Annotated in this window: 414 protein-coding genes, 11 tRNA genes, 12 pseudogenes and 1 riboswitch (1 of these 438 running past the window's edge); of the genes and pseudogenes, 242 read left to right on the plus strand and 195 right to left on the minus strand. The window is 64.8% G+C overall.

Features of this window, described 5'->3' with window-relative positions:
• From CK620_RS03340 to CK620_RS13725, 17 genes are all read left to right on the plus strand, one after another.
• Positions 1-155, plus strand: a 155-nt coding sequence (locus CK620_RS03340) for an EF-Tu C-terminal domain-related protein (RefSeq protein ID WP_473964913.1), incomplete at its 5' end; no start/stop codon positions are given.
• 74 nt (positions 156-229) lie between these two features.
• Positions 230-305 (plus strand) — tRNA-Trp (locus tag CK620_RS03345).
• 117 nt (positions 306-422) lie between these two features.
• Positions 423-809 carry a preprotein translocase subunit SecE gene (gene secE / locus CK620_RS03350; protein WP_095543352.1) on the plus strand — a complete coding sequence of 129 codons (387 nt, stop codon included), beginning with the start codon at positions 423-425 and terminating at the stop codon, positions 807-809.
• On the plus strand, positions 809-1,390 hold the full coding sequence (gene nusG / locus CK620_RS03355; RefSeq protein WP_095549134.1) for a transcription termination/antitermination protein NusG: 582 nt from the start codon (positions 809-811) through the stop codon (positions 1,388-1,390). The genes secE and nusG overlap by 1 nt, the downstream gene beginning before the upstream one ends.
• 285 nt (positions 1,391-1,675) lie before the next feature.
• Entirely contained in the window at positions 1,676-2,107 is a 432-nt protein-coding gene (gene rplK, locus CK620_RS03360; RefSeq protein ID WP_095539392.1) for a 50S ribosomal protein L11, read from the plus strand.
• A 1-nt stretch (position 2,108) separates the two neighbouring features.
• A complete protein-coding gene (rplA, locus tag CK620_RS03365) occupies positions 2,109-2,804 on the plus strand; it encodes a 50S ribosomal protein L1 (RefSeq protein ID WP_095549135.1) in 696 nt (231 codons plus the stop codon).
• A 352-nt stretch (positions 2,805-3,156) separates the two neighbouring features.
• Complete coding sequence (gene rplJ / locus CK620_RS03370) at positions 3,157-3,657, plus strand: 50S ribosomal protein L10 (RefSeq protein ID WP_095539390.1); 501 nt, start codon at positions 3,157-3,159, stop codon at positions 3,655-3,657.
• A gap of 108 nt (positions 3,658-3,765) precedes the next feature.
• The gene (rplL, locus tag CK620_RS03375) at positions 3,766-4,143 is read left to right on the plus strand and encodes a 50S ribosomal protein L7/L12 (RefSeq protein WP_095539389.1); all 378 of its coding nucleotides are present in this window, start codon (positions 3,766-3,768) and stop codon (positions 4,141-4,143) included.
• Between the two features lie 356 nt (positions 4,144-4,499).
• A complete protein-coding gene (gene rpoB, locus CK620_RS03380) occupies positions 4,500-8,618 on the plus strand; it encodes a DNA-directed RNA polymerase subunit beta (RefSeq protein WP_095549136.1) in 4,119 nt (1,372 codons plus the stop codon).
• Between the two features lie 21 nt (positions 8,619-8,639).
• Positions 8,640-12,869: a DNA-directed RNA polymerase subunit beta' gene (gene rpoC, locus CK620_RS03385; protein ID WP_095549137.1), complete on the plus strand. Its 4,230-nt coding sequence runs from the start codon at positions 8,640-8,642 to the stop codon at positions 12,867-12,869.
• 185 nt (positions 12,870-13,054) lie between these two features.
• A complete protein-coding gene (gene rsmB, locus CK620_RS03390; RefSeq protein ID WP_095549562.1) occupies positions 13,055-14,455 on the plus strand; it encodes a 16S rRNA (cytosine(967)-C(5))-methyltransferase RsmB in 1,401 nt (466 codons plus the stop codon).
• Positions 14,456-14,509: 54 nt separating this feature from the next.
• Complete coding sequence (locus CK620_RS03395; RefSeq protein WP_095549138.1) at positions 14,510-16,792, plus strand: sensor histidine kinase; 2,283 nt, start codon at positions 14,510-14,512, stop codon at positions 16,790-16,792.
• A gap of 44 nt (positions 16,793-16,836) precedes the next feature.
• Positions 16,837-17,547, plus strand: a complete 711-nt coding sequence (locus CK620_RS03400; protein ID WP_095549139.1) for a response regulator — start codon at positions 16,837-16,839, stop codon at positions 17,545-17,547.
• Positions 17,548-17,667: 120 nt separating this feature from the next.
• Positions 17,668-17,743, plus strand: a tRNA-Phe gene (locus CK620_RS03405).
• Positions 17,744-18,260: 517 nt separating this feature from the next.
• Positions 18,261-18,872 carry an RHS repeat domain-containing protein gene (locus CK620_RS03410; RefSeq protein WP_478212750.1) on the plus strand — a complete coding sequence of 204 codons (612 nt, stop codon included), beginning with the start codon at positions 18,261-18,263 and terminating at the stop codon, positions 18,870-18,872.
• A 42-nt stretch (positions 18,873-18,914) separates the two neighbouring features.
• On the plus strand, positions 18,915-19,049 hold the full coding sequence (locus CK620_RS14450; protein WP_095549141.1) for an HNH endonuclease signature motif containing protein: 135 nt from the start codon (positions 18,915-18,917) through the stop codon (positions 19,047-19,049).
• Positions 19,046-19,768 carry a DUF4262 domain-containing protein gene (locus tag CK620_RS13725; protein ID WP_143325903.1) on the plus strand — a complete coding sequence of 241 codons (723 nt, stop codon included), beginning with the start codon at positions 19,046-19,048 and terminating at the stop codon, positions 19,766-19,768. The genes CK620_RS14450 and CK620_RS13725 overlap by 4 nt, the downstream gene beginning before the upstream one ends.
• Positions 19,769-19,825: 57 nt before the next feature.
• Here CK620_RS13725 and CK620_RS03420 read toward each other — a convergent pair whose 3' ends face one another.
• The 12 genes from CK620_RS03420 to CK620_RS13730 form a co-directional block, all read right to left on the minus strand.
• On the minus strand, positions 19,826-20,647 hold the full coding sequence (locus CK620_RS03420; protein WP_095549142.1) for an IS3 family transposase: 822 nt from the start codon (positions 20,645-20,647) through the stop codon (positions 19,826-19,828).
• Positions 20,644-20,961: a transposase gene (locus CK620_RS03425; protein ID WP_095549563.1), complete on the minus strand. Its 318-nt coding sequence runs from the start codon at positions 20,959-20,961 to the stop codon at positions 20,644-20,646. The genes CK620_RS03420 and CK620_RS03425 overlap by 4 nt, the downstream gene beginning before the upstream one ends.
• Positions 20,962-21,319: 358 nt before the next feature.
• Positions 21,320-22,249 carry a carbamate kinase gene (arcC, locus tag CK620_RS03430; RefSeq protein ID WP_095549143.1) on the minus strand — a complete coding sequence of 310 codons (930 nt, stop codon included), beginning with the start codon at positions 22,247-22,249 and terminating at the stop codon, positions 21,320-21,322.
• Between the two features lie 92 nt (positions 22,250-22,341).
• The gene (locus CK620_RS03435; protein WP_095543365.1) at positions 22,342-23,352 is read right to left on the minus strand and encodes an ornithine carbamoyltransferase; all 1,011 of its coding nucleotides are present in this window, start codon (positions 23,350-23,352) and stop codon (positions 22,342-22,344) included.
• Positions 23,353-23,376: 24 nt separating this feature from the next.
• The gene (gene arcA, locus CK620_RS03440) at positions 23,377-24,627 is read right to left on the minus strand and encodes an arginine deiminase (RefSeq protein WP_095549144.1); all 1,251 of its coding nucleotides are present in this window, start codon (positions 24,625-24,627) and stop codon (positions 23,377-23,379) included.
• Positions 24,628-24,743: 116 nt separating this feature from the next.
• Positions 24,744-26,168: an arginine-ornithine antiporter gene (gene arcD / locus CK620_RS03445; protein ID WP_095549145.1), complete on the minus strand. Its 1,425-nt coding sequence runs from the start codon at positions 26,166-26,168 to the stop codon at positions 24,744-24,746.
• A gap of 548 nt (positions 26,169-26,716) precedes the next feature.
• Positions 26,717-27,232: a hypothetical protein gene (locus CK620_RS03450; protein ID WP_095549146.1), complete on the minus strand. Its 516-nt coding sequence runs from the start codon at positions 27,230-27,232 to the stop codon at positions 26,717-26,719.
• A 5-nt stretch (positions 27,233-27,237) separates the two neighbouring features.
• A complete protein-coding gene (locus CK620_RS03455; RefSeq protein ID WP_179290564.1) occupies positions 27,238-29,499 on the minus strand; it encodes a TonB-dependent siderophore receptor in 2,262 nt (753 codons plus the stop codon).
• 254 nt (positions 29,500-29,753) lie between these two features.
• Complete coding sequence (locus CK620_RS03460) at positions 29,754-30,629, minus strand: helix-turn-helix domain-containing protein (RefSeq protein WP_095549148.1); 876 nt, start codon at positions 30,627-30,629, stop codon at positions 29,754-29,756.
• On the minus strand, positions 30,629-31,495 hold the full coding sequence (locus CK620_RS03465) for a TlpA disulfide reductase family protein (RefSeq protein WP_179290565.1): 867 nt from the start codon (positions 31,493-31,495) through the stop codon (positions 30,629-30,631). The genes CK620_RS03460 and CK620_RS03465 overlap by 1 nt, the downstream gene beginning before the upstream one ends.
• A 22-nt stretch (positions 31,496-31,517) precedes the next feature.
• Positions 31,518-32,219 (minus strand): arylesterase, encoded by a 702-nt coding sequence (locus CK620_RS03470; RefSeq protein ID WP_095549564.1) that lies wholly within the window; start codon positions 32,217-32,219, stop codon positions 31,518-31,520.
• 49 nt (positions 32,220-32,268) lie between these two features.
• On the minus strand, positions 32,269-32,508 hold the full coding sequence (locus tag CK620_RS13730; RefSeq protein ID WP_143325905.1) for a hypothetical protein: 240 nt from the start codon (positions 32,506-32,508) through the stop codon (positions 32,269-32,271).
• Between CK620_RS13730 and mnmH the strand changes: the two genes are divergently transcribed.
• Positions 32,507-33,568: a tRNA 2-selenouridine(34) synthase MnmH gene (mnmH, locus tag CK620_RS03475; RefSeq protein ID WP_095549150.1), complete on the plus strand. Its 1,062-nt coding sequence runs from the start codon at positions 32,507-32,509 to the stop codon at positions 33,566-33,568. The two genes, CK620_RS13730 and mnmH, sit on opposite strands and share 2 nt — an antisense overlap.
• Before the next feature lie 190 nt (positions 33,569-33,758).
• Complete coding sequence (proB, locus tag CK620_RS03480) at positions 33,759-34,925, plus strand: glutamate 5-kinase (protein WP_095543650.1); 1,167 nt, start codon at positions 33,759-33,761, stop codon at positions 34,923-34,925.
• A gap of 30 nt (positions 34,926-34,955) precedes the next feature.
• Here the strand turns inward: proB and CK620_RS03485 are convergent, their stop codons facing one another.
• Complete coding sequence (locus CK620_RS03485) at positions 34,956-35,606, minus strand: Smr/MutS family protein (protein WP_095549565.1); 651 nt, start codon at positions 35,604-35,606, stop codon at positions 34,956-34,958.
• A 113-nt stretch (positions 35,607-35,719) separates the two neighbouring features.
• On the minus strand, positions 35,720-36,409 hold the full coding sequence (gene radC / locus CK620_RS03490; RefSeq protein ID WP_095549566.1) for a RadC family protein: 690 nt from the start codon (positions 36,407-36,409) through the stop codon (positions 35,720-35,722).
• Between the two features lie 57 nt (positions 36,410-36,466).
• Between radC and CK620_RS03495 the strand changes: the two genes are divergently transcribed.
• From CK620_RS03495 to CK620_RS14225, 5 genes and pseudogenes are all read left to right on the plus strand, one after another.
• The gene (locus CK620_RS03495) at positions 36,467-36,943 is read left to right on the plus strand and encodes an FKBP-type peptidyl-prolyl cis-trans isomerase (RefSeq protein ID WP_095543646.1); all 477 of its coding nucleotides are present in this window, start codon (positions 36,467-36,469) and stop codon (positions 36,941-36,943) included.
• Position 36,944: 1 nt separating this feature from the next.
• On the plus strand, positions 36,945-37,931 hold the full coding sequence (ispH, locus tag CK620_RS03500; protein ID WP_095543645.1) for a 4-hydroxy-3-methylbut-2-enyl diphosphate reductase: 987 nt from the start codon (positions 36,945-36,947) through the stop codon (positions 37,929-37,931).
• Between the two features lie 57 nt (positions 37,932-37,988).
• Positions 37,989-39,206 carry a formate-dependent phosphoribosylglycinamide formyltransferase gene (purT, locus tag CK620_RS03505; protein WP_095549151.1) on the plus strand — a complete coding sequence of 406 codons (1,218 nt, stop codon included), beginning with the start codon at positions 37,989-37,991 and terminating at the stop codon, positions 39,204-39,206.
• A gap of 122 nt (positions 39,207-39,328) precedes the next feature.
• Positions 39,329-39,682, plus strand: a complete 354-nt coding sequence (locus CK620_RS03510; RefSeq protein ID WP_095549152.1) for a YgiW/YdeI family stress tolerance OB fold protein — start codon at positions 39,329-39,331, stop codon at positions 39,680-39,682.
• Between the two features lie 155 nt (positions 39,683-39,837).
• Positions 39,838-39,998: pseudogene (locus tag CK620_RS14225) on the plus strand (ABC transporter substrate-binding protein); the annotation flags it as partial.
• 32 nt (positions 39,999-40,030) lie between these two features.
• Here the strand turns inward: CK620_RS14225 and CK620_RS03520 are convergent.
• The 3 genes from CK620_RS03520 to CK620_RS03530 all read right to left on the minus strand — a co-directional run bounded on the left by CK620_RS03520 (position 40,031) and on the right by CK620_RS03530 (position 43,484).
• Positions 40,031-41,119 (minus strand): hypothetical protein, encoded by a 1,089-nt coding sequence (locus CK620_RS03520; protein ID WP_143325906.1) that lies wholly within the window; start codon positions 41,117-41,119, stop codon positions 40,031-40,033.
• Positions 41,120-41,240: 121 nt separating this feature from the next.
• Positions 41,241-42,239, minus strand: coding sequence for a Bug family tripartite tricarboxylate transporter substrate binding protein (locus CK620_RS03525; RefSeq protein ID WP_095543625.1), 999 nt, complete (start codon positions 42,237-42,239; stop codon positions 41,241-41,243).
• A gap of 30 nt (positions 42,240-42,269) precedes the next feature.
• Positions 42,270-43,484 (minus strand): CaiB/BaiF CoA transferase family protein, encoded by a 1,215-nt coding sequence (locus CK620_RS03530; RefSeq protein ID WP_095543626.1) that lies wholly within the window; start codon positions 43,482-43,484, stop codon positions 42,270-42,272.
• Between the two features lie 132 nt (positions 43,485-43,616).
• On the opposite strand from CK620_RS03530, the gene CK620_RS03535 reads away from it, so the two are divergent.
• Positions 43,617-44,582, plus strand: coding sequence for a LysR family transcriptional regulator (locus CK620_RS03535; protein WP_095543636.1), 966 nt, complete (start codon positions 43,617-43,619; stop codon positions 44,580-44,582).
• 61 nt (positions 44,583-44,643) lie between these two features.
• Positions 44,644-47,229, plus strand: a complete 2,586-nt coding sequence (clpB, locus tag CK620_RS03540; RefSeq protein ID WP_095549154.1) for an ATP-dependent chaperone ClpB — start codon at positions 44,644-44,646, stop codon at positions 47,227-47,229.
• 104 nt (positions 47,230-47,333) lie between these two features.
• Here the strand turns inward: clpB and CK620_RS03545 are convergent, their stop codons facing one another.
• The 5 genes from CK620_RS03545 to CK620_RS03565 form a co-directional block, all read right to left on the minus strand.
• Positions 47,334-47,993, minus strand: coding sequence for a LysE family translocator (locus tag CK620_RS03545; protein ID WP_095549155.1), 660 nt, complete (start codon positions 47,991-47,993; stop codon positions 47,334-47,336).
• Positions 47,994-48,030: 37 nt separating this feature from the next.
• Positions 48,031-49,071 carry an NAD(P)H-dependent glycerol-3-phosphate dehydrogenase gene (locus CK620_RS03550; RefSeq protein WP_095543637.1) on the minus strand — a complete coding sequence of 347 codons (1,041 nt, stop codon included), beginning with the start codon at positions 49,069-49,071 and terminating at the stop codon, positions 48,031-48,033.
• A gap of 155 nt (positions 49,072-49,226) precedes the next feature.
• Positions 49,227-49,697, minus strand: coding sequence for a protein-export chaperone SecB (gene secB, locus CK620_RS03555; RefSeq protein ID WP_095543638.1), 471 nt, complete (start codon positions 49,695-49,697; stop codon positions 49,227-49,229).
• A 118-nt stretch (positions 49,698-49,815) separates the two neighbouring features.
• Positions 49,816-50,070, minus strand: coding sequence for a glutaredoxin 3 (gene grxC / locus CK620_RS03560; RefSeq protein ID WP_095543629.1), 255 nt, complete (start codon positions 50,068-50,070; stop codon positions 49,816-49,818).
• 60 nt (positions 50,071-50,130) lie between these two features.
• Positions 50,131-50,550 (minus strand): rhodanese-like domain-containing protein, encoded by a 420-nt coding sequence (locus CK620_RS03565; RefSeq protein ID WP_095549156.1) that lies wholly within the window; start codon positions 50,548-50,550, stop codon positions 50,131-50,133.
• A gap of 525 nt (positions 50,551-51,075) precedes the next feature.
• On the opposite strand from CK620_RS03565, the gene gpmA reads away from it, so the two are divergent.
• Positions 51,076-51,789, plus strand: coding sequence for a 2,3-diphosphoglycerate-dependent phosphoglycerate mutase (gene gpmA / locus CK620_RS03570; protein ID WP_095543631.1), 714 nt, complete (start codon positions 51,076-51,078; stop codon positions 51,787-51,789).
• Positions 51,790-51,839: 50 nt separating this feature from the next.
• On the plus strand, positions 51,840-53,330 hold the full coding sequence (locus CK620_RS03575) for a S41 family peptidase (protein WP_095549157.1): 1,491 nt from the start codon (positions 51,840-51,842) through the stop codon (positions 53,328-53,330).
• Positions 53,331-53,633: 303 nt separating this feature from the next.
• On the opposite strand, the gene cobF is transcribed toward CK620_RS03575, so the two are convergent.
• From cobF to CK620_RS03595, 4 genes are read right to left on the minus strand one after another with little or no spacing between them, the layout of a single operon-like run.
• Positions 53,634-54,449: a precorrin-6A synthase (deacetylating) gene (gene cobF, locus CK620_RS03580; RefSeq protein WP_095549158.1), complete on the minus strand. Its 816-nt coding sequence runs from the start codon at positions 54,447-54,449 to the stop codon at positions 53,634-53,636.
• A gap of 14 nt (positions 54,450-54,463) precedes the next feature.
• A complete protein-coding gene (locus CK620_RS03585; protein WP_095549159.1) occupies positions 54,464-54,877 on the minus strand; it encodes a PaaI family thioesterase in 414 nt (137 codons plus the stop codon).
• A 22-nt stretch (positions 54,878-54,899) separates the two neighbouring features.
• Positions 54,900-55,718, minus strand: coding sequence for a precorrin-4 C(11)-methyltransferase (gene cobM / locus CK620_RS03590; RefSeq protein WP_095549160.1), 819 nt, complete (start codon positions 55,716-55,718; stop codon positions 54,900-54,902).
• Positions 55,715-56,170: a cobalamin biosynthesis protein gene (locus CK620_RS03595; protein WP_172425536.1), complete on the minus strand. Its 456-nt coding sequence runs from the start codon at positions 56,168-56,170 to the stop codon at positions 55,715-55,717. Before CK620_RS03595 ends, cobM begins: the two co-directional genes overlap by 4 nt.
• A gap of 213 nt (positions 56,171-56,383) precedes the next feature.
• Between CK620_RS03595 and CK620_RS03600 the strand changes: the two genes are divergently transcribed.
• The 4 genes from CK620_RS03600 (at position 56,384) to CK620_RS03615 (ending at position 59,148) form a co-directional block, all read left to right on the plus strand.
• Positions 56,384-56,689, plus strand: coding sequence for a hypothetical protein (locus CK620_RS03600; RefSeq protein ID WP_095543607.1), 306 nt, complete (start codon positions 56,384-56,386; stop codon positions 56,687-56,689).
• 124 nt (positions 56,690-56,813) lie between these two features.
• The gene (gene ttcA / locus CK620_RS03605) at positions 56,814-57,800 is read left to right on the plus strand and encodes a tRNA 2-thiocytidine(32) synthetase TtcA (RefSeq protein ID WP_095543606.1); all 987 of its coding nucleotides are present in this window, start codon (positions 56,814-56,816) and stop codon (positions 57,798-57,800) included.
• Entirely contained in the window at positions 57,788-58,426 is a 639-nt protein-coding gene (locus CK620_RS03610) for a DUF4136 domain-containing protein (protein WP_238946000.1), read from the plus strand. The genes ttcA and CK620_RS03610 overlap by 13 nt, the downstream gene beginning before the upstream one ends.
• Entirely contained in the window at positions 58,423-59,148 is a 726-nt protein-coding gene (locus tag CK620_RS03615; RefSeq protein WP_238946001.1) for a histidine phosphatase family protein, read from the plus strand. The genes CK620_RS03610 and CK620_RS03615 overlap by 4 nt, the downstream gene beginning before the upstream one ends.
• Positions 59,149-59,170: 22 nt before the next feature.
• Here CK620_RS03615 and CK620_RS13735 read toward each other — a convergent pair whose 3' ends face one another.
• Positions 59,171-59,440, minus strand: coding sequence for a hypothetical protein (locus CK620_RS13735; protein ID WP_143325908.1), 270 nt, complete (start codon positions 59,438-59,440; stop codon positions 59,171-59,173).
• Between CK620_RS13735 and ppk2 the strand changes: the two genes are divergently transcribed.
• A complete protein-coding gene (gene ppk2, locus CK620_RS03620; RefSeq protein ID WP_095549162.1) occupies positions 59,439-60,590 on the plus strand; it encodes a polyphosphate kinase 2 in 1,152 nt (383 codons plus the stop codon). The genes CK620_RS13735 and ppk2 overlap by 2 nt on opposite strands.
• Before the next feature lie 33 nt (positions 60,591-60,623).
• Here ppk2 and cbiT read toward each other — a convergent pair whose 3' ends face one another.
• Positions 60,624-61,874, minus strand: coding sequence for a precorrin-6Y C5,15-methyltransferase (decarboxylating) subunit CbiT (gene cbiT / locus CK620_RS03625; RefSeq protein WP_095549163.1), 1,251 nt, complete (start codon positions 61,872-61,874; stop codon positions 60,624-60,626).
• Here cbiT and CK620_RS03630 point away from each other — a divergent pair.
• Positions 61,873-62,637, plus strand: a complete 765-nt coding sequence (locus CK620_RS03630; RefSeq protein ID WP_095549164.1) for a cobalt-precorrin-6A reductase — start codon at positions 61,873-61,875, stop codon at positions 62,635-62,637. The two genes, cbiT and CK620_RS03630, sit on opposite strands and share 2 nt — an antisense overlap.
• Here the strand turns inward: CK620_RS03630 and cobJ are convergent.
• The 6 genes from cobJ to lptF are packed head-to-tail and all read right to left on the minus strand — an operon-like array spanning position 62,601 to position 68,603.
• Positions 62,601-63,524: a precorrin-3B C(17)-methyltransferase gene (gene cobJ, locus CK620_RS03635; RefSeq protein ID WP_095549165.1), complete on the minus strand. Its 924-nt coding sequence runs from the start codon at positions 63,522-63,524 to the stop codon at positions 62,601-62,603. The genes CK620_RS03630 and cobJ overlap by 37 nt on opposite strands.
• Positions 63,518-64,285, minus strand: a complete 768-nt coding sequence (locus CK620_RS03640; protein ID WP_095549166.1) for a precorrin-2 C(20)-methyltransferase — start codon at positions 64,283-64,285, stop codon at positions 63,518-63,520. The genes cobJ and CK620_RS03640 overlap by 7 nt, the downstream gene beginning before the upstream one ends.
• Positions 64,275-64,904 carry a precorrin-8X methylmutase gene (locus CK620_RS03645; RefSeq protein WP_095549167.1) on the minus strand — a complete coding sequence of 210 codons (630 nt, stop codon included), beginning with the start codon at positions 64,902-64,904 and terminating at the stop codon, positions 64,275-64,277. The genes CK620_RS03640 and CK620_RS03645 overlap by 11 nt, the downstream gene beginning before the upstream one ends.
• Entirely contained in the window at positions 64,826-66,304 is a 1,479-nt protein-coding gene (locus CK620_RS03650; protein WP_095549168.1) for a precorrin-3B synthase, read from the minus strand. The genes CK620_RS03645 and CK620_RS03650 overlap by 79 nt, the downstream gene beginning before the upstream one ends.
• A complete protein-coding gene (gene lptG / locus CK620_RS03655; protein WP_095549169.1) occupies positions 66,283-67,434 on the minus strand; it encodes an LPS export ABC transporter permease LptG in 1,152 nt (383 codons plus the stop codon). The genes CK620_RS03650 and lptG overlap by 22 nt, the downstream gene beginning before the upstream one ends.
• A complete protein-coding gene (lptF, locus tag CK620_RS03660) occupies positions 67,431-68,603 on the minus strand; it encodes an LPS export ABC transporter permease LptF (protein WP_095549170.1) in 1,173 nt (390 codons plus the stop codon). Before lptF ends, lptG begins: the two co-directional genes overlap by 4 nt.
• A gap of 64 nt (positions 68,604-68,667) precedes the next feature.
• Here lptF and CK620_RS03665 point away from each other — a divergent pair, with 64 nt between their 5' ends.
• Positions 68,668-70,281 (plus strand): leucyl aminopeptidase, encoded by a 1,614-nt coding sequence (locus CK620_RS03665; RefSeq protein ID WP_095549171.1) that lies wholly within the window; start codon positions 68,668-68,670, stop codon positions 70,279-70,281.
• A gap of 185 nt (positions 70,282-70,466) precedes the next feature.
• On the opposite strand, the gene CK620_RS03670 is transcribed toward CK620_RS03665, so the two are convergent.
• The 3 genes from CK620_RS03670 to sucC all read right to left on the minus strand — a co-directional run bounded on the left by CK620_RS03670 (position 70,467) and on the right by sucC (position 72,796).
• Positions 70,467-70,541 (minus strand) — tRNA-Val (locus tag CK620_RS03670).
• Between the two features lie 188 nt (positions 70,542-70,729).
• On the minus strand, positions 70,730-71,623 hold the full coding sequence (gene sucD, locus CK620_RS03675; protein WP_095539331.1) for a succinate--CoA ligase subunit alpha: 894 nt from the start codon (positions 71,621-71,623) through the stop codon (positions 70,730-70,732).
• A gap of 9 nt (positions 71,624-71,632) precedes the next feature.
• A complete protein-coding gene (sucC, locus tag CK620_RS03680; protein WP_095549172.1) occupies positions 71,633-72,796 on the minus strand; it encodes an ADP-forming succinate--CoA ligase subunit beta in 1,164 nt (387 codons plus the stop codon).
• Positions 72,797-73,227: 431 nt separating this feature from the next.
• Between sucC and argC the strand changes: the two genes are divergently transcribed.
• Genes argC through arsC form a run of 3 tightly spaced genes read left to right on the plus strand, consistent with a single transcriptional unit; the run spans position 73,228 to position 75,336 of the window.
• On the plus strand, positions 73,228-74,142 hold the full coding sequence (gene argC / locus CK620_RS03690; protein ID WP_095549174.1) for an N-acetyl-gamma-glutamyl-phosphate reductase: 915 nt from the start codon (positions 73,228-73,230) through the stop codon (positions 74,140-74,142).
• Positions 74,143-74,194: 52 nt separating this feature from the next.
• A complete protein-coding gene (locus tag CK620_RS03695) occupies positions 74,195-74,953 on the plus strand; it encodes a MarC family protein (RefSeq protein ID WP_095539328.1) in 759 nt (252 codons plus the stop codon).
• An 8-nt stretch (positions 74,954-74,961) separates the two neighbouring features.
• The gene (gene arsC, locus CK620_RS03700) at positions 74,962-75,336 is read left to right on the plus strand and encodes an arsenate reductase (glutaredoxin) (protein ID WP_095549175.1); all 375 of its coding nucleotides are present in this window, start codon (positions 74,962-74,964) and stop codon (positions 75,334-75,336) included.
• Between the two features lie 84 nt (positions 75,337-75,420).
• Here the strand turns inward: arsC and CK620_RS03705 are convergent, their stop codons facing one another.
• Entirely contained in the window at positions 75,421-76,881 is a 1,461-nt protein-coding gene (locus tag CK620_RS03705) for a DUF4139 domain-containing protein (RefSeq protein ID WP_095549176.1), read from the minus strand.
• A 214-nt stretch (positions 76,882-77,095) separates the two neighbouring features.
• Here CK620_RS03705 and CK620_RS03710 point away from each other — a divergent pair, with 214 nt between their 5' ends.
• Entirely contained in the window at positions 77,096-78,598 is a 1,503-nt protein-coding gene (locus CK620_RS03710) for a helicase HerA-like domain-containing protein (protein ID WP_095549177.1), read from the plus strand.
• Complete coding sequence (locus tag CK620_RS03715; RefSeq protein WP_095549178.1) at positions 78,595-79,650, plus strand: tripartite tricarboxylate transporter substrate-binding protein; 1,056 nt, start codon at positions 78,595-78,597, stop codon at positions 79,648-79,650. Before CK620_RS03710 ends, CK620_RS03715 begins: the two co-directional genes overlap by 4 nt.
• A gap of 99 nt (positions 79,651-79,749) precedes the next feature.
• Here CK620_RS03715 and lhpI read toward each other — a convergent pair whose 3' ends face one another.
• Positions 79,750-80,697: a bifunctional Delta(1)-pyrroline-2-carboxylate/Delta(1)-piperideine-2-carboxylate reductase gene (lhpI, locus tag CK620_RS03720; RefSeq protein ID WP_095549569.1), complete on the minus strand. Its 948-nt coding sequence runs from the start codon at positions 80,695-80,697 to the stop codon at positions 79,750-79,752.
• A 376-nt stretch (positions 80,698-81,073) separates the two neighbouring features.
• On the opposite strand from lhpI, the gene CK620_RS03725 reads away from it, so the two are divergent.
• Entirely contained in the window at positions 81,074-82,594 is a 1,521-nt protein-coding gene (locus CK620_RS03725; protein ID WP_095549179.1) for a high affinity choline transporter 1, read from the plus strand.
• A gap of 122 nt (positions 82,595-82,716) precedes the next feature.
• On the opposite strand, the gene CK620_RS03730 is transcribed toward CK620_RS03725, so the two are convergent.
• From CK620_RS03730 to metX, 4 genes are read right to left on the minus strand one after another with little or no spacing between them, the layout of a single operon-like run.
• Positions 82,717-83,718 (minus strand): NUDIX hydrolase, encoded by a 1,002-nt coding sequence (locus CK620_RS03730; protein WP_095549570.1) that lies wholly within the window; start codon positions 83,716-83,718, stop codon positions 82,717-82,719.
• A gap of 56 nt (positions 83,719-83,774) precedes the next feature.
• On the minus strand, positions 83,775-84,638 hold the full coding sequence (locus CK620_RS03735) for a hydroxypyruvate isomerase family protein (RefSeq protein WP_095549180.1): 864 nt from the start codon (positions 84,636-84,638) through the stop codon (positions 83,775-83,777).
• Between the two features lie 49 nt (positions 84,639-84,687).
• Complete coding sequence (gene metW / locus CK620_RS03740) at positions 84,688-85,269, minus strand: methionine biosynthesis protein MetW (protein WP_095542279.1); 582 nt, start codon at positions 85,267-85,269, stop codon at positions 84,688-84,690.
• Positions 85,266-86,408 carry a homoserine O-succinyltransferase MetX gene (gene metX / locus CK620_RS03745; RefSeq protein WP_095549181.1) on the minus strand — a complete coding sequence of 381 codons (1,143 nt, stop codon included), beginning with the start codon at positions 86,406-86,408 and terminating at the stop codon, positions 85,266-85,268. Before metX ends, metW begins: the two co-directional genes overlap by 4 nt.
• Before the next feature lie 75 nt (positions 86,409-86,483).
• On the opposite strand from metX, the gene CK620_RS14000 reads away from it, so the two are divergent.
• From CK620_RS14000 to CK620_RS14230, 4 genes are all read left to right on the plus strand, one after another.
• Positions 86,484-86,645, plus strand: coding sequence for a hypothetical protein (locus CK620_RS14000; protein WP_179290566.1), 162 nt, complete (start codon positions 86,484-86,486; stop codon positions 86,643-86,645).
• Positions 86,646-86,889: 244 nt separating this feature from the next.
• The gene (locus CK620_RS03750) at positions 86,890-87,243 is read left to right on the plus strand and encodes an RNA recognition motif domain-containing protein (RefSeq protein WP_095542277.1); all 354 of its coding nucleotides are present in this window, start codon (positions 86,890-86,892) and stop codon (positions 87,241-87,243) included.
• Between the two features lie 168 nt (positions 87,244-87,411).
• Entirely contained in the window at positions 87,412-87,972 is a 561-nt protein-coding gene (gene xrtH, locus CK620_RS03755) for an exosortase H (protein WP_095549571.1), read from the plus strand.
• Complete coding sequence (locus CK620_RS14230) at positions 87,965-88,780, plus strand: exosortase H-associated membrane protein (RefSeq protein WP_238946002.1); 816 nt, start codon at positions 87,965-87,967, stop codon at positions 88,778-88,780. The genes xrtH and CK620_RS14230 overlap by 8 nt, the downstream gene beginning before the upstream one ends.
• Before the next feature lie 123 nt (positions 88,781-88,903).
• Here CK620_RS14230 and CK620_RS03765 read toward each other — a convergent pair whose 3' ends face one another.
• The 3 genes from CK620_RS03765 to recA all read right to left on the minus strand — a co-directional run bounded on the left by CK620_RS03765 (position 88,904) and on the right by recA (position 91,070).
• Positions 88,904-89,140 carry a hypothetical protein gene (locus tag CK620_RS03765; RefSeq protein WP_179290567.1) on the minus strand — a complete coding sequence of 79 codons (237 nt, stop codon included), beginning with the start codon at positions 89,138-89,140 and terminating at the stop codon, positions 88,904-88,906.
• A 170-nt stretch (positions 89,141-89,310) separates the two neighbouring features.
• Positions 89,311-90,003: a recombination regulator RecX gene (gene recX / locus CK620_RS03770; protein ID WP_095549183.1), complete on the minus strand. Its 693-nt coding sequence runs from the start codon at positions 90,001-90,003 to the stop codon at positions 89,311-89,313.
• A complete protein-coding gene (gene recA / locus CK620_RS03775) occupies positions 90,003-91,070 on the minus strand; it encodes a recombinase RecA (RefSeq protein WP_095549184.1) in 1,068 nt (355 codons plus the stop codon). The genes recX and recA overlap by 1 nt, the downstream gene beginning before the upstream one ends.
• Before the next feature lie 425 nt (positions 91,071-91,495).
• Here recA and CK620_RS03780 point away from each other — a divergent pair, with 425 nt between their 5' ends.
• The 9 genes and pseudogenes from CK620_RS03780 to CK620_RS03820 all read left to right on the plus strand — a co-directional run.
• The gene (locus CK620_RS03780; RefSeq protein ID WP_143325910.1) at positions 91,496-92,197 is read left to right on the plus strand and encodes an FHA domain-containing protein; all 702 of its coding nucleotides are present in this window, start codon (positions 91,496-91,498) and stop codon (positions 92,195-92,197) included.
• A gap of 324 nt (positions 92,198-92,521) precedes the next feature.
• Positions 92,522-92,956, plus strand: coding sequence for a pilin (locus tag CK620_RS14385; RefSeq protein ID WP_095549186.1), 435 nt, complete (start codon positions 92,522-92,524; stop codon positions 92,954-92,956).
• Positions 92,957-93,053: 97 nt separating this feature from the next.
• Entirely contained in the window at positions 93,054-93,488 is a 435-nt protein-coding gene (locus CK620_RS14390) for a pilin (RefSeq protein WP_095549187.1), read from the plus strand.
• Between the two features lie 31 nt (positions 93,489-93,519).
• Entirely contained in the window at positions 93,520-94,302 is a 783-nt protein-coding gene (locus CK620_RS03795; RefSeq protein WP_095549188.1) for a pilus assembly protein, read from the plus strand.
• An 18-nt stretch (positions 94,303-94,320) separates the two neighbouring features.
• Positions 94,321-97,383, plus strand: coding sequence for a fused MFS/spermidine synthase (locus tag CK620_RS03800; protein WP_095549189.1), 3,063 nt, complete (start codon positions 94,321-94,323; stop codon positions 97,381-97,383).
• Positions 97,367-99,274, plus strand: coding sequence for a sulfatase-like hydrolase/transferase (locus tag CK620_RS03805; RefSeq protein WP_095549190.1), 1,908 nt, complete (start codon positions 97,367-97,369; stop codon positions 99,272-99,274). The genes CK620_RS03800 and CK620_RS03805 overlap by 17 nt, the downstream gene beginning before the upstream one ends.
• 287 nt (positions 99,275-99,561) lie before the next feature.
• On the plus strand, positions 99,562-99,876 hold the full coding sequence (locus tag CK620_RS03810) for a DUF1153 domain-containing protein (protein ID WP_095549191.1): 315 nt from the start codon (positions 99,562-99,564) through the stop codon (positions 99,874-99,876).
• Positions 99,876-100,694 carry an IS3 family transposase gene (locus CK620_RS03815; RefSeq protein ID WP_143325912.1) on the plus strand — a complete coding sequence of 273 codons (819 nt, stop codon included), beginning with the start codon at positions 99,876-99,878 and terminating at the stop codon, positions 100,692-100,694. Before CK620_RS03810 ends, CK620_RS03815 begins: the two co-directional genes overlap by 1 nt.
• A gap of 41 nt (positions 100,695-100,735) precedes the next feature.
• Positions 100,736-100,879 (plus strand): annotated as a pseudogene (locus tag CK620_RS03820) (IS481 family transposase); the annotation flags it as partial.
• Between the two features lie 83 nt (positions 100,880-100,962).
• Here the strand turns inward: CK620_RS03820 and CK620_RS03825 are convergent.
• From CK620_RS03825 to CK620_RS03845, 5 genes are all read right to left on the minus strand, one after another.
• Complete coding sequence (locus CK620_RS03825) at positions 100,963-101,679, minus strand: SPOR domain-containing protein (protein WP_095549193.1); 717 nt, start codon at positions 101,677-101,679, stop codon at positions 100,963-100,965.
• A 119-nt stretch (positions 101,680-101,798) separates the two neighbouring features.
• The gene (argS, locus tag CK620_RS03830) at positions 101,799-103,481 is read right to left on the minus strand and encodes an arginine--tRNA ligase (RefSeq protein ID WP_095549194.1); all 1,683 of its coding nucleotides are present in this window, start codon (positions 103,479-103,481) and stop codon (positions 101,799-101,801) included.
• 95 nt (positions 103,482-103,576) lie between these two features.
• Complete coding sequence (locus tag CK620_RS03835; protein ID WP_095549195.1) at positions 103,577-104,860, minus strand: glutamate-5-semialdehyde dehydrogenase; 1,284 nt, start codon at positions 104,858-104,860, stop codon at positions 103,577-103,579.
• Between the two features lie 35 nt (positions 104,861-104,895).
• Positions 104,896-105,885, minus strand: a complete 990-nt coding sequence (gene nrdF, locus CK620_RS03840) for a class 1b ribonucleoside-diphosphate reductase subunit beta (RefSeq protein WP_238945016.1) — start codon at positions 105,883-105,885, stop codon at positions 104,896-104,898.
• Between the two features lie 140 nt (positions 105,886-106,025).
• Positions 106,026-107,006 (minus strand): ZIP family metal transporter, encoded by a 981-nt coding sequence (locus CK620_RS03845; protein WP_095549196.1) that lies wholly within the window; start codon positions 107,004-107,006, stop codon positions 106,026-106,028.
• 284 nt (positions 107,007-107,290) lie between these two features.
• On the opposite strand from CK620_RS03845, the gene CK620_RS03850 reads away from it, so the two are divergent.
• Together CK620_RS03850 and CK620_RS03855 are read left to right on the plus strand one after the other, a co-directional pair.
• Positions 107,291-107,366: transfer RNA gene (locus CK620_RS03850), tRNA-Arg, on the plus strand.
• Positions 107,367-107,531: 165 nt separating this feature from the next.
• Positions 107,532-107,948 (plus strand): DUF4298 domain-containing protein, encoded by a 417-nt coding sequence (locus tag CK620_RS03855; RefSeq protein ID WP_095549197.1) that lies wholly within the window; start codon positions 107,532-107,534, stop codon positions 107,946-107,948.
• Between the two features lie 55 nt (positions 107,949-108,003).
• On the opposite strand, the gene CK620_RS03860 is transcribed toward CK620_RS03855, so the two are convergent.
• Positions 108,004-108,900, minus strand: a complete 897-nt coding sequence (locus CK620_RS03860) for an NUDIX hydrolase (protein WP_095549198.1) — start codon at positions 108,898-108,900, stop codon at positions 108,004-108,006.
• 124 nt (positions 108,901-109,024) lie between these two features.
• Here CK620_RS03860 and CK620_RS03865 point away from each other — a divergent pair, with 124 nt between their 5' ends.
• The 8 genes from CK620_RS03865 (at position 109,025) to CK620_RS03905 (ending at position 119,252) form a co-directional block, all read left to right on the plus strand.
• Complete coding sequence (locus CK620_RS03865) at positions 109,025-109,942, plus strand: SDR family NAD(P)-dependent oxidoreductase (RefSeq protein ID WP_095549199.1); 918 nt, start codon at positions 109,025-109,027, stop codon at positions 109,940-109,942.
• Between the two features lie 48 nt (positions 109,943-109,990).
• Positions 109,991-110,938 (plus strand): ribosome biogenesis GTPase YlqF, encoded by a 948-nt coding sequence (ylqF, locus tag CK620_RS03870; RefSeq protein ID WP_095549200.1) that lies wholly within the window; start codon positions 109,991-109,993, stop codon positions 110,936-110,938.
• 62 nt (positions 110,939-111,000) lie between these two features.
• Positions 111,001-111,076: transfer RNA gene (locus CK620_RS03875), tRNA-Thr, on the plus strand.
• Between the two features lie 176 nt (positions 111,077-111,252).
• A complete protein-coding gene (locus CK620_RS03880; protein WP_095549201.1) occupies positions 111,253-112,677 on the plus strand; it encodes a tyrosine-type recombinase/integrase in 1,425 nt (474 codons plus the stop codon).
• Positions 112,678-112,786: 109 nt separating this feature from the next.
• A complete protein-coding gene (locus CK620_RS03885; RefSeq protein WP_095549202.1) occupies positions 112,787-113,002 on the plus strand; it encodes a helix-turn-helix transcriptional regulator in 216 nt (71 codons plus the stop codon).
• A gap of 482 nt (positions 113,003-113,484) precedes the next feature.
• Positions 113,485-115,125, plus strand: a complete 1,641-nt coding sequence (mobV, locus tag CK620_RS03895; RefSeq protein ID WP_095549204.1) for a MobV family relaxase — start codon at positions 113,485-113,487, stop codon at positions 115,123-115,125.
• Positions 115,126-116,288: 1,163 nt separating this feature from the next.
• Entirely contained in the window at positions 116,289-117,785 is a 1,497-nt protein-coding gene (locus CK620_RS14255) for a hypothetical protein (protein WP_238946003.1), read from the plus strand.
• 144 nt (positions 117,786-117,929) lie between these two features.
• Positions 117,930-119,252, plus strand: coding sequence for a 3'-5' exonuclease (locus CK620_RS03905; protein WP_095549206.1), 1,323 nt, complete (start codon positions 117,930-117,932; stop codon positions 119,250-119,252).
• Between the two features lie 46 nt (positions 119,253-119,298).
• Here the strand turns inward: CK620_RS03905 and CK620_RS03910 are convergent, their stop codons facing one another.
• The 5 genes from CK620_RS03910 to CK620_RS03930 form a co-directional block, all read right to left on the minus strand.
• Complete coding sequence (locus CK620_RS03910; protein ID WP_095549207.1) at positions 119,299-119,625, minus strand: DUF1840 family protein; 327 nt, start codon at positions 119,623-119,625, stop codon at positions 119,299-119,301.
• Positions 119,626-119,730: 105 nt separating this feature from the next.
• On the minus strand, positions 119,731-120,645 hold the full coding sequence (locus CK620_RS03915) for an AEC family transporter (protein WP_095549208.1): 915 nt from the start codon (positions 120,643-120,645) through the stop codon (positions 119,731-119,733).
• Between the two features lie 29 nt (positions 120,646-120,674).
• Positions 120,675-121,244 carry a 2-C-methyl-D-erythritol 2,4-cyclodiphosphate synthase gene (ispF, locus tag CK620_RS03920; RefSeq protein WP_095549209.1) on the minus strand — a complete coding sequence of 190 codons (570 nt, stop codon included), beginning with the start codon at positions 121,242-121,244 and terminating at the stop codon, positions 120,675-120,677.
• A 36-nt stretch (positions 121,245-121,280) separates the two neighbouring features.
• Positions 121,281-122,126 (minus strand): 2-C-methyl-D-erythritol 4-phosphate cytidylyltransferase, encoded by an 846-nt coding sequence (gene ispD, locus CK620_RS03925; RefSeq protein WP_095549210.1) that lies wholly within the window; start codon positions 122,124-122,126, stop codon positions 121,281-121,283.
• Between the two features lie 83 nt (positions 122,127-122,209).
• Positions 122,210-124,252 (minus strand): ATP-dependent helicase, encoded by a 2,043-nt coding sequence (locus CK620_RS03930; protein ID WP_095549211.1) that lies wholly within the window; start codon positions 124,250-124,252, stop codon positions 122,210-122,212.
• Positions 124,253-124,440: 188 nt separating this feature from the next.
• On the opposite strand from CK620_RS03930, the gene recC reads away from it, so the two are divergent.
• The 16 genes from recC to CK620_RS04010 all read left to right on the plus strand — a co-directional run bounded on the left by recC (position 124,441) and on the right by CK620_RS04010 (position 142,992).
• Positions 124,441-128,286: an exodeoxyribonuclease V subunit gamma gene (gene recC / locus CK620_RS03935; protein WP_179290569.1), complete on the plus strand. Its 3,846-nt coding sequence runs from the start codon at positions 124,441-124,443 to the stop codon at positions 128,284-128,286.
• Positions 128,287-128,819: 533 nt separating this feature from the next.
• Positions 128,820-129,623: an ABC transporter ATP-binding protein gene (locus CK620_RS03940; protein WP_095549213.1), complete on the plus strand. Its 804-nt coding sequence runs from the start codon at positions 128,820-128,822 to the stop codon at positions 129,621-129,623.
• Between the two features lie 44 nt (positions 129,624-129,667).
• Positions 129,668-130,672, plus strand: a complete 1,005-nt coding sequence (locus tag CK620_RS03945; protein WP_238946004.1) for an ABC transporter substrate-binding protein — start codon at positions 129,668-129,670, stop codon at positions 130,670-130,672.
• A 27-nt stretch (positions 130,673-130,699) separates the two neighbouring features.
• Entirely contained in the window at positions 130,700-131,476 is a 777-nt protein-coding gene (locus CK620_RS03950; RefSeq protein WP_095549215.1) for an ABC transporter permease, read from the plus strand.
• Between the two features lie 14 nt (positions 131,477-131,490).
• Entirely contained in the window at positions 131,491-132,324 is an 834-nt protein-coding gene (locus CK620_RS03955) for an SDR family oxidoreductase (protein ID WP_095549572.1), read from the plus strand.
• Between the two features lie 55 nt (positions 132,325-132,379).
• Positions 132,380-132,931: a cupin domain-containing protein gene (locus tag CK620_RS03960; protein ID WP_095549216.1), complete on the plus strand. Its 552-nt coding sequence runs from the start codon at positions 132,380-132,382 to the stop codon at positions 132,929-132,931.
• Between the two features lie 41 nt (positions 132,932-132,972).
• The gene (locus CK620_RS03965; protein WP_095549217.1) at positions 132,973-133,920 is read left to right on the plus strand and encodes an alpha/beta fold hydrolase; all 948 of its coding nucleotides are present in this window, start codon (positions 132,973-132,975) and stop codon (positions 133,918-133,920) included.
• Positions 133,921-133,922: 2 nt separating this feature from the next.
• Positions 133,923-134,774, plus strand: a complete 852-nt coding sequence (locus CK620_RS03970; protein WP_095549218.1) for an IclR family transcriptional regulator — start codon at positions 133,923-133,925, stop codon at positions 134,772-134,774.
• Positions 134,771-135,595 (plus strand): SDR family oxidoreductase, encoded by an 825-nt coding sequence (locus CK620_RS03975; RefSeq protein ID WP_095549219.1) that lies wholly within the window; start codon positions 134,771-134,773, stop codon positions 135,593-135,595. The genes CK620_RS03970 and CK620_RS03975 overlap by 4 nt, the downstream gene beginning before the upstream one ends.
• Positions 135,588-137,300, plus strand: a complete 1,713-nt coding sequence (locus tag CK620_RS03980) for a thiamine pyrophosphate-binding protein (protein ID WP_095549220.1) — start codon at positions 135,588-135,590, stop codon at positions 137,298-137,300. Before CK620_RS03975 ends, CK620_RS03980 begins: the two co-directional genes overlap by 8 nt.
• Positions 137,301-137,313: 13 nt before the next feature.
• Positions 137,314-138,126, plus strand: a complete 813-nt coding sequence (locus tag CK620_RS03985; RefSeq protein WP_095549221.1) for an aspartate dehydrogenase — start codon at positions 137,314-137,316, stop codon at positions 138,124-138,126.
• Positions 138,127-138,146: 20 nt separating this feature from the next.
• Positions 138,147-139,634, plus strand: coding sequence for an aldehyde dehydrogenase (locus CK620_RS03990; protein ID WP_095549222.1), 1,488 nt, complete (start codon positions 138,147-138,149; stop codon positions 139,632-139,634).
• Complete coding sequence (locus CK620_RS03995; protein ID WP_095549223.1) at positions 139,631-140,602, plus strand: VOC family protein; 972 nt, start codon at positions 139,631-139,633, stop codon at positions 140,600-140,602. The genes CK620_RS03990 and CK620_RS03995 overlap by 4 nt, the downstream gene beginning before the upstream one ends.
• A gap of 69 nt (positions 140,603-140,671) precedes the next feature.
• Complete coding sequence (locus CK620_RS04000; RefSeq protein ID WP_095549224.1) at positions 140,672-140,896, plus strand: recombinase-like helix-turn-helix domain-containing protein; 225 nt, start codon at positions 140,672-140,674, stop codon at positions 140,894-140,896.
• 38 nt (positions 140,897-140,934) lie between these two features.
• On the plus strand, positions 140,935-141,984 hold the full coding sequence (locus tag CK620_RS04005) for an aromatic ring-hydroxylating oxygenase subunit alpha (RefSeq protein ID WP_095549225.1): 1,050 nt from the start codon (positions 140,935-140,937) through the stop codon (positions 141,982-141,984).
• 24 nt (positions 141,985-142,008) lie between these two features.
• On the plus strand, positions 142,009-142,992 hold the full coding sequence (locus CK620_RS04010; RefSeq protein ID WP_095549226.1) for a PDR/VanB family oxidoreductase: 984 nt from the start codon (positions 142,009-142,011) through the stop codon (positions 142,990-142,992).
• A gap of 212 nt (positions 142,993-143,204) precedes the next feature.
• Here the strand turns inward: CK620_RS04010 and CK620_RS04015 are convergent, their stop codons facing one another.
• Positions 143,205-143,708: a DciA family protein gene (locus CK620_RS04015; RefSeq protein WP_095549227.1), complete on the minus strand. Its 504-nt coding sequence runs from the start codon at positions 143,706-143,708 to the stop codon at positions 143,205-143,207.
• 2 nt (positions 143,709-143,710) lie between these two features.
• On the opposite strand from CK620_RS04015, the gene CK620_RS04020 reads away from it, so the two are divergent.
• From CK620_RS04020 to CK620_RS04045, 6 genes are all read left to right on the plus strand, one after another.
• The gene (locus tag CK620_RS04020) at positions 143,711-144,679 is read left to right on the plus strand and encodes a M23 family metallopeptidase (protein ID WP_095549228.1); all 969 of its coding nucleotides are present in this window, start codon (positions 143,711-143,713) and stop codon (positions 144,677-144,679) included.
• Between the two features lie 144 nt (positions 144,680-144,823).
• Positions 144,824-144,926: riboswitch (cobalamin riboswitch) on the plus strand.
• A 691-nt stretch (positions 144,927-145,617) separates the two neighbouring features.
• A complete protein-coding gene (locus tag CK620_RS04025; protein WP_238946005.1) occupies positions 145,618-147,633 on the plus strand; it encodes a TonB-dependent receptor in 2,016 nt (671 codons plus the stop codon).
• Positions 147,621-148,694, plus strand: coding sequence for an ABC transporter substrate-binding protein (locus CK620_RS04030; RefSeq protein ID WP_095549230.1), 1,074 nt, complete (start codon positions 147,621-147,623; stop codon positions 148,692-148,694). Before CK620_RS04025 ends, CK620_RS04030 begins: the two co-directional genes overlap by 13 nt.
• Before the next feature lie 5 nt (positions 148,695-148,699).
• Positions 148,700-149,776, plus strand: coding sequence for a FecCD family ABC transporter permease (locus CK620_RS04035; RefSeq protein WP_238946006.1), 1,077 nt, complete (start codon positions 148,700-148,702; stop codon positions 149,774-149,776).
• Positions 149,767-150,618, plus strand: a complete 852-nt coding sequence (locus tag CK620_RS04040; protein ID WP_095549232.1) for a heme ABC transporter ATP-binding protein — start codon at positions 149,767-149,769, stop codon at positions 150,616-150,618. The genes CK620_RS04035 and CK620_RS04040 overlap by 10 nt, the downstream gene beginning before the upstream one ends.
• Positions 150,599-151,441, plus strand: a complete 843-nt coding sequence (locus tag CK620_RS04045; protein ID WP_095549573.1) for a (2Fe-2S) ferredoxin domain-containing protein — start codon at positions 150,599-150,601, stop codon at positions 151,439-151,441. Before CK620_RS04040 ends, CK620_RS04045 begins: the two co-directional genes overlap by 20 nt.
• Positions 151,442-151,446: 5 nt before the next feature.
• Here CK620_RS04045 and gyrB read toward each other — a convergent pair whose 3' ends face one another.
• The 6 genes from gyrB to CK620_RS04075 form a co-directional block, all read right to left on the minus strand.
• Positions 151,447-154,032, minus strand: coding sequence for a DNA topoisomerase (ATP-hydrolyzing) subunit B (gene gyrB / locus CK620_RS04050; protein WP_095542235.1), 2,586 nt, complete (start codon positions 154,030-154,032; stop codon positions 151,447-151,449).
• Between the two features lie 104 nt (positions 154,033-154,136).
• Positions 154,137-155,288 carry a DNA polymerase III subunit beta gene (dnaN, locus tag CK620_RS04055; RefSeq protein ID WP_095542234.1) on the minus strand — a complete coding sequence of 384 codons (1,152 nt, stop codon included), beginning with the start codon at positions 155,286-155,288 and terminating at the stop codon, positions 154,137-154,139.
• 442 nt (positions 155,289-155,730) lie between these two features.
• Positions 155,731-156,876, minus strand: coding sequence for a lytic murein transglycosylase B (gene mltB, locus CK620_RS04060; RefSeq protein WP_238946007.1), 1,146 nt, complete (start codon positions 156,874-156,876; stop codon positions 155,731-155,733).
• 14 nt (positions 156,877-156,890) lie between these two features.
• Complete coding sequence (locus CK620_RS04065; protein WP_095549234.1) at positions 156,891-158,960, minus strand: transglutaminase TgpA family protein; 2,070 nt, start codon at positions 158,958-158,960, stop codon at positions 156,891-156,893.
• A gap of 49 nt (positions 158,961-159,009) precedes the next feature.
• On the minus strand, positions 159,010-159,996 hold the full coding sequence (locus CK620_RS04070) for a DUF58 domain-containing protein (RefSeq protein WP_095542231.1): 987 nt from the start codon (positions 159,994-159,996) through the stop codon (positions 159,010-159,012).
• Positions 159,997-160,004: 8 nt separating this feature from the next.
• Complete coding sequence (locus CK620_RS04075; RefSeq protein WP_095549235.1) at positions 160,005-160,925, minus strand: AAA family ATPase; 921 nt, start codon at positions 160,923-160,925, stop codon at positions 160,005-160,007.
• 135 nt (positions 160,926-161,060) lie between these two features.
• Between CK620_RS04075 and CK620_RS04080 the strand changes: the two genes are divergently transcribed.
• From CK620_RS04080 to hprK, 8 genes are all read left to right on the plus strand, one after another.
• Entirely contained in the window at positions 161,061-162,011 is a 951-nt protein-coding gene (locus tag CK620_RS04080) for a histone deacetylase family protein (RefSeq protein WP_095542229.1), read from the plus strand.
• A 34-nt stretch (positions 162,012-162,045) separates the two neighbouring features.
• Complete coding sequence (locus CK620_RS04085; RefSeq protein ID WP_179290570.1) at positions 162,046-162,831, plus strand: enoyl-CoA hydratase; 786 nt, start codon at positions 162,046-162,048, stop codon at positions 162,829-162,831.
• Positions 162,832-162,988: 157 nt separating this feature from the next.
• Entirely contained in the window at positions 162,989-163,741 is a 753-nt protein-coding gene (locus CK620_RS04090; RefSeq protein ID WP_095549237.1) for an electron transfer flavoprotein subunit beta/FixA family protein, read from the plus strand.
• A gap of 20 nt (positions 163,742-163,761) precedes the next feature.
• A complete protein-coding gene (locus tag CK620_RS04095; RefSeq protein WP_095549238.1) occupies positions 163,762-164,694 on the plus strand; it encodes an electron transfer flavoprotein subunit alpha/FixB family protein in 933 nt (310 codons plus the stop codon).
• Positions 164,695-164,862: 168 nt separating this feature from the next.
• Entirely contained in the window at positions 164,863-166,653 is a 1,791-nt protein-coding gene (locus CK620_RS04100) for an acyl-CoA dehydrogenase C-terminal domain-containing protein (RefSeq protein WP_095549239.1), read from the plus strand.
• Positions 166,654-166,953: 300 nt separating this feature from the next.
• Positions 166,954-167,289, plus strand: coding sequence for a ribosome hibernation-promoting factor, HPF/YfiA family (gene hpf / locus CK620_RS04105; RefSeq protein WP_095539279.1), 336 nt, complete (start codon positions 166,954-166,956; stop codon positions 167,287-167,289).
• A 207-nt stretch (positions 167,290-167,496) separates the two neighbouring features.
• Positions 167,497-167,976, plus strand: a complete 480-nt coding sequence (locus CK620_RS04110) for a PTS sugar transporter subunit IIA (protein ID WP_095549240.1) — start codon at positions 167,497-167,499, stop codon at positions 167,974-167,976.
• Between the two features lie 8 nt (positions 167,977-167,984).
• Positions 167,985-168,977 carry an HPr(Ser) kinase/phosphatase gene (gene hprK / locus CK620_RS04115; protein WP_095549574.1) on the plus strand — a complete coding sequence of 331 codons (993 nt, stop codon included), beginning with the start codon at positions 167,985-167,987 and terminating at the stop codon, positions 168,975-168,977.
• Between the two features lie 38 nt (positions 168,978-169,015).
• Here the strand turns inward: hprK and trpC are convergent, their stop codons facing one another.
• Complete coding sequence (gene trpC / locus CK620_RS04120; protein WP_095549241.1) at positions 169,016-169,822, minus strand: indole-3-glycerol phosphate synthase TrpC; 807 nt, start codon at positions 169,820-169,822, stop codon at positions 169,016-169,018.
• 214 nt (positions 169,823-170,036) lie between these two features.
• Here trpC and CK620_RS04125 point away from each other — a divergent pair, with 214 nt between their 5' ends.
• On the plus strand, positions 170,037-170,915 hold the full coding sequence (locus CK620_RS04125) for an META and DUF4377 domain-containing protein (protein ID WP_179290571.1): 879 nt from the start codon (positions 170,037-170,039) through the stop codon (positions 170,913-170,915).
• 302 nt (positions 170,916-171,217) lie between these two features.
• Entirely contained in the window at positions 171,218-172,108 is an 891-nt protein-coding gene (locus CK620_RS04130) for a fructose bisphosphate aldolase (RefSeq protein WP_095549243.1), read from the plus strand.
• Between the two features lie 179 nt (positions 172,109-172,287).
• On the opposite strand, the gene CK620_RS04135 is transcribed toward CK620_RS04130, so the two are convergent.
• Genes CK620_RS04135 through CK620_RS04160 form a run of 6 tightly spaced genes read right to left on the minus strand, consistent with a single transcriptional unit; the run spans position 172,288 to position 178,245 of the window.
• Positions 172,288-173,367 carry a glycosyltransferase family 32 protein gene (locus tag CK620_RS04135; protein ID WP_095549244.1) on the minus strand — a complete coding sequence of 360 codons (1,080 nt, stop codon included), beginning with the start codon at positions 173,365-173,367 and terminating at the stop codon, positions 172,288-172,290.
• Entirely contained in the window at positions 173,357-174,406 is a 1,050-nt protein-coding gene (locus CK620_RS04140) for a glycosyltransferase family 32 protein (RefSeq protein ID WP_095549245.1), read from the minus strand. Before CK620_RS04140 ends, CK620_RS04135 begins: the two co-directional genes overlap by 11 nt.
• The gene (locus CK620_RS04145; protein ID WP_095549246.1) at positions 174,403-175,458 is read right to left on the minus strand and encodes a glycosyltransferase family 2 protein; all 1,056 of its coding nucleotides are present in this window, start codon (positions 175,456-175,458) and stop codon (positions 174,403-174,405) included. Before CK620_RS04145 ends, CK620_RS04140 begins: the two co-directional genes overlap by 4 nt.
• The gene (locus CK620_RS04150) at positions 175,455-176,594 is read right to left on the minus strand and encodes a glycosyltransferase (protein ID WP_238946008.1); all 1,140 of its coding nucleotides are present in this window, start codon (positions 176,592-176,594) and stop codon (positions 175,455-175,457) included. The genes CK620_RS04145 and CK620_RS04150 overlap by 4 nt, the downstream gene beginning before the upstream one ends.
• The gene (locus CK620_RS04155) at positions 176,591-177,997 is read right to left on the minus strand and encodes an O-antigen ligase family protein (protein WP_238946009.1); all 1,407 of its coding nucleotides are present in this window, start codon (positions 177,995-177,997) and stop codon (positions 176,591-176,593) included. The genes CK620_RS04150 and CK620_RS04155 overlap by 4 nt, the downstream gene beginning before the upstream one ends.
• 26 nt (positions 177,998-178,023) lie before the next feature.
• On the minus strand, positions 178,024-178,245 hold the full coding sequence (locus CK620_RS04160; RefSeq protein ID WP_095542218.1) for a zinc-finger domain-containing protein: 222 nt from the start codon (positions 178,243-178,245) through the stop codon (positions 178,024-178,026).
• A 418-nt stretch (positions 178,246-178,663) separates the two neighbouring features.
• Here CK620_RS04160 and CK620_RS04165 point away from each other — a divergent pair, with 418 nt between their 5' ends.
• The 5 genes from CK620_RS04165 to lnt all read left to right on the plus strand — a co-directional run bounded on the left by CK620_RS04165 (position 178,664) and on the right by lnt (position 185,078).
• On the plus strand, positions 178,664-179,983 hold the full coding sequence (locus tag CK620_RS04165; protein ID WP_095549247.1) for a branched-chain amino acid ABC transporter substrate-binding protein: 1,320 nt from the start codon (positions 178,664-178,666) through the stop codon (positions 179,981-179,983).
• A 186-nt stretch (positions 179,984-180,169) separates the two neighbouring features.
• Positions 180,170-181,003: a class I SAM-dependent methyltransferase gene (locus CK620_RS04170; protein WP_179290572.1), complete on the plus strand. Its 834-nt coding sequence runs from the start codon at positions 180,170-180,172 to the stop codon at positions 181,001-181,003.
• Between the two features lie 418 nt (positions 181,004-181,421).
• Entirely contained in the window at positions 181,422-182,159 is a 738-nt protein-coding gene (locus CK620_RS04175) for a GNAT family N-acetyltransferase (protein ID WP_095549249.1), read from the plus strand.
• A gap of 181 nt (positions 182,160-182,340) precedes the next feature.
• Positions 182,341-183,213: an HlyC/CorC family transporter gene (locus tag CK620_RS04180; protein WP_095549250.1), complete on the plus strand. Its 873-nt coding sequence runs from the start codon at positions 182,341-182,343 to the stop codon at positions 183,211-183,213.
• Between the two features lie 230 nt (positions 183,214-183,443).
• On the plus strand, positions 183,444-185,078 hold the full coding sequence (gene lnt, locus CK620_RS04185; RefSeq protein ID WP_238946010.1) for an apolipoprotein N-acyltransferase: 1,635 nt from the start codon (positions 183,444-183,446) through the stop codon (positions 185,076-185,078).
• 39 nt (positions 185,079-185,117) lie between these two features.
• On the opposite strand, the gene pmbA is transcribed toward lnt, so the two are convergent.
• Positions 185,118-186,533, minus strand: a complete 1,416-nt coding sequence (gene pmbA / locus CK620_RS04190; RefSeq protein ID WP_095549577.1) for a metalloprotease PmbA — start codon at positions 186,531-186,533, stop codon at positions 185,118-185,120.
• Positions 186,534-186,648: 115 nt separating this feature from the next.
• Here pmbA and yjgA point away from each other — a divergent pair, with 115 nt between their 5' ends.
• The gene (yjgA, locus tag CK620_RS04195) at positions 186,649-187,326 is read left to right on the plus strand and encodes a ribosome biogenesis factor YjgA (RefSeq protein ID WP_095549578.1); all 678 of its coding nucleotides are present in this window, start codon (positions 186,649-186,651) and stop codon (positions 187,324-187,326) included.
• Here yjgA and CK620_RS04200 read toward each other — a convergent pair.
• Positions 187,287-188,246 carry a DMT family transporter gene (locus tag CK620_RS04200; RefSeq protein WP_095549252.1) on the minus strand — a complete coding sequence of 320 codons (960 nt, stop codon included), beginning with the start codon at positions 188,244-188,246 and terminating at the stop codon, positions 187,287-187,289. The two genes, yjgA and CK620_RS04200, sit on opposite strands and share 40 nt — an antisense overlap.
• A 149-nt stretch (positions 188,247-188,395) precedes the next feature.
• On the opposite strand from CK620_RS04200, the gene CK620_RS04205 reads away from it, so the two are divergent.
• The gene (locus CK620_RS04205) at positions 188,396-188,833 is read left to right on the plus strand and encodes an Lrp/AsnC family transcriptional regulator (RefSeq protein WP_095549253.1); all 438 of its coding nucleotides are present in this window, start codon (positions 188,396-188,398) and stop codon (positions 188,831-188,833) included.
• 133 nt (positions 188,834-188,966) lie between these two features.
• Here the strand turns inward: CK620_RS04205 and CK620_RS04210 are convergent, their stop codons facing one another.
• Genes CK620_RS04210 through CK620_RS04220 form a run of 3 tightly spaced genes read right to left on the minus strand, consistent with a single transcriptional unit; the run spans position 188,967 to position 190,851 of the window.
• Positions 188,967-189,296 (minus strand): AzlD domain-containing protein, encoded by a 330-nt coding sequence (locus CK620_RS04210; protein ID WP_143325916.1) that lies wholly within the window; start codon positions 189,294-189,296, stop codon positions 188,967-188,969.
• A complete protein-coding gene (locus CK620_RS04215; RefSeq protein ID WP_143325918.1) occupies positions 189,283-190,188 on the minus strand; it encodes an AzlC family ABC transporter permease in 906 nt (301 codons plus the stop codon). Before CK620_RS04215 ends, CK620_RS04210 begins: the two co-directional genes overlap by 14 nt.
• A 45-nt stretch (positions 190,189-190,233) precedes the next feature.
• Positions 190,234-190,851, minus strand: a complete 618-nt coding sequence (locus CK620_RS04220; RefSeq protein WP_095549256.1) for a glutathione S-transferase family protein — start codon at positions 190,849-190,851, stop codon at positions 190,234-190,236.
• A gap of 61 nt (positions 190,852-190,912) precedes the next feature.
• On the opposite strand from CK620_RS04220, the gene CK620_RS04225 reads away from it, so the two are divergent.
• The gene (locus CK620_RS04225; protein ID WP_238946011.1) at positions 190,913-191,407 is read left to right on the plus strand and encodes an HD domain-containing protein; all 495 of its coding nucleotides are present in this window, start codon (positions 190,913-190,915) and stop codon (positions 191,405-191,407) included.
• Positions 191,408-191,448: 41 nt separating this feature from the next.
• Entirely contained in the window at positions 191,449-193,704 is a 2,256-nt protein-coding gene (gene recD / locus CK620_RS04230; protein WP_238946012.1) for an exodeoxyribonuclease V subunit alpha, read from the plus strand.
• A 39-nt stretch (positions 193,705-193,743) separates the two neighbouring features.
• On the opposite strand, the gene CK620_RS04235 is transcribed toward recD, so the two are convergent.
• Positions 193,744-194,178: a CopD family protein gene (locus CK620_RS04235; protein WP_095549258.1), complete on the minus strand. Its 435-nt coding sequence runs from the start codon at positions 194,176-194,178 to the stop codon at positions 193,744-193,746.
• Positions 194,179-194,278: 100 nt separating this feature from the next.
• Positions 194,279-195,394 carry a homocysteine S-methyltransferase family protein gene (locus tag CK620_RS04240; protein WP_095549580.1) on the minus strand — a complete coding sequence of 372 codons (1,116 nt, stop codon included), beginning with the start codon at positions 195,392-195,394 and terminating at the stop codon, positions 194,279-194,281.
• Between the two features lie 249 nt (positions 195,395-195,643).
• Between CK620_RS04240 and CK620_RS04245 the strand changes: the two genes are divergently transcribed.
• Genes CK620_RS04245 through creC form a run of 3 tightly spaced genes read left to right on the plus strand, consistent with a single transcriptional unit; the run spans position 195,644 to position 198,399 of the window.
• Entirely contained in the window at positions 195,644-196,126 is a 483-nt protein-coding gene (locus CK620_RS04245; RefSeq protein ID WP_095549259.1) for a barstar family protein, read from the plus strand.
• 39 nt (positions 196,127-196,165) lie between these two features.
• Positions 196,166-196,927 (plus strand): two-component system response regulator CreB, encoded by a 762-nt coding sequence (gene creB / locus CK620_RS04250; protein WP_095549260.1) that lies wholly within the window; start codon positions 196,166-196,168, stop codon positions 196,925-196,927.
• Entirely contained in the window at positions 196,924-198,399 is a 1,476-nt protein-coding gene (gene creC / locus CK620_RS04255) for a two-component system sensor histidine kinase CreC (protein ID WP_095549261.1), read from the plus strand. The genes creB and creC overlap by 4 nt, the downstream gene beginning before the upstream one ends.
• 4 nt (positions 198,400-198,403) lie before the next feature.
• Here creC and CK620_RS04260 read toward each other — a convergent pair whose 3' ends face one another.
• Entirely contained in the window at positions 198,404-199,117 is a 714-nt protein-coding gene (locus CK620_RS04260) for a hypothetical protein (RefSeq protein ID WP_143325920.1), read from the minus strand.
• Between the two features lie 177 nt (positions 199,118-199,294).
• On the opposite strand from CK620_RS04260, the gene CK620_RS04265 reads away from it, so the two are divergent.
• The gene (locus CK620_RS04265) at positions 199,295-200,440 is read left to right on the plus strand and encodes a 2Fe-2S iron-sulfur cluster-binding protein (protein ID WP_095551081.1); all 1,146 of its coding nucleotides are present in this window, start codon (positions 199,295-199,297) and stop codon (positions 200,438-200,440) included.
• Between the two features lie 21 nt (positions 200,441-200,461).
• Here the strand turns inward: CK620_RS04265 and CK620_RS04270 are convergent, their stop codons facing one another.
• From CK620_RS04270 to CK620_RS04305, 7 genes are all read right to left on the minus strand, one after another.
• Positions 200,462-204,244 carry a hydantoinase B/oxoprolinase family protein gene (locus CK620_RS04270; protein WP_095549264.1) on the minus strand — a complete coding sequence of 1,261 codons (3,783 nt, stop codon included), beginning with the start codon at positions 204,242-204,244 and terminating at the stop codon, positions 200,462-200,464.
• 31 nt (positions 204,245-204,275) lie between these two features.
• Positions 204,276-204,839 carry a winged helix DNA-binding protein gene (locus CK620_RS14260; RefSeq protein WP_420894207.1) on the minus strand — a complete coding sequence of 188 codons (564 nt, stop codon included), beginning with the start codon at positions 204,837-204,839 and terminating at the stop codon, positions 204,276-204,278.
• Positions 204,840-204,980: 141 nt separating this feature from the next.
• Positions 204,981-206,348 (minus strand): hypothetical protein, encoded by a 1,368-nt coding sequence (locus CK620_RS13745; protein WP_143325922.1) that lies wholly within the window; start codon positions 206,346-206,348, stop codon positions 204,981-204,983.
• Positions 206,349-206,678: 330 nt separating this feature from the next.
• On the minus strand, positions 206,679-206,876 hold the full coding sequence (locus CK620_RS04290; protein ID WP_095542198.1) for a CsbD family protein: 198 nt from the start codon (positions 206,874-206,876) through the stop codon (positions 206,679-206,681).
• A 232-nt stretch (positions 206,877-207,108) separates the two neighbouring features.
• On the minus strand, positions 207,109-208,416 hold the full coding sequence (gene hemL, locus CK620_RS04295) for a glutamate-1-semialdehyde 2,1-aminomutase (protein WP_179290573.1): 1,308 nt from the start codon (positions 208,414-208,416) through the stop codon (positions 207,109-207,111).
• 108 nt (positions 208,417-208,524) lie between these two features.
• Entirely contained in the window at positions 208,525-209,928 is a 1,404-nt protein-coding gene (locus CK620_RS04300) for an aminopeptidase P N-terminal domain-containing protein (RefSeq protein ID WP_095549267.1), read from the minus strand.
• Between the two features lie 55 nt (positions 209,929-209,983).
• Positions 209,984-210,469 carry an NUDIX hydrolase gene (locus CK620_RS04305; RefSeq protein WP_095549268.1) on the minus strand — a complete coding sequence of 162 codons (486 nt, stop codon included), beginning with the start codon at positions 210,467-210,469 and terminating at the stop codon, positions 209,984-209,986.
• A gap of 86 nt (positions 210,470-210,555) precedes the next feature.
• Here CK620_RS04305 and CK620_RS04310 point away from each other — a divergent pair, with 86 nt between their 5' ends.
• Genes CK620_RS04310 through CK620_RS04320 form a run of 3 tightly spaced genes read left to right on the plus strand, consistent with a single transcriptional unit; the run spans position 210,556 to position 212,894 of the window.
• Complete coding sequence (locus CK620_RS04310) at positions 210,556-211,026, plus strand: type II toxin-antitoxin system RelE/ParE family toxin (protein ID WP_338062597.1); 471 nt, start codon at positions 210,556-210,558, stop codon at positions 211,024-211,026.
• Positions 210,977-211,312 (plus strand): helix-turn-helix domain-containing protein, encoded by a 336-nt coding sequence (locus tag CK620_RS04315; RefSeq protein ID WP_095539236.1) that lies wholly within the window; start codon positions 210,977-210,979, stop codon positions 211,310-211,312. The genes CK620_RS04310 and CK620_RS04315 overlap by 50 nt, the downstream gene beginning before the upstream one ends.
• A 49-nt stretch (positions 211,313-211,361) precedes the next feature.
• Positions 211,362-212,894, plus strand: a complete 1,533-nt coding sequence (locus CK620_RS04320) for a TIGR04222 domain-containing membrane protein (RefSeq protein WP_095549270.1) — start codon at positions 211,362-211,364, stop codon at positions 212,892-212,894.
• 176 nt (positions 212,895-213,070) lie between these two features.
• On the opposite strand, the gene CK620_RS04325 is transcribed toward CK620_RS04320, so the two are convergent.
• The 5 genes from CK620_RS04325 to CK620_RS04345 form a co-directional block, all read right to left on the minus strand.
• Positions 213,071-213,511 carry a putative toxin-antitoxin system toxin component, PIN family gene (locus CK620_RS04325; RefSeq protein ID WP_095549271.1) on the minus strand — a complete coding sequence of 147 codons (441 nt, stop codon included), beginning with the start codon at positions 213,509-213,511 and terminating at the stop codon, positions 213,071-213,073.
• 109 nt (positions 213,512-213,620) lie between these two features.
• Entirely contained in the window at positions 213,621-213,911 is a 291-nt protein-coding gene (locus CK620_RS04330) for a pyridoxal-phosphate dependent enzyme (protein WP_095549272.1), read from the minus strand.
• A gap of 12 nt (positions 213,912-213,923) precedes the next feature.
• Positions 213,924-216,872: a valine--tRNA ligase gene (locus CK620_RS04335; protein ID WP_095549273.1), complete on the minus strand. Its 2,949-nt coding sequence runs from the start codon at positions 216,870-216,872 to the stop codon at positions 213,924-213,926.
• 228 nt (positions 216,873-217,100) lie between these two features.
• Positions 217,101-217,176: transfer RNA gene (locus CK620_RS04340), tRNA-Gly, on the minus strand.
• Positions 217,177-217,305: 129 nt separating this feature from the next.
• On the minus strand, positions 217,306-218,178 hold the full coding sequence (locus tag CK620_RS04345) for an alpha/beta hydrolase (RefSeq protein WP_238946013.1): 873 nt from the start codon (positions 218,176-218,178) through the stop codon (positions 217,306-217,308).
• Positions 218,179-218,340: 162 nt separating this feature from the next.
• On the opposite strand from CK620_RS04345, the gene CK620_RS04350 reads away from it, so the two are divergent.
• Positions 218,341-221,349, plus strand: a complete 3,009-nt coding sequence (locus tag CK620_RS04350) for a DUF2339 domain-containing protein (RefSeq protein ID WP_095549274.1) — start codon at positions 218,341-218,343, stop codon at positions 221,347-221,349.
• A 2-nt stretch (positions 221,350-221,351) separates the two neighbouring features.
• Here the strand turns inward: CK620_RS04350 and CK620_RS04355 are convergent, their stop codons facing one another.
• Both CK620_RS04355 and CK620_RS04360 read right to left on the minus strand, forming a co-directional pair.
• Positions 221,352-221,843: a DUF4304 domain-containing protein gene (locus CK620_RS04355; protein WP_095549275.1), complete on the minus strand. Its 492-nt coding sequence runs from the start codon at positions 221,841-221,843 to the stop codon at positions 221,352-221,354.
• 30 nt (positions 221,844-221,873) lie between these two features.
• Positions 221,874-222,938: an AI-2E family transporter gene (locus CK620_RS04360; protein WP_095542186.1), complete on the minus strand. Its 1,065-nt coding sequence runs from the start codon at positions 222,936-222,938 to the stop codon at positions 221,874-221,876.
• Between the two features lie 340 nt (positions 222,939-223,278).
• Between CK620_RS04360 and CK620_RS04365 the strand changes: the two genes are divergently transcribed.
• The 6 genes from CK620_RS04365 to CK620_RS04385 all read left to right on the plus strand — a co-directional run bounded on the left by CK620_RS04365 (position 223,279) and on the right by CK620_RS04385 (position 230,358).
• Positions 223,279-226,161 carry a 2-oxoglutarate dehydrogenase E1 component gene (locus CK620_RS04365; RefSeq protein WP_095549276.1) on the plus strand — a complete coding sequence of 961 codons (2,883 nt, stop codon included), beginning with the start codon at positions 223,279-223,281 and terminating at the stop codon, positions 226,159-226,161.
• Positions 226,162-226,267: 106 nt separating this feature from the next.
• Positions 226,268-227,494: a 2-oxoglutarate dehydrogenase complex dihydrolipoyllysine-residue succinyltransferase gene (odhB, locus tag CK620_RS04370; protein WP_095549277.1), complete on the plus strand. Its 1,227-nt coding sequence runs from the start codon at positions 226,268-226,270 to the stop codon at positions 227,492-227,494.
• Between the two features lie 40 nt (positions 227,495-227,534).
• The gene (locus tag CK620_RS04375; RefSeq protein ID WP_095549278.1) at positions 227,535-228,071 is read left to right on the plus strand and encodes an ATPase; all 537 of its coding nucleotides are present in this window, start codon (positions 227,535-227,537) and stop codon (positions 228,069-228,071) included.
• A 2-nt stretch (positions 228,072-228,073) separates the two neighbouring features.
• On the plus strand, positions 228,074-228,283 hold the full coding sequence (locus tag CK620_RS13750; protein WP_124856754.1) for a hypothetical protein: 210 nt from the start codon (positions 228,074-228,076) through the stop codon (positions 228,281-228,283).
• Positions 228,280-229,710: a dihydrolipoyl dehydrogenase gene (gene lpdA / locus CK620_RS04380; protein WP_095549279.1), complete on the plus strand. Its 1,431-nt coding sequence runs from the start codon at positions 228,280-228,282 to the stop codon at positions 229,708-229,710. The genes CK620_RS13750 and lpdA overlap by 4 nt, the downstream gene beginning before the upstream one ends.
• 234 nt (positions 229,711-229,944) lie before the next feature.
• Positions 229,945-230,358 (plus strand): hypothetical protein, encoded by a 414-nt coding sequence (locus CK620_RS04385; RefSeq protein WP_095549280.1) that lies wholly within the window; start codon positions 229,945-229,947, stop codon positions 230,356-230,358.
• A 37-nt stretch (positions 230,359-230,395) separates the two neighbouring features.
• Here CK620_RS04385 and trmB read toward each other — a convergent pair whose 3' ends face one another.
• From trmB to CK620_RS04410, 5 genes are all read right to left on the minus strand, one after another.
• On the minus strand, positions 230,396-231,175 hold the full coding sequence (gene trmB, locus CK620_RS04390; RefSeq protein ID WP_095549281.1) for a tRNA (guanosine(46)-N7)-methyltransferase TrmB: 780 nt from the start codon (positions 231,173-231,175) through the stop codon (positions 230,396-230,398).
• Positions 231,176-231,350: 175 nt separating this feature from the next.
• Positions 231,351-231,752: a ComEA family DNA-binding protein gene (locus tag CK620_RS04395; protein WP_095549282.1), complete on the minus strand. Its 402-nt coding sequence runs from the start codon at positions 231,750-231,752 to the stop codon at positions 231,351-231,353.
• A 195-nt stretch (positions 231,753-231,947) separates the two neighbouring features.
• The gene (gene radA, locus CK620_RS04400; RefSeq protein ID WP_095549283.1) at positions 231,948-233,333 is read right to left on the minus strand and encodes a DNA repair protein RadA; all 1,386 of its coding nucleotides are present in this window, start codon (positions 233,331-233,333) and stop codon (positions 231,948-231,950) included.
• A 44-nt stretch (positions 233,334-233,377) separates the two neighbouring features.
• Positions 233,378-234,451 (minus strand): GtrA family protein, encoded by a 1,074-nt coding sequence (locus CK620_RS04405; protein ID WP_095549284.1) that lies wholly within the window; start codon positions 234,449-234,451, stop codon positions 233,378-233,380.
• Positions 234,452-234,569: 118 nt separating this feature from the next.
• On the minus strand, positions 234,570-236,261 hold the full coding sequence (locus CK620_RS04410) for a M48 family metalloprotease (protein WP_095549285.1): 1,692 nt from the start codon (positions 236,259-236,261) through the stop codon (positions 234,570-234,572).
• 102 nt (positions 236,262-236,363) lie between these two features.
• On the opposite strand from CK620_RS04410, the gene trpD reads away from it, so the two are divergent.
• On the plus strand, positions 236,364-237,404 hold the full coding sequence (gene trpD / locus CK620_RS04415; RefSeq protein ID WP_095549286.1) for an anthranilate phosphoribosyltransferase: 1,041 nt from the start codon (positions 236,364-236,366) through the stop codon (positions 237,402-237,404).
• A gap of 95 nt (positions 237,405-237,499) precedes the next feature.
• On the opposite strand, the gene CK620_RS04420 is transcribed toward trpD, so the two are convergent.
• Positions 237,500-237,589: transfer RNA gene (locus CK620_RS04420), tRNA-Ser, on the minus strand.
• Positions 237,590-237,652: 63 nt separating this feature from the next.
• Positions 237,653-237,955: pseudogene (locus CK620_RS04425) on the minus strand (ribulose-phosphate 3-epimerase); the annotation flags it as partial.
• A 425-nt stretch (positions 237,956-238,380) separates the two neighbouring features.
• Here CK620_RS04425 and CK620_RS04430 point away from each other — a divergent pair.
• Positions 238,381-238,767, plus strand: coding sequence for a hypothetical protein (locus tag CK620_RS04430; protein WP_143325924.1), 387 nt, complete (start codon positions 238,381-238,383; stop codon positions 238,765-238,767).
• Between the two features lie 156 nt (positions 238,768-238,923).
• Positions 238,924-240,546, plus strand: a complete 1,623-nt coding sequence (locus CK620_RS04435) for an AAA family ATPase (RefSeq protein WP_179290574.1) — start codon at positions 238,924-238,926, stop codon at positions 240,544-240,546.
• A 301-nt stretch (positions 240,547-240,847) separates the two neighbouring features.
• Here the strand turns inward: CK620_RS04435 and CK620_RS04440 are convergent, their stop codons facing one another.
• The gene (locus tag CK620_RS04440; protein WP_095549289.1) at positions 240,848-241,081 is read right to left on the minus strand and encodes a helix-turn-helix domain-containing protein; all 234 of its coding nucleotides are present in this window, start codon (positions 241,079-241,081) and stop codon (positions 240,848-240,850) included.
• 119 nt (positions 241,082-241,200) lie between these two features.
• On the opposite strand from CK620_RS04440, the gene CK620_RS04445 reads away from it, so the two are divergent.
• The 5 genes from CK620_RS04445 (at position 241,201) to CK620_RS04465 (ending at position 244,835) form a co-directional block, all read left to right on the plus strand.
• Positions 241,201-241,698: a DUF1643 domain-containing protein gene (locus CK620_RS04445; RefSeq protein ID WP_095549290.1), complete on the plus strand. Its 498-nt coding sequence runs from the start codon at positions 241,201-241,203 to the stop codon at positions 241,696-241,698.
• Positions 241,699-242,031: 333 nt separating this feature from the next.
• Entirely contained in the window at positions 242,032-242,277 is a 246-nt protein-coding gene (locus tag CK620_RS04450) for a hypothetical protein (protein WP_095549291.1), read from the plus strand.
• Between the two features lie 5 nt (positions 242,278-242,282).
• Positions 242,283-243,617: a tyrosine-type recombinase/integrase gene (locus tag CK620_RS04455; protein WP_238946014.1), complete on the plus strand. Its 1,335-nt coding sequence runs from the start codon at positions 242,283-242,285 to the stop codon at positions 243,615-243,617.
• A complete protein-coding gene (locus CK620_RS04460) occupies positions 243,614-244,537 on the plus strand; it encodes a hypothetical protein (RefSeq protein WP_095549293.1) in 924 nt (307 codons plus the stop codon). Before CK620_RS04455 ends, CK620_RS04460 begins: the two co-directional genes overlap by 4 nt.
• A 7-nt stretch (positions 244,538-244,544) precedes the next feature.
• Entirely contained in the window at positions 244,545-244,835 is a 291-nt protein-coding gene (locus tag CK620_RS04465) for a hypothetical protein (protein ID WP_095549294.1), read from the plus strand.
• Positions 244,836-245,411: 576 nt separating this feature from the next.
• Here CK620_RS04465 and CK620_RS04470 read toward each other — a convergent pair.
• A tRNA-Ser gene (locus tag CK620_RS04470) sits at positions 245,412-245,496 on the minus strand.
• 66 nt (positions 245,497-245,562) lie between these two features.
• A complete protein-coding gene (rpe, locus tag CK620_RS04475; RefSeq protein WP_095549295.1) occupies positions 245,563-246,255 on the minus strand; it encodes a ribulose-phosphate 3-epimerase in 693 nt (230 codons plus the stop codon).
• Between the two features lie 94 nt (positions 246,256-246,349).
• Between rpe and apaG the strand changes: the two genes are divergently transcribed.
• Both apaG and thiL read left to right on the plus strand, forming a co-directional pair.
• On the plus strand, positions 246,350-246,781 hold the full coding sequence (gene apaG / locus CK620_RS04480; protein WP_095549296.1) for a Co2+/Mg2+ efflux protein ApaG: 432 nt from the start codon (positions 246,350-246,352) through the stop codon (positions 246,779-246,781).
• Positions 246,782-246,807: 26 nt separating this feature from the next.
• Positions 246,808-247,818: a thiamine-phosphate kinase gene (thiL, locus tag CK620_RS04485; protein WP_095549297.1), complete on the plus strand. Its 1,011-nt coding sequence runs from the start codon at positions 246,808-246,810 to the stop codon at positions 247,816-247,818.
• 45 nt (positions 247,819-247,863) lie between these two features.
• Here thiL and CK620_RS04490 read toward each other — a convergent pair whose 3' ends face one another.
• Together CK620_RS04490 and CK620_RS04495 are read right to left on the minus strand one after the other, a co-directional pair.
• The gene (locus CK620_RS04490) at positions 247,864-248,748 is read right to left on the minus strand and encodes a lysophospholipid acyltransferase family protein (RefSeq protein WP_179290575.1); all 885 of its coding nucleotides are present in this window, start codon (positions 248,746-248,748) and stop codon (positions 247,864-247,866) included.
• Positions 248,749-248,779: 31 nt separating this feature from the next.
• On the minus strand, positions 248,780-249,670 hold the full coding sequence (locus CK620_RS04495; RefSeq protein ID WP_095549298.1) for a lysophospholipid acyltransferase family protein: 891 nt from the start codon (positions 249,668-249,670) through the stop codon (positions 248,780-248,782).
• Between the two features lie 178 nt (positions 249,671-249,848).
• Between CK620_RS04495 and metK the strand changes: the two genes are divergently transcribed.
• The 3 genes from metK (at position 249,849) to CK620_RS04510 (ending at position 252,956) form a co-directional block, all read left to right on the plus strand.
• A complete protein-coding gene (metK, locus tag CK620_RS04500) occupies positions 249,849-251,036 on the plus strand; it encodes a methionine adenosyltransferase (protein ID WP_095549299.1) in 1,188 nt (395 codons plus the stop codon).
• A gap of 603 nt (positions 251,037-251,639) precedes the next feature.
• Entirely contained in the window at positions 251,640-252,419 is a 780-nt protein-coding gene (locus tag CK620_RS04505) for a DUF6683 family protein (protein ID WP_143325926.1), read from the plus strand.
• A gap of 117 nt (positions 252,420-252,536) precedes the next feature.
• Entirely contained in the window at positions 252,537-252,956 is a 420-nt protein-coding gene (locus tag CK620_RS04510; RefSeq protein ID WP_095549301.1) for a hotdog fold thioesterase, read from the plus strand.
• A 46-nt stretch (positions 252,957-253,002) separates the two neighbouring features.
• Here the strand turns inward: CK620_RS04510 and CK620_RS04515 are convergent, their stop codons facing one another.
• Complete coding sequence (locus CK620_RS04515) at positions 253,003-253,566, minus strand: cob(I)yrinic acid a,c-diamide adenosyltransferase (RefSeq protein WP_095549302.1); 564 nt, start codon at positions 253,564-253,566, stop codon at positions 253,003-253,005.
• Between the two features lie 91 nt (positions 253,567-253,657).
• Here CK620_RS04515 and CK620_RS04520 point away from each other — a divergent pair, with 91 nt between their 5' ends.
• On the plus strand, positions 253,658-254,599 hold the full coding sequence (locus CK620_RS04520) for a DUF808 domain-containing protein (RefSeq protein ID WP_095549303.1): 942 nt from the start codon (positions 253,658-253,660) through the stop codon (positions 254,597-254,599).
• 286 nt (positions 254,600-254,885) lie between these two features.
• Here the strand turns inward: CK620_RS04520 and CK620_RS04525 are convergent.
• Both CK620_RS04525 and CK620_RS04530 read right to left on the minus strand, forming a co-directional pair.
• Positions 254,886-255,681 (minus strand): IS5 family transposase gene (locus tag CK620_RS04525; RefSeq protein ID WP_095549304.1). Its coding sequence is split into 2 segments (ribosomal slippage): positions 254,886-255,420 and positions 255,419-255,681, totalling 798 coding nucleotides; the frame shifts between segments, so codons are not numbered across the junction.
• Between the two features lie 43 nt (positions 255,682-255,724).
• Entirely contained in the window at positions 255,725-256,228 is a 504-nt protein-coding gene (locus CK620_RS04530) for a universal stress protein (RefSeq protein WP_238946015.1), read from the minus strand.
• 339 nt (positions 256,229-256,567) lie between these two features.
• Between CK620_RS04530 and CK620_RS04535 the strand changes: the two genes are divergently transcribed.
• Genes CK620_RS04535 through CK620_RS04545 form a run of 3 tightly spaced genes read left to right on the plus strand, consistent with a single transcriptional unit; the run spans position 256,568 to position 261,310 of the window.
• Positions 256,568-257,767 (plus strand): efflux RND transporter periplasmic adaptor subunit, encoded by a 1,200-nt coding sequence (locus CK620_RS04535; RefSeq protein WP_095549584.1) that lies wholly within the window; start codon positions 256,568-256,570, stop codon positions 257,765-257,767.
• Between the two features lie 14 nt (positions 257,768-257,781).
• A complete protein-coding gene (locus tag CK620_RS04540; protein WP_238946016.1) occupies positions 257,782-259,809 on the plus strand; it encodes a MacB family efflux pump subunit in 2,028 nt (675 codons plus the stop codon).
• 31 nt (positions 259,810-259,840) lie between these two features.
• A complete protein-coding gene (locus CK620_RS04545; RefSeq protein WP_238946017.1) occupies positions 259,841-261,310 on the plus strand; it encodes an efflux transporter outer membrane subunit in 1,470 nt (489 codons plus the stop codon).
• A 202-nt stretch (positions 261,311-261,512) separates the two neighbouring features.
• On the opposite strand, the gene CK620_RS04550 is transcribed toward CK620_RS04545, so the two are convergent.
• Together CK620_RS04550 and argB are read right to left on the minus strand one after the other, a co-directional pair.
• On the minus strand, positions 261,513-261,770 hold the full coding sequence (locus CK620_RS04550) for a DUF2789 family protein (protein WP_095541675.1): 258 nt from the start codon (positions 261,768-261,770) through the stop codon (positions 261,513-261,515).
• A 92-nt stretch (positions 261,771-261,862) separates the two neighbouring features.
• The gene (gene argB / locus CK620_RS04555; RefSeq protein WP_095541676.1) at positions 261,863-262,753 is read right to left on the minus strand and encodes an acetylglutamate kinase; all 891 of its coding nucleotides are present in this window, start codon (positions 262,751-262,753) and stop codon (positions 261,863-261,865) included.
• A gap of 316 nt (positions 262,754-263,069) precedes the next feature.
• Between argB and CK620_RS04560 the strand changes: the two genes are divergently transcribed.
• From CK620_RS04560 to CK620_RS14455, 6 genes and pseudogenes are all read left to right on the plus strand, one after another.
• A complete protein-coding gene (locus CK620_RS04560) occupies positions 263,070-266,720 on the plus strand; it encodes an indolepyruvate ferredoxin oxidoreductase family protein (protein ID WP_095549306.1) in 3,651 nt (1,216 codons plus the stop codon).
• 52 nt (positions 266,721-266,772) lie between these two features.
• A complete protein-coding gene (locus tag CK620_RS04565; RefSeq protein ID WP_095549307.1) occupies positions 266,773-268,098 on the plus strand; it encodes a YbfB/YjiJ family MFS transporter in 1,326 nt (441 codons plus the stop codon).
• 94 nt (positions 268,099-268,192) lie between these two features.
• On the plus strand, positions 268,193-269,098 hold the full coding sequence (locus tag CK620_RS04570; protein ID WP_238946018.1) for an ATP-binding cassette domain-containing protein: 906 nt from the start codon (positions 268,193-268,195) through the stop codon (positions 269,096-269,098).
• Positions 269,095-269,970 carry a hypothetical protein gene (locus CK620_RS04575; protein WP_095549308.1) on the plus strand — a complete coding sequence of 292 codons (876 nt, stop codon included), beginning with the start codon at positions 269,095-269,097 and terminating at the stop codon, positions 269,968-269,970. The genes CK620_RS04570 and CK620_RS04575 overlap by 4 nt, the downstream gene beginning before the upstream one ends.
• Positions 269,967-270,869, plus strand: a complete 903-nt coding sequence (locus tag CK620_RS04580; RefSeq protein WP_095549309.1) for a hypothetical protein — start codon at positions 269,967-269,969, stop codon at positions 270,867-270,869. The genes CK620_RS04575 and CK620_RS04580 overlap by 4 nt, the downstream gene beginning before the upstream one ends.
• A 94-nt stretch (positions 270,870-270,963) precedes the next feature.
• Positions 270,964-271,219: pseudogene (locus CK620_RS14455) on the plus strand (DUF72 domain-containing protein); the annotation flags it as partial.
• 2 nt (positions 271,220-271,221) lie between these two features.
• Here CK620_RS14455 and CK620_RS04590 read toward each other — a convergent pair.
• The 3 genes and pseudogenes from CK620_RS04590 to guaA all read right to left on the minus strand — a co-directional run.
• Positions 271,222-271,326, minus strand: a pseudogene (locus tag CK620_RS04590) (DUF1153 domain-containing protein); the annotation flags it as partial.
• 177 nt (positions 271,327-271,503) lie between these two features.
• Entirely contained in the window at positions 271,504-273,054 is a 1,551-nt protein-coding gene (locus tag CK620_RS13760) for a P-loop ATPase, Sll1717 family (RefSeq protein ID WP_143325927.1), read from the minus strand.
• A gap of 25 nt (positions 273,055-273,079) precedes the next feature.
• Positions 273,080-274,726 (minus strand): glutamine-hydrolyzing GMP synthase, encoded by a 1,647-nt coding sequence (gene guaA, locus CK620_RS04595; protein WP_095549311.1) that lies wholly within the window; start codon positions 274,724-274,726, stop codon positions 273,080-273,082.
• A 360-nt stretch (positions 274,727-275,086) separates the two neighbouring features.
• On the opposite strand from guaA, the gene CK620_RS04600 reads away from it, so the two are divergent.
• Together CK620_RS04600 and CK620_RS04605 are read left to right on the plus strand one after the other, a co-directional pair.
• On the plus strand, positions 275,087-277,951 hold the full coding sequence (locus tag CK620_RS04600; protein ID WP_143325929.1) for a hypothetical protein: 2,865 nt from the start codon (positions 275,087-275,089) through the stop codon (positions 277,949-277,951).
• 74 nt (positions 277,952-278,025) lie between these two features.
• Positions 278,026-279,474, plus strand: a complete 1,449-nt coding sequence (locus CK620_RS04605) for a hypothetical protein (protein WP_095549313.1) — start codon at positions 278,026-278,028, stop codon at positions 279,472-279,474.
• Positions 279,475-279,699: 225 nt separating this feature from the next.
• Here CK620_RS04605 and CK620_RS04610 read toward each other — a convergent pair whose 3' ends face one another.
• The 5 genes from CK620_RS04610 to CK620_RS04630 form a co-directional block, all read right to left on the minus strand.
• Positions 279,700-279,993, minus strand: a complete 294-nt coding sequence (locus CK620_RS04610; protein WP_143325931.1) for a hypothetical protein — start codon at positions 279,991-279,993, stop codon at positions 279,700-279,702.
• A 164-nt stretch (positions 279,994-280,157) separates the two neighbouring features.
• A complete protein-coding gene (guaB, locus tag CK620_RS04615) occupies positions 280,158-281,627 on the minus strand; it encodes an IMP dehydrogenase (RefSeq protein WP_095549587.1) in 1,470 nt (489 codons plus the stop codon).
• A 143-nt stretch (positions 281,628-281,770) separates the two neighbouring features.
• A complete protein-coding gene (locus CK620_RS04620) occupies positions 281,771-282,754 on the minus strand; it encodes a TerC family protein (protein WP_095549315.1) in 984 nt (327 codons plus the stop codon).
• 389 nt (positions 282,755-283,143) lie between these two features.
• Positions 283,144-284,523 carry an adenylosuccinate lyase gene (gene purB, locus CK620_RS04625; protein WP_095549316.1) on the minus strand — a complete coding sequence of 460 codons (1,380 nt, stop codon included), beginning with the start codon at positions 284,521-284,523 and terminating at the stop codon, positions 283,144-283,146.
• A 108-nt stretch (positions 284,524-284,631) separates the two neighbouring features.
• The gene (locus CK620_RS04630; RefSeq protein ID WP_238946044.1) at positions 284,632-285,261 is read right to left on the minus strand and encodes a CDP-alcohol phosphatidyltransferase family protein; all 630 of its coding nucleotides are present in this window, start codon (positions 285,259-285,261) and stop codon (positions 284,632-284,634) included.
• Between the two features lie 210 nt (positions 285,262-285,471).
• Between CK620_RS04630 and CK620_RS14010 the strand changes: the two genes are divergently transcribed.
• The 7 genes from CK620_RS14010 (at position 285,472) to CK620_RS04660 (ending at position 290,610) form a co-directional block, all read left to right on the plus strand.
• Complete coding sequence (locus CK620_RS14010) at positions 285,472-285,807, plus strand: ArsR/SmtB family transcription factor (RefSeq protein WP_238946019.1); 336 nt, start codon at positions 285,472-285,474, stop codon at positions 285,805-285,807.
• Positions 285,808-285,889: 82 nt separating this feature from the next.
• Entirely contained in the window at positions 285,890-286,261 is a 372-nt protein-coding gene (locus CK620_RS14015; RefSeq protein ID WP_095556027.1) for a hypothetical protein, read from the plus strand.
• On the plus strand, positions 286,258-287,403 hold the full coding sequence (locus tag CK620_RS04640) for a phosphatidate phosphatase App1 family protein (RefSeq protein WP_095549318.1): 1,146 nt from the start codon (positions 286,258-286,260) through the stop codon (positions 287,401-287,403). The genes CK620_RS14015 and CK620_RS04640 overlap by 4 nt, the downstream gene beginning before the upstream one ends.
• 146 nt (positions 287,404-287,549) lie before the next feature.
• Entirely contained in the window at positions 287,550-288,188 is a 639-nt protein-coding gene (locus tag CK620_RS04645; protein WP_095549319.1) for a lysozyme inhibitor LprI family protein, read from the plus strand.
• A gap of 85 nt (positions 288,189-288,273) precedes the next feature.
• Complete coding sequence (locus CK620_RS04650) at positions 288,274-289,299, plus strand: ABC transporter permease subunit (RefSeq protein ID WP_095539187.1); 1,026 nt, start codon at positions 288,274-288,276, stop codon at positions 289,297-289,299.
• Between the two features lie 127 nt (positions 289,300-289,426).
• Positions 289,427-290,185: a glutathione S-transferase N-terminal domain-containing protein gene (locus CK620_RS04655; protein WP_095549320.1), complete on the plus strand. Its 759-nt coding sequence runs from the start codon at positions 289,427-289,429 to the stop codon at positions 290,183-290,185.
• A complete protein-coding gene (locus tag CK620_RS04660) occupies positions 290,182-290,610 on the plus strand; it encodes a polyhydroxyalkanoate granule-associated phasin (protein ID WP_238946020.1) in 429 nt (142 codons plus the stop codon). The genes CK620_RS04655 and CK620_RS04660 overlap by 4 nt, the downstream gene beginning before the upstream one ends.
• Before the next feature lie 36 nt (positions 290,611-290,646).
• Here CK620_RS04660 and CK620_RS04665 read toward each other — a convergent pair whose 3' ends face one another.
• From CK620_RS04665 to hppD, 5 genes are all read right to left on the minus strand, one after another.
• Positions 290,647-291,468 (minus strand): undecaprenyl-diphosphate phosphatase, encoded by an 822-nt coding sequence (locus tag CK620_RS04665; protein WP_095541693.1) that lies wholly within the window; start codon positions 291,466-291,468, stop codon positions 290,647-290,649.
• Between the two features lie 220 nt (positions 291,469-291,688).
• On the minus strand, positions 291,689-292,399 hold the full coding sequence (locus CK620_RS04670) for an SDR family NAD(P)-dependent oxidoreductase (protein WP_095549321.1): 711 nt from the start codon (positions 292,397-292,399) through the stop codon (positions 291,689-291,691).
• 26 nt (positions 292,400-292,425) lie between these two features.
• Positions 292,426-293,370 carry a phenylalanine 4-monooxygenase gene (gene phhA, locus CK620_RS04675; protein ID WP_095549322.1) on the minus strand — a complete coding sequence of 315 codons (945 nt, stop codon included), beginning with the start codon at positions 293,368-293,370 and terminating at the stop codon, positions 292,426-292,428.
• 120 nt (positions 293,371-293,490) lie between these two features.
• Positions 293,491-293,799 (minus strand): 4a-hydroxytetrahydrobiopterin dehydratase, encoded by a 309-nt coding sequence (locus CK620_RS04680; RefSeq protein ID WP_095549323.1) that lies wholly within the window; start codon positions 293,797-293,799, stop codon positions 293,491-293,493.
• A gap of 18 nt (positions 293,800-293,817) precedes the next feature.
• On the minus strand, positions 293,818-294,906 hold the full coding sequence (gene hppD / locus CK620_RS04685) for a 4-hydroxyphenylpyruvate dioxygenase (protein ID WP_095541853.1): 1,089 nt from the start codon (positions 294,904-294,906) through the stop codon (positions 293,818-293,820).
• 156 nt (positions 294,907-295,062) lie between these two features.
• On the opposite strand from hppD, the gene CK620_RS04690 reads away from it, so the two are divergent.
• The gene (locus CK620_RS04690; RefSeq protein WP_095541697.1) at positions 295,063-295,548 is read left to right on the plus strand and encodes an Lrp/AsnC family transcriptional regulator; all 486 of its coding nucleotides are present in this window, start codon (positions 295,063-295,065) and stop codon (positions 295,546-295,548) included.
• A 129-nt stretch (positions 295,549-295,677) separates the two neighbouring features.
• On the opposite strand, the gene mnmA is transcribed toward CK620_RS04690, so the two are convergent.
• Positions 295,678-296,835 carry a tRNA 2-thiouridine(34) synthase MnmA gene (mnmA, locus tag CK620_RS04695; protein WP_095549324.1) on the minus strand — a complete coding sequence of 386 codons (1,158 nt, stop codon included), beginning with the start codon at positions 296,833-296,835 and terminating at the stop codon, positions 295,678-295,680.
• Positions 296,836-296,947: 112 nt separating this feature from the next.
• Between mnmA and CK620_RS04700 the strand changes: the two genes are divergently transcribed.
• Positions 296,948-297,487 carry a MarR family winged helix-turn-helix transcriptional regulator gene (locus CK620_RS04700; protein WP_095539406.1) on the plus strand — a complete coding sequence of 180 codons (540 nt, stop codon included), beginning with the start codon at positions 296,948-296,950 and terminating at the stop codon, positions 297,485-297,487.
• 59 nt (positions 297,488-297,546) lie between these two features.
• Here the strand turns inward: CK620_RS04700 and CK620_RS04705 are convergent, their stop codons facing one another.
• From CK620_RS04705 to serS, 9 genes are all read right to left on the minus strand, one after another.
• On the minus strand, positions 297,547-298,734 hold the full coding sequence (locus CK620_RS04705; RefSeq protein ID WP_095549325.1) for a vWA domain-containing protein: 1,188 nt from the start codon (positions 298,732-298,734) through the stop codon (positions 297,547-297,549).
• Positions 298,735-298,775: 41 nt separating this feature from the next.
• Positions 298,776-299,372 carry a GNAT family N-acetyltransferase gene (locus CK620_RS04710; protein ID WP_095549326.1) on the minus strand — a complete coding sequence of 199 codons (597 nt, stop codon included), beginning with the start codon at positions 299,370-299,372 and terminating at the stop codon, positions 298,776-298,778.
• Between the two features lie 15 nt (positions 299,373-299,387).
• Positions 299,388-299,888: a hypothetical protein gene (locus CK620_RS04715; RefSeq protein ID WP_095549327.1), complete on the minus strand. Its 501-nt coding sequence runs from the start codon at positions 299,886-299,888 to the stop codon at positions 299,388-299,390.
• A gap of 54 nt (positions 299,889-299,942) precedes the next feature.
• Positions 299,943-300,785 carry an AAA family ATPase gene (locus CK620_RS04720; protein ID WP_095539175.1) on the minus strand — a complete coding sequence of 281 codons (843 nt, stop codon included), beginning with the start codon at positions 300,783-300,785 and terminating at the stop codon, positions 299,943-299,945.
• A gap of 77 nt (positions 300,786-300,862) precedes the next feature.
• Positions 300,863-301,669 carry a PPK2 family polyphosphate kinase gene (locus CK620_RS04725; protein ID WP_095549328.1) on the minus strand — a complete coding sequence of 269 codons (807 nt, stop codon included), beginning with the start codon at positions 301,667-301,669 and terminating at the stop codon, positions 300,863-300,865.
• 117 nt (positions 301,670-301,786) lie between these two features.
• Complete coding sequence (locus CK620_RS04730; RefSeq protein ID WP_095549329.1) at positions 301,787-303,382, minus strand: Rne/Rng family ribonuclease; 1,596 nt, start codon at positions 303,380-303,382, stop codon at positions 301,787-301,789.
• Entirely contained in the window at positions 303,379-304,140 is a 762-nt protein-coding gene (locus tag CK620_RS04735; protein WP_238946021.1) for a Maf family protein, read from the minus strand. The genes CK620_RS04730 and CK620_RS04735 overlap by 4 nt, the downstream gene beginning before the upstream one ends.
• A complete protein-coding gene (gene rlmH / locus CK620_RS04740; protein ID WP_095539171.1) occupies positions 304,137-304,610 on the minus strand; it encodes a 23S rRNA (pseudouridine(1915)-N(3))-methyltransferase RlmH in 474 nt (157 codons plus the stop codon). Before rlmH ends, CK620_RS04735 begins: the two co-directional genes overlap by 4 nt.
• Positions 304,611-304,643: 33 nt before the next feature.
• Positions 304,644-305,951, minus strand: a complete 1,308-nt coding sequence (serS, locus tag CK620_RS04745) for a serine--tRNA ligase (RefSeq protein WP_095549330.1) — start codon at positions 305,949-305,951, stop codon at positions 304,644-304,646.
• 331 nt (positions 305,952-306,282) lie between these two features.
• Here serS and CK620_RS04750 point away from each other — a divergent pair, with 331 nt between their 5' ends.
• The 23 genes from CK620_RS04750 (at position 306,283) to fghA (ending at position 329,852) form a co-directional block, all read left to right on the plus strand.
• The gene (locus CK620_RS04750) at positions 306,283-306,903 is read left to right on the plus strand and encodes a histone (protein ID WP_095541706.1); all 621 of its coding nucleotides are present in this window, start codon (positions 306,283-306,285) and stop codon (positions 306,901-306,903) included.
• A gap of 169 nt (positions 306,904-307,072) precedes the next feature.
• Positions 307,073-308,791: an MBL fold metallo-hydrolase gene (locus CK620_RS04755; protein WP_095549331.1), complete on the plus strand. Its 1,719-nt coding sequence runs from the start codon at positions 307,073-307,075 to the stop codon at positions 308,789-308,791.
• A 126-nt stretch (positions 308,792-308,917) separates the two neighbouring features.
• A complete protein-coding gene (locus CK620_RS04760; protein ID WP_095549332.1) occupies positions 308,918-311,314 on the plus strand; it encodes a bifunctional salicylyl-CoA 5-hydroxylase/oxidoreductase in 2,397 nt (798 codons plus the stop codon).
• A 2-nt stretch (positions 311,315-311,316) separates the two neighbouring features.
• Positions 311,317-312,120 (plus strand): SDR family NAD(P)-dependent oxidoreductase, encoded by an 804-nt coding sequence (locus tag CK620_RS04765; RefSeq protein ID WP_095549590.1) that lies wholly within the window; start codon positions 311,317-311,319, stop codon positions 312,118-312,120.
• Complete coding sequence (locus CK620_RS04770) at positions 312,117-312,662, plus strand: MarR family winged helix-turn-helix transcriptional regulator (RefSeq protein ID WP_095549333.1); 546 nt, start codon at positions 312,117-312,119, stop codon at positions 312,660-312,662. The genes CK620_RS04765 and CK620_RS04770 overlap by 4 nt, the downstream gene beginning before the upstream one ends.
• Positions 312,663-312,699: 37 nt before the next feature.
• Positions 312,700-313,560 carry an enoyl-CoA hydratase family protein gene (locus CK620_RS04775; protein WP_095549334.1) on the plus strand — a complete coding sequence of 287 codons (861 nt, stop codon included), beginning with the start codon at positions 312,700-312,702 and terminating at the stop codon, positions 313,558-313,560.
• Position 313,561: 1 nt separating this feature from the next.
• Positions 313,562-314,731 (plus strand): acyl-CoA dehydrogenase family protein, encoded by a 1,170-nt coding sequence (locus CK620_RS04780; protein WP_095541711.1) that lies wholly within the window; start codon positions 313,562-313,564, stop codon positions 314,729-314,731.
• Positions 314,732-314,870: 139 nt separating this feature from the next.
• The gene (locus tag CK620_RS04785; RefSeq protein WP_095549591.1) at positions 314,871-316,541 is read left to right on the plus strand and encodes an AMP-binding protein; all 1,671 of its coding nucleotides are present in this window, start codon (positions 314,871-314,873) and stop codon (positions 316,539-316,541) included.
• Between the two features lie 397 nt (positions 316,542-316,938).
• On the plus strand, positions 316,939-318,156 hold the full coding sequence (locus CK620_RS04790; protein ID WP_095549335.1) for an ABC transporter substrate-binding protein: 1,218 nt from the start codon (positions 316,939-316,941) through the stop codon (positions 318,154-318,156).
• A 111-nt stretch (positions 318,157-318,267) separates the two neighbouring features.
• Positions 318,268-319,188, plus strand: a complete 921-nt coding sequence (locus CK620_RS04795) for a branched-chain amino acid ABC transporter permease (protein ID WP_095549336.1) — start codon at positions 318,268-318,270, stop codon at positions 319,186-319,188.
• Positions 319,189-319,192: 4 nt separating this feature from the next.
• Positions 319,193-320,212 (plus strand): branched-chain amino acid ABC transporter permease, encoded by a 1,020-nt coding sequence (locus tag CK620_RS04800; protein ID WP_095549337.1) that lies wholly within the window; start codon positions 319,193-319,195, stop codon positions 320,210-320,212.
• Positions 320,209-321,057, plus strand: coding sequence for an ABC transporter ATP-binding protein (locus tag CK620_RS04805; protein ID WP_095549592.1), 849 nt, complete (start codon positions 320,209-320,211; stop codon positions 321,055-321,057). The genes CK620_RS04800 and CK620_RS04805 overlap by 4 nt, the downstream gene beginning before the upstream one ends.
• Complete coding sequence (locus CK620_RS04810) at positions 321,054-321,764, plus strand: ABC transporter ATP-binding protein (RefSeq protein WP_095549338.1); 711 nt, start codon at positions 321,054-321,056, stop codon at positions 321,762-321,764. The genes CK620_RS04805 and CK620_RS04810 overlap by 4 nt, the downstream gene beginning before the upstream one ends.
• 68 nt (positions 321,765-321,832) lie before the next feature.
• Positions 321,833-322,303 (plus strand): acyl-CoA thioesterase, encoded by a 471-nt coding sequence (locus tag CK620_RS04815; RefSeq protein WP_095549339.1) that lies wholly within the window; start codon positions 321,833-321,835, stop codon positions 322,301-322,303.
• Positions 322,304-322,321: 18 nt separating this feature from the next.
• On the plus strand, positions 322,322-322,714 hold the full coding sequence (locus CK620_RS04820; protein WP_095549340.1) for a RidA family protein: 393 nt from the start codon (positions 322,322-322,324) through the stop codon (positions 322,712-322,714).
• A gap of 375 nt (positions 322,715-323,089) precedes the next feature.
• Positions 323,090-325,357 (plus strand): TonB-dependent hemoglobin/transferrin/lactoferrin family receptor, encoded by a 2,268-nt coding sequence (locus CK620_RS04825; protein WP_095549341.1) that lies wholly within the window; start codon positions 323,090-323,092, stop codon positions 325,355-325,357.
• Between the two features lie 167 nt (positions 325,358-325,524).
• Complete coding sequence (locus tag CK620_RS04830; protein ID WP_095549342.1) at positions 325,525-325,824, plus strand: metal-sensing transcriptional repressor; 300 nt, start codon at positions 325,525-325,527, stop codon at positions 325,822-325,824.
• Positions 325,825-325,853: 29 nt separating this feature from the next.
• A complete protein-coding gene (locus CK620_RS04835) occupies positions 325,854-326,999 on the plus strand; it encodes an S-(hydroxymethyl)glutathione dehydrogenase/class III alcohol dehydrogenase (RefSeq protein ID WP_095549343.1) in 1,146 nt (381 codons plus the stop codon).
• Positions 327,000-327,007: 8 nt separating this feature from the next.
• Entirely contained in the window at positions 327,008-327,469 is a 462-nt protein-coding gene (locus tag CK620_RS04840) for a methyltransferase family protein (RefSeq protein WP_095549593.1), read from the plus strand.
• A gap of 117 nt (positions 327,470-327,586) precedes the next feature.
• On the plus strand, positions 327,587-328,294 hold the full coding sequence (locus CK620_RS04845) for a phospholipase D family protein (protein WP_095549344.1): 708 nt from the start codon (positions 327,587-327,589) through the stop codon (positions 328,292-328,294).
• Between the two features lie 92 nt (positions 328,295-328,386).
• Positions 328,387-328,593, plus strand: coding sequence for a type II toxin-antitoxin system VapB family antitoxin (locus CK620_RS04850; RefSeq protein ID WP_095549594.1), 207 nt, complete (start codon positions 328,387-328,389; stop codon positions 328,591-328,593).
• Positions 328,590-328,994 (plus strand): type II toxin-antitoxin system VapC family toxin, encoded by a 405-nt coding sequence (gene vapC, locus CK620_RS04855; RefSeq protein ID WP_095549345.1) that lies wholly within the window; start codon positions 328,590-328,592, stop codon positions 328,992-328,994. Before CK620_RS04850 ends, vapC begins: the two co-directional genes overlap by 4 nt.
• A gap of 18 nt (positions 328,995-329,012) precedes the next feature.
• Positions 329,013-329,852 carry an S-formylglutathione hydrolase gene (gene fghA / locus CK620_RS04860; RefSeq protein WP_095549346.1) on the plus strand — a complete coding sequence of 280 codons (840 nt, stop codon included), beginning with the start codon at positions 329,013-329,015 and terminating at the stop codon, positions 329,850-329,852.
• A gap of 153 nt (positions 329,853-330,005) precedes the next feature.
• Here the strand turns inward: fghA and CK620_RS04865 are convergent, their stop codons facing one another.
• Complete coding sequence (locus CK620_RS04865; protein ID WP_238944852.1) at positions 330,006-330,515, minus strand: macro domain-containing protein; 510 nt, start codon at positions 330,513-330,515, stop codon at positions 330,006-330,008.
• Positions 330,516-330,810: 295 nt separating this feature from the next.
• Here CK620_RS04865 and CK620_RS04870 point away from each other — a divergent pair, with 295 nt between their 5' ends.
• The 7 genes and pseudogenes from CK620_RS04870 to CK620_RS04895 all read left to right on the plus strand — a co-directional run bounded on the left by CK620_RS04870 (position 330,811) and on the right by CK620_RS04895 (position 336,414).
• Positions 330,811-332,445 carry an ABC transporter substrate-binding protein gene (locus tag CK620_RS04870; protein WP_420894201.1) on the plus strand — a complete coding sequence of 545 codons (1,635 nt, stop codon included), beginning with the start codon at positions 330,811-330,813 and terminating at the stop codon, positions 332,443-332,445.
• Between the two features lie 216 nt (positions 332,446-332,661).
• A pseudogene (locus tag CK620_RS14270) lies at positions 332,662-332,803 on the plus strand (helix-turn-helix domain-containing protein); the annotation flags it as partial.
• Positions 332,804-332,827: 24 nt separating this feature from the next.
• Positions 332,828-332,950 (plus strand): annotated as a pseudogene (locus tag CK620_RS13765) (IS481 family transposase); the annotation flags it as partial.
• A 428-nt stretch (positions 332,951-333,378) separates the two neighbouring features.
• Positions 333,379-334,137 carry a PoNe immunity protein domain-containing protein gene (locus CK620_RS04880; RefSeq protein ID WP_095549347.1) on the plus strand — a complete coding sequence of 253 codons (759 nt, stop codon included), beginning with the start codon at positions 333,379-333,381 and terminating at the stop codon, positions 334,135-334,137.
• A 60-nt stretch (positions 334,138-334,197) separates the two neighbouring features.
• Positions 334,198-334,545: pseudogene (locus tag CK620_RS04885) on the plus strand (hypothetical protein); the annotation flags it as partial.
• A gap of 283 nt (positions 334,546-334,828) precedes the next feature.
• Positions 334,829-335,686: a squalene synthase HpnC gene (gene hpnC / locus CK620_RS04890; RefSeq protein WP_095549348.1), complete on the plus strand. Its 858-nt coding sequence runs from the start codon at positions 334,829-334,831 to the stop codon at positions 335,684-335,686.
• Positions 335,687-335,760: 74 nt separating this feature from the next.
• The gene (locus CK620_RS04895) at positions 335,761-336,414 is read left to right on the plus strand and encodes a glutathione S-transferase (protein ID WP_095549349.1); all 654 of its coding nucleotides are present in this window, start codon (positions 335,761-335,763) and stop codon (positions 336,412-336,414) included.
• 93 nt (positions 336,415-336,507) lie between these two features.
• Here the strand turns inward: CK620_RS04895 and CK620_RS04900 are convergent, their stop codons facing one another.
• Both CK620_RS04900 and CK620_RS04905 read right to left on the minus strand, forming a co-directional pair.
• Positions 336,508-337,014 carry a hypothetical protein gene (locus tag CK620_RS04900; RefSeq protein ID WP_143325933.1) on the minus strand — a complete coding sequence of 169 codons (507 nt, stop codon included), beginning with the start codon at positions 337,012-337,014 and terminating at the stop codon, positions 336,508-336,510.
• Positions 337,015-337,184: 170 nt separating this feature from the next.
• Positions 337,185-338,876 (minus strand): electron transfer flavoprotein-ubiquinone oxidoreductase, encoded by a 1,692-nt coding sequence (locus tag CK620_RS04905; RefSeq protein ID WP_095549351.1) that lies wholly within the window; start codon positions 338,874-338,876, stop codon positions 337,185-337,187.
• A gap of 359 nt (positions 338,877-339,235) precedes the next feature.
• Here CK620_RS04905 and CK620_RS04910 point away from each other — a divergent pair, with 359 nt between their 5' ends.
• Positions 339,236-340,015 (plus strand): SDR family oxidoreductase, encoded by a 780-nt coding sequence (locus tag CK620_RS04910; protein WP_095549597.1) that lies wholly within the window; start codon positions 339,236-339,238, stop codon positions 340,013-340,015.
• 74 nt (positions 340,016-340,089) lie between these two features.
• Positions 340,090-340,983, plus strand: a complete 894-nt coding sequence (locus tag CK620_RS04915; RefSeq protein WP_420894202.1) for a 2-keto-4-pentenoate hydratase — start codon at positions 340,090-340,092, stop codon at positions 340,981-340,983.
• An 81-nt stretch (positions 340,984-341,064) separates the two neighbouring features.
• On the opposite strand, the gene CK620_RS04920 is transcribed toward CK620_RS04915, so the two are convergent.
• The 14 genes and pseudogenes from CK620_RS04920 to CK620_RS04980 form a co-directional block, all read right to left on the minus strand.
• Positions 341,065-341,736, minus strand: coding sequence for a LysE family transporter (locus CK620_RS04920; protein ID WP_095549352.1), 672 nt, complete (start codon positions 341,734-341,736; stop codon positions 341,065-341,067).
• A 105-nt stretch (positions 341,737-341,841) separates the two neighbouring features.
• Positions 341,842-342,576 carry an ABC transporter ATP-binding protein gene (locus tag CK620_RS04925; protein ID WP_095549599.1) on the minus strand — a complete coding sequence of 245 codons (735 nt, stop codon included), beginning with the start codon at positions 342,574-342,576 and terminating at the stop codon, positions 341,842-341,844.
• Between the two features lie 38 nt (positions 342,577-342,614).
• Positions 342,615-343,859, minus strand: a complete 1,245-nt coding sequence (locus tag CK620_RS04930; protein ID WP_095549353.1) for an ABC transporter permease — start codon at positions 343,857-343,859, stop codon at positions 342,615-342,617.
• Positions 343,856-345,076, minus strand: a complete 1,221-nt coding sequence (locus tag CK620_RS04935; RefSeq protein WP_095549354.1) for an efflux RND transporter periplasmic adaptor subunit — start codon at positions 345,074-345,076, stop codon at positions 343,856-343,858. Before CK620_RS04935 ends, CK620_RS04930 begins: the two co-directional genes overlap by 4 nt.
• A gap of 25 nt (positions 345,077-345,101) precedes the next feature.
• On the minus strand, positions 345,102-347,141 hold the full coding sequence (locus CK620_RS04940; RefSeq protein ID WP_095549355.1) for an acetyl/propionyl/methylcrotonyl-CoA carboxylase subunit alpha: 2,040 nt from the start codon (positions 347,139-347,141) through the stop codon (positions 345,102-345,104).
• Between the two features lie 27 nt (positions 347,142-347,168).
• Complete coding sequence (locus CK620_RS04945; protein WP_095549356.1) at positions 347,169-347,528, minus strand: VOC family protein; 360 nt, start codon at positions 347,526-347,528, stop codon at positions 347,169-347,171.
• The gene (locus tag CK620_RS04950; protein ID WP_095549357.1) at positions 347,525-348,244 is read right to left on the minus strand and encodes a DUF4126 domain-containing protein; all 720 of its coding nucleotides are present in this window, start codon (positions 348,242-348,244) and stop codon (positions 347,525-347,527) included. Before CK620_RS04950 ends, CK620_RS04945 begins: the two co-directional genes overlap by 4 nt.
• Before the next feature lie 63 nt (positions 348,245-348,307).
• Positions 348,308-348,973 (minus strand): hypothetical protein, encoded by a 666-nt coding sequence (locus CK620_RS04955; RefSeq protein ID WP_095549358.1) that lies wholly within the window; start codon positions 348,971-348,973, stop codon positions 348,308-348,310.
• Between the two features lie 46 nt (positions 348,974-349,019).
• Positions 349,020-349,826: an enoyl-CoA hydratase/isomerase family protein gene (locus CK620_RS04960; protein ID WP_095549359.1), complete on the minus strand. Its 807-nt coding sequence runs from the start codon at positions 349,824-349,826 to the stop codon at positions 349,020-349,022.
• Between the two features lie 50 nt (positions 349,827-349,876).
• Positions 349,877-350,299: pseudogene (locus CK620_RS14275) on the minus strand (carboxyl transferase domain-containing protein); the annotation flags it as partial.
• Between the two features lie 131 nt (positions 350,300-350,430).
• On the minus strand, positions 350,431-350,622 hold the full coding sequence (locus CK620_RS13770; protein WP_143325935.1) for a hypothetical protein: 192 nt from the start codon (positions 350,620-350,622) through the stop codon (positions 350,431-350,433).
• 251 nt (positions 350,623-350,873) lie between these two features.
• Positions 350,874-352,052, minus strand: coding sequence for a P-loop NTPase family protein (locus CK620_RS04970; RefSeq protein ID WP_095549360.1), 1,179 nt, complete (start codon positions 352,050-352,052; stop codon positions 350,874-350,876).
• 118 nt (positions 352,053-352,170) lie between these two features.
• The gene (locus CK620_RS04975; RefSeq protein ID WP_095549361.1) at positions 352,171-353,793 is read right to left on the minus strand and encodes a carboxyl transferase domain-containing protein; all 1,623 of its coding nucleotides are present in this window, start codon (positions 353,791-353,793) and stop codon (positions 352,171-352,173) included.
• A gap of 74 nt (positions 353,794-353,867) precedes the next feature.
• Positions 353,868-355,562 (minus strand): AMP-binding protein, encoded by a 1,695-nt coding sequence (locus CK620_RS04980; RefSeq protein WP_095549362.1) that lies wholly within the window; start codon positions 355,560-355,562, stop codon positions 353,868-353,870.
• 188 nt (positions 355,563-355,750) lie between these two features.
• Between CK620_RS04980 and CK620_RS04985 the strand changes: the two genes are divergently transcribed.
• The 4 genes from CK620_RS04985 to CK620_RS05000 all read left to right on the plus strand — a co-directional run bounded on the left by CK620_RS04985 (position 355,751) and on the right by CK620_RS05000 (position 361,220).
• The gene (locus CK620_RS04985; RefSeq protein ID WP_095549600.1) at positions 355,751-356,794 is read left to right on the plus strand and encodes an AraC family transcriptional regulator; all 1,044 of its coding nucleotides are present in this window, start codon (positions 355,751-355,753) and stop codon (positions 356,792-356,794) included.
• 201 nt (positions 356,795-356,995) lie between these two features.
• Entirely contained in the window at positions 356,996-358,981 is a 1,986-nt protein-coding gene (locus tag CK620_RS04990) for a dynamin family protein (RefSeq protein WP_095541740.1), read from the plus strand.
• A gap of 65 nt (positions 358,982-359,046) precedes the next feature.
• On the plus strand, positions 359,047-360,183 hold the full coding sequence (mutY, locus tag CK620_RS04995) for an A/G-specific adenine glycosylase (RefSeq protein WP_095549601.1): 1,137 nt from the start codon (positions 359,047-359,049) through the stop codon (positions 360,181-360,183).
• A 242-nt stretch (positions 360,184-360,425) separates the two neighbouring features.
• A complete protein-coding gene (locus CK620_RS05000) occupies positions 360,426-361,220 on the plus strand; it encodes a MetQ/NlpA family ABC transporter substrate-binding protein (protein ID WP_095541741.1) in 795 nt (264 codons plus the stop codon).
• Positions 361,221-361,343: 123 nt separating this feature from the next.
• Here the strand turns inward: CK620_RS05000 and CK620_RS05005 are convergent, their stop codons facing one another.
• The 6 genes from CK620_RS05005 to selB form a co-directional block, all read right to left on the minus strand.
• A complete protein-coding gene (locus tag CK620_RS05005; RefSeq protein WP_095549364.1) occupies positions 361,344-361,979 on the minus strand; it encodes a YbhB/YbcL family Raf kinase inhibitor-like protein in 636 nt (211 codons plus the stop codon).
• A 52-nt stretch (positions 361,980-362,031) separates the two neighbouring features.
• On the minus strand, positions 362,032-363,111 hold the full coding sequence (selD, locus tag CK620_RS05010) for a selenide, water dikinase SelD (protein ID WP_095549365.1): 1,080 nt from the start codon (positions 363,109-363,111) through the stop codon (positions 362,032-362,034).
• Between the two features lie 117 nt (positions 363,112-363,228).
• Positions 363,229-363,324 (minus strand) — tRNA-Sec (locus CK620_RS05015).
• A 100-nt stretch (positions 363,325-363,424) separates the two neighbouring features.
• Entirely contained in the window at positions 363,425-365,137 is a 1,713-nt protein-coding gene (locus CK620_RS05020; RefSeq protein WP_095549366.1) for an IPTL-CTERM sorting domain-containing protein, read from the minus strand.
• 247 nt (positions 365,138-365,384) lie between these two features.
• On the minus strand, positions 365,385-366,434 hold the full coding sequence (locus tag CK620_RS05025) for a YeiH family protein (protein WP_095549367.1): 1,050 nt from the start codon (positions 366,432-366,434) through the stop codon (positions 365,385-365,387).
• A 123-nt stretch (positions 366,435-366,557) separates the two neighbouring features.
• Positions 366,558-368,513 (minus strand): selenocysteine-specific translation elongation factor, encoded by a 1,956-nt coding sequence (gene selB / locus CK620_RS05030; protein WP_095549368.1) that lies wholly within the window; start codon positions 368,511-368,513, stop codon positions 366,558-366,560.
• Between the two features lie 244 nt (positions 368,514-368,757).
• On the opposite strand from selB, the gene CK620_RS05035 reads away from it, so the two are divergent.
• Positions 368,758-369,558, plus strand: a complete 801-nt coding sequence (locus tag CK620_RS05035; protein WP_095549369.1) for a DUF6683 family protein — start codon at positions 368,758-368,760, stop codon at positions 369,556-369,558.
• Between the two features lie 88 nt (positions 369,559-369,646).
• Here the strand turns inward: CK620_RS05035 and selA are convergent, their stop codons facing one another.
• Complete coding sequence (gene selA, locus CK620_RS05040; protein ID WP_095549370.1) at positions 369,647-371,077, minus strand: L-seryl-tRNA(Sec) selenium transferase; 1,431 nt, start codon at positions 371,075-371,077, stop codon at positions 369,647-369,649.
• A 73-nt stretch (positions 371,078-371,150) separates the two neighbouring features.
• Here selA and CK620_RS05045 point away from each other — a divergent pair, with 73 nt between their 5' ends.
• Both CK620_RS05045 and CK620_RS05050 read left to right on the plus strand, forming a co-directional pair.
• The gene (locus CK620_RS05045; RefSeq protein WP_179290576.1) at positions 371,151-371,447 is read left to right on the plus strand and encodes a type II toxin-antitoxin system RelE/ParE family toxin; all 297 of its coding nucleotides are present in this window, start codon (positions 371,151-371,153) and stop codon (positions 371,445-371,447) included.
• Positions 371,448-371,449: 2 nt separating this feature from the next.
• The gene (locus CK620_RS05050) at positions 371,450-371,746 is read left to right on the plus strand and encodes an addiction module antidote protein (RefSeq protein WP_095549602.1); all 297 of its coding nucleotides are present in this window, start codon (positions 371,450-371,452) and stop codon (positions 371,744-371,746) included.
• A 63-nt stretch (positions 371,747-371,809) separates the two neighbouring features.
• Here CK620_RS05050 and CK620_RS05055 read toward each other — a convergent pair whose 3' ends face one another.
• Complete coding sequence (locus CK620_RS05055; protein WP_143325937.1) at positions 371,810-372,418, minus strand: hypothetical protein; 609 nt, start codon at positions 372,416-372,418, stop codon at positions 371,810-371,812.
• A gap of 119 nt (positions 372,419-372,537) precedes the next feature.
• On the minus strand, positions 372,538-373,377 hold the full coding sequence (locus CK620_RS05060) for an AraC family transcriptional regulator (protein ID WP_095549373.1): 840 nt from the start codon (positions 373,375-373,377) through the stop codon (positions 372,538-372,540).
• Between the two features lie 125 nt (positions 373,378-373,502).
• Between CK620_RS05060 and CK620_RS05065 the strand changes: the two genes are divergently transcribed.
• Complete coding sequence (locus tag CK620_RS05065; RefSeq protein ID WP_095549603.1) at positions 373,503-375,185, plus strand: 2-isopropylmalate synthase; 1,683 nt, start codon at positions 373,503-373,505, stop codon at positions 375,183-375,185.
• 101 nt (positions 375,186-375,286) lie between these two features.
• Positions 375,287-375,790: an isoprenylcysteine carboxyl methyltransferase family protein gene (locus CK620_RS05070; protein ID WP_095541752.1), complete on the plus strand. Its 504-nt coding sequence runs from the start codon at positions 375,287-375,289 to the stop codon at positions 375,788-375,790.
• 64 nt (positions 375,791-375,854) lie between these two features.
• Here CK620_RS05070 and fdhE read toward each other — a convergent pair whose 3' ends face one another.
• From fdhE to fdnG, 4 genes are all read right to left on the minus strand, one after another.
• Entirely contained in the window at positions 375,855-376,817 is a 963-nt protein-coding gene (gene fdhE / locus CK620_RS05075) for a formate dehydrogenase accessory protein FdhE (protein WP_095549604.1), read from the minus strand.
• Between the two features lie 125 nt (positions 376,818-376,942).
• On the minus strand, positions 376,943-377,653 hold the full coding sequence (locus CK620_RS05080) for a formate dehydrogenase subunit gamma (RefSeq protein ID WP_095541754.1): 711 nt from the start codon (positions 377,651-377,653) through the stop codon (positions 376,943-376,945).
• Positions 377,646-378,653, minus strand: a complete 1,008-nt coding sequence (gene fdxH / locus CK620_RS05085; RefSeq protein WP_095549374.1) for a formate dehydrogenase subunit beta — start codon at positions 378,651-378,653, stop codon at positions 377,646-377,648. The genes CK620_RS05080 and fdxH overlap by 8 nt, the downstream gene beginning before the upstream one ends.
• A gap of 10 nt (positions 378,654-378,663) precedes the next feature.
• A complete protein-coding gene (gene fdnG / locus CK620_RS05090) occupies positions 378,664-381,732 on the minus strand; it encodes a formate dehydrogenase-N subunit alpha (protein ID WP_143325939.1) in 3,069 nt (1,022 codons plus the stop codon).
• 340 nt (positions 381,733-382,072) lie between these two features.
• Between fdnG and CK620_RS05100 the strand changes: the two genes are divergently transcribed.
• Both CK620_RS05100 and CK620_RS05105 read left to right on the plus strand, forming a co-directional pair.
• Entirely contained in the window at positions 382,073-382,318 is a 246-nt protein-coding gene (locus CK620_RS05100; protein WP_095549376.1) for a FitA-like ribbon-helix-helix domain-containing protein, read from the plus strand.
• Positions 382,315-382,719 carry a type II toxin-antitoxin system VapC family toxin gene (locus CK620_RS05105; protein ID WP_095549377.1) on the plus strand — a complete coding sequence of 135 codons (405 nt, stop codon included), beginning with the start codon at positions 382,315-382,317 and terminating at the stop codon, positions 382,717-382,719. The genes CK620_RS05100 and CK620_RS05105 overlap by 4 nt, the downstream gene beginning before the upstream one ends.
• A 401-nt stretch (positions 382,720-383,120) precedes the next feature.
• On the opposite strand, the gene CK620_RS05110 is transcribed toward CK620_RS05105, so the two are convergent.
• From CK620_RS05110 to dinB, 12 genes are all read right to left on the minus strand, one after another.
• Positions 383,121-385,928 carry an IPTL-CTERM sorting domain-containing protein gene (locus CK620_RS05110; RefSeq protein ID WP_095549378.1) on the minus strand — a complete coding sequence of 936 codons (2,808 nt, stop codon included), beginning with the start codon at positions 385,926-385,928 and terminating at the stop codon, positions 383,121-383,123.
• Between the two features lie 767 nt (positions 385,929-386,695).
• The gene (locus tag CK620_RS13775) at positions 386,696-388,093 is read right to left on the minus strand and encodes a hypothetical protein (RefSeq protein ID WP_143325941.1); all 1,398 of its coding nucleotides are present in this window, start codon (positions 388,091-388,093) and stop codon (positions 386,696-386,698) included.
• A gap of 4 nt (positions 388,094-388,097) precedes the next feature.
• The gene (locus tag CK620_RS13780; RefSeq protein ID WP_143325943.1) at positions 388,098-388,496 is read right to left on the minus strand and encodes a hypothetical protein; all 399 of its coding nucleotides are present in this window, start codon (positions 388,494-388,496) and stop codon (positions 388,098-388,100) included.
• 193 nt (positions 388,497-388,689) lie between these two features.
• Positions 388,690-388,875: a (Na+)-NQR maturation NqrM gene (gene nqrM, locus CK620_RS05120; RefSeq protein ID WP_095549380.1), complete on the minus strand. Its 186-nt coding sequence runs from the start codon at positions 388,873-388,875 to the stop codon at positions 388,690-388,692.
• A complete protein-coding gene (locus tag CK620_RS05125) occupies positions 388,872-389,930 on the minus strand; it encodes an FAD:protein FMN transferase (RefSeq protein WP_238946022.1) in 1,059 nt (352 codons plus the stop codon). The genes nqrM and CK620_RS05125 overlap by 4 nt, the downstream gene beginning before the upstream one ends.
• Before the next feature lie 151 nt (positions 389,931-390,081).
• Positions 390,082-391,305, minus strand: coding sequence for an NADH:ubiquinone reductase (Na(+)-transporting) subunit F (gene nqrF / locus CK620_RS05130; protein WP_095549382.1), 1,224 nt, complete (start codon positions 391,303-391,305; stop codon positions 390,082-390,084).
• 18 nt (positions 391,306-391,323) lie between these two features.
• Positions 391,324-391,932 carry an NADH:ubiquinone reductase (Na(+)-transporting) subunit E gene (gene nqrE / locus CK620_RS05135; RefSeq protein ID WP_095549383.1) on the minus strand — a complete coding sequence of 203 codons (609 nt, stop codon included), beginning with the start codon at positions 391,930-391,932 and terminating at the stop codon, positions 391,324-391,326.
• A 1-nt stretch (position 391,933) separates the two neighbouring features.
• Complete coding sequence (locus tag CK620_RS05140) at positions 391,934-392,602, minus strand: NADH:ubiquinone reductase (Na(+)-transporting) subunit D (RefSeq protein ID WP_095549384.1); 669 nt, start codon at positions 392,600-392,602, stop codon at positions 391,934-391,936.
• Position 392,603: 1 nt separating this feature from the next.
• Positions 392,604-393,395, minus strand: coding sequence for a Na(+)-translocating NADH-quinone reductase subunit C (locus CK620_RS05145; RefSeq protein ID WP_095549385.1), 792 nt, complete (start codon positions 393,393-393,395; stop codon positions 392,604-392,606).
• Positions 393,388-394,599, minus strand: a complete 1,212-nt coding sequence (locus CK620_RS05150; protein WP_095549386.1) for an NADH:ubiquinone reductase (Na(+)-transporting) subunit B — start codon at positions 394,597-394,599, stop codon at positions 393,388-393,390. The genes CK620_RS05145 and CK620_RS05150 overlap by 8 nt, the downstream gene beginning before the upstream one ends.
• A gap of 5 nt (positions 394,600-394,604) precedes the next feature.
• A complete protein-coding gene (locus CK620_RS05155) occupies positions 394,605-395,978 on the minus strand; it encodes a Na(+)-translocating NADH-quinone reductase subunit A (protein WP_095549387.1) in 1,374 nt (457 codons plus the stop codon).
• Between the two features lie 37 nt (positions 395,979-396,015).
• Positions 396,016-397,302: a DNA polymerase IV gene (dinB, locus tag CK620_RS05160; RefSeq protein WP_095549388.1), complete on the minus strand. Its 1,287-nt coding sequence runs from the start codon at positions 397,300-397,302 to the stop codon at positions 396,016-396,018.
• Between the two features lie 111 nt (positions 397,303-397,413).
• Here dinB and CK620_RS05165 point away from each other — a divergent pair, with 111 nt between their 5' ends.
• The 3 genes from CK620_RS05165 to CK620_RS05175 are packed head-to-tail and all read left to right on the plus strand — an operon-like array spanning position 397,414 to position 399,087.
• Positions 397,414-398,289, plus strand: coding sequence for a PhaM family polyhydroxyalkanoate granule multifunctional regulatory protein (locus CK620_RS05165; protein ID WP_095549389.1), 876 nt, complete (start codon positions 397,414-397,416; stop codon positions 398,287-398,289).
• The gene (locus CK620_RS05170) at positions 398,286-398,672 is read left to right on the plus strand and encodes a hypothetical protein (protein WP_095549390.1); all 387 of its coding nucleotides are present in this window, start codon (positions 398,286-398,288) and stop codon (positions 398,670-398,672) included. Before CK620_RS05165 ends, CK620_RS05170 begins: the two co-directional genes overlap by 4 nt.
• A gap of 31 nt (positions 398,673-398,703) precedes the next feature.
• Complete coding sequence (locus CK620_RS05175; protein WP_095549391.1) at positions 398,704-399,087, plus strand: hypothetical protein; 384 nt, start codon at positions 398,704-398,706, stop codon at positions 399,085-399,087.
• Between the two features lie 205 nt (positions 399,088-399,292).
• On the opposite strand, the gene CK620_RS05180 is transcribed toward CK620_RS05175, so the two are convergent.
• A complete protein-coding gene (locus CK620_RS05180) occupies positions 399,293-400,234 on the minus strand; it encodes a LysR substrate-binding domain-containing protein (protein WP_095549605.1) in 942 nt (313 codons plus the stop codon).
• A 169-nt stretch (positions 400,235-400,403) separates the two neighbouring features.
• On the opposite strand from CK620_RS05180, the gene CK620_RS05185 reads away from it, so the two are divergent.
• The 9 genes from CK620_RS05185 to CK620_RS05225 all read left to right on the plus strand — a co-directional run bounded on the left by CK620_RS05185 (position 400,404) and on the right by CK620_RS05225 (position 407,074).
• Complete coding sequence (locus tag CK620_RS05185; RefSeq protein ID WP_095549606.1) at positions 400,404-401,294, plus strand: pirin family protein; 891 nt, start codon at positions 400,404-400,406, stop codon at positions 401,292-401,294.
• 389 nt (positions 401,295-401,683) lie between these two features.
• Positions 401,684-402,580 (plus strand): pirin family protein, encoded by an 897-nt coding sequence (locus CK620_RS05190; RefSeq protein WP_095549392.1) that lies wholly within the window; start codon positions 401,684-401,686, stop codon positions 402,578-402,580.
• Between the two features lie 50 nt (positions 402,581-402,630).
• Positions 402,631-403,410 (plus strand): helix-turn-helix transcriptional regulator, encoded by a 780-nt coding sequence (locus CK620_RS05195; protein WP_095549393.1) that lies wholly within the window; start codon positions 402,631-402,633, stop codon positions 403,408-403,410.
• A gap of 178 nt (positions 403,411-403,588) precedes the next feature.
• Positions 403,589-404,254 (plus strand): glutathione S-transferase, encoded by a 666-nt coding sequence (locus CK620_RS05200; protein ID WP_095549394.1) that lies wholly within the window; start codon positions 403,589-403,591, stop codon positions 404,252-404,254.
• 59 nt (positions 404,255-404,313) lie between these two features.
• Entirely contained in the window at positions 404,314-404,751 is a 438-nt protein-coding gene (locus CK620_RS05205; RefSeq protein ID WP_095549395.1) for a VOC family protein, read from the plus strand.
• A 136-nt stretch (positions 404,752-404,887) separates the two neighbouring features.
• Entirely contained in the window at positions 404,888-405,397 is a 510-nt protein-coding gene (locus CK620_RS05210) for a GNAT family N-acetyltransferase (RefSeq protein WP_238946023.1), read from the plus strand.
• Between the two features lie 148 nt (positions 405,398-405,545).
• Entirely contained in the window at positions 405,546-406,175 is a 630-nt protein-coding gene (locus tag CK620_RS05215; protein ID WP_095549396.1) for a glutathione S-transferase family protein, read from the plus strand.
• 70 nt (positions 406,176-406,245) lie between these two features.
• Entirely contained in the window at positions 406,246-406,782 is a 537-nt protein-coding gene (locus tag CK620_RS05220) for a GFA family protein (protein ID WP_095549397.1), read from the plus strand.
• The gene (locus CK620_RS05225) at positions 406,775-407,074 is read left to right on the plus strand and encodes a DUF6958 family protein (protein WP_095549398.1); all 300 of its coding nucleotides are present in this window, start codon (positions 406,775-406,777) and stop codon (positions 407,072-407,074) included. Before CK620_RS05220 ends, CK620_RS05225 begins: the two co-directional genes overlap by 8 nt.
• 40 nt (positions 407,075-407,114) lie before the next feature.
• Here the strand turns inward: CK620_RS05225 and CK620_RS05230 are convergent, their stop codons facing one another.
• Complete coding sequence (locus CK620_RS05230) at positions 407,115-408,017, minus strand: LysR family transcriptional regulator (RefSeq protein WP_095549399.1); 903 nt, start codon at positions 408,015-408,017, stop codon at positions 407,115-407,117.
• A 173-nt stretch (positions 408,018-408,190) separates the two neighbouring features.
• Between CK620_RS05230 and CK620_RS05235 the strand changes: the two genes are divergently transcribed.
• Positions 408,191-409,390, plus strand: a complete 1,200-nt coding sequence (locus CK620_RS05235) for an MFS transporter (protein ID WP_095549400.1) — start codon at positions 408,191-408,193, stop codon at positions 409,388-409,390.
• Between the two features lie 19 nt (positions 409,391-409,409).
• Positions 409,410-410,450 (plus strand): aldo/keto reductase, encoded by a 1,041-nt coding sequence (locus CK620_RS05240; protein ID WP_095549401.1) that lies wholly within the window; start codon positions 409,410-409,412, stop codon positions 410,448-410,450.
• 56 nt (positions 410,451-410,506) lie between these two features.
• Here CK620_RS05240 and CK620_RS13785 read toward each other — a convergent pair whose 3' ends face one another.
• A complete protein-coding gene (locus CK620_RS13785) occupies positions 410,507-411,208 on the minus strand; it encodes a hypothetical protein (RefSeq protein ID WP_143325945.1) in 702 nt (233 codons plus the stop codon).
• 126 nt (positions 411,209-411,334) lie between these two features.
• Here CK620_RS13785 and CK620_RS05245 point away from each other — a divergent pair.
• Positions 411,335-411,559, plus strand: a pseudogene (locus tag CK620_RS05245) (aldo/keto reductase); the annotation flags it as partial.
• A gap of 203 nt (positions 411,560-411,762) precedes the next feature.
• Here the strand turns inward: CK620_RS05245 and CK620_RS05250 are convergent.
• The 4 genes from CK620_RS05250 to CK620_RS05265 all read right to left on the minus strand — a co-directional run bounded on the left by CK620_RS05250 (position 411,763) and on the right by CK620_RS05265 (position 414,050).
• Positions 411,763-412,179, minus strand: a complete 417-nt coding sequence (locus tag CK620_RS05250) for an Imm70 family immunity protein (RefSeq protein ID WP_095549402.1) — start codon at positions 412,177-412,179, stop codon at positions 411,763-411,765.
• Positions 412,180-412,226: 47 nt separating this feature from the next.
• Positions 412,227-412,802, minus strand: coding sequence for a PIN domain-containing protein (locus CK620_RS05255; RefSeq protein ID WP_095549403.1), 576 nt, complete (start codon positions 412,800-412,802; stop codon positions 412,227-412,229).
• Positions 412,799-413,266: a helix-turn-helix domain-containing protein gene (locus tag CK620_RS05260; protein ID WP_095549404.1), complete on the minus strand. Its 468-nt coding sequence runs from the start codon at positions 413,264-413,266 to the stop codon at positions 412,799-412,801. Before CK620_RS05260 ends, CK620_RS05255 begins: the two co-directional genes overlap by 4 nt.
• A 253-nt stretch (positions 413,267-413,519) precedes the next feature.
• Positions 413,520-414,050, minus strand: coding sequence for a MarR family winged helix-turn-helix transcriptional regulator (locus CK620_RS05265; protein WP_095549405.1), 531 nt, complete (start codon positions 414,048-414,050; stop codon positions 413,520-413,522).
• 107 nt (positions 414,051-414,157) lie between these two features.
• On the opposite strand from CK620_RS05265, the gene CK620_RS05270 reads away from it, so the two are divergent.
• From CK620_RS05270 to CK620_RS05280, 3 genes and pseudogenes are all read left to right on the plus strand, one after another.
• Positions 414,158-415,054 carry an EamA family transporter gene (locus tag CK620_RS05270; RefSeq protein ID WP_095549406.1) on the plus strand — a complete coding sequence of 299 codons (897 nt, stop codon included), beginning with the start codon at positions 414,158-414,160 and terminating at the stop codon, positions 415,052-415,054.
• Positions 415,051-415,575: pseudogene (locus CK620_RS14280) on the plus strand (nitroreductase family protein); the annotation flags it as partial. The gene CK620_RS05270 and the pseudogene CK620_RS14280, both read left to right, overlap by 4 nt.
• Before the next feature lie 229 nt (positions 415,576-415,804).
• Positions 415,805-416,251: pseudogene (locus CK620_RS05280) on the plus strand (integrase core domain-containing protein); the annotation flags it as partial.
• On the opposite strand, the gene CK620_RS05285 reads toward CK620_RS05280, so the two are convergent.
• Positions 416,248-417,153 (minus strand): LysR family transcriptional regulator, encoded by a 906-nt coding sequence (locus CK620_RS05285; RefSeq protein WP_095541800.1) that lies wholly within the window; start codon positions 417,151-417,153, stop codon positions 416,248-416,250. The pseudogene CK620_RS05280 and the gene CK620_RS05285 sit on opposite strands and share 4 nt — an antisense overlap.
• Positions 417,154-417,248: 95 nt before the next feature.
• Here CK620_RS05285 and CK620_RS05290 point away from each other — a divergent pair, with 95 nt between their 5' ends.
• The 5 genes from CK620_RS05290 to CK620_RS05310 all read left to right on the plus strand — a co-directional run bounded on the left by CK620_RS05290 (position 417,249) and on the right by CK620_RS05310 (position 419,425).
• Complete coding sequence (locus CK620_RS05290; protein WP_095549408.1) at positions 417,249-417,707, plus strand: DMT family transporter; 459 nt, start codon at positions 417,249-417,251, stop codon at positions 417,705-417,707.
• 70 nt (positions 417,708-417,777) lie between these two features.
• Positions 417,778-418,383, plus strand: a complete 606-nt coding sequence (locus tag CK620_RS05295; protein ID WP_095549409.1) for a nitroreductase family protein — start codon at positions 417,778-417,780, stop codon at positions 418,381-418,383.
• An 87-nt stretch (positions 418,384-418,470) separates the two neighbouring features.
• The gene (locus tag CK620_RS05300; RefSeq protein WP_238946024.1) at positions 418,471-418,743 is read left to right on the plus strand and encodes an AbrB/MazE/SpoVT family DNA-binding domain-containing protein; all 273 of its coding nucleotides are present in this window, start codon (positions 418,471-418,473) and stop codon (positions 418,741-418,743) included.
• Positions 418,744-418,775: 32 nt separating this feature from the next.
• Complete coding sequence (locus tag CK620_RS05305) at positions 418,776-419,027, plus strand: AbrB/MazE/SpoVT family DNA-binding domain-containing protein (RefSeq protein WP_095549410.1); 252 nt, start codon at positions 418,776-418,778, stop codon at positions 419,025-419,027.
• Positions 419,024-419,425 (plus strand): type II toxin-antitoxin system VapC family toxin, encoded by a 402-nt coding sequence (locus CK620_RS05310; protein WP_095549411.1) that lies wholly within the window; start codon positions 419,024-419,026, stop codon positions 419,423-419,425. The genes CK620_RS05305 and CK620_RS05310 overlap by 4 nt, the downstream gene beginning before the upstream one ends.
• A 59-nt stretch (positions 419,426-419,484) precedes the next feature.
• Here the strand turns inward: CK620_RS05310 and CK620_RS13790 are convergent, their stop codons facing one another.
• Positions 419,485-419,682 (minus strand): hypothetical protein, encoded by a 198-nt coding sequence (locus tag CK620_RS13790; protein WP_143325949.1) that lies wholly within the window; start codon positions 419,680-419,682, stop codon positions 419,485-419,487.
• A 16-nt stretch (positions 419,683-419,698) separates the two neighbouring features.
• Positions 419,699-420,100, minus strand: a complete 402-nt coding sequence (locus tag CK620_RS05315) for a winged helix-turn-helix transcriptional regulator (protein ID WP_338062599.1) — start codon at positions 420,098-420,100, stop codon at positions 419,699-419,701.
• 71 nt (positions 420,101-420,171) lie between these two features.
• Between CK620_RS05315 and CK620_RS05320 the strand changes: the two genes are divergently transcribed.
• From CK620_RS05320 to CK620_RS05365, 10 genes are all read left to right on the plus strand, one after another.
• Positions 420,172-420,555 (plus strand): nuclear transport factor 2 family protein, encoded by a 384-nt coding sequence (locus CK620_RS05320; protein WP_238946025.1) that lies wholly within the window; start codon positions 420,172-420,174, stop codon positions 420,553-420,555.
• 116 nt (positions 420,556-420,671) lie between these two features.
• Positions 420,672-421,307, plus strand: coding sequence for an RBBP9/YdeN family alpha/beta hydrolase (locus CK620_RS05325; protein ID WP_238946026.1), 636 nt, complete (start codon positions 420,672-420,674; stop codon positions 421,305-421,307).
• The gene (locus CK620_RS05330) at positions 421,304-422,467 is read left to right on the plus strand and encodes an NADH-dependent flavin oxidoreductase (RefSeq protein WP_095549415.1); all 1,164 of its coding nucleotides are present in this window, start codon (positions 421,304-421,306) and stop codon (positions 422,465-422,467) included. The genes CK620_RS05325 and CK620_RS05330 overlap by 4 nt, the downstream gene beginning before the upstream one ends.
• The gene (locus tag CK620_RS05335; protein ID WP_238946027.1) at positions 422,425-423,051 is read left to right on the plus strand and encodes a GNAT family N-acetyltransferase; all 627 of its coding nucleotides are present in this window, start codon (positions 422,425-422,427) and stop codon (positions 423,049-423,051) included. Before CK620_RS05330 ends, CK620_RS05335 begins: the two co-directional genes overlap by 43 nt.
• A complete protein-coding gene (locus CK620_RS05340) occupies positions 423,044-423,532 on the plus strand; it encodes a nuclear transport factor 2 family protein (protein ID WP_179290577.1) in 489 nt (162 codons plus the stop codon). Before CK620_RS05335 ends, CK620_RS05340 begins: the two co-directional genes overlap by 8 nt.
• 42 nt (positions 423,533-423,574) lie before the next feature.
• Positions 423,575-423,877 carry a DUF1697 domain-containing protein gene (locus CK620_RS05345; protein WP_095549417.1) on the plus strand — a complete coding sequence of 101 codons (303 nt, stop codon included), beginning with the start codon at positions 423,575-423,577 and terminating at the stop codon, positions 423,875-423,877.
• 8 nt (positions 423,878-423,885) lie between these two features.
• Positions 423,886-425,382: a protein adenylyltransferase SelO gene (locus CK620_RS05350; protein WP_095549418.1), complete on the plus strand. Its 1,497-nt coding sequence runs from the start codon at positions 423,886-423,888 to the stop codon at positions 425,380-425,382.
• 90 nt (positions 425,383-425,472) lie between these two features.
• Positions 425,473-425,763, plus strand: coding sequence for a GNAT family N-acetyltransferase (locus tag CK620_RS05355; RefSeq protein WP_095549419.1), 291 nt, complete (start codon positions 425,473-425,475; stop codon positions 425,761-425,763).
• A 38-nt stretch (positions 425,764-425,801) separates the two neighbouring features.
• Positions 425,802-426,341: an NADPH-dependent FMN reductase gene (locus tag CK620_RS05360; protein WP_095549420.1), complete on the plus strand. Its 540-nt coding sequence runs from the start codon at positions 425,802-425,804 to the stop codon at positions 426,339-426,341.
• A gap of 258 nt (positions 426,342-426,599) precedes the next feature.
• Positions 426,600-427,214, plus strand: a complete 615-nt coding sequence (locus CK620_RS05365) for a glutathione S-transferase family protein (RefSeq protein ID WP_095541817.1) — start codon at positions 426,600-426,602, stop codon at positions 427,212-427,214.
• 482 nt (positions 427,215-427,696) lie between these two features.
• On the opposite strand, the gene CK620_RS05370 is transcribed toward CK620_RS05365, so the two are convergent.
• Both CK620_RS05370 and CK620_RS05375 read right to left on the minus strand, forming a co-directional pair.
• A tRNA-Leu gene (locus tag CK620_RS05370) sits at positions 427,697-427,783 on the minus strand.
• A gap of 174 nt (positions 427,784-427,957) precedes the next feature.
• Positions 427,958-428,044, minus strand: a tRNA-Leu gene (locus tag CK620_RS05375).
• 45 nt (positions 428,045-428,089) lie between these two features.
• Here CK620_RS05375 and rnr point away from each other — a divergent pair.
• Positions 428,090-430,426 (plus strand): ribonuclease R, encoded by a 2,337-nt coding sequence (rnr, locus tag CK620_RS05380; RefSeq protein ID WP_275250696.1) that lies wholly within the window; start codon positions 428,090-428,092, stop codon positions 430,424-430,426.
• 136 nt (positions 430,427-430,562) lie between these two features.
• Here the strand turns inward: rnr and CK620_RS05385 are convergent, their stop codons facing one another.
• The 3 genes from CK620_RS05385 to CK620_RS05395 form a co-directional block, all read right to left on the minus strand.
• Entirely contained in the window at positions 430,563-431,816 is a 1,254-nt protein-coding gene (locus tag CK620_RS05385) for a multifunctional CCA addition/repair protein (RefSeq protein WP_095549421.1), read from the minus strand.
• Between the two features lie 24 nt (positions 431,817-431,840).
• Positions 431,841-432,563, minus strand: a complete 723-nt coding sequence (locus CK620_RS05390) for a glutathione S-transferase family protein (protein WP_095549422.1) — start codon at positions 432,561-432,563, stop codon at positions 431,841-431,843.
• A gap of 71 nt (positions 432,564-432,634) precedes the next feature.
• Positions 432,635-433,207 carry a 5-formyltetrahydrofolate cyclo-ligase gene (locus CK620_RS05395; protein WP_095541821.1) on the minus strand — a complete coding sequence of 191 codons (573 nt, stop codon included), beginning with the start codon at positions 433,205-433,207 and terminating at the stop codon, positions 432,635-432,637.
• A 15-nt stretch (positions 433,208-433,222) separates the two neighbouring features.
• Between CK620_RS05395 and CK620_RS05400 the strand changes: the two genes are divergently transcribed.
• The 10 genes from CK620_RS05400 (at position 433,223) to CK620_RS05445 (ending at position 445,753) form a co-directional block, all read left to right on the plus strand.
• Entirely contained in the window at positions 433,223-435,250 is a 2,028-nt protein-coding gene (locus CK620_RS05400) for a lytic transglycosylase domain-containing protein (RefSeq protein WP_095549423.1), read from the plus strand.
• Between the two features lie 417 nt (positions 435,251-435,667).
• A complete protein-coding gene (locus CK620_RS05405) occupies positions 435,668-437,218 on the plus strand; it encodes a class I SAM-dependent DNA methyltransferase (RefSeq protein ID WP_095549424.1) in 1,551 nt (516 codons plus the stop codon).
• Between the two features lie 21 nt (positions 437,219-437,239).
• Positions 437,240-437,671, plus strand: a complete 432-nt coding sequence (locus tag CK620_RS05410) for a nucleotidyltransferase substrate binding protein (RefSeq protein ID WP_095549425.1) — start codon at positions 437,240-437,242, stop codon at positions 437,669-437,671.
• The gene (locus CK620_RS05415; RefSeq protein ID WP_095549426.1) at positions 437,658-437,993 is read left to right on the plus strand and encodes a nucleotidyltransferase family protein; all 336 of its coding nucleotides are present in this window, start codon (positions 437,658-437,660) and stop codon (positions 437,991-437,993) included. Before CK620_RS05410 ends, CK620_RS05415 begins: the two co-directional genes overlap by 14 nt.
• Positions 437,990-439,036: a PDDEXK nuclease domain-containing protein gene (locus CK620_RS05420; protein ID WP_095549427.1), complete on the plus strand. Its 1,047-nt coding sequence runs from the start codon at positions 437,990-437,992 to the stop codon at positions 439,034-439,036. The genes CK620_RS05415 and CK620_RS05420 overlap by 4 nt, the downstream gene beginning before the upstream one ends.
• Entirely contained in the window at positions 439,026-440,294 is a 1,269-nt protein-coding gene (locus CK620_RS05425; protein WP_095549428.1) for a restriction endonuclease subunit S, read from the plus strand. Before CK620_RS05420 ends, CK620_RS05425 begins: the two co-directional genes overlap by 11 nt.
• Positions 440,291-440,878, plus strand: a complete 588-nt coding sequence (locus CK620_RS05430) for a DUF6932 family protein (RefSeq protein ID WP_095549429.1) — start codon at positions 440,291-440,293, stop codon at positions 440,876-440,878. Before CK620_RS05425 ends, CK620_RS05430 begins: the two co-directional genes overlap by 4 nt.
• Complete coding sequence (locus CK620_RS05435) at positions 440,871-441,779, plus strand: hypothetical protein (RefSeq protein WP_095549430.1); 909 nt, start codon at positions 440,871-440,873, stop codon at positions 441,777-441,779. The genes CK620_RS05430 and CK620_RS05435 overlap by 8 nt, the downstream gene beginning before the upstream one ends.
• An 81-nt stretch (positions 441,780-441,860) precedes the next feature.
• Positions 441,861-445,061 carry a type I restriction endonuclease subunit R gene (locus CK620_RS05440; RefSeq protein WP_095549431.1) on the plus strand — a complete coding sequence of 1,067 codons (3,201 nt, stop codon included), beginning with the start codon at positions 441,861-441,863 and terminating at the stop codon, positions 445,059-445,061.
• Positions 445,062-445,111: 50 nt separating this feature from the next.
• Positions 445,112-445,753, plus strand: coding sequence for a GIY-YIG nuclease family protein (locus CK620_RS05445; RefSeq protein ID WP_095549432.1), 642 nt, complete (start codon positions 445,112-445,114; stop codon positions 445,751-445,753).
• A 378-nt stretch (positions 445,754-446,131) separates the two neighbouring features.
• Here the strand turns inward: CK620_RS05445 and CK620_RS05450 are convergent, their stop codons facing one another.
• The 4 genes from CK620_RS05450 to CK620_RS05465 all read right to left on the minus strand — a co-directional run bounded on the left by CK620_RS05450 (position 446,132) and on the right by CK620_RS05465 (position 449,207).
• The gene (locus tag CK620_RS05450) at positions 446,132-446,503 is read right to left on the minus strand and encodes a DsrE family protein (RefSeq protein WP_095541823.1); all 372 of its coding nucleotides are present in this window, start codon (positions 446,501-446,503) and stop codon (positions 446,132-446,134) included.
• 62 nt (positions 446,504-446,565) lie between these two features.
• Entirely contained in the window at positions 446,566-446,919 is a 354-nt protein-coding gene (locus CK620_RS05455) for a DUF5368 family protein (RefSeq protein WP_095549433.1), read from the minus strand.
• 29 nt (positions 446,920-446,948) lie between these two features.
• Positions 446,949-448,277: an NAD(P)/FAD-dependent oxidoreductase gene (locus CK620_RS05460; protein WP_095549434.1), complete on the minus strand. Its 1,329-nt coding sequence runs from the start codon at positions 448,275-448,277 to the stop codon at positions 446,949-446,951.
• A 501-nt stretch (positions 448,278-448,778) separates the two neighbouring features.
• Positions 448,779-449,207: a DUF4395 family protein gene (locus CK620_RS05465; protein WP_095541826.1), complete on the minus strand. Its 429-nt coding sequence runs from the start codon at positions 449,205-449,207 to the stop codon at positions 448,779-448,781.
• Here CK620_RS05465 and CK620_RS13795 point away from each other — a divergent pair.
• Positions 449,206-449,451: a hypothetical protein gene (locus tag CK620_RS13795; RefSeq protein ID WP_143325951.1), complete on the plus strand. Its 246-nt coding sequence runs from the start codon at positions 449,206-449,208 to the stop codon at positions 449,449-449,451. The two genes, CK620_RS05465 and CK620_RS13795, sit on opposite strands and share 2 nt — an antisense overlap.
• 135 nt (positions 449,452-449,586) lie before the next feature.
• Complete coding sequence (locus CK620_RS05470) at positions 449,587-450,591, plus strand: Bug family tripartite tricarboxylate transporter substrate binding protein (protein ID WP_095549435.1); 1,005 nt, start codon at positions 449,587-449,589, stop codon at positions 450,589-450,591.
• A 48-nt stretch (positions 450,592-450,639) separates the two neighbouring features.
• Here the strand turns inward: CK620_RS05470 and CK620_RS05475 are convergent, their stop codons facing one another.
• A protein-coding gene (locus CK620_RS05475) for a 16S rRNA (uracil(1498)-N(3))-methyltransferase (protein ID WP_095549436.1) crosses the window boundary here: on the minus strand, positions 450,640-450,815 show its 3' portion. It continues 652 nt past the right edge of the window; only the last 176 of its 828 coding nucleotides appear in the window; the start codon falls outside the window, past its right edge; the stop codon is at positions 450,640-450,642.

Consider the following 450,815-nt stretch of genomic DNA (forward strand, 5'->3'; position numbering starts at 1 on the left):
TGCCCGAAGGCAAGGAAATGGTCATGCCTGGCGACAACGTCAGCATCACCGTCAAGCTGATTGCCCCGATCGCCATGGAAGAGGGCCTGCGTTTTGCGATCCGCGAAGGCGGTCGTACCGTCGGCGCTGGCGTGGTGGCCAAGATCATTGCCTGACAAGGCGGCGCTGCAGCAAGCGATGGATTTCTGCTCCAGTAAGCAGCAAGCGCTGTAGCAGAAACAAGAGCAATAGGGGTATAGCTCAATTGGCAGAGCGTCGGTCTCCAAAACCGAAGGTTGTAGGTTCGATTCCTACTGCCCCTGCCACCCGGCTCCATCGTTTGCCTTGCGTTTGATTTGAAAAACCCGCCCTGTGTTGGCGGGTTTCGTGTATGAGTCTATGTGGTGTTTCGGGCTTGGCCCGTGATGCCCAAGGAGTAAGAAATGGCTGTGTCATCGCAGGTGGAAACCGTCGGATCCGGTGCCAGTGTGGTCAAGTTGCTTGTGAGTGCTCTGCTGGTGGTAGGGGGCATCGTGGCTTTTTACATGCTGGAGGCTCATGGCGGTTGGGTGCAGTGGCTGGGACTGCTGGTGGCCTTTCTGTTGGCGGCTCTGGTGTTTCTGTGGTCTAACCCGGGGCGCGACTTCGTCGGTTATGTGAAAGACTCCTGGAACGAGTTGAAGAAAGTAGTTTGGCCGACCCGCAAAGAGGCCATGCAAATGACCGGATATGTGTTCGCCTTTGCCGTGATCATGGCTACATTCCTTTGGTTGACTGATGTGACGGTGGGGTGGGTGATTTTTGATTTGCTGTTGGGCTGGAGGGACTGATGACCGAAATGGAAAAAAGCGAGCAGCAGCCGACGTCTGAGGCCAGCAGCGGCAAGCGCTGGTACATCGTGCAAGCCTACTCCGGTATGGAGAAGGCGGTGGAGCGCAATATTCTTGAGCGAGTAGCCCGTGCGGGCGTCAATCACAAGTTCGGTCGCATCCTGGTGCCTACTGAAGAAGTGGTCGAGGTCAAGAATGGCCAGCGCAAGACGACTGAGCACAAGCTCTACCCGAATTACGTCTTCGTCGAAATGGTGATGGATGACGAGAGCTGGCACCTGGTCAAGCAGACCAGTAAGGTCACGGGTTTCGTTGGCGGGGGGCGTAACAAGCCTACGCCGATCCCGGATCGCGAAGTGCAGAAAATTCTCGAGCGCATGCAAGGCGATGGCGAGAAGCCGCGCCATAAGGTGGAGTTCATGGTGGGTGAGTTGGTGCGCGTCAAAGAAGGGCCATTTGCTGACTTCAATGGCAGCGTTGAAGAAGTCAACTACGAGCGCAATCGTCTTCGCGTCTCGGTGATGATATTTGGCCGCTCCACCCCTGTGGAGCTGGAATTTGCCCAGGTCGAGAAGACATGACACCCCAAGGCAGATGCCTCAAGAACAAAAGCCCGGCGTGCCGGGCTTTTATGTTGCTTGCCCATTGACTGCAGCGTCGGGGTGAAGGGCTGCGTGGTATGGGATGCCCTTATTTTGAGCGATAGGCTTGCAGGATTTTAGGCCTGCACATATAATTCGCGGTTCGCCGCAAAATTTGCTGTATTGACAGCTGCTTGCGCGCGATCTTTTCAATCAATCGGGGAGCCAATGGCGCCAGAGCGATGCCTTGGCGCAGTAGGCGTTGGACCCGAATAGGAGTTTTGCATGGCAAAGAAAATTGTCGGCTTTATCAAGCTGCAAGTGCCGGCGGGCAAGGCCAATCCTTCGCCTCCCATCGGCCCCGCGCTCGGTCAGCGTGGCCTGAACATCATGGAGTTCACCAAGGCGTTCAATGCGCAAACTCAGGGCATGGAGCCTGGTTTGCCTCTGCCGGTGGTGATTACTGCTTACGCGGACAAGAGCTTCACCTTCATCATCAAGACGCCGCCTGCGACGACCTTGATCAAGAAGGCCATCAAGCTGGATAAGGGCTCGTCCAACCCGAACAAGCAAAAGGTTGGCAAGATCACCCGAGCACAGCTGGAAGAGATCGCCAAGACCAAGATGGCCGACCTCAATGCGGCCGATCTGGATGCTGCTGTGCGCATCATCGCTGGTTCTGCGCGCTCGATGGGTGTGACTGTGGAAGGGGTGTGAGATGGCAAAGCTGACCAAAAAGCAAAAGGCCCTGCAGGGCAAGGTCGATTCCAACAAGCTCTACCCCTGGGCTGACGCCATTGCGTTGGTGAAGGAGGCGGCGACTGCCAAGTTTGACGAGTCCATCGACGTGGCTGTGCAGCTGGGTGTGGATGCCAAGAAATCCGACCAGGTGGTGCGTGGCGCCGTGGTGCTGCCCAATGGCACTGGTAAGACGGCTCGCGTGGCCGTGTTTGCCCAGGGCTCCAAGGCCGAGGAAGCCAAGGCCGCTGGCGCCGACGTGGTGGGCATGGACGAGCTGGCTGCCGAGTTCAAGACCGGCAATATCCCCTATGACGTGGTGATTGCCGCTCCAGATGCCATGCGTGTTGTTGGTGCACTGGGTCAGATCCTGGGCCCGCGCGGCCTGATGCCCAACCCCAAGGTTGGCACTGTGACGCCCGACGTTGCCACGGCCGTGAAGAATGCCAAGGCAGGTCAGGTGCAGTTCCGTGTGGACAAGGCTGGCATCATCCATGGCACCATCGGTCGTCGCTCGTTCGAGAGTGAGAAGCTGCAGCAAAACCTGCAGGCGCTGATCGAGGCGCTGAACAAGGCCAAGCCCGCTGGCGCCAAGGGCGTGTACCTGCGCAAGGTGGCTGTGTCCTCGACCATGGGTATCGGCGTGCGCGTTGATACGCAAACCATCTCTGCCTGATTTGGGGGCGAGACGGACCTGGGCTTGCCTGAGTACGGCAGGTTTGGGTCGAACAAAAAAATTCCTGCATCTTCAACGGCTTCATGGTCGTTGAAGATGCGGGTTCAGGTGGGCTGCCGGTGCCTCTCTTTACCGAAGGTGCCGGCAGGTCATCCGAGACCGCTGGTGTAGGGCCTCTGGCCTTGCTTAAGCCGCCTGCTGCGTCGCATGACTTTTGGGGCGGGCCAGCGTAGATGGTGCCCACTGTGGAGAAACACACTGATATTCTCTGGCAGTTGGTCGCTTAACTGGGCGCAATGCCGCAATGCTTGGCATGTCGGGCAGAGCAGCATTGCATTGAAAGGAGAGGACCTTGAGTCTGAATCGCAGTCAAAAAGAGGCAGTCGTCGCACAGGTGGCTGACCTCGCCGCCAAATCCCAGACGCTGGTGATGGCGGAGTACCGTGGCATCACGGTGGCTGATCTGACACAGCTGCGCATCAAGGCCCGCGAGCAGAACGTGACCCTGAGCGTGTTGAAGAACACGCTGGCACGTCGCGCCGTGGCTGGCAGTGCGTTCGAGGTGGTGTCTGACCAGCTCACGGGGCCGCTGATCTATGGTTTTTCGGAAGACGCCGTTGCCGCCGCCAAGGTGGTGGCCGATTTCGCCAAGACCAATGACAAGCTGGTGATCCGTGGTGGTGCATACGAAGGCAAGCCTTTGGATGCCGATGCTGTCAAGCAATTGGCAAGCATCCCCACCAAGGAAGTGCTGCTGTCGCAGCTGCTTGGCCTGATGCAATCGCCCGTCTCGCGCACAGCGCGCGTGCTGGCAGCGCTGGCCGAGAAAAAGGGCGAAGAAGCAGCCGCCTGATGACCCCTGCCGAGCCTGCCGGTCGATTTTTCGATCGGGCGCTGCAACCATCACAGGCGCTAGGCTGGCAACCCAATGAACTGAATCAATTGCAAAGAGGATTTCAAAATGGCATTCGATAAAGACGCATTCCTGACGGCTCTGGACAGCATGACCGTGCTGGAACTGAACGACCTGGTCAAGGCGATCGAAGAGAAGTTTGGCGTGAGCGCTGCTGCAATGGCTGCTCCTGCCGCCGCTGGTGGCGGTGGCGCCGCTGCTGCTGCAGAAGAAAAGACCGAGTTCAACCTGGAGCTCAAGGACGCTGGCAGCAACAAGGTCTCCGTGATCAAGGCCGTGCGCGAAATCACCGGCCTGGGCCTGAAGGAAGCCAAGGACCTGGTCGATGGCGCACCCAAGACCGTCAAGGAAGGCATGCCCAAGGCCGATGCAGAAGCCGCTCTGAAGAAGCTGGAAGAAGCTGGCGCCAAGGCCGAACTGAAGTAATCGCTTCAGAGCGACGACAGCCAGGCGCGCACGAAGTGCAGCTGCCTGGCTCTTGTCGTTTTGGGCTGGGCAGGCCACAAGCCTGCTTGCCTGCCCGCCCAAGCGCGCTGCAGAGTGCAGACGAAAGCGTTCCTCGTGGAGCGTTTTGGTGTGCTTTCTGAATTCACGACACAGCAAGGCACCTTGGTCGGGCGGTGTGCAATGCACCGCCGTCAGCCATGGTTGGTAGTGGCCAACCGCCAAGACTTGAGCGCCACGTCTTTTGCGCCCCCGGCACCCGGGCCCTGCGCGCTGGAGCTGCGCTTGCAAGTACAACCGTCGAAGAATCCCCCTGAACCCTTCAGACCGGAGATCTCATGGCCTATTCCTTTACTGAACGCAAACGTATCCGCAAAAGCTTCGGGCGCCGCGACAGCGTTTTGAACATTCCCTATCTGCTGCAGATGCAAAAGGATGCCTACACGGCATTTCTGCAGGCGGAGGTGCCGCCCAAGAAACGCCTGGATGAAGGCTTGCAGGCAGCGTTCAACTCGGCGTTCCCCATCGTCTCGCACAATGGCTTTGTGGAGATGAAGTTCATCGAATACAACCTGGCCAAGCCGGCTTTCGACGTGCGCGAGTGCCAAACTCGTGGCCTGACCTTTGCCTCGGCCGTGCGCGCGCGCCTGCAGCTGATCATCTACGACCGCGACTCCTCGACGGCGCAGAACAAGGTCGTCAAGGAAGTGAAGGAGCAAGAGGTCTACATGGGCGAAGTGCCACTGATGACCGACAAGGGCTCGTTCATCATCAACGGCACTGAGCGCGTCATCGTCAGCCAGCTGCACCGCAGCCCCGGCGTGTTCTTCGAGCACGACAAGGGCAAGACCCACAGCTCGGGCAAGCTGCTGTTCTCGGCGCGCGTGATTCCCTACCGTGGCTCTTGGCTGGACTTCGAGTTCGACCCCAAGGATCTGCTGTACTTCCGCGTCGATCGCCGTCGCAAGATGCCGGTGACGATTCTGCTCAAGGCCATCGGCCTGACGCCCGAGGCCATCCTGGCGAACTTCTTCGACAACGACAACTTCACCTTGATGGACAGTGGCGCGCGCATGGAGCTGGTGCCCGAGCGCCTCAAGGGCGAGCAGGCGCGCTTTGACATCACGGACGCCAAGGGCAATGTGATCGTCGCCAAGGACAAGCGCATCACGGCGCGCCACATCCGTGAGCTGGAGCAGGCCGGGCTGAAGGAAATCTCCGTGCCCGAGGACTTTCTGCTGGGCCGCGTCGTGGCCAAGAACATTGTCGATCCCGACACCGGCGAGATCATTGCCAAGGTCAACGAGGAGCTGACCGAAGCCCTGCTCAAGAAGCTGCGCAGCGCAGGCGTCAAGCAACTGCCCTGCATCTACACCAACGAGCTCAACCGTGGCAGCTTCATCTCGCAGACGCTGCGCACCGACGAGACCCCGGACGAATACCAGGCGCGCGTGGCCATCTACCGCATGATGCGCCCTGGCGAGCCGCCCACCGAGGATGCCGTGCAGGCCCTGTTCTTCCGCCTGTTCTTCAACCCGGACACCTACGACCTGTCGCGCGTGGGGCGCATGAAGTTCAACGCCAAGATCGGCAACCCCGACCCGAACGGGGCGATGGTGCTGTCCAACGAGGACATCCTCTCGGTGGTCAAGATCCTGGTCGATTTGCGCAACGGCATTGGCGAGGTCGACGACATCGACCACCTGGGCAACCGCCGTGTGCGTGGCGTGGGCGAGTTGGCCGAAAACCAGTACCGCACCGGCCTGGCGCGCATCGAGAAAGCAGTCAAGGAGCGCCTGGGCACGGCGGAGCAAGAGCCGCTGATGCCGCACGATTTGATCAACTCCAAGCCGATCTCGGCCGCGCTCAAGGAGTTCTTCGGCGCTTCGCAGCTGTCGCAGTTCATGGACCAGACCAACCCGCTGTCGGAGATCACGCACAAGCGCCGCGTCTCGGCCCTGGGCCCAGGCGGTCTGACGCGCGAGCGCGCCGGCTTCGAGGTGCGCGACGTGCACGTCACCCACTACGGTCGCGTCTGCCCGATCGAAACGCCTGAAGGCCCGAACATCGGTCTGATCAACTCGCTGGCGTTGTATGCGCGCCTGAACGAATATGGCTTCATCGAAACGCCGTACCGTCGCGTGGTCGATGGCAAAGTCACCGATGAAATTGACTACCTCTCGGCCATCAAGGAAGGCGACTACATCATCGCCCAGGCCAACGCCGAGCTGGACAAGGACGGCAACCTGACCGGCGATCTGGTGTCGGCGCGCGAGAAGGGCGAATCCATCCTGGTCAACCCCAGCCGCGTGCAGTACATGGACGTTTCCCCTGCACAGATCGTCTCCGTGGCGGCCTCGCTCGTGCCCTTCCTGGAGCACGACGACGCCAACCGCGCGCTGATGGGCGCCAACATGCAGCGCCAGGCCGTGCCGGTGCTGCGCCCGGAAAAGCCCTTCGTGGGCACGGGCATCGAGCGCGTCTCGGCCGTGGACTCGGGCACCGTGGTCACTGCCAAGCGCGGTGGCGTGGTCGATTACGTTGATGCCACACGCATCGTGATCCGCGCCAACGATGACGAGGCCATCGCCGGTGAAGTGGGCGTGGACATCTACAACCTCATCAAATACCAGCGCAGCAACCAGAACACCAACATCCACCAGCGCCCCATCGTCAAGAAGGGCGACCGGCTGGCCAAGGGCGATGTGATTGCCGATGGCGGCTCGACCGACCTGGGCGAGCTGGCCCTGGGGCAGAACATGCTGATCGCCTTCATGCCCTGGAACGGCTACAACTTCGAGGACTCGGTGATGCTGTCCGAGCGCGTCGTGGCCGACGACCGCTACACCTCCATCCACATCGAGGAGCTGGTGGTGATGGCGCGCGACACCAAGCTGGGCGCCGAGGAAATCACGCGCGACATTCCCAACCTGTCCGAGCAACAACTCAACCGCCTGGACGACTCCGGCATCATCTACGTGGGCGCCGAGGTGCAGCCCGGCGACGTGCTGGTGGGCAAGGTCACGCCCAAGGGCGAGACCACGCTGACGCCAGAAGAAAAGCTGCTGCGCGCCATCTTCGGCGAGAAGGCCAGCGACGTGAAGGACACCTCGCTGCGCGTGGATCAAGGCTCGCAGGGCACAGTGATCGATGTGCAGGTCTTCACCCGCGAAGGCATCGAGCGCGACAAGCGCGCCCAGCAAATCATCGAGGACGAGCTCAAGCGCTACCGCCTGGACCTGAACGACCAGCTGCGCATCGTCGAGGCCGACGCCTTCGACCGCGTGCGCAAGCTGCTGCTGGGCAAGGTCGCCAACGGCGGCCCGCAAAAGCTGGCCAAGGGCAGCAAGATCGAGGCGGCTTATCTGGATTCGGTGGACAAGTACCACTGGTTCGACATCCGCCCGGCCGACGAGGCCGTGGCCGCACAGCTCGAGAGCATGAAGAACGCCATCGAAGCCACGCGCCACAGCTTCGACCTCTCGTTCGATGAAAAGCGCCGCAAGCTCACGCAGGGCGATGAACTGCCGCCGGGCGTGCTGAAGATGGTCAAGGTCTATCTGGCCGTCAAACGCCGCCTGCAGCCGGGCGACAAGATGGCCGGCCGCCACGGTAACAAGGGCGTGGTGTCCAAGATCGTGCCGATCGAGGACATGCCCTATCTGGCCGACGGCACCACCGCCGACATCGTGCTCAACCCGTTGGGCGTGCCCTCGCGCATGAACGTGGGCCAGGTGCTGGAAGTGCACCTGGGCTGGGCCGCCAAAGGCCTGGGAGAACGCATTGCCGCCTTGCTGGAAGTGGAAAAAGGCAAGCAGGTCAAGGAAATCCGTGCCTTCCTGGCCAAGGTCTACAACCAGGCCGGCCGCCAGGAGGACCTGGACGCCTTCAGCGATGAGCAAATCATCGAGATGGCGCGCAACCTCAAAAGCGGTGTGCCCTTTGCTACGCCAGTGTTCGACGGCGCGGACGAGCAGGACATCCAGAACATGCTGCAGCTGGCCTACCCGGACGATGTGGCCAAGGCCAAGGGCCTGACCGAAACGCGCACCCAGGCATACCTGTACGACGGCCGCACCGGCGAGCGCTTTGAGCGCCCGACCACCATCGGCTACATGCACTTCCTGAAACTGCACCATTTGGTGGACGACAAGATGCACGCGCGCTCCACCGGCCCGTACTCGCTGGTCACCCAGCAGCCGCTGGGCGGCAAGGCGCAGTTCGGCGGTCAGCGTTTCGGGGAGATGGAAGTCTGGGCGCTGGAGGCCTATGGCGCCTCTTACGTGCTGCAGGAAATGCTCACCGTCAAGTCCGACGACGTGACTGGCCGCACCAAGGTCTATGAGTCCATCGTCAAGGGCGAGCACGCCATCGAGGCGGGCATGCCCGAATCCTTCAACGTGCTGGTCAAGGAAATCCGTTCGCTGGGCCTCGACATCGAGCTCGAACGCAACTGATGAGCCAAAGGAGTTCACACCATGCAATCCTTACTCGACCTGTTCAAGCAATTCACGCCCGACGACCACTTTGACGCCATCAAGGTGGGCCTGGCCTCGCCCGAGAAGATCCGCTCCTGGTCCTTTGGCGAAGTGAAAAAGCCCGAGACCATCAACTACCGCACCTTCAAGCCCGAGCGCGACGGCCTGTTCTGCGCCAAGATCTTCGGCCCGATCAAGGACTACGAGTGCCTGTGCGGCAAGTACAAGCGCCTCAAGCACCGCGGCGTGATCTGCGAGAAGTGCGGCGTGGAAGTCACGCAGACCAAGGTGCGCCGCGAGCGCATGGGCCATATCGACCTGGCCGCGCCCTGCGCGCACATCTGGTTCCTCAAGTCCCTGCCCAGCCGCCTGGGCCTGGTGCTGGACATGACGCTGCGCGACATCGAGCGCGTGCTGTACTTCGAGGCCTACGTCGTGACCGAGCCGGGCATGACGCCGCTGAAGAAGTTCAGCATCATGAGCGAGGACGAATACGACGCCAAGCGCGAGGAGTACGGCGATGAGTTCGAGGCCCGCATGGGCGCCGAAGGCATCAAGGAGCTGCTCGATGGCATCGACATCGAGGCCGAGATTGAGCGCCTGCGCGGCGACATGACTGGCTCCGAGGCCAAGGTCAAGAAAAACTCCAAGCGCCTGAAGGTGCTGGAGTCGTTCCGCAAGTCCGGCATCAAGCCCGGCTGGATGGTGATGGAAGTGCTGCCGGTGCTGCCGCCCGATCTGCGCCCGCTGGTACCGCTCGATGGCGGGCGCTTTGCCACCTCCGATCTGAACGACCTGTATCGTCGCGTCATCAACCGCAACAACCGCCTGCGCCGCCTGCTGGAGCTCAAGGCGCCGGAGATCATTGCGCGCAACGAAAAGCGCATGCTGCAGGAATCGGTCGATTCGCTGCTGGACAATGGCCGCCGTGGCAAGGCCATGACGGGCGCCAACAAGCGCGCGCTCAAGTCCCTGGCCGACATGATCAAGGGTAAGGGCGGTCGCTTCCGTCAGAACCTGTTGGGCAAGCGCGTGGACTACTCCGGCCGCTCGGTGATTACCGTGGGCCCCACGCTCAAGCTGCACCAGTGCGGCCTGCCCAAGCTGATGGCGCTCGAGCTGTTCAAGCCCTTCATCTTTGCCCAGCTGGAGCAGCGCGGCATCGCCACCACCATCAAGGCCGCCAAGAAGGAAGTCGAGAGCGGCTCGCCCGTGGTGTGGGACATTCTGGAAGAAGTCATCCGCGAGCACCCGGTGCTGCTCAACCGCGCGCCCACGCTGCACCGCCTGGGCATCCAGGCCTTCGAGCCCATCCTGATCGAAGGCAAGGCCATCCAGCTGCACCCGCTGGTGTGCGCGGCCTTCAACGCCGACTTCGACGGCGACCAGATGGCTGTGCACGTGCCGCTGTCGGTGGAAGCGCAGATGGAAGCGCGCGTGCTCATGCTCGCATCCAACAACGTGCTGTTCCCGGCCTCGGGCGAGCCCTCCATCGTGCCCTCGCAGGACGTGGTGCTGGGCCTGTACTTCGCCACCCGTGAAAAAATCAACGGCAAGGGCGAAGGCATGGTGTTTGCCGATATCGGCGAAGTGCAGCGTGCGCTGGATGCGGGCGTGGTCGAGCTCAACGCCAAGGTGGGCGTGCGCCTGACCGAATGGGTCAAGAACAAGACCACGGGCGAGCTCGAAGCCAACACCAAGGTGCGCGATACCACCGTGGGCCGCGCCCTGCTGTCGGAAATCCTGCCCAAGGGCCTGCCGTTCGAAGTCATCAACAAGGCGCTGAAGAAAAAGGAAATCTCCAAGCTCATCAACGCCGCGTTCCGCAAGTGCGGTTTGAAGGACACCGTGGTGTTTGCCGACAAGCTGCTGCAAAACGGCTTCCGGCTGGCCACGCGCGCGGGCATCTCGATTGCCATCGAGGACATGCTGGTGCCGCCGCAAAAGCACAGCATCGTCAGCCGCGCCGAGGCCGAGGTCAAGGAGATCGAGCAGCAATACACCTCCGGCTTGGTGACCGCAGGCGAGCGCTACAACAAGGTGGTGGACATCTGGGGCAAGGCCGGTGACGAAGTCTCCAAGGTCATGATGCAACAGCTGGCCAAGGAAAAGACCATCGACCGCCACGGCAAAGAGGTGGAGCAGGAATCCTTCAACGCCATCTACATGATGGCCGACTCCGGCGCGCGTGGCTCCGCCGCGCAGATCCGCCAGCTGGCCGGCATGCGCGGTCTGATGGCCAAGCCCGACGGCTCCATCATCGAGACGCCCATCACCGCGAACTTCCGTGAAGGGCTGAACGTGCTGCAGTACTTCATCTCCACGCACGGTGCGCGTAAAGGTCTGGCCGACACGGCGCTCAAGACCGCCAACTCCGGTTACCTCACGCGCCGTCTGGTGGATGTGACGCAGGACCTGGTCATCACCGAGGAAGACTGCGGCACCACCAACGGCACCTACATGCGCGCCGTGGTTGAGGGCGGTGAAGTCATCGAGTCGCTGCGCGACCGCATTCTGGGCCGCACTGCGGCCGAGGACGTGCTGCACCCCGAGACGCGCCAGGTGCTGGTGGCCGCCGGCACGCTGCTGGAGGAAGACCAGCTCGACGACCTGGAAGCCGCCGGCGTGGACGAAGTCAAGGTGCGCACCTCGCTGACCTGCGACACGCGCTACGGCCTGTGCGCCAAGTGCTATGGCCGCGACCTGGGCCGTGGCGGCCTGATCAACCTGGGCGAGGCCGTGGGCGTGATTGCCGCGCAGTCCATCGGCGAGCCGGGCACGCAGCTGACCATGCGCACCTTCCACATCGGCGGCGCGGTCAACCGCGCGGCCATTGCCTCCAGCGTGGAAGCCAAGTCCAACGGCATCATCGGCTTCAACGCCACCATGCGCTACGTCACCAACACCAAGGGCGACCTGGTGGTGATTGCACGCTCGGGCGAGATCGTCATCCACGACGAGCACGGCCGCGAGCGCGAGCGCCACAAGGTGCCCTATGGCGCGACGCTGACCGTCAAGCCCGATCAGCAGGTCAAGGCCGGCACCATCCTGGCCAACTGGGATCCGCTGACGCGCCCGATCATCACCGAGTTTGCCGGCCAGGTGAAATTCGATGGCGTCGAGGAAGGCCTGACCGTGGCCAAGCAGGTCGACGACGTGACCGGCCTGTCCACGCTGGTGGTCATCGACCCCAAGCGCCGTGGCTCCAGCAAGGTTGTGCGTCCGCAGGTCAAGCTGCTCGACGCCCAGGGCAATGAGGTCAAGATCCCCGGCACCGACCACTCCGTGGCCATCGGCTTCCAGGTTGGCGCGCTGATCCAGGTGCGCGATGGCCAGGAAGTCGGCCCCGGCGAGGTGCTGGCGCGCATCCCCATCGAAGGCCAGAAGACCCGCGACATTACCGGCGGTCTGCCGCGCGTGGCCGAGCTGTTCGAGGCGCGCACGCCCAAAGACAAGGGCACGCTGGCCGAGATCACCGGCACGGTGTCCTTCGGCAAGGAGACCAAGGGCAAGATCCGCCTGCAGATCACCGACCCCGAAGGCGGTGTCTGGGAAGAGCTGATCCCCAAGGAAAAGAACGTGCTGGTGCACGAAGGCCAAGTGGTCAACAAGGGCGAACTGGTCGTCGACGGCCCGGCCGACCCGCAGGACATCCTGCGCCTGCTGGGCATCGAGGAGCTCTCGCGCTACATCGTTGACGAGGTGCAGGACGTCTATCGCCTGCAGGGCGTGCCCATCAACGACAAGCACATCGAGGTCATCGTGCGCCAGATGCTGCGCCGCGTGGTGGTCGAGAACCCGGGCGAGTCCAGCTACATCCAGGGCGAGCAGGTCGAGCGCAGCGAAATCCTCAACACCAACGAGGCGCTGCAAAAAGAGGGCAAGATCCCCGCGACCTACACCAACCTGCTGCTGGGCATCACCAAGGCCTCGCTGTCCACCGATTCGTTCATCTCCGCCGCGTCCTTCCAGGAAACCACGCGCGTGCTGACCGAAGCGGCCATCATGGGCAAGCGCGACGAGCTGCGTGGCCTGAAGGAAAACGTCATCGTCGGCCGCCTGATCCCGGCTGGCACTGGCTTGGCCTACCACCAGGCGCGCAAGGCCAAGGACGCCATGGACGAAGCCGAGCGCCGCGCCATCGCCGAGCAGGAAGCCGCCGCTGAACACAACAGCGCCGACGAGCCTGCAGCCGACGAAGAAGGCAGCAGCAGCTCCGACGAGTCCTGACGCAAAGCCCCCTGCGGGGCTTTGAACGCGCGGTATAGCGGCTCCTTGAGCTCGCATTTGCGCGCAACCCACGACAACGCCCGCAAACAGCGGGCGTTGTCGCGTCTGTGGCCATGCCAATGCCAAGTGGCTGCATGCGGGGCGATGCCAGCCGGCGGCTGCGTTGGTGCTTTTATGATGCGGCCATGCTGACTGTTGCCTCGCCCCCCCCACGTTGTGAGCCGCCGCTGGCGGAACTAATCGATCTTGCGGCCCAGGGGCTGATGCAGGTTGTGCAGGGCCAGTCGGCGCGTGAGGTGGTGGCCAGCTGGCCTGCCACGGCCAGCCGGCCCGGCGCGCAGGCCCTGCTCTACACCGCGCTGCGGCAATGGGGGCAGGCGCAGGGGCTGATCGCGTTGCTGGCGCGGCGCGCCCCCAGCCGCGCGGTGCAGGCCCGGCTAGGGGTGGCGTTGGCCTTGCTACTGGCGCCGCAGGAGGCGGCCTATGCCCCGCATACGGTGGTCAACCAGACGGTGCAGGCCATGCGCCGCCAGCGTGCCTTGGCGGCGCAGGCCGGCTTCGTCAATGCCTGCCTGCGGCGTTTTCTGCGCGAGCGCGCGCAGCTGGAAGCGGCGCTGCAAGGCGATGAGCAAGCCCGCTGGAATCACCCGGCCTGGTGGGTGCGCCAGCTGCGCCAGGATCACCCGGCGCATTGGCAGGCTGTGCTGCAGGCCAATCAGCAGCGCGCGCCCCTGACGCTGCGCGTCAATGAAAGCCTGTTGTCACGCCAGGAATATGCCCAGCAGCTGCAGCAGGCCGGTATTCAGGCCCGAGCGGTGGCGCAGGCTGGGTTGGAGCTGGCCCAGGCCGTGGATGTGCGCCAGCTGCCTGGCTTTGACCGGGGCTGGTTCTCGGTGCAGGATGCGGCTGCGCAGCGCGCAGCGCCCATGCTGCTGGAAGGGTTTGCACCGCCCGCCAGTGCGGCAGCGCCCTGGCTGGCGCTCGATGCCTGTGCCGCGCCAGGCGGCAAGACGGCGCATCTGCTGGAGTGGGCGGCGGTACGCGGAGTGCCCATGCAGTTGCTGGCCATGGATGTGGATGCGGCGCGTTGTCAGCGCATCACGCAGAATCTGCAGCGCCTGCAGTTGCCGCAGGCGCAAGTGGTGGTGGCCGACGCCAGCGCCCCGCAGCGCTGGCGCCAGTCGCTGCTGGGCGATCGCCTACTGGATTTGCTGTTGCTGGATGCGCCCTGCTCGGCCTCGGGCATCGTGCGCCGACATGCCGATATCCGTTGGTTGCGCCGCGCCGAGGACTTGACCGAGCTGGCGCAGCGCCAGGCTTTGCTGCTGCAGCGCCTCTGGCCCTTGCTGCGCCCCGGCGGGCGCTTGCTGTACTGCACCTGCTCGGTGTTCCATTGCGAGGGCCAAAGGCAGATCGAGCGCTTCATGCGCGCGCAGGCCGACGCCGAGCTGCTGGGCCCCATGCTGCAATTGCTGCCGACGCCGCCGCAGGAGCTGGCACATGATGGCCAGGGCCAGGAGCCGGACGCGATGGGCAGCCACGATGGCTTTTTCTATGCGCTGCTGCACAAACGCGCCGCGCAGTAACGCATGCATGGCGGTGCGCAGCCTGGGCGCGCGCCGCAGCGGGAATCACGAAGAATGACAGTATCCACTTCCTCGGCCAAGAAAAGCCGCCGCTTGCGCTGGACGCTGGGCGTGATCTTGGCCGTGATCATGGCCATTGCCCTGGTTTTGCTGTTCGTGCTGGCCCTGGCCACCGACAGCCATGGCCTCTACGAGCAGTACTACCCTTGGCTCTTGGGCTTCAATGGCGTGGTGGCGGCTTTGCTGCTGCTGATCCTGGCCTGGGGCGGCTGGCGCCTGTACCGGCGTTTGCAGCAAAACAAGTTTGGCAGCCGCCTGCTCATCAAGCTGGCTGCGCTGTTTTGCGTGGTGGGCATCCTGCCCGGCGCGCTGGTGTATGTGATTTCCTACCAGTTCGTCTCGCGCTCCATCGAGAACTGGTTCGACGTGCGCGTGGAAAACGCGCTGAGCGCCGGCGTGGGCATGGCCAGCACCACCTTGGATGCCTGGGTCGTCAACACCACGGCGCGCGCGCGCTACTCGGCCAACCAGCTCGAACAGGTGCGCTCGGCCTCGCTGGCCATTGCGCTGGAGCAGATCCGTGAGCAATTCGATGCCGACGACGTGGTGCTCTGGCGCGCCAATGGCGAGGTGGACGTCAGCACCGGCGCGCCTGGATCGGCGCTGCCCCATCGGCCTTCGGCCCAGGCCTTTCGCCTGGCCCGCGAGCAGCGCGAATGGGCCGCGCTCGAAGGCCTGGAGCAGGCCCAAAGCGATGGCCAGGCGCCGGTGCAGGTGCAGACCCTGGTGCTGGTGCGCGGCATTGGCGGCACGCTGCAACTGGGCACGGACGACGTACGCTTTCTGCAAATCACCGTGCCCGTGCCCCAGGTGCTGGTGGCCGATGCCTTTGCCGTGCGCCAGGCCAATGACGAATACCAGCAGCGCGCGCAGGGCCGCCACGGGCTGCGGCGCATGTACATTGGCACGCTCACGCTGAGTCTGTTCCTGGCGGTATTTGGCGCCATCGTGCTGGCCGTGCTGCTGGGCAACCAAATCCTGCGGCCCGTGCTCATCCTGGCCGATGGCGTCAAGGAAGTGGCCGCGGGCAACCTCAACCCCAAGGTGGCCTTGCCGCGCAACGATGAGCTCGGCGGCCTCACGCGCGCCTTTGCGCTGATGACCCACCAGCTGGCCACGGCGCGCGCCTCCGAGCAAAAAAGCCTGGCTGCGCTCGACGCCTCGCGTGAGCAGCTGCAGACCATTCTGGACAACCTGACTGCGGGGGTGCTGGTGCTCGACACTCAAGGCCACATCGTCTCGGCCAATCCGGGGGCGACCCGGGTACTGCGCGCGCCGCTGGCCGCCTATGCCGGGCGGGAGCTGGCCGAGGTGCCCGATCTGCACGAATTTGCCCAGGCCGTGCGCCAGCGCTTCGACAGCTTTCTGGCCGGCGAGCGCGATGTGGGCCACTGGCAGCACACCTACGAGCTGTACGCGCCACCACAGGGCGCTGCGCCTGCGGCGGCCAAGGAATTCGCACTCAGCATCGTGGCCCGTGGCGCATTGCTGCCCGATGGCAACCGGCTGGTGGTGATCGACGACATCTCCGACGTGGTCTCGGCCCAGCGCGCCGAAGCCTGGGGCGAAGTGGCGCGTCGCCTGGCGCACGAAATCAAAAATCCGCTCACCCCCATCCAGCTCTCGGCCGAGCGCCTGCAAATGCGCCTGACGGGCAAGCTGCCCGAAAAGGAAGAAGGTATCCTGCAAAAATCGGTGCAAACCATCGTCGATCAGGTCGATGCCATGCAGCGCCTGGTCAACGAATTTCGCGACTATGCGCGCCTGCCCACGGCGCGCCTCGAAGTGCTGGACCTCAATGCGCTGGTGCATGATGTGCTGCAGCTCTACGGCACGGAAAACGCCAGCTTCGGCATCGTGGCCCAACTCGAGCCGGGCTGCCCGCCCATCCTGGGCGATGCGATGCAATTGCGCCAAGTCATCCACAATCTCTTACAGAATGCGCAGGATGCAAGCCTGCAAGCCCAAGAGAATCGTGCAGAATTGCCAGCAAAAATCATGGTAAGTACCCATTGGAGTGAGGCGGCGCGGCGAGTGCGCTTGTGTGTGGAGGACAACGGCACCGGCTTTCCGGACAGCATGCTCCGGCGCGTTTTTGAGCCCTACGTCACCACCAAGGCCAAGGGCACGGGCCTGGGGCTGGCGGTCGTCAAGAAGATCGCCGACGAGCACCACGCGCTGATTGATTTAGGCAATGTGCAAAACGAGCAGGGGGAGGTCGTGGGTGCGCGCATATCGCTGTCGTTCGAGCCAGCGGCGCCGGCGCATCCCGCGTGAGACGCTCGCAGCGAGAACTCGAAAACAAACGGTTACCGAAGAACATGGCAAACATATTGGTTGTGGATGACGAGCTGGGCATCAGGGACCTGCTCTCCGAAATACTCAACGACGAAGGCCATCATGTCGACCTGGCGCAAAACGCAGGCCAGGCCCGCACGGCATGCGGCGAAAGCAAATACGACCTGGTGCTGTTGGACATCTGGATGCCCGACACGGACGGCGTCAGCCTGCTCAAGGAATGGTCTCTGGCCGGGCAGCTCGACATGCCCGTCATCATGATGAGCGGCCACGCCACCATAGACACCGCCGTCGAGGCCACGCGCATTGGCGCGTTCTCGTTCCTGGAAAAACCCATTACCCTGCAAAAACTGCTCAAGGCAGTGAATCAGGCGCTGGAGAAAAGTTCGCCGGCGGCCATGGTCAGCGCAGCCAGCAGCGCCATGGACAAGATTACCCAGGCGAGCGCCCCCCAACCCCCTGCAACAACTTCGCCCCCGGATGCCCACGTCATCCGCGCCATCCCGCCAGAAAAAACATTGCCTGAGCAGCATCAGGACTTTGATCTGGATCGCCCACTGCGCGAAGCTCGGGACCATTTCGAAAAAGCCTACTTCGAGTTCCACCTGGCGCGCGAGGGCGGCTCCATGACGCGCGTGGCGGAAAAAACCGGCCTGGAGCGCACCCACCTCTACCGCAAGCTGCGCCAGCTTGGCGTAGAGCTGGGTAAGCGGCGCAACAGCAGCGTGTCGTGATGGGCCGCAGCCCATCGGGCATCGGGCATCGGGCATCGGGCATCGGGCATCGGGCGCGGCAAGCAAAAATATCGCTGCTTGGCCTCTGCTGCAAAAAAACAGTGATAAAATCTGAGGCTTGGCTCGGTAGCTCAGTTGGTAGAGCAGCGGATTGAAAATCCGCGTGTCGGTGGTTCGATTCCGCCCCGAGCCACCAAACACAAACGCCCAACCATTCACGGTTGGGCGTTTTTCTTTGCGCGTTCCGAACACTGCGCGGGTCTGCGCCGTTTTGCGTGTGCCAGAGCCTATGCACATGGGCCACCGATCTGGCCCTTTCCTCCTATTCTTTGTTCTGCAGTTCTCCCGAAGTCTGCGCCAACCTTTCCGCATTGGCACACGTAAAAATCCTTTTACATCAGGCTATGTTCGTTTCAATGGGAGCTCCAGAGCATAAGCACGTGCTTGCGGTTGCTCGTCATGATGGGTGCGAGGCGCTCATTGCCTTCACCGCGCGCGCATTGCTTGCCGCCGTTGACGGGAAAAGGGCGCAGAATTGCCAAGAGCATCATCGAAGGGCAAAGCAGCCAAACCACCTACTACCTCAACGGCGACAGCGCCCTTATGGCTGAAGCCAACGAAGCAGGGCAGATCACCAAAGCGTATGGCTTCACCCGGCCACGCACGATGCCGAAGAAGAGCTGTGGAGCACCGCCCCGGTCTGGCAAGCGGACATCCACAACGGCAGCCTCACGAGCAGCCAAACGCGCTACCACTACATCACCACGGATCACCTGGGCACGCCCATCCTGGTGACCGACAAGAGCGGCAACAAGACCTGGAGAAGCTACAGCGAGGCGTTTGGCAATACCGCTACCGAAAGCACAGCTGGCACCCAAATCAACCTCAGGTTCCCGGGGCAGTACTGGAACAAGGAAACAGGCCTTCACCAGAACTACTTCAGGTACTACAGTCTGGCAAGAGGGCGGTACATTCAGTCAGACCCGCTGGGCATCTTTGGAGGACTGAATACCTACGAATACGCCAGTAGCGACCCGCTGGGCTACATTGACCCCACGGGAGAAGTGCCGATAGCGCCCATCGTCTGGAGCTACTTCAGATGTGTGGCCCGTTGCACGGCCAGCTCATCCATCATGGACACGCTGACCGGCGAAGTTGATTGTTGGCCCAATGCGCTAACCGACAATGCCCAAAATTGTGCGCTGAGCTGTGCCAATCCGCTTAATTGGTTGGGGAATAATTTTAATAAGTCTATTCCTCTAAACCGGCCAAAGGCAAAGGCTCAGTTGCTCCAGCGCAAAGAGATAGAAAAGAGGTTGGAGTAAAGAGGAAAACAAAAAAAGCTTGAGGAACAAGATAATAAATGTATGCAGTTCGGAAAATATATAAAACCGGAAGATGCGCACGGACATCATATTGTTCGACATGCTGATGGCGGCCCCGCCAACTCTGAAAATCATGCAGTTGTTTGCAAACCTTGTCACATCAAACTTCAAAAATGATCAATCGCAAAGAAATTCTTAACACCATAAGAAAAAAAATTGAAAAATATGGATGGTATCAGTACTGCGTAATACAGTCTCAAGTCCCAAGATTTTGTTACACGATAGGATTAAGTGATAAACTGGGGTTTGAGTTAATTTTTGCAGGCGGATATTTCTACAATAACACAGAGGCCATGAAAATAGTCGACAATTGTGCCGATTTCTTGTTAAACTCAAGGCCTTCAGAGAATGAATTTGAACTCAAAGGATTTTCTTTAAGAAAAGTCCATCAAGAATGGTCTGAGTCATTAATGTTGGGAGCCGTCGATTACTATAAAGATCGAAATAAATTCACCCTATACGCCAAGCAAATAGTTCCACCATTGGAGCAGTTCACTCTAGACATCCCAGACATGAGCCTCCTCCCTGAAAATAATTCAAATTTACCCTGGAAGTGGTGGTTTCATGAATGGCCTTTTTCTGCCCCAGAAGACAGCACTGTTGTTACGGATATTGAATACCTTCGAACAGGAAAGGCGCTGCAAATTATACGCTGGGAAGAAAATCAGTGGGAATGCTTTTCTAGAGATCCGGAAAATATCGCCAAAGAAAATATGAGAATAATACCGCTAGGGGTTGCAATTGGCCTAGATCCTTCTTTGGAAAATATTTTTGAAATGGAAATAGAGGAGGGGTACTTGAGAAACAATAAAAATTGCTGGGAAAAATGGGGCTGATATTTTGGCAACCGGTTGCTCTGGATTTGTGTATTGACCCAGCATAACCTGCACAGGTCAGGCCGCTAAAGCATAAGCCTCAGCGGGCGTCTTCATGCCCAGCGCCTGGTGAGGACGCTGGTGGTTGTAAAAGCCGATCCAATCGCCGATCACGCGGCTGGCATGCTGCAGGGTTTCGAATCGGTGGCGGTGCACGCATTGGTCTTTGAGCGTGCGGATCACGCGCTCGATCATGCCGTTTTGCTCAGGGCTGTAAGGGGTGATGAACTCCTGCTGCAGGCCATAGCTCTTGACCAGGGCTGTGTAGCTGCGGCTGGTGAACACCAGGCCGTTGTCCGATCTCAGTAGGAACGGGTGCTTGACCTTGCCCAGGCAGCCGTAACGGGCGATCAGCGCCTGCTCCAGCGCCGCCTCGGCGGTCTTGGATCGGCCGCTGCGGCTGAGGTGCCAGCCCAGCAGCTCGCGGCTGTAACAGTCGATCACCAGGGCCAGCCAGGCCCAGCCATCACGGCCTGTCCACACCCGGCACAGGTCAGTCGACCAACGCTCATCAGGCGCTTTGGCCACGGATGGCAAGGCCTGGATGCGTGGCCTGAAGCCCACCGGGCGCTTGCGCACCTGCCAGCCCAAGATCTGGAAGATGCGCTGCACGGTGTTCTTGTTGAACCCGAGCAGGTGCGCTGCCGTGCGGTAGCCGAACGACGGGTTCTCTTCGATCATCGCCTTGATCGGCTTGACGAACTGCTCTTGCACCTTGGGCGCGGCCTTGGTGCTGCGGTAGTACACCGTGCGTCGGGGTATCTCGAACCACTGGCACAGCTTGACCAGGCTGACCTTGAACCCGTCTTCAGCCAATCCCTGCTGAAGGCTGAGGATCATTTCTCGTCCTCGTTGCCCAGCAGGGACGCCAGCTTTTTTCTGGCACGCAGCTCCAGCATGGCTTCGCTGTAGGCCTCCTGCAGCTCACGCAGTTGCTTCTCGTACTGCTCCTTGACTTCCAGCGGCTTGGTACGCAGGGCGTTCTCCATGCCCCGCTTGCCTTCATCGACCCACTGCTGCACCTCGCAGGGGTTCAGATCGAAAGCCCGGCTAGCCTCCGAGACTGTCGTCTTGCCCTGGATGATGTCCAGGACCAGGGCCGTTTTATGCTTGGCCGTCCAGCGCTTGATGTCGTCTTCCATCAGGGTGCTCATCGTCGTTTCCTTCAACGTTAACACCTGTGCAGGTTTTCATTGGGTCAATACACTTGGATGCGCGATCAACGTAGAACTGCGCCGACGATGGCAGCGCCCTTGCGACAGAAAGCCTCCTCTTGTAGAGAACTACACCACCAAACACAAACGCCCAACCATTCACGGTTGGGCGTTTTTCTTTGTGTAGTCTGTCAGCTGTTTGCCGATCTTCTTCTGATTTGAATCCGTTTTTTTATGAGGCTAGGCTGACGTTTACAGTCGGGCATAGCACTACCAACGCACGCTGCTGTCGCTCGGTTTTGTGCAGACCCTTCGCAAAGGGGCGCTCTCTGGGCAGAAGCCTTGCAAGGGTGGGCATTCAGTGGTAGCGAATGCCGGGCGCGGCGGTGCTGACGCGGGTGCCGGCCTGGCCGCGCACGATGGCTTCGATGTCCTGCAGCGCGCCGATGACGGCGGTGTGGCCGGTGTGTTCGGCAAATTCGCAGGCCGCCTCGATCTTCGGGCCCATGGAGCCGGCCGGGAAGGGCAGCGTGCGCAGTGAATCGGGGTGGGCCTGGGCGATGGCCTTGCTGCCGGGCTGGCCCCAGTTGACGTAGGCCGCATCCACATCGGTGGCGATGACCAGCAGCTCGGCCTGTAGCTGCTGCGCCAGCAGGGCCGAGCACAGGTCCTTGTCGATCACGGCCTCGACGCCGCACAGACGGCCTTGCTGGTCGTAGCAGGTGGGGATGCCGCCGCCGCCGGCGCAGATCACCACCGTGCCTTGTTGCAGCAGCCATTGCACGGGGCGGATTTCAAAGATGCGCTGCGGGCGCGGGCTGGGCACGACGCGGCGGTAATGCGGGCCGTCTGGCGCGATGTGCCAGCCTTTCTCAGCCGCCAGCTGATGCGCCTGGGCCGCTTCGTAGATGGGGCCGATGGGCTTGGTGGGGTGCTGGAAGGCCGGGTCGGCCAAGTCCACCTCGACCTGGGTCAGGATGGTGGCCAGCGGCACCTGCTTGGGCAGCAGATTGCCCAGTTCCTGCTCGATCATGTAGCCGATCATGCCTTCGGTCTGTGCGCCCAGCACGTCCAGCGGGTAGGTGTCCACCTCGGTGTAGGCTGCCCCCTGCAGGGCCAGCAGGCCCACCTGCGGGCCGTTGCCGTGGGCGATGACGAGTTCGTTGCCAGCATGGATTTTGGCGATTTGCGCCACGGCCTGGCGCACGTTGTCGCGCTGGTTTTCAGCGCTCATGGGCTGGCCGCGCTTGAGCAGTGCGTTGCCGCCCAGGGCGATGACGATGCGCATGGGCTGGGTCTCCTTGGTGGATGGTGCTGTGGCGTGCGTTGAGGTGGGCGGTGGCTGCGGCCGGGCAGGGCGCAGGCCTGTTCACGACAGGGTCACAGGCCGCCCAGGGCCGCCACCAGCACGGCCTTGATGGTGTGCATGCGGTTTTCGGCCTGGTCAAAGGCGATGTTGTAGGGCGATTCGAAGACCTCCTCGGTCACCTCGATGCCATTGGCCAGGTTGGGGTATTGCGCGGCGATTTGCTGGCCCACCTTGGTGTCGCTGTTGTGGAAGGCGGGCAGGCAGTGCATGAATTTGACGCGCGCGTTGCCGCTGGCCTTGATCATCTCCAGGTTGACTTGGTAGGGCAGCAGCAGCTCAATGCGCTCGTTCCAGGCCTCGATGGGCTCGCCCATGGAAACCCACACATCGGTGTGGATGAAATCCACGCCCTGCACGGCCTGGCGCGGGTCTTCGGTCAGCAGCAGGCGCGCGCCGCTTTCGGCGGCAAAGGCGCGGCATTGCTCAACCAGCTCCTGGCTGGGCTGCAGGGCCTTGGGCGCGGCAATGCGCACGTCCATGCCCAGCTTGGCGCCCACCAGCAGCAGCGAGTTGCCCATGTTGTTGCGCGCATCGCCCAGGTAGGCGTAGCTGATGGCGTGCAGCGGCTTGTCGCTGTGCTCGCGCATGGTCAGCACGTCGGCCAGCATCTGCGTGGGGTGGTATTCGTCGGTCAGGCCGTTGAAGATGGGCACGCCGGCGTATTGGGCCAGCTCCTGTACGACTTCTTGGTGAAAGCCGCGGTACTCGATGCCGTCGTACATGCGCCCGAGCACGCGGGCAGTGTCCTTCATGGTTTCCTTGTGGCCGATCTGCGAGGAGCTGGGGTCGATGTAGGTGACGTTGGCGCCCTGGTCGTAAGCAGCCACCTCGAAGGCGCAGCGGGTGCGGGTGGAGGTTTTCTCGAAGATCAGCGCGATGTTCTTGCCGCGCAGGTGCTGCATCTCCGTGCCGCTGTACTTGGCCCGCTTGAGGTCGCGGGCCAGATCGAGCAAATAGCGCAAGTCCACTGGGCTGTGATGCAGCAGGCTGAGCAGGTGGCGGTTGTGCAGGTTGTAGGCCATGGTGCAGTCCTTTCTTCGGGCGGTTCAGTAGTCCACGGCATCGCGCACGATGGGGCAGGTCATGCAGCGCCCGCCGCCACGGCCACGGCCCAGCTCGGCCGAGCTGATGGTGATGACCTCCACCCCGGCCTTGCGCAGCAAGGTGTTGGTGTAGGTGTTGCGGTCGTAGCCCACGACCACGCCAGGCTCCAGCGCGATGACGTTGTTGCCATCGTCCCATTGCTCGCGCTCGGCGGCGTAGTCGTCACCGCCGGTGTGCACAACCCGCAGCTTTTTCAGGCCCAGCGCCTCGGCCACCACGTCCACGAAGGGCTTGCGCTCCTGGCGCACGTCCAGCCCGCTGGGGTGACTGTCGCTGGGGCGCAGGCTGAAAGAGGCAATGCGATCCACCACGCCAGGGAAGGCGCTGACCAAATCCCGATCGCAGAAGGTGAAGACCGTGTCCAGGTGCATGGCCGAGCGCGTCTTGGGCAGCGCAGCGACGATGACGCGCTCGGCCGCGCCCTGCTCGAACAGCTGGCGCGCCACCTGCGAAATGCCCTGAATGGAGCTGCGCTCGCCCATGCCGATGAGCACCACGCCCTTGCCGATGGGGAAGACATCGCCACCTTCCAGCGTGGCATTGCCAAAGGACTGATCCGGGTCGCCCCACCAGACCTTGACCTGGCCGGCAAACATTGGGTGGAACTTGTAGATGGCCGCAGCCAGCAGCGTCTCCTGCTGGCGCGCGGGCCAGTACATTGGGTTGAGCGTCACCCCGCCGTAGATCCAGCTGGTGGTGTCGCGGGTGAACTGGGTGTTGGGCAGCGGCGCAATGGCAAAGCCGCCATGCCCCTTGGCCGCCTTGATGAAGGCCATGCCATCGGGATTGAACTCCTTGGGCAAGTCATTGACGCTGACGCCCCCGATCAGGAACTCGGCCTGGCGGCGCGGCTCCAGCCCCTCCAGCCAGGCGCGCAGCTCGTGCATGACGGTGGCGCCCACAGTGTTGGCCGTGATCTTGCGATCGAGCACCCAGCGCAGGCTCTCGGGCTGGCTGATGGCCTCGGTCAGCAGGTTGTGCATCTCCAGCACTTCCACGCCATGCTCGCGCATCTTGGTGACGAAATCGAAATGGTCGCGCTTGGCCTGGCTGACCCACAGCACATCGTCGAACAGCAGCTCGTCGCAGTTGTCCGGCGTCAGCCGGGTGTGCGCCAAGCCTGGGGAGCACACCATGACGCGGCGCAGCTTGCCAACTTCAGAGAAAACGCCCAGTGGGCTTGTCGATTGCATGGATTGGCCCTTCCTCTTCGTAAAAAATCATTGGCGCGCCGCCTCGATAGCGGCATTGCTGCCTGCCTGCCGATTCAAAATCATTCGTGGATTGAAAGCGGCAGATACAGGTTAATTCAAATTGTCAATGTGCCCTTGTAAAGCCCGTATCCAGCATATGCGGCACCGATCAGGGCTGCAGCAAAATACATTTTTTCAATGTCGTTAAATACCGGCTGGCCATTTTCAATGCGCGCCTTGGCATAGACAATAGCGCCTGGTGCATACAGCAGTGCAGACAGCAGCAAATATTTCAATCCGGCCGCATACAGCAGCCAGACGCTGTATGCCACGGCCAGCGCGCCGATGAGCATGTCCCAATTGCGCTGGGGATCTGCCCGACCATAACCTTCGCCGCGCGCGGCAATCATGACGGCATAAATGGCAGAAAAGAAGTACGGAATCAGAATCATCGACGTGGCCAGATAAATCAGGTCGAGATAGGACTGGCCATACAGCAGCGCGAGAATCAAAAAGATCTGGATGGAGCCATTGGACACCCACAGCGCATTGGCTGGCACGCCATTGCGGTTCTCCCTGCGGAAAAATGCCGGCATGGTTTGATCCTTGGCGGCTGAATACAAAATCTCGCCGCTGAGCAAAGTCCATGACAGCAGCGCGCCGGCCAGGGAAATGACCAGGCCGATGGAAATGAACGCCGCGCCCCAGTCGCCCACCACGTGCGCTAGCACATAGGCCATGGACGGGTTTTTCAGCTTGGCCAACTCCGGCTGGCTCATCACCCCGGCCGAGAGCACATTGACCATCACCAGCAGCAGCAGCACACCGATGAAGCCCAGTACCGTGGCCTTGCCCACGTCGCTGCGCGTTTGCGCGCGGGCTGAATACACACTGGCGCCTTCAATGCCGATGAACACCCACACCGTCACCAGCATCATGCTCTTGACCTGCGTCAGTACGCTGCCCAGCTCGGCATTGCCCCGGCCCCAGAAATCGGCTGTAAACACATCCATCTTGAAGGCCAGGCCCACCAGAGCGATGAAGGTCAGCAGCGGCACCACCTTGGTGATGGTGGTGACCAAATTGATGAAGGCAGCCTCCTTGATGCCGCGCAGCACCAGGGCGTGCACAAACCACAGCACCAGCGAGGCACCGATGATGGCAGACGTAGTATTGCCTTCGCCAAAGGCTGGGAAGAAATAGCCCAGCGTGCCAAACAGCAGCACCAGATAACTGACATTGCCCAACCAGGCGCTGATCCAATAGCCCCAGGCCGATGAAAAGCCCAGGTAATTGCCAAAACCCGCTTTGGCATAGGCATAGACCCCATTGTCCAGCTCAGGCTTGCGGTTGGCCAGGGTCTGAAACACGAAAGCCAGCATCAGCATGCCAATGGCCGTTATCCCCCAGCCAATCAGCACGGCACCCGCCGCAGCGCCGGCGGCCATGTTCTGTGGAATAGAAAATATGCCGCCCCCAATCATGGAGCCGACCACCAGCGCCGTGAGTGCACCCAGCCGCAATTTGCCTTCCTGTGCCATGGCTTGATCTCCTTCCTCGAATCACGATGGGGCATGCAGCCGCCGCACATCCCATGCCTGCTGCTCAAAGAACCTGCAGCAATTGCCAATCACTGAACGAAAAAAGCGCCACTGAAAGAGCCAAGTGCCACACTGCCCATGCAGGCTGCACCCATCAAAAAGGGTTTTCAGAGCGCCTCAAACAGAAAATCTGCCAGCATGCGAGTATTACCGCCATAACCTGATGAACCACATGGCCCGAAAGCCTGTTCACGGTTTGAGCAGAAAAGCCGAATGCGTGATTTTGATATATATGGGATGTAAGCACAGACCATGGCAATGCGATTTGAGCGCTGCCATGGTCTGTGTGTGCAACAAACCTCCCCAGTCCGCGCACAACATCCGCAACATCAGGCCATCAAAAAGCCTTTGCTGCGCTCTTCAATTTGGGCTTCTGCTGCCCCCTCACCTTTCGGCCATCATAAGCACAGGAAAGGCTCGAAGGCCATTATTTTTCAAATATCTACTTATTTGTTCGGATATTTTGACTCGAAATGCCCGTTTTTTGTTCACCTTTGGTTATTTTTTGTTTCCTGAGCGTTTTGCTGCGGCAGCGGGCCTGCTTTATTCAGCAGCTGTTGCGCCAGCGCCAGTGCCTCCTCCAGCGTGGCGGCGGCTTCGATGGGCAGGCCGCTGGCGCTGGCCTGCTGGCGGCCTGAGGCCAGCAAGGCGGCTCGGGCGCGCTCGTCGGTCAGCACGTAGACGTTGCCACGGCACAGGCCGAAAAAGGCTTGGCGGTGCTGCTTGAGCCACAGCGCGGCGCTCTTGCGCTGCTCGGGCGTCTCGGGCGGGCCGCTGAGGTACTCGGCCATGTCGGCCACCAAGGCAAAGGGCTGGCCGCGTTGCAGCGCGGCTTCGATCATGCCGAACAGGATGGGGGCCTGATCCGCGCCGGGCATGCGCACGATGAGTGCGGGCCAGTGGCTGAAGTCCATGCGCTGCTGCACTTGGCGGGCCAGGTCGGCGTCCAGGTGCGTTGCACTGACGGGAACAGGGGGCTTGGGGCAGGGTGTGACGTGTTGCATACGGCTCACCAGGGGTAGTGCAGTTCAACGCTGAATGTGCGGCCCCGGCCCCAGTTGCAGTAACTGGCGCTGGCGCAGCTGACGTAGCGGCGGTCGGCCAGGTTGCTGGCGCGCAGCGTGAGGCTGGGGCGCTCGCCGCTGGCGCTGTCATGGCTACCGCCGCTGCCAAAGCGGTAGCGCAGCGCGGCATCCATCAACGTGTGGCCGGGCACGCGCACGGTGTTGGCGGGGTCGGCGTGGGTGCTGCCGGTGTGGCGCAGGCCCAAGCTCATGCGCCATTGGGGGCTGAGGGCGTGGTCGAGCCAGAGCGAGGCCGTGCGCCCGGGGATATTGACGGGGCGCTGGCCCAGCTCAGGACCGTTGCTGGCGGTGATGCGCGCGTCCAGCAGGGTGAGGCTGGCGTGCACGAAGCTGGTGCGGCCCAGCTCGGCCTTGGCCTCCAGCTCCAGCCCACGGGTGCGCTGGCGGCCGGTTTGCACCATGCAGGCACCGGGGCCGGTCAGGCCGGGGCAGACGTGGCTGGGTTCGGGGTCGGGCGTGAGGGCGTTCTTTTGCTGGATCTGGAAGATGGCGGCGGCCAGTTGCAGACCGCCTTGCGGCGGCGCGTATTTGAGGCCCGCCTCCCATTGCCGGGCCGTCAGCGGGCGATAGCCCTGGCCACGCGCATCCAGCCCGGTTTGCGGCAGGAAAGAGCTGCCGTGGCTGAGGTAGGCGGCCAGTGCATCGCCCAAGCGGTAGCCCAGTGCGGCGCGGCCGGAGAAGGCGCGGTCGCGTTGGCGGCTGGCCGCGTCGGTGGGCAGTACGCCCATCAGCCGGCCTTCGCGCCCGCTGCGGCTGCGGGCGATGTCGTAGCGGCCGCCCAGGGTCAGGCTCCAGCGCCCCCAGTCGATCTGGTCTTGCGCGTACAGGCCGATCTGGCTGGCGCGGTCGCGCGTGTCGGACCAAAGCATGGCGCGGTCTGGCCCATTGGGCGCGGCGATGGCCTGGCCGTAGCCGGGCTGCCAGATGTCGATGGGCGGCAACCCTTGCAGGTTCATGCCCAGGCGCTGGTGCATGCGGCTGCGCATGGCATCCAGCCCCAGCAGCAGGCGGTGCTGCGCAGCGCCGGTGTGCACCCGGCCTTGCAGCGTGGTGTCGCTCAGCAGCGCGCGGGTGTGCGAATCCACCGCCATGGCCGAGCGCATCAACGTGGCCGGCGGCGCCAGCGCAATGGCCGAGAGCGCCTGCACCTCGGCCTGGGAGTCGATGGCGCGCAGCGCGTGGCGCAATTGCCAGCTTGGGCCCAGGGCGTACTCAAAGTCGTAGCCCAGCGTGCTTTGACGGCGCGTAAAGCGGTCGAAGGCCGGATCGCCCACGAAAAATCGGCGCGGGATGTACCCGCCGCCGGGCAGCGGCGTGAGCGTGCCCTGCATGGGCAGCGCACTGTGGTAGTAGCCGCCCTTGGGGTCGCGCTGGTGGCTGGCCAGCAGCGTCAGCGCCGTGCCCGGCGCGATGCGCCAGCGCAGCGAAGGCGCCAGCGCCACACGCTGCTCGCGTACATGCGCGATCTGGTTGCCTGCCTCGCGCGCCAGCGCCGCCAGCCGCCAGTCCAGCGCGCCTTGGCCCGCCTGGCCGCCCACATCCAGCCGCAGAGCGCGCTGGCCGTGGCTGCCCAGCGTCAACCCGGCCGCGCGCTGCGCCCGGCCATCTTGGGACGCTTGAGCACTGGGGCGCTTGGCGCGCACGTTGACCAGGCCGCCGGGCAAGCCCTGCCCGTACAGCGCCGAGGCCGGGCCGCGCAGCACTTCCACGCGTTCGATCAGCCAGGGGTCGAACTGCGGCAGGCTCAGGTTGCCAATGCCGAAGCTGGCGCGCATGCCATCGAAAAACATCGCTCCGTTGTAGCTCTGCCCACGCAGGCTGACGAAGTCGTAGCGGCTGGAATCGTTGCCGCCGCTCACCGGCGCGTACAGGCCCGGCAGGTAGGCCAGCGCCTGGTCAAGGCTGGTGGCGCCGCTGTCGCGCAGCGCCGTCTCGGTGATGACGGACACCGACTGCGGCGTGCGCAGCAGCGGCGTATCCGTCTTGGTCGCGCCCTGCGCGCGCTGTGCCAGCTTGCCGCTGCGCCCTTCATCGGCAGCGGCCTCGCCAGGCGTATCGGGCGCATCAAGCACATCGCCGCGCACGGTCACGGTGGGCAGCTCGGCAGCCACCGGCTGGGCGGCAGGCTGCGCCGCCCAGCCGGGGCTTGCCAGCGCCAGGCAGGCCAGCGCCGCCGTCGCCAGCACGCCATGCGCCCACCCGGGCGGGCTTGCCGGCGAGGAAGAAGGACAAGAAAAAGAAGAAAAAACGCGGCGCTGCCACGGCCGCGAAACGAACTGCGCTGTCATTGCGATGCCTCCATGCTGCGATGTGTGTGATGGAGGAATCTAGGCTGCCGGTCATCCGCGCACTTTCATTTAGCGGCGAATGATTTGCATTTGCCAGCATGTTGATCGTTGCCCACTGGCAGGCGTTTACCTGGCGAGCCTTCAACAGGCTCTTAGCCGCCCCCTTGCTGGCCCGGCGCAAGCCCGCTCTGGCGGCGCATCTGGCTGGGCGTTTGGCCGAAATGGGCGCGAAAGGCGGTGCTGAAGTGCGCCGCGCTGCTGAAACCCAGGCGCTCGGCCGCCAGGGCGATGGGCAGGCCCTCGTCCAGCACCATGTGCCGGCCGCGCAGCAGGCGGCGCTGGCGCAGCCAGCCAAAGGGCGAGTCGCCCAGCTCACGGCGGAAGGCCGCGCTCAGGCTGCGCGCGCTCATGCCGGCCAGGCGCGCCATGTCGTCCAGCGTCCAGGCGCGGGCCAGGTCGGCCTCCAGCGCATCGGCCAGGTGCAACAGGCGCTCGTGCGGCGCAGGCGCGCGCGCCTGCTCCAGCGCCGCAATGCCGCGCAGGAAGATGGTTTGCGCGGCGGCCTCCAGCCGCATCAGCGCCAAGGGCTGGCGCGGGTCGCTGCCCAGAATGTCTTGCGCCAATGCCAGGCAGCGCGGCTCGGCCGCCACCTGCACCTGGCGCAGCGCCTGGTGCGGGGCGAACAGGCCGTCAAACCAACCCTCCAGCGCCCGCGCGCGCAGATCGGCGCGCAGCATGCTCACGCCCACGGCGCACAGCGCGCAGGCCTGGCCCTGTGCGCTCCAGGGCAGGGGCTCGCGCACGGCCAGCACCTGCATGCCGCCGCTGCGCGGCGCGCTGGCGCAGTCGCCGCAACGCAGTTGCAGGCTGCCGTGCACCAGTAGCGTGACGTACAGCCCGGCCTGCACGCAGTGCCCGCTGCCGCCCATGCAGCGTGGCGCCTGCGGCGCGTGCTCGGCGCCGCGCACCAGCAGGTGCAGCCGCTCGCTGCGGTGCTCGATGAAGCGCGGCGCGGCAGTGCGCGGCATCAGCAGTCCTTGTCTTGCGCGGGCCTGGCTGGGCCGGGCGGGGCGCTGTGGCGCAGCGCCTGGATGCGCTGCTGCAGGCTGGCGGCGGACAGGGCGCCGACGCGGGTGCTGGTCAGTTGGCCGTTGGCATCGAAAAACAGCGTCAGCGGCAGGCCCGGTTGGCCGTAGTGGCGGGCCAGCTCGCCTTTGGCGTCCAGCCAAACGGGGGCAATGGGCAGGCGGTGGTTGCGCAGAAAGCGGGTGATGGTCTGCACAGATTCGCCTTGATTGACGAAGACGAACTGCACTTGAGGGTGCTCGGCCTGGGCCTGGGCCAGCAGCGGCATTTCGTTGCGGCAGTGCGGGCACCAGGTGGCCCAGAGGCTGACCACGGCCGGTCGGCCCTGCAGGCATTGCAGCGATTGCATCGGCCCCTGCAGGGATGGGGCGGTGAACGCTGGCAGGCGGCCCAGCCCGGGGGCCTGCCACAGCAGCGCGGCCTGGCCGCCCACCCACAGCAGGCTGGCAGCGGCCATGGGCGCGATGAGCTGGCGCTGGCGTTGGCGGGTTTGGGCCGTGGCCAGCATGGCGTAGAACCAGGCGGCCATCAGCCCCACCCAGGGCGACCAGCCGCCATCGCGGATGTCGATCACGCTCCAGGGGTGGGCCAGGTAGGCTTGGTGGTACTGCAACACGAAGCCCAGCCGAGCTGCCAGCAAGCCCATCCAGAGCGCTTGGTGCAATGTGCGCGATAGGGCCTGCTGTTCCTGGCGCGGGTGGCGGCGGCTGCGCCAGCGCGCCCAGGCCAGGCCGGCGGCAACACACAGTGCCAGCAGCAGCAATTGCGCTGGGAAGACCAGGGGGCCTAGGGTGATGGTGGCGTGCATGGCGGGTGGCTTCAGAACCTGTTCAACGCAGCAGCCCGTGGGCGCGCAGGCCGGCCAGCAGCTTGTCGGCGAACACGGCGTAGCCCTGTGCATTGGCGTGGATTTGGTCCGAGCGCAGCTGCGGCTCGGAGAGCACCTGCGCCCAGGCATCGGCCAGCAGTGGCACGCCCAGTTCGTCGGCAATCTCTTCGTACATGGCATGGTCGCTGAGCAGGCCGGCCGTGGCCAGCAGCCCCAGGCCGGGGATGGCCACCAGCAGCACCTGCGCGTTGGCATCCAGGCAGGCCTGGACGATGCGTGTGATGTTCTGCTTGGTTTGGCTGGTGGATTGGCGGCGCAGAAAATCATTGCCGCCAATGCCGACGATGACCAATTGCGGGCGGTGCTGCTGCAGCAACTCGGGCAGACGGGCCAGCGCCTGGGCGCTGGTGTCGCCCGAGACGCCGGCATTGACGACCTGCCAGCCGGTGGCCTGCGCCAGCAGGGGCGGGAAGGCCTGTTCGGCGCTGGCGCCCACGCCCTGGGTGAGCGAATCGCCCAGCGCCAGCACGGTGGCGCCGGCGGGCACGGGCTGGGCCTTGGCGCGCCGCCGTCTGCAGGCGGCCAGCGCAGCTATCAGCGCCGGGGCGGCCGCTGCGGCAGCGGCCCAGCGCAGCGCATGGCGGCGGGCCGGGTCGAAGGCTGTGGTCGGCCGGTGGCGCGGGCCGCTCGTCGTATGCTTCATGTTGATTGTTTGTGGGTTGGTGATCCGGGCCGTGTCGCACAGGCTGGCGTCACTGTAGGGGTTGTTGAGATTCAGTGTTGCGGCGGTGTTTTCGGTCAAAACTGCGCAGCTGCTGCGTTGAAAATGCTTGTACGGTATGCACAAGCTTGCGCGCATTTTCGCCTTGCATCTGCGGCTTTTGCCTCGAAAGCCGCTTCGCCAACCCAATCTCAACAGCCCCCGGCCTTTTTGCCGCGACCGCTGCGCGGCCTGTCTTGCGCGCCAGCCCGGTTTGTTTTGTCCCATCCATGAGTGTTCAAGAAATTTCCGCTGCCCAGGCCTTGGCCCGCCTGGGCGAGTTCAGCGCCATCATCGATGCGCGCAGCCCCAGCGAGTTTGCCCACGATCGCCTGCCTGGCGCGGTGAACTGGCCCTCGCTGGACGACGAGCAACGCGCCCGCGTGGGCACCATGTTCAAGCAGGTCGGCGCGTTCGAGGCGCGCAAGCTGGGTGCGGGCCTGACGGCGGCCAACATCGCGCGCCACATCGAGCAGCATGTGCAGGCCCTGCCCAAGCACTGGCGGCCGCTGGTGTACTGCTGGCGCGGCGGCCAGCGCAGCGGCGCGCTGGCGCTGGTGCTGGGGCAGATCGGCTTTCACGTGCAGCGCATCGAGGGCGGCTACAAGGCCTTCCGTCAGGCCATGCTGGCCGATCTGCCGCAGCAGGCGGCGCGCCTGCGCTACCGCGTGCTGTGCGGCCCCACCGGCTCGGGCAAGACGCGGCTGCTGCAGGCGCTGGCCGCGCAAGGCGCGCAGGTGTTGGATCTGGAGGCGCTGGCCAGCCATCGCGCCTCGGTGCTGGGGCTGATCCCAGGGCAGCCCCAGCCCTCGCAAAAGCAGTTCGAGATGCGCGTCTGGCAGGCGCTGCGCGGCTTTGACGCCGCGCGGCCGGTGTACGTGGAGGCCGAAAGCAAGAAAGTGGGCAACTGCACCCTGCCCGATGCGCTGATGCAGGCCATGCGCGCCAGCGATTGCCTGCACGTGCAGCTGGCCGAGCACGAGCGCGTGGCCCTGCTGCTGGAGGACTATCCCTTCTTCGTGCAGGACCCTGAGTTCTTCTGCCGCCGTCTGCAAACGCTCACCGCGCTGCGCGGGCGCGCCACCGTCGAGGCCTGGCAGGCCCAGGTGCGCGCCGGCCAGACCGAGGCCGTGGTGCGCGCGCTGCTGGCGCAGCACTACGACCCAGGCTACGAGCGCTCCACCCGGCGCAACTTCACGCGTTTTGACAGTGCGCAGGCCGTGGCGCTGCCACAGCGCTCGCCCGCTGCGCTGGCGGCGGCTGGCGCGGCCATTCTGGCCAGCGAGGCGTAGCGCTGCCCATCCAAGTGGCTGTGCCAGCGCGCGGGGCGGCCTGCGGCGCTTGCAACGCCAGGCTGGTTGAGGCGCATGGGGGGCTGGCAATCCGCGCTCGATCACATGCCAACTGGCGGCCAACTGGCGGCCAATCGACGGTGGGCTTTGTGCCACAATTTCCAGCTTTTGCTTCTTCTGCCCTCTTGCCATGGCTTCTTCCGCCGAGATCTCCTCTTCCCCTTGGGACAGCGTGCGCCGCGCCCGGCGCATCGTCGTCAAGGTTGGCTCCAGCCTGGTGACCAACCAGGGCCAGGGCCTGGATGCCGAAGCCATCAGCGAATGGGCGCGTCAGCTCAGCCATATCGTGCATGGCGCGCCCGGGCAGGAGCGGCGCGAGGTCATCATGGTCTCCAGCGGCGCCATTGCCGAAGGCATGAAACGCATGGGCATGAGCAAGCGCCCGCGCGAGCTGCACGAGCTGCAGGCCGCAGCCGCCGTGGGCCAGATGGGCCTGGTGCAGATGTACGAAACCATGCTGCGCCAATACCAGTTGGGCAGCGCCCAGGTGTTGCTTACGCATGCCGACATGGCCGACCGCGAGCGCTACCTGAACGCGCGCGTGACGCTGCTGACGCTGCTCAAGCGCGGCATCGTGCCGGTCATCAACGAGAACGACACGGTGGTCAACGACGAAATCCGCTTTGGCGACAACGACACGCTGGGCGCGCTGGTGGCCAACCTGGTGGTGGCCGACCTGCTCATCATCCTCACCGACCAGAACGGCTTTTACACCGCCGATCCGCGAAAGCACCCCGAGGCCACCAAGGTGCAGCTGGCCCAGGCCGGCGATCCAGCGCTGGAGGCCATGGCCGGCGGCGCTGGCAGCGCCATTGGCACCGGCGGCATGCTCACCAAAATCCTGGCGGCCAAGCGCGCCGCGCGCTCGGGCGCCTCGACCATCATCGCCTGGGGCCGCGAGCCGGACATCCTGCCGCGCCTGATGGCTGGCGAGCACGGCATCGGTTCGCTGCTTTACGCGCCCATGCACAAGCTGCAGGCGCGCAAGCAGTGGATTGCCGACCACCTGCAATGGCATGGCAGCGTGGTCATCGACGCGGGCGCGGCGCGCAAGCTGCGCCATGAAGGCAAAAGCCTGCTGCCAGTGGGCATGGTGCAGGTCAAGGGCCGCTTCACGCGCGGCGAGGTCATCGCCATCGAGGACGAGCAAGGCCAGCAGGTGGCGCGCGGCCTGGCCAACTACAGCGACCAGGAGGCGCGCAAGCTCTGCCGCCAGCCCTCCGAAGCCATCGAGGCCCTGCTGGGCTACGTGGCCGAGCCCGAGATGGTGCACCGCGACAATCTGGTGCTGCTGTGACGGCCGCAGTCAGCACCACTGGCTGCCACCTCAGGAGCTGCCGCGCCGCGCGCGGTCGAGCAGCACCACCACGGCGCCTGCGCCGCCTTCGCTGGCGCGGGCCTGAACGAAGGCCATGACCTCGCTTTTCTGCACCAGCCAGCGCTGCACCCGACTCTTGAGCACCGGGATGCGCCCGGGCGAGCCGTGGCCCTTGCCATGCACCACGCGCACGCAGCGCAGCCCTTGTCGATGCGCCTGGCGGATGAACTGGCCCAGCGCCTCGCGCGCCTCGTCAAGGCGCAGGCCGTGCAAATCCAACGTGGCCTGGATGCTCCAGTGCCCCAGGCGCAGCTTGCGCGCCACATCCGGCGCCACGCCGGGCTGGCGATAGCTCAGCGCCTCGTCGGTGTCCAGCAGCGAGGCGACGTCGAACTCATCGCTGAGCGATTCGAGCAGCGCGCGCTGTTCGTCGCGCTGCAGCTGCAGCGGCAGGGGTGGCGCAGGCGGCGGCGCCTGGTGCACGCGCGGTGCGTGCTTGAGCGGCTGCACCGCGCCGACGCTGTGACGGAACAGGTTGCGCTCGCGCTCGGCGGCTTCGCGGCGCTGCTGCTCGCGCAACGCCTGCTGTTGCGCGGCCTCGCGCTGCAGGCGCAGCAGGGCCGAGACTTGGCGCAGATCCGAGAGCGCATGCACGCTCAACGCTGCGCCCCGCGTTGGCTTGGGTGCGGCCTTCGGTGCCGCTTTTGCCGCTTGCACCGCCTGTGCTGTCGCTGCCGGGCTGCCCGCCGCGCCGGGCTTTTTGCCTTTGGCGCTCACAGCAGCCCCTGTTCGGTCAGCGACAGGCTCTGGCCCTGCGCGACGATGATGTGATCCAGCACCTGCACGTCCAGCAGCGCCAGCGCCTCGCGCACGCGCCGCGTGCTCTCGATGTCGGCGGCCGAGGGCGTGGGCGTGCCGCTGGGGTGGTTGTGCGCCAGGATCAGGCTGTGCGCATTGCACAGCAGCGCGCGCCGCGCGATCTCGCGCGGAAAGACGCTGGCGGCGCTCAGCGTGCCGTGGAACAGCTCCTCAAAAGCGATCAGCCGCAGCTGGCTGTCGAGAAACAGCACGGCAAAGACCTCCTGGGGCCGGTGCGCCAGCTGCGCCTGAAGGTATTGGCGCACAGCGGCGGGCGCTTGCAGCGCATCGCCCAGCGCCAGCTGCTGCGCCAGCGCGCGCCGCGCCAGCTCCATGATGGCCAGCAGCTCCGCTTGCTTGGCCGGCCCCAGGCCCTTGATGCGCTGCAGGTCTTCGCGCCGCGCCTGCAGCAGGCCGGCCAGGCCGCCCGCGCCCGTGGCCTGCGGCAGTTGCAGCAGGTCGCCGGCCAGCGCCAGCACGCCGCGCCCGGCCGTGCCGGTGCGCAGCACGATGGCCAGCAGCTCGGTGTCCGACAGCGCGGCCGCGCCCCGCGCCAGCAGCTTCTCGCGCGGGCGGGCCTCGGGCGGTACATCTTTGAAGGACATGGGCATGGCTCTAGAATCGCCCTGAGTGTATTCAAAGCCCATCGACGACTGCCAGCCATGCCGGCCTCTACCCCTTCTTCCAATGCGGGCGCCCCCCAGGTGCGGCCCGGCGCCTTTCTGACCCTGCATTACCGCCTGGCCGGGCCGCAGGGCGACATCATCAACACCTTTGACGGCCAGCCCTCGACGCTGACCCTGGGCTCGGGCGAGCTGTCGCCAGCGCTGGAGACGCGCCTGCTGGGCATGCAAGAGGGCGAGCGCGCCACCTATGAGCTGCCCGCTGGCGAGGCCTTTGGCGACAAGAATCCTCAAATGCAGCAATGGGTGGCGCGCAAATTGCTCGAAGAGTTGGGCGACCCAGACGAGGACTATCGCCTGGGCGATGTGGTGCAGTTCCCCACCCCCAGCGGCATGGGCAGCTATGCCGGCACGGTGTTGCAGGTGCGCGAGGATGGCGCTGTGCTGTTTGACTTCAATCACCCGTTGGCCGGCCAGCCCGTGACCTTCGAGGTGCTCTTGATCGGGGTGCTCTGACATGGGCGAGCAGCGCAGCATTGTGCTGGCCGAGCCGCGCGGCTTTTGCGCTGGCGTGGACCGCGCCATCGACATCGTCGAGCGAGCCCTGCAGAAGTTTGGCGCGCCCATCTACGTGCGCCATGAGATCGTGCACAACACGCACGTGGTCAACACCCTGCGCGAGAAGGGCGCGATCTTCATTGAGGACTTGGCCGAGGTGCCGCCGGGCGCGACGCTGGTGTTCAGCGCCCATGGCGTGAGCAAGGCCGTGCAGAACGAGGCGCGCGAGAGGGGCTTTCAGGTCTTCGATGCCACCTGCCCGCTGGTGACCAAGGTGCACGTCGAGGTCGCCAAGCTGGCCAGGGAAGGCTACGAATTCATCATGATCGGCCACAAGGGCCACCCCGAGGTCGAGGGCACCATGGGCCAGCTCAGCGAGGGCATCCACCTGGTCGAGGACGTGGCCGACGTGGCGCGCGTGCAGCCGGCGCAGACAGAGCGCCTGGCCGTGGTGACGCAAACCACGCTGTCGGTGGACGACGCCGCCGAGATCACTGCCGCCGTCAAGGCGCGCTTTCCGCAGATCCGCCAGCCCAAGCAGCAGGACATTTGCTATGCCACGCAAAACCGCCAGGATGCGGTCAAGCAGCTCAGCCGCCAGGTGGACGTGCTCATCGTCGTGGGCAGCCCCAGCAGCTCCAACAGCAACCGCCTGCGCGATCTGGCCGAAAAACTCGGCACGCCCGGCTACATGGTCGATGACGCCAGCGAGATCCGCCCCGAATGGCTGCAAGGCAAGCACACCGTGGGCCTGACGGCCGGCGCCTCCGCGCCCGAGCTGCTGGTGCAGGGCGTGATCGAGCGCCTGCGCCAGCTGGGCATCATCGCCGTGCGCAAGATGGACGGCGTGCAGGAGACCATGCGCTTTCCGCTGCCCAAGGGCTTGAAGCTGGATGCCGCCGAGGCAACCGCTGCGCCCGCCGCATCCGCTGCGCCGCGCGGCTGAGCACCGCGACCATCGCCTCCACACCCCGCACGCAGCCTCACGACAAGGACATCCGTCATGGACACACTGGGTACCCCCAACACCCCGCATGCCACCCGCGTCATGCTGCTGGGCAGCGGTGAGCTGGGCAAGGAAGTTGTCATCGAGCTGCAGCGCCTGGGCGTCGAAACCATCGCTGTGGATCGCTACGACGGCGCGCCCGCACAGCAGGTGGCGCACCACGCGCACACCATCGCCATGAGCGACGCGGCTGCGTTGCGCGCGCTGATCGAAGCGCAAAAGCCCCAGCTGGTCGTGCCCGAGATCGAGGCCATCGCCACCGCCGAGCTCGAACGCCTGGAGGCCGAAGGCCTGGTGCGCGTCATCCCCACGGCGCGCGCCGCGCGCCTGACCATGGACCGCGAAGGCATCCGCCGCCTGGCCGCCGAAACCCTGGGCCTGCCCACCAGCGCCTACCGCTTCTGCGATTCGCTGCCTGCCCTGCAGGCCGCCATCGACGGCGCGGACGGCCAGCCGCCCATTGGCTACCCCTGCATCGTCAAGCCCGTCATGAGCAGCTCCGGCAAGGGCCAGAGCAAGATCGACGGCCCGCAGGACGTGGCCGCTGCCTGGGACTGCGCCATGACCGGCGGGCGCGTTGGCCATGGCCGCGTCATCGTCGAAGGCTTCATTGACTTCGACTACGAAATCACCCAGCTGACCGTGCGCGCACAAGGCAGCGACGGCCAGGTGCAGACGCACTTTTGCGAACCCATTGGCCACATCCAGCGCAACGGCGACTACGTCGAAAGCTGGCAGCCGCACCCCATGCAGGCCGCGGCGCGCCAGCGGGCGCGGCACATTGCCAAAACCATCACCGACGAGCTGGGCGGGCTGGGCCTGTTTGGCGTCGAGCTGTTTGTCAAGGGCGAGCAGGTCTGGTTCAGCGAAGTCAGCCCCAGGCCGCACGACACCGGCATGGTCACCATGACCACGCAGCGCCAAAGCGAATTCGAGCTGCACGCGAGGGCCATCCTCGGCTTGCCGGTGGACACGGCGCTGCAATCGCCCGGCGCCAGCGCCGTGATCTACGGCGGCGTGGACGCCGCAGGCCTGGTCTTCGACGGCGTGGCCCAGGCCCTGGCCGTGCCGCAAACCAGCCTGCGCCTGTTCGGCAAGCCCGAGGGCTTTGCCAAGCGCCGCATGGGCGTGGCCCTGGCCTGGCACGACGATCTGGACACGGCCCGCCAACACGCCAAACAGGCTGCCGCACAAGTCAGGCCGCGCCAGCCCTGAAGCGGTTGCCGTTCGTTGATTCATCCCGTGTTTAAGCCGCGCTGGCTATGCTGGCGGCCAAGCCTGTGGCCAACGCATGCCATTGGGCTGAACCTTATCCAAACTTGAAAGGGATTGATCTCATGAAAAAAACTGCTTCCGCCCTGATGCTGACAGCCGCCGTGTTGGTCACTCCGGCCCTGGCCCAATACGCCGGCCCCGGCGTGCAGCCCGCAGCCACCAGTGTGCAGGCCATTCTGGACAAGCCTGTGGACGATCAGCACGTCACACTGCGCGGCAAAATCGTGCGCCAGGTCAAGAGCGACGAATACATCTTCTCCGACGGCAAGGCCGAAATCCGGGTGGAGATCGACCAGCACCTGCTGCCAGCCACACCATTCGATGCCAGCACCGTCGTGGAAATCATTGGCGAGGTGGAAAAAGACACCCTGCAAGCGCCGGAAATCGACGTGCGCTCGCTGCGCATCGTGAAGTAAGAATCCCTGTGCGACGACAACGGCCAGGCCTGTATTTGCAGGCCTGGCCGTTGTCGCATGGGGGCAGCGATAAAGAAAGGCGCTGCACAAATTGCAGCGCTGTGTGCATCTGCGAATTCGGATGGTCCTGCGGTAACCGCAAACCTTTGCAATGCCGCCGCGACTGCCGCATGATGCACGGCATGTATTTGTTCGAGGTCAAGAAGCCCAGCGAATCCCGCGCACCGTGGGACTACTACAAGCTGCTGGCCACACCATCCCTGGCGACAAGGCCTTTTTGCCGCTGGCCGATTCGCAGTGCCCATTGCTCAAGCAGTGGGCGAACAGGCGGCCAGGCCTTGGGCGTCGTCAGCCCTGGGCTGGCGGCGCACACAGCCAGCGGCTGGTCTGGGGGGCGTAGTCGGCCGGTCGCATGCGCCGCGTCATGCGCTGTGCGGCGGCCGTGTCCGCAGGCGCTGGCAACAGGGCGCAACGCGCCGCTGCCAGGGCTTGCGGATCGTGCGGCCCGCTCAGCGGCATGCTGCCCAAGGCCTTGCACTGGGCGGTATCGGCCGGCGGCAGGGCCCTGGCCTGGGTGGCGACGTCCAGCCACTGGGAGTAATCGCCCTGTTCGATGGCCAGCCCTGGGTCGCTGGCCCGCACCGCAGCCAGCAGCCCGCCGTCCTGCACGATGGCCTGGGCATGTTTGCGCAACTGCGCCATCAGCATCGCCAGCCAAGCTTGGTCCTGGCCGCTGTGTTGCGCCGGGCTGCTGCCTACGCGCTCCCAGTCGGCGAGCAGCTCGGGCGCTGCTTGCGCAATGGCTTGGCGGGCAGCGGCCTCATGCCCCGAGGCCTTGAGCTGTGCCTTGAGCACGATCGGCGTCAGCGCAAATGCCTCGCCCGTGAGCACATTGAAGCCAAAGGCCGATTGCGCATCCAGCCAAGATTGCAGCATCTCCAGCGTGCTGGCGACCTCCAAAGCCTGCTGGTGCGCCGGGCTGCGCCACGTGGCCTGCAGGGCCTGACGTTCGCTGGGCGGGGTGTGCCTCCAGGCCCACAAGTGGCCTGGCATTTGCAGGCGGTACAGGGCCGGCTGCATGCCCGGGCCCATGCGCTCGCGCAATGCCTCCGCATCGGCCTGCAGCGCGCTGTACGCCGCAGGCTCCCAGACGATGCTGCCATCGCGTAAGGCGGCGCTGGCCGCGCAGCGATCCAGCAATGCGGCCCGATAGGCATTTTCGTAGGTCAGCAACAGCAGCTTGTAGCGCTGGTAAGGGCTGGACTCGGACATCTGGGCCTGCACCAGCGCGATCTCATCGGCTGTCAGCGGCGCGGGCTTGGCAGGGGCGGCGGGTCGCTCCTGGGCGTGCACAGGGGCACACACGGCGGAGCCCAGCAGGGCAGCAAGGGCAGCGCTACAGGCCAGAAAGTGCAATGGACGAGAGGAGGAAGGCATGGGCGAATCCTTTCTTGTGGCAGGCGCTCGCCATTGTGCCTGTCAGGCAGGGGGTGGCAATACACACAGCTTTGACTGGGCTGCAAAGAAGGTGGATGCAGCCCCCAAAACTTGTTCGCGCTCAAGCAGCGCTGATGCCTTTTTCCTTGACGATGGCGCTCCAGCGGGCGAAGTCTTTTTTCAGGCGCTCGTGCATCTGTTTGCCGTCTTGAAAGGATGCGATGGCGCCCACGGACAGCAGTTTTTGCCGCAGCTCTTCGTCCTGGCGCACGATCTGACTGGTTTCGCCAGCAATCCGGTCGATGATGGCCTGGGGGGTGCCCAAGGGGGCAATCAGGCCGCCCCAGGAGTCGAAGTCGAATCCTGGGAAGCCCTGCTCGGAGATGGTGCCCGTGCCTGGCAGCAGCGCCTTGGCATTGGGGGAGCTCAGGGCGATGGCCTTGAGCTTGCCGTTGCGGATGTACTGCAGGGCGGCAACCACATCGGCAAACATGATCCCGACCTGGCCGCCCAGCAAGTCGGCCACGGCCGGAGCGCTGCCGCGGTAGGGCACGTGCATCAGCTCGAATTGGCCCATGCCTTTGAGCTGCTCCATGGCCAGGTGCCCAAAGCTGCCCGTGCCTGCGCTGGTGAAGCTCAGCGGCTGCTTGCTGGCCTTGATGAAGCGGATCAAGCCGGGCAGATCGTCCACGCCCTCAATGACTGCCGGGTTGATGATGATGGCCATGGGCAAGTCGTAGATGGCAGCCACGGCAGCAAAATCCCGCGTCACATCGTATGCGTCGTTCTTGTACATCAGCGGGGCCAGCAATGCAGGCATGCCGAACATGGACAGGTGGTGGCCATCGGCCGGGCTTTTGATGAGCGCGGTGGTGCCGATCGAGCCCGACGCGCCGGGCTTGTTCTCGATGATGATCTGTTGGCTCAGGCGCTCGCCCAGCTTGTGCGCCATGATGCGGGCAACCGTGTCGGTCGGGCCGCCGGCAGGGAAGGCCACGATGATCTTGATGATCTTGCTGGGCCAGGCCGTTTGCGCCAGGCTGCCATGGGCCCAGCCGAACATTGGGGCGATGGCGCCCCAGGCCAGCAATTGACGGCGACGAATGGATGAGGGGTGCATGCGATGTCTCCTTATTGGTCAATATGGGTGTCAAACGACACCGTTTTCCCGCAGTGCGGCCAGGGCCGATGCGTCCAGCTTGAGCAACTCCTGCAGCACGCTGTCGGTGTGCTCGCCCAGGTGCGGGGGTGGGTGGCGCACAGGTGCGCGCTGACCGTCCATGGCATAGGGCGGTGCCAGCACAGCCTGCATGCCGGCTTCGGGGTCTTCGTAGTGGTGCAGAAGACCGGCTTGGGCCGTACGTTCCGACTGCAGCGCTTGCAGCATGCCCAGTACCTCGCCACACGGGATCTCGGCCCGTGTCAGCCGCTGCAACAATTCGGCACGCGTGAAGCTGCGCAATGCCTGACAGATTTGTGGCAGCAGCAGTTCGCGATGGGCTGAGCGGCCCGTATTGGTGGCAAAGCGAGCATCGCTGGCCCATTCCGGGCGCTGGATCACATCCTGGCAAAAGCGCTGGAATTGCCCGTTGTTGCCCACGGTGATGACCAATGGGCCATCGGCGGCTTCGAACACCCCGTAGGGCACGATGGACGGATGGGAGTTGCCGAACTTTGGTGGGTCGCTGCCCCTGAGCAAGGCCTCCATGCCGTAGTAGGAGGTGATCATCAGGCCGCAGTCGTACAGCGCCATTTGCACGTGACGCCCCTGACCGTTGGATTGGCGGGCGTACAAGGCTGCCAAAATGGCTTGCGCGGAATACATGCCCGTGAACATGTCCACGGCCGCCACACCGAATTTCAACGGGCCCTGGCCATGTTCACCATTGGTGGCCATGACCCCGGCCTCACCCTGGACCACCAGGTCGTAGCCGGGGCGCTGGGCATCGGGCGTGAAGCGCGCATAGCCCGAGATGGAGCAGTACACCAGCCGTGGATTCAGGGTCTTGAGCTGCTCATAGCCCAGGCCCAGCTTTTCGGCGCCGCCGACCTTGAAATTCTGAATCACGACGTCGCAACGCGCAGCCAGATCCCTGGCGATCTGCGCACCTTGCGGGCTTTGCAGATTCAGGGTGATGGAGCGTTTGTTGCGGTTGAAGCAGTTGAAGTAAGAGGTGTTGTGCGTGCCGATGCGTACGCCCCAATCGCGGGTGTCGTCGCCTCGCGCCGGATGCTCGACCTTGATCACGTCTGCCCCTAGATCGGCCAGGGCCATTGCGCACATGGGCCCAGCCAGTACACGGGACAGGTCAAGTACCTGAACTCCTGCCAGGGGCAGCGCAGCTGGGGGAAGGCTTGCAGGCATGTGGTTTTGTCTCCATCGGCAGCGGCCCTTTGATCAATGGGGCCTTCTTGTGATGGAGGCCATTGTTGACTAGGTACTCAATCTTGACAATTGCAATTAATATTCAACAGATTGATTAACTTGAGGTTGACAATGGACTTAAACGGGCTGAGCTTGCTGGTGGACATCATTGATAGTGGCAACCTCAGCCGCGCGGCGCGCAAGCTGGGCATGAGCCGTGCCAACATCAGTAAGCGGTTGAACCATTTCGAGAAAAGCTTGGGGGTTGAGCTGCTCAAGCGCAGCACGCGCCAACTTGAGGCCACGGCGCTCGGGCGGCAGTTGTACGCCCATGGCAAGAAGATCCGCCATGAACTGATGGCGGCTGAAGAGTCATTGCAGAGCCTGGGCAAGGACTTGGGTGGTACGGTGCGCCTGAGCGTGCCCATTGGCTACGGTCAACACACTATGGCGACGTGGCTGATGGAGTTCATGCGCTTGTATCCACAGGTGACCTTAGAGGTGATTTTTGACAACGCCATTGAGGATCTGATCAAAGGGGCGGTGGATTTTTCGATCCGCGTCATGGGCGATGCCCCCAGCAACCTGGTGGCGCATAACCTGGGTGCTGTGGAGTATGTAGCTTGTGCGGCCCCTGACTTGTTGAAAGGCCAAGACGCTGTGCGGACGCTGTCGCAGCTGCGGCGTTTGCCACTGATTACTTCGGAGCTGACAGGCGAAAAGCTCAAGCTGGCGGGTCAGAGTGAGAGCATTCGCACACGCTTGATGTCGGCAAATTTTTTCTTTTTGCGTGATGCTGTCCTGCAAGGCCTGGGGGCTGGTTTGGTGCCTGTGTACATGGTGGCTAGCGAAATCTCGTCTGGCCAGTTGTACCAATTGCCCATACCTCAGCGGGATCTGGACTTTTTGCGTTCAAACCTGTATTTGCTGCATCTGCCATCGCGCTATCAGACCAAAACCCAGAAGACGCTGATTGAGTTCCTGTGCCGTAAGGCACAGGCCGTTGCCGCTGTGCAGAAAGCCTCTCCAGCAAGAGGCAAAAATGCACGAGCCCTTATTGGTAAACCGCATGGCAAAAAGCCTGTTGCTCCCTCTTGAATGCCCGCTGGGCCAACCTTATGTGCGATGCAGTAAACACCATTGCAGAGGGATTTTCGACATGCGATTCGACAAACTCACCACCAAATTCCAGGAAGCGCTGGGCGATGCGCAGTCGCTGGCTTTGGGCAACGACCATGCCTACATCCAGCCCGAGCATTTGCTGGCGGCCATGCTGCGCCAGGAGGACGGCCCCAAGTCGCTTTTGCAGCGCGCGGGCGTGAACACGGCGCGGCTGGCGCAAGAGGCAGAGGCGGCCATCAAACGCCTGCCGCAGGTGCAAGGCCAGGAGCAGGTGCAGCCCAGCCCCGATCTGATGAAGCTGTTGCAGGCCACGGAGAAGGAGGCCATCAAGCGCGGCGACCAGTTCATCCCCAGCGAGATGTTCCTGCTGGCGCTGGCCGACGCCAAAGGCGAGGCCGCGCGCATCGCCAAGGAAAGTGGCCTGAGCCGCAAGAGCCTGGAAACCGCCATCGACGCCGTGCGCGGCGGGCAGACCATGGACAGCGCCGAGGGCGAAAGCCAGCGCGAGGCCCTGAAAAAATACACGCTGGACCTGACCGAGCGCGCCGCCCAAGGCAAGCTCGACCCGGTGATTGGCCGTGACGACGAGATCCGCCGCGCCATCCAGGTGCTGCAACGGCGCAGCAAGAACAACCCGGTGCTCATTGGCGAGCCGGGCGTGGGCAAGACCGCCATCGTCGAAGGGCTGGCGCAGCGCATCGTCGCCGGCGAAGTGCCCGACACGCTCAAGGACAAGCGCGTGCTGGTGCTGGACATGGCTGGCCTGCTGGCCGGGGCCAAGTACCGTGGCGAGTTCGAGGAGCGCCTCAAATCCGTGCTGAAAGAAGTGGCGCAGGACGAGGGCCGCATCATCCTGTTCATCGACGAAATCCACACCATGGTGGGTGCGGGCAAGGCCGAGGGCGCGATGGACGCGGGCAACATGCTCAAGCCCGCGCTCTCGCGCGGTGAGCTGCACTGCATTGGCGCGACCACGCTGGACGAGTACCGCAAGTACATCGAGAAAGACGCGGCGCTGGAGCGGCGCTTCCAGAAAGTGCTGGTGGAAGAGCCGACGGTGGAAGCCACCATCGCCATCCTGCGCGGCCTGCAAGAAAAGTACGAGGTGCACCACGGCGTGGACATCACCGACCCGGCCATCGTGGCCGCGGCCGAGCTCTCCGCGCGCTACATCACCGACCGCTTCCTGCCCGACAAGGCGATTGACCTGATCGACGAGGCCGCGGCCAAGATCAAGATCGAGATCGACTCCAAGCCCGAGGCCATGGACAAGCTCGACCGCCGCATCATCCAGCTCAAGATCGAGCGCGAGGCCATGAAGAAGGAAACCGACGAGGCTTCCAAAAAGCGCCTGCAACTCATCGAGGACGACCTGGCCAAGCTGGAAAAGGAATACGCCGACCTGGAAGAGATCTGGAAAAGCGAGAAAGCCAGCGCCCAGGGCGGCGAGCAACTGCGCAAGGAGATCGACCAGATCAAGTTCCAGATCGAGGAATTCACCCGCAAGGGCGACTTCAACCAGGTGGCCGAGCTGCAATACGGCAAGCTGCCTGCGCTGGAAAAGCAGTTGAAGGATGCCCAGGCCAGCGAGGGCGCGCGCGAGAAAACCGCGCCGCAATTGCTGCGCACCCAAGTGGGTGCGGAGGAGATTGCCGAAGTCGTCAGCCGCGCCACCGGCATCCCCGTCAGCAAGATGATGCAGGGCGAGCGCGAGAAGCTGCTGCACATGGAAGATGCGCTGCACCAGCGCGTGGTGGGCCAGAACGAGGCCGTCGATGCCGTGGCCGACGCCATCCGCCGCTCGCGCTCGGGTCTCTCCGACCCCAACCGGCCGCTGGGCAGCTTTTTGTTCCTCGGCCCCACGGGCGTGGGCAAGACCGAGCTGAGCAAGGCGCTGGCGGGCTTTCTGTTCGACAGCGAAGACCACCTCATCCGCATCGACATGAGCGAGTTCATGGAGAAGCACTCCGTGGCCCGGCTCATCGGCGCGCCGCCCGGCTATGTGGGCTATGACGAGGGCGGGTATCTCACCGAAGCCGTGCGCCGCAAGCCCTACAGCGTGGTGCTGCTCGACGAGGTGGAAAAAGCCCACCCGGACGTGTTCAACGTGCTGCTGCAAGTGCTGGACGACGGCCGCCTGACCGACGGCCAGGGCCGCACCGTGGACTTCAAGAACACCGTCATCATCATGACCAGCAACATCGGCTCGCACCGCATCCAGGAGATGGCGGGCAAGCCGTATGAAGAGGTCAAGGACGCGGTGTGGGAGGAGCTGAAAAACCACTTCCGCCCCGAATTCCTCAACCGCATCGACGAGACGGTGGTCTTCCACGGCCTGGATGCCAAGCACATTGGCGAGATCGCCAAGATCCAACTGGCCACGCTGCAAAAGCGGCTGGAGAAGATGGAGCTGCACCTGCAAGTCTCGGACGCGGCCCTGGCCGAGCTGGCCAAGGTCGGCTTCGACCCGGTGTTCGGCGCGCGGCCCCTCAAGCGGGCGATCCAGCAGCGCATCGAAAACCCGCTGTCCAAGGCGCTGCTGCAAGGGCAGTTCCCGCCCAAGAGCACGATCGAGGTCAGCGTCGATCCGATCAAGGCGCCGGGGGTGTTTGAGTTTCGGTAAGCGCCTGCCTTGATGGGTCTGCACACACGCCGCTCTGGTGAAAACCAGGTCGGCGTGTTGTGTTTTGAACTATTGCGCTGACGCGATGGCAGACGAACACACGCTCACTGCACCTGCGCAATCAGCAGGCGCAGCGCCAGGGCGGCGAAGACGATGCTGGCGCTGCGGTTGAGCACGCGCTGCATGCGCGCCGAGCGCTGCAGAGCCTGGCCAAAGCTGCCGGAGAAAAAGGCGATGGAGCCAAACACGAGTAGCGTGCTCAAGGCAAACACCGCGCCCAGCACCACGACTTGCGCAGCCACAGGCCCGCGCGCCGGATGGGCGAACTGTGGCAGAAAGGCCAGAAAGAACAGCAGCACCTTGGGATTGCTCAGGTTCATCACCAGGCCCCGGCCAATGCGGCGCAGGGCCTGACGCAGGTTTGGCCTTGGGGCGATCTGGGGTGCCTGTGGCGCTGCATCGGGTGTGCGCGCTGCCACGGGCGCATGCCAGGCGCCCCAGGCCAGCCAGAGCAGGTAAGCCGCGCCCAGCAGCTTGAGCAGCGTCAGCAGCTGAGGCGAGGCGGCCAGCAGCGCGGCCAAGCCCATGGCCACAGCCAGGGTGTGCAGGCACACGCCCAGGCATAGCCCCAGCACCACCAGCAAGCCGGTGCGCCAGCCGTGCTGGATGGATTGCATCAGTACAAACAGGTTGTCTGGGCCGGGGCTGAGGGCCAGCAGCACAGTCAGGCCGAAGAACTGCAGCAGGGTGTCGAGGCTGGGCATGGGCTCAGGGAAGTGTGGCTGGTTGCGTGGCCGGCTCTCATGGCGTGATGTCTTCGTGGCCGGCCTCGGCAGCCGGGTCGCGCCGCAGCAGGCTTTGCACGGCGTGCGCGGCTTGCTCCTGGCCATCGAGCAGGCGCACCACGGCCTCGCTGATGGGCATGTGCACCCCCAGCTGCGCGGCGCGCGCCACGACCGCCTGGGCGCAATGCACGCCTTCGGCCACATGGCCCAGTGTGGTGAGGATGTCCGGCAGGCGCTGGCCCTGTGCGAGCAGCAGCCCGACCTTGCGGTTGCGCGACAGATTGCCGGTGGCGGTGAGCACCAGATCGCCCATGCCGGACAGGCCCGTGAAGGTGGCCGCGCGCGCGCCCATGGCCACGCCCAGGCGCGTCATCTCGGCCAGGCCGCGCGTGATCAGGGCCGCACGGGCGTTCAGGCCCAGCTCCAGGCCGTCGCAAATGCCCGTGGCGATGGCCAACACGTTCTTGACCGCGCCGCCGACCTCCACGCCCACCAGGTCGTCATTGCTGTACAGGCGCAGCGCATGGGCATGGAAGGCCTGCATCAGAGTTTGGCGCACAGCCTGATGGGCCGAGGCCGCGACCAGGGCCGTGGGTTGGCCGCGCGCCACCTCCTGCGCGAAGCTGGGGCCGCTGAGCGCGCCGCACAGCGCTTGCGGCAGGATGCGCTGTTGCAGCTCATGCGGCAACTGGCCGTGCCAGGCTTGCTGTGGCGTGGGGGCAAAGCCTTTGCACAGCCAGACCAGTGGGGTATCTGCACGGAGGCTGGGTGCGAGCTGGCCCAGCATGGCCTGCATCGCGGCCACTGGGGTGCCCAGTATGACCAGCTGCGCCTGAGCGACCTCCGCTTGCAGCGCCTGCTCGCCGCTGGCAACGCGCAACGCTGGCGGCAGTGCGACGCCCGGCAGGTATCGCTCATTGCTGCCTTGCTCGCGCAGCTGCGCGGCCTGGGCCGCATCGCGCAGCCATAGGCTGACAGCATGGCCTGCCGGGTGCCGGGCCGCAGCCAGGGCCATTGCCGTGCCCCAGGCACCGCCGCCGATGATCAGAATGCGCAAAGCCTGTGTGTCAAGCATGCTGTCTCTCCTTCCCCTGTGCATTGGCAGCCTGCGCGGATGGCCGCAAAAAAGGGGCCCTGAAAGGCCCCTGTTTGGTGGCATGTCACAGGCATGCCAGTGTGCTAGCGCGCCGCGCCGAGACTTTGAACAGGCTCTTACTGCACGGGGGCCGGGTTGCCGCCGTTGGAGGCGGCCGCCTGCTGTGCCTGTTGCTCGTACATGGCCTGGAAGTTGATTTCAGCCAGATGCACGGGCGGGAAGCCGGCGCGGTTGATCAGATCGGCAATATTGCCGCGCAGATAGGGATAGACGATTTGCGGGCAGGCCACGCCGACCACGGCGCCCATTTGTTCTTGCGGGATGTTGCGGATCTCGAAGATGCCCGCTTGCTTGGCCTCGACCAGGAACAGCGTCTTGTCGTTGACCTTGGTGTGCACCGTGCCTGTGACGACGATCTCGAAGATGCCTTCGTCGATGTTGTTGGCGGCCACGGCCAGCTGGATGTCCACGTTGGGCTGGGCCTGCTCCAGCAGGATGGCGGGCGAATTGGGCTGCTCCAGCGACAAGTCTTTGAGGTAGACGCGCTGGATCTGGAACACGGGTTGGTTGTTGGTTTCTTCAGCCATGCTGGGCTCTTTCAATATGGATCTGTGCAATCGGAAAAGGCAAGGCGCTGTGGCCCCGCCTGGCGCCAAGGCCCGCGCATTATGCAGGCAATTGGCGCAGCTCCTGGGAGAGGGTATCTCAGCCCAGCAGCGGCACCAGCTGGCCTTGAGCGTCCAGCGCGGCCAGGTCGTCGTAGCCGCCCACGTGGGTGCTGCCGATGTAGATTTGCGGCACGGTGCGGCGGCCGGTGCGCTCCATCATTTGCGTGCGCAGGCCAGGGTCCAGATCGACGCGGATCTCCTCGATGGCTTGCACGCCGCGTGCCTTGAGCAGCTGCTTGGCGCGCAGGCAGTAGGGGCAGACGGCCGTGGTGTACATGGTGACGGTTTGCATAGGGCGATGAATGACGTGTGAGCGGATCGGTGCAGGGAAGGGATCGGCGGCAAGCAAGGCTTAACCCGCCTTGGCGCCGGTGGCCAGTGGCAGGCCGGCATCGCGCCAGGCCTTGGTGCCGCCAGCGATGACGAAACCATTTTCATAGCCGAGCTTTTTGGCCTGCAGCAGTGCGCGCTGGGCGCGTGGGCCGCTGGCACAGATAAACAGCACGGGCGCGGCCTTGTTCTTCACGGCCTGCGGCAGCTGCTGCTCCAGCGCGTCCCCGGTAATGTGCTTGGCGCCTTTGACGTGGCCGCTGGCGTATTCGTCGCTGCTGCGCACGTCGATCACCACGGCCTTTTCGGCATTCATTTTTTGCACGGCCTGCGCCGGTGTGATGCTGGCAGTGCCCTGGCGGGCCAGGGCGGGCAGAAACAGCATGGCGCCGGAGCCAATGGCCAGCACGAACAAATACCAGTTATCCAGGAAAAAACTCACGACAACAACTCGTCAAAAAACAGCTCGCCGCGCCGTTGCCAGCTGGGCGATCAGGGGCAGGAAAAATACAAAAGCGCGCATTCTAGGGGTTGTTGAGATTGAGTGTTGCGGCGGTGTTTTCGGTCAAAACCCGCATCTGCTGCGCTGAGAGCGCTGGCAAGGTGTCCAGGCCTTGTGTGCGTTTTCGCCTTGCGCCTTGCATCTGCGGCTGTTGACTCGAGAAACCGCTTCGCAAACCCGATCTCAACAACCCCAGAGCGTGTTGTGCACTTTTCGCCTCCCGCGCTGGCCCCAAAACCGTGCAGCCGCAATGCCCTGCGGTGTGCTGTTCAGCAGTAGTCGTTGCGGGGCAAGCACGATTGGGCAACAGGTTTTAAAATGACGGGCTTTTTGTTTTGCTGGTGCGCTGGCGTTGCCCAATCGTTTGACCCCTAGCGTTCAGATGCTTGCAGATGGCCTGCGGACGGCACACCAGCATGGCAGAGTTTTCCCCTCCCCCTGTAGCTTCCCTGTAGCCCTTGCCCCATGCACAAGCTCGTACTGATCCGCCACGGCGAATCCACCTGGAATCTTGAAAACCGCTTCACCGGCTGGACCGACGTGGAGCTGACGGCCACCGGCATTGCCCAGGCCCAGGAGGCTGGGCGCCGTTTGCAGGCAGCGGGTCTGGAATTCGACAAGGCCTACACCAGCGTGCTCAAGCGCGCCATCCACACGCTCTGGCATTGCCTGGATGCCATGGATGCGACTTGGTTGCCGGTAGAAAAATCCTGGCGTCTGAACGAGCGCCACTACGGCGGCCTGCAGGGGCTGAACAAGGCCGACATGGCCAAGCAATACGGCGATGAGCAGGTACTGATCTGGCGCCGCAGCTACGACACGCCGCCGCCGCCGCTGGAAGCGGGCGATGCGCGCAGCGAGCGCGGTGACCGCCGCTACAGCGCGCTGGCGCCCGAGCAGATCCCTCTGACCGAGTGCCTCAAGGACACGGTGGCGCGCGTGCTGCCGTACTGGGAGTCGCATATCGCGCCGGACATCCGCGCCGGCAAGCGCTTGGTGATTGCTGCGCATGGCAACTCGTTGCGCGCGCTGGTCAAGTACCTGGATGGCATCTCGGATGCGGATATCGTCTCGCTCAACATCCCCAACGGCACGCCGCTGGTTTATGAGCTCGATGAACAGCTCAAGCCACTGCGGCGCTATTACCTGGAGCCCTCGGGCGAGAAGCCCCTGCAGTGAACGCCGCAGGCCGTGGGGCTTGAGAAGAGCAAATTCTGGAAATCGGTGTTATGAGACAAAAAATGCAAACCGCAGCGTGGGTGGGCGTCGGGATACTCACCGGCGCGCTGGCCACTTTCTCGCTGCAGCCGCTGGCGCGCAATGCCGTGGCGCCGCTGCCGTTGGAGGAAATCCAGCAACTGGCGGCCGTGTATGGCCTGATCAAGACGGACTATGTCGAGCCGGTCGATGACAAGAAGCTCATCACCGATGCCATCTCCGGCATGGTGGCCAGCCTGGATCCGCACTCGCAGTATTTCGACAAATCCAGCTTCAAGGAATTTCGCGAAGGCACGACCGGCCGCTTCGTGGGCGTGGGCATTGAAATCTCGCAGGAAGACGGACTGATCCGCATCGTCTCGCCCATCGAGGGCTCGCCGGCCGACCGTGCCGGCTTGATGACCAATGACCTGATCACCAAGATCGACGATACCGCTGTCAAGGGCCTGAGCCTGACAGAGGCTGTCAAGCGCATGCGCGGCGAGCCCAACACCCAGGTGGTGCTGACCATCTTCCGCAAGGACGAAAGCCGCAGCTTCACCGTCACCATCACCCGCGAGGAGATCAAGACGCGCTCGGTCAAGGGCGAGATCGTCGAGCCGGGCTATGCCTGGCTGCGCCTGTCGCAGTTCCAGGATCGCACCGTGGACGACTTCGTCAACAAGCTCGCCGAGCTCTACGCCAAGGAGCCCCAGCTCAAGGGCCTGGTGCTGGATCTGCGCAACGACCCGGGCGGCCTGCTCGACGCGGCCATCGCCGTCTCGGCCGCCTTCTTGCCGCCGGATGTGACCGTGGTCACCACCAACGGCCAGCTGGCCGAGAGCAAGGCCACCTTCACCACCAGCCCGGCCGATTACATGCCCCGGCGCTTCCCCATCGGCGGCAACGACCCGCTCAAGCGCCTGCCCGCAGGCGTGAAGAAAGTGCCGCTGGTGGTGTTGGTCAACGAAGGCTCGGCCTCGGCCAGCGAGATCGTCGCCGGCGCGCTGCAGGACCACAAGCGCGCCACCATCATGGGCAGCCAGACCTTTGGCAAGGGTTCGGTGCAGACCGTGCGCCAGCTCGGCCCGGACTCGGGCATCAAGCTCACCACCGCGCTGTACTACACGCCGCTGGGCCGCTCCATCCAGGCCAAGGGCATTGCGCCGGACATCGAGCTGGATGAGACCGCCGAGGGCAGCCCCTACGCCTCGCTGCGCGTGCGCGAGGCCGATCTGCACAAGCACTTGGGCAACGACGACGATCCGGAAGAATCCGTACGCAAGGAAAAAGAGCGTGAGCAGGCCCTCAAGCGCCTGGAGAAAGAAACCCAGGACAACGACGGCAAGCCCCTGCGCCGCCTGCCGCAATTTGGCTCGCCTGAGGACTTCCAGCTGCAGCAGGCCATCAACCAGCTCAAGGGCCTGCCGGTCAAGGTGGCCCAGCGTGACGCGGGCGATGCCGCGCCTGGGAAGCAGGCTGCGACAGCAGCGCCAGAGCAGGCCAAATCCCAATCCAAATAAGGGCCTGTCAGGGCATTGAGCACAATGCCCGAGCGCAAGGCCTGAGCAAAAGGCCCGCCGCGCGGCATGAAAAACAGCGGCCCATGGCGCAAAGCCATGGGCCGCTGTTGCGTTGGTGCGGGTCTTTTCGGCCGGGCGCTTAGAGCCTGTTCAAAATCTCGGCGCGAGTGGGCAAGAAGCGGTTTGGGATGGGCTGCAAGGCGCAAAACGCAGCCATAGCTGGGGCTATGGCGAGGCTTTGCAACGCAGCAGAGCGCCCAAATCCGCGCTCTTGACCGCCGTGCAAAGATTTTGAACAGGCTCTTAGCCCTGCGGCTGGCGGCGCAGCAGGTAGGTGTCCATGATCCAGCCGTGCCGCGCCCGGGCGGCGGCGCGGGTTTGCACAATGCGCGGCCCAGCCTGAGGCAGCGGGCCGCTGTCGAGCAATTGCTGCGGCATGCCCAGGTAGGCGCCCCACCAAATGTGCAGCTGCTGCGCCAGCGCGGCAGGGAGGGCTTCAAAGCTGCACTGGCCATCGAGCATCACCACCAGCGTGTCCACGCCCTGGGGCCAGCCATGCTCGCGCAACTGCCGCCCGGTGGTGACCAGAAAGGGTTGGCCGATGTCATTGAGCGCCAGGGCGTGCGCAGCCGTCAGCGCCTGCATGGCGGTAATGCCGGGCACGACCTGCACGCGCTGCGGCGCAGGGCGCAGCCGCGCGGCAATGCGCAGCGTGCTGTCGTACAACGCCGGATCGCCCCAGACCAGCAGCGCCACCTGCAGTGCGGCCTTGCCCTGGCGCAGTGTTGGCTGCTGCGCCAGGGCCTGGGCGATGGCGGCCTGCCAGCATTGGGTGATGGCGGCATGCCACTCATCGACCTGGTTCAGGTAATCGCTGCCCTCGCTGCGACGCAGCGGCATGTCGAAACCGGCGATGCAGGCCCGGGCGGCATCGGCGCCGAGCACGGCATCGCACAGCGCCTGGCGCAGGGCGGCCAGCTCGGCCTTGTCCTCGCCCTTGTGCGGCAACAGGATCAGATCGGCCGCGCGCATGGCTGCCTCGGCCTGGCGCGTCAGGTGCCCGGGGTTGCCGGTGCCGATGCCGATGAGCGTCAGCTCCAGTGGCGGCAGCGCGGTCATTGGATGGCGGGATCTCATGCTTGATCGCCGGCAGCCACCACAGTGCCTTGGGCAATGGCGCACAGCACCTCCCGCCCATCACGCAGAGCCAGGATGTCGCATTGGCAGACGGCTTGCCGCTTGCCGGCGCTTCTGGCGGTGGCGCGGGCCAGCAGCTGGGCGCCTTGTGCCGGGCGCAGGTAGTTGATCTTGAATTCGGAAGTCAGGGCATTGCCGCCCAGTGCCAGGCCGCCAGCGAATGTGATGGCGTTGTCGGCCAGGTAGCTGAGCACGCCGCCATGTGCAAAGCCATGCTGCTGCAGCAGGTGGGGCTGCAGGTCGAGGGCAATGGTGGCCGATTGCGGCGTGACGCTTTCGAGCCGTGCGCCGATGAATTGGCTGAACGGCTGAGCGGCAAAGACTTGCTGTGCAAAAGTGTGCATTTCCATGGGGACTCTCCTTGGGGGGCAATCACTGGCGGGGCCGGTCGGTGGCCGTGTCCAGCGCCTGCGCGTCGTGCGCAAAGCGCGGCGCATCGCCCACCGGGCGATAGCGGCGGTCGTAGTCGGCGGCGTACAGGCGGCTTTCGGCGAAGAGCTCGGCCTGCAGGCTGCGCCCGACCAAGATCAGCGCGGTGCGCTCCATGTGGCTGGCCACGGACTGCGCCAGTTGGCCGACGGTGGTGCGCACGATGGCCTCATCCGGCCAGCTGGCGCGCCAGACGATGGCCGCCGGGCAGTCGGCGCCGTAGTGCGGCAGCAGTTCGTCCCGCACCTGCTGCGCCATGTGGATGGACAAATGGATGGCCAGCACCGCGCCCGTGGCGGCAAAGGCGGCCAGGCGCTCGCCTTCGGGCATGGCGCTGGCGCGGCCCGGGGTGCGCGTGAGCACCACCGATTGGCACAGGCCGGGCAGGGTCAGCTCGGCCTGCAGAGCCGCGGCGGCGGCGGCGAAGGCCGGCACGCCGGGGGTGACGCTGTAGTCGATGCCCAGCGCGCGCAGGCGGCGCAGTTGCTCGCCCATGGCCGACCACACGGACAGATCGCCCGAGTGCAGGCGCGCCACGTCTTGCCCGCGGGCGTGGGCGGTGGCCATCTCGGCGACGATGTCATCCAGGCTCAGCGGCGCGGTGTTGACGATGCGCGCGCCCGGCGGGCAGTGCGCCAGCAGCGCGCTGGGCACCAGCGAGCCGGCGTACAGGCACACCGGGCAGCGCGCCAGAAGGTCTCGCCCACGCACGGTAATCAGGTCGGCAGCGCCAGGGCCGGCGCCGATGAAATGTACGGTCATCGTTGAAGTCTTGATAGGCCTGATGGAATGGCTACGGCCAGGGTGGCGCTGCCGCAGGCGGCCACCAGGCGCGGCAGCAACAGGCTGGAGCGGCCTTGCGTGCCGGCGGCGGCCCACAGCGCGCAGGCCTCGGCCACGCTGCCGCAGCCATAGCGCGCCAGCGACTGCGGCGAGGCCGTGTGCGTGGGCTGGGCCGCCAGCATCTGGGGCGGCACGGCCACGGTGTGCGCCCGGCCCAGGCCGCACTCGGCCAGCCATTGCGCCAGCGCCGGGTGCGCCGCCCTGTGCGGCAGCGCTGCCACGGCCTGCACGGCCGCGGGCGTGAGCGCGGGCAGCAGCGCCTGCGCCCGCTGCCACAGCGCATGCAGGGCCGCGGCCTGGGCGCTGGCGCGCAGGCCAATGCCCAAAACCAGGCGGGCCGGGGCGGCATCGGGGGGGCAAGGTGGCGTCATCAAATCAAATGAAGCAGCGCGGGCGTGCAGAGCGCGCAGTGTAGGCCCTATGGCGTGCGCTGCGGCCATTGGGCGCCATCGCCTGCGGTGGCGCTCGATATGGGTTTTCCCCGGTCTGCGCCAGCGTTGCACGGCTGCCAAGCTCGCCTACACTTGGCAGTTTGTTCAGCGCTGCCGGTGCGGCGCGCTGCCATCCATGAAAGGAGACCGACTGTGCAAAGAGAAGTCAACGTCGTTTTGGCCGCTGGTCAGGAGTTCCGCCTGCCGGCGCATCAGGAGCTTTCGCCCCAGGAGGCGCGGCAGTGGCTGGATGCGCAGTTCGTCGAGCTCGACTGCGAGCCCATGCGCGCCAGCGGCAAGGTGCTGATCGCCGACAAGGTGCTGGCCATTGCCGCCACGGCCGGCGCCTCCTTGCTGCGCGACCCGGCCTGGAGCGAGCGCTTCGCCGCCGCCACCATCGCGGCGTTGGGCAAGCCGGCCATCAAGGTGGACATTCCGGCCATGTCGGTGAACTTCTGAACAGGCTCTGAAACCGTCTGCCCAGCCGCTGGGCAGACCCAAGGGGCAGGCCCTTGCGCGCGCTCTGGGTAGAATCAACGCATTGCCGCCGCCCAGGTGGCGCTTTCATTTGCGCACCGCCCCCATGAACACGATTGCCGAACAACCCGTGAGCAGCGCCAAGGCCGCCGACAAGGCGCGGCGCGAAGCCATCAAGCTGGAAAAGCGCCTGTGCCGCGAGGTGGGCCGCGCCATCCTGGACTTCAACATGATCGAGGAGGGCGATAAGGTCATGGTCTGCATGTCCGGCGGCAAGGACAGCTACACCCTGCTGGACATTCTGCGCCGCCTGCAAAAGCGCGCCCCGGTGCGCTTTTCGCTGGTGGCCGTGAACCTGGATCAGAAGCAGCCGGGCTTTCCCGATCACGTACTGCCCGAGTACCTGCGCGCTCAAGGGGTGGACTTCCACATCGAGACGCAGGACACCTACAGCGTGGTCAAGCGCGTCATCCCCGAGGGCAAGACCACCTGCGGCCTGTGCAGCCGCCTGCGCCGCGCCATCCTCTACAGCGTGGCCGAGCGCCTGGGCTGTACCAAGATCGCGCTGGGCCACCACCGCGACGACATCCTGCAGACGCTGATGCTGAACATGTTCTTCGGCGGGCGCATGAAGGGTATGCCGCCCAAGCTGGTCAGCGACGATGGCAAGCATGTGGTGATTCGCCCGCTGGCCTACATCCCCGAAAAAGACACGCGCCAGTGGGCCGAGTACCAGCAGTTCCCCATCATCCCCTGCAACCTCTGCGGCAGCCAGGACAATCTGCAGCGCCAGATCGTGGGCGACATGCTGCGCGACTGGGACCGGCAATACCCCGGCCGCCTGGAGAGCATGTTCCGCGCCATGCAGCACGTCGTCACCACACACATGATGGACCCCAAGCTGCACGACTTTCGCCATGCCAGGGCCACCGGCGTGGCCAGCCCCGAGGGCGACACCGCCTTCGACCCCGACACCTTCACTGAAACCTTTGCCCCTGCGGCTGCGGGCGACACGTTGGGCATCCGCGTCAGCGTCGCCCCTGCAGCCCCAGCGGCGTCCCAAGCGGAGGCCTGGACGGCATGTTCCTCCTGAAAAACCTTGTTGCGTGGAGCTCCCCCCGGCGCGCCGGCGCGGCGCTGGCGGCGGCTGTGCTGGCGGTCAGCGCCCTGGCGTTGGGCGGCTGTGCCAGCACGCGCGTGATCGATCAGGAAGTGCGCGCCTATTCCACGCTGGCGGCCATGCCCCAGCCGGCCAGCTACCGCATCGAGCGCCTGCCCTCGCAGCAGCAGGACACGCCCTACCGCCGCATGATCGAGCGCCAGGCCACAGAGGCGCTGGCGCGCGTAGGCCTGCAGCGCGACGATGCGCATGGCGCGCTGCGCCTGGAGCTGGGCGCGCACTCGCAGCGCTACCTGCCTGACTGGCCCCATTACGGCCCAGGCTGGCCCGACCCCTGGGGCTGGTGGCCAGGCCCGCTGTGGGGCGGCTATGGCTATTACGGCAGCTGGCGCGAGCGCCCGCCCACGCTGTACCTGCGCGAAGTGCGCCTGCTGCTGCGCGATGCCCAGGGCCGCGTGGTCTATGAAAGCAGCGCGCGCTACGACGACATCTGGCGCGACGACGAGGCCATCTTCCGCTCGCTGTTCGATGCCGCGCTCGATGGCTTTCCCACGCCGCCCGAAGGGCCGCGCCGCATCCGCCGCGAGCTGGCGCCGTGATCGCGCCCGAACAGGCCAGCGTCGCTGCCGATGATTTCGACTTGCCGGGCGGGCAGCGCAGCACCCGCCTGACCCTGATCCGGCATGGCCAGACGGCCTGGAACCAGGACGGCCGCATCCAGGGCCACATCGACATTGCACTCAACGCCCATGGCCTGCGCCAGGCACAGGCCATGGCGCAGGCGCTGGCCGATGAGGTCGACATCGCCTGTATCTACAGCAGCGATCTGGCGCGCGCCTGGCAGACGGCCCAAGCCCTGCAGGCGCGGCTGGGTAAGCCGCTGCAGGCCGAGGAAGGCCTGCGCGAACGCTGCTTTGGCCAGTTGCAAGGCCTGAGCGTGGCGCAAATCTGCGCGCAAGACCCGCAGCGCGCCCGCGCCTTCCAGAGCCGCGACCCCGACTACCAGCCGCCACAAGGCGAATCGCTGCGCCAGTTCGCACAGCGCGCCTGGGCCTGCGTCGCCCGCCTGGCTGCGGCCCATGCCGGCCAGCACATCGCGCTGGTCACGCATGGCGGGGTGCTTGATGCGCTGTACCGCCAGGCCACCGGCCTGGATTTGCAGGCCGCGCGCAGTTGGAGCATCGAAAACACCTCCATCCACCGCCTGCTGTGGACGCCGCAAGGCCTGCGCCTGCTGGCCTGGGGCGACGTGGCGCATCTGGATGAGCTGCCTGCACCGCAGCCAGGGCCGCAGGCTGCGAGCACTCAGCACTTCGTTTGACCCCTCCCCCAACCAGAGGCGCTTAGAGCCTGTTCAAAATCTTTGCACGGCGGTCAAGAGAGCGGATTTGGGCGCTCTGCTGCGTTGCAAAGCCTCGCCATAGCCCAGCTATGGCTGCGTTTTGCGCCTTGCAGCCCACCCCAAACCGCTTCTTGCCCACTCGCGCCGAGATTTTGAACAGGCTCTCAAGGCTTGGGCGGCGGGATAATGCGCTTTGGCTGCGTCGCCGTGTGGCGACGCCGTGTTCAACACGACATTTCCATTCACCACCCACACAGAAAGCAGCTTTCATGGCCGAGACCTCCAAAGCCGGTGCAGCCCAGCGCGCCGCCGCCAGCCCCAAGAAAACCCCCGCAACCCGCAAGGCCAGCCTGGGCGACGTGGCCCCGACCAGCAGCCGCAAAGCCACGGCCGAGCACGTGGCCGGCAAGGCCGCGCAGGCGCGCCATGTCGAGCTGGCCGAGGCGGCCACCACCATCATCGGCGGCACCAGCCCGATTGAGCAGCGCGCCCATGCGCTTCGCGCGCTGATCGACGGCGCTTCTCAGGACGACCGCGAAGCTCTGCGCAAGGCCCTGCTGGCCAAGAGCGGCAAGGGCTCTGCCGACAAGCCCAACCCGGATGAGGAGCTCTCCGAAGGCTGGCGCGATGGCGCCTACCCCTACAAAAACCTGCTGCGCCGCAGCGTTTACGAGAAAGACAAATTCAAGCTGCAGGTCGAGCTGCTCAAGCTGCAGGCCTGGGTCAAGGAAACGGGCCAGCGCGTGGTCATCCTGTTCGAAGGCCGTGACGCAGCCGGCAAGGGCGGCACCATCAAGCGCTTCATGGAGCACCTCAACCCGCGCGGCGCGCGCGTGGTGGCGCTGGAAAAGCCCACCGACACCGAGCGCGGCCAGTGGTACTTCCAGCGCTACGTGCAGCACCTGCCCACTGCCGGCGAGATCGTGCTGTTTGACCGCAGCTGGTACAACCGCGCCGGCGTCGAGCGCGTCATGGGCTTTTGCAGCGAGAAGGAATACCAGGACTTCATGCGCCAGGCGCCCGAGTTCGAGCGCCACCTGGTCAGCAGCGGCGTGCACCTGATCAAGTTCTGGTTCAGCGTCAGCCAGGCCGAGCAGCGCCGTCGCTTCAAGGAGCGCGAAGGCCACCCGCTCAAGCAGTGGAAGCTCAGCCCCATCGACAAGGCCAGCCTGGACAAGTGGGACGACTACACCCGCGCCAAGGAAGCGATGTTCTTCGAAACCGACACCGCCGACAGCCCCTGGACGGTGGTCAAGAGCGACTGCAAGAAGCGCGCGCGCCTGAACGCCATGCGCTACGTGCTGCACAAGCTGCCCTACACCGGCAAGAGCCTGGAGCAAATCGGCAAGCTCGACCCGCTGATCGTCGGCCGCGCCCACGTGGTCTACGAGCGCGGGGAAAAGCCCAGCGCGCTGCTGTGATGGCGCTTTGATTGTGAGCAGGCTCTGAACATTTCAGCCGCCGCCGCGCTGCCAGCACCATTGCAGCAGCGTGCGCGCGGCTTGCCAGCCGTGCATGCGCCCCAGCGGGGCGGCGCTGGCGATGTCGATTTTCAGCAATTGCCCGCCGTGCTGGCCATGCAGCTGCGTCAGCAGGGCCTGGGTCTGCAGCGTCACGGCGTTGACCACCAGGCGGCAGCTGGGCGGCAGCTGCGCCTGCAGCCAGGCGAACAGCGCGGCATCAAAGCCCCCGCCGACGAACACCGCCTGCGGCGTGGGCAAGGGCGGCGCGCCATCCTGCGGCTGCAGGGCATCGGGCGCCTTGCCCTGCAGCACCTGCAGGCGCTGCTGCAGGCCAAAGCGCTGGGCGTTGGCGCGGATGTTGGCAGCGCGCGCGGGCAGGGCTTCGATGCTGGTGGCGCTGCCGCCAGCCAGGCACCATTCCACCGCCACGGCTCCCGAGCCGCCGCCGATGTCCCACAGATGCGCGCCGCGCACCGGCGCCAGCGCGGCCAGCGTCAGCGCGCGCACCGGGGCCTTGCTGATCTGGCCGTCGTGGGCGAACCAGTGCTCGCTGCGGCCGGGCACGGCGGGCAGGGCGCAGCCTCCGGCGGCGCGCAGCGCCACGGCCACCGGGGCCTGGGCCGGCTCGGCCTGCAGCGCGGCAATGGCCTGCTGCGCCGCAGGCCAGTGGCGGCAGCGCGCCTTCGGCCCGCCCAGGGCTTGCAGCACCCAGTAGGGGCTGGCGCCCCAGCCCTCGGCCTGCAGCCATTGCGCCAGCGCCAGCGCCGCCGCGCCATCGCGCAGCAGCGCAATGCACTGGCGGCCCGGCGCCAGCAGCGGCAGCAGTTGCTGGTGCGCGCTGGCGTGCAGGCCCAGGCAGTCGGTGTGCTCCAGCCGCCAGCCCAGCTGCGCGGCCACCAGCGAGAATGTGGGGCTTTGGCCCAGGCTGCGCCATTCGTGCGGCGCCAGGTGCTCGGCCAGGCTGCCGCCGGCACCGAACCAGAATGGGTCGCCCGAGACCAGCGCCACGACCTGTTGTCGGCCGCGCAGCGCCAGCAGCTCGTCGAGGGCGAAGGGCACGGGCCAGGGCTTACCACGCCCGGCCGGCTGCAGCGCCACCTGGGCCAGCGCGAGGTGGCGCGGCGCGCCAAAGACGGTCTGGGCCTGGGCCAGCGCCTGCTGCGCAGCCGGGCACAGGCCTGGCAGGCCGTCCTCGTGCAGGCCCACCAGAGTCAACCAAGGAGAGTCAATGGAATCGGCCATGATGCATGTGCTCCTGCTGGGTGGCACCAGCGGCGCCAGTGCGCTGGCGCAGCGGCTGCACGCCAGCGGCATTGCGGCGCTGTTTTCTTACGCGGGCGCCACGCGCGCGCCGCAGGCCCAGCCGCTGCCCACGCGCTGCGGCGGCTTTGGCGGGGCCGAGGGGCTGGCGCAATTCATCCGCGCCCAGGGCATCAGCCACGTGGTCGATGCCACGCACCCGTTCGCTGCGCAGATGAGCCGCAATGCCTGCGCGGCCTGCGCGGCCACGGGCACGCCGCTGCTGGCACTGGAGCGCGCGCCCTGGCGGCCGCAGCCGGGCGATGCCTGGATTGAGGTGCCGGACATGGCTGCCGCTGTGCAGGCCCTGCCCGTCGCTGCTGCGCGGGTCTTCCTGGCCATTGGCCGCAAGCCGCTGGCGGCCTTTGCGGCCAAACCACAGCATTTTTATTTGCTGCGCCTGGTCGATGCTCCGCAGCCGGACAGCCTGCCGCTGCCGCATGCCCAGGTGGTGCTGGGGCGCGGGCCGTTCAGCGCCGAGCAGGATTTGCAGCTGCTGCGCGCGCACGGCATCGGCTGGGTGGTGGCCAAGAACGCCGGCGGCGATGCCGCGCGCGGCAAGCTGGATGCGGCGCGCGCGCTGGGCCTGCCGGTGGTGATGGTGCAGCGCCCGGCACTGCCCGAGCGCGCGCGCACCGAGCGAGTGGAAGCGGTGCTGCACTGGCTGGCTCATGGCGCGCTGCCTGCGAGCGGGGCGGGGGGCTGATCGGCTGGCTGATTGGCGCTTTGGCCGGGCGCGCCGGGGTAGTGGCGCGGCGTGTAGATCCAGTGCCGCTGCGCTGCGCCGATGCGGCGCGTGAGGCTGTTGCCCACCAGCACCACGGTGCGCATGTCGGCCATTTCCGGCTCGGCCTGCTGCAATGGGCAGCACAGCAATTGCTCATCGGGCGTGCACACGGCGCGCGCGAAGATCAGCAGGCGCTCGGGCTCGCAGTGCGTGCGCAGCAGTTGCAGCAGTCGCACAAAGCCTTCGGGGCGGCTGCGTGAGCGCGGGTTGTACAGCGCCAGCGCAAAGTCCGCCTGCAATGCCAGGCGCACGCGCTGTTCGATCACGGCCCAGGGCTTGAGGTTGTCCGAGAGGTTGATGCAGCAAAAATCGTGGCCCAGCGGCGCGCCGGCGCGCGCGGCGGCGGCCAGCATGGCGGTGATGCCGGGCAGCACCTCGATGTCCAGCGCCAGCCACTGCGCGCGCTCGGGCGCGGCGGCGCATTCGATGGCTTCGAACACCGCCGAAGCCATGGCGAACACGCCTGGATCGCCTGAGGACACCACGGCCACCTGCCGGCCCTGCGCGGCCAGCGCCAGCGCGTGGCGCGCGCGGGCCAGCTCCTCGCGGTTGTCGCTGGCGTGCCAGGCTGGGGTCTGTGCGCCGGGCTGGGCCTGCAGCAGTTGGCGCGCCCGCTCCACATAGGGCAGGTAGCCCACCACGTCGCTGGCGGCCTGCAGCGCTTGCAGCGCCGCGCCCGTGGTATGGGCCGCATCGCCCGGGCCCAGGCCAACGATGCACAGGCGGCCTGTAGCAGCCGCAGCGGCAGCGGCTGCCGCGCCGTTGTTGCAGCCGTGGTCGTTGCTGGCGTTGGCGTTGTTCAGCATGGCGCGGCCTCCGGCCGGCGGCCCTGGCCGTGCACCAGCACGATGGCGAAGTAGGGGCAGGCGTCGCCGGGCACATCGCTCAGCCGCGCCACCTGCTGATTGGCCATGGTGCCGTGCTGCACCAGCCAGGCATCGCTCAGGCGGCCGGCGCGCGCCAGCGCGCGGCGGATGCGCGGCAGGTTGCGGCCAACCTTCATCACCACCAGCGCCTCGGCGCTGCGCATGCGCCGCGCCAGCTCGTCTTCGGGCAGGGTGCCGGCCAGCACGGCCAGGGCGTCGTCGCCCCAGGTCATGGGCTGGCCCGTGGCGTGCCAGCAGCCCACCATGCCGGGGATGCCGGGCACGACCTGCAGCGCCACGTCGCCGCGCGCGCGCAGCCGCGTGTACAGGTGCATGAAGGAGCCGTAGAAGAACGGGTCGCCCTCGCACAGCACCACCACCTGCGCATCGCGCGCCAGCTGCGCCAGGCGCTGGCACCAGTGGTCGTAAAAGCTGGCCAGCGCTTGCGTGTAGGCCGGGCTGTGCAGCGCAATTTCAGTGGTGACGGGGTACTCCATCGGGTACTCCTGCACGCCGGGCGCCAGCAGACCTTGAACGATCTGGCGCGCCTGGCCGGGGCGGCCCTTTTTGCGGAAGTAGGCCACGTGCTGGGCCTGGCACACCAGGCGCTGGGCCTTGACGCTCATCAGCTCCGGGTCGCCCGGGCCCAGACCGACGCAGACCACGCCCGGCGCGGCGGCAGGCAGCGGCTTACTCTGCATGGCTGGCCAGGGCATTGATGGCGGCCACGGTGACGGCCGAGCCGCCCAGCCGGCCGCGCACCACCAGCGCGGGTGCAGGCAGCTCTTGCAGCAGCGCCTGCTTGGATTCGGCCGCGCCGACGAAGCCCACCGGGCAGCCGATGATGGCCGCCGGGCGCGGGCAGCCGGGCTGCTGCAGCATGTTCAGCAGGTGGAACAAGGCCGTGGGCGCATTGCCGATGGCCACTACCGCGCCGGCCAGCTGCGGCCGCCACAGCTCCAATGCTGCGGCGCTGCGCGTGGTGCCCAGGCGCTGGGCCAGCTCGGCCACGCCGGGCTCGTGCAGCGTGCAGACGATGCGGTTGGCCGCTGGAAGGCGTGCGCGCGTGATGCCTTCGCTGACCATGCGCGCATCGCACAGGATGGGCGCGCCAGCCTGCAGCGCCTGCCGCGCGGCGCGCGCCATGCCGGGGGAGAACTGCACCTGCTCGGCCAACTCGACCAGGCCTGCGGCATGCACCATGCGCACCACCACGGGCTCTTCGTCGGCGTCGAAGCGGCTCAGCTGCGCCTCGCTGCGGATGATGGCAAAGGACTGCCGGTAGATGGCGGCGCCGTCGGTTTCGTAGATGTGCGGCATGGGGAGCCTGAATCGGAATCTTGCTTGAAAAACAGGGCGCTATTGTCGCGCAGCGCCGCTGTATCCATCGGCTGGCCGGGCGCTTGCTTGGCCCCCTGGGGCAGCAGGGCAAAGCGGGGCTGGCCTGAGCCTTGCACGGCGCGCAGCGTGAGCGCGGCCTGCTCGGGGCGGGCGCAGTCCTTGGCGCAGCCGCTGACGTGCAGGTGCCGGCCCGGCGGCACCTGCGGCGCCAGCGCCAGCGCCAGCGGCTGGGTGGGGGCCAGGGCCTGCCGGCAACCTGGCGCCCCGGCGCAGGCCGAGACGCGCAGGCGGGCATCGCCTGCATGGCCGATCCAGTGGCGGGCGTCATCCAGCCCGGCCAGGCGCAGCCAGTGCGCGCTGGGCGGCTGCGCCGCCTCGATCAGCAGCATGCGCCATGGCGTGATGCGCAGCATGGGCGCGCCCGCGCTGGCGGCTGTTGCCAGCAGGGGCAGGGCCTGGGCCAGGCGCGAGAGCGCCAGCGCGTCGATGCGCCCCAGCGGCGCAGCCAGCAAAAGGCCGTGGCCGGGCAGCCAGCCCGGCTCGGGCGGAGCTGCTGGCGCCGTGGTCTGTGCATGGCTCGGTGCGGTGTTCAGCGCTGAGGGCGGCGGCAATTGCATCGCCAGCGGCAGCGGCCAAGGCGGCAGGTGCTGGCCGTGGCGGGCTTGCCAGTGCGCCAGCAGGCTGGCCATGCGGCCGGGGTGCTGGCCCTGGGCGCGGCGCTGCTGGGCCTGGACCGCACACCATTGCGCCAACACCAGGGCGCTGTCCAGTGCGGCGGCGGCATTGGGCGCGGTCAGCGCCCAGGGCTGGCCGTCGATTTGCAGCTGCCAGGCGGCCTCGCGCTGGCCGGGCGCGGGCGCCAGGCGCAGCAATTGCAGGTCGCCCGGCAGCGCCGCCGAGCCGCCCTTACCGCCTGCCGGGGCATGGCCGATGGCCCAGCCGAACTTGGCTGGCAGCCCATCGAGGCCGGGGCTGTGCGCCAGCGCCTGCTGCAGGGCCTGGGCCATGGCCAGCAGGCCGTCGCCGGGCTGCCACAGCGGGTCAATGACGAGGTTGCGCAGGCGCTCCTGGCGCGCATCGGCATCGAGCAGTCCGGCTCCGGCCAGGGCGCGCAACACGGCCGGATGGCGCGCGGCCTGCAGGCCGCGCAACTGCAGGTTGGCGCGGCGCGAGAGCTCAATCACGCCCGCGCCGTGCGACTGGGCCAGACGCGCCAGGCGCAGGCCCTGGCGCGCGCTCAGGCAGCCCAGTGGCGGGCGCACGCGCAGCACCAGCCCGTCGCCACTGGCCATGGGTTGCCAGGCGCCTGGGCACCAGCCGCGCACGGCCGCAGAGCCTGGCGGCGCCAAGGTGGGGTTCAGCGCTGGCGCACCATCCATGTGAACACCCCCAGCGCCAGCAGGGTGTAGGCCACGGCCGGGGCGGCTGCCGTGGGCAGCGGCGGCCAGCCGCGCAGATTGCCCATGTAGCCCAGCACGTTGTTGAGCATCAAATAGCTGATGCCCACCAGGATGCCGATGAACATGTAGCCGACGATGCCGCCGGAGCGAAAGTGCAGGTAGGCAAAGGGCAGGGCCAGCACCACCATCACCAGGCAACCCAGCGGGTAGAACACTTTGCGCCACAGCTCCAGCTCGAAGCGCTGGGTGGATTGGTCGTTGGCGCGCAGGTGGCGCACGTAGTCCAGCAACTGCATGGTGGACATGCCATCGGACTTGAGGATGGCGGCATTGACCATGGCGCTGGTGATGCCGGTGGGCCAGGCCAGCTCGTCATGCCGCTGCACTTGCATGGGGGTGAGCGAGGCATCCAGGCTGCCGTCGGCCTGCAGCGTTGGCGTGTCGGTCTGCGCGGGCAGGGTTTCCTCCTGCGCCTGCTGCAGTTGCCAGAGGCCGGGGCGCACCAGGGCGCTGCTGGCGTGGATCTGGCGGCTGAGGCGGCCATCGGTGGCGAACTCGAAGATGCGGATGCCCTGCATCTGCCGACCATCGGCCTGCAGCGCCGTGACGCTGACGATGCGCGAGCCATCGCTGTGGCGCTCGCGCAGCCAGGCGCCCGCGCCGCCGCCAGCGACGATGCGCCCGCCCAGGTGCTGCGCGCGCAGCAGCTGCGCCGAGCGCTCGGCCCAGGGGGCGATGTAGTCGCCCATGACAAAGGTCACGGCGGTGAACAGCAGGCCCACGCCCAGCAGAATGCCCAGCGCCTGGCCCGGCCCCAGACCGCCGGTGCGCAGGATGGTGAACTGCGAGGTCTTGGCGTAGCGCGCCATCACGAACACGGTGCCGATCAGCACGCAGATGGGCAGCAGCTCATAAACGTGCATCGGCGCGGAGAACGCCATGTGCGTGAGCGCCTGCAGCATGCCGTAGCTGCTTTGCACGCCGCTGCGACTGACAAAACGGCTTTCGCTGATCAGGTCGAAGAACAGCAACAGCGCCAGAAAGGCGGCGGTGGTCATCGCCACGGTGGCGATGATCTCCTTTTGCAGCATGCGGGTAACGATCTTCATGCCATGGCCTCCCGACGGCGCCACAGTTGCTGCACCGACCACTGCGCATTGCGCGCCCATAGCCAGCAAATGCCAATCAACAACACGCTGCCATGCAGCCCCAGCAGCCAGACGCCGCCGTGTATGCTGCCGCGCGCCACCCAGTTCTGCCCCAGCGTGAGCAGGTTGAAATAGACCACGAATACCAGCAGCGCCGTGACGATGTGGCCCATGCGGCCCGAGCGCGGGTTGCTGCTGGTCAGCGCCAGCGCCAGCAGCACGTAGTTGATGGCCGCCAGCACCAAGCCAGCGCGCCAGACCAGCTCAGCTGTGTAGGCGCGGCGCAGTTGCTGGGCCTCGTGCCCGCTGGGCGGCGGGGCATCGGGCCCGGCCAGTGAAACGGGCGGGGCCACGCCGCGAATGCGCGCCAGCAGCTCCAGCGTGGGGGTGGAGCGGATCGTGGCCTGCGCCGTGCCGATCGGGTCGCGTTGCAGCAGCGCTTCGTACTGTGCGAACTCGGCCACGCGCAGCGCTGGGCGCTGGCCGCGCAGCTGCTCGGTGCGTTGGCCAGTCTCCAGCACGATGCGGCTCTGGCCCTGGCCTTGCACCAGGCTGGCGTGGCGCGCCGTGGTCACGGCGCTGTGCTCCTCGCCCTGCTGGGCGAAGAAAATCTGCCGCGCCTGCTCCAGCGAGCTGCTGTCGCGATCGACGAAGAACACGCTCTCGCCGTTGGAGGAAATCTGAAACTCGCCGGGCGCAATGCGGTCAAGATCGCTGCGTTGCTGGAACTGGTGGCGCAAATCCAGAATGCGCGCCTGCGACCAGGGCCAGCCCAGCAGCGACAGCGCGGCAATGGCCAGCAACAGCGGCCAGGCAAAACGCAGCAGCGGTGCGAGAAAACCAGCCAGCCCCTGGCCGCTGGCGAACCAGATCACCATCTCGCTGTCCTGGTACATGCGCGCCAGCGTGCCGATGATGGCCACAAACAGGCTCAGGCTGAGCACGATGGGCATATAGCCCAAAACGGTGTAGCCCATCACCAGCATAATGTCGGACGGACTGACCGAGCCCTTGCTGGCCTGGCCCAAAGTGCGGATCAGCATCAGCGTGACGACCACGGTCAACAGCACCGTCAGCGTCCCCAGAAAAGTGCGCGACAAATCCTTGCGCAAGGCGGCATCGAACAGCATGGCTCAGGACGGAATGAGAAAACTCTCGAACAAGGCAACGATTGGAGAAAGACACGCCATGGCGATGACGCTGGAATTGAAGACCCTGAGCCTGCAAAGCGCAGCCCAGGAAAAGGCCGACCTGCTGCTGGTGCTGGTGCCCCAGGCCGAGGCTGGGCAGCAGCAGGAGCCAAAGACCCAGGCGGCAGAAAACGAAGGCGCTGCAGCGTTGCGGCAATTGCTGCAGCAAGCGCAGCAAAGCGGTGATTTCGAGCCGGCCAAGCTTGGCAACCAACTGGCGCTCTACAGTGTCGCACAAGTCGCTGCGCGCAAAGTCCTGCTGCTGGGCGTGGCCCAGGCCAGGCCCGCACAGCTGTGCAAGGCCATTGAAGGCGTGGCGGCGCAGCTGCGCCAAAAAGGCGTGAAGAAAGCCGTGGTGCTGGCGTTGGGCGATGCCGCGCAGGACGATGCCGCCGTGCAGGCCCTGGCGCGGGCCCTGAGCGCGGCCGCCTACTGCTACCGCCATACCAAGCCCAGCGAGCCTGAAGTGTCGCTGCAGAAAATCGTGCTCGGCGTGGCCAGCAAGGCCCGCGCCCAAGCCGCGTTCGAGCAAGCGCTGGGCGTGGCCGCCGGCATCGCGCTGGCGCGCGAGCTGGGCAATTTGCCGGCCAATCACGCCACGCCCACGCGCCTGGCGCAGACCGCGCGCGAGTTGGCCAAGGCCAAGGGCATCAGCGTCAAAGTGCATGCGCAGCGTGAGCTCGAACGCCTGAAGATGGGTGCTTTCCTGGCCGTTGCGCAGGGCTCGGCCCAGCCGCCGCAGCTCATCGAGCTGCACTATCAGGGCGCGCCCAAGACGCAGCCGCCGGTGGTGCTGGTGGGCAAGGGCGTGACCTTCGACACCGGCGGCATCTCCATCAAGCCCGCCGCCGGCATGGACGAAATGAAGTTCGACATGTGCGGCGCCGCCAGCGTGCTGGGCGTCTTCCAGGCCCTGGCGCGGCTGCAGCCGCGCATCAACGTCGTCGGCCTGGTGCCAGCCACGGAGAACATGCCTGGCGGCAAGGCCGTCAAGCCCGGCGACGTGGTCACCAGCATGAGTGGGCAGACCATCGAAGTGCTCAACACCGACGCCGAGGGCCGGCTGATCCTGTGCGATGCGCTGAGCTATGCGGCGCGCTTCAAGCCCAGCGCGGTGATCGACATCGCCACCCTCACCGGCGCCTGCGTGATCGCGCTGGGCGGCGTGCGCAGCGGCGTGTTCGCCAGCGACGACGCGCTGGCCCAGGCCCTGCTGCAGGCTGGCGAGGCTGCCCAGGATCTGGGCTGGCGCATGCCGCTGGACGACGATTACGGCCAGGGCCTCAAGAGCGCCTTTGCCGACATGGCCAACGTCGCTGGGCGCGAAGCCGGGGCGGTGACAGCGGCCAAGTTCCTGCAGAAGTTCGCTGGCGACTGGCCCTGGGCGCACCTGGACATCGCCGGCACAGCCTGGAAAAGCGGCAACGCCAAGGGCGCCACAGGCCGCCCCGTGGGTTTGCTGATGCACTATCTGCTGGGCCTGGCCACCGCCCAGGCTGCCGAGGCCGCGCCGCAACGCAAGCCCGCATCGCCGGGCGGCCAGACCAGCAAGGCCGGCAAGAAACCTGCAAAGTCGCCCCCCACCAGCAAAGCCCGCACGGCGGCCAAGCGCACGTAAGCCTGGCGCGGCAGGTTGAATGCCTGTCCCAATCCCGCCTTCGTGCGTCCGAGTCGGGCGGTCGAGGGCGGGCAGCTCCAAGTGTGCAGCGCTGCTCTGCACGGTTTCTGAAGGGGCAAGCCATTCTTGTCCATTGCAAAGGCAATAAAAAAGGGGTTGGACTTTCGTCCAACCCCTTTGGGCTTTGGTGGGCGATACTGGGTTCGAACCAGTGACCCCTGCCGTGTGAAGGCAGTGCTCTACCGCTGAGCTAACCGCCCAAAGCATTTGAAATTCTGTGCCCCTCAAGGCAAGCGTGCACTATACCATCTTTTTCTGTGCTTGCCGGCTACAATGGGCCAAATTTCATGCGGGCCTACAAAAAAACCTGCGCTGGTGCCTGGGCCAGTGCAGGTTTTTTTATGTGCCATGCCGCCGGCGGGCGGCATGGCAGCTTGAGTTGTGGCTTTTACAGCAGGCTCTTGAGCAGCTTGCCCATTTCCGATGGGTTGCGCGTGACCTTGAAGCCGCACTCTTCCATCACGGCCAGCTTGGCCTCGGCGGTGTCCTCGCCGCCGGAGATCAGCGCGCCTGCGTGGCCCATGCGCTTGCCCGGGGGGGCGGTCACGCCGGCGATGAAGCCGACCACGGGCTTTTTCATGTGCTCTTTGCACCAGCGGGCGGCTTCGGCCTCGTCGGGGCCGCCGATCTCGCCGATCATGATCACGGCGTCGGTGTCCGGGTCGTCGTTGAAGGCCTTCATCACGTCGATGTGCTTCAGGCCGTTGATCGGGTCGCCGCCAATGCCCACGGCGCTGGATTGGCCGATGCCCAGCTCGGTGAGCTGCGCCACGGCTTCATAGGTCAGCGTGCCCGAGCGCGAGACCACGCCCACGCGGCCTTTCTTGTGGATGTGGCCGGGCATGATGCCGATCTTGATCTCGTCGGGCGTGATCAGGCCAGGGCAGTTGGGGCCCAGCAGCAGGGTTTTCTTGCCGCCAGCGGCTTCTTTGGCTTTCATGCGGTTGCGCACTTCCAGCATGTCCTTGACGGGGATGCCTTCGGTGATGCAGATGGCCAGGTCCAGGTCGGCTTCCACCGCCTCCCAGATCGCGGCTGCGGCACCTGCGGGCGGCACGTAGATCACGCTCACCGTGGCGCCGGTTTCCTTGGCCGCTTCCTTGACGGAGGCGTAGATCGGCACGTCAAAAATCTTCTCGCCGGCCTTCTTGGGGTTCACGCCGGCGACGAAGCAGTTCTTGCCGTTGGCGTATTCGATGCACTTCTCGGTGTGGAACTGGCCGGTCTTGCCGGTGATGCCTTGGGTGATGACTTTGGTGTCTTTGTTGATGTAGATCGACATGGCAATTCCTTACTTCTTGACGGCGGCCACGACTTTTTCGGCCGCTTCGGCCATGGTGTCGGCGCTGATGATGGGCAGGCCGCTCTCGGCCAGCATCTTCTTGCCCAGCTCTTCGTTGGTGCCCTTCATGCGCACGACCAGCGGCACTTGCAGGTTCACGGCCTTGCTGGCGGTGATGACGCCGGTGGCGATGGTGTCGCACTTCATGATGCCGCCGAAGATGTTGACCAGGATGGCCTTGACCTTGGGGTTTTGCAGCATGATCTTGAAGGCTTCGGTGACCTTCTCGGGGGTGGCGCCGCCGCCCACGTCGAGGAAGTTGGCCGGCTCGCCGCCGAAGAGCTTGATGGTGTCCATGGTGGCCATGGCCAGGCCCGCGCCGTTGACCAGGCAGCCGATGTTGCCGTCCAGACTGATGTAGGCCAGGTCGAACTTGCTGGCTTCGACCTCGGCCGGGTCTTCCTCGTCCAGGTCGCGCAGGGCGACGATTTCCTCATGGCGGAACAGGGCGTTGGAGTCGAAGTTGAACTTGGCGTCCAGCGCGATGATGTTGCCCTTGCTGTCGCGGTTGAGCGGGTTGATTTCGACCAGGCTGGCGTCGGTGTCCATGTAGCACTGGTAGAGCTTCTTGCACACGTCCACGAACTGGGGCACGGAATCTTCGGGCATGCCCACGCCCTTGGCCAACTCCTGGGCCTGGGCGTCGCTCATGCCAGCGAGCGGATCGACAAAAACCTTGACGATCTTCTCGGGCGTCTTGTGGGCCACTTCCTCGATGTCCATGCCGCCTTCGCTGGAGGCGATGAAGGCCACCTTCTGGCTGGCGCGATCGGTCACGACCGAGAGGTAGTACTCCTGTTGGATGTCGGCGCCTTCTTCGATATAGAGGCGGCGCACCTTCTGGCCCTCGGGGCCGGTTTGGTGCGTGACCAGTTGCATGCCCAGGATCTGACCAGCCAGGGTTTTCACGTCGTCCAAGGTCTTGGCCACCTTCACGCCGCCGCCCTTGCCGCGACCGCCAGCGTGGATTTGCGCCTTGACCACCCACACCGGGCCGCCGAGCTTTTGCGCAGCCTCGACGGCCTCTTGCACGGTGAATGCGGGGATGCCACGGGGCACAGGCACCCCGAACTTGCGCAAGATTTCCTTGCCTTGGTACTCGTGAATCTTCATGAGAGATCTCTTAGGGAGGGGAAGTGGAAAGAATGAATGCGGCCAGTGCGCAGCAGCCATGCTGCACTCCGCCGCGGCCCAGTCAGGCCCGGCCAGCAAGTGCCGCCGGAGATGGGGAAATGGCGAGAAAGCATGTGCGCTGCAGCGCGCCAATGTGCAACATGCTCATGTATCATGCCCGGCCGATGCGCAGCAGCCATTGGCTGTGCCGGCCGGGCACGAGTGCGCCGGGCGCGCGCATTGTACGCCGCCCGATGGCGGGCGCGCAACGCAGAGCCGAGGCTGTTGGCCGCGTCAGCAGACCTTCCCAATTGGGCGGCGCTGCGTTTTTGTATGCCTGGGCATTGGCCGTGCCGTGGCATGGCACCATGCCACCCCTGTTCACCCCCCTGAGGCCCTTCCAAGAGCCTGTTCACAAGAGAGGAAAGCCCATGGCGAAAATCTTCATCGATGGCGAGGCTGGCACCACCGGTCTGCAAATCCGCGAGCGCCTGCAGGGCATGGCCGGCGTGGAGCTGGTCAGCATCGACCCGGCGCTGCGCAAGGATCCGCAGGCCAAGCGCGCCATCATGGGCGGGGTGGATCTGGTCATCCTGTGCCTGCACGACGATGCGGCGCGCGAATCCGTGGCCATGATCGACGCGCTGCCCGGCCACAAACCGCGCATCATCGACGCCAGCACCGCGCACCGCGTGGCAGAGGGCTGGACCTACGGCTTTCCCGAGCTGTCGCCGGCGCAGCGCGCCGCCGTGCAGCAGGCCCAGCGCGTGGCCAACCCTGGTTGCTACGCCACTGGCGCCATCGCGCTGCTGCGCCCGCTGGTGGAGGCTGGCGTGCTGCCGGCCGACCACCCTGTGGCCCTGCCCGCCGTCAGCGGCTACACGGGCGGCGGTCGTCAGATGATCGAGGCCTACGAGGCCGGCCAGGCGCCCGCCTATGAGCTGTACGCGCTGGGCCTGGCGCACAAGCACATTCCGGAAATCATGCAATACGGCCGCATCACGCGCCGGCCCATCTTCATGCCCGCCGTGGCCAATTTCCCGCAGGGCATGCTGGTGGAGCTGCCGCTGCACCTGGACGTGCTGCCCGGCCAGCCCACGCCCGAGCGCCTGGCCGAAATCTACGCCGCGCACTACGCGAGCAGCGAATGGGTCACGGCCGAGCCTGCCACCGACAACGGCAAGCTCGACGCCCTGGCGCTGAAGGACACGAACCGGCTGGAAATCCGCGTGTTCGGCAACCCGCAGCACCGCCAGGCCGTGTGCGTGGCGCGGCTGGACAACCTGGGCAAGGGCGCCAGCGGCGCGGCGGTGCAAAACCTCAAGCTGATGCTGGGGCTGGCCTGAGTCGTCGGCCTCTTGCCGCTGCCACAGCCGAACGCTCCCGCACGTTTTCGCCATGGACATCGCCAGTTATCTCGTTGCCTTTGGCACCAGCGCCCTGCTGGCGCTGGCCACGCTGCTGCCCATCGCCAACCCGACCAGCACGGCGCCGATCTTTCTGTCGCTGACCGAAGGCGCTTCCGACAAGATGCGCCAGGAACTGGCGCGCCGCATTGCCCGCAACGTCTTCTTGCTGATGGTGGGCGCCACGCTGCTGGGCTCGCTGGTGCTGGACGTGTTCGGCATCTCGCTGGACATCGTGCGCACGGCCGGCGGCCTGATCGTGACCAACATCGGCTGGCGGCTGCTGACCACCAACAGCGCCGAGTCGCCCCGCGCGGCCAAGATCGCCGAGAACTACACGCCCGAGATGGTGCGCTCGCAGGCATTCTTCCCGCTCTCGTTTCCCATCACCTGCGGGCCGGGCACCATCTCTGCGGCGATCACCGTCGGGGTCAGCCTGGCCTCGCCGTCCATTGCGCTGGCGGCCGTGCGCACGGCCGGCGCGGTGCTGGGCCTGGCGGGCATTGCCATGCTGATTTTCCTGAGCTACCGCTACGCGGAGTATTTGCTGCGCTTGCTGGGCGAGACGGGCACCGTGGTGTTCTTGCGCCTCTCGGCCTTCATCCTGCTGTGCCTGGGGGTGCAGATCTTCTGGGATGGCGCGGGCAGCCTGCTGAGCGACGCCATCCGCACCGGCGTCACGCCGCTGGGGCCGATTGCGCAGCCCGCAGCGCCTGGCAGGCCGCCCAGCGCGGTGGACTCCTTGTATTGAGCTTGCCCATGACGACACCGACACCCAATGCCAGCGCCGCTGCTGCGGCCACCATTTATCACAACAGTCGTTGCAGCACCTCGCGCAAGGCGCTCGAACTGCTGCAGGCGCATGGCCTGCAGCCGCAGGTGGTGGAATACCTCAAGACACCGCTGACGCGCCAGCAACTGGCGCAGCTGATTGCCGCCAGCGGCCTGACGGTGCGCGAGGCCGTGCGCACCAAGGAGCCGTTGTATGAAGAGCTGCAACTGGCCCAGGCCGATGACGCGGCGTTGCTCGACGCCATGGCCGCGCACCCGGTGCTGCTCAACCGCCCCTTCGTCGTCACCGCCAAGGGCGCGCGCTTGGCCAGGCCGGTGGATGCGTTGCTCGACATTCTGTAAGAGCCTGTCCAAAGCTGCGCCCCGGCTGCAGTGGCCGCAGTGGCCGGCGCGGGGCGCGTCCATCCAGGCGCATCTCCAAGCGCATCAGTACTGCATGCGCACGGTGTAGTCCAGCACCGTCTTGCCGCCGGCGGGCACTTCCACGTTCCATTGCGCCAGGCCGCTTGCGGCCTTGCTGTGCGGGTGGCTTTCCTTTTGCATGGTCCAGTGGCCGTGGATGGGCTCGACCACCTTGATGGTGGCTGGCACTTCCTTGGCGTTGCGCAGCTCGATCTGCACGCGGATTTCATAGAGCTTTTCGCTGAGCTTGTCCACCGACAGGCGCTTCCAGGTGCCGTTCAGGTCGAAAGCGCTGCCCAGCTTCAGGCGCACCTGCTCGTCCTTGGCCTTGTGGTCGATGCGGTCCTCGCCGATGAACAGCGCGCGGCCCTTGCTGTCGGCCTTGTACACGCGCACCACGCCCTTGGGCAGGGGCACGCCCAGGTCGCCGCCCTTGTTGTCGAACTCGACGAACACATCCACCTTGCGCGGCTCGCCCAGCTCGGGGCTGTGGTTGGTGTCGGTGCCATACACCGAGTACCAATGCGGCTCGCCCTGCAGGCGGTATTCCTTGCGCAGCGGCACGTCGTTGGCCGAAAGCAGCGCCACCTGCTTGGTCTGCTGGCTGGCAATCGTCGTGGGACGCGGCAGGGTGTAGAGGTGATATTCGAACAAGGCCTCCTGCTGCATCGGCGCGGGGGCGGCCATGACTGGCGCTGCCATCATCTCCAGGCTCTTGGCGCGGTACCGCTCGGGCGGGGCGCGGCCCACGTCGCCGGCCACCAGCTGCAGCTGCGCGTTCTCATAGGCCACGCCGCTTTGGTTGTCCAGCGTCACCCAGCCGGACAGGCCCAGGCTGTTCTCATCGTGCGCCAGCGTGGCCACGTAGTCGGCCCGCCAGCCGATGCCCTGCGTGAGGTAGGACAGATCCAGCAGCTGCGCGCCGGCCTGGGGCGCCTGCAGCGTCAGCACCAGCGTGGGCTGGTCGCGCAGCTGCGCCGGCACGCCGTCGAAGGCCAGGCGGGCGTTGGCCGGCAGGCCGGTCTCGACCCGGTCGGCGTACTGCAGCACGGGCATGCCGTTGTTGGACAACACAGTGGCGCTCTCGCGCTGCTCCTGCCCCGTGGCCGGATGGGTTCGGATGACCTGCACGCTGCGCCCGATGTATTTGTTCAGCAGCGATTGGTCGCTGAGCAGGTCGTAGTCGAAGTTCTGCTCCAGCAGCGCCAGCGCGCTGCCATCGCTGGCGCGCAGGCTGGCCGTCTCCGGCATGATCTTGGCCGAGACCTCGCGCAGCGCCACACGGTTGCTGCCCTGGCCGAGCGTGACGCGCCGCGTGTCGCGCACCAGCGCCAGCGCATCGTTGTAGATCGTCACGGCCAGCGATTCGCGGTCTTTGGCCGTGCTCTGAATTTCATCGGCGGGCGCTGCGGTCGCGCTGGCGGCCAGGCCTAACATGCAGGCCGACAGGCCCAGCCGTTTCAGGTTCAGTGCGGGGGTAGGCATGGTGTCTCACTCCTAGGTCTGTGGTTGGTCAAAATAAATGCATTGTGGGCAGGCGCGCCACATCCCATGACGGTCTGCCAAAGCCTGCTCGATGGAGGTTTATACGTTCAAGTGTGCGGCACAGGGTTAAGCGCAGCGTTTTTTCTATTGCGTCCTGTGTCTGGCCTGCATACATACAATTGGCTGGCCCTTCCCATCCACTTTGGAGTACCGCATGAGCGAGCCGCTCTTGATTGCCAAGAATGCCCAGACTGAGTGCCTGCTGCTGCCTGCGCTGGCCAACCGCCACGGCCTGATCACCGGCGCTACGGGCACGGGCAAGACCGTCACGCTGCAGGCGCTGGCCGAGCAGTTTTCGCAGATTGGCGTGCCGGTGTTCATGGCCGATGTCAAAGGTGATCTTTCGGGCATCAGCCAGCCGGGCCAGGTGGGCGAGAAAATGGCCGCCATCCTGGCGCAGCGCGGCATTGCGGCGCCCCAGCCCCAGGCCGCGCCAGTGATGTTCTGGGATGTATTTGGCCGCAACGGCCACCCGGTGCGGGCGACGATCTCGGACATGGGGCCGCTGTTGCTGGCGCGCATGTTGGGCTTGAACGAGACGCAAAGCGGCATCCTGAGTATCGCCTTCCGCGTGGCCGACGAGGCCGGCTTGTTGCTGCTGGACTTGAAGGATTTGCGCGCCATGCTGCAGCACCTCAGCGACAACGCCGCGCAATACCGCACCACCTACGGCAACATCAGCGCCGCCAGCGTGGGCGCCATCCAGCGCGCGCTGCTGCAGGTCGAGGAGCAGGGCGCCGACCAGTTCTTCGGCGAGCCCATGCTGGACATTGCCGATTTCATGCAGACCGATGCCAACGGCCATGGCTACGTGAACATCCTGGCGGCCGAGCAGTTGATGAATGCGCCCCGCCTGTATGCGACCTTTTTGCTGTGGATGCTCTCGGAACTGTTCGAGCACCTGCCCGAGGTGGGCGATGCCGACAAGCCCAAGCTGGTGTTCTTCTTCGATGAGGCGCACCTGCTGTTCAACGACGCGCCCAAGGTGCTGCTCGAACGCATCGAGCTGGTGGTGCGGCTGATTCGCTCCAAAGGCGTGGGCGTGTACTTCGTGACGCAGAACCCGGCCGACATCCCCGACAGCGTGCTGGCGCAGCTGGGCAACCGCGTGCAGCATGCGCTGCGGGCCTTCACGCCGCGCGATCAAAAGGCCGTGCGCGCCACGGCACAGACCATGCGCGCCAAGCCGGGGCTGGACATCGAAAAGGCCATCACCGAGCTGGCCGTGGGCGAGGCCCTGGTGAGCCTGCTCGACGCCAAGGGCAGCCCAGGCATCACCGAGCGCGCCTTTGTCGTGCCGCCAGGCAGCCAGCTGGGCCCCATCACGCCGGCGCAGCGCCAGCAGCTCATGGCGCAATCGCTGGTCGCTGGCGTCTATGAGCAGGCCGTGGACCGCGAGTCGGCCTACGAGGTGCTCAAGCAGCGCGCCGAGCAGGCCCAACAGGCCGCCGAGGCCGCAGCGCAGCAAGGCGGCGGCGTGGCCGGCATGGTCAACGAATTCCTGTTCGGCAGCACGGGCCCGCGCGGCGGCAAAAAGGATGGCCTGGTGCAATCGGTCATCAAGTCCTCGGTGCGCTCGCAAGCCAACCGCATGGGCCGTGAGCTGCTGCGCGGCGTGCTCGGTGGCCTGCTGGGCGGCGGCAAGGGGCGGCGATGAGCCACCGCTGCCATCACCCCCCTGCCAAGGCAGCGCCACTCACGCGCCGGCGCAGCCTGGCCGCACTGGGCCTGGCGCTGGCCGGGCCGGCGATGCTGCGGCAGCCTGCCTGGGCGCATGGGCCGATTGATCAGCCAGCGCCAGTGCGCTTGCTGGTGGGCTTTCCCTCGGGCGGCGGTACCGACTTGCTGGCGCGGCTGCTGGCTGTGCATCTGGGCATGGCGCTGCAATGCCAGGTGCTGGTCGAAAACCAGCCGGGCTCTGGCGGGCAGCGCGCCGCGCTGGCCCTCAAGGCGGCCCCGGCCGATGGCCAGACGCTGCTGCTTTCGCACACCCACACCATCAACATCCTGCCCATGACCATGCCTGAGCCGGGCTTTGATCCGCAGCAGGATTTCACGCCCGTGGCCGGGCTGGCTGGCTTTGTCGAAGCGCTGGCTGTCTCTGTCAGCCACCCGGCCCGCAACTGGGCCGAATACCTCGAATGGCTGCGCGCGCAGCCGCAGCAACTGGCCGTGGGCGTGCCTGCGACGGGCTCGATCCCGGAGTTTCTCGTCCAGTGCCTGCAGCGCAACCATGGCCTGCCGCTGCAGGCCGTGCCCTTTCGCGGCAGCGCGCCCATGCTGGCCGAATTGGTGCACGGGCGCATCCAATCGGCCGTGGCCGCCATGCACGAACTCATGGAACTGCACCGCGCCCAGCGCATCCGCGTGTTGGCCGTGTTGGGTGCGCAACGCCAGGCGGTGCTGCCCGAAGTGCCGACCTTTGCCGAGCTGGGCTTGCCAGGCTTTGAGCAGGCATCGTTTTACGGTCTGTACGCCCCGCACGACCTGCCCACGGCCACGGTGGCGCAGTGGGAACAGGCCGTGCAGCAGGTGCTGGCCCTGCCAGAGGTGGCCCAGCAGTTGCGCGACTGGGGCATGAGCGTGCAGTACATGAATCGGTCCCAGCTGCAAGCACGCGAGGCCGGCCACCGAAAGGCCTGGAAGCGCCTGATCTTTTGTGAAGGGCAAAAAGAAGCCGACAGCTCAGCGGGCTGCAGCCGCTGTTGAGGCGGCCAGCCTCCAGCCCCAGCCCAAGGCGTTGGGCGCGCCTCTGCCCCAGCTTGGGTGTTTTTCATCGCCACGCTGCGGCGGGGCGCTTGCGGGCCATCAGGCGCTGGCGGATGCAGGTCGCGCTGCCCAGACCAGTTGCGCTGCGGCCAGGTCTTCAAGCGCATTGCCCACGGCCTTGAAGACGGTGCGCTCGCTGGCGTTGGCGCGGCCCGTGCGGCTGCCGCGGCAGAGCTGAAACAAATCGCCCTGCAGGGCCTCGCGCTGCCAGGCGCCGGCCTCGATGGCGCGCAGCAAATCGCCGGCTTTTTGCAGCGCCTCGTCGGTATCGACGAACACCCGCGCCTGGGCCAAGCAGCCTGGTGCGGCCTCTTGCATGGCGGGCGTGAAGCTGCCAATCAGGTCCAGGTGCGCGCCCGGCGCCAGCCATTGCGGCTCAACCAGCGCCTGTTGCGAGAGCGTGGCGCAGCTGATGATGTCGGCCGCGGGCACGGCCTGCGCCAGTTCGGTCACGGCCTGGGCGTCCCAGCCCTGCTCGCGCCACTGTGCGGCCAGGCGCTGCGCGCCCTCGGGGCGGTGGTTCCAGACGCTGACGCGGGCAATCGGGCGCACGGCGGCAAAGGCTGCCGGCAACATGCTGGCAACGCGGCCAGCGCCCAGCACCAAGAGGTGCGCTGCGTCCTCACGCGCCAGAAAGGCTGCGCCCAGCGCTGCGGCCGCTGCCGTGCGCCGCGCGGTGATGACATCGCCATCCATCAGCGCCAGCGGCACGCCGGTATGGGCGTCGTAGAGCAGGTAATTGGCGTGCAGCCCGGGCAGGCCGCGCTGGGCGTTGCCGGCAAAGACGTTGACGATCTTGATGCCCATGAAGCCGGCCTGCAGATCCCAGGCAGGCATGATCAGCGTCGTGCCCTGGGCTGGCTGGCCGATGGGGTGGATATGGCGCTGCGGCACGGTGATCGGTCCACAAAAGGCGGCGCGCAAGGCAGGCACCAGACGCTCAAAGGGCAGGGCGGCTGCGGTGGCTTCGGCGGTGAAGATGTGCATGGCGTTTTTTTGGTGGTTCAGTGAAGGCTTGTCATTAGAACCGAACCCGTCTTTGTACAGGCGCTTGGCTGGGCCTTGGGCCATGCGGCTAGGCCTGACCCCCGCCAAGGTAAGGTGAATTTTTGTCTGCGCCAAATAAACAAATTGCTCGATAATGCCGCCCTCTGCGCACGGGCCGCAGCGGCATGGGCCGCTCGGCCCGTGCGCAGTATTCCATCCCCGCCAAGCGCGCAGGGATGGGTGGGGGATGGTCGGGGCGGCTGGGCCGGCGCCATGGGGCGCGGTCAGAGGGCGCAGCCGGCCTTTTTGCTGTCTTGCGCGGCCGCCGATGGGGGCAGTCCGTGCAGATTTGTGAACCGCTTGGGAGTGCTGCACCATGCTGATCACCTTCATCGTTCTGTATCTGCTGGTCTCGGTCGGTATCGGCCTGTGGGCGGCGCGGCGCGTGAACAACACCACGGACTTTGCCCTGGCCGGGCGCCACCTGCCTTTGAGCATGGTGGCCATCGTGACTTTTGCCACCTGGTTCGGCTCGGAGCTGGTGCTGGGCGTGTCGGCCGAGTTCGTCGATGGCGGCCTGGCTGCCGTGGTGAAAGACCCGTTTGGCGCCGGCCTGTGCCTGGTGCTGGTGGGCATGTTCTTCGCCCGCAGGCTCTATCAAAAAACTCTGCTCACACTGGCTGATTACTACCGCCAGCGCTTTGGCAAGGGCATCGAGGTGATTTGCTCGCTGATCATCATCTTCAGCTATCTGGGCTGGGTGGCGGCGCAGATCACGGCGCTGGGCCTGGTGTTCAACATGCTCTCGGCGGGCGCGATCAGCTTCTTCTGGGGCATGGTGATCGGCACGGCCGTGGTGCTGATCTACACCATGTATGGCGGCATGTGGTCGGTGGCGCTGACCGATACCATCCAGATGATCGTCATCGTGGTGGGCCTGCTGGCCGTGGCCTGGTATGCCGCCGATTTGGCCGGCGGCGCGGGGCGCGTGATCGACTATGCCGCCAGCGAGGGCAAGTTCAAGATGTTCCCAGACTTGGGCGATGGGCGCGGCTGGCTGTTTTTCATCGCCTCGCTGATCACCATGATGCTGGGCTCGATTCCGCAGCAGGACGTGTTCCAGCGCGTCATGGCGGCCAACAATGCCGATGCGGCCGTGCGCGGGCCCATCATCGGTGGCACGTTCTACATCGTCTTTGGTTTTGTGCCCATGTTCATCGCCACTGCGGCGGTGCTGATCCTGCCCAATGTGCAAGCCATCATCGACAAGGACGTGCAGTACGTGCTGCCCACGCTGGTGCTGCAGCACATGCCGATGCTGTTGCAGGTGGCGTTCTTTGGCGCGCTGCTCTCGGCCATTACCTCCACCACGGCCTCCACGCTGCTGGCGCCTTCGACCACTTTTGTGGAAAACATCCTGCGCAACATCAAGCCGGGCATGAGCGATGCGCAAACCCTCAAGGCCATGCGCTTGAGCGTGCCGGTGTTCACCGCCATGGTGCTGGTCTATGCGCTGACCATGGAGGGCAAGTCGATCTATGAGCTGGTGGCCGAGGCCTACCAACTGCCGCTGGTGGGCGCTTTCGTGCCGCTGGTTTTCGGCCTGTACTGGCAGCGCGCCACCACGCAAGGGGCGGTGCTGTCGGTGGTGTTCGGCATCCTGGTCTGGGGGGCGATTGCACTGTCGGGCCTGCTGGCGGCCAGCTACCCCGAGACTTGGGGCACCAATGCCGCGATCGCCGCCCTGGCGGCTTTTGGCGAGCTGGTGCCGCAGCAGCTGGCGGGCGTGGTCGGCGCGGCCGTGGCGATGGTCGTGGGCTCGCTGATGCCGCAGTTCATCGCCGACACCAAGGAAAAGCCGCACCATCTCGATGCGGCTAGCCCGCTGCCGGCCTGATGGCCTGGCCGGCGACCAGAAGATGCTCTCAGAGTCTGCCCTCAAAGTCGCCGTGAACAGCGCTTGCACCAGGCCGCCCGAGCGTGGGGATGAGCGCGGCGCAGGGTTTTGAGGACAGGCCCTCAGGGCAGGCTGGAAGCCACCGGCAACTTGGTGCCGGCAATGGCGCGCTCAAGGGTGACGCCACTGCGAAAGCGAAACAGCTTGGCCGGCCGCCCGGCATGGCCCAGGGCCATGGCGCCGGTTTCCTCAATCAGCTGCTGCTGCTCGACCAGGCGGCGGAAGTTCTGTTTGTGCAGCAAGCGACCGGTGATGGCTTCGGCCGCTTGCTGCAACTGCAGCAGCGTGAAGTGCTCGGGCATGAGCTCGAACACCACAGGCCGATATTTGAGCTTGGCGCGCAGCCGCGCCATGCCGGTGGCCAGGATGCGCCGGTGGTCAAAGCGCATCGCCAGGCCCGGCAGCGGTGCGTTGTCGGCCCGCGACTGGCCGCTGCGCTGCGCCTCGGCCACCAGACCGGCTTCGTAGAGCAGTTCATAGCGTTGCAGCACGAAATCCTCATTCCACGGCATGGCCCCCAGGCCAAAGGCGCTGTCCGCGCGTTGCTGGCGCGCCTGCCGCACCGTGCCATCGGGTGCCTTGCCGCACCAGGCGTGCAGCGCCGCGGCGATGCGCTGCTGCAGCGCCAGCGCCCATTCGCTGCGGCAGTCTTCCCAGGGAAAGTAGTCGTACCAGTTGCGCCAGGCGGCGTGTTCGGCCGCGGTGTTGAGCGAGTCGGCCTGCGTGGCCTGCTCGCGCGTCAGCCCCAGGTAGCTGATGGCTATGTGCCTGGCTTCGGGCATGGCAGCTGCCATATCGCCGGGCGCGTGAGCTTCGTGTTGCAGCCGGCCCAGGTCGGCAAAGGTGTAGAGCTGCTCGATGTAGCCGATGGGGTGGTGGGTTTCGGATTCGATCCAGGCGCGCATGCCCTGTTGCAGCGAGCGGTGCGTGACGGTGAACGGCCCGCAGGGCAGTGACTGGCCGTGGCCCGTGGTCATGATGCGCGGCTGGCCGTTGGCCACGGCCACCAGCACCGCCACCAGCTCGACCTGCATGGCGTGCGAGGCCGCAGGCGCCGCTGGCATGCGCGGCGCGGCCGATGCCTGGCCGGGGTGCGGTGCGGGCTTGGCGCGCCCTGCTGTCATGGCCGCGGCCCTGCTGCGCCGCCGCCGGGCCGCAGCCATGGCGCGGCCCAGCCCAGCCCGGCGCGCGTGCTGCTGCGCGGGCGGTATTCCAGCCCGACCCAGCCGCTATAGCCAGCTGCATCGAGCTGGCGCAGCAGCGCCGGTCCATCGACTGCGCCGGCATCGGGCTCGCAGCGGCCGGGCACGGCGGCGATTTGCACATGGTGCAGCAGGCCGCTGCCCAGGCCGCGTTGCAGCTCTGCCTGCGCATGGCCCTCGGTCATCTGGCAGTGGTAGAGATCCAGCTGCAGGCCCAGCAGGGGGTGGCCGATCTCTTGCAGCGCTGCCAGCGCTTGCTGTTGGGTGTGCAGCCAGTAGCCGGGCATGTCCTGGCGGTTGATGGCCTCGATCAACAGCACGATGGGCGCGGCGCCCGGGCTGTGTCGTCTGGCGGCGCGTTCGGCGGCCCAACTCAGCCGGTGCAGCCATTGCTGGCGCAGGTTGCCGCCATGCGCCAGCTGGCCCGGGTGCGTGCCGGACATGACGTGAATGCGGCTGCAGCCCAGCGCCTGGGCGTAATCCAGCGCCAGCTCAATGCCGTATTCGAACTCGCGCTGCGCGCCCGGCAGGCTGGCCGTGCCGCGCCAGCCCTCGGCCCAGGCGCTGCGCACCGCCGCCAGCGTGCCGCCGCCGGCCGGGGCATTGAACAGTACCTGTTGCAGCCCGTGTGCACGCAGTTGTGCGGCCAGCCAGCCGGGCTCCCACTCGTAGGGAGATAGAAACTCCACTCCGCCAAAGCCGTCCTGCGCGGCAGCGGTCAGGCGCGCTTCGAAGGGCAGCTCTTGGTACAGAAAGCTCAAATTGGCAGCCAGGCGGGGCATGTGGGCGTGGTGGTTTTGTCTCTTGCGCTGTGGCCCGGTGTGGGCGCGTTCAGCGCTCCAGGTGGAACACGGCGGTGGTGGCGCGCAGGTTGATCAGCCTGCGCACCGGCTGGCCAGCGCGCAGGCCAAAGGCGTCGCGGATGCGCAGCTGGTGTTTGCGCGCCAGGATCTCGAAATCCTTGAAAGTGCCCACGCGGATGTTGGGCGTGTCGTACCACTGGTAGGGCATGCGCCGCGTCACCGGCATGCGCCCGCGCAGCACTGAGAGGCGGTTGGCCCAGTGCGCGAAGTTGGGGAAGGCGATGATGCCAGCGCGGCCTACGCGCACGGTCTCCTGCAGCATGGTCTCGGCATTGTGCAGGTGCTGGAAGGTGTCGATTTGCAGCACCACGTCGAAGCTGTCATCGGCGAAGATGGACAGGCCGCGGTCGAGGTTCATCTGCAGCACGTTCACGCCACGGCGTGCGCAGGCCAGCAGCTTGGCGTCGTCGAGCTCGACGCCGTAGCCACTGCAGTTGCGCTCTTTCTGCAGGTACTCGAGCAGCGCGCCGTCGCCGCAGCCCAGGTCCAGCACGCGCGAGCCAGCCGGCACCAGCGCGGCAATGGCGGCCATGGTTTGGTTGTCGCTCATGGCTGCCCCTCCTGCGCGAACTCGTCCGCGATGCGGTTGAAATAGGCCGCCACCAGGTTGTGGTAGCGCGGGTCGTCGAGCAAAAAGGCATCGTGGCCGTGTGGCGCGTTGATCTTGGCGTAGCTCACATCGCGTTGGTTGTCCAGCAGGGCCTGCACGATCTCACGACTGCGCGCAGGCGAGAAGCGCCAGTCGGTCGTGAAGCTGATGACCAGGAACTTGGCCTGCGCGCGTGCCAAGGCGGTGCTGAGCTGGCCATTGAAGGCGCGCGCCGGGTCGAAATAGTCCAGCGCGCGGGTGATGAGCAAATAGGTGTTGGCGTCGAAATATTCGCTGAACTTGTCGGCCTGGTGGCGCAGGTAGCTCTCGATCTGGAACTCGATGTCCTGCGTGCTGTAGCGCACGTCCAGCCCGCTCAGTAGCTGGCGACCGAATTTCTGGTTCATCACGTCGTCGGACAGATAGGTGATGTGCCCGACCATGCGCGCAATGCGCAGCCCGCGCCTTGGCACGACGCCGTGCTCGTAGAAGTGCCCGCCGTGGAAGTCCGGGTCGGTGACGATGGCGCGGCGCGCCACCTCATTGAAGGCGATGTTTTCGGCCGTCAGGTTCGGCGCGCTGGCGATGACCACAGCATGGCGCATGCGCTGCGGATATTGCAGAGTCCACGACAGCGCCTGCATGCCCCCCAGGCTGCCGCCCATGACGGCGGCCAGCTGCTCGATGCCCAGCGCGTCGAGCAGGCGCGCCTGCGCATCGACCCAGTCCTCCACCGTGACGACGGGAAAATCCGCGCCCCAGGCCTTGCCCGTGGCCGGGTTGGTGTGCATTGGCCCAGTCGAGCCAAAGCACGAGCCCAGGTTGTTGATGCCGATGACGAAAAAGCGGTTGGTATCGACGGGCTTGCCCGGGCCGATCATGTTGTCCCACCAGCCTGCGCTTTTGGGCTGGCCCTCGTACATGCCCGCCACATGGTGCGAGGCATTGAGCGCGTGGCAGATCAGCACCGCATTGTTGCGTTGGGCGTTGAGTTGCCCATAGGTCTCATAAGCCAGGGTGTAGCGCTCCAGGCGCTGACCGCTTTGGAGCGGCAGCGGCCGGGCAAATGCCATGGACTGCGGCTGGGCGATGAAGGTCATGGTGCAAGAAAACAAAAAGCCGGCTTGCTAAAAACAAGCCGGCTGCCGTTGGGATGCGCTCACATTGCACGGGCCATGTCTTTAGCAGTATTTGTAAAGCGCCCGCAAGCGTTGCAAATCAGCGCATCGAAAGGCAACTATAGCAGCTTTGCACCTGCCCGCCAGGCTGTGGGACGCTGTGAAATGATTGCGGATGCCCTGCACGAATCGCAGCGGCAATTGGCAATCAATTTTTAACTGACTGCGGTTGATACGCATGGTTACCAAAAAACCTGCTGCAAGTGCGAAAAAGCAGTGTTTTTACTGATTGGTGCAGTGCTGCGGCCAAGGTCCTTCAAGTGTTTGTCAGTGATAATGGCCGCAGGCTGCAAAGCCTGAATCGGTATGCGGTGTTTGATGGTTTCGTGCGCAGTTCAAGAGATGTTCGCTCATGCGGCTCCGGGGCCCCATCGCTTGAGAAAATCTTTTGAAGGAGTCCGTAATGGGCAACAAACTTTATGTTGGCAATCTGCCGTATTCTGTTCGTGATGAGGAGCTCGAACAGACTTTCAGCCCATACGGCACGGTCGTCAGTGCCAAGGTGATGATGGAGCGCGACACAGGCCGCTCCAAAGGCTTTGGCTTTGTGGAAATGGGCAGCGACGCCGAAGCCCAGGCCGCCATCAACGCCATGAATGGTCAATCCATGGGTGGCCGCAGCGTGGTCGTCAATGAGGCCCGCCCGCTGGAGCCGCGCCCGCCGCGCAATGGCTTTGGCGGCAACCGGCGTGAAGGTGGCCTGCGCAGCCCCTACGGCAGCGGCCCGCGTGGCGGCGGCCATGACAGCGGCTACTGATCGCTTCAGCCGCTGCTGAACCAACCGGCCTTTGGGCCGGTTTTTCATTGGCGCTCATGGGGCTGCGCCTGATGGCTTGGCCCGGCATCTTGCGCTAGGATGGCGGCGCTTTTTTGCTGCAATTTCCAACCACGCTGGCACGTGGCCAGTGGCGCAGGCCCTCACACCATGAAGCGTTTCTTTTTCATCTTTGTTCTTTTGCAGTTGCTGCTGTTCGGCCTGAACATGCTCAACAGCGTGCAGCAATCCGTGGTTTTGCCGTGGACTTCGCTGCTGGCGCAGATGTGCGCCTATCTGGTGACGACGTTTGATGCCACCGCCATGGCCTCTGGCAAGGTGCTGTGGAACCCCAGCACAGGCTTTGGCGTCTCCATCGAACCCGGCTGCAACGGTGTTGAGGCTTGCATCGTGCTGTTCTCCGCCATCATGGCCTACCCTTCGAGCTGGCGGGCCAAGCTGGTGGGCATCGTGCTGGGCTTTGTGGCCGTTCAAGCGGTCAATGTGGTGCGCGTCATCAGCCTGTTCTACCTGGGGCAGTGGGATGAGGCGGTGTTCAAGTTTGCGCACGAATACCTGTGGCAGGCGCTGATCATGATCGACGTGCTCATCGTCTGGCTGCTGTGGGTGCGCAGCCTGCAGCGCCCGGCGGGCGATGCCAGCGATGATGTGGGCAGCACCACACCGCCCCCGGGCGGCGGTGGCAGCCCTGGTGAGCTTGTCCATGCCTGAGACCACGACACCCCCGTCCTCGCCAGCTGCGCCAGCGGCTGCGCAGATTTCTACCTCCTCGGCAGCCACCTTGCCCGAGCGACCGGCGCGCCCGCCCCGGCCGCCAGCGCCTGCCGCCGCCGCAGCGCCTGCGGTTGCAACTGCGCCGCCGCCTGTGGCCCAGCCAAAGGTGGTGCACAGCAAGCCGGTGCGCATGCCCGTGTTTGCGGCCACGGCATTCGCCTGGATGGCCGTGCTCATTGCCGTGTGGATGTTCGTCAAGCCCTGGACGTCCTACCCCGTCAGTTTCATGGCCGCCACGGCCCTGGAGCTGGGTGCGCCGGTCTGGGTGAGCAAGGCGCAGGTCATCGGCCATGCCCAGGCCGAGCAAGGCGATGGCGGAGCAGGGCATGTGCTGGTGGAGACCGGCATTGCCGTGCCTGTGCCCGAATCACAGGGCCGCCACGCGCAGGTTTTGCTGGAGGCCGACCCCTCGCGCTACGCCTATGGCCTGGCCATTTTCCTGGCCCTGCTGCTGGCTGCGCGCCAGCCTGGCTTGTGGCGCAAGGCCTTGGCGGGTTATTGCCTGCTGTTGCCGTTCCAGGCTTTCACAGTGGTTTTTTACATCCTCAAAGAGATCATCGTGGCCGCGCAGATCGACTATGCGCTGCTGCGCGTCAGCCCCTGGCAGGTCGAGGCCATCGTATACGGCTTTCAACTGGGCACCCTGATCGTGCCGACATTGGTGCCAATTCTGGTCTGGCTGTGGTTGGATCGCCGGTTCTTCAACGAAGTCATCGTGCAGCGCTTTACCGCGCGGAGATCGTGAATGGGCGCTGGCCTTCGCCAGCCAGCCTCAGTTCTTCGCCAGAGCCTAAAGGCATTAAAAATGCCCGGCATTGACAATGCCGGGCTTTAATCTGTGCGGATGTGGCCTGCTCAGGGCCGGTTCTCAGCAACCAAGCTGGTTGAACATGACGCTGAACTGGTTGTTGAGCTGCTGGCAGGACTGGCGCATGTTCTCCAGCTCTTGCTTGCTCAGCTTCTTCAGCTCTTCATTGAGCTGTTTTTTCTGCTCTTCCATTTGTTGTTGCAGTTGCTTTTGCATCGCAGCCTGCTGCGGATCAGTGCCGAGTTTGCTCATGCAGGCCTGGGTTTTGTCCAGATAAGCCTGGCATTCTGCGGGCATGACATTTTTTTCGCCGCACGCGGTGGCAGCAGCGGCCCCAGCCAATGCCAGGGCGATGGAAAAAAGGCGAATGCGCATGAAAAGTCCCTCAATGAAAGTGCGTTGAAATCAGCCGCTGCGATCCGAGCAGACCGCTCCCGAAGCGGCTGCTGTGCAGTGTACGGCAGCGGCTACTGGAGCTGGCCTGAATCATGCCGATCCAGCAGCTTGCGCACCATGTCCATGGGAAAGCCCCGCGCCAGCATGAAGCGGGCTTGTTTGGCGCGCAGCTTCTGGCGCTGTGGCGCATCCAGTGCGCGCATATCCTGTGCGCCGAATCTGGCTTGCCAGATGGCTTGCGCGCGCTGCCATTCATCCTGCTGCAAATCCGCCAGCGTGCTTTGCACCAGCTCTCGGTCCAGCCCCTTGGCCAGCAGATCGCGCTGGATGCGGGCACTGCCATAGCGCGCCGCCTTTTGCCGCGCGATGGAGGCTGCCGCGCGGGCATCGCTGAGCAAACCCTTGGCCTGCAGCGATTGCAGCAGCGCATCCAGCTCTGCGGCGTGCTCGGCATGGGGGGCCAGCTTGCGGCGCAGCTCTTGCGTGCCGTACTCGCGCCGTGCCAAGGCACGCAAGGCGCGTGCGCCCAGTGATGGCGTGGTGCGGCGGCTGGCGCGGCTGCCTGCGGGGCTGGATTCGGCGGGTGCAGCCGGAGCCATGGCAGGTGTGGCACGGGCTGCGCCGCGCGCCGTGCGCGGCGGCGCTGTGGCCTCAGGCGATTGCAGCGAAGGAGCATCGGGCTTGGCCTGGCGCAGCCAGTCGGCCACGGATTTGGGTTGCGCCGCTTGGCCTTGCGCCGCACGCCGTGTCGTGGGCCTGGGCATTATTCGTCTTGCAGCACGCCGTCTTCGTCCACGCCATCGGGCAGCTCGGCCATGGTGGCGGCCACGACGCCCAGATTGGCACGGATCTTGTTCTCGATCTCGCGCGCAAGCTCCGGGTTTTCTTTCAGGAACTCTTTGGCGTTGTCGCGCCCCTGGCCGATCTTCTCGCCGTTGTAGGAATACCAGGCGCCGGATTTGTCCACGATGCGGCCCAACACGCCCATGTCGATGATCTCGCCTTCGCGTGAGATGCCGCTGCCGAACATGATGTCGAACTGCGCCGTCTTGAACGGCGGCGAGACCTTGTTCTTCACCACCTTGACCTTGGTTTCATTGCCGATGACTTCATCGCCCTTCTTGATGGCGCCGGTGCGGCGGATGTCCAGGCGCACGCTGGCGTAGAACTTCAGCGCATTGCCGCCGGTGGTGGTCTCTGGGCTGCCAAACATCACGCCAATCTTCATGCGGATCTGGTTGATGAAGATCACCATGCAATTGGTCTTCTTGATGGTGGCCGTGAGCTTGCGCAACGCCTGGCTCATCAGCCGCGCCTGCAGGCCCGGCAGCGCATCGCCCATGTCGCCCTCGATCTCGGCCTTGGGCGTCAGTGCGGCCACCGAATCGACCACCACCAGATCAACCGCGCCCGAGCGCACCAGGCTGTCCACCACCTCCAGCGCCTGCTCGCCCGTGTCCGGCTGGGAAATGAGCAAGTCCTTGACTTGCACGCCCAGCTTGCCCGCGTACTGCACATCCAACGCGTGCTCGGCATCGACGAAGGCGCAGGTGCCGCCGAGCTTTTGCATCTCGGCAATGACTTGCAGCGTCAGCGTGGTCTTGCCCGAGGACTCGGGCCCGTAAATCTCAATCACGCGCCCGCGCGGCAGCCCGCCCACACCCAGCGCCACATCCAGGCCCAGCGAGCCGGTGGAAACAACCTGGATGTCCTGCGCGGCTTCTTCTTCGCCCAAGCGCATGATGGTGCCCTTGCCGAACTGTTTCTCAATCTGCGCCAGCGCCGCCTGCAGCGCCTTGGCCTTCTCTGAATTCGCGGTACTTGCGTTCATGGTGTGATCCCTTTGAGTCAATGGACGGAGCAACAATGCTGTGCTCAATGGAGTGCCAGTGTAGAAGAATGATCCTTTAAACGAATCAATTTTTTAGTCAGTTTGCATGCCTATAGTGCCTGGATGGAAGGATGAATAGCCCCCAATTTGAGTAAGGAAATATCAATCAAATGTTTCGCGGGCTTGCGCAGCGAAGCCTGGAAACTGCAGCACGAAAGCAACATCTGACCCTGCAAAATGTGCGCAAACCCTTATCCAGCAAGGCTTTGCAACCTATGCAAAAAGCGGAAATCGAGTAACTTCCGCTATGATGCAACCGCATGGCTGACGCCGATACCCAAGGTGAAGGCCCGGTGCAGCGGCACTCGCTTTATCCAGTGGTAGCTGCAGCTGCAATCTCCTCTCTTTGACTACGAGGCCCACGTGTGAAACGGCTTACCTCTGCGCTCTCCCCCATGGCCTACAAGCTCATCGTCACCAAGGAAGACCAGGTGATGCGTGAGCACGCCCTGGTCGCCCCGCTGACACACATCGGCCGCCGCCAGCACAACGACCTGGTGCTGGAAGACTCCACCGTCAGTGGCAAGCATGCTGTCGTGCGCATCAACGGCACGCAGCTGGACATTGAGGATGTGGGCAGCACCAACGGCACCTACGTCAATGGCGACCCTATTCCCGCCAAAGTGCGCCAGGATCTGCAGTTGGGTGACCGCATCGTCATCGGCCCCTACCGCATCAGCGTGCAACTGCAGATGGAAGGCAGCTGGGATACCGGCCAAAGCATCACCCCTACGCTGACGGCCAGCCACTTCGAGGAAACCCAACCCGCATCGGCCCTCATAGCGCGCAGCCTGCCTGCGGCCATCGACATCGCCACCGGCGCCAACGCAGGCCGCCGCTTGATGCTCAACAAAATCGTCACCACCATCGGCTCGCCCGCCGTGGGCGTGCTGTCTTTCACGCACCGACCCAACCACTACACCCTGACCAAGCTCGAAGGCGCGCAAGAAGCCTTCGTCAACGACCAGCCCATTGGCGCCAACAAGCCCATCCAGCTCAAGGACGGCGACCGCATCCGCATGGCCGCCATCGAGATGGTGTTCCGTTTGCTGCCTCCGGCGGCTTGAGCCATCCGCAAGGCTGCACGGGGCCTGGCAGCAAATGCCGCATCCCAGCACCACGCGCTCACCATCTCCCCCGATACCAATCAAAAAACGGCATGTCTGGTCAGGCATGCCGTTTTTCTCATTCGCAAACTGACAAAATTTGTCTTGCCAGCCCAAATCGTCAGCGAGCGACACAAATTGCAAGCAGCCCTTGCCACATGTGACAATGCCCTGGCAGAAAACTGACAAATCAGGGCTTTCCCGAGGGCGCCGAGCCCTGGCACGCCGCTTGCATCCTCCATCGGCGTTGAACGAGGGGTTCAATGAATTACTAGGAGTATTGACATGAAAGCATCTCTGCAAAAAGGTTTCACCCTGATCGAACTGATGATCGTGGTGGCCATCATTGGTATTCTGGCCGCCATCGCCCTGCCGGCTTACCAGGACTATGTGGCGCGCAGCCAAATGTCGGAAGCCTTTACGCTGGCCAGCGGCCAAAAGAGCAATATGGCTGAATACTATTCCGAAAAGGGCGCCTGGCCCGCTAACAACACCGCAGCTGGCGCTGCCAACGCCAAGGACATCAAGGGCAACTACGTGGAAAGCGTCACGATTGCCAGCGACACAGTGACGGCCAAGATGAAGGGCACGGGTGTCAGCAAAGGAATTGCAGGCAAGACCCTGTCCTTGAAGGGCACCGCAGGCACCACGCTGGGCTCTTTTGAATGGGCATGCTCTTCTAACGCAGACAAGAAGTTCCTGCCTGCCTCCTGCCGCTAAACTGTGGGGCGCCCGCTCGCAAGGGGCGGGTGCAATGCATCAAGCAAAAAGGCGCCCTCAAGGGCGCTTTTTTAACACCTTATCCTAGGGAGCCATCATGCCTCAACACAAGGGTTTCACGTTGATTGAGCTGATGATTGTGGTGGCCATCATCGGCATATTGGCCACCATTGCCCTGCCAGCGTATCAAGACTACACTGCCCGGGCGCAGATGAGCGAGGCCATGACCCTGGCCAGCGGCGCCAAGGCCACCGTGATTGAAGTGTGGTGGAGCACGGGCACGGCCCCTTCGAACAATCTTTCTGCTGGCTTGGCCGATGCCAGCAAAATCAGCGGCAAATATGTCGAGAAGGTGAGCGTTGGCGGGGTTGGCGTCATCACCGCTACTATGCGCAACGTCGGCGTGGCCACACCCATACAGGGCAAAACACTCAGCCTTACACCCAATTTCCCGGTGAATTCCGACGGTTCCGTACAATGGAAATGCACATCCACGGCAGGCGTGCAGTATTTGCCCAGCACCTGCCGCTAAAGCCAACTGGATTGTTTTCTGTTTTTTCAGCATGCAGGCCAGGTTGGATTTAATAAAACAAAAAGCAAAAGCCTTTGGCTGGCATGTGCTTGCCAGTGCAGCCCTGGCCTTGGCCGCTTTGGGTTTAGTACTGGGCCTGTGGTACCCCCACCCCTATCGCGATTTGTCTGGCGGTGTTGGGCTACTGGGCCTGATCATCGGCATTGACATCATTGCCGGGCCGCTGTTGACCTTATTGGTCTACCATCCCCAAAAAACACGCCGCGCCCTGCTGGTGGATTTTTCGGTGATAGGTCTGCTGCAACTGCTGGCCTTGGCGTATGGCCTGTCCGTAGCCGTGGCCGCACGGCCCGTGCACTTGGTGTTTGAAAAGGATCTGTTTCGTGTGGTGCACGCCAGTGACGTGTACCACACGGTCGGAGCCGCTCCGCACCTGCCCTTGAGCGGCCCCACGCTGCTGGCCACGCAGATGCCCCATGAGGCTGCTGCCAGCAACCAGATTCTGAAAGACGCCTTGGAGCGCGGCATTTTTGAAGCCTATCGGCCGGAGCTGTGGCGTCCTTACGCCCAAGCACACGCCCAAGTGCTCCAGGCTGCCCGACCAGCCGCTCTGCTTTTAAGCGCAAATCCCGCATTGCGCCAGCAGACCCAAAACATCCTGCAGAGCAAGCGGCTTCGGCAAGAAGATCTGCTCTATTTACCCGTGGTGGGGAGAGATTTTGTCGTTTGGACCGTTTTAATCGGCAAGCACGATGCGAAACCGCGAGCCTACCTGCCTTTCGATCCTTTCAATCATCAGGTAGCACCGCACTGACAAATAAAGGCTCAGCTCATGCAAAAATCAGGACATTCCCTTGGCCAGTATCACGGGAAAAAGCTGTTGATGGGAATATTCATTCTCTCAGGCTTTGCGGGTTTGATTTATCAATCCGTCTGGTCACAGTATTTGGGTATTTTCCTGGGGCATGCAGCCTATGCACAGGCCCTGGTGCTGGCCATTTTCATGGGGGGCATGGCGGCAGGCGCCATGTGGATTGCTCGTGCGGGTGAGCGTTGGCGCAATTTGGTGCGCAGCTATGCGCTGATTGAGGCCCTGATTGGCGTGCTGGGGCTGGTATTTCACTTCGTTTTCACGACAGTCACCAATGCCAGCTATGCCTGGATCATTCCAGCGGCCGGCTCTGCCTGGCTGGCGGATGCTTTTCGCTGGCTTATCGCAACAATACTGATCGTGCCGCAAACCATTTTGCTGGGCATGACTTTTCCATTGATGAGTGGGGGGCTGATTCGGCGCTTTCCCAGACAAGACGGCCATGTATTGGGCAGTTTGTATTTCACCAATAGCATTGGGGCTGCCATAGGCGCCCTGGCTGCCGCCTTTGTGCTGCTGCCTTGGGTAGGCTTGCCCGGCTCCATTACGGCAGCAGGTTTGCTGAATTTGCTGGTGGCCGCACTGGCATGGTGGGTGGCTCGTGACCCGGAACCTGCGCCCACCTCTGTCAATCGGGCAACGCCCAGCCCTGACGCTAACACCTCTGCTACGGGTGCAACAGCCTCACCCGACTGGATGTTGCTGCGACTGGTACTGTTTTGCACCGCCTTGTCGGGCGCTGCCTCTTTCGTGTATGAGATCGTCTGGATACGCATGCTGGGCTTGGCTGTCGGCAGCACCTTGCATGCTTTTGAGCTGATGCTCGCGTCATTCATCGCTGGCATTGCTTTTGGCGGTTTGTGGATCCGTCAACGTGCCGATCATCACCCCGTACCTCTGCGCCTGGCAGGGTGGATGCAGATTGGAATGGGACTGGCGGCGCTTTTTTCTCTGCTGATTTATGGCAACGCCTTTGAGTGGGTAGGTTGGCTGCTGCGCGGACTGGGCAAGACCCCCAACGGGTATCACCTCTACACCCTGGGAACGGGGCTGGTTTCTATTCTCATTATGCTGCCAGCGGCCTTCTTTGCCGGCACCACTCTGCCCCTGTTCACTGTCGCCTTGCTGCGCGCGCGGCAGGGGGAACGTGTGATCGGCCAAGTCTATGCCTGGAACACCGTTGGCTCCATTGCGGGCGTTTTTCTTGCCATGCATGTGTTGATCCCAGCCATGGGACTAAAGCTGGCACTGGTGACAGCCGCGTTTGTGGATATGGGTATTGGTGTTTTCCTCTTGCGTCATCATGCCGAACGCAAAGTGGACTTTTTACACACTGCTTTGGCAGGGTTGGCTGTTACCTTGGCAACGGCATTGGTCGTCACTCAAGTGCATTTCGATCCATTGAAGCTGGCTGGCGGCGTTTTTCGTTCGGGCAACGTAGCCTTGCCCAACGATACGCAAATGCTGTATTACCGTGATGGGAAAACAGCCAGCGTGTCCGTGCGTGTCGCAGAAGGCAATGCCATCGCGATTGCCACCAATGGCAAAGTCGATGCCGCCATCAACATGCTCGATGACACGCCCCCCAGAAGTGATGAGCCCACCATGGTATTGCTGGCTGCCTTGCCGCTCGCCACGCATCCAGACCCTCGGGAAGTGGGTGTGATTGGCTTTGGCTCTGGCATGACGACACACACGCTGTTGGGTGACAAGCGTGTGCAGCGCGTGGACACAATAGAAATTGAGGAAGCCATGGTTGCCGGCGCCAAGGCATTTGGCCATCGGGTGGCGCGCGCCTATGAAGACCCACGCTCACATGTCGTCATTGACGATGCGAAATCTTATTTTTCAGGTCAGCAGGCCAAATACGACATCATTATCTCAGAGCCGTCCAACCCTTGGATAAGTGGTATTGGTGCCCTGTTTGCCAAGGAATTTTATGAGTTTGTACCACGCCACTTGAAGTCTGGTGGCCTGTTTGTGCAGTGGGTGCAACTGTATGAAATTGATGATCGGTTAGTTTCATCCATCATGAACGCCCTAACGCCGGCATTTTCAGATTACCGTGCATATCTATCCAATTCCTCGGACCTGATCATCATCGCCACGCCTGAAGGCACGTTGCCTGAGCTGGAGCCAGAGCGGGTGCTCAATGGACCGCTGGGCAAGGATTTGAAACGCCAAGAACTGGCAAGCAGCGCGCAACTCAAATTTAGGCAAGTGGCTGATGCGCGCTTACTGCGTGCGCAGGGAAGCCTCTACGGGGCCTCGGCTAACTCATATTACTACCCATATCTCAGCTTGGAGGCACCCAAAACCCGTTTCATGGGCGTGGAGGCAGTCTCTCTATCGAGCCTCGGCCATACTTCACCCATGCTGCTGGAGGCCCTTGGCATTCGAGAGCCCATGCCCGACAGTCAGAAAGCAGCGAATTTCAATCTCTTCCCGGGTGAAGTGCATGTGCGTCTGGCGCGTGCATACGTCGAGGTTCTACGAAAAAAAGAGGGTGGTTCTCAGCATGTAAAAAATGCATCCATGGAGCCTGCCTATTTACTGAAAACCCTGGGTGAACAAATATGTGAAAAAAATGTCTCGGAAACTGTGGCCGAATTGATGGCGCGCAACCTGAGGAGCCTTGCGGACATAACCTTGCCATTTTTAACAGTGGATATGCAGGAAGGCGTTCTGATATCGCCACAATGGATTTCCTGCCCCATTCGAGACGAATCGACCGAGCTGAATGCCGCCTTGTCGCTACTGCAAGCCATGGCAGAAAGAAAATGGTCTGCAGCCAAGAACTTAGGTGAACAATGGCTGCGCAACGATGGACGGGAAAGTTTCTGGAAAATTAATTTCGACGACCTTGCCCTTTCAGCCATCTTGCTGGCGAATGCGCGTGAAAAAAATTGGCCAGCTCTGTTGGAGGCGGAAAAATATTATGGCGCCAATATCGCTTCTCAAGGTGAATATCTTATATCCAGAATGCTATTGATAGCTATGGCAACCAATGAAAAAAATCGCTAAAAAATTTGTTCCATTCAAGACAAGGGTCTTGATTAAAGAAAAAAATAACGCAGTGGTTTCGGGTTTTTTGCTGCTTTTGATAGAGCTGCTGGTGATATTTTTGCCTGCGTTGGCTTTTTTATATTTTTATGAAAAAACTGCTAGAAACGTTCCCGAAGGTGCATTCGAGGCCCATTTGGGATTGCTGGTTACAGTATGGGCCTGCCTTTTATTAGCCAGGCTCTGGGCTTGGCGCTTCTTCAAAAGAAGTGCTTCCTGCTGGATAACCTTGGCATCCACCCTGACTTCGACCTGCCTCTGGATTTATTATGCAGCCGCCACCATAGGTCTGATCGGTTTTGGAAAAATCATTACTTGGCCCATCCTGAAGCCCTATCTCTTCAATCCTGAGCAAACCCTTGATTACGCTGGGTTTTCCGTGTTTTGGGCGCTGCTGCTACTGAGTTTTGCAGGTGGCTTGGTGATCTTATTCTGGTGGTGGCTCATTGGCTCGCGGGACTGGGTCCGGCCACTGTCCGCTGTTGGCGCAAGATTATTTTTCATCATCTCTATCGGTATGGCGTGTGCCATAGCTGTTCGTGCTTTTGACTTGTTGGATAACCCGCCCAACTATGTGGGTGAACCCCTCAGCATGACCTTCTTTCCCCCTCCGCTTGAGAGCATAAATAACAAGATATATCATCACAGGCCGCATTTGGAGCTTGTCGAAGATCAAGTACGTAAAGAAAGACTTTCGGCGGGTAAGAAAATCAGCGATATAAATGTCATTGTGATTGTGAGCGATGCTCTCAGGGCCGATCACATGACGCCATATGGCTATGCTCGAGACACCACGCCACACCTGATGTCCCGGCTGCACAAAAATGCAGCCGCGCGCCCAATGACTGCTATGGCCGTGTGTGCCGAAACCATTTGCGGAATGCCCGGTCTGCTGTATTCAAAGCCCCCGGAGCTGATGCACGCAACAGCTATTGGACTGGCCGAAGTCCTGAAAGCCCATGGCTATAAATCATATGTCTTGCTATCGGGAGATCATAGCAATTACTTCGGCCTTGGAAGGATTTATGGGCCAGCTGATATATATATTGATGGCTCACTCCAAAAAGCCAGATTTGTCAATGATGACATGCTGCTTCTGGATGCGGCAGAGTCCCTGCCGCAACACGAGGACGGCGCCCCGGCGTATATCAAAATTCTCCTGCAGTCCAATCATGTCTTAGGTACGCGCTTGGCAGGCTCCAACTGGTATCAGCCAGCAGAAAACTATGCGTCATGGCTTGCAAAAGGTTTAAATGACATAGAAAAAGAGAAAATAGAGCTCGCCACGAATTATTATGACAATGGGGTTAGGCAAGCCGACTTAATGATAGAAAAATTGCTGGTCGAGCTGGAGAAAAAAGGCTATCTCGAAAAAGCCATTGTATTGATAACAGGTGATCATGGGGAAATGCTAGGGGAGCACAACCTGCTCTCCCATACAGTGGGCGTTTATCAACCCGTCCTAAGCGTTCCTGCCATTTTCCTCCAGTATGGCCATAGAGCGGAGAACATTCATTTCCGCCAGTGGACATCACAAATGGATCTGGCACCCACAATCATTGATGCACTAGGCATCGATGCCATACCAAGCTGGGCCGGTGTCGCCTTGCAGAAGAAAGATGATCGACCATATTTTTCATTTCAACAGAAATGGGTATCTGGCTTGATGATCCTGGACGGAGAATATCGCGGCTACAAGTATTGGTTTGATGCAAAATCTCAACAGGACTTTGTTTTTGATTTGCGCAGCGACATAATGGAAGAAAACAACATGTCTTCCAGTATTTCCAAGGATATCCTAGGTTACTGGAGAAGCATTTCATTAAAAAATATGATAGACGCAGGAGGGTGAAAAAATTTGGGGCTTATTGACCAGAAATCAAACAACTTGAACAAATAAATCCCTCAAGCCGAATATTTGACGCAGTCCTTTTGATATAACTGCTTGATCTTTTGAGGCGACTTCTGCAGGTGTCTCATGTGGTTGATTGCGGCCAGCTTGAGCTGACCTTTGCGCCGGTTCGGCGCCTTGCGTGTCACCGTAGCCTTGAGGTTGGTGTCGTATCCCGGATGATTGCATAGATGTAATGACCCACTGATTTCCTGCTCAGGTGTTACCTTCACTAGAGGAGACACCCAATGAGTGCAGTCATGGACGAAGAAATCAAACGTTGGACGGCGCGACGCAAGTCCGCCTTGGTGCTTGAGATCATCCAGGGCAAGACGACGGTGGCCAAGGCAAGTCGTCAATTTGACCTGACCCCGGCAGAGGTTGAGAGCTGGGTGGAGGACGGCAAGCGCGGCATGGAGAATGCCTTGCGCGCCAAGCCCGAGGACGTTCGCCAGCAGTACGAGCGCCAGCTCAAGGAGCTGCAAGAGGCCTATGGCGAAGCCATGCTGGAGCTGCGCGCCCGAAAAAAGCTGGCCGCCTTGCTGAGTACGGACGAGACCTGATGGTCACGATCCAGCAGGGGCTTCGGGAAGATGGTTTTGAAGTGTCGATGGTCAAGCTGTGCCGCTGGTTCGGCGTGGCTAGGCGCAGTCTGTACTACCGGCCAACCAAGGCGGCACCGAAGGTCAATCCTGCCTTGGCCAAACCGATCAAGGCACTGATTGAGGCCGAGCCGTCGTTCGGTTATCGCACCGTGGCCGGTTTGCTTGGGATGAACAAGAACACGGTGCAACGCATCTTCCAGCTCAAGGGCTGGCAGGTGCGCAAGCGTGCAGTGGGACGACGGCCACGTATCCAGGCGCTGCCTTCGGTCGCGACTGCCCCCGACCAGCGTTGGGCGACCGACCTGTGTCGGGTATGGGGAGGACGTGATGGCTGGCTGACGTTGGCACTTGTTATCGATTGCCATACCCGGCAACTGCTGGGCTGGCAGCTCTCGCGCAGCGGCAAGGCCAGTACCGCGGTGGCGGCATTGGAGCAGGCGCTGATTGCCCGCTATGGCACGCTCGGACGTGTGCCTGAGCCGTTCCTGCTGCGTTCGGACAACGGCCTGGTCTTCACCAGCCGCGATTACACGCGGCTGGTTCGCAGCTATGGCTTGCAGCAAGAGTTCATCACCCCGCATTGCCCGCAGCAAAACGGCATGGTGGAACGCCTCATCCGTACCCTCAAGGAGCAATGCGTACACCGTCATCGCTTTGAGAGCCAGCAGCATGCCATGCGTGTGCTGGGTGACTGGATCCAGTTCTACAATCACCGACGCCCGCATCAGGCGCTCGGCATGAAAACACCCGCTGAAGCGTATGCTTTAGCAGCATGACCTGTGCAGAAAGGGGTGGGTCATTACAGCAGCCCGCCCCAACGCACCAGCCCTTCAAGCACTACGCGCCAGGCTATGTGCATGTGGACGTGAAATACCTGCCGCAAATGCAGGATGAAAGCCGGCGGCGCTACCTGTTCGTGGCCATTGACCGCGCCACCCGCTGGGTATTCGTGCAGATCAAGCCCAACACTTGCCTCTTGCTACCCGGCTGGGCTTTGTGGGGGACGACGTGTTGAGAAACTACAGCTAGGAAGCCAAGTTTGTTTTAGCGCGGCTGGCGCACCACGGCGGCGTCGATGCCTTGTTGGTCGAATTGGCGCTTGATGTTGGCGGCGTCCTGGCTTTTGCCGAAGGGGCCCACGCGCACGCGGTAGATGGTCTGGCCCTGGCTTTCGCGGCTGGTGATGCGCGCGTCCCAGCCGTTCATGGCCAGGCGGGCGCGCTGGGCGTCGGCGTCGGCCTGGGCACGGAATGCGCCAGCCTGTACGAAGTATTGGTAGCTGTCTGCCGCAGGGGCTGCTGTGGCAGGGGCCGGCGCGGGCTGTGCTGTGGCAGGAGTTGGGCGGCTGCCGACGCGGGCGGCCAGTTCGCCCAGGGGGTCGGCGCCGGGCTGGGCCACGGGGGCGACGGCCACGACTTCAGAGGGCGGCTCTGGCTCCACCGGGGGCTTGATTTCCTCGCGCGGTGGCGGGGGCAGGGTGCGCGATGGGGCCTGTGTTGGCGGCGTGCTGCCGCCGCTGGGGCGGCTGCCGGCCAGCGAGGCATTGGGGTTCCAGCTGCGGTTGCGTTCCTGCTCGGTCGCGTCCAGCGATGAGGGGCGGGTGTTGGCCTGGGTGTTGATGAAGGGCACCGGCATTTTCGAGACCATCAGCGCCACGGCAATGGCGATGGCAAAGCCGATGAGCAGGCCGATGAGGATCCCGGCGATGGTGCCGCCGCGCTGTGGGGTGCGGCCGCCATGCCGCAGGGGGGTGTTTGCCATAGCCATAGCTGTGCAAGTGGAGTTGACGCCGTTGTGTGTCCGGTGGGCCCTAGAGCGTGTTATGCAATTCTCGCGGTGGGCGAAAAGTGCATAACACGCTCTAAATCACATGGGTTGAATCACATGCGCTGCGGGGCGCTCACGCCCAGCATGCCCAAGCCGTTGCGCAGCACCTGGGCGGTGGCGGCGATCAGCGCCAGACGGGCCAGTTTAACTGCTTCGTCCTCGACCAGAATGCGCTCGGCGTCGTAGTAGCTGTGGTAGCTGGCGGCCAGCTCGCGCAGATAGAAGCTGACGTCGTGCGGCGCAAAGCCGCGCGCGGCGGCAGTGAGCATGTCGGGGTACTTGGCCAGCTGCAGCATCAGCGCCTGGGCGGCGGGGGTGTCCAGCGGGGCCAGATCGGCCTGGGCCAGCGTGGCCGCGTCGCCGCCCCAGGCCTGCAGCACGGAGCAGATGCGCGCGTGCGCGTACTGCACGTAGTACACCGGGTTGTCGTTGTTTTGCTGCACGGCCAGATCGACGTCGAAGGTGTATTCGGTGTCGGGCTTGCGGCTGAGCAGGAAGAAGCGCACGGCGTCAGCACTCGTCCATTCGATGAGGTCGCGCAGCGTGACGTAGCTGCCGGCGCGCTTGCTGATCTTGACCTCCTCACCGCCGCGCACCACGCGCACCATGGTGTGCAGCACGTAGTCGGGGTAGCCTTTTGGGATGCCGGCCTCCAGCCCTTGCAGGCCGGCGCGCACGCGGGCGATGGTGCCGTGGTGGTCGGTGCCTTGGATGTTGATGGCCTTGGCAAAACCGCGCTCCCACTTGGCCTGGTGGTAGGCCACGTCGGGCACGAAGTAGGTGTAGCCACCGTCTTGCTTGCGCATGACGCGGTCTTTGTCGTCGCCGAAATCGGTGGTGCGCAGCCACAGCGCGCCGCCTTCCTCGTAGGTGTGGCCTTGGTCGATCAGGCGCTGCACGGTGCGCGCCACGCGGCCGTCGGCGTACAGGCTGCTTTCCAGGTAGTAGTTGTCGAACTTGAGGCGGAAGGCCTGCAAGTCCTTGTCCTGCTCGTTGCGCAGATAGGCCACGGCGAACTGGCGCACGTTGTCATAGTCCTGCGGGTTGCCGTTGGCGGTGAATTCGCGGTCGTCGGCGCGGACGGTTTTTTGGGCCAGAAAGTCGTTGGCGATGTCCTGGATGTAGTCGCCGTTGTAGGCGGCCTCGGGCCAGGCGGCGTCGCCGGGCTTGATGCCCTGGGCGCGCAGTTGCACGCTTTGGGTCAGGGTGTCGATCTGCACGCCGGCGTCGTTGTAATAGAACTCGCGCGTGACGTCCCAGCCCTGGCTGGCCAGCAGGTTGCAGATGGCATCGCCCAGCGCCGCCTGGCGGCCGTGGCCCACGTGCAGCGGGCCGGTGGGGTTGGCGCTGACGAATTCGACCACGACTTTCTCGGCCTGGCCGGCTGCTGCGGGCTGCATGCCAAAGGCATCGCCGGCCTGCAGCACTTCGCGCACGATGGCCTGCTTGGCCGCAGGCTTCAGGCGCAGGTTCAGAAAGCCCGGCCCGGCCAGTTCCAGGCTCTCGACCCATTGCTGATAGGCCGGCTGGGCCTGCAGCGCGGCCTTGAGCTGCTCGCCCAGGGCGCGCGGGTTTTGCTTCAGGGGTTTGGCCAGTTGCATGGCCGCGGTGATGGCCAGGTCGCCGTGCTCGGGCTGGCGGGGTTGCTCGAAGCTGGGTTTGACGGCTGCGTCTGGCGCCAGCTCGGCCAGTGCCTGGGCCAGGCCGGCCAGCAGTTCTTGTTTGATTTTCAGCATGGGCGAATTTTAGAACCTGTGAGGTGCCGCGCCGGGGCTGGTGCGGGGGACGTGGCGACCCCTGGCACAGGTCGGTTGGCGGGTTTGCGGGGCGGCTACTGGCGGATTTCGCCAGCGCCCAGCACCACGTATTTGAGCGAGGTCAGGCCCTCGACGCCGACCGGGCCACGGGCGTGGAATTTGTCGGTGCTGATGCCGATCTCGGCGCCCAGGCCGAACTCGAAGCCATCGGCAAAGCGCGTGCTGGCGTTGACGACGACGCTGGCCGAATCGACCTCGCGCAGAAAGCGCTGCGCGTGCACATGGTCGCGCGTGAGGATGGCGTCGGTGTGGTGGCTGCCGTATTCGTTGATGTGGGCGATGGCTTCGTCCAGCCCGGCGACGATCTTGATGCCGATGATGGGCGCCAGGTGCTCGGTGCGCCAGTCGGCCTCGCTGGCCGGTGCCACCTGGGCCGCTGGCGCGGCCTGCCGCACCAGGGGCTCGGCCTCGGGCGTGACGCGCATTTGCACGCCCTTGGCGGCATAGACGGCGGCGATGCGCGGCAGGAAGTGCTGCGCCACGCCGCGCGCCACCAGCAGGGTTTCGGTGGCGTTGCAGGGGCTGTATTTCTGCGTCTTGGCGTTGTCGGCCACGCGCACGGCCTGCTCGATGTCGCAGGGGTCATCGACGTAGGTGTGGCAGATGCCGTCCAGGTGCTTGATGACCGGCACGCGCGCCTCGGCGCTGATGCGCTCGATCAGGCCCCGGCCGCCGCGCGGGATGATGACGTCGACGAACTGCGGCATGGTAATGAGCGCGCCCACGGCGGCGCGATCCGTGGTGGGCACGAGCTGCACGCCGTCCTCGGGCAGACCGGCGGCGGCCAGGGCCTGGCGCACCAGCGCGGCCAGGGCCTTGTTGGATTCGATGGCTTCGGAGCCGCCGCGCAGAATGCAGGCGTTGCCGCTTTTGATGGCCAGGCTGGCCGCCTCGATGGTGACGTTGGGGCGGCTTTCATAAATCATGCCGAACACGCCCAGGGGCACGCGCATCTGCCCCACGCGGATGCCGCTGGGCTGCTGGCGCAGGCCGGTGATCTCGCCGATCGGATCGGGCATGGCCGCCAGTTGCTCGCAGCCTTGCGCGGCCGTGGCCGTGATTTTCTCGTTCAGCGTCAGGCGATCGAGCAGCGGCCCGGCCAGGCCATTGCCGCGCGCGCGTTGCACGTCCTTCTCGTTGGCCTCCAGCAGGGCCGGCGCCTGCTGGCGCAGCAGGTCGGCCAGGGTCTGCAGGGCCAGGGCCTTGTCGCGGGCGCTGGCGGTGGCCATGCGGGCGCTGGCGCGGCGCGCTTGGGCGCCGATGGCCTGCATGATTTCGTGCGTGCTGTGGTCGTTCATGGCGGGGCGCGGGGTGGATGGAGAAGCGCAATGGTTCAAAAGGCCCAGTCGTCGTCCTCGGTGGCCTCGGCCTTGCCCATCACGTAGCTGGAGCCGCTGCCGCTGAAGAAGTCGTGGTTTTCGTCCGAGCCGGGGTTCAGGCTGGCCATGATGGCCGGGTTCACGTCGGTCATGCTGCTGGGAAACAGTGCCTCGAAGCCCAGGTTCATCAGCGCCTTGTTGGCGTTGTAGTGCAGGAATTTCTTCACGTCCTCGGTCCAGCCCACGCCGTCGTACAGGTCCTCGGTGTACTTGACCTCGTTGTCGTACAGGTCGTGCAGCAGCTCATAGGCATAGTCTTTGACCTCCTGCTGGCGCGCAGCGCCGGCCTGGGCATAGCCTTGCTGGAATTTGTAGCCGATGTAGTAGCCGTGCACGGCCTCGTCGCGGATGATCAGGCGGATCAGGTCGGCCGTGTTGGTGAGCTTGGCGCGGCTGCTCCAGTACATCGGCAGGTAAAAGCCGCTGTAGAACAAAAAGGACTCCAGAAACACGCTGGCGACCTTGCGCATCAGCGGGTCGTCGCCGCGGTAGTGGCCGATGACGATCTTGGCCTTTTTTTGCAGGTATTCGTTCTCCAGGCTCCAGCGGAAGGCCTCGTCCACGTCGCTCATCGAGCACAGCGTCGAGAAGATCGAGCTGTAGGACTTGGCGTGCACAGCCTCCATGAAGCTGATGTTGGTGTAAACCGCCTCCTCGTGCGGCGTGACGGCGTCGGGGATCAGGCTCAGCGCCCCGACCGTGTTCTGCACCGTATCGAGCAGCGTCAACCCGGTGAACACGCGGATGGTCAGCTGCTGCTCTTGCGGCGACAGCGTGGCCCAGGACGGAATGTCGTTGGACAGTGGCACCTTCTCGGGCAGCCAGAAGTTGGAGGTCAGGCGGTTCCAGACCTCCAGATCCTTCTCGTCCTGTACGCGGTTCCAGTTGATAGCCTGCACGAGGTTGGGCAGCAAGGTGGGTTCGTTCAGCGAGGGGATGGACATGGCAAGACCTGAGTGCAATACGGGACTGACGCAGCGCGCCCACAGCGCATGGCGCAGCGCAGCCACGTGCGCCTGCGGCGCAAAACAAAAGTGCGAAGTCTACCCGCTTGGCCTGGCGCGCGGCGCTGCCGGTGGCGCCATCAAGGCTTAGGGCCCGGCGGCGGGCGCAGGCGATCGAGGTGCAGCGGATGTTGGCGAAAGCTGCCCAACTCGGCGGGCGGCTCTTCATGCGCGTGGCGGTGGCCGGCGTGATCGTGCCCGCCATGTGCGCCGTGCTCGTGCCCGGCATGCAGCACGTGGCTGACCACGGCCACCAGCAGCATGCCTGCCAGCAGCCAACTGACCTGCAGCGCCGTCTGCCGCGCCGTCAGCTGCAGCTGCAATTGCGGCACCAGATCGGCCAGGGCCACGTAAATAAAGCTGCTGGCTGCTACCACAAGCAAATAGGGCAGCCATTGCGCATCGAGCAGCCCCAGCAGCCCATAGCCCATCAGGCCGCCCAGTGCAGTCATGGAGCCAGCGACGGACACCTTGATGCGCGCGGCCCGATGGCGCTGCGCCGCCGGGCCTTCGCTGTGCTCGGCCAGCACGATCAAATCGCCAATGTGGTGCGGCACCTCGTGCGCCAGCACCGAAAAGGCCGCCAGCAGGCCCACGCGCCAATCGACGAGAAAGGCCGAAGCGATCAGCACCCCATCGCCAAAGCAATGCACGCTGTCGCCAGCCAGGATCGACCAGCCGCCAGGCTGGCGCTGACGTGCTGCCCCAGGCAGGTGTGGATGCGAATGTGAATGGGGGGATGGGGCCACATGCCCAGCGTGGGCGTGGTGTTCGTGCCCGTGATGCCAGAGCTCAGCCTTGTCCAGCAGGAAGAAAGCCACCAGTCCGGCCAACAGCACCGTGAACAAGGTGTGCAGATCGGCGGATGGGCTTTCCATGGCCTCGGGCAGCAGGTGCACGAAGGCCGTGGCCAGCAGGGAGCCTGCGGCAAAACTCAGCAAATGGTGGCCTTGTACGCGCGCGCCCTGGGCCATGACACCCAGCCGGATCAACAGGGCCGCAAGCCATACGCTGCCCACGCCAGCCAACAGCGTGGCCAGCAAAATCTGTCCCAATGTCATAGCAGGCCAGGCTGAGAGTGTGTCGCTGCGCGCGGCCATGGCATGAGCAGGCGGTATTCAGCCTGCATTCTGGCCAGCAACAGAAGGTTATCAATAACAACCAATCATTATATTCGGCCTGCCCCGCGCAGATGCTGGCACAGGCAGTGCCGCGCGCCAGTCGTGCCATAATCGCCCGCTTTGCAGAGAAGCGCTTTCGACCTCCCGGGATGCTTTTGTCAAAAGAGCATCTCAACCCCTCGCAGGAGGAGAAGCACAAGCGTGGCATTGTCAAAAATGCCCGTGCGGCTGTAGCTCAGTGGATAGAGTATTGGCCTCCGAAGCCAAGGGTCGTGGGTTCGATCCCCGCCAGCCGCGCCAGCCATGGTGCAGCCCACCGCATTCATTGCGGTGGGCTTTTTTTGTGGGTTGCTGCGCGGTGGGCGCGGCGCGCGCACCGTGTACATTCAGCGCCCAGGCGCGGCCTGATCGCTGCCGCCCTGCACTCGGGCAATGCCCGGGGCCACAGCCTTTGCCGAAACTGCCATGACCGACACCCCCTCGCCCCGCTTGTCCCATTTGCCCGGCGGCCTTGACGCTGCCGAGCTCAGCGCGCTACAGGCGCGCATCGACCAGGCGCAAGCGCTGTTTCGTGAATGGACCCAGCTGCTGCCGCGTCTGCAAGAGGCGCAGGCCGATTGGCAGCGCGGCGAGCAGATCATGCGGGCGCTGGCGGATTTTTATTTCAACGGCGATTACATGCGCGGCGTCAACGCCATGGAGGGCGGCGCCAGCTTCCGGCTGGAAACGCCGGGCGAGCACAGCGTGATGGCTGAGGACACGCTGTGGAACGCCTTCCATGAGCAGCAAGCCCTGGCCTGGCAGCGCCTGCGCGCGGCCATCGATGTGCTGGATCGGCAGGACGGTGGCGCGGCGGCGGCCGATGCCCCTGACCTGCCCTAGCCTGGCGGCACAGGCCAGGTCGAAGAACCACTGTGCGCCGCAAGGGCTGTGCGGCTCAGGCCGCGTCGAATTCGCTCAGCGGCTCAAAATGCCGGCCCCGCAGCACCAGGCGGGTGGTGCCGGGCATTTGGCGTTGCGGCTGGGGGTGCAGCGGATCGCCCGGCAGGCAGATCATGCGCTGGCCGGCGTCGTCCACGCTGACGGGGGCAATGCAATAAGGCGTTTGCGCCCGCGCATAGGCCAGCAGCTCGGCCGCGCTGGCAAAGCGGCCCAGGTGAGCCAGGGTCATGATCTGCGGCGGGGCCAGCAGGATTTCACGCTGCTGGTGGCGCTGCAGAAAATCGCCTGGCGTGGCCCAGTGCAGGCTCTGGGCCTCATGGCCATCGGCTTCGGGGCGTTGGCCGGGCATCAGCTCGGCAATGAAGAACCAGGTGTCAAAGCGCTTGAGGCTCATGTTGGGCGTGGTGGGGGTGATCCAGCGCGAGAACGGTTGCAGATCCCGCACGCAGGCCTGCAGGCCGTGCTGCGCCAGCGCCTCGCACCAGGCCATGCCTTGGGCCAGGGCCTGGCGAGCGCTGGCCACAGCCTGTGCGCTGGCAGGCTGGGCTGCAGGGGTGTGCAGCAGGCCGACTTCCTCCAGCGTCTCGCGCAGTGCCGCGCCGTACAGCCGGGCGATGTGCGTGGCATCGCGGTCGTCGTCAGGCAAGCGCGGCGCCAGATTGGGCCAGTGCGCGGCAAAGCCGCTGTGCTCGGCAATGGCCTCGTCGCCCGGCTCCACCTTGCCGCCAGGGAACACCAGCGCGCCAGCAAAGTTGCGCACACCGGCGGCGCGTTCGGTCAACAGCACCTCGAAGCCGCCGCCAGGCCCAGGCCGCAGCACGATCATGCTGGCCGCAGGCAGGATGGCGGCAGGGGTGTCTTCGGGCAGGGGCGCAGCAGCGTGTTCGGACATGGCAATGGCAGTGGTTGTGGGTATGATCGCGCCCGTTTTGATTCAGGGCCTTGAACAGGTACTCAGACACTGAATCCCGGCACTCAGGCGCTGAATGATACGGACGACGGACGAAGGAACAGCAATGGCATTGGATTTTGCAGGGCGCGTGGCGATTGTGACGGGCGCGGGCGGCGGCCTGGGGCGCGCGCATGCGCTGGCGCTGGCGCGGCGTGGCGCCAAGGTGCTGGTCAACGACCTGGGCGGTGATGTGCATGGCGTGGGCGGCAGCGGCTCGGCCGCGCAGCAGGTGGTCGATGAGATCGTCGCCGCAGGCGGGCAGGCGCTGGCCAATGGCGCCTCCGTGACGGATTTCGAGGCCGTGCAGGCCATGGTGGAGCAGGCCATGCAGGCCTGGGGCCGTGTCGATGTGCTGGTCAACAACGCCGGGATTTTGCGCGACAAGACCTTTGCCAAGATGGATCTGGCCGACTTTCGGCTGGTGCTGGACGTGCATCTGATGGGCGCGGTGCACTGTGCCAAGGCCGTCTGGCCGCACATGGTGGCGCAGCAATACGGCCGCATCGTGATGACGACCTCCTCCACCGGGCTGTATGGCAACTTCGGCCAGTCCAACTACGGCGCGGCCAAGCTGGCGCAGGTGGGGCTGATGCAGACCCTGGCGCTGGAAGGGGCCAAGCACGGCATCCGCGTCAATGCGCTGGCGCCCACGGCGGCCACGCGCATGACGGCTGGCCTGCTGCCCGAGGACGTGTTGGCCCAGCTCAGCCCCGAGGCGGTGGTGCCGGCCATGCTGGTGCTGGCGCACGAGGACGCGCCCACGCGCACCATCCTGTGCGCCGGCGCAGGCAGCTTCGAGGCGGCGCACATCACCCTCACGCAGGGCATCCACCTCGGCCTGGGCGAGGACGTGGACAGCCAGTTGGCCCAGCGCCTGGAGCAGGTGCTCGAGCGCGCTGGCGAGCGCGTGCCCAGCGGCGGCCATGAGCAGGGCGAGGTGGAAGTGCAAAAGGCCCTGGCGGCCCGCTCGGCGCGGCGCTGAGCACACGCGCCGCCCATCCCACACCACCTGTTGCAGCAGCGAGCGCCCATGAGCATCCAATGGTTTCCCGGCCACATGCACCTGACCCGCAAGGCCATTGGCGAGCGGGTCAAGACCATCGACGTGGTCATCGAGATGGTCGATGCGCGGCTGCCGGCCTCCAGCGCCAACCCCATGCTTCGCGAGCTGCTGCAGCACAAGCCCAATCTGAAAGTGCTCAACAAGGCCGACCTGGCCGATCCTGAGCGCACGCAGCAATGGCTTCAGTGGTACGGCCAGCAACAGCAGACCCGCGCCGTGGCCATGGACAGCCACCACAGCGCCCCGGCGCGCGCACTCGTCGAGGCCTGCCAGGCGCTGGCGCCCGGGCGCGGCAGCATGGACAAGCCCATGCGCGTGCTGATCTGCGGCATCCCCAACGTGGGCAAATCCACGCTCATCAACACCATGGTGGGCAAGCGCGCGGCCAAGGCCGCCAACGAGCCGGGCGTGACGCGGCGCGAGCAGCGCTTTGCTTTGCAGGATGGCTTTTACCTGTTCGACACCCCCGGCGTGCTGTGGCCGCGCATCATCGTGGCGCAAAGCGGCTACAACCTGGCGGCGGCCGGCTCCATCGGGCGCAACGCCTTTGACGACGAGCTGGTGGCGCTGGAGCTGCTGGCCTACCTGCAGCGCCATTACGCTGCGCTGCTGCTGGCGCGCTACGCCGTCGCGCCCAGCGCAGATGCGCTGGCCCAGCTGCCCGACCACGCGCTGTTTGAGGCCATCGGCCGCCAGCGCGGCGCCTTGCTGCCAGGCGGGCGCATCAACGCGCAGAAAACGGCCGAAATCATCTTGCAGGACTTTCGCAGCGGCGCCATCGGCCGCGTGACGATCGAGACGCCCGCCGAATTCGAAGCCTGGCAGGCCACGGGCGAGCGCTTGGATGCCGAGCGCCAGCTGCGCAAGGAGCAGGCCGAGCAGCAACGCCAGCAAAGCAAACGCCGCCGGCGCTGAAACCAACCGGTGCCAATGGCAGCAGCCTGAAGCGGTAAAAAGCACGCTACAATGCGCGCTTGGCCGGTTTAGCTCAGCTGGTAGAGCACCCGCCTTGTAAGCGGTAGGTCGTCAGTTCGAATCCGACAACCGGCACCACATAGCACAGGGCCAGACACTAGAAAACACTGATAAATCAATAGGTTATTCGTCCAGAACGACGGTAATTTGTCCAGGTTTGCAGTTTTCTGTCTGGCTCTCATTTACGGTACTGTTACGGTACCGTTAGCGCGGCATCCTAGGAACGGTTTTCTGTACCGTAACTAGGAGTTCCCATGTTGACCGATCAACAATGCCGCGCCGCCGTCTGCCCAGACGGACGTAAACGAATCAAACTGATGGATTCAGGGGAGAGAGGCGCAGGTGGTCTGTACCTGTCTGTTGGCCCACAGTCCCGCGTTTTCCGTTTTGATTACATGCGCCACGGCAAACGCCGTACGCTGACACTGGGCGCATATCCATCTGAGTACTCACTGTCTAGCGCACGCGCGGAGGTGCGCGGCTACCGGGCGCGTATGCGCTCTGACCCTACCTACGACCCGTCGCTGGAACGTGCAGCGATCCGTGCAGCCGCTATCGAGGCTCAGCAACCCGTGGACGTAGGGGAGACGTTCCGCGAGGCTGCTGAGCATTATTTTGTCCATCGCTCGGACTGGCAGCAGATGCCTGACCATCTCCGTGAACTCTGGCGTACTGGACAGCCTCTCCCTAGCGGCACGCGACACCCTCACACGACCGAGCATAGGGCGCGTGACAGGGTTAAACGGCATCTATTCCCAGCCCTGGGGCACGTGCCGATGCAGGAGTTGACCCCCCAACTGCTGGCGTCTGTGGTTGACCGTGTGGGCGCGTCTGACGAGCGGGGGCGTGTGCGCGGTTTGCTGTGCGGGATCGTTCGTCTCTGGCACCAGAAAAACCAGCACCTACCAGACCCCCTATACGCGCTCCCGGCGTATACGACGGGGAAACCTCACGTCCGCAGAAATTTCCCCTCAATCGTCGAGCCTGCACGGTTTGGTTTGATGATTCGTGACGTTCGTTTGGTTAGTGGGTATGCCAATTTGAACCCTCTCGGGTGCTATTTCATGGCGCAGATTTACCTCTGGCAGCGTCCTGGCGCACTGGCGCAGATGCGGTGGTCTGAGGTTGATTTCAATCGTGAGATTTGGTTGTGCCCGCTGACGATTCTGAAAATTTCCACGGAAATGAAACGTCGGGCTGAGCTGGATATTCGGGACGGTTTGGAGGAGGGTTATTACAAAATACCGCTACCTAAACAGGTTCTCGAATTATTGGAGAAATTGAGGCAATTCAAAAACTCTGAATTTGTTTTTGCCAGCAGTCGGGGAAATCCATTCTCGGACGGAGCCATGCGCCAGGCGTTTAGCCGCGCTGGTTATTTGGGGCGGCAAACAATGCACGGTATTCGGGCTACTGCCAAAACGGTTTTGGAGGGGTATTTTGAAATCCCTGACAGGCTCGTTGTTGAGGCTCAATTGGGGCACGGTCTGGATCGGTACGGTACAGCGTACCAGCGCGGAGCATTTATTCTGAAACGCAGACGTCTGACACAGGGCTGGGCTGATTTGGTGGACTGGCTGGCTGACGGGAAATCGATCAGAGATTTCCGATCTGAATTTTTGGTTTCAACCCCCGGACTGTCTGAACTATCTGACGCAGAATTGGTTGATGTTACGTAAATAGGAGGGTAACTGTGTGTAAATCAGACGGGATTCGGTTGAATCCCGTTGTTTTTTGTTCTAGATTGTCTGTCAACACCATTCACCATTTCACTGCGAGGTTTTGACGATGGAGCAATTTACTGATTCTGATTTGTTGTGTGTCAAACGGCTGTCCGCCTATATTGGTTTGTCTCGGGCATCAATCTATGAATCGCTGCGGGACGGGAAACTGCCACAGCCGACGATGCTGGTTCGAAATAGTCCTAGATGGGAAAAATCCGAGATTGATGCGTTTCTGCGTGCTCGTGCGCAGGAGAGATTCGGAGGGCGTAAAAATGTTTAATTTCGATAAACCTGATTATTCGCACGTTATGCACTCTGCCACTGTGACAATCGATATAACGGCAGAGGAATCGTCTATGATTTTTCACGTTTTTGACTACGGAGTTGAATACCTCGACGACGATGAAATGGATTTGCTGAATATATTATTCGCCAAATTAAAAACCGAGTTATGGCCGTGATATTCAAATAAACGCCCCCATTTTTTGCGGGCGTTTTTTTTCGCCTGCTGTATTGGGGCGTGCTGGTAGCCGCCCCCGTGCCCGGCTCGCTCAGCGGGTTCCAGCCCTGAACGGGCTGATCCCCGACCTCGCATTGCCTGGCGCATCAGGCCCGCCTGCGGGCCTGATAGACCCACTCCATCTAACCCCGCTGACGCTGGTTAGATTCCGTGGGCGAGGGGATGCCCCTCGACCCCAGGGGGCAGGCCCCCTACTCGCTGCGCATCGTACCCCCCATTTTAAATTAAACGGAGTTTCGATTATGAAAAAATTTATTATGCACAGAATAAAAAAATACGACTCCAGCGAGATTGGGAGTACCCTGTCTCACAATCTGCGGACGCGCGTATCTAATAACGTCGATACGTCCCGCATACAACTGAACCAAAATCTCGGCGGTGTTTCCCTGGACGCAGCAGGTCGTGCCCAGGCGTTAAAACGAATCGATTTTCTATTGGAACAGCATCGCCAGGTCGCTGGTCGCAGTGCCCGCAGCGACGCTATTCTGCTGAACGAAGCGATTTTTTCCGCATCGCCCAAATTTATCAAACAAATGCCGAAAAAACAGATCGAGGATTTTTTTAGGGATTGCGTGGATTTCACGATCAAATATTACGCGAACAATGATCGCAGCAATCTGATTTCTGCTGTGATCCATAACGACGAGGAAACGCCCCATTTGCACGTTTTGATAACGCCTGTAATAAACGGAAAATTCAATTCAACATTAATCAGTGGGGATATTGATTATTTGAGCCGCATGCAAACCGTTGTCCATGAGGAGGTTGGAATCAAATATGGTATGGATCGAGGAATACCCAAAAAAATTACCAAAAATAAACACGTTAAAAACCGAGAATTGCAGGCGTTGCGCGGGCAGGTCAAACAGATTCCAACCCCTGATGATGTTGAGATTGCCGATACGAGTAGGGTTCATTACCCGGACGACCCAACGAAAATTGATTTTTTTACAGGTCGCGCCCCCGGTATTCTGAATCAACAGCGTCAGATTTTTGACGCGGTTTTTAGAGAGTTGGAGGGGGCAAACGCGGTGATAACACAGCTAGATTCCGAGCGTGAAAAATTAATCAAATTGGTTAATTGCCAGGCTGCACAGTTGGCGGTGCCACTGGAGTTCGTCAGGCGGCAGTTGCAGGAGGAGAATAAACAGACGTTGGATGAGGAACGCCAACGTCAGCGCTCCCGTCGACGTGAGGCCGTGCGCAAATGGGAGAAAAAAATCAGGGGCGCACAGGAACGGGCGGAGGCTGCCCAGGCGACAGCCCAGCAAAAACAGGTTCAGCTCGACGCGGCACTGAGCCGGGTGCCTGAGTTGGTGCGGCAGGAAACCCAGGTGGAACGAGAAAAACTCCAACAGGAGCGGGAGCGCATCCGGGTTGACCGTCGGCGGGTTGATCGAGAGCTGGAGCTGGCTCGCCAGGCCCTGAAACGGCTGGAGGAGGAGCGGCGCGAGGCGACGCGTGAACGCCAGCGCTACGCCCAGCTATCGGCGGGTATCGACGCCCAGGTTGAGGAGAGGTTGGCAGAGAGGCGGGCGGAGCTGGACGCCAGCCTGGCAGAGGCTGAAATCAATGAGCGCAATTTGAGGGCGCAGCGGGCTGCGTTGGACGCTGCTGAGGACGCGTTCAACACCAAATGGGAGGCGTTTCAGGACGAACGCCAGCGGCACGGGCAGCAGATGGAGAGCTGGGAGGCTCAATATCAGGCGAAATTTATCGACATTCGCACCAGGGAAAAAATCGAGAGGGTTCCACACGCAGACTGGATTCCTGAACCCCCAGCCGCCCCTGTTGTGGAGCGCCAACCTAACCCACTACCGCCCCGGCGTTCTGGTGGTGGTCGTGGCCCCAGTCCGTTCAAGGTGCGCAAACCCCGTCCCTGATCGGGGCGGGGCCTGGGACGGCCCCCAGGGGCGGAGCCCCGCCCCCGCCACTACGGCAGGGGCATTGTGGGGCGAACGCGTAGGTTTTCCCGGCCTCCGTGGCACCCCCACCCTGATAGAGATTCAGTTCGTTATTCAGTCCAGCTAACCCCTGCTGGACAACCTATGGACTGCGCCTACGGCTCAGCCCACAGGTTGACCACAGGGCGGAAGGCGAAAAAAAACCGGCGATGAGGGAACTATTCAGCGCCGCGTGGATCGCCCAAAAAAATAGGGGCCACGGAGGCCCCATAAATACACGTTAAAACATGGACATTGTATCACAGCCGCAATCGCGGCAAAAACTGGCGTTTCGCATGACGTCGGCAGCAGAGCGTCGGTTGCTGCTGAACAGGCGTCCAGTCGGGCAGTTGGTTCAACACCTGTTCGATGCGCATGAGGTTGCTGGCAGGGCTGCGTCGGCTGCCTTGGGTGAGGATGGGGATTTTTCGGAATTCCATCGTGCGTGCGCCCTACGCGATCTGGCAGCCTGCCCTCCTAATCGAAATTTGGGCGATTACGTCGCAGATCGCGTTCGCTGCCTGTCTGGGGCTGATTACCCGTTGCGAGAGCCACTGCGTTCTGGTGTGGACGTGGTTCAGGAATTATCGTCGGACGTTGAGCACTCGTTGGCTGCTGGTCGATCCGTGTCGCTGCTGGAGCTGCTGGTTTCGCGGGGGAATCGGCGGGCGCTGGCGCACCACAGGTACGCGGACGCGAAAAAACGTTCTGACGACCTGGCGCGAGGGCTGGACGACGTTGCTGCTCGGGCAGACGGTTCCTGGTCGAGCGTTGCGGCGAGTTTGTCCGCGACGCTGCGTGAGTGTAGAGCGGAGTTGACGTTTACAGGGCGGCGAGGGTGGCGTCCCAGCACGCTGCGCCCGCTATCGTCGTGCCGGGGGTCGTTTTGTCCGTGTTGCGAGCTATCGCGGGTTCGGCGTACCGTTCACGCGTGCGGTCAGTTTTTCAACAGCCGTGAGAATCAGCGTTCAGGCGGTGAGAGGGACGTTTCTGTCGTTTTGACAGTCGGGCGTCCGGTTGGGGCTGGGGACGTTCAGTTGGTTGTGCAGGACGTTTATGAGCGTCTACGACGTGTGCGGCGTCGGCGTGCGTGGGGTGGTGTGGTGGGTTACGTGTCGGCGTTACACGTCGCCCGCACGGCTGATCGGCGTTGGCATGTTCACCTGCATTTATTTTTGCGCCTGCGCCCAGGCGTTGACGCGGATGAGATTTTTTCAGGCTGGCGAAACGTTGAAAACGAAATTATTCGAATCAAAACGGTAGGAGGGCATGGGGTTGGTTTGCTGGCATACATGCTGACGGACAGTGCCGATGATGAGCAGGATTGGCTGCCGTTTGGCGGTAATGCTGGCGGGCATTTCATCGATACGGTTGCGGACGATTCGGTGGCGCGGGCGCTGCTGTTTGCGACGCAGTTGCGGGGCGTTCGTCGATTTTCCAGCGGTGGTGCGTTTCGCGGGTGTTTTGAGTTGCAGAAACAGGCAGTTCCAGTGAGTGACGTTCGGGGGCAGGGGCGTGAATGGACTACGCGTCAGACGCAGTTCGAGTGGCAGCCTGCGCGTGTCGGTTACTGGAGTACGGGTTCTCGGGTAATTGCGAGTGTGGGGCGGGCGCGTCCTACTCCTGCCGTTGGTGTGGGGGGGTATGTTTCGTTGCGGACAGTGTTTTACGCCGTTCCATCGCTGCGCGTTGGTGGGGGTGCCGGGGTGGCGGCCCCTCTGACTGTTCAGGATATAGGAATCAAAAGGTCATCCCCTCCGGCTGTCCTGCTGGAGGGATATCGTCCCCTGTCGCTGCCTGGGGTGACGGCGCAGAGCGTTGCAGATCGCGCTAGGTTTTTGCAGGAGTTCGAGGACGACTGCTACGTGCCAGACGTTGTTCATCCTGACGACTGGATGAGGGTGAAAATTCGTCGTTACGCTGCAAAACGTTGGCAGGATTTTTGTCGTCGTGTGCCGAAAATCTCGTACCAGGCGCGGGTTGTTGGCGATTTGTCGAGGTTTTCTGTTCGCCCTCAACCGCTGGTCGCTGAGGCGTCGGCTGCCGTCGTTCTGGTGCAGTTGCCGTTCGCAGCGCCACAGGTGCCGCGCAGGTTGATTCCCCATCCTGTCGTTTACGGACAGCCTGGCGTGATGCTGGTGCCGTCGCTGGTTGGTGGGATTCGCGTCGATGCTGCTGGTTGGCGATATCGACCGTTGCAGTTGTCCACAACGTCAGAAAAAATCCGGGTTTATCGGCGGTTGATGGGGGGTGATTTGTCGGGTTTTTCGGCTACGCTAGCGCGGCTGATGCATGAGCGTGTGGCGCAGCGTCGAGAGGTGTTGCGTCGGGCGACGTATGATGTTGAGGTTGCAGCAGCCCGCTGGGTGGGTGTCAGTGGTGCTGGTTACGGTATCATTACGGTACCGTTGCCTAGTTTGCCTGCTGGCGGGGCGGTTTCTCCTATGAGGATCGCTCAGTTTGCGGAGCCGACAACCGGCACCAAACCACAAGCCCACATGCCAAGCATGTGGGCTTTTTTTTGCCTGCGCGATGCCAAAGCGCTGAATGCGGCTGCCGTGCGGTATGTCCAAGGTCAGCCCAGCCCCTGGCATGGGTAGGGCCAGCCGTGCGCAGCCACGCCAGGCCTGGCAGCGCTCCATAAAATACGCAGGTTCTGGGCGGCGCATCGTTTGCAAGCCCCGCTCATACTGCGGCGTGTGCCGCTTTGCATTTGTCCCCACGCACTTCGTTCGATTCTGGCCATGACACCGGTTTCCCCGCCCGATGATGAGGACGGCCAAGGGCCTGTGTCCAAAGGGCCGACCTCCCTGCTGGAGCGTGCGATGGCCAAGCTGCAGCGCCCAGGCCCGCAGGCCTTGCTGCCGGCCTGGTTGCGCAGGGCGCAGGCGCCGCGCAGGCAGCATGCCGGCACGGCGCTGGATTCGCTCGCGTCGCAAAGCCCGTCGCTGCTGCAGGACATGCCCGATGCCACTGGCCCGGATGCGGGCCACCACATCGTGCACGGCGTGGCCGGCTCCGGCAAGACCCGTATGCTGCGCGCCCATCTGACCTATCTGGTGCAGCAGTACGCGGCGCGCGGCATCCACGGGCCGATTCTGGTGCTGTGCTACAACGAGCCGCTGGCGGTTTGGCTGCAGTACGAGCTGATGCGCCAGGGCCTGTCGCCGCAGCAGGTGGTGGTGCGGCACTTTCACCGCTGGTGCCGCGAGCAGTTGATTGCTTACCACCTGGAGCTGCCGCCGCGCAGCATGCCGGCCTCGGCGCAGATCAAGAACATCGTCGAGCGCGTGCTGCGCGCGCTCTCCGATGGCTCCATCCCGGCCGGGCAGTATGCGGCGGTGCTGGTTGATGAGGCGCACGACTTTCCGGCCAGCTGGCTGGGCGTGCTGACACAGCTGCCCACGCCGGCGACCAACCACCTGGTGCTGTACTTTGATGACGCGCAAAGCATCCTCAAGCGCAAGCGCACCGGGCTTGTGCAGTTGCACCAGCATGGCATTGATACGCGCCAAGTGCAGCATTTGACGCTGAACCAGCGCAACCCCGAGCCCATATTCAATGCGGCACTGCACATGGCGGGCACGCTGGCCGCGCCCATCGAGGTTGGGCCGCAAGGCATTCCGCGCCTGAAGCCGCGCAGCAGCGGTCGCTCGGGCGATTCGGTGCTGCTGTTCCCGGCCCCCAGCCTGCGCGCCCAGGGGCGCAAAGTGGCCGAGCTGCTTCTGCAGGCGCGCCGTGAGGCGGGCATCGCCTGGGGCCAGATGGCGGTGTTGTGTGACAACCGCTTCCAGCTCGATGTCTGCCACGGCGCGCTGCGCTACCAGCACATCCCCCACCAGATGCGCCGCGGCACGGGCGAGTTCGATCCAGCGGCCGATACGGTCAAGCTCATGAGCCTGCAGGCCTGCGCCGGGCTGGAGTTCGAGCTGGTGGTGATCGTCGATTCGGCTGAGGTTCCGGCCAACCAAGAAGGCATGGAGGACCGCCAACGGCGCCTCTACATTGCCGCCACCAGGGCCAAGCGCAAGCTGTACGTCGTCAGCTTGCAGACTGCAGCGGCATGAGTTTGTGGATGATCCCTGCACAGCTGCAGGGATTGTCCGCAGGCGCTCAATGCTCCCAGATCACATCCTCTTGCGCGCTGGCGGCGGCGGCCAGCAGCTGCAGCAGCGGCAGGGCGCGGTGGCGCAGCGCCACGCGGTCTTGCGGTTGCTCGTCATCCGGCGCGGGCGTTGCCTGGTCGGCCTGGGGCGCTTCGCTGCCGGCGGTTTCCTCCTGGGCGATGGCGCGCTCAATGGCCTGCTGGGCAGCGGGGATCTGCGCCAGCGTGATGATGCCCGTGGCGGCATCGTCCTTGCCGATGATTTTCAATAGGCGCTTGGCATCTGCATCCAGATACTGCAGTGGGGCGCTGGAGCGGGCAATGAAACGGTACATAGGGGGCGGTTCTCCGTGAATTTGAAGCCAAAGTGGCGGCCATGGCACTGCGCCATGGTTGTGGGTGGGCCAGCTTATCACTGGTCGAAGGGTGCATAACACGCTCTAACCGGGGCCTTGTAGCCAGGCCAGCCACAGCGGCAGGCTCAGCAGGGCCAACAGGGTTTGCGTGGTGATGAGCGTGGCCATCAGGCGCGCATCGCCGCCCATTTGCCGGGCCATGATGTAGGCGTTGGGGGCCGTGGGCAGCGCCGCGTAAAAGCACGCCGCCAGTGTGCTGGCGGCGCTGGCCTGCAGGGCCTGGCAGGCCAGCCAGGTGATGGCCGGCAGCGCCAGCAGCTTGGCGATGTTGGTGCCCACCACGGCCCAGGGTTGCGCGCCCTGCAGGCGAAAGTCCAACCCGCCGCCTACACACACCAGCCCCAGCGCCATGGCGGCATTGCCCAAAAACAGCAAGGTCTGGGCCGCCGCCTGCGGCAGTGGCCAGCCGCCGGCGTTGTAGAGCAGGCCGGCCAGCGTGGCCAGGATGATGGGGTTGCGCAGCAGGCCGACGGCAATGCGCCGGGCTGTGGTGCGCTGGCCGCTCCACCAGGTCAGCGCAACGATGGCCACCACATTCACGACCGGCAGCGCAATGGCCAGCGCCAGCATCACCAGCGCCGCCACATCGGCCGGGAAGACGAAGCCCGCCACCGCCAGGCCGAAATAGGTGCTGGGCCGGATGGCGCCCTGCACCACCGAGGAGCGCGCCGCATCGGGCAGTTGCCGCGCCAGGCGCAGGCCCAGCAGGCACAGCAGCAGCACCAGCGCGCTGGGGCCCAGCACCAGCAGCGCCAGCTGCTGCACAGCCTGCCAGTGCAGCTCCAGCTGTGCGGTGCGCAATAGCAGCAGCGCCGGGAAGGCCACGTAAAAGCTGAACCATTCCAGCGCCGGAAACAGCGCCGCCGGCGTTTGCGGCAGCCGCCGCAGCAACACGCCCAGCGCCAGGATGAGAAAGACCGGGGCAATGTGGCCGAGCATGGCAGAGCCTTCGGTGCCCGCTGCCTGTTTCAGGCCGCTGCCGCTGCCGCGGCCAGCAGCACCATCGCCTGGGCCTGCATGGCCTGGCCCTGGCCCACGGGGCCGAGCTTTTCGGCCGTCTTGGCCTTGATGTTGACCTGCGCGGCCTGCAGGCCCAGCGCGGCGGCGATGTGCTGGCGCATGGCATCGATGTGCGGCGCCAGCTTGGGGGCCTGGGCGATGATGGTGCTGTCGATATTGACGATGCGCCAGCCCTGCTGCTGCACGCGGCGGTAGGCCTCTTGCAGCAACACGGTCGAATCTGCGCCGCGGAAGGCCGGGTCGGTGTCCGGGAAGTGCCGGCCGATGTCGCCCAGGCCCGCGCCGCCCAGCAGCGCGTCGGTCAGCGCGTGCAGCAGCACGTCGGCGTCGGAGTGGCCCAGCAGGCCCTTGCTGTGGGCGATGGGCACGCCGCCGAGGATCAGCGCGCGGCCTGGCACCAGGGCGTGGGTGTCCCAGCCCTGCCCGATGCGCAAGGCAGGCAGGGCGGGCAAGGGTGCAGGCGTCGTGGCGTTGGCTGCGTTGTCGGGGTTGGCGGTGGGCGTGGATGGGGCGTTCATGGGTAGGGTGCGGGGGGCTGGCTGGAGGGCGGGCGGCTATGGCCGCACGACGGCGGGCGTGGTGGTCGCGGCGGGGGCGACCTGACCCTGCTGGCGCGCGCGCAACAGGGCCTCGGCCAGGGCAAAGTCCTCGGGGTAGGTGATCTTGATGTTGTGCGCGCTGGAGGGCACCAGCAGCGGCTGCTGGCCCAGGGCCTCGATGGCGCTGGCCTCGTCGGTGATGGCGTCCAGATCGGGGCGCGCCAGCGCCTGGCTGAGCAGTTGCAGGCGAAACAGCTGCGGCGTCTGCGCCAGCCATTTGCCGCTGCGCGGCACGGTTTGCGCGCTGCGCGCTGCGCCGTTTTGGGCGGCAGGGGGCTGCGCCTGGGCCTGTTGCTTGAGGGTATCGGGCAGCGGCAGGGCCAGCAGGCCGCCGACGGCATCGCCCAGGCAGGCATCGAGCAGGCGCTGCACCAGCGCGGGCGTGAGCAGGCAGCGCGCCGCATCGTGCACCAGCACCCAGTCCTGCGGCTGCGCGCCGTAGGCCTGCTGCAGCACGGCCAGGCCGTTGCGCACCGATTCGGCGCGGCTGGCACCGCCCACGGCATGCGCCTGCACGCGCGGCAGGGCGTGCTCGGGCAGTTGCTCAAACTGCGTATCGCCCGGCGCGATGACCACGGCGACGCGCTCGATGGCGGGCACCTGCAGCAGGGCCTGCAGCGTGTGCGCCAGCAGGCTCTGGCCCAGCAGGCGGCGGTATTGCTTGGCCTGTGGCGTCTGGCCCGGGGCGCCGGCGCTGGCGCGCTGGCCGATGCCGGCGCTGGGCACCAGGGCCCAGATGCGGTTGGTGCTGGTGCTTTGCGTAGCGGTGGTGGCGGGCGATGGCGGGGCGGCGGGCGGCATGGGCGCGATTGTAGGAAGCGTTTGCGGTCTTTGCGCCAGGGCAGGCTGGCCGCTTATCGGTGGCCGTTCACATCGGTGGCCTTTTACTTGGGCGCAGCGGCTTTGCGGGCGAATTCTTCGCGCAGCGCGCGCAGTTTGGCGCGAGGGTCCTCGCGGGCGGTGCCGGGGTCCAGCTGCATTTCGGCGATGAAGCGGCTGGGCTGGGCGGGCACCCAGTCGCGCCCTTTCTTGCGTCGCCGCGCCCAGCTCACGGCCAGGGTGCGCTGCGCGCGGGTGATGCCCACGTACATCAGGCGGCGCTCCTCTTCCAGGCGGCGCGGGTCGACGGGGCTGTCCTCGCCCTGCTGGAAGGGCAGCACGCCTTCGTTGACGCCGGCCATGACCACGTGCGGCCATTCCAGGCCCTTGGCGGCGTGCAGCGTGGAGAGGGTGACGACGTTTTGTTCCTTTTCCTGCTCGGTCAGGGTCGAGAGCAGGGCGATGGTCTGGGCCACTTCGAGCAGGCTTTTGGCCGGGCTGGCCAGGCTGCCAGCGCCGCTGGCCATGTCCGGCGCGTCCAGCTCGCCGCCGGCGCGCTGGGCCATCCAGTCGCAAAATTCCTGCACATTGGCCCAGCGGCTGGCGGCAGCGGCGGGGGTGTCGGACTGGTCCAGCAGGTAGTTCTCGAAGCGGATTTCCTCCAGCCAGTCGCGCAGGAACTGGCGCGCGGCCTCGCGCCCGATGGCGTGGCGCGCGCGGTATTGCAGCTCGCCGAGCTGACGGCCGAATTCCTGCAGGCCGCCCAGCGCGCGCGCGCTGATGCGCGCCGGCAGCATGGGGTTGAACAGCGCCTCGTGCAGGCTGGTCTTGATCTGCCCGGCGAAGTCGCCCAGCTGCGCCAGGCTTTGGTGGCCGATGCCGCGGCGCGGCGCGGTGATGGCGCGCACGAAGGCCGGGTCGTCGTCCTCGTTGCTCCAGAGCCGGAACCAGGCGCACAGATCCTTGATTTCGGCGCGGTCGAAAAAGCTGGTGCCGCCCGAGACTTTGTAGGGGATGCTGGCCTTGCGCAGCGCCTTCTCCAGCGGCTTGGCCTGGTGGTTGGCGCGGTAGAGGATGGCGAAGTCGCGCCACTCGGGCAGGGGGTTGGCCGCGCGCAGGCTTTGCAGCCGCGCGACGATGCGCTCGGCCTCGTGCTCCTCGGAGTCGCAGTCGATCACGCGCACGGGCTCGCCCTCGCCCAGCTCGGAGTACAGCGTCTTGGGGAACAGCTTGGGGTTGGGGCCGATGACGTGGTTGGCCGCGCGCAGGATGGCGCTGGTGGAGCGGTAGTTCTGCTCCAGCTTGATGACGCACAGCGCGGGGAAGTCCACCGGCAGCTTCTTCAGATTCTCCAGCGTGGCGCCGCGCCAGCCGTAGATGGACTGGTCGTCGTCGCCCACGGCGGTGAAATGCCCGCGCTGGCCCACCAGCAGCTTGAGCAGCTCGTACTGCGTGGCGTTGGTGTCCTGGTATTCGTCCACCAGCACGTGGCCCAGGCGCGCCTGCCATTTTTCGCGCACCGCCTCGTGCTGGCGCAGCAGCGCCAGCGGCAGGCCCACCAAGTCGTCGAAGTCCACGCTCTGGTAGGCGCTCAGGCGCTCCTGGTAGCGCGCCATGACGGCTGCGGCCACTTTCTCGGTCTCGTCCTGCGCGGCCTGCAGGGCCTGCTCGGCATTCAGGCCCTCGTTCTTCCAGCGGCTGATGGTCCATTGCCACTGGCGCGCCAGCGCGCTGTCGGTGGTGCCGCCGCATTCCTTGAGAATGGACAGCACGTCGTCGCTGTCGAGGATGCTGAACTGCGGCTTGAGCCCCAGCAGCGCGCCGTCCTCGCGCACCATGCGCACGCCCAGCGCGTGGAAGGTGCAGATCAGCACCTCGCGCGCGGCCTTGCCGATCAGGCCGCGGGCGCGCTCGCGCATCTCGGCGGCGGCCTTGTTGGTGAAGGTGATGGCGGCAATGCGGCTGGGCGCCAGCCCGCTTTGAATCAGGTGGGCGATCTTGTGCGTGATGACGCGCGTCTTGCCAGAGCCCGCGCCGGCCAGCACCAGCGAAGGGCCGTGGATGTGGTGCACGGCCTGGGTTTGGGCAAGATTGAGTCCAGCAGACATGGGGCGCTCTGAAAAAACAAAGGCGTGGCCGCAGGTGCGGCACACGCAAAGGGCCGCCATGATAGCGGCCCGCGCCGACCCCGCAGGGGGCTGCAGCGCTTGGCCTGGATGCCATGCCGCGCGGCTGGGCCGTTCCCCGATATATTCGCGCCCATTGCCCCAATGGCCCCGATCGCCCCCGCCTGCCCGTGCCCCAAAGCCCCGACTCCACCCCGCCCATCGCCCCCGGCATCGTCAGCCTGCACAGCAACCGCACCGAGGCGCTGGCCCAGGCCCTGGCGGCCTGGATGCGCCAGCACCCGCTGCAGGCGCTGGAGCAAGAGGTGGTGCTGGTGCAAAGCCAGGGCATGGGCGAATGGCTGAAGATGGCGCTGGCGCGCCAGCTGGGCATCAGCGCCGCCGTGCAAATGGAGCTGCCCAGCCGCTTTGCCTGGCGCATGTACCGGCGCATCCTGGGCCCGCAGCAGGTGCCACAGCACACGCCACTGGACAAGGCCGACATGCTTTGGCGGCTGATGCGCATCCTGCCGGCGTTGCTGGGCGAGGCGTCCGCGCCGCTTGCTGCGCTGCCTGCTGAGCGCCCTGACGAACCGATCTGGCAGCCACTGCGCCAAAGCCTGCAAGCTGCGCAGCGGGCGCTGGCCGGCCAGGCGCAGGAGGGTGACGGCCCTGCCGCGCCGCCCGATCCGGAGCTGGCCCAGCACGCGCTGTACCAGCTGGCCTCGCGCATTGCCGATTTGTTCGACCAGTACCAGGTCTATCGGCCCGATTGGCTGCAGGACTGGGCCCAGGGGCGCGAGCAGCTGGCCCCCTTCCTGAGCAGCCAGGCCCAGCCGCTGCCGCCCGCGCAGCGCTGGCAAGCTGCGCTGTGGCGCGCGCTGCTGCACAGCCTGGATGCGGCCCAGCAGCAGGCCATCCGCCCGCGCCTGCACCAGCGCGCGCTGGCGCAATTGGCGCAGGGCGGCCCGGCCCAGCCGCTGCCGCGCCGCATCATGCTCTTTGGCGCATCGCACCTGCATGTGCCAGTGCTGGAATTGCTCACCGCCCTGGGCCAGCATGCGCAGGTGCTGCTGGCCGTGCCCAACCCCTGCCAGATGTACTGGAGCGATGCCGTGCCGGGGCGCGAGCTGTTTGCCCGCCTGTTGCGCCAGACTGCAGACCAGCGCAGGCCTGAGCAGCAGCTGGCGGCCATTGAGCTCAGCGCCATGCACGCCCATGCCAACCCGCTGCTGACCACCTGGGGCCGGCAGGTGCGCGATTTCGTGCGCCTGCTCGAACACTACGAACAGCAGGCCCTGGCGCAGCAGCAGGGCCAGGGCCTGCCGCGCATCGACCTCTACGACACCGATGCCGATACCGAAGCCGACGCAGAGGCGGGTGCCGAGGCCGCGCCCAGCATGTTGCGCCAGGTGCAGCAGCACATCCGCGATCTGCTGCCATTGAGCGAGCCGCTGCGCACTGCGGCGCTGGCGCCGCAGGACCGCAGCATCTGCTTTCAGATTGCGCACAGCCCGGTGCGCGAGCTGGAGGCCCTGCACACCCATTTACTCGAACTCATGCTGCCCGGCGGCGCGCTGGATGCCGCCGGAGCAGCCCAACAGCCCGTGGCGCCGCGCGAGATCGTCGTCATGGTGCCCGACATCGCCCAGTACGCACCCCTGATCCGCGCCGTATTCGGCCAATACGGCCCGCAGGATGCGCGCCACATCCCCTTTGCCATTGCCGACCTGGGCGCGCAGGCCGTCAGCCCGCTGGTGCAGGCCGTAGAGTGGCTGTCGCAACTGCCGCAGCAGCGCGCCAGCCTGTCGCAGCTGAGCGACCTGCTGGCCGTGCCGGCCGTGGCGCGACGCCTGGGCCTGGACGATGAAGGCGTGGCCGCGCTGCAGGCCTGGATGCAGGGCAGCGGCATCCGTTGGGGGCTGGACGGGGCCCACCGCCAGCGGCTCGGGTTGGCGCACATGGGCGCGCAAAACAGTGCCTGGTTTGGCCTGCAGCGCATGCTGCTGGGCTATGCCAGCCACCAAGGTTGGCGGGGGCTGGCGCCCTATGAGGAAATCGGCGGCCTGGCCGCTGGCCACGTGGGCGCGCTGGCCCATCTGGTGCAGCGCTTGCAGCACTGGCAGCATGAGCTGGGCCACAGCGCCACGCCGCTGCAATGGGGCCAGCGCTGGCGCGCGCTGCTGGCCGACTTCTTCCAGCCTGCCAGCGAGGCGGACCAAGCCTCGCTGCAACTGCTGGAGCAGGCGCTGCAGCAATGGCTGGACGCCTGCCTGCAAGCCGGCTGCGAGCAGCCTCTGGCCCTGCCCGTGGCGCGCCACGCCTGGCTGGCGCGGCTGCAGGGGCCCGAGCCGCAGCAGCGCTTTCACGCCGGTGGCGTGACCTTCTGCACCTTGCTGCCCATGCGCGCCATTCCGTTTCGCATCGTCTGCCTGCTGGGCATGGACGAAGGCGTGTACCCGCGCCGCGCCGCGCCCAACGCCATGGACTTGATGCGCCTGCCCGGCCAGCAGCGCCCGGGCGACCGCAGCCGCACGCAGGACGACCGCCAGCTCATGCTGGAGGCGCTGCTCTCGGCGCGTCAGCAACTGCTCATCAGCTGGGTCGGCAAAAGCGTGCGCGACAACACCCCGCGCCCGCCCTCGGTGCTGGTGGCGCAGCTGCGCGACTACCTCAGCGCCCGCTGGAGCGCCCAGGCCGTGGCCGAGCGCACCACCGAACACCCGCTGCAACCCTTCAACCCGCGCTACTTCCTGCAGCCCCCGTCGGGCCAGACGCAAGAACTGCCCCTGGCCGAGCCGCCGCTGCCCAGCTGGGCCTGGGAGTGGCATCCCCAGCCCGGGGCGCAGCCACAGGCCAGAGACCCTGGCCTGCGCCTGTTGCAAGCCCAGGGCGACCCGTCCGCCGTGCCAACGGCCGCCACGCCCGTGGGCTCATCAGTGGGTCTTTTGCGCCCCTGGTCGCTGGCCGAGCTGGCGGCCATCTGGCGCCACCCCGTGCCGCAGTGGTTTGCCATCCGGCTGCAAACCCGCTTTGCGCTGCTGGACGAACAGGCCGACGATTGCGAGCCGCTGGCCATCGACGGCCTGCAGCGCTGGCAGATTTTCGAGCAACTGCTGCAGCGGATGCGGCCCCTGATCGAGCATGGCCCACCCCCCCAGCCTGAAGCACTGCAGCAGGCGCTGCTGCACGAGCTGGAACGCATCCAGCGACAGGGCGACATGCCACTGGGCGCTTGGGCCGGGCAACTGCAGCAGCAATGGCTGGCGCAATGGCAGTTCCTGCTGCAGGCCTGGCAAGCCAGCGTGCGCGACTGGCCCCAGGCGCAAACCTTGGCGCGACGCCTGCGCTGGCCGCCCGAGCCGGCCGGGCCAGCACTGCCGCAGCAGCCCTGGATCGAGGACTGGGCGCCGCCCTGGCGCTGCAATGCCGCTGGCGATGCGCTGGTGCTGCACGTGCAGCCCGGCCAGTTGCGAACCTCATCGGGCGAACTGCGCCTGCACCGCCTGCTGCGGCCCTGGCTGCAATCGTGCCTGCTGGCCGCCTGTGCGCCCGACACGAGCGCTGCTACCGAAGCGGGTGCGCACAGCCACGGCCCAGCCATGCGGGTGCTGGCGCTGGACGGCATGCTGGACATCGACCCCATCCCCGCCCGCCAGGCCCAGACCTGGCTGAACGCCGTGCTGGCCATGGCCGCGCAAGCCCTGTCAGGGCCACAGCCCCTGCCGCTGGATTTCGACACTGCCGTGGCCTGGTGGAATGCGCTGCACCAGGCCCAAAGCCAGTCAGCGCCTGAGCCAGAGGCCGAGCGCGCCGCCCGCAGCGCTGCCCGCCAGGCCTACGACGGCGGCTATCAGCGCACTGGCGCGGCACAACACCAGCCGGCCCTGGCCCGCGCCTGGCCGGATTTTGCTGCGCTGCAGGCCAGCGGCGCCTTCGAACACTGGGCCAGGCAATGGCTGCAGCCGCTGCAGGACTGGCTGGAGCAATACGTGCAAGTGCACTGGGCGCCAGAGGAGCGGGGCACGGTCCTTTAGCAGGCTGCTGAATACCTCCGCAAGGATGCACTCGCTCCCTCTCAAGGGGTATCCGACGACCCCTACCCCGGACTAAAAAATCGCTTGTAGAGCGTTTAAATAGGTTGAAGTTTCGGTAGCCAGCAGTGCAAAGCAGTATTTCAGCAGCCATGCTGGGGAGACGAGTGAGCATTGATCCCCATAGGTCTAATCGCATGTGCTTCAAATCTGCGATGGTTCTTGAGTGAGAGCTTGACAAGCTTTGGAAAAGCTTCTGGGTTCAGCATTGCCCGTGGTGTAGCCGTCTTGATGTTTTGGCTAGCAGAGTTTGTTGTCCAAATTGCTCGTGAGCAGCATTCAGGCCTGCCGTTTCATATTCCATTTCCCGATTCGATAGTGCTGTGGAAGTTTTGCTTCGCAACTGAGTTGTCTCCGTTTGCAGGAGCACAGGGCATGGGCAGCTGCTTATCCACAAACGAGGGTTTCTACGGATGTTGACGTAAAGAAATCACTGGTCAAATACGCCTATTCATTAGTGAATCAATGTTTTATATATGAAACAGGCGGTAGCTGTGATGGTGCCAAAGATTGAGTTCAAGAGTGTCGCTAAGTGCTTTCCCACTCGCGCCAATCCCCGCCCGTCGTATGCCGTGCAGCATTTGAATCTACAGATTGCGCAAGGCGAAGTGGTCTCTGTGATCGGGCCATCTGGTTGTGGTAAGAGCACATTGCTGAACATGGGGTCGGGCCTGTATCTGCCCAGCGAGGGGGAAGTGTTGGTGGAGGGGCGGCGTGTTACTGGCCCGGTGAGGCAAGTGGCTTTCATGCTGCAAAAAGATTTGCTGATGCCTTGGCGCACGATTCGGCAAAACGTTGAGCTGGGCATGGAGATCAATGGTGCTTCTAGGGACAAGCGTCAGCCTGTGGCAGAGGCGCTGCTCAAGAAATGTCATTTGGCTGGATTTGAGAATCATTACCCGTACCAGCTTTCGGGTGGTATGCGCCAACGCGCTGCACTGGCCCGCACGTTGGCGGTGCAGCCAGATGTACTCATGCTTGATGAGCCTTTTTCTGCACTGGACGCACAGACCAAGATGGTTCTACAGCAGGATTTGGCTGCGACTCTTTGGGAAGAGCAAAAGACTGCGCTGTTCATTACGCACGATTTGATTGAAGCGATTGCGCTGTCGGATCGAATTCTGGTGATGAGTGAGCGACCTGGCCGAATCATTGAGGAAATCATCGTTGAATTGCCGCACCGCAACAACCCAATGCAGCGTCGCCGTATGCCAGAAGTGGCACCGATCCAAAGCCGGCTGATGAAGCTTCTGAGGGTCGGCGAAGAAACATTGCACTGACCTGCCCTCTCCTCGTTCTCCTCTCCATTAAAGGAAGCCCAGAGATGACTGCTTTTGCCTCCACGATCGCTTTCCGCAGACTGCTGATGCCATTGGTGCTTGCTGCCGCCTGGAGTTGCCAGTCGCAGGCCATAGCTCAGAAGCTCCAAGATGTGACCTATTTATTGCCTGCACCGGCCACGCTGACGGCATTCGCGCCCTGGATGCTGGCGCAGCACAAGGGTTATTACAAGGAAGAGGGCTTGAATGTTCGATTCGTCGCTGCCCGCGGGGGAGTCGATGTGGCCAAGCAGGTGGGTGCTGGCAATGCACCAATCGGTGGCGCAATCGGTGATACGCCCATCATCGTGCGTGCCAACGGTATCCCGGTCAAGGCTGTGGCGCTGCTGGGTGGCGGCTCTCTGACTCTGATTGCCACGAAGGAGGAGAGTGACATCCGCAGTGTCCGTGATCTCAAAGGCAGGACAGCCACTGTGATGGCCTATAGCGACACTACCTATTACGCTTTTCTGGGTTCCCTGGAAAAGGCCGGACTGAATAAAAGTGATGTCAATGCTCAGGCGGCAGGCCCATCCGGTGTCTGGCAGCTCTTTAACAGTGGCCGCGCTGACGCTATGGCGGCAGTGCCCGATTGGATTGTCAATGTCGAGCAGACCGGCACTAAGGTGCGCATCCTGCCCCGGGAAGAGACTTTCCAGAGCATGGCGCAGGCGATTCTGGCCTCCGAGAAAACCATTGCAGAAAGCCCAGAGCTAGTGGGCAAACTGGTGCGCGCCACATTGCGTGGCATGAATGACATCGTGCAGGATCCGCAGGCTGCAGCGACCGCCTATGTTGAGGCTGTGTCGTCATACAGGGGGCAGGAAGCTATGGTTCAGCGTACCTTCGAACTGTACCGTGAGCACGTATATCCTGGTCAGCAGGTGCTCGGGTTCATTGATCCCAAGCGTTTGGCTATGGTGCAGGACTTTTACGTTGCTCAGGGAATCGTCGCGCGTGCTCAAAAGCTCGATGATCTCTATACCAACCAATTCGTCGGCGGTCAATGAGTTTGCACTCCCGCAAGGAGAAGCACGATGAGAACAAATGTATCCGCCTGGGTCAGCAGTGGTGTGGTGCTGCTGGTGTTTCTGGCTCTGTGGCAATGGGCACCGGGGCTCTTGGGCATGCCTGAATACGTATTTCCAAAATTGACCCGTGTGCTGCAAGAGGCAGTCCACATGTGGCGCAACAGTGATTTGTTCGGTCATTTTTGGATTACCGCTTTGGAGGTTGTGGTTGGCTTCATCTTAGGCTCGTTGCTCGGCATCCTATTTGGCGTTGTGCTAGGGCTCTCCCCCAGGGCTGAAGCGGTGCTTTCGCCCTACATCCTGGCTTTGCAGATTGCGCCCAAGGTGGCATTCGCCCCGCTGTTTGTGATGTGGTTGGGCTACACCATTTATCCCAAGGTTTTGGTAGCGATCTTGATCGTGTTTTTCCCGGTGATGGTCAACGTACTCTCGGCTGTGCGCACGGTCGACCCCGACATGGTCAACTTGGTGCGTGCGTTCAATGCAAGTCGCATGCAGATCTTTCGCTTGGTGGAGTTCCCATCGGCGCTGCCGTCACTGTTTTCGGGTTTGCGCATCGCGGCCACTCTGGCAGTGATTGGTGTGACGGTGGGCGAGTTGGTTGGTGGTAACAAGGGATTGGGCTTTTTGCTCATAGATGGCGAGGGGCAGGGCAATACCGCTGCTGTGTTCGTGTCAATTGCGGCGCTCACCCTAGTAGGACTTCTAGCTTACTGGGCAGTAGTGTGGTTGGAGCGACGCGTGCTGCACTACATCCCTCGCGCTAGTGTTGCAACGGTGTGATGGAGGCGATACCCATGGCGAGAGAATTCTCATCTCGACAGGCGTTAGGCCAGCGGCAGGACGGATCGCTGGATCAGTTGCTGACACATATTCCAACGACTTTGTTGGCAGGTCGCCGCGTACTGGTAACGGGAGCTGCGCGTGGCCTTGGGCTGGCATTTGCTCGCTGCATTGCCCGGGCGGGCGCAGCCGTAGTCCTGGCCGATATCCTGGAAGCCGAATTGCAGGCTGCCGTGCAGGGCTTGCAGGATGCCGGCGCAAGGGCACATGGCCTGTGGTTGGACTTGGCTGATCCCGAGGCTATTGGGCGGGTGGCGCAAGAGTCTCAGCACTTGCTGGGTGGGCTGGATGGCCTGGTCAACAACGCGGCCATCACAAACTCCGGGGGCAAGAGCGCCCACGAACTAACGCTAGACACCTGGGATCGTGTGCAAGATGTCAACGTGCGTGGCACTTGGCTGATGGCCCGGGCCTGTCATGCTGCATTGGCGGCCAGTGGTCGGGGAGCCATTGTCAATTTGGCGTCGGACACGGCACTGTGGGGGGCTCCGAACTTGTTGGCTTATGTGGCTAGCAAGGGTGCAGTGCTGGCCATGACGCATTCATTGGCGCGCGAATGGGGTGTCGATGGCATCACAGTTAATGCCATTGCGCCAGGTCTGACGCTGGTCGAGGCAACCGAGTACGTGCCGCAGGCGCGGCACCAAAAATACCTTGAGGGTCGGGCCATCCCGCGTGAACAGCAGGTGGCCGACGTTTGTGGCACGGTGCTGTTTGCGCTGTCAGATCTGTCGCGTTTCGTGACGGGCCAGACGCTGCCTGTCAACGGTGGTTTCGTCATGCACTGATTGCCTTGCTCCCAGTGCAATTTTTGTCCCGCAATCCATGAAGTAGGAGATACGCATGTCTGCAGTAGCTGAAAAATCTGCCACCGAGCCGCATAGCTGGGATCGCCCTGCGGGCGCCAGCTTTGAGGAGTGGATCAATAGTCGCATTGCGCGTTTTGCCACCAGAAAGTACGACTGGGATGCGCTGAAGTTCCAGGCCGACTACGACCCTAAGTACCGCCGCGCGCAGATGCGCTATGTGGGCACAGGCGGCACCGGTGTTGCCAAGGACGCCAATACCGTACCGGCCGAACACTTCACGTTTTCGACCATGGTCATCCCGGCTGGCCATGAAGGCCCGCCACACATCCACGTGGATGTCGAGGAAGTCTTCTTCGTCATCCGTGGCAAGCTCAAACTCATCATTACTCAGGGTGATGAGCGCTACGAAACTATCCTGACCGATCGGGACTTGGTTTCGGTACCGCCCGGCGTGTACCGCGAGGAAATCAACATCGGCGATGAGGATGCACTGATGTGTGTGATGCTGGGGTCCAAAAAGCCAGTTACGCCGACCTATCCAGAGGATCACCCTTTGGCCAAGATCAAGCGCGATCTACAGAAGTAATGCCGCTGCGCGATAGTCTGCCCATCTCGTTGAGTTAGCCCATGACCAGCAGCGCTCGAGTTCCTTTGCCTACGCCAGCCCAACTGAGCGATCTGGAAGCTACCTTCGGTCTGTTCAATATTCGTTTGGTGGATGGCAATTGCATTTCGATACGCGACACCGTGGCTGGACCGGTGCAGAGGCCAGTGCTGGTAGCTTTGCATGGCATTGGGTCTGGCGCTGCCTCTTGGCTGGAGGTGGCGCGCATCTTCAACCTGAAGCACCGCCTGTTGGCCTGGGATGCACCAGGCTATGGCGACTCCACACCTTTGAAGCAGCAAGCCCCTGTTGCCAGCGACTATGCCGTGCCGCTGTTGCGACTGTTGCAGTCCCTGGCTGTTGATGATTTCGTGCTGGTCGGCCATTCGCTGGGTGCGCTGGTTGCAGCTGCTCTGACAGCTTGGCAGGTACCAGGCTTTGTGCCTCGTGTGCTGGTTTTGGTCAGCCCTGCACTGGGTTATGGCGGTGTTGGACGCCAGACACGTGGCCAGCAGGTGCGTGCACAGCGTTTGGCAGGCATTGAAGATCCAGGTATTGCGACCACCGCAGCATTGCGACACGACAAGCTGCTTAGCTCCGAGGCTAGTGAAGTGGTGCGTGCTTGGGTGCACTGGAATATGGCGCGGTTAAAACCACTGGGCTATCGGCAAGCCATTGAGTTGTTGTGTGGTGACGATTTGCTGGCGTACTGCCGCGCTATCCAGGCCGAGCGTGAGCGCGCTGGGTCGCTGTTGCATGGATTGTCAGTGCATGTTTGGTGCGGCAGTGAAGACAACATCACGCCACCAGCCGATTGCCAGCAAGTTGCTGATGTGTTCGGTGTGTCTTTGGAGTTGATCGGTGACTCTGCTCACGCTTGTTATGTGGAACAGCCTGTTGCTGTGGCTCAACGTCTGGAGCAGGTGCTGCAAACGTTACAGGGGCCTCTGTCTTCATCGAAAGGAACTTGACGATGGCTGATTCGAGCAAAAGCGAACTTGACGACAGTCGCTACATTGTTCCGGCGCTTGAGCGCGGGCTGTTGATTCTTAGCCAGTTCACGCGTGAGCGACGCCAGATTGGTGCCCCAGAGCTTTCGCAACGTTTGCAGCTGCCACGCTCGACCGTATTTCGCTTGCTCAATACCTTGGAAAGCATGGGCTTTGTCGAGCGCACTGAAAACGGGCGTGAATACAAGCTGGGCTTGGGTGTACTCCGTTTAGGTTTCGAGTATTTGGCGTCGTTGGATCTGACAGAGCTGGGCACTCCACTGATCAACCGGTTGTGCCAGCAATTGGGGTACCCGGCCAACTTGGTAGTGCGTGATGGGCGGCACATTGTCTATGTTGCCAAGGCCACTTCTTCCTCCGCGCCGTTCATCGGCTCGGTGTCGGTGGGCACGCGCTTGCCTGCGCACGGTACTGTGCTTGGTCACGTACTGCTTAGTGGGATGACGCTGGCGCAGCTCAAGGAACTGTATCCTGAGGTGGAGCTTGAACGATTTTCCAGCCAGACACCGGTTGATGTCAGTGAGCTCTACCAGTCGGCCACGCAAATCAGCAAGCAGGGCTACGTAGCGGGTGAAGGCTTTTACGAATCGCACATTTCTACGGTGGCCGCACCGGTGTTCAACCACAGCGGTCATGTTGTCGCGGCGCTGGGAGTGACGCTGGGTGCGCCACAGATTGAGCAGAAGCATAAACAGATGCTGATCGACAGCGTGTGCGAAGTGGCCAGCGAGTTGTCGGCGCTGCTTGACTATGCGCCGGCCATGCAGCGTCACTGGGATGTGCCGTTGCGTGCAGTGGGCAGGAGTGTGGCATGACGGCGGCCTTCTGGAATTCCAAGGCGTTGCAAGGGCGCACGGCAGTGGTCACGGGTGGCAGCTCAGGAATTGGCTTGGCGACGGCACGACTATTGCTGGCTTGTGGTGCGAAAGTAGCAATTTGTGGCCGCAGTGTCGGGCGGCTGGATGCTGCGCGCGCTGAGCTGCTACGTGATTACCCGGATGCCTCCCTGTATGTGCAGGCCTGTGACGTGCTGGATGCCGTCAGCGTGCGGGCCTTCGCCGCCAGTGTGCAAAACGTCCTGGGTGATGCGGCGATGCTAATCAACAATGCCGGTCAAGGGCGCATTTCAACTTTTGCCGATACTGAGGACGAAGCATGGCGCGAGGAGTTGAATCTGAAGTTTTTCTCGGTCATCTACTCCACACGTGCCTTTTTGCCGCAATTGGCGGCGCAAGCGGCCATGCTGGGCGATGCGTCCATCGTCTGCTCCAACTCATTGCTGGCACGCCAGCCCGAACCACACATGGTGGCTACTTCCGCCGCACGCGCGGGCCTGGTCAACCTAGTGCGCTCCATGGCCACTGAATTTGCGCCGCAAGGAGTGCGTGTCAACGGCATCCTGATTGGACTGATCGAGTCCGGGCAGTGGCGTCGTCGCTTCGAGGCGCGTGAGGAGCGCTTGCTCGACTGGCCTGCTTGGACTGCCCGGTTGGCTGCTCAGAAACATATCCCTATGCGGCGGCTAGGCCGGCCAGAAGAAGCCGCGCAAGCCATTGTTTTTCTTGCATCACCCCTGTCCAGTTACACGACAGGTAGCCATATCGACATATCTGGAGGCCATTCCCGCCATGCCTGACAGCCAAGCACAAAACTCTCCCATGGTGACCGTTGGTGCAGTCGTTGCCGCATTTTTGGAGCAATGTGGCGTACGGGCCGTATTCGGGGTCATTTCGATCCACAACATGCCCATTCTTGATGCCCTTGCGCAGCGAGGCAAGCTGCGCTTCGTGCCAGCGCGCGGCGAGGCTGGAGCGGGCAATATGGCCGACGCGTATGCGCGCTCTACCTCCAGTTTGGGCGTGTGCATCACCAGCACCGGGCCAGCTGCAGGCAATATTGCCGGAAGCTTGGTCGAAGCCTGCACGGCCGGCGTGCCACTGTTGCACATCACGGGCCAGATCGAATTACCGTATTTGGATCGCAAGATGGCTTACATCCATGAGGCGCCTGAACAGCTCAAGATGCTGGAAGCCGTCTCCAAGGCAGCGTTTCGTGTCTACAGCGCTGAGAATGCGTTGGGCGTGTTCAAAAAGGCGGTTCAGGTTGCGATGACGGCCCCGATGGGCCCGGTCAGTATTGAAATTCCCATCGATGTGCAGCAGACATTAGTGCCGATGCCGGCTGATCTGACGCCGCTGCCTGTGGCACAAGCCGTACCCGACGCTGATGCGCTGGATGCTTTAGCTGATCGGCTGACCTCGACAAAGCGCCCAATGTTGTGGTTGGGTGGTGGTGCGCGCCATGCCGGTGAGGCTGTGCGCCGCCTGCAGAAGCTTGGGTTTGGCATTGTCACCAGTGTGCAGGGGCGGGGCATTGTGCCTGAGGATGCCCCAGGTTCGTTGGGGGCCTACAACATCCAGAAGCCCGTCGAGGCGTTCTACCAGACCTGTGATGCCATGCTGGTAGTTGGCTCGCGTTTGCGCAGCAATGAGACACTGAAGTACGAACTCAAGCTGCCCAAACCGCTGCTGCGCATTGATGCGGACGCGGCAGCCGATGGACGTTGTTATCCCAATGAGTTGTTTGTTTGGGGTGATGCGAAGCTGGCGCTGCAAGGGCTGGCCGATCGCCTTGAGGCACGTCGGTGGCAGGCTGATGCAGCGTTGTTATCCGATCTGCACCGGGCACATGGTGATGCCGTTGCTTCGTTGCGCGATGGTTTGGGCCCATATGAGGAACTGGTCAAGCAAATCCAGGCCATGGCAGGGCGTGAGTTCAACTGGGTACGCGACGTGACCATCTCCAACAGCACCTGGGGTAACCGTGAGCTGCGTGTCTTTGAGCCTAACCAGGGCGTGCATGCCACTGGCGGCGGAATTGGCCAGGGCATGCCGATGGCGATTGGTGCAGCGGTGGGGGCGGCGGTAACGCAATCGGGCCGCAAGACTTTTTGTCTGGCTGGCGATGGCGGCTTTATCTTGAATCTTGGTGAGCTGGCCACGCTGGTGCAGGAGCGCTGCGACGTGGTGGTGGTGTTGATGAATGACAGAGGCTACGGTGTCATCAAGAATATTCAAGTGGCGCAGTACGGTGGCCGCCTCTGCTACGTCGATCTACACACGCCCGATTACGCGCAGCTGTGTGCTTCGCTGCAATTGCCTCATGCGCGTTTGTCTAGTTTGGATGATTTGCCGACACTGTTGCGGAGAGCATGTTCGCAGCAAGGGCCGTTCATTCTGGAGGTGGACATGCAGGCGATCGGCAATTTCAAAATGCAATTCGCTGGGCCGCCAGTGAACAAACTCGTGCAGATTCCGGCTTTGCAGCCAGCTGTAGTGTGAGGAGCATGTAGCTATGCTGCGCGTAGCTTTGATAGGGCTGGGAGCCATTGGTAGTGCTGCTGCAGTTCTGCTGCGAGATATGCCGGGGGTACAGCTTCGGACTGTGGTCGTTTCTGGTGCGGCATCTACAGCACGAATGGCCGAGGTACAGAAGCGGCTTGTTGCTTTGGTTCCCGAGGCAGTGCTGACGGATGCTGTGCCTTTGGAAGGTATTGACTTGTTGGTTGAGGCCGCAGGGCATGGCGCCATCGCTGAGCATGTGCTGCCCGCGTTGCGGCGTGGCCTGCCATGCATTGTGGCTTCAGTAGGGGCGCTGTCTGAGCCGGGTTTGATCGAACAACTTGAAGAAGCGGCTTGCCAAGGCGGCACACAGCTGGAGTTGATCGCCGGTGCCATCGGTGCCATTGATGCGCTGGCTGCTGCCAAGGTAGGCGGTCTCTCTCAGGTTCGCTATACCGGCCGTAAACCACCTCAGGCTTGGATGGGAACGCCGGTAGAGCAGAGGGTCGATCTGGCTGCGTTGTGTGAACCGCAAGTGGTTTTCGAGGGCACGGCCCGACAGGCGGCCGCGCAGTTCCCGAAAAATGCCAACGTTGCAGCGACTGTGTCGCTGGCCGGGCTGGGGCTGGATGCAACGCAGGTGCGACTGATTGTCGATCCAACAGTGCGGGATAACGTCCACACTATTGAGGCAGAGGGCTCTTTCGGCCACTTCGAGTTGAGCATGCGCAATTTGGCGTTGGCGAGCAATCCCAAGACCTCGGCACAGACCGTCTACAGCTTGATACGGGCTATCCAGAACCGGGTGCAGCCAGTGATTATTTGAACTTCTCAAAGACAAGCACGATGAATAACTGTTTGCCAATCAACATTGCTGGTGAATGGCGCGATGGCCGTGGCGAGGAATACGCCACTACCTACCCAGCCACTGGTGAAGAAGTTGCGCGGCTGCGTGCAGCCAGCGTCGAGGACGTCCAGGAAGCCATTGAGCACGCTCACCACGCTTTTTTGCAGAGCGACTGGGCGCGGCGTTTGCCACATCAGCGCGCCGACGTGCTCTACCGCGTTGCTCATCTGATCCGCGAGCGTGCGGAAGAGTTGGCGCAGCTGCAGCGCCAGGACAACGGCAAGCCGATTAGCGAAACCCGCGCTTTGGTGGCCAGCGCGGCTGGCACTTTCCAGTTTTTCGGTGCAGCTTGTGAGACCTTGGAGGACATCATTACTCCGTCGCGGGGTGAATACGTGAGCATGAGTGTGCACGAGCCGATGGGGGTGGTTGCAGCCATTACGCCGTGGAACTCGCCTATTGCTAGCGATGCGCAGAAGCTGGCACCGGCGCTGGCGGCGGGTAATGCAGTAATTCTCAAGCCAGCCGAGGTCACTCCGTTATTGTCGCTGGAATTGGCCCGTATCTGTGAGCAGGCCGGCCTGCCCAAGGGGCTAGTCAGCGTGCTGCCTGGCAAGGGGTCGGTCATCGGCGATGTGGTCACGCGCCATCCACTGGTCAAGAGAGTCTCATTCACCGGCGGCACAAGCACTGGCAAGCACATTGCTGCTATTGCCGCTAGCAAGATGATGCCTGTGTCGATGGAGTTGGGTGGCAAGTCTGCGACGATGGTATTGGAAGATGCTGATCTCGATCATGCTGTCGCTGGTGTGCTGTTTGGCATTTTCAGCAGCTCGGGTGAGTCCTGCATTGCTGGCTCACGTTTGTTCGTCGCGCGGCGTATCTATGACGAGTTCATTCAGCGCTTGGTCGCTGGCGCACAGGCGCTGCGCGTTGGGGATCCAGCAGCGGAGAGCACACAGATGGGACCACTGATTACGGCCAGCCATCGTGATCGTATTGAGCGCTATGTGGCCATGGGTGTGGAGGAGGGAGGGAGTATCCGCACCGGGGGTGTGCGTCCCAGTGGTGGCGTATTTGAGCGCGGTTGGTTCTATACGCCCACCATCATTGAAGGGTTGAGTAACCAAGCCCGCATAGCGCAGGAGGAAATCTTCGGCCCGGTGCTGGTGGCAATGCCCTTTGATGACGAGGAGTCACTGATCGAGCAGGCCAATGATAGTGTCTATGCGTTGGCTGCTGGCGTCTGGAGCCGCGACTTCAAACGCGCTTGGCGCATAGGCCGTGAGGTACAAGCGGGCACCGTCTGGATCAACACCTACAAGCAGTTTTCGATTGCCACCCCGTTTGGCGGCTGGCGTGATTCTGGCCTGGGCCGCGAGAAAGGGCGCCAGGGCATCTTTCAGTACATGGAGCAAAAAAGCATGTACTGGGGTACGAATGAACAGCCGTTGGCCTGGGCCTGCATTCAAGGAGGAAAGCAATGAGCGTGCTCGGTATCGACCAAATCACGTACGGCGTGGAAGACATTGCCACCTGCGAGCGCTTCATGAGCGATTGGGGTCTGACGCCGGTTGACAGCCATCCGGACGAGAGGGTGTTTGAATGTCTCAATGGCTGCCGTGTCGTGCTTGCCGATGCTAATAGGTCAGACCTGCCCCCTGCTATCGAGGACGGGGCGACATTGCGCGAAGTCATATGGGGTGTTGAGAGTGCAAGTGATTTGGACGCCATAGCCGAGCGCATTGCCACCGAGTCGGGGTTTTTTGACGCATCGGTTGAAGGTGTACGCCGTATCGGCTGTGTGGACCCGAACGGCATGGCTGTGCGTCTGCAAGTCACGCGCAAGCGTGACGTGGACGTGGAATGTGCCGCTATGAATACTTGGAAGGAGCGCCCGCGCGTCGATTCGCCGGCGCCGATTTACGAACGTGCTCACCCCATTGAGGTTGGTCACGTAGTGTTTTTCGTCGCGGACGTTCAGGCCGTCGAAAAATTTTATGCCGAGAAATTCGGTTTCGTTTCGTCCGACCGCTACCCCGACCGCGGAGCCTTCATGCGCTGCGCCGCCGAAGGTGGCCACCACGATTTATTCCTGCTGCAATTGCCCAACGGTAAGCGTGGCTTGAACCACGTTGCCTTCACAGTACGTGACATCCATGAGGTGTTTGGTGGCGGCATGCATGTCTCGCGCTGTGGCTGGGAAACCCAGCTTGGCCCGGGTCGCCACCCAGTTTCTTCGGCCTATTTCTGGTATTTCAAGAACCCGGCCGGCGCGCTGATCGAGTATTACGCCGATGAGGATCAACTGACCGCTGCATGGCAGCCACGGGAATTCAAGCCTGGCCCGACGGTGTTCGCCGAATGGGCCATTGAAGGAGGCATTGACGGCCAGACGCGTCGCCAGAAAGACGCTACAGATCCGCAGGGTAAGTTTCTGACCGAGAAGCGCTGACTGCATCAAAAACCTCTTCATTTGGTTGCACGCTTTTTCCCCACGTAGTACTGAGAACTGGAGCCCATCATGCAAGTCCACGATCGTTACTTAGAACCCCATCAGGCCAGAACCCGTGCACAAACCAGCTACGAAGACTTGCTGGGCGATGCGTTGGAGCGCGCCTTTGGCATGGGGCTCTACGATTTACCCAGTCTGATCGACTACCTTAACAAAGCAGGTCCGGTCAGCCCCAGCGGCAAACCCTGGACTGAAGAGAGTTATCGTGCTGAGATCAAGGTGCTTGGCCGGTGATCGGCGCATCTGGCGCCCCATGACAAGGAGTGACGACCATGCAAACCATTCCCCCCATCGATCCTGTTGAGCAGTTGCTCGAAGTCGGCCTCAAGGACCTTTGGTACCCGATTTGTCCATCCGAATTCATCAAAGAGGCACCAGTGTCACTGTACCGCCTGGGCCTTAAGTTGGTGTTGTGGCGCGATGCCACCAATGGCCGGCTGCATGCACTGGAAGATCATTGCCCGCATCGCGGCGCGCCGCTGTCGCTGGGCGTGGCGCTGGGTGACACCATCGCCTGTCCTTACCATGGTGTCGAGGTGCGCTGTGACGGAACGGTCACTAAAGTCCCCGGCAGTCCTGGCTGCAAGCTAGAAGGGTCGCGTGCTACACGCAGCTATCCGGTGCGCGAGCGTGCTGGCGCGGTCTGGCTCTATAACGCTTGGGATGCACACTGTGATAACCCTCCCGAACTGGTGTTGCCCGAGGAGTTGGCTAACGACGATGAGTATGCGCGCTTTCTCTGCTACGTTGAATGGAAGGGAGATTGGCGCTACATCAACGATAACGTCATGGATCCGATGCACGGTACCTTCCTGCACAAGCAGTCGCACACCATGCACAGCGGCGATACGCAAGCCAAGTTCGCCATCCGAGACACCGATACCGGCTTCATATTCGAGAAAGAAGGTCAGCGCAACGTCAACTTCGACTGGACCGAGTTTGGTGATACGGGCACGCACTGGATGCGTCTGGAAATCCCATACCCAAAGACTGGCGGGCCGGGCGGTAATTTCGCCATCATTTATGGCATCTCACCCATTAGTCAGGCGTTGTCGGCCGTGTTCTTTTGGCGCGTGCGCAAATTGGCACCAGGCTGGGAGCGTGACACTTGGCGCTTTCTCTACCGCAATCGCCTGGAGGCGCGTCACTGGGCCGTGCTCGAACAAGATCGTGTGTTGGTTGAGCACATGGAAGCCGGTGCCAATCTGCGCGAATCGCTCTACCAGCATGACATGGGTTTGGTGCGGTTGCGGCGTCATCTGCGTTCGATGGCCAAGCAGCAGCTGCAGGCGCGTGAGCAGCCGGCCGCCCAAGCCCTCTGAGTCCTCGACTGAAAGAGTAAATGCATGAATACAGCCATTACTCTGCAGGCTCTGGTGTTTGCCATTCGGTACGAGGCGGAAGGCATCATTAGCGTTGAGTTGCGGCCGGCCGCCCCGGATGTGGTCTTCCCTTCCTTTACACCAGGTGCGCACATCGACCTGCACTTGGGCAATGGGCTAGTGCGCAGCTACTCGTTGTGTCAGCCTGTCAGCGCGGCTGATGCCCGTCATCCGTTCTATCGCGTTGGCATATTGCGAGATCGCGGTAGCCGAGGCGGTTCTCGCTGGGTACACGAGAGCCTGCGGGTCGGCCAGATCCTGACAATTTCTGCACCGCGCAACCATTTTGCATTGGCCGATGGTGCCCAGCACAGTGTGCTGGTTGCAGGTGGTATTGGCGTGACGCCTTTGCTGTGCATGCTGCGCCACCTTTGCGCCATGGGATGCAGTGTCGAAATGATCTATTGCGCGCGCAATCGCAACGAGGCGGCCTTTGTCGAGGAGATTGAAGGCTTGGCTTCAGCACATGGAGTGCACGTGCATTGGCACTTTGATCAGGAAGTTGGCCACCCGCCCGAGTTAGCCGAATTGCTGGAGGGCAAGGGTGGCGACACCCACTACTATTGCTGCGGCCCGGCGCCTATGCTCGATGCTTTCGAGCGGACGTGTGAGCAACTGGGGTATCCGCATACTCATATAGAGCGCTTCGTTGCCGCTGAACTACCGCCCAATGCGCAGGATGGTGCATTCGAGGTGTACCTGGAGCGCTCTGGCAAAACCGTGCAGGTACCCGCAGGTAAAAGCTTGCTCGACACGCTATTGGATGAGGGTATCGAGTGCGAGCATTCCTGCAAGGAAGGTGTATGCGGATCCTGTGAGGTCCGGGTGCTCAACGGTGAAGTTGAGCATTTTGATGGCATTCTGACCAAGCAGGAAAAGGAGTCGAATCAGGTCATGATGATTTGCGTCTCAAGGGCCAAGTCTCCCAAGCTGATCTTGGATCTTTGACTTTTTTGGGCTAGGGGTTGTTGAGATTGGGTTTGCGAAGCGGTTTTTCGAGGCAACGGCCGCAGAAGCAAGGCGAAAACGAGCGTAAGGTTGTATACCTTGCAAACGTTTTCAACATGGCAGCTGTGGAGTTTTGGCCGAAAACACCACCGCAACATTAAATCTCAACAACTCCTAGCAATTGATTGTCTCGGGGACGTAGGTGCCTCTGGTTATCTGCAAGCGTCCGGCGCGGGCAATTTGCTGACGCGCACGCGGATGGTTTCGATGCGGGGCATGCCTTCCTGCAAGGCTGGCCCTGGCTGGGCCAGCGCGTCGAGCAACAGCGGGCTGAGGTGGCGCAATTTGGCGGCGGCGGCCGGGTTTGGCACAATCAGGCACCATTCTTGGCCCAGCACTGGCCCCGCCTGCACGGCGGCGCGCAGCGCTGCGGGCAGATGGGGCGCAATGCATTGCAGCAGGCGGTGTGAGAGCTCGGCCTGCTGCGTCAATTGCGCCAGCAGCGGTGAGCGCTGCACCAGCGCGCCGATGTGCGTGCCAGCCGCGCGCTGGCACGCAGTCTGGGCTTCATGCCGGGGGGGCAGGGCGCGCGGCTTCGGGCGGTCGTTCTGCTCAGGCATGACTGCCCCCGTTTTCGTAATTTCCTCGCTCGCCGGGCAGGCGCGCCACAGCCAGGCGCTGCGGCCTGGCTTGACTTGGTTTTTGGCGGTTTGCACCCATGCAATTGATTATTACCGACGCCCGTTTGCGGCGCAGCTACTGCCTGAATTTCTCACTGACTGCGCTGGCGCTGGGTTTGGCAGCGCTGTTGCTGGCCGGGGCTGCCGGTTTGTTGCTGCGGCAGCACCAGCTGCACAAGGGCAGCTGGCGCGAGCAGGCCGGCAGCATCGATCGCTTTCTTGGCGTGGCCAGCCAGGCCAGCGAGGCCTTTGCCGCCGAGCGGGCGCTGATGCGCCAGAACATCGACGACATGGCGCGCCAGTTGGGCCAGATGCAGGCCCGGTTGTTGCAGCTGCAAGGGTTGTCCGGGCGCGTGGCCGATTTGGCGGGTCTGCCCGCGCCCGAGCCGGTTGCACCGGCGGCGCTGCTGGGCGCTTTTGATGGCGGCGCGGGCGGCCCGCTGGTGGGCGAGGTGCCGCTGCAGGCTCAAGAGCTGCGTCAGCTGCTGCAGCTGCTGGATACGCGATTGACGGCGCAGGCCGACTTCCTCGCGGCCGTGGAGGCGCAGCTCTTTTCCCGCTATTTGGCCCAGCGCATGATCCCCACCCAGACGCCTGTGCCCGGGCGCGTGGTGGGTTCGGGCTTTGGCCTGCGCATCGACCCCTTCAACGGGCGCAAGGCCCAGCACATGGGGTTGGATTTCCAGGCGCCGGCGGGCACGCCGATCCTGGCCGCCGCAGGCGGCATCGTCATCACGCACGAATACCACCACGCTTATGGCAATTTGCTGGAAATTGACCACGGCAACGGCCTGGTGACCCGCTATGCGCATGCCTCCAAATTGCTGGCGCAGCGCGGCGACGTGGTGCGCCGTGGCGAGACCATCGCAGAGGTCGGCAGCACCGGGCGCTCCACCGGCGCGCACCTGCATTTCGAGGTGCTGCACAACGGCCAGCAGCAAGACCCGCAGCGCTTTCTCAATGCCGGCCGCCGGGCCGATTGGTCTGATCTGCTGGCGCAGTTCTGAGGGTTGAGAGGACCTGCCCAAAGTCCTTGCACAGCCGGCAGCAAGGCTTTGAACAGGCCCCGAGCGCGTTTCACAGGGGTTGCGCGGCCGGGCCAAGCCGGTGCTGCGGCTATACTCGCGCCCGCCCTGCATGGCAGGGCGAACCAAACAGGTGCCGACGCGCGTGAGCGCGCCGGTTAAACGGGAACAGGGTGCAAAGCCCTGGCTGCCCCCGCAACGGTCAGCAAGTGACCGTGGGCAAGCCTTCTGCCTTGGCTGCGCCAAGCGCGCTTCTGGCTTGCCTGCCATTGCCTGGTTTTAGAACAGGTTCTAAGAATCTGTGGCGGGCCTGAAAGGGCCCGCCACGGTTGCCGTGGCCCGCCGCCCTCGTCACAAGGGTGGGCGGGCCAGCCACTGGCGCCCTGCGTGGCCGCATTCTGCGGTGTGCGAAGGCGTTGGGAAGGCCAGGCCCAGACAATGCGCCCCTGTGTGCCTGTCATGCAGCTGCGCGCTTGCAAGCCCGGATACCGGCCTGTCAGAGCCTGCGCAAAGTCTTGCCCGTAGGGCAGAGGTTTTGAGCAGGCTCCAAGCGCCCCGCACCGCCCATGGGATGGCGTGGGGCATTGCGCCCAACCACCGTCTGCGGGGATGCAGCCGAGGCGCTCAGACAGGCCCTGCAAGGGCGATCAGCCAGAGGCGGCGACCCGTGGCGCGCGTGTATGTGCGTTCTGTGGCCCCGTGGCGATCGCGGCGGCGCCTGCAGGCGTGTGCGGCATGCGAGGCAGGCGGTTTGCTCTGGCTTTGTCATGATTGATCGCACTCACACACCGTTTTCTCTTCTCTCGCTCTGGCCGACCCTAGGAGGGCGCTGCGCGCCCGCGCCCGCCCGCGCGCGTCTGCGTCTGACTGCAGCCGCTGTGCTGGGCAGCGCTTGCTGCGCATCCTGGGCGCAGCAGACCTTGCCCACCGTCGAGGTGCAGGCCCAGCCGCCTGCCAGCGCCCTGGGCCTGGCCCAGCCGTCGGAGTCGGGCAGCCGCACGGGCCTGAACGCCCAGCAGCTGCCTGCCAGCCTGGCTTCGCAGGACGAGCAAACCTGGCGCCAGCGCGGCGACCATGCGCTGGCCGACATCGTGGCGCGCACGCCGGGCATGACGCCGCAGGGCGCGCCCGGCAATGGCGGCATGGCCTTCACCACGCGCGGCTTCAGCGGCGTCAACAGCGTGGGCGTGGCCGAGGATGGACTGCGCCTGGGCGTGGCCTCGGGCACGGTGACTTATCCCAGCGACAGCTGGGGCTATGAGCGCATTGAGGTGCTGCGCGGCCCGGCCGCCACCGTCTATGGCGGCGGCACCGTGGGCGGCACCATCAACGCGGTGCGCAAGCAGCCCAGCCGCACGCGCGGCCACGAGCTGTTGCTGGGCGCTGGCCAGCATGGCGCGGTGCGCGCCGGCCTGGGCGCTACCGGCGCGCTGGGCGAGCAGTTCAGCTACCGCCTGGATGTGTACGGCCACCGCGCCACCGGCCAGCGCGAGCTGGGCCGCAGCAGCGGCGGCAAGTTAATGAGCACGCTGCGCTGGCAGCCCGATGCGCGCTGGCAGGTCGATTTGCTGGCCGATCTGAGTATGGACAAACCCGAGCGCTACTTCGGCAGCCCGGTGCACGATGGGCGCATTGTTCCTGGCCTGGAGCAGCGCAACTACAACAGCGAGGACAGCATCGTGCGCTACGAGGACCGCCGCCTGCGCGCCCGTGCGCAGTGGCAGGCCCAGGACTGGCTGACGTTGCGCAACGAGCTGTACCGCTTCAGCGCGCACCGCCACTGGAAGAACATCGAGAGCTACCGCTACGAGCCGCAGACGGACACGGTGGCGCGCAGCAGTTACCTGGAAATCGGCCACGACATGGGCCAGCTGGGCAACCGCCTGGAGGCCGTTCTGGAACTGGGCGCGCACCGCGCCGTGGCCGGCTGGGAGGTCTCGCGCACCGACTTCACGCACACCAACAACGCGCCCTATGGCGGCAGCTCCACGGTGCCGGCGCGCTGGCCGCAGCACGGCTTCTGGCACAGCCCCGATCCCACGCTGCCCAAGTTCGATACCCGCACCACGGCTCACGCCTTCTACCTGGAGGACGCCTGGCAGGTGCAGCCGCGCTGGCTGGTGCTGGCCGGGCTGCGCCGCGACGTCTCGCGCTATTCGCGCCATGAGCGCGTGCGCGGCACGCCGTTTGACAAGACCCTGGGCGGCACGGCCTGGCGCCTGGGCCTGACGCACCAGCTTGGCGCCGGCACCAGCCTGTACGGCCAGTTCTCACAAGGGCACGACCCCATCACCAGCATGCTGACGCTGAACCTGGCCAACCGCGACTTCAAGCTCAGCACGGCGCGCCAGCTGGAAGTGGGCCTGAAGCAGCAATTCGGCCAGGGCCTGGGCGAGTGGACGGCGGCAGCCTACCGCATCGAGAAGAAGGACATCATCACGCGCGATGCCGACAACCCGCGCCTGTCGGTGCAGGGCGGGCGGCAAAGCGCCAAGGGCCTGGAGCTGCAGGCCGTGCTGCGGCCGCACCCGCGTTGGCAGCTGGAGGGCAACTGGGCCTGGGTGGACGCGCGCTTTGACGAGCTGCGGGCCTCCAACGGCGAGGATCTGAGCGGCAAGCAGCCGGCCAACGTGCCGCGCCAGAACGCCAACCTGTGGAGCCACCTGCGGCTGGGCCAATGGCATGGGCAGTGGCAACTCTCGCTGGGGACGCGGTACGTGGGCGCGCGCTTTGCCAACAACACCAACACCGTGCGCACGCCCGGCCACACCGTCTGGGATGCCGCGCTGGCCTGGCAACTGCGGCCCGGCGCGACCGTGCGCCTGCAGGCGCGCAACCTGGCCGACAAGCAGTACACCAACCGCGCCATCTCCGGCTCGCAGGCCCTCCTCGGCGGCGCGCGGCGCTTTGACCTGACGGCCGAATGGATGTTTTGATATCGCCTTCGGCTGAAAAAACCAGGCCAGCCGGCGCCTGGCGCGCAGCGCGCACCCTGGCGCTGCTGGGCGCGCTGGCGCTGGCCGCATGCGGCCAGCAGCCAGACGGCGCGGCGCAGGGCCAAGCACAGGGCAAGGTGCAAGCCAGCGCCGCCCCGCTCACGGCCGTGGCGCCAGTGACCGTGCAGGTCTGCGGCCAGAGCGTGACCTACGACAAGGTGCCGCAGCGCGCGGTGACGCACGACGTCAACCTCACCGAGATGTTCCTGTTCCTCGGCCTGGGCGACCGCCTGGTGGGCTACAGCGGCCTGCGCGACAGCAAGCGCGTGGCGCCCCAGTTCCAGGCTGCGCTGGCGCAGGCGCCCAACCTCTCGCCGCGCGGCATGAACCTGGAGCGCATCGTTGCCGCCGAGGCCGACTTCGTCTTCGGTGGCTGGAGCTACGGCTTTCGCGATGGCGGCGTCACGCCGCAGTTGCTGGCCGAGCTGGGCATTGCCAGCTACGTGCTCACCGAATCGTGCATCCGCAAGGTCGCGCGCGAGCGCGTCTCGCTGGAGGACACCTTTGCCGACATGCTCAACCTAGGGCGCATCTTCCGCATCGAGGCCCAGGCCCAGGCGCTGGTGCAGGCCCAGCGCGAGGAGCTGGCCGCCACCGTCGCCGCCGTGCAGGGCGTGGCGCAGCGCCCGCTGGTGTTCGTCTACGACAGCGGCCAGGACGTGCCGCAGACCGCCGGCCGCTACGGCATGCCCCACGCCATGATCGAGGCCGCCGGCGGGCGCAACCTGTTTGCCGACATCCCGGCCAACTGGCCCAAGGCCAACTGGGAGGACGTGGTGCAGCGCAACCCGGACTGGATCGTCGTCATCGACTACGACCAGCCCGACGCCCAGGGCAAGATCGACTTTCTGCTGGCCAAGCCCGAGCTGCAGCACGTCACGGCCATCCGCCACAAACGCTTCATCGTGCTCGACTACGCCGAGGCCACGCCCGGGCCGCGCAACGTCGCGCGCGTGCGCACCCTGGCCCAGGCGCTGCACCCGCAGCGGTTTGGGCCTTGATGGCCATGGTTCTGCATCGCCTGCGCCCCCGCGCCTGGAGCCGCTGGCTGCTGTTGCTGGCCGCGCTGCTGCCCGTCTCGCTGACGCTGGCCGTCACGCTCGGCCCGGTGCCCATTGCCGCGCCCGATGCCTGGGCCATCGCCGCGCACGAAATCGGCCGCGCGCTGGGCCTTCAGCTGCCGCGCGGCGCCTGGAGCGAGGCGCAGCGCCAAATCGTCTGGCAGCTGCGCATGCCGCGCGTGCTGCTGGCCGGCGTGGTCGGCGCCGGTCTGGCCGTGGTCGGCGTGAGCATGCAGGCCATGGTGCGCAACCCGCTGGCCGACCCTTATCTGCTGGGCGTGTCCTCGGGCGCTTCGCTGGGCGCAGTTGGCGTGCTGGCGCTGGGCCTGCTGGGCGCGGCCGGCGGCCTGGCACTGCCGCTGGGCGCCTTTGGCGGCGCGCTGGCCGCCTGCGTGGCCGTGTACGCGCTGGCCCATGCCCAAGGGCGGCTCTCGGCCACGCGGCTGGTGCTCGGCGGCGTGGCCATCGGCTACTGCCTGGCTGGCCTGAGCAGCCTGATCGTGCTGACTTCCGACCAGCGCGACCTGGCCGGCGCCGTCATGGCCTGGACGCTGGGCAGCCTGGCGGGCACGCAATGGCACGAGCTGGGCCTGCCCAGCCTGGTGCTGCTGCTGGGCACGCTGTGGCTGGCGCTGCAGGCCAAGGCCTTGAACGCCTTGCTCACCGGCGACGAAACCGCAGCCACGCTGGGCATCGACACCACGGCGCTGCGGCGCCGGCTGTTCGTGGCCGTCTCGCTGCTGACAGGCGTGATGGTGGCCGTCAGCGGCCCGATCGGCTTCGTCGGCCTGGTCGTGCCGCACATCACGCGCATGCTCGTGGGCGCCGAGCACCGCCGCGTGTTGCCCGTGGCGGCGCTGCTGGGCGCGCTGTTTCTCATCTGGGTCGATGCCTTTGCGCGCCTGGCCTTTGCGCCCACCGAAGTGCCCGCTGGCGTCATCACCGCGTTGCTGGGCGGGCCCTTCTTCGTCTGGATGCTGCAGCGCGATGGCCGCCGCGCACAGGGGGCGCCATGGAGCTGAGCGCCCAGCGCCTGAGCTGGCAGGCCGCTGCGCGCCACATCGTGCGCGAGGTCAGCCTGCAGGTGCACAGCGGCGAGATGGTCGGCCTGCTCGGCCCCAACGGCAGCGGCAAATCCACGCTGCTGCGCATGATCTACCGCACCTTGCCGCCCAGCAGCGGCCAGGTGCTGCTGGGCGGCTGCGACCTGTGGCAGCAAACGCCGCGCCGCGCCGCCCAGACCATGGCCGTGCTGGCACAGCAGGGCAGCCCGCCCTTTGCGCTGAGCGTGCACGAAGTGGTGCTCATGGGGCGCATCCCACACCAGCGCCCGCTGGCGCGCGACAGCGCCCAGGACCTGCAAATCGTGGCCCAGGCCCTGGCGCGCGTGGGTGCCCAGGCGCTGGCGCAGCGGCGCTTCGACACCCTCTCCGGCGGCGAGCAGCAGCGCGTGCTGCTGGCGCGCGCGCTGGCCCAGCAGCCGCGCCTGCTGGTGCTGGACGAACCCACCAACCACCTGGACGTGCGCCACCAGTTCGAGCTCATGAACCTGCTGCGCAGCCTGCGGCTGAGCACCCTGGCCGCGCTGCACGACCTGCAACTGGCCGCGCACTACTGCGACCGCATCTACCTGCTGCAAGGCGGCGCCATTGCCGCCCAGGGCCGGCCGGCCGAGGTGCTGAACGCCGCCACCATTGCCCGCGTCTATGGCGTGCCCGCCCAGGTGCGGCCCAACCCGCGCACCGGCAAGCCGCTGATCGAATTCCTGCCCGATGACTTGCCAGGTGCCTTGTCCGGTGCCTTGCCAGGCGCCCCATCCGATGAGCCCACAGAACCGCCAGCCCATGCCCCCGATCGATGCTGAGCCGCAGGCTGCGGCCCAGGCCGCCAGCCATGCCTGCACTGCCAGCCATGACCCGCGCCCGCTGGGCGTCATCGTGCTCGGCCGCGGTAGCAGCGGCGCGGCCGCGCGCGAGCAACTTCAGGCCCTGGCCGAACCACTGCGCGCGCTGCTGCCCGAGGCCCGCATCGTCATCGCCTTTGCCGACCGCGCCAGCCCCTCACTGCCCGAGGCCCTGACGCAATGCCTGCCCTGTCGCCAGATCATCGTGCAGCCGCTCTTTCTGCCGGGCGAGAACGCCTTGCTGCGCTGGCTGGAAAAAGTCGCCCAGCGCTGGCGCCACCAGCAGGCCAGCGGGGCAGAGGCCCTGGCGGCGTTGCCGCCCATCGTCTTTGCGCCCGGCATCTGGCAGCAAGCGGCCCTGCCTGAGCTGTTGGCGCGCCAGATCGACCAGGCCCAGGCCCTGCCCGACGTCACCCAGACCACGCCCGAGCGCTGGCAGCACGACCCGGCGGCCTGGTCCACCATCCCGCCGCACCAGCGCCACGCGCTGCTGTGCCTGGGCCCGCGCTGCACCGCGCTGGGCGCGGCGGCGCTGTGGCCGCAGCTGACCGAGCGGCTGCGCGCCTGCGGAAAGCTGCAGCGCGGCGTCATGGCGCTGCAAACCAGCTGCCAATACCCCTGCAACCACGGCCCGCTGATGATCGTCTACCCGGATGGCATCTGGTACGGCCGCCTGGACGAGGACGCCATCGCCCACATCGTCGACGAGCACCTGCAGCACGGCAGACCACTGGCGCAATACCGCATCCACCGCACCGGCCAGGAGCCGGCCGGCGACGCTTGAGCCAGTTACACGTCGATATTGGCCGCGCGCAGGGCGTTGGCTTCGATGAAGTCGCGGCGCGGCTCCACCTCGTCGCCCATGAGCATGGTGAAGATGCGGTCGGCCTCGATGGCGTCCTGGATTTGCACGCGCAGCAGGCGGCGCACGGCCGGGTCCATGGTGGTTTCCCAGAGCTGCTCGGCGTTCATTTCGCCCAGGCCCTTGTAGCGCTGGCGGCTGGTGGTGCGCTCGGCCTCGGCCAGCAGCCATTGCATGGCCTGGTGGAAGCTGGCCACCTCCTGCTCTTTCATGCGCTCGCCCTCGCCGCGCTGCACCTTGGCGCCTTCGCCCAGCATGCCGCTGAGGGCCTGGGCGGCCTGGGCCAGGGTGTGGTAGTCGGCGCTTTTGGCGAAGTCCTGCGGGATGAGGCTGCTTTTGATGTTGCCGTGGTGGCGGCGGCTGATGCGCAGCACGGGTTTTTCGGTGCGCGGGTCGATCAGGGCCTCGACCTGCGCCTGCTCGGTGACGCGGGTGCGGTCGCTCAAATGCTGCTGCAGCGCGGCGGCGGTGTGCTGCATGTCCTGAAGGGTGTCGGCGCGCAGCGGCACGCCGTCGGCCAGGGCTTGCAGGGCCTGGCCGTCCATGTAGGTGGACAGGCGCAGGATGGCGCCCTGGGCTTTTTGGTAGGTGGCGGCCAGCTTTTCCAGCGCCTCGCCCTCGATGGGCTGGGCGCCTTCGCGCGGCAGGATGCGCGCGTCGCGCAGCGCGATGCGGGTGAGGAACTGGTCCAGCGCCTGGGCGTCCTTGAGGTACAGCTCCTCTTTGCCTGCCTTGACTTTGTACAGCGGCGGCTGGGCGATGTAGATGTGGCCGCGCTCGACCAACTCGGGCATCTGGCGGTAGAAGAAGGTCAGCAGCAGGGTGCGGATGTGGGCGCCGTCCACGTCGGCATCGGTCATGATGATGATGCGGTGGTAGCGCAGTTTGGCAGCGTCGAAGTCGTCTGCGCCGCCCTTGCCGTCCTCGCCCACGGTGCGGCCAATGCCGGTGCCCAGGGCGGTGATGAGGGTGAGGATTTCATTGCTGGAGAGCAGCTTCTCGTAGCGCGCTTTCTCGACGTTGAGGATCTTGCCGCGCAGTGGCAGGATGGCCTGGAACTTGCGGTCGCGCCCTTGCTTGGCGCTGCCGCCGGCGCTGTCGCCCTCGACGATGTAGATCTCGCACAGGGCGGGGTCTTTCTCCTGGCAGTCGGCCAGCTTGCCCGGCAGGCCCATGCCGTCGAGCACGCCCTTGCGGCGCGTCATCTCGCGGGCCTTGCGCGCGGCTTCGCGGGCCTTGGCGGCCTCGACGATCTTGCCGCAGATGAGCTTGGCGTCGTTGGGCTTTTCCAGCAGGAAGTCGGTCAGCGCGCGGGCCACGATGTCTTCCACCGGGGCGCGCACTTCGCTGGAGACGAGCTTGTCCTTGGTCTGGCTGCTGAATTTGGGCTCGGGCACCTTGACCGAGAGCACGCAAGACAGGCCTTCGCGCATGTCCTCGCCGCTGACTTCAACCTTGTCCTTCTTGGCCAGGCCGTTTTCCTCGATGTATTTGTTGATGACGCGGGTCATGGCCGCGCGCAGGCCCGTCAGGTGCGTGCCGCCGTCGCGCTGCGGGATGTTGTTGGTGAAGCACAGCACGGTTTCGTTGTAGCTGCTGTTCCACTGCATGGCCACTTCCACGCCGATTTCCGTGCCGGGGATGCCGCCGTAGCTGTCGGCCGGGCGGCTGCCGCTGGCGTAGAAGGTGGTGGGGTGCAGCACCTGCTTGCCTTTGCTGATGAACTCCACAAAGCCCTGCACGCCGCCGCTGCCGGCGAAGTCGTCCTCCTGGCCGGTGCGCTCGTCCAGCAGGCGGATGCGCACGCCGTTGTTCAGAAAGCTCAGCTCGCGCAGGCGCTTGGCCAGCACCTCGTACTGGAATTCGTTGTTCTGCTGAAAGATGTCCGTGTCGGGCAGGAAATGCACGCGCGTGCCGCGCTGCTCGGCCGGGCCGATGATGCGCATGGGTGAGACCTGCACGCCGTCCACGACCTCGATCTGCCGATCAAGCAGCTTGCCGCGCGAGAAGCTCAGCTCGTGCTGCAAGCCCTCGCGCGAGACGGTGACGGTCAGCGAGGAGGACAGCGCGTTCACGCAGCTCACGCCCACGCCGTGCAGGCCGCCGGAGACTTTGTAGCTGTTCTGGTTGAACTTGCCGCCGGCGTGCAGCTCGGTCAGCGCGATCTCGGTGGCTGAGCGCTTGGGCTCGTGCTTGTCGTCCATCTTGATGGCCGTGGGGATGCCGCGGCCGTTGTCCTGCACGCTCAGCGAGCCATCGCCGTGGATGGTGATGAGGATGTCGTCGCAGTGGCCCGCCAGGGCCTCGTCGATGGAGTTGTCCACCACCTCGAACACCAGGTGGTGCAGGCCAGTGCCATCGGAGGTGTCGCCGATGTACATGCCCGGGCGCTTGCGCACGGCCTCCAGCCCTTCGAGGATCTGGATCGCGCCGGCGTCGTAGTCCGAGGGCGGGGCCGGGGGCAGCACGCCTTCGAGCGTGTCGGCGGGATCGGGGCGCTTGGCGTCGGTCATGAAAATTCCTTTCTCTGGCGGCAGGCACGCGGCGGTGGGCCCAAAACGCCTGCTGCACCATGGGTGTGGTGCAGCAGCAATGTGGCGGTGGCTTGCACAAGCCCTCAAATGCGCATCGGCATCACCACGTACTTGAAGTTGGCATCGCCCGGGATACTGATGAGCGCCGAGCTGTTGCCGTCCTCGAAGGCGATGCTGACCATGTCCTGCTGCATGTTGGAGAGCACGTCCAGCAGGTAGCTGACGTTGAAGCCGGATTCAACCTTGCCTCCGCCGTAGTCGATTTCCAGCTCGTCCTGCGCCTCCTCCTGCTCGGCGTTGGCCGAGCTGATGCGCAGCATGCCCGGCTCGAAGTTCAGGCGCACGCCCTTGAATTTGTCGCTGGTCATGATGGTCATGCGCTGCAGGCTGGCCTGCAGGGCCTGACGCCCCAGCGTGACGACATTGCCGTAGCCCACGGGGATGACGCGGTTGTAATCCGGGAACTTGCCCTCGACCAGCTTGGTGACGAACTCCAGCCCGTTGAAGCTGAGCTTGGCCTGGTTGTTGGCGAACTGGAATTGGATCATCGGGCCGGCATCGTCCTTGCCCTCGCCCGCCGGGGCGGCCGGGGCCTTGACGTCGCGCAGCAGGCGCTGCAGCTCCAGCACGGTCTTGCGCGGCAGGATGACTTCTTGCTTGGGCACGTCGGTGTCCAGCGTGGCGCTGGCAAAAGCCAGGCGGTGGCCGTCAGTAGCCACCAGGCTGAGCGTGCGGCCCTCGGCCACGAACAAGATGCCGTTGAGGTAGTAGCGGATGTCCTGCACCGCCATGGCAAAGGACACCTGGCCCAGCAGGTTCTTGAGCACCGCCTGTGGGATGGAAAACGCCGGGCCGAAGTTGGGCGACTCCTGCACCAGCGGGAAGTCGCTGGCCGGCAGCGATTGCAGCGTGAAGCGGCTCTTGCCGCCCTTGAGGATGAAGCGCTCCTGCGAGGCCTCCAGCGTCACGACCTGATCGGGCTGGAAGGTGCGCAGGATCTCGATGAGCTTGCGCGCGCCGATGGTGGTGGCGAAATCGGCGGCGGCATCACCGCCCAGGTCGGCCGTGGTGCGGATCTGCACCTCCAGGTCGCTGGTGGTCAGCTGCAGGGTGTTGCCATTCTTGCGCAGCAGCACATTGGCCAGGATTGGCAGGGTGTGCCTGCGCTCGACGATGCCGGCAATGGATTGCAGGACCGACAGTACCTTGTCCTGAGGGGCTTTGAAAACAATCACCTGGTCTCTCCATGAAGGGCGCAGCGGGCATGGCCCGGGCCGGGCACAGCCAGAATCGCCCGAAAAACGGGCAAATGCGCTATTTTGGCCGAAAACCGCCCCTGATCTGGTAAAGGCGGGCGCTGTGTGTGCCGCAGCCATGCGGGCGGCCGCAAAGCGTCATGCCTGTATGCACATTCGCTGTGCTGCCGTGCGCTCCAGGCTGGGATGGGCTGCAAGCTCTGTGTGCGCAGCAAGTGGCCGATCCTGGGATGAGTGCGGCGCGAGCAAGTTCGTTCTCAGAGCCTGTTCAAAATCTCGGCGCGAGTGGGCAAGAAGCGGTTTGGGGTGGGCTGCAAGGCGCAAAACGCAGCCATGGCTGGGGCTATGGCGAGGCTTTGCAACGAAGCAGAGCGCCAAAATCCGCTCTCTTGACCGCCGTGCAAAGATTTTGAACAGGCTCTCAGGGCTCCGCCTTGGGCGCGGGCGGGCGCTGGGGTTGCAGCTGTTGCATGCGCTGCTGCACGGCCTCGCCCAGCTGCAGCACGGCCAGGGCGTAGTAGCTGGACTGGTTGTAGCGCGTGACGGCGTAGAAGTTTTCCGTGCCCAGGATGTATTCGGGCGCGCGCGCGCCGTTCTTGAGCTCGACCAGCGCCATCAGGCCGTCGTACTGCGTGCCCGCCGGCTGTGGCAGCGCGCCCAGCTGCTGCAGCGTGGCCTGGTCGAAGGTGGGCAGGATGTCGGGCGCCAGCAGGGCGCGCAGCTGCTCGGGCTGGGCCTGCAGGGCCACTGGCAGATAGGCCGGCTGCCGAGCGCGCCAGCCGTGCGCCAGCAGGTAGTTGGCCACGGAGGCGATGGCGTCCTGCGGGCTGCTGATCAGATCGACCACGCCGTCTTCGTTGCCGTCACGGCCGTAGAGCCGCCAGCTCGAAGGCATGAACTGCGGCACGCCCATGGCGCCGGCGAAGCTGCCCTGTAGGGTCAAAGGGTCCAGATCGTTGCTGTGGCACAGGCGCAGAAACTGCTCAAGCTCCTTGCGGAAGAACTGGCTGCGCTCGAATGCGCGGGGGTGGTTGCTGGGGTAGTCGAAGGCCAGTGTGGCCAGGGCGTCGAGCACGCGGATGCTGCCCATGTTCTGGCCATAGGTGGTCTCGATGCCGATGATGCCGACGATGACGCTGGCGGGCACGCCGCTGCGCGCTTCGATCTCCTGCAGTTGCCGCTGGTGGCGGCGCCAGAAGGCCACGCCAGCCTCGATGCGCGCAGCGGTGATCAGGCGCTCGCGGTAGGCCTGCCAATCGCGCACCGTGGGGGCTTTTTGGGCGGAGGGCGTCATGAGCCGCTTGACGCGGCCGTTGTGTCGCGCTTGCGAGAGCACCTTCCAGGCCCATTCGGCGGAAATGTCTTGATCGGCGGCGAAGCTGCCGGCCAGGTCGTGCAGCTGCGTGGCCCAGGCGCTGTCTTGCGCTGCGCCCTGGGCTTGGGCTGGCGCGCCTGCTGCGCCCAGCCATGTGAGGCAGGCCAGGGCGGCGCAGGCCAGCGCATGGCGCCAGCGGGCGCGGGCAGGCAATGCGGGGGCGCGAAGTCGGGCAGGCAAGGGAGCAGACACGGGGATGGGGGCAATCACGGTGGGGGTGGGGCGGGCCAGCGCAGCTGGCGCCAGCGGCGTTCCAGTTCGGCCAGGGACGCCGGGGGTTGGGCAGCGTAGCGCTGCGCATCCATCAGCAGCAGCCATTGTGCGGCATCGGCCGTGGCCTGGACGCCAAAAAATGCTTGCATCTCCTGGGCCATGCGGCGCGGCGGCAGATGCTCGGGCAGCTGCAGGCCGGCCTGGGCCAGGCGTTGGCGGGTTTGTGCCAGCAGGCGCTGCCAGGGGTCTTGCCGCCTGCGCAGCAGCTGCGGCAGGCCCAGATAGCCCAGGCCGATGGCCAGCACCAGGACGACGATGAGCAAGGCCAGTTGTGACCAATTCAGCCGTTGCAGGCCCAGGGTTTGCAGCAGCGATTGCTGGCGGCCTTGGTCGTAGTTGAGCACCCATTGCGTCCAGCGGTAGTCGATGGCATCGCCCAGGGCCTGTAGGCGCAGCAGCCAGCGCGCGCCGGCGCCAAAGCCGCGCGCGCGCTCGTCGGCGCCGGCGCTGTCCAGGGCCTGCGACTGCGACAGCTCGATGCGCTCGGGCGCGATGGCGCCGGTGGGGTCGATGCGCGTCCAGCCTTGCTCGGACAGCCAGACCTCGACCCAGGCGTGGGCGTCGGATTGGCGCACGGTCCAGACGCCGTCGATGGGGTTGGGCTCGCCGCCCTGGTAGCCGGTGACGATGCGCGCCGGGATGTCGGCCGCGCGCATCAGGATGGCGAAGGCCGAGGCGATGTGTTCGCAAAAGCCGCGGCGGTGCACGAACCAGAACTCGTCGGCCGTGTCCTGGCCGTACAGCGGCGGCTGCAGGGTGTAGTGAAACTCCTCTTGTCGCAGCTGCTGCAGCACCTGCGCGATGAGGGCCTGATCGGCCGCCAGTGTTTGCGCCGGGCCTGCATGGCGCGGGTGTTGCTCGCGCAGTTGCGCGGCCCAGGCGCGCGTGCGTGCGTTGCCATCCTGCGGCAGTTGCAGGTACTGGCGCAGTTGGGTGGGCTTGGCCAGCCGCGCGAACTGCCCGCCCAGATGGCTGCTGGCCTGGTAGCGCGTGGCACTGTTGAGCGGGCGATGGCTGTTCCAGACCAGCTCGTGGCTGAGGGCGCTGCGCAGCCCGCCAGCCTGTGGCTGGACTTGGGGCAGCCATTCCAGCGGCAGCAGCCAGCGCTGGCCGTGCGGTTCGAGCACGGTCTCGTAGCGCACGGCCTGGCCGGCGGGCTCGAAGGGGTTGTAGGCCGTGCCCGGCTCGGCCTGGGGTTGCACGGGCAGGTCGCCGCGCGCCGTCCAGTGGCGGCCCTGCAGGTGCGAGAGCACCGGGCCGCGAAAGTACATCTGCCCCTGGCTGGGGATGGGCGAGCCGGGCGCAAAGCGCAGCCGCAATGCGATCTCGCGGCTTTGCGCCAGCTGGCTGATGGTGCCCACCTGCATGGATTCGGACAGCCCGGTGCGGCCCTGGCCGGGCGCATTGGGGATGCCCCACAGCGGCGCAAAGCGCGGGAACAGCACATACAGCGTGCCAATCAGCGGCAGGCCGATGAGCAGCAGCAGCGCTGCGCTGCGCGCCGCCTCGCGCAGCGGCGGCCGGCCCACGGGCTTGTGGGCGTTGACCAGCGCCGTCAGCAGGCCCCAGAACACCAGCACCATCAACAGGGCCACGGGCAGGGTCTGGTTGAACAAGAACGTGGTGACGATGCAGAAAAAACCCAGGAAGAACAGCACCAGGGCATCGCGCCGGGTGTGCATCTCCAGTGTCTTCAGGGCCAGCAGCATGAGCAGCAGCGTCAGCGCCGCGCCCGAGATCGACTGCTGCGTGAGCACTTCCCAGCCCGCGCCCAGCAGCGCCAAGGCCAGCAGCAGCGCCAGCTGCCAGCGCTTGGGCAGGGGGCGCTGGCGCAGCGCCAGGGCAAAGCGCCAGGCCAGCAGGCCCAGCGCGAACACGCCGGCCCAGGTGGGCAGCGCGCGCGCCATTTGCAGGGCCAGCAGGCTGAGCACGGCCAGCAGGAACAGGGTGTCGCGCGTCTGGCGGGGCTGGGCGTCGAGCCAGCGGGAGAGGCGGTGCTTCATCGTGTCGCTCCGAGTGCGGGCAGGGCATCGCCAGGCCCGCGGGCGGCGTTCAACTCAGCGCCAGCGCCTTCAGGCACTGGTGCATGTGCTCCGGGCCTTGGCCCGGCGGGATTTGGAGTTGCGGCAGGCGCAGCCCGTAGACGAGCTCTTGCGCATGGGCGGCCAGCACCCAGGCGCACAGGCGGCTGAGGATGGCCTCGGGGTGCTGCAGGCCGGTGGCGGCGTGGTCCAGCCACAGCTCGCTGGCCTGCTGCTCGGTCTGGTCGCGGCGCACCCAGTCGCCGCTGCCGGTGGCCAGGGCCGTGGCGGTTTTCTTCCAAAGAATGGATTTGATCGGGTCGCCGCGTTGGTAGCTGCGAAAGCCCTCCATCTCGAACGAGGGCGTGCGCGCCGAGGCCAGGCCTGCCTGCCCGGCGCTGTGCTGCGCTGGCAGCGCCGGGGCGTTGGGCTCGGGCGCGGGATAGACCAGCAAGCTGGCGGCGGGGCGCCAGATCGACCAAACCCGGAAGGCGCCGATGGGGTAGCGCGTTTCGATGTTCAGCGCCGGGCAGGGGTGCTGGCCGCGCGGCAGCGGCGGCAGGCCCAGCGCCACGGCCAGTGGCTGCCCGGCGGGCACGTCCACCATGCTGGCGTGGTCTTCGGGCTGGCCTTGCGCGCGCAGCGCGATTGCAAAGCGCGTGCCCTTGCCAGGGTGTTGCAGCACCAGCGGCAGGCGCGCTGGCTGGTGGGCAAACCAGGGCGGCGGCTCCTGGCAGTGCAGTTGCAGGCCGCGTAGATTGCCATGCGCCACCAGCACGCTGACAAAACCCACGCCCGCGAGCATGAAGGTGAACAAAAAACCCAGGTTGATCTGGTAATTGATGGCGGCAATCAGCAGCAATGCGGCCGTCAGGCCCAGCATCCAGCCGGCGCCGCTGGGCAGCACGTACAGGTTGCGCTGCGACAGCTGCCAGTGCATCGTGCGCGGCAGGCGGCGCTCGATCCAGGCGTTAAGGCGCTGGCGCAGCGAGCCAGGCAGCAGGCGAGGCGCGGGCATCGCAGGCCTTAACGCAGCGGCACGGCCTGCAGCATGGCCTGCACTTGCTCGGCGGCGCTGCGGCCAGCCTGCGACACAGGCACCAGGCGGTGCGCAATGGTTTGCACCAGCGTGGCCTGCACGTCATCGGGCGAGACGTGCGCATGCCCCAGGATCCAGGCGCGGGCCTTGGCCACGCGCAGCAGCGCAATGGCCGCGCGCGGGCTCAAGCCCTGCACGAACCATTGCCCCGAGCGGCTGGCCTCGACCAGATCCAGCACATAGTCCAGCAGCGCCGGGGCGGCATACACCTGCAGCACGGCCTGTTGCATGGCCAGCAGGTCTTGCGCATCCACCAGCGGGCGCAGCTGGCGCACCTGCTGGCGGTGTCCATTGGCCTGCAGTAGCTGGCGCTCGGCCTCGCGGTCGGGGTAGCCCAGCGAGATGCGCATCAGAAAGCGATCCAGCTGCGACTCAGGCAGCGGATAGGTGCCCAGTTGCTCGCGCGGGTTTTGCGTGGCGATGACGAAAAAGGGCTGGGGCAGAGGCCGGGTGGCGCCTTCGGCCGAGACCTGCTGCTCCTCCATGGCTTCGAGCAATGCGCTTTGCGACTTGGGGCTGGCGCGGTTGATTTCATCGGCCAGCAGGATTTGCGAAAAGATCGGCCCTGGGTGAAAGACGAAGCCTTCCTGCGCACGGTCGTAGACCGAAACGCCGGTCAGGTCGCTGGGCATCAGATCGGCGGTGAACTGCACGCGTGCAAATTGCAGGCCGAAGCTGCCGGCCAGGCCGTGTGCCAGCGTGGTCTTGCCCACGCCGGGCACGTCCTCGATCAGCAGGTGCCCGCCGGCCAGCAGGCAGGTCACGCCATCGAGCACCTGGGCAGGCTTGCCGACGATGAGCGTGTTGAGCTGCTCCAGCACGGCGGCGACTTGGTCTTGGTAGGGCATTTTTGACGTTAAAGTAACTGTGCCATGGGATTGGGGCAGGGGGCTTGTGACAGTGCCGACGCCGCATCCCGGTGCCGTAGCGATTTGTCATCAAAGCGCACGATGGTAAACAAAAGAAACAGCGGAGACAATGCAATGGCCACAGGATATTTCACCCACCGCGATTGCTGGCTGCACGATATGGGGCCGGTGCATCCGGAGTGTGCGGCCCGGCTGGACGCCATCGAGGACCGGCTGCTGATGAGCGGCGTGCTCGATGCGCTGCAGCGCCACGATGCGCCCAAGGCCTCCATCTACGACCTGGAGCTGGCGCACAGCCGCATGCACGTGGCGGCCATGCGCGGGCTGGACTTGCTGATGCAGGAAGAGCTGCAGGCCGGCGGGGACGGCTACTCGCAGATCGACACGGACACCATGCTCAGCCCCCACACCTGGAACGCGGCGCTGCGCGCCGCCGGCGCGGTGGTGGCCGCCACCGAGCTGGTGGTTGAAGGCAAGCTGGACAATGCCTTCTGCGCCGTGCGCCCGCCCGGCCACCATGCCGAGCACGACAAGGCCATGGGTTTTTGCTTTTTCAACAATGTGGCCGTGGGCGCCATGTATGCGCTGCATCGCTGCCAACTCAAGCGCGTGGCGGTGGTGGATTTTGACGTGCACCACGGCAACGGCACCGAGGACATCCTGGCCAAGGAGCCCAAGGCCCTGATGGTGGGCTTTTTCCAGCACCCGTTCTACCCGCACAGCGGCGAAACGCCCAAGGGCGAGAACATGCTCAACGTGCCCGTGCCGGCCTACACCAAGGGCATGGACGTGCGCGAGATCATCGACATGCTGTGGCTGCCGCGGCTGGAGGCCTTCCAGCCCGAGATGGTGTTCATCAGCGCCGGCTTTGACGCCCACCACGAGGACGACATGGGCCAGCTGATGCTCAACGAGAGCGATTACAGCTGGATCACGCAAAAGCTCGTCGAAGTGGCCCAGCGCCATGCCAAGGGGCGCATCGTCTCCAGCCTGGAAGGCGGCTATGTGCCCGATGCACTGGCGCGCTGCGTCGAGGCGCACGTGCGCGTGCTGGCCGGTCTGTAGTCAGGACGGCGCACACATGGAAGGAGAAGATCGCATGGCCTCACAGGACTTGCTGCTGGTCGAGCGCCAGCCCCATGGCGTGGTGCAGCTCACGCTCAACGATCCGGGCCGTTTCAATGCGCTGGGCGGCCAGATGCTGGAGGCGCTGATCAACCAGTTCCAGGCGCTGGCCGATGACGCGCAGCTGCGCGCCGTGGTCATTGCCGGCAACGGCAAGGCCTTTTGCGCCGGCCACAACCTCAAGGACATGGCCGCCCACCCGGAGCTGGCCTGGTACCAGGCGCTGTTTGCGCAGTGCAGTCGTTTCATGCTGGCCATCCACCGCCTGCCGGTGCCGGTCATTGCCAAGGTCGATGGCATCGCCACGGCGGCCGGCTGCCAGCTGGTGGCGCAGTGCGATCTGGCCGTGGCCAGCGACAGCGCGCGCTTTGCCGTCAGCGGCATCCAGTACGGCCTGTTTTGCTCCACGCCCAGCGTGCCGCTGGTGCGCAACGTGCCGCTGAAAAAGGCCATGGAAATGCTGCTCACGGGCGAATTCCTCTCGGCGCAGCAGGCTCTGCAAGCCGGGCTGCTCAACCGCGTCGTGCCGGCCGAGCAGCTTGATGCGGCGGTGCAGGATTTGGTGGATGCCATCGTCGCCAAGCCGCGCATTTCCATCGCGCGCGGCAAGGAATTGCTCTACGCCCAGCAGGAAATGGGCCTGGAGGCAGCCTACCAGCTCGCCGCCCAGACCATGGCCATCAACATGATGGATGCTGCCGCGCAGGAGGGCGCGCAGGCCTTTGCGCAAAAGCGCCCGCCGCGTTGGCAGGACTTATAAGAATAAGAGCCTGTTCAAAGTCTCTGCATGGCCTACGGCGTGTTTGGCCGGCGCAGCCGTGAACAGGCCCTAGAATGCCCTGCGTTGCGATTTTTCAAAACCTGAAGCCGAAATCCTCTTGCCAAGGCAGGGCTTCCCCATTAGGAGAGACAACGAAATGACCAAGGTCCTGGTACCCGTCAAGCGCGTGGTCGATAAAGACATCAAGGTGCGCGTGAAGTCCGACAACAGCGGTGTGGACATTGCCAATGTCAAGCACAGCATGAATCCCTTCGATGAAATCGCCGTGGAAGAGGCCGTGCGCCTGAAGGAAAAAGGCGCCGTCAGCGAAGTCATCGCCGTCTCCATCGGTGTGACCCAGGCCCAGGAAACCCTGCGCACTGCCCTGGCCATTGGCGCTGATCGCGCCATTCTGGTCGAGACCGCCGACGAGGTGCAGCCGCTGGCCGTGGCCAAGCTGCTCAAGGCGCTGGTGGACAAGGAGCAGCCGGGCCTGGTCATCATGGGCAAGCAGGCTATCGATGACGACTCCAACCAGACTGGCCAGATGCTGGCCGCGCTGGCCGATTTGCCGCAGGCCACCTTTGCCTCCAAGGTTGAGCTGGCCGATGGCAAGGCCACCGTCACCCGCGAGGTCGACAGCGGTCTGGAGACTGTTGCCGTGAACCTGCCGGCCGTCGTCACCACCGACCTGCGCCTGAACGAGCCGCGTTATGTGACGCTGCCCAATATCATGAAGGCCAAGAAAAAGCCGCTGGAGACCGTCAAGCCCTCCGACCTGGGCGTGGACGTGGCGCCGCGCCTGAAGACCCTCCAGGTCAGTGAGCCGCCCAAGCGCAGCGCCGGCATCAAGGTGCCGGACGTGGCCACGCTGGTCGACAAGCTCAAGAACGAAGCCAAGGTCATCTGATCGACGGGAGACAAAACACCATGACGACACTCGTAATTGCCGAACACGACAACGCCAGCCTGAAGGCAGCAACGCTCAACACCGTCGCTGCGGCCACCGCCATCGGGGGTGAGGTGCATGTGCTGGTCGCTGGCCACAACGCGGGCGAGGCCGCCAAGGCCGCAGCGCAGATCGCTGGCGTGAGCAAGGTGCTGCACGCCGATGGCGCAGCGCTGGAAAATGGCCTGGCCGAGAACCTGGCCGCGCAGGTGCTGGCTGTGGCCGATGCTTACAGCCACATCCTGTTCCCCGCCACCTCCAGCGGCAAGAACACCGCGCCGCGCGTGGCCGCCAAGCTGGACGTGGCGCAGATCTCCGACATCACCAAGGTCGTCAGCGCCGATACCTTCGAGCGCCCGATCTACGCCGGCAACGCCATTGCCACCGTGCAAAGCGGCGATGCCAAGAAGGTCATCACCGTGCGCGCCACCGGCTTTGACGCCGCAGCCGCCAGCGGCGGCTCTGCCGCAGTGGACAGCGTGGCCGCCGTGGCCGACTCGGGCAAGAGCAGCTTCGTCAGCCGCGAAGTGAGCAAGAGCGACCGCCCCGACCTGACGGCAGCCAAGATCATCGTCTCCGGCGGCCGCGCGCTGGGCAGCGAGGAGAAGTTCAAGGAAGTCATCACCCCGCTGGCCGACAAGCTGGGCGCAGCCATCGGCGCCAGCCGTGCCGCAGTCGATGCAGGCTATGCGCCCAACGATCTGCAGGTCGGCCAGACTGGCAAGATCGTCGCGCCCGAGGTGTACATCGCACTGGGCATCAGCGGCGCCATCCAGCACTTGGCCGGCATGAAGGACTCCAAGGTCATCGTCGCCGTGAACAAGGATGAGGAAGCGCCGATCTTCTCTGTGGCCGACTACGGTCTGGTGGGCGATTTGTTCACCGTCGTGCCCGAGCTGATCGAGAAGCTGTAATCCCCCGGGTGCGGGCGGCTGGCAGGGCCTTGCCATGGCGGGCCCCAGGATGCAGGCCAGCAGCCCGAACCCAATGAATGGCATCCCTGGCGATGCCATTTTTTCTTTTCTTTCCATGTGAGGCGCGCCCGCTGTGCGCGCCGTGCCCTCTGCCTTCGAGGTATTTCCATGAGCTACAAAGCCCCAGTCAAAGATTTGCTGTTCAACATCGAGCACCTGGCCAACATCGACGCCGTGGCCCAGTTGCCCGGCTTTGAGGATGCTGGCCTGGACACGGCCCAGGCCGTGTTGCAAGAGTGCGCCAAGTTCAACGAGGATGTCGTGGCCCCGCTGAACGTGGTGGGCGACACCCAGCCTTCGAGCTGGAAGGATGGCCAGGTCACCACCTCGCCGGGCTTCAAAGAGGCCTTTGCACAGTACGCCGAGGGCGGCTGGCAAGGCCTGCAGCACGATGCCGAATTCGGCGGCCAGGGCCTGCCCAAGACCATCGGCGCGGCCTGCCAGGAAATTCTCAACAGCGCCAACCTCAGCTTTGCGCTGTGCCCGCTGCTGACCGATGGCGCCATCGAGGCGCTGATGACCGCCGGCAGCGATGCGCTCAAGGCCACCTACCTGGAAAAGCTCATCTCCGGCCAGTGGACTGGCACCATGAACCTGACCGAGCCGCAGGCCGGCTCCGACCTGGCGCTGGTGCGCTCGCGCGCCGAGCCGCAGCCCGATGGCACCTACAAGGTCTTTGGCACCAAGATCTTCATCACCTACGGCGAGCACGACATGGCCGAAAACATCGTGCACCTGGTGCTGGCCCGCGTGGCTGGCGCGCCCGAGGGCGTCAAGGGCATCAGCCTGTTCGTGGTGCCCAAGTTCCTGGTCAATGCCGATGGCTCGCTGGGCGATCGCAACGACGTGCACTGCGTGAGCATCGAGCACAAGCTGGGCATCAAGGCCAGCCCCACGGCGGTGCTGCAATTTGGCGATCACGGCGGCGCCATCGGCTATCTGGTGGGCGAGGAAAACCGAGGCCTGGAGTACATGTTCATCATGATGAACGCCGCCCGCTATGCCGTGGGCGTGCAGGGCATTGCCGTCTCTGAGCGTGCCTACCAGCAGGCCGTGGCCTATGCGCGCGAGCGCGTGCAAAGCCGCCCGGTCGATGGCTCGGTCAAGGGCAGCGCGCCCATCATCCACCACCCGGATGTGCGCCGCATGCTGATGACCATGCGCGCCCTGACCGAAGGCACGCGCGCCACGGCGCTGACGGCCGCTGCCGCCTACGACGCTGCCCACCACCACCCGGACGCCCAGGTGCGCCAGGAAAACCAGGCCTTCTACGAATTCATGGTGCCGCTGGTCAAGGGTTACAGCACTGAGATCAGCCAGGAAGTCACGGCGCTGGGCGTGCAGGTGCACGGCGGCATGGGCTTCATCGAGGAAACCGGCGCGGCCCAGCACTACCGCGACTGCAAGATCCTGACCATCTACGAAGGCACGACCGCCATCCAGGCCAACGACTTGGTCGGGCGCAAGACCGGCCGCGATGGCGGGCAGGTCGCCAAAGCCATTGCCGAGCGCATCGCCAAGACCGAGCAGGAGCTCGCTGCGCTGGGCACGGAGCCAGCCCAGGCCGTGGCGCGTGAGCTGGCCGCTGCCCGCCAGGCCTATTTGGACGTGGTGGACTTCATCGTCGCCAATAGCCGCGAAAACCCCAATGCCGCCTACGCCGGCTCCGTGCCCTACCTGATGCTGGCTGGCAATCTGGTGGCAGGCTGGAACCTGGGCCGCGCCCTGCTGGCCGCGCAGGCCGAGCGCGCCAAGGGCCAGGATCAGGCCTTCTGCGACGCCAAGATCACCACCGCGCACTTCTACGCCGAGCACATCCTGCCGCGCACCAAGGCCTTGCGCGACGCCATCGTCAATGGTGCGCACAGCGTCACCGAGCTGCCGCTCGATGGCTTTTGATCGCATGACGCGGTGAAGGGCATTACGCAGTCGCGCCACAGCGCCTGGCCTGCCAGGCACTGCGCGCGCGCTGCAGTGATGCACCCTGCATGGTGCGGTTTGGCAGACTCTGCGGGTGAGCCTCTATTGCGGAAAACGCAGCGGCGGCGCATAGTGCGGCTTCAGGCTTTTGTGCGGGCCGGGCGCCCAGCCCGCGCGAGGCGCTGAGCAAAAAGCCAGCTTGGGCTTTTGCCTGCCGGTGCATTGACGCTCAGTGGGCAAAATGCGCTGGCGCCGATCATCACGAAAGGAGCAAGTCTTATGAACCTGACCATTAGCGGACACCATCTGGAAGTCACGCCTGCATTGCGTGAATTCGTCACAAGCAAGCTCGCGCGCGTGGCCAAGCGCTTCGACCAGTTGATTGATGTGAGGGTGGTGCTGGGGCTGGAGAACACCAAGGAAAAGCAAGGGCGCCAGACGGCCGAATGCACCATGCTGCTCAAGGGCGGCGACATCCACATCAAGACCGCGCATGAGGATTTGTACGCAGCCGTCGATGAAATGGTGGACAAGCTCGACCGCCAAGTGGTGCGCTTCAAGGACAAGCTCAAGGAGCATGACCATCAGGCCCACAAGAAGACCATTTCTGCTTAAGCGCATTCGTCCTTGAGCCGAATCTCTCAATGACAAGCCCGCCCTGGCGCTTTGCCTGGCGGGCTTGTTGTTTGCTCGGGGTTGCTTGCGCCCCATACCAAACACTGGGCCTGACTGTCAATACATCGTGAATGTCAAGTCCAACTAGGGGAAATACCGAGAGATTGAAGGGGCGCTGGACTGTATAGGCATAATCTTCCCCCACTTATGAACCGTCTAGCCTCCATCCTGCCTCTCGAGCGCGTGCTGGTGCACGTCGAAGTCACGAGCAAGAAGCGTGCTTTCGAAGAAGCTGGCCTGCTGTTTGAAACCCTGCATGGCCTCTCGCGCGCCGTCGTCACCGACAGCCTGTTTGCGCGCGAGCGCCTGGGCTCCACTGGCCTTGGGCACCGCGTGGCCATTCCGCATGGTCGCATCAAAGGATTGAATGCGCCGATGGCGGCCATTTTCCAGTTGGCGCAGCCCATCGGTTTCGATGCGCCCGATGAGCAGCCCGTCAGCCTGCTCATCTTCCTGCTGGTGCCCGAGGCGGCCACCGAAAAGCACCTGGAAATCCTTTCTGAAATTGCCGAGCTGCTCAGCGATGTGGATCTGCGCGAGGCCATGATCCATGCCGATGATGCGCAGCAGCTGCACAGCCTGGTGGCCAATTGGCACCCCAGCCAGTTGCCCGCCGAGGTGCAATAAGGCCGGCCATCATGCCCAACACCGTCAGCGCTCAGGCCCTGTTCGACGAATTCGCGCAGGCCTTGCAATGGCGCTGGATTGCGGGGCGCAGCGCTTATGCGCGGCGTTTCGATGAGCGTGCGCTGCGCTCGGCGCGCGCCAGTGCCGATCTGGTCGGCTATCTGAACTACATCCACCCATTCCGCGCGCAGGTGCTGGGCGAGTCCGAGGTGCGCTATCTGACCAATGCCACCGAGGCCGATTGCGTGCGCCGCGTGGCGCGCATCACGGAGCTGGAGCCGCCAGTGCTGATCCTGGCCGATGGCCAGCAGGCGCCGCAGGCGCTGCTGGACATGTGCGAGACGGCGCAAATCCCCATGTTTGCCACGGCCGAGTCCTCGGCCTACGTCATCGACGTGCTGCGCAGCTACCTGTTCAAGCTGTTTGCGGCCAGTACCACCTTGCACGGCGTGTTCATGGACATTCTGGGCGTGGGCGTGCTCATTACCGGCGAATCCGGTCTGGGCAAGAGCGAACTGGGCCTGGAGCTGATCACGCGCGGCCATGGCCTGGTGGCCGATGACATCGTTGATGTGGTGCAGATCAACCAGAACGCGCTGGAGGGCAAATGTCCGCAGCTGCTGCAGAACTTGCTGGAGGTGCGAGGCATTGGCCTGCTCGACATCCGCGCCATCTTTGGCGAAACCGCGGTGCGCCGCCGCATGCGATTGCGGCTGATCGTGCATCTGGTGCGGCGCGAAACCATGGAGCGCGACTACGAGCGCCTGCCGCACGAGCCGCTGACCGAATCCATTCTGGGCGTGCCGGTGCGCAAGGCCATCATCCAGGTCATGGCCGGGCGCAACATTGCCGTGCTGGTCGAGGCGGCGGTGCGCAACTACATCCTGCAGCTGCGCGGCATCGACACCTACCAGGAATTCACCCGCCGCCAGCGCCTGGCCATGCAGGCCGACGGCGCGCTGCCTGAGTCCGACGATTCGCAGCGGCCAGCCTCCGACTGAGCAGGCGTCTGAAACGCCAGCCTCCGCCTGCGGCCCCCTCAGCCAAACAACTGCGCCAGCGCCAGGCCGGGCTCGGGCGCGCGCATGAAGGCCTCGCCCACCAGGAAGGCGTGCACGCCGGCCTCGCGCAGCAGCTGCACGTCCGCAGCCGTGGCAATGCCCGATTCGGTCACCAGCAGGCGCTCGGGCGGGACGTGCTTTTGCAGCTCCAGCGTGGTCTGCAGGCGGGTCTCGAAAGTGCGCAGGTTGCGGTTGTTGATGCCCAGCAGCGGGGTTTTCAGGCGCAGTGCGCGCTCAAGCTCATGGGCGTCATGCACCTCCACCAGCACGGCCATGTCCAGCGACAGGGCGATGGCTTCGAGCTCGGCCATCAATCCATCGTCCAGCGCGGCGGCGATGAGCAGTACGGCATCGGCGCCCATGGCCCGCGATTCGTAGATGTGGTAGGGCGCGACCATGAAATCCTTGCGCAGCACCGGCAGATCGACGCTGGCGCGGGCTTGCTTCAGATAGTCCACGCTGCCCTGGAAGAACTGCCGATCGGTCAGCACCGACAGGCAGGCGGCGCTGGTGCGCCCATCGCCCTGGGCGTAGCTTTGTGCGATGTCCGCAGGGATGAACTGCGCATCGGTGCGCAACAGGCCCTTGCTGGGGCTGGCCTTCTTGATTTCGGCAATGACGCCGGCCTGGCCCTGGGCGATCTTGGTGCGCAGGGCGCCCTCGAAATCGCGCGTCAGCACACGGCTTTCGGCATCGGCGCGCACGGCGTTCAAGGGCATGCGCTTTTGCGCGGCGGCGATCTCTTCATGCTTGACGGCGATGATTTTTTCCAGGATGTCGGACATGGCGGCAGCGGTGTGTGCGGATGGGCAAAGCCCGCAGTGTATGCGCAGGCGGGCGCAGCCAGCGCCTGGCGCACGGCCATGTCCTTGGCCTTGCTATGATGCCAACCCTTTGGGGCGGTGGCCTGGCGCGCAGGGCGTGCGGGCGTACATGCCCGCCATCACGACCAAGCTTGAACGAGGAAAGGGCTGTTGGATGCGATACGGATTCCATGCCATGTTGGCTGCACTGTGCTGCGGCATGTTGACTGCCTGCGCCACTGGCGCCGGGGTGGCAGGCGCGCCCGACAATGGGCCAGCCCAGCCGGGTCAGCCTGCGCAGCGTGACCTGTTTGCCCAGGCCAGAGCGGACCATGTCGGCAGCCCGATGGCGCCTGCTGCAGCGCCTGCGCAGGCCATGGACGCGCTGACGGCGTACCACTGGCAGTTGCGCACGGTCACCGGGCGAGACGGCGCCTGGTTTGGCCGGGGGCAGCGCGCCTTGCGAGCGCCGGTGCAGCTGCGCTTTGACGGCCAGTACCTGGGCGTCAGCGGCCTGTGCAATCTGCTGAGTGCCACCTACCTGGCAGGGCCGGATCAGTTGCGTGTGGATGTGCCCATGCAGACCAAGAAGGCCTGTGCCGATCAGCGCTTGATGACGCTGGAGCAGCAGCTGGGAGCAGCCTTGCCGCAGGTGCGCAGCTGGCGCATCAGCGGCCCGGCGCATGCGCCGCAGCTGCGACTGGAGTTTGCCAATGGCAGCCAGTGGCTGCTCGAGGGCACGCCCACCCATGCCACGCGCCATGGCGCGGCCCCGCAGACCATTTTCCTGGAAGTGGCGCCCCGCACCCGGCCTTGCAGCGAGGCCGGCCGCACGCGCCAGTGCCTGGAGGTGCGCCGCGTCGAGTTCGATGCTCAGGGCCTGCGCCAGTCGTCCGGGCCGTGGGAGCTGTTCCATGAGCCCATCGAAGGCTTTACCCATGAGCCGGGCGTGCGCAGCCTGCTGCGTATTCATCGCTACCCGGCCCGGGGCGGCCGCCCGGGGGTTGCCAGCCCGTACGTTTACGTGTTGGACGAGACCGTGGGCACCGAGTGGGTGCAACCGCAGCGCCCTTGAGACCGTCAAAGGCAAAGCAGGCTTTGCTGCAGCGCTGCCGCTTGAAGACGCCGCCCGCACAGGGCGGCTTTTTACTCCATGCACAGTGCCTGCGCCTTGGCAGAGCACAGGCGCTGTCCAGCGCGGGTGGGCCGGTAGAATGCGCGCTGGATTTCGCAGTCACCGGCCACAGGCGCGAGCACACATCGGCGTGAGCACAACCAACGCAGCGTCATGGCTGGATGAGCCGCCCTGGGCCTGCGCGCGCTGAGCCGCCAAGCCTGCCCGTCGTCATTCATTCGCACCAAAGGAGAAACGCACCCATGTCCACAGCCGAACAACAGCAGCGCATCGCCAGCGGCCAGGGCTTCATCGCCGCGCTGGATCAAAGCGGCGGCAGCACGCCCAAGGCGCTCAAGCTCTACGGCATCGAGGAATCGGCCTACAGCGGCGAGGCGCAGATGTTCGATCTGGTCCACCAGATGCGCACCCGCATCGTCAGCAGCCCGGCCTTCGATGGCCAGCGCGTGCTGGGCGCGATCTTGTTCGAGATGACGCTCGACCGCGATTTCAATGGTAAGGATGCGGCCCGCTATCTGTGGGAGGACAAGCGCGTCGTGCCCTTTCTGAAGATCGACAAGGGCCTGCAGGATGAGGCCGATGGCGTGCAGCTGATGAAGCCCATCCCCGGCCTGGCCGAGTTGCTGGCGCGCGCCAAGGCCAAGGGCGTGTTTGGCACCAAGGAGCGCTCGGTCATCAAGGCCAACAACCCGGCGGGCATTGCTGCGGTGCTGGATCAGCAGTTCGAGCTGGCGCAGCAGGTGCTGGCCGCGGGCCTGGTGCCCATCATCGAGCCGGAGGTGGACATCAAGGCAGCGGATAAGCAGGCCATCGAGGCCGAACTCAAGCAAGGCCTGCTGCAGCGCCTGGACAAGATCCCCGCCGCCACGCCGGTGATGCTCAAGCTGACGCTGCCCACGGTGGACGGCTTCTTCGACGAGCTGGTGGCGCACCCCAGCGTGCTCAAGGTCGTGGCGCTCTCGGGCGGTTACAGCCGCCAGGAGGCCAATGCCAAGCTGGCGCGCAACCCCGGCGTGATCGCCAGCTTCAGCCGCGCACTGACCGAAGGCCTGTCGGCGCAGCAAAGCGATGACCAGTTCAACCAGGCGCTGGAGGACTCCATCGAATCCATCTACCAGGCCTCGATCGCCTGATCGGCCATTTGCGCTGTGCACTGTGGGCCGCCTTGCCAGGCCCACAGCTTGCCTGCCAGCACTGCCGCAGCGCGCAGCCCTTTGCACAGGGCGTGCGCTGCGGCAGTGCTTATTTGTGCCTGCGGCCGCCGGGCGCCACGCACAGGCCCAGCGTCCCGGTGCGGGGGCGCGGTGGGCCTTCAATCGGCCAGAAAGCGCCCGGCCAGGCTGCCGGCGCGCCAATGCCTGCGGCGCAGCCAGGGCTCGAGCTTGTTGCGTTCGCCGCCGCGCAGCTTGACCAGCGCAGGCCAGCGACTGGCATCGCCGGGCGCCCACAGCAGGCGGGCGTAGAGCGGGCGGCGCTTCCAGCGCGCCTGCAGGTGCAGCCAGTAGGCGCTGTCCTCGGCGCGCAGCAGCGCCAGCCGCCAGGGCTGCGCCGGGGGCAGGGCCACGGCCTGGTGCAGCACCTCTTGCGCCACCACGTGGATGGTGTGGTAGCTGGGCTCGCCAATGTTTTGCGTGTACTGGGCAAAGCGCCCCTGCTGGCGCAGCGTCTGCAGGTAGCTGGCCGTGCCCTGCTCGACCACTGCGGCATGAAAGCGCGCCAGCCACTGTGCGATGAAGGGGTTGCCGGCCGGGGCGGCCAGGAACCAGCTTTCGATCACCGGGAAGTCTGGCGCGGTGGTGTAGCCGTCCAGGTAAAAGCCGACGAAATCGGCGCGCTGCGCCTGTTGCAGCGCCGGCAGCCAGTCGTCCAGCGGGCGCGTGAGGATGATCGAGGCATCCAGCCAGATGCCGCCGTGGCGCTGCAGCAGCGCCAGACGCATCCAGTCGGTCTGCTTGGCGATGTTCAGCTGCGCCAGCGCTTCGGGCAGATCGGGCAGGAACTGGCGCACATTGCCCGCATGCAGCAGGTGCACGGTGTGCTGCGGGTTCAGGCGGCGCCAGCTGTCGATGCAGCGCTGCACCACCAGCGGGGGCTGGGCGTCGTGCCAGTAGGTCCAGATCACGCGCGGGATGGGCGCAGGCAGGCCCTGGGTCGCATCGGCCGTCGTCTCAGGGCCGGCCTGCCAGCGCTGCACGGCCGGCGTTGGCAGGGGTTGGAGGCGGGCATGGCGGCGCAGCCACAGGGCCAGCGCTGCCGCGCCCAGCGCCAGCAGCAGGGCGCAGCCGATCAGGCTCAGCAGCAGCGGGCTGGCCCAAAGGGCATCAGGGGCATCAGGGGCAGCGGCGGCCGCTGGGGCGGCAGAGGGCAGTGCGGTCAAGGCGTCAGCGGGCATGGGCGTCGTGGTCGGGCGTAGGGCTGGCAGGCGGCGCCATCAGATAGCGGCCAGCCAGGCTGCCTGGCAGGTACAGGCCGGCGGCCAGGTAGTGGTCGAGCTTGCGCCTGTCGGGCCCGCGCAGCTTGATCAGCGGCGCAACGGCGGGGCCGGCCTGCATGAAAAACAGGCGTTTTTTCAGGCGGGCACGCTGCCAGCCGGCTTGCACGTGATAGGCAAAGGCACTGGCTTCTGCTGGCCACAGCGTCAGGCGGTAGCGGGCATCGTCGCGCTGCAGCACGCGCTGGGCGGCCAGGTGCATGCTCAAGTAATCCGGCGCGTCGATGGCCTGTTGCAGCGCTGGCAACAAGCCCAGGACCTGCAGGTGCTGCAGGTAGCCGGTATTGCCGCGCGGCACGACTTCAGCGTCGAACTCGCGCTGCCAGGCAGTGACGAAGGCGCTGCCTGGCGCGGCGGCCATGAACCAGTTTTCCACCACCGGGTATTGGGTCGAGGTGGTGAAGCGCTGCAGGTAAAAGCCCAGGTATTCGCTGCCTTGCGCTTGCTGGGATTGCAGCACCCAGTCCAGCGGCGCGGTGAGGATGGTGCTGGCATCCAGCCAGATGCCGCCATGGCGCTGCAGCAGCGCCAGGCGCAGCCAGTCGGCCAGTTTCTGGGGCGAATCGGCCAGCAGCACCGCAGGCAAATGGGGCAGCAGCGCACGGGCGCGGGCCAGGTCCAGCACTTCGATGCGCCAGTGCGGGTGGTGCTGGCGCCAGCTGGCCAGGCAGCGGGCGATCAGTGGCGGCGGGGCTGCGCTGTCCCAATAGGTCCAAAGAATGCGTGGGATTGGCGCAGGCGCAGGCCCGGCCGGTGCGGGCACGCCAATCTGCCAGAGCTGGGCTGGCGGCGCCTGCCAGGGCGGCAGCGCCGGGCGGCGCCAGCCGTACCAGCGCTTGAGCAGGCGCGCCAGCAGCAGTTCGCCGCGCACGCGCCAACTCAGGGCTGGCTGGTTGGCTGGCGGGCCGCTGGGCGGCGTGGCGGGGGTGGGTGCGCTCATGCGGTGGTTCGTGCGGCGTCTTGTGCAGCGGCTGGGGCGGTCAGCACGGCTTGGCGCGTGCGTGCGTAGCGCAGCAGCCAGCCGCGGCGCAGGTAGCCGCGCAGCAGGGCAGCAGGCGGCAGCGGGCTGCAGGCCAGGTAGTCCTGCGCGAACTGCCTGGCCAGTGCCTGGGCCTGGACAGGTGGCGGCGCGGCGCGCTGCAGGGCGCGCCGCGCACCCAGGTAATTGCGTGCTGCCAGATGGGCGATGGCAAAGCGCATGGCGTCGCTGGCCAGCTCCGGCTCGGCCTGGGTGCAGTGGCGCCAGTCCTGCACGAAGGGGCGCAGCGCGCGCGACAGGTCGGCGGCCTTGGCGGCATTCATGCCCGCCAGAATGCTGCCGGCGCGCTGGCGGTAGGCGACCCAGGGCTCAGGCACATGGATGGCGCTGCGCGCGCGCAGCAGCAGCCGGGGCATGGTGGCCATGTCCTCGAAATAGGCCCCGGGCGGGAACTGCAGGCCCTGCCACAGCTCGCGGCGGGCGATTTTGGACCAGGCATGCATTTGCCCGCCCAGCAGCATGCCTTGCAGCAGGGCCGTGCGATCGCGCAGCAGGGTACGCGCTGGGCCGTGGAAGCTGCGCCGGTGGGCTTCGCCGCGCAGGCGGTGCTTCAGGCGCGGCTGGGCACGCCACAGGCTGAAGTCGCACAGCACCAAGTCCGGGGCGTGGCTTTGGATGGCCTGGTGCAGGCTGGCGATGGCGCCCGGCTGCAGGAAGTCGTCGGAGTCGAGAAACCAGATGTAGGCGCCGCTGCTGGCGGCCAGCAGGCTGTTGCGCGCCGCGCTCAGCCCCTGGTTGTGCGGGTGCCGCAGCAGTTGCAGCGCGCCGGGCCAACGCGCCTGCAGCTGCTGGGCCAGCGCGGCCGAGCCGTCACTGGAGGCATCGTCGAGCAGCAGCACCTGCACGCCGGGCACGCCCTCAAGCTGCGGCATCAGCGATGCGATGCACTCGCCCAGGTAGTCCTGCACGTTGTAGACAGGCACCAGCACACTCAGCCAGGGGCGCTCTCTCATGGTGCGGGCCTGCCTTGGGTGAGCAGCTGCAGGAACTGCGCCTCATAGGCGGCCTGCATGCGCTGCTGGCTGTAGAGCGACTGGGCATCGTGGCGGCCTTGTGCGGCCAGCCTGGCAGCCCAGGCGGGGTCGCGCAACAGGCGCTCGAGCGCATCGGCCAGCGCCAGCGGATCGCCAGGCGCGGCCAACAGGCCGTTGCGCTCATGTGCGATGACCTCCTGAATGCCTGGCACGCGCGAGCCGACCACGGCGCAGCCGGCGGCCATGCCTTCGATCAGCGCCAGCGGCATGCCTTCGTAGTGGCTGGAGAGCACGCAAATGCGCTGCCCCATCAGCAGGCTGGGCACGTCGTCGCAGCGCCCCAGCATCTGCACCTGCTCGCCCAGGCCCAGCTGCTGCGCCAAGGCTCGGGCGCGGCGCTGCAGTCGCTGACTGCCGCCGCCGGCCAGCCACAGCGTAGGCTGCAGGCCACGCTGGCGCAGCGCGGCCAGGGCGTGCAGCAAGGTGGCGTGGTCTTTCTGGCGGGCAAAGCGCGCCACCATCACCAGCCCTGGGCTGCGTTGGGCCAGCGGCAGGGCATCGGCCTGGGCATAGGGCTGCAGCGCAATGCCATTGGGGATGGCGATGGTTTTCTCCGGCGCGAAGCCCAGGGCCAGCAGGCTGTTGCGAACCCCTTGGGAGCAGCCGATGATGCAGGCTGTGCGCCGCGCCAGCCAGCGCGCCTGGGCCAGCCGCCAGGGGGTGTAGCGCTCGCGGCTGTTGTGCTCCACGTGCACCAGCAGCGGCACCTTGGCCCATAGCCCGGCGTAGCGGCCCCACAGGTGTTCGCTGAAGCCGTGCGCCACCAGGATGTCGGGTTGCCACTGCAGGCAGATGCGCCGCAGCTGCCAGATCGTGGCCCAGTGGCTCCAGCCGCTGACCACGTCCACCGGCAGGCCCTGTGCGCGCAGCGCGGCCACCTTGTCCGGTGGCGTCTGGCGCTTGCGGCGCAGCACCAGCCGAGGTTCGAACTGGCCGCTGTGCAGGTGGGCGCGCACCAGGTCGATGGCCACCTGCGTGGCGCCGGAAAAGCCGCCGGTGACGAAGTGCAGCACGCGTGGGCGCACGCCAGGGCTGGGGCGATGCGGTGTGCTCACGGCGTGGCTGCCGGTGCGACCGGCCCGCTGGGGGTGAGCTGGACGATCTGCTGGCGCACGCCGCGCAGACAACTCCAGACCGCGATGGTCATGAACAGGTAGAACATGATGCCGCTGTTGTGGGCATAGAACACCTGCGTGATGCCGTAGCCGGCGAACATTACCGGCAGGCTCAGCCCGGCCAGCTCCAGGGCCCGCTGCTGGGCCTGCAGCGCCTGCAGGCGTGGCCCACTGCTGCCGTCAGGGTGCGCCTGGCCGTTGCGTCGCGGCCAGAACACGCACAGCGGCGCCAGATAGAAAAAGCCCAGCACCGCCACGCCCGTCAGCCCGGTCTTGACGAACACGTCCAGCACTTCGTTGTGCACATGCTGGTATTTCAGGATGGCAGGGCGGTATTGCCCGGCCTGCACGCGCAGCAGTTTCTCCTGCATGTAGCCGGGCACTGACCAGCCCAGCAGGGGCTTTTCCAGGCCCATGTCCCAGGCCAGGCGCCAGTGCTCCAGGCGCTGGCCGATGGAGCTGTCGGCACCGTGGCGGGCTTCGAACTGGGCCACCTCGCCGACGGTGCGCTGCCAGCGCTCGTTGAGCATGTGCGGCTTGGCCACGACCACCATGGTCATTGACGCCAGAAAGGCGCCGCCCAGGCCCAGCGCCAGCGCCGGGCGGGCGTTTCTGGCCAGCGCCAGGGCCAGCGGCAGCGCCAACAGCAAGGCCAGCCAGCCGCCGCGCGAGAGCGACAGCACCGAGGCCATGCAACCGGCCAGTATGGCCAGCATCGCCAAAGCCATCAGACCGCGCTGCTGCGGCCTGGCCCAGCGGCCCCGCGTGAGCAGCGTGCCGCAGCTCAACGCCGCCAGCATCACCGCCAGCTGCAGAGCCAGATTGCCGTATTGGATGGCATTGGTCGTGCCCGTGGCGCGCCAGTAATCCAGTAAGAACACTTGCCAGAGGGCAATGCCGCCCGCGCCCAGGCAGCCCAGCAGCACGCCCCAGAACAAGGCGCGCGGATTGGCCGGGTAGGCGGCGGCAAAGAACAGGCAGGGCAGGGCCAGCAGGAATTTGATCGGTCGATCCCAGCGGCCCAGGCCCTCGGCCGGGTCGGAGAGGAAAATCCACACCAGCCCCATCAGCACCATGGCTGCGGCCAGCCAGCGCGTGGATGCATCGACCGGCATGCGCGGCCAATGCTGCAGGCTGCACAGCGCACCCAGCAGCAGCAGCGCCGCGCCCCAGGAGTAGCCCGAGGGCAGCCACAGCGCCAGTGCGGGGATCAAGAAGACCGCCGCACTGCTCAGGCGCTGGGGCCAGGAGGGGGAAATACTTGTACTACTTGCAGGCACGGCAAAGCCCTGGTGGCGCTGCAGCCCCAGATGCCAACGTGGCGCGCCGCAAGGGCGGCGCACACGCGGCGGCTGGGGGAGGGCGCAGCTCAATGGCCTCGGAACACTTCGCCTGCCTTGAGGTGGTAGTGCGTGCCGCAATAAGGGCAGCGCGCCTGGCCGGTGTGGGCGATGTCCAGGAAGACGCGCGGGTGGTGGTTCCACAGCGGCATGCCAGCCACCGGGCTGGGGCAGAACACACCGCCGTTTTCATTGAGGTCCTTGGCCAGCAATTCGACGCTGGAAGCAGTAGAGGAGGATGCGTGGCTCATAGAGGGGGTGGTCAGACAAAACAAAAAAGCCTGGGCAGTGCCCGGCGCAAACCGGATTTTATGCCGCGCCCTTGGGAAGGTCTTCATGAATCGCAGCGTCACTGCGCCTTGCAGCCCATCCCAATCTATGCGAGGCGATTTTGAGGGCAGCCCGCCAAATTCTGTTCAAAGCATGGCGGATTGGCCCAGTTCATCTGCAGTTTTGCCAATGCGTGGCGGCATGGCTGGAAATTTTGGCCCAGAGTGGCAATTTCAGCGTAGAAAGATGCTGCTTGCAGCATCTTTCTTTAATTCATTGAAAAATTCGGCAAAGTCCCCTCTTTTTCATTGCGTGAATGCACATGGAATGCTTTCAAATGAGCAAAAACGCCCAAGGATAATGCGCCATCTTGTCGAATGCTTTGCCAAAGGACACGCAATGACACAACAGATTTCCCCCCCGAAGTCCAACTCCCGGCGCTGGCTGTTGGGCGGCCTGCTCGCAGCCTGTGCGGCATGGCCTGCCTGGGCGCAGGCCGGCACTGCCGCAGAGCCCAAGGGCGAGCCCATCCGCCTGGCCCTGGTCGAAAGCCTCTCGGGCCCGTTTGCCAACACCGGCGAGGCGGTGTTTCGCAACCTGGCCTGGGCGGTCGAGCGCGTCAATGCCCGTGGCGGCGTGACCCTGCCTGAGCAGCAAGGCGGCAAGCGCCCGCTGCAGCTGTTGCGCTTTGACAGCAAGGGGCAGAGCGATGAGGCGCTGGCGGCGCTGCAGTCGGCGCGCGATGCCGGTGCGCAGTACGTGCTGCAGGGCAATTCCTCGGCCACGGCCGAGGCCATCCTCAACGCAGTGGAAAAGAACAACCAGCGCACTCCGCAGCAGCGCATGCTGTTTCTCAACTACTCGGCCGTCGATCCGGCGCTGACCAATGAAAAGTGCAGCTTTTGGCATTTCCGCTTCGATGCCCATGCCGACATGCGCATGAATGCGCTGATGGACGTGTTGCAGGCCGACACGGCGATCAAGAAGGTCTATCTGTTCGGTCAGGACTACAGCTTTGGCCACGCCGTGCTGCGCGAGGCGCGCCGCCAACTGGGCGAGCGCCGCCCGGACATCGAGATCGTGGCTGAGGAATACCACCCCGTGGGCCGCATCAAGGACTTCGCACCCTACGGCGCCAAGATCAAGGCCAGCGGCGCGCAGGCCGTGATCACCGGCAACTGGGGCAACGATTTGACGCTGTTCATCAAGGCCGCTGGCGAAGTGGGTTTTGACGGCAGTTTCTACACCTTCTACGGCAATGCATTGGGCGCGCCGGCGGCCATCGGTGATGCCGGCATCGGCAAGGTCATTGCCGTGGCCGACTGGCTGCCCAACAAGCCGGGCCAGGCCAGCCGCGCGTTCTATCAGTCCTTCCGTGAGCGCTTTCCCAAGCCCGCCGACGACTACGTGCACATGCGCATGCAGCTGCTGATCGAGGCGCTGGCCGCGGCGATGGAAAAGGCCGGCAGCACCGAGCCGGCGGCCGTGGCCCAGGCCCTGGAAGGCTTGCAGGTGGAACTGGCCGGCCAGGTCGGCCAGATGCGCGCGGGCGATCACCAGTTCCAGCAGCCGCTGGTCGTTGGGCGCATGCAGAAAGCCGGCAGCGAGGCCGTGCCCTTTGACGTCGAGGGCTCGGGCTATGGCTTCGAGGTCGTGCGAACCCTCACGCCCGAGCAGGCCCAGATGCCGCACCGCTGCAGCATGCAGCGGCCCCAGTAAAGGGGCAGTTTGGGCCGCACTTCGCAGCGGCCCCTCGCTTCGGGCATGAGCGAGCTCTGAGCGCGCCTTGTGGCCACCCAAACTCTGAGGGTAAGGCCGCATTGCCTGCCAGGCATGGGCCTGGGTATGCTGCCGCACAAGTCAGCATGGCTGGCTTGTCATTTGCGAAAGTAGCCCACGATGCCCATGCGCGTTCACCTCCAGGCCGTGCCCGAAACCATGCTGTGGACGCTGCACAACCGTGCCAGCGAATCGCTGCGCGATGATGCGTTTTTCCGCGACCCATATGCCGAGCGCATCTATGCGGCCATCGACTACCCGTTCGAGCGGCACTTCGGCCCGCCCGACTCCTCGCACGCGGCGCGGGCACAGGCCTTCGACGACGTCATCGGCGACTGGCTGCAAGAGTACCCGACAGGCACTGTGGTCGAGCTCGGCTGCGGCCTGGAGACGCAATGCTTGCGGTTGGACAACGGCCGGGCGCGCTGGCTGGCCATCGACACGCCCGAAGCCATCGCCCTGCGCGAGCATTTCATTGTCCCTGGCTCGCCGGCTGCGCCGCGTCTGGAGCATTGGCGCGGCGATGCCTGCAACCCGGCATGGATGGAGCTGGTGGATGCGCAGGAGCCCGTTTTCATCAGCGCCCAGGGCATGCTGATGTACCTGAGCGAGCAGCAGGTGCAGCGCCTGCTGCAGGCCGTGGCCGCGCGCTTTGGCGCTGGCGCTGCGCCGCTGCAGCTCATGTTCGACGTGGTGCCGCCCTGGGTGGCGGCCCTGACGCAAAGCCCCGGCGGGCTTTGGAAAACCAGCCATTATCGGGTGCCGGCCATGCGCTGGGGCATAGGCGCCAGCGCCTTGCCAGCGCAGATCAGGCAGTGGCTGGGCCCTGGGGCGCAGGTGCGCTGGATCGGCTACAGCCATTACCGCGCCTGGCCTGCCTGGTACCTGCAATGGCTGCGGGCCTGGCCCTGGGCCCGGGACAACATGCCGGGCATGGTGCATGTGACGCTGCACTCATAGGCGCTGCAGCGGCGCGGGTCTGGAGGCCCGGCCCGGGCAGTCTGCTGCGCGACACATTTTTGCTGCTGCTCAGGGCGCAGCGCCATCGCCAGCTGCGGGCTTCGTGCAGACTTGCCCTCCTGCCTTTGTGCTCGGTCGTAGCGTCTCTATTGCATCTGGCCTATGCCGATGCTCAGCGGCGCAAGCAACCGTTTTGCCCTGTCAACCAAAATGCGCGTCGTTGCATTGATCGGCCATGCGCCCTATATTGCATTTGATGCTCTTTGCATAGAGGGTTTTCCCGGCCATTCTTTGCAATGTGTTGCAGAAGCCGCTTGGGCAAGACGGCTTGAACGGGCTCTTGCCCACCGAGCAGGGACTTTGAATAGCCTTGCACCTGCGCCGCCCCATCCATTCACCCGACCTTTGTGTACCAGCCATGATCGACACGAAACAGTCCCCCCCCTCTTCGGCGGCTCCTGGCGATGCCAAGGAGCGGCGTGCGTTGCAGCCCCTGCACATACCGATTCGTGCGCTGGGGCCGACGCACCGCGAGCAAATCCTGGAGCATTTGCTCAGCCTGACCGAGCGCGACCGCTACTTGCGCTTTGGCTATCCAGCCTCGGATGCGCAGGTGCGCCGCTATGTGGAGGGGCTGGATTTCCAGCGTGATGAGATTTACGGCATCCACAACCGCAAGCTGGAGCTGATTGCCATGGCCCACCTGGCGTTCGACCCGCCCACGCCGGGCAAGCCGCGCGCGGCGGAGTTTGGCGTGTCGGTGCTGAGCAAGTACCGCGGGCGCAGCCTGGGCGCCAAACTCTACGACCGCGCCATGATGCATGCGCGCAATGAGGGGGTGGAGACCATGTACATCCATGCCCTCAGTGAAAACGCGCCCATGCTGAAGATTGCGCGCAATGCAGGCGCGACAGTGCACCGAGAGGGCAGCGAATCCGAGGCCTATTTGAAGCTGCCCAAGCCCAATCTGAACTCGCGCCTGACAGAGGCATTCGAGGATCAAATCGGCGAATTTGATTACCGCATGAAGGTGCAGGCCTACCAGTTCCAGTCCTTTCTGGACAACCTCTGGGGCATGGGTATGCACCGTAAGCCCGAGGCCCGGCCTGCGCCTGATCAGGAGCCAGACGCCGCGCCAGCGCAGAAGCAGGATTGAAGGCGCATGGCGCAGCAGTGCGACGGCCCCGGCAGCCAATGGCAGCCGGGGTCGCCCTTGCATTGACCTGTAGCGGCGCAGGGCGCGTGGCTGCAGCCGGCTTGGTTGGTCGCTCTTGGGCGACTTCGGCTATGCTTGCGCCCTGTGTCCAACCATCGCCCCTTGCGGGTGCATTGCTTTCGTGACGTCCGACCACGCCCCCGCGCGCGCCAACGAAAAAGAAGAAAAGCGCAGTCTGCGCCAGCGCATCGCCCAATTGCTCTATCCGCCGCCGGCTACGCCGCAGGCCTTGATCGACACCATTGCCGCTGCAGAAGAGCAAGACACCATCAAGCCCGAGGTGCGCATCATGCTCGAGCGCGTCATCCGCATGGAGTCCATGACTGCCGCCGACGCCATGGTGGCCGCCTCGCGCATGGACATGCTGGATGTGGATGCGCCCTATGAAGAGCTGCTGGCCACGGTGATTCGCACCGCGCACTCGCGCTTTCCAGTCTATGAAGGCTCGCGCGAGAACATCATCGGCGTGCTGCTGGCCAAGAACCTGCTCAAGCTGCAGCGCGCGCCCGAGCTGAACATCCGCTCGCTGCTGCGCGCGCCGCTGCTGCTGCCCGAGACCAAGCGCCTCAACGATCTGCTGCGCGAGTTCCGCCTGCATCGCAACCACATGGCCATCCTGGTCGATGAGTTCGGGCGCACTTCCGGGCTGATCACCATCGAGGATGTGCTGGAGGAAATCGTCGGCGAGATCGAGGATGAGTTCGATGAGCCCGAAGATCTGGGCGAAATCTACGCGCTGGCCAATGGCAGCTGGCGCGTGCGCGGCGACACGCCCATCGGCAAGGTGCAGGAGTACTTTGAAGTCACGCTGCCTGAGGCCGATACGCAGGACGAGCTCGAAACCATCGGCGGGCTGGTGGCGCACGTGCTGGGCCATGTGCCGGCGCGTGGCGAGAGCGTGACGCTGGCCAGCCTGCATTTCGACGTGCTGCACGCCAAGGGCGGCGCCATCCGCTGGTTCCGTGTCACGCGTCCGGCGCCACCGCAAGAGTGAGGCCCTGCGGGCAGCTGCAGCTGCCCGCAAGCGGCCAGGCTCGCCTTGATGGGGATGACACGCCGCCTTGCGGCGCGGCCATGGGCAGCGCACGTGCCCGAAATTGCCTGCATCGCCCGCCCTGCGCCGTTTGCAGTGCGGTGACGATATGGCATTGCACTCTGCCAGGCCCGCTACCATTGAGCGCAATCTGCCGCAGTGGCGGCTTTCCACCCTCTTTTGCACCATCCATGTTGCGCTTGCTCCGACCCGACCGCCTGGCGGCTTTTTTCTTTCTGCCCCTGTTGGGCGCCTTGCAGGCCTGGGCCCTGGCCGATGCCCAGGGGCAGCCCAATTGGTGGGCCCAGCTGCTGGCCCTGGGGGGCTTTTTCCTGTTCCTTGATGGCAGTCGCAGCCCTTGGCAGGCCGCCTGGCGCGGCTGGTGGTTTGCTGCTTGCTGGTTGGCTGCGGCGTTCGCGTGGCTGTACACCTCGATGCACGTCTTCGGCGGCCTGCCTGCGCCGCTGGCCGTGGCCGGCGTGGCGGCGCTGGCCGGGGCGCTGGCGCTGTATTACGGCGTGGCCGCCGTGCTGTATTGGTATGCGCGCGTGCATGGCTACCTGGGCAGTGCCGTGGTGTTTGCCGCCTGCTGGACGCTGGCCGAGCTGGCCCGTGGTCAGTGGCTGACGGGCTTTCCCTGGGGGGCCATTGGCTATGCCCATGTCGATGGCCCGTTGGCGCCACTGGCGCGCTGGGTGGGCGTGTACGGCATCGGCGCCGTGGCGGCGCTGGCTGCGGCACTGCTCGGTCTGTCGCTGGCGGCTGTACCTGGTTATATCTTTGGGCGCTTCATCCATGTGGCGCGCCTGCCGGTGTCCGCGCCGCGGCTGCTCTCGCCGCTGCTGTGGCTGGGGGCGCTGACCGCAGGCCTGCATTACGGCGGCCAGTGGCAGGCGGCGCAGTGGGCCCAGGCCGATGCGGCGCTGGCCCAGCGCCCGCCGGTGCGGCTGGCGCTGCTGCAGGGCAATATCCCGATTGCCGAGAAGTTCGACCCCAGCACCGGCGTCATGGATTCGCTCAACTGGTACGGGCGCCAGTTTCTGGAGCGCAAGGAGTCGCTGGTCATCGCGCCGGAGACCGCCATCCCGGTGCTGGAGCGGGATTTGCCCAGCAGCTACCTGGAGGTCGTCACCGCGCCCTACCGCAGCGGCCAGCAGGCCTTGCTCACAGGGTTGCCGCTGGGTGATGCGGCCTCGGGCTATACCAACTCGGTGGCGGGCATTCGCCCTGGCGAGCCGGACTACGTCTACAGCAAGTCGCACCTGGTGCCGTTTGGCGAATTCGTGCCGCCAATGTTCCAGTGGTTCAACGACCTGATGAACATCCCGCTGGACAGCTTCAGCCGCGGCCTGCCGGTGCAGCCGTCATTTGCCTGGCAGGGCGAGCGCTTCGCGCCCAACATCTGTTATGAGGATTTGTTCGGCGAGGAGCTGGCGCGGCGCTTTGCCGACCCATCCCAGGCCCCCACCGTGCTGGTCAACTTCAGCAACATCGGCTGGTTTGGCGATGGCGTGGTGATCGACCAGCACCTGCACATCAGCCGCATGCGCGCGCTGGAGCTCGAACGCCCCATGGTGCGCGCCACCAATACCGGCGCCACGGCCATCATCGATCATCGCGGCCAGGTGCAGGCCAGGGCCGAGCGCGCCAGCGTGCAGGTGCTCAGTGGCCAGGTGCGCGGCGTGGGCCAGGCCGGCGAGGCCGACAGCATCACCCCTTATGCGCGCTGGGCCGGCCACGCCGGCCTGTGGCCGCTGTGGGGCTTGGCGCTGTGCACGCTGCTGCTGGTGCCGATCGTGATGCGCCGCCTGCCGCGCATGGCCTGATGCGGCGCGGTGCTGGCATTGGGGGCATTTCAGGGGCGCTCAGCCGCCGGCGACTGTCATGCGGTTGATCAGCACCGAGCCGCAGGTCTTGGCTCCATAGGTATAGGCATCGGCGCCCACGGCCTCGATGTCCATGAACATGTCCTTGAGGTTGCCGGCGATGGTGATCTCCTGCACCGGAAAGGCGATCTGGCCGTTCTCAACCCAGAAGCCGCTGGCGCCGCGCGAATAATCGCCAGTCACGCCGTTGACGCCCTGGCCCATCAGCTCGATGACGAACAATCCAGTGCCCAGCTTTTGCAGCATGGCCGGCAGGTCGTCGCAGGACTGCGTTTGGGTTGAGTTCAGGCACAGATTGTGCGAGCCGCCGGCATTGCCGGTGCTGCGCATGCCCAGCTTGCGCGCCGTGTAGCTGCTGAGGAAATAGCCTTGCACGCGGCCATCGCGCACCACGTGGCGCGGCGCCACGCGCACGCCTTCGGCATCGAAGGGCGCACTGCCCTTGCCGCCGAGCAGAAAGGGGTTTTCCTCGATCTCGATGTGCTCGGGGAAGACCTGTTGGCCCAGCGAATCGGGCAAGAAGCTGCTCTGGCGGTACAGCGCCGCGCCGCTGATGGCCTGCGTGAAGGCCCCCAGCAGGCCAGCGGCCAGCGGCGCCTCGAACAGCACTGGGCATTGCCGCGTGGCGATGCGGCGGCTGCCCAAGCGCGAGAGCGCGCGCTCGGCCGCATAGCGGCCAATGCGCTCGGGCGAGGCCAGGCGCCGCGCGTTGCGCATCGAGCTGTACCAATAATCGCGCTGCATGTTCGCGCCCTTGCCCGCAATCGGCGCCACCGACAGGCTGTGGCGTGAGCTGGCGTAGCCGCCTTCGAAGCCATTGGTGTGCGCGGCATAGAAATGCCCATGCTGGGCCGAGACGCTGGCGCCCTCGCTGTTGGTGATCTGGCGGCTGGTCTGGAAAGCGGCCTGCTCGCAGCGCAGCGCCAGTGCGGCGGCGGCCTCGCTGTCGATCATCCAGGGGTGACAAAGATCCAGCTCCAAATGCGTGCCTGGCGCAGCAATATCGGCCGCATCGGCCAGGCCCGCGTGCGGATCCTCGGCCGTGTGGCGGGCAATGTCGTAGGCTGCCTGCACCGTCTGCGCCACGGCCGCAGCGGAGAAATCGCAGGTGCTGGCATTGCCTCGGCGCTGTCCGATGAACACTGTGACGCCCAGCGACTTGTCGCGGTTGCGCTCCACCGTCTCCAGCTCGCCCTGGCGCACGCTGACAGAAAGGCCGGAGCCTTCGGAAACCTCGGCCGCTGCGGCCGTGGCGCCGAGCTTCTTGGCCTCAGCCAGCGCCTGATGCGCCAAGGCCTGGAATTGCTCGCGGGTGTAGGAAAAGAGCTGCTCGGGCTGCGCCTGAGGGGCCGCAGCGCGCGCGCGGGGAGGGCGGTTTCGGGAGACTGGCTTCATGATGGCCGGTATGATACTTGCGGCCGCCCAGAGGCGGCCCATTCCATTTTCCATGGCCGCTGTCATCGTGCAGACCTTCCCTGGCCCTGAGCGGGCCAGGCGCCCATTCCAACCCATGCAGAGAAAATCCCCACGCGGTTATTTCGTGCGCGGCCACTTTGTTGCCGCAGGCAGCGAAGAGGACCAGCAATTCAAGGCCGAACTCAAAGGCCGCGAAGTCAGCAAAAGCGACAAAAAGCGCGAAAGCCATGAGCTGCAGGCCTTGGGCGAAGCCCTGCTGGGGCTGCGCAGCGAGCTGTTTGCCCGGCTGAGCCTGCCTGATGCGCTGTGCGAAGCCCTGCAGGAGGCGCGGCGCATCAGCGACTTCGAAGGACGGCGCCGCCAGATGCAATACGTGGGCAAGCTCATGCGCCGGCTGGATGCCGCCGAGATCGACGCCATCCGCGCCGCGCTGGACATCCAGAAAAGCGGCAGCGCCGAAGAAAAGCAGGCCCTGCACGAAGCCGAGCAATGGCGCGAGCGCCTGCTGGCCGACGACCAGGCCCTCACCCAATGGCTGCAGCAATACCCGGCTGGTGACGTGCAGCAACTGCGCAGCCTGATCCGCCAGGCCCGCAAGGAAAGTCCAGTGGCCACCGCCGCCGAGACCTCTCAGGGCAAGGCGCCGCGCAAAGGCAAGGCCTATCGCGAGCTGTTCCAGTGGATCGACCGCGCCCGCCGCGCCCAGGCCGAGCAGGCCGAAGATCAGCGCCACTACCGCGAGGACGATGGCGATGGAGAGGGCGAGGCCTGATTCTGCATGGTGCCTTGGCTTGCAGCCCAACGTCGCTGGGGCCAGCGCCAGCCCAGCACCATGCCCGCCGCCCCCAGCAGCACCAGCGCCCCGCCCAGCCACTGCAGAGGGCCGGGCCACTGGCCAAAAGCCCAGACATCAACCGCCAGCGCCACCAGCGGGTAGAGGAACGACAGCGCCCCGGTCAAATACGTGGGCAAGCGTTGAATGGCCCCATACAGCAGGATGTACATCAACCCCGTGTGCACCACGCCCAAAGCAACCAGCCAGGGCCAGCTGCCTGCCGCCACGGCCCCGGCCTGCGGCATGGCGGGCCACAGCAGCGCCACGCCCACCACGGTGTGCATCAGGCTGAGCAACTGTGGCGGCATGCCGCGCAAGCGCTTGGCGATAAAGGCCGCCAGCGCATAGAAAAAAGCCGCGCCCAGCGCCATCGCCACCCCGGCCAGATAAGCGCCATCCGCCCCGCCGGGCCGGGCCTGCGCCACCAGCGCCACCCCGCCAAAAGACAGCAGCAGCCACAGCCAGCGCGCCAGCCCCGGCCGCTCGCCCAGCAGCAGCGCCCCCAGGGCCACCAGCATGAACGGCTGCGTGTTGTAGACCACCGTCGCCACCGAAATCGACGTGCGCCCATAGGCGCCAAACAGCAGCAGCCAATTGAGCACGATGGCCACGCCAGCGCAGGCCGCCAGCGCCAGCTGCCGCGCCCCCGGCCAGGCTGTGCGGCGCAACTGCCCTAGCGCCAGGCACACCGGCAGCAGCGTCAGCGCGCCAAACAGGCAGCGCCAGAACACCACCTCCGCCACCGGCCGGCCCGAGGACACCACCATCCAGCCAATGGTGCCGGAGATCGTCATCGCCGCCGCCATCTCCAGCCCGCCGCGCCATGGCGCCTGCTGCCCCGTCTCTGCGTTGTTCATTTGCCTTGCCGCCTTGCTGCCTGTTGCCGTGTGAATGCATTTGTACAAAGCCAGGCAATGTATCGGTCAGGCCGCCCATTCAACAGCCATCATCAAAGGCAAATGGCAAGATAATCATTCGAAAAAAAGGTAAATCTACAGAAAAACCGATGATGCTCGACGACACCGACCGCCAACTGCTCCACTTGCTGCAAGCCGATGCGCGCCTGCCCATCAAAACCCTGGCTGTACAAGTGGGCCTGTCCGCCCCGGCCACAGCCGAGCGGCTGCGCAAGCTGCAAGATCGCGGCGTGATCCGCGCCTTCACCGTGCAGGTCGAGCCGCGCGCGCTGGGCTACACGCTGCAGGCCATGGTGCGCATCAAGCCCTTGCCCGGCCAGCTCAAGGCGGTGGAAAAACTGCTGCAAACCATCCCCGAGCTGGTTGAATGCGACAAAGTCACCGGCGAGGACGGCTTCATCGCCCGCCTGCACCTGCGCTCCATCGAACACCTGGACCACATCCTCGAGCGCATCGCCCACCTGGCCGAAACCCACTCGGCCATCGTCAAATCGCAGCCGGTGGCGCGGCGCCTGCCGGCGTTTTGATGGCTGGCAGCGCAGGCTCAGCCACCGGGCGCCAGCGCCCACTCATGGCGCATGGAGCCGCGCTGGCTGAACGCCGCGTACCAGGCCGAGCTGGGGGTATTGCCCGCGCCAGCAAAAGGTTGACGCGATTCAATCAGGCGAAAAGCTGGAACACGGCATAGGTGGACAAGCCAAGCAAAAACGAAAGGTATGGCTTGACCCCTTGAATGGAGAGGAATAACGCGCCGCCCGATCCAAGAATTAGTCCGGCATTTGCTGTGGATTTCAGGCTCATTTCTGAAATGATATTGACCAGAATGACTGTCAGAAGAATGGCCGCAGCATACCGGCTCAGTCGCTCAATGAATTTTCGATAAGGGATTTTCAGAGAGTTGATGTTGAGGGATAGGGGAATAATTCGGCAAGCCAATGAAATCGCTGCGCATACTGCGACATAAGGCCATATTGAGTTATGATCGATCATAAGAGTATGTGAGTAAAATAGTGCCAATCAGTGAAAGAGTTAAATTGGTTGCGCCCCATAAGACGATTTGCAATGCCCCAATGCTGCCGGATATCAATATGGCAAACAGGATGTTTCGGTCCAGCAGCATTTTTCCTATCTGTGAGAATAGAAAAATGATCAGTGCGCTGGCGGCATGCATGCTGAGGCTGTCGCCAAAGTGCGCCCCGATGGTGAAACCCACCACCGTGCCCAGCAATGCTGCTCCATAAAGTGAAAAACAAACGGCATTGGTGTATTGCGGCGTAACCTTGAAGGAGGCTTGCTGCCGTAAGGAAATCAATGTGTAGGCAGCATTGGCCATCACCATCAATGCCGGGACATGCCGATGAATTGGCCCGGATAGCTGATTTTTGATTGACAAGGTGAATGCCACGAATCTCAGGTTTGCGCTCAAGGCAGCGACTGCTATGCCTGCGATGGTCAATGATTCGAGTGAGGTTTTCAGCAGTGTGAGTTGCAAAGGCTCTGACATGATGGATCCGGTCATGAATGCCAGCGCCAAACCATTAAAACCCATCTCTCGCCCAAGAACGCCAAACATGACAAAAGATATGAAGATGGAGAAGAAAAATGGGGCGGCGTCCGCTAGACCAGTCCAAAATTCTTGGTGTCTTCGCTTGAAGTTTGGCATCTTGTGGGTTGGTGGAGGCCTGATTGAAGAATATGTGCGATTGAATGACTGGCAGATTGGATTGTATGCGGAGGATTGATTCGTGAGCAGGCCTTGTGATGATGTGCTCTGTTTTGCTGGTTTATGGGATATTGCCATTGGCTCAATGCCTGATTTTGAATGGCAGAGAAGCAATTGCCATGAATATTGCCCCATTCCATTATTGTGCAGCAATGTCAATTGAGCCCATTCCCATCAAATCTCCCAGCGTGGCCCAAGGCAGGCTCAGCCACCGGGCGCCAGCGCCCACTCATGGCGCATGGAGCCGCGCTGGCTGAACGCCGCGTACCAGGCTGCCAGCCGGGGGTATTGCCCGCGCCAGCCGTATGCGGCAAACCGCAGATCCAGATACCACAGCACGCAGGCCAGCGTGATCGTGCCGATGTCCACGCGCTGCGCCAGCTGCGCCGCCTGGGGCTCCAAGTGGGCCAGGCCGCTGCGCACCTTGTCCAGCTGCGCGGCGCGCCAGTCTGACCACTGATAGGCCGCAGGCCGCGCCACCTCCTCGTATCGGGCCAGCAGGCAGGCTTCGAGCATGCCGTCGCCCAGGGCCTGCAGCGTCAGGGCCTGCATGCGCGGCCCCAGCTGGCAAGGGAAGATCTCCCCCTGGGCCAGCGCATTGAGGTACTCGCAGATCACGCGGCTGTCGTAGAGCACCTGCTGCTCATCGGTATAGAAGGTCGGCACCTTGCCCAAGGGGTTGATCGCCACCAGCGCCTGCGAGCGCTGCACGGGATGGGCATTGGATGGCAGCAGCTCGATGCGCTCGTGCAGGCCCAGCTCCCAGGCCGTGATCAGGCATTTGCGCACAAAGGGCGAATAGGGCGAGAAGAAGATTTGCATGGTGCTCCTGGAATCGGCAGGCGTGGCGGCACAATCGGTATTTTGACTGGCAGATGCAGCGATGACTTTTGCGACGAACGATGGTCGGGGCGGTGTGGCCAATGGCGCGCCTCTGGGCCCCCTGGAGCAGGCCATTGTTCTGGCCGTAAAAGCCCATGCCGGGCAGTGCGACAGTGATGGCTCGCCCTATGTGCTGCATCCGCTGCGGGTGATGGCGCGTCTGGGGGCGGGCGCCAGTGCCGAGCAGCGCATGGCAGCGGTGTTGCACGATGTGTTGGAGCAAACGCCGCTGACGGAGCAGGATTTGCTGCAACAGGGTTTTGCGCCGCAGGTGGTGCAGGCCGTGCGCGTGCTCACACGCCCTGATTGGGAGTCGCGCCTGGCGGCAACGCAGCGCGCTGCGGCCGATCCGATTGCACGCGCCGTCAAGCGCGCCGACATCCTGGACAACATGGACTGGGCGCGCATCCCCGATCCCCAGCCCGAGGACCATGCCCGCATGGCCGAATACCGCCAGGCGCTGGCCTGGCTGGACGCGCATGAGCGCGATGCCTGATGTCTCCTGCCCACGCTCCATCTTTTGCCCGATGCCGCGCCATGCCCAGCCCCAGTGATTTGCCCCGTCCCGCCCACCCCGCCAGCCTGGCCCAGTTGTGGCAATGGGCCGAGGCCGGCTGGCTGCGCCGGCTGGACGCGGCGTTTGCGCAATGGGTGTTGGAGCAGGACAGCGCCTGCCACGCCAGCCTGCCCTACGTCGTGGCCCTGCTGTGTGCGCTGGAAGGGCGTGGCCACAGTTGCCTGCAGCTCGAAGGCCTGGCCCAGGCCGTGCCGGGCTGGCTGGATTGGTCGGCCCTGGGCGATGATGCCCAGGCCCTGGCAGCACACCAGGCATTGCAGCAGCTGTGCGCGCAACTGCCCGCCGACGCCACCCATTGGCTGGCGGTGCTGGACAGCCCGTTGATCGAGCGCGTGCAGGCCGATGCGTTGGTGCAAGCAGCCGCCAAAGCCGGCGAGCCGACGGCCGCTGCCGCTGCCGATACCGCGCCGCCGCTGGTGCTGCACATGCAGGGCCAGCGGCCGCTGCGCCTGTACCTGCGCCGCTACCACGATTACGAATGCGGCGTGGCCAGCGCATTGCTGGCACGGGCGCGACCCTGGCCTTGGCCGCATCCCCATGCGCATGGGGATGCAGGCGGCGCGGCGGTGGCTGAGGATGGCCCGGCCCATGCGGCCTGGCAGGCGCAGCTGGCGCAGGTGCTAGGGCGCTTGTTTCCGGGCGCGGCGGCTGCGCCGGGGCTGGATTGGCAGCAGATTGCCTGCGCCCTGGCCTTGCGCCAGCGCGTGAGCGTCATCACCGGTGGCCCGGGCACGGGCAAAACCTACACCGCCGCACGGCTGATGGCTGCGGTGCTGGCCATGGCGCCGCAGCCGGCGGCGCTGCGCATCCGGCTGGCAGCCCCAACGGGCAAGGCCGCTGCGCGGCTGAGTGAGTCCCTGCAGGCGGCCTTGCACACCGTGTTCAGCGATGCGCAGGTCGCGCCGCCGCTGCGCCAGGCGCTGGCGGCCATTCCGGCCGCGCGCACGCTGCACTCGCTGCTGGGCGCGCAGCCGGGCACGCGCCGACTGCGTCACCATGCGGGCAACCGGCTGGCGCTCGATTGGCTGATCGTCGATGAAGCCTCGATGGTGGACCTGCAGATGATGGCGGCCCTGCTGCAGGCCCTGCCCGAGCAGGCCCATCTGGTGCTGCTGGGCGACAAGGACCAGCTCGACTCGGTGGAGGCCGGGGCCGTGCTGGGCGATCTGTGCCGCGATGCGGCCAGTGGCCGCTACAGCCAGGCCACGGCCGAGCACATCGCCCGCACCACGGGCCAGGCGCTGCCGCAGCCGCTGCTGGCCACAGCGGCCGCGCCGCCGCTGGCGCAAACCATCGCCATGCTGCGCGAAAGTCGCCGCTTTGGCGGCAGCATTGGCCAGCTGGCACAGGCCGTGCAGCAAGGCGATGCGCAGGCCATGGCGCGGGCCATGGCCGCGCTGCAGGCACAGCCTGAGGCGCAGCGCAGTGTGCATTGGCGGGAAGAGGCCACACTGGCCGATGCTCGGCGCGTGATCTGGCCAGAGGAGGAGACTGCGCCCGGCTACGCGGCGCTGGCCAGGTTGCTGCGCGCCGCCCCCCCTGCGGGCGATGAGGCCGCGCACCAGCGCTGGGTGGCCCAGCTCCTGCAGGCGCTGGGCCGTTTTCGCATTCTGTGCGCCACGCGCGCTGGCGCTTGGGGCGTAGACGGCATGAACGCGCTGGTGCTGGAGCTGCTGCGCAGCGCTGGCCTGGCGGTCAAGGCGCAGGGCTGGTTCGCTGGCCGGGTCGTCATGGTCACACGCAACGATGCCCATCTGGGCGTGTTCAATGGCGATATCGGCATGGCGCTGCCAGGGCCACAGCCGGGCGCAGCGCTGCGCGTGTACCTGGCCGATGGCCAGGCGCTCTCACCCCAGGCCGGCGCGCAGGCTGCGCCAGCCAGCGCCAGCGCCGGCGCGGCGGCCATCCGCTCCGTGGCCACCAGCCGCCTGCAGCATGTGGAGACGGCATTTGCCATGACGGTGCACAAAAGCCAGGGCTCGGAGTTCGAGCACGTGCTGCTGGCCCTGCCTGGCCATGCCAGCCCGCTGCTGACGCGCGAGCTGCTCTACACCGGCCTGACGCGCGCGCGCCAGCGGCTGAGCTACCTCAGCCCCGGCAAAGGCATCTGGCAGCAGGCCATGGCCCAGCGCACCCGCCGCACCAGCGGGCTGGCGGCCTTGCTGCACGATGGCCCGGATCAATCCGCAAATGCGCGCGGCGCGGTGGTGCGTTAGGCCCTAGTGGCCGACCGTGCAGAGACTTTGCACAGGCCCTTAAAACGGCTTGACCACCACCAGCACCACGATGGCGGCAAACAGCAGCACCGAGACCTCATTGAACCAGCGGTACCAGGTGTGCGAGCGCCGGCTTTGGTCCTGCACCATCTTGCGCAGCAGCACGCCGCAGCCGTGGTGGTAGCCCAGGGCCAGGGCGACCAGCGCCAGCTTGGCGTGCAGCCAGCCGTTGCCTGGGCCGCGGCCTATGCCCTCGGCCAGCCACAGCCACAGGCCCAGGGCGATGGCGGGGATGGCCAGCAGCGCGGCAAAACGCAGCAGGCGCTGCGCCATGCCGATGAGGCGCTGGCGCTCGGCGTGTGATTCCGGCGGCACCTGCGCCAGATTCACGAGGATGCGCGGCAGGTAGAACAGGCCGGCAAACCAGGCGCTGACGAAGACGATGTGAAAGGCTTTGGTCCAGAGGTATGACATGGTGGGGCGGGGCAGTTGTGGGGCAAGGCGGCCGGGCGCAGCTTCTGTGCCTGGCCAAGCGGGGTAGGGGTATTCAGCGCGCCGTGCGATTCAGCTTCAGTCAGGCGGGATCGTTGCCCTCTTCCCGATAGCGGGCAAAGCGGCCGGCGGATTGCAAGGCGCGGCTGGGCTCCTGGGCCACAGCCTGGGCGATGGCGGCGATGTGGTCGGGGGTGGTGCCGCAGCAGCCGCCGACGATGTTGACCAGGCCTTCGGCAGCGAATTCGTGCACCAGGCGGCTGGTGACTTCGGGGGTTTCGTCAAAGCCGGTTTCGCTCATGGGGTTGGGCAGGCCGGCGTTGGGGTAGCAGCTGATGAAAGTGTCCTTGGCGACGCTGGCCAGCTCTTGGATGTAGGGCCGCATCAGCGCCGCGCCCAGCGCGCAGTTCAGCCCTACGGCCAGCGGCTGGGCGTGGCGCACGCTGTGCCAGAAGGCGGTGACGGTCTGCCCGGAGAGGATGCGCCCGGAGGCATCGGTGACGGTGCCGCTGATGAGGATGGGCAGGCACTGGCCGCTTTGCTCGAAGGCCTGTTGCACGGCAAACAGCGCGGCCTTGGCGTTGAGGGTGTCGAAGATGGTCTCCACCAGGATGACGTCGGCGCCGCCCTCGATCAGCGCCAGGGTCTGCTCCAGGTAGCTTTGGCGCAGGGTCTCGAAATCGACGTTGCGCGCGCCGGGGTCGTTCACGTCCGGGCTGATGCTGGCGGTCTTGGGTGTGGGCCCGAGCGCGCCGGCCACGTAGCGCGGCCGTTGGGGGGTGCTGAACTTGTCGCAGGCCGCGCGCGCCAGCTGGGCCGAGCGCAGGTTCATCTCCCGCGCCAGATCGGCCATGCCGTAATCCTCCTGGGCCACGGCGGTGGCGCCGAAGGTGTTGGTTTCGATCAGGTCGGCGCCGGCGGCCAGGTAGCTGTCGTGAATGCTGGAGATGACGTCTGGCCGGGTCAGCGAGAGCAGCTCGTTGTTGCCTTTGACGTCACGCGGGAAGTCGGCAAAGCGCGCGCCAGCGGCGCCCGGGCCGTCATAGCCTTGGCCGCGGTATTGCGCCTCTTCCAGCTTGAAGCGCTGAATCATGGTGCCCATGGCGCCATCGAGGATGACGATGCGCTGCCGCAGCAGCGCGGGCAGGGCCTGGGCGCGGGTGTAGGCTGGATGGGCGGGGGTGTGAGAAGCAGGCATGGCGCAGGACGACACGTTGGCGGCAACACGCAGGCGGCGCGCTGTGCGGCGCACGCTGGCAAAAGGGGCCGTATTGTAGAGAGGGCCGCACATGGGCGTGGGTGCAAACCCTGCCTTGGCTTTGCGCCATCGGCAGGGTGTTTTTTACACATCCGGGCAGTTTTCTCCGCCACAATGCACGCCAGCCAAAAGCCAGTGGCCCCAATGACAGGCCCGCTGGCTTGCGCCATGCATCACCCTCCTTGCCCTATGCCTTCCAACGAGTCTGTGTTGCCCTCATCCTGCCCCCCGTCGGCCAGGCCCCAGGTGGATGCGCAGCTGCGCGACTTGGCCGCACACATTGAGAAAACCGTGCCTGCCAACATCGTGCAGTCCATCCGTGCCTATCAGCCCACGGATTTGCAGGCCGTGGCCCAGTGCTGGGGGCAGCATTTTCTTTATGCGCAGCTCAGCGAGGCCACCACCAAGCAGCGCATCCTGCAAGAGTTGGGCGAGCAGTTTCTGCTGCCGGGTTATTTCGGGCGCAACTTGGATGCGCTGTTCGACTGCCTGACCGATACGCTGCTGCACGCTGGCGCCCAGCCGGGTTTTGTCGTCGTGCTCGAGCACATCCCCATCAGCAGCAAGTTCGACAAGGAAATGCGCGAGCAGCTGCTGGACGTGTTTCGCGATGCGGCGGAGTTCTGGGCCGAGCGCAAGGTGCCGTTTCGCTGCTTTTATTCCTTTTTCTGAGTACAGCGCTTTTGGGGCAATCTTGAACATCCTTGAGCCATGAGCGAGCGCATCCTGATCGTGGAGGACGAGCCGGCCATTGCGCAGACGCTGGCCTATGCGCTGCAGGCCGAGGGCTTTGCCACCGAGTGGGTGGCGCTGGGCGCTGCGGCGCTGCAGGCCTTGCAGCTGGGGGCCGCACCTCAGCCACAACAGCCACAACAGCCTTCGCCGTTTGCGCTGGCGGTGCTGGACGTGGGCCTGCCGGACATGAGCGGCTTTGACCTGTGCCGCACGATCCGCCAGCATGGCGAGCTGCCGGTGCTGTTTCTCACGGCGCGCAGCGATGAGGTCGATCGCATCGTGGGCCTGGAGATCGGCGCGGACGATTACGTCTCCAAGCCCTTCAGCCCGCGCGAGGTGGCCTCGCGGGTGCGCGCCATCCTGCGGCGCACGCGCAAGGGCGGCGCGGGCGCGGCGGCCCAGCCCTGGGCCCAGGATGGGCGCGCGGCGCAGCAGGGCCTGGGCCAGGCGCGCGGGCCATTCCTGCACGACGAGCCAGGGCTGCGCATTGCCTTTCATGGCCAGTGGCTGAGCCTGACGCGCTATGAATACCGCCTGCTGGCCACGCTACTGGCCCGGCCTGGGCGCGTGTTCAGCCGCGCCGTGTTGATGGAGCAAGTCTGGAGCGATGCGGAGGAAAGCCTGGATCGCACTGTCGATGCCCACATCAAGACGCTGCGCGCCAAGCTGCGCGCCGTGCAGGCCGATGCCGACCCCATTGAAACCCACCGTGGCCTGGGCTACAGCCTGCGCGCATGAGCTTTGCAATCCGGCTGTTCATCGGCTACTTCCTGATCGTTGGCCTGGCGGCCTGGTTCATCCTGGGCTTTTTCAGCCGCGAGGTCGAGCCTGGCGTGCGTCAGGGCACGGAGGACACGCTGGTGGACAGCGCCAATCTATTGGCTGAAATCCTTGCGCCGCAGCTGGCGCAGGGCCGCCTGCAACATGCCGAGTTGCAGCGCGCATTGCAGGCGGCCAAGTCGCGCCAGCCCGAGGCCAACATCCACGGCAACCTCAAAAACCACATGGACCTGCGCCTGTACATCACGGACACGCGCGGCATCGTGCTGTTCGACTCGGAATCCGAAGCCGTGGGGCGCGATTTCAGCCGCTGGCGCGATGTGTACCTGGCGCTGCGCGGGCACTACGGCGCGCGCAGCACGCGCGACAGGCCCGGCGATGAAAACAGCTCCGTCATGTACGTGGCCGCGCCCATCATCGACCAGGGCAACCTGGTGGGGGTGCTCAGCCTGGGCAAGCCCTCGCACAGCGTGGCCCAGTACGCCCACAACGCCCGCCAGCGGGTGCGCCAGCTGGGCCTGTTGCTGCTGCTGGCCTCGGGGGCGATTGGCGTGCTGTTCACGGCCTGGCTGTCGCACTCCATCCACCGGCTGCGCGACTACGCGCGCCGCGTGGCCGAAGGCCAACGCGCCCAGCTGCCCACCTCGGGCGGGCGGCACCTGACGGAGCTGGCCCGGGCGCTGGAACACATGCGCCACAAGCTCGATGGCAAGCAGTATGTGGAGCACTACGTGCAAAGCCTGACGCACGAGATGAAAAGCCCGCTGACGGCCATTCGCGCCGCCGCTGAGCTGCTGCCGGGCGCGCCGGAGCCTGACCAGCGCCAGTTTGCCCAGACCATCCTGGAGCAGTCCGAGCGCCTGCAGCGCATCATCGACCGCCTGCTGGCCCTGGCCCGTGTGGAGCAGCTGCAGGCTCCGGCCAGCGCCCGCACCGTGCCTACGCGCCAATGGGTGCAGCAGGTCGTGGATTCGCGCGCCACGCGCCTGCAGCACAAGGGGCTGGACGTGGACGTGCGCTGCCAGGGGGCGGCGCAGGCTTTGGCCGTGCATGGCGACCAGTTTCTGTTGCAGCAGGCTCTGGGCAATGTGCTGGACAACGCGCTGGAGTTCTCCCCGCCCGGCGGGCGCATCACCATCGCCATCGAGCCCTGGCCGCCTGGGCCCGGCCAGCCGCAGCAGCCCATGCAGGCCATCACCGTGCGCGACCAGGGCGCGGGCATCCCCGACTATGCGCTGGGGCATTTGTTCGAGCGGTTTTATTCGCTGCCGCGCCCGGATACGGGGCAGAAAAGTACCGGCCTGGGCCTGGCCTTCGTGCGCGAGGTCATGCGCATCCACCAGGGCGAGATCGACATCGCCAATGCCGCAGACGGGCCGGGCGCGCAAGCCAGGCTGGTTCTGCCGGCCTCTGCCATGGCTGCCGATTGATGGTTCAGACCTGTGCGGGCGGCGCGGCTGGCTTGAGCCAGCGCCAGAACGTCCACAGCTGGGCGCGCAGCAAAAAGTAATAGGCCACGGTTTCGAAGCCTTCCTCGATGACCTGCGCATTCGTCCAGCTGTGGCCCACGGTGCCGGGCTTGCCATCGGCCATGGTGGCGATGATGGTGTAGAGCAGGCAGCACAGCCCAAAGGCCCAGGGCGCCCAGATGCGCTGCTGCCAGGCTTGGCGCAGCAGCTGTCGGGGCTGGGCGCGGTAGAGCAGCACTGCCAGTGCCAGCACGGCGGCCAGATCCAGCAGCTTGAGCCAGCCCTTGTACGGCAGCACTTGGGAGCTGTAGTACGGGCCGATGATGGTCTCCACCCGCACCGGGGGCCAGAACACACCGCCCCAGGACATCTCACGCCCCAGCAGCACCAGCCAGACCAGGGCCAGCGCCCACCAGAGAAAGCGCTGCCCATGCGCGCGGCGGCGCCAGGCCATGCCGGCAGAGAGCAGCGCTGCCAGGCCCAGGAGAATGTTCTGCGCCATCTCCAGCGGGCCGTTTTCCCAGCCCAGTTGCACGGGCAGGCGCTGACACAGCAGGAACAGCACTGGGGCGAACACCAGCCCAGTGGACAGCTGCATGCCTTGCAGCAGCCGACTGACGCGTTGGGGGGGCAGGGCAGCACTGCGCACACTGGGCGCGCTGGCAGAAAGGGGGGGCACGTGGGTTTTCCTTGTGGGGGCTAAGACCAAGCCGCGCATTGTAGGCCGGCCCCTTCCAGGGCAGCCCAGGGCCGCTGGCTTGGCAGGCCCCGGGCAGCCGTGCAACAATTCGTTGCATTGCCCAACAAGCCCGGCCGGCCTGCCGCAGGCTACGCCCCGAACCCTTCCCACGAGACCATGACCATAGAAATCCAATTCGAGGGCCAGACCATTCGCCCCTTTGAGCATGAAACCGTGCTCGACGCCATGCTGCGCGTTGGCATTGCCACGCCGTTTTCCTGCAAGGGCGGCTCCTGCCATACCTGCATGACGCGCTGTGTGACAGGGGAGATCCCTGAGAAAGCCCAGCGCGGACTGCCCGATCGCCTGCGTGAGCGGGGCTACTTCCTGCCCTGCAAGTGCGTGGCCACCAGCTCCATGCAGCTCGAGCGCAAGCAGGCGCAGGACATGGTCACGCGCTGCATGCTGGTGGAGGTCGATGGCCACGGCACGGGCTCTCTGCGTATCCAGTTCGAGCCCATGACGGGGCTGGACTACCGCGCCGGCCAAAGCCTGCGCCTGGTCAATGGCGCAGCGCTGGAGGATGAGCCGGTGCTCATGCTCACCAGCGACCCGCAGCAAACGCCCGTGCCTGAGGCGCGCTGGGTGCTGCAGCAGGGCGACGTGGTGCCCGATTACTTCGCGCCCGGCGCCGAGTTCGGCCTGGAGTTCGAGGTGCGCGGCCCCTTCAACCTGGACTACAAGGACTTGCCCGAGCTGGTCACCCCGCCGCCGACCGACCCGCAGCTGTGGCAGGAGCTGGACAATGGCAAGCTGGCGCGCAAGATCTTCGACGCCTTCTATGCCAAGGTCTATGCCGACCCGCTGCTCTCGCCGTTCTTTCACGGCGTGACCATGGACCGCGCCGCCAGCAAGCAATACAGCTTCATCCAGCAGCTGATGACCGGCGAGAAGGTCTATTGGGGCGAGAACCCGCGCAACATGCACCACTGGATGATCATCCCGCACTCGCTGTTCGACCACCGCCAGCGCCTGATGGTCGAAACCCTGCGCGAGCACGGCCTGAGCGAATCACAGATCGAACGCTGGACGCGCTTTGAGGAGTACTACCGCTGGGACATCGTCAAGGACAAGGAGTGGCCCAAGCGCATCGGTGACCAGATCTTCTCGATCGAGGGCTTCGACCACGAGACGCTCTCCGAAGCCACGCTGTGCGACCAGTGCGGCGCGGAAGTGGCCGCTGGCGTAACCGTGCTCTACCACAAGCGCACTGGCCAGATCAGCTGCCCGGCCTGCGCCACCCAGCAAGAAGCGAAGGCCTGAGCAGGCTCTGGCTGCCTGCCCTCACCCTTGGCTGCTGCCAAAGCCACCGCCGCCGGGGGTGTGGATCTCGAAGATGTCACCGGGCTGCATTTCGGCGCTGCCGATGTGGCCCAGCTCCTGCACCTGGCCATCTGCGCGCACGATGCGGTTGATGCCCACAGCGCCCGCTGCGCCGCCGGCCATGCCGAAGGCGCCGTGCACGCGGCCGTTGCTGAGGATGCTGGCCGTCATGGGCTGCAAGAAGCGCAGGCGGCGCACGCCGCCATTGCCGCCGCGCCAGCGGCCCGCGCCGCCTGAATCGGGGCGGATGGCGTAGCTCTCCAGCCGTACGGGAAAGCGCCACTCCAGCACCTCGGGATCGGTCATGCGCGAATTGGTCATGTGCGTTTGCACCACGCTGGTGCCGTCAAAGCCACCCACCAGCTGGCCGCGCTCATCGAACACGCCGCCTGCGCCGGAGCCGCCGGAGATGGTTTCGTAATACTGGTGCTGTGCGTTGCCGAAGGTGAAGTTGTTGATCGTGCACTGGCTGGCGCCCATCAGCCCCAGGGCGCCGATCAGGGCGTTGGTGATGCAGGTGGAGGTTTCCACGTTGCCTGCCACGACGCTGGCAGGCGGCGCGGGCCTGAGCATCGAGCCTTCGGGGATGATGACCTCGATGGGTTTGAGACAGCCGGCATTGAGCGGGATGTCGTCGTCCACCAGCATGCGGAACACGTACAGCACGGCCGCCATGCACACGGCCGTGGGGGCGTTGAAGTTGTTGCTTTGCTGGGCGCTGGTGCCGCTGAAGTCCACGCGGGCGCTGCGGGCGGCGCCATCGATGCGCACGTCCACTTGGATGTGCGCGCCGTTGTCCAGCGGCAGGGTGAATTGCCCGCCCTGCATGCGCGCGGCCAGGCGCGCGATGGCGCGGCGCACGCTTTCCTCGGCGTTGTCCTGCACGTGGCCCATGTAGGCGCGCACCACGTCCAGGCCGAATTGCTCGACCATCTTGCGCAGCTCCTGCACGCCTTTTTCGTTGGCGGCGATCTGTGCTTTCAGGTCGGCCAGGTTTTGCTGCGGGTTGCGGCTGGGGTAGGGGCCGCTTTGCAGCAGCGCGATCAGCTCGGCCTCGCGCAGCCGGCCGGCATCGACCAGCTTGAAGTTGCTGATCTGCACGCCTTCTTCTTCGATGCGGGTGGAAAACGGCGGCATGGAGCCCGGCGAGATGCCGCCGATGTCGGCATGGTGGCCGCGGCTGCCCACGTAGAACAGCGGCTCGCTGGCACCATCGAGGTACACGGGGGTGATGACGGTCACGTCGGGCAGGTGCGTGCCGCCGTGGTAGGGGTCATTGAGGGCATAGACGTCGCCTGGGCGCATGCGGCCGGCGTTGTCGCGGATGACGGTCTTGATACTCTCACCCATGGAGCCCAGGTGCACGGGCATGTGCGGCGCGTTGGCGATGAGCTGGCCCTGCGCATCGAACAGCGCGCAGCTGAAGTCCAGGCGCTCCTTGATGTTGACGGAGTAGGCCGTGTTCTGCAGCTGCAGGCCCATTTGCTCGGCGATGTTCATGAACAGGTGGTTGAACACCTCCAGCAGCACGGGGTCAACCTGCGTGCCGGCGGCAAATTGCGCGGCGCGCGGGGCGGTGCGCTCCAGCACCAGATGGTCCAGCGCCGTCAGGCGGGCGCGCCAGCCGGGTTCCAGCACAGTGGTGGCGTTTTGCTCGGCAATGATGGCCGGGCCTTGCAGCACGTCGCCTGCGCGCATGTCCTCGCGCACGACCAGGGCGGCCTCGTGCCAGCTGGGCTGGCCGTCCAGGCCAGTGGTGTAGATGCGCACGGTTTCGCGCCGGGGCACCTCGCGCGCGGGGTGCAGGGGCTGGGCGCGCTCGGCCGGGGCATCGCCGGCGGCCACGGCCTCGACCGAGACGGCCTCCACCACCAGCGATTTGCCATGCATCAGAAAGCCAAAGCGCTGCAGGTAGGCGGCGTCGAAGGCCTGCCCGATGGCCGCCAGCGCCGCGCCGTCATCGGCGGTGTCATCGGTGCCGTCATTGGAGTCAAAGGGCACGATCAGGGCCGAGTCTGTGCCCTCGTAGCGTAGGTGCAGCCGGTGGTGCACGCCGATGGTGCCGTGGCCCACGCCCTGCCGCAGCAGCTCCTCGCGGGCGGCCTGGGTCAGCTCGGCCAGGCGCTGGCGCACCTGGGGCAGGGCCGCAGCGGAAAGTGGCAGTTCTACGGCGGTCTCGCGCATCACGCTCTGGTCGGCCAGGCCCATGCCATAGGCTGAGAGCACGCCCGCCAGCGGGTGCACGAGCACGCGGGACATGCCCAGCGCATCGGCCACCAGGCAGGCGTGCTGGCCGCCCGCGCCGCCAAAGCACTGCAGGGTGTAGTGCGTGACGTCGTAGCCGCGCACCACGCTGATTTTCTTGATGGCGCCGGCCATTTGCTGCACGGCGATCTGGATGAAGCCGTGCGCCACGTCTTCGGGGCTGCGTTGGTCGCCGGCGGCGCTGGCGCCGATTTGCTGGGCAATGTCGGCAAAGCGCGCGCGCACCACCTCGCCATCGAGCGCCTGACTGGCATCGGGGCCGAACACTTTGGGAAAGTAGGCCGGCTGCAGCTTGCCGACCATGACGTTGGCGTCGGTCACGGCCAGCGGGCCGCCGCGCCGGTAGCTGGCCGGGCCGGGGTTGGCGCCAGCGCTTTGCGGCCCGACGCGAAAGCGCGTGCCGTCAAACTGCAGGATGGAGCCGCCGCCAGCGGCCACGGTATGGATGCTCATCATGGGCGCGCGCATGCGCACGCCGGCCACCTGGGTTTCAAACTCGCGCTCGAACTGGCCGGCGTAGTGGCTCACGTCGGTGCTGGTGCCGCCCATGTCGAAGCCGATGACCCGGGGGTGATCTGCGCGCATGGCCGCGCTTGGCGCCTCTGTGGCAGCGGGCGGATTGGCTCGCTCGTGCGCAAAGGCCAGTTGCGCAGTGCGCGCCATGCCCACGATGCCGCCGGCCGGGCCGCTGAGGATGGCGTCCTTGCCCTGGAAGGCGCGCGCATCGGTCAGGCCGCCGCTCGATTGCATGAAAAACAGCTTCACGCCCGGCATCTCGCCGGCCACCTGATCCACATAACGGCGCAGGATGGGCGAGAGGTAGGCATCGACCACTGTGGTGTCGCCCCGGCTGACGTACTTCATCATCGGGCTGGTGGAGTGGCTGGTGCTGATTTGCGCAAAGCCCACCTCGTGGGCGATGCGCGTGGCAGCTTGTTCATGGGCGGTGAAGCGCCAGCCGTGCATGAACACGATGGCCACCGATCGCAGCCCCTGGTTGGCGTGCATCTGCAGGGCCTGCCGCAGCTGCGATTCGTCCAGCGGGGTGACGACCTCGCCCAAGGCGCTGACGCGCTCGTCGGCCTCGACCACGGCGCTGTAGAGTAGCTCGGGCAGCACGATGTGGCGGTCAAACAGGCGCGGTCGATTCTGGTAGGCAATGCGCAGGCCATCGCGAAAGCCGCGCGTGGTCACCAGCAGCGTGGGCTCGCCCTTGCGCTCCAGCAGCGCATTGGTGGCCACGGTGGTGCCCATCTTCACGCACTCGACCAACTCGGGCGTGATGGGCTCGCCAGGGGCCAGGCCCAGCAGCTGGCGGATGCCGGCCACGGCGGCATCCCGGTACTGCTCGGGGTTTTCGCTCAGCAGCTTGTGGGTGATGAGGCTGCCGTCGGGGCGCTTGGCCACGATGTCGGTGAAGGTGCCGCCACGGTCGATCCAGAATTGCCAGCGGGCTGCAGGGGTGTGGGCAGAGGTCATGCGGGAGGAGATGAAAGGGTCAAACCATGGCTCACAGCGAGGAGGCCGCACGCGCGGCCTGGTCGTACAGGCCGCTCATCAGGCGCAGAAAGCGCGCCAGTTCGCCAATTTGCGGATTGAGCTCGCCATTGACGCTGTCAATCAGGCACTGCTCGCGCACCTGGCGGTAGCGCTCGGCCACTTGCTGACCGCGCTCGGTGGGGCTGTAGAAAACTTCCTTGCCGGTTTTTTCGCCCACGGCCAGACCGGCGGCCACCAGCTTTTTCAGCGCGTAGTTGACGACGTGCGTGTCCTCGTAGTTGAGCACGAAGCAGATGTCGGCCAGCTTCTTGCCCCGGCCACGGTGGTTGATGTGGTGCAGCACCAGCACGTCGGTGAAGGTCAGATCCGGCACACCCGCAGCAGCCATGCAGCGAACGGCCCAGCGGCTGAAGGCGTTCCAGCACACCGTAAGGCTGAACTTTAGGGCCTGTCCACACGATGCAAGGAGATCGCGTTGGGGCCTGCAGGGGCCGAGCACAAGGCGGCAACCGCAGCAAGGCTGGGATGCCTTGCGAGGATTGCCAACGCTGTGGGCGGCCCCTGCAGGCCCCAACCCTTGGGGAAGGCATGAAAAATCGCTCCGCTCGGCGTTGCCCGTCTTGGGCGTATCGACATACGCCCTGCGACGTGCGCCTTGATCGGAGCGATTTTTCATGCCTTCGCGACTCCTTGCATCGTGTGAACAGGCCCTGGCTCACTCATTTCGGCGCTGTGGGCCGAAACCAGCTGCGACGAGGCAACGATGTAGGGCCGCGCAGGGCTGGCAGAGCCAGCGGCGTCGGGTTCGGCAGGGGTGGGGTCTTGGTGGCTCATAGTGGCAAAGTGCCGGGTATTTTGTCGATTCAATGCCAACAAGATACCGGTAAAAACGCCATGCCACTGGGGCGATGGACTGTGGCCTGGCACTGCGGCGACACTGCACGGTGATGCATGGCCCAACGAAAAAAAGGGGCCAGCATGTGCTGGCCCCCCTGGGCTTGTTGGCGGATGTGTGCGGTTTGGCGCTTGGCAGCGCCTTGCCCAAGCCGATTGTCTGGCTGGCTTTTAGCCCTTGTTCGCCAGTCGCTGCCAAGCCGCGCGTGAAGTGCTTGGCCTGCTCCCAGCTCAGGCGGGAGTTTTGCTTCACGTTCTGCCACTCACGCGCCAGCTCGGCCTCAACCTCGTCGTAGCTGCGGCCGTGGTAGCGGCCATAGCTGTCATAGCCCAATTGGTAGGCGGGGCCGTAGTCGTCGTAGCTGTAGTCCGCGCTGTAACCGGGGGCATTGGTGAAATTGCCGCGCCAGTAGGCGTCCTCAGCCGTCGGATCGACCACTGTGGGGTTGACGGCTTCGGCAGCGCCCTTGCCGGCCAGGCCGCCGGAGACGGCGCCGATCACGCCGCCCACCAGCGTGCCCACCGGGCCCGCCACCATGGTGCCAATGGCCGCGCCTGCAGCAGCGCCACCGGCTGCGCCAACGCCTGTGCCCACGGGGTGTGCGCCAGGCTCTCCAGTGATGGGGTCGGGGTTGGCATCGCCCTGCGGCACTGCCACGGCCTGGGCCTGCACAGGCCGGCCTTCAGCGCTGCCCTGGCGTTGCTCCAGGCGATTCCAGGCGGCGCGCGCCGAGGCCTTGGCCTCATCCCAGTTCAGGCGCGAGCTGCGCTTTTGCATTTCCCATTCACGCGCCAATTCAGTCTCGACCTCGTCGTAGCTGCGGCCGTTGTGGCGCGAGTAAGCGTCGTAGCCGAGGTGATAGGCCGGGCCGTAGTCGTCAAAGGTGTAGTCGGAGCGATAGCCAGGCGCCTTGGTATAGCTTTCGCGCCAGAAGGCTTCTTCGGCTACGGGATCGATCGCTGTGGGGTTGACAGCCTCGGCAGCGCCTTTGCCTGCCAGCCCGCCGGAGATCGCGCCCACGGCGCCGCCCACCACCGCCCCAATGGGGCCGCCCACGGCGGCGCCCACCGCTGCACCCGCCGCCGCGCCGCTGGCAGAGCCAATGCCGGTGCCCACAGGGTGGGCGCCGGGCTCGCCGGTGATCGGGTCACGGTTCAGGTCGCCATCATGGATTTTCTTGTCGGTCATTTGTTCTCCTCAATCGGTGAATGGATTTGAAATTCATTTCATGAAACTTGATTTTTCAGATCAGAAGCCATTGAGTTTACGTCCAATGGTTTCATTGACTGAAATGGGTGATTCAAATGGGTGATTCAAATGGGTGATTCATGAAATTTGGATATTGAATATAACACACGAGTAATCGCGGGAGTAATCGGTTTCTTAAAAACGCAAAAATCAAATGGTTATTGTCATAGTGAAAATTTATGTAATTTTTAGATTGTGTTTTTGGGTGGAAAATAAAAATCCACCCATAAGGGTGGATTTTTATGTGTTTGGCAATCTTTAGGGCATTGCTCAATTGTTGTTGAACCAGTCTTCAACCTCTTTTTCTGCCTCTTCCTTGGTGCGGCCATAACGCTCCTGGATCAGACCGGCCATCTGGTCACGCTTGCCTTCAATGACAGTCCAATCGTCGTTGGTCAGCTTGCCCCATTTTTCCTTGGCCTTGCCTTTGAGTTGCTCCCACTTGCCTTCGATGATGTCCATGTTCATGGCATTTCCTTTCTTAAATGGAATTCGATTTGGAAATCAAATCTTGCCTTTCAGGGTAACAGCATTTCAGGATTTGTCAAATCGGGTGCTCTTGAATGGTTTTTGTGTTCTGAATGTGTTTTTGATTTTCCGATGAGGCCTGCCATGAAATTGGTCATGGATACTGGCCTTGGTTGGGCGGTCGAAATCAAAGGCTGGCCGGCATATGAGGCGATGCCTTTGCCAATGCATGTCACACGGCAGTTCGCGCCATTTCCTGAAAGACCTCGCCTGCGGCGGCCAGGGTGTCTTCGATGTCTTGGGCGCTGTGCGCGGCGCTGACGAAGCCGGCTTCGTACAGGGCTGGGGCTAGGTACACGCCGCGCGCCAGCAGGCCGTGGAACAGCTGGTTGAAGCGTGCGCCGTCGCTGCGCATGACCTGCTGGTAGTTCTGCGGCAGCTGCGGCAGCAGGAAGAAGCCGAACAGGCCGCCTTCGCTGTCCACGCTCAAGGTGATGCCGGCGGCGCTGGCGGCTTGTTGCAGGCCATCGACCAGGGCGCGGGTGCGTGCGCCCAGTACGGTGTGAAAGCCCGGCTGCTGGATCAGGCGCAGCGTGGCCAGGCCGCAGGCGGTGGCCACGGGGTTGCCCGAGAGCGTGCCGGCCTGGTAGACCGGGCCCAGCGGCGCGAGCTGCTCCATGATGGCGCGCGGCCCGCCAAATGCGGCCAGTGGCATGCCGCCGCCGATGACCTTGCCCAGCACTGTCAGATCGGGCGCAAAGCCCGGCAGCTGCGCGGCATACAGGCTTTGCGCGCCGCCCAGCGCGACGCGAAAGCCGGTCATGACCTCGTCAATGATGAGCAGCGCGCCGGCCTGGCGCGTGAGTTGGCGCGCCGCCTGCATGAAGGGCAGGCTGGCGCGCACGAAGTTCATGTTGCCGGCAATGGGCTCCATGATGACGCAGGCGATTTCGGCGCCAAAGCGGGCAAAGGCTTCTTCAAGCTGGGCGACGTTGTTGTATTCCAGCACCAGGGTGTCGCGCACCACGTCCGGCGGCACGCCGGCGCTGGTGGCGTGGCCGAAGGTGGCCAGGCCCGAGCCGGCCTTGACCAACAGGGCGTCGGCGTGGCCGTGGTAGCAGCCCTCGAACTTGATGATTTTGTGGCGCCCGGTGGCCCCACGCGCCAGGCGGATGGCGCTCATGCTGGCTTCGGTGCCGGAGTTGACCAGGCGCACCATCTCCATGCTGGGCATGAGCTGCAGGATTTGCTCGGCCAGCTCGATCTCGCGCTCGGTGGGAGCGCCGAAGGACAGGCCTTCGCGCGCGGCGCGGGCCACGGCCTCCAGCACCTCGGGGTGGCCGTGGCCCAGGATCATCGGCCCCCAGGAGCCGATGTAGTCGATGTAGCGCTGGCCGCCAGCATCCCAGAGGTAAGCGCCCTGGGCGTGTTCGATGAAGGCGGGTGTGCCGCCGACGGCCTTGAAGGCGCGCACGGGTGAGTTGACGCCGCCGGGGATGCTGCGTTGGGCGCGTTCGAACAGGGTTTGGTTGGCGTTCATGGCAGGGGGTATGGGGTCGGTTTCAGTTCAGGGGGCGCAGCGCCCGTGCAGGGCGTTGTTCATGGCCTTGCACGGGCTCTTCTGCATCGGGCGTGCAGCAGCGGCACATCAGGCGCGCATCAGCGCTTCGATTTCGTCGGGTTGCACCGGCGCATCGCGCGTCAGCAGGGTGTTGCCCTCGGCGGTGATGAGGGCGTCGTCCTCGATGCGGATGCCGATGTGGTGGAAGGCCTCGGGCACGCCGGGGGCGGGGCGCACGTAGATGCCCGGCTCGATGGTCAGCACCATGCCCGGGCGCAGGATGCGGGAGGGGCGCTCGCGGATGAGCTCGCCCGAGAGGGCATCGCGCCGCTCGTGCAGCTGACCGCGCTCGCTGGGCTCGTTGTAGCTGCCGCAGTCGTGCACGTCCATGCCCATCCAGTGGCCGGTGCGGTGCATGTAAAACTGGAAGTAGGCGCGCTGCTCGATGGCATCGTCCAGGCTGCCCACGCGCTGCGCGTCGAGCAGGCCCAGATCCAGCATGCCCTGGGTGAGCACGCGCACGGCGGCGTCGTGCGGGTCGGTAAAGCGCGCGCCAGGGCGGGCCGCGGCGATGGCGGCCTCTTCGCTGGCCAGCACCAGCTCGTACAGCGCGCGCTGCGCGCCGCTGAAGCGGCCATCGGCCGGGAAGGTGCGGGTGATGTCGCTGGCGTAGCCGTCGAGCTCGCAGCCGGCGTCGATCAGCACCAGCTCGCCAGGGCGCAGCGGCGCATCGCTGGCGCGGTAGTGCAGCACGCAGGTGTTGGCGCCAGCGGCGACGATGTTGCTGTAGGCCGGGCCTTGCGCGCCGTGCTGGCGGAAGCTGTGCAGCAGCTCGGCCTCCAGGTGGTATTCGCGCGCATCGGCGCCAGCGGCCAGCAGCCGGGCCGAGCACTGCATGGCGCGGATGTGGGCCTGGGCGCTGATCTGGCAGGCGCGGCCGATGGTGGCGATTTCGTGCGCGTCCTTGACCAGGCGCATCTCATCGAGCAGTTCGCACAGGTCGTGCTGCGCCGTGGGCACTTGCGCGCCATAACGGGCGCGGGCGCGCACGCGCTCAAGCCAACGCTCGACCTGTGCGGCCAGCCCGGCATGCGTGGCAAAGGGGTAGTAAATGGCGCTTTTGTTTTCCAGCAGCGCGGGCAGGCGCGCGTCCAGCTGCTCGATGCTGTCGGCCTCATCCACCCCCAGGGTGGGCACGGCAGCCTGCGGGCCCAGGCGGTAGCCATCCCAGATTTCGCGCTCCAGATCCTTGGGCTGGCACAGCAGCAGGCTTTGGCCATCGGCGTGCAGCACCAGCAGGGCATCGGGCTCGGTGAAGCCGCTCAGGTAATAAAAGTAGCTGTCGTGCCGGTATGGGAAATGCGAGTCGCGGTTGCGAATGCACTCCCGGGCTGTGGGGATCAGCGCAATGCTGCCAGGCGGCAGGCTGGCGGCCAGGCGCTGACGGCGCTGGATGTAGGGCGTGGCATCGAAATCGGGGCGGTGGTGCATAGGCGATGGGGCAAAAAGCAAAAGGCCAGCCGCGATGGCTGGCAGGCAAGAGGGGCTATTGTCCGCCCCAGTTCGGGTGGTGGACTTGGGCGTGCAGCAAATCCAGCGCGCTGCGCTGGCCGGCCAGGTAGTCGTCGATGCATTGCTGCACCAGCGCCGAGCGGTGCAGCGCACGGCTGGCTCGGATTTCCTGTGGGCTCAGCCACAGCGCGCGCACGATGCCTTGGTCCAGCGGCTGCCCGGCATGGTGCGCGCCCAGCGTGCCGCAAAAACAAAAGCGCAGGTAGGTGATGTCCTGCGGCGCATCTGGCGCGGTGCGGTGCAGATAAATGCCCACCAGCGCGGTGGGCTCGAAATCGTAGGCCGTCTCTTCAAGGACTTCACGGCGGCAGGCGGCCGGCAGGCTCTCGCCCGGATCCAGGTGGCCGGCAGGCGTATTCAGACGCAGGCCTTCGGCGGTGTGCTCCTCGACCAGCAGAAAGCGCCCTTGCCGCTCGATCACGGCCGCGACGGTGACATTGGGTTTCCAGCGCTGTGGCATGCGCCATATTATGGGACTGCCGTCAGCCCCCATCGGGCAATAGAACAGTCAAGGAGCAGGCGCGAGCATTCACAGGCCGTCCGGTCATGATGGCATGGGAGTTTTTTGGAAAATATGCCACTAGGTGGCACAATATTTCAATGTCACGAGTCTTTAAGACCCGCTATTTCAGCCGTTGGATGCGCAAAACGGCATTGACCGACCCGGCGCTTTGCGCGGCTGTCGAAGAAATGCGCTGTGGTCTGGTAGATGCCGACCTGGGTGGCGGTGTGGTCAAAAAGCGCGTGGCCCTGCCCGGCCGTGGCAAAAGCGGTGGCGCCAGAACACTCGTGGCGACTCGGCTGGGCAATCGTTGGTTCTTCGTGTTCGGCTTCGAGAAGAGTGCGCGTGCCAACATTTCCGCTGTGGAGCTGGAGGCCTTGCAGGCTCTGGCCAGCCAGTTGCTGGCGCGCACGCCCGCGCAGTTGAACAAAGCCGTCGAGGACGGTTTCTTGCAGGAGATTTGCCATGAACGTCAAGACCCCCACCAAGCCTCGCGCCAAGAGTCCGATCCTTGATGCAGTGCATGAGACAGCAGCCGATCTGCATCGCCTGGGCTTCATTGACAAGCGCAAGATGGGCCAGTTTGAGGCACTTTGCATCGAGCCCGTGCCGACTTACGACAGCGCCCAGATCCGCGCGCTGCGCGCTCAGCTCAAGCTCAGCCAGGCGGTGCTGGCCAGTGTGCTCAACACCAGTGTCTCAACCGTGAGGAAATGGGAACAAGGCGATAAACAGCCCAGCGGCCCATCGCTCAAGCTGCTCAATCTGCTCGATCGCAAGGGGCTGGAAGCCGTGCTGTGACTTGCCGCGCCAGCGGTTTTTTGCACAAAAGCTCAGCAAAGGAGCAGGCATGAACGATCACACCAGGGCCCAGGCCGGGCCGGCAGATGCCCTGTGGCAGCGGCTGCAGGGCTGGCGGCCGCAGGACGAGGGCTTTGCGCGCCATCTGGAGCTGCGGCTGCGCCAGCGCCATGGCTGGGATGCGGCCTATGCCGCGCGCGCGGTGCAGGAGTACCGGCGCTTCATGTGGCTGCTGGTCACGCACCAGGGCGCGCAATGCCCCAGCGAGGCCGTCGACGCCGTCTGGCATGAGCACTTGCTCGACAGCCAGACCTATTTCGAGCAGTTCTGCCCGCAGGTGCTGCAGGTCACCATGCACCATGTGCCCAACCGGGGCGGCGCGTGCGAGAGCCAGCGCCATCGGGACAACTACGCGCGCACGCTGCAGGCCTATGCCCAGGCCTTTGGCGCCGCCCCGCCGCCGGACATTTGGCCCGCGCCCGCGCAGCGCTGGCAGGCTGCGGCTGCAGTGGCGCAGCGGCCGCATTGGCGCATTCCCAAGCCGCGCTGGTGGCCCGCGCGCGGCCAGCCCAGGCAACAGCAGGAATACAAGCGCAGCGGCGGCTGGGGTGGTGGCTGGATTGGGCGCGCCGCATGGGCGCTGGGCCTGGCCGCCTGGATGGCCGGCTGCGCGCAGCTGACGGCGGCGCAGCCGCAGCAGCGCATGTCCGGCCCGCTGTTTTTGCTGCTGTATGGCCTGGCCATGCTGGCCTTGCTCTGGTATGCGCGGCATTTGCACTGGCGGCTGCGCCCGGCGCGGCACAAGGCCTTGCCGGCGCGTGCGCCACAGCTGTATGAGCTGGCTTTTCTGGCCGGCGGGCCGTACCGGGTGGCGCACACTGTGGCCGCCGAGCTGTGGCATGCTGGCCATGTGCATTGGCACGAGGGCGCCTGGCGGCGCGCCGCGCCGCTGGCGCAGCCCGATGCGCTGCAGCGCAAGGTGGCTGCCGCGCTGCTCAACGGCGAGAGCGGGGCGCAGGCCGTAATGCAGCTCAAGCCGGAAATTCGCGATCTGCAACAGCGCCTGTGGCAGCAGGGCTGGTTGCAGGCGCCGCAGCGCCGGCAGTGGTATCGGCCTTGGGATGCCAAGCTGCTGGCGCTGGGCTACGCGGCCCTGGCGCTGGTGGGCGTGCTGCGGGTGATCAGCGGCTGGCAGCTGCAGCGCCCGGTGGGCTTCTTGTTGGCGCTGCTGCTGTTGCTGTTGGTGGCGCCGCTGCTGTGGTGGCGGCATTTGCGCCCCTCGCGCTTGACCCTCGAAGGCCAGGCCGTGCTGCAAGCCCAGCGCGAACGCCTGGCGCAGCTGGAGCGCAGCGACGATCCAAAGCAGGCGCGGCAGGCGCATCTGCCATGGGCGCTGGCCCTGCTGGGCGGAGCGGCGCTGCATGGCATGGCGGCGGCAGCGCCCCTGCAGGGGGCATTCATGCAGCCGCCTGCAGCCCAGGCCGGGCAGGGCGGCGCGGGCTGCGGCGGGATTGCTGGCAGTGGCTCATCCGGCAGCGATGGCGGCGGCTGCGGCGGCGGTTGTGGGGGCTGTGGCGGTTGATGTGGACAGATCGCAGAGCCTTTTCAAAGTCTCTGCACGGCGATTCATCCAGAGGATTTGTGCGGTCTGCGGCCTTGCAACGCCTCGCCGGGCCGCCCGGCCCGTCGACGTTTTGCGCCTTGCAGTCCATCCCAAACCACTTGTTGCCCACCCGCGCCGAGCCTTTGAACAGGCTCTCAAAGCTGCGGCAGTGCCGCTGCGGCCAGCACGTCCAGCCGCGCCAGGCGGTTGCGCAGCTTGAGCACCTGGCGGTCCTTGCTCAGCAGCACGGCGCGGTGGGCGATGGCCAGGTCGATGAATTTCTGGTCGTCGCCGTCGCGGCAGCGTACGCAGGCTTCGGCGGCGGCATTGACCAGGGTGACCGCAGCGTCGAATTGCGCCAGGATGTCTGCCGCCGTTCGCTGGTAATGGGCCATGCGCGGCTGCAGGTGGGCATAGGTCAGCACGTGCGCGAGTTCGGCGCGCATGGCCGTGGTGGCGATCCAGTGCAGGCGCGGCGTGGGTTGGGCCAGCGCAGCCCACAGCTGCGCCTGCGCGGCGGTCGCTCTCGGGTCGCCAAACAGCAGCATGTCCAGCACGATGTTGGTGTCCAGCACCAGGGCGCGCGGCGGTGTCATCTCTGCTGGTTGGTTTGCTGCTGGGCGCGTGCCAGTCGCGCGGCAGCTTGAGGCTGCGCCACGCAGGCCTTGAAGCTGCTGCGTTGGCAGTGCAAGCGGCAGTGGGTCTTCATCGTGGCGATACATGCAGATCGGCGTGCCAGGCCTGCAATTGCGCCAGCACGCGGGCCTCGTCCCACACGCGGCCATGCACCACGACCTTGGCACCGTACTGGGCGATGGCCTGGCGCGCGCGGGCGCTGGTGGTGTGCGGCAGGACTGCGGTCACGGGCAGACCCACGCCGCGAATCTTGAAGGAGCCCGGCGGCTGCACGGCTTCGAGCTTGAGCCAGACATCGCGGCCCGCAGCCGCACTCAGCGCGGGTGAGGCCAGCAAGGGGGTGGCAATGTGCAGGGGCATGGCGTTGGGGCGTCAGCCGAGTTGTGCCAGCTTCTCCAGCTGCTCGCGCAGGCGCGCCAGCGTGGCGCCGAAGTCGGCCACGCGCTGCTTTTCCTGCTCGATGACGGCAGGCGGGGCCTTGGCGACGAAGGCTTCGTTGGCGAGTTTGCCTTCGGCCTTTTTCACCTCGCCTTCAAGGCGGGCGATTTCCTTGTTCAGGCGGGCTTGTTCGGCGGCCACGTCGATTTCGACGAACAGGCACAGGCGCGCATCGCCCACCACGGCCACGGGCGCGGCGGCGGCGGCTTGCGCCCACTCGGCCTCGCTGGCAAAGACCTTGACTTCGCTGAGCTTGGCCAGCGCTTGCAGCACGGGCGCCACGGCTTGCAGTTGCTGGCTGGCGGCGGCCGAATCGGCCACGGCATACAGCGGCAGGCGCTGCGCGGGGGAGATGTTCATCTCGCCGCGCAGGGTGCGGCAGGCGTCCACCAGGGCTTTGAGCTGGGCGACTTCGGCCTCGGCGGCTTCGTCGATGTTTTCGGCCTGCGCCTGCGGGTAGGGCGCGGTGGCGATGCTGCCGCCGGGCGGCACGGTCTTGCCTGCCAGCGGGGCCACGACTTGCCACAGCGCTTCGGTCACGAACGGGATGACGGGGTGCGCCAGGCGCAGCACGGCTTCGAGCACGCGCAGCAGGGTGCGGCGCGTGGCGCGCTGCTGCTCGGGCGTGCCAGTCTGGATTTGCACTTTGGCGATTTCCAGGTACCAGTCGCAGTACTCGTTCCAGACGAAGTCGTAAATGGCGGTGGCGACGTTGTCCAGCCGGTAGTCGGCAAAGCCTTGTTCAATAGCGGCCTCGGTCTTTTGCAGGCGGCTGACGATCCATCGGTCGGCGGCGCTGCGGTGCTGGGCCGTGCCCTCGTCGCTGCAATCAAAGCCCTCGCAGTTCATCAGCACAAAGCGGCTGGCGTTCCAGAGCTTGTTGCAGAAGTTGCGGTAGCCCTCGCAGCGCTTGCTGTCGAAGTTGATACTGCGGCCCAGGCTCGCCAGCGCCGCGAAGGTAAAGCGCAGCGCGTCTGCGCCGTAGGCGGGGATGCCGTCGGGGAATTCCTTGCGCGTGGCCTTTTCCACTTGCGGCGCGGTTTCGGGCTTGCGCAGGCCGGTGGTGCGTTTTTTCAGCAGGGGTTCGAGTGCAATGCCGTCGATCAAGTCCACGGGGTCGAGCACGTTGCCTTCCGATTTGCTCATCTTCTTGCCCTGCGCATCGCGCACCAGGCCGTGGATGTACACGCCGCGGAAGGGCACGCGGCCGGTGAAGTGGGTCGTCATCATGATCATGCGCGCGACCCAGAAGAAGATGATGTCGTAGCCGGTGACCAGCACGCTGCTGGGCAAATACAGGTTGTAGTCGGCGGTGGCATCGCTGCTGCCGTCCGTGCTCTGGGCCTCGGGCCAGCCCATGGTCGAGAAGGGCACGAGGGCGGAGGAATACCAGGTATCCAGCACGTCGGGGTCACGCTCCAACGCGCCGGTGTAGCCTGTGGCAGCGGCCTTGGCGCGGGCCTCCTGCTCGTTGCGGGCCACGTACACGCTGCCGTCCTCGCCGTACCAGGCGGGGATTTGGTGGCCCCACCAGAGCTGGCGGCTGATGGTCCAGTCCTGGATGTTGTTCATCCACTGGTTGTAGGTGTTGACCCAGTTCTCGGGCACAAAGCGCACCTGGCCGCTGTGCACGGCGTCAATGGCTTTTTGCGCGATGGATTTGGTCTCGCCCGCGCCCACCTTGGTCATGGCGATGAACCATTGGTCGGTGAGCATGGGCTCCACCACCGAGCCAGTGCGCGCGCAAATGGGCAGCATGTATTTGTGCGGCTTGATGTCGATCACGTAGCCGCCGGCCTGCAAATCGGCCAGGAACTGCTTGCGCGCTTCGTAGCGGTCCAGCCCGCGATAGGGCGCAGGGCCGTTGTCGTTGACGTGCGCATCCAGCGTGAAGATGGTGATCAGCGGCAGATCGTGCCGCAGCGCGCAGGCATAGTCGTTGAAGTCGTGCGCGCCGGTGATCTTGACGCAGCCCGAGCCGAACTCACGATCGACGAAATCATCGGCAATGATGGGGATGTTGCGGTTGTTCAGCGGCAGCTCCACCCACTTGCCCACCAGGTGCTTGTAGCGCTCGTCCTCGGGGTGCACGGCCAGCGCGCCGTCGGCCATCATGGTCTCGGGGCGCGTGGTGGCAATGGTCATGCCGCGTTCGAGCTTGCCGCCCACCATCTGCGGGCCATCGACGAAGGGGTAGCAGATGTAGTGCATCTTGCCGTCGGATTCGACGCTTTCCACCTCCAGATCGCTCACCGCGCTTTTGAGCACCGGGTCCCAGTTCACCAGGCGCTTGCCGCGGTAGATCAGGCCCTGCTCGTACAGGCGCACAAAGGTTTCCGTCACCACTTTGGAGAGCTTCTCGTCCATGGTGAAGTACTCGCGGCTCCAGTCCACCGTGTCGCCCATGCGGCGCATTTGCTGGGTGATGGTGTTGCCGCTTTGCTCCTTCCATTCCCACACTTTGGCGACGAAGTTCTTGCGCGCCTCGGGCGGTGTCGCACCCATGTCGTAGCGGCTGATGCCTTGCGCCTGCAATTGGCGCTCGACCACAATTTGCGTGGCAATGCCGGCGTGGTCGGTGCCCGGAATCCAGGCCGTGTTGAAGCCCCGCATGCGGTGGTAGCGCGTGAGGCTGTCCATGATGGTCTGGTTGAAGGCATGGCCCATGTGCAGCGTGCCCGTCACATTGGGCGGCGGCAATTGGATGGCGAAGTTCTCGCCCTTGGCGGCCGCCTCGGCGCTGGGCGCGCCCGTGCCGCGAAAGCCCGCCGCGCCTAAGCCTGCGGCTTCCCACGCGGGGCCCCATTGGGCCTCGATGGCGGCGGGTTCAAAGGATTTGGACAGGGAGGCAAGGCCGGGTTGGGCGGGGGTCGATGGGCTCATGGCAATGGCGGAATGGGGCGTGGTGGCGCCACCGGGCGAAGCGGCAGCGAGCTGGCGCAGGGCATCTGTCAGCCAGCAAAGGCGCGATTCTATGGGGTGTTGGGGGAGGACATCCGTGCCTGGGCAGGTCAGGGCGGGCGCAGGGCCTGTGCATTGGCACGCGCATGAAAAAAGGGCCTGCAAGGCCCTTTTTTCATTGAACAACCGCCGTTGGCGACTGTTTGAATTTGGAGCGGGAAACCGGTCTCGAACCGGCGACCTCAACCTTGGCAAGGTTGCGCTCTACCAACTGAGCTATTCCCGCATCGACCAATGCCACACAGCTTGTGTGCGCATCAGCGAAAGCCGAGATTATAGGGGTGTTTTTTGGCCTGTTCGGTGAAATGTGAAAATTTTTTTGCGCCTGCCCGAAACGGGTTCTCAAAACAGGTTCTCACCCATGCTGCGCCAGCCATTGGCACAGGGCGCTGTCGGCGCGGCCTAGCCCGTCAAGCACGGTGTAGTGGTTGGCGCCAGGCAGGGCCAGTGCGCTGCCTTGGTTGCCAGCGCCGTGCCATTGGGCCAGGAAGTCCTGCGACTGGCGGGCGAACTCGCTGCTTTCGTCTGCGCCCCAGGTCAGCAGGGCCTGGGCCTGGCTGGGCTGCACGCCAAACATGGGCGAGTTGCGCACGATGATGCCGCTGTCGAGCTGGATGGCCGGCTGCAGGTAGCTGTAGCGCAGCGGGGCAATGTCGTAGATGCCGCTGATGAGCAGTGCGGCGCGCGCCAAGTCCTGGGGCAGGCCGTAGTCGCGCTGCCAGGGCGTTTGCAGGCACATGGCCGCCAGGTGCGCGCCGGCGGAATGGCCGGCCAGCGTGATGCGCCCCGGGTCGCCGTTGTACTGCGCGATGTGGCGCCGCACCCAGACCAGGCTGGCGCGCGCCTGGCGGCTGATTTCATCGAGCGTGACCTTGGGGCACAGGGCGTAGTCGATCAGCACCACCGTCATGCCCAGCTCGCGCGGGCCCTGGGCGATGGCGCTGAAGTCGCGCGCGCAGCGCGAGCGCCAGTAGCCGCCGTGGATGAACAGCAGCACGGGCGCATCGGGGCGGTCGGCGGGGAAGATATCGAGCTTTTCCTCGCGCGTGGGCCCGTAGGGTACGTCCGGGATGTAGCGCCAGTTCTGGCGCGCGCGCTCAGACTGCGTCTCGAAGTGCTGCACGATGGCCCCCAGATCCAGCCCCAGCGAGGGGTTGTAGGCTTGGTCGATGGCCTCTTGCGTGGCCAGGTCGCGGTACAGGCTGGGCATGGTGTTGGAGTCGTTCATGGCGTGACGTGTCTGTGCTGAAGAAGGCAAGGCTGCCGAGTATGCCGCTTTGGCCGGGGCTGCGCATGCAGGCCCTACACTGGCGGGCGCCAATTACCAAGCAGTCGATCAGGGGGAGGCCCGATGGATCCATGGATAGAACTGTTTTTCGGGGGCTTGCTCATGGCCTTGCCCCTGGTGTTGCTGTTCATCGGCCTGAGCCTGCACAGACTGCGCCGCCAGGTGCGTGCGCTGGAACAGCGCAGCCAGCAGCAGCAGCGCCAGATCGAGCACTTGCAGCAACGCCTGATGGCCGGCGCTGGCCCAGTGGCTGCCGCGCCTGTGACGGCGCATGAGCCCACCCCCGCCGCTGCCAACCCCGCCGCTACCGCCACCATCGCCCCGAGGCCCGACGCCGCAGCCCAACCGGCAGCCAGCGCCACGGCGCAGCAGGCAGCGGATGGGCCGCAAGGCAGTCTGGCTGCCCAGGCCAGGTTGTGGGCGGCAGCGGCTGCCCGTGAGACTGCGGCCCTGGCGGCTGCGCCGCTTGAGCAGGCCAGCGCCGATGCGGTCGCGCTGCGCGATGCGCAGGCCGAAGAGGCGCTGTGGGGCGATTTGCCGCCCCGCCAGCGCCAGCGCCAGCCCCAGCGCAGCCAGCCGCCCGGCAGCACGGCATCCGCTGGGGTCGTGGCCTGGCTGCGGCACTGGTTCAGCACGGGCAATGTCCCCGTCAAGGTGGGCATGCTGGTGCTGTTTGCCGGCGTGGCCGCGCTGCTGCGCTACGCCCATGAGCAGCAATGGGTGCAGTTGCCGATGTGGGCCCGCGTGCTGGGCGTGCAGGCGGCGGCGGTGGCGGGCCTGTGGTTTGGCTGGCGCCAGCGCCAGGCGCGGCGCGGTTTTGCGCTGACGGTGCAAGGCGGCGCTCTGGGTATCTTGCTGCTGACCTGGTTTGCGGCCTACCGCCTGTATGGCCTGTGGCCTGCCGGCGCGGCGTTGGCGGGCACGCTGGCCACGCTGGCGCTGACGGTCTGGCTGGCCCTGCGCCAGGATGCGCTGGCGCTGGCAATGTTTGGCGTGCTGGGCGGCTTTCTGGCGCCGCTGTGGCTCAGCAGCGGCGGCAGTCATGTGGCCCTGTTCAGTTACTACGCGGCGTTGAATGCGGCGATTTTTGCCATCTGCCTGGGGCGAGCCTGGCAGCCGCTGCAATTGCTGGGCTTTGGCTTCACGTTCGGTTTCTTCGGTTTGTGGCTGACGGCGCAGCCTTGGCCCTTGCCCCAGCAAGCCAGCGCGCAGGCGTTTTTGGCGCTGTTTTTCGCGCTGTACCTGCTTTTGCCAGCCTGGTCTGCCTGGCGGGACCACGGCCCGGTTCAGCAGCGCTGGCGCTGGATCGACACCGTGCTGGTGTATGGCGCGCCGCTGGCGGCCTTTGTGCTGCAGGCGGTGCTGCTCGAAGGCCAGCGCCGCCCGCTGGCTGCGGTGGCGCTGGCCGCCAGCCTGTTGTATGGCGCGCTGGCCTATGGTCTGCGCTACCAGGCGCGGCTGCGGTCGCTGGTGCGCGACTGGGCCGTGCTGGGCGCGGGTTTTGCCGCGCTTACCGTGCCGCTGGCGTTCTCGGCCCAGGCCACCAGCGTGGCCTGGGCCAGCCTGGCGCTGGCCTTGCTTTGGCAGGGCCTGCGCCAGCGCCAGCCGCTGCTGCAAGGCCTGGGCCTGGCGCTGCACGTGCTGGCCTGGCTGGCATTGCAGCAGGCACGCAACGATGGGGCTGGTATTGGGCAGGGCATGGCCGCCGGTCAGCTGGCCTGGCCGGTGCTCAACCCCTGGTTTGCGACCACGGTGTTCCTGGCGCTGACGCTGCTGGCCGCGGCCTGGTGCCTGGCCCGCTGGCGCCAGCGCCCCCTGCACGACCGCTGGGCGCTGGGCTTGCTGATCTTGGGCGTGCTGGAGTTGCTGGGTGCAGGCCTGCGTGAGATCGCGCTGTACAGCGGCGGCGGCACGGCCGAGGCCCTGCGCCTGATGCTGTTGGTCCTGTTGGGCTGGGCGGCGGCGGCCGTGTACCGCTGGAGCCTGCCATTGCCAGTGCTGGCGCGCACGGCGCTGCTGCTGGGCCTGGCCGGGCCCATGTTGCATTGGCTGATGGATCCGAGCCATTGGTACCGGCCACATTCGGTATGGATGGCGCTGGCGCTGGCGATGTACCTGGCCGGCAGCCGTGCCGTGCTGCACTGGCTGGGGCCTGCGCGACCGATCCGCATGGGCGAGCCAGCCCAGGGGCGCGCGGTGCGGGCCTGGCACGCACAGGCCAATACCGCCTGGTGGCTGCACGCCCTGCTGGCGGCCACGCTGTGGCTGTGGCAGGCCGGCGAGGATTGGCTGGGGCCGGATGGCGCACTGTTGCAGGGCTGGGCGCTGCTGCTGGTGGCGGCGCCTGCGCTGGGCCTGGCGTTGTTGCAAATCCGTGCGCCGCAATGGCTGGGCTATGGCGCTGGGCCTGATGCGCTTGCTGCATCCGCTGCGCCCGCCAGGGCCGCTGCCGTGCCAGGTGCAGCCCCAGATGCGGCGCGCCACTGGCCCTTGGTGCTGGCGCGCTGCACGCTGTGGGCGCTGGGTCTGGTGGCTTTGCCCGGCCTGCTGCTGCCAGGCCGGCCTGCGCCGCTGCCGTGGTTGCCGGTGCTCAATCCGCAGGATTTGGTGCTGCTGGCCAGTCTGGCTCTGGCGCTGCGGCTGTGGTGGCCGCAGCAAGGCGCAGGCGTCATTCCGCGCCGGGCCTCCTGGTTGGCAGGCCAGGGCGGCGGGCAGCCCTACGGCCTGGGGGCTTTGCTGGCGCTGCTGTGGCTGAGCAAGTCCGCCCTGGCGGCCGTGCATCACTGGGCCGGCGTGCCTTGGACGCTGCCGGCCCTGCTGCACAGCGCCTTGGCGCAGACGGTGTTGACGCTGCTGTGGGGGGCGCTGGCAGTGGCTGCCTGGGTGCAGGGCTCGCGCCGGCGCTCGCGGCCGCTGTGGACGCTGGGCCTGCTGGTCATGGGCGCGGTGCTGCTCAAGCTGGTGCTGCTCGATCGCCAGCACCTGGGCAATCTGTGGGGCATTGCCTCGTTCATGGGCTATGGCCTGCTGTGCGTGGTGGTGGGCTACCTGGCCCCGGCGCCGCCACGCGAGCGCGCCAGCGCGGCCCATGCAGAGGCCGTAGATGATTGATTTCAGTCGCCCCGCTGGCCGCGCCGCATGCGCTGCTGCAGCCAGCGGCGCAGCCGGGTGAGCCAGCCTTCGGCCAGCGGCGTCACTGCGGGCGGCCGTTGGGCTTCGAACCAGGGCAGGCCATGCTCCAGCACGGCCTGGCGCAGTGCCTGGGCCATGGCTGCGTCGTCGGTATGTGCGTCCAGCTGCCACCAATGGTCCTGGCGGTATTCGGGCAGCAAGAAGCCGATGCGCTGGCGCGTTTGGCATTCGTATTCCTTGGGCCGCTGCAGCAGCGGCTGGCCCGGCATGGGCTGCCAGATGCCCAGGTTGACGGTGAAGCGGCCTCTGTCGCCGTAGTTCCATTTGTTGCCCTGCACCTGCAGCACGGCGATGCGCCCCCCGCCTTCGGCGCGGCGAAAGCTGCGCCCCTGGCGCTCGAAGCCCCGCTCTTTCAGGGGCTGTGCCAGGGCCTGACGAACAATGGCGTCGATGCGTTGGCTGATGGCGCTCATGGGGTCCCTCCCGATTTCTTGAACCAGGGCTCATCGCCCCAGGCTGCCTTCTTCCTTCTTGGTGATGAAGATGGCCCAGATGGACATGAACAGCGCGGCGATGACCGGGCCGGCGACGAAGCCGGTGATGCCAAACAACGAGATGCCGCCCAGCGTCGAGAGCAGCACCAGGTAGTCGGGCATCTTGGTCTCCTTGCCCACCAGGATGGGGCGCAGCAGGTTGTCCACCAGGCCGATGACGCCCACGCCCACGGCAATCATGATGCCGCCCTTGAGCAGCGAGCCCGTGGCCAGCAGGTAGATGGCCACCGGCCCCCAGACCAGGCCAGCGCCCACGGCCGGCAGCAGCGAGAGCACGCCCATGACCACGCCCCAGAGGATGGGCCCCTGGATGCCCATGGCCCAGAACATCAGGCCGCCGAGTACACCCTGCACGCCCGCCACGACGATGTTGCCCTTGATGGTGGCCTTGACCACGGCGCTGAACTTGCTGCTCAGCTGGCGGGAGTAGCGCTTGTCCATTGGAATGGCGTGGCGCACCAGCGCCATCAGCCCCGCACCATCGCGGAAGAAGAAGAACAGCAGGTACAGCATCAGCGTGAAGGCCAGGCCGAATTGCAGGGTGTTCTGGCCAAAGTTCACAGCCTGGGCCGAGAGCACGCGGGCGAGCTGGTTGGCCGCCGCCATGAGCTTGGGCTGGATGTCGGCAAAGCTGTCCAGCCCCAGGCGAGAGAGCAGATCCCAGACGCGCTGGGGCACGGCGGCGACGATTTGTTGGTAGTAGTGCTGGAAGTCGTTGCCCTCGCGGTTGATGCGCCCATAGAAGGCCAGCACCTCCTGCACCAGCGAGGTCAGCACCCCCAGCAGCGGCAGGATGACCACCAGCAGGCACACCAGCAGCGTCAGTAGCGAGGCCAGATTGCGCCGCGTAGGCATGTGCCCCAGGATGCGCTGATGCACAGGCCAGAACAGCACGGCCAGCGTGGCAGCCCAGAAGATGGCGCTGTAGAACGGCCGCAAAAGCACGAAGAAGGCGATCGTCACGGCGATCAGAATGGCCAGAAAGGCGCGGCTGTGCAGGGTGGGCTTATCCATGGTGGGCAGGTGTCGATGCGCATACGCGGATGCGTACACGTATGAAGAGGCAAGAGCGCCACTGTATACGTACCCGCCGCGCCCTGCGCGGCAGCGGGCAAAAGCCTGGCGCCGGCTGTTGTCTGTTGTGGTTTGGCCGCAGCTGGCAGGTTGGCATGGTCACCGGTGGGGGCAAAAGCCGCGTGCCAGCAGCCCGCGGCGGGCAGCAGTGGCACAATGTCGGGGTTTTTTCGGCGCCTTCCAACGCCACTGTCGCATCCGCCAACCGGTCAAGCCGTGTCGCGGAAGGTTTCTCAAACCAGCTAATGCACTTCGCAGAAGTGCGGAGGTCCTGCGGATCATGAGCGATTCATCGACCCTGTACACCCAATACCAGGGCAATACCCATTTGTTTGGCAGCAATGCTCCTTACGTCGAGGAGATGTACGAGAACTACCTGGCCGATCCGACCAGCGTTCCCGATGGTTGGCGCAGCTATTTCGACTCGCTGCAGAACCAGCCTGCCGCCGACGGCTCGCTCACCCGCGACGTGCCGCACCTGCCAGTCATCAACGCCTTTGCCGAGCGCGCCCGCCAGGGCCACACCCAGGTGGTGGTGGCCAGCGGCGCCGACACCGAACTGGGCCGCAAGCGCACAGCCGTGCAGCAGCTCATCGCCGCCTACCGCAACGTCGGCCAGCGCTGGGCCGATCTGGATCCGCTCAAGCGCAATCCGCGCCCGCACATCCCTGAGCTCGATCCGGCCTTCTACGATCTGAGCGACGCCGACCTGGAGACGGTGTTCAACACCAGCAACACCTTCTTCGGCAAGGACACCATGACGCTGCGCGAGCTGCTCAACGCGCTGCGCGAGACCTACACCACCACCATCGGCGCCGAGTACATGTACCTGACCGACCAGGCGCAAAAGCGCTGGTGGCAGGAAAAGCTCGAGAGCGCGCGCACCAACCCGCAGCTGAACGCCGAGGAAAAAATCCACGTGCTCGAACGCCTGACGGCTGCCGAGGGCCTGGAGCGTTACCTGCACACCAAGTACGTTGGCCAGAAGCGCTTTTCGCTCGAAGGTGGCGAGAGCTTCATCGTCGCCATGGATGCGCTGATCGACGCCGCCGGCGTGGCTGGCGTGCAGGAAGTGGTCATCGGCATGGCGCACCGCGGCCGTCTGAACGTGTTGGTCAACACCCTGGGCAAGATGCCCAAGGACTTGTTCGCCGAGTTCGAGCACACCGCCCCCGAGGACCTGCCCGCCGGTGACGTGAAGTACCACCAGGGCTTTAGTTCCGATGTGCCGACCTCCGGCGGCCCGATCCACCTGACGCTGGCCTTCAACCCCTCGCACCTGGAAATCGTCAATCCTGTGGTCGAGGGCTCGGTGCGCTCGCGCATGGACCGTCGCGGCGACCCGCAGGGCAAGCAGGTGCTGCCCGTGCTGGTGCATGGCGATGCGGCCATCGCCGGCCAGGGCGTGGTGCAGGAGACGCTGGCCATGTCGCAAACGCGCGGCTACACCACTGGCGGCACGGTGCACTTCGTCATCAATAACCAGATCGGTTTCACCACCTCCGACCCGCGCGACACGCGTTCGACCTTCTACTGCACCGACGTGGTGAAGATGGTCGAGGCCCCGGTGCTGCACGTCAACGCCGACGACCCCGAGGCCGTGGTGCTGGCCACACAGCTCGCGCTGGAATACCGCATGACCTTCGGTCGTGACGTGGTGGTGGACATCATCTGCTTCCGCAAGTTGGGCCACAACGAGCAGGACACCCCCATGCTCACCCAGCCGCTGATGTACCGCAAGATTGCCGAGCACCCAGGCACGCGCAAGCTCTACGGTGAGCGCCTGATCGCCCAGGGCGTGCTGCCTGCCGAGGGCCCCGATGAGATGGTCAAGGCCTACCGCGCCGCCATGGAGGCGGGCAAGCACACCATCGATCCGGTGCTGACCAACTTCAAGCGCCAGTACGCCGTGGACTGGTCGCCGTACCTGAACCGCAAGTGGACCGACGAGGCCGACACCGCCATCCCGCTGGCTGAATGGAAGCGCCTGGCCGAGCGCCTGACCACGCTGCCCGAGCATGTCAACCCGCACCAGCTGGTGAAAAAGGTCTACAACGACCGCGCTGCCATGGGCCGGGGCGAAATGCCCGTGGACTGGGGCATGGGCGAGGCCATGGCCTTTGCCTCGCTGGTGGCCAGCGGCTATCCGATCCGCCTCTCGGGCGAGGACAGCGGTCGCGGCACCTTCAGCCATCGCCACTCGGTAATCCACGACCAGCAGCGCGCCAACTACCACGAGGGCGTGTACATCCCGCTGCAGCACATCGCCGAGAACCAGGCGCCGTTCGTGGTCATCGACTCCATCCTCTCGGAAGAGGCCGTGCTGGGCTTCGAGTACGGCTATGCTTCCAACGACCCGCATTCGCTGGTGATCTGGGAGGCGCAGTTCGGCGACTTCCTCAACGGCGCGCAGGTGGTGGTGGATCAGTTCATCGCCTCGGGCGAGGTCAAGTGGGGGCGTCTGAACGGCCTGACGCTGATGCTGCCGCACGGCTATGAGGGCCAGGGCCCCGAGCACAGCTCGGCGCGCATCGAGCGCTTCATGCAGCTCTCGGCCGACACCAACATGCAGATCGTGCAGCCCACCACGGCCAGCCAGATCTTCCACCTGCTGCGCCGCCAGATCCTGCGCCCGCTGCGCATCCCGCTGGTGATCTTCACGCCCAAGAGCCTGCTGCGCAACAAGGACGCGACCTCGCCCATCTCCGAGTTCACCGACGGCAGCTTCCGCACCGTCATCGGCGAGCAGAACGAGGCCGTGCTGGCCAAGGCCGCCAAGGTCAAGCGCCTGATTGCCTGCTCGGGCAAGGTGTACTACGACCTGGTGAAAAAGCGCGAGGAATTGGGCAGCGACGACGTGGCCATCATCCGCGTTGAGCAGCTCTACCCCTTCCCGCACAAGGCCTTTGGCGCCGAGGTCAAGCGCTTCCCCAACGCCAAGGAAATCGTCTGGTGCCAGGACGAGCCGCAGAACCAGGGCGCCTGGTTCTTCGTGCAGCACTACATCCACGAGAACATGCTCGACGGCCAGAAGCTCGGCTACGCCGGCCGCGCCGCCTCGGCCTCGCCGGCCGTGGGCTACGCCCACCTGCACCAGGAGCAGCAAAAGGCCCTGGTCAACGCCGCGTTTGCCAAGCTCAAGGGCTTCGTGCTGACCAAATGACACACAGCCAAGGCTGCCGCCCTGCACAGGCCGGCAGCCTTGGCTTATTCTTCGCTTCTCATCTCCCCATCCCCTTTCGCCTCCGAACCCCACAAGAGACATTCCCATGGCCGTCATCGAAGTCAAAGTCCCGCAGTTGTCCGAGTCCGTCTCCGAGGCCACGCTGCTGCAATGGAAGAAAAAGGCCGGCGAGGCCGTCGCCGCCGATGAAATCCTGATCGAAATCGAAACCGACAAAGTCGTGCTCGAAGTGCCTGCGCCCTCGGCCGGTGTGCTGGCCGAAATCGTCGAAGGCGACGGCGCCACCGTCACCTCCGACCAACTCATCGCCCGCATCGACACCGCTGCCCAGGCCGCCGCTGCGCCCGCTGCCGCTCAAGAGGCCCCCGCACCTGCAGCGGCAGCCCCGGCGCCTGCTGCTGCGGCCGCAGCGCCAGCTTCGGCCAGCAAGGCCGGCGTGGCCATGCCCGCCGCTGCCAAGATCCTGTCCGAAAAAGGCATCGACGCCGCCAGCGTGACCGGCACCGGCAAGGATGGCCGCGTCACCAAGGGCGACGCGCTGGCCGCCAGCCCTGCTGCCAAGGCTGCGGCCAAGCCCGCCGCCGCGCCCGTGGCCCAGGCCGTCGCTGGCGAGCGCCCCGAACAGCGCGTGCCCATGAGCCGCCTGCGCGCCCGCGTGGCCGAGCGCCTGCTGCAATCGCAGGCCACCAACGCCATCCTTACCACCTTCAACGAAGTGAACATGGCCCCGGTCATGGAGCTGCGCAAGAAGTACCAGGACAAGTTCGAGAAGCAGCACGGTGTGCGCCTGGGCTTCATGAGCTTCTTCGTCAAGGCTGCGGTGCATGCGCTCAAGCAATACCCCATCGTCAACGCCAGCGTGGATGGCAACGACATCATCTACCACGGCTACTTCGACATCGGTATCGCCGTGGGATCGCCGCGCGGCCTGGTCGTGCCCATCCTGCGCGACGCCGACCAGCTCTCCTTTGCCGACATCGAGAAGAAGATCGCCGAGTTCGGCGCCAAGGCCAAGGAAGGCAAGCTCAGCATTGAGGAAATGACCGGCGGCACCTTCTCCATCAGCAATGGCGGCGTGTTCGGCTCGATGATGTCCACCCCCATCATCAACCCGCCGCAATCGGCTATCCTGGGCATCCACGCCACCAAGGAGCGCGCCGTGGTCGAAAACGGCCAGGTCGTGGTGCGCCCGATGAACTACCTGGCCCTGTCCTACGACCACCGCATCATCGACGGCCGCGAAGCTGTGCTGTCGCTGGTGGCCATGAAGGACGCGCTGGAAGACCCGGCCCGCTTGCTGTTCGATCTGTGATGGCACTGCATCCAGAGCCAGGCCTTGGCGCCGGCTCTGGATGCCCGGTTCAGCTGTGGCAGGCAACACACCCAAGATCATCATCCTGGCTGGCCCCAATGGGGCGGGGAAAACGACGTTTGCCAAAGAATATCTGCCCGCAGAAGCGTCTTGCCCCACCTACATCAATGCCGACTTGATCGCGGCAGGCCTGTCGCCTTTTGCGCCTGAACTAGCAGCCGTTGCAGCCGGTAAATTGATGCTGCAACACATCCAGCAATGCGTGCAAAAGCGCGAAGGCTTTGCAGTGGAAACCACGCTCAGCGGCAGAATGTATGCGCGCCTGATTCCCCAATGGCAAGCCATGGGCTATCGCGTAGAGCTGGTTTTTTTGCAACTGCCATCGGCTGCTCTGGCCATTGAACGTGTGGCGCAACGTGTGAAGCAAGGCGGGCACAGCATTCCTGCCGATACCATCGAGCGTCGCTTTCATGCAGGCAAGGAGCATTTCGAGCGCATCTACAAATCGCTGGTAGATCACTGGATGCTGATTGATACTTCCCAGACGCCATACACCGTTCTAGATTCAAGCGGCTAGCCATGACTTCCTATTCTGCCCAAGCGACGTCTGAAGTGACCCGCACATCCCCGCCCATGGATCGTGCTGGCATTGAGCGCGCCCTGCAACGTGCCTACGAAAACGCCTGCCGCATCGCCTGGCAAACCAACACGGCGATGGTGTTTGAGAAAAACGGCCAGATCGTCAAAATCCACTTCCCCGAGCCCATCCCCCCCAAATTCACACCATGAGCACCACCTCTTTTGATCTCATCGTCATCGGCGCCGGCCCCGGCGGTTACATCGCAGCCATTCGTGCGGCCCAGCTGGGCATGAGCGTGGCCTGCGTCGATGCCTGGAAAACCCAGGACGGCAAGCCCGCCCCTGGCGGCACCTGTACCAACGTCGGTTGCATCCCTTCCAAGGCGCTGCTGCAGTCCAGCGAGCATTTCGAGCATGCGCGCGAGCACTTTGCCGAGCACGGCATCAGCACCGGCAAGCTGAGCATGGACGTGGCGCGCATGCTGGCGCGCAAGGCCGAGGTTGTGAAGCAGAACAACGAGGGCATCCTCTACCTGTTCAAGAAGAACAAGGTCAGCTTCTTCAACGGTCTGGCCTCCTTCACCAAAGCCGTTGAAGGCGGCTTCGAAATCCAGGTCAGCGGCGACAAGCCCGAAACCCTGACCGGCAAGCAAATCATCATCGCCACCGGCTCCAGCCCGCGCGCGTTGCCTGGCGTGCCGTTCGATGAAAACGTCGTGCTTTCCAACGATGGCGCGCTGGACATTGCCAGCGTGCCCAAAAAGCTCGGCGTGATTGGCTCGGGCGTCATCGGCTTGGAGCTGGGCAGCGTCTGGCGCCGCCTGGGCGCGGACGTGACCGTGCTCGAAGGCATGCCCGCCTTCTTGCCCGCAGCAGACGAAGCCATCGCCAAAGAAGCCAAAAAGGCTTTCGACAAGCAAGGTCTGAAGATTGAGCTGGGTGTGAAAGTCGAAGAAGTCAAAACCAGCAAGACCGGCGCGACCATCCAATACACCGACGCCAAAGGCCAGGCCCAAAGCCTGAAGGTGGACAAACTCATCGTCTCCATCGGCCGCGTGCCCCATACTGAGGGCCTCAAGCCCGAAGCCGTGGGCCTGCAGCTCGATGAGCGCGGCGCGATCGTCGTCGATGGCGATTGCCGCACCAGCGTGCCCGGCATCTGGGCCGTGGGCGATGTGGTGCGCGGCCCCATGCTGGCGCACAAAGCCGAGGAGGAGGGCGTGGCCGTGGCCGAGCGCATCGCCGGCCAGCACGGCCATGTGAACTTCGACACCATCCCTTACGTGATCTACACCAGCCCGGAAATCTCCTGGGTGGGCAAGACTGAGCAGCAACTCAAGGCCGATGGCGTGGCCTACAAGGCCGGCAGCTTCCCGTTCCTGGCCAATGGCCGCGCCCGCGCGCTGGGCGATACCACCGGCCTGGTGAAGATCATCGCCGACGCCAAGAGCGACGAGATCCTGGGCGTGCACATCGTTGGCCCGCAGGCCAGCGAGCTGATTGCCGAGGCCGTGATGGCCATGGAATTCAAGGCCAGCGCCGAGGACATCGCCCGCATCTGCCATGCCCACCCCACGCTGTCCGAGGTGACCAAGGAAGCCGCGCTGGCCGTGGACAAGCGCGCGCTCAACTTCTAAGAGCTTGCCCTGCTAGGGCCCTGGCCTTGCCGCCCGCCATGATTGTGCCGATGCCCGGCCCGTCATGGCGGGCGGTTTGCGTTGTGTGGTCTGCCATCCTGGGGCCGGGGTGCGCATCAAGGTGTTGCAGGCCTTGCCCGGATTCTGGACAATGCCAGCCTCGTGCAGGCCACGCACATGGCGGTCGCCTGCCCGATGTCACTGGCTCAATGGCTGAAGCTCTGAAAGTGCACCATGTTCAATCTGTTCGCCCTTTTGTACGACCCAACAGGCAGCGTTGACAACGATTCGCTCATGGACGATCTCAAGCAGAGATTCCCGTGGATCAAGGAGTACAGGGTTTTCACAGAAACACTGGAGTTCCCGGCCATCACGCGGGTCATTCTGGAAAAGGACGGCTGGCGGGTGCGCTTCAATATCAGAGCGCAAGAGGATATGACGCTCAGCCTGAGCAGGCTGCAAAAAATCCTGAAGAAGAAAACCGCCTTGCCCGAGAACTTCCTGTCCTACAACAAGGAGCTGGCCATCGGCTTTGGCGATGACCCGGATCGCCGCTTTACCGACGAGATCATCAACATTGGCGAGTTCGTGCGCGAGAACTATCCGGGCGTGGTCATTTATGACCAGTACAACGAAGACGTTTGGTGATGCGCGGCCCAGCGCGGGCCGCCTGAGCGCACGGCAGTCAAGCCTGCCCTGACCTGGGGCGCTGGAACAGCACATCCCAGACGCCGTGGCCCAGACGCAGGCCGCGCTGCTCGAACTTGGTCACCGGGCGGTACCAGGGGCGCTGGGCAAAGCCTTCGGGCAACTGGCCCAGATTGACCAGCTCGGCATGGGCCTGCAGCACATCGCGCATCTGGTGGGCGTATTCCTCCCAGTCGGTGGCGCAGTGGATGTAGCCGCCAGAGGCCAGGTGCGGCATCAGAGAGGCCACGAAATCAGGCTGGATCAGGCGGCGCTTGTGGTGGCGCTTCTTGTGCCACGGGTCCGGAAAGAAGATGTGCACCCCGGCCAGGCTGGCGGGCGGCACCATGTGCTGCAGCACCTCCACGGCGTCGTGCTGCACGATGCGGATGTTGTCGATGCCGCCGTCCTGCATGCGCTTGAGCAGCGCGCCCACGCCAGGGGTGTGCACCTCGCAGCACAGAAAGTTCTCCTCGGGCCGAGCCTGGGCAATGCTGGCCGTGGCATCGCCCATGCCAAAGCCGATTTCCATGACCACGGGCGCATGGCGGCCAAAGGCCTGGACGAAGTCCAGCGCCTGGGGCTGGTAGGGCAGCACATAGCGCGCGCCCAGCGCGTCGATGGCTTTTTGCTGCGCCACGGTGGTGCGCCCGGCACGCAGCACAAAGCTGCGGATGCGCTTGAAGTGCGCCGGCGGTGCGGCGGCACCGTTGGCGTCGGGGCGGGGGGTGTCGTCGCCAGCGGCGGCGCTGGGCGGAGCGGTGTCGGGCTGGGTCATGAAGGCAGTGCGAAGGCCATGCGGAAAAGGCGCGATTGTGCCGCAAGGCAAGGTCTGCCGTGTGCGCCCTGTTCGGGCGCCGACTTCGTGCGCCAGCACGGCAAAAATCCCCGCAGCGCCATGGGTTTGCTTGGCGCGGCGGGGATGGCTGAGCCAGTCGGTCAGGCCCGCAGGGTCATTTCTTGTTCTGGTTGGGCGAGGAGGGCGCGGCCGTGGCTGCTGCAGGCTTGGCCGCTGGCGCTGTGCTGGCTTGGGGCTCTGGCGTCGCCTCGGCCTTGCCTTTCCTGGGCTTGGGCGCTGCCGCCGGGGCGTAGCCCGCGCCGCCAATGGTCAGGCCGCCGTCGGAGAGGCTTTGCGCTTTGGCGGCGCCAACGCCCTTGACGCGGGCAATGAAGTCGTCCCAGTCCTTGAACTGGCCCTTGGCGCGCTCTTCGATGATGCGCTCGGCCGTGGCCGCGCCGATGCCCTTGATCTGAGTCAGCTCTTGGGCATCGGCCTTGTTGACATCCACCGCGGCGGTGGCTGCGCTGACCAGCCAGAACCAGATGGCGGCCAGGATGGAAAGCTTTTTGAACATGGGTTTCTCCTCCTTCAGCGAATGTGCTGTCACCCTGTGGCGGCATGGCGCTGCCATGTGCGCACAGGCCCTTCATTCCACGCAGCGCATGGAACAAGGCCGATGCTAGGCCGAGCCCTGCCTTTGGGCACTGGGAGATGCCCTATGCCGTTTTGCCGCAGCCTGGGCCAATATGCCCTGTTTGCACCACCGGGGTCAGCGCCGGATGCAATCCAGCGCCTGCTCGATGCGGTCGACGGCATGCACCTGCAGGCCGGCGATGGGCTTTTTGGGCGCGTTGGCCTTGGGCACGATGGCCACGTCAAAGCCCAGCTTGGCCGCTTCGCGCAGGCGCTCCTGACCGCGTGCGGCTGGCCGCACCTCGCCAGCCAGGCCGACCTCGCCAAAGGCGAAAAAGCCCTTGGGCAGCGGCTGCGAGCGCAGTGAGGAGTGCAGCGCCAGCAGCACGGCCAGGTCGGCGGCCGGCTCGGTGATCCGCACGCCGCCCACGGCGTTGACGAACACGTCCTGGTCGTAGGTGGCCACGCCAGCATGGCGGTGCAGCACGGCCAGCAGCATGGCCAGGCGCTCGCGCTCCAGCCCCACTGACAGGCGCCGCGCGCTGGGGCCGGCGGTGTCCACCAGCGCCTGGATTTCCACCAGCAGCGGGCGCGAGCCCTCCAGCGTGACCAGCACGCAGCTGCCGGGTACGGGCTCGCTGTGCTGGCTCAGAAAGATCGCGCTGGGGTTGGATACGCCCTTCAAGCCAGTCTCGGTCATGGCGAACACGCCGATTTCGTTGACGGCGCCAAAGCGGTTCTTGATGGCCCGCACCATGCGAAAGCTGCTGTGCGTGTCGCCCTCGAAGTACAGCACGGTATCGACCATGTGCTCCAGCACGCGCGGCCCGGCGATCGTGCCTTCCTTGGTGACGTGGCCGACCAGCACCACCGCGATGCCAGTGCTTTTTGCCAGTCGCGTGAGGTGTGCGGCGCATTCGCGCACCTGCGCCACCGAGCCGGGCGCAGAGCTGAGCTGGTCGGAGTACACGGTTTGGATGGAGTCGATCACGGCCACGGCCGGCTGGTGCGCCTGGATCGAGGCCAGAATGTTCTCCAGCTGGATTTCGGTCAGGATGGGCACCTGGCTGTCGGGCAGGCCCAGGCGCCGCGCGCGCAATGCCACCTGCGCGCCGCTTTCCTCGCCGCTGACGTACAGCGTGGGCAGGCCTTGGCGCTGCAGCCGGTCCAGCGCCTGCAGCAGCAAAGTGGATTTGCCGATGCCCGGGTCGCCGCCAATGAGCACCACCGAGCCCTCGACCACGCCGCCGCCCAGCACCCGGTCGAGCTCGCCGATGCCGCTGGGTGTGCGCGCCACCTCCTGCGCCTCGATCTGCGACAGGGGCGTGATGGGCTGCACGGCGGCCGTGCCGGCGTAATGCGCCGCCGCCGAGAGGCGGTTTTTGCTCTCGGCGCGCGGCGCGGCGGGGGCGGCCGTTTCCTGCAGGCTGTTCCAGGCATTGCAGGCCGGGCAGCGGCCCATCCAGCGGGCGCTGGTGCCGCCGCACTGGTTGCAGGTGTAGAGGGTTTTGTCGCGGGCCATGGCAGGTGGGGTTAGGGAGTGTCGATGGCAGGAGCTATGGCCCGCTACGGCGCATTGCGCTGCACGCGAAACAGCCAACTGCGCCGCAGCGTGAAGGAGATGGCATACAGCAGCGCATCCACCCCCAGCTTGGCTGGCAGCGGGGGCAGCTGCCAGCCATGCACCAGCCAATGCACCAGGCTGGCCGAGGCCAGCATCAGCGCGATGGCCAGGGCCGCATAGGCCATCAGCTGCGGCAGTAGCGGCTGCACGTGCTGGCCCCGGAACACGAAAAAGCGGTTGCCGGCAAAGTTGAACAGCGCCGAGAGGATGCGCGCCACGACCACCGAGAAAAACACCTGCTGGCTCAGCCGCAGCAGCAGCATGAACAACAGCACATCCAGCGCGAAGGAGCAGGCCCCGAGCAGCAAATCCTTGAGCAGCACCCAGTAAATGCGCAGCGAGTCGGTCAGCGGGTTGAAGTGCGAGCTGGCGTTGTCCTCGATATACACCGCCTCAATGGGCAGCTCGCGCAGCGGCACCTGCTGCTTGACCAGGTGGGCCAGCATGTGCATTTCGTATTCATAGCGCTCGCCCTGCAGCTGCTGCAGTTGCGCGAGCAAGCCGATGGGAAAGCAGCGCAGGCCCGTTTGCGTGTCTGAAATCCGTTGCCCGGCCAGCTTGCCGAACACCCAGCGCGTCAAGGCGTTGCCGACACGGCTGCGCAGCGGCGCGTGCGGCGGCATGGTGCGCGCGCCCAGCAGCACCGTGGCCTGCTCTTGCGCCAGCGCGATCTGGGCCATGCGCAGCACGTCCTCGGGCAGGTGCTGGCCATCGGCATCGAGCGTGATGACGTAGCGGCAGGCGGTGCCCCCCCCACTTTGGGCGTGCGATTGCGCCACGTGTGCGAATGCGGTCTTGAGCGCTGCGCCCTTGCCCCGGTTGGCTGGATGCACCAGCAGCTGCACCGGCGCGCCCAACTGCGCGAACACGGCCTGGCTTTGCGGCCCTGAGCCATCGTTGACCACCACGATGTGCCCAAAACCCATGGCCCGCAAGGCATCAATCAACCCCAACAGCTTGGTGTCGGGGTTGTAGGCGGGAATGATGAGGCAGATGGCATTCAGGTCTTGCGACATGGCGGCGCCCGTCGATCTGGGGGGCTGGCAACTGCGCCTGGATGACACTGCAACCGTGGCGCCTGCGGCGGGCGATCATACTGGAACTGGGCTTGCCCGTAGCCAGCCTGCGCCAGGCTCACTTGAGCCGTTTGAGCGCTTCTTCCGAGGCCTTGTGCAGTTGCTCAATGGCCGCCAGGCGGCTTTGCAGGATGGAAGCATCGACATGGTCGGCTTGGGGGCCCAGTTGGCGCACCATGTGCTGCCCGGCTTTGAGGCGGTCAATGGCGGCAGCGTAATCGAGCCGCGCAGCCTGGGCCTCGGCCTCGGCGCGGATGGCGCGCAGGGGCTGCTGTTGCGCCGTCCAAATGCGTGCGAGCTGCTGCCATGCGCCGGCATCGTCCGGGTGCTCTTGCAGCCAGCCCTGCCATTGTCCGGCCAGCTCGGCCAGCTCGGCGCTGGCCTGTGCAGCGCTGGGCTCAGCCGCCGCGCTGAGCTGCTCGGCCCCTGCCCAATAGGCAGTTCGCAAAAACAGTTCTGGGCGCTTGCGCTGGCGGCTGTCGATGCCCGCCAGAGCGGCGCGCGCCCAGGCGGCATCGCGCAGGCTCAGCGCCAGCTCCAGCTGTAGCAGCTGCGCCAGCCGGTGCGCGGCGGCATCGCCCGCACTGCGTGCGGACAGCGCATCGGCCAGGGCCTTGGCCTGATCGGCATCGCGCAGCTGCGCAGCGGCCAGCGCGCCGGCGTACAGCCGCCCGGCGTCTGCAGCGGCGGCGCCCGCTTCGTCCGGGCTGTGCTGGGGCGAAGTGGTGCGCGCCAGGGGCTGGGCGCTCTGCACGGCCGAGCGCAGAAAGTCCACCTTGCCCAGCGACAGCACACGCGAGCGCGCCACCACCATGGCATGGGCCATGCTCGTGGCTGGTCGGGCGTGGCGTGGCTGGCTTTGCGGCAGGCGCGCCTGCAGATCGGACTGGCGCTGCGAGGTCAGCGGGTGGGTGCGCAGATAAGGGTAGGCGCCGTTGTCATTGAAGCGGTTGGCCTGGCTGAGCTTGTCGAACATGCCGATGAAGCCCGCCGGGTCAAAACCGGCCGGGACCATCAGGCCCAGGCCGATGCGGTCGGCCTCCTGTTCCATCGAGCGGCTGAAACTCAGGCTGTTTTGCATGGCCAGCGCCTGGCCGCCTGCCACCACGGCCTGGGCTGCGTCCGGATTCTTGCTGGCCGCCAGGGCTCCCAGCACCATGCTGGCAATCAGCAGCGGCGTTTGCCGGGCGTTCTGCGCGTGCAGGCGCGCAATGTGGCGCTGCGAGACGTGCGAGAGCTCATGCGCCATGACCGAAGCCAGCTCGTCGCGGCTGTCCACGGCATTGATCAGCCCCAGATGCAGGCCGAAGTAGCCGCCGGGCAGGGCAAAGGCGTTGACGCTGCGATCCTTGCCCAGCAGCACGCGCCAGGCAAACTGCTCGCCCAGCGCATCGTCCAGCGCGCCTTTCTTGCGCGCGGCCTGCATCAGGGCCAGCCAGATGTCCTGCACATATTCCTGCAGTACGGGGTCGTCGATGTAGTCCGGGTCGCGGTAGAGCTGGCGCGCGATCTGATCGCCGATGCGGCGCTCGTCACCGACGCTGAAGCCGTCGGCCTCACCCAGCGAGGGCAGCGCCTGCGCGCTGGCCTGGCCGGCGGGCAAGCCGCCCAGACCTGCCAGCCACGCAGCCAGGCACAGGGCCCGTGCCACTTGGCCGGGCCGCTTGTGCAGCCAGGTGGCCGGCGCGCTGCTGGCCAGAAGAGGGGAAATGGCGCTGCGCGCTTGCGCGCGGGGGGATGTGTTGTTCATGGCGGCCTTCGATAGCAAGTGCCGCATTTTGGTTCATTCGCGCCCATCGGGCCATGGCCATGGGCAGGTGTATATTTGCCGCCTTTGTCTTAGAGCCCAGCCATGCCCATCACGCCCCAGGAAGCCCTGCAACGCACGATCGAACACCGTGAGATCTTTCACGACGAAATGCTGCATCTGATGCGGTTGATCATGCAGGGCGAGATCTCGCCGCTGATGACGGCGGCCATCATCACCGGCCTGCGCGTGAAGAAAGAAACCATTGGCGAGATCACGGCAGCGGCTTCCGTCATGCGCGAGCTCTCGCTCAAGGTGCAGGTCAAGGACACCCGGCATCTGGTGGACATCGTGGGCACTGGCGGCGATGGGGCGCACACCTTCAACATCTCCACCTGCAGCCTGTTCGTGGCCGCCGCCGCCGGCGCCAAGATCAGCAAGCACGGCGGGCGCAGCGTCTCCAGCAAAAGCGGCAGCGCCGACGTGATGGAAGCCCTGGGCGCCAACATCCAGCTCAGCCCGGCGCAAATCGCCGCCTCGATCGAGCGCACCGGCATCGGCTTCATGTTCGCCCCCAACCACCACCCGGCCATGAAGAACGTGGCCCAGATCCGGCGTGAAATGGGCGTGCGCAGCATCTTCAACATCCTCGGGCCGCTGACCAATCCGGCTGGCGCGCCCAACATCCTGATGGGCGTGTTCCACGCCGATCTGGTCGGCATCCAGGTGCGCACCTTGCAGCGCCTGGGCGCCGAGCACGCACTGGTCGTCTACGGCAAGGACGGCCTGGACGAAATCAGCCTGGGCGCGGCCACCATGGTCGGCGAGCTCAAGGACGGTCAGGTGCGCGAATACGAAATCCACCCCGAGGACTTCGGCCTGGCCATGGCCAGCACCCGCGCCCTGCGCGCCGACACCCCCGAACAATCGCAACGCATGCTGTGCGAGGTGCTGCAAGGCCAAAGCGGCCCGGCGCGCGACATCGTGCTGCTCAACACCGCCGCAGCGCTGTATGCCGCCAACGTGGCCAGCGACATCGCCCAGGGCATCGACCTGGCCCGCCAGGCCATCGACAGCGGCAACGCCCAGCGCAAGCTGCAGGAATTCGTGCGCACCACCCAAGAGCTGGCACAGACTGCGGCCTGAGCGCCTCCGTCGGGGTAATCCTGAGCAGGCCACCCCATTATCAGGCTGTGTGCCAAAAAAAAAGCCAAGTGAAATCAATCACTTGGCTTTGTTGTTGGCGGAGAGGGAGGGATTCGAACCCTCGGTAGGCTTGCACCTACGCCTGATTTCGAGTCAGGTACATTCGACCACTCTGCCACCTCTCCTGGAACTGGTTGCATGCGGTGCAAGCGCGCGATTCTAGCAGAGGAATTCTGCGGCGGCGGCTTTCAGGCCAGGGCCTGGCGCATGCGTGCGATCACGTCCGCATAGCTGGGGGCGTTGAAGATGGCGCTGCCGGCCACGAAGGTGTCGGCGCCGGCATCGGCGATGCGGCGGATGTTCTCGGGCTTGACGCCGCCGTCGATCTCCAGGCGGATGTCTTTGCCGCAGGCGTCGATGCGCTTGCGTGCCTGTTCGAGCTTGCGCAGGGCCGAGTCGATGAAGCTCTGGCCGCCAAAGCCGGGGTTGACGCTCATGATGAGGATCAGGTCCAGATCGTCGATGACCCAGTCGAGCACGTCCAGCGGCGCGCGGCCCAAGTCTAGGCCAAAACTACGCCGCCCATGCACCACTCCGGGGTGAGCGGCGCTCTCCACAAGGATCAATGGGTAGGCCGCAGGGTAAACCAGATGCAGCCCCCCCCCATCCATGCGGCACGAAAGAGGCACTTGCGACCTCCATGTACTGATCGTCGGCACGGCCGCGTAGCCAGTACTGCACCTCTTCCCTTCGCGCTACCCCTCGCCGGCCCGGCGATGACCAGGGGGGCATACACCCCTGCTCACCCACATCCTGTAGGAGGGCGATCCACCTCTGCACCCCACAGACGATGGATACGTGCAGATACAAATTCGTTTTTTTCCGACGGCGTTGTCCGCGCCTGTTTCCCCGTTATCTCATGTGGCCCGCGAATTTCTCGCCTGAACACACATAACCATAGGAGCTAACACGAATCATGGAATATTCATTCTCAATCACTCAGTCCTTCTGCGCGGCGAATGAAGGAATTTGCAACAAGGCGTATCTTGGATATCTTCCCTGGTCGGCTATGACAGAACCGGCAGCCTGCGCATCGCCGAAGAAACAGACGATTAACCAAGACCAATTCACCCTCTCCCTGCAAACCGCCTGCCTCATGCAGCAGAACCAGATGCTCGAGCGGCAAAACGCCATGCTGCGCGATCTCATGGAGCGCGTGGAGACGGTAGGCGACCGACTGTGGCACATGGAACGCTGTCTCACTACCCCGCCGATCGATCAGGCCGGGATGCGCAAGCGAGTAGCCAAGAAGCGCCGTCCGGCCCACATGCAATCTGTAGCTCGCACGCGCTCAGATAAGTAGTCATGCCCTAAAGCGGTGGGGGCTCCGGCCCCCGTCTATCTGCATGTCGCAGGGCGCTCACGCGCCAATCCACCGATGGCCGGAGGAGGCAAGGCAACTGCTTGCTCCTCTCACCGCGTCCTGCGCATGCCCAACTAACAATCAATGAGAACGTATATGTCGAACCAACACATCGACCCCTCTGGTCACTTTGAGGCCACTCGTAACTTCAACAACCAGGTGGCGAAGCAGGTCGTGAAGCAAGCACTGCTGCTCTATCCGAAGACCAGCCCGAACGACGATGAACCGATCGAAGCCCCGATCACCGAGCAGGCCGAATCGATACGCATCTCCTCGACAAAGGCATCAGCCCCTGGATTGGACGAGGTACATCTGCCTCCGCGCCAATACGCCGGAGAAGCTCAATTCATGGCTGCCATCCTCGATTGGCAATGCGATCTGCGCAAGGAGCTGGAGGCCGACAATCTGTCCGCTGAGCGCACGTCCTCTCCCAGTGATAACAACTACCTGCCGAAACTGGTCACCACCCAAGCGGTGGGACCCCAGCCCGAGCCGAGTCCGAAGGAAGACGAGCAGGCGGAAACCGCCCCCAGCTTGGAGGCACAATCCCTGCCCGCGTCCTCAATGGCGGCACCGGCACCCGAACTGGAAGCAGCGGCCCTGCCCTCCGTATCTCCGCCTTTGCACCAATTGCCCGAGCCTACCCTGCCGCTCCCGCCGGGGGTAACGCGCGGGCTGCCCACCCATACATCGAAGGACTTCCGTCATCTGCCCAGGCATGTCTGGCTGGTACGGGACGTGTTTCACGGGGGCGAGATCATCATCCTGTGGGGCGAGTCCCAGGCGGGCAAAACCGCGCTGCTGCTCGATATGGTGGCAGCTATTGCGAGTGAATCTGACTGGGCAGGGCATCCCGTGACCCGTACAAATGTGATCTATGTAGCCCTGGAAGGGCAGATCGGGGTGCGTACCCGCGTGCAGGCGCTGGAGCATGACCGGGGCATCGGCCACCTGGAAGGCATCCGCTATGTCTTCAATCCTTGCAACGTCGCCAGCGAGGAGGATGTCAACGAACTGGCAGTGACGGCGCTAAAGCACGATGCCAAGTTCATCGTGATCGATACGTTGTCGGCGTCCATCGCCGGAATGGCGGAAGAGAATAGCAACACCGCCATGGCAGGGGTAATTGCTAACGTGCAGCGCCTGACCCAAATGACCGGGGCAGCAGTGTTGCTCGTGCACCATTGCGGCAATGACCCCAAGCGGGGTGCACGCGGTGCCTACGCGCTGCACGCGAATCCGGACGTGTCCATCGAGGTGGGCCGCTCGGGCGAAAATCGCTACTGGCGCCTGGCCAAGGGCCGGGATGGCGAACCAGCATGCGGATGGTTCAAGATCGAGGAGGTTAGCTTCCAGCCAGAGCACGAAACGGAGCCCCTCAAATCCATCGTGGTGCGGCATGTCGAGGATGCAGAAGCTCCGAGGACCCCGCCATCCCTCAAGACCAAGGCTCAGGAGCGAGCCGATGTGGCGCTGAAGGCAATCACCTTGCATATGCGCATGACAGGCATCGGCGCCGAGGGCGAACAGTCTTCGGGGGAGATGACCTATGAGGCCGCCAGCAAGATGGTCGCGCAAGCATTCAAGGATAAATGCGACAGCGGGGAAGAAGGCTATGGCAGTAACCACCGCGCCAAGAATGTGCGTGAGGCAATCCAGTCCCTGATCGATGCCGGACTCCTGATCCTGCATGACGGTAAGGTACGTCTGCGACACTGACCCTGGCCTCCCTCTCCCCCGCCCCCTCCCCTAAAGGGGAAGAGGGGGCGGGGGAGAGGGGGCTGGCTGGGAGGGATGAATGTGGTAGGGGGCCTGGAAGCTGGATTTTGCACCCGGAGGAATCATCCAATCCGGAGCGGGCAGCTGATCGTGCGGCACCCTGACCATCGGCAATAGGCTGTCTGGATATCTCCTGGGCCCGGAGAGGCCAGGGGAGCAATGGGCCAATACCTGAGCCGTGGGGCATATCCCCAGCCGCGCTCTCAGCTCTCCAGCTAACTCCTTCGGAAAGGAACGGCAACTACCGCCGATCAAGAGCCCCGGCAATCAACTCTGGAAGCGGCACCTCCAGCGCCTCAGCCACGCGCAGCAACACAGTCAACGTAGGCTGATTTCGTGCCAGCTCCAACTTGGCGATATACGTCCTATTGATACCCGCACGATGGGCTAATTCCTCTTGAGACAAGCGTAGCGCCGCACGCCTGGAGCGAAGCTCGTCGGCGAACGCTGCTATCAATACCTCGTCCCTGGTCATGGGTAGGGACTGTCCGTTGCCTGATGACTTTATGCACCCGCATATGTGGTACAAAATAATCTGATGCCCTAGCCTGAGCGGACTGGGCAGACGCAACGAATACCCACCTGAAAGGCACTATGTACGAGATCTACCTCTCCGAGCACGACGACCAATGGCGCTACGCCCTGGGTACGCTAGGAAAGCGTCCGCTCATCACCATCGGCCTCAATCCCAGCACGGCCACTCAAAAGAAACTGGACAACACAGTCACCAAGGTGAAGAAGGTGGCCCAGCAGTGCGGATTCGATAGTTTCATCATGCTGAACCTCTACCCGGTCAGGGCCACCGATCCCCAAGACCTGCCGCCAAAGGCTGACCCCTTAGCCTACGAGCGCAATCTGGAAGAAATCGAGAAGGTCATCGCCCAATACCCTGCTCCTACCATCTGGGCAGGATGGGGGGAATTGGTGATGAGCCGACCATATCTCTACCGAGCCCGGGACGAGCTGTTCCAGCGGCTAGCGAAATACGCTCCTCAATGGCGCCGATTCGGAGAGCTGACCGCCAATGGTCATCCGCGTCATCCCGCGTCTCTGAGCTATAGCTGGACACTGGAGCCCTACGAACCGGCCTGAACAGACGGGGCAGGCAGCTCTACCCGTTGTCCACCCCTCCGTCATGCTCTCCATCGCCGGGGGGGCTCCGTGCCTTGCACGGCAAGAAAACCTGTCCTCTGTCTCGTTCCTCAAGGCAGCACGCCCGCTCCGGATACCCCCTCTCCGTAAATAAAAAAAGCTATTGAAAATCAAAGGTATAGGAGTCATTCGTATGGAATTAATAGCAACAAACTCAATGAAATTGGGGAGAGGAGAGCATTGCCTTGCCCCATGCGGGTTCCGGAACGATGAAACCGAAATTTCCTGCAAGCCCTCCAAATTCTCCAGAGTGGCGGTCAAGGAGGAAATTCGATGACCGTACCTAAATCGCCTGCGCCCCTGCAGGGCGTTTATCTCCACCAGCGCGGGGTGATCCCCCGCTTCCGGGTCTGGATTGAATGGCTATCCGAGGGCAGGACTCGCGACGTCGAGATTGAACTGATCGACATGAATAAGGGTGACCCTGCCCAGACCCTCTCTGATGCCTTGTTGCGCGAGTGGCAGGTACTGATCTATGAGCCCCCTGGCTATTCCGGTCCTGCATCAGCGGAGGTATAGGCCTGATGCCCCGCGAGCCTCGCAAGGAACTAGGCGCGGCCCAGGTCGCCGCCCTCTGGCGCCGTGGCACCAACCATGTCGGCGGTGTGCGTGGCCTGATCCTCAACGTCACGATGTACGGCTCACGCAGTTGGGTGCTGCGCTATCAGGTGGCAGGTAAGCGCCGTGATCTGGGCCTGGGCTCGTATCCGTCCGTCACGCTGGCCGAAGCACGGGAGGCAGCTCGCGCTGCCCGTGCCAAATTGGCGCAGGGTATTGACCCCATCGAGGATGCACGCAGAGCGCGTGCCCGTCTGGTCGCGGAAATCCACACCAGCATGACATTCGGTGAAGCAGCCAAGCGATACATCGCTTCGCATGAGAAGGGCTGGAAAAACGCCAAGCATGCACAGCAATGGCAACGATCACTGGATATGTACGCCACCCCTGTGCTGGACAAAGTGCCTGTGCGGGACATATCACTCGCGATGGTGCTCAAGGTACTGGAGCCGATCTGGGCCAGCAAGACGGAGACGGCCACCCGCCTGCGTGGTCGCATCGAGTCCATCATCGACTGGGCCATTGCACGGGGCTACCGTACCGACTCCAATCCTGCGCGTTGGAAGGGGCTGCTGGATAAGCTGCTGCCCGCTCCGGGCAAGGTAAAAAAGACCACGCATTTTCAGGCGCTGCCCTATGCCCAGTTGCCAGTATTCATGGATCAGTTGGTGGGCCATGAGGGGATGGGGGCCAAGGCCTTGCTATTCCTGATCCTGACGGCAACCCGCTCCGGAGAAGTTCGCGGTGCCACCTGGGAAGAAATCGATCTGGTTGCGCGTGTGTGGACGATCCCCGCTGAACGCATGAAGGCCAGCAAGGCCCATCGGGTGCCGCTGTCGGATGCAGCCATCGCACTCCTGCAAGAAATGAAAGCGCTCGCGCTGGCAGCAGGACGCACAACGGGCAAGGCGTATGTATTCCCGAGTCCTAACAGCCGTAATCCTGAATTGGGCAGCCGGCTCTCCGACATGACGCTCACGGCGGTACTCCGTCGCCTGAAGCTGAAAGCGGTGCCCCATGGATTCCGCTCCACGTTCCGCGACTGGTGCGCAGAGCAAACCGACTACCCCAACGAGGTCGCGGAAATGGCGCTGGCCCATACGGTGGGCAACAAGGTGGAGGCGGCGTATCGGCGCGGTGACCTGCTGGCCAAGCGGCAGCAGCTCATGCAGGACTGGGCGGACTACGCCCTCGGTCGCCGCGCAGGAAATATGACTGTCGGTCATAGCTCTGCCCCACTCGCATCAACACGGGCCGACGCAGCCGATCAACACAACAACACAGAGGGAGCCATGCAATGAAGAACTATCTCGCCACCAAATGGAAGTCTCTCACTGCGTGGTCATCAATCACATGGGGACAGGGCCTTATAGGCAAAGCGAAGGTAGTGCTAGCGTGGCATGGGCTGGCTATCGTGATCATGGCCTCGGTCGCATTACTCATGCCGGATGTAGAGCTGGAACTACGCCCTGCCATGAAAGAGCCTGCCCTGCTATGCCATCAACAGCAATCATTCGATGAAATCATCGCTGCTGAGGATGTGACGAACCAAGCCCTCCTGGAGAAATTCCGTCACCAGCCAGAAGTCCTAGTACGGATCATGACCAGCGACAGCTACATGCAGCGCGACAACTGGGCCGTCTATCAAGAAAGAATGCGAAAGATCGCACGCGGGCAATGCCGTGAGGTGGCGCATGGTGATCCTGTGACAGCGAACTGGATGGAATGGCAATCATCGAAGGATGATGCAGCTCCCCTCAAACCCAAGCGCATGCAGGTCACCTACCAAGGGCAGACCTACTGGGCATATGCCAGGCAATGGCAGAAGGCCACAGGGGAGGTCGTGGCAGCAGCGGATCGGGCGCCACTCATGATTTCTCGCAAGTCACCAGACGGAAATGATCGCTCGCCGCCGCCAGTAGTGGACGAAACCCAGGCCCAGACCAGTATCAAACGGCGCCCTGTCCCGCCATTTGCGCGCAACGAATCCTATGCACAGGTGCGGGTAGTGCTCTTGCGTGATGGCTGGCTACCTGTGATCTCCCAAGATGCTGATCACTGCATGGAGGGTGACAGCCGATGTGAGGGCCGTCCGGAAATGCAGTCCTGCAGCGGATCGGGGCTGGCCATTTGTAGATTCCGCTGGCAGCGTGATGGGCAATGGCTGACTATCTGCACTGCAGGTGAAGAGCAAGCCATGTTCCACAGCGTCTGCGAATGAGGGCACCATGACCATCAACAACATAGCGAAAAGATACCTCCTCGTGCCACTCTGCATGATCGCAATGGCCTGGATGGGGGAGGCCATGGCGGGCACCTCGGAGTGCTACGCGATCAAGGATACGGACAAGCGTGCGTACTGTCTGGCGCAGGTCAAGCGGAACCCTGGGAATTGCTATCGCATCAAGGATTGTGACAACCGCAATCAGTGTCTGGCGGAAATCAAAGGATCACGGGACCGCTGCTATGCCATCAAAGACCAGGACAGCCGCAAGGCGTGCCTCTCAAGGGCCCGATAAAGCCCTCTCCTCCAAGTTGGTGGGCAGAGCCAAGCGCAGAGCGTACTGAGGCTGCGAGAAAAGGCTTGGTCACTGGCACTATAAAGTCTACCCCGAGCTACTCGCACTTGCCATGCCAGAACTGTAAGACCGTCCGCTAGGAACATCGCCAGAGCACAAGGTGCTGCATGCCCATGTATCTGACGACGCTATTCTGCTGGCTCGGAGCCGACGTAGCGATACCGCCGCCATGCATCAAACACTCTGAATGAGGCATCTACGGTGCGCAACGTTCTCCCCACAAATACGGTCGGCTGGGTCTCCGCGATATTGAACGGGCGCCGCACCTGGCCGTAAATGCAAACAATGCTGTGCAGATCACCCGCGAAAGACTGGGTCAGTACTCACAAGCCGTAAACGAGACGCACATTGCCATCATGCAAGGTGTGTGTGCGGCAGGCTGGAAATGAAAAAGCCTCAGCTAACTGCTAGACAGCAAGGCCCCGTGTCTCAGCGAACTCGTCGCTGCGATAGATAGAGCGGAAGGTAGAAATGCAAAACGGGCCACTCGGGCCCGTCTGACATGAATACTTGCAGTGGAGGGAGGGATTCGAACCCTCGGTAGGCTTGCACCTACGCCTGATTTCGAGTCAGGTACATTCGACCACTCTGCCACCTCTCCTGGAACTGGTTGCATGCGGTGCAAGCGCGTGATTCTAGCAGAGGAATTCTGCGGAGGCAGCGGCTTTCAGGCCAGGGCCTGGCGCATGCGTGCGATCACGTCCGCGTAGCTGGGGGCGTTGAAGATGGCGCTGCCGGCCACGAAGGTGTCGGCGCCAGCATCGGCGATGCGGCGGATGTTCTCGGGTTTGACGCCGCCGTCGATCTCCAGGCGGATGTCTTTGCCGCAGGCGTCGATGCGCTTGCGCGCCTGTTCGAGTTTGCGCAGGGCTGAGTCGATGAAGCTCTGGCCGCCAAAGCCGGGGTTGACGCTCATGATGAGGATCAGGTCCAGATCGTCGATGACCCAGTCGAGCACGTTCAGCGGCGTGGCCGGGTTGAACACCAGCCCGGCTTTGCAGCCCTTGGCGCGGATGGCCTGGATGCTGCGGTGCACGTGCTCGCTGGCCTCGGGGTGGAAGCTGATGTAGTCGGCGCCGGCGGCGGCGAACTCGGCGGCCAGGGCGTCGACCGGGGCGACCATCAAGTGCACGTCGATGGGCACGGGCGTGCCGTCGGCCTGCTTGGCGTGCGGGCGCAGCGCCTGGCAGATCATTGGGCCGAAGGTGAGGTTGGGCACGTAGTGGTTGTCCATTACGTCGAAGTGGATCCAGTCGGCGCCAGCGGCGATGACGTTGCGCACTTCCTCGCCCAGGCGGGCAAAGTCGGCCGAGAGGATGGAGGGGGCAATGCGGTGGGTGGGGCTGGCGGTGCAATTCATGTGCCGATTGTCGCAAAGATTGCGACTGCGCTCTGGCTAGGGCCATTGGCGCAGGGGGGTGCGTTTTGGCGCCAAGGCGCTACCATCGCGGCCCATGCAGGAAAACTTTTTTGACGTTCAGGTGCGCTGCGAGTATTTGCCGCGCGAGTCCGATCCGGCGCAGGCCGTGTATCGCTTTGCCTACACGATTCGGATTCACAACCATGGCGAGCGCGCTGGGCAGTTGATTGCCCGTCATTGGTGGATTCGCAATGGGCATGGCCAGGTTGAGCAGGTGCGCGGCCTGGGCGTGGTCGGGGGCCAGCCGTTTCTGGAGCCGGGCCAGTCTTTCGAGTACACCAGCATGTGTCAGCTGGCAACGCCCAAGGGCAGCATGCGCGGCCACTATCTGTGCGTGGACGAGCAAGGCCAGGTGTTCGAGTGCCCGATTGCCGAGTTCGTGCTCGATGCCGGCTCGCCAGCTGGCGCGGTGGCCAAGGATTTGGTGATCATGGCACCGGCGGGCCAGTCGCGCCTGCTGCATTGATGCGGGCTGTGCAGGCGGGGGCGGCCATGGGCGAGTTCGACCTGATTGCGCGCTATTTCCGGCAGCCGGCGCAGGCCCTGCATACGCCGGCTGTGCTGGCCGGCATTGGCGATGATTGCGCATTGTTGCAGCCGGCGGAGGGGGCGCAGCTGCTGGTGTCCAGCGATACGTTGGTGGCTGGGCGGCATTTTTTTGCCGACACCGATGCCAGGCGGCTGGGGCACAAGGCCCTGGCCGTGAACCTGAGCGACCTGGCCGCCTGTGCGGCCACGCCGTTGGGCTTTACGCTGGCGCTGACCTTGCCGGCTGTGGACGAGGCCTGGCTGCAGGCATTTGCGCAGGGCCTGCTGGCCTTGGCGCAGCAGTGCGATTGCCCGCTGGTGGGTGGCGATACCACGCGCGGGCCACTGTCCATCACCATCACCGCCTTTGGCCAGGTGCCACCAGGGCAGGCCTTGCTGCGCAGCGGCGCGCGCGTTGGGCACGATGTGTATGTCAGCGGCGCGATTGGCGAGGCGCGCGCCGCCCTGCAACTGTTGCAGGGCCATTGGCAGTGTGGCAATGCGGCGCTGCGGGCACATTTGCTGCAGCGGCTGGAGGCCCCCAGCCCGCGGCTGGAGCTGGCGCGGCATTTGCGTGGCGTGGCCAGCAGCGCGATGGACTTGAGCGACGGCCTGCACGGCGATGTGCAGCACCTGTTGGCGGCTTCGGGGGTTGGCGCCTGCATCCGTGGCGCAAGCCTGCTGGAGACGGCGCCCAGGCTGTGGGCCGCGCCGGAGCTGGCCGACTGGTCTGAGGCACAAAGGATTGCGTTCGCGCTGGCCGGTGGTGACGACTATGAGCTATTGTTCACTGCCCATCCGGGTTTTCGCTCTTACCTGAGCGAGCTGGGGCAGGAACTGGGCATGGGCGTGCAGCGCATCGGTGAGATCACGCCGCGCCCTGAAGCGGGGCCGGCTCTGCAGGTGCTCGACGGCCAGGGCCAGCCCCTGGCTTTGGCGTCGGCGTCGTTCGACCATTTCGCGGGCAACCCTTGAGGACAGGCTCTGTCGCAGGGCCTGCATGGCTTGCCGCGCTCCCATTCAGTAGATCGGTGGCTCGCCCGGCGGCCTGGACTTGAAGCGCTTGTGCACCCAGAAGTACTGCGAAGGCATGGTGCGTATCCAGGCCTCGACCTCGCGGTTCATGCGCACGGTGTCGGCCACGGCGTCATCGGTCGGGAAGTCTTGCCAATGCGGCAGCATCTCGATCTCATAGCCGCCGGGGGTGACGCGCGCCAGCAGCGGCACGACGCGCGATTGCCCAATGCGGGCAAAGCGCGACAGTGAGGCCACGGTGGCCGCAGGCACGCCGAAAAAGGGCACAAAAATGGATTCGCGCGGGCCGAAATTCATGTCCGGCAGCAGAAACAGCGCGCCGCCCTGGCGCAGGGTTTGCACGATGGGGCGCAACCCTTGCGCGCGGTTGAGCAGCAGCACCTGGCCAAAGCGGGCGCGGCGCTGCTTGATCCAGGCATCGAGCACAGGATTGGGTTGCTTGGTGTAGATGCTGGCGGCCAGCCGGGTGCTGCCCAGTGCGACGGCCACGCCCGCCGCATCCAGCCCATAAAAGTGCGGCGCCAGCAAAATCAGCGGGCGCGGGTCGTCCAGCTCGTGCACGGCGCCCACGAGCCGTATGCGCTGGCGCAGCCGCTCTGGCGGGGCCAGCCACAGCCAGCTGCGATCCAGCCAGGTCTGGCAGAAGTACACGAAGCATTCCTTGGCCCACTGGCGCCGGGTGGCCTCGCTCTGTTCAGGAAAGCACAGCCGCAGATTGATCAGCGTCACCCGGCGGCGCGGCCTGGCCAGCCAGTACAGCACGCGGCCCAGGCCATGGCCCATGGCGCGCAGCACCGGCAGGGGCAGGCGCGAGAGCACGTGCATCAGGGCGATGACGGCATGGCCGCTCAAGGCATGGAGCCAGCGCATCAGCACAGCCCCTGGCGAGATGGGCAGGCACTCATGCTTGCAGATCCTCCAGCGATTGGGGCTGCACGGCATCGGCGGGCATACCGCGCGGGGCCTTGTAGCGGGCATAGCCCCACATGTATTGATCGGGGCAGGCGCGGATCTGTGCCTCGACGGCACGGTTGATCTGCTGCACCAGCGCGGCCTGGCTGGCGCTGGCGTCCAAATCCAGCTGCTCCAGGTACAGGCGGTAGCCTGCGCCCCAGGGCAGGCGCTCGCAGCGCGCGATGACGACAATGGGCCGCGTTTGCTGGATCAGGCGTGCGGCCATGGTCATGGTGTAGGCTGGCTTGCCGAATACATCGGCCCACTCGCCCATGCCCCAGGGTGGCACCTGATCGGGCAGCAGGCCGACGGCGCCGCCCTGGCGCAGGCAGCGCAGCAGCGCGCGCACGCCACTCATGTCGGTGGGCACGGCCTGCTGGCCGTGGCGGTTGCGCACGGTTTGCAACATGCGCGCCAGAAAGGCCTTGCGCGCCGGGCGGTACAACACCGTCAGCGGCCCGCGCGCCGTGCCCCAGCGCTGCGCCCAGTATTGCGCCACGGTCTGTGAGGAGAGCTCGAAACAGCCCATGTGTGGGGTGATGAACAGCACGCCTTGCGGCAGGGGCCAGATCTCGTCGAGCAGGCGCTGGGCCTGTTCGTCGAGGGCCACGGGCACAGGTGGGCCGTGCCAGACCTTGGGCAGCTCGGCCACCATGCGCCCGGCATGGCCGACTGCGGCGCGCACCTGGGCGAAGCGGTAGCCGGCCTGCGCGGCGTTGTCGATGAAACGCCGCCGATACGTCGGCGAGGCCAGAAAAACCAGCCAGCCCAGCAGCCAGCCCAGGGCCTGCAAAAGGCGGGCGGGCAGCCAGGAGAGCGTGCGCAGGAGAAAGAACATGAAAGACGGGGCTACAATCGCCTGCTTGGATCCCCTTGCGGGATCGGTCGCTGAGTTAAAGAGCAACTTGCAGGGCGACTGAAAACAATGCTGCTAAAGCGTTCGCCCGGACTCCTTTTTCGAGGGTGGCTTCAGGCAAACGCCTATCAGAACCACTGCCAACGAAAGGAGTTTTTTTATGGCCAACGATTTTCTGTTTACTTCGGAATCGGTCTCTGAAGGCCATCCCGATAAGGTCGCCGACCAGATTTCGGACGCTATTTTAGATGCGCTGCTCGCCCAGGACCCCATGAGCCGCGTGGCCGCCGAGACGCTGACCAATACCGGCTTGGTGGTGCTGGCCGGTGAAATCACCTCCGGCGCCAGCGTCGATTACATCCAGATCGCGCGCGACACCATCAAGCGCATCGGCTACGACAACACCGAGTACGGCATCGACTACAAAGGCTGCGCCGTGCTGGTGGCCTACGACAAGCAAAGCCAGGAAATCGCCCAGGGCGTGGACAAGGCCAGCGACGACGAGCTCAACATCGGCGCGGGCGATCAGGGCCTGATGTTTGGCTACGCCTGCGACGAAACGCCCGAGCTGATGCCCGCGCCCATCTACTACGCGCACCGCCTGGTCGAGCGCCAAAGCCAGCTGCGCCGCGATGGCCGCCTGCCCTTCTTGCGCCCCGACGCCAAAAGCCAGGTGACCATGCGCTATGTGGACGGCAAGCCCCACAGCATCGACACCGTGGTGCTCTCCACCCAGCACAGCCCTGACCAGAGCGAGACGGCCACCAAGCTCAAGGACAGCTTCATCGAGGCCGTGATCGAGGAAATCATCAAGCCCGTGCTGCCCAAGGAGTGGCTCAAGGACACGAAATACCTGGTCAACCCCACGGGCCGCTTCGTCATCGGCGGGCCGCAGGGCGATTGCGGGCTGACGGGCCGCAAGATCATCGTCGACACCTACGGCGGCGCCTGCCCGCACGGCGGCGGCGCTTTCAGCGGCAAGGATCCCACCAAGGTCGATCGCTCTGCCGCCTACGCCGCGCGCTACGTGGCCAAAAACATCGTCGCCGCTGGGCTGGCGCGCCAGGCGCAAATCCAAGTCTCCTACGCCATCGGCGTGGCCAAGCCCATCAACGTCACGGTCTACACCGAAGGCACGGGCGTGATCCCGGACGAGCAAATCGCCCAACTCGTGCAAGAGCACTTCGACCTGCGCCCGCGCGGCATCATCGAAATGCTCGACCTGCGCCGCCCCATCTACGAAAAAACCGCCGCCTACGGCCACTTCGGCCGTGACGAGCCGGAGTTCACCTGGGAAGCCACCGACAAGGCCCAAGCCCTGCGCGCCGCCGCTGGCTTGAAAGACTGACCGGACACACAGAACAAAGGCCTCTGAGCCCGACAACAGGAGCACGGCGTCCATGCGCGCCGTGCTCTTTTTTTGTGGCCATGGCAGCGAAGGCGCTCAAGCGTTCAAGTGAAAGCAAATGTTGCGCGCCTGCTGGTCAGTCATTGGCGCAGTGCGGATGCCAGGGCGTTGTGGGCCAGGGGCGTGTTGAGATGGGGCGTTGCGGCGGAGTTTTCGGTCGAAACCTTCGCAACTGCTGCGTTGCAAATGCGCGCAAGGCGCCGCCTTGAGCGTGTTTTCGCCTTGCATCTGCGGCTTTTGCCTCGGAAAAACCGCTTCGCAAACCAAACCTCAGCAATCTCTGGCATGGCAGAGCCCCTTGTAGCGTCGCGGCTGCGCCTGTGTGTATGCCAGGGGCAGCCCATGAGCCGATCATGGCGGGTAGGGCGCGGCCGGGTGGCCTTGGCTGCGTTGCATTTGGAAGCATGGCCCGCGCTGGCAGCATGGGAGGCCATCCCTATACTGAACAGGCCCCGGTTTGCGGGGGCCGGGGCGCCATGGCATGGCTGCAGCAGCCTCGGGAAAACCATTGCAACGCCATGCCGCACCAAGGGAGATTGATTGATGCCGATTCAATGCACGATGTGGGGGCGCCTGGCCGTTCAGGCGCGCTTTTTCTGGGCCCAGAAGCGCCGCGCCCTGGGCGCTTTGGCGCTGGCTGTAGGGCTGGCCCAGCCCGCCGCCAGCTGGGGTTTTGCCGGCGTCTTCGACGCCGCTGCGCAGGACGCCTTGCGCGCCGTGGGCGGCGCGCTCTCGTCGTCCACGCCCCCGCCGGCTTCGGACAAACCGGCGGCATCGGCCAGCAACGCTGGCTACACCTACACGCCGGCATTGAGTGCGCAGGTGCGCGATGAGGTCATCGGCCATTTGGTGAACGTGGGCAAGAGCCGTGGCGCACTGGATACGCAGGGCGAGCAGGCGCTGCGCGATGCTTTCGGCAAGATCGACCTGGTGGCTTTGTTGGAGCCCGAGCTGAAAAAGCAGGGCTACGCCATGCACGACCTGGGCACTGCGCTGACCACCTGGCTGATGGTGCACTACGGCATCTTGCAGGGCGCCAACACCACGGATGCGCAAAACGCCGCCGTGCACCGGCAAATCCAGCAGCGCATGGCAGGCGTGGCCGACATCCAGAGCATGAACGATGCGCAAAAACAGCGTGTGGCCGAGGCGCTGTACTGGTTTGCCACCCTGGCCCAGCACGGCTATGAGCAGGCCAAGCAGGGCGCGCAGGGCTACTCCGTCCAGGCCGTGACCGACGATGCGCGCCAGGCGCTGCAAAGCTTTGGCTTCGATGCCGAGCAGATGAAGCTGAGCGATCAGGGCTTCGTCACGCAGCCATGAAGCCAGCGCCATGAAAGCGCACGGGGGGGCGGTCAGGCGGGCGGCGGCTGCGCGCGGCGCAAGGCGCATCACAGGCCCTAGAATCGCCCCGTTTTCTGCCTGCCCTGACCCTGCGCCATGCCAATCTGGAAAAAGCCTGTCTCCGTCGAGTTGCTCAATCAATCCGCTGCCAACACCGCCGTGTCCCATCTGGGCATCGAGGTACTGGCGTTGGGCGATGACTTCATCCAGGCGCGCATGCCCGTGGACGAGCGCACCAAGCAGCCCTTTGGCCTGCTGCATGGCGGCTGTAGCGTGGTGCTGGCCGAAACACTGGGCTCGCAGGCGGCCTACTACGCTTCGCCCGAAGGCTGCAACGTGGTAGGGCTGGAGATCAATGCCAACCACCTGCGGGCCGTCACCTCGGGCTGGGTGACGGGCACGGCGCGGCCCATCCACATTGGCCGCAGCACCCACGTCTGGCACATCGAGATCGTCGATGAGGCCGGCAAGATGGCCTGCATCTCACGCCTGACCATGGCCATCCTGAACCGCTGAGCTTGGCATCGCAGCGCCTGTCGCTGCGATTCGTTCAGACCGTTCTTCAGGACTGCTCTTGCAGGCGCTGGCTTTGCCAATACACCTCGCCCGCGCCGTGGTTGTGGTTGAGGTGGCGAGCCAGCACGAACAGCAGATCGGAGAGCCGGTTCAGATAGCGCCGCGGGCCGGGGTTGAGCGTCTCGCCGCCTGCTTCCAGCGCCACCACGGCGCGTTCGGCGCGGCGCGCCACGGTGCGGCATACATGGGCCTGGGCAGCAGCGCGGCTGCCTGCTGGCAGGATGAACTCCTTCAGGCGCGGCAGCTGGGCGTTGTACTGCGGCAAGGCCGCATCCAGCGCGGCCAGCGCCTCGTCCTGCAGCAGCTGGTAGCCCGGCATGGACAGCTCACCGCCCAGATTGAACAGCTGGTGCTGCACGGCCTGCAGCAGCTGGCGCACGTCATCGGGTAGCTCCTCACACAGCAGCAGGCCGATGTGGGAGTTGAGCTCGTCCACCTCGCCAATGGCATGGATGCGCGCGCTGGCCTTGGACAGGCGCGTGTTGTCGCCCAGGCCAGTGCTGCCGTCGTCGCCGGTGCGGGTGGTGATGGTGCTCAATCGGTTGCCCATGCGCTCTCTCCAAGTCAAACCGCTACCATAGCGGGTTTTTCACGCTGCCCCGGCAGGGGCGGGCGACGATTTTCAATGAAAGGGTGTGTTCATGGCGTTTGCGGGATTGTTGGCCTTGCTCGACGACATCGCTACGGTGCTGGACGACGTGGCTGTGATGACCAAGGTGGCGGCGCGCAAGGGCGCAGCCATGGCCGATGATGTGGCCGTGCTGACCAAGGTGGCGGCGCAGAAGTCCGCCGGCGTGCTGGGCGACGATCTGGCGCTGAATGCACAGCAGGTCACGGGCGTGGCCTCCGAGCGCGAGCTGCCGGTGGTCTGGGCCGTGGCCAAAGGCTCGCTGATCAACAAGCTGATCCTGGTGCCGGCGGCGCTGCTCATCAGCGCCTTTTTGCCGCAGTTGATTACGCCGCTGCTGATGCTGGGCGGCGCTTTTCTGTGTTTCGAGGGGGCGGAGAAAATCCTGCACCGCTGGCTGCACCGCGACGCCGATGCGCATGGCCATGGCCAGGCCGAGCCGACGTTGGACGAAGCAGCCAAGATCAAGGGCGCAATCCGCACGGATTTCATTCTCTCGGCCGAGATCGTTGCCATCGTGCTGGGCGTGGTTGAAGGCCGGGCTTTTGCCGAGCAGGCCATGGTGTTGTCGGTGCTGGCGCTGGCCATGACGGTGCTGGTCTATGGGCTGGTGGCTGGCATCGTCAAGCTCGATGACCTGGGGCTGTGGCTGGCCAGCCAGCGCCAGGCTTGGCGCCAGGGCCTGGGCAAGGCCATTCTCTGGGCTGCTCCTTGGCTGATGAAAACCCTGTCCGTCGTCGGCATGGCGGCGATGTTCCTGGTCGGTGGCGGCATCCTCGTGCATGGCCTGGAGTCTGTGCACCACGCCATCGAGCACCTGGCGCAGCAGTGGACGGGCAACCCCGAGAGCCTGTGGGTCAACACCCTGGGCAATGGCCTGGTGGGCTTGGTGGCCGGCTTGCTGATCGTGGCCGTGGTGATGGGCGTCAAGCGCCTGCTGGGCCGCGGGCACTGAGTGCCTGCTCAAAGCCCGGCGGCTGCGCCTGACCGTGGATAGCCCGAAGTCATCCCCATCGGCCGGGGATAAGGCTGTGGACAAGGTGTCGGCGGTTTTGGGATGGCCCTATGGCGGGGGCTGGGTTGCCTGGAATTTGGGCAGCGCGTCCAGACCTTGAAAGGGATGGCCTTGAAAGCCCGCTCAACGCCCTGGCGCGGTTGCCGGGTTGAGCAGAGCGTGTTGTTGTGCACTTTGCGCTCTCGCGGGGGGGGCGAAAAGTGCATAACACGCTCTAAGAACCTGTTCAAAATCTTTTGAGGATGAGCGCCAGGAAAGCCAAGTGGATGAATTGCAAGCTGGTATTGAGCAGGCGCTCGCAGTTCTTCCACAAGCGTCTGTTCTTGTCCAGCCAGGCAAAGCTGCGCTCCACAACCCAGCGCTTGGGCATCACCTTGAAGGTGTGCAACTGACTGCGCTTGGCGATCTGCACGTTGACGTGCCCGCCCAAAATGGCTTGCACGCCCTGTGCAAAAGGTTTGCCCACATAGCCGCTGTCACACAGCAGGCCTTGCACGCGCTTGCATGCAGGTTGGCAGCGCTGGAGTGCCTGTAGTGCGCCTTGGCGGTCTGTGATGTTTGCAGTCGTCACGGCAATGGCGTGGGGCAGACCTTGAGTATCGACGGCGATGTGACGTTTGATGCCTGAAACCTTCTTGCCTGCGTCATAGCCTTTGTGGCCAGCGGTGTCACTGCCCTTGACGCTCTGTGCGTCCACGATCAAGAAGGCGCTGCATGCGTTGCGCGCCTGTTTCTCGCGGGCCGCGCCAACTTGATTTTTTTAAAGCCTGCTGCAGCAAGCTGGTGCCTTGTTCATTGGGCTGGCTCCAGATCTGGAAGTAGGCGTGTACGGTGCGCCATTTGGGAAAGTCACTCGGTAGAGCTCTCCATTGGCAACCTGTGCGCAGCAGGTACAGCACGGCGCAGAACACCTCATACAGATCCACCGTGCGCGGGCGAGTGCTTTTGCGCGCGCCCTCCAGCAAAGGGCGCACATGCTCAAATTGCTCTGGGCTGATGTCGCTTGGGTATTTCGCTCTCATGCAACGAGCATAGACAAATTGGCAAAAAGATTTTGAACAGGTTCTAACAAGGCGGCATGGGCACTGGCGCAGCCTCGCTGGCTGGGGCGGCGGCCTCATCGGCGGCTTTTCGCACCACCATCACCGGTACTTGCACCGAGCCGAGCACGCGGTCGGTGGTGCTGCCCAGCAGGAACTTCTCCAGCCCGGAGCGCCCGTGCGAGGCCATGATGATCAGCGAGATGCCGCGCTCTTTCACGACATCAGAAATGGTGTTTTGCACGATCGAGCCTTCCAGCGACAGGGTTTGCACGGCCAGACCTTCGGCCTCTAGCTCGGCGCGCGCCTGCTGCAAGGCCTGCTGGCCTTGCTCGCTGGATTCGGCCACGTACTGCGCCTGGCCATAGGCCAGATCCGTGCCGATGCCAGTGAACGGGTAAGGGTCCACCACGTACAGCACCAGCACCGTGCTGCCAAAGGCTTTGGCGATGGCCTTGGCGTGGGCTATGGCGCACAGCGATGTGTCCGTGCCGTCGATGGGCACCATGATGCGGGGATACAAGGACATGGTGGTGGCCTCCAGAAATCGTTGATGGAAAAGGCTGCACTGGCCTGGGTCTTCGGGCGCGCCCGTCTGCGGCATGGTAATGGCGCGCGGCATGGTGCGGCGCTTTGACCGAGGGTGGCATTGGGGTTAGAGCGTGTTATGCACTTGTCGCCCCCCGCGCAGGGCCAAGCTGCCCTGGGCGCTTTACCTGCGGTTTACCCGGCGCTCAAATGCCGTGCGCCGTGGGCGCGCCACAATGGCGCCGCTGCGCAGGTTGGCAGCAAAAACTCGAACAACTTCCAAGAACACAGCGGCGGCCGCGCCTGCATGGCTGCCGCTGCCACGATTGAAACCACGACCATGCAAAAAAAGAACAGGCGTTGGTGGCTGTGGCTGCTGATATTGCTGCTGCTGGCGGGGCTTGGCTATGTCGTGCGCCAGCAGCGGCTGGCTGCCAGCGCCGGGCCGGAATATGTCACCGCGCCGGTGGCGCGCGGCAGCATCGAGCAGACGGTGCTGGCCTCGGGCAAGCTCGAAGCCTTGCAGCAGGTAAATGTGGGCGCGCAGGTCTCGGGCCAGGTCAAGCACCTGGCGGTGCAGCTGGGGCAGAACGTCAAGGCCGGTGAGTTGATTGCCGAGATCGACTCGCTGACGCAGCAAAACGCCTTGCGCAATGCCGAGGCGGCCCTGACCACGGCGCGCGCCGACCTGGCCGCGCAGCGCGCCACGCTGGCGCAGACCAAGTCCACCTACGAGCGCCAGCGCCGCCTGCGTGCGGCCGATGCCAATTCGCACGCCGACCTGGAGGCCGCCGAGCTGGCCTACAAGGTGGCGCAGGCCAACATCGAATCGCAAAAGGCGCGCGTGGCCCAGGCCGAGATCAGCGCCGACACCGCACGGCTGAACCTGGGCTACACCCGCATCGTCGCGCCCATGGACGGCCAGGTCGTGGCCATCGTCACCAAGGAGGGCCAGACCGTCAACGCCAACCAGTCGGCGCCGACCATTGTCGTGCTTGCGCAGCTGGACACCATGACCATCAAGGCCGAGATTTCCGAGGCCGACGTCACGCGCGTGCAGCCTGGCCAGCCGGTGTACTTCACCATCCTGGGCGAGCCCGACCGCCGCTACGAGGCCACGCTGCGCACCGTCGAGCCCGCGCCCGAGTCGATCAGCAGCGCCAGCGCCGCTGCCAGCGCCAGCAATGCCGGCACGACGGCGGCCATCTACTACAACGGCCTGTTCGACGTGCCCAACCCCGAGCATCGCCTGCGCATTGCCATGACGGCGCAGGTCTACATCGTGCAGGCGGCAGTGCAGGACGTGCTGACCGTGCCGGCTGCGGCGCTGGGCGCGCGCGCGGCCGATGGCAGCCACACGGTGCGCGTGGTCGGCGCCGATGGCAAGAGCAGCCCGCGCCGCGTGCAGGTCGGTCTGAACAACCAGATCACGGCCGAGATCACCGCCGGCCTGCAGGAAGGCGAGCGCGTCGTGGTGGCCGATGCTTCCGGGCCCTCGGCGGCCATGCGCCCCAGCGGCCCGCGCGGCATGCGCCTGTGAGGAGGGCTGGCCCGGTGCATGCTGCCAATCCGCGCCCCCAGGCCGCGCCCAGCGCTGGCGCGCCCTTGCTGCAACTGCGCCAGCTGCGGCGCGAATTCCCCGCCGGGGAGGGCACGATCGCCGTGCTCAAAGACATCGACCTGGACATCCGCGCCGGGGAGATGGTGGCCATTGTTGGCCAGTCCGGCTCGGGCAAGTCCACGCTGATGAACATCCTGGGCTGTCTGGACCAGCCCACGCGCGGCGTGTACCGCATCAACGGAAGCGAGACATCGCAGCTCGATGCCGATGCGCTGGCGCAGCTGCGGCGCGAATACTTCGGCTTCATCTTTCAGCGTTACCACCTGCTGGGCGATTTGAACGCGCTGGACAACGTGCAGGTGCCGGCCATTTATGCCGGCGCCCCAGCGGCGCAGCGCCAGGCGCGTGCGCGCCAGCTGCTCGATCGCCTGGGCCTGGGCGAGCGCACGGCGCATCCGCCGGGCAAGCTCTCGGGCGGGCAGCAGCAGCGCGTGTCCATTGCGCGGGCGCTGATGAACGGCGGCCAGGTGATTCTGGCCGACGAGCCCACCGGCGCGCTGGACTCGGCCTCGGGCGAGGAGGTCATGCGCATCCTGGCGCAGCTGCACGACGAGGGCCACACCATCATCATCGTCACGCACGACATGCAGGTGGCGCGCCATGCGCAGCGCATCATCGAAATCCACGACGGGCAAATCGTCAGCGACCGGCCCAATGCGCCGCAGCGCGGCGCGGCAGGGCAGGGCGATGGCAAAGCTGCGGCCAGCCCCGCCGCCTCTGTCACGGCCCGTGCTGCAGCGCGCTCGGCGCCGCTGGCCGCGCTGGGCCGCCTGGTGGAAGCCCTGCACATGGCGCTGCGGGCCATGAATGCGCACCGGCTGCGCACCTTTCTGACCATGCTGGGCATCATCATCGGCATTGCCTCGGTGGTCTCGGTGGTGGCGCTGGGCGAGGGCTCGCGGCGCGCCGTGCTGCAGAACATTGCCTCCATCGGCACCAACACCATCGACATCCGCCCCGGCAGTGGCTTTGGCGATCGCCAGGCCAGCCGCATCCGCACGCTGGTGGCGGCCGATGCCGATGCGCTGGCGCAGCAAGGCTATGTGGACAGCGTCACGCCCAGCGTGAACAGCGCAGCCACCGTGCGCCATGGCAACGTCGAATCCAGCGGCCAGGTGCGTGGCGTGGGCGAGCAGTTCTTCCAGGTGCGTGGCCTGCGGCTGGCCGCCGGGCGCTGGTTCGGGCGCGAGGCCGTGCAGGCGCGCACGCAGGAGGCGGTGATTGACGACAACGCGCGCAAGACTTTTTTTGCCGATGGCCGCGACCCCATCGGCCAGGTGCTGCTGCTGGGCCGCGTGCCGGTGCGCATCGTGGGCGTGCTGCAGCCGCAGGCGGCGGGCTTCAACCCGGACTCGGGCAGCGTCACGGTTTATGTGCCCTATACCACGGTGATGGGGCGCATCTCGGGGCAAAGCCACGTCAGCACCATCACCGTGCGCGTGCGCGACGATGCCTCCTCGCAGGCTGCAGAGGCCGGCATCACGCAGCTGCTCACGCAGCGCCACGGCCGTCAGGATTTCTTTCTGATGAACTCCGACACCATCCGCCAGACCATCGAGAGCACCACCCGCACCATGACCTTGCTGGTGGCCTCGATTGCCGTGATCTCGCTGCTGGTGGGCGGCATCGGCGTGATGAACATCATGCTGGTCTCGGTCACCGAGCGCACCAGCGAGATCGGCGTGCGCATGGCTGTGGGCGCGCGCCAGAGCGACATCCAGCAGCAATTCCTGATCGAGGCCGTGCTGGTGTGCGTGCTCGGCGGCCTGCTGGGCATTGGCTGCGCCCTGGCGTTTGGCGAGCTGTTCGCGCGCTTCAGCCGCGACTTCCAGCTGGTCTTCTCGGTGCAGTCCATGGTCTGGGCCTTTGCCTGCTCATCGTTGATCGGCATCGTGTTCGGCTTTCTGCCGGCGCGCAGCGCGGCGCGCCTCAATCCCATCGACGCGCTGTCGCGCAACTAGGGGTTGTTCACACTATGCAAGGAGCCGCAACGTGAATCGTAAGAACATGCGTGTGATGAACTTCCCCTTGGCTTTCTCCCCCCGCCGCGGCGCTGTGCTGGGCGCGGCCTGCGCCCTGGTGCTGACGCTGACAGGCTGCGCCAGCCTGCAAACGGCCTACACCCCGCCGCCGCTGGCTGTGCCTGGCAACTGGAGCAGCCAGCCCGCAGCCGCGCCTGCTGATGCAGCAGCCGAGCCGGCCCAGGCCGCCCAGTGGTGGACGGCGCTGGGCGATGCCCAGCTCAACCAGCTGATCGCCCAGGCCCTGCAGCACAGCCCCGATATGGCGCTGGCGGCCTGGAACATCCGCCAGGCCCAGTTGGCCCTGGGGTTGGCGCAGGACAAGGCCCGCCCCGGCCTGGGCGCCAGCGCCTCGCTCGGCGCCAGCCGCGACTTCGACGCCGCGCGCAGCGGCCAAAGCCACAGCCTGGGCCTGAACCTGAGCTATGAGCTGGACTGGTGGGGCAAGCTGGCCAGCCAGCGCGATGCGGCGCAGTGGCGCCACAGCGCCACGCAGCAGGATCGGCGCAGCACGGCCTTGGTGCTGGTGGCCAGTGTGGCCACGCTGTATTGGCAGCTGGCGCACCAGAACGAGCAGATTGCCAGCAGCGTGCGCAGCCTGGACTACGCGCGGCGCACCCAGGCGCTGGTGCAGGCCCAGTATGAGGCTGGCGGCGTCTCCGGCCTGGAGCGCCAGCAGGCCGCGCGCAGCGTGGCCGCGCAGCAGGCCGCACTGGCGGCCTTGCAGCAGGCGCGCGCCAGCACGCGCCATGCGCTGGCCGTGCTGCTGGGCCAGCCGCCCACGGGCGATGCCCTGGCTGCGCTGCTGCCCGATGGCGAGCCCCAGGCCCTGCCTGCAGGCGAGCTGCCCGAGCTGCCCGAGCTGCCGCTGCAGCTGCCGGCCCAGGTGCTGGCGCGCCGCCCTGACGTGCAGGCCGCCGAGGCCCGGCTGCGCGCCACGCTGGCCGATGGCGATGCGCTGCGCGCCAGCTACTACCCCAACATCAGCCTGACGGCTGGCCTGGGCAGCAGCGCCCAGTCGCTGGGGCAGTGGTTGTCCAACCCGGTGGGCACGCTGGGCGCCAGTCTGGCGCTACCGTTTTTGCGCCAGCGCGAAATGCGCCTGAACAGCGAGGTGGCGCACGCCAACTATGAAGCTGCGGCCGTGGGCTTTCAAAAGACTTTGCTGCAGGCCCTGCAGGAGGTAGAGGACGCGCTGGCCGCGCGCCAGCAGTTGCAGCAGCAGCGCCATTGGCTGCAGCAGCAGCGCGATGCGGCGCTGCAGGTTGAATCGCTCAGCGAGGTGCGCTACCGCAACGGCGCGGTGGCGTTGCAAGCCTGGCTGGACGCGCAAGAGGCGCGCCGCAGCGCCGAACTGGCCCTCTCGGCCAACCGCCAGGCCCAGCTCAATAACTTGCTGACGCTGTACAAGGCTCTGGGCGGCGCACCGTCTGAGCCCTGAGAGCCTGTTCAAAATCTCGGCGCGAGTGGGCAAGAAGCGGTTTGGGGTGGGCTGCAAGGCGCAAAACGCAGCCATAGCTGGGGCTATGGCGAGGCTTTGCAACGCAGCAGAGCGCCCAAATCCGCTCTCTTGACCGCCGTGCAAAGATTTTGAACAGGCTCTGATGGGCGCGCGGCCAGCTGCGGGGCAGCTGGCATGCGCCTCAGTCGCGCAGCGCGGCGCTCAGTTGGTCGATCAGGATCGACCAGGGCGGCTCGTCGAGCTGCTTTTGCTCGCGCAGAAACTGCGCCTGCGCAGTGCTCCAGAATGGCGCATCGGCCAGCAGCACCTCATCGGGCAGCGGGTGGTGCTCGGAGATGAAGTCGGCGATTTGCACGGCCGAGCTGGGCAGGCCGAGCTGCTCGAACAAATCGCTGAAGCTGGCGCAGCGCTCAATGAATTCGGGGCTGTGGATGGGCATCAAGGGCTCCTGGTTCTGTGTGGTGTGGGGGGATCGCCAGATACTCGGCGTTCGGCGTTCGGCGTTCGGGGCCGCGCTCGTTCGGCGGTTTCTCAATGGGCGCGGATCATGGTGCCGTAGGGCGTGTCGGTGAGGATCTCCAGCAGCATGGCGTGCGGCACGCGGCCATCGACGATGTGCACGGAGTTCACGCCGCTCTTGGCGGCATCGAGCGCGCCGGCAATTTTGGGCAGCATGCCGCCGGAGATGGTGCCGTCGGCAAACAGCGCATCGATCTCGCGCGCCGAGAGATTGGTCAGCAGCTTGCCTTGCTGGTCGAGCACGCCCGGGGTATTGGTCAGCAGCATCAGCTTCTCGGCCTTGAGCACCTCGGCCAGCTTGCTGGCCACCAGGTCGGCGTTGATGTTGTAGCTCTCGTTCTGGTCGCCGTAGCCGATGGGGCTGATGACGGGGATGAAGGCATCGTCCTGCAGCGCCTTGACCACGCTGGGGTCGATGCTGAGGATCTCGCCGACCTGGCCCACGTCGTGCAGGATGCTCGGATCCTTGTGGTCGGCCATGCGCAGCTTCTGTGCGCGGATGAAGGCGCCGTCGCGCCCGGTCAGGCCCACGGCCTTGCCGCCGGCCTGGTTGATGAGGCCGACGATGTCTTGCTGCACCTCGCCGGCCAGCACCCATTCGACAACTTCCATGGTTTCGGCGTCGGTCACGCGCATGCCCTGGATGAACTGGCCGGTCTTGCCCAGGCGCTTGAGGGCCGACTCGATCTGCGGGCCGCCGCCGTGCACCACCACGGGGTTGATGCCCACCAGCTTGAGCAGCACCACGTCCTCGGCAAAGGCCGCTTGCAGCTGCGGCTCGGTCATGGCGTTGCCGCCGTATTTGATGACCATGGTCTTGCCGTGGAACTTGCGGATGTAGGGCAGGGCCTGCGCGAGGATGCGGGCCTTGTCGTGCGGGGCGATGGCGGTGGCGTCGGTCATGGTGGCAAGAGGGGGGAAGTGAACACAAAGCAGCGCAGCCCCGCCATGGAAAAGCTCGGCAGCGGGCTGCGCAGGAAAGAGCCTGGACGAATCCAGCGGCAAAGCAGGCGCTGCGATCCGTGCAGACCGTGCCCGCATTGTGCCCCAAGGGATAGTCGCGCAGCGTGCGGTGGGGTCATGGCCCGTACACTGTGCGCTTGCGATCACGGACAACAAAGGCCTGTCATCAAAATCGCCGCAAATAGCGCCCGATCCTGGGGATGAGGGCGGCGCGAGGGTTGTGATGACAGGCCCAATACCAACAGGAGATACCACGATGAACGCCCCCATTTCACCGGCGCTGCAGGCTGCGCTGCGCCAAGTTTCCATCGACGACAAATACACGCTGGAGAGCGGCACGGCCTTCATGAGCGGTGTGCAGGCGCTGGTGCGCCTGCCGATGTTGCAGCGCGCGCGCGATGCCGCCGCCGGGCTGAACACGGCCGGCTTCATCAGCGGCTACCGTGGCAGCCCGCTGGGCGGTTACGACCAGGCGTTGCAGGGCGCGCGCGCGCACCTGGCGCGCCAGCACATCGTGTTCCAGCCTGGCGTCAACGAGGAATTGGCCGCCACCGCCGTCTGGGGCACGCAGCAGCTGGACTTGCAGCCCGAGCACAAGAAGTACGACGGCGTGTTCGGCATCTGGTACGGCAAGGGCCCGGGCGTGGACCGCTGCTCTGACGTGTTCAAGCACGCCAACATGGCCGGCACGGCGCGCCATGGCGGCGTGCTGGCGCTGGCGGGCGACGACCACGTGGCCAAAAGCTCCACCGCCGCGCACCAGAGCGATCACATCTTCAAGGCCTGCGGCCTGCCGGTGTTCTTCCCCAGCAGCGTGCAGGACATCCTGGACATGGGCCTGCATGCGCTGGCGCTGAGCCGCTATGCCGGCGTGTGGTCGGGCATGAAGACCATTCAGGAGGTGGTCGAGTCCTCGGCCTCGGTCTGCATCGACGCGCAGCGCGTGCAGATTGCGCTGCCGGGCGATTTCGAGATGCCGCCCGGCGGCGTGCACATCCGCTGGCCCGATGCGCCGCTGGCGCAGGAAGAGCGGCTCATGAACACCAAGTGGTATGCGGCGCTGGCCTACATCCGCGCCAATGGCCTGAACCACAACGTCATCGCCGGAGCGCAGGACCGCTTTGGCCTGATCGCCAGCGGCAAGGCCTACAACGACACGCGCCAGGCGCTGCAGGACCTGGGCCTGGACGAGGCCGCCTGCCAGCGCCTGGGCATCCGCGTGCACAAGGTGGGCGTGGTCTGGCCGCTGGAGCCGCAGGCCACGCAGGATTTTGCGCGCGGCCTGCAAGAGGTGCTGGTGGTCGAGGAAAAGCGCCAGCTCATCGAATATCAGCTCAAGGAGCAGCTCTACCACTGGAGCGCGGCGCAGCGCCCGCGCGTGCTGGGCAAGTTCGATGCCGGCGAGGACGCCAGCGCCGAGCTGGGCGGCGAATGGGCCCAGCCCAACCCGGCGCGCAGCACGCTGCTGCGCGCCCATGCCGACCTGAACCCGGCGCTGGTGGCGCGCGCCATCGCGCGGCGCCTGCTGGCGCTGGGCGTGCCCGAGGACTGGCGCGCGCACCTGCAGCAGCGCCTGGCCGCGCTGGATGCGCGCGAGCAGGCGCTGGCGGCGCTGGAGGTCAAGACCGGCGAGCGCATCCCCTGGTTTTGCAGCGGCTGCCCGCACAACACCAGCACCCGCGTGCCCGAGGGCTCGCGCGCGCTGGCCGGCATCGGCTGCCACTACATGGCCAACTGGATGCCCGACCGGCGCACGGCCACCTTCACGCAAATGGGCGGTGAAGGCGTGACCTGGGTGGGCCAGCAGCCCTTCACCAATGAGGCGCACGTCTTTGCCAACCTGGGCGATGGCACCTACTTTCACAGCGGGCTGCTGGCCATCCGCCAGAGCATCGCCGCCGGGGTGAACATCACCTACAAAATCCTCTACAACGACGCCGTGGCCATGACCGGCGGCCAGCAGGTGGGCGAGCGTCCCGAGGGCCATTCGGTGCTGCAGATCATGGCCAGCGTCATCGCCGAGGGCGCGGCCCAGGTGGTCATCGTCACCGACGAGCCGGCCAAGTACCAGGGCGCGCCGCTGGCGCCGGGCGTGCAGTTGCACCACCGCGACGAGCTCGATGCCGTGCAGCGCGCGCTGCGCGAGGTCAAGGGCACGACGGTGCTGATCTACGACCAGACCTGCGCCACCGAAAAACGCCGCCGCCGCAAGCGCGGCAAGCTGGCCGAGCCGCCGCAGCGCGTGTTCATCAACGAGCTGGTCTGCGAGGGCTGTGGCGATTGCTCGCTGCAGTCGAACTGCCTCTCGGTCGAGCCGCTGGCCACGCCGCTGGGGCGCAAGCGCCGCATCAACCAAAGCACCTGCAACAAGGATTTCTCCTGCCTCAAGGGCTTTTGCCCCAGCATGGTCACGGTGCACGGCGGCCAGCTCAAGCGCGCAACGAGCGCTGCCGCCAATGCCGCCGGCGCGGCCCGGCCAGCCCTGCCCGCGCCTGAGGAGCTGCCGCCGCTGCCCGAGCCCGCGCTGCCCCAGATCGAGAGCGCCTGGGGCATCGTCGTGGCCGGCGTGGGCGGCACCGGCGTCATCACCATCGGCCAGCTGCTGGGCATGGCCGCGCACCTGGAAGGCAAGGGCGTCATCACCCAGGATGCCGGCGGGCTGGCACAAAAAGGCGGCTCGACCTGGAGCCACATCCAGATCGCCGCGCGGCCCGAGACGCTGTTCAGCACCAAGGTCGATGCCGCCAAGGCCGATCTGGTCATCGGCTGCGACGCCATCGTGGCCACCAGCGCCGCCACCCTGGCCACCATGCAGGAGGGCCGCACCTACGTGGCGCTGAACGTGCACGGCACGCCCACCGCGCTGTTCGTGCACGATCCGAACTGGCGCTTTCCCGCCGCCTCGGCCGAGGCGGCGCTGCAGCGCGCCGTGGGCCCGCAGGGGCTGGGCGCGCTCGATGCCCAGGCCCTGGCCACGCGCCTGCTGGGCGACAGCATCTTCACCAACCCGCTGCTGCTGGGCTTTGCCTGGCAGCAAGGGCGCATCCCGCTGTCGCGCGCGGCGCTGCTGCGCGCCATCGAGCTCAACGGCGTGCAGGTGCAGAAAAACCAGCAGGCCTTCGAGTGGGGCCGCCGCGCCGCAGCCGATCCGGCCGCCATGCAGGCCCTGGCCGCGCCCCCGGCGCAAGTCATCGAGCTGGTGCGCCAGCCCAAGCCCGGCCACGAAGACCTGGCCAGCCTGGTGGCGCTGCGCGTGCAGCACCTCACCGCCTACCAAAACGCCGCCTATGCGCAGCGCTATGCGGCGCAGGTGCAGCACATGCAGGACGTCGAGGCCGCCACCGGCCAGACGGCGCTGGCCGAGGCCGTGGCGCGCAACCTGTTCAAGCTCATGGCCTACAAGGACGAATACGAGGTGGCGCGGCTGTATACCGACGGCCAGTTCCGTGCCCAGCTGCAGGCCCAGTTCGAAGGCGACTACCGTCTGCAATACCACCTGGCGCCGCCGCTGCTGGCGCGCAAGAACGCCCAGGGCCAGCCCATCAAGACCCAGTTCGGCCCCTGGATGCACTGGGCCCTGGCGCTGCTGGCGCGCGGCAAGGCACTGCGCGGCACGGTTTGGGACGTCTTCGGCAAGACCGAGGAGCGCCGCATGGAGCGCGCGCTGATCGAGGAGTACCGCGCCATGCTTGAGCGCTTGCGCCAGGGCCTGCAAGGGCTGCCGGCCGATGCGCCGCGCTGGGCGCTGGCGCGCCAGATCGCCAGCGTGCCCGAGGAGATTCGCGGTTTCGGCCACGTCAAGCACGCCGCCGTGCAAAAGGCGCGCCAGCGCTGGCAGCAGCTCTGGCACGAGTGGGACGCCCAGGCCCAGGGCGCAGCGGCAGAGCCAGAGCGTCTGCGCGCATGAACCGATGAACCGATGAACCGATGAACCGATGAACCGATGAACCGATGAACCGATGAGTGAACACACCGCCGCCACCCGCCCCTGCGCGCTGGCCGTGGCCCTGGCCGGCCTGTTGGCGCTGGCCATCGCCATGGGCCTGGGGCGCTTTGCCTTCACCCCCATGCTGCCGCTGATGGTGCGCGATGGCCTGCTCGACCTGCGCCAGGGCAGCTGGCTGGCGACCCTGAACTACCTGGGCTATTTGCTGGGCGCGCTGGCCTGCATGGTCTTGCCCTGGCTGCTGCGCCAGCCGCAGCGCTTGCGGGCCTGGGGCCCCTGGCTGCTGCTGGCGGGCCTGGCGGCCACGGCAGTCTTGCTGCTGCTCATGGCGCTGCCGCTGGCCTGGCTCTGGCCGGGCGTGCGGCTGCTGGCCGGGGTGGCCTCGGCCGTGGCCTTTGTGCACACCTCCGGCTGGTGCCTGGAGCAACTGGCCATGCGCCGGGCCGGGCAGCTCGGCGGCATCGTCTTCAGCGGGCCGGGCATCGGCATCCTGGCCTCGGGCCTGATGGCCTGGGCGCTGCAAGCCAGGCCTGCGTTGCTGACCTGGGCCGTGCAGGCCTTGGCGGCTGTGGTTATGGCCGCCTGGGTGCTGCGCGTAGTCTGGCGCAGCGGGGCCTTGCAGCGCGCGGCCAGCTCCGCTGCCGCTGATACCGCTGATGCCGCCGCCGCATCTGCGGCACCTTCCGCATCTGCTGCGCCTGCTGCCACGCCCGCCCCATCCACAGCCCCGGCAACCGCATCGGCCCAGCCCGCCGCGTGGACGGCCCAGCCCTGGCTGCTGGCGCTGGCCTATGGCCTGGCCGGCTTTGGCTACATCATCACCGCCACCTACCTGCCCGTCATCGCCCAGGGCGTGATCCCCGGCTCGCGCTGGATTGCCTGGTTCTGGCCCATCTTTGGCGCCTGCGTGGCCCTGGGCGCGGCCAGCACCGGCCTGATCCCGGCGCGGGTGGACCGGCGCTGGCTGCTGCTGTTGTGTCATCTGCTGCAGGCCTGCGGCGTGGTACTGCCCCTGCTGCTGCCCAACGCCACGGGCTTCGTGCTGGGCAGCGCGCTGCTGGGCCTGCCCTTTACCGCCATCACCCTGTTTGGCATGCAGGAAGCGCGCCGCCTGCGCCCGGCCCAGGCCACGGCCTTCATGGGCAGCCTGACGGCCCTGTATGGCCTGGGGCAAATCGCCGGCCCGCCACTGGTGGTGCAACTGCTGCACGGCGCTGCATCGCAACAGCAAGGCTTCGCCCTGGCGCTGTGGGTAGCCGCAGCCGGCCTGCTGGCCGGCGCACTGTTGTACGGCCTGATGCTGGCCTTGGAGCGCCGCCGCCTGCATGCCCCACGGTGACGGCCGCTGCTTGGGCTGGGGCATGCAGGGGCTGGGCCCGCGCCAATTTCTTTATGATGCGCCTGCCATGCCCGCCAACCCTGCCGTGCCCACCATGCCCGCCACCCAGAATCGCCCAGCCGCTGCCGCCTTGCTGCAAATGCAAGGGCTGCGCTTTGGCTATGGGCCGCGCGCGCTGTTCGATGGCCTGCAGGCGCAGATCGACCGGCCCGGCGTGTATGGGCTGTTCGGGCACAACGGCAGTGGCAAATCCACGCTGCTGAAATTGCTGGCCGGGCTGCTGGGGCCGCAGGCGGGCCAGATACGCGTGCTGGGCCAGGTGCCGCGCCAGCGCCGGCCGCAGTTCCTGCAACAGGTCTATATCCTGCCCGAGGAGTTTCACCTGCCCGATCTGACGCCGCAGCAGCTGCAGCGCACGCACGGCAGTTTTTTCCCGCAGTTTGACGCGGCGCTGTTCGCGCACTGCCTGCAGGCGCTGCAGGTGCCCGGCGCGCAGCGCTTTGGCGGCATGAGCCTGGGGCAGAAGAAAAAGGCCGCGCTGGCCTTTGCGCTGGCCGTGCGCACACCGCTGCTGCTGCTGGATGAGCCCACCAACGGGCTGGACATCCTCGGCCGCAGCCGCTTCAAAGAGCTGTTGATGCAGCCCGAGCAGGCCGGGCGCACGGTGCTGGTCAGCACCCACCAGGCGCACGATCTGGAGCAGGTGCTGCAGCACATCTGGTTTCTGGGCCAGGGGCGCTTGCTGCTCGACGCCAGCATGGCCGAGCTGGGCCAGCGGCTGCGCCTGGGCCTGGCCCCGGCAGGGCAGGCGCTGCCGCCGGGGCCGCCGCCCATCCACCAGGAGGCCATGGGCGGGCACACCGTCTGGCTGGCCGCGCGCCGGCCTGGCGAGCCGGCCGCGCCCGTGCCGCTGGAGCTGCTGTACAAGGCCATCAGCCTGAACGAAGCGGGCGTGCTGGCGGCGCTGCAAGCGCCCCCCGCCCAGGAGGATGCACCATGAACGCGCCTGCTGCGCCATCGCCTTTCTTCAGCCTGTCGCGCTTTGTGCGGCTGGCGCGTGTGCAATGGGCTGAGCGCTGGCGCGGCTGGGCCGGCTTCGCGCTGGCCGGGGCCTTGCTGTATGCGCTGCTGCTGGCCCTGGCGGTGGGCAACAACCACAGCCACAACGCCTTGCAGACCAGTGGCCAGGCCGAGCTTTACGCCGCCGGGCTGCTGCTTTCTGGGCCGGTGTTTGCCGGGCTGTACTTCCAGGGCCTGCGCCAGCCTGGCGCCGCCTTGCTGCTGCTGATGCGCCCGGCCTCGGTGTTCGAGAAATGGCTGCTGGCGGCGCTGACGCTGCTGCTGGCCTATCCGCTGGCTTACACCCTGGTCATTGGCGCACTCAACGGCCTGGGCGCGGAGCTGGAATACCAGCTGGCCGTGGCGCACTTCCAGTCGTTGAGCGAGGCGCAGCGCGGCTCCCTCGCCATGCCCAGGCCGCAGCAATGGGCGCTGTTTCACCCGTTGCGCATGGCGCCCCACCCGGATCGGGCGGGCCTGTACGACGCCGTGGCCGACCGCCTGGGCATTGCGCTGATGTTCGCCGGCCTGTGCGGCTTTGCCGTGCTGGGCAGCCTGTGGTTTCGCCGCGCGCCCGCCATCAAGACGGTGTTGCTGGGCCTGGCGCTGTTCATGGCCACCGGGCTGCTCGATGCCGTGGGCGATGGCGTGCAGTTGAGCCGGCTGGAGCTGGCCCAGCTGCTGCCCGGCAGCCTGCAGGCGCAGCAGGCCAGCGCGTTGCAGCAGTTGGTCGTGGCGCTGTTCTGGCTGGGCACGCCGGCCCTGCTGTGGCTGGCGGCCTGGCGCGCGCTGCATGAGCGGGAGCTGGCATGAGGCGCCGCCGCATCTCCATCGCCCTGTTTTTGCTGGCGCTGGGCCTGTTCTGGGGCGCCATGCTGCTGTCGGACCAGTTTGCGGCGCCCGATTCCTCGCAGCAATTGCTGGACGAGGCACTGCTCGATGGCGCGAATGAAGTGGTATTGCTGGGCGCGCACTCCCAGCCTGCCTGGGCGAGACAAACCGAAGTCAGCTTCAGCAAAGCGCCTGGCGCCTACGCCCGCCTCATTGGCCGCGCCGTGCAACTGCGCAGCTGGCGCCAGGGCGAGCGCCTGTACCTTCAAGCGCACAGCCCCATGGCCGGTCAGTCGGTCGGCATTCTGGCGCTGCACCTGCCCGCCCACATCCGCCGCCTGCGCGGCACCGACCTGACTCTCCGCACCGAGGTGCCAATGCCTGCCCTGCATGTCGAGGCCCAGGGCATCCACTGGCAGCGCGGCCAGGTCGGGCAGCTGCAGCTGGTCTCGCACATCCCATGCCGCCCCGATGAGGCACAGCCCGAGGCCAGCCCAGCCAACCCCGCCCCCAACGTCGCCCCCAACACCGCCCAACCGGCCGAGCCCGCGCCCATGCCCGCCGCAGCCCAGGCCCGCTGCGCCCAGCAAGCAGACGGCTCCGGCGAGGTCGTGATCAATGCCGAGCAGGTCGAGCGGCTGTGCATCGTCAACGCCGGCGGCCGCGTTGAACTCCAACATGGCGGGCAACTGCAGCAACTGCAACTGCACGCCAGCGAAGACAGCCGGCTGGACAGCCAGCAGCTCAGCGCCGTGCTGCCCCTGCTGCAACTGCAGCCCCTCACCCCCGAGCAGCGGCAGGCACTGCAGCAGCCCTGCCCAGACTGCTTCGTCAGCGACAGCCTGCCCCTGTGCGCCCCGCCTGCGCCGGTGGGGCCGTAGCGCAGCTTGTGCTTTGTGGCGGACGGGGCGACCCAAGCAGACCACAAGGCTTGGCATGGCAAACCCGTAGCGATATATCAGCCAGCAATCGCCTGGCCTGCACGCCAAAATGTCGCCCATTGAAGCGCAACTGCCCCTGCTGCGTGCGCTGAGGCCCGGCCCGCTTGCTTGCCGCTGGAACCTGCACCGCCCTGCCACGACGCCTGCGAAAGCGCCAAGGCGCAATACGCCCCGCTCAGCCACCTGCAAGACGCCGACCCTACCACCCGCGCCCACCTCGCCCGCGTCATATCGGCACCTGCGGCGCAGGGCAAAATGCTTATGTGACCATCAATAACAAGGCGGAAGGCTACGTTGCCTCAGCCACCGTCGTCTTGCCCTGGATGATCTCAAGCACCAGCGCCGACTTGCGCCGCGCTGTCCAACGTTTGATTTCTTCGTCCATTACTGCACTCATTGGGTGTCTCCTCTAGTGAAGGTAACACCTGAGCAGGAAATCAGTGGGTCATTACAAAGCCAGCATCTTGATTTACTGATTTTTTGAGACTGAGGAAAAGCAATAAGCCGTTGAAGTGAGCTTCAACGGCTTTTGTTTAAAAACTATTAAAAAATCTTCTCACTTTTGGAGGCTTGCTTAGTTAAATATTGAAAGATGTGCTTTTAATGCATTGTGAACAAATATCTCATATTCAAAAAGTATTTCATCATCACCACGGAATGAAAATCTCATTTTATTACTTTTCCTATCAATATTTCCGACTATTCCCATGCGAAACAAATCTTTTAATATTTCCCTGAGCCCAAATCTTTGCAGAAGCTTCTTCGTATCACTGTATTCTTCAGCTTTTTTACGCACTCTTTCATCAAGCTCGGAAACACTCGAAATTTGCTTACATCCATAAAAAATGTTTTTAATTCCTTCAATTTCTTCTGCTTTATATTTCGCCATTAACCCCTCTGCAAGCTCCTGCCAAGAATCTTTAGAATATGCCTTTCTGATTGCCTCGAGGCTTTGCAAAGTAAAACTTTCTTCTTCTGGATATTGATCCTGCACTTTAAGGAGTAATCGTACTATATCCCTAGGACGATACCAAGAATTGTGAAGAATATAGTTTTGCGGTGATTGTCTATAAATTTCCTTGGGAAAATAATTATCCCAAATATCTGAAGATTTTATCCGCTTACCTCCGGATTCCTCTATGGCATTATTAATTCTTTGTTCAATTATATGGAGAAGTGGTTGCTGCTTTGCGTCATGCCCAGGGCGATTCCATAAAATAGCACTCCCAAAATCTGCAATGGGTTTATTTATCTCTTTCCCAAGAGCTTCTGTTTCACTAAGAACTTCAGATCGAACAGCTGCATATAAGCAAATCGGATAACCTTTTTGCTTAAAAACAGCGTTCATTCGTTCTATAGAGACAATCAAATCTCGAATTAGGCGAACATCCCTCTTATGTTGTTTTCTGCTAACATAATTAAGTTCAAGCTCATCAAAGAAAATATTTAAATTATCCCCTCCAGAATCCAGCTCATTGAAAAGTTCATCTGCCAAACAAACCAATTCATTAAATTTAACTCTTGCCACTCCGCTCTCATCCCACGAAAAATTAATATTGAGCCTTGGCGATTTGCTGATTTCAATCTCTCCATTTTTTAATTTTGGAAAAAGTCCAATTAATCCATTTTTTTTGCGTTCGGAGAACTTTTCAGAGCCAACTAACGAGATAAAATCAGATAAATTCGCGTTATTTTGAAATGGCTTCACCACTCCTCCCTTCAATAACGTGGAAATTTTTTTGTATATAAACCACCTCCAGACTGCTTCATAATCATCACCATCATATGAGCTGGAGTTGCTTTTTTCATCAACTAACTGTATTCTAGCTGCTCGAGTAAATTCTTTACGAATATCTTCACCAATTTCGGACTTAAATAAAACAAAACTAGAATGATTATTTTCATTTTCACTCAATTTAATTGAAATATATCTGAGTAACGCAGTTTTTCCTGTCCCCTTAAGTCCAGTAATATAATATTTATCTTGAGACAAAAATTTATCTACCATTAACGATGGGGGAATTACAAAAGAAGCAAGGAATCGCTTTTCTTCTTCAGGACTATTGCTCAAAACCTCATTTTTTGCATCCGTCTTTCCAAGAAAGATATCTTTCAATTTAATCATAAAAATATCTCCAAAAGATTATCGTTTACTCCCACTCAATCGTCGCAGGCGGTTTGCTGCTCACGTCATAGGTCACGCGGTTGATGCCGCGCACTTCGTTGATGATGCGCGATGACACTTTTTTCAGCAGCGCATACGGCAGTTCCGCCCAGTCGGCGGTCATGAAGTCGCTGGTCTGGACGGCGCGGAGGGCGACGACGTAGTCGTAGGTGCGGCCATCGCCCATGACGCCGACGGATTTGACGGGCAGGAAGACGGTGAAGGCTTGGCTGGTGAGGTCGTACCAGGTTTTGCCGCTGTGGGGTTCGATGGTTGAGCGCAGTTCTTCAATAAAGATGGCGTCGGCCTGGCGCAAGAGGTCGGCGTATTCCTTTTTGATTTCGCCCAAGATACGCACGCCAAGACCGGGGCCGGGGAAGGGGTGGCGATAGACCATGTCGTGCGGCAGGCCGAGCGCCACGCCGAGTTCGCGCACTTCGTCCTTGAAGAGGTCGCGCAGCGGCTCCAGCAGCTTCAGGCCGAGTTGTTCGGGCAGGCCGCCGACGTTGTGGTGGCTTTTGATGACCACGGCTTTCTTGCTCTTGGCGCCGCCCGATTCAATCACATCGGGATAAATCGTGCCTTGTGCGAGGAAGGTTGCGCCCTTGACGGCTCGACCGCCGTCAACGCCTGAGCCTTCGCCACTGCCTGCGGCTTTGAGTTTTTCCGCCTCGGCCTTGAACACATCGACGAACAGCTTGCCGATGATCTTGCGCTTTTGTTCGGGGTCGGAGACGCCCTTCAGTGCATCCAGGAACAACTGACTAGCATCGACGCGCACCACCTTGGCATGCAGCTTGCCGGCGAACATGTCCATCACCATGTCGCCTTCGTTGAGGCGCAGCAGGCCGTGATCGACGAACACGCAAGTGAGCTGGTCGCCAATGGCGCGGTGAATCAGCGCTGCGGCTACGGAGGAATCGACGCCGCCGGATAGACCCAAAATGACTTCTTCATCGCCCACTTGTGCGCGGATTTTTTCCACCGCTTCTTCGATGTGGTCGCGCATGATCCAGTCCGGCTTGGCGGCACAGATGTCGAGCACAAAGCGCTCCAGCATGGCGCGCCCCTGTACGGTGTGAGTCACTTCCGGGTGGAATTGCACGCCGTAGAAGCGCCGCGCCTCGTCGGCCATGCCGGCGATGGGGCAGCTGGGCGTGCTGGCCATGACCTTGAAGCCCTCGGGCAAGGCGGTCACCTTGTCGCCGTGGCTCATCCACACCTTCAGCATGCCGTGGCCTTCGGGGGTGTGGAAGTCTTGAATGTCTTTGAGCAGCGCGGTGTGGCCGCGGGCGCGCACTTCGGCGTAGCCAAATTCGCGGGTATGGCTGCCCTCGACCTGGCCGCCGAGCTGCTGCGCCATGGTTTGCATGCCGTAGCAGATGCCGAGCACGGGTAGGCCGAGTTCAAAGGCGTCGTCGGGCGCGCGGTCATCCACCTCATAGACGCTGGCGTGGCTGCCAGAGAGGATGATGCCCTTGAGGTGCCCATCGGCGGCGTAGTCGCGCAGCCAGTCGCTGCTCACATCGCAGGGATGCACTTCGCAATAAACGTTGGCTTCGCGGATGCGGCGGGCGATGAGCTGGGTGACTTGCGAGCCGAAGTCGAGGATGAGGATTTTGTCGTGTTGCATGGCGGCGGGGGAAGGCTGGCGGGGAGGCGGAAAAACAGAGGACCAAGATGGCAGCGGGCGAGGGCGCAGTGCAGCCTGTGCGGTGACGGCGCTGGTGAACAGCCGCGCCCTGCGGCGCTGTGGCCCCGCATGGGCCCTCATGGCGCAGCCCCCGCTGTAAAGGGCCGCTATTTTGGCCTATCAGGCCATGCCGCGCCGCGAGCCTGGCGCAGCCATGGCAAGCGGGGGCGCGCCGCGTTGTCAATAAGTGTATTTGCGCGTTAGAGGGCGCAAGAAAACGTATCTTGCGGGGCCTTTTCTCTAGCATAATGGCGCGGATTTTTCGTCTTTTTTCCGCTTCCACTTGTGTGAAAGGTCGTCATGAAACATAAAAAGCATAAGGTTACATTTGTCCGTTCGGCCGTGCTGCTGGCCTGTCTGACTGCGGGGGGGGGGGCCTGGGCGCAACACCAGCCCTGGACCTGTAATGACGAGATGTACGTGGGGCGCAGCGCTGACTCGAAAGCTACAGGTCTGTATACGTATCAGATGAATCCTTGGGGCGGCGGGGCGCAGGGGAACGTCAATGGCCCCATTGATGCAGGTGGCCCAGCCGCCGCCGCCTACAAAGACTTGAACGCACTGGCCTACAACCCGCGCGACAACTACCTGTACGCCATGAAGCGGGTTACTGTGGGGCCAGACGGCACCGGAAACTCAGACGGTAGCGGCAACCGCATCGGCCTGTACCGCATTGGCCATTTGGGCGGCCTTCCTTTTGTTATTCCCTTCAGCCCGAACAACGGCGCTCCCTACCAGAACGCACTGCGCGTGCAGTTTGTGGATACCGCTGGCAATGCCGTGACCAGCCCCATCAACGGCGCTGCCGCGACTTTTGACCGGTATGGCAACTACTTCATGGTGGATGGGCCCCGCAGCCAGCTGTATGTGGTGCAAGGCCTGCACTCCGTTGCTGCCGGTAGCGCTGCCCAGCCTGATCCTGCCCCCAAAAAAGCGTGGCAGCTCCAGTTTAAAGATGAAGAAGCCGCAAACCTGCCAGCCGGTTACAAGGCTGGCTTGGCGCCCACTCCGTCTGGCGCGAAGATCATCACCGACTTTGCGGTGCGCCAGGCCGAAAGCACGGGCACGCAAAGCGTGCTGTATGGCCTGGGCGACAAGATGGATGGCAAGTGGTATCTGTACCGCTTCCGGGTCACCCAGCCGCAGGCTGAGGTCTCGGCCACCAGCGGGCACGCCGCCCATGTCTCCCGTCTTGAAATTACGGGGATGAACATTGGCGGCTACATGGCCTCTGCCGCCATGCGCCGCGATGGCAAGCTGTTCGTCTATGCCTCAGGCGGCAAGGTGTTTGAAATCAACGTGGAAACGGGCGCCGCTACGGAAGTGTTTACCGCCGTGGCAGCTGGGAATTCCGACGGCGCTTCGTGCATGACCTCGATTCTTGCGGCGCCCGATGGCACAATGGCAGACCCTTTCAAGGAGGGCACCAATGACGCCAGCTTCCAGTCCGATTCCGTGCTTGCCAATGATCGCTCCTACCTGCAGGAGATCGAGCTCAACGGGACGGAGAAAAATACCGTCTTGGATCCAAACACATGGGAGCGTGTCACAGGCCCTGACAATAATGCCCTGACCCTCAATACAGACCCTACCAGCCCTGATGTAGGCAAGGTCACCGTTGCTGCGGGGGCTGCGCCGGGGAATTATGTTTACCGGTACAAGATTTGCGTTTGGCCAGAGGTTACGCCCGCTGATAGCGCTTGCGACAAGGCCGAGGTGTTCATCAAAGTGAACGCACCCGCCCTGGAAGTCAAGGACGATGACTATGGTACCGTCGGCGTGGGGCCTGATCCCCTGTCACCCTCCGTCATTGAGAACGACACGGTTGCAGGCGTGAAGCCTGTGTTGGCAGGGTCGGGGAAAAATGCCCAGTTCGAGCCAGACTCATGGACGAAAACCAGCGGCCCGGACATCACCTCCGCCCCAGCCAAGCCAGAATTCGACTATGGCACCGGCCAAGTCACAGTGCCTGTGGGCACGCCGCCTGGCGCTTACACCTACACCTATGAGCTTTGCACCGCTGTTGGTGCTGGCACGCTTTGCAAGGAAGCGAATGTCACGTTCAAAGTCGTGGCGCTTGTGGCAGATGACGAGAACTTTGGCGAGGTGAGCCCAGGCACGACCACGACGGAGTCCGTTTACAAGGGCGATACGGTCGATGATGCGCCAGTCGTTATTGACACGAATGCCGAGCTCAAGCCCAACTCTTGGAAGCCCAAAGCGCCCGATTCCGTTCCTCCGATTGCTGTGGGCAGCGGCCAAACCAATCAACTGACCTTGAATGCCGAGGGCAAAGTCGTTGTGCCCAGCAACGCTGCGCCAGGCTATTACACGTACAACTACACCATTTGCCTGCCTGCGCCCAACGATGCCATTTGCAAAACGGCTGAGGTGAAGGTGAAGGCGTCGGCGCCTCCGCAAGCGATCGATGCGCAGGACGACGATTGGCAAGCAACCCCCTTGGTGGCTGGCAAGAGCACGACGACTTCGATCTTCACCAACGACCAGGTGGGCAGCGCGAACGTTGCGATTGGCACAAATGCCAATTTGAAGGGCGACTGGCAGCCGGATGCGGGTAACCCTGCAGGGGGGCAAGGCAAGCTGAGTTTGAATGCTGATGGCACGATCAAGGCGGCAAAGGATGCGCCAGCGGGCATTTACAAGTTCGGCTATGCCATCTGCCTGCCAAACTCTACGACGTGCGATTCGGCCAAGGTTACTGTCAAGGTGGAGGCGGCGAAAATCGCGGCGCTGGACGACGTTTTTGACAACGTGCCGCCAGGCGGCACAACGCCTTCGATCTTCGGCAACGATTTGGTCGATGGTCAAGATGCCTCTCTGTCGAGCGACTGGGAGCTGCAAGTCGGCTCTTGGGAGGCTGTTGGCCAGACTCCCGGGGGTAAAGCGCTGGTGTTGAATACCAATGGTACGGTGAGCGTGCCAGCGGACGCCCCCGCAGGGGAGTACAAGTACCGCTACAAAATCTGCCGCAAGGCAGCAGCACCCGTTCAATGCGATACGGCGCTTTTCACGCTGAATCTGAAGGGCGCTGGCGGCGCTCCGGCTTCCGCTACCCCCGTGCCGGTGGGCGCGCCCTGGGCCTTGGGCCTGGCGGCCCTGGGCATGCTGGGCGTGGCGCGCCGCGTGCGCCAACGTCGCAAGTGACGTGATGTGAAACAGGGGGTGATGGCCCCCTGTTTTTTGGGCGATTGATTTTTGAATTTTCTGAAGGGGTTTTTATGTTGCAGTCTTTGAAGGTTCATGCCGGGCTGTTGGCCATGGCCGGCGTTCTGGCAGGCGCTGTGCCATCGCTTGCTTTGGCAAATCAGCCGGCCCATCCAGGCGATGAGGTGGCGCTCAAGCATCTGGTGAATATGCAGCTGAAAAAGGCTTTTGGCCATGCGGTGATTTTGCGCTTGCATGGCGATGGCAGTGGCTCCAGCGAGGTCTTGAAGTTGCATTCACTGGCGGTAAAAAATGGCAGGCCTGCGCCAACGCTGGAGCAGGTGCGCCACCCGCAGGCCTTGATTGCCGCGCACCCTGGCGACTATGCGACAGGGCAGAAGGTGGATCAGTTTGGCGGCAATCCGGTGCCGCATACGCTTACCTATAGTGTCACCGGCTTGAAGCCTGAAACCGATTACACCGTTTACGCCTTTACTGAGTCGCCCAGCGGGCAGCGTGGGGAATTGCGCAGCATCCAGGTTCGGACGAAATCGCCCGCCAGCCTGCCAGAGTTTGTCGATATTTTGTTTGAACCCAAGTTGGTCGATTTGCGCACATACGGCTTTATAGGTTCGCCCAATATGAATGGCGTGGACTTTTTCTACGCCATTTTGCCGGCCAGCGAACCAGAGCCAACGGCGCAAGAGATTGAGGCCAATGCGTGGGCGCATTGGCCCACGCAGGCCCAGTCTTTTGAAGGTTTGTATACCTCTGTGTATATGCAGCCCCCGCCGAATCAGGACTTTCTGCCGAATACGACGTATCGGGCCTATACGGTCGGCAAATTGCCCAACGGCACGTACGGGCCGGTGATGGCGTTTGAGCCGTTCACGACCCCTGCTGTGCGCAAGGCGGCCGAGGTGACGAATATTGAAAATGGGCAAACCCTGAAGCACCAGGTGCGCATTGCTGACGGGGGCGGCCAGGACTGTTCGCTGAGCAATGAGCCCCGCCTGTCTCAGAATGCGCATTTGGGCGTGCTTATTCCGCCTTTGCCTGCGGGGCTGGAGCCTGCGATGGGCTTGAGCTTTACCGCAGGTTGGTGTGATGCAGGCAGTACGCTGACGATGGAGGTGCTGTATGACGATGCGAGCGCCTTCAGTCAGGCGCTGCAAGCTGGCGAAACATACCGCTACTACAAGCTGGTGCGCTTGACTGGCGTGAATCGGTTTGAATGGCGCGATGTGACGGACCGGGTGACGCCCTTGAGCAATGTGAGCGCTGATGGCAAGACCTACAAGCATGGCCTGCGCTTTGACTTGCAGGACAACAGCGATTGGGACTTGAGTGCGTCCGATGGATATCTGCACGATCCTTTGGTGGCCGTGCGCGCCAAAGGGCTTGTGCCAACGGCGCCGTCGGGGGCTGCGCCTGTGCCGGTGGGCGCGCCCTGGGCATTGCTGCTGGCGGCGCTGGGCATTGCGGGCCTGGGCCGTCGCTTTGCCGGGAGAAAGTCTGCGTAAAGTTCTGGCGTAGGGCCTATGTAAAGCTTGCGTAAAACGGCCTTGGAGCGCTACGGCGCTCCAAGGCCGTTTTTTTGGGCTTGGCTTTTGGCCTGGTTTTTGGCTGGGGTCGGGGCAAAAGGCAAGCGCCTGGGCAGCGCAGCCCTGGGGCGCAGTAGAGCAGCTCATGGGCAGGCGGCTTGCCCGGTCGCCTGGCCAGCGCTGCACAAGGGCGGGAGGCCAATTTCAGGGGATGGGTTGCTCGGGCGCGGCGCCATCGTGGCGTTGCTGCCAGTGGCGGTGCTTTTTGAATTGCCACATGCCCAGGGTGAAGCAGGCAATGGCCAGCACTTGGCCCAGCTGCCAGATGATGGCGGCCCAATGCCTCCAGATGCCGGCATCGGGGTTGCCATAGAGCACGTACATCAGGCAGGCGACAGAGGTCGCCAGCCACGCCAGGGCCGCGAGCCAACCGGCGAAGGCCCATTTGCGGTGCGGCGATGCCAAGGGCGGCGTGCTGCTGTGGTGATGTTGATCCATGGCAATGTGGGCGGGGGCGCGCAGAAAGTGGGCGCAGAAAGAATGCGCAGTGCCGGACGCCAAGCGCCCGGCGCCAAGCATGAGGGGCCGGCAAGGGGGCTGGGCTGCAAACGCGGGCGGCGGATGCCCGCGCCGCTGGTGCCAGCCAGCACAGCCTCGCGGTGTCAGCCAGCGCGGTAGTTGGGCGCTTCCTTGGTGATTTGCACGTCGTGCACGTGGCTTTCACGGAAGCCTGCGGAGGTGATTTGCACGAACTCGGCGCGATCGCGCATGTCCTCGATCGTGGCGCAGCCGCAATAGCCCATGGCAGCGCGCACGCCGCCAGCCATCTGGTAGATGATGGCCACCAGCGAGCCTTTGTAGGGCACGCGACCTTCGATGCCCTCGGGCACGAGCTTGTCGGCATTGGCGTTGCCGGTGCTGCTTTCCTGGAAGTAGCGATCGGCGCTGCCTTGCTGCATGGCGCCGATGCTGCCCATGCCGCGGTAGCTTTTGTAGCTGCGGCCCTGGAACAGCACGATCTCGCCGGGCGCTTCTTCCGTGCCGGCGAAGATGCTGCCCATCATCACGGTGCTGGCGCCTGCGGCAATGGCCTTGGCGATGTCGCCCGAGTAGCGCACGCCGCCATCGGCGATCAGCGGCACGCCTGTGCCATGCAGGGCCTTGGCCACGTTGTCGATGGCGGTGATTTGCGGCACGCCCACGCCGGCGACGACGCGGGTGGTGCAGATGGAGCCGGGGCCAATGCCAACCTTGACGGCATCGGCGCCTGCTTCGGCCAGCGCGCGCGCGGCCTCGCCGGTGGCGATGTTGCCGCCGATCACATCCACCTGCGGGTAGTTTTGCTTGACCCAGCGCACACGCTCGATCACGCCCTTGCTGTGGCCGTGGGCCGTGTCCACCACGATGGCGTCCACGCCGGCCTTGACCAGAGCCTCGACGCGCTCCTCGGTGCCCGCGCCCACGCCCACGGCAGCGCCCACGCGCAGGCGGCCATCGGCATCGCGCGCAGCGTTGGGGAAGGTGGTTTGCTTGGTGATGTCCTTGACGGTGATCAGGCCCTTGAGCTCAAACGCGTCGTTGACCACCAGCAGGCGCTCGATCTTGTGCTTGTTCAGCAGCGCCTTGGCGTCCTGCAGCGAGGTGCCCTCAGGCACGGTGATGAGGCGCTCGCGCGGCGTCATGATGTCGCGCACGGGCAGGTCGAAGCGGTTTTCAAAGCGCAGATCGCGGCTGGTGACGATGCCCACCACCTTGCGCCCTTCGACCACGGGGAAGCCGGAAATGCCCAGCTCCTCGGACAGGTCGATGACGTGGCGGATGGACTGCTCAGGCGTGATGGTCACGGGCTCGCGCACCACGCCCGATTCATGGCGTTTGACCTTGAGGATTTGGCTGGCCTGCTCTTGCGCCGAGAGGTTCTTGTGCACGATGCCCATGCCGCCTTCCTGGGCGATGGCAATGGCCAGGCGGGCTTCGGTCACGGTGTCCATGGCGGCCGAGACCAGCGGCAGATTCAGGCGGATGTTGCGGGAGAACTGGGTGGCCAAAGAAACGTCTTTGGGCAGGATTTGCGAGAACGCTGGCACCAGTAGAACGTCGTCGAAGGTGAGCGCTTTGCCAAGAAGTCGCATGGGGTTTTCTCCAAAAAACGGATTGTAGCGCTGCGGGCTCAACGGCAGGCCCATCATGAAAAAGCGCCCGCAAACCAAATGGCTGCGGGCGCGTGTGCCGGGCGATGCGGGCGGGCCGCCGCCCGGCCTGGGCTTGTGGTTGCTCAGTGGTGCGCGGCTTTGTCCTTGGAGGCCAGGCTGGCCACCGTGGCCACTACCATCGAAGCCACGATCACGCCCAGCGACACCCAGGTCGTGATGTGCGGCACCCAGGTGACGGGCTGGCCGCCGTTGATGAAGGGCAGCTCATTGACGTGCATGGCGTGGAACACCAGTTTGACGCCGATGAAGGCCAGGATGAAGGCAATGCCGTAGTGCAGGTACTTCAGTCGGTCCAGCAGGCCGCCGAGCAGGAAGTACAGCTGGCGCAGGCCCATCAGCGCAAAAACGTTGGCAGTGAAGACGATGAATGGGCTTTGCGTGATGCCGAAGATGGCCGGGATGGAGTCGATGGCGAAGATCAGATCGGTAAAGCCAATGGCGATGAACACCATCAACATGGGCGTCCACATGCGGCGGCCATTGAAGGTGGTGCGCACCTTGGCGCCGTCGTAGTCGGGGGCGATCTCCATGTGCTTGCGGGCAAAGCGCACGATGGCGGGCTCCAGGTCTTCGGCCTCGTCGTCCTGGCCTGGGAAGGCCTGCTTGTATGCGGTGTAGACCAGGAAGGCGCCGAAGATGTAGAAGATCCAGCTGAAGTTCTGAATCAGCGCCGCGCCCAGCAGGATGAAGATGCCGCGCAGCACCAGCGCCAGGATGATGCCCACCATCAGCACTTCCTGCTGGTACTGGCGTGGCACGCGGAACTGCGCCATCAGCAGCACAAAGACGAACAGGTTGTCAATGGACAGCGAGTATTCGGTCAGCCAGCCGGCGATGAACTGACCAGCGTGTTCCTTGTCGGCGAAGAACCACATCAGAGCGCCGAAGATCAGCGCCAGCGTGACGTAGAACACCACCCACAGCGATGCCTCGCGCATCGAGGGGATGTGGGGGCGCTTGATGATGAGCAGCAGGTCAGCGACCAGGATCAGCGTCAGCACGATGAAGGAGCCGACTTCAAATTCCAAGGGGAGGGCGAGTTCCATGCATTACCTATGGGCAGTTTTGCGGTTGATGGGCTCGAAAGTCTCTCCCCTGGCGCAGGCCTGGCCGGTACGCATGGCGCACGGTCAGCCCGCTGGCCAGCACCGCACCCGGGGCCGCAGTGTGCGCAGCCCGTATTGACGGATGGGTGTTGGGCGCATGTGGCGCACTACTCAGGCGGCACAGTGCCGCTGGCGCCTGGCAGCCCGGCCAGGGCGGCGTGCCTATTGGGCAGCGATGTGGCGCTGTCCCCGGCAAACCGCAAGCGGGCTGCAGCATGGCTGCAGGGATACTCCCCTTCGAAATCGAGGTGCGAATTAAACCACAAGGGATGCTCTACATGAACCGCGGCGCTGCGCTGGGCGCAGAGGCATTCCTGGGTGCAGGCGTCTCAGATGCGCCGCGCCAGCTCCTGGGCCTTGCCGGTGTAAGTGGCTGGGGTCAGGGCCAGCAGCCTGGCCTTGGCCTCGGCGGGGATCTCCAGGCTTTGGATCAGGCCGTGCAGGTCGCTGGCGGCCACGCTCTTGCCGCGCGTGACGGCCTTGAGCGCTTCGTAAGCGCCGGCCACGCCGTAGCGGCGCATGACGGTCTGGATGGGCTCGGCCAGTACCTCCCAGGCGTTGTCCAGATCCTGGGCGACGGCCTCGGCATTGAGCTCAAGCTTGTTCAGCCCCACCAGCAGGGCGTTGTAGGCCAGCGTGGCATAGCCCAGGGCAACGCCCAGGTTGCGCAGCACGGTGCTGTCGGTCAGGTCGCGCTGCCAGCGGCTGACGGGCAGCTTCTCGGCCAAGTGGCGCAGCAGGGCATTGGCCAGCCCCAGATTGCCTTCGGCGTTCTCGAAGTCGATGGGGTTGACCTTGTGCGGCATGGTGGAGGAGCCGATCTCGCCCTCCTTGAGCTTTTGCTTGAAGTAGCCCAGGCTGATGTAGCCCCAGATGTCGCGGCTGAGGTCGATCAGGATGGTGTTGGCGCGCGCCACGGCGTCGAACAGCTCGGCCATGTAGTCGTGCGGCTCGATCTGGATGCTGTAGGGCTGGAACACCAGCCCCAGGCCCGCCGGGGCGGGCGCTTCGATCACCCGGCGGCTGAAGGCCTCCCAGTCGAACTCGGGCCAGGCCGAGAGGTGGGCGTTGTAGTTGCCCACGGCGCCGTTCATCTTGGCGCGCAGCGGCACTTCGGCAATGGCGGCGGCGGCGCGCTGCAGGCGTGCGACCACGTTGGCCAGCTCCTTGCCCACCGTGGTGGGGCTGGCTGTCTGGCCGTGCGTGCGACTGAGCATGGGCACGTCGGCATGGGCCAGCGCCAGCTCGCGCAGCCGCGCGATGACCTGCTGCAGGCCCGGCAACACAACTTGATCGCGCGCGGCCTGCAGTTGCAGTGCGTGGCTGGTGTTGTTGATGTCCTCGCTGGTGCAGGCAAAGTGCACGAACTCCGCCGCGCGCTCCAGCGCGGGCCGGCCCTTGAGGCGCTCCTTGATCCAGTACTCCACGGCCTTGACGTCGTGGTTGGTGGTCTTTTCGATGTCCTTGATGGCCTGGGCATCGGCCTGGCTGAACTGCTCGACCAGTTGCAGCAAATAGGCCTTGTCATCGGCGCTGAGTGCGGGGAATTCGGCAAAGCCCGCTTCGGACAGGGCGATGAACCAGGTGATTTCCACCTGCACCCGGCGGTGCATGTAGCCGTATTCGCTGGCGATGGGGCGCAGCGCGGCCAGTTTTTTTTCGTAGCGCCCATCCAGGGGCGAGAGGGCGGTCAGGGCAGAGAGATTCATGCCCGTTATTGTATGTAGGCGCAGCCGCCCGAGCGGTCGCCCAAGCAGCCGCCCAACAGCCGTGGCAGGGCGGCTGCGCGGGGCTTGCTTGCATAGTGTGAACACGCTCTAGCTCGCCGCGCGCTGGGCGGCCTCAGCCAGCCCATTGCGTACGCGGTTCACGCCGGTCCAGATCAGCAAGGCCAGCACCACGGCCAGGATGACGCTCACCCACGTGGCGCTCCACCAGCCCAGGGCGACCAGCAGCGCCAGCGCGCCGAAGACGAAGGCCCGATCGCTCTTGCCCATGGGGCCGTCGTAGCGGCGGCTGGCACCCACCATCAGGCCCAGCACGCCGGCCAGCTCGACCACGGCTGCACCCAGCACCACCAGGTACACCAGCAGGGCCGCGGGCGTGCCGGCCACGCCGGGTAGCAGGGCAAAGGGCAGGAACAGCGCCGCATCGGCCAGCACATCGCACAGCTCATTCAAATAAGCGCCCAGCGCCGATTGGTGGCCGAACTCGCGCGCCAGCATGCCGTCGATGGCGTTGAGCGCCATGCGCAAAAACATCCACAGCGGCAGCAGCGCAAACCAGCCGCTGCGCCCTGGGTTGAGCGCCAGCGCCAGCCCCAGCAGCACTGACACGGCTGCAGCCAGCAGCGTGACCTGGTTGGCGCTCACGCCCGCGTTGTGCAGGCGCGCCACCATGGGGCGCAAAAGGTTCTGGAACTTGGGTTTGAGCTGGTAGATGGAAATCATGCCGGCGAATGTGCGATGCAATGGCCCGACAGTATCGCGCAAGGCGTGTTCGAGAAGATTTGGCAAGAGCCGACAAGCGCCACGACCTTTGAGCAGACGCTGGCGGGCATGAGGGCTTCATGGGTATTGGCGGGATGTGATTTGACCTGCCTTGGACAACGATCTAACATTACAAAAAATAATGGAATGAACAAGCCCCGCAAAGCCATGACCAGCCCTTGCCAGCACGATCAAGCCACGCCGCCTGCGATGCAGTACCCGGCCCAGCAGCTGGAGCTGGCCGCAGCCATGTGCCATGCGCTCAGCGATCCGGCGCGGCTGCGGCTGCTGCTGTGGCTGGCCGAGCGGGAGATGTGCGTCTCCGAGCTGGTGGCCTGCGAAGGCGGCAAGCTCAGCAGCGTGTCCGCGCGCCTGCAGACCCTGCATGCCGCGGGCTTGTTGGCGCGGCGGCGCGAGGCCAAGCACATCTTCTACGCGCTGGCCGACGAGCACGTGCACGAGCTGCTGCGCAACATCCTGCACCACGCTGCGGAGCTGGCCTAGTGCGCCAAAGAGCCCTATGGGCAGGGGCCGCAGCGCGTTGATTTCCTCACCCTGTTTGATTCACCACTGAAAGGAGTCGTCCATGACTGCACCCACTTGCAACCAGCCGCACCACCACGACCACGCCCACCAGCATGGCCCGCACTGCGGCCACACGGCCGTGATGCACGAAGGCCATGTCGATTACCTGCACGACGGGCACCTGCACCATCCGCATGGCGACCACGTGGACGAGCATGTGATTGCCGTCTCGGCCACCAACCCCGATGCCTGCACGCCGCAGCACCGCTGCCAGGGCCATGAGCCCGGCCACGTGCATGGCCCGGGCTGCGGCCATGAGGCCGTGCCCCATGGCGACCACGTGGACTATCTGGTCGATGGCCACTTGCACCACCCGCACGGCGACCACTGCGACGACCACGGCCCGTTGCAAGTGGTGGCCCCCGCCGCGTGAGCGCGGGCGATGACAGCGCCGCCGCACAAGGGCTGCGGCGGCGCGGCCTGTTTGCCCTGATGGCCGCTGCATGCGCGGCAGCGGGCATGGGCGGCGTGCACGCATCGCCGCTCAAGCGCGATGAGCACGTGCTGGCGCTGCCCGGGCTGCTGTGGCAGGGCGACGATGGCCTGCTGCATGCCGACATCGAGCTATGGGTATATGAAAACGAGCGCCGCCCGGGCGCTCGCACCCTGTTTGCGCGCTATCTGGGCATCGAGCTGGGCCAGCTCAGCGCGCGAGAGCGCGCGCTGTTCGAGGCCCGCGCGCGCTGGTTCCTCAAGGATTCCGAGCGCGGCAAGCGCCTGTCGATTGCACTGAATGGGCAAGGCCCACTGCCTGTGAATCGCACCGACCGCGCAGGCCGCAGCTCCACGCAGATCAGCCTGCCCAGCGCGCTGTGGAACCCGGCCTGGGAGCGCGCCCCGGCGCAGCCGCTGGCCTATGCCGTGGCAGGCCGCAGCCAGAGCCGCGGCTGGCTCTGGCCCGTGCCGGCACAGGGCCTGTCCATCGTCAGCGACATCGACGACACCATCAAGATCTCCCAGGTGCGCGACACGCGCCAGCTGCTGCGCAACACCTTTCTTGCCCCCTTCGAGGCCGTGCCGGGCATGGCCGCCTGGCTGGGCCAGATGCAGGCCGCCGGCACCCAGGCCGGGCGCAATGTGCAGCTGCACTACCTGTCATCCAGCCCGGTGCAGCTGCTGGAGCCCCTGCAGGACTTCTTGCAGGCTTATGGCTTTCCGGGCGGCTGCCTGCAGCTGCGCGAATCGACCGCCTGGAACCGCCTCATCCCAGGCGCTCAGGATGGCCAGCGGCACAAGCTGGCGCACTTGCAGCGTTTGATGGCGCGTTTTCCCGGGCGGCGCTTCGTGCTGATCGGCGACTCGGGCGAGGCCGACCCGGAGATCTACGCCCAGGTGGCCAGCGGCCACCCGCAGCAGGTGGCGGCCATTCTGATCCGCGATGTCACCGGCCAAGCGCCCACGGCCGCGCGCTACCGCCAGGCCATGGCGGCGCTGCCCGCCGCCACGCCCTGGTATCTGATCGAGGACGGCGCGCAAGGCCTGGCCATTGCGCAGCAACACGGTTTTTGGCTTTGACGGCTGCGCAGCCAGCGCCCCCAAGCCCCCCAACCTCCAGCCCAGCCCCTGCAGGCCCCCGGCCCGCAGGGGCTTTACGTTTGCTTGCAGCCAGGCTGGGCGGCGCAGGGCTATAACCACGCGATCGTCTTGAACAAGGATTGCCCATGCCAATGAAGCCCCTGAACTGCCAGCGCCCCAAAGGGCTTGCCCCCCAAGCGCGCCGTTGGCGCCCCGCCGTGCTGGCGCTGCTGGCCGGCCCGTTGCTGGCGCTGGCGCAGCAGCCAGAGCCTGAGGCGCAGCCGCCGCTGTACACCGAGGATTACGGGCGCTGCCTGGAGCGCGCCGATGCCGTCAATGCCGAGATCATCGACTGCATGGCCAAGGAGCTGGCGGTGCAGGACGGCCGCCTCAACACCCACTACCAGGCGCTGCGCGCGCAGCTGAGCGCGCAGCGCAAGGAGCAGCTCAAGCACGCGCAGCGGCTTTGGCTGCAATACCGCGATGCGCATTGCGAGTTTCTGCTCGACCCCAATGGCGGCACCATCACCCGCCTGCTGGCCAACGACTGCACGCTGCGCGAAACCGCCCTGCGCGCGCAAGAGCTGCAAGGCCTGGCCGACACAGGCCTGTTTGAGGATGTCAACAGCCCGCCAGCGCAAGAGGCGCAGCCCGGGGCATCGACCAGCGCCGCCAGCACCGCCGGCGCGACGCAAGAGACGGCCCCGCCCAAGGAAGCCGGCTGGCCAGCGCTGCTGCAACAACTGCGCCAGCGGGCCCAGGCCCAATCGGCGGCCGGGCGCTAGGGCGGCTCTGTGGCTCTGTGGCTCTGTGGCTCTGTGGCCCTGCCCGATAATCCGGCGCGACGGTTCTCCTTGAAAGCCCCTCGCCATGTTTGCCTACATCGTCAAGCGCTTGCTGCTGATGCTGCCCACCTTGCTGGGGGTGTTGCTGCTGACTTTCATCGTGGTGCAGTTCGTGCCGGGCGGGCCGGTGGAGCAGTACCTGGCCGAGTCGCGCGCCGGGCCGGGCGGAATCGAGGGCGCAGGCCTGCACTACCGGGGCAACGAGGGCGTGGATGCGCGCCGGCTGCAAGAGATCAAGGCGCTGTATGGCTTCGACAAGCCGGCGCACGAGCGCTTTTTGCAGATGCTGGGGCAGTTCGCGCGCCTGGATCTGGGGCGCAGCTTCATGCACAACAAGGATGTGTGGCAGCTGATCCGCGAGAAGCTGCCCGTGTCCATCAGCCTGGGGCTGTGGAGCTTTTTCATCAGCTATCTGGTGGCCGTGCCGCTGGGCGTGGCCAAGGCCGTGCGCGCGGGCAGCCGCTTCGATTTCGTTACCACCTTGCTGGTGCTGCTGGGCTACGCCGTGCCGGGCTTTGTGCTGGGGGTGATCTTGCTGGTGGTGTTCGGCGGCCAGCTCGAATGGTTTCCGCTGCGCGGGCTGAGCTCGCCGGGCTGGGAGGACATGGGCTGGGGCGAGCGCGTGCTCGATTACCTGTGGCACGTCACCCTGCCCGTGATCTCGATGGTCGCCGGCAGCTTTGCCGTGACCACGCTGCTGACGAAGAACGCCGTGTTGGAGGAAATTCGCAAGCAGTACGTGCTCACGGCCCGCGCCAAGGGCCTGGCGCCGCGTCAGGTGCTGTGGCGCCACGTGTTTCGCAATGCGCTGATCCCCATCATCACGGGTTTTCCGGCGGCGTTCATCGGCGCGTTCTTTGCTGGCTCGCTGTTGATCGAGACGCTGTTCACCCTCGATGGGCTGGGCCTGCTGGGCTATGAAAGCATCATCCGCCGCGATTACCCGGTGGTGCTGGGCACGCTGTATTTGTTCACGCTGATTGGGCTGCTGACCAAGCTCATCAGCGACCTGTGCTATGTCTGGGTCGATCCGCGCGTGAAGTTCGATTGAGCTGCCAACCCCTGCATGAAAACAAGCGCCTGCGGCGTGGTGATTCGCGCAGGCCCGCCCAAGGGCTTGGCAGCTTTGGCATGATGGCGCGCATTTTGTTTCCATCCCGCATTGCAGGAGAGTTGCGATGACCCAGACCCCCAATACTGCCGGCCAAGTCCAGGGCAAGCCGCTGCAGGACTTTCTCATCACCCGCAAGTGGCCTGCTCGCCACCCCGAGCGCATCCAGCTGTATTCGCTGACCACGCCCAATGGCGCCAAGGTGTCCATCGCGCTGGAGGAGCTGGGCCTGCCCTACGAGGCGCACCGCATCGACATCACGGCCAATGACCAGTTCACGGCCGAATTCCTCTCGCTGAACCCGAACAACAAAATCCCGGCCATCCTCGACCCCGATGGCCCGGGCGGCCAGCCGCTGGCGCTGTTCGAGAGCGGCGCCATCCTCATCTACCTGGCCGAAAAAGCCGGCCGACTGCTGCCGCAGGACGGCGCGCAGCGCTACCAGGCGCTGCAATGGCTGATGTGGCAAATGGGCGGCCTGGGGCCGATGTTTGGCCAGCTGGGCTTCTTCTACAAATACGCTGGCCGCGAGATCGAGGATCCGCGCCCGCGCGAGCGCTATGCCAATGAATCGCGCCGCCTGCTGGGCGTGCTGGATCAGCAGCTGCAGGAGCGCGACTGGTTGCTGGGCCGGGGCGAGGCCGCCTATTCGATCGCCGACATCGCCATCTTCCCCTGGGTGCGCAACCTGGTGGTGGGCTATGGCGCTGCCGAGCTGGTGGGTTTTGAGCAGTTCAAGCATGTGCAGCGCGTGCTGGCCGCGTTCAACGAGCGCCCGGCGGTGCAGCGCGGCCTGCTCGTGCCCGCTGCCGGGGAGCAGCCATGACGGCGGGCAAGCGCGCGAAACTGGCGCGCAAGAGTGGCGAGCTGATGCAGGCGGCGCCGCAGGTCGTGGCCGTGCGCGTGGGCCGCATGCTCACGGCTGGGCCGCAGCCCAGCGCGCGCGACCGGCGTGAGTTCCAGCGCATGGGGGCCGAGAAAGCCGAAGCCTTTGCGCAATCCTGGCAAGCCATGGCAGTCCAGGCGCTGGCCGCGCAGCAGCAATGGGCGCTGTGGTGCACCCAGGCCTGGTGGCAAATGGCGCTGGGCGGCTGGATGCAGCCGGGCGCCTGGGAGCAATTGGCCCGTGGGGCGCAGCAACGCCTGCGTGAAGCGGGCCTGGATACGGCGCTCAGCGGCATCCAGCCCGTGCACCGCCGCGCCACGGCCAATGCTCGGCGGCTGACCGGCCAGCGCCGGTCGCGGCGCTGATCTGGCGGGGCCCGCCGCCCGGGCCGTTGCAGGCGCTCAGGGGTGCAGTACGCCCAGCCCCAGCAGCGCCAGCACCAGCAGCCCCAGCGCCAGGCGGTAGATCACAAAGGGCAGATAGCTGTGGTGCGAAACCCATTTGAGAAACACCACGATCACCGCATAACCGCTGGCAAAGGCCACCAGCGTGGCCAGCGCCGTGGGCCCGGCAGGCACGGCGTTGCTGCCCCAGGTTTTGAGCAGCTGGTAAAAGCCCGAGGCAATCACCGCCGGAATGGCCAGCAAAAAGGAATAGCGCGCTGCGGCCTCGCGGGTGTAGCCCAGCAGCAGGCCTCCGGTGATGGTGCCGCCCGAGCGCGACACGCCCGGGATCAGCGCCAGCGCCTGCGCCAGGCCGAACAGCAGCGCGTGGCGCGTCGTCAGCGCCTGCAAAGGCCTGGTCTTGCGCCCGATCCAATCTGCCCAGGCCAGCACCAGCGCAAAGCCGATGAGCATGCTGGCTGTGATGTAGAGATTGCGCAGCGTCGATTCGATCGCGTCTTGAAACAGCAGCCCCAGCACGACGATGGGCACGGTGCCGACGATGATGAACCAGCCCATGCGGGCATCGGCATCGAGCCGCGCCAGCGGCTGGCCCAGCGTGCGCAGCCAGGACTGGGCGATGCGCCATAAATCCTTGCGGAAGTACAGCAGCACCGCTGCCTCCGTGCCCAGCTGGGTGATGGCCGTGAAGGCCGCGCCCGGATCACCGCCCGAGGGCAGCAGCGGCCCGAAGATGCGCAGATGCGCGCTGGAGGAAATGGGCAGGAATTCGGTCAGCCCCTGCAGGAGCCCGAGAACAATGGCTTCAAACCAGCTCATGGTGACGGTGCGCGCCGCAAGCGCCCGGCAGGCGCCTGGCAGGCGCGCCCTCTGTGCCAGCGGGGCGGGAAGATGTGGGAGGAAAAAGCGCCACGCCAGGCCTTTACGGCAAGGGCATGGGCCCGGGTCAGGGCCGCGGCATTGTCGCATGCCGGCTGCGCGCCCCGGCGCTGCCAGCGGCGCTGCGCGGTGTGGCAGTTGATCTGGTGTGCCAGCCGGCTCAGCTCAGGCCGCTGACCGGCAGCGCGGCGCCGTGGATGGGGTTGGCGGCGTTGGAGCAGAGAAAGCCAATGATCTCGGCCAGTTGCTGCGGCCTGACCCAGCGGGCCGGGTCGGCATCGGGCATGGCGGCGCGGTTTTCCGGGGTGTCGATGATGCTGGGCAGGATGCAATTGACGTTGATGCCCTGCTCGCGCAGCTCGGCGGCTAGGCTTTCGGTCATGCGGATCACGGCGGCCTTGGCGGTGGTGTAGGCGGCCATGTGCGGCGCGCCCTGGTGGGCGGCGGCCAGCGCGCCGATGTTGACGATCTTGCCGCGGCCCAGCGCCAGCATGTCCGGCACCACGGCCTGGCAGGCGTGCAGCGCGGTCAGCAGGTTGAGCTGGTATTGACGCTGCCAAGCCTCCAGCGGCGTGGCATGCACCGGCGGGCCCATGTCAAAGCCGCCAGCCAGGTTGCACAGCACCTCGATCGGGCCGAAGTGTTGGCGCGCGCGCGCCAGCGCAGCGGCCAGCGCGGCCGGGTCGAGCAGGTCGCAGTCCAGGCACAGGGCCTGCGCTTTGGGCCAGTCGCCAAAGTGCTGTTGCAGCGCCTGCGGGCTGTGGTCGAGCAGGATCAGGCGCTCGCCAAGGGCGCGGAAGTGCTGGGCGACGGCGCGGCCCAGGTTGCCGCTGGCGCCGGTGATGAGCAGCGTGCGTGCGGGGTGGTTCATGGCAGGGGCTCCAGAAAGGGGGGGGCTCAGGCGTTGGCGCCGGCATCGGTGTCGGCCTCGGTGTCGGCCTCGGTGTCGGCATTGGCAGCGGCGCGGCGGGCGCGGTGGTAGTCGCCATTGCCACGGGTGAAGAGCAGGTCGCTTTCCAGCACCTCGCCTGGCTGCAGATCGCCGGCCTGGCCGACGCGCTGGTAAATGGGCGCAAAGTCGATCTGCGCCAGCTCCAGCAGTTCATCCAGGTCGCGGATCACGAAATAGCTTTCCTGGAAGTCGTCGATGCGGTAGCGGGTGCGCATGACGCGCTCCAGATCGAAGCGGATGCGATTGGGCGAGGCGTCTTCCAGGCAGAACAGGCTTTCGGTGCGTGAGGAAGCGATGCCTGCGCCGTAGATGCGCAGACCGCCATCTTCCTGCAGCAGGCCAAACTCCACTGTGTACCAGTACACCCGCGCCAGCTTGTCCAGCACGCCCAGCTCCTTGGCGCGCATGCCGCCTGCGCCATAGGCCTGGATGAAATCGGCCAGGGCCGGGTTCATCAGCATGGGCACGTGGCCGAAGACGTCGTGGAACACGTCCGGCTCTTCCAGATAGTCCAGCTCGTGCGGCTTGCGGATGAACTGTCCGGCGGGAAAGCGGCGGTTGGCCAGGTGGTCGAAGAACACGTCGTCGGGCACCAGGCCGGGCACGGCCACGACCTGCCAGCCGGTGTGCTTCATCAGCACGTCCGACAGGCGGCGGAAATCGGGGATTTCATCGGCGCGCATCGGCAGCTGCCGCATGCCTTCGACGAAGGCGCGGCAGGCGCGGCCGGGCAAGAGCTTGCTCTGGCGCTCGAACAGGGTTTTCCAGACGCCGTGTTCCTCGGCGCTGTAGTGCTCCCAGCCCTGGTCGATGGTCCAGTCCGGGTTGGCTGGCGCGGCCTCCAGCCCGGCGGCCAGGCCGTGTTTGGTTTTCTCGGGTGCGGCGTTCATGCGGTGTCTCCTCGTTGTTTTGACAGGCATGGCGCGCCCAAGGCGCCTGCCTGGGTTTGGTCGGGTCTTGTTCCGACTTTTGCCAGCTTGCGCCAGCGGGTGCCTGCGCACGCTGCGCTGTCATGGCGCCGGCGCGAAGCGGGCGGCGATGGCGTCGATGCTGCGCGCCAGCGCGATGTCGCGCTCGCTCAGGCCGTCGGCGTCGTGCGTGGTCAGGGTGATGTCCACGCGGTTGTAGACGTTGAACCACTCCGGGTGGTGGTCGCTTTTCTCCGCGTGCAGCGCCACTTCGGTCATGAAGGCAAAGGCCTGGGTGAAATTGGCGAAGGTGAAGCGGCGCTGGATCAGGCCGCCGCGCTCGGGCGCATAGCCCCAGGCGGGCAGGGCGGCCAGGGCGCGTTCGCGCTCGGCATCGGTCAGGCGTTGCATGGCGTAGTCCCCCTGGCCTCAGGCTTTTTCGGTCTGCAGCACGCCGCGGTTGATCTGGTCGCGCTCCAGCGATTCGAACAAGGCCTTGAAGTTGCCCTCGCCAAAGCCCTCGCGGTAGTCGCCCTGGCGTTCGATGAACTCGAAGAAAACCGGGCCCAGCAGGGTCTCGGAGAAGATTTGCAGCAGCAGGCGCGGCTGGCCGCCCTCGGTCGTGCCGTCGAGCAAAATGCCGCGCGCCTGCAGCTCGGGCACGGGCTGGCCGTGGCCGGGCAGGCGCTTTTCCAGGTTTTGGTAGTAAATGTCGTTGGGCGCGGTCAGCAGCGGGATGCCGGCCATTTGCAGCTTGTCGATGGCCTCCACCAGGTTGTCGCACAGCAGCGCGATGTGCTGGATGCCCTCGCCGTTGAACTTCATCAGAAACTCTTCGATCTGGCCGCCGCCTTGCTTGGCCTCCTCGTTGAGCGGGATGCGGATCTTGCCGTCCGGCGCGGTCATGGCCTTGGAGGTCAGGCCGGTGTACTCGCCCGAGATGTCGAAATAGCGGATCTCGCGGAAGTTGAACAGGCGTTCGTAAAAATCTGCCCAATAGGCCATGCGACCGCGATAGACGTTGTGCGTGAGGTGATCGACCACTTGAAAGCCGTGGCCCACGGGGTTGCGATCCACGCCATCGAGCCACTGGAAGTCGATGTCGTAAATCGTCTTGCCTTCCTCGTAGCGGTCGATCAGGTAGATCGGCATGCCGCCAATGCCCTTGATGGCCGGCAGGTTCAGCTCCATCGGCCCGGTGGCGATGTGAATGGGCTGGGCGCCTTTTTCCAGCAGCTGCTCATAGGCCTTGTGCGCATCGCGCACGCGAAAGGCCAGGCCGCAGGCCGAAGGGCCGTGCTCGGCGGCGAAATAGCCCGCCAGGCTCTTGGGCTCGCGGTTGACGATGAAGTTGATGCCGCCCTGGCGGTACAGCGACACGTCTTTGGAGCGGTGCCGCGCCACCTCGGTAAAGCCCATCTTCTCGAACAGCGGCTCGAGCACGCCGGGCGTGGGCGAGGCGAACTCGACGAATTCAAAGCCGTCAAGACCGGCGGGGTTGTCAAACAAATCGGCCATGGGGTGTCTCCTGGATCTGTGGGGGGCGATGCGGCGGCGGCCCGGCCGCGCCGCGAAAAGAAAATCGGTCGCCAATCATAGGGGCGCGACCATGCAAAATTCCTGCAAGCATCGGGCGTAAACTGCGCCAATTCACAGGAAAACTGCAAAAAATAAATGGAAGACGCACACTTTCAATTGGATTCCATCGACCTGCGCGTGCTGCGTGCGCTGCAGCACAACGGTCGCGCCACCTACGACGAACTGGCCGCCGCCGTGGGCTTGTCGCCCTCGGCCACGCTGCGGCGCGTGCGGCGGCTGGAGGAAGCCGGCGTCATCGACCACTACGCGGCCCTGCTCAGGCCCGAGCGCGTAGGCCTGGGGCTGACGGCCTATCTGAACGTGCGGCTGGAAAAGCTCACCGCCACGCACAAGCGCAACCCCATGGACAGTTTTCGCGCCGCCGTGCAGACCTGGCCCGAAGTCGTCGAGTGCTGCTCACTGACCGGCGAGATGGACTACCTGCTGCGCGTGGTCGTGCGCGACATGGCGCACTACTCGCGCTTCGTCATGGACACGCTGCTCAAACACCCCAGCGTGCAGGACTGCAAGACCAGCTTCGTGCTCGACCGCGTCAAGCACACCACGGCGCTGCCGGTTTGAGGGCCTGTTGACGTCTTGGGGTGCGAGCGGGCGATGGCATGAGCGGCAAGGCGCAAAGCATCATCCCAAAACGATATTGGGGTTGCTGTTGAGTGCCGCTGGAGATTAGGGGCAGGAGTGGCGTCCCGCTCAAGCTGCTGCTGTTGTGCCCGTGCTCGGCAAAGCCTCGGCCTGGGTGATGATGCCGCCGCCCAGGCAGACCTCGCCGTCGTACAGCACGGCGCTTTGGCCGGGGGTGACGGCCCATTGGGGATCGGCAAAGCGCAGGCGCCAGCGGCCGGGGGTGTCGTCTGCGGCCAGGGCGCAGGCGGCGTCTTGCTGGCGGTAGCGGGTCTTGGCGGCGCAGGGGCCGGGCGCAGGCGGTGTGCTGGCACACCAGCTGGCGTCGTCGAAGGTCAATTCGTGTGAGAGCAGCCAAGGGTGGTCGTGGCCCTGCACGGCGTACAAGGTGTTGGTGGCCATGTCCTTGCGGGCCACGAACCAGGGCGCGTGCGTGCCGCCGCCACGCTGCGCGCCTTTTTCCTTGATGCCACCAATGCCCAGCCCCTGGCGCTGGCCCAGGGTGTAGAAGCTCAGGCCCACGTGCTCACCAATCTTGCGGCCGCGTTCGTCCTTGATGGGGCCGGGCTGGTTGGCCAGGTAGCGGTTCAAAAACTCACGAAACGGCCGCTCGCCGATGAAGCAGATGCCGGTCGAATCTTTCTTTTTGGCGTTGGGCAGGCCGATTTCGGCGGCGATGCGGCGCACCTCGGTCTTGTGCAGCTCGCCCACGGGGAACAGGGCCTTGCCCAGTTGCGCCTGGTTCAGCCGGTGCAGGAAGTAGCTCTGGTCCTTGGTCGGGTCCAGCCCCTTGAGCAGCTCGTGGCGCTGCGTGGCGGTGTTCAAGCGCACGCGCGCGTAGTGGCCGGTGGCGATTTTTTCCGCGCCCAGGCGCATGGCGTGGTCGAGAAAGGCCTTGAACTTGATCTCGGCGTTGCACAGCACGTCGGGGTTGGGTGTGCGGCCGGCCTGGTATTCGCGCAAAAACTCGGCGAACACGCGGTCTTTGTAATCGGCGGCGAAGTTGACGTGCTCGATCTCGATGCCGATGACGTCGGCCACGGCGGCGGCGTCCAGAAAGTCTTGCCGGCTGGAGCAGTATTCGCTGTCGTCGTCGTCTTCCCAGTTCTTCATGAAGATGCCGACCACTTCGTGGCCCTGCTGCTTGAGCAGCCAGGCGGTGACGGCCGAATCGACGCCGCCCGAGAGGCCCACTACGATGCGCTGTTTGTCTGTCATGGCGCGCATTATGCGGCGCGGCAAGGGCGGCGGCGTGCTGGCCTGCGCTGGCCTTTGCTGGCCTTCACAGCCCTGCGCCGGGGCGGGCCGGCGGGGTGGCAAAGCTTCGTATCATCGGCGCATGCTGGATCGAATCGCCCCGTCCGCTCACCCCCAGGCCCAGGAGGAGGCCATCACCGTCAGCGGCGTGACGCCGCCCGAGGACGCCTGGCGCCAGACTCATCTGGGCCGCCTGCTGGGCCACGCGATGCGGCGTTTCGATGAGCGCGTGCTGTACCTGATGGCGCACGATGTGGAGGTGCCGCTGGTGCTGTCGAACCTGGCGGCGCGCAACAAGGTCAGCGCAGCGCACATCCATGTCACGCGGCATTTGTCGCTGCGTGGCGATCGCATCACCACGCTGGCGCAGCGCGCGGGCATGAGCAAGCAGGCCATGGCCGACTTGATCGACCAGTGCGAGGCCTGGGGCCTGGTGCGGCGCGAGCGCGACCCGGCCGATGGGCGCGCGGTGCGCGTGGTGTTCACGGCCGATGGGCTGCTGTGGCTGGCGGCCTTCAAGCGCTCGGTGGCGCAGGCTGAGGCGGAGTTCAAGCAGGCCGTGGGCGAGCAGGTGGCGGTGGTGGTGCGCATCGGCCTGGAGAGCTACGCCAGCGAGGGCTGAGCGCTGGCCGGGCCGCAGGGGCAGCCGCGCTGTGGAGCTTTGGCGCGCTGGCCTGGCCGTTATTTGGACAGCATGCGCATGGCGTCTTCCAGGCCCTTGAGGGTCAGTGGGTACATGCGCCCGCCCATGAGTTGGCCGATCAGGTCGATGCTTTGGCGGTAGCCCCAGACGCCTTGCGGTTCGGGGTTGATCCAGGCGTGCTGGGGGAAGGCACCCGTCAGGCGCTGCAGCCACTCGGCGCCAGCCTCGGCGTTGTGGTATTCGACGCTGCCGCCGGGCTGCAGGATTTCGTAGGGGCTCATGGTGGCGTCGCCCACGAAGATGAGTTTGTAGTCCTTGTTGTACTTGCGGATGATGTCCCAGGTGTCGAACTTCTCGGTGAAGCGGCGGCGGTTGTTCTTCCAGACGAAGTCGTAGACGCAGTTGTGGAAGTAATAAAACTCCATGTGCTTGAACTCGCTCTTGGCGGCCGAGAACAGCTCTTCGACGCGCTGGATGTGTTCGTCCATGGTGCCGCCCACGTCCATCAGCAGCAGCACCTTCACGCTGTTGTGCCGCTCGGGCACCATCTTGATGTCCAGCCAGCCGGCGTTGGCGGCGGTGGCGCTGATGGTGCCGGGCAGGTCCAGCTCCAGTTCGGCGCTGGTGCGTGCGAACTTGCGCAGGCGCTTGAGCGCGACCTTGATGTTGCGCGTGCCCAGCTCCTGGCTGTCGTCGTAGTCGCGGTACATGCGCGCGTCCCAGACCTTGACGGCGCTCTTGCCGCCGCCCTTGCCGCCGATGCGGATGCCGCGCGGGTTGTAGCCGCCGTGGCCGAAGGGGCTGGTGCCGCCGGTGCCAATCCACTTGTTGCCGCCTTCATGCCGCCCCTTTTGCTCTTCCAGGCGCTTTTTCAGCGTCCGCATCAGCTCGTCCCATTCCATGGCCTCGATGGCGGCCTTTTGTTCGGGGCTGAGCTCGCGCTCGAGCAGCTGCCGCAGCCAGTCCTCGGGGATCTCGCGGCGGTAGTCGGTGAGCATCTCCACGCCCTTGAAGTAGGCGGCAAAGGCGCGGTCGAACTTGTCGTAGTGCTTTTCGTCCTTGACGAGGATGGTGCGCGCCAGGTGGTAGAAGTCCTCCATGCTGGTGGGCTGCTCGGCCTTGGGGCCGATCACGCCGCGCTCCAGCGCTTCGAGCAGGGCGAGGAATTCCTTGACCGAAACGGGCAGCTTGCCCGCGCGCAGGGTGTAGAAGAAGTCGATCAGCATGGGCGGTGGGCGGTAGTGGGGTGGCGGGGTGGGGCAGGTGCTCAGCGCTGGCCCTGGGCCAGCAGGTATTGCAGGTGGGCGCGGGCCTCGGGCCATTCGCCCTGGGTCAGGCTGTACATCACGGTGTCGCGGATGGTGCCGTCGCGGCGCAGCGCGTGGCCGCGGATCACGCCGTCTTTTTTTGCGCCCAGGCGCTCGATGGCGCGCTGGCTGGCGTAATTGAAGTTGTCCGTGCGCCAGCCCACCACGCGCGCGCCCAGCGTCTCGAAGGCCTGGGTGAGCAGCAGCAGTTTGCAGGTGGTGTTGACGTGCGTGCGCTGCACGCGCCGGGCGTACCAGGTGTAGCCAATCTCCAGCCGTTGCACGGCCGGCAGGATGTCGTGGTAGCTGGTGCTGCCCAGCACGTCGCCGCTGGCCGCGTCGATCACGGCAAAGGGCAGGCGCTGGCCTTGCTGCTGCATGGCCAGCGCGGTGTCGATGTAGGCGCGCACCTTCTCCGGCTCGGGCACGCTGCTCACGCGCAGCTCCCACAGCCGGCCGTCGCAGGCGGCGGCGCGCAGGCCCTCTTCGTGGCTGTGCTGCAAGGGCTCCAGGCGCAGGCCATTGGCGTGCAAGGTGGTGGGGGTGATCCAGGTCATGGGTGGTCTTCCAGGTCATGGGTGGTCTTGGGTCTGTGGCGTCGCTGCCAACAGCTCGCCCAGGCGCTGCAAATCCTCGGTGGCGATATAGCCATTGAGCTCCCGGTCGGCGCCGGGCCCACAGGCCCAGTTGGCCGAGCGGTAGCGCTGCGCGCCACTGGCGTCGGTCAGGCGCAGCTCATACACGGTGGCGCCGGCTTCACACTGGCGCGGCGCGCTCAGGCGCAGCCGCGCCAGCGCTTGCTGGGCCTGCGGGCTCAGGCCCGACAGCGGCTGCTGCTGGCTGTGCAGCGGCTGTTGCTGGCGCCAGGTGTTGAGCTGGCTTTTGGTGACGGTCACGATCACGCGCGCGTCGTCGTCGCTGGGCCTGGGCCGCCAGACCAGGCCGCCTTCGACGCTGTAGCCGTCGCCACAGGCGCTCAGCCAAGCCAGTGCTGCCGCCATGCTCGCGGTGGCGGCCAGGCGCTGCAGCGTGGCGCGGCGGCGGGGCAGGGGGCAAGGTGATGTGTGGTGCATGGCGGGCCTGTGGGCGGATGCGGCTGGGGGGCGGCTGGGCCGATGGGCGCAGGCTCAGCGATTGCGCTGGTTCATGAACACCAGCTTCTCGAACAGGGTCACGTCCTGCTCGTTTTTGAGCAGCGCGCCCAGCAGCGGCGGCAGGGCGATCTTGTCGTCCTGGCTGCGCAGGGCCTCGGCCGGGATGTCTTCGGCCAGCAGCAGCTTGAGCCAGTCGATCAGCTCGCTGGTCGAGGGCTTTTTCTTCAGCCCGGGCACGCTGCGGATTTCGTAGAAGCTCTTGAGCGCCGCGGTGAGCAATTCGCCCTTGAGCTGGGGGAAGTGCACCTTGACGATCTCCTGCATGGTCTGCGCGTCCGGGAACTTGATGTAGTGAAAGAAGCAGCGGCGCAAAAAGGCATCGGGCAGCTCCTTCTCGTTGTTGGAAGTGATGAACACGATGGGCCGCTGGCGCGCGCGGATGAGCTCGCGCGTTTCATAGACGTGGAACTCCATGCGGTCGAGCTCGCGCAGCAGGTCGTTGGGGAATTCGATGTCGGCCTTGTCGATCTCGTCGATCAGCAGGGCCGTGGGTTGCTCGGCGGTGAAGGCCTGCCAGAGCACGCCCTTGACGATGTAGTTGTGGATGTCCTTGACGCGGTCGTCGCCCAGCTGCGAGTCGCGCAGGCGGCTGACGGCGTCGTACTCGTACAGGCCCTGCTGCGCCTTGGTGGTGGATTTGATGTGCCATTGCAGCAGGTTCAGCCCCAGGGCCTGGGCCACTTCCTCGGCCAGCATGGTCTTGCCGGTGCCGGGCTCGCCCTTGACCAGCAGCGGGCGCTGCAGGGCAATGGCGGCATTGACGGCCAGCATCAAATCCTGCGTGGCGACGTAGTTTTCGGATCCTTGAAATCTCATGTGCGGTGCTCGGTGAAGATGGGATGGAAGGGGGAACAGGCTCTTGGCGCATGCGGCCTATGCCGCGCCCGGCGATGTTATTCCAGACGGATGCGCGCCAGGCCCGGGTCGGGCTCTGGCAGGCGCAACTGCATGTCGCGCAGCGCGTGGCACAGCAGGTCGGCCACCAGCAGGTTGCGTTGGCGCTTATTGTCAGCGGGGATGACCCACCAGGGCGCGTGGGCGGTGGATGTGGCCTCCAGCAGTGCGTCGTAGGCACACTGGTAATCGTCCCACTGCGCGCGCGCCTGCAGGTCCTCGCGGGCGAACTTCCACTGCTTGGCTGGGTCGTCCAGGCGTTTTTGCAGGCGCTTGCGCTGCTCGTCCTTGCTGATGTGCAGCAGGCACTTGAGCACGCGCGTGCCGGTCTCGCTGAGCAGCTGCTCGAAGTGATTGATGTGCGCGTAGCGGCGCTGCGTCTCGCGCTCGTCGATCGCGCCGCGCACCACGGGCACCAGCACGTCTTCGTAATGGCTGCGGTTCCAGACCGTCAGCTCGCCAGCGCCAGGCACGACGGCATGGCAGCGCCAGAGGAAGTCGCGTGCGCGCTCTTGGGCGCTGGGGGCCTTGAACGCATGCACGTGCACGCCCAGCGGCGAGGTGCGCGAGAACACCCAGCGGATGGTGCCGTCCTTGCCGCTGGTGTCCATGCCCTGCAGGATCAGCAGCAGTTTGCGTTGCCCATTGGCGTAGAGCAGGTTTTGCAGCTCATCGAGCTGCAGCGCCAGCTCGTCCAGGCGCTGCAGCTCGGCCTGCTTGCTGCCCAATGGATAAGGGGTTTGGTCGGGGTCGATGTCGGCCAGGCTGTGGCCGGGGCGGATGCGGTATGCGTCGAATGCGTTCATGGCAGGCTGACTCGGCAAGGCCGTGGCGGGCGCGCAGGCGCCCGGAGGGTGAGAGCGTCAGGCGGATTTCCTGGCGCCTGTTCATGCTCTCGGCGGGCCGAGAGCACAAATAGGCTCTTATACCAACACGATGTCGTAGCGATCGGGCGCCAGGCCGTTTTCGGCCACCAGCGCGATGGGCTTGTCGATGAAGTCCGAAAGGCTGGCCAGGTGCGCGCTTTCCTCGTCGAGGAACAGCTCGATGACCTCGGGCGCGGCCAGCACCTTGATCTCGCGCGGGTTGAACTGGCGCGCCTCGCGCAGGATTTCGCGCAGGATGTCGTAGCAGACGCTGCGCGGCGTCTTGGTGCGGCCCGTGCCGCCGCAGCAGGCGCAGGGCTGGCTGAGCAGGTGCGCCAGCGATTCGCGCGTGCGCTTGCGCGTCATCTCCACCAGGCCCAGCGGCGAGAACTCGCACACCGTGGTGCGCACGCGGTCGCGCGCCAGCTGGCGGCGGAACTCCTGCAGCACGGCGCTTTGGTGCTTGTCCTGCACCATGTCGATGAAGTCCACGACGATGATGCCGCCCAGGTTGCGCAGCCGCAGCTGGCGCGCAATGGCCTGGGCCGCCTCCAGGTTGGTCTTGAAGATGGTTTCGTCGAAGCTGCGCGTGCCGATGAAGCCGCCGGTATTGACGTCGATGGTGGTCAGCGCCTCGGTCTGGTCGATCACCAGGTAGCCGCCGGACTTGAGCGCCACGCGCTGGCCCAGGGCGCGGTCGATCTCCTCGTCGATCTGGTAGAGGTCGAAAATCGGGCGCTCGCCGCGGTACAGCGTCAGGCGCCCCAGGGCGCTGGGCATGAAGTCGCGCGCAAAGGCGCGCAGCGCGGCAAACTGCTCGCGCGAGTCGATGGCGACGCTGCGCGTGTGCTCGCCCACCAGATCGCGCAGCACGCGCCGCAGCAGGTCCAGCTCTTGGTAGAGCAGGCTGGTGACGGGCCGTGACAGCGCGGCCTCGCGGATTTTTTGCCAGGTGGTGCGCAGGTAGCGGATGTCCTCGATCAGCTCGGCGTCGCTGGCGTCCTCGCCGTTGGTGCGCAGGATGAAGCCGCCGGTGTTGCGCCCCGGCGGCGTGTGCGCCTGCACCAGGGCCTGCAGGCGCTGGCGCAGCGCATCGCGCTCGGGCAGGGCGATTTTTTGCGATACGCCGATGTGGTCGTCCTGCGGCAAAAACACCAGTGAGCGCCCGGCAACGCTCAGCTGCGTGGACAGGCGCGCGCCCTTCTTGCCGATTGGGTCCTTGATGACCTGCACCACCAGCGACTGGCCCTCGAACACCTGGCGCTCGATGGGCAGCGGCGCCTCCTGGCGGCGCACCGTGGCTGGGGCCTCGCCGCTGCTGTGGCGCTGCCAGACGTCGGCCACGTGCAAAAAGGCCGCGCGCTCCAGGCCGATGTCCACAAAGGCCGATTGCATGCCCGGCAGCACCCGCGTGACCTTGCCCAGGTAGATGTTGCCCACCAGGCCGCGCTCGAGCGTGCGCTCCAGCAGCAGCTCCTGCACCGCGCCGTGCTCGATGACGGCCACGCGCGTCTCCTGCGGGGCCCAGTTGATGAGGATGTCCTGCGCGGCCTCGGTGGTGGCCTGCACCGGCAGCGGCGTGGGCTGCGCGGGCGATGCGGGCGCGGGCGGCGTGTGTGGGTCGGGCAGTGGCGGGGGGCAGGGCTGGTTCATGGCTGGGGGCCTGGGGCGCAGGGCTGCTGCAGCCAGGGCTGCAGCAGCAGATGGGTTTCGAACAGCGGCAGGCCCATGATGCCTGAATAACTGCCCTCGATGCGGTCGATCAGCGTGGCCGCCAGCCCTTGGATGCCGTAGGCGCCGGCCTTGCCCTGCCATTGGCCCGAATCCAGGTACTGCTGCAGCCACTCGGGCCGCATGCAGTTGAAGCGCACCTTGGAGATGGACACGGCCTGCTGCACCTGGCCGTCGTCACCGCCCTGGCCGCCCTGGTCGCCCTGGTCGCCCTGCATGCGCGCGCCGGGCAGGACCACGGCCACGGCCGTGAGGACCTCGTGCGGGGGGCTGGCGCACAGCAGCTCCAGCATGGCCTGGGCTTGGGCCCGGTCGGCGGGCTTGCCCAGGATTTGCTGGCCCAGGGCCACAGTGGTGTCGGCGCACAGAATGGGCGCGGGCGGCAGCCGGCGGCGGGCGGCGCGGCGCATGGCCGCATGCAGCTTGAGCCGCGTGACGCGCTGCACGTAGTCCAGTGGGCGCTCGTCTGGCAGCGGGGCCTCCAGCGCTTCCAGCGCCTGGGCGGTGTCGCCCGGATCGGGGTCTTGCGCATCGGGCAGCAGCAGCGTGTGGGCGATGCCGATTTGCTGCAGCAGCTGGCTGCGGCGCGGGCTTTGCGAGGCCAGGTAGATGGCGCGCGGGCCAGCGGTGGGCGCGGCCTGGCCATTGCCGTGGGCGTTGCCGTGCTCTGTCATGCTCATTCGCGGTGGTAGGGGTGGTTGTTCAGCAGCGACCAGGCGCGGTAGAGCTGCTCGGCCAGCAGCACGCGCACCATGGCGTGCGGCAGCGTCAGCTCCGACAGGCGCAGGCGCTCGTGGGCGGCCTGGCGCAGCTCGGGCGCCAGGCCATCGGGGCCGCCGATGACGAAGACGATGTCGCGGCCCAGATCGCGCCAGGCGGCCAGGCGCTGGGCCAGCTGGCGCGTGCCGCCGCCCTGGCCGCGCTCGTCGAGCACGACGATGTGCGCCTGCGCCGGCCATTGCGCCTGCAGGCGCTGGGCCTCGGCGGCCATCAGCTGCTCGGCGCTTTTGCCGCCGCTGCGCGGCTCGGTCTTGACGGCGCGCAGCTCCAGCCGCATGTCTGCTGGAAAGCGCTTGGCATAGTCCTCGTAGCCTTGCTGCGCCCAGGCGGGCATCTTCTGGCCGACGGCGGTGATGATGAGCTTGCGCATGGGGCCGTGGGGGCAGGGGGTGCTGGCTCGCCGTCAGCCGATGCGCTCGGCGCCGCCCATGTAGGGGCGCAGCGCGGCGGGGATGGTGATGCTGCCGTCGGCGTTCTGGTGGTTTTCCAGGATGGCCACCAGCGTGCGGCCCACGGCCAGGCCGCTGCCGTTGAGGGTGTGCACCAGCTCGTTCTTGCCGGCCGCGTTCTTGAAGCGCGCCTGCATGCGCCGCGCCTGGAAGGCTTCGCAATTGCTCACCGAGCTGATCTCGCGGTAGGTGTTCTGCGCCGGCAGCCAGACTTCCAGATCGTAGGTCTTGGCCGCGCCAAAGCCCATGTCGCCGCTGCACAGCAGCACCACGCGGTAGGGCAAATCCAGCGCCTGCAGCACGGCCTCGGCATGGCCGACCATCTCCTCCAGGGCCTCGTAGCTTTTTTCCGGGTGGGTGATTTGCACCATCTCCACTTTGTCGAACTGGTGCTGGCGGATCAGCCCGCGCGTGTCGCGCCCGTAGCTGCCGGCCTCGGAGCGAAAGCAGGGCGTGTGCGCGGTCAGGCGCAGGGGCAGCTCGGCCTCGGCCAGGATGGTGTCGCGCACGATGTTGGTCAGCGGCACCTCGCTGGTCGGGATCAGGTACAGGGCCGTCTCGTCCGGCTCCGGTTCGGCCTCTTGCCCGCCCTTTTGCGCGGCAAACAAATCGCCGGCGAACTTGGGCAGCTGGCCCGTGCCCAGCAGCGAATCGGCGTTGACGATGTAAGGCACATAGGTTTCCTGATAGCCATGCTGCTGCGTCTGCATATCCAGCATGAAGGCGGCCAGGGCGCGGTGCAGGCGGGCGATCTGGCCGCGCATCACGGTAAAGCGCGCGCCGCTGAGCTTGGCGCCCAGCGCGAAATCCAGCCCCAGCGGCTCGCCCACGTCCACGTGGTCCTTGACGTCGAAATCGAAGGCGCGCGGCGTGCCCCAGCGGCGCACCTCCACATTGTCGGCCTCGCTCTGGCCCACAGGCACGCTGGCATGCGGCAGATTGGGCACGGCCTGCAGCAGCGCATGCAGTTGCGCCTGAATGTGCTCCAGGCGCTGGGCAGAGGTCTCCAGTTCCGTCTTGATGGCGGCGACCTGGGCCATCACAGCCTCGGCGCTTTCACCCTTGGCCTTGAGTTGGCCAATCTGCTTGGACAGGCTGTTGCGCTGGGCCTGCAGCTCCTCGGTGCGGGCCTGCAGCTGCTTGCGCTCGGCCTCCAGCGCGCCAAAGGCACTGACATCCAGAAACGCTTGCGGCGTCTTGCGGGTTTCAAGGCGGGCGACGACGTGGTCGAGCTCCTTGCGGAGCAAAAGAATATCGAGCATGGATTCTGTGCAAACGGCTGTGGGACGCAGGCGCTGCGCCCCTGTGAAAAGCGAAGGCGCTATTGTCACCGATGGACTCTGTAGCTCAGCGCCAAGGCCAGGCGCTGCGCAATTCCTGCGCAGTGGCCAAGGCCGCGCGGCCGCCCCAAAAGTCGCACGCCATACGCAGGCGTTGGCACGATTACAAAAAAAAACAACAAAACACTTGCCCCGCTCTGGACGCTTATTTTTATTGCACTCACAATGCCAGCCATTTTCAAATGCGACAGGCTTTGCTGGGCTTTGTTTTGTCGCGGTCAATCGGCTTTTTCTTTGACACCAGGAGAACTCAATGGCAACAGCGAAAAAAACTGCGGTGAAAAAAACCGCAGCAAATAAAACTGCCACCGCAAGCAAGCCTGCGGCCAAAAAAGCGGCAGCCAAATCCGCAGTAAAAGCCGGCAGCGCCGTTGCCAGCAAGAGCGCAGCAGCCAAAAAGCCCGCCAGCAAGACCGCAGCCTCCAAAACCGTTGCCAAGAAAGCCCCGGCCAAAAAAACCACCGCTGTGAAAACCGCCGCCGCCAAGAAAACCACGGCAGCGAAAACCCCAGCGGCCAAGAAAGTCAGCGCAGCCAAGAAGCCCGCAGCCACCAAGGCAGTGGTGAAGAAAGCCCCGGCAGCGGCAAAGAAAGTTGCAGCGAAAAAGCCCGTGGCCAAGAAAACCACCGCTGTGAAGAAGACTGCGGCCAGCACAGCCGCCGCCAAGAAAACCAGCGCCAAGGCGGCCGCCAGCAAAGCCACTGCCGCCAAGAAAACCACGACCGTCAAAAAGCCCGCAGCGAAAACCGCCGCTGTGAAGCCTGCGGCCAAGCCGGCAGCCAAAAAGCCCGCTGCCAGCGCCAAGAAACCAGCCGCCAAGAGCACGCTGGCCCCCAAGGCCGCCTGGCCGTTCCCGGTCACCAGCAAACCCTGAAACCCTGTTTCAGCCATACATGCAAAGCCACCGCCTGCGGTGGCTTTGTGCCGTTTGGCCGTGCGCCGTGCCTGCGCCAGGGCATGGCGCCCCGGCACGCATGGGGGGCAGCCGGCGAGGTGGCCTGCTACTGCTATAAAGCAGGCCCCACACTCGCCTAAAGCCGCGCATGATCCGTCCCGAGTATTTCCTGCATCCGCCCTTCACGCCCGCGCCCACGCGCCCGGCCGTCACACTGATTCTGGTGCGCGATGCGCCGCAAGGCCAGGGCTTTGAGGTGCTGCTCTCGCGCCGGTCGCACCAGGCGCGCTTCGTGCCTGGCGTGTATGTCTTCCCAGGTGGCGGCATCGACGCCGGCGACGCCGCTGCAGCGGCGCTGGCCGATTTGCGCCCGCAGCAGGACGCGCGCCAGGCCGAGCTGGCCGCCGCCGCCGTGCGCGAGTGCCTGGAAGAGCTGGGCATTCTGCTGGCGCGCGATGCCCAGGGGCGCATGCCCGACAGCCAGGCGCTGGCCGCTGCCGGCATCGCCCGCCAGCGGCCGCTGGCGCCCCAGTTGCAGCGCCTGGGCTGGCGCCTGGCGCTCGATGCCATCTATCCCTTTGCGCACTGGATCACCGACCGCGACTATCCAATGCGCTTTGACGTTCCCTTTTTGCTGGCGCGCGCTCCGCAGGGCCAGCAGGCTGTGGCCGACGAAGTCGAGCAGTTCGACGCCACCTGGATCAGCCCGGCGCTGGCCCTGCAACGCCACGAGCAGGGCCAGTTGCCACTGGTGTACCCGACCATCCGCAGCCTGCGTCGCCTGGCGCAGTTCGACAGCGCCGAGGCCGTGTTGGCCGCCTGCCGCCAAGGGCCCATCATGCCCGTGAGCTGCCCGCGCGCCGGCTGGCTTGAGGGCCGCGAAGTGCGCTATATGGAGCACGAGCCGGCCTTTGGCGAGCTGCATCTGGTTTGCCCGGACGGCCAGCTGCTGCACGAGCTGGACTGGCGCCACGATCGACCCCGCGCCCTGTTGCGCCACGTCCAGCGCCTGACCGCCCCCAATGCAGGCCTGATGACCGGCCCGGGCACCAACACCTACTTGATCGGCGAGCCCGCCACCGGCTACATCGTGCTCGACCCCGGCCCCGACGACGCCCAGCACCTGCAGCGCATCGTGCAGCACACCGGCGCGCAGGTGCGGCACATCGTCTGCAGCCACTCGCACCCGGACCACTCGCCCGGCGCGGCGCCGCTGCAGGCGTTGGTGCAGGCCGCCGCCGGCGGCCAACCGGCCATTTACGGCATGGCCTCGGGCCCGCATGCGCGCCGCGACAGCCGCTTCACGCCCGAGCAGCCGCTGAAGACGGGCGACACCGTGGTGCTGCAAGCTCAGCTGGGCGATGGCCGCACCGTGCGCCACACCCTGCACGCGCTGCACACGCCCGGCCACACCGCCAACCACCTGTGCTTCGTGCTCGAAGAGGACGGCCTGCTGTTCAGCGGTGACCATATCCTCGGCGGCACGACCACCGTGGTGCTGCCGCCGGACGGCAACATGCAGGCCTTTCTCGATTCGCTGGACCTGCTGCAGCAGGCCTGCGCGCGCTGGGGCATCGAGTTCATCCTGCCCGCGCACGGCCACGTGCTGGACCAGGCCCCGCAGGTGATTGCACAGTTGCGCGCGCACCGGCTGCAGCGCGAGGCCAAGGTGCTGCAGGCCATCGAACAGGCCCCGCAGGGCACGGTCGAGGACTGGCTGGCCAGCGCCTACGCCGATGCGCCGCGCGCGCTCTGGCCGGTGGCGCGCTACTCGCTGCTGGCCCACGTGCAGCGCCTGGCTGCGCTGCATCCGCAGCTGGGCCTGCAGCGCATCCCCATGCCAGAGCCCGACGCCGCGCCGCACTGAGGGTGTGAGCAGGCGCTGAATTCACGCCTCGCCCGCCCCAGGGAAATTCCCAGGGCCTGGCTGCGAATTTTTAATTGACAGCTAAACAATTGAGTCAAAAAATAAATGCCGTACAGGAGGTGCGGCATGAAGATCGTATGCATAGGCGGCGGCCCGGCCGGGCTGTATTTCGGTTTGCTGATGAAAAAGCTCGACGCGGCGCACGAGGTCATCGTGGTCGAGCGCAACAAGCCCTACGACACCTTTGGCTGGGGCGTGGTGTTCTCCGACGCGACCATGGACAACATGCGCCAGTGGGATGCCCAGTCCGCTGCCGAGATCGAGCAGGCCTTCAACCACTGGGACGACATCGAGCTGCTGTTCAAGGGCCGCACCATCCGCTCGGGTGGGCATGGCTTTGTGGGCATCGGGCGCAAGAAGCTGCTCAACATCCTGCAAGAGCGCTGCGAGCAACTGGGCGTGAAGCTGGTGTTCGAGACCGAGGTGCAGTCCGATGAGGACTACGCCGATGCCGATCTGATCGTCGCCAGCGATGGCATCAATTCGCTGATCCGCAAGAAGTACGAGGCCACCTTCAAGCCCGACATCGTCACCCGCCCCAACCGCTACATCTGGCTGGGTACGAACAAGGTGTACGACGCCTTCACCTTCGACTTCCGTCGCACCGAGCACGGCTGGTTCCAGGCGCACATCTACAAGTTCGACGAGAACACCTCGACCTTCATCGTCGAAACGACCGAGGAAACCTGGCGCGCCCACGGGCTGGACAGCGCCGACCAGGATCAGTCCATCGCCTTTTGCGAACAACTGTTTGCCGAAAACCTGGGCGGGGCCAAGCTGATGAGCAATGCGCGGCATTTGCGCGGCTCGGCCTGGATCAACTTCCAGCGCGTGGTCTGCGAGCAGTGGTGGCTGCAAAACGCGCGCGGCAGCCACGTGGTGCTGATGGGCGATGCGGTGCACACGGCGCACTTTGCCATTGGCTCGGGCACCAAGCTGGCCATTGAGGATGCCATCGAGCTGACGCGCCAGTTCCAACTGCTGGGCGATAGCCCGGCACAGATCCCCGAGGTGCTGGCCGCCTACCAGGAGGCGCGCCGCGTGGAGACGCTGCGCCTGCAAAACGCGGCCTGGAATGCCATGGAGTGGTTCGAGGTTTGCGGCCAGCGCTATTGCGACCAGCTCGATCCCGAGCAGTTCATGTACTCCATGCTCACGCGCAGCCAGCGCATCAGCCACGAGAACCTGCGCCTGCGCGATGCCGCCTGGCTGGAGGACTACGAGCGCTGGTTCGCTCAGCGCGCCGCCGATGCGGCAGAGCGGCAACTGCCCGCGCAGGACAAGCCCACGCCGCCCATGTTCACGCCCTACAAGGTGCGCGGCCTGACGCTGAAGAACCGCATCGTCGTCTCGCCCATGGCGCAGTACTCGGCCCGCGACGGCCTGGTGGGCGACTACCACCTGATGCACCTGGGCGCGCGCGCCATGGGTGGCGCGGGCCTGGTGATGGTGGAGATGACCTGTGTCAGCCCCGAAGGGCGCATCACCCCCGGCTGCCCCGGCCTGTACCGGCCCGAGCACACAGCCGCCTTCAAGCGCATCATCGACTGGGTGCACAGCTACACGGACGCCAAGATCGGCATCCAGATCGGGCACGCCGGGGCCAAGGCCTCGACCCGCCTGGCCTGGGAGGGCATCGACCAGCCGCTGGTCGAGGGCAACTGGCCCATCGTTTCGGCCTCCGAGCAGCAATACCTGCCAGGCGTGAGCCAGACGGCCCGCGCCGTCACCGCCGAGGACATGGCGCAGATCAAGGCGCAATTCGTGGCTGCCGCCCAGGCCGCCCACGAGGCGGGCGCCGACTGGCTGGAGCTGCACTGTGCGCACGGCTATTTGCTCTCCTCCTTCATCAGCCCGCTGACCAACCAGCGCACCGATGAATACGGCGGCAGCCTGGAAAACCGCCTGCGCTACCCGCTGGAGGTGTTTGCCGCCGTGCGCGCCGCCTGGCCCGAGGACAAGCCCATGTCGGTGCGCATTTCGGCGCACGACTGGGTCGAGGGCGGCACCACGCCGGCCGATGCGGTGGAAATCGCCAAGGCCTTCAAGGCCGCTGGCGCGGACATGATCGACGTCTCCTCCGGCCAGGTCAGCAAGCAGGAAAAGCCCGTCTACGGCCGCATGTTCCAGACCCCGTTTGCCGACCGCATCCGCCAGGAGGCAGGCATCGCCACCATCGCCGTGGGCGCCATCAGCGAGGCCGACCACGCCAACAGCATCCTGGCCGCAGGCCGCGCCGATTTGTGCGCCGTGGCACGCCCGCACCTGGCCAACCCGGCCTGGACGCTGACCGAGGCGGCCAAGATCGGCCACACCGCCATCACCTGGCCGCCGCAGTACCGCTCGGGCAAGCAGCAGATGGAGGCCAACTTCGCCCGCGAGCAGGCGGCCCAGCAGGCTGCGCTGGCCGCCGCCCAGGCGCGCCCCCCGGCCAATGCCGCATCCAACGGGCAGGGGCAATGAGCATGGCGCAGGGCAACACCGCACCCCCCGCAGCGGCCAGCGCGCCCGCGCTGCGCCATGCGCTGGTCACAGGCGGCGGCAGCGGCATTGGCGCGGCCATCGCCCGCCGTCTGCTTGCCGATGGCTTTCGCGTCACCCTGCTGGGGCGGCGGCTGGCGGCTGTGCAGGCCGTGGCCGATGAGCGGCCCGAGGCCATGCAGGCCGTCAGCGCCGACGTCAGCGAGCCAGCGCAGTTGCAGGCCGCGCTGGCCCAGGCGCGCCAGCGCTTTGGCCCCATCGACACCCTCATCAACAACGCCGGGCAGGCGCAGACCGCGCCCTTTGCCAAGATGGAGCTGGCGCTGTGGCAGCAGATGCTGGATGTGAACCTCACCGGCACCATGCTGTGCACCCAGGCGGCGCTGCCGGACATGCTGGCCGCTGGCTGGGGCCGCATCGTCAACGTGGCCAGCACGGCCGGGCAGATCGGCTACGCCTACGTCAGCGCCTACTGCGCGGCCAAGCACGGCGTCATCGGCCTGACGCGTGCGCTGGCGCTGGAGCTGGCGCGCAAGGGCATCACCGTCAACGCCGTATGCCCCGGCTACACCGAAACCGACATCGTGCGCGAAGCCATCGAGAACATTGTCGCCAAGACTGGCCGCAGCGCCGAGCAGGCCAGGGCCGAGTTCGTCAAAAGCAACCCGCAGGGCCGCCTGGTGCAGCCCGCTGAAGTGGCCGATGCCGTGGCCTGGCTGTGCGGCACAGGCGCGGGCGCCATCAACGGCCAGGCCATTGCCGTGGCCGGCGGGGAGGTGATGCCATGAGCCGCAGCGCCGCAGGCGGCAGCGCGCAAAGCCGTTTTGGCCTGAGCCAATTGCTGGGCGAGGCGCACATCGGCCTGGAGGCGCGCGCCCAGCAGGACGACCACATGGACACGCGGCTGTGGCTGCGCCTGTTCTCGCTGACCGAGCAAATCGAGCAGCGCATCCGCCAGATGCTGCGCCAGCAGTTCGACACCACGCTGCCGCGTTTCGACTACCTGGCCCAGCTCGACCGCCACCCGCAGGGGCTGCGCATGAACACGCTCTCGCGCTATCTGATGGTCACCGGCGGCAGCGTCACCGGGCTGACCGACCAGCTCGTCAAGGATGGGCTGGTCGAGCGCATCCCCGACCCGCAGGACCGCCGCTCGCTTTACGTCAAGCTCACGCCCAAGGGGCGGCGGCAGTTTCGCAAGATGGCCCAGGCCCACGAGCAATTGCTGGGCACGCTGCTGGCTGGCCTGGGCAAGCGCGACAAGGACTTGCTCTACGAGCAACTGGGCCAATTGCGCGTGCTGCTGGCCGCGCAGAACATGCAGGCCTGACCCATCCACCCAACGACATTGCAGGAGCACCCCCGACATGAACAGTGCAGCCCCACGCATCAACCCGGCCTTGCAGGCTGGCAACCGCAAGCCCATGGCGGGCTACCAAGCCCAGCATTTTCTGTGGCAGGCCGATGGCCCGGTGGCCACCATCACCCTCAACCGCCCCGACCGCAAGAACCCGCTGACTTTCGACAGCTACGCCGAGCTGCGCGATTTGTTTCACCAACTGCAATGGGCCAGCGACATCAAGGCCGTGGTCGTCACTGGCGCGGGCGGCAACTTCTGCTCCGGCGGCGATGTGCATGAAATCATCGGCCCGCTGGTGCAGCTCAAAGCCCCCGAGCTGCTGATGTTCACGCGCATGACCGGCGCACTGGTCAAGACCATGCGCGCCTGCCCGCAGCCCATCGTGGCCGCCATCGACGGCGTGTGCGCGGGCGCGGGCGCCATCATCTCCATGGCATCCGATTTGCGCCTGGGCACGGCGCGCGCCAAGGTGGCGTTCTTGTTCAACCGCGTCGGCCTGGCCGGCTGCGACATGGGCGCTTGCGCCATGCTGCCTCGCATCATCGGCCAGGGCCGCGCCAGCGAGCTGCTCTACACCGGCCGCGTGCTCGGCGGCGAGGAGGCCGAGCGCTGGGGCTACTTCAACCGCCTGTGCGCGCCCGATGAGGTGCTGGCACAGGCCCAGCAACTGGCCGCGGAGCTGGCCGCTGGCCCCAGCTTTGCCAACGGCATCACCAAAACCATGCTGCACCAGGAGTGGAGCATGGGCATCGACCAAGCCATCGAGGCCGAGGCCCAGGCCCAGGCCATTTGCATGCTGACCGAGGATTTCTCGCGCGCCTACCACGCCTTCGTGGCCAAGCAAAAACCCGTGTTCCAGGGAGATTGACATGCAGCGCGGTCTGGACACCTCCTACCAGCAATGGCCGTTTTTCGAAGCGCGCCACGCCGAGCTGGCGCAGCAGCTCGATGCCTGGGCCAGCACCCACATCGGCCATGAGCCGCACGGCAGCGGCAGCGATGTGGACGCGCATTGCCGACAGCTCGTCCAGGCCCTGGGCGAAGCGGGCTGGCTGCGCCATGCCGTGGGCGAATCGGCCCAGAGCATGGACGCGCGCGCCATCTGCCTGATCCGCGAGACGCTGGCGCGCCACAGCGGCCTGGCCGACTTCGCCTTTGCCATGCAGGGCCTGGGCAGCGGCGCCATCAGCCTGCACGGCACGCCCGAGCAGCGCCAGCGCTACCTGCCGCGCGTGGCGGCGGGCCAGGCCATTGCGGCCTTTGCGCTGTCCGAGCCGCAGGCTGGCTCGGACGTGGCCGCCATGGCCTGCGCCGCGCGCCGCGAGGGCGATGACTACGTGCTCGACGGCGAGAAAACCTGGATCTCCAACGGCGGCATTGCCGATTTCTATGTCGTCTTCGCCCGCACCGGCGAAGCGCCCGGCGCGCGCGGCATCAGCGCCTTCATCGTCGATGCCGACACCCCCGGCCTGACGATTGCCGAGCGCATCGACGTCATCGCCCCGCACCCGCTGGCGCGGCTGAAGTTCGAGGGTTGCCGCATCCCCGCCAGTTGCCGCGTGGGCGAGGCGGGCGAGGGCTTCAAGGTCGCCATGCGCACGCTGGACGTGTTCCGCACCTCGGTGGCCGCGGCTGCGCTGGGCTTTGCGCGCCGCGCCCTGCAAGAGGCCTTGCTGCGCGCCACTTCGCGGCAGATGTTCGGCGGCGTGCTGGCCGACTTCCAGATCACCCAGACCAAGCTGGCGCAAATGGCCACCGCCATCGACAGCGCCGCCTTGCTCACCTACCGCGCCGCCTGGCTGCGCGATGGCGGCCACAGCGTCACAAAGGAAGCGGCCATGGCCAAGCTCACCGCGACCGAAAACGCCCAGCAGGTCATCGACGCGGCGGTGCAGATGTTCGGCGGCCTGGGCGTGGTCAGCGGCCAGCCGGTCGAGTCGCTGTACCGCGAGATCCGCGCGCTGCGCATCTACGAAGGCGCCAGCGAAGTGCAGCAACTCATCATCGGCCGCGAGCTGCTCAAGGCGCTCAAAGCCTGAAGCGGTTGACACGGGGTGTTGATGGACTCGCCAAATTGCATCAAGACCCATTGCCCATGTTGCCGAAAAAGGGAATTTTGATTTCCTTTCGGTTGCTATGAAAAAGAGGCGCAAAGCGCCCATGCAGGAGACAAACCACATGCCCAGCGCCCATACCGACACCTTTGCGCGCGACAACCTGCCGCCGCTGGAGCAGCAGCCCGAATACCTGTTCGAGCTGCCCGAGCTGCAATTTCCCGCGCAGCTCAACTGCGCCACCGAATTGCTCGACCGCCACGTGGCCCAAGGGCGCGGCGATCGCCTGTGCCTGCGCGCGCCGGACGGCACGCGCTGGAGCTACGCCGACTTGCAGGCCCACGCCAATCGCATCGCCAACGTGCTGGTGCAGGACATGGGCTTGCAGCCGGGCAACCGCGTGCTGCTGTTTGCGCCCAACACGCCCTGGATGGTGGCCTGCTGGTTTGCGGTGATGAAGGCCGGCGGCATTGCCGTGGCGGTGATGCCGCTGCTGCGCGCCAAGGAGCTGCGCACCATCATCGACATCGGCCAGATCAGCCACGCGCTGTGCGATGCGCGCCTGGCCGACGAGCTGGAGGCCGCGCGCGCGATGCCATCTTCAGCGCCGCAACTGGCGCAATTGGCGCAACTGCGCTACTTCAATACCGCGCTGGCCGCGCCATCGAGCGGGGCCGAGCTGCCCTGCCTGCACCGCGCCATGCAGCAGGCCTCGCCCGATTTCAGCAACGTGGATACGGCCAGTGACGACGTGTGCCTGCTGGGCTTTACCTCCGGCACCACCGGCGTGCCCAAGGCCACCATGCACTACCACCGCGACGTGATGGCCATTTGCAAGTGCTGGCCGCGCCACGTGCTGCGCGCCGATGCGGACGATGTCTTCATTGGCAGCCCGCCGCTGGGCTTTACCTTCGGCCTGGGCGGGCTGGTGCTGTTCCCCATGGACATTGGCGCCAGCAGCGTGCTGCTGGAAAAGGCCGGGCCGCAGCAGTTGCTTGAGGCCTGCGCGCAATTTGGCGCCACCGTGGTGTTCACCGCGCCCACGGCTTATCGCCACATGGCGGCCATGCCAGAGCTGCTGGCCCAGGCGCGGCTGCGCAAGTGCGTCAGCGCGGGCGAGGCGCTGCCCGCGTCCACGCGTGCGCTGTGGAAGCAGGCCAGCGGCATCGAGCTGATCGACGGCATTGGCGCGACTGAGCTGCTGCACATCTTCATCTCCGCCGACGAGGCCAGCGCCCGCCCGGGCGCGACCGGCAAGCCCGTGCCCGGCTACCGCGCCCGCGTGCAGGACGATGACGGCAACGAGCTGCCGCCGGGCACCGTGGGCAAGCTGGCCGTCAAAGGCCCCACGGGCTGCCGCTACCTGCGCGACGAGCGCCAGAAAACCTATGTGCAGGATGGCTGGAACCTCACCGGCGACGCTTATTTGATGGATGAGGACGGTTACTTCTTCTACCAGGCGCGCACCGACGACATGATCATCTCGGCGGGCTACAACATTGCCGCGCCCGAGGTGGAGGAGGCGCTGATGCAGCACCCGGCCGTGGCCGAATGCGCCGTCATCGGCGCGCCCGATGAGGAGCGCGGCCAGATCGTCAAGGCCTTCGTCGTCGTCAAGGAGGGCGTGGCCGCCGATGCCGAACTGGTCGTGGATTTGCAGGAGTTCGTCAAGCAGAGCGTGGCGCCCTACAAATACCCGCGCGCCGTGGAGTTCATCGCCGCGCTGCCGCGCACCACCACCGGCAAGCTCCAGCGCAGCGCGCTCAAGCGCCGCATGGGCGAGCAGCATGGGTGAAAGTGCCTAGAGCGTGTTATGCACTTTCCGCCCCCCGCGAGAGCGCCCCGGCGGGTGCAGTGCAAGGCGCAGTCCCCGCTGCAGCCTGGCTGCGCTGCAAGGGGACGGCAACGCCGCAATGCGCATGCCGGGGCGCTCTCCCTTCGGGCTGGCCCCAAAACCATGCACTCGCCGCGTTGGCCCGCTTGCCAAGGCAGCCAGCCTTGGCGGCGCGCGCCGCCTTGCGATTACACGGTTTTGGGGCCAGCGCGGGGGTGCGCAAAGTGCATAACACGCTCTAGACCAAAGCGTGGCCCAAGCGCCCGATCGCCCGGCTCTGGATGCGATACTTTTTCGCCCTGCAAATGCAGCAGGCCCTTTGCTCCACCCCATTCATGACATTCAAGGAGACACCCGCATGACCCGCACCACCCGCCCCAGCATCCGCTTTTCCAGCCTTCGCTCCCACACCCTGGCCGCCGTGGCCGGTGCGGCGGCGCTGTGCCTGGCCCAGACCGCCTCGGCCGCCGAGGAGGTGAAGATCGGCCTGCTCAGCACGCTTTCAGGCCCCGGCTCGACGCTGGGCATCGACATCCGCGACGGCTTTCAGCTCGCGCTCAAGCACACCGAGGGCAAGCTCGGCGGCCTGCCGGCCAAGGTGGTGATCGTTGATGACCAGCAAAGCCCCGACGCGGCCAAGCAAACCACCGACCGCCTGCTCAAGCGCGAGAAGGTGGACTTCATGACCGGCGTGGTGTTCTCCAACATCCTGCTGGCCGTGGCCCCGGCCATTTTTGCCAACAAGACCTACTACATCAGCGCCAACGCCAGCCCTTCGCAACTGGCGGGCAAGCAGTGCAACCCCTATTTCTTCAGCGCCGCCTACCAGAACGACAACCAGCACGAGGCCGTGGGCCAGGCCGTGCAGGACAAGGGCGTCAAGAAAGTGGCGCTGATCGCCCCCAACTACCCCGGCGGCAAGGACGCACTGGCCGGTTTCAAGCGCTTCTACAAGGGTGAGGTGGCGCTGGAGCTTTACACCCCGCTGTCGCAACTGGACTATGGCGCGGAGCTGTCGCAGATTCGCGCCTCCGGCGCCGAGGCGGTGTACTTCTTCCTGCCTGGCGGGCTGGGCATCAACTTCATCAAGCAGTTCCATGGCGCGGGCCTGAAGGACAGCATGGCCTTGTTCGCCCCGGGCTTTTCCGCCGATGAGGACGTCATCAGCGCCGTGGGCGAGGCCACCGTGGGCATTTACAACGCCTCGCAATGGGCCTGGGATCTGGACAACGCCGCCAACAAGCGCTTCGTCGAGGACTTCCGCAAGGAATACGGCCGCACGCCCACGCTGTATGCCTCGCAGGGCTACGACGCGGCCATGCTGATCGACTCGGCCGTCAAGGCCACGGGCGGCAACCTCAAGGACAAGGCCGCCATCGGCAAAGCCTTGCAGGCGGCCAACTTCAACTCGGTGCGCGGCGATTTCCGCTTCAACACCAACCACTTCCCGATCCAGCACTACTACATGCGCGAAGTGGTCAAGGGCGAAGATGGAAAGGTCACCAACAAGCTGATCGGCAAGGCCTTCGAGAACCACAGCGATGCCTACGTGGGCGATTGCAAGATGCCGCAGTAAGCGTCTGCCCAAAGCCTGTTCAAAAACAGCCGGGCTTGATGCGATGGCGTTCTTGCCCCGGCGCTGTGCGACGCCCCCGCGGGCGCCCCCCCATCCTTTGCCTTTTCTTTCATGCAAACCACCCTGGTTCTGGAGCAACTGCTCAACGGCCTGCAATTCGGGCTGATGCTGTTCCTGCTGGCCGCTGGCCTGACGCTGGTGTTCGGCATCATGGACATGATCAACCTGGCGCATGGCTCGCTGTACATGATCGGCGCGTATCTGATTGCCAGCATCGCGGCGGCCAGCGGCTCGTTCTGGCTCGGGCTGCTGGGCGGCATCGGCGCGACGGTGCTGGTGGGCGTGCTGCTGGAGCGCACGGTGCTGCAACGCTTTTACCGGCGCGACCATCTCGCGCAGGTCATGGGCACCTTCGCCATCATGCTCATGGCCAACGAGGCCGTGCGCATGCTCTGGGGGCCGCAGCCCATCCAGCTCAACCCGCCTGCGGCGCTGGCAGGCCCCATCCCGCTGGCGCCGGGCTTGAGCTATCCGGCCTACCGGCTGTTCATCATCGGCGTGGGGCTGCTGGTGGCGCTGGGCATGTACTGGCTGATTACGCGCACGCGCATCGGCATGCAGGTGCGCGCGGGCGCGTCCAACCGCGAGATGGCGCTGGCCATGGGGGCCAACGTGCGGCTGCTGTTCACCGCCTTGTTCGCCTTTGCCGCTGCGCTGTGCGCGCTCGCTGGCGGCATGCTTGGGCCGCTGCTGGCCGTGCAGGTGGGCATGGGCGAGAGCATTCTGATTCTGGCCTTTGTGGTCATCGTCATTGGCGGTATTGGCTCCATCCGCGGCGCGTTGCTGGGGGCCTTGCTGGTGGGGCTGGTCGATACCGCCGGGCGCACGCTGATCCCGCTGCTGTTTCGCCAGATGATGGACGCCGAGCTGGCCGCCAACGCGGGCCCGGCGGTGGCCTCCATCCTGATTTACCTGCTCATGGCCGTGGTGCTGTTTTTCAAGCCCAGCGGCCTGTTCCCCGCGCGAGGCTGATGCCATGACCACCCCATCTGCCACCTCTGCCACCACCCCTGCCGCCCCGGCCATCACCAGCTTGCTGGACCAGCGCCTGCCGCGCGCGGTCAGCGCTGCACTGCTGCTGGGCCTGCTGGCGCTGCCGCCCGTGTTGACGGCGCTGGAGAGCGATTTCTACATCGCCGTGGCCAGCCGCATCCTGATCTTCACGCTGGCGGCCACCAGCCTGAACTTCATCCTGGGCTATGGCGGCATGGTCAGCCTGGGCCATGCGGCTTTTCTGGGCATCGGGGCCTACACCGTGGGCATTGCGATGCAAGAGGGCTGGGCCTCGGCCTGGCTGACCTGGCCGCTGGCGATGGCGCTGGGCGCGCTGTTTGCCCTGGCCATTGGCGCCATCAGCCTGCGCACGCAGGGCGTGTACTTCATCATGATCACGCTGGCCTTTGCGCAAATGCTGTTTTATCTGATGGTCTCGCTCAAACAGTACGGCGGCGAGGATGGGCTGTCGCTGATGCAGCGCTCGGAGCTGGGCCTGGGCATCGACCTGGCCTCGGACACGCATTTTTATTACGTCGTGCTGGCCCTCTCGGCGCTGGCCTTCGTGCTGGTGCAGCGCCTGCTCAATGCGCGCTTTGGCCATGTGCTGCAAGGCATCCGCGAGAACGAAACGCGCATGCAGGCGCTGGGCTTTGCCACCTACCGCTACAAGCTGGCAGCCTTCACGCTGGCCGGGGCCATGGCCGCGCTGGCTGGCGCGCTGCTGGCCAATCAGGCCAGCTTCGTCAGCCCGGCGCTGATGCAGTGGAACCAGTCGGGCATGCTGCTCATCATGGTGATCCTGGGCGGCGTGGGCTATTTGTACGGCGGCTTTGCCGGGGCCGTGGTGTTCTTGCTGTTGGAGGAGGTGCTGGTGAGCTACACCATCCACTGGCAGTTCTATCTGGGCGCGCTGCTGCTGGCGGTGGTGCTGGCCGCGCCCAACGGCGTGCTCAGCCTGCCCGCGCGGCTGCGCCAATGGGCCTACAGGAGGGCGGCATGACGGGCGCGGCGCAGACTTCCCATCCCCTGGCCTTGCTGCACGTTGACGATCTGGTCAAGCGCTTTGGCGGGCTGACGGCCACTGACCACGCCCACCTGCACGTGCGCCCCGGCGAGCTGCACGCGCTGATTGGCCCCAACGGCGCGGGCAAGACCACGCTGATCGCGCAGATTGCCGGGGCGCTGGCGCCCAGCAGCGGCCGCATCCTGTTCGATGGGCAGGACGTCACCGCCTGGCCCATGCACCGGCGCGTGCACCTGGGGCTGGTGCGCTCCTACCAGATCACCAGCATCTTCAAGCGCCTGCCGGTGCTGGACAACCTGGCCCTGGCGCTGCAATCGCGCAGCGGCAGCAGCTTTGCCTTCTGGCGCGCCGCACGCGCCGAGCGCGCGCGCTACGAGCAGGCCGCGCAGATCGCCCAGCGCGTTGGCCTGGGCGCTTGCCTGGCCCGCCTGGCGGGCGACTTGTCGCACGGCGAGCAGCGCCAGCTCGAAGTGGGCATGGCGCTGGCGCTCTCGCCCAAGCTGCTGCTGCTCGATGAGCCGATGGCGGGCATGGGGCCGGAGGAATCCGAGCGCATGGTGCAACTGCTGCTGGCGCTCAAAGAGCAGCAGGCCACCATCTTGCTGGTCGAGCACGACATGGACGCCGTGTTTCGCGTGGCCGACCGGATTTCGGCGCTGGTGTTCGGCAAGGTCATCGCCACCGGAGCGCCGCAAGACATCCGCCGCCACCCCGAGGTGCAGCGCGCCTATCTGGGCGATGAGCACGCCAGCGCCCCATCCGCCGCTCCACCCTCTGCCCCAACCGCGGCAACCGCCGCCACGATGGAGAGCACCGCATGAGCGCCCTGTTGGAACTGCAAGACGTGCAAGCCGGCTACGGCCAAAGCCAGGTGCTGTTTGGCATGCACTGCGCCATTGCCCCGCACAGCGTGGCCACGCTGTTGGGGCGCAACGGCATGGGCAAGACCACCACGGTGCGCGCCATCCTGGGCCTGACGCCCGCCTTTGGCGGCAGCATCCGCTTTCGCGGCGAGCGCATCGAGCGCCTGCCGCCCGAGCGCATCGCCCGCATGGGCCTGGCCGTGGTGCCCGAAGGGCGGCAAATCTTCCCCAACCTCAGCGTGCGCGAGAACCTGCAAGCCTTTGCCGCCAACCGCTGCCACAGCGAGCAGCCCTGGACGCTCGAGCGCGTCTACCACCTGTTCCCGCGCCTGCAAGAGCGCCAGCACAACATGGGCAACCAGCTCTCGGGCGGCGAGCAACAAATGCTGGCCATTGGCCGCGCGCTGATGACCAACCCCCATCTGCTGATCCTGGACGAAGCCACCGAGGGCCTGGCGCCCCTGATCCGCGAGGAAATCTGGCAATGCCTGGCCGCGCTGCGCGCGCAGGGCCAGACCATCCTGGTGATCGACAAATACGTGCAGCGCCTGATCGAGCTGGCCGACAGCCACACCCTCATCGAGCGCGGCCAGCCCGTCTGGCAGGGCAGCTCGGCGCAGTTGGCGCAAGAGCCTGCGCTGTGGCAGCGCTATATCGGCGTTTGAGCAGGAGCCCCGCCATGCCCACGCCCCCCGCAATTTCCGCCACCGCCGCCGCGCACGCACCCCGGCCCATGCACTTCGAGCGCTCGCTGCGCATCCGCTTCTCGCACTGCGACCCTGCTGGCATCGTCTTCTTCCCGCAGTACCTGGTGCTGTTCAACCAGTTGGTGGAAGACTGGTTCGACCACGGCCTGGGCATTGGCTACGCGCACATGCTGGGGCCGCGCCGCATCGGCCTGCCCATCGTGCGGCTGGAGTGCGACTTCCGCGCCATCAGCCGCATGGGCGATGACGTGCAGCTTGGCCTGTGGGTTGAGCGCGCAGGCGGAAAATCCCTGAGCCTGCACATGCAATGCCGCGCTGGCGCGCAATTGCGCGTGCAGGCGCGCAAGGTGCTGGTTTTTACCAACCTGGATACGCACCAGGCCATCGCCATCCCCGAAGACGTGCGCGCCGCGCTGCAAGCGCTGCCGCCCGTGCCTATGCGGCCCGCGCCAGTCGCTGGCGCGGCCACCAGCGCCGCGCGCCCTGAACTTTCTTGACAAACAAAGGAAATCCCCATGCAAGTCCTGCTCCCCCAAGGCTGGCCACGCCCCAAAGGCTATGCCAACGGCGTGGCCGCGCGCGGCACGCAAATCTACGTCGCCGGCATGATCGGCTGGGACGCCCAAGGCGTCTTCCACACCGACGACCTGGCCGGCCAAGTGCGCCAGGCGCTGCAAAACGTCGTGGCCGTGCTGGCCGAGGCTGGCGCCGGCCCGCAGCACATCGTGCGCATGACCTGGTACGTCAAGGACAAGAAGGAATACGTTGCCGCCTACCCCGAAATCGGCAAGGCCTACCGAGAACTGATCGGCAACTTCAACATCGCCATGACGGCCGTGCAGGTGGCCGATCTGGTGGAAGACCGCGCCAAGGTGGAAATCGAAGTCACCGCCGTGCTGCCCGATTGAGCGCTGGCGCGCCGTCGCGCTCTGCCTTCTGCCCAGCCCCGAAGGTTTTGGCGCCGCTTGCAGCCCCTTGGCGGCTCAGCCTTGTCTGTCCGCGCAGGATGCGGCATGACTGGGTCTGCTGTCTCTTGCTGCTGCGCTGCAGCCACGGGCACGTGGCAAGCCCCGAGCTCAAACTCAACCTCCAACCCCGCAAGGCCAAGCCCTGCGGGGTTTTTCCATGTGCGCAGAGGCAGCCGCCGCCATGGCGAATTTGCAACAAGGGCCACCATCACAGCCGCAGCCATCGACTGCGCAGGATGCAATTCATTGACTATTGGTAACATCTAGAACTAGAATAAGAACGATTTTCATCATTCTTTTTAACTGGATTCAGCAATGACCCCACACCAAGCTCACAAGGGCCTTGGCCCATTGGCCATGCGCTGCACGCCACTGGCCCTGGCGGCCGCATGCTGCCTGTTCGGCGGCAGCGCGCTGGCACAAACTGCCGCTGCGCCCCTGCAGGAAAAACAACAGGCGGACGACAAGGAGTTGCCCTCCGTGGTGGTGACCGGCACACGCAGCGAACGCACGCTGCGTGAAGTGCCGGCCAGCGCCCAGGTGGTCGAGGAGCAGGCTCTGCAAGAGCGCCAGTTGGGCGACATCCGCGAGCTGGCCGAGACCGTGCCTGGCGTGACGGTGGAGCGCCGCTCCAACCGCATGACCATCAACAGCCGCGACGGGCGCAGCGGCAATGCCGGCTTCAACATCCGCGGCCTGGAAGGCAACCGCGTGCTGATGCTGGTGGACGGCGTGCGCATGCCGCGCGGCTACAGCTTTGGTGCATCCAGCCGCGACAACGTGGACTTCGGCCTGGTCGAGCGCGTGGAGATCATCAAGGGCCCGTCCTCGGCGCTGTACGGCTCGGACGGCATCGGCGGCGTGGTGCAGTTCTTCACCCGCAGCCCAGCCAGCTACCTGGGCGGCGGCAAGACGCTGGGCGGCCAGGCCGGCCTGGGCTATGAGGGCGACAGCCGCGCCGTGCGCGCCAGCGCCACGGTGGCAGGCCAGGCCAGCGAGAGTGTGCAATGGCTGCTCTCGGGCAGCGCGCTCAAGGGCCACGCGCTGGACAACCGCGGCAGCAACGACAGCGCCAGCGCGCTGCGCACCAAGCCCAACCCAGAGGACACGCGCGATGCAGCACTGCTGGGCAAGCTGGTCTGGCAGCCCAATGCTGCGCAGCGCCACACCTTCTCGGCCGAATACGTCAGCAAGCGCGACGATTTGCAGCTGCTGTCGCAATACGGCTCCGTCTCGCGCGGCGTGACCACGCTGACGGCTTCGGGCAAGACGGACAACCAGCGCCGCCGCCTGAGCTGGCAGGGCCAGTTCGAGCTGGACAGCTCGGTGGCCGATTCGCTGCGCACCTCGCTGGCCTATCAGCGCCTGCGCTCGCTGGAGCATTTCGAAAACACGCGCGAACGCCGGCCCGCCCAGGTGCGCGACACGCTGGACCATGAGAACCTGCTGCAGGCCAGCGTGCAGGCCGAGAAGCTGCTGCGCACGGGCAAGCTGGCGCACAAGCTGGCCTATGGCCTGGATGGCGCGCGCACCGAGGCCGACAACCTGCAGACCGGCATGACGCCGCCAGCGGGCGAAACCTTCCCGCTCAAGCGCTTCCCCGACACCACCGAGACCGCCATCGGCCTGTACGTGCAGGACGAGATCATCGGCAACGGCTGGAGCCTGATCCCCGGCCTGCGCTGGGATCGCTACCGCATTGCCGCCAGCACCAAGGGCTTTGCCGGCATGGCCGCCAACCGCAGCGGCTCGGCCCTGTCGCCGCGCCTGGGGGCCACGCTGGACGTGACGCCGGACTGGACGCTCTACGGCCAGTGGGCCACGGGCTTTCGCACGCCGGGGGCCGACCAGCTCAACCGTTTCTTTGAAAACCCCATCGGCCATTACATGACCGTGCCCAACCCCAACCTCAAGCCCGAGAAGGCCCAGCACGTGGAACTGGGTGTGAAGGGCCAGGGCGAGCGCTGGCGCTTGGAGGCCGCAGCCTTCCACGGCCGCTACCGCGATTTCATCCTCGACAACCAGCGCGTGGCTGGCACGGGCCGCCCCGGCGATCCACTGGTGTTCCAGGCCATCAACACTGGTCGCGCCAGCATCAGCGGCTTTGAGCTGGCCGGCGAATATCGCCTGCCGCAAGTGGCCGGCGGCGAGCTGTCCTTCCCGGCCGCCTTCGGCATGGCCCGTGGCCGCAACAAGGCTGACAACCAGCCCATCGACAGCGTGCAGCCCGCGCGCCTGAACCTGGGCGTGCGCTATGCCCAGCCAGCCTGGATGGTGCGCCTGGACATGACGCACCGCTGGGCCAAGAAGGCCGGTGACGTGGCGCGCGCCAGCGACCCGCGCGCCGCGCCCACCGTGCCCTTCCTGCCGGCTGCGGCGACCACGTTCGACCTCAGCGGCCAATGGCGCCTGCTGCGCCACGCCCATGGCGACGTGCGCCTGAACGCGGCGGTGCACAACCTGACCGACCGCAAGTACTGGCGCTGGGGCGATGTGCGCGGCCTGGCGGCCGATCTGCCGACCATCGACGCCTACAGCCAGCCTGGCCGCAAGTTCAGCCTGTCGGTGGTGGCGAGCTTCTAAGCAGGCTTTCAACAACCTCTGAAACCCAACTGCTTGCGGTTGGGTTTTTTTCTGCCTGCACGGGCGGCCATTGCGCATGGCTTTTTGCAGGTCATTCGATATACTGCCCCACAGTATGTGGCCTGCGCCCGGTGCTGGGCCACGCGCCATGCGCAAACTGCCAAGCCATGCCCCATTCCCCCGAAGAAAAAAAACGCGCCATCACCCGGTTGCGCCGCATTCGCGGCCAGGCCGAGGCGCTGGAGCGCAGCATTGCCGAAGGCGCCGAGTGCGGCGCCGTGTTGCAGCAACTGGCCGCCATGCGCGGCGCCGTCAACGGCCTGATGGCGGAGGTGCTGCAAGGCCATTTGCGCGAGACCTTCGGCCACGCCGACTGCGGCCCCGATGCCGAGCGAGACGCGGCCCACGCGCGCCAGCACCAAGCCATCGACCAGGCCGTGGCGCTGGTGCGCTCCTACCTGCGCTGAATCTTTTCACCCCACGAAGGAGACATGCCATGAACACCACCCCCGCCGACACCGCTGGCAAAACCCTCAAATCCCGCGCCGCCGTGGCCTTTGCGGCGGGCCAGCCGCTGCAAATCGTGGAGCTGGACGTCGCCCCGCCCCAAGCCGGGGAAGTGCGCATCCGCATCACCCACACCGGCGTGTGCCATACCGACGCCTTCACCTTGAGCGGCGAAGACCCGGAAGGCATCTTCCCCGCCGTGCTCGGGCATGAAGGCGCGGGCATCGTCGTCGATGTGGGCGAGGGCGTCACCAGCGTCCAGCCCGGCGACCACGTCATCCCGCTGTACACCGCCGAATGCGGCCAATGCCTGTTCTGCCAAAGCGGCAAGACCAACCTGTGCGTGGCCGTGCGCGCCACCCAGGGCAAGGGCGTCATGCCCGACGGCACCACGCGCTTTAGTTACAACGGCCAGCCGATTTATCACTACATGGGTTGCAGCACCTTCAGCGAATACACCGTGGTGGCCGAAGTCAGCCTGGCCAAGATCGACCCCAGCTCCAACCCCGAGCAGGTTTGCCTGCTGGGCTGCGGCGTGACCACCGGCCTGGGCGCGGTGAAAAACACCGCCAAGGTGCAAGAGGGCGACAGCGTGGCCGTGTTCGGCCTGGGCGGCATCGGCCTGGCCGTGATCCAGGGCGCCAAGCTGGCCAAGGCCGGGCGCATCATCGCCATTGACACCAACCCGGCCAAGTTCGAGCTGGCGCGCACCTTCGGCGCCACCGACTGCGTCAACCCCAAGGAGCACGACAAGCCCATCCAGCAAGTCATCATCGACATGACCGGCTGGGGCGTGGACCACAGCTTCGAGTGCATCGGCAACGTGCAAGTGATGCGCGCCGCGCTGGAATGCGCGCACCGCGGCTGGGGCCAGAGCGTCATCATCGGCGTGGCCGGCGCGGGGCAGGAAATCTCCACCCGCCCCTTCCAGCTCGTTACCGGCCGCCGCTGGCTGGGCACGGCCTTCGGCGGCGTCAAGGGCCGCAGCGAACTGCCGGGCATGGTGCAGCAGGCCATGAAGGGCGAGATTCAACTGGCCCCGTTCGTCACCCACACCATGGGGCTGGATGAAATCAACCGCGCGTTCGACTTGATGCATGAGGGCAAGTCGATTCGCTCGGTGGTGCATTACTGATGCAGATGATGCGCGCGCTGGAACTGAAAATCCCGCCGCTGCTGCTGGCTGGGCTGTGTGCGGCGGCCATGTACGGCATGGCGGCGGCTCTGCCGCAATGGGTCTGGCCGCTGCCAATGAAAGCCTGGCTGGCCGGGCTATCAATGGTCGCCGGCCTGGCGGTGGCGGCGTTGGGCGTGCTGACCTTCCGCCACTACCGCACCACGGCCAACCCGCTACAGCCGCAGGCAAGTACCCAGCTTGTGACCAGTGGCATCTTTGGCTACAGCCGCAACCCAATGTACTTGGGTATGGCGCTGTGCCTGATCGGCTGGGCGCTGTGGCTGGGCCACCTCCTGGCCTGGCTGGGAGTGCCGCTATTCATCGCTTGCCTGCAGCGCCTTCAGATCGAGCCGGAAGAGCGCATCCTGCTGCGCAAGTTTGGCCAGACGTATGCCGATTACCTCGAACAGGTACGGCGCTGGTGTTAGGTTCTTGATCTCACACAATGCAGGTGGCTGTTGTGCGTAAACCGCATGGCTGAAGAGCTAGCGGGTCAGCTTGCTGCGCTACGATGAAACCTCGCTAACAAATGCTCACATCTTGCTATGGCCAAATTTCTGAACACCAGTGCAACCAACTATTTTCTGGAAGAGCTGATCAAGAATGCACGTGAGCGTGTCATCCTGATCAGCCCTTTTTTGAAGCTCAATGACCGCATCAAGGAGCTGTTGGCGGACAAGAACCGGCTCAAGATTGATGTGCGCATCGTGTACGGCAAAAGCGAGCTGCAACCCGAAGAAATCGCCTGGCTCAATGCCTTGACCTATGTGCGCACCAGTTTTTGCAAGAACCTGCATGCCAAGTGCTATCTGAATGAGGAAAACTGCATCGTCACCAGCTTGAATCTGTATGAATTCAGCCAGGTCAACAACAACGAAATGGGTGTGCTGTTTCGTAAGTCGGAAGACCATGAGCTGTACCGCGATGCCTATGAGGAAGCGCAGCGCATCATCCGTATCAGTGAGGAGGTGCGCATTTCCATGGAGCGTGTGCCAGCCCACGAGGCGGATGGCGGCGGCGTGGAGGAAGAAGAGGAGGCAGCCAGCAACAAGCTCACTTCATCCAGATTGGCCGCCAAACATAAGCTGAAAACGACGCAGTTACTTGACCGGCTGGTGCAGTCCGGGCACTTGGAAATCAAAGGCGATAAACATCACCTGACTGAAAAGGGCAAACAAGCGGGCGGCGAGTTCAAATTCAGCAAGAAGTTTGGCGCGTACTTTTTATGGCCGGAAGATTTGGCGCTGGATTGAGCCGATTGGTAGCATATTCTCGGCGGCTTGCGAACTGGCTTGCAAATTTGTAAACCTACCTGCCAATGTGCAGGACGATGTGTGGAGGCATGATGGCGACCAATCTGGCTCTTGACCCATCCCTGATTGAGCGTGCGCTTTTGCTCAGTGGCGAAACCACGAAGAAGGCGGCGGTGACGCTTGCGCTGAAAGAATTCATTGCCCGCAGGGAGCAGCAGAAAATCACCGAGCTTTTCGGCCAACTGCAATGGGACGACGGTTACTGCTACAAGGCAGAGCGAAACCGGAGCGAAGAATGAATCTGCTGGTTGATACAAGTGTGTGGTCTCTGGCCTTGCGCCGAAATCAAGAGGTGGCTGTCCCCGAAGTCGATTTCTTGAGAAAAGCGCTGACCGACGGAGAAACCATTTGCATGGCCGCCATCATTTTGCAGGAGCTTTTGCAGGGCTTCTCGGGGGCGAAAGACCAAGCCCAAATCATCGAGCGATTTCAGGCGCTGCGCTGGCTTGTGCCCTCTGTCGAAACCCATGTCGCTGCTGCGCAGCTGCGCAACACATGCCGCAGAGCGGGCGTGCAACTGGGCACGATCGATGCTTTGCTGGCGCAGCTGTGCATCGAACATGATCTGCTGCTATTGACCACAGATCGCGATTTTTCATATGCCGCAAAGCACGTGCCTTTGCGTTTGGCGGCCGTTTGAGCATTTGAGGAGAAAAACATGCAACGCACCGAACACCACGCCAGCTTTGGCGGCCGCCAGGAGGTCTGGCAACACGATTCCACGAGCACCGGCACGCCGATGAAATTCGGCATTTACCTGCCGCCGCAGGCGCTGGCGGGGCAGAAGTGCCCGGTGCTGTACTGGCTCTCGGGCCTGACCTGCACGGAGCAGAACTTCATCACCAAGGCCGGGGCGCAGCAGTGGGCGGCGCAGCATGGGCTGATCGTGGTGGCGCCCGATACCAGCCCGCGTGGCGAAGGGGTGGCCAATGACGAGGGCTACGACCTGGGCCAGGGCGCGGGCTTTTACGTCAACGCCACGCAAGCGCCCTGGGCGGCGCATTTCCGCATGGAAGACTATGTGGCGCAGGAGCTGCCCGCATTGATCGAGCAGCATTTTCCGGCCAGCGGCGCGCGCGCCATCAGCGGCCACAGCATGGGCGGGCATGGCGCGCTGACGCTGGCGCTGCGCCACCCGGGGCGTTACCGGAGCGTGAGTGCCTTCAGCCCCATCGTCGCGCCCAGCCAAGTGCCGTGGGGGCAAAAGGCTTTGCGCGCCTACCTGGGCGATGACCAGGCCGCGTGGCGACAGCACGATGCGGTGGCGCTGGTGGGCACGGCTTTGCAAGAGCGCCTGCCGCTGCTGGTTGATCAGGGCGATGCCGACGAGTTTCTGGCCGGACAGCTGCGGCCCGAGTTGCTGCAAGCTGCCTGCGCGCAAGCCGGCCACCCGCTGACGCTGCGCATGCAGCCGGGCTACGACCACAGCTATTACTTCATCGCCAGCTTCATCGGCGATCACTTCGCGCACCACGCCAAGGCGCTGAAGGTTGCTTGAGCGGCTGTCCTCACAATCTGTTCACGGACTTTGCGCAGCGCATGGCCCTTGCTGGGCGCTGGCGTGAAGCCACAAAAAAACACCACCGCCATTGCGGTGGTGTTTTTGCTCTTTGGAGTGCCCGGGCCAAGCCTCATGACCCGGACAGGCCTCTCACAGCCCTTCGTCGGCCTGCTCGCCCTTGTGGTAAGTGGTGTAGACCACGACCGGGATGTCCAGCTCGCCCAGGTACTGCTGCACCAGCGGCTTGACGTCTTCCCACTCCAGGCCGCCCACGCCGGTGGCCAGGCGCGGCAGGGCCAGGCTGCGGATGTTTTCCTGCTTGACGTACTTGGCCAGGTTCTGCAGTGCGTGGCGCACGTTCTCGACCGTGGCCTTGCCGGGCTTGGCGCTGGGGCCCTGGCCCATGGTGTTTTGCGTCACCAGGTTGACGATGCGGCGCACGCCGCCTTCTTCCTGCACGCCCACCCAAGGCCAGATCTCGCCAGCCTCGATGGCGTGCGAGTGGGTGTGGTGGCGGTAGTCCTTGACCAGCGAGGGCCAGCGCTCACGCAGCGCCAGTGCCAGGCCGCTGTCGAACGGGTCCTGTGCCGAGATGCCATGGGCCAGCAGTTCGGCCTTGCTCAGCAAAATGTCGCCAGAGACTTCCTTGATCAATTGCATTCTCCTTGTTGCGTTGTTGTGGATTCTGAGGACAAGCCCCTAGGGTGCCGCGCGCTTGTGATGCGGGTGAAGCCACGCGCTGGACTGCGTGCGCAGCGGGCCTTTCCAACTGCGTCCAAATATAGCAGCGCCCCAGTGAGCCCAAGGGGGTTGTTGGGTGTTTTACTCGGCTGACCTGGCCGCCCTTGTGGGGTGTGCGGCAGTGCTCTGCAGGCTCTGAGCGCCGGTGCGACAATGCGCCGCGATGGCGCGCAGTCAGTGTGCGCTGTGCCTGGCAAATTGTGAAAGGAAGACCATGAAAAAATCCCTCCGGCCCTGGGCCATGCCTTGGAAGACGCCGCTGGCCGCTGCGGCTTTGAGCGCAGCGCTGGCCTGTGGCGCTGCTGGTATGGCGCAGGCTGAGACCTTGCGCTGGGCAGCGGCCAATGACATTCTGACCTTCGACCCCCATGCGCAGAACCACCTGATGACCAACACCTTCGTGCAGCTGGTGTACGAAGGCTTGACGCGCTATGACAAGGAGTTCCGCATCGAGCCGGCGCTGGCCAGCAGCTGGACGTTCATCAACCCCACGCGGGTGCAGTTCAAGCTGCGCGAAGGGGTGCGCTTTCACAATGGCGCGACGATGACGGCCGATGATGTGGTGTTCTCGCTGCAGCGCGCAATGACGCCGCCCTCGAACATGGGCGCCTACGTGCGCAGCATCGCCAAGGTCGAGAAGATCGACGACATGACGGTGCAGCTCGATCTCAAGGGCCCCAGCCCCTTGCTGCTGCGCGAGCTGATCGGCGCGCGCATCATGAACAAGGCCTGGGCGGAGGAGCACAACTCGGTGCTCTCGCAGGACTTTGCCGCCAAAAAGGAGAACCACGCCGCGCGCCACGCCAATGGCACCGGGCCGTTCGTGCTGCAGAGCTGGCAGCCCGATACGCGCACCCGCCTGACGCGCAATGAGCAGTGGTGGGATCGACCCGAGGGCAATGTGACTGAAGTGGTGTTCACGCCCATTGCCTCGGCGGCCACGCGCACGGCCGCGCTGCTGAGCAATCAGGTGGACTTCATCAACGACCCGCCGCCGCAGGACTTGCAGCGCCTGGCAGCCAATGCCGACATCCGCATCCTGGAAGGGGCCGAGTACCGCACGATTTTCTTCGGTCTGGATCTGCACCGCGACGAGCTGCTCTATGGCAGCGTCAAGGATCGCAACCCGCTCAAGGATCGGCGCGTGCGCCAGGCGCTCTACCAGGCCATCGACATCGATGCCATCCACAAGCGCATCATGCGCGGCCTGTCCGTGCCCACCGGTGCCATGGTGGCGCCCATGGTGCATGGCTGGTCGCAGCAGCTGGAGCAGCGCGCCAGCGCCTACGACCCAGAGGCCGCCCGCAAGCTGCTGGCCGAGGCGGGCTATCCCGAGGGCTTCTCGCTGGAGCTGGACTGCCCCAACGACCGCTACATCAATGACGAGGCCATTTGCCAGGCCGTTACCGCCATGTGGGCGCGCGTGGGCATCAAGACGCAGCTGCGCACCATGCCCATGGCCACCTATTCGAAGAAAGTCGCCAGCCACGATGCCAGCGTCTATCTGTACGGCTGGGGCGTGGCCACTTTCGATGCGCTGTACACCCTGGACTCGCTGGCGCACACGCGCGAGGGCGGCAGCGCCGGCAACTTCAACATGGGGCGCCTGTCGGACGCCAAGCTGGATGCGGCGATCGCTGCCGCGCGCACGGAAACCGACGAGGCCAAGCGCGATGCGCAACTAAGCCAGGCGCTGCAAATCGTCAAGGACGAGTACTACTACCTGCCGCTGCACCATCAGATCCGCCCCTGGGCCATGCGCAAGAACGTGCAGACCATCTACCGCGCCAACGACGTGCCTATGCCGCAGTGGACGACGGTACAGCCCGCCTCTGGCAAGGCGCGTTGAGGCACAAGGGGCTTGCACGCGGCGCGAGGATTTTGAGGGCAGCCACGCTCGGGGCCGTTGGGATGAAGTGTTGCGGCGGTGTTTTCTGTCGAAACTGCGCAGCAGCTGCGGCTGTTGCCCCGAAAAGCCGCTTCACAAACCCAATCTCAACAGCCCCTGGTGTTTGATCCCAGACTTTGATGGTTCAATCTTCTCCCCCGAATGGAAGGAAGGACTATGGGCCAGATTCTTCATGCAAGCGCCACGACGACAGAGGCAACCCGCCGAGCGATACAACATAGTCAAGAGAGCCTGAGCGCAGGCCCAGCGCTATGGCATCAGCGAGCAGACGGTCTACAGGTGGAAAAACCGCCAAAGCGTGTATGGCCGCCCGCACACGGCGCACCAACTGCCGCAGTCTGCCCTAAAGGGTCAAACGCCCATGCAGGCCATGAAACTATGGCACCGAGAGCGGCCTGATCTGTTCAACAAGCGGCCATATGATCGCGCGGGATGTGAAACCTAGGGCGTGTTATGCACTTTTCGCCCCCCCACACACACAGCAAAATTATGAAAACCACGAAAAATTTTTGAGAGAAAAATGAATAACGTATTCATCATTCGGGTCCATGTTCGGAAAATGGAAAACTCCATTATGCCGGGCAACATGAGTGATGCCTATGCCAGTTGCTATGCTGCGTCGACCAATTATGAGGAGGCTGTCAAAAAGGTGCTAAAAAATTGATATCCGATGGTCTATATCCTGTCGAGATATTGGCGCCTATCGCGATGCTTAAGGCAAGTGAATGGGGTATTCATGTCAAAGAACAGTGGGGGATTTATGCTGGCGAAATGCCAGACCAAGATGAATTCATGAAGCGAATGGATGATGGCGATGTTGTTTACGGCCCCTTCGGTGGATACTGATTTCTCCAAAGTTCAATCCAGCAAACCATGATTAGAGATAAACACAAGGATAAAGCCTACTTTGACAAATACATCAGCTTGAGAGATGCTGCCATAGCCAAACGCTTGGCAGATGTTGAAACATTTCCAAATATCGAAGGACGTGTTGACCGGGCATATACGCTTGTACATGATGCACTCATCAGTTGCATATACCGATTTAGCCGGGGCGACAGCTTAGAAGACATCCGTCCGCATGTTTTGCTATGGATACAGGCCAAGGAAATCCAACAACGCGTCATAGAAAATACTCCCGCCGAATTCAAAAAAGCATGCGAACAATACACAAAAGTAACGCTGGATACCGTTTATGACGCATTGACCATGATGGCCTTCAGCGCGGCCTCGCGCTTTACCCCTGAAGAAACGCATCGGTTATTGAATGCGATAGGTCACGCGGGCAAAGATGCGCTGATAGACGAGGCGGCCCGCGCCTTGGGGGACGTAAACCGTCCTGTGGCTGCGGAATGTGCATTCCCGAACGTTTATGCGCCATTGCTGGAAGTTTGGCGCTCTGCTCCAGAGCAGCGTGAAGCGCTACTGCAAAAATATATCAGCAGCTGGAAAAAGAAAATATCGCCTATTTACTGGTCTGATAACCTGGAGGGCGCAGGCGGCGCTTACTTTGGCTACTGGTGTTTCGATATCGCGCTGGTTGTGATTTTATTGAATATCCCGGATGCGGGATTAAGAAAAAATCAATATTATCCGACTGATTTGGTGGATGCGGCGACCGGCTCCCGCTGAGGCGTACCAGCCCGCCAACCACGAGGATTGCAGGCCCGAGCGACAGGGCAACAAGCGTGCGGTCAGGGCCAGCGCGACGTGTGCCTCATCCCCGCCAGCGCCCAAATGGCGGGTCTCAAAGTCGTCCGTCACCGCCACCGACGCGTAAGGCAACGTGGATATGGCCGACCTGCAAGCCAAGTGCGCGCAATACAGCCAGCAACGGGCCTGCGTCATGATCACCGACCCCAGCTACCCACGGCGTTTTTGAAGAACAGGTCAAAAACCTGTGCGCGCTGGTGCACCAGCATGGCGGGCGATGAGTGCGCCATCGGCACCGTCAGCGCCGCCCCCTATGGCGACGCCAGCGTGCTGCCCATCAGCTGGATGTACATCCGCATGATGGGCGCAGAGCGCTTCATCGACGCCATGATCGCCTTCCGCGCCGAAAGGCAAGGCGCGTTGAAGCACAAGGGGTTTGCACGCAGTGGAGGACTTTGAGGGCAGCCACGCTCGGGGCCGTTGGGATGAAGTGTTTCGGCGGTGTTTTCGGTCAAAACTGCGCAGCTGCTGCGTTGACAGCGCTTGCAAGCTGTTCAGGCCTTGCGCGCGCGTTGGCCTTGCATCTGCGGCAGTTGCCTCGCAAAACCGCTTCGCAAATCCAATCTCAACAACCCTAGGCCGTAGCCGGGTTGGCAAATAATACGGCGCTATGCAGCGACAACCCTTTGCCTTTCAGCCCGTGGGGCACTATGAGAACTTCCCGGTGGCCAGTTGGCTGTGCCCGGCCCGCTTGCGTGCGCCGGTGGCGGCCATCTACCACTACGCGCGCACGGCCGATGACTTGGCCGATGAGGGGCAGCTGCCCATGGCCGAGCGCCTGCAGCTGCTGCGCGAATACCGGCTGTGCCTGCATGGCGAGATCGTGCCGCCGCAGCATTGGCAACCCATCTTTGCCGCCGTGCAACATGCCCGCACGGAGTTCGATCTGCCCCTGGAGCCTTTCGATGCCCTGCTCGACGCCTTTGAACAGGATGTGAAAAAGACCGCCACGGGCCAGGGCTACGCCGACCGTGCCGAGCTGCTGGACTACTGCGCGCGCTCGGCCAACCCCATCGGCCGCCTGCTGCTGCGCCTGTACGGGGTGGACAGCGCCACGGCCCAGCAGCAAAGCGATGCCATTTGCACGGCTTTGCAGCTGATCAACTTCTGGCAGGACCTGGGCCGCGACATCGAGCGCGGGCGCTGGTATGTGCCCGAGCGCGATGCCAGCGCCTACGGCGTATCGCGCCCCATGCAAAAGCAAGCCTGCCAGCAGCCAAGGCCGCCGCAGCCCCTGGCCGATTTGATGGCCTCACTGGTGCAATGGGCACGCGAGTGCATGCAGGAAGGCTTGCCGCTGGTGCAGCGCCTGAGCGGGCGCGCGGGTTGGGAATTGCGCGTCATGGTGCAAGGCGGTTTTCGCATTCTGGAAAAGATCGAAGCCAGCGGCTATGCCAATTACTACCATCGCCCCAGCATTGGCCGAGGCGACGTGCCACTGCTGTTGTGGCGCGCCTGGCGCATGTAGGCCGCCAGCATCCGATGGTCTGCATTGCTGGCGGCCCACTGACCTACTGACCTGCTCAATTACAGGAGAACGACATGCTCACCCTTTGTGGCTTTGCAGCCAGCAATTACTACAACCTGGTCAAGCTGGCCCTGCTGGAGAAGGCTGTGCCTTTCGAGGAGCGGCTGGTCTGGCTGGAGGACGTGGACCGCAGCGCCAGCCCTTTGGGCAAGGTGCCGTACCTGCTCACGCCCCAGGGGACGGTGAGCGAATCCGTGCCCATGCTCGAATACATTGAGGCCATCCATCCGCAACCAGCGTTGTTGCCGGCCGATGCATACGAGGCGGCCAAGGTGCGGGAGCTGGTGCGCCACATGGAGCTGCATTTGGAGCTGGTGGCGCGCACCCTGTACCCGCAAGCCTTGTTTGGCGGTCGCGTCAGCGACGAAGTGCAGCAGACGGCGGCGCGGTTGCTGAAGAAGAACGTGCCGGCCTTTGCCCGGCTGGCCGACTTCTCCCGCCCGTTCCTGGTCGGAGATGCACTGAGCTGGGCCGATTGCGCTGCCATCGTGCACCTGCCGCTCATCAGCAGCGCCACGCGCGCCCTCTACGGCCAGGATGCGCTGGCCGAGCTGCAGGCGCAGGATTATCTGGCGCGCATGGCGCAGCGCCCCCACGTACAGACGCTCAATGCCGAGCGCAAGCGCAATGCTGAGCAATTGCTGGCCCGCTACAACGCGGGCCGCTGATTTCCATTCCAGGGGATCAAAGAGGAGGCCTTTGAACCGGCTTTGACGAGCAGGGCGCGCGCAGGCCGAAAGCCGCTCTGGCGCTGCCAGCCGTCATTGCTGCGCAGTGGGCGCGACCTGAGGCGCGACCGAGGGTGTCGGGCTGCTGCCGCTGCCGCTGTTTACAGTGGCTGGGGCACTACCGCTGGCGGTGGCTGTCGTGCCGTTGGCGGCTGTGGCGCTGGCGGTGGCATTGGCGCTCGTTGCCGCAGCGGCACTGCTGTTGTCTGCAGCGGCGCTGGCCGCTGGCGGGCGCAGCTTGTCAAGCTCTGCGCGCTGCAGTTGCAGCCGGTCGACACGCTCCTGCGCGATATCGTCCTTGCGTTGCTGGCGGTTGATCTGGCGCTGGCGCGTGACGTCGTCAACCAGGCGCCCGCCGGAGGTGGCCCCGGCGCAAGGGGTTTGCTGGTAGATGGTTTTACCGCCCGGCCCCTTGCACTTGTAGGTCTGCTGCGCTGCGGCGCTGCCGGGGGCGGCCAGAGTGGCCAGCGCGGCCAGGGCCACGGCGCTGGCAAGCAGGCTGGCAGAGAGAAGGCGCGTGGGTCGGCGTGTGACGAACATGGCGGATGGACTCCCTACGTGTGTGATGTGAATGGCGCCCTGCATGGAGCGCGCCAGGCCTGCGGGCTGCTTTGGCGCGGGCAAGGCGTTTGATCCCGCATGGTAGCGCAGCAGCCAGCAAAAAGCCCGGCATATGCCGGGCTGCATGTGACGGGCGGTGCGGGCGGCGATCACATGTCCGAGTAGTTGGGCCCGCCACCGCCTTCCGGGGCCACCCAGACGATGTTTTGCGTCGGATCCTTGATGTCGCAGGTTTTGCAGTGCACGCAGTTCTGCGCGTTGATCTGCAGGCGCTTGCCGTCCTCGCTGGCAGCGTCGTCCACGAATTCGTACACGCCTGCCGGGCAGTAGCGCGACTCGGGGCCACCAAACTTGCGCAGGTTGATCTCGATGGGCACGCTTGGGTCCTTGAGCGTCAAGTGCGCGGGCTGGTCCTCGCCGTGGTTGGTGTTGCTGATGAACACGCTGGAGAGACGATCAAAGGTGATCGTGCCATCGGGCTTGGGGTAGTCGATCTTGGCGCACTCAGCCGCTGGCTTGAGGAAGCTGTGGTCGGGCGCGGGGTTCTTCAGCGTCCAGGGCGGCACCTTCACGCCCAGCTTGGGCAGCAGCCAGTGCTCGACCCCGGCCATCAGCATGCCGATGGTGCGGCCCTTCTTGAACCAAGGCTTGAAGTTGCTGGCCGCCTTGAGTTCTTGGTACAGCCAGCTTTTCTCGAAGGCCTCAGGGTAGGCAGTGAGTTCATCGCGCTGGCGGCCGGCGGCAATGGCGTCGAACAGCGCATCGGCCACCAGCATCCCGCTCTTGATGGCCGCGTGGCTGCCCTTGATGCGGCTGGCGTTGAGGTAGCCGGCGTTGCAGCCCACCAAAGCGCCGCCGGGGAAGATGGTCTTGGGCAGGCTGGGGATGCCGCCATTGTTGATGGCGCGCGCGCCGTAGCCCAGGCGCTTGCCGCCCTCGATGTGCTTGAGGATGGCAGGGTGCTTTTTCCAGCGCTGCATTTCCTCGAACGGGCTCAGCCAGGGGTTCTTGTAGTCCAGCCCGACGACAAAGCCCAGCGTGACCTTGTTGCCCTCCATGTGGTAGAGGAAGCCGCCGCCGAAGGTGTCCTTGTCCATCGGCCAGCCGGCGGTGTGCACCACCAGGCCGGGCTGGGCTTTCTCAGCGGGGATTTCCCACAGCTCCTTGATGCCGATGCCAAAGCTCTGCGGGGCCTTGCCCTCCTGCAGGTTAAAGCGCGCCAGCAGCTGGCGGCCGAGCTGGCCGCGCGCGCCTTCGGCAAACACGGTGTACTTGGCGTGCAGCTCCATGCCCAGCTGGAATTCGCCGGTGGGCTCGCCATCTTTGCCGATGCCCATGTTGCCCGTGGCAATGCCCTTGACGGCGCCATTTTCGTCGTAGAGCACCTCGGTGGCGGCAAAGCCGGGGAAGATCTCCACGCCCAGGGCCTCGGCTTGCTGGGCCAGCCAGCGCACCACATTGCCCAGGCTGATGACGTAGTTGCCTTCGTTGTGGAAGTTGTTCGGCACCAGCGCGGCCGGGGTCTTGGTGGCGCCGGTCTCGCTCAGCAGCAGCACCTCGTCGGCGCTGACGGGCTGGTTCAGCGGCGCGCCTTTTTCTTTCCAGTCGGGGATCAGCTCGCTCAGCGCAATCGGGTCCATCACGGCGCCGGAGAGAATGTGGGCGCCGGGCTCGGAGCCTTTCTCCAGCACCACGACGTTGAGCTCCTGCTCCTTAGCTGCCGCCAGCTGCTTGAGGCGGATCGCAGTGGCTAGGCCGGCGGGCCCGCCGCCGACGATCACCACGTCGTATTCCATCGATTCTCGCGGGCCGTACTGGGCAAGGATTTCTTCGTTGGTCATGCTCGATTCCTGTGGGGGCGGGCCGGCTGCGCCGGACTTGTGGGAGGCTTATTTGAGAGCCTGCGCACGAACTCGACTCGGGGCGGCAAGAGGCGCGGCATCGGGCGGTTTGCGGCGTTGTCAATCCTCGCATCCCATCCTAGACCGCCTCTTGCCCACTCGCGCCCAGATCGCGCACGGGTTCTGAGAAACCATGTCCGGCTGGTGACGCACATCGGGGCAGGCAGAGGCCGACAATGCGCAACCGCCGCCAGAGTGCAGAGACCGGCGGCGGGCGGCACAGTTCGGGTGCCAATGATACAAGCAACCTCAGCGCTGCCAGGGCGTGCAGGCCCTGGCAGCGGCACATGGAGAACGACATGGCATACACCATCGATTTGGCGGGCCGCGTGGCCTTGGTGACAGGCGCATCCAGCGGGCTGGGCAGCCGTTTCGCACAAACGCTGGCTGCGGCCGGCGCCACCGTTGTGCTGGCCAGCCGCCGCCGCGACGCGCTGCAGGCGGTGCAAGAGCGCATCACACAGGCCGGCGGGCGCGCCTTCATCACGGCCATGGACGTGACCGACCCGGCCAGCATCGAGGCGGCGCTGGCCGATGCCCAGGCCCAGGCCGGGCCGATCGACATCCTGGTCAACAACTCGGGCGTGAGCACCACGCAAAAGCTGCAGGACGTCACGCCGCAGGACTGGGATTTCGTGCTGGACACCAACCTCAAGGGCGCCTTCTTCGTCGCCCAGGGCGTGGCGCGGCAGATGATCGCGCGCGCCCAGGCCGGCGGCGGCGCGCTGCAGGGCGCGCGCATCATCAACGTGGCCTCGATGGCGGGCCTGCGCGTGCTGCCCATGATCGGCATCTACGCCGTCAGCAAGGCCGGCGTGGTGCAGATGACCCGAGCCATGGCGCTGGAGTGGGGCCGCTTTGGCATCAACGTCAACGCGCTGTGCCCAGGCTACATCGAGACCGAGATCAACCGCGCGCACTTCCAGACCGAGGCGGGCAAGAAACTCATCCAGATGCTGCCGCGCAAAAAAGTCGGCCAGCCCGAGGATCTGGACGGACTGATCGTGCTGCTGGCCAGCGGCGCCAGCCATTTCGTCAACGGCGCCGTCATTGCCGCCGACGATGGCTTCGGGGTTTGACCGGCTTGCAGGCCGCTGGCTGCGGGCGGCAGAATCTGCCGCTTTGAACAAGTTCTGAACGATCAGGAGACACCATGAAGCACACGACGACGATGCGGCGCGCAGCCGCCGTCTGGCTGGCCGCAGCCGCGCTGGGGGCCGTGGGCAGCGCGCAGGCGCAGTGCCTGGACGACGCACAGATCCAGGCCTGGGTGACAGGCTATCTGGAGAAAACCCCGGTGGACAACCCGCCGGGCGATCTGAGCGCTGCCGATGGCGCTTGCACGCGCGCCAAGTTCAATGCCGCATTGGCGCAGCGCCTGGGCAAGGTCGTGGGCTACAAGGCCGGGCTGACCAACCCGGCGGTGCAAAAGCGCTTCAACACCGACCAGCCCGTGTGGGGCAAGCTCTACGAAGGCATGCTGCTGCCCAATGGCGCGACGGTGCCGGCCCGCTTTGGCGCCCGGCCGCTGTTCGAGGCCGACCTGCTGCTGCGCGTGGCTGACCCGGCGGCGCTCAAGCAGGCGCGCACGCCTGAACAGGCGCTGGCCGCCATGGACCAGGTCATCCCCTTCATGGAGCTGCCAGACCTGCTGGTGCAGGCCCCGCCCAAGCTCAATGGCGCGGGCGTGAGCGCCATCAACGTCGGCGCCCGTCTGGGCGTGGCTGGCGAGCCGCTGGCCGTGCCGCAGGACGAGGCCGGCCGCACCGCGCTGCTGCAACAGCTCAGGGACATGGAAGTCACCCTCAGCGATGCGCAGGGCAAAGAGCTCGGGCGCGGCAAGGGCAGCGATGTGCTGGAGCATCCGCTCAATGCCGTGCTCTGGCTGGTGCAGGCCCTGGGCGCTGAGGGCATCGAACTCAAGCAGGGTGACGTGCTCAGCGTCGGCTCGTTCTCGCCGCTGCTGCCGCCTGCGGCCGGGCAAAGCGCCGAGCTGCGCTACGAGGGCTTGGCCGGCGCCCAGCCGGTGCGCGTGCGCTTCGAGTGAACGGGCTTGCCCAGCCCGGCCAGACTGGCCAGCGCGCCAGTGCCCGGCCATTCCCATGGCGCTGGCGGCGCTTTGCTTGGCTCAGGCCGCCTGGGCCGTGCGCCCCACAGCCAGCAGGCTGGCGCCCATGGCCATGAGCACGCCGCCGAAGACGCGGTTTTGCACGCGCCGCGCGCGTGGCGTGCGCAGCAGCGCGCGCAGGCGCGAGGCCAGGAACGCATAGCCGTGCATCACCACCACGTCCACCGCCAGCGTGGTGATCAGCAGGATCAGCAGTTGCAGCACCAACGGGCGCTGGGGGTCGATGAACTGCGGCAGCACGGCCACCATGAAAACGATGCCTTTGGGGTTGGTGGCGTTGGTCAGCGCGCCGGTCAGCAGGCGCTGGCGTACGGACGGATGCGCGGGCAGGTGCGGCGCATGTGCGGCGCCCGCCGTGCCTGCGGCGTCCAGCGGGCTGCCCACGTGCGCTGGCGCACGCCATTGCTTGAGGCCCAGCCAGCATAGGTAGAGCGCACCGGCCACCTTCACCACCCAGAATGCCGTGCCAGAGGCCAGCAACACCGCGCCCACGCCCACCCCGGCCACCAGCAAGATGAAGGCCAGCCCAATCTGCAAACCCCAAATGGTGGCCGAGGCCTGGCGCACGCCATAGGCCAGCCCGTGGCTCATGGACAGCACCGCGCCAGAGCCGGGCGACAGCGCGATCAGCCAAGTGGCGGCAAAGTAGGCCAGCCAGAGATGAAAGTCCATGGTTCGATTTCCGTTGTTTTCAAAGGCGTTGAAGATACCGCGCGGCAGGTGGTGCACCGGGCGTGCGTGCATGTGCGTTTTGAGTGGATTTTGCGCTGCCCCTGGCTATGACTGGGCCAGACGGCCGTCTTGCATCAGCAGCTGGCGGTCGCAGCTGCCCGCCAGCTGTGGGTCGTGCGTGACGATCAGGCAGGCGCTGCGCTGCTGGGCCGATTGCTCGGCGCTGAATTCGCGCAGCAGCGCAAAAATTTCGCGCGCGGTCTGGCTGTCGAGGTTGCCGGTGGGCTCGTCGGCCAGCAACAGGCGTGGCGCGGGCAGCAGCGCTCGGGCAATGGCCACGCGCTGCTGCTGCCCGCCCGAGAGGGCGTGCGGCCTTTTGTGCGCGTGCGCGCGCAGCCCGACGCGGTCAAGCAAGTGCAACGCACGCTCGACGTCCTGCTCGCGCGCCCTGCCGTGGGCGATGCTGGCGGGCATGAGCACATTCTCCAGCGCGCTGAAGGCCGGCAGCAGATGGTGGAACTGAAACACAAAGCCGATGCTGCGGCCGCGCAGGGCAGTGCGCTGGCGCTCGTTCAGGCCGCTGGTGCTGCGGCCGTCGATGAGGATGTCGCCGCTGGTGGCTGGTTCGAGCAGGCCGATCACGTTCAGCAAGGTGCTCTTGCCCGAGCCTGAGGCCCCGGCCAAGGCGCAGAACTCACCGGCGGCAATGCGCAGGTCGATGCCGTGCAGGATTTCAATTTCCACCGGCGTGCCAATGTTGTGTGATTTGCGCACGCCGCGCAGCTCCAGCACGGGCGTTGGTTCAGCGGCAGGCGTTGGGGGCGAGGCGGTATCGGGCATGGCAGGCGCGCAGTTGATAGGGGGCGGTGGCGGCATCATCAGGTTTTGATGGCCTGCACCGGCTCCAGCCGACTGGCGCGCCGCGCCGGCCACCAGGCGCCTGCCAAGCCGATGAGCACAGCCCCGGCCACGGTGGCGGCCATGGTGGGCAGGCCCAGGCGCACGTCGGCAAAAATGCTCTCGGGCGCCATGCGCCCCAGGCCCATCAGCAGCGCCAGCGCCAGCAGCAGGCCCAGGGCCGAGCCGGCCAGCCCCAGCAGGCCGCCCTGCAGCAAAAAAATGGCCTGGATTTGCCGCTGCGCCGCACCCATGGCGCGCAGGATGCCGATCTCCTTTTGCTTTTGCACGGCCGAGACCACCAGCACGCTGGCAATGCCCAGCGCCACGACCAGCACGGTGAAGCTGCTGATGACGCGGTTGGAGGCCGCCTGGCTGCGCAGCGCCTTGAGCAGTTGGGCGTTGGTGTCCATCCAGCTCTCGGCCTGCAGGCCGCTGCGCGCGGCCAGCCGCTGGGCGATGTGCTTGGCGGCAAACAGCTCGTGCACGGCAATCTCGATGGTGGAGGCGCCGCCGGCCAGATCCAGCAGGTTCTGCGCCAGCGTCATGGTGGTGAACACCCAACGGCGGTTCAGGTCGCGCGTGCCGATGTCGAACAGGCCAGCGATCTGCAGGGTTTCGCTGCGGCCTTCGGCCGTGCGCAGAAAAATTTTGTCGCCCACGCTGGCGCCCAGATCCTCAGCCAAGTCGATGCCGATGATGGCCTGGTTGCCGCTGAGTGCGAATTGGCCCTGCACCATGTATTCGTGCATCTTGACGATGTTCAGATAGCGCTGGGGCTGCATGCCCAGCACGGCCACCGATTTGCTGGCGCGGCCGCGCACGGCAAAGGCCGGGCCGCTGACCAGCGCCGAGACTGCGCGCACGCCATCCATCTGCTCGGCCAGCGCCAGCATGGACTGCCACTGGTCGATGGCGCGCAGGCGCTGCGGTCGTGGCTCGATGATGGCGGCGGCGTCGCCCGTGCTGGCGCGCACGTTGCGCTCCTCCAGCGGGCGCATGACGATGTGCGCCTGGTTGCCCAGCACGCGCGCAATGGTGCTGCGCTGCAGTTCGCCAATCAGCTCGGCCAGGAACACGACCACCGCCACGCCGATGGTGATGCCCGCCAACACCAGCGCGGTTTGCACGCGCCCCTCGCGCAGAAAGCGCAGCGCCACCATCCAGACGAAGGGCAGGCGCTGGCGATGGGGCCGCTGCGGCGGTGTGGCGAGGGCGCTGCTCATGGTGCGACGCGCTCGCCGGATGGGCTGCGCACGGCGGCGCGCTGGCCCTCGCGCAGCGCCGCGTTGGGGTAGAGAACCCAATCGCCCGCCTGCAGGCCGGCGCTGACCTCGACCTGTCCGATGCCCTGGATGCCCAGCGTCACCGGCGTGCGCTGGGCGCGGCCTTGCTGCAGACGCCAGACCCAGTGCGCCTGGTCGCTGTGTTGCACGGCATCGGCTGGCAGGATCAAGGCGTTGGGCCGCTGCCTGGCCAGCAGCTCGACCGAAACGCTCATGTCCGGGCGCAGAAAGGGCGGTGGCTGTGGCACATGCAGCCGCAAGCCAACTGTGCCGCGCAGCGCATCGATGCCCGGTGCAATGTGCTCCAGCTCGGCGGCAAAGCCCTGGCCCGGATAGGCGTCGGCCACGGCCTGCGCGGCCATGCCCAGCTGCAGCAGGGCAAGGTTTTTCTCATCGACGCTGGCTTCGATGCGGGTCTGGCCTGTCTGCGCCAGCTCCAGCAGCGTGCGGCCGGCCTGTACCACGTCACCGGGCTCAACCTGGCGTGCCAGCACCAGCGCATCTGCAGGCGCGCGGATGTCCAGCGACTGGCGCTGTGCCTGCGCCTGTTGCAGCTGGGCCTGGGCCTGCTGCAGCCGTGCCTGGGCCAGCGCCTGTTGCGTGCCCCCAGCCTGCCGCGCCGCGTGCTGGGCCTGGGCGCTGCGCAGCTGTGCCTGCGCGGCCGCCAGTGCGTTGCCGGCCGCATCGAGGTGGGCCTGGGCCAGAAAGCCCTGCGCCACCAGCGCCTGGGTGCGCTCATGCTCGCGCCGCGCCAGTTGCAGTGCAGCCTGCGCCTGCTGCAGCGCCTGGGCGCTGACAGGGGCATCGACCAGCTGCAGATTGCGCAGTTGCAGCTGGGCCTGGGCCAGCTCGGCCTGGGCCTTGTGAACCTGGGCCTCGGCTTCGTGCGCGCGCAATCGCAGCAGCAGCTCGCCAGCGGCCACCTGCTGACCCTCGCGCACCAGCACCTGCGCAACGGTGCCAACGGTCTCACTGCCGAGAGTCAGGCGCGCGGCGCTGTCCACGCGGCCAGTGGCGACCACAGTCTGCCGCAGCGGCCCTTGGCGCACTTGCACGGCATCGAACACGGGCACGTGCGCCCACCACCAGAGCGCGGCGGCAGCGCACATGCCCAGCAGGAGCAGGGCGATCAACCAGCGGCGGCGTTTCGGGGTCATGGTGCCGGGGCTTTGGTGGGCGCGCTCAGCTGGCGCTGCCCAGGGTCAGCAGTTCGGCGCCGTCCATGACTTGGTCGCCAGGGGCGAACAGCAGCTCGGCCACCACGCCGTCGCGCGGGGCGACGATGGTGTGCTCCATCTTCATGGCCTCCATCACGGCCAGCGGCTGGCCTTTCTTGACCTTGTCGCCGGGTTGCACGGCGAAGGAGACGACTTTGCCGGGCATGGGCGCTGCCAGGCCGCCGCCTTCGCCTTCGCCTTCGCTCTGGCTCAGCGGGTCGATCCAGGTGATGCTGTCGTGGCCGCGCGCGGCAAAGACTTCGACGGTGCTGCCGTTGCGGTAGATGGACAGGCGCGCGCTGCGCTCGGCGAATTGCACCTCCAGCGCATCGCTGTCAGGCACTGGGGCGAATTGCACGATGCCTTCGCGCAGCGGCGCAGCCTTGTAGTCGCCGTGCGGGCGGATGCTCAGGTGCAGGCTGCCGTCGTTGAGGTAGCTGATGGTGGCGTCCAGCTTGGCTTCGCCCTTGGCAAAGAGGAAGAAGCGCTTGGCCACGCCCCAGCCGCGCCAGCCGTCGCGCTGGGCGAAGGGGTCGCGCTCGGGGCTGGCTTCTTCCTGGTGCAGCATGCCGGCCACGGCGGCGGCCACGGTGTATTCCACGGGCCAGGCGCTTTGGCCAAAGAGCTGGGCGGCCTCGCGCTGGATCAGGGCGGTGTCGAGCTTGGCCTGCGCAAAGGATTCGGTTTTGATGGCGCGGCGCAGGAATTGCACGTTGCCCGGCAGGCCAACGATGTGCAGTTGCGAGAGTGCCTCATCCAGCCGCGCCAGGGCCTGCTCGCGCGTTTCGCCGTGCACGATGAGCTTGGCGATCATGGAGTCGTAGAACGGGCTGATGGCGTCGCCCTCGCGCACGCCGTCGTCCACGCGCACTTCGCTGACGGCAAAGCTGCTGGAGGCGGGCTTGCGGTAGATGCGCAGCGTGCCGGTGGCGGGCAGGAAGTCGTTGTCGGGGTTTTCGGCGTTGATGCGCGCCTCGATGGCGTGGCCGTTGATGCGCAGCTCCTCCTGGCGCTTGGGCAGTGGCTCGCCTGCGGCCACGCGCAGTTGCCATTCGACCAGATCCAGGCCGGTGATGGCCTCGGTGACGGGGTGCTCGACTTGCAGGCGGGTGTTCATCTCCATGAAGTAGAACTTCATGTCCTCGGGCTTGTCGTAGCCGCCGGGCTGCTCGACGATGAACTCCACCGTGCCTGCGCCCACGTAACCCACGGCGCGTGCGGCGGCCACGGCGGCCTCGCCCATCTGGCGGCGCAACTCGGGCGTCATGCCGGGGGCGGGGGCCTCTTCCAGCACCTTCTGGTGGCGGCGCTGCACGGAGCAGTCGCGCTCGAACAGGTACACCACGTTGCCTTGCGTGTCGCCAAAGACCTGAATTTCGATGTGGCGCGGGCGCTGCACGTATTTCTCGACCAGCACGTTGTCGTCGCCAAAGCTATTGATGGCCTCGCGCTTGCACGATTGCAGCGCGGCGGCGAAGTCTTCGGCCTTCTCGACGATGCGCATGCCCTTGCCGCCGCCGCCAGCGCTGGCTTTGATGAGCACGGGGTAGCCGATGCGGTCGGCCTCGCGCTGCAGCAGGGTTTCGTCCTGGTCCGTGCCGTGGTAGCCAGGCACCAGCGGCACGCCGGCCTGCTCCATCAGGCGCTTGGATTCGGCCTTCAGCCCCATGGCCTTGATGGCGCTGGCCGGCGGGCCGATGAAGACCAGGCCGCTCGCGGCGCAGGCCTGGGCGAAGTCCTCGTTCTCGCTCAAAAAGCCATAGCCGGGGTGGATGGCCTGCGCGCCCGTGGCCTTGGCGGCATCGATGATGCGCTGCCATTGCAGGTAACTTTCCTTGGGCGTGTTGCCGCCCACGTGCACGGCCTCGTCGCAGACTTGCACGTGCTTGGCCTTAGCATCGGCATCGGAGTACACGGCCACGGTTTGCACGCCCAGGCGGTGGGCAGTGGCGGCGACGCGGCAGGCAATCTCTCCACGGTTGGCAATCAATATCTTGGTAAACATGGTGGTCTCCTCTTGAATGGGGGCGCATCAGGTTTGATGCGACAGGATGTTGATCAGCGTGCCGACCGGGTCGCGCACGTAAAAGCGTTTCACGCCCCAGCTTTCAACGGCTGGGCCGTATTCGATGCGGTAGTTCATGGTCTGGGCGCGTTCGTAGTAGCGATCCACATCGTCCACCTCGATCGACAAGGCGGGCACGGCCGTGCCATTGCCGCCTTCGCTGGCCAGACTAAGTTGATTGCGCATGGAGTGGCTGTTGCCAAGGGTTTGAATCCAGCCGTGGTCCATGAGCAGATTCAGCCCCAGAAAATCAGCATAAAAGCGGCGCATGGCAGCGCTGTGCCCTTCAGGGCAGGAGATGTTGTGGACGATGCGTTGTACGGTCATGCCGGCTCCTTTTGCGGCTGGCGGCGCAGGCGGCGCAACACAGCTTGGAAAAATTTGAATAACAGTGCAATCAGCGCAATGGCCAGCAGCACCATGATGACCAGCGCCACGCCAAAAGCCACGGGGTATTGCGTGGCCAACCAGACCACGGCTACCACCAGGCCGTCCTCAAACAAGGACGCGCCCCAGTTGGAAAACGGCTCCGGGCTGGTGTTGATGGCCGCGCGCGCCGTGGCCTTGGCGGCGAACGAGGTGGCCGCCAGCGACCCGCCCAGCAGCCCGGCGGCCACGCCCATGGCGGCGTTGTCGGCGCCGAACACGCCAGCGGCCAGCAGTGCGCCGGCGGGCACGCGGACGAAGGCGTTGATGCCGTCCCACGCGCTGTCCAGCCAGGGCACTTTGTCGGCAAAAAACTCCACCAGCAGCATGAAGCCGCTCACCGCCAACACCAGCGGGTGCGCCAGCACGGACAGGCCGCTGGGCAGCGCCAGCCAGCCTGCCGCGCCCATGCCGCCGACCAGGAAGGTGACGGCATACAGCCGGAAACCGCTGGCCCAGCCCAGCGCGGCGGCCAGCGCCATGAGGCCCGCCATGTCCAGCTGGGCCACGGCGCCGCTGGCGGCCTGGCCCACAGCCTGCGCGGCTTCGGGCCCGATGTGGATGCCCACGCCGTGCAGCCACTGCACGATGCTGTCGATGAAGCGCTGGTCTTGCATGAGTTCTACATTCCCGGTAGCGGTTTGCGGCGGATGGATGAAAGCGGTGCCTGGCTGGCGCGGTCAGGACGTGGGCATGGGCAGCACGGCCATGAACTGGCCGCACACTTTGACCTGGCCGCCCACCACCTGCCAGCCGTGGCTGATCTCCGCCCAGCTGAGCTTGCAGTCCGCCCAGGGCCGGTCGCGGGCCTGCACCTGCACGGCGCCCTGGGCGGTTTCGGTGACCACATAAGGGATTTTCTCCCCTGGCCTTTCCTCCCCCATGATGAGCAGCCCCGGCCCGGGCAGCAGTTGCAGCGCCTGGCAGTTGTTGTAGCTGTTTTGGCGCTCGTAGAGCGTGTCCAGCTGCACGGGCTGGCCCCGGTGGCTGATCCAGTAGTCGCAAAACGCTGTCCCCTGGCTTGCGCGGCCGGCGATGTAGCGGCGAATCTCAACGCTGAAGGGGCCGTGCTGCACCGTGCGCAGCAGCTCACCCCGATCGCGCGTGGACGGCGGCGTGCCAGGGCCGAAGCTGCCCGATGACGGGCCGGGCCACTCACATCCGGCCACGGCCAGCACAGTGCCGAGTGCCATGAGTGCGGCCATGGTTGGCCTGAACACCGCTTGCCCTGCGCCGCTGGCCGCTCCGCTTACAGCGCCCACGGCGCGCACGGCGGCAAGCGCCAGCTGCGCGCCCGCATCATGCAGGCGCTGCAGCAAGGCATCGGTCAGGCGTTCCAGGGACATTGTTTGCTTCAAAAACAATCGCTAATTTTGAACAGGGCCGAGGAGGTCAGGCCGTTTTTTCTGCCTGAGCCTCCAGCCATGCGGGCTTGCGCTTTTGCAGAAAGGATTGCACGCCCTCCTTGCCCTCGTCACTGGCGCGGATGTCGGCAATGCCTTGCACGGTCTGCGCGATCAGCGCGGCGTTGATGTCGCGCTCGGCCACGTCCTGCAGCAGCTGCTTGCATTCCTTGACGGCATTGGGGCTGGCGCTGGTGAGCGCGCCCAGCAGCTCGGCCAGTTTGGCATCCAGCGCAGCTTCGTCGGGCACGACCTCGTGCACGAAGCCGATGCGCAGCGCCTCCTGCGCGCTGAAGCGCTCGGCGGTGAGGAAGTAGCGGTGCGAGGCGCGCGGCCCCATGGCGCGGATGACGTAGGGGCCGATGGTGGCCGGGATCAGGCCCAGCTTGACTTCGCTGAGGCAAAAGCCTGCGGCCTGCACGGCCACGGCCATGTCGCAGGCGGCCACCAGGCCCATGCCGCCGGCGTACACGTCGCCCTGCACGCGGGCAATGGTGGGCTTGGGGCAGGTGTAGATCACGCGCAGCATCTCGGCCAGCTTGCCTGCGTCGGCCAGATTCTCCTGGCGCGTGTAATCGGCCATGCGGCGCATCCAGTTCAGATCGGCCCCGGCGCAAAAGGCCTTGCCTTCAGCGGCCAGCACGATGGCGCGCACCTCGGGCGCTGCGCCCAACTGGGTGAAGGCCTGGGTGAGCTGGGCAATCACTTCGTCATTGAAAGCGTTGCGCACGTCCGGGCGCGAGAGGGTGACGGTGGCAACGTGACCGGTGGTGGCGATGCGGATGGCTTGGGTCATGGCGGGTTGGAAGATGGTTATTGGATGCGGGCGTTCAGGCGTTTTGGGATTCACCATCTTGGGTGGCTGGCTCCAAAGCGAAGTTGAAGTGCTTTTGCGTGATGGTGGTTGGCAGTTGGTTGAAAAAAGTCCTGTGTGGCTTTGAAGTTCACCCCTTTGGGAAGAGGGCGGTCTTGTTCTTTGGCGTAGCGGTATTCAGCCACTTTTTTGATGCAGCTCTGCAGCGCGGTGATCTGGTCAGGCGTGCACAGCGCGGCACAGGTCAGCAAGCGGCGTGCGGCGCGTTGGCGCTCTTCGTATTGCTGGCGGATGGGGGCTTTGAAGGCTTCTTCTTCCTCGGCGCTCCGTTGGCCGCTCTTGGCTGCGATGCCGTCGTGCTTGACGTTGGCCAGCGCACTGGCGGCGCGCTCACCGCCCATGACGCTGATGCGGGCGTTGGGCCGCATCCACAGAAAGCGCGGGCTGCAGGTGCGGGCAGCGCTATTGAGGGCGGGGACGGGAAAATTATGGAGCAAATTCATAATGGCAAAACATTGCCGCATTCGGCCATGAGTGGAATTGATCGTCAATACGGGGTCTGGCCGGGAGTTGCCTTGCGTAAAAATTAATCTGTTGATTCTTTTAACATCCACTTGCCATCAATTTTTCTTATTGCAATGCTTTTCTTGAGAGGGTTTCCATCAATTTCAGTGCGCTCGCTAATTTTTATGTGGCCAATTTCCTTGTTGTCTTTGTATTGAATCCCCACGGTTGTCGAAGGGGTGGGTAATCCGCTGTCTACAATTAAATATTCCAATTCATTGTGTTTTTTTTAGGATACCAATATAGGCGTTGCTTTGTTGGTTCTTTATCGCCAGGTGCGAGTGATTGTCAGAGGGGCCTTCTTCATTCTGTTGAACCCAATATTGATCATGTTTATCTTGCGTCCCGCAAGATATAAGCGCCAATGAAGATAAAATTAATAAACAATTCTTTCTCATAAAATTCCTTGCAAATAAATTTCCATTCGCTCTTGCAATTTTTGCTTGAGGCTTGGGTAGATAGCAGTCACAGCCCGCCCCTTTGCACGGGTATCGGCTGGCCCGCTCGCAGCGCCTGCGTGATGGCATTGCGCTGGCGCCAGATGCTGCGCACGTAGGGGTCGGAGATGATGAAGCGGCCGTGGCCGATGCGGGCAATCAGGTTGGCGGCAATCAGCGCGTCCACCGTGGTTTGCACTTGCTTGACTTCCACCGGCAGCCCCAGGGCAGCGGCGTAGTCGGCCAGTGCGGCCTGGCCGTAGAGCTCGCGCGTGCCGTCTTCCGGCCCGTTGGCAATGCGGGCAAAAACCAGCTCGGCCAGCTCGCCACCAATCTCGCCGGCGCGGGCAAATTCAATGTCGGCTGCGGTCGAGGCCAGGGTGGCGCAGATGAGGTCAAACTCGGCATCGCTGCCTTGTGGCGCGGCCTGAAATTGGCCCAGCGCACGCTCGAACTCTTCCGGGCGATGGCCCAGGGTTTGAAAGCCGCGCCAGGCGGCCTCGGGCGAGGGCAGGCGCACGCCATCGGCGGCCAGCTGGTTGAGCTTCCACTGCACGTAGGCTTGCGGCAGCGGCTCGAAGGTCGCGGTCACCGCGCCCTTGAACGGGTGTGAGGGCTTGGTGGCCATGTCGTTCATCAGTGAGCGGTGCGAGCCGGTGCCGATAAACAGGAAATGCCCGGGTGCCTCGGGGTTGCCATTGACTTCATCGCGCGCGGCTTTGAGGGCAGCCATCAGGGCATTGCCCGCCGCGCCTGCGGCCTGCTGCACTTCGTCCACGATCAGCACCACATCGGTCCGGGCCTGATGCACCAGCTCGTGCATGGCCTGCGCCAGGGTGGCGCCGCCTTGGCGGCCCAGCGTGTCGAGTTGAAAGCTCAAAGACAGGCCCGCTGCGCCCAGCCCCATGCCTTTGAGGCGCTTGAGCATGTCTGCCCCAGGCGTTTGCAGCGCGTGCAGCTCTTTGCGCACCGCCTCCAGCACCAAATCAAGGGGGGCGCGGTTCACGTCGGCCCACAAATCCACATAGATGACGATGGCGCCGCGCTGGCGCAGCTCTGGCACCAACTCGTTGCGCAAGAAGGTGCTTTTGCCAACGCGCCGGATGTTGGACAAAAACACACCCGAGCGCACGCCGGTGTGCAGCCCCGAGGGGCTGAGCAATTGATCGGCCAGCGCCTTGGCGTAGTCAGGGCGGGGGAAGAGCATGGCGAATTACCTTGAGTTATTGGTTTCAGGTAATTATTGCTGTTTTGGTAATTTTGGGTAAATCATGGGTTCAGCGTTGGGCGTTCAGCGAGAAGTCGCCCCCACGCTGAACCTCCCATCACATGCGGAACACGCCAAACTTGACGTCTTCCACCGGCGCATTGCGTGCGGCCGACAGGCCCAGGGCCAGTACGCGGCGGGTGTCGATGGGGTCGATCACGCCGTCGTCCCACAGGCGGGCGCTGGCGTAGTAGGGGTGGCCTTGCTCCTCGTACTGCTGGCGGATGGGGGCCTTGAAGGCTTCCTCCTCCTCGGCGCTCCACTGGCCGCCCTTGGCCTCAATGCCGTCGCGCTTGACGGTGGCCAGCACGCTGGCGGCCTGCTCGCCGCCCATGACGCTGATGCGGGCGTTGGGCCACATCCACAGGAAGCGCGGCGAGTAGGCGCGGCCGCACATGCCGTAGTTGCCGGCGCCAAAGCTGCCGCCAATGATGATGGTGAACTTGGGTACGTTGGCCGTGGCCACGGCCGTGACCATCTTGGCGCCGTGGCGGGCAATGCCTTCGTTTTCGTACTTGCGCCCGACCATGAAGCCGGTGATGTTCTGCAGGAACACCAGTGGGATCTTGCGCTGGCAGCACAGCTCGATGAAGTGCGCGCCTTTCTGCGCGGATTCGGAAAACAGGATGCCGTTGTTGGCGATGATGCCCACCATCATGCCCTCGATGCGGGCAAAGCCGCAGACCAGCGTGGTGCCGAAGCGGGCCTTGAATTCGTCCAGCTCGCTGTCGTCCACGATGCGGGCGATGATCTCGCGCACGTCAAAGGGCTTGCGCGTGTCGGTGGGGATGATGCCGTAGAGCTCCTCGGCGGCAAAGCGCGGGGGCTTGGGCTGGGCGTCGGCCGGGCAGGGGGCCTTGCTCCATTGCAGGTTCTTGACCTTTTCGCGCGCCAGGGCCAGGGCGTGCATGTCGTTTTGCGCCAGATAGTCGGCCACGCCCGAGAGGCGTGTGTGCACGTCGCCGCCGCCCAGATCCTCGGCGCTGACGACTTCGCCCGTGGCGGCTTTGACCAGCGGCGGGCCACCCAGGAAGATGGTGCCCTGGTTTTTGACGATGATGGTTTCATCGCTCATGGCGGGCACGTAGGCTCCGCCGGCGGTACAACTGCCCATGACGACGGCGATTTGCGCAATGCCCTGCGCGCTCATGTTGGCCTGGTTGTAGAAGATGCGGCCGAAGTGATCGCGGTCGGGGAAGACGTCGTCTTGATTGGGCAGGTTGGCGCCGCCCGAATCCACCAGATACACGCAGGGCAGGCGGTTTTGCATGGCGATTTCCTGCGCGCGCAGGTGTTTTTTCACCGTCATGGGGTAGTAGGTGCCGCCTTTGACGGTGGCGTCGTTGCACACCACCATGCATTCCACGCCGTTGATGCGGCCGATGCCGCAGATCACGCCGGCGCAGGGCGCAGCGTCCTTGCCGTCTTTGTCCTTGTACATGTTCAGCGCGGCCAGCGGCGCGACTTCGAGAAAGGGCGAGCCGGGGTCGAGCAGGGCCTGCACGCGGTCGCGCGGCAGCAGCTTGCCGCGCGATTGGTGCTTGTCGCGCGCGGCCTGGCCGCCGCCTTGCTCGATGCGCTCGAACTGCTGGTTCAAATCGTCCACCAGGGCACGCATGGCATCGGCGCTGGCTTGGAAGTCGGCGGAGCGGGGATTGATCTTGGAAGTGAGGATGGCCATAGGGGTTCTTGTGTGCTGGCCCCTTGCCGGGGCCTGGTGTTGGGGGTGTTGCGGGGGCGTTCTGAACGGGGTTTTCAGGCGGTCTTGGCTTCGCTCAGGCCCAGCAGTTTCTTCATCTCGTCGCGGATGGCGAATTTCTGGATCTTGCCCGTCACCGTCATCGGGAAGGCATCGACGAAGCGGATGTAGCGCGGCACCTTGTAGTGCGCGATTTGGCCCTTGCAGAATTCGCGGATGTCGTCCTCCGTCACCAGCGCGCCGGGCTTGGCGATGATCCAGGCGCACAACTCCTCGCCGTATTTTTCGTCGGGCACGCCCACGACCTGCACGTCCTGCACCTTGGGGTGGCGGTAGAGAAATTCCTCGATCTCGCGCGGGTAGATGTTCTCGCCGCCGCGGATCACCATGTCCTTGATGCGGCCGACGATGTTGACGTAGCCCTGCTCATCCATGGTGGCCAAATCGCCCGTGTGCATCCAGCCCTCGGCGTCGATGGCTTCGCGGGTTTTCTCCTCATCGCCCCAGTAGCCGTGCATCACGGAGTAGCCGCGCGTGCAGAACTCGCCCGACTGGCCGCGCGGCACGGTCTCGCCGGTGGCGGGATCGACGATCTTGATCTCCAGATGCGGCTGTACCTGGCCGACGGTGGTGACGCGGCGCTCCAGCGGCGTGGCCGTGTCGCTCTGGCAGCTCACCGGGCTGGTTTCCGTCATGCCGTAGGCGATGGTGATTTCCGACAGGTGCATTTGATCGACCACGCGGCGCATGACTTCAATGGGGCAGGCCGTGCCAGCCATGATGCCGGTGCGCAGGCTGGAGAGATCGAACTCGGCAAAGCGCGGGTGGTCCAGCTCGGCGATGAACATGGTGGGCACGCCATGCAGGCCGGTGCATTTTTCGGCCTGCACGGTCTCCAGCACCGTCAGGGCGTCAAAGCCGTCGTTGGGATAGACGATGGCGCTGCCGTGCGTGATGCAGGCCAGATTGCCCAGCACCATGCCAAAGCAGTGGTACAGCGGCACGGGGATGCACAGCCGGTCTTCTGGCGTGAGCTTCATGCACTCGCCAATGAAAAAGCCGTTGTTGAGGATGTTGCGGTGCGTCAGCGTGGCCCCCTTGGGAAAGCCCGTGGTGCCGCTGGTGAACTGGATGTTGATCGGGTCGGTGTTCCTCAGGCCGGCCTGCACCTGTGCAACCTGAGGATCATTGGCATCGCCAGTGGCCAGCAGCTCGGAAAAGCGCTGCATGCCTGGCTGCTCCTGGCCCTGGCCGGGCACGTCGATCCAAACCACGCGACGCAAAAAGGGCAGGCGGCGGGCGGCCAGTTTCCCAGGCTCGCATTGCTCCAGCTCAGGGGCCAATTCACGCAACATGCCCAGGTAGTCGCTCGTTTTGAAGCTGGGCATGGCCACCAGGGCCTTGCAGCCAACCTTGTTGAGCGCGTATTCGGCCTCGGCCGTGCGATAGGCTGGGTTGATGTTAACCAGCACCAAGCCCACTTTGGCCGTGGCCAGTTGCATCAGCACCCATTCCACATTGTTGTGCGACCAAATGCCGATGCGATCGCCTGGCTGAAGGCCTGTGCGCAGCAAAGCGCTGGCGAATTGGTTGACTTTGGCCTGCAGCTCGCGGTAGGTGTAACGCTGCCCCTGGTGGCGGCTGACCAGCGCTTCGCGCCCGGGGTGCTGCAGCGCCATGGCGTCGAAGAAATCGCCAATCGTTTGCTCGATCAGGGCAGGCGCGGCGTTACCTTGAGCATAGCTGTCCATGCTGTGTCTCCTCTTGTTGTGTGATGGGGCCCAATCCGGGGCGCGCGCGGCATCTTACTGTGGCAAGGGCTGGCCTGGTGTTTGGACTGGGGCACAAAAAGTGCCAGAATGCGCCCAGTTCTGTGAAGCTGCGCCTGCCGATGAAAAAGCCCGCCAATGCACCAGCCATGGCCGCTGCCGCCGCGCCCATGGCGCCTGGCCCATCCAGGAAAACCCCAATACAGCAGCCCGCCAAGGCCACGCCCCTGGATTTTGTGCTGGTGATCCTGCAGGCCTATGGGCGCTACGGCAAGGATCCGCAGGCGGCGCTGGAGCATGCACAAATCACGCCATTGGAGCTGCGCGATCCTGGCGGCTGCATCACTGCCTTGCAGATGGAGCGTTTGTCCAGCTATGCCATGCGCGAGCTTGACGATGAGGCGCTGGGCTGGCTGTCGCAGCCATTGCGTTGGGGCAGCTATGGCTTGCTGGCACGGGCCTCGATCTCGGCGCCTAACCTGCGCGTGGCGCTGCTGCGCTGGTGCCGCCATCACGGCCTGCTCACGCGCGACGTGCAGTTGCAGCTGGACGTGCAGCGCAAGCAGGCGACGATCTCCGTGCACGAGCTGCTGCAGGCGCCGCTGCCGCAGCGCCGCCTGGGCTTGCTGACGCTGCTGCGCAATATCCATGGCTTTTCTTGCTGGCTGCTTGATTCGCAAATCCCCCTGACGGGCGTGCAGCTGCCCTTTGCCGCACCGCCCTATGCTGCCGAGTTGGCGCGCATGTTTCCAGGGCCGATCGTCTATGGCGCGGCCTGCGCCAGCATTGGTTTCGATGCCAGCTATCTGGACATGCCGCTGCGCCGTGGCGAGGCCGCGCTCAACCAGATGCTGCAGCGCGCGCTGCTGGTGGTGGTCAAGCCCTACCGGCGCGACCGGCTGGTGCAGCAGCGCGTGCGCCAGCTGCTCAGCCATGCCGATGGCAGCGCCCACACCGCCCAGAGCCTGGCACGCCAATTGCATGTTTCGGTGCGCAGCCTGCACCGTTTTTTGCAGGACGACGGCACCAGCTTGCAGGCCATCAAGGACGAGGTGCGCCGCGAGCGCGCCATGCAGCTGTTGGCGCGCACCGACTATCCGGTCAAGAAGGTGGCTGCGCTGGTGGGCTTTGACAATGCCAAGAGCTTTACTCGTGCGTTCACGCGTTGGCTGGGGGTTTCACCCAATGCCTACCGCCGCCATCAAGAGCGCTGAAGCGGCGTTTTCTGGCCGGCCGGCCGCAAGGGCGCCGCTGAGCGGTTTGCCCAGGCGGCGATGAGTGCGACAATGCCGGGCGTTTTCGATGCTGCGGCCATGTGGCCCTGGCGCAGGGGCGCATGGCTCTTGGCCTTGCTTGGCTGGCTGAGGCTTTGCAGACCTTCCCTTGATTCATTCCATACAAAAAAAGAGCATACCGTGAGCGTCGACAGCCAAACTTTCAACCAGCGATTCGATCAGTACGGCCAATGGCGCGCCGAGTTCTCCAGCGAGCTGCGGGAATTCTCGGACTGGTTAGAGAGCAAGGGGCTGCGCAACAACGCCACCATGGAGCGCCTGGCGCGGCTGCAAAGCCAGGCGGCCAACGACAAGATCACGGTGGCCTTCGTGGCCGAATACTCGCGCGGCAAGTCGGAGATGATCAACGCGCTGTTCTTCTCCAGCTACGGGCGGCGCATCATGCCCGCCAGCGCTGGGCGCACCACTATGTGCCCGACCGAGTTGACCTGGGACGACGCCCACCCGCCTGGCGTGCGCCTGCTGCCCATTGAGACGCGCAAGCTCAGCGCCAGCCTGGCGGACTGGAAGCTCAAGCCCTCGTCGTGGCTGAATGTGCCCTTTGACCCGCACTCGGGCGACAGCGTGGCTCAGGCGCTGGAGAAAGTCACAGAGACCACCCAGGTCGATCAGGAAGAGGCGCGCCGCCTGGGCTTCTGGTCCGACGAGAACGAGGAGGACAACCCGCCGGTCAATGCCTCGGGGATTCTTGAGGTGCCCAAGTGGCGCCACGCGCTGATCAACTTCCCCCACCCGCTGCTGAAGAAGGGCATGGTGATCCTGGACACGCCGGGCCTGAACGCCATCGGCGCCGAGCCCGAGCTGACTGTCAGCCTGCTGCCGCAGGCCCAGGCCGTGCTCTTCATCCTGGGCGCGGAAACCGGCGTGACGCGCTCGGATCGCCAGATCTGGCAAGAGCACCTGGCACGTCACGTGGATTCGGTTGGCCTGCGTCTGGTGGTACTCAACAAGATCGACGTGCTGTGGGATGAGCTCACCAGCAAGCAGGAACAGGAGGAGCAAATCAAGCGCCAGCGCCAAAGCGTGGCGGAAACGCTGGGCGTGCCCACCAGCCACGTGCTGGCCGTTTCGGCGCAAAAAGCCTTGGTGGCCAAGATCAACAAGGACGACAAGCTGCTGCGCGACAGCGCCATTCGTCGCCTGGAATGGGTGCTGGTCGATACGCTGCTGGGCCAGCGCCATCTGATCCTCAACCGTGCGCTGATGCGCGGCCTGACAGAGATCCGTGCCGAGGCGCGCCAGCTGCTGCACGTGCGCCTGCGCGATCTGACCGAGCAAATTCAGGAGCTGACCAGCCTACAAGGCAAGAACAGCAGCGCGCGGCGCAGCATCCGCATGCGCATTGCGCGTGAGCGCAAGGAGTTTGACAGCAGCGTCAACAAGATCCTGGGTCTGCGCGCTGCGCAGAACAAACTGCTCAATCAGGCATTCAACCAGCTCAGCGCCAAAACCATCAAGGGCGAACTCAACACGCTGGCTGGCGAGCTACAGGGCAAGATGCTGACGCTGGGCTTTCAAAAGCGCTTCATGGAGACTTTCTCCAACCTGCGCGAGGTGCTGGAGAGCAGCCAGGAAATCGCTAACCAGATGCAGCGCGTGCTGGTTGACTCCTACAACAGCCTGAACACGGAATTTGGCTTTGCGCTGCAGCCGCCCGAGGAGGTGGACCTGCGCCAGTTCGCCTTGGATTTGGAAAAGATCGCCGAGGGTAACAAGCACCACTTCTCGATCACCAACGTGCTCAAGCTCTCCTCGACCGAGTTCAGCGAGCGCTTGGTCTCGGCCATCTCGATGCGGCTGCGCTCGGTGTTCGAAGCGGCCTCCAACGAGCTGGAGCTGTGGAACAAGGCGTCGACGGCGCAGTTGGACGTGCAGCTCAAGGAGCGACGCCACAGCTTTATCAACCGCAGTGAAACGGCCGAGCGCATCGAGCAGGCTGACCTGGATTTGACCGAGCGCCTGCAGGAGCTACAGGACGACACAGCGGCCCTCAAGGAGGTGGCCTTGCAGCTGCACGATCGCGCCGAGCGGCTGGAGCTGTCGCTGCACTCCATCACCCGCAGCATGGATTTGGGCAGCAGCGCCACGGCTGCGGCCAGCGCTTGATGACAGCGCCCGAATCGGTGGCGGTCGAATTGGCCGACGCCGAGCCGGCCAGGCTGCCCACTGCCATGCAGCAGGAGCAGGCCTTTGCCGCCCCAGCCCAAACCCTCACCCCATTCAGTGAGCGCCTGATCGCCTGGCAGCGGCGTGCCGGCCGCCACGGCCTGCCCTGGCAGGGCACGCGCGACCCTTACCGCGTCTGGCTGTCGGAAATCATGTTGCAGCAAACCCAGGTGCAAACCGTGCTGCGCTACTACCCACGTTTTTTGCAGGCTTTCCCCAGCGTGCAGCAACTGGCCCAGGCCAGCCAGGACCAGGTGCTGCAACTCTGGAGCGGCCTGGGCTATTACAGCCGTGCGCGCAACCTGCATCGCGCCGCGCAGCAGGTGGTGGAGCAATGGGGCGGTCAGTTCCCGCGCGATCCGCAGCAACTGGCCAGCCTGCCGGGCATTGGCCGCTCCACGGCCCATGCCATCGTCGCCTTTTGCTTTGGTGCGCGCGAATCCATCCTCGATGCCAACGTGCAGCGCGTCATGGCGCGCTGGCTGGCCTTCGATGGCGACCTGGCCAGCACGGCAGCCGTGCGCAGCCTGTGGCAGCAGGCGCATGAACTGCTGCCCCGGCAAGACCTGCAGCGCGCCATGCCTGCCTACACCCAGGGTCTGATGGACTTGGGCGCCATGGTTTGCACCCCGCGCAAGCCCGACTGCGGCGCCTGCCCCTTGGCGGCCGACTGCCGTGCGCGCCTGCAGCAGCGCGTGCTGCATTACCCGGTCAAGACCCGCAAGCTGCAGCGCCGCGCACTGACCTGGCTGTGGCTGGTGGTGCGCGATGCACAGGGCCGCGTGCTGCTGGAAAAGCGCCCGGCGCGCAGCGCCTCCGGCTCCATCTGGGCGCAGTTGTACTGCTTTCCCTGCTTTGAGGAGCGGGAGCAGCTGGAGCGCTTTCAGATCGCCTGCGGCTGGGCGGGGCTGCCGCTGAAATGGCAGGCGGAATTTCGCCACGTGCTCACGCACCGCGATTTGACGTTGCGCCCGGCGGTGCTGCAATTGCCTGCTGATGCTGATGCGCTGTTGCCGTCGTCTGGAATGGAGCAAGCCCATGCACCCAATCCATTGCAATGGGTGCCGGTAGAGCACATCCTGGCCGGGCAATGGGCTGTGCCCGCTGCCTTGCTGGGCTGGCTGCGCCAAGGCTGGCTCTGAACTTGGTCATATGGCCATATGGCTGGCAGGCATATCCAAAGAAAAGAATATTCGTAAGGGTGCTGCGCGCGCGCTTCTAGAATCTGCGCTGTTCGCGGCCTTGGCGCTCGCCAGGCAGGTCAACCCCGGCAGGCCCTCAGGCATTAAAGCCACTTGCGTCGGCGCTGGCATGGCTGGTCGGGCGCACCTCACCTCATCTCCATCTCATCTCTTTCCCAAGAACCGTTTTGCAAGGAATCTTCATGATGAAAAAACTCCTTCCCCTGGTGGCCGCTGCGGCCCTGTCCTTTGCGGCCCTGCATGCCCAGGCCCAGACCAAACTGGTGGTGGGCGCTACGCCTGTTCCCCATGCCGAGCTGCTGAACTTCGTCGCTCCCAAGTTGAAGGAGCAGGGCATCGAGCTGGAGGTCAAGGAGTTCACCGACTACGTGCTGCCCAACACCGCCACGCAGGAAAAGCAATTGGACGCCAACTTCTTCCAGCACCTGCCTTACCTGGAGAGCTTTAACAAGGACCGCAAGACCCAGCTGGTGCAGCTGCCCAAGGGCGGCGTCCACATCGAGCCTTTTGGCGCCTACTCGAAGAAGATCAAGGCCATTGGCGAGCTCAAGGAAGGCGCCATCGTCGCCATCCCCAATGACCCGACCAACTCCGGCCGTGCGCTGCTGCTGCTGGACAAGCACGGCGTGATCAAGCTCAAGGACAACGCCAACATCACCTCGACGGTGGCCGACATTGCCGAAAACCCCAAGAAGCTGCAGTTCCGCGAGCTGGAGGCGGCCATCCTGCCGCGCGCACTGGACGATGTGGACCTGGCGCTGATCAACACCAACTACGCGCTGGAGGCCAAGCTGGTGCCGGCCAAGGATGCGCTGCTCATTGAAGGTGCGGACTCGCCCTACGTGAACATCGTCGTCACCCACGCCGACCGCGCAGACGATGCCGCGCTGCAAAAACTCACTGATGCACTGCGCACCGAGGAAGTGCGCGAGTTCATCAACACCAAGTACAAAGGCGCCATCGTGCCGGCGTTCTGAGCAGACGCTGGGATCGTGAGCAGGTCTTGAGCGCCTGCGCCCGATACAAACAAAAGCCGCGCCGATCGTGCATGCGATCGGCGCGGCTTTTTGTGCGGTTCAATCGATTTTCAGAGTGGCGTCTCAACCCAGCGAGACAGCAGGGTTGAGCGTGTACAGCCCTGTGATGCTGGCCTGGCCCAGCACCTGTGCGCGCTGCAGCGCGGCGCGCACATTGGCGCCCGTCAGTGGGCCGTCGACCTGCAGTTGCGGCTGTGCCAGCGCATAAATCGTGAAAACGTAGCGGTGCCGCAGCGCGTCGTTCCATGGCGGGCAAGGGCCGTCGTAGCCGTAGTAATCACCTTGCATCTGCGCGTCGCCGGCAAACCAGCCGGTGTAGTCGTTGATGCCGTGGCGCATGCCGCCCGGCGCCTCGGGGCCGCTCTTGCCGCGCGGAGTGACCCCGTCCGAGTGCGCGCCAGCGGCGATTTCCGTGGTCGTGGCGGGGATGTCCAGCAGCAGCCAGTGAAAGAAATCCACGCGCGGCAGATCGACCGGCACGGTGCGGCCTTCCTGGTTCACGTCGTCGCCACGGCTGGGCACGTCTGGGTCGTGGCAGATCAGCACGAAGGATTGCGTGCCCGCCGGCGCCTCACTCCAGGCCAGGTGCGGATTGCGGTTGGCCGCCAAGGCCACATGGGCCTTGGCGTCGGGCACGCCGAAGGCAAATTCGCCGGGGATGGCCTGGCCATCCTGAAAGCTGTGGCTGATGAGCTTCATGCAGATTCCTCCTGTGTGTCGTCAATGGCAGCGGTCGATTGTAGGCGCCGCTTCATTGCACGCACACTGGCGCTTGCCCGGGCGGCAGCGCGGCCATGCGGCCGATGACGCTGGCCTGGGCAAAGCCGGCCTGGGTGAACAGGCGCAACACCTGGTCAGCGGCTTCGGGTGCACAAGCTACCAGTAGGCCGCCGGAGGTCTGCGGGTCGGTCAGCAACGCGCGCGTGGCCTCGTCGCAGCCCGCGGGCAATTGCACGTTGTCGCCGTAGGACTGCCAGTTGCGCGCCGAGGCGCCAGTGACGATGCCCTGCGCTGCCAACTCGCGCACGCCCGGCAGCAGCGGCAGCTGCGCGCATTGCAGCTGGGCCTGCAAGCCTGCGCCGCGCGCCAGCTCCAGCGCATGGCCCAGCAGGCCAAAGCCCGTCACGTCCGTCATGGCGTGCACGCCCTGCAGCGCGGCCAGTGCCGTGCCAGGGCGGTTGAGTTGCGTGGTACTGTCCAGCATCCGGGCATAGCCTTGCTCATCGAGCTGGCCCTTCTTCAGTGCCGCCGAGAACACGCCCACCCCCAGCGGCTTGCCCAGGATCAGCACGTCGCCGGCCTGCGCACTGGCATTGCGCTTGAGCTGGGCCGGATCGACGATGCCAATGCCCACCAGCCCGTAGATGGGCTCGACCGAGTCGATCGAATGGCCGCCGGCCAGTGCAATGCCGGCATCGCGGCACACGGCCTCGCCGCCTTCGAGGATGCGGGCGATGGTCTCATGCGGCAGCACCTGGATGGGCATGCCGACGATGGCCAGCGCAAACAGCGGCGTGGCGCCCATGGCGTAGATGTCCGACAGCGCATTCGTTGCGGCGATGCGGCCGAAGTCGTAAGGGTCATCGACGATGGGCATGAAGAAATCCGTCGTGGCGACGATGGCCTGGCGCTCGTTGATCTGATAGACCGCAGCATCGTCGGCCGTCTCGGTGCCCACCAACAGCTGCGGAAATTGCTGCGGCAGCGGCAGGCGGCTGCGCGCCAGCAAGTCGCTGAGCACGCCCGGGGCAATCTTGCAACCGCAGCCCCCGCCGTGCGAGAGCGAGGTCAGCCGCGGCGGCGTGGCGGGGGAAGAGGCAGATGAATTCATGGCAGAGACGGTTCAAAAGCGCGCTGCCGACACAGCGCAGGCAAAAAAACAGCCCGGCCAACAAGGGAGAAGGTCGGGCCAGACTGTGCCGCGCAGAAGCGACAGCACGCGCATGGGTGGCGGAAAGCAGCAGGAGTCGAACCTACCAGGGAGCGTCTGACACCCCCTACCGGGTTTGAAGCCCGGGCGCACCACCGGGTGCGTATGCCTTCCAGAACATACGGCCTGCAGGTTGCAAAGCCTGCAGGCCGGAAATGCACAGCTCAAGGCCCAGCTGTATGTGCGGCCCTGAGCGATGATAGGGCGCGCTCGCTCAGAAGCGCTTGCGGCGCCAAGCAGCCACGCCCATCAACAGCACGCTGAGCAATCCCAGCGCTCCATGCCCCAGGGTGGGCACGGGCACGGCGTCGTTGATCAGCGGTGCAGAACGCACCACGAGCGAAGCCGTAGCCGGAGTGGTGTCGCCAGCGACGCTGGCCTCGATGGTGTAAGTGCCAGCGGGCAGCTTGTTGGTGGCGGTGACGGTGTAATTGCCGCTGCCATCGGTGGTGGTGGTCAGTGTCTCGACGATGGTGCCGTCAGGGCGCTTGATGACCACGGTCACGGTTGTGCCAGGGGCTGCATTGCTGGTCGAGCCGCTGAAGGTCGGCAGCTCATCAGGTGACACCGCAGCCGGGGGGGGCAGCGTGGTGTCTGGGGTGGCTGCGGCGGTCACTGTCAGCGGCTGGGTGGCTGGCGAGGCATCACCATCGACATTGGCTTCGATGGAGTAAGTGTCGGCGGGCAGTTTGTCCGTGGCGGTGACGGTGTAATTGCCGCTGGCATCGATGGTGGTGGTCAATGTCTCGACGATGGAGCCGTCAGGGCGCTTGATGGCCACGGTCACGGTTGCGCCAGGAGCGGCGTTGCTGGTCGAGCCGCTGAAGGAGGGCAGCTCGTCGGTCGTCACGCTCGCTGGCGGGTTCAGCGTGGTGTCTGGGGTGGCTGCGGCGGTCACTGTCAGCGGCTGGGTGGCTGGCGAGGTATCGCCATCGACGTTGGCTTCGATGGTGTAAGTGCCAGCGGGCAGTTTGTTGGTGGCGGTGACGGTGTAATTGCCGCTGGCATCGGTGGTGGTGGTCAATGTCTCGACGATGGTGCCGTCAGGGCGCTTGATGACCACAGTCACGGTTGTGCCAGGGGTAGCGTTGCTGGTCGAGCCGCTGAAGGAGGGCAACTGATCAGCGGTTACGGACGCTGGAGGGGTGAGCGTGGTATCGGGCGGCAGAACATTACAGGCGGATTGCTCCACTTTTTGCAGGCTCAGCCATACGGCGCCGCCAACGCTGGTGTTCTGGATGGCCAGCACCAACTCATTCTCCCCAGCCTTCCATTGGTTGGGCATAGCGGCCCCGCCCAGGACTTGAGGCAGCGTCGGTGCAACAGCCACCTTGGCGCCGTTGACGTAAACGCCTTGAATGTAGTCGTCCACGCGCAGATGAGGCTGCCCTGGCGCGAACACCCCTGCGGGGATGGTGATGGCGTAGCTGGCAGGGTCTACCGAGCCGTCGAGCTTGAAGCGGTAGCGAAAATAGTGCACACCATACTGTGCAAGCTGGGGTGTGCCAATGGCTGGGTAATGGCCTACGGCAATGCCAGGGTAGGTGTTGTACGGAGCTTGAGTGCCTGGCGTAAGGTAGCGATCCAGCTCATGACCGGTAAAGAATTTCCAGGTCTGGTCGGGCAGCGCATCCGGCGTGGGCGGGGTGCCTCTGCCTGTGCCTACGTCCACTCGGCTGCCGTATTCCCAGCGCGGCTGGTTGCCTCGGTCGGCTGCATCTGGGCTGCCGTCGGCGGTGCGGGTGTTGAACTGGCCCTCTACGGTGTCTGCATCGGCTGGGCGATTGGCATCGCAGTAGAAAGTGGGGGGCGTGCCCGGAGGGGTAATGGCCCAGGCGGCTGTGCTGGCGCACAGGCCAGAGAAGGCGCCCAGCGTCGCCAGCAGGCGAACCGTGTAGGCTGGACGAGGGTAATGGTTGGTTGGCATGGCTCTCTCTGACGGGTTTGGAGTTGTTGTTAAAGGGGGTGTGGCGCTGGCCGCAGGCTCACGAAGAACTCAATGACAAGCCCCAGCGCCGAGCGTAACACCTCTTGGAGCTGGCTCAAAGTCTGCGGGAGAGGAAAGAGTGTGGATTGTTGACGGTCTGTGGCGTTTTCAGGGCCTTGCCATGCCGCTAACGCTGTGGCTTGGGACCGTTCCTTCCGACATGTCTGGCCGAGTATGGGGCAGGCCCTCAACGCGCCAGCAGCGCCACAACCGCCAGCATGAACAGCGCCACGAACAGCGTCTCGCTCACCAGCAACGCCACCGGCCGCCAGCCCAGCGCCAGGATTTTCTGGAACGAGGTTTTCACCCCCAGCGCTGCGATGGAAATCACCAGTGCCCATTGCGAGGCGCCGCCCGCCGCCGCCTGCACGGGCGCGGGAATCCAGCCCAGGCTGTTGACCACCACCAGCGCCACGAACACCAGCAAAAACAGCGGCAGCAGCGGCGGGCGGCTGGCCTGCTTGCCCCCGGCGCGGGCAAAGGCTGCCACTTCATCGCGGAAGATGAGCGCCAACACCAGCACCACCGGCACCAGCATGGCCACGCGCATCATCTTGGCCAGCGTGGCCGCCTGCGCCACCTCGGGCGAGACGATGTTGCCCGCGCCCACCACCTGCGCCACGTCGTGGATGGAGCCGCCCAGAAACAGCCCCGCCAGCGGCACCGGCCAGCCCGCCCATTGCACCAGCAGCGGGTAAAGCACCATCACCACGGTGGACAGCGCCGCCACGCCAATGGCCGTCATCAGCGTGTAGCGCTCGTTGTCCTCGGTTTGCGGCAGCGTGGCCGAGATGGCCATGGCTGCCGAAATGCCGCAAATGCCCGTGGCCCCGCCGGAGATCAGGCCGAACACCGTGGGCTGCGCCAGCAGCCGCGCCATGAGCAAGCCAAAGCCGATGGTCAGCACCACCGCGCCCGCCAGCGCCGCCACGCCCCAGCCGCCCAGCGCGCTCACGTCGGCCAGGGCAATGCGCGCGCCCAGCAGCGCCACGCCAAAGCGCACCAGCTTCTTGGCCGCGAACTCGATGCCCGCCTGGCAGCGGCCATGCTCGGAGAGGAAATGCAGCGAAATGCCAATCAAGAGCGCATACAAAAACTTGGGGCCGCCGTAATGCTCGGCTACGAAGGTGGCGGCCAGCGCCACCACCACGGCCACGGTCAGGCCGGGCAGCAGGGCGCGAAGGGAGTGGGCAAACGTGTGAAAAGGCGCTGTGGGCGCTGCGGGGGTGTTTGACATGCGGCAAATTTTATGGCGCGGCCAACGGCTGAAAACCGGGCCGATGCTTGTTGCGGGCTTCAGTGCCGCACAGCGCAGCCCAATATGTGCCTTTGGGTGTGCCTTTGATGGAGCGATGCTGCATCAGCGCAGCACGTGCGCATCGCGGATGCGGCGGGTGTGGCCGCTGCGGTCGAAGTATTCCAGCACCTGGATGGCGCGCTTGCGGCCCAGGGCGGTGGCGTCGCGGAAGTGGCGCGCCTGCACGGCCTGCTGCGGGCTTTGGCGGGCCAGCTCGGCAACGATGGCCAGCAGGGCGTCGATGGCTTCGGGGCTGTAGAACAAATCCTTGACGACCTGGTGCAGCCGCCCCTGGCGCGCCAGCTTGCGCAGCAGTTGGCGCACTTCCTCCTCGGGCAGCTGGTGGGCCTGGGCCAGATCGCGCACCCAGGGCGGATCAAAACGCCCTGCGGCGATGGCGGGCAGCAGCCGGGCGGCGCGCTGCTCCTCCTGCGCGCTCAGTTGCACACAGTGGCTGGGCAGGTGCAGCCAGGGGCCGGTCTGCGCGAGCTGGCCTTGCTCCAGCAGGGCGGCGAGCAGGCCACGCCACAGCGTATCCGGGCTTTGCAGCGCAGCGGGCGGCAGGTTGGGCAGGGCCATGCGGCGCAGCCGGGCGGCGTTCACGCCCGGCTCGTCGGGCGTGCGTTCGTGAAAGCGCGCCAGCGCCTCGCACACCTTGGCCTGCAGGGCGGCCCAGTGCTGCGGGGTCAGCAGCAGTTGTTCGGCCTCATCCGCGCCCAGGGCGATGCAGCCCGGCGGCGCGGGCAGGCTGCGGGCGGGTTGCCCCAGCAGGCGCGCCAGTTGCGCGCGGCCCATGCCCCAGGGAGCTTGCCCGATGAGGGGGGCGATGTCGCCGGTGTCGATGGCGGTCTGCACGGCATCCAGATAGGCCATGCGCTCGGGGCTGCGGCGCTTGCGCTCGGGGGCGTTGGGGTCGAGCACCTGGCCGCCCGCAATGGTCTGGCTGGCCTGGGCATTGCGCAGGATGAAGCGGTCGCCTGCGGTGACGAAGACTTCCTCATCCAGCACGAGCTGGGCGCGCGCCTGCTGGCCGCAGGCGATGTGCGAGCCCTCCAGCGGCACGACGTGGGCTGTGCGATGGGCCGTGCCCAAGTGCAGGTGCACGCTGGCCCAGGGGCCGATGGGCTTGGCGGCGCTGGCTTCAGCCTGGCCCGATGGGTTGATGGGCTGGGCCTGGCTGGCCAGCACGCGCAATTGCACGTCCAGCCGGCGCGTGGCTTGCAGCGCCTGCGGCTGGGCCATCCAGTCGCCCCGGGCAATGGCCGTGCGCTCGATGCCCGCCAGATTGAGGGCCACGCGCTGGCCGCTGTGCCCGGCCTGGGCCGGCTGGTTCTGGGCGTGGATGCTGCGCACGCGCACGCTCTGGCCGCTGGGGCTGTGGCGCAGCACATCGCCCACGCGCACGCTGCCGCCAAACACGGTGCCGGTGACGATGGTGCCCTGCCCCGGCAGGGTGAAACTGCGATCCACCGCCAGGCGGAACAGCCCCTGGCTGGGCCGGGCGGGGAAGCGCTGCGCGGCATCCAGCAAATGCGCGCGCAGCGCAGCCCGCCCGGCGTCCGCCGCATCCAGCGCGTTGGTGGCAAAGACGGGCGCGCCCGCCAGCGGCGTGCCCTGCAGCAGCGCGGCGACCTCGGCCTGCACGGCGGCCAGCTGCGCGGGCGAGGCGCGATCGGCCTTGTTCAGCGCCACGCAGCCCTGGCGCACGCCCAGCAGCTCGAGGATGGCCAGATGCTCGCGCGTTTGCGGCATGGGGCCGTCGTCGGCGGCGATGACCAGCAGCGCATGGTCAATGCCCACGGCCCCGGCGGCCATGGTGTGGACGAATTTCTCATGCCCGGGCACGTCGATGAAGCCCAGCACCTGCTGCGCGCCGGGTACGGGCAGATAGGCGTAGCTCAGCTCGATGGAGATGCCGCGCGCTTTTTCCTCCGGCAGCCGGTCGGTGTCCACGCCGGTGAGGGCGCGCACCAGCGCGGTCTTGCCGTGGTCGATGTGGCCTGCGGTGCCGATGATCATGGTGGAGACTTAATGCGAAAGAGTGGGTGCGTCAGGCCAAATGCCTGCTGCGTGGGAATGCGGTGCTCGTGAGGAATTTGCCGTGACTCATGGTAAAAAACCGGCGTTTCAAGGCAGATTACCGATGGTGCGTATTTTGCACTGCCCGGTTTCTTGCCAAATTGTCAATCTGCCATGCGCGTTTTCTTTTTGCATCGCGCTGCCGCGATTGACGCAGATTCATCCAACCACAAAGAGGAGAAACATGAGCACAATCTTTTTTGCCCGCCGCAGCAAGGCCCTCATTCTTGCCACTGCCAGCGCGTTTGCCCTTTGCCTTGCACAAGATACTCGTGCCGATATTGATTGGAGTACCCCGAGCTGGGGCGGCTACAGCTCTGACTTTCTCACCTACGATGTCAACAGCCGCCTGCAGCTGCAAAACACGTTTAACAACCACAACCGCGTTTTCGGCAACAGCTCTGGCAGAAGAAGCAAAAAGTCTGGCGCCAAAGAGCAGGGCAAGAAAAACCCGAAAGCCTATCAATACCAATATTCGCAAAGTGTCAGCCAGCAAACCGAAGAAGCCTTCATTGCCAACTTGCTGGACCATGCCAAGAAAACCGGCACTCTGGATGCGGCAGCCGAAGCCAAGATCCGCCGCATGCAAAGCTGGAATTTCATCCCCACCATCCGAGAAACCCTGCGCAAAAAAGGTGGCAGCAAAGACAGCGTGGCCCAGGCCATGGCGTTCTGGCTGGTCATCAACTATGGCACCATTCGCAAGGCGCAAGACATGGGCGTGGAAACCGGCAATCTGGTCAATCAGCTTGAAACGGTGATGAGCAAGGACAAGAACATGCTCTCCATGAGCGATGCCGATAAGCAACGCCTTGCCGAAAACCTGCTCTGGCTTGCCCTGATGCAAATCGTCATTCAGGAAGAAGCAGGCCAGGATCCTGCCGCGCTGCAAGCGGCAGCTAACCAGGCGCGCAGCAATTTGAAAAGCTTGGGCGTTGATCCGGAAAAAATGACCATTGGTAAAAACGGCCTGGCCCTGCATTGATGGCTCGGTTTTTTCGTGCAGTGCGTGCGTTTCGTTTCTGAATCCATCAAATAAAAAATGCCAGTCAATGGCATTTTTTATTTGGGATTTATTTTCCAGAAATTATCTGCGCCAAGGTGGCGAGCTGGGCGGTGAATGCGGCTTCTTCCTGTGCGGAGAGGCAGCGCAAGTCCAGCCACAGCGCATCCTGGGCGATGCGGCCGATGACGGGGTGGGGCAGTTGGCGCAGCGCCGCTTCCAGGCGCAGCAGTTGGCGGCCACGGCCTTTTTTCGCGGCTGGGCGCACGGCCAGGGCGTAGCTGGGTAGGGTGTCCACGGGCAGGGCGCCGCTGCCGATCTGGCTGAACACCGGCTCGGCCTGCACGGCCCAGGCATCGCCCAGCGCGGCTTGCAGCAGCGGTTGCAGCGCCTGGGCCTGGCGGGCGATTTCGGCCTGGCTGCGGGTGAGCAGGCGCAGCGTGGTCAGGCGCTGGGGCAGCAAGTCGGGCATGCGGTAGAGCTGCAGCACCGGCTCCAGCGCGGCCAGGGTGAGCTTGCCCACGCGCAGCGCGCGCTTGAGCGGGTTTTTCTTGATCTTGGCGATCAAGTCCTTTCGGCCCACGATCAGCCCGGCCTGCGGGCCGCCCAGCAGTTTGTCGCCGCTGAAGGTGACGACGTCGGCCCCGGCGGCGATGGTCTGGCGCACCGTCGGCTCGGGCGGCAGGCCCCATTGCGCCATGTCCACCAGCGTGCCGCTGCCCAGGTCCACGGCCAGGGGCAGGCCGTGCTGGCGGGCGATGGCGGCGGCTTCGGCCTCGCCCACGGCCTTGGTAAAGCCCTGCACGGCGTAGTTGCTGGTGTGCACCTTCATCAGCAAGGCGGTGCGAGGGCCGATGGCGTTGGCGTAATCGTGTGCGTGGGTGCGGTTGGTGGTGCCCACCTCCACCAGCTTCGCACCCGCGCGGGACATGATGTCGGGGATGCGAAAGGCCCCGCCGATTTCCACCAGCTCCCCGCGCGAGACGATGACCTCCCGGCGCGCGGCCAGCGCATGCAGCGTCAGCAGCACGGCGGCGGCGTTGTTGTTGACGACGGTGGCGGCCTCGGCCCCGGTCAGCTCGCACAGCAGCGGGGCGATCAAGTCGTCGCGGTCGCCCCGGCCGCCGCTGGCGATGTCGTATTCCAGATTGGCCGGCGCGGTCAGCGCGCGCACCACGGCCTGCACGGCCTCATCGGGCAACAGGGCGCGGCCCAGGTTGGTGTGCAGCACCGTGCCCGTGAGGTTGAAAACAGCCTGCAGGCGCGGCGCGAAACGGGCCTGCAAATGCTGCCGGGCCTGCGCGGCCAGGGCGTCGGGCGTGATTTGCGCTGCGGCCAGTTGCCCGGCGCGCATGGCCGGACGCAAGGCATCGAGACAGGCGCGCGCCGCCTCGGTACAGGCGGCCGTGCCCCAGGTGGCGATCAACGCCTGCATGGGCGGCGCGGCCAGCAGCTTGTCCAGCGCGGGCAGGCGCAATTCGGGCGGGGTGTGGGCGGGCATGGCAGAGTTTGGGGAGTGCTTGACTGGGAATGTGATGTGGTCTTGGGTGTATCCGATCGATTACAATTCATGCGTGTTCACGATCAAGCAAACGCAAGAGTTCATCGATTGGCTGGCTGGCATCACAGATGCCATGACGCGAGCCCGGTTGCTTGCACGCTTGCGCAAACTGTCACTGGGCTTGTGGGGCGATGCCCGGCCTGTGGGCGAAGGGATTAGCGAATTGCGTGAGCATTTTGGCCCAGGCTGGCGGATGTACTGCATTCAGCGCGGCCCGGTGGTCGTGGTCATGCTGGGTGGTGGCAGCAAGCGTACGCAGGCCGCGGATATCGCTGCCGCCAAGGCGCTTGCGGCGCAGTTGGAGGATTGAAAGTGGTCAAGATTACAGACTTGAAAACCTTTGATGTGGCCGAGCATCTGGACAGTGGGGAAGCCATCGCCCAATACCTCACGGCCGTTTTGGAAGAGGGCAACCCGGCGCTTTTGGCCGCAGCCTTGGGGGATGTGGCGCGTGCGCGCGGCATGAGCAAGGTCGCTGGAGATGCCGGAGTCAGCCGGGAGGCGCTGTACAAAGCACTGCGAGCCGATGCACAGCCGCGTTTCGAGACCATTCAGCGCGTCATGGCGGCGCTGGGTGTGCGGCTGGTGGCCGTGCCAGTGCAGCCTTGAAGGAGATGGCTTGCGCTTGACGGGAGTACGGGGCCCGGTCTGATTTGGGCTTTGCCGATCGCATCAAGACGGATTGCGTTCCTGGGCAGCCTGTTTTTCGGCCTGCACCATCAAGCCAGGCCCCAGGGCCTGGCGGCCACTGGCGAAATCCTGCGAGAGGGTGATGCGGTAGCCCGCGCAGACCAGCTCGGCCTCGGCGCTGGCGGGGTCGTAGCCCAGGGATTGCATTTCCTCCTGGCTCATCAGCGGCCGGGTTTTCCAGGCCGTGGCGGGCAGGCCCTGCTGGCGGCTGAAGCTGGCGACCATTTCGGCCAGTGGCGTGCTGTGGCTGTAGGAGATGCCGCCGGGCAGCTGGCCCTGGCCGTCAAAGCCGATGACCTTGCCATCTTGATCGAGCTGGATGTAGCCGATGCGGGCCACGCCGGGCATGGCCTTGTCGATGGCCATGTCGGCCGGGATGACGATGGCGCTGCCGTTGCCATTGCCATTGCGCCTGGCCTGGGGAATGGTTTTCTGGATGTCCGCCAGCGTTGCGCCCAGGCGCAGGCCGTAAAAGCCAATGTCCCGCGCGGGCGGGCATGCCGCCGCGCTGGCTGGGGCATCGGCCAGCGCAGGCAGGCTCAAGGCCATGGCGGTCAGCAGCAGGGCGGTGTGCATGGTGTTGTTGGGCATGGCGTCCTCCTGATCTCGGGTTTCTTGGGGCCTGCGCAAAATCGCGACGCGAACGGGCAGGCAAGGGCGCAGCATAAGGCTTTTGGGGTGGAGGTTTGCCCTTTTGCCGCGGCGCGCATTCACCGTTTGCCAGCGATGAACTCCGATGGCGTGCAGCCAAAGTGTTTGCCGAAGGCCACGGTGTAGGCGCTGGGGCTGCCATAGCCCGATTGCAGCGCGGCCTGGGTGATGGGGGCGCCGCCCAGCAGCAGGGGCAGCGAGTGCAGCAGGCGCATTTGCTGGCGCCATTGGCCAAAGCCCAGGCCGGTGTGCTGGAGAAAGCGCCGCTGGAAGGTCTTGGCGCTCATGGCCGATTGCGCGGCCCAGACGGCGGCCTCGCGGGTGTCGCCGGGCTGCGCCAGCAATTGCGCGCAAACGCGCGCCAGCCTGGCATCGGCGGGCCATGGCAGGTGAAATGGGCGATGAAGGGGCTGGCTGGGCGTGGCCGCGTGGCCATCAGGCCCGGCGCTGAGCTCCGTCACCAGCAATTGGCCCAGCAACTGCGCGCGCGGCGTGGGCGGCTGGGCTGGATCGACCAGGGCCAGGGCGGCAATGAGCTCGCGCAGCAGGGCTGAGGCGTGCAGCACGCCGTCGTGCGCGGGCAGGGCTGGCCCATGCGCGGGGTGAATGAAGACGCCATAGGCGCGCACGGCCACAGGGGTATGCAGGCGATGGGGCACGCCCGGGCGCAGCCAGACGGCGGCCGTGGGCGGCACCAGCCAGTGCCCAGCGGGGGTCTGCACCCGCAGCACCCCTTCAGCGGCATACAGCACATGCCCGCAGGCGTGCTGGTGCTCGGGCACGCTGTGGCCGGCGGGGTAGCGCACGGCTACGCAGGTGGCGGGCAGCGGGCTGTGCTCGTGCAGGTGCAGATTGAGCGCATGCGCGGCGCGCTCAGGGGTAGGGGCGGTGTATCCCATGGCTCAATGGATCAAGATGGATGTCCATTTTGCAAAAGAATCTGTCTGTTTTTCTGTAGATGGCCAGATGGCGCCTGCCTACAGTGCCTGCTCTTCATGAACAGACCACTGCACGCCATATGCCCATGCTGACCCGCCCCGCCGCCAAATACCCTGCCTTTGCCCCGATTGATTTGCCCGAGCGCCAATGGCCCTCGCGCACGCTGACGCAGGCCCCCGTCTGGCTGTCCACCGATTTGCGCGATGGCAACCAGGCCCTGTTCGAGCCGATGAACCGCCAGCGCAAACTGCAACTGTTTCACGAGCTGGTGCGCATTGGCTTCAAGGAGATTGAAATCGGCTTTCCCGCCGCCTCGCAAACCGATTTCGAGATCGTGCGGCATCTGGTGGAGCAGGGCCTGATCCCAGAGGACGTCACGCCCATGGTGATGTGCCAGTTGCGCGAGGATTTGATCGAGCAGACCGTGCGCAGCGTGCAGGGCGCGCGCCGCGTCATCGTGCATTTGTACAACGCCATCGCCCCCGTGTGGCGCGAAGTCGTGTTCGGCATGGATGTGCCGCACATCATCGCGCTGGTCGAGCGCCACATCGCCTTGCTGCGCCGCCTGAGCGAGCAGCAGCCGCACACGCAATGGGTGCTGCAATACTCGCCCGAGACTTTTTGCATGGCCGAGCTGGACGTCTCCCTGGCCGTGTGCAACGCCGCCATCCGCGCCTGGGGTGCCAGCGCGGCGCGGCCCATGATCGTCAACCTGCCCACCACGGTGGAAGTGAGCACGCCCAACGTCTTTGCCGATCAGATCGAATGGATGCACCGCCGCCTGGAGCGGCGCGAGCACATCACGCTGTCCGTGCACCCGCACAACGATCGCGGCACCGGCGTGGCCTGTGCGGAGCTGGCCCTGCTGGCGGGCGCACAGTGCGTGGAGGGTTGTTTGTTCGGCAATGGCGAGCGCAGCGGCAACGTCGATCTGGTCACGCTGGCGCTCAACCTCTACACCCAGGGCATCGCACCCGGGCTGGATTTTTCCGACATCGCTGCCGTGGCCCGCATCGCCGAGCAATGCACGGCCCTGCCCATCCACCCGCGCCACCCTTACGTGGGCGATCTGGTCTTCACCGCCTTTTCCGGCTCGCACCAGGACGCCATCGCCAAAGGCTTTGCCGCCCAGCGCCCCGATGCGCCCTGGCGCGTGCCCTACCTGCCCATCGACCCGCAAGACCTGGGCCGCACCTACGACAGCATCGTGCGCGTCAACAGCCAATCGGGCAAAGGCGGCATCGCATTTTTGCTGCAACGCGATCATGGCGTGCGCATGCCGCGGCGCATGCAGGTGGAATTCAGCGCCATCGTGCAGCAGGCGGCCGATGCCAGCGAAACCGAACTCTCCAGCGCGCAACTGTGGCAATTGTTTGCGCAGACTTATCTGAGCGCCGATGGCGGCTATCTCGGCCATCGCCTGTTTGACGCCGAAGGCGGCCAACAAGGCATCGAGCTGCGCCTGCAAGGGGTGGATGGCCAGCCGCAAACCCGGCGCGGCGTGGGCAGCGGCCCGGTGGAGGCCGCCGTGGCCGCGCTGGGCCTGCCGCTGCGCATCGACAGCTTCGAGCAAAAAAGCCTGGGCCACGGCGCCCAAGCCCAGTCGCTGGCCGTCATCGAGGCTGCTTGGCCCGGCCAGCCCGGCACGCGCTTTGGCGCAGCCTTGCATGCCAACACCGCCACGGCCGCCGTGCGTGCGGTGCTGAGCGCCGCGGCGCGCTGGGGCGGCCTGGGCAGCGTGGGAGATGCGGTATCGCGCGGCAGTTGACGATTTTTTACGATTGCCACAGGCATGGCACAATCGCGCCCCCGCGTGGCATCGCTGCGCGGGGCTTTGTTGTTTTTGGGCCCCTAGTTATTGAAAGAAAGATGATTGCTGCTGTTTTTGCCTTGGTGTTTGCCATTCGCCTGGTGTCGCTGTCCATTTCCATCAAGAACGAAAAACGCCTGATCGCCGAAGGCGCCAGGCAGTATGGGGAGCGCAATTCCAAGCTGCTGTCGGCCGCGCACGTGGTCTATTACTTTGCGGCGCTGGCCGAGTCCTATGTGCGTGGCGCAACATTCGATGCGATCTCGGCCATTGGCACGGCCGTGCTGGCGTTTGCGCTGGCCATGCTGTTTTATGTGATCCACGCGCTGGGCAGTGTGTGGACGGTCAAGCTCTACATCCACCCGCAGCACAAGATGAATCGCAACTGGCTGTTCCGCAATGTGCGCCACCCCAATTACTTTCTGAACATCATCCCTGAGCTGATCGGCGTGGGCTTGCTGTGCCATGCCTGGGCGGTGATGCTGGTGGGCCTGCCGCTGTACCTTGCCATCCTGGCGGTGCGCATCCGCCACGAGCAGCAGGCCATGCGCCACCTGTGGTGATGGGGCAGCCTGTCTTGCTGCTGCGCCCAGCGGCAGCGGTCGCCCGGCCCGTCAGAGCAGGCGCTTACCGCTGCCCCAGCGCCAGCAGCGGGTTGGCGCTGGCGCGGGCGTAGTCGGTCTGGCCCATGAGCAAATCCAGCCTCATGCTGGCCAGGTCGTCGGCCAGCGGCTCGGCGTACGGGTCTTTTTCCTGGTTGACGATCTTGCGGTAGCTGTGGCAGTGGTCGCAGGTTTCGGCCAGCACCACTTCCTTGCTGACGTCGGGGCTGGCCTGGGCGGTGTCGCCATGGGGCTCATCCTGGTTGACGACGCCCTGGTAGCGGATGCCGCCCGTGGATTCGCAGTGGCTGCATTTGATGCGCACCATGTGCCACTCGGTGCAGCACAGGCTGCAATGCAGAAAGCGCAGGCCGCCTTCGGCGCCGCCGATGCGCAACACGCTGGCCACGGGCTGTGAGCCGCAGACGGGGCAGATGGTCATGGGCTGGGTGTAGGGCACGTCGCTTTCCTGCAGCTGGCTGGCCCTGTGGGCGTAGTGCAGCTGCAGCGCGGCCATGACGATGGGTGCGGCCAGCAGGTCGCCGGCCTCCATGCGCTCGTCCAGGATGCGCGCTGCCAGGGCTTGTAGCGCCTCGGGCTTGTGCTGGCCCAGGGCGTTCAGGGCTTGCTGCATGGGCGCAGGCAGGCCCTGTTCGGGCGCCAGACGCGCCAGCAGCTGCGCCAGCGCGCCATGCCATGCTGCGTCCAGCTCGGCCCTCGGGTTGCACAGCGGCATGGCATGGCTTTGGGCCTGGGCGATGGCCTCGCGCGCCCAGGGCTCGGTCTGGATGTGGCCGGCCAGCTCGGCCTGGGCCTGCACGATGCGCGCCATGACGCGCAGGTAATCGCCAATGGGGTTGCCCTCGGCCTGTTGCAGTAGCCGGGCGGCGCGCTCGCGAAACAGGCTGGCGGGCTGGGGCAGGCGTGCATGGGGCATGCGCGTGCGATCCAGGGCTTCGATTTCACCGGGTTGAAGAATGCGTTGCATGGCGTGGTTGGGGTGGTGGCGCAAAGTGGCAAATGAAACGCCGGGCGAGCCCGGCGTGTGCGCGTTCGTCTGTGAAGCGATGGCCCCTCAGTGCAACGGTGCGTTGCCAAGGGGCCTAGTGTGCATCAACTGCTGGTGCGCTGTTGGCGCTGAGCAGCCAGGCGCTGCTCGCGGGCGACGATTTCGTCGTGCCAGAGGCGGTGGTTGCGCTTGGCCCAGGCGTAGCTGACGGTGCCGCGCGTCATGGCCTTGATGGAGCCCTTGACCCAGAAGGCTGCATAGATGTGGAACACGATGGAGAAAATCATCACGAAGCCAAAGAAGGCGTGCAGCAGCGAGGCGACGCGAATGATGTCGATGCCGAACAGGTGGCTGAAGTAGGCGCGCCACATGACGATGCCCGTCAGCAGCAGGCCCAGCATGCTGCCCAGCAGCACCCAGAACAGGATCTTTTGGCCAGCGTTGTACTTGCCCACGGGTGGCAGCTTGTGCTCCTGGTTAGCCAGCATGTCGCCCGGCTGCTTGAGCCACTGGATGTCGTTCTTGTCCAGAAAGTTGTGGCGCCAAAAGCGCAGCGCCAGCACGGTGAACGAGAGGAACATCACGATGCCGATGAAGGGGTGCAGGATGCGCGTCCACGGGCCGCCGCCAAACAGGTTGGTGAGCCAGAACATGGAGGGGTGAAACAGCGCCAGGCCCGAGAGCGCCAGCAGCACAAAGCTGATGGCGGTGAGCCAGTGGTTGCTGCGCTCGTTGGCGGTGTAGCGCTGGATGGCCGGACGGCCCTCGGCGTCCACGGCGAAGTCGATGGGCGTGGGGCGATGGTGTTCAGTCATGGCGGGCCTCCTGCTGCAATGGCGCGTGCGGCGCGTGCTGGACGTGCTGGGCATGGTGCTCATGGTGCGCGTGTTCGGTGGCGATGCCTGCGGCCTGGCGGCGCGCCAGGGCCTGGACGTCGGCCTCCTCCTCATCTTGCTCGGTGGGCTTGTTGGGGCCTACGCGGGTGTAGTGGAAGAAGCCGCCCAGCGCTGCCAGGGCGATGCCGGCCAGGGCCAGCGGCTTGGTCACGCCCTTCCACAGCCGCACCACGGGGCTGACCTGCGGCGCATCGGGCAGGCCCGCATACAGCGATGGCTTGTCGGCATGGTGCAGCACGTACATGACGTGCGTGCCGCCCACGCCGGCCGGGTCGTACAGGCCTGCGTTGGCGTAGCCGCGGTTTTTCAGGTCGCCAATGCGGCGCTCGGCCTGTTCCGTCATGGCCTGCTTGGTGCCGAACATGATGGCGCCGGTGGGGCAGGTCTTGACGCAGGCCGGCTCGCGGCCCACGGCCACGCGGTCCGAGCACAGGGTGCACTTGTAGGCCTTGTTGTCCTTCTTGGAGATGCGCGGCACGTTGAAGGGGCAGCCGGTGACGCAGTAGCCGCAGCCAATGCAGTGCTCCTCATGGAAGTCCACGATGCCGTTGGTGTACTGCACGATGGCGCCGGGCGAGGGGCAAGCCTTGAGGCAGCCGGGGTCCTCGCAGTGCATGCAGCCGTCCTTGCGGATCAGCCACTCCAGATTGCCCGAGGCCTCGTTCTCGTACTCGGTAAAGCGCATCACCGTCCACGAGTCGGCCGTCAGGTCCATGGGGTTGTCGTACACGCCATGGTTGTGGCCGATCTCGTCGCGCAGGTCGTTCCATTCCGAGCAGGCGGTTTGGCAAGCCTTGCAGCCAATGCACTTGGAGACGTCGATGAGCTTGGCCACTTCGCCCGAGCGCGGCTCGCGCACCTGGGGCGAGGGCGTGGTGGTGGCCGAGCGCTGTTTGATGTCCAGGGATTGCAATGCCATGTGGACTCCTTCAGATCTTCTCGACCTTCACCAGGAAGGTCTTGAACTCGGGGGTGTTGGTGTTGCCATCACCGACGAAGGGGGTCAGGGTATTGGCGATGAAGCCTGGCTTGGCCACGCCCTTGAAGCCCCAGTGGATGGGAATGCCCACGTGGTGGATGGTTTTGCCATCGATCTGCATGGCCTTGATGCGCTTGGTTACCACCGCCACGGCCTTGATGTAGCCGCGCTTGGAGCTGACCCGGACGCGGTCGCCCGCCTTGACGCCAATGGATGCGGCCAGAGCTTCGCCAATCTCCACGAATTGCTCGGGCTGGCTGATGGAGTTGAGAACCGTGTGGCGCGTCCAGTAGTGGAAGTGCTCGGTGAGGCGGTAGGTCGTGCCCACGTGGGGGAATTCCTCGGGCTTGCCGAAAGTCTCCCAGATGGGCGTGAAGACCCGTGCCGCTGGCGAGCTGGTGGCCTTGGGGTTGTTCGGGTGCAGCGGGTTGTAGCCCAGCGGCGTGTCGAACGGCTCGTAGTGCTCGGGGAAGGGGCCTTCATTGAGCAGCTTGCGCGAGAAGAAGCGCGCCACGCCCTCGGCATTCATGATGAAGGGGCCAGCGCCCGCTTCGGGCGCGGAGGTGGCAACGAAGTCCGGCACGTCCGCGCCCGTCCAGCGCTTGCCGTTCCAGTGCACGAGCTGGCGGTGCGGGTTAAAGGGCCTGCCCTGTGGGTCGCAAGATGCGCGGTTGTAGAGCACGCGGCGGTTGGCCGGCCAAGCCCATGCCCAGTTCAGCGTGTTGCCGATGCCGGTGGGGTCAGAGTTGTCGCGGCGGGCCATCATGTTGCCCTCCTCCGTCCAGGAGCCGGCAAAAATCCAGCAACCGCAGGCGGTGCTGCCGTCGTCGCGCAGCTCGCCAAAGCCGGAGATTTGCTGGCCCGCCTTGCGCAGCACTTTGCTGGGGTCTTTCGGGTCGGTCAGATCCACCAGCGCGCGGCCGTTGAGCTCCATGGCCGCCTCGCGCGCGCTGGCCTCATGCTGTTGGGCATAGGGCCAGTCCAGGTGCAGGATCGGGTCGGGGTAGGCGCCGCCTTCCTTGCGATACAGCTCGCGCATGCGCAAAAACAGCTCCGACATGATGTGGATGTCGGTGCGCGCCTGACCGGGCGGCTCGGCGGCCTTCCAGTGCCATTGCAGCACGCGGCTGGAGCTGACGATCTCGCCCTCGTCCTCGGCAAAGCAGGTCGTGGGCAGGCGGAAGACCTCGGTCTGGATGGCTTTCTCGTCCACGTCGTTGAACTCGCCGTGGTTCTTCCAGAACTCGGAGGTGTCCGTGGCCAGCGGATCCATGACCACCAGGAACTTGAGCTTGGACAGGCCGTTGCGCACGCGGTTCTTGTCCGACAGCGCCGCCAGCGGGTTGAAGCCCTGCGCCAGGTAGCCGTTGACCTTGCCCTCGTTCATGAGCTGGAAGTACTGGAGCATGTCGTACTCCTTGTCCAGCTTGGGCAGGTAGTCGTAGCCCCAGTTGTTCTCGGCCGTGGCGTTCTTGCCGTACCAGGCCTTCATCAGGCTGACGTGGAACTTGGAGTAGTTCTGCCAGTAGCTGACCTGCCCGGGGCGCAGCGGCTTGTGCGCCCGCGCGGCGATGTAGCCGGCGTAGTCCTGCTCATGCTCGCGCGGCAGGCTCAAATAGCCCGGCAGGCTGGCCGAGAGCAGGCCCAAATCGGTCAGGCCCTGGATGTTGGAGTGCCCGCGCAGCGCGTTCATGCCGCCGCCGGCCACGCCGATGTTGCCCAGCAGCAGCTGCACCATGGCGCCGGTGCGCAGCATCTGCGCGCCGATGGAGTGCTGCGTCCAGCCCAGCGCGTACATGATGGTGGCCGCGCGGCCCGGCACCGCCGTGCTGGCGAGCTTCTCTGCCACGTGCAGGAACTTCTCCTTGGGCGTGCCGCACACGCGCTCGACCATCTCCGGCGTATAGCGGCTGTAGTGCTTCTTCAAGAGCTGATAGACGCAGCGCGGGTGTTGCAGCGTCGGATCCACCACGGCGTAGCCATCGGCGCCGCGCTCGTAATCCCACGAGGTTTTCTCGTAGGTGCGCGTCTCTTCGTTGTAGCCCGAGTAGATGCCATCGACGAACTCGAAGTCATCGCGCACGACGAAGCTGAAGTCCGTGTAGTTGTGCACGTACTCCTTGTGGATCTTGTCGTTGCTCAGCAGGTAGTTGATGACCCCGCCCAGGAAGGTGATGTCCGTGCCCGAGCGGATCGGCGCGTAGTAATCGGCCACCGATGCCGAGCGGTTGAAGCGCGGATCGACCACCATGAAATAGGCGCCGTTGTGCTCCTTGGCTTCGGTCACCCACTTGAACCCGCAGGGGTGGGCCTCGGCGGCATTGCCGCCCATGATCAAAATCACATCCGCATTCTTGATGTCGACCCAATGGTTCGTCATCGCGCCACGGCCAAACGTCGGGGCAAGACCTGCCACCGTCGGGCCGTGTCAGACACGCGCCTGGTTGTCGAATGCAAGAAGGCCGAAATTGCGCATCACCTTGTGGGTGATGTAGCCCGTTTCGCTGGTGGAGGCCGAGGCGGCCAGCATGCCCGTGGTCAGCCAGCGGTTGACCACCTTGCCATCGTCCGTGTGCGTGACGAAGTTGGCATCGCGGTCGTCCTTCATCAGGCGGGCAATGCGGTCCATCGCCTCATCCCAGGACAGATCCGTCCACTCGCTCGCGCCCGGGGCGCGGTACTGGGGCTTGAGCAGGCGGTTGGGGCTGTTGATGAAATCCAGCAAACCCGCACCCTTGGGGCACAACGTGCCGCGGTTGACCGGGTGATCGGGGTCGCCCTCGACGTGAATCACCGCGCGCTTGGCATTGCGCACGCCATCGCTGAGCGAATACATCAAAATGCCGCAGCCCACCGAGCAGTAGGTACAGGTCTGGCGCGTGACCTGCGCGGCCGCAAGCTTGTACTGGCGCACCTCCGCCAGCGCTTCAGAGGGCGAAAAGCCCATCAGCGCCAGACTGGAGCCTGCCAGGGTTGAGCCAGTCACTTGCATGAACTGGCGCCTGGAGACGTTCATCATGGGGTTGACCTTTCAAAAGGTTCAGGGGATCTCTTGTTGTGTCCTGTCACGGCAGCGGCCTGCGGATGCGCTGCTGCACCCGGCCCGGCGGGCCACGAAGAGGGCGCGATTGTAGAGACAGGCTCGCTGGGCTTCATTGACCAGCGCGCTTGGCCGACTGGCGCGCTCTGTCATTGCCGCGGGGTTTGCCGCCTGACCATGATGGGCGGGAGCATCCAGCGCGTGAAGGCGTGGTTTCCCTGATCCGTGGCTTTGTGCTCCTGCACTGGCCCCGAAAGTTTGACGATCACGGCAAAGGCAACCAAAATGCAACCAGATTGATTCCCAAGCAAGCATCGCCATGCCCGCCACCTTGACGCTGAAAAACATCCCCGACGAAATCTACGAACGCCTCAAGGCCGCAGCACAGGCGCATCGCCGCAGCCTCAACAACGAGGCCGTCGTCTGCCTGCAAACCGTGCTCATGCCCGCCAGCGCCAGCGCCGAGGAGCGCCTGCAACGCGCCCGCGCCTTGCGCCAGCGCCTGGCCGGGCAGGACTTCGCCGCCGCCGACATTGCCGCCCTGCGCCAAGAGGGCCGCGCATGATCGTGGTGGACAGCAACGTGCTGGCCTACCTCTACCTGCCCGGCCAATTCAGCCAGCAGGCCGAAGCCCTGCTGCGCCAGCACCCCCAATGGCACGCCCCACCGCTTTGGCGCAGCGAGCTGCGCAACATCTTGAGCGGCTACGTGCGCCGCCAGCAGTTGAGCCTGGCCGACGCGATCCAAATCCAGCAGGAAGCCCAGGCCCTGATGGCGCTGGGCGAGCAAGCCGTGGATTCCGCCGCTGTGCTGGCCTTGGCACAGCACAGCGGCTGCACGGCATACGACTGCGAATTCGTCGCCCTGGCCCAGGCCTTGGGCTGCCCGCTGATGACCCAGGACAAGCAGGTGCTGCGGGCGTTCCCGGGTGTGGCGTATAGCCTGGGCAGCGTGAAAGGCGCATAGCGCGAGAACTTGCCCAAAATCCTGCCCAAGCGCCCTCCACCCCGCACACGTACGCCCTCTCCCGCCTGCGGGAGAGAGCTGGGGCGAGGGTGTGCGCTCGACAGAACGCTTGTGCGCGGCATGGTGCAAGACAGCGTGGGGCGCATCTCTTCTCCCCCGGCTCCTCTGCCCTCTGGGGAGAATCTGGGTAGAAAAGAGCAACAACTGCATTCCAAAATAAAAGCGCCCGCCCTGCCATGCTGACACCCGCCCCAAGCAGGTCTGCTCCGCCAGCGCCGCCAGTCAGCGCCAGAAAAAAACCGCCCCGAAGGGCGGTTTTTCACTCAGGGCCGGGTGCATGCCCGGCGGGGTTCAGGGCCGCGGGTTCAGGTCCATGAAGGCTTTTCCCTGGCCCCGGCCGTTCAGGCGGCCTTGTGGCGCAAGCGCCGCGCGCCCAGGCCGGCGACGGCCAGGCCCAGCAGCATCAGGCCCCAGTGGCCCAGCGTGGGCACGGCCGTCACGCCCATGGGGCCGGCGGTAATGGCCGTGGTGGCGGCCAGCGGGTCGCTAATCTCGCCATTGGCCGCGTTGTCCGCATCGCCCAGGCCGCCGTCGGTCAGGGTGATGCTGGTCACGCTGCCGCTGGCGCTGATGCCCGGGTGCGCGTAGAAGCTGTCTGCCGTAGCGCTGGCGCTGGCGCGGCCGTACTTGAGCGCGCCACCCACCGCGCCGGGCCACTGCACGCTCATCGTCACCGTGCTGCCCACGTCGCAGCCCGTGAGCTTGAAGCGGAAGGCCCCATGCGGCAGGCTTTGCCCGCTGGGCGGCGCGGCCGGCGCGGCGATGAAGGCGGTGCTGCCCGCGTCAAAGCGGCAGTTGGCCCCGCCGCCGGTGAAGGTGGCCACCGCCGGGGCGCCCGCGCCGCTGGGCGGCGCCGTCGTGCCCTCGAAGCGGCGGCGCACGTCCTTGAACGCGGCCGTCACGCTCTTGGCGCTGGTCACGTTCGTCAGCGCGCAAGTCGCCCCCGTGCAGTCGCCGCTGAAGCCGTCAAACGCAAAGCCCGTGTTGGCCGTGGCTGTGCAAGTGGCATCGCCGCCATTGGGCACGGGGTTGGGCGTGCAGCTCACCGTGCCGCCAGCGGCTGGGTTGGCTGTGGCGGTGATGGCGTGGGTGCTGGGCGTGGCGGTGAAGTTGGCCGTCACGCTCTTGGGACTGCTCACGTTCGTCAGTGCGCAGGTCGTGCCGGTGCAATCGCCGCTGAAGCTGGTGAAGGTGTAGCCCGTGTTGGCCGTGGCCGTGCAGGTGGCATTGCTGCCATTGGGCACGGGGTTGGGCGCGCAGCTCACCGTGCCACCAGCGGCCGGATTGGCCGTGGCGGTGATGGCGTGGGTCGTGGCCGTGGCGGTGAATTTGGCCGTCACGCTCTTGGGGCTGGTCACGTTCGTCAGCGCGCAAGTCGCCCCCGTGCAGTCGCCGCTGAAGCTGTCAAACGCGAAGCCCGCGTTGGCAGTGGCCGTGCAAGTGGCATCGCCACCGTTGGGCACGGGGTTGGGCGTGCAGCTCACCGTGCCGCCAGCGGGCGGGTTGGCCGTGGCGGTGATGGCGTGGGTCGTGCCCTTGGCGGTGAATTTGGCTATCACGTGCTGGGCGCTGGTCACGTTCGTCAGCGCGCAGGTCGAGTTCGTGCCCGAGCAATCGCCGCTGAAGCTGTCAAACACAAAGCCCTTTTTGGCCGTGGCCTTGCAGATGGCGATGCCGCCGTTGGGCACGGGGTTGGGCGAGCAGCCCACCGTGCCGCTGCCTTTGGGGCTGATGGCGGTGGTGATGGCGTGGGTCGTGGTGAAGTTGGCCGTCACGCTCTTGGGGCTAGTCACGTTCGTCAGCGTGCAGGTCGTCCCCGTGCAGTCGCCGCTGAAGGCGCTGAAGGTGTAACCCGCGTTGGCCGTGGCTGTGCAGGTGGCATTGCCGCCCTCGAACACCGAACTGGGCGAGCAGGTCACCGTGCCGCTGCCTGCGGGGCTGATGGCGGTGGTGATGGCGTGGGTAGCAGGCGGAATCAGCCGCACCACATCGGAGCGCATCACCGTGCCATCTCGCATGCTGAACCAACCGCCCACCAGCAGCTTGCCACTGTCTTGCAGCAAAAAGGAGGAGATGCCACGGCTATAGGTGATGACTCCGTCCACGGCGGGTGCGTTGAACTGGTTGTCCAGCGTGCCGTCGGCGTTCAGCAGGGCCAGGTGTTCGCGGGCCTGGCCGTGCACCTGGGTGAAGTTCCCCCCGATCAGGATTTGCCCGTTGGGCAGCTCTTGTACGGCCTGCACCTGTTCACTACCACCCTGGATGCGGGGGTTGGCAAAGCTGGTGTCCAGCGTGCCATCGGCATTCAGACGCAGCAGCCTTTCGTAGGGCTTGTGCTCTACGTAAGTGAAGCCGCCCCCCACCAGAATCTTGCCGCTGGCCAGGCGGTGCAGCATCGTCACACCTGACGCAACATAGGCCAGCCCGTCGTTGGCCAGGCTGCCATCGGGGTTGAGCCGGTACAGCTGCCCGTTGTTCGCCCCCGCCAGAATTTGGCCGTTGGGCAAAAGCAGCAGGCCCCCCGCCAAAAAGTGGTCGGGCAGGGTGTTTTGAAAGCTGGCATCGCGACTGCCGTCAGCGTTCAGCCGGGCCAGGCCGTGCGCGGGCGCCCCGTCCACCTGGCCGAAATTGCCAGCGATCAGAATTTTTCCATCGGCCTGCACGGCCAGATGCTTCACCAGTTGGTTATGCGGCAGCAGTGCGCTGATGGTCGGGGAGGTGAAGCTGGTGTCGCGCGTGCCATCCGGGTTCAGGCGCACGACCCGCGATGCGGGCTCGCCAACGGGAAATTCGGTGAATCCGCCGGCCGCCAGCAGCTTGCCATCGGCCTGCAAGGCCAGGGCGAAAACCGGGCCGCCCTTGCCATCTAGCCGCTGTTCATCGGCGCCGCTGTTCACATTCAGGCGGACGAGCTCGGTGAGGAAGGTCGCCCACAGCTTGCCGTCGTGCTGCACCATGGCATGGGTGGAGCCTTGATCGGCCTTGAACGAAGCATCCAACTTCCAGTGCTGGGCCTGGGCGGTGGCGGCTGCGCCCAGGACCAGCGCGGCGCCGACGGCCCAGCGAGCCAGGCGCCTCAGGCACTCAAACTTTCGGGGGGGAGGGGGGAAAAGCTGCGGCAAGGGCCGCGCCGCCTGGCTGGGGTGCATGTGCAAGACCTCCTATGAAAAAAATGACCGGCGGGAAAAAACCTGTCCAAGAGACAGGTTTTTGCAAATCATGTAACGAGCTGAATCCATTGTAGGGCGCAGCCATGCGCTTGCCAACGGCTAACGTTGCTGGCGTTGCTGGGCCGGTAGCCGGTGTTGCGCCTTTGCCCAGCCGCAGGCTGGGCTGCCCTGCAAGGGCCTGCAATACAGTTTTGATGGCCAGCCTTGGGCAGGGGGGGGCGGTGAGCCTGGTTTTCTTGCAAGGCGGGGTTGGGGTTGCAAAGTGAGCCGTCTGCCTGAGCGCCTGTCAGGGGCCGGGAGATGGAGCAGGCCGCTCAGGCCCTACAGCGCCAGGGGTGCAGGTGGCAGCGGTGCGCTGGCGCATGCAATGATTCGAAGCCGCAAGACAAGGAAGGTGAGTCTGTCGCAAACCGAGGCTTGCAGCACAGCGGATCGGGGCCACGACGCAAGGCAGACTGGGGGCGGAGTTTGCGGGGGCGACTCAACAACACCATCAACCACACACGATCAATGACGCGATAAGGCGCGGATAAAAAAGGCGCCCCTCGGGGCGCCTTTTGGTTTGATGTGAAAGCTGCCGGCTCAGAGCCTGTTCAAAATCTTTGCACGGCGGTCAAGAGAGCGGATTTGGGCGCTCTGCTTCGTTGCAAAGCCTCGCCATAGCCCCAGCTATGGCTGCGTTTTGCGCCTTGCAGCCCACCCCAAACCGCTTCTTGCCCACTCGCGCCGAGATTTTGAACAGGCTCTCAGCGAGTTCGGCGCAGGCTCAAAGCCAGTATGCCCAGTGCGCCCAAAAGCGCAGACATGGCGATCTGCGACCACAGCGAGGAAGCGGGAACGGCGACCGGTGCAGCGTGCAGCGGCGCAGAGCGCACGCTGATTGTGCCGCCGGATGCATTCCCCGATAAATAAACATCGCTGCCAGGCTTGTCGCGGAAAAGATGGCTTTCGAAAAACAAATAAATGTCATCCATTGACGAAGTGGTATCAATGGTTGCCTTGGCTTTAATCTCATAGGCCTGTGGGATGTAAGGCGAGGGAAGCAATCGGGCAATATTGCATTTCAATTTGCCAGCATTGTTGTCAATTGTGCAATTGGTGTTTGCGGTGGCAGAAGATTCCCATGATTTCAGCGTCATCCGGTTCTTGTCGTAGGCAGCAACAAACTCAGCTGCGCCGACATTTGGCGGATTGGGAGATTGAAGCCGGATCGTGATTTCATGATCGACAGCCCCCACTTCTACCGTGCTGTCAATGATTTTCAGTGTCGGCTTGCTGGAGCCGCTATCGGCTATTCCCGCGCCAATTTTCAGCGGCCAACTGACCGTGGCGCCGGCGGGGTTGGCATGGTCAAACAATTTGCAGCTCAGCGTAGCATTTTGCTCGACGCTTTTTTTGACTCGGCCTCTCACAAAAATATCAGCGCTGCTCTCACTGGCTACGATCAGCGGCATGGCGTCATAGAAAGCAAAATCCGCTGCATCGGCGCCGCTGATCTGGCAGTTATCCAGCTTGGCAGTGGCAGTGGCCGTGCCATCTTCAGCCGACAAGGTGATTTTGAACGCCACATCACTGCCAATATCATGGCCGGAAGCTTCAATGGGTGTGCCGGAAGTTGGGTTCAGAAATCCGCTCGCCTGCCTTGGGGGTGGCAGGCTATTGCTGACGGTGATTTTTCCGCTTGACAAGGCAACGGCACTAATAGGGTATCTATTGCCTGTTTCGCCGTAAAAGACAACGCTGTCATCATCGTCGGAAACAGCAAAAGGTATATCCCCCAGTGGAGCATCCGGCTTGACGTCCACTTTGATTTTTATTCTGTATCTTTCTGGAAGAAAAGCTCCCACTGATTTTTCATCAACATTGCAGTTGATCTTCCCGGCCGCAACAAAGCATCTTCCATCAGCGTTCCCGAAATATTGAAAGTCGGCATCGGTAACCGTGATGCTGCTGCTAACGGGAATCGAGAGAGAAAAGGAAGCAATTTTTCGTGGGTTGGAGTTCTCGAACCGGACGGTCACGATGTGATCGTTCGTGCCTGGCAACGCCACGGTTTCGTCAATCGAGAATGATTGCGCCTGGGCAACACTGAGGCCAAAACCCAGAAAAAAAGCGGTTGCCAACGGGATTCTATAAAAAGACATAAGATTAATTTTCAAAAACAGGGTTAATAGAGAAAATCATGGCGCTGCATGCAAGCGCGCATTCCTGAAGCAATATTGGGGGTGGCATGGCAAGGGCCGCGCCGCCTGGCTGGGGTGCATGTGCAAGACCTCCTATGAAAAGAAAAATGACCGGCTGGGAAAAACCTGCCCAAGAGACAGGTTTTTGCAAATCATGTAACAAGCCGAAGCCATTGTAGGACGCAACCACGCGCTTGCCAACGGCTGGCGTTGCTGGGCCGGTAGCCGGTGTTGCGCCTTTGCCCAGCCGCAGGCTGGGCTGCCCTGCAAGGGCCTGCAATACGGTTTTGATGGCAAGCCTTGGGCAGGGGGGCGCGATGGCCTGGTTTTCAGCGCCGCGCCTTTGCTGCACGGCATGCCGCATGCCTACTGGCGCCCGTGCGCGGGGGGCGCAAAGTGCATAGCGCGCTTTAGGGGCTGTTCAAGCGCTTGGCGCGAGTGGGCAGCAGCGGCTTGGAATGGAACGGAGCAGGATGGGATGCAAGGCCGCAGACGGCCCAACCGCCCCAATCCGCCTGAGCGCCCGCCGCGCAAGCCAAGGGTTTTGAGCCGCGCCCTCAGGCCTTGCCGGTATCGCTGCCGCAGCTGCCGGGGGCCTTGCCGCAATGGCAGGTGTGATCCAGCCCCACGCTGTTGGCCAGGCCGCCGCAGGAGCCGGCAATGGGCTTGCGCCCGACCATGACGCCGATGGCCATGCCGGCCACGACCAGCAGCATGAGGATGAGGGTGACGAGCCAGATCATGGTTGTGCTCCAGAAACGGATGGGGGAAGAGTGGCATTAAAGGCGGCATCAAAGGCCGCCGTGCTGCGGGTGGCGAAGCCGCCATTTTCGCTTTCGTTTTTGCCCTCGCCCGTGCGGATGATGAACAGGGCGGCCAGGCCGTGTGCGCTGGCGTAGTCGTAGCCCGCTTCTGGCCCCAGCGCCATCAGCAGGGTGGACAGGCCATCGGCCTGCAAAGCCGAGGCATGGGCCACGGTGACGGAGGCCAGCGCGTGGCGCACGGGGCGCAGGCTGCGCGCATCCAGCGTGTGCGAATAGCGCTGCCCGCCCGCCTCGCGCCAGTTGCGATAGTCGCCCGAGGTGGACAAGGCCATGTCTTGCAGCGCGAGGATTTTCTGCGCTTGGCGCGCGTTTTCCAGCGGCGCTTCGATGGCGATGCGCCAGGGCTCGCCATCGGGTTTGCGGCCGGGCTTGCGGCCAGCGGCGCGCATCTCGCCGGTGATCTCCACCAAATAATTGCGCACGCCTTGACCCTCCAGCCACTGCGCCACGCGGTCCACGGCGTAGCCTGCGGCGGTGCTGTTGAACTCAAGCCGAATGGGCGCGATTTTGCACAGCCGCGCGCCCTCGATACGCAGGTGCTGCATGCCCACGCGCTGGCGCAGGGCTTGCAGTTCGGCCTCGGTGGGCGCTGTAGGTGCTGTGGGGGATGCGGCTGCGGCAGCCGCGCTGGCCGGGATGTTGGTCGTCACCGGGGCGCTGGGCCGGTGGCGAAAGCCCCAGGCTTCCAGCGCGGGCAGCAGGCTCACGTCAAACGCGCCACCGCTGGCCGCGTGCAGGGCCTGGGCGTGCTCGGCCAGGGCGATGGCGGCGGCAGGCATGTCCATGCAAGTGCCCGCGGGCGCGGCGTTGAAGCGGGCCAGGGCCGAATCGCCCCGGTAGGTCGAGACGGCGGAATCAATCTCGCCTAGGATGGCCTGCACACCCGCCTGCGCCGCCGCCAGCTCGGGCCCGCCGGATTCAGCCACGTAGCTGATCTGGTAGCTGCTGCCCATGGTGGGGCCGGTGAATTTCACGACTTGCTGAGCCTGCCCGGCGGGCTGGCAGGCGGCGAGCGCCCCAGCGGCCAGCAAGCCAGCCAGCAGTGAGCGCCCCGAAGGGCGCGGGCGATGGCGGTGATGGTGCAATCCGCGCTGTGCGGTTCTGGCCGCTGCGGCAGCCGCCCGCTCAGCCACCAAAATCATCCAAAAAGATGCTGTCGCGCTCCACGCCCAGGTCCAGCAGCATCTGGATGACGGCGGCGTTCATCATGGGGGGGCCGCACATGTAGAACTCGCAGTCCTCGGGGGCGGGGTGGTCCTTGAGGTAGTTCTCGTACAGCACGTTGTGGATGAAGCCGGTGTAGCCCGTCCAGTTGTCTTCGGGCAGCGGGTCGGAGAGGGCCAGGTGCCAGGTGAAGTTGGGGTTTTCGGCGGCGAGCTGGTCGTATTCCTCGGTGTAGAAGGCTTCGCGCAGCGAGCGCGCGCCGTACCAGAAGCTGATCTTGCGCTTGCTGTTCAGGCGCTTGAGCTGGTCGAAGATGTGCGAGCGCATGGGCGCCATGCCCGCGCCGCCGCCGATGAAGACCATTTCGGCGTCGGTGTCCTTGGCGAAGAATTCGCCAAACGGGCCGTACACGGTGACCTTGTCGCCGGGCTTGAGGTTGAACACCCAGGAGGACATTTGCCCCGGCGGTACGTCGTCGCGCCCCGGCGGCGGGGTGGCCACACGGATGTTGAACTTGACGATGCCTTTTTCTTCCGGGTAGTTGGCCATGGAGTAGGCGCGGATCACCGGCTCATCGACTTTGGAGACGTAGCGCCAGAGATTGAATTTGTCCCAGTCGGCGCGGTATTCCTCGGCGATGTCGAAATCCTTGTAGGCCACGGTGTGCGGCGGGCATTCGAGCTGCACGTAGCCGCCAGCGCGGAAGTCCACGTTCTCGCCCTCGGGCAGGCGCAGGGTCAGCTCCTTGATGAAGGTGGCGACGTTGGGGTTGGACTCAACGGTGCACTCCCACTTCTTGACGCCGAAGACTTCTTCCGGAACGTGAATCTTCATGTCTTGCTTGACCGGCGTCTGGCAGGACAGGCGCCAGCCTGCCGCCGCCTCGCGGCGGGTGAAGTGCGACTCTTCGGTGGGCAGCATCTCGCCGCCGCCTTCGTTGACGACGCACTTGCACTGCGCGCAGGTGCCACCGCCGCCGCAGGCCGAGGACAGAAAGATGTTCTGCCCCGCCAGGGTTTGCAGCAGCTTGCCGCCGGCGGGCACGGTAATGCTGCGCTCGCCATTGATCTCGATAGTCACATCGCCGCTGGACACCAGTTTGGAGCGCGCGAACAGGATGACGAGCACCAGCGCCAGCACGATGGCCGTGAACATGCCGACGCCGAGCAGGATTTCAGTAGTCATACGCTTGCCTTTGCCTGCTTACAGTTGCACGCCGGAGAAGGACATAAAGCCCAGGGCCATCAGCCCAATGGTGATGAAGGTAATGCCCAGGCCCTGCAGGCCGGCAGGCACGTCGCTGTATTTAAGCTTTTCGCGAATGCCGGCCAGCGCGGCAATGGCCAGCGCCCAGGACAGCCCCGAACCCACGCCGTAAACGGCGCTTTCAGTCAGGTTGTAGTCGCGCTCGACCATGAACAGCGTGCCGCCCATGATGGCACAGTTGACCGTGATCAGCGGCAGGAACACGCCCAGCGCGTTGTAGAGGCTGGGCACGTATTTATCCAGCAGCATTTCCAGAATCTGCACCAGCGCGGCGATCACGCCGATGTAGGACAGCAGGCCCAGAAAGCTCAAATCCACCTCGGGCAGACCGGCCCAGGCCAACGCGCCGTCTTTGAGCAAGTAGGTGTAAATCAGGTTGTTGGCGGGCACGGTGATGGCCTGCACCACCACCACGGCAATGCCAAGGCCGATGGCGGTTTCCACCTTCTTGGAAATGGCGATGAAGGTGCACATGCCCAAAAAGAAGGCCAGCGCCATGTTCTCGACGAACACGGAGCGGAAAAACAGGCTGAGGTAGTGTTCCATCTCAGATACCCTCCTTGCCACTCACGTGCGGCGCCATGCGGAAGGCGGATGCCTCGTTCTGCTCGGTCTTCCAGCTGCGCAGCGCCCAGATGATGAGGCCAATCAGGAAAAAGGCCGAGGGCGGCAGCAGCAGCAGACCGTTGGGCACGTACCAGCCGCCGTCATTCACCGTGGGCAGCACGGCGATGCCAAACAGCTTGCCCGCGCCGAACAGCTCGCGCACGAAGCCCAGCGCCAGCAGCATGGCGCTGTAGCCCAGGCCGTTGCCGATGCCGTCAAAGAACGAGAGCATGGGCGGGTTTTGCATGGCAAAAGCCTCGGCGCGGCCCATGACGATGCAGTTGGTGATGATCAGGCCGACGAACACCGACAACTGTTTGGACAGCGAATAGGCAAAGGCCTTGAGCGCCTGGTCCACCACAATCACCAGCGAGGCGATGATGACCATTTGCACGATCATGCGGATGGAGCCCGGAATCTGCGCCCGGATGCTGGAGATGAACAGGTTGGAAAAGCCGGTCACCAGCGTCAGCGCCACCGACATGACCAGCGCCGTCTTGAGGTTGGAGGTAACGGCCAGCGCCGAGCAAATGCCCAGGATTTGCAGGCCGATGGGGTTGTTCTTGAAGACCGGATCGAACAGGACTTGCTTGATCGTGGGTTGTGCCATCTCAGTTGCCTCCTGCGCGCAGGTGTGCCAGGAAAGGCCCGAAGCCCTGCGGGCCGAGCCAGAAGTTCAGCAGGTGATCGACGCCGTTGCTCGTCAGCGTGGCGCCGGCCAGGCCATCGACCTGGTGCACGGCGCGCGGGCTGGCCGCATCGACGCCGCCCTTGACGATGGCGATGGCCGGCTGGCCGCTGGCGTCAAACACCTGCTTGCCCGGCCACAGCGCCTTCCAGCGCGGGTTGTCCACCTCGCCGCCCAGGCCGGGCGTTTCGGCGTGCTGGTAAAAGCCGAAACCGGCCACGGTGTTGTAGTCGTCCTTGAGCGCCAGAAAGCCGTGCAGCGTGGACCACAGGCCGTAGCCGCGCACGGGCAGCACCAAAGTCTGCGGGCGGCCGCCTTCGCCTTCCACCAGATAGACCACCGTGAAGCGCTCGCGGCGGCGGATGGAGGCCGCGTCCTGCTCGGGGCGCAGGGCGTCGGAGAGGGCCGGGTCCTTGGCGGCCTTGAGCGGATCGAAGCTGGCGGCCTCGTGCGCGTCGCTGAAGCGACCGGTTTGCAGATCGACCAGGCGCGGCTGGATGCGCTCTTTGAACAGGCGCTGCACCTCGGCGGCGGGGGCGTCGGCCGGGGCCAGCCCGGCAATGGCCAGAATGTTGCGCTGCTTGTCCAGCTGCTTGTTCACCTGCTGCGTGGGCTTGAGGCTGACGGCCGCGCCGGCCACGAAGACCGAGCACACCAGGCAGACCAGCAGCGCCACCAGCAGCGTGCGTCCAATGGTTTCTTTTTGATCAGACACGGCGTGCGGCCCTCCGCTTGATGTTGGCCCGGATGACGAAGTGGTCGATCAGCGGGGCGAACAGGTTGCCGAACAAAATGGCCAGCATCATCCCTTCGGGGAAGGCCGGGTTGATGACGCGGATCATCACCACCATCACCCCGATCAGCGCGCCGAAGATCCATTTGCCGGTGTTGGTCATGGAGGCGGACACCGGGTCGGTGGCCATGAACATCATGCCGAAGGCGTAGCCGCCCAGCACCAGGTGCCAGTGCCAGGGCAGGGCGAACATGGGGTTGCTCTCCGAGCCGATGAGGTTGAGCAGCAGGCTGAAGCCCACCATGCCGATCATCACCCCGGCCACGATGCGCCAGGCGGCAATGCGCATCAGCATCAGCGCGCCGCCGCCAATCAGAATGGCCAGCGTGCTGGTCTCGCCCACCGAGCCGGGCATGAAGCCCAGGAAGGCGTCCCACCAGCTCAGGCCGCCCTGCGCCAGCGCCGCCACGCCGCCGCTGGCGGCCTGGCTGAGCGCCGTGGCGCCCGCGTAGCCGTCCACCGCGTTCCACACCGCATCGCCCGAGAGCGCGGCCGGGTAGGCGAAGAACAGGAAGGCGCGCCCGGCCAGCGCCGGGTTGATGAAGTTCTTGCCCGTGCCGCCAAACACCTCCTTGCCCAGCACCACGCCAAAGCTGATGCCCAGCGCCACCTGCCACAGCGGGATGGTGGGCGGCAGCGTCAGCGCGAACAGCACCGAGGTGACGAAAAAGCCCTCGTTGACCTCATGGCGGCGGATGGAGGCAAACAGCACCTCCCAAAAGCCCCCCACGGCAAAGGTGACGGCGTAAATGGGCAGAAAGTGCAGCGCGCCCAGCAGCATGTTGTCCCACGCGCTGGCGGGGTTGAAGCCGCCGAGCATGCGCATCAGCGCAAAGCGCCAGCCATCTTGCGCGGCCAGCAGCTCGGGCTGGGCGGCAAACACGGTGTTGGCCTGCCAGCCCACGTTCCACATGCCGAAGAACATGGCCGGGAAGGTGCACAGCCAGACCATGATCATCATGCGCTTCAGATCAATGCTGTCGCGCACGTGCGCGGTGGAGCGCGTCACGCTGGCCGGGCGGTAGAGAAAGGTGTCCACCGCCTCGTACAAGGCGTACCACTTCTCGTACTTGCCGCCTTGGTGAAAGTGCGGCTCGATACGGTCAAAAAAAGATCGCAGGCCCATGGTGTTCAGCCCTCCTTCTCGATGCGGGTGAGGTTGTCCCGCAAGATCGGGCCATATTCGTACTTGCCCGCGCACACGTAGGTGCACAGCGCCAAATCTTCTTCATCCAGTTCCAGGCAGCCGAGCTTTTGCGCCATCTCCGTGTCGCCCACGATCAGCGCGCGCAGCAGTTGCGTGGGCAGGATGTCCAGCGGCATCACCGCCTCGTAATTGCCAATGGGCACCATGGCGCGCGGGCTGCCGTTAGTGGTGGTGCTCATGGGCAGCAGGCGGCGGCCCAGCAGGCTGGAGAGAAAGGCCCCGGTCACCGAATGCTTGCGCGCGCCCGGGCGCAGGTAATGCAGCATCTCGCGCTCCGTGCCCTCGTGCAGGCAGCTCACCTGCACGTGGTAGCGGCCCAGAAAGGCATACGGCCCGCTGGCCGTGCGCCCGCCCAGCACCGAGCCGGATATCACGCGGTTGTTCACGCGGTTGTCCGCGCCCTCCAGCTCGCCGGCGGTCAGCTCCTCCAGGCTTGCGCCCAGGCGCGTGCGCAGCAGGCGCGGGTTTTTCACCACCGGCCCGCCCAGCGCCACGATGCGCTCAGTCCACAACTGGCCCGTGGTGAACAGCTTGCCGATGGCGATCACGTCCTGATAGCCGATGTGCCACACCGTGCGCGCCGCATCCACCGGCAGCACGAAGTGGATGTGCGTGCCCGGCAGCCCGGCCGGGTGCGGGCCGTCGAACTCCTCCACCTTCAGGCCCGGCACATCCTCGCCCGGCAGCGAGGCATTGGATGATGTATGGGGCGCCTTGCACAGCACCAGCGGCGCCAGGCGCGCCAGCACGCGCAGGCCGTGGCGGAAATCGCCAGCGTGCGCGTTGATGATGGGGGCCGGGTCGGCCGCCAGCGGGTGCGTGTCCATGGCCGTGACGAAAATCGCCGCAGGCGTGGCGTCGGCGGCCGGAATCTTGCTGAACGGCCGCGTGCGCAGCGCCGCCCACAGGCCGCTGTGCTGCAGGTTCTCGCGCACCTGCGCGTCGCTCAGCGCGTCGAGCTGGGCCTCGTCATAACGGGCGAAGGCCAGCGCCTCTTCCTGGCCCGGCGCGCCCTCGACGTCGATCACCACCGATTGCAGCACCCGCTGCTGCCCGCGGTGAATGGCGCTGACCACGCCCGCCGCCGGCGCGGTGATGTGCACGCCCGGCTGGTTCTTGTCGGAAAACAACGGCTGGCCCGTTTTCACCCGGTCGCCCACCTGCACCGCCATCGTCGGCTTCAGGCCGTGGTAATCGGCCCCGATGACGGCCACGCGGCGCACGGCCGCAGCGTCGGCCAGTTGCGGCTGGGGGGCGCCGGCCAGGGGCAGATCCAGGCCCCGTTTGATCTTATGCATCACTGGCCTTGTCTCTCTCGTGGAAAAAGGGCCGATTTTATTCAGCTAGCCCCTGCTGCAATGGCAAGTCCAGCTGCTGCGGCCCAATCTGCCCTTGCGCGGCCAGGCTGGCGTTGTGCTGCTGCGCCTGTGCCAGCGGCAGCAGCTTGTCGACCTTCACGCCCAGCAGGCGCAGCGGTTGCGACCAGTCCATGCGCTTGAGGCATTGCCCGGCGGCCTGGCGGATGGTGGCCGCGTCCTGGGTGTAGTGCGCGATCGAATGCGCGCGCGTGATGGTGCGGAAATCGCTCAGCCGCACCTTCACGCCGATGGTGCGCCCGGCGTAGCCCTTGCGCTGCAGGTCATCGGCCACGCGCTGGCACAGTGCGGTGAACAGTGCCGAGAGCTCGGCGCGGTCGCGCCGGGCGTGCAGGTCGCGCGCGAAGGTGGTCTCGCGGCTCATCGACACCGGCTGGCTTTGCACCACCAGCGGTCGCTCGTCGCGCCCCCAGGCCACCGCGTGCAGCCAGCGGCCGTAGCTGGCGCCAAAGTGCGCCACCAGTTGCTCCTGCGGCACCTTCGCCAGCTCGCCCAGTGTGGCAATGCCCAGCGCCTGCAGCTTGGCGCTGGCCTTGGGGCCGATGCCATTGACCTTGCCGCAGGCCAGCGGCCAGATGCGCGCGGTGACCTCCTGCGGCTGCAGGATGAAGATGCCATTGGGTTTGTGCCATTCGCTGGCCAGCTTGGCCAGCAGCTTGTTGGGCGCCACGCCGATCGAGCAGCTCAGCCCCGTGGCCGCGAAGATGGCCCGCTGGATGCGCTGCGCCAGCGCCAGCCCGCCATCCTCGGCGCAGCCGGGCAGGCCGCTGAAGTCGATGTAGACCTCGTCGATGCCGCGATCCTCGATGCGGCTGGCGTGCTCGCCGATTGCCGCCTTGAAGCGCGCCGAGTAGGCGCGGTACTGATCGAAATCGGCCGGCAGCAGATAGGCCTGCGGGCATAGCCGCGCGGCTTTCATCAGCCCCATGGCCGAACCCACGCCGAACTGCCGCGCCTCATACGTGGCGGTGGTGATGACGCCGCGCCCGGCATAGCCACCCAGGCGGGGGAAGGCCTGCAGCGGGATCTGCGCTGGCGGCAGCGCCTCCAGCGCCGCATCGCCCAGCCAGCCCGGCGCGCGCCGGCCGCCGCCGATGACCAGCGGCAGCCCGCGCAGCTGCGGCTGGCGCAGCAGCTCCACCGAGGCAAAAAACGCATCCATGTCCAGGTGCGCAATGCGCCGCACGGCCTGGCCCGAAACGGGCGCAGGCGTGGTGGCGGGCGTGGCGGGGGTGGTGCAATTCATGGCAAGGGGGCGGCCCAGGCTGCGGTTTTCCCGGCTGGGAGCGGCGCCCATTGTCCCGTATCCTCGCGCCGGTATGGGCCGGCGAACCGGCCGGCCCGCAGGAGAGAGGCGATGAGCGAACAAAGCAATTGGATGGAGTTCACCCGGTTCGTGCCCGGGTTCGATTTCTTGCGCAGCCTGGCCCCGGCGGCGCTGGGCCAGGCGCAGGGCCAAAGCGGCGCAGCCGGGGCGGCCTTTCAGCAATGGCTGGCCCCGACCATGGACCCGGCCGAAGTGCAAAAGCGCATCGACGAGCTCAAGGTCGTCAAGTTCTGGCTGGAGCAAAACGGCCGCGCGCTGGAAGCCACCATCCAGGCCCTGGAGGTGCAGAAGATGACGCTGAGCGCGCTGGGCCGCATGAACCGCGACGCGCGCGAGATGGCTCAGGCCTTCAGCGAAGGCATCCAGCAGGGGGCGCAGCGCTCGGCCGAAGTGTTCCAGGCCGCCATGCCCGACATGCCCGCGCCGGGTAGCGCTGCCTCTGCCGCCCAGGCCGAAGGCGCAGTCCATGACGGGGCCGGCGCGGCGCGCGATGCGGCCCAAAGTGCGACTGAGGGCGCAACTGAGGGCACAACTGAGGGCACAACTGAGGACGCCGCCAACCCCACGGCCGAGGGCATGGCCGCCATGCAGCACATGCAGGCCCAGGCCCTGCAGTGGTGGGGCGCGCTGACCGAGCAGTTCCAGGCCATTGCCGCCAAGGCCTTGGACGACATCGGCCAGAACGTGGCCGCCGCCCAGGCTTCAGCCGCTGCCGCTCCTGCCGCCACCCAGCCCAAAGCGCCGCGCCGCCCCCGGGCCAAGAAAGCCGCAGCGCCCGCCAAGGCCAAGCCCAAAACCCCGACGGCCCGCGCCAAGGCCGCTGGCGCTGCGCGAGGCAGCGCCAAAACGCGCGCCGCTGCCAGCCCCCAAGGCCCTAATTTGCGCGATGGGAGAAAAGCGCCGTGAACCAGAACGACGCATTGATTGATTTGTGCAAAGCGTGCGTGCAGGATGCCAAACTGACCGCGCAGCAAGGCTGGCAAAAACTGATTCTGATTGCGGAAGTCACCAGCGCCAGTGTCAAGGCATTTGGCTATTCGTACAACCAGCAGGGCGAATGTCAATGGATAGCGCCATCGCTGGATTTTGATATGGACAAGCTGCGCGCTTTGCAGCAGGTCATGCAAACGGAAAAACCCAACGGGCGCGGTTGGCTCAAATGCATGATCCGCATCTCGCGCGCCGGGGATGTGGGCGCGGATTTCGAATACGACGACCCCAACCGCTGGAGCCACACGCCAGACAATTACAAGCAGCGCATGGCTGAATATGCGGCCATGCCGGTCTGAACTTTGTTTTCATGAATCTGATGGAGGAAAAATGACAAAGGACGAAGCCCTGATGGAGCTTTGCAAATCCTTGCTGCAGGATGCAGAAGTCACCGAGCAGGAGGGTTGGCAGAAAATCATCCTGATTGGGGAAGTGGGCGATGGCCATGCCGGCATGCGCGGATATTCGTATGACGCGCAAAATACCTGCCTGATGGTGGCGCCGGATGGGCCGCGCTTGAATTTGCTCATCAAATTGCATGCTGTCATGAAAGCGGAAAACCCCAATGGGCGCGGCTGGCTCAAATGCATGATTCGCATCTCACGCGCCGGGGAGGTGGGCGCGGATTTTGAATACGACGACCCCAACCGCTGGAGCCACACGCCAGACAATTACAAGCAGCGCATGGCCGAATATGCGGCCATGCCGGTTTGAGGGGCTGCTCAAAAGCCCTGCCCGGCGGGCCCCATCAAGCCGGATTGGGTGGATAGGGTGCGCTGCCGTGCCCACAAGGCCTCTGCGGCCCATAGGCTGGGCGGCGCAGCCTTGCTGCCCATGCCCAACCGCTGCTTGCCGTTTGCGCCAAGATGGCGAATACGAGTCTCGGGGCAAGCCCTGAAGGGCTATGCGCGCGCCAGCGTCAAGTCAGTGGCGCCAATGGCTGTAGGCAGCGGCCGCCACGGATCAGCTCTTCAAACCCGCTGACCAGCGCATCGAGCAGCATGCGCACTGCCGGGCGCATGCCGCGCCGGGTGGCGTAGGCGGCCTGCACCTGGCCCGCTGGCGGGGCCCAGCCGGGCAGCACTTCCTGCAAATCGCCGCGCGCCATTGCGTCGTGCGCCAGCAGCCGGGGCAGGGCGGCGCAGCCCACGCCGGCCAGCGCGGCGCACAGCAGGGCGTCGGCATCGTTGACCACCAGGCGCGGGGCCAGCGGCAAGGCGGCGTGGCGGCCATCGGGGCTGCTCAAGAGCCATTGGCTTTCTTCGGGCGAGTTGCCCAGCGCCACGCTGGGCAGGCGGGCCAGGTCTTGGGGCGTGGCGGGCGGGGCGGCGTTGGCCAGCAGGGCCGGGGCGGCCACCAGCACGTGTGGGCTGAGGGCCAGCGGGCGCAGGGTTTCTTCGCGCGGCAAGGGGGTGCCGGGGGCGCGCACGCGCAGCGCCAGATCGATGCCGTCCTGCCAGACGTCGATGTTTTGGTTGCTGGCCTGCACCTGCACGCTGACTTGCGGCCAGGCGTTGAGAAAACGCGCCAGCATCGGGCCCACGGCGTGGTGCAAGAGCGCGGGCGGGCAGGACAGGCGCACCGCGCCGCGCGGCGCGCCGCTGTGCTCGCGCGCCAGGGCCTGCGCGGCTTCGGCCTCGGCCAGCATGGCGCGGGCGTGTTGCAGGGTGCGCTGGCCCATGTCGGTGATGGCAAAGCGGCGCGTGGTGCGCTGGATCAGGCGCACGCCCAGGCGCTCTTCCAGCGCGGCCACGCGGCGGCTGAGTTTGGATTTGGGGATGCCGGTGGCCCGCTCGGCGGCGGCAAAGCCGCCGTGCCCGGCCACGTGGGCGAAGTAGGCCAGGTCGTTGAGGTCGTACAAGTCGTCACTGGGGGCGTGCATGGGGCAGCTGATTGTTGCAAACGCAGGATGATGTGGTGAAGAAATGCCAGTTTATCCCGCAGGCATTCGTCCCTACCATTGCACCCATGCCGCTTTTGGGCGGCGTTGATTTAGAGCTCATAACACGCTCTCAGAAAGGATGTTTGCCATGACCACTGTTGCCACCACCGCCAAGACCGTGATCGACACCCGCAGCGCCCCTGGCCGCCACTGGGTGGGCGATGGTTTTCCCGTTCACGGCATGTTTGGCTACAGCGGCGCGGATGTACCCAGCCGCAGCCCGTTTCTGATGCTGGACTATGCTGCGCCGACCGAATTTCCGCCCAACAGCGGCTACCGCCGTGGCGTGGGGCAGCATCCGCATCGCGGCTTCGAGACGGTCACCATCGTCTATGAGGGTGAGGTCGAGCACCGCGACAGCACTGGCGCTGGCGGCGTGATTGGTCGTGGCGATGTGCAGTGGATGACGGCCGGCGGCGGCATCATTCACGAGGAGTTTCATTCCGAGCGCTACAGCCGCGAAGGCGGGCCATTCGAGATGGTGCAGCTGTGGGTCAATCTGCCGAAGAAGGACAAGATGACCCCGGCGCACTATCAGGGCATTACCGATGCGCAAATCCCATCCATCGCGTTGCCGGGTGATGCCGGGCGGGTGCGGGTGATTGCCGGGCAGTATGGCGAAGGCAAGGGGCCTGCCGAGACCTACAGCCCGATGAACGTCTGGGATGTGCGCCTGAAGGCCGGACAAAGCGCCGACTTGGCGCAGCCCGAAGGCTGGAGCACGCTGCTGGTGGTGCTCGATGGCACGGTGCTGGTCAATGGTGAGAAGGTACTGCGCAAGGCCGAAATGGCCACGCTCTCGCATGAAGGCAGCGGCGTGAGCATTGAGGCCAATGCCGACGCCAAGGTGCTGCTGCTGGCCGGTGAGCCGATTGACGAGCCGGTGGTGGGCTATGGCCCGTTCGTGATGAACAGCCAGGCCGAAATCGCCGAAGCCATCCGTGACTTCAACAGTGGCAAGTTTGGCCGCATGGCTTGAAGCGTGGCGGCAGGCCATCACCTGCCGCCTATCCGTTAGGGCCTGTTCACCCTAGGCAAGGAGATCGCGTTGTGGCCTGTAGGGGCCGAGCACAAGGCGGCAACCGCAGCAAGGCTGGATGCCTTGCGAGGATTGCCAACGCCGTGGGCGGCCCCTACAGGCCACAACCCTTGGGGAAGGCATGAAAAATTCCCCCGCTCGGCGTTGCCCGTCTTGGGCGTATCGACATACGCCCTGCCACGTGCGCCTTGATCGGAGCGATTTTTCAGGCCTTCGCGACTCTTTGCATAGGGTGAACAGGCCCTGGCCACTAGGCTTGCATGGCGCAATGCCATCAATTGCAGCGCCTTCCCCCATTTCTATCCCCAGCCCAAAGCCAAGGAGCACACATGACCCCACAAAAATTCACCGCCCATAGCAAAGACGTTGGCGGCATCCCCGTTGCCCGGCTGGTGCCGCAAGCCGGACGCCGCACCATCGGCGCCTGGTGCTTTCTCGACCATATCGGCCCCGCTCGCTTTGAGGCGGACAGTCCCGGCCTGCAAGTCGGCGCGCATCCGCACACCAACCTGCAAACCTTTACCTGGATGCTGGAAGGCGAGTTGTTGCACCGCGACAGCCTGGGCTTTCGGCAAGTGATTCGCCCAGGCCAGGTCAATCTGATGACCGCAGGCACGGGTGATGCGCACGGCATCGCCCATACCGAGCAGACCCCCGAAGGGGTGCGCAGCCTGCACGCAGTGCAGCTGTGGATTGCCCTGCCGATGAATCAATCCATCGCGCCGGGCTTTGTGCATTACCCGGAACTGCCCACCTGGCAGGAAGGCGGCGTGCGCTATGCCCTCACCACCGGCAGCTTTCAGGGGCGTACCGCACCCACCATGCAGCACAGCCCACTGCTTGGCGTGGATGTGCAATGCCAGGCTGAGGCCAGCCTGCCAATATCCTGCCAAAGCGGTTGGGAATACGGCGTGCTGGTGATTGCCGGTCAGGTGCGCATCGGCGGTGAAACCTTTGGCGCCGATGAGCTGGCCTTCATCGCTGCGGGCGAAACCCAGTTCGCCATCGAAGCGGAAGCCGGCAGCCACTTCCTGCTGCTGGGCGGCGAGCCGCTGCCGCACCCCACCGTCATGTGGTGGAACTTCGTCGCCGACAGCCGCGAGGCTTTGACGCGCGCCGTGGACGAGTGGAACAACCACAGCCCGCGCTTTGGCGAGGAAATCGACCTCACCGACACCCCGCTGCGGCGCTTGCAGGCGCCAGAGGTGCCCGGCAACCTGCGCTAAAGCTGCATACGGCCTGCCAGCGCGCAGGCCGTCATGTTTCAATCGCGCTCATGATGGATGTTGATGCCCTGACTGCGCACATTCGTGCGCAGCTGCACCAAGACCCCACGCCGGCGCAGATTGCCGCGCATTTCGGGGTCAACCGCTTTGCCCTGAGCCGCTGGTTTCGCGCCGAAACCGGGCTGTCGCTGCGCGACTACATCGCCGCGCTGAAAATCGAGCAGGGCATTGCCCCGCTGGTGCAAGGCCAGCCAGTGATTGCCTCGCAACTGGAGGCCGGCCATGCCAGCGCCGCCACCTATGCGCACCGCTTCCGCGCCCATACCGGGCAAAGCCCGCGCGACTATCGCGCACAGGCCGCCACCTTCAGCGCCACCTTGCGGCAAGCGCTGCATGACGGCCGCGCCCGGGTGCTGCCCTACCACGGCTTCGACCCCGCCGCCCATCCGCAAACGCATGCGCTCAGCGTGGAAATACAGGGCGAAGGGCTGGCATCGCTGGTGTTTGTCGGGTTGTTTCCCGAGCCGATTCCGCGCGGTGTGCCGGTGCTGGGGCGGGCGCTGTTTCACACCCGCCGCTTTGTCATCGACCACATCCCCGACGGCCGCTACCACTTGCTCGGCTGTGAAATGCGCCCCAGCCTCAACCCGCTGGATTTCTTCCGCCTCGACCACTGCCTGCGCGCCCTGCATCCCGAGCCGATTACCTTCCCGCTGCCGGCACCGCAAACGCTTGATTTAGCCTTCCGCCCGCTGCGCCCCAGCGACCCGCCGATCACCGTCAATATGCCCAAACTGCTGTTTGACTACCTGCGCCAGCGCAATCCGTGACAAATGCCGTGCGGCGATTTGCGGCAGGATGGCGAGCCTGACCATCCCCGTTGAGCGACTTTGCCCTGTAGGGTGTGCCCTGCATCGGTTTTGTGAAGCAGGTCTGTGGCAGAGAACAACGCATCGTCGCGCAGACTGCCCGAAAACGGCATTGAAAAACCCATAAGGAGCGTTTGCCATGATCACCCTTTACGCACTCAAGCAATCCCGCGCCTATCGCATTGCCTGGTTGCTGGAATTGCTCGGCCTGGAATATCGCGCGGAAGTCATCGCGCGCGATGCCGAAACCGCGCTGGCGCCCGACAGCCTGCGCCGCATCCACCCGCTGGGCAAATCGCCGCTGATAGACGACAACGGCTTGGTGCTGGCCGAGAGTGGGGCGATTGTCGAATATCTGATGACCCGGTACGGGCAGGAAGCCGCGTTGAAGCCGCCGGTCGATAGCCCGATTTATCCCGATTACCTGTTCTGGCTGCATTACGCAGAAGGTTCGTTAATGCCGTTATTGGTCATGTCGCTGGTCTTTCGCAAAATCGAAACACGCAAAATGCCGTTTTTCGTCAAGCCCATTGCCCGCAAGATAGTCGAGGGCGTGCGCGCCGCGTTTTTGAACCCGCAACTCAAACGGCATCTGGAATTTGTCGAAAGCAAACTGGCAGGCCGCGCCTGGCTGCTGGGCGAAGAAATCAGCGCCGCCGATGTGATGATGAGCTTTCCACTACAGGCTGCGGTGTCGCGCACCGCGCTGGATTTGCCCCATATCGCCGCCTACGTGCGCCGCATCGAGGCCGACCCGGCCTGGCAGCGCGCAAGCGAGCGCATCGGCAAACTGGAATTGCTCTAACGTATCCATTTTCATCCGCGCCACAAGCGCACCCACTCACCCCGCGCAGGAGAAACCTCATGAAAATCAGCCACTATCTTTATTTCAACGGCAATTGCGCCGATGCCATGACCTTTTACGCCGAACTCTTGGGCGGCAAGCTGGAAATCATGACTTATGCACAAATTCCGTCCGATCCCGACATGCCGCCGCTGTCCGAAGCCGATAAAACCAAAGTCGCGCACAGCCAGCTGATGCATAACGGCGAACGCCTGCTCAACGCCAGCGACAGCCTGCCGGCCTTTTGCAGCGAAGGCGGTTTCCAGCCCATGCAAGGCTTTCAGGTGGCGATTAACGTCGATACCCTGGCCGAGGGCGAGCGCATTTTCAACGCGCTTTCGGAAGGCGGGCAGGTGCAAATGCCGTTCGCCGAAACCTTCTGGGCCAAGGGCTTTGGCATCGTCACCGACCGCTTTGGCACCCCGTGGCAGGTGAATGCCGAGCTGCAAGGCGAATAAGCGCCGCCATAGACCGGCGCGGCTGCCTGCAAGCGATTCAGGCAACCGCGCGCCGATTTGAAGACGCCAGATTCATCGCTTGCCCATTTCAAAATGAGCTTGCATCATCAAAAGTTGAAGATCTTGCGGACTTGGTATGACGCTCAAGGTCAAATGGCATCAGGCGGAGGCGGGCATAAATTATAAGATAAGAGAATTAAAGCGTTGCGAAATCAATCTCTTGGATGAATTTCTGTATGAAGCGGTTTTTGTTCCCGAGGGGGCGCAAGTGCCGCCCAGAGGTATTGTAAAGCACCCCGATTTGCAGAAATATGTTGCAGATTTTGGCGGAAAAGATGATGTCTGTTATGTGGCGGAAGTCGAGGGGAGGGTGGTAGGGGCGGTATGGACGCGTATCATCCATGATTTTGGCCATGTTGATGATGAAACCCCGTCCCTTTCCATTTCGATTTTCAAGGGGTATAGAAATTTGGGTATTGGAACGGCGCTTATGAAACAAATCCTTTTGACGTTGAAAGAGCGAGGATACAGGCAGGTTTCATTATCGGTTCAAAAGGCCAATCCTGCGCTGCGCATGTATGAAAAACTGGGTTTTGAAATTGCCCGCGAAAATGAAGAAGGCTGTATCATGGTTCGCAGGCTTTGATTGATGAAATCCCCGGCTTGCCAAGCAGAATATGACCGAGAAAAACCTGTTTTCTGTGCCCGCGCGCCTTCGGTGACAAATGCCGCGCTGCTGTTTGCAGCAGGATGGCGCTCTTGCGCCAACAACACATTAACCCGGGAGCCGCGCCATGATGAAGCTTTTCACCTTTGACCGTGCGCCGGATTTTGCCCACGGCCTCGTGCGCGACATCCGCATACGCTGGGCGCTGGAAGAAGCGGCGCTGCCCTATCGGGTAGAAAGCGTGCCCTTCGAGCCGCGCAGCCATCTGGCGCAACAGCCCTTCGGGCAGGTGCCGTTTTTGCGCGATGGCGAGGTCGAACTGTTTGAAAGCGGCGCCATTTTGTTGCACCTGGGCGAGCACAGCGAACGCCTGCTGCCGCGCGCCGCGCCGGCCCGCGCGCAGGCCATCAGCTGGCTGTTTGCCGCCTTCAACTCGGTGGAAATCGAGACCCTGCCCTGGGTGTATTTCCATTTCAACCGGGTGCAGAACGAGCCCGGCTGGCTGGCGGCGCTGGAAAAGCGGCGCGATCGCCGTCTGGACAGCATGGAGGCGGTATTGACTGGGCGGCAGTGGCTGGGCGCGGATTTTTCGATTGCCGATATCGCCATGAGCGACGTACTGCGCCTGGTCGGCCATCTGGGCGGGCTGGCCCATTACCCGGCCTGCCGCGACTACGTGGCCCGCGCCAGCGCCCGCCCGGCCTTTGCCAAGGCGCACCAAAACCAGCTGGCCTATTTCACCCGCGCCGTCGGTTGACGCCGTTCGCATTGGCAGCGGCTGCCTGAAAGCGCTTCAGGCAGCCCTTGACACATAAGGAGAAACATTTATGACCACATCCACCCCGCTGGCCTGCCGCTGCGGCCAGACGCGCATGGAAGTGATAGGCGCGCCGTTTATGGTGACCGAATGCCTGTGCAACAGCTGCCGCGCCGCCGCCGGGCGTTTGGCGACGCTTGCGCAGGCGCACAACCTGCTCACGCCCCTGGGGGCGACGGCAACCGCCCTGTATCGCAAAGACCGCGTGCGCTTTGTGGAGGGCTTTGAGCGTCTGGCCGAATTTCGCCTGACGGACGACGCGGGCACCCGGCGCGTGGTTGCCACCTGCTGCAACACGCCCCTGTTCATGGAACTCAAGGGCGCGCACTGGCTGGATATTTACCTGCATCTGTGGCCGGCGGCTTCCCGCCCCAAGCCGCAAATGCGCACCATGACGAGCGATCTGGCCGATGCCTCGGCGCTGCCCGATGACTTGCCCAATCTGCGCAAACAATCGCTGGGGTTCTACGCCAAGCTGTTCGGCGCGTGGGCGGCCATGGGCTTCAAAAATCCGCCCATTGCGATCAAGGAGAAGCTGCATGTCTGACGACAAAATCGACATCGAAAACATCAATATGCCGGGCAAAACCGCCCGCGTCGATCGCGCGAAATACTTGGCCATGCGCGAGGCGTTGCTGGCGGTACTTCCGCCCGAGCCGCCGGGCATCACGGTAGCGCAGGCCAAGAAGGCGCTTTTGCCGCAGTTGCCAGAAGCGCTGTTTCCCGGTGGCGCCACCGCGGGCTGGTGGCTGAAGGCGGTTCAGCTCGATCTGGAAGCCAAGGGCATCATCCAGCGCGCGCTGGTAAAGCCCGTGCATTTGTACCGCGCGGGCGGCTAAGCGCTCGCCAGTCTGACGGCAGCTTCGCCGGCGGTTCAGCTCAACGCCAATCAAGCCCGGCCAGCGCTTCGGCCAGGTAATCGACAAAGGCGCGCACGCGCGGCGGGGTGTGGCTGCGGGTGGGCATCACGGCGTAGATGCCGCTGTCGGGCAGGCGGCAGTCGGGCAATACGCGCTCCAGCCGCCCGGCGCGCAGGTCTTGGTGTATGTGCCAGAGGGAGTGAATGGCGATGCCCTGCCCGGCGATGGCGGCCTGGCGCAGGGCGTCGCCGTAGTTGCTGGCCAGGCGGCCGTGCACGCGCACGCTTTCTTCTTCGCCTTCGGGGTTGATGAGGCGCCAGTAGTGGTGCGGGCGGGGCTGGCTGTGGTGCAGCAGGCAGTCGTGTTCGGCCAGGTCGGCAATGCGCTGCGGCGCGCCGCGGGTTTTCAGGTAGCCGGGGGCGGCGACGAGCACGCGGCGATTGTCGGCCAGACGACGGGCGATCAGGCTGGAGTCGCTCAGCGCGCCGATGCGGATGGCCAGGTCAAAGCCGTCGCCCGCCAGGTCGATGGGGCGGTCATCCAGATGCAGGCAGATGTGCAATTGCGGGTGGGCGGCGAGAAAGCCGGGCAAGAGCGGGTTGAGGTAGTGGCTGCCGAAAGAGGGCGGGGCGGTGAGGCGCAGGGCGCCGCTGATGCGCTGGCTGTGCTGTTGCAAACGGCTGGCGAGGGCTTCGAGTTCAGCCACCAGCGGGCGGCCTTCTTGGGCCAGCGCCAGCCCTTCCGGGGTGGGGTGCAGGCGGCGCGTGGTGCGGTGCAGAAGGCGCAGGCCCAGTTCGCTTTCCAGCCGTTGCAGGCGCTGGCTGGCGACGGCGGGGGAGATGTCCATGTGCCGCGCGGCGGCGCTGATGGAGCCGCTGTCGAGCACTTGCAGGAACAGGGCGATGTCGCTCAAGCGGTTCATGGCGTTTGCGGCAGGCGGACGGCGTTTGCCTGATGGCGCGGGTGGTTCGCGGTGGCTGTGGTGGTCATTTTGGCTCCTGTTTCAATTTTTTCTTGAAAAAGATTCAAGAATACACCGGTTTATCTGGGTAATCAAAAAGCGGATAGTGCGCGCTTTTCCACGATAAGAAAAGGATGCCCATGCCGCTTTCTGCCCCTCAACGCCTGCCGCTGGCGGTGTATGCGCTGACCATTGGCGCGTTCGGCATCGGTACGACCGAGTTCGTCATCATGGGGCTGTTGGTACAGGTGGCCGCCGAGTTGCAGGTGACGCTGCCGCAGGCGGGCGGGCTGATTTCCGCTTATGCGCTGGGGGTGTTTTTCGGCGCGCCGTTGCTCACGCTGGCCACGCGACGCCTGCCGCACAAGGCCACGCTGCTGGGGCTGATGGCGGTGTTTACCCTGGGCAATCTGGCCTGCGCGCTCGCGCCCAGCTATGGCTGGTTGATGGCGGCGCGGGTGTTGACGGCGCTCTCGCACGGCAGCTATTTCGGCGTGGGGTCGGTGGTGGCGGCGCAGCTGGCGCCGCCGGACAGGCAGGCGCAGGCGATTGCCCTGATGTTTACCGGGCTGACGCTGGCCACCTTGCTGGGCGTGCCCGCCGGAGCCTGGCTGGGTTTGCACTACGGTTGGCGCTCGACCTTTTGGGCGGTCACCGCCATTGGCGCGCTGGCGGCGCTGGTGGTGCTGGCCTTGGTGCCACGCAGGCAGGCCGATGCGCCGCCGGGCCGGGTGCGCGATGAGGTGCGCCAAGCGCTGCGCCTGCCGGTGCTGTTGGGGCTGGGCATGACGGTATTGGGCTTTGGCGGCCTGTTCGTGGTGCACAGCTATATCCAGCCCATTCTGATGGAAGCGGCCGGATTTGCCGAAAGCGCGGTCGCGCCCATCCTGCTGCTGTTCGGCGTGGGCATGGTCATCGGCGGCCTCGCGGGCGGCAAGCTGGCCGATCGCGGCGTGGCGCGCGCGTTGCTGATTAGCCTGCCGGGGCTGGCCGCCGTGCTGGCTCTGATGACCGCCGCCTTGCCCAGTGGCCCGGCGGCGGCAGGGTTCTCTCTGCTGCTGGGCGCGGCCGCCTTTGCCACCGTGCCCGCGCTGCAAATGTGGGTGCTGCAACGCGCAGGCCGGGCGCAAAGCCTGGCCTCCAGCCTCAACATCGGCGCGTTCAACCTGGGCAATGCCATTGGCGCGTGGTTGGGCGGCGTGGTCATCGCCCAGGGGCTGGGCCTGCACAGGCTGCCGTTGTTCGCTGCCGTCATGCCGCTGCTGGCCACGATTGTGGCCTGGGCGGCCATCCGGCGCGAGCGCTTGCGCCCACCTGAAAACCTTTTCCACTGATATCCAAGGAGTCATCCCCATGCAATACCGCTTCCTCGGCCAATCCGGCCTGAAAGTTTCCGCCTTCGGCTTCGGCGTGGGCACCTTTGGCGGCAAAGGGCCGCTGTTTTCCGCTTGGGGCGATACCGACGCCCATGCCGCGCGCCGCCTGCTGGACATTGCCATCGAGGCGGGCGTGAATTTCTTCGACACCGCCGACGTCTATTCCGACGGCGAATCCGAGCGCGTGCTGGGCGAAGCCCTGCGCGGGCGACGCGACCAAATCATCTTGTCCACCAAAACCGCGCTGCGCCTGGGCGAAGGCGTCAACGACGCCGGCGCATCCCGCCATCGCCTCTTGCGCGCGGTGGACGCCAGCTTGCAGCGCCTGGGCACGGATTACATCGACCTCTTGCAACTGCACGCCTTCGACGCCCGCACCCCGCTGGAAGAAACCTGGCGCGCCTTGGACGACTTGGTGCGCGCGGGCAAGCTGCGCTATGTCGGCGTCTCCAACTACGCCGGCTGGCAGCTGATGAAAGCGCTTGGCATCAGCGAGAGCCGCGGCTGGGCGCGGCCGGTGGCGCATCAGGTGTACTACTCGCTGATCGGACGCGATTACGAATGGGAGCTGATGCCGCTGGCGCTCGATCAGGGCGTGGGCGCAGTGGTATGGAGCCCGCTGGGATGGGGGCGGCTGACCGGCAAACTGCACCGCGGCCAGCCCCTGCCCGAAGGCAGCCGCCTGCACCAAACCGCGCAATTCGCCCCGCCCGTGGCCGACGAACACCTGTGGCGCGTCACCGATGCGCTGGACGCCATCGCCGCCGACACCGGCCGCCCCGTGCCGCAAATCGCCCTCAACTGGCTGCTGCAACGCCCCAGCGTCGCCACGGTGCTGATCGGCGCGCGCAATGAAGCGCAACTCCAGCAAAACCTCGCCGCCGCAGACTGGACGCTCAGCGCCGAACACATGGCGCAACTGGACGCCGCCAGCTTCCGCATGCCGCCCTATCCCTACTACCCCTACTGGAACGGCCAGTTCGCCGAACTCAACCCGCCGCCGGTGGCAGTTGGATAAAACTCGAGCCACTTTCAGGCAGCTTGTGAGGCTGCCTGAAAGAAGGGCTTCTTAACTCAAGCATCGTTAGAGTATTGTTTTACTTCGATCTGATCGGGCTCGTGGATGTGGTGAGTTTTTATGATTAGAAGTGGATTCTTTGGGTTAGGCGGCGCTGTAAACCAAAAATAATCGGTAAATACATCATATTCTGATTTATCAATGTGTTTGGGTGTGGGTGTGGCATTGCTCCCTAGATTTTCTGGCATGGCATCCGGCCAAGCTAAAGGGTGCATCTGATGAGATCTGTTTGGGGGTGGCAGTTGAACCGGGAGACGAAGCTCTCCAAGGCTGCCGCCAAATTTATTATTCATTCCATTCGCTGCATGGGTGGCCGCTTCTATTCTTAATAACTGTCCTGAGCTTGGCTCGCCATCGCTTTTCACCATAAAAACGCCATTGACACCGTTGGCGTGGTGTTGGTGATATGCCTTAAGTTGCGCCTCTCTTTTCTTGCTTCCATGAGGGCCTGTTAAATCAAAAATGCGTATCCCCCATATTTCTTCCAGCTCTGAAGTGGGCATTTCAAATAAACACTGACTATCCAAGTTGCTGTACATCTGGTAGAGCAGATCATCAATGTCTTTGATTGGCGCAAGATTTTTACAGGCGGCTTGCTTCATGGCTTCACTCGCTTTTTCCGGGGCGGGGACAGGCTGCGCCTGGCTGGCACAAGCGGCCACCAGCAAGACGCCGGCAGATAAAACAATATTCTTCATTGGCTTTTTCCTTTCAAATATAGATATGCCTTGCGGTCAAGCCCATTTCAGTAACGCGCCACCTTTATCGCACATTTAGTCTCATGTCAACAGGCATGAATGCCTTATATATCCATAGGCGTATGCCCCCAAGTTCAACTGGCTACGCCCCGCCCCAGCGTCGCCACCGTGCTGATCGGCGCGCGCAACGAAGAACAGCTGCGGCAAAACCTCGCCGCCGCCGACTGGACGCTCAGCCCCGACCACATGGCGCAACTGGATGCGGCGAGCTTTTGCATGCCGTCCTATCCCTATTACCCCTACTGGAACGGCCAGTTCGCCGAACTCAACCCGCCGCCGGTGGCAGTGTGAGCATTTGCGGCCTGTGTCTGCTCTGCATGAGGTCGCCGCTCAGGGGGTTGGTGTCTGCCACTCCAACACCCGCAGCAAGGCGGCAAGGCCGGCATCGAGCTGCTGGCGGTGTATGCGCTGACCATTGGCGCGCTGGCCTGCCGCTGCCGTTCTGGCCGCGCCTTTAAGGTAGATGTTGCCCAGCCGGATGTGCTCGGCGAGGATTAATAGCTAACAATCGAAGCATCCAGATTTTTTCTGGCCGCTTCATCAAGAGCCTCAAACAATAAATCGAAAAGATCTCTTCCTGTGCTTGAAACAAAATAATTACTCAGGGATGTGATGTCACTGCTAATGTTGGTGCCCCATGGAGGCGCAAGCGACTTATCATCCAAGTCCCAAACTACAGAAGAAGGGGGGAAGCTCTTCAGTTCCTCACGAATGGAGCCAAGCTCAGCAATTAATCCGGGAACATCTTTTGCCATCACGAAGCCTTGGTACATTTGCTTGGAAAAAATAGGAAATCGACCGCCCCTGACCCCTTCCTCCAAAAGAGCGGTCACTGTTGAGAAAAAGCCGTTCAAGAAGGAGGATGCTCCAATCTCATCTATGATGGAGCCAACTTTCAGACCAACAGTCATACTCACCTCAAAATTGTAATATCGGAACTATCTAAACTATCTAAACATCAGAGCATGGCCCGGTAAGCGCGCAGCGCCTGGGCAGTTTGGACCAAACCTTGGCGACACAGGATATCGAGATAGCGGTCCACATCTATCGGCGGATGTTTGAGTTGGGCGCGTTGGCGTTGTGCGGCCTCTATCACGGCAGCCGTGTCAATATCCAACAGCCTGTCTACGAACGCATCGGGATGCTGCGCTTCGATGCCGTATGCGGCCAGCGTCTCTGCGGGGAAATCGCGTGTGTTGAAAGTCACGATCACGCTGGCGCCGCAGCGAATCGCCGCCGCCAGCACGTGGCGGTCGTCCGGATCTGGCAGTTGCAGCCCGGCGATCAGTGTTTGGTAGCCATCCACCAGGCCGTCCGGGATTGCGCGATCCATCAGTTCGGATGTCCGGTCAAGCTGCGCCCTGCTCAGGTCGGGCCTGTTGCGCATCAGGTTGCGCTTCCACTCCTCATGAATGTCATGGCTCCAACGCGCCCGCAACCGCCCGGACAAGCCCAGCCACATGAGGAAGTCGCGCAGCGGTGCGGGATACAAAACACAGGCGTCATAGACGGCCGTGAAGGGGGAGCGCCTCACTCGTAGCCCATGCCCAAGGTTTGCGACTGCTGGGCGAGTTCGGCCATGGCCTGCGCGCTCGCACGCTCGCGCGCCTGCTTGTACTCCATCAGGTCGGCCAATTTCACCCGGCGGTGTTTGCCGGTGCGATGAAACGCCAGGACGCCTTCTTCGAGCAGTTTGACCAGATGGGGGCGCGATACGTTGAGCAAATCCGCAGCCTCCTGGGTGGTCAGCTCCGTATGGACGGGCACCACCCGCACGGCGTTGCCATCGGCCAGTTCGGCCAGGATATCCACCAGCAATCGCAGCGCCGAGGTGGGCAGCTCCACCTGATGCGCGTGTTGATGGTCATCAAAAATCTGGATGCGCTGCGTCTTCAATTGCGTGGCCAGACAGGCCGCCAGGGCGCGCTGGCTCTGCTCGGCCGCCTTCATCTCTGCCTCGGCGGGCAGCGTCATCTTGGATGGAGCGATGGCAGTCATGGGGGCTCCTGAAACAAAAGCGGTTACGGCGGCGATTCTAGTCGAAATAATCGAAAATCGCAATAAACGAAACGCTTCCTTCTTGGCGGCTGGCGCGGATGTTCGATAACTGCCCGTGATGGGCTGCTTTTCGTGGCTGCGGCCTGAAGTTGGGGGGAATCGCCAAAAGGGATGGCCGCGCCGCAAGAGTCAGGCGTGATGCAGGGCCGCCTTATTTCTGCGCCTTGTACTTGAAGCGGCATCGAAATGCCGTTTACGGGTTCATCCCGTCCCCCTCCAACACCCGCAGCAGGGCGGCAAGGCCGGCATCCAGTTGCTGGCGGGCGTCGGGCGGCAGGGCGGCGAGCAGGCGGGCTTCGTTGTCCACGTGGGGGATGAGGGCGGTTTCGATCAGCGCTTTGCCGCTGTCGGTCAGCTGCACCAGCAGGCTGCGGGCGTCGTCGGGATTGGGCAGGCGGCGGATCCAGCCTTGCGCTTCCAGTTGTTTGAGGCGCTGGGTCATGGTGCCGGAGGTGATCATCAGCGCCGCGAACAGGGCGGTGGGGCTGAGCGTATAGGGCGCACCGCTGCGGCGCAGGGTGGCGAGCACGTCGAAGCCGCCGCTGCTGAGGCCGTGTTCGGCAAAAACGGCTTCAAGCCGGGGCTGGATCAGCGCGGCGCAGCGCTTGAGGCGGCCGATCAGCGCCATGTCGGCGGTGGGCAGTTCAGGCAGCTCGCGCTGCCATTGGGCGACGATGGCGTCCACGGCATCGGGCGTTGCTTGGTGATCGGGCTGGGTCTTCATGGGCGGTTCCTTGGCGGGCGACAGGCCGTCATTTTATCTTGACTTAAAGATAATTGGCGAGCAGAATGGATTTGTCTTTAGTTGAAGATAAATCGACAGGAGCCTCCATGAACCCGCCTCCCGCCCGTTATCCCCTGCTGCTCATGACCACGGCGCTGGCGCCGCTGATTTGGGGCAGCACGTATTTGGTCACCACTGAATTTCTGCCGCCGGACCGGCCTTTTCACGCGGCTTTGCTGCGCTGTCTGCCCGCCGGGCTGTTGCTGCTGTTGTGGACGCGGCGCTGGCCGCAGCGCGGCGAGTGGCTGCGCTTGCTGCTGTTGGGCGTGCTCAATATCGGCCTGTTTCAGGCCATGCTGTTCGTGGCTGCCTATCGCCTGCCGGGCGGGCTGGCGGCCATTCTCACTTCGACGCAAATCCTGATGGTGCTGGCGCTGTCCTGGCTGTTGGGGCGGCAGCCGCAGCCCAGGGCGGCGTGGTATTGGGCGCTGGCGGGCGTGGTCGGTATTGCGCTGCTGGTGTATTCGCCGCAGGCGCGGTTCGATGCGCTGGGCATGGTCGCGGCGCTGGCCGGGGCGGCCTCGATGGCGATGGGGCTGTGGTTTTCCAAGCGCTGGCAGTCGTCCATGCCGCTGCTGGCTTTTACCGGCTGGCAGCTGGTGGCTGGCGGCTTGTTCCTGCTGCCGCTGGCGCTGTGGCTGGAAGCGCCGCTGCCGGCGCTGACCCTGCGCCACTGGGGCGGCTACCTGTATCTGTGCCTGGTGGGCGCAGTGTTGGCCTATGCGCTGTTTTTCCGCGGCATCCGCCTGCTGCCGCCTGCGGTGGTGTCCTCGCTGGGCCTGCTCAGCCCGGTGTGCGCCTTCGCGCTGGGCTGGGCGTTTCTCGACCAGCGCCTGAGCCTGCCCGCGCTGCTGGGCTTCGGGCTGGTGCTGTGCGCCATCTACGGCGTGCAACGCGCCTTGCAGGGCAACGCTTCCCAAAATGCGTCCAAGGAGTCTTCATGAATCTGATTGAACTGCTGCGCCGGCGCAGCTCCGCCCATGCCTTTGCCGAAAGCGCCATCAGCGATGCCGAGCTGCGGCATCTGGCGCAGGCCGCCAGCCTCGCGCCCTCGGCCTTCCACCTGCAAAACTGGCGCTTCACCGCCGTGTGCTCGCCCGAAGCCAAGCAGGCTTTGTACGAAGCGGCCTTCAGGCAGCCCAAGATCTTGCAGGCCGCCGCCGTTTTCATCATCAGCGGCGATCTGCTGGGCTACCAAGCCCTGGCAGCCAGGTTGCAGTCGGTGGTCGCGGCCGGACAAATGGACCAGGCCACCGCCGACGGCTGGGTGGCTTTCGCCCAATCCGCCTTCCACGAAAATCCCCAGACCCAGCGCGACGAGGCCATGCGCAGCGCCTCACTGGCGGCCATGGCGCTGATGCTGGCCGCCACCGAGGCAGCCTGGGCCAGTTGCCCCATGAGCGGCTTCGACCCCGCCGCCGTGCGCCAGCTGGCAGGCCTGCCGGAAAGCCACTTGCCCGTGCTGCTGGTGGCCGTTGCTGCTGGTGGCCGTGGGCAAAGCGGCGGCCGCCCAGGCGCAGAAAGTGCGGGCGCCGGTCGAGCAGCTATGGCGGCGGATTTGAGGGGTTGGTGCGGCTGTGTGGGTCAAAACGCCGGGCGCAGCCATTTTTCGGGCATCAGGACGGCGGCCCGGCTATGCCGCCAGCGGCGCTCATGTGCGCAGGCCGGCGCACATTCACGCCATCGCAGCCGTCAGTCGCGCCGCCAGCGCCAAAGCCTTCTTGCACGCCTTGCACAAGGCCTGCCCCATTCGGATCAGCAAGATATTGACCGACAACGGCAAGGAGTTCAGCAACGGCCTGTTGGCCTGCAATGGTGCAGCGGGCAAGCCGCATGAGTTCGATGCGCTGTGCGCGCAGCTGGGCATTGAGCACCGCCTGACGCGACCGCGCACACCCAGAACCAACGGCATGGCCGAGCGCTTCAATGGGCGCATTGCCGACATCCTCAAGACCCACCGCTTCAACAGCGCCCAAGACCTGCAGCAAACGCTGCTGCGCTACGTGGCCTTGTACAACCACCAGCTGCCGCAGTCTGCCCTCAAGGGCCAAACGCCCATGCAGGTCATGAAACTATGGCATCGAGAACGGCCTGATCTGTTCAACAAGCGGCCATATGATCGTGCGGGATGTGACATCTAAAGATTGCCCAAGATGTCGGCTATCTGCGCCCGCAGCCAGCACAAGGCCGGGTCGTGCGCGTTGCGCGGGTGCCAGATCTGGCCGAACACGAAAGGCGGGATCGGCAGTGGCGGCTCGAAGCGGCGCAGGCCGGGCGTTTGCGCCTCGGGCGGCAGGCTGCGGCGGGCGATGGTCAGGATGAATTCCGTGCCGGGCAACAGCTCGGCGGCCACGCGCCAATGCGGCAGGCTGACGGCGATGCGGCGGCGCAAATGCCGCTGTTGCAGGGCGCGTTCGATTTCACCCTCCATGTCCGGGCGCATGGCCACCGCCACGTGCGGGCGCGCCAGCCAGGCTTGCAGCGACAAGGCGCCGCCCGGCGGCAGGCTGGCGGCATCGGCCACGCTGACGAAGCGTTCTTCAAACAGCGCCTCGTGCTGCACCTGCGCGGGCGGCTGCGGGAAAACGCCCAGCGCCAGATCGGTTTGGCCATCGGCAACGGCGGCCAGCATGGCCTCGCGGCTGCCTTGGCTGATGCCCAGCGTGATGTGCGGGGCGTGTTCGCGCAGTCGCCGCAGCAGGGCGGGCAGCAGCAGCGTGGCCGCGTAATCGGACATGGCCAGGCGGAAATGCCGCCGGCTGTGCGCGGGCGTGAATGGCTCCGGCATCACCACCTGCTGCAAGCCGGCCAGCGCCTGTTGCAGCGGTTGCTGCAAGGCCTGCGCCTTGGCGCTGGGGCGCAGCGTATTGCCTTCGCGCACCAAAAGCGGATCGTCGAACAGCTCGCGCAGCCGCGCCAGGGCATGGCTGACGGCGGGCTGGCTTTTATGCAAACGTGCGGCAGCGCGGCTGATGTGCCGCTCCTGCAATAGCACGTGCAGGGTCAGCAGCAGGTTGAGGTCGATGCGGCTCAGATTATTCATGGAGAGAATATCCAATATTCAAAAATAGAATTTTCATAAATTAAAAGAATAATGAATCATGCCGCCTGAGCGAAATATTTTCAATAGGAGGCGATATGCAAACCCTGTTTTTATTGGCCGCTTTTTCAATCGGCATGGCGGTACCGTTTCAGGCCGGTGCCAATGCCTTGCTTGGTCGAACCCTGGGGCATCCCTTGTGGGCGACTTTGGTGTCGCTGCTGGTCAGCTTGTTGTGCGTGCTGCCCTTGTTGCTGTGGTTTCGCGTGCCCGCCGCCAAATTCCCGGCAGTGTCCGCGCTGCCGTGGTGGGCATGGTCGGGCGGGCTTTGGGGGGCGGCCTTCGTAACCGGCGCATTGTTGCTGGTGCCGCGCATCGGCGCGGCGCCGTTCATGCTGTGCGTGGTGGCCGGGCAGGTGTTGATTTCGGTCGCCATCGACCATTTCGGCCTGATGGGCTTGCCGGTGAAAGCGGCCAATCCGGGGCGCATCGGCGGGGTGGCGCTGGTGCTGCTCGGCGCGGCCTGGCTGCAATGGGCCGGGCGAGGCGAAGGCTGAACGCCCTTGCGCCATGCCGCGTGTCCTGTCAGCCGTGCACCCATGGTTTTATTCAAAGGAGTCCTGATTCATGAATTTGATGGGACTGCTGCGCCGGCGCAGCTCCGCCCATGCCTTTGCCGAAAGCGCCATCAGCGATGCCGAGCTGTGGCATCTGGTGCAGGCCGCCAGCCTCGCGCCCTCGGCCTTCCACCTGCAAAACTGGCGCTTCACCGCCGTGTGCTCGCCCGAGGCCAAACAGGCTTTGTACGAAGCGGCTTTCAGGCAGCCCAAGATCTTGCAGGCCGCTGCCGTTTTCATCATCAGCGGCGATCTGTTGGGTTACCAAGCCCTGGCAGCCAGGTTGCAGCCGGTGGTCGCGGCCGGACAAATGGATCAGGCCACCGCCGACGGCTGGGTGGCGTTCGCCCAGTCCGCCTTCCACGAACAACCCCAGGCCCAGCGCGACGAGGCCATGCGCAGTGCCTCACTGGCGGCCATGGCGCTGATGCTGGCCGCCGCCGAGGCAGGCTGGGCCAGTTGCCCCATGAGCGGCTTCGACCCCGCCGCGGTGCGCAAGCTGGCGAGTTTGCCGGAAAGCCATCTGCCCGTGCTGCTGGTGGCCGTGGGCAAAGCGGCGGTCGCCCAGGCGCAGAAAGTGCGGGCGCCGGTCGAGCAGCTATGGCGGCGGATTTGAGCCGCTGGCGGTGGCATCGCCGGTCGCTTGCAGTCGCCATCAACGGAAGCAGGATTTTCTTGATTTCATCCTTTGGGAGAACAGGCCATGCCTGCCAAACTGGCGGCCAGGAACCAGATCGCCTTGCCCAAGGCCGCCGTCTCGGCGGTGGATGCGGCCGAGTATTTCAACGTGCAGGTTGAAAACGGCCGCATCATGCTGACGCCGGCGCGCGATCAATTGCAGCGTTTGGGCACCAGCGAGCAAGACGTGGCAGACGCCATAGCCTGGGCGCGGCGCGTGAAAATCAAGCAAATGGCGCTCGTCACCACGAATCTTGGCGGTAATGAAAGAATACATTACAATAAGCTCCGTTATTGATTGGCAGTTATGCCCATTGACAGGAGCAGGACATGGGTACTTTATCCATTACCGCCAAGGGGCAGGTGACATTGAAGCGCGACCTGTTGCAGCATATGGGGCTTGCCCCCGGACAGAAAGTGGCGTTCGACAAATTGCCTAACGGCGAAATCAGAATGCGCGCCGCCCAAGCGGAAGGGTCGATAGAAAACTTTATCGGCCGCCATGCCGGCAAAATCAAAAAGCCGCTGACTTTGGAAGAAATCAATGAAATAGCTGCCTCCAGTTGGGCGGGGCAGGAATGAAAATAACCGCAGATACCAATATCCTGCTGCGGGCTGTTTTGCAGGACGAACCCCGGCAGGCGGCAGCGGCTTCTGAACTTTTGCGTTCGGCGAGTTTGGTGGCCGTACCATTGCCGAGTTTGTGCGAACTGGTTTGGATCTTGCGGCGCGGCGCAAAGCTCAGCAAAGAAGAAATTGCCCAAACGCTGCGCGACCTGATGGATACGAAAAAAGTGGCAATGAACCGCCCCGCAGTGGAAGCCGGGTTGGCCGTATTGGAGGCAGGCGGCGATTTTGCAGATGGGGCGATTGCGCATGAAGGCAGCTGGCTGGGCGCAGAGATATACTGCTCTTTTGACAAACAGGCCGTTCGTTTGCTGGAGAAACAGGGCAAAAAGGTCAGGCTGATTACTGGATAGTCAATATTGAGCAAAAGGCATCGCTAAAAACCAGCATGACGCCTTGCTCGATCAGTTTGTCAAAGAGAAAACCTTTGGCCAGCAAGCGTGGCTTGGTTGAAGCGCAGCGGAAACCCAACATTGCCAAGCCTGGTTATTTTAATGATTGTTGGGTTGCGGCCTGCGGTCTCACCCAAGTCACGGCATTTAATTGTCAACCCCAAGGGCAGATTGCCACAGGCATTTTCTTGTGCAATGCCGAGCGGCAAGCGCTTCATGGCCGCAAGCGCGGTGTCAAGCTTGCGCTTTCATCGTGCGCTGCGCATTGCCCCATTCGCACATCGCATCCAATATCGGGATCAGCGATTGCCCGCTGTCGGACAGGCGATATTCCACCTTGGGCGGAATTTGCGGATATTCGGTGCGGATAATCAGGCCGTCGCGTTCCAGTTCTTTCAGGGTGCTGGACAGCGTTTTATAGGAAATGCCGCCAATCAGGCGCTGCAAGCCGTTGAAGCGCACCACGCCTTCACGGTACAGCCAATACAGAATCACCATTTTGTATTTGCCGCCGATCAGCGACAGGGTATAGCCCACGCCACTGTCTTCAATGGCATCAAGGGTGCAATGGCCGCTTTGCGGGCCGCAGGGGATTTGGATCATAGCGCTTTCTTCCGGGTAAGTATGTAACGTCAAGGTGCGTACTTGGCGAATGGCAAGCGCGATTATAAGATGCGGCCTTGTTTCAACCAAGCCCTGCAATGCCCATGAATCTTGATCCCGATCTCACCGCCGCCGTGCGCCATCTCATCGACAGCGGCTGCCATTACCGCATGGAAGCGCTTGCCGCCTGTTATGCGCCGGATTTGCGCATCGTGATGGTGAGCGAAAACGGCGAAACCCTGACGTTCGACTACGCGCAAAACCTCGCTTTTTTCCAATCCTTGAAAGACGCGGGCGCTGCGCCGCTCAATACCGCCGTGATTTTCAATCATGCCGAGGCGCATGACGGCATCGGTTATGTCAGCGCCACCCGGCGCATGGATTTGGGGCAGGGCGAAAAGCGCATCGTTTTTACCCTGATGCTGCGCCATGACGGCAAGCGCTGGCAGGTTTTCCGCGAACATGCGGTGGTGACCGGCGCAGCCTGATTATTTATATCTCAAGAATCCCCATGAAACCCGATATTCCCCGCCGCCATTTTTGTATTGGCGCCGCTGCGCTGCTGCTGGCGGCCTGTATTTCGCCGCCGAAAAAGGAGATGGCCATGACAGCGCAAAAACGCATTTTTATTATTCACGGTTATGGCGCAAGCCCGGATGACCACTGGTTTCCGTGGCTGGCCGAGCAATTGCAGGCGCAGGGTTTGTGCGTGCAGCGCATTGCCTTACCCGATAGCCATGCGCCGGATTTTTCCCGTTGGCAACAGGCATTGGCCGCCGCCATCGGCACGCCGGGCGCGGAGGATATTTTCATTGCCCACAGCCTGGGCACCATCAGCCTGCTGCATTATTTGTCGCACACCCGCCCCGCGCGCATTGGCGCTTTGGTATTGGCTTCGGGGTTTGGGGGCAAGCTGCCCGGACTTTCTGAAATCAACGGCTACAGCGTCGATGATTATGTGGCGCAGGTGCGCTTGGATTTGCCCGCCATTCGCGCCATGACGCCGCACATTGCCTGCATTATCAGCGACAACGACCCCATCGTCGCACCGGCGGAAAGCCAAAAACTGGCCGACAACCTGAGCAGCGCCGTGATCCGTATTCCCCAGGGCGGGCATTTGCTGGCCACGGACGGTTTTACCCGACTGCCGCAGGCCTTGCAGGTCGTGGAAGCGGCCTTGCAAGGCGGATTGTTTCTGCCGGGAGCGCCCGGCGCGGAGATTTCCGCCCCATCCCTATGAAAACGACCATGAATCCTGCTGGTATCGCGCTGTTTTCGCCTTGTCGCCTCAATAACGGCATTGCCCTCAAAAATCGCCTTGTGGTTGCGCCGATGACGCATTACGCCTCGCATGAAGACGGCGCGCTGAGCGACGAAGAGCGCCGTTTTATTGGCAACCGCGCCCAGGGCTTTGGCATGTTCATCACCGCCGCCACCTGTGTATCGCCGGAAGGCAAATCCTTCTACGGCGAGCCGGAAGCGGCGGGCGAGCAGCACCTGCCCGGCTTGAGGGAAACGGCCCGCATCATTCAGGCGCAGGGCGCAAAAGCGATACTGCAACTTCACCACGGCGGCAAATCCGTGGTTACCCATAATGGGCTGCTGCCTTGTCCGGCGATTCCTGTCGGCGCGCATCGGCTGGCGCCCAGTGCAGAAGTAGGCGCGCGCGCCGCGAGCGCGGACGATATCCACGCCCTGATTGGCGCTTTCGCCCGCGCCGCCGAATTGGCGATTCGCGCCGGCTTTGACGGCGTGGAAATCCACGGCGCCAACGGCTTTTTATTGCAGCAGTTTTATTCGGCCAAAAGCAACCGGCGCACGGACGAATGGGGCGGCAGCCGGGAAAAACGCATGCACTTTCCGCTGGCCGTGGTGGATGCCGTCGTCGCCGTTCGAGAAGCCATGCAGCGCCCCGACTTCATCATCGGCTACCGTTTTTCGCCCGAAGAAGACGGCGCAGACGGCCTGACGATGGCAGACAGCTTTGCACTTATCGACGCATTGACAGAAAAACCGCTGCAATACCTGCACGTTTCACTCGCCAGCTTTCATGGCAAAGCGCGACGCGGCGCCGACGCCAATCAAACGCGGATGCACCTGCTGCACAGCCATATCAACGGGCGAATTCCCCTGATAGGCGTCGGCAACCTGCTTGACCGTCCAGCCATATTGTCCGCCTGGGAAAGCGGCTGGGCCGATTTTATTGGCCTTGGCAAGGCGGTGATGCTCAACCCCGATTTGGCGGAACTTCTGGCACAAGGCAAAGACGGCGACATCATCACCGAACTCGACCCGGCGCGCGCCGACCGTTATGGCATTCCAGAGCGCTTGTGGCAGCTTTGCCTGAAAGCGCCCGATTGGCTGCCGCCGCTGGAGCGCGAAGAACGCCAGAAAAATTGAAGACAGGCGTTTTTGTCGCCATCAATCGCTTGTCGCCGAAAAAAACCGGCATGAAACCCGAAAATGGAGCCGTGATGCACTTGATATTTGAAAAATTCCGTGAAGACGATTTCGCCGATTATTTGCGTCTGGTCGGCAACGCCGACGTCATGGCGATGATTACCGAGCGCGCCCTGCCGGAGACGGAAGCGCGCGAGGAGTTTGCACAGCTGCTCGCCAATAATACGCTGCACCCCGACTTTGGCCAGTTCAAAGTGCTGGATGCGCGCGGCGCATTCATGGGTCTGGGCAAATTGGTGCTCACCCAGGCCGATAACTGCGAGGCGGAGCTGGGCTATATGCTGCTGCCCGAATACTGGGGCAAAGGCATGGGCAGCCGCATCGCCACGCAACTGCTGGGCGTGGCACAGGCGCACGGCGGGCAAATTGAGCGCCTGTTCGCCATCATCGACCCAGCCAACATCCCCTCGCGCAAAATCCTGCTCAGACTGGGCTTTGTGCACCATGAATTCAAAGACTTCGACGGCCTGCCCGGGGAAATATTGCACTACGACTTATCCAAAGGAAATCATGAAAATGAGTGAAAATTCTCCGCTCGCGCAACCCTTGTCAACAAACTCAAGCACCGCGACGCACGGCAGCGATGCCTTCCGGCAAAAAGCCCGCCGCTATTACGAAAAAATCAATGTCGGCGAATTTGATGAGGAATATTTCGCGCTCTTTGCCGAGGATGTGGAAGTTTTTTACCCCAAATTCGGCATCGCCCACGGGCGCGAAGCCATTGCCGAACTGGGGCGGCGCGTGCAAAGCATCGTCTCTGACTTCGCCTTTGATTTGGATCGATTTGTTTATACCTGCCAAGCGAATCGCGTGGTAGTGGAAATCGTCGAACACGGCACGTTAAAAAGCGGCAAAACCTTCCCCGACGGCAAAGCGAGCTTTGGCAAATTCTGCTGTGTCTTCGAATTCAATGCGCAAGGAGCAATTTCCCGCTACCACTGCTATGGCGACCCGGACTATGCAGCAGAAGATGCTGCGCGTGTGGCGATCTTTGCCCGCGGCTGATAGCGGTTATGATGAAAGCCCTGATTTTTGCATTGGCCCGATATGACAAGTTCCGTGCATGATGTTGTCGCCTTTTTGCGCGGGGTGATGCCCGGCGGCAAGAGTGCCGTGAAGATGAGGGACGGGTGTGCGGCGCTGGCCAGCATCGGCTTTGATGATGTGCGCAGCTGGATACAAAGCGGCAATATCGCGCTGAGAACCGACCAGGATGCCAAGGCCACCGCCGCGCGAATTCAGTCGCTTTTGCTTGCGCATTATCGTCACAATGCGCTTTTGGAAAATAAGCTCGGCCAGGTGTTGACCACGCGCAATGGCAATACGCTGCGCAAAATGGTGGATTTTTGAGCGACCTTATGAAAACCCCTGCATTGAACTGGAACCTTTCCTACACTTACCAAGCCCTGCCGCCGGTGTTTTATTCGGCCGTGGAGCCCGCTGATTTTCCCGCGCCCCAGACCGTGCTGTTCAATAGTGCGCTGGCGGCTGAGCTGGGGCTGTTGCCCGCTGCGGATGCGGCCATTGACCGTCAAGTGGTGGCGGAAGTGTTTGCCGGCAACCGCTTTCCCGAAGGCGCCCGGCCGATTGCGCAGGCCTATGTCGGGCATCAATTCGGGCATTTCACCCGGCTGGGCGATGGCCGCGCCCTGCTGTTGGGCGAGCAGATCACGCCCGATGGGCAGCGCATCGACATCCAGCTCAAGGGCAGTGGGCCGACGCCGTATTCACGCCGGGGCGATGGCAAAGCGGCGCTGGGGCCGATGCTGCGCGAATACCTCATCAGCGAGGCCATGCACGCGCTGGGCATCCCGACCACGCGCAGCCTGGCCGTGGTGACCACGGGCGAGCACATCCGCCGCGAGCGCCTGCTGCCCGGCGCGGTGCTGACCCGTACCGCGCAAAGCCATATCCGCGTGGGTACCTTTGAATTTGCGGCGGCCAGTGGTGAAGTGGCGAATCTGCGTGCGCTGGCCGATTACGCCTTGCAGCGGCATTTCCCCGAAGTGTTGGCGGAAAACCCGGCGCATCCCTATCCGGGCTTGTTGCGCGCGGTCATCGCCCGGCAGGCGGCGCTGCTTGCCCGCTGGCAAGCCGTCGGCTTCATCCACGGCGTGATGAATACCGACAATATGTCCATCCCAGGCCTGACCATCGACTACGGCCCCTGCGCCTTCATGGATGCCTACGACCCGGCCACGGTGTTCAGCTCCATCGACCGCGATGGCCGCTACCGCTATGAAAACCAGCCGCCCATCGCGCAATGGAATCTGGCGCGGCTGGCCGAGGCGCTGCTGCCCTTGCTGGATGCGGATGAAAAGACCGCCATCGACATCGCCAATGCAGAATTGCGGCAGTTTGCGCCGCTTTTCAACCAGCATTACCAGCAGGGCATGACGCGCAAACTCGGTATTTTTCAGCCGCAAGAAACCGATACCGCCTTGCTGGATGACTTGCTGCAACGCATGCAGGCCAAGGCCGCCGATTACACCCATACCCTCGTGCGGCTGACGCTGGACATGCTTGATGCCGATGGCGCGTATCTCGCTGGTACGCACGCGCTGTTTGCCGACCCGGCCTTCGCCCAATGGCATGCCCGTTGGCAGGCGCGACTGGCCGAGCAAGCGCAGGGCAGGGCGGAGATTGCGGCGTTGATGCAGTCGGCCAACCCGTTTGTCATCCCGCGCAACCACCGCGTGGAAGCTGCGCTGGCCGCCGCCGAGGCAGGCGATATGCAGCCCTTCAACGCCCTGCTGGCCGCCTTGCAAAAACCGTTTGACTACAGCGCCGAGCGCCACTGGCAACACCTGCCCGACGCGCCGCAACCGGGCTACCAGACTTTTTGCGGGACGTGATGCGCTTGATGCGCAGCACCGTAGAAACCAAATCCCGAACCCTTCTTCAAGGGCGTATGTTGATGTGCCATTTGCCGACTGGAATCCGCCATGACCGATAAACCCACCGTCCTCTTCAAACCGCTGGAAAACCGCTTCGAGCTCGAAATCGACGGCCATACAGCCTGGCTAGAGCTTGCGCCCGTGCCTGGCGCAATGGCCTTTACCCATACCATCGTGCCCGATGCCTTGGGCGGGCGCGGCATCGGCAGCCAACTGGTACGCCATGCGCTGAACTGGGCAGCTGCCGAAGGGCATAAAGTCAGGCCCGATTGCAGTTTTGTGGCGGCATACATTGAAAAACACCCGGAATACCAGCATTTGCTGGCGCAGGCCGCCTGAAAATCCATCTGGCCTGTTGCTATAACCCGGAGCATTTCATGACCCGTATCGCCCTTGTTGTTGGCAGCCTTGCCCAAAAATCCCTCAACCGCGCCATCGCCCGCCATATCACCTCCCAGGCGCCAGCAGGCGTGGACATAGACGAAGTGCAAATCGGCGACTTGCCGCTGTACACGCAAGACTTGGACAGCCAAACCATCCCCGCCTACGATCGCGTGCGCGCCCAGCTCAAGGCGGCCGATGCCGTGCTGATCGTCAGCCCCGAGCACAACCGCAGCATCCCAGCGGCGATGAAGAACCTGATCGACATCGGCTCGCGCCCCTTTGGCCACAGCGCATGGAGTGACAAGAAAGTCGCCATCGTCACCGCCTCGCCTGGCGCCTATGGCGGCATCAACAGCGGCCTGCACCTGCGCCAAAGCCTGCAATCCCTCGGCGCGGAGATACTGATTGCCCCGGAAGTCTTCCTGAGCCGCGCCAACACCGCACTGGGAGAAGACGGGCAAGTGGCCAACGAAAGCACTGCCGGCTTTCTCAACAAATTTGCCGCCGCTTTTTACGACTGGGCCGGGCGCTGATATGGGCAAGGCGGCCGTGTGCTGCCTGCTGCCCCTGGTGCAGCTTCGGCCTTGCCGCCCTGGCGTCGCTCCAGCGTCGCCTCATCGCTACCCTCAGGCCGGCCTGGCAACAGCGCCTGCCAGTCCCCGTGCCTATGGGGCTGCTGGTGTACCCGGAGGCAATTCTTTCCGATGTGATGGCGCTCAACACGCTTTCCAAAGTGGGCGGGCATTGACTGCGACTGCCCTGCCAACAAACTTCAACCCCAAGGAGAAACCATGAAGCTTTACTACGCCCCCGGCACCTGTGCACTGGCCTGCTGGATTGCCCTGGAATGGGCCGGCGCCGATTACCAAGCCGTGCGCGCCGATTATTCGTCCGAGGAATACAAGCGCATCAACCCGCTGGCGGCTGTGCCTGCCCTGGATATTGGCGAAAAGCGCGCGCTCACCCAAGCGCCGGCCATCCTGCAATACATCGTGGCGCTGCACCCGGAGGCTGGTATCGGCGCCAACGAGGGGCTGCTCAACGAGTTCGAGATGAACGAAACCCTCTCGTTCCTGGCCAGTGACCTGCACCCGGCGTTCTGGCCGCTGTTCTTCCCGCAGCGCTATACCACCGACGAGAGCGAAGCTGCGCTGGAGAAGGCCAAGCAGGCGGCATTTGCCCGCATCGACCGCGCCATGCAGCATCTGGACAAGCTGATTGCCGAAGGCAACGGCCATGTCTATCAGGGCAAGCGCAGCATCGCCGATGCCTATGCCTTCGTGATGGCACGCTGGACCGAATACACGCCCAAGTCGTGGAAGGAATATCCCAACGTTGCCGCGCTGATGCAGCGCATGGAGCAGGATGCGGCCGTGCAGAAAGTGATGGCCGCGCAAAAAGGCTGAAGCCGCGGATAAAACGCCACCCCTCTCCCGGTAACGGGAGAGGGGGTATTGCCGGGTACCGGAAATTCAGCGTGCGCTGCAGTGGGTTGCCAGCAGGCGGCCATCGCTGGCCGGATCATTGAGGATGCCGCTGCCGCCTTTTTCATGCCAGCGCAGGCTATTGGCATCGCTCACACAATAGGCACCGGAGGCCGCCGGCGCATTGCGAGCATTGCCAACGGACAACTTCCTTGCCGTCCTGACCCATCCCCAACTGCTGCTTGCCCACACTCGCCAAGATTTTGAACAGGCTTTGAAGCAGCTTGCATCCATCACCGCGCCGTGGACGTCTGCGGGCCGTGGGTGGTTGTCTCGGCCAAGGCCCGTGGCTGATGCACAGGGTTGCCACAATACTGAATCCCAGCAAGTGCGCCAGGCATTCCAGGCAACAAAAAAGCCGCTGACGGATGGACAGCGGCTGCGCGAAACAGTGAATTTGATGATGGTGCCCAGGAGAGGACTCGAACCTCCACGGAGTCGCCCCCGCTAGCACCTGAAGCTAGTGCGTCTACCAATTTCGCCACCTGGGCACTTCAGGAAAGCGCGCATTCTAATGCAAAACGTAGTCCATTGCGCGCTCGTTGCGTAAAAATTTGGTTGGGCATGAGCAGGCTCTATCGAGGCCTGGAGCCATGCGGAGAAGTTAGGCAAAACAAAAGCCACTCATCGGAGTGGCTTTGGGGCTGCTGTTTTGTCGTTACACTTGGTGCCCAGGAGAGGACTCGAACCTCCACGGAGTCGCCCCCGCTAGCACCTGAAGCTAGTGCGTCTACCAATTTCGCCACCTGGGCACTTCAGGAAAGCGCAAATTGTAATCCAAAAAAACTGGATCTGAATTGAACAAATCCCATTTGATGCAAGAAATCGTCGGCACCGTACAAGGCCGACGCGAAGGACACGGGTTCATAACGCCCGATGATGCTTCCGACGATATTTATCTCCCCCCCGAGGCCATGCGCCAACTGGTACACCGCGACAGAGTGCGCGCGCGCGTCGTGCGCTTGGATCGCAAGGGCCGCCCTGAGGGCCAGGTGCTGGAAATTCTCGAGCGGCCCACCAAGACCATCATTGGCCGCCTGCTGCAGGAAAGCGGCGTCTGGTTGGTGGCGCCCGAAGACCGGCGCTACGGTCAGGATGTGATCGTGCCCGATGCGGCTACGGCCCATGCCCAGGTGGGCCAGGTCGTGGTGGTGGAGCTGACCGAGCGCCCCACACTGCACGGCCAGCCCGTGGGCCGGATTGTCGAGGTGCTGGGCGATGCCGACGACGCCGGCATGGAGATCGAGATCGCGGTGCGCAAGTACGAAGTGCCGCATGCATTTTCCGAATCCTGCCTGAAGGCGGCGGCCAAGCTGCCGGCCACGGTGCGCGCCGCCGATCGCAAGGGCCGTATCGACCTGCGCGACGTGCCGTTGATCACCATCGACGGCGAGGATGCGCGCGATTTCGACGATGCCGTCTATTGCGAGCCCGCGCGTGTGGGCCGTGGCAAAGGCTGGCGCCTGCTGGTGGCCATTGCCGATGTCAGCCACTACGTGCCCTCGGGCGGGGCCATTGACGCTGATGCGTTCGAGCGCGCCACCAGCATTTACTTCCCGCGCCGCGTCATCCCGATGCTGCCGGAAAAGCTCTCCAACGGCCTGTGCTCGCTCAACCCCGGCGTGGATCGCCTGTGCATGGTGTGCGACATGCTCATCACGGCCAAGGGCGAGCTGCATGCCTACCAGTTCTATCCGGCGGTGATGCACAGCCATGCGCGCATGACCTATACCCAGGTGGCCGACATCCTGCTCAACACCCGTGGCCCGCTGGCGCAACAGTACCAGGGCTTGGTGCCCGAGCTGCTCAATCTGCACGGCGTTTACCAGGCGCTGCTGGCAGCGCGCAAGCAGCGCGGCGCAGTCGATTTTGAAACCACCGAAACCCAGATCGTCTGCGACGACAACGGCCGCATTGCGCAAATCCTGCCGCGCACGCGCACCGAAGCGCACCGCCTGATCGAGGAGGCCATGCTGGTGGCCAACGTCTGCGCGGCCGATTTCTTGCAAGGCGCAGCTGGCCATTTGGCGCTGTACCGTGTACACGAAGGCCCGACGCCCGAGCGTCAGAATGTATTGCGCGCCTACCTCAAGGCCATGGGCATTGGCTTGAATATTGGCGATGACCCCAAGCCACAGGACTTCCAGGCCATTGCCGAAGCCACCAAGGACAGACCCGACGCGCAGCAGATCCACACCATGCTGCTGCGCGCCATGCAGCAAGCCATCTACACCCCGCACAACAACGGGCACTTTGGCCTGGCCTTCGATGCCTATGCGCACTTCACCAGCCCGATCCGCCGCTATCCGGACCTGCTGCAGCACCGCGTCATCAAGGCCATTCTGGCCGGCGGGCAATACCAATTGCCGGCCATCCCGCAAGCAGACTCCGTGACGCAGCAGTTCCGCCAGAAGCTGGCGGCCATGGTGGCGCCGCCCACCCAAGGCGTGCAGCAAGAGGCTGCCAAGGGCCAGGCCAAAGGCGCGGCGCGCCAAGGCCGGGGGCGTAAAAAGGCCGCCCTGCCCGATGCCCAGCGCATGCAGGTCTGGGAGCAGGCTGGCCTGCACTGCAGTGCCAGTGAGCGCCGCGCCGATGAGGCCAGCCGCGATGTGCAAGCCTGGCTCAAGTGCCAGTACATGCGTGAGCACCTGGGCCAGGTCTTTGCCGGCACGGTCTCGGCCGTCACCAGCTTTGGTTTGTTCGTCACGCTGGACGCCATGTACGTCGATGGCCTGGTGCACATCGCCGAACTGGGCAGCGATTACTTCCGCTATGACGAGGCGCGACAGGAGTTGCGCGGCGAGCGCACCAGCCAGCGCTATGGCATTGGTTCTCGGCTGCAGGTACAGGTCAGCCGCGTCGATTTGGATGCGCGAAAGATCGATTTCGTGCCGGTCATCGACGACCCGACTGGCAAAGGCGATGTCGGCCCAGGCCATGCTGCGACTGCGGCCCTGCTGCGCCCGCGCCGTGCCTCGCGCCGCAATGCGCAGGGCCAGGGCGCAGGCCAGGCCGATGACTGGCAGGCCAGCGCTGCGGCGCAGCGCCGCGCCAGCCGCCACCAGGCGGGCGATGCCGGTAGCCGCAAAAGCAGCCGCCGCAAAGACGCGGCCCGCAAAAGCCGCAAGCGTTGAGCGGCAGGGCGCGACCCTCTGGCAAAAGGACTGTGCGAGTCGCAGCGCCTGAGTGTGCGCTGCGCCTTGCATCTGCGGCTTTTGCCTCGAAAAGCCGCTTTGCAAACCGAATCTCGAACGCCCCTCTGAATACGCTCTAGAACAGCGCGGCGATGGCAGCGATGCGGGCGGCCTGGATGTGGGCACCGATTTGCGGGCCTTGCAGGCCCTGACGCGCTGCTTGGGCGGCGATGGGGGCGGTATCCACTGATTGCGCGGCCTGCAACGCTGCCAGCAGTCGCGGGCGCTGTGGATAGGCTGGGGCGATGGCATCTGCAGCCGCGCTTTGCGAAGGCTGGGGCAGGGCAGCATCGGCCTGGGCCATGCACTCGCAGGCCCACAGTGCCTGGGCGAAGCGTTCCGGGCGGCGCAGGGCGTCGCAGCGCTCCAGCAGGGCAATGGTGCGCGCCGCATCGGCATACAGGCTGGCGTCAATGGCCTGGCGTTGACGGGCCAGCAGCAGCGCCAGTTCGCGCAGTTCGGTGGGCACTTTCAGGCGGGTGGCCATGGCCTGGGCCTCGGCAGCGCTGGGCGTGCCGTGTGGGGCGGGGCCGTGCAGTAGGCAGGCGTAGCGCACGGCCAGCGGGGCCTGGGCGCGTACGGCTGCGGCCAGTGCCTGCAGCGCCGGGGGGGTGGGGCTATGCGCAGGGGGCGGCTGGCCCCAGCGCTGCGCCAGTTCGGGCAGCACTACGGCCAGTGCGCCGCAGTCGTGCAGTACGGTGAACATGCGCAGCGGTGCGCGCTCCATCAGCCCACGGGCCAGCTCTTGCCAGACGCGCTCGGGCACCAGGTGGGCGGCCTCGCCAGCTTGCACCATGCCGCGCATCAACGCCATGGTGTCCTCGGCGATGCTGAAATCGGCAAAGCGAGCGGCAAAGCGCGCCAGGCGAAGAATCCGCAGCGGGTCTTCAACGAAGGCTGCGCTGACGTGGCGCAGCCGCTTGCGCTGCAGATCGGCGCGGCCGCCGTAGGGGTCCACCCACTCCAGCTGGCCATCGGCCAGCTGGCGCATGGCGATGGCGTTGATGGTCAGATCGCGCCGGGCCAGGTCCTGCTCCAGCGTGACGCTGGGGTCTGCGTAGACGGTAAAGCCCTTGTAGCCGCGGCCGCTTTTGCGCTCGGTGCGCGCCAGGGCGTATTCCTCATGGGTTTGCGGGTGCAGGAAGACCGGGAAGTCCTTGCCCACTGGCGTAAAGCCCTGGGCGCTCATCCATTGGGGCGTAGCACCGACCACGACCCAATCGCGGTCTTGCACGGGGCGCCCCAGCAACTGGTCGCGCACAGCGCCGCCGACCATGTAGATGCGTGGGGTTGGCGCATTGCTGGCAGCCTGGCTCTGGCGGTGGGTCATGGGCGGCGGGCGTGGCTGGGGGCATCAGTCGCCGTGCGCGCCGCTGGCCTGTACGCGGTAGGGCTCTTCGGAGACGACGAAATCGTGCTCGGCCAAGGCATCCTCGATCCAGGCTGCCACGCCAGGGCAGGCACAGATGGCTTGTGCGTAGCCGCGCACGGTGTCGCTCACCGGCAGGGCGTAGGTTTGCACGCGCATGACCAGCGGGGCGTAGAAGGCATCGGCGATGGTGAAGCGTTCGCCGAACAGGAAGGGGCCATGGTGGTTGCGCAGCAGCTCGCCGCACAACGCCTCGATGCGCTGCATGTCGCGGCGCAGTGCGGGCTTGTCGCGCCAGGCGATGGCGCCGGCCTCGGGCAGGTGCGCCTCGATGTTCATCGGCAAGGCGCTGCGCAGGGCAGTAAAGCCGGTGTGCATTTCGGCGCAGATGCTGCGCGCCCGTGCACGCTGCGCAGTGTGCTCTGGCCACAGGTGCCGCTGGGGAAAGCGCTCGGCCAGGTATTCGACGATGGCCAGCGAATCCCAGATCACCAGGTTGCCATCGACCAGCACCGGCACCTTTCCGGCCGGGCTGATGTGCGAGATGGTTTTCTTGAACTCCGAATCGGGCGCGAAGCTGTCAAAGCGCAGCTTCACTTCACGGAAGGCGATGCCGTGCTCGCGCATCAGCACCCAGGGGCGCATGGACCAGGACGAATAGTTCTTGTTGCCGATGTAGAGCGTCAGCGCGGTGGCGGGTGCGGTCATGGGCGTCTCTCTCTCCTGCTGGGTGAATCGTTGTGCGGATGGCGGCGGGGCGGGCGCAAGGCTTCAGGTTCTTACACGGGCCAGACCACACCGTTGTCGTTGAGGATGGCGTCGAGCGGAATGTCGTGCGGCTCGGGTTCGAAGTCTTCGACGAAGCCTTCGGTATAGCCCAGGCCGACGGTGAACGGGCGTGGCTTGAGCGCTGCCAGCGTGCGGTCGTAAAAGCCCCCGCCGTAGCCCAGCCGGTAGCCGCCTGCGCCGTAGCCCACGCAGGGGATGAACAGCAGGTCAGGCTCCAGAATGTCCGTGTCCTTGGGCTTGGGGATGCCGTAGGCATCTTCCTCCATCGGGCAGCCTGGGTACCAGGCGTGAAAGCGCAGCGTCTTGTGGGTCTTGTCCACCACGGGCAGGGCGATGCGGCGCATCATCGGCGCGTCGAGCAGCTCGCCATCCTCCTTCCAGCGATGCAGCGCCGGCAGCGGATCGAACTCGCCCTTGATCGGCCAGTACGCGCCGATGACCAGCTCGGGGCGATCCACCAGCCAGATGCGCATGACCTGCTGCAGCTGCGCATTCTTCTCGATGCGGCTGGCCATATTGACCCGCCGCTGCACCAGAGTTCTCCTCAGCGTGGCTTTGTCCATTTCATAATTCCCAGCATGCGATCGACCACCATTCTGACACCACTTTGCGCCGCTCTGGCCCTGCTGGCAGCCGCTGCCGCAGGCCCGGCGCAGGCCCAGCCGCAGCCTACGGCCAGCACCGCCCCGCAGGCGTCGTCGCGCGCCGGCGATCAGGCGATTTTGGAGATGCGCCAAGCCTACACGGCAAAGAATGGCGTGCGCCTGGCCCAGCTCTTGCCCAGCGTGCAAGGCCATGCGCTGGAGGGCTGGGGCGCGTACTGGGAGCTCAGCCACCGCCTGCGCGATGCCGAGCGGCGCGAGGTCGACGCCTTCCTGGCGCGCTACCGCGGCAGCTACGTTGAAGACCGGCTGCGCAACGACTGGCTGTTGCTGCTGGGCCAGCGCCGCCAATGGGCCGAGTTCATGCACTATGCCCAGGGCTTTCGCATGCAGGACGACCCCCAGGTCAAATGCTATGAGCTGCTGATCAGCGACATCCAGGGGCGTGCCGCGCCTGCCGCGCCGCAGCAGGTGCTGTCGCTGTGGTGGGGGCAAAACCGCGCCGACGACGGCTGCACGCACGCCGTGCAAGAGTTCTTCGCCGATGGCCGCATCAAGCCCCAGGAAGTCTGGCAACGCGCCCGCATTGGCGCGCACCACAACCGCCCAGCCGTGGTGCGTGCGGCCGTGGCCATCGTCGCGCCAGCCTCACTGGCGCATGTGGACAGCGCCATGGGCAAGGCCGCAGCCTTCCTGGGCCATCGCAGCACCGCCAGCGACCCGGCGCGGCGCGCCCTGGTGCCGCTGGCCCTGGCGCGCCTGGCCAGCAGCGATGCCGCCGCTGCCGCCGCACAAATGCAAAGCCAATGGGCCGCGCACATGAGCCCGGCCGAGCGCGACTTCGTCTGGGGCGCCATCGGCCGCTGGGCCGGCATCCGTCTCGCGCCGCAAGCGCAGGGCTACTTCGCGCAGGTGAAAAATCCGCGCAACCTGCTCGATGAGCAACTGCACTGGAAGGCCCGTGTGGCCTTGCGCTTTGGCCAATGGCCGCAGGTGGCGCGCGCCATCGACGCCATGAGCGTCGATGACCAACAGTCGCCCACCTGGGCCTACTGGCGCGCGCGCGCGCTACAGGCCACCGGCCGGGCCGAGGACCAGGCCAGCGCGCAGCGCCTCTTGCAAAGCATCGCCGGCACAACCAACTTTTACGCCCAGCTGGCCTACCAGGCGCTGGGCGGCAAAGTCGGCATCGCGCCAGAGCCCGCCGCCCTCACCGAAGCTGAGAAAGCCCGCGCGCGCACCAATCCTGGCCTGCTGCGTGGCATCTACGCCATCAGCATTGGCCTGCGCAGCGAAGGCGTGCGCGAATGGAACTACACCACCAACCTGCACGAGCGCGGCGGCATGAACGACCGCGACCTGCTGGCCGCCGCCGACCTGGCCTGCCGCTACGAAGTCTGGGATCGCTGCATCAACACCAGCGAGCGCACGCGCGACTTCATGAGCTTTCGCCAGCGCTACCCCATGCCCTTCAAGGACGACGTGGTGCGCCGCACGAAGGAAATCCAGCTCGACCCGGCCTACGTCTACGGCCTGATCCGCCAGGAAAGCCGCTTCATCATGGACGCGCGCTCCAGCGTTGGCGCCTCGGGGCTGATGCAAGTCATGCCCGCCACCGCCCGCTGGACGGCCAAGCGCATCGGCCTGGAGGACTTCAAGCCCGGCGACCTCAACCACAAGGACACCAACATCGCCATCGGCACGGCCTACCTGAAACTGGCGCTGGATGAATTTGCCGGCTCCATGCCCCTGGCCGCTGCTGCCTACAACGCCGGCCCAGGGAGGCCACGCAGCTGGCGCAACGGCCCGGTGCTGGAGACGGCCATCTGGGCCGAGAACATCCCCTTCAACGAAACGCGCGACTACGTGCAAAAAGTGCTGGCCAACGCCACCGTCTACGGCGCCATCCTCAGCGGCCAGCCACAATCGCCCAGCCTGCGCCTGGGGGCCCACATCGGCCCGCGCCAGGAGAGCGACCCAGCAGCGATTGCCGATCTGCCGTGATGGCAGGATGGCAGGATGGCAGGATGGCAGGATGGCAGGATGGCAGGATGGCAGGATGGCAGGATGGCAGTTTCTCAATAGTCCACAGCCGTCACCGGCCTGAGAACTGAAGACGCTGCCTTAGTTTGCCGCGCGCTCTGTGCTGATGCGCAGCAAGGCCGCGCAGCAGGGGGGCTTCGCCTCGCTGCCTACAGGCAGCCGTGCAGAGCCTACTGCGCCGTGATGCATGAACAGCTGTAAATCCACTTTCGCCGTGGTCAGCCACGCGTGCCCGAGTGCGCCGGGCATCAGTGCTGATTTTGGTCTTGGCCTGTTATTGGGGCGGCAGGCCATCCCCTATCATTTCCGCAACGCCGCGCCGCCTGCGCTTTCCGGGTTGGCAGGGCTTGATCATGAACACATGGGACAAGCGGATACATGGCCAAAACCCCTCTCGCGCAAAACAACAGCGCTCTCGGCTTCGAGGCCGAGCTTTTCAAGGCCGCCGACAAGCTGCGCGGCAATATGGAGCCTTCCGACTACAAGCACGTCGCGTTGGGGCTGATTTTTCTCAAATACATTTCCGATGCCTTCGAGGCCAAGCATCAGGCGCTGCTGGCCGAAGATGCGCAGGCGGTCGAAGACCCGGATGAATACCTCGCCGACAACGTGTTCTGGGTGCCCAAGGAGGCGCGCTGGTCGCATTTGCAGGCGCATGCCAAGCAGCCGGTCATCGGCAGCCTGATTGATGACGCGATGCGTGCCATCGAAAAGGACAACGAGCAGCTCAAGGGCGTGCTGCCCAAGGACTACGCCCGGCCCGCGCTCAACAAGGTGATGCTGGGTGAGCTGATTGATCTTGTCTCCGGCATTGCGCTGGGCGAAGAGGGCAACCAATCCAAAGACATCCTTGGGCGCGTGTACGAATATTTTCTCGGCCAGTTCGCCGGGGCCGAAGGCAAGCGTGGCGGCGAGTTCTACACCCCGCGCTCGGTGGTGCGCGTACTGGTGGAAATGCTCCAGCCGTATTCGGGCCGCGTGTACGACCCCTGCTGCGGCTCGGGCGGGATGTTTGTGCAGTCGGAAAAGTTCGTGACCGAGCATGGCGGCCGCATCGGCGATATCGCCATCTACGGGCAGGAGTCCAACTACACCACCTGGCGGTTGTGCAAAATGAACCTGGCCGTGCGCGGCATCGATTCGGACATCCGCTGGAACAACGAGGGCAGCTTTCACAAGGACGAACTGCCGGGTCTCAAGGCCGACTACATCCTCGCCAACCCGCCCTTCAATATCTCCGACTGGGGCGGCGAGCGCCTGCGCGACGACGTGCGCTGGCAGTTCGGCGTGCCGCCCGTGGGTAATGCCAACTACGCCTGGCTGCAACACATCTATCACCATCTGGCGCCCAATGGCACCGCAGGCGTGGTGCTGGCCAATGGTTCGATGAGCTCCAGCCAGTCCGGCGAGGGCGACATCCGCCGCGCCATGCTCGAAGCCGACGCGGTGGATTGCATGGTGGCGCTGCCCGGGCAGCTGTTCTACTCCACCCAGATTCCCGCCTGCCTGTGGTTTCTGGCGCGCAACAAAAACCCCGGCAAGGGCTTGCGCGACCGGCGTGGGCAGGTGCTGTTCATCGACGCGCGCCAAATGGGCGTGCTGGTGGATCGCACCCGGCGCGAACTGGGCGATGTGGAGATCCAAAAAATCGCCGACACCTACCACGCCTGGCGCGGTGAAACAGGTGCGGGTGAATATTCGGACATCCCCGGCTTCTGCAAATCCGCCACGCAGGACGAAATTCGCCAGCACGGCCATGTGCTCACCCCCGGGCGCTACGTGGGCGCGGCGGCGCAGGAGGACGACGGTGAGCCGTTTGCCGAGAAGATGCAGCGCCTGTCCGCCCTGTGGCGTGAGCAGCGTGCAGAAGGCGCCAGGCTGGATGCTGCCATCGAGGCCAACCTGAAGGCGCTGGGCTATGAAATTTGATTTTCATCGGGAGGCAAACGCATGAGCCTGAGTGTTGAACACCTGCGCCGTACCGCCGACACCTTGCAAGAGGCCGTGAATCGTTTGCAGCAAGTGGAATCCGAACAGGAGGTATTGCACGACCTATTCCGCAATGCCGCGATCAAAAGCTTCGAGCTGTCGCTGGAAACCACCGGCAAACTGTTGCGCAAGGCGCTCAAACGCTATGGCGGCAGCCCGCGTGCAGTGGACAGTCTGGTCTTCAAAGACCTGTTCCGCCACGCCATGAAGCACGGCCTTTTGGATGAAGCCGCCGTGGAACGCTGGTTTGCCTACCGCGCCAATCGCAATACCACCGCGCACGACTACGGCGCAGGTTTTGCCAATGAAACCCTGAAAATCCTGCCCGCCTATTTGCAGGATGTGCGCGACTTGACCGCGCGTTTGCAGGAGCTGTTCGATGCCGAAACGTGAGATAGCCGAGCTCGATTTGTCGCCGCGCCACCTGGCCGTGCTGCGCCAACTATTGGCGCAATATGCTCCGCAGGCTCAAGTATGGGTCTATGGCAGCCGCGTCACTGGTGGCGCGCATGAAGGCAGCGATTTGGACATCGTGCTGCGCAACCCGGCCAATTTGAACCAGGCAATCGCAGTCTGGTGCGACCTGCAAGAGGCCCTGCGCGAAAGCGACCTGCCCATGCTGATAGACCTGCACGACTGGGCGCGTCTGCCGCCTGAATTTCAGCGCAACATCGAGCGCGCCTACGTGGAATTGCAGCCAGGAGATGAGGCATGAGCGACGAACTTGCACCAGACGGTGAATACCTTGCCTGGCTCAAAACGCTGAAAAGCCGTTTCCGCAGCGTGCAAATCAAGGCCGCCGTGGCCGTCAACAGCGAATTGCTGCGTTTTTACTGGCAACTGGGCGCGGATATTGCCGAGCGGCAAAGCCGTCACGCCTGGGGCAGCGGCTTTCTGGCGCAACTCAGCCGCGATTTGATGCAGGCATTTCCCGAAGTCAAAGGCTTTTCCAAGCGCAACCTGGAACGCATCCGACAGTGGCATCTGTACTGGGTGGACGAGGCCGCAATTGCGACACAGCTTGTTGCGCAATTGACCGCCATCCCTTGGGGACACAACCTCGCCATCATCAGCCAATGCCAAAGCCGCGCCGAAGCCCTGTACTACGTGCAGCAAACCCAGGCGCAGGGCTGGAGCCGCGCCGTACTCACCCACCAGATCGAAAGCGGCCTGTGGCAACGCCAAGGTCAGGCGTTGAACAACTTCGCCCAAACCTTGCCTGAGCCGCAGTCCGATTTGGCCGCGCAAGTGCTGAAAGACCCGTATATCTTCGACTTTCTGAGCCTCACGCCCGAATACAACGAACGCGCGCTGGAAAACGCCCTGCTGGAGCACATCACCCAGTTTCTGCTGGAGCTGGGCGCGGGCTTTGCCTACATGGGGCGGCAAGTGCCCCTGCACGTGGGCGAGCGCGAATTCTTTCTGGACTTGCTGTTCTACCACGCCCGCCTGCACTGCTATGTGGTGGTGGAACTGAAAACCGGGGACTTTGAACCGGAATTTGCCGGCAAACTGAATTTCTATCTGAAAGCCGTGGACGAACAACTGCGCGGCCCGCATGACGCGCCCAGCATCGGGCTCTTACTGTGCAAAAGCAAAGACAGGCTGGTGGCCGAATATGCGCTGTCGGATATTCACAAGCCGCTGGGACTGGCAAGCTACCAGCTATCGCATGACTTGCCACCGGGCTTGCGCGAGCAACTGCCGAGTATTGAAGCGCTGGAACAGGAATTGAAGGAGATGGGGAATGGGGAGTGAATGGAAGATTTCTACAGTTGGAGATTTCTGCCCGTTCATTTATGGCAAGGCCTTGCCGGAACGGTCTCGAACTCCTGGTATGTTTCCAGTAATCAGTTCTGCAGGTGTCAGCGGATCGCATAACGAACCATTAGTAAATACAGCCGGAGTTGTAATTGGTAGGAAAGGGACAGTTGGCAGCGTGACTTTGAGCAAGTCTGCCTTCTGGCCAATCGACACAGTTTTCTATATTGCAGATGAGCCGCAGCGTGATTTGCTGTTTACTTATTACTTGTTAAAGACACTGGGGTTAGACCGCATGAACTCTGATAGTGCGGTGCCCGGCCTTAATCGAGAAAATGCACACGCTCGAATCATATGTGTACCTGAGCTTCAGGAACAACGCGCCATCGCCCATATCCTCGGCACGCTGGACGACAAAATCGAGCTGAACCGCCAGCAAAACAAGACGCTGGAGGAAATGGCGCACGCCCTGTTCAAAGCCTGGTTCGTGGACTTTGAACCCGTGCGCGCCAAGATGGAAGGCCGCTGGCAACCCGGCCAAACCATCCCCGGCCTGCCTGCACACCTCTACGACCTCTTTCCTGATCGCCTCGTCGAAACCGAACAAGGCGAAATCCCGGAAAGTTGGCAGATGCGTTCGCTTGATTCAGTTGCAAGTTATCTGAATGGCCTTGCGCTACAGAAATTTCCACCTGAAAGTGAAACCGAATTCTTTCCGGTCATCAAGATTGCACAGCTGCGCGCTGGAAATACGAATAGCGCAGACAAGGCGAGCACGCAAATCAAGCCCGAATATGTTGTCAACGACGGCGATGTGCTGTTTTCGTGGTCTGGGTCACTTGAAGTTGAAGTTTGGAATGGCGGGCGCGGCGCATTGAATCAACATCTTTTCAAAGTCACTTCTAGCGAGGTGCCAAAGTGGTTCTATTTCTTCGCTACCCGTCATCATTTGCCAGATTTCCGAACCATTGCCGCAGGCAAAGCCACAACTATGGGGCATATTCAGCGCAAGCACCTCACAGCTGCGAAGATTGCAGTTGCTACGCCAGAGCAGATGGAAAAAATTGACGCATTCATAGCGCCGCAATTTGAACAGATGATCCGCAACGCGCAACAATCCCGCACCCTCGCCCAACTGCGCGATACCCTGCTGCCCAAACTGATTTCTGGTGAATTACGCGTGGCGGATAATGCCAATTTTATAGAAAATTCGATTTCTTTATTTGGTGAAAGCAATGAAAGGGGTGGGCCATGACGGCAAATAAAGCATCTATTCCTTATTGGGATAATGAGGGGTTATTGCCACCGATACACCCTGATGTGTCAGGCAACAACCCGAATCGCTCCCCTTATGCGATGGATTTATCCATGTTTATAGATCGCTTTGCTACATCGCCAGAGCGTATCGATATACTGGATGGTCTGCTGCGTTTTCGTTCGGATTTGCATGCTGCTGGGATTAATTCTGGATTTCAGTGGCTGGATGGCAGTTTTCTTGAGAATATCGAGATATTGGAAGACAGGCCGCCTAACGATATAGATGTGGTGACGTTCTTCTACTTGCCCCAAAAGCAAACCCAAGCTTCTCTCTTTCATCGATATCCATATTTGTTTGACCCGGCACAAACCAAGCAACTCTACGCAGTGGATGCTTACCCTTTTGTGCTGGGAGAAACAACCGCCCATCATCATGTCAAGATGATTGCTTATTGGTACAGCATGTGGTCCCATCGCCGCGATGGGCGATGGAAGGGGTTTGTGCAGGTTGACCTCAACCCGACGAAGGATATCGATGCTCGCACTATCTTGAGTCTTGCAGGAGGGCTCCATCATGGCTAATACTTATCTGTTTCTCGCTTCCGAAATCAAGGAGCTAGAAAGTCTATTGGCGGAAATTCCTCAAGAAAATGTCATTGAGCGCCTTGGCCTTGAGTCTAGACTGAAGTCGGCCCAGGTTGCCTTGGAAAAACTGCCGAAAGAGATTGCCCAAAGGGCGCGATTGACGTTCCGTGGTAGACCAGTTTTAGGAAGTCATGGCATTGCTGCTGACTTTGCAGGCAAGGCAGCTGGGGCTTTTGCCGATGCGTTTGCTGCTGTTGCTGCCGGTCTGGGTGAAAATCTACGTTATATGGGGCCTATACCTAACCGCGGCAAAAACCAATTGTTGATTACAGGCACTGCAGTCGGTTCGTTTGGTTTCGAGTTTGAGCTGCCTCCGGCTTTTCCTTCATTGTTTCCAGAAATGGAAACTTCGCAAATGGCAATGACTAAAATTGAGGCATTGTTTAGATTGTCCGCTGAAGGTAGTGACGATGAAGTTGCCGAAATAATTGAGGAGGTTCATCCTCGTGCAGTGAAAAAAGTTCATGATTTTATTGAATTGCTAGTGGAACAGGAGGCATGGTGTGGTCTTGAGTTTGCCGATCAATTTTTCCTTTATTCTGGTCATGAGCAAATTAAGAAATCACATGAGCGTTTGAAGTCAGACAATATTCAAGAGCGAACGGAAGCCTATCGCGGTGAATTTCAGGGAGTATTGCCTGCTGGGAGGAAGTTTGAATTTTTTCTTATAGATCAAGATGGGCTCATTAGAGGTAAAGTGGATCAGGCTATAGAAGATCCTGATATTCTCAATCGGGAATGGCTACATAAGCCGGTAACTGCTCAATTCAAAGTAATGCAGGTGGGGCAAGCCCGACCTCGCTTTACCTTGATGTCATTGGATGACTTGCACATATGATTAATTGGTCTGCGAGAGCTACGGCATGGCCTGCTTGATTGAAAACATGCTGGCTCTGCCGGGCAACGAGGAGAGGTAAACATGGCTTTTCTTTCCGAAGCCGAGGTGGAGCAAGCCCTGCTGGCGCAGCTTGAGGCGCTGGGCTATGGCATTGCGCGCGAGGAGGAGATTGGCCCGGATGGCAGGCGGCCGGAGCGGGACAGCTACGCCGATGTGGTGCTGCAAAAGCGCTTGCAGGCGGCGGTGGCGCGGCTCAATCCGGGCTTGCCGGATGAGGCGCGGCAAGACGCGGTGCGGCGGGTGTTGCAGTCCGGCTTTCCTGATTTGTTGGAAGAAAACCGCCGCCTGCACCGGCTGATGACCGAGGGCGTGGACGTGGAGTACTACGCCGATGATGGCACGCTGACGGCGGGCAAGGTCTGGCTGATGGATTTTGAGCGGCCACACAACAACGACTGGCTGGCGGTGAGTCAGTTTGTGGTGATCCACGGCCAGTACCGACGGCGGCCGGATGTGGTGGTGTTCGTCAACGGCTTGCCGCTGGCAGTGATCGAGCTGAAAGCGCCGGGCAGCGCGGGAGCGCATCTGGCGGCAGCGTTCAACCAGTTGCAGACCTACAAGCAGCAGATTCCGGCGCTGTTCCACAGCAATGTGCTGCTGGTGACGTCCGACGGCATCGCGGCGCGGGTGGGGTCGCTGTCGGCCAATCTGGAGCGCTTCATGCCGTGGCGCACCACCGATGGCAGGCAGGTGGCCGCAAAAGGCGAGCCGGAACTTTCCACGCTGATCGAGGGGGTGTTCGAGCATCGCCGCCTGCTGGCTTTGCTGCGCGATTTCACGGTGTTTGCCGAGACCGGTTCCGGGCTGTCCAAGATCATCGCGGGTTATCACCAGTTCCACGCAGTGCGCCATGCCGTGGCATCGACGATTCGCGCCGCCGCGCCGGTGCTTGGGGTGGCGGAAGAGCCCGCGGCCTATGGCCTGCCCAGCGTCAAGACGCAACGCCCGGGTGATAAACGTGCTGGCGTGATCTGGCACACCCAGGGCTCGGGCAAAAGCCTGCTGATGGCGTTTTACGCCGGGCAGCTGGTCAAACACCCGGCCATGACCAATCCGACCCTGGTGGTGTTGACCGACCGCAACGATCTGGACGATCAGTTGTTTGCCACCTTCTCGATGTGCCAAGACCTGATCCGGCAGACGCCGGTGCAGGCCGAGAGCCGCGAGCATTTGCTGGCCTTGCTGAACCGCGCCTCAGGCGGGGTGATTTTCACCACCTTGCAGAAGTTTGGCGAGATCGCCGCGCCGCTGACCACGCGCAGCAACGTGGTGGTGATGGCCGATGAGGCGCACCGCAGCCAGTACGGCTTCAAGGCCAGGGTGGACGCGAAAACCGGGGAGATTTCCTACGGCTTTGCCAAGTACATGCGCGATGCGCTGCCCAATGCGTCGTTCATCGGTTTCACCGGCACGCCGATCGAGGCGGACGATGTCAACACGCCAGCGGTATTCGGCAACTACATCGATGTCTACGACATCAGCCGCGCGGTCGAGGATGGCGCCACGGTACCGATTTATTACGAATCGCGGCTGGCGCGTATTGAGCTGGACGAGGATGAGAAGCCAAAGATTGACGCCGAGGTCGATGCCTTGACCGAGGATGACACGCAGGCCGATCAGGAGCGCTTCAAGCAAAAGTGGGCCACGGTCGAGGCTTTGGTGGGCAGCGACAAGCGTCTTGCGCAGGTGGCTCGGGATCTGGTGGCGCACTTTGAGAGCCGTGTGGCCGCGCTGGAGGGCAAGGCGATGGTGGTGTGCATGAGTCGCCGCATCTGCGTGGCGCTCTACGACGAAATCATCAGGCTGCGCCCGGACTGGCACAGCGAGGACGACAGCGCCGGCGCGATCAAGATCGTGATGACCGGCGCAGCAAGCGACCCGCAGGCGTGGCAGCCGCACATTGGCAACCAAGCGCGGCGCGATCTTTTGGCCCGGCGGGCGCGCGACCCGCAAGACCCGCTCAAGCTGGTGATCGTGCGCGACATGTGGCTGACCGGCTTCGACGCGCCGTGCATGCACACCATGTACGTGGACAAGCCCATGCAGGGCCACGGCCTGATGCAGGCGATCGCGCGCGTGAACCGGGTATTCCGCGACAAGCCGGCCGGGCTGATCGTGGACTACATCGGCATTGCACAAAGCCTGAAATCGGCCTTGCAGCAGTATTCCCGCAGCGATCAGGAAAACACCGGCATTGACGAAGCGCAGGCGGTTGCGGTGATGCAGGAAAAGTACGAGATCGTGCGCGACATGTTCCACGGCTTCGACTACGCCACGGCGCTGGGCGGCACGCCGCAGCAGCGCCTGGCGATGATGGCCGGGGCGATCGAATGGGTGCTGGACAAGCAGCAACAATGGGCGGCGCAAGAGACCAGCGAGCAAGGCAAGAAGAACGCCCACCGCCGCTATCAGGACGCGGTGCTGGCCTTGTCCAAGGCCTTCGCCCTGGCCTCGGCTTCGGACGAAGCGCGCGCCATCCGCGAGGAAGTCGGCTTCTTTCAGGCCATCCGCGCCGCGCTGGTCAAAAGCAGCGCGGGCGCGGGCATCACCGGGCAAGAGCGCGAGCTGGCGATCCAGCAAATCGTCAGCCGCGCCGTGGTCTCGACCGAGATCGTGGACATTCTGGCCGCGGCGGGCATCCAAAGCCCGGACATCTCCATCCTCTCGGACGAATTCCTCGCCGAAGTGCAGCAGATGGAAAAGAAAAACCTGGCGCTGCAAGCCCTGCGCAAGCTGCTGGGTGACGGCATCCGCTCGCGCAGTCGCGCCAATGTGGTCGAGAGCAGGGCGTTTTCCGAGCGACTGGAAAATGCCGTGGCGCGCTATCACGCCAACGCCATCACCACCGCCGAAGTGCTGCAAGAGTTGATTCAACTGGCCAAGGACATCCGCGCCGCCCGCCAGCGGGGCGAAGAGCAAGGCTTGTCGGATGAGGAAATCGCCTTCTACGACGCCCTGGCCGAAAACCAGAGCGCGGTGGACATCTTGGGCGATGCCAAACTCAAACTCATCGCCCACGAGCTATTGACCAGCCTGCGCGAGAACGTCAGCGTGGATTGGGCGCGGCGCGATTCTGCCCGCGCCCGCATGCGCGTGCTGGTCAAGCGCATCCTGCGCAAATACGGCTACCCGCCCGACTTGCAAGACGCCGCCGTGCAGACGGTATTGCAGCAGGCCGAGGCGCTGCTGGCTGGCGCCGGGCTGGAAGATGCCGTTGCATGAGCTATCTTGTTGCGTGATTTGCGCAATCTTCAAAAAGCCAACCCTTTCCCATGCCCCAGATTGTCTATGTCCTGACCAATGAAGCCATGCCCGGTATCGTCAAGATTGGTATGACCGAAGCCGATTCGGTGGAAGCGCGCATGGCCCAGCTCAATGCGCACAGTGGCGTGCCGCTACCGTTCGAATGTTACTTCGCCGCCGAGGTGGATGCCTGCCGCCGGATCGAGAGCATCCTGCACCAGCTGTTTTCCGAGCAGCGCATCAACCCGCGCCGCGAGTTTTTCCGTGTCGATCCGGAGAAGGTGGTGCTGGCGATCAGTATCGGCCCATTTAAGGAAGTCACGCCCGGGCAGGTCGCGGCTGATGCCGAAGACCGACAGGCGCTGGAGAGGGAAAAGTCGCGCCGCCCGCGTATCCGTCTGGCCGCGCTCGGCATCCATCCGGGGGCGGTGCTGCATTTCTCGCGCGATGAGGCCATTACCGCCACGGTGCTGCGGGATAACCGGGTGAGCTATCAGGGGCAGGAGATGAGCCTCTCGGCCGCGGCGCTGGCCGCGCTGCACGAGCTGGGCTACCGCACGCCGGCGGCCAGTGGCTCGGAGCATTGGCTGTTCGAAGGCGAGCTGCTCGACGAGCGCCGCCGCCGCATGGAGGCCGAACAGTTCGACGCGGACGAGCTAGGCGCATCGTGAGGCAAGGCGCAACCAGGGCTTTGGCGCACGGGCGAGCCGTGACTGCCATCATCTTCACAGTCTCTTCACCCGGCCTTTGCACTCCGATGGGGGCACAGCAAATCCCGGTGATCAATCAGCGCAGCACTACGTGTTGGAAGCCGGGTCCGAAGATCGCCCTTTGGGTAAAGACGGGCCGCTATATATATCCAGCTGCAGCAGGTTCAGCAGGGGGCTACGCAGTGATGGACGCGCAGGGCCGAGGCCAGGCCGTGTTTGGCGCTTTGGCCTGGCGGAAAGCCGAAGGTACAGGGCAGTGCGGCCGGCATGAAAAAAGCCCGGCGGCGCTGTATGCACTGCCGGGCCTTGGCAGAAGGGCGCTTGCCCTGTGCGCTGGCTTCAAGTCACCTGCAGGCTGCCCTTGGCGGCCATCAGCAGGTCGATGACGTCCGGGGCGGTGATGATGTCGTAGCCGGGGGCCATGTCGCTTTCCTGCAGACCGTTGTGCAGCATGCAGGATTTGCAGATGGCGACGCGGCCGCCCAGTTCGAGAAAGCTGCCCAGCAGGGTGGGCACGGGCTCGAAGGGGGCGCCAATGTCCATGCCTTCGGTGGCTTTGGGCTTGCCCAGTGTCACGCCTTCGGCCATCAGGATCAGCGTGGCGCTGTGGCCTTTCTTGAGTGCGTTGACGGCCATGGTGAAGGCCACGGTGACTTTGTCCGGGTTGCTGTGGCCGTCGAACAGGGTGGCGACGAAGTCGGTGGTTTGCATGGGTTACTCCTTGAGGTGGTGCTGCTTGAGGGCCTGTTCAGAATCTTGAGCAGGCCCTGGGCTCAGGCTGCGCGCAGCTGCCGAAACCAGCCGGCGATGCTGTAGCAGACGATGGTCGTGCCGATCATGCCCAGCAGGTAGACCAGGCCGATGACCAGCCAGTCGATGGCGCCGCCGGGGTTGGTGGTGCCCGAGGATGCCACCTGGAACATGAGCGCCACGGCCAGCGCGCCGCCGAGCAGGCCCAGGAATTGGCAGGCCACCAGGCGCGTGGGCGCCAGGCGGCGCTCGCGCAGCAACAGCAGCAGGAAGGCCAGTGTGCCGAGGATGCTGATGAGGGGCAGGGCAATCAGCAGGGGCGCGCCCAGCATTTCCTGCAGCACGGCCCACACGGAGGAAAAATCCAGTTCTTTCATGTGTTGTTCTCCTTGTCGTTGGCACGCGCTCAGACCTGGCCGCGCAGCATGCTGATGTAGGTGGGTTTGAGGGCGGTGGTCTTGAGCACCCAGCTCGCCCAAAGCTCTTCCAGCGGGGCGATGACGCCGGGGAAGGAGGGCAGCAGGTTGTTCTGGTAGTCGAACTCCACCAGCATGGCGCGGCCCAGGCGCGTCACCAGCGGGCAGGAGGTGTAGCCGGTGTAGAGGGATTTGCTGGTGGTGCCGGCCATTTCGGCCACGGCGTGGTCAACGGCCACGGGCACTTGCCACTTGACGCTGGCGGCCGTCTTGCCCTTGGGCACGCCGGCGATGTCGCCCACGCCGAAGACGTTGGGGTAGCGCACGTGGCGCAGCGTGCCCTTGTCCACTTCCATCCAGCCATCCTTGGCCCATTTGCCTTCCTGCCAGGGCAGGGGGCTGTTGCGCACGGCGTCGGGCGCCTTCATCGGCGGGATGACGTTGATGAAGTCGTATTGCAGCTCGGTCGTGCCCTCGGTGGTGTTGAAGGTGGCGATGCGGCGGCCCGGGTCGATGGATTTGAGCGAGCGCTCGTAATTGACTTGCACGCCGCGCTCCTGGAACAGCATGCGCACTTTTTCAGCCACCACGGGCACGCTGAACAAGGCCTTGCTGTGGGCGTTGTAAATCAGTTGCGAGCGCCCGCGCACGCCACGGCGGCTGAGGTAGTCCTCCACCAGGAAGGTGTATTTCAGCGGCGCGCCCGCGCACTTCATCTCAGAGGCCGGGCGCAGGAACACGCCCACGCCGCCTTTTTGCGTGAAGCGGTCCATCTCGCGCCAGGTGGCAAATGCGCCTTGCGGGCTGTGGTAGATGCTGCCGATGCCCTCGCGGCCGATCAGGCTTTCGTCCATGCCCTCGATGGCGGCGTAGTCCAGCACCAGGCCGGTGGTGACGAACAGGAAGTCATAGGCAAAGCTTTTGCCTGAGTCGGTCACCACGCGATTGCCTTCGGGGTCGATTTCGGCCACGCGCTCGGCCACCCATTCCACGCCCTTGGGAATGTATTCGGCGGTGGTCGAGACTGGGTAGTTTTCCGGCTTGATGCCGGCGGCCACCAGCGTGTAGCCGGGCTGGTAGAGGTGCTGTTTGCGCGGGTCGATGATGGTGATCTTGGCGCCATCGAGCGCTGCAGCCAGGCGCGAGGCGCTGGCCAGGCCGGCTGCGCCCGCGCCTGCGATGACGATGCGCGCGCTGGTCTTGACCTTGGCCGGTGCGGCCTGAGCGCCGCTGGCAGGCAGCAGGCTCAGCCCCGCGCCTGCCAATCCCAGCGAAATCAGCTCGCGGCGGTTCAATGCGGATTGTTTTTCTTCAGTCATTGACGGAGTTCCTTTGGTTGAACGGAAGGGGTGGCAGGCTAGGGCTTGTGGAGATTGAGTGTTGCGGCGGCGTTGTCGGCCAAAACACCGCAACTGCTGCGTTGAAAGCGCTTGCAAGGTGTCCACACCTTGCGCGCGTTCTCGCCTTGCATTGGCGACTTTGGTCTCGAAAAACCGCTTCGCAAACCCAATCTCAACAACCCCTGAGGAAGGGCGGCGCCGGATCGGTGCGGCCCTTCCCCAGGGGGCTGTGCAAATCTTTGCCTGGCAGACGGCCCAGGCGGATTGGGGCGGGCGGCGCGGCGCGCCTTGCAGGACGCCCCAAAACCGCACAGGCAGCCTTTGCGGCGAAGTCCTGCACAGAAGCCCAAGGGCACGGCACAAAGTCGTACCCTTTGGCAGCCAGAGGGGAAAATTTGCGGGCGTTATTGTGTCCGCTGCCTAGGCGGCCAAACCCCGGCCGAGCGGCTTTCTAGGGTTAGCCCCAGGTGTCGCATGCCGTCACATGGTCTTGGGCGGGAACTTGCTGTACCACAGGCCATAGACCGTGCAGGCGGCGCAGAAACCCACAGCCCAATCCAGCGTGGTCAGCACCATCACGGCAATGCAGGGCACTTGCCACATCGGGCTGCCCAGGTAGGCCAGCAGCAGCGAGACGGCGCTGGCAATGAACAGCAGCTTGTTGGCAAACATCTTGGCGCCGGCGTTTTCCTTTTTGCCGCCCCAGCCGCGCGCCTCGAACAGCTTGGCCCACACGCGGTGCGAAGGGCACTTGTAATGGCCGATGAAGCCGCGCACCAGGCCCTGCACCATGGGCACGGCCATCAGCCAGGGCGACCACAGCAGCGCCGCGCCGCAAAACAGGAAGTTGACGAAGGATTCCCAGCGTGTGACGTGAGACCAGACAGGGGGCAGATCAAAGCGAAGCATGGCAAAACCTCTGCAAAATGGGGATACACGAATGCATCGCCCCGCAGCAGGCGCAGGGGGTGTTGAGATTGGGTGTTGCGGCAGTGTTTTCGGTCAAAAAGCCGCAAGTGCTGCGTTTTCGCCTTTTACTTGCGACTTTTTCATCGAAAACCGCTTCGCCAACCAAATATCAACACCCCCTCATGAGCGCACCGGAACGGGGGTGGCAGGATATTACATGTTTTTTGAATATTTCTGCCTTTAGCGCAGGCAAAAATCAGCGCTGCTCTGTCCATCGCCCGTCTCGGGCGTGCACGATCTACCAGAAAATCGCAGCGCCCCCAGCGGAGGCTGGGGGGACCTGGCGGATGGCCGCCCACTTTTTTTGAGGAAACACACCATGACTTTGCATCCCTTTTCCCAGGCGGCCAGCCGCCGCCAGGCCCTGGCTTTGCTGGCTGCTGGGCTGGCTTCTTCCTGGCTTGCGGACGCTGCGCTGGCGCAGGAGAAGTACCCGGCCCGGCCGGTGACGCTGGTGGTGCCACAGGCCGCCGGCGGCGCCAACGATGTGCTGGCGCGCGTGCTGGCGCAGCGCCTGGCCGAGCAATTGGGCCAGAGCGTGGTGGTGGACAACCGCCCTGGCGCGGGCGGCACGCGCGCCACCGCCGCCTTGAGCCGCACGCGCGGCGATGGCTACACCCTGCTGGTGACGACCGACAGCGCCCAGGTCATCGCCCCGGCGCTGTACAAGAACCCAGGCTTTGATCCCGAGAAGGATTTCATTCCCGTGGCACCCATTGCCCGCGCCGGTTACGTGCTGGTGGCGCACCCGGATTTTGGCGCCAACGACATGGCCGGCCTGATCGCCCTGGCCAAGGAAAAGCCGGGGCATTACGCCATTGCCTCGGCGGGCAATGGCACGCTGAACCATTTGATGGCCGCACTGTTGCAAAAGGCCGCAGGCATTGAATTGCTGCACGTGCCGTACAAGGGCTCGGCGGCCGCGGCCACCGATGTGGTGAGCGGGCAGGTGCCGCTGTCGGTGCAAAGTCTGCCTTCGGTGATGGGCTTCGTGCAATCGGGCAAGCTGAAAGTGCTGGGCGTGGTCAACCCTGAACGCACACCGGCGCTGCCCGATGTGCCCACCATCAATGAAACCCTGCCAGGCTTTGGCGCAGCGCCCTGGTATGCGCTGTTTGCCCCGGCCGGTACACCCGAGCCCATCGTCACGCAGTTGCAGGGCGAGGTGCAACGCGCGCTGGCGCACCCGCAGATGCAGGAGAAGCTCAGCGCCTTGGGCTGCGAGCCGTTTGTGGGCACGGCGGCGGATTTGGGGCAGCTGGTGCGCAGCGATCGTGAGCGCTGGGCCAAGGCTGTGAAAGAGACGGGCGTGACCATCGATTGAGTGGCGCTGGCAAAAGGGGCGGGCTTTGCCCTGCCCTGGCGCGTGCGCTTACGACGCTGCAGGCGCCGCAGACGCTGCGCCTTGGCCCAGGCAGGCCAGCACGGCCGCCAGGGTCAGCGGGGCGGTGTCAGCGCGCAGTGTCCGGGGGCCCAGGCCAATGGGGTGGAATTGGTGCTGGCGCGCCAGTTGCTCTTCAGCTTGGCTGAGGCCGCCTTCGGGGCCGG

Source organism: Vandammella animalimorsus, assembly GCF_002285285.1.
In the GTDB taxonomy this organism is placed as follows: Bacteria; Pseudomonadota; Gammaproteobacteria; order Burkholderiales; family Burkholderiaceae_C; genus Lampropedia; species Lampropedia animalimorsus.

Bases quoted from the DNA above. Each gene is read 5' to 3' on its own strand.
- secE (WP_095543352.1), top strand. From the start codon at position 423: ATGGCTGTGTCATCGCAGGTGGAAACCGTCGGATCCGGTGCCAGTGTG.
- nusG (WP_095549134.1), top strand. From the start codon at position 809: ATGACCGAAATGGAAAAAAGCGAGCAGCAGCCGACGTCTGAGGCCAGC.
- rplK (WP_095539392.1), top strand. From the start codon at position 1,676: ATGGCAAAGAAAATTGTCGGCTTTATCAAGCTGCAAGTGCCGGCGGGC.
- rplA (WP_095549135.1), top strand. From the start codon at position 2,109: ATGGCAAAGCTGACCAAAAAGCAAAAGGCCCTGCAGGGCAAGGTCGAT.
- rplL (WP_095539389.1), top strand. From the start codon at position 3,766: ATGGCATTCGATAAAGACGCATTCCTGACGGCTCTGGACAGCATGACC.
- rpoB (WP_095549136.1), top strand. From the start codon at position 4,500: ATGGCCTATTCCTTTACTGAACGCAAACGTATCCGCAAAAGCTTCGGG.
- rpoC (WP_095549137.1), top strand. From the start codon at position 8,640: ATGCAATCCTTACTCGACCTGTTCAAGCAATTCACGCCCGACGACCAC.
- rsmB (WP_095549562.1), top strand. From the start codon at position 13,055: ATGCTGACTGTTGCCTCGCCCCCCCCACGTTGTGAGCCGCCGCTGGCG.
- CK620_RS03395 (WP_095549138.1), top strand. From the start codon at position 14,510: ATGACAGTATCCACTTCCTCGGCCAAGAAAAGCCGCCGCTTGCGCTGG.
- CK620_RS03400 (WP_095549139.1), top strand. From the start codon at position 16,837: ATGGCAAACATATTGGTTGTGGATGACGAGCTGGGCATCAGGGACCTG.
- CK620_RS14450 (WP_095549141.1), top strand. From the start codon at position 18,915: ATGCAGTTCGGAAAATATATAAAACCGGAAGATGCGCACGGACATCAT.
- CK620_RS13725 (WP_143325903.1), top strand. From the start codon at position 19,046: ATGATCAATCGCAAAGAAATTCTTAACACCATAAGAAAAAAAATTGAA.
- CK620_RS03420 (WP_095549142.1), bottom strand. From the start codon at position 20,647: ATGATCCTCAGCCTTCAGCAGGGATTGGCTGAAGACGGGTTCAAGGTC.
- CK620_RS03425 (WP_095549563.1), bottom strand. From the start codon at position 20,961: ATGAGCACCCTGATGGAAGACGACATCAAGCGCTGGACGGCCAAGCAT.
- arcC (WP_095549143.1), bottom strand. From the start codon at position 22,249: ATGCGCATCGTCATCGCCCTGGGCGGCAACGCACTGCTCAAGCGCGGC.
- CK620_RS03435 (WP_095543365.1), bottom strand. From the start codon at position 23,352: ATGGCCTACAACCTGCACAACCGCCACCTGCTCAGCCTGCTGCATCAC.
- arcA (WP_095549144.1), bottom strand. From the start codon at position 24,627: ATGCAATCGACAAGCCCACTGGGCGTTTTCTCTGAAGTTGGCAAGCTG.
- arcD (WP_095549145.1), bottom strand. From the start codon at position 26,168: ATGGCACAGGAAGGCAAATTGCGGCTGGGTGCACTCACGGCGCTGGTG.
- CK620_RS03450 (WP_095549146.1), bottom strand. From the start codon at position 27,232: ATGCAACACGTCACACCCTGCCCCAAGCCCCCTGTTCCCGTCAGTGCA.
- CK620_RS03460 (WP_095549148.1), bottom strand. From the start codon at position 30,629: ATGCCGCGCACTGCCGCGCCGCGCTTCATCGAGCACCGCAGCGAGCGG.
- CK620_RS03465 (WP_179290565.1), bottom strand. From the start codon at position 31,495: ATGCACGCCACCATCACCCTAGGCCCCCTGGTCTTCCCAGCGCAATTG.
- CK620_RS03470 (WP_095549564.1), bottom strand. From the start codon at position 32,219: ATGAAGCATACGACGAGCGGCCCGCGCCACCGGCCGACCACAGCCTTC.
- mnmH (WP_095549150.1), top strand. From the start codon at position 32,507: ATGAGTGTTCAAGAAATTTCCGCTGCCCAGGCCTTGGCCCGCCTGGGC.
- CK620_RS13730 (WP_143325905.1), bottom strand. From the start codon at position 32,508: ATGGATGGGACAAAACAAACCGGGCTGGCGCGCAAGACAGGCCGCGCA.
- proB (WP_095543650.1), top strand. From the start codon at position 33,759: ATGGCTTCTTCCGCCGAGATCTCCTCTTCCCCTTGGGACAGCGTGCGC.
- radC (WP_095549566.1), bottom strand. From the start codon at position 36,409: ATGTCCTTCAAAGATGTACCGCCCGAGGCCCGCCCGCGCGAGAAGCTG.
- CK620_RS03495 (WP_095543646.1), top strand. From the start codon at position 36,467: ATGCCGGCCTCTACCCCTTCTTCCAATGCGGGCGCCCCCCAGGTGCGG.
- ispH (WP_095543645.1), top strand. From the start codon at position 36,945: ATGGGCGAGCAGCGCAGCATTGTGCTGGCCGAGCCGCGCGGCTTTTGC.
- purT (WP_095549151.1), top strand. From the start codon at position 37,989: ATGGACACACTGGGTACCCCCAACACCCCGCATGCCACCCGCGTCATG.
- CK620_RS03510 (WP_095549152.1), top strand. From the start codon at position 39,329: ATGAAAAAAACTGCTTCCGCCCTGATGCTGACAGCCGCCGTGTTGGTC.
- CK620_RS03520 (WP_143325906.1), bottom strand. From the start codon at position 41,119: ATGCCTTCCTCCTCTCGTCCATTGCACTTTCTGGCCTGTAGCGCTGCC.
- CK620_RS03525 (WP_095543625.1), bottom strand. From the start codon at position 42,239: ATGCACCCCTCATCCATTCGTCGCCGTCAATTGCTGGCCTGGGGCGCC.
- CK620_RS03530 (WP_095543626.1), bottom strand. From the start codon at position 43,484: ATGCCTGCAAGCCTTCCCCCAGCTGCGCTGCCCCTGGCAGGAGTTCAG.
- CK620_RS03535 (WP_095543636.1), top strand. From the start codon at position 43,617: ATGGACTTAAACGGGCTGAGCTTGCTGGTGGACATCATTGATAGTGGC.
- clpB (WP_095549154.1), top strand. From the start codon at position 44,644: ATGCGATTCGACAAACTCACCACCAAATTCCAGGAAGCGCTGGGCGAT.
- CK620_RS03545 (WP_095549155.1), bottom strand. From the start codon at position 47,993: ATGCCCAGCCTCGACACCCTGCTGCAGTTCTTCGGCCTGACTGTGCTG.
- secB (WP_095543638.1), bottom strand. From the start codon at position 49,697: ATGGCTGAAGAAACCAACAACCAACCCGTGTTCCAGATCCAGCGCGTC.
- grxC (WP_095543629.1), bottom strand. From the start codon at position 50,070: ATGCAAACCGTCACCATGTACACCACGGCCGTCTGCCCCTACTGCCTG.
- gpmA (WP_095543631.1), top strand. From the start codon at position 51,076: ATGCACAAGCTCGTACTGATCCGCCACGGCGAATCCACCTGGAATCTT.
- CK620_RS03575 (WP_095549157.1), top strand. From the start codon at position 51,840: ATGAGACAAAAAATGCAAACCGCAGCGTGGGTGGGCGTCGGGATACTC.
- cobF (WP_095549158.1), bottom strand. From the start codon at position 54,449: ATGACCGCGCTGCCGCCACTGGAGCTGACGCTCATCGGCATCGGCACC.
- CK620_RS03585 (WP_095549159.1), bottom strand. From the start codon at position 54,877: ATGGAAATGCACACTTTTGCACAGCAAGTCTTTGCCGCTCAGCCGTTC.
- cobM (WP_095549160.1), bottom strand. From the start codon at position 55,718: ATGACCGTACATTTCATCGGCGCCGGCCCTGGCGCTGCCGACCTGATT.
- CK620_RS03595 (WP_172425536.1), bottom strand. From the start codon at position 56,170: ATGACGCCACCTTGCCCCCCCGATGCCGCCCCGGCCCGCCTGGTTTTG.
- ttcA (WP_095543606.1), top strand. From the start codon at position 56,814: ATGAACACGATTGCCGAACAACCCGTGAGCAGCGCCAAGGCCGCCGAC.
- CK620_RS03610 (WP_238946000.1), top strand. From the start codon at position 57,788: ATGTTCCTCCTGAAAAACCTTGTTGCGTGGAGCTCCCCCCGGCGCGCC.
- ppk2 (WP_095549162.1), top strand. From the start codon at position 59,439: ATGGCCGAGACCTCCAAAGCCGGTGCAGCCCAGCGCGCCGCCGCCAGC.
- CK620_RS13735 (WP_143325908.1), bottom strand. From the start codon at position 59,440: ATGAAAGCTGCTTTCTGTGTGGGTGGTGAATGGAAATGTCGTGTTGAA.
- CK620_RS03630 (WP_095549164.1), top strand. From the start codon at position 61,873: ATGATGCATGTGCTCCTGCTGGGTGGCACCAGCGGCGCCAGTGCGCTG.
- cbiT (WP_095549163.1), bottom strand. From the start codon at position 61,874: ATGGCCGATTCCATTGACTCTCCTTGGTTGACTCTGGTGGGCCTGCAC.
- cobJ (WP_095549165.1), bottom strand. From the start codon at position 63,524: ATGCTGAACAACGCCAACGCCAGCAACGACCACGGCTGCAACAACGGC.
- CK620_RS03640 (WP_095549166.1), bottom strand. From the start codon at position 64,285: ATGCAGAGTAAGCCGCTGCCTGCCGCCGCGCCGGGCGTGGTCTGCGTC.
- CK620_RS03645 (WP_095549167.1), bottom strand. From the start codon at position 64,904: ATGCCGCACATCTACGAAACCGACGGCGCCGCCATCTACCGGCAGTCC.
- CK620_RS03650 (WP_095549168.1), bottom strand. From the start codon at position 66,304: ATGGATGGTGCGCCAGCGCTGAACCCCACCTTGGCGCCGCCAGGCTCT.
- lptG (WP_095549169.1), bottom strand. From the start codon at position 67,434: ATGAAGATCGTTACCCGCATGCTGCAAAAGGAGATCATCGCCACCGTG.
- lptF (WP_095549170.1), bottom strand. From the start codon at position 68,603: ATGCTGTTCGATGCCGCCTTGCGCAAGGATTTGTCGCGCACTTTTCTG.
- CK620_RS03665 (WP_095549171.1), top strand. From the start codon at position 68,668: ATGACGCTGGAATTGAAGACCCTGAGCCTGCAAAGCGCAGCCCAGGAA.
- sucD (WP_095539331.1), bottom strand. From the start codon at position 71,623: ATGTCGATCTACATCAACAAAGACACCAAAGTCATCACCCAAGGCATC.
- sucC (WP_095549172.1), bottom strand. From the start codon at position 72,796: ATGAAGATTCACGAGTACCAAGGCAAGGAAATCTTGCGCAAGTTCGGG.
- argC (WP_095549174.1), top strand. From the start codon at position 73,228: ATGGCGAAAATCTTCATCGATGGCGAGGCTGGCACCACCGGTCTGCAA.
- CK620_RS03695 (WP_095539328.1), top strand. From the start codon at position 74,195: ATGGACATCGCCAGTTATCTCGTTGCCTTTGGCACCAGCGCCCTGCTG.
- arsC (WP_095549175.1), top strand. From the start codon at position 74,962: ATGACGACACCGACACCCAATGCCAGCGCCGCTGCTGCGGCCACCATT.
- CK620_RS03705 (WP_095549176.1), bottom strand. From the start codon at position 76,881: ATGCCTACCCCCGCACTGAACCTGAAACGGCTGGGCCTGTCGGCCTGC.
- CK620_RS03710 (WP_095549177.1), top strand. From the start codon at position 77,096: ATGAGCGAGCCGCTCTTGATTGCCAAGAATGCCCAGACTGAGTGCCTG.
- CK620_RS03715 (WP_095549178.1), top strand. From the start codon at position 78,595: ATGAGCCACCGCTGCCATCACCCCCCTGCCAAGGCAGCGCCACTCACG.
- lhpI (WP_095549569.1), bottom strand. From the start codon at position 80,697: ATGCACATCTTCACCGCCGAAGCCACCGCAGCCGCCCTGCCCTTTGAG.
- CK620_RS03725 (WP_095549179.1), top strand. From the start codon at position 81,074: ATGCTGATCACCTTCATCGTTCTGTATCTGCTGGTCTCGGTCGGTATC.
- CK620_RS03730 (WP_095549570.1), bottom strand. From the start codon at position 83,718: ATGCCAGCGGCGCCTGCGGCCTCGCACGCCATGCAGGTCGAGCTGGTG.
- CK620_RS03735 (WP_095549180.1), bottom strand. From the start codon at position 84,638: ATGCCCCGCCTGGCTGCCAATTTGAGCTTTCTGTACCAAGAGCTGCCC.
- metW (WP_095542279.1), bottom strand. From the start codon at position 85,269: ATGAGCGACAACCAAACCATGGCCGCCATTGCCGCGCTGGTGCCGGCT.
- metX (WP_095549181.1), bottom strand. From the start codon at position 86,408: ATGACCTTCATCGCCCAGCCGCAGTCCATGGCATTTGCCCGGCCGCTG.
- CK620_RS14000 (WP_179290566.1), top strand. From the start codon at position 86,484: ATGTCTTTAGCAGTATTTGTAAAGCGCCCGCAAGCGTTGCAAATCAGC.
- CK620_RS03750 (WP_095542277.1), top strand. From the start codon at position 86,890: ATGGGCAACAAACTTTATGTTGGCAATCTGCCGTATTCTGTTCGTGAT.
- xrtH (WP_095549571.1), top strand. From the start codon at position 87,412: ATGAAGCGTTTCTTTTTCATCTTTGTTCTTTTGCAGTTGCTGCTGTTC.
- CK620_RS14230 (WP_238946002.1), top strand. From the start codon at position 87,965: ATGCCTGAGACCACGACACCCCCGTCCTCGCCAGCTGCGCCAGCGGCT.
- CK620_RS03765 (WP_179290567.1), bottom strand. From the start codon at position 89,140: ATGCCCGCAGAATGCCAGGCTTATCTGGACAAAACCCAGGCCTGCATG.
- recX (WP_095549183.1), bottom strand. From the start codon at position 90,003: ATGCCCAGGCCCACGACACGGCGTGCGGCGCAAGGCCAAGCGGCGCAA.
- recA (WP_095549184.1), bottom strand. From the start codon at position 91,070: ATGAACGCAAGTACCGCGAATTCAGAGAAGGCCAAGGCGCTGCAGGCG.
- CK620_RS14385 (WP_095549186.1), top strand. From the start codon at position 92,522: ATGAAAGCATCTCTGCAAAAAGGTTTCACCCTGATCGAACTGATGATC.
- CK620_RS14390 (WP_095549187.1), top strand. From the start codon at position 93,054: ATGCCTCAACACAAGGGTTTCACGTTGATTGAGCTGATGATTGTGGTG.
- CK620_RS03795 (WP_095549188.1), top strand. From the start codon at position 93,520: ATGCAGGCCAGGTTGGATTTAATAAAACAAAAAGCAAAAGCCTTTGGC.
- CK620_RS03800 (WP_095549189.1), top strand. From the start codon at position 94,321: ATGCAAAAATCAGGACATTCCCTTGGCCAGTATCACGGGAAAAAGCTG.
- CK620_RS03805 (WP_095549190.1), top strand. From the start codon at position 97,367: ATGAAAAAAATCGCTAAAAAATTTGTTCCATTCAAGACAAGGGTCTTG.
- CK620_RS03810 (WP_095549191.1), top strand. From the start codon at position 99,562: ATGAGTGCAGTCATGGACGAAGAAATCAAACGTTGGACGGCGCGACGC.
- CK620_RS03815 (WP_143325912.1), top strand. From the start codon at position 99,876: ATGGTCACGATCCAGCAGGGGCTTCGGGAAGATGGTTTTGAAGTGTCG.
- CK620_RS03825 (WP_095549193.1), bottom strand. From the start codon at position 101,679: ATGGCAAACACCCCCCTGCGGCATGGCGGCCGCACCCCACAGCGCGGC.
- argS (WP_095549194.1), bottom strand. From the start codon at position 103,481: ATGCTGAAAATCAAACAAGAACTGCTGGCCGGCCTGGCCCAGGCACTG.
- CK620_RS03835 (WP_095549195.1), bottom strand. From the start codon at position 104,860: ATGAACGACCACAGCACGCACGAAATCATGCAGGCCATCGGCGCCCAA.
- nrdF (WP_238945016.1), bottom strand. From the start codon at position 105,885: ATGTCCATCCCCTCGCTGAACGAACCCACCTTGCTGCCCAACCTCGTG.
- CK620_RS03845 (WP_095549196.1), bottom strand. From the start codon at position 107,006: ATGACATTGGGACAGATTTTGCTGGCCACGCTGTTGGCTGGCGTGGGC.
- CK620_RS03855 (WP_095549197.1), top strand. From the start codon at position 107,532: ATGACCGACACCCCCTCGCCCCGCTTGTCCCATTTGCCCGGCGGCCTT.
- CK620_RS03860 (WP_095549198.1), bottom strand. From the start codon at position 108,900: ATGTCCGAACACGCTGCTGCGCCCCTGCCCGAAGACACCCCTGCCGCC.
- CK620_RS03865 (WP_095549199.1), top strand. From the start codon at position 109,025: ATGGCATTGGATTTTGCAGGGCGCGTGGCGATTGTGACGGGCGCGGGC.
- ylqF (WP_095549200.1), top strand. From the start codon at position 109,991: ATGAGCATCCAATGGTTTCCCGGCCACATGCACCTGACCCGCAAGGCC.
- CK620_RS03880 (WP_095549201.1), top strand. From the start codon at position 111,253: ATGTTGACCGATCAACAATGCCGCGCCGCCGTCTGCCCAGACGGACGT.
- CK620_RS03885 (WP_095549202.1), top strand. From the start codon at position 112,787: ATGGAGCAATTTACTGATTCTGATTTGTTGTGTGTCAAACGGCTGTCC.
- mobV (WP_095549204.1), top strand. From the start codon at position 113,485: ATGAAAAAATTTATTATGCACAGAATAAAAAAATACGACTCCAGCGAG.
- CK620_RS03905 (WP_095549206.1), top strand. From the start codon at position 117,930: ATGACACCGGTTTCCCCGCCCGATGATGAGGACGGCCAAGGGCCTGTG.
- CK620_RS03910 (WP_095549207.1), bottom strand. From the start codon at position 119,625: ATGTACCGTTTCATTGCCCGCTCCAGCGCCCCACTGCAGTATCTGGAT.
- CK620_RS03915 (WP_095549208.1), bottom strand. From the start codon at position 120,645: ATGCTCGGCCACATTGCCCCGGTCTTTCTCATCCTGGCGCTGGGCGTG.
- ispF (WP_095549209.1), bottom strand. From the start codon at position 121,244: ATGAACGCCCCATCCACGCCCACCGCCAACCCCGACAACGCAGCCAAC.
- ispD (WP_095549210.1), bottom strand. From the start codon at position 122,126: ATGCCGCCCGCCGCCCCGCCATCGCCCGCCACCACCGCTACGCAAAGC.
- CK620_RS03930 (WP_095549211.1), bottom strand. From the start codon at position 124,252: ATGTCTGCTGGACTCAATCTTGCCCAAACCCAGGCCGTGCACCACATC.
- CK620_RS03940 (WP_095549213.1), top strand. From the start codon at position 128,820: ATGAAACAGGCGGTAGCTGTGATGGTGCCAAAGATTGAGTTCAAGAGT.
- CK620_RS03945 (WP_238946004.1), top strand. From the start codon at position 129,668: ATGACTGCTTTTGCCTCCACGATCGCTTTCCGCAGACTGCTGATGCCA.
- CK620_RS03950 (WP_095549215.1), top strand. From the start codon at position 130,700: ATGAGAACAAATGTATCCGCCTGGGTCAGCAGTGGTGTGGTGCTGCTG.
- CK620_RS03955 (WP_095549572.1), top strand. From the start codon at position 131,491: ATGGCGAGAGAATTCTCATCTCGACAGGCGTTAGGCCAGCGGCAGGAC.
- CK620_RS03960 (WP_095549216.1), top strand. From the start codon at position 132,380: ATGTCTGCAGTAGCTGAAAAATCTGCCACCGAGCCGCATAGCTGGGAT.
- CK620_RS03965 (WP_095549217.1), top strand. From the start codon at position 132,973: ATGACCAGCAGCGCTCGAGTTCCTTTGCCTACGCCAGCCCAACTGAGC.
- CK620_RS03970 (WP_095549218.1), top strand. From the start codon at position 133,923: ATGGCTGATTCGAGCAAAAGCGAACTTGACGACAGTCGCTACATTGTT.
- CK620_RS03975 (WP_095549219.1), top strand. From the start codon at position 134,771: ATGACGGCGGCCTTCTGGAATTCCAAGGCGTTGCAAGGGCGCACGGCA.
- CK620_RS03980 (WP_095549220.1), top strand. From the start codon at position 135,588: ATGCCTGACAGCCAAGCACAAAACTCTCCCATGGTGACCGTTGGTGCA.
- CK620_RS03985 (WP_095549221.1), top strand. From the start codon at position 137,314: ATGCTGCGCGTAGCTTTGATAGGGCTGGGAGCCATTGGTAGTGCTGCT.
- CK620_RS03990 (WP_095549222.1), top strand. From the start codon at position 138,147: ATGAATAACTGTTTGCCAATCAACATTGCTGGTGAATGGCGCGATGGC.
- CK620_RS03995 (WP_095549223.1), top strand. From the start codon at position 139,631: ATGAGCGTGCTCGGTATCGACCAAATCACGTACGGCGTGGAAGACATT.
- CK620_RS04000 (WP_095549224.1), top strand. From the start codon at position 140,672: ATGCAAGTCCACGATCGTTACTTAGAACCCCATCAGGCCAGAACCCGT.
- CK620_RS04005 (WP_095549225.1), top strand. From the start codon at position 140,935: ATGCAAACCATTCCCCCCATCGATCCTGTTGAGCAGTTGCTCGAAGTC.
- CK620_RS04010 (WP_095549226.1), top strand. From the start codon at position 142,009: ATGAATACAGCCATTACTCTGCAGGCTCTGGTGTTTGCCATTCGGTAC.
- CK620_RS04020 (WP_095549228.1), top strand. From the start codon at position 143,711: ATGCAATTGATTATTACCGACGCCCGTTTGCGGCGCAGCTACTGCCTG.
- CK620_RS04030 (WP_095549230.1), top strand. From the start codon at position 147,621: ATGGATGTTTTGATATCGCCTTCGGCTGAAAAAACCAGGCCAGCCGGC.
- CK620_RS04035 (WP_238946006.1), top strand. From the start codon at position 148,700: ATGGTTCTGCATCGCCTGCGCCCCCGCGCCTGGAGCCGCTGGCTGCTG.
- CK620_RS04040 (WP_095549232.1), top strand. From the start codon at position 149,767: ATGGAGCTGAGCGCCCAGCGCCTGAGCTGGCAGGCCGCTGCGCGCCAC.
- CK620_RS04045 (WP_095549573.1), top strand. From the start codon at position 150,599: ATGCCCCCGATCGATGCTGAGCCGCAGGCTGCGGCCCAGGCCGCCAGC.
- gyrB (WP_095542235.1), bottom strand. From the start codon at position 154,032: ATGACCGACGCCAAGCGCCCCGATCCCGCCGACACGCTCGAAGGCGTG.
- CK620_RS04065 (WP_095549234.1), bottom strand. From the start codon at position 158,960: ATGAAGCACCGCCTCTCCCGCTGGCTCGACGCCCAGCCCCGCCAGACG.
- CK620_RS04070 (WP_095542231.1), bottom strand. From the start codon at position 159,996: ATGCCCGCGCCTCGCCTGCTGCCTGGCTCGCTGCGCCAGCGCCTTAAC.
- CK620_RS04075 (WP_095549235.1), bottom strand. From the start codon at position 160,925: ATGCCCTACCAAGACCAAGTCGCCGCCGTGCTGGAGCAGCTCAACACG.
- CK620_RS04080 (WP_095542229.1), top strand. From the start codon at position 161,061: ATGGCCACAGGATATTTCACCCACCGCGATTGCTGGCTGCACGATATG.
- CK620_RS04085 (WP_179290570.1), top strand. From the start codon at position 162,046: ATGGCCTCACAGGACTTGCTGCTGGTCGAGCGCCAGCCCCATGGCGTG.
- CK620_RS04090 (WP_095549237.1), top strand. From the start codon at position 162,989: ATGACCAAGGTCCTGGTACCCGTCAAGCGCGTGGTCGATAAAGACATC.
- CK620_RS04095 (WP_095549238.1), top strand. From the start codon at position 163,762: ATGACGACACTCGTAATTGCCGAACACGACAACGCCAGCCTGAAGGCA.
- CK620_RS04100 (WP_095549239.1), top strand. From the start codon at position 164,863: ATGAGCTACAAAGCCCCAGTCAAAGATTTGCTGTTCAACATCGAGCAC.
- hpf (WP_095539279.1), top strand. From the start codon at position 166,954: ATGAACCTGACCATTAGCGGACACCATCTGGAAGTCACGCCTGCATTG.
- CK620_RS04110 (WP_095549240.1), top strand. From the start codon at position 167,497: ATGAACCGTCTAGCCTCCATCCTGCCTCTCGAGCGCGTGCTGGTGCAC.
- trpC (WP_095549241.1), bottom strand. From the start codon at position 169,822: ATGTCCGACATCCTGGAAAAAATCATCGCCGTCAAGCATGAAGAGATC.
- CK620_RS04125 (WP_179290571.1), top strand. From the start codon at position 170,037: ATGTTGGCTGCACTGTGCTGCGGCATGTTGACTGCCTGCGCCACTGGC.
- CK620_RS04130 (WP_095549243.1), top strand. From the start codon at position 171,218: ATGTCCACAGCCGAACAACAGCAGCGCATCGCCAGCGGCCAGGGCTTC.
- CK620_RS04135 (WP_095549244.1), bottom strand. From the start codon at position 173,367: ATGCCCGCTGACGCCTTGACCGCACTGCCCTCTGCCGCCCCAGCGGCC.
- CK620_RS04140 (WP_095549245.1), bottom strand. From the start codon at position 174,406: ATGAGCGCACCCACCCCCGCCACGCCGCCCAGCGGCCCGCCAGCCAAC.
- CK620_RS04145 (WP_095549246.1), bottom strand. From the start codon at position 175,458: ATGAGAGAGCGCCCCTGGCTGAGTGTGCTGGTGCCTGTCTACAACGTG.
- CK620_RS04160 (WP_095542218.1), bottom strand. From the start codon at position 178,245: ATGAGCCACGCATCCTCCTCTACTGCTTCCAGCGTCGAATTGCTGGCC.
- CK620_RS04165 (WP_095549247.1), top strand. From the start codon at position 178,664: ATGACACAACAGATTTCCCCCCCGAAGTCCAACTCCCGGCGCTGGCTG.
- CK620_RS04170 (WP_179290572.1), top strand. From the start codon at position 180,170: ATGCGCGTTCACCTCCAGGCCGTGCCCGAAACCATGCTGTGGACGCTG.
- CK620_RS04175 (WP_095549249.1), top strand. From the start codon at position 181,422: ATGATCGACACGAAACAGTCCCCCCCCTCTTCGGCGGCTCCTGGCGAT.
- lnt (WP_238946010.1), top strand. From the start codon at position 183,444: ATGTTGCGCTTGCTCCGACCCGACCGCCTGGCGGCTTTTTTCTTTCTG.
- pmbA (WP_095549577.1), bottom strand. From the start codon at position 186,533: ATGAAGCCAGTCTCCCGAAACCGCCCTCCCCGCGCGCGCGCTGCGGCC.
- yjgA (WP_095549578.1), top strand. From the start codon at position 186,649: ATGCAGAGAAAATCCCCACGCGGTTATTTCGTGCGCGGCCACTTTGTT.
- CK620_RS04200 (WP_095549252.1), bottom strand. From the start codon at position 188,246: ATGAACAACGCAGAGACGGGGCAGCAGGCGCCATGGCGCGGCGGGCTG.
- CK620_RS04205 (WP_095549253.1), top strand. From the start codon at position 188,396: ATGATGCTCGACGACACCGACCGCCAACTGCTCCACTTGCTGCAAGCC.
- CK620_RS04210 (WP_143325916.1), bottom strand. From the start codon at position 189,296: ATGATCGATCATAACTCAATATGGCCTTATGTCGCAGTATGCGCAGCG.
- CK620_RS04220 (WP_095549256.1), bottom strand. From the start codon at position 190,851: ATGCAAATCTTCTTCTCGCCCTATTCGCCCTTTGTGCGCAAATGCCTG.
- CK620_RS04225 (WP_238946011.1), top strand. From the start codon at position 190,913: ATGACTTTTGCGACGAACGATGGTCGGGGCGGTGTGGCCAATGGCGCG.
- recD (WP_238946012.1), top strand. From the start codon at position 191,449: ATGCCCAGCCCCAGTGATTTGCCCCGTCCCGCCCACCCCGCCAGCCTG.
- CK620_RS04235 (WP_095549258.1), bottom strand. From the start codon at position 194,178: ATGTCATACCTCTGGACCAAAGCCTTTCACATCGTCTTCGTCAGCGCC.
- CK620_RS04240 (WP_095549580.1), bottom strand. From the start codon at position 195,394: ATGCCTGCTTCTCACACCCCCGCCCATCCAGCCTACACCCGCGCCCAG.
- CK620_RS04245 (WP_095549259.1), top strand. From the start codon at position 195,644: ATGCCTTCCAACGAGTCTGTGTTGCCCTCATCCTGCCCCCCGTCGGCC.
- creB (WP_095549260.1), top strand. From the start codon at position 196,166: ATGAGCGAGCGCATCCTGATCGTGGAGGACGAGCCGGCCATTGCGCAG.
- creC (WP_095549261.1), top strand. From the start codon at position 196,924: ATGAGCTTTGCAATCCGGCTGTTCATCGGCTACTTCCTGATCGTTGGC.
- CK620_RS04265 (WP_095551081.1), top strand. From the start codon at position 199,295: ATGACCATAGAAATCCAATTCGAGGGCCAGACCATTCGCCCCTTTGAG.
- CK620_RS04270 (WP_095549264.1), bottom strand. From the start codon at position 204,244: ATGACCTCTGCCCACACCCCTGCAGCCCGCTGGCAATTCTGGATCGAC.
- CK620_RS13745 (WP_143325922.1), bottom strand. From the start codon at position 206,348: ATGACCGACAAGAAAATCCATGATGGCGACCTGAACCGTGACCCGATC.
- CK620_RS04290 (WP_095542198.1), bottom strand. From the start codon at position 206,876: ATGAACATGGACATCATCGAAGGCAAGTGGGAGCAACTCAAAGGCAAG.
- hemL (WP_179290573.1), bottom strand. From the start codon at position 208,416: ATGAACGCCAACCAAACCCTGTTCGAACGCGCCCAACGCAGCATCCCC.
- CK620_RS04300 (WP_095549267.1), bottom strand. From the start codon at position 209,928: ATGCACCACCGCCCCGATTTCGATGCCACGCCCTACATCCAGCGCCGT.
- CK620_RS04305 (WP_095549268.1), bottom strand. From the start codon at position 210,469: ATGCCACAGCGCTGGAAACCCAATGTCACCGTCGCGGCCGTGATCGAG.
- CK620_RS04310 (WP_338062597.1), top strand. From the start codon at position 210,556: ATGATGGCATGGGAGTTTTTTGGAAAATATGCCACTAGGTGGCACAAT.
- CK620_RS04315 (WP_095539236.1), top strand. From the start codon at position 210,977: ATGAACGTCAAGACCCCCACCAAGCCTCGCGCCAAGAGTCCGATCCTT.
- CK620_RS04320 (WP_095549270.1), top strand. From the start codon at position 211,362: ATGAACGATCACACCAGGGCCCAGGCCGGGCCGGCAGATGCCCTGTGG.
- CK620_RS04325 (WP_095549271.1), bottom strand. From the start codon at position 213,511: ATGACACCGCCGCGCGCCCTGGTGCTGGACACCAACATCGTGCTGGAC.
- CK620_RS04330 (WP_095549272.1), bottom strand. From the start codon at position 213,911: ATGCCCCTGCACATTGCCACCCCCTTGCTGGCCTCACCCGCGCTGAGT.
- CK620_RS04335 (WP_095549273.1), bottom strand. From the start codon at position 216,872: ATGAGCCCATCGACCCCCGCCCAACCCGGCCTTGCCTCCCTGTCCAAA.
- CK620_RS04345 (WP_238946013.1), bottom strand. From the start codon at position 218,178: ATGAACGACTCCAACACCATGCCCAGCCTGTACCGCGACCTGGCCACG.
- CK620_RS04350 (WP_095549274.1), top strand. From the start codon at position 218,341: ATGGCCTTGCCCCTGGTGTTGCTGTTCATCGGCCTGAGCCTGCACAGA.
- CK620_RS04355 (WP_095549275.1), bottom strand. From the start codon at position 221,843: ATGAGCGCCATCAGCCAACGCATCGACGCCATTGTTCGTCAGGCCCTG.
- CK620_RS04360 (WP_095542186.1), bottom strand. From the start codon at position 222,938: ATGGATAAGCCCACCCTGCACAGCCGCGCCTTTCTGGCCATTCTGATC.
- CK620_RS04365 (WP_095549276.1), top strand. From the start codon at position 223,279: ATGAGCGATTCATCGACCCTGTACACCCAATACCAGGGCAATACCCAT.
- odhB (WP_095549277.1), top strand. From the start codon at position 226,268: ATGGCCGTCATCGAAGTCAAAGTCCCGCAGTTGTCCGAGTCCGTCTCC.
- CK620_RS04375 (WP_095549278.1), top strand. From the start codon at position 227,535: ATGCCCGGTTCAGCTGTGGCAGGCAACACACCCAAGATCATCATCCTG.
- CK620_RS13750 (WP_124856754.1), top strand. From the start codon at position 228,074: ATGACTTCCTATTCTGCCCAAGCGACGTCTGAAGTGACCCGCACATCC.
- lpdA (WP_095549279.1), top strand. From the start codon at position 228,280: ATGAGCACCACCTCTTTTGATCTCATCGTCATCGGCGCCGGCCCCGGC.
- CK620_RS04385 (WP_095549280.1), top strand. From the start codon at position 229,945: ATGTTCAATCTGTTCGCCCTTTTGTACGACCCAACAGGCAGCGTTGAC.
- trmB (WP_095549281.1), bottom strand. From the start codon at position 231,175: ATGACCCAGCCCGACACCGCTCCGCCCAGCGCCGCCGCTGGCGACGAC.
- CK620_RS04395 (WP_095549282.1), bottom strand. From the start codon at position 231,752: ATGTTCAAAAAGCTTTCCATCCTGGCCGCCATCTGGTTCTGGCTGGTC.
- radA (WP_095549283.1), bottom strand. From the start codon at position 233,333: ATGGCCCGCGACAAAACCCTCTACACCTGCAACCAGTGCGGCGGCACC.
- CK620_RS04405 (WP_095549284.1), bottom strand. From the start codon at position 234,451: ATGTCGCAAGACCTGAATGCCATCTGCCTCATCATTCCCGCCTACAAC.
- CK620_RS04410 (WP_095549285.1), bottom strand. From the start codon at position 236,261: ATGAACAACACATCCCCCCGCGCGCAAGCGCGCAGCGCCATTTCCCCT.
- trpD (WP_095549286.1), top strand. From the start codon at position 236,364: ATGCCCATCACGCCCCAGGAAGCCCTGCAACGCACGATCGAACACCGT.
- CK620_RS04430 (WP_143325924.1), top strand. From the start codon at position 238,381: ATGGAATATTCATTCTCAATCACTCAGTCCTTCTGCGCGGCGAATGAA.
- CK620_RS04435 (WP_179290574.1), top strand. From the start codon at position 238,924: ATGTCGAACCAACACATCGACCCCTCTGGTCACTTTGAGGCCACTCGT.
- CK620_RS04440 (WP_095549289.1), bottom strand. From the start codon at position 241,081: ATGACCAGGGACGAGGTATTGATAGCAGCGTTCGCCGACGAGCTTCGC.
- CK620_RS04445 (WP_095549290.1), top strand. From the start codon at position 241,201: ATGTACGAGATCTACCTCTCCGAGCACGACGACCAATGGCGCTACGCC.
- CK620_RS04450 (WP_095549291.1), top strand. From the start codon at position 242,032: ATGACCGTACCTAAATCGCCTGCGCCCCTGCAGGGCGTTTATCTCCAC.
- CK620_RS04455 (WP_238946014.1), top strand. From the start codon at position 242,283: ATGCCCCGCGAGCCTCGCAAGGAACTAGGCGCGGCCCAGGTCGCCGCC.
- CK620_RS04460 (WP_095549293.1), top strand. From the start codon at position 243,614: ATGAAGAACTATCTCGCCACCAAATGGAAGTCTCTCACTGCGTGGTCA.
- CK620_RS04465 (WP_095549294.1), top strand. From the start codon at position 244,545: ATGACCATCAACAACATAGCGAAAAGATACCTCCTCGTGCCACTCTGC.
- rpe (WP_095549295.1), bottom strand. From the start codon at position 246,255: ATGAATTGCACCGCCAGCCCCACCCACCGCATTGCCCCCTCCATCCTC.
- apaG (WP_095549296.1), top strand. From the start codon at position 246,350: ATGCAGGAAAACTTTTTTGACGTTCAGGTGCGCTGCGAGTATTTGCCG.
- thiL (WP_095549297.1), top strand. From the start codon at position 246,808: ATGGGCGAGTTCGACCTGATTGCGCGCTATTTCCGGCAGCCGGCGCAG.
- CK620_RS04490 (WP_179290575.1), bottom strand. From the start codon at position 248,748: ATGCGCTGGCTCCATGCCTTGAGCGGCCATGCCGTCATCGCCCTGATG.
- CK620_RS04495 (WP_095549298.1), bottom strand. From the start codon at position 249,670: ATGTTCTTTCTCCTGCGCACGCTCTCCTGGCTGCCCGCCCGCCTTTTG.
- metK (WP_095549299.1), top strand. From the start codon at position 249,849: ATGGCCAACGATTTTCTGTTTACTTCGGAATCGGTCTCTGAAGGCCAT.
- CK620_RS04505 (WP_143325926.1), top strand. From the start codon at position 251,640: ATGCCGATTCAATGCACGATGTGGGGGCGCCTGGCCGTTCAGGCGCGC.
- CK620_RS04510 (WP_095549301.1), top strand. From the start codon at position 252,537: ATGCCAATCTGGAAAAAGCCTGTCTCCGTCGAGTTGCTCAATCAATCC.
- CK620_RS04515 (WP_095549302.1), bottom strand. From the start codon at position 253,566: ATGGGCAACCGATTGAGCACCATCACCACCCGCACCGGCGACGACGGC.
- CK620_RS04520 (WP_095549303.1), top strand. From the start codon at position 253,658: ATGGCGTTTGCGGGATTGTTGGCCTTGCTCGACGACATCGCTACGGTG.
- CK620_RS04530 (WP_238946015.1), bottom strand. From the start codon at position 256,228: ATGTCCTTGTATCCCCGCATCATGGTGCCCATCGACGGCACGGACACA.
- CK620_RS04535 (WP_095549584.1), top strand. From the start codon at position 256,568: ATGCAAAAAAAGAACAGGCGTTGGTGGCTGTGGCTGCTGATATTGCTG.
- CK620_RS04550 (WP_095541675.1), bottom strand. From the start codon at position 261,770: ATGCCCATCCACAGCCCCGAATTCATTGAGCGCTGCGCCAGCTTCAGC.
- argB (WP_095541676.1), bottom strand. From the start codon at position 262,753: ATGACCGACGCCACCGCCATCGCCCCGCACGACAAGGCCCGCATCCTC.
- CK620_RS04560 (WP_095549306.1), top strand. From the start codon at position 263,070: ATGAACGCCCCCATTTCACCGGCGCTGCAGGCTGCGCTGCGCCAAGTT.
- CK620_RS04565 (WP_095549307.1), top strand. From the start codon at position 266,773: ATGAGTGAACACACCGCCGCCACCCGCCCCTGCGCGCTGGCCGTGGCC.
- CK620_RS04570 (WP_238946018.1), top strand. From the start codon at position 268,193: ATGCCCGCCACCCAGAATCGCCCAGCCGCTGCCGCCTTGCTGCAAATG.
- CK620_RS04575 (WP_095549308.1), top strand. From the start codon at position 269,095: ATGAACGCGCCTGCTGCGCCATCGCCTTTCTTCAGCCTGTCGCGCTTT.
- CK620_RS04580 (WP_095549309.1), top strand. From the start codon at position 269,967: ATGAGGCGCCGCCGCATCTCCATCGCCCTGTTTTTGCTGGCGCTGGGC.
- CK620_RS13760 (WP_143325927.1), bottom strand. From the start codon at position 273,054: ATGATTAAATTGAAAGATATCTTTCTTGGAAAGACGGATGCAAAAAAT.
- guaA (WP_095549311.1), bottom strand. From the start codon at position 274,726: ATGCAACACGACAAAATCCTCATCCTCGACTTCGGCTCGCAAGTCACC.
- CK620_RS04600 (WP_143325929.1), top strand. From the start codon at position 275,087: ATGAAACATAAAAAGCATAAGGTTACATTTGTCCGTTCGGCCGTGCTG.
- CK620_RS04605 (WP_095549313.1), top strand. From the start codon at position 278,026: ATGTTGCAGTCTTTGAAGGTTCATGCCGGGCTGTTGGCCATGGCCGGC.
- CK620_RS04610 (WP_143325931.1), bottom strand. From the start codon at position 279,993: ATGGATCAACATCACCACAGCAGCACGCCGCCCTTGGCATCGCCGCAC.
- guaB (WP_095549587.1), bottom strand. From the start codon at position 281,627: ATGCGACTTCTTGGCAAAGCGCTCACCTTCGACGACGTTCTACTGGTG.
- CK620_RS04620 (WP_095549315.1), bottom strand. From the start codon at position 282,754: ATGGAACTCGCCCTCCCCTTGGAATTTGAAGTCGGCTCCTTCATCGTG.
- purB (WP_095549316.1), bottom strand. From the start codon at position 284,523: ATGAATCTCTCTGCCCTGACCGCCCTCTCGCCCCTGGATGGGCGCTAC.
- CK620_RS14010 (WP_238946019.1), top strand. From the start codon at position 285,472: ATGACCAGCCCTTGCCAGCACGATCAAGCCACGCCGCCTGCGATGCAG.
- CK620_RS14015 (WP_095556027.1), top strand. From the start codon at position 285,890: ATGACTGCACCCACTTGCAACCAGCCGCACCACCACGACCACGCCCAC.
- CK620_RS04645 (WP_095549319.1), top strand. From the start codon at position 287,550: ATGCCAATGAAGCCCCTGAACTGCCAGCGCCCCAAAGGGCTTGCCCCC.
- CK620_RS04650 (WP_095539187.1), top strand. From the start codon at position 288,274: ATGTTTGCCTACATCGTCAAGCGCTTGCTGCTGATGCTGCCCACCTTG.
- CK620_RS04655 (WP_095549320.1), top strand. From the start codon at position 289,427: ATGACCCAGACCCCCAATACTGCCGGCCAAGTCCAGGGCAAGCCGCTG.
- CK620_RS04660 (WP_238946020.1), top strand. From the start codon at position 290,182: ATGACGGCGGGCAAGCGCGCGAAACTGGCGCGCAAGAGTGGCGAGCTG.
- CK620_RS04665 (WP_095541693.1), bottom strand. From the start codon at position 291,468: ATGAGCTGGTTTGAAGCCATTGTTCTCGGGCTCCTGCAGGGGCTGACC.
- CK620_RS04670 (WP_095549321.1), bottom strand. From the start codon at position 292,399: ATGAACCACCCCGCACGCACGCTGCTCATCACCGGCGCCAGCGGCAAC.
- phhA (WP_095549322.1), bottom strand. From the start codon at position 293,370: ATGAACGCCGCACCCGAGAAAACCAAACACGGCCTGGCCGCCGGGCTG.
- CK620_RS04680 (WP_095549323.1), bottom strand. From the start codon at position 293,799: ATGCAACGCCTGACCGATGCCGAGCGCGAACGCGCCCTGGCCGCCCTG.
- hppD (WP_095541853.1), bottom strand. From the start codon at position 294,906: ATGGCCGATTTGTTTGACAACCCCGCCGGTCTTGACGGCTTTGAATTC.
- CK620_RS04690 (WP_095541697.1), top strand. From the start codon at position 295,063: ATGGAAGACGCACACTTTCAATTGGATTCCATCGACCTGCGCGTGCTG.
- mnmA (WP_095549324.1), bottom strand. From the start codon at position 296,835: ATGCGCGCCATGACAGACAAACAGCGCATCGTAGTGGGCCTCTCGGGC.
- CK620_RS04700 (WP_095539406.1), top strand. From the start codon at position 296,948: ATGCTGGATCGAATCGCCCCGTCCGCTCACCCCCAGGCCCAGGAGGAG.
- CK620_RS04705 (WP_095549325.1), bottom strand. From the start codon at position 298,734: ATGCTGATCGACTTCTTCTACACCCTGCGCGCGGGCAAGCTGCCCGTT.
- CK620_RS04710 (WP_095549326.1), bottom strand. From the start codon at position 299,372: ATGACCTGGATCACCCCCACCACCTTGCACGCCAATGGCCTGCGCCTG.
- CK620_RS04715 (WP_095549327.1), bottom strand. From the start codon at position 299,888: ATGCACCACACATCACCTTGCCCCCTGCCCCGCCGCCGCGCCACGCTG.
- CK620_RS04720 (WP_095539175.1), bottom strand. From the start codon at position 300,785: ATGAGATTTCAAGGATCCGAAAACTACGTCGCCACGCAGGATTTGATG.
- CK620_RS04725 (WP_095549328.1), bottom strand. From the start codon at position 301,669: ATGAACGCATTCGACGCATACCGCATCCGCCCCGGCCACAGCCTGGCC.
- CK620_RS04730 (WP_095549329.1), bottom strand. From the start codon at position 303,382: ATGAACCAGCCCTGCCCCCCGCCACTGCCCGACCCACACACGCCGCCC.
- CK620_RS04735 (WP_238946021.1), bottom strand. From the start codon at position 304,140: ATGAGCATGACAGAGCACGGCAACGCCCACGGCAATGGCCAGGCCGCG.
- rlmH (WP_095539171.1), bottom strand. From the start codon at position 304,610: ATGCGCAAGCTCATCATCACCGCCGTCGGCCAGAAGATGCCCGCCTGG.
- serS (WP_095549330.1), bottom strand. From the start codon at position 305,951: ATGCTCGATATTCTTTTGCTCCGCAAGGAGCTCGACCACGTCGTCGCC.
- CK620_RS04750 (WP_095541706.1), top strand. From the start codon at position 306,283: ATGGCAACAGCGAAAAAAACTGCGGTGAAAAAAACCGCAGCAAATAAA.
- CK620_RS04755 (WP_095549331.1), top strand. From the start codon at position 307,073: ATGATCCGTCCCGAGTATTTCCTGCATCCGCCCTTCACGCCCGCGCCC.
- CK620_RS04760 (WP_095549332.1), top strand. From the start codon at position 308,918: ATGAAGATCGTATGCATAGGCGGCGGCCCGGCCGGGCTGTATTTCGGT.
- CK620_RS04765 (WP_095549590.1), top strand. From the start codon at position 311,317: ATGGCGCAGGGCAACACCGCACCCCCCGCAGCGGCCAGCGCGCCCGCG.
- CK620_RS04770 (WP_095549333.1), top strand. From the start codon at position 312,117: ATGAGCCGCAGCGCCGCAGGCGGCAGCGCGCAAAGCCGTTTTGGCCTG.
- CK620_RS04775 (WP_095549334.1), top strand. From the start codon at position 312,700: ATGAACAGTGCAGCCCCACGCATCAACCCGGCCTTGCAGGCTGGCAAC.
- CK620_RS04780 (WP_095541711.1), top strand. From the start codon at position 313,562: ATGCAGCGCGGTCTGGACACCTCCTACCAGCAATGGCCGTTTTTCGAA.
- CK620_RS04785 (WP_095549591.1), top strand. From the start codon at position 314,871: ATGCCCAGCGCCCATACCGACACCTTTGCGCGCGACAACCTGCCGCCG.
- CK620_RS04790 (WP_095549335.1), top strand. From the start codon at position 316,939: ATGACCCGCACCACCCGCCCCAGCATCCGCTTTTCCAGCCTTCGCTCC.
- CK620_RS04795 (WP_095549336.1), top strand. From the start codon at position 318,268: ATGCAAACCACCCTGGTTCTGGAGCAACTGCTCAACGGCCTGCAATTC.
- CK620_RS04800 (WP_095549337.1), top strand. From the start codon at position 319,193: ATGACCACCCCATCTGCCACCTCTGCCACCACCCCTGCCGCCCCGGCC.
- CK620_RS04805 (WP_095549592.1), top strand. From the start codon at position 320,209: ATGACGGGCGCGGCGCAGACTTCCCATCCCCTGGCCTTGCTGCACGTT.
- CK620_RS04810 (WP_095549338.1), top strand. From the start codon at position 321,054: ATGAGCGCCCTGTTGGAACTGCAAGACGTGCAAGCCGGCTACGGCCAA.
- CK620_RS04815 (WP_095549339.1), top strand. From the start codon at position 321,833: ATGCACTTCGAGCGCTCGCTGCGCATCCGCTTCTCGCACTGCGACCCT.
- CK620_RS04820 (WP_095549340.1), top strand. From the start codon at position 322,322: ATGCAAGTCCTGCTCCCCCAAGGCTGGCCACGCCCCAAAGGCTATGCC.
- CK620_RS04825 (WP_095549341.1), top strand. From the start codon at position 323,090: ATGACCCCACACCAAGCTCACAAGGGCCTTGGCCCATTGGCCATGCGC.
- CK620_RS04830 (WP_095549342.1), top strand. From the start codon at position 325,525: ATGCCCCATTCCCCCGAAGAAAAAAAACGCGCCATCACCCGGTTGCGC.
- CK620_RS04835 (WP_095549343.1), top strand. From the start codon at position 325,854: ATGAACACCACCCCCGCCGACACCGCTGGCAAAACCCTCAAATCCCGC.
- CK620_RS04840 (WP_095549593.1), top strand. From the start codon at position 327,008: ATGCGCGCGCTGGAACTGAAAATCCCGCCGCTGCTGCTGGCTGGGCTG.
- CK620_RS04845 (WP_095549344.1), top strand. From the start codon at position 327,587: ATGGCCAAATTTCTGAACACCAGTGCAACCAACTATTTTCTGGAAGAG.
- CK620_RS04850 (WP_095549594.1), top strand. From the start codon at position 328,387: ATGGCGACCAATCTGGCTCTTGACCCATCCCTGATTGAGCGTGCGCTT.
- vapC (WP_095549345.1), top strand. From the start codon at position 328,590: ATGAATCTGCTGGTTGATACAAGTGTGTGGTCTCTGGCCTTGCGCCGA.
- fghA (WP_095549346.1), top strand. From the start codon at position 329,013: ATGCAACGCACCGAACACCACGCCAGCTTTGGCGGCCGCCAGGAGGTC.
- CK620_RS04865 (WP_238944852.1), bottom strand. From the start codon at position 330,515: ATGCAATTGATCAAGGAAGTCTCTGGCGACATTTTGCTGAGCAAGGCC.
- CK620_RS04870 (WP_420894201.1), top strand. From the start codon at position 330,811: ATGAAAAAATCCCTCCGGCCCTGGGCCATGCCTTGGAAGACGCCGCTG.
- CK620_RS04880 (WP_095549347.1), top strand. From the start codon at position 333,379: ATGATTAGAGATAAACACAAGGATAAAGCCTACTTTGACAAATACATC.
- hpnC (WP_095549348.1), top strand. From the start codon at position 334,829: ATGCAGCGACAACCCTTTGCCTTTCAGCCCGTGGGGCACTATGAGAAC.
- CK620_RS04895 (WP_095549349.1), top strand. From the start codon at position 335,761: ATGCTCACCCTTTGTGGCTTTGCAGCCAGCAATTACTACAACCTGGTC.
- CK620_RS04900 (WP_143325933.1), bottom strand. From the start codon at position 337,014: ATGTTCGTCACACGCCGACCCACGCGCCTTCTCTCTGCCAGCCTGCTT.
- CK620_RS04905 (WP_095549351.1), bottom strand. From the start codon at position 338,876: ATGACCAACGAAGAAATCCTTGCCCAGTACGGCCCGCGAGAATCGATG.
- CK620_RS04910 (WP_095549597.1), top strand. From the start codon at position 339,236: ATGGCATACACCATCGATTTGGCGGGCCGCGTGGCCTTGGTGACAGGC.
- CK620_RS04915 (WP_420894202.1), top strand. From the start codon at position 340,090: ATGAAGCACACGACGACGATGCGGCGCGCAGCCGCCGTCTGGCTGGCC.
- CK620_RS04920 (WP_095549352.1), bottom strand. From the start codon at position 341,736: ATGGACTTTCATCTCTGGCTGGCCTACTTTGCCGCCACTTGGCTGATC.
- CK620_RS04925 (WP_095549599.1), bottom strand. From the start codon at position 342,576: ATGCCCGATACCGCCTCGCCCCCAACGCCTGCCGCTGAACCAACGCCC.
- CK620_RS04930 (WP_095549353.1), bottom strand. From the start codon at position 343,859: ATGAGCAGCGCCCTCGCCACACCGCCGCAGCGGCCCCATCGCCAGCGC.
- CK620_RS04935 (WP_095549354.1), bottom strand. From the start codon at position 345,076: ATGACCCCGAAACGCCGCCGCTGGTTGATCGCCCTGCTCCTGCTGGGC.
- CK620_RS04940 (WP_095549355.1), bottom strand. From the start codon at position 347,141: ATGTTTACCAAGATATTGATTGCCAACCGTGGAGAGATTGCCTGCCGC.
- CK620_RS04945 (WP_095549356.1), bottom strand. From the start codon at position 347,528: ATGACCGTACAACGCATCGTCCACAACATCTCCTGCCCTGAAGGGCAC.
- CK620_RS04950 (WP_095549357.1), bottom strand. From the start codon at position 348,244: ATGCAAGACCAGCGCTTCATCGACAGCATCGTGCAGTGGCTGCACGGC.
- CK620_RS04955 (WP_095549358.1), bottom strand. From the start codon at position 348,973: ATGTCCCTGGAACGCCTGACCGATGCCTTGCTGCAGCGCCTGCATGAT.
- CK620_RS04960 (WP_095549359.1), bottom strand. From the start codon at position 349,826: ATGACCCAAGCCATCCGCATCGCCACCACCGGTCACGTTGCCACCGTC.
- CK620_RS04970 (WP_095549360.1), bottom strand. From the start codon at position 352,052: ATGCTCTTCCCCCGCCCTGACTACGCCAAGGCGCTGGCCGATCAATTG.
- CK620_RS04975 (WP_095549361.1), bottom strand. From the start codon at position 353,793: ATGGCCATCCTCACTTCCAAGATCAATCCCCGCTCCGCCGACTTCCAA.
- CK620_RS04980 (WP_095549362.1), bottom strand. From the start codon at position 355,562: ATGGACAGCTATGCTCAAGGTAACGCCGCGCCTGCCCTGATCGAGCAA.
- CK620_RS04985 (WP_095549600.1), top strand. From the start codon at position 355,751: ATGGCGCCTGGCCCATCCAGGAAAACCCCAATACAGCAGCCCGCCAAG.
- mutY (WP_095549601.1), top strand. From the start codon at position 359,047: ATGCAGCAGGAGCAGGCCTTTGCCGCCCCAGCCCAAACCCTCACCCCA.
- CK620_RS05000 (WP_095541741.1), top strand. From the start codon at position 360,426: ATGATGAAAAAACTCCTTCCCCTGGTGGCCGCTGCGGCCCTGTCCTTT.
- CK620_RS05005 (WP_095549364.1), bottom strand. From the start codon at position 361,979: ATGAAGCTCATCAGCCACAGCTTTCAGGATGGCCAGGCCATCCCCGGC.
- selD (WP_095549365.1), bottom strand. From the start codon at position 363,111: ATGAATTCATCTGCCTCTTCCCCCGCCACGCCGCCGCGGCTGACCTCG.
- CK620_RS05020 (WP_095549366.1), bottom strand. From the start codon at position 365,137: ATGCCAACCAACCATTACCCTCGTCCAGCCTACACGGTTCGCCTGCTG.
- CK620_RS05025 (WP_095549367.1), bottom strand. From the start codon at position 366,434: ATGTCAAACACCCCCGCAGCGCCCACAGCGCCTTTTCACACGTTTGCC.
- selB (WP_095549368.1), bottom strand. From the start codon at position 368,513: ATGATCATCGGCACCGCAGGCCACATCGACCACGGCAAGACCGCGCTG.
- CK620_RS05035 (WP_095549369.1), top strand. From the start codon at position 368,758: ATGAGCACAATCTTTTTTGCCCGCCGCAGCAAGGCCCTCATTCTTGCC.
- selA (WP_095549370.1), bottom strand. From the start codon at position 371,077: ATGCCCGCCCACACCCCGCCCGAATTGCGCCTGCCCGCGCTGGACAAG.
- CK620_RS05055 (WP_143325937.1), bottom strand. From the start codon at position 372,418: ATGCCCAACAACACCATGCACACCGCCCTGCTGCTGACCGCCATGGCC.
- CK620_RS05060 (WP_095549373.1), bottom strand. From the start codon at position 373,377: ATGGGATACACCGCCCCTACCCCTGAGCGCGCCGCGCATGCGCTCAAT.
- CK620_RS05065 (WP_095549603.1), top strand. From the start codon at position 373,503: ATGCTGACCCGCCCCGCCGCCAAATACCCTGCCTTTGCCCCGATTGAT.
- CK620_RS05070 (WP_095541752.1), top strand. From the start codon at position 375,287: ATGATTGCTGCTGTTTTTGCCTTGGTGTTTGCCATTCGCCTGGTGTCG.
- fdhE (WP_095549604.1), bottom strand. From the start codon at position 376,817: ATGCAACGCATTCTTCAACCCGGTGAAATCGAAGCCCTGGATCGCACG.
- CK620_RS05080 (WP_095541754.1), bottom strand. From the start codon at position 377,653: ATGACTGAACACCATCGCCCCACGCCCATCGACTTCGCCGTGGACGCC.
- fdxH (WP_095549374.1), bottom strand. From the start codon at position 378,653: ATGGCATTGCAATCCCTGGACATCAAACAGCGCTCGGCCACCACCACG.
- CK620_RS05100 (WP_095549376.1), top strand. From the start codon at position 382,073: ATGCCCGCCACCTTGACGCTGAAAAACATCCCCGACGAAATCTACGAA.
- CK620_RS05105 (WP_095549377.1), top strand. From the start codon at position 382,315: ATGATCGTGGTGGACAGCAACGTGCTGGCCTACCTCTACCTGCCCGGC.
- CK620_RS05110 (WP_095549378.1), bottom strand. From the start codon at position 385,928: ATGCACCCCAGCCAGGCGGCGCGGCCCTTGCCGCAGCTTTTCCCCCCT.
- CK620_RS13775 (WP_143325941.1), bottom strand. From the start codon at position 388,093: ATGTCTTTTTATAGAATCCCGTTGGCAACCGCTTTTTTTCTGGGTTTT.
- CK620_RS13780 (WP_143325943.1), bottom strand. From the start codon at position 388,496: ATGCGGCATGCCGTGCAGCAAAGGCGCGGCGCTGAAAACCAGGCCATC.
- nqrM (WP_095549380.1), bottom strand. From the start codon at position 388,875: ATGATCTGGCTCGTCACCCTCATCCTCATGCTGCTGGTCGTGGCCGGC.
- nqrF (WP_095549382.1), bottom strand. From the start codon at position 391,305: ATGACTACTGAAATCCTGCTCGGCGTCGGCATGTTCACGGCCATCGTG.
- nqrE (WP_095549383.1), bottom strand. From the start codon at position 391,932: ATGGAACACTACCTCAGCCTGTTTTTCCGCTCCGTGTTCGTCGAGAAC.
- CK620_RS05140 (WP_095549384.1), bottom strand. From the start codon at position 392,602: ATGGCACAACCCACGATCAAGCAAGTCCTGTTCGATCCGGTCTTCAAG.
- CK620_RS05150 (WP_095549386.1), bottom strand. From the start codon at position 394,599: ATGGGCCTGCGATCTTTTTTTGACCGTATCGAGCCGCACTTTCACCAA.
- CK620_RS05155 (WP_095549387.1), bottom strand. From the start codon at position 395,978: ATGCATAAGATCAAACGGGGCCTGGATCTGCCCCTGGCCGGCGCCCCC.
- dinB (WP_095549388.1), bottom strand. From the start codon at position 397,302: ATGAATTGCACCACCCCCGCCACGCCCGCCACCACGCCTGCGCCCGTT.
- CK620_RS05165 (WP_095549389.1), top strand. From the start codon at position 397,414: ATGAGCGAACAAAGCAATTGGATGGAGTTCACCCGGTTCGTGCCCGGG.
- CK620_RS05175 (WP_095549391.1), top strand. From the start codon at position 398,704: ATGACAAAGGACGAAGCCCTGATGGAGCTTTGCAAATCCTTGCTGCAG.
- CK620_RS05185 (WP_095549606.1), top strand. From the start codon at position 400,404: ATGACCACTGTTGCCACCACCGCCAAGACCGTGATCGACACCCGCAGC.
- CK620_RS05190 (WP_095549392.1), top strand. From the start codon at position 401,684: ATGACCCCACAAAAATTCACCGCCCATAGCAAAGACGTTGGCGGCATC.
- CK620_RS05195 (WP_095549393.1), top strand. From the start codon at position 402,631: ATGATGGATGTTGATGCCCTGACTGCGCACATTCGTGCGCAGCTGCAC.
- CK620_RS05200 (WP_095549394.1), top strand. From the start codon at position 403,589: ATGATCACCCTTTACGCACTCAAGCAATCCCGCGCCTATCGCATTGCC.
- CK620_RS05205 (WP_095549395.1), top strand. From the start codon at position 404,314: ATGAAAATCAGCCACTATCTTTATTTCAACGGCAATTGCGCCGATGCC.
- CK620_RS05210 (WP_238946023.1), top strand. From the start codon at position 404,888: ATGACGCTCAAGGTCAAATGGCATCAGGCGGAGGCGGGCATAAATTAT.
- CK620_RS05215 (WP_095549396.1), top strand. From the start codon at position 405,546: ATGATGAAGCTTTTCACCTTTGACCGTGCGCCGGATTTTGCCCACGGC.
- CK620_RS05220 (WP_095549397.1), top strand. From the start codon at position 406,246: ATGACCACATCCACCCCGCTGGCCTGCCGCTGCGGCCAGACGCGCATG.
- CK620_RS05225 (WP_095549398.1), top strand. From the start codon at position 406,775: ATGTCTGACGACAAAATCGACATCGAAAACATCAATATGCCGGGCAAA.
- CK620_RS05230 (WP_095549399.1), bottom strand. From the start codon at position 408,017: ATGAACCGCTTGAGCGACATCGCCCTGTTCCTGCAAGTGCTCGACAGC.
- CK620_RS05235 (WP_095549400.1), top strand. From the start codon at position 408,191: ATGCCCATGCCGCTTTCTGCCCCTCAACGCCTGCCGCTGGCGGTGTAT.
- CK620_RS05240 (WP_095549401.1), top strand. From the start codon at position 409,410: ATGCAATACCGCTTCCTCGGCCAATCCGGCCTGAAAGTTTCCGCCTTC.
- CK620_RS13785 (WP_143325945.1), bottom strand. From the start codon at position 411,208: ATGAAGAATATTGTTTTATCTGCCGGCGTCTTGCTGGTGGCCGCTTGT.
- CK620_RS05250 (WP_095549402.1), bottom strand. From the start codon at position 412,179: ATGACTGTTGGTCTGAAAGTTGGCTCCATCATAGATGAGATTGGAGCA.
- CK620_RS05260 (WP_095549404.1), bottom strand. From the start codon at position 413,266: ATGACTGCCATCGCTCCATCCAAGATGACGCTGCCCGCCGAGGCAGAG.
- CK620_RS05265 (WP_095549405.1), bottom strand. From the start codon at position 414,050: ATGAAGACCCAGCCCGATCACCAAGCAACGCCCGATGCCGTGGACGCC.
- CK620_RS05270 (WP_095549406.1), top strand. From the start codon at position 414,158: ATGAACCCGCCTCCCGCCCGTTATCCCCTGCTGCTCATGACCACGGCG.
- CK620_RS05285 (WP_095541800.1), bottom strand. From the start codon at position 417,153: ATGAATAATCTGAGCCGCATCGACCTCAACCTGCTGCTGACCCTGCAC.
- CK620_RS05290 (WP_095549408.1), top strand. From the start codon at position 417,249: ATGCAAACCCTGTTTTTATTGGCCGCTTTTTCAATCGGCATGGCGGTA.
- CK620_RS05295 (WP_095549409.1), top strand. From the start codon at position 417,778: ATGAATTTGATGGGACTGCTGCGCCGGCGCAGCTCCGCCCATGCCTTT.
- CK620_RS05300 (WP_238946024.1), top strand. From the start codon at position 418,471: ATGCCTGCCAAACTGGCGGCCAGGAACCAGATCGCCTTGCCCAAGGCC.
- CK620_RS05305 (WP_095549410.1), top strand. From the start codon at position 418,776: ATGGGTACTTTATCCATTACCGCCAAGGGGCAGGTGACATTGAAGCGC.
- CK620_RS05310 (WP_095549411.1), top strand. From the start codon at position 419,024: ATGAAAATAACCGCAGATACCAATATCCTGCTGCGGGCTGTTTTGCAG.
- CK620_RS13790 (WP_143325949.1), bottom strand. From the start codon at position 419,682: ATGAAGCGCTTGCCGCTCGGCATTGCACAAGAAAATGCCTGTGGCAAT.
- CK620_RS05320 (WP_238946025.1), top strand. From the start codon at position 420,172: ATGAATCTTGATCCCGATCTCACCGCCGCCGTGCGCCATCTCATCGAC.
- CK620_RS05325 (WP_238946026.1), top strand. From the start codon at position 420,672: ATGACAGCGCAAAAACGCATTTTTATTATTCACGGTTATGGCGCAAGC.
- CK620_RS05330 (WP_095549415.1), top strand. From the start codon at position 421,304: ATGAAAACGACCATGAATCCTGCTGGTATCGCGCTGTTTTCGCCTTGT.
- CK620_RS05340 (WP_179290577.1), top strand. From the start codon at position 423,044: ATGAGTGAAAATTCTCCGCTCGCGCAACCCTTGTCAACAAACTCAAGC.
- CK620_RS05345 (WP_095549417.1), top strand. From the start codon at position 423,575: ATGACAAGTTCCGTGCATGATGTTGTCGCCTTTTTGCGCGGGGTGATG.
- CK620_RS05350 (WP_095549418.1), top strand. From the start codon at position 423,886: ATGAAAACCCCTGCATTGAACTGGAACCTTTCCTACACTTACCAAGCC.
- CK620_RS05355 (WP_095549419.1), top strand. From the start codon at position 425,473: ATGACCGATAAACCCACCGTCCTCTTCAAACCGCTGGAAAACCGCTTC.
- CK620_RS05360 (WP_095549420.1), top strand. From the start codon at position 425,802: ATGACCCGTATCGCCCTTGTTGTTGGCAGCCTTGCCCAAAAATCCCTC.
- CK620_RS05365 (WP_095541817.1), top strand. From the start codon at position 426,600: ATGAAGCTTTACTACGCCCCCGGCACCTGTGCACTGGCCTGCTGGATT.
- CK620_RS05385 (WP_095549421.1), bottom strand. From the start codon at position 431,816: ATGACCCACCGCCAGAGCCAGGCTGCCAGCAATGCGCCAACCCCACGC.
- CK620_RS05390 (WP_095549422.1), bottom strand. From the start codon at position 432,563: ATGACCGCACCCGCCACCGCGCTGACGCTCTACATCGGCAACAAGAAC.
- CK620_RS05395 (WP_095541821.1), bottom strand. From the start codon at position 433,207: ATGGACAAAGCCACGCTGAGGAGAACTCTGGTGCAGCGGCGGGTCAAT.
- CK620_RS05400 (WP_095549423.1), top strand. From the start codon at position 433,223: ATGCGATCGACCACCATTCTGACACCACTTTGCGCCGCTCTGGCCCTG.
- CK620_RS05405 (WP_095549424.1), top strand. From the start codon at position 435,668: ATGGCCAAAACCCCTCTCGCGCAAAACAACAGCGCTCTCGGCTTCGAG.
- CK620_RS05410 (WP_095549425.1), top strand. From the start codon at position 437,240: ATGAGCCTGAGTGTTGAACACCTGCGCCGTACCGCCGACACCTTGCAA.
- CK620_RS05415 (WP_095549426.1), top strand. From the start codon at position 437,658: ATGCCGAAACGTGAGATAGCCGAGCTCGATTTGTCGCCGCGCCACCTG.
- CK620_RS05420 (WP_095549427.1), top strand. From the start codon at position 437,990: ATGAGCGACGAACTTGCACCAGACGGTGAATACCTTGCCTGGCTCAAA.
- CK620_RS05425 (WP_095549428.1), top strand. From the start codon at position 439,026: ATGGGGAGTGAATGGAAGATTTCTACAGTTGGAGATTTCTGCCCGTTC.
- CK620_RS05430 (WP_095549429.1), top strand. From the start codon at position 440,291: ATGACGGCAAATAAAGCATCTATTCCTTATTGGGATAATGAGGGGTTA.
- CK620_RS05435 (WP_095549430.1), top strand. From the start codon at position 440,871: ATGGCTAATACTTATCTGTTTCTCGCTTCCGAAATCAAGGAGCTAGAA.
- CK620_RS05440 (WP_095549431.1), top strand. From the start codon at position 441,861: ATGGCTTTTCTTTCCGAAGCCGAGGTGGAGCAAGCCCTGCTGGCGCAG.
- CK620_RS05445 (WP_095549432.1), top strand. From the start codon at position 445,112: ATGCCCCAGATTGTCTATGTCCTGACCAATGAAGCCATGCCCGGTATC.
- CK620_RS05450 (WP_095541823.1), bottom strand. From the start codon at position 446,503: ATGCAAACCACCGACTTCGTCGCCACCCTGTTCGACGGCCACAGCAAC.
- CK620_RS05455 (WP_095549433.1), bottom strand. From the start codon at position 446,919: ATGAAAGAACTGGATTTTTCCTCCGTGTGGGCCGTGCTGCAGGAAATG.
- CK620_RS05460 (WP_095549434.1), bottom strand. From the start codon at position 448,277: ATGACTGAAGAAAAACAATCCGCATTGAACCGCCGCGAGCTGATTTCG.
- CK620_RS13795 (WP_143325951.1), top strand. From the start codon at position 449,206: ATGGCAAAACCTCTGCAAAATGGGGATACACGAATGCATCGCCCCGCA.
- CK620_RS05465 (WP_095541826.1), bottom strand. From the start codon at position 449,207: ATGCTTCGCTTTGATCTGCCCCCTGTCTGGTCTCACGTCACACGCTGG.
- CK620_RS05470 (WP_095549435.1), top strand. From the start codon at position 449,587: ATGACTTTGCATCCCTTTTCCCAGGCGGCCAGCCGCCGCCAGGCCCTG.